The sequence below is a fragment of the Rhizobium sp. BG4 genome (assembly GCF_016864575.1).
Classification (GTDB): Bacteria; Pseudomonadota; Alphaproteobacteria; order Rhizobiales; family Rhizobiaceae; genus Rhizobium.
In genome coordinates, this window is the sequence record NZ_CP044126.1 from 859,152 (window position 1) to 1,320,524 (window position 461,373).

Sequence of the window (461,373 nt, forward strand, 5' to 3'; positions counted from 1 at the left end):
TGACGACGGTGCTGTCGGCTTGCAGACCCGTCTCTGCGAGCCGCCGCCCGGTGGTGATCTCCACCGGCTTGCCGACGAGATTGACCGGAATCCGGTGGCTCGCCGCCAATGCCTGGATGCTGGTAATCCCGGGAATGACCGATACCGAGAACTCGACTTCGCCCCGGATGCGCTCCAGAATCCGCAGCGTGCTATCATAGAGGCTGGGATCGCCCCACACGAGGAACGCCGCCTTTTCATCCGGCTTCAATCCGGCGATCAGCCCGGCATAGGTCGCGGCGATTGCCGCGTGCCACTCGTCGACGCTCCCGGTGTAGCTCCGGCCCTCGATCTCGCGCTGGGGAACGGCGAATTCGATCGTCTTCGTCTTACCAGTGTCGAGGTAGCGCTCGCAGATCTCGCGGCGCACGGTCGCGAGCTCCTCCTTCTTCGCTCCCTTGGTGGGGATGAAGACGCAATCGGCGCCCTTCATGGCGTTGATCGCCTGAATGGTGACGTGATCGGGATTGCCGGTCCCGATGCCGATGACGAAGATCTCTCTCATTGCGGTCTCCCGCCTCAACGGATCAGCAGCGCCGTTCCGTAAAGCCCGAGCGCAAACACCGTATGGGCAATCAGGTTCATGACGCGCACTTTGTTCGGGTTCGCCGTCTTCGACGCCGCCCAGCCGATGCCGAGGCCGGGCTGGAGGAGGAACCAGCCGGCGCCGACAGTGACGATACCGAGAATCCACGCCGGAATGAAGGTCGGCGCCGCCAGCCAGGGCTGCCCCATGACGATTGCCAGCACCAGGCCATAAACGATGCCGGTGACGTAATGGCTGATCCAGCCGAGCGCCAGCTCATGCTCGTAAGGTGCGGCATTGCCGATGCTGTCGTGGAAAACCTTGCCGTTCTTCAGATGATAGAACCAGCGCCCGACCGGCGCCCAGTTGGCCGGCGCCTGCCCGAAGAAGCGATTGAGCACGATCGCCCAGATGTCCATGAGAACAGTCGCGCCGATGCCGATCACGATGCCGCGCCAGAGAATATCGAACATGTGAGAATATCCAGATGTGAAACCCCTCACCGTCTTAATGGCGGCGGGGCTCCTCTGCAACAGAGCGAGACATCATTGCTGCGCCTAAACGATTGTTTGGGTGGGTCGCACCGAGCTCATGCGGTACTGACCAAATTGCCGCAGACGGCGATCGCCGATTGTGCAGCGCGAAAACGAGAATATAGTGATTTCAGAAATTTCTGAAATCACAGACATTACGGAAACAACCGTCATGAACCTTCCGCCGCTTGTCCAATCCTTCGTCCTGCATTTCGGTGAAATGGGCTCCCGCTGGGGCATCAACCGCACCGTAGGCCAGATCTACGCCCTGCTCTACGTCTCGCCGGAGCCGCTCTGCGCCGAGGAGATCGTCGATGCGCTCGGCATCTCACGCTCGAACGTATCGATGAGCCTGCGCGAGTTGCAGGCCTGGAACCTCGTGCTGATGAAACACAAGCCCGATGACCGGCGCGACTTCTTCTCGACGCCCGACGACGTCTGGCTGATCCTGCGCACGCTCGCCGAGGAGCGGAAGAAGCGCGAGGTCGATCCAACCCTTTCGGTGCTACGGGAAATCCTCATGCAGAAGCCTGCAAGCGAGCATGAGCAATATGCACAGCAGCGCATGGGCGAGATGCACGGGCTAATCGAACAGCTGACGCATTGGTATGAAGACGTAAAACAACTTGAAACCGAACGTCTCGCAACATTACTATCTCTGGGGGCAAAAGTTACGAAGCTTCTGGAAGCCAAGGACCGGGTGATTTCGCTCGGCCGCGGCCGCCGTCCTGCGAACAAGAGTTAGCGCTATGGGGAGTGCTTTCTTAGACGCGAATGACGAGCCAGAACCGGGCGCGCAAGGGCGCGGCCGTCGCAGAAGCCGCGTTGCCAAAAACAGGCCGGGATCCAGGGCTGCCGCGCTGCTGCAGACCGCGGGCGCCCTGCTGTTTATTCCGCAGGCCGCCCTCATCGCTCTTTCCGTCGGCCGTATCGCCAATGGCGGCGGGCTCGACGCTGTTCTCTGGCCTGCAATCTTCATCGTCATCCTCGGCATTACCAAGAGCTGTCTCGAGGCGGCAGGCGGCCGCCTGGCGTTCAAGGCGGCCCGCGCCGAACTCAGCAGACGCCGCGCGGCCGCTGTTGCGGCGCTTGCGCGCCGCTCGCCTGTCGATCCCTCGCGGCCCGCATCCGGCGAAGCGGCGAGCGTCATCGGCGAACAGGCCGAACTGATCGTGCCCTATATCGCCCGCTTCCAACCGGCCCGCTTCAAGGCGACGGCTGTGCCGCTGGTGATGCTTGTCTGCATCTTTCCGATTTCCTGGATTGCGGCGCTCATCCTGCTGATCGCCATGCCGCTGATCCCGGTCTTCATGGCCCTGATCGGCTGGCGTGCCCAGGCCGCCAGCGAAAAGCAGCTGGCCGCGACCGGCGGGCTGAACGGCTTCCTGCTCGACCGTTTGCGCGGGTTGACGACGATCCGCGCGCTCGGCGCCGTCGATCAGACGGCGACGCGCCTGCGCGCCGATGCCGACGACTTGAAGACCCGGACGATGGCAGTCCTCAGGATCGCCTTCCTCTCCTCCGCCGTGCTCGAGCTCTTTGCAGCACTCGGCGTGGCCCTGCTCGCAGTCTATGTCGGCTTCAGCCTGCTCGGCGAAATCACTTTCGGCGCCTGGAGCGGCGGCCTTGACCTGACGACCGGCCTCTTCCTGCTTTTGCTTGCTCCGGCCTTTTTCGAGCCGCTGCGGGACCTCTCGTCCGTCTGGCACGACCGCGCCAGCGGCGAAGCGGCGCTCGCTGCACTGGATGGAATTGCAACCGGTGGCCTGGATATCGTCAAGGAAGCAGACGGCCAACAGGCGGCGCGTTTCGATATCGAACTTGACGATGCCGGTTTCCGCTATGCCGCCGACAAGCCGCTGGCGATCGACGCGTTCAGCTGTCGCATCATGCAGGGCGAGCATGTCGCGCTGCTCGGCGCCAGCGGCAGCGGCAAATCGACCGTGCTTGCGCTGATCGCCGGGCTTGCTCCGGTTTCGGAAGGTACTGTCCGCATCGGCGGCCTGCCGCTCGGCGAGGCCGGGGACTGGCGCCGCCATATCGCCTGGATCGGCCAGAAGCCGCATATCTTTGCCGGTTCGCTCGCGGGCAACATCACGCTCGGCCGCGCAGGTACCAAGGCCGATGACGCGCTTCATGCGGCCAGGCTCGAGCAGGTTGCCGCCGCATACGGCAAACGTCCGCTCGGCGAAGGCGGCCTTGGGCTTTCGGGTGGGGAAGCGCTGCGGCTCGCGATCGCCCGCGCGGCCTGCAACCCCGATATCAGCATCATCCTGGCCGATGAGCCGACTGCGCATCTCGATGCCGCCACAGCGGCCGATATCACCGACAGCCTGATCCATCTCGCCAAGGGCAAGACGCTTGTCGTCGCCACCCACGATCCGCGGCTTGCCGCCCGCATGCAGCGGGTGATCGCCATCGGCGCGGAAAACCTTCAGGAGGCTGCGGAATGAGCACGCGTCTCAGCGACCTCAAACCCGTTGTCGCCCTGTTTCTTGCCGAGCGGCGCCGCGGGCTGCTGATCGGCGCGCTGATGTCGGCGCTGACGGTTCTGGCCGGTATCGCGCTTCTCGGCCTCTCCGGCTGGTTCATCACCGCCGCCTCGATTGCCGGTCTCTCTGTCGCCACCGCCGTCACCTTCGACGTTTTCGCACCGTCGGCAGGTATCCGCCTGCTGGCGATCGGGCGCACCTTCTCGCGTTATGGCGAGCGGATGACGACGCATGACGCGACGCTTTCGGTGCTGGCCGCTCTGCGCGAACGCCTGTTTCGCGGTTGGGCGAAGGGCGGCGCGGCGCGCCATCTCGCAGCCCGGCCTTCAAGTCTTCTGTTCCGGCTGACCGCCGACATCGATGCGCTCGACGGGCTCTATCTGCGCGTCCTCGTTCCCGCCGCCGTCGCGATCTGCGCCGCGATCGCGGCAAGCGTCGCGCTCGGCCTGATCCACCCGCTGCTTGGCGCCTCGACAGGGCTGCTCCTGCTGCTCGCCGGTCTTGGCATCCCCTATGCCGCCGGCCGCGCCGCTGCAAAATCCGCACGCCGCCGCACGCATGGCGTCGAGGCAGTCCGCGGCCGCGTCATCGATCTCGTCGCCGGCCAGACGGACTTGCTGATGGCCGGGCGTCTGGACGCGCAATGCGCCGCAGTGGCCACCGCCGACATCTATACATCGGCAGCCGACGATCGTCTGAACCGCATCGAAACTGGCGTCGCACTCGGCTTCGGCCTGACCTCCTCGCTGCTTCTCGGGGGATCGCTGCTCGCGGTCGCCGCGCTGGCGGGCGCAGGCGCCATCGGGGCGCCGGTCGCAGCCCTCGGCATGCTGGTCGCCTTCGCCGCCATAGAACCCTTCGCCGCTCTGCGCCGCGGCGCCATCGAGCTTGGACGGACGCTGATCGCGGCGCGCCGCGTCGGCGGCCGCCTTACGGCTCCGGACCGGGTGAGTGAACACGCCGCACCAGCACCCGGCATCGCCTTTGCGCTGACGGATGTTGCAGCCGCTCACGACGGCGCCGAGAGGCTCGCGATAAGTAAGCTATCGCTTACCCTCAAAGCCAATGAGAAGCTTGCTCTCATCGGCGCCAGCGGGGCCGGAAAGTCATCATTCCTGGCGCTGCTCGCAGGCGAGTTGCGGCCGCAGAGCGGAACTGCCGCGATTACCGATTCGACGCTGCTGACGCAGCGCACCGAACTCTTCGCCGACAGCATCCGCGGCAATCTTCTGATCGCCGACCCATCGGCAAACGAGAGCCAGCTGCGCGACGCACTCGACGCCGCCGGGCTGCTTACGACAATCGACGCCCTGCCGAAGGGGCTCGACACCAAACTCGGAGAAGGCGGGCTTGGCCTGTCTGGCGGCCAATCGCGCCGTCTGGCGCTTGCGCGGCTGTTTCTCCGCAACGCATCCCTCTGGCTGCTCGACGAGCCGACGGAGGGTCTGGATGGCGATACTGCCCGCGACGTCATGGACCGCCTTGCCGAACGGGCAGACGGCCGCGCCGTGGTCATCGCCAGCCACATCCGCCGTGAGGCGGCGATCGCCGATCTGATCGCCGTGATCGAGGATGGACGCATCACAGACATCGCGCGCCGCGGAGAAGCGGCGTTCGAAAGGGCACTCGACCGGCTCCGGCCGGACTGAATTTTAACGACCGCAGACGCCAGCCGGCGCCGGTGGACTTCTTGATATCCCGTGGGACCGTGGGAGAAAGACAATGGAACTCGACATAGTCGCGCTATCGCGCTTTCAATTTGCGCTGACCGCGCTTTATCACTTTCTTTTTGTACCGCTGACGCTTGGTCTTTCCGTGCTGCTCGCCATCATGGAGACGACCTATGTCATGACCGGCCGCCAGATCTGGCGGCAGATGACGAAATTCTGGGGCACGCTGTTCGGCATCAATTTCGTGCTCGGCGTCGCCACCGGCATCGTCATGGAATTCCAGTTCGGCATGAACTGGAGCTACTACAGCTATTATGTCGGCGATATCTTCGGTGCGCCGCTCGCCATCGAGGGCCTGATGGCCTTCTTCCTGGAGGCAACCTTCGTCGGCCTGTTCTTCTTTGGCTGGGACAAGCTCTCCAAGGTCGGGCACCTGGCCGCCACCTGGGCGGTGGCGCTAGGCTCGAATTTTTCGGCACTCTGGATCCTGATCGCCAATGGCTGGATGCAGAATCCGGTCGGCTCGGCGCTCAATCCGCAGACGATGCGCATGGAGATCACCAGCTTCTTCGACGTGGTCTTCAATCCCGTCGCCCAGGCCAAGTTCGTCCACACGGTTTCGGCCGGCTATGTCTGCGCCTCGATCTTCGTGCTTGGCGTCTCGGCCTGGTACCTGCTGAAGGGCCGCCATATCGAGATCGCCAAGCGCTCGATGACGGTCGCCGCTTCGTTCGGTCTGGCTTCGTCGCTCTCGGTCGTCGTCCTCGGTGACGAAAGCGGCTATCTCGCCACTGAAAACCAGAAGATGAAGCTCGCCGCGATCGAAGCAATGTGGAAGACGGAACCGGCGCCCGCGCCGTTCACCGCTTTCGGCTTCCCGGATCAGGCAGCCCGCGAAACGCATTTCGCCGTCCATATCCCCTGGGCGATGGGCCTGATCGGCACGCGCTCGCTGACGACCGAAATCCCCGGCATCGACAAGCTGGAGAAAGAAGCCGAAGTCCGCATCCGCGACGGCATCAAGGCCTATGATGCGCTGACCAAGATCCGGGCTGTCCGCCCGCCGGATCAGGTTCCCGCAGATGTTCAGGCCACGTTCGAGGACCTCGGCCACGATCTCGGCTATGCGCTGCTCTTGAAGCGCTATGTCGACGATCCGCGCCAGGCGACGGACGCGCAGATCGTCCAGGCGGCGCATGACACCATTCCGCATGTGCCGACGCTGTTCTGGTCGTTCCGCATCATGGTCGGCCTCGGCATGTTCTTCATCGTGCTGACGGCAACCTTCTTCTGGCTGTCGGCGCGCCGCCATCTCGACAAGTATCCGCTGCTGCTCAGGGTCGCCGTCTTCGCGATCCCGCTGCCGTGGGTGGCGATCGAGGTTGGCTGGATCGTTGCCGAATTCGGCCGCCAGCCCTGGGTGATCGAAGGCGTGCTGCCGACGGCAGCGGCCGTCTCCAGCCTCGGCGCCAGCACCGTGCTGCTGACGATCATCGGCTTTGCGGCGCTCTACACGACGCTGATCATCATCGAGATGAGCCTGATGATCAAGGCGATCAAGAAAGGCCCCGAGCCCGATGACGAGCCGGAAGCCGAGCTGATCTCCGAAACCCTCGTTCCTGCTGCGGAGTGATTGTCATGATCCTTCACGAACTTCTCGACTACGATACGCTGCGCGTCATCTGGTGGGTGCTGCTCGGCGTCCTGCTGATCGCTTTCGCCACCACCGGCGGCTTCGATCTCGGCGTCGGCACTCTCCTGCCGTTCGTTGCGAAAACCGATACCGAGCGGCGCGTCGCCATCAACAGCGTCGGCGCTACCTGGGAAGGCAACCAGGTCTGGTTGATCCTCGGCGGCGGCGCCATTTTCGCCGCCTGGCCGCCGCTCTACGCGGTCTCGTTCTCGGGCTTCTACCTGGCGATGTTCGCGACGCTGTTCGCGCTCATCCTGCGTCCCGTCGGCTTCAAGTACCGCTCCAAGCGGGAGAGCCCGCGCTGGCGCAATAACTGGGACTGGGCACTGTTCGTCGGCGGCTTCGTTCCCTCGCTGATTTTCGGCGTCGCCGTCGGCAACGTTCTGCAGGGCGTGCCCTTCCGCTTCGCCGACGATATGCGGATCTTCTACGAAGGCACGTTCTTCGGCCTTCTCAACCCCTATGCCCTGCTCTGCGGACTGCTGTCCGTCGCCATGCTGGTCATGCATGGCGCGGCCTGGCTGATCCTGAAGACCGAAGGCCCGGTTGCCGAACGCGCCCGGCACTATGGCAGCCTTGCCGCCTTTGCGGCGATCCTGCTCTTTGCGCTCGGCGGCATCTTCCTCGCCGCCGGCGTCGATGGATACCGCATCACCAGCGAGATCAACACGGTCGGTCCGTCCAATCCGCTGTTCAAGACGGCGGAACATGCCGGCACCTGGTTTGCCAATTACGGCACCTATCCGTGGCTGCTGATCGCACCCGCGCTCGGCTTCATCGGTGCCGCGCTGGCGCTGCTCAGCATGCGGGCGAAGCTTGAGGTGACGACACTGCTGTTCAGCAAGCTGTCGATCTTCGGCATCATCTCGACGGTCGGCGTCTCGATGTTCCCGTTCATCCTGCCGTCCTCCCTCGATCCGCGGGCGAGTCTCACGGTCTGGGATGCCTCGTCGAGCCATATGACGCTGTTCATCATGCTCGTCGTCTCGGCGATCTTCCTGCCGCTGATCTTTCTCTACACCGCCTGGGTCTACAAGGTTCTTTGGGGCAAGGTGGACGAGAAGGCCATCACCGACAAAAGCGGCCACGCCTATTAAAGGAGCAAGACGATGTGGTATTTCGCATGGATCCTCGGCCTGCCGCTCGCAGCCGCCTTCGCCGTCCTCAACGCCATGTGGTACGAGCTGATGGACGACGAAGCCAAGAAGAAGAAATCCTGAGCTTCTGAATGATGAGCTGCCGGGCGGTACCCTGTCCGGCAGCTTCGCCAATCTGGCACAAGCCTTGCTTCATAATATTCAGGCGGAATATGCCCGCCGGTAGAAGAGGGGTAGCATGGTGTCAGTCACGGATATGATCGGTGCAACGTGGCGTCTTGAAGATGCGATCCGGGAAGTGATCGCGGAAAACCTGATTTTCTCCAACAATTCCAATCCGATGAAGAACAAGGCGCGCATGCTGCCGCATCTTCTCGTGCAGAAATATCCGCAGCTCTCGGATATCGAGCATGAGCTGCGTGGCGTCTTCGAGACCTGCCGCATCGCAATTGACCATAAATCCATCAGTCCTGTTGTTGCGAAGGCAGCCATCGCGATCGCCGATGAGTATCGCGAGCTGATCATCAAGCTCAAACATTAGGCGATGGTCTCCCCGCGCGTTTCCGGCGTGGGACTGCCAGGACACACATCCGGGACATTTGCGTGGACCGGGGTGATTGCCGGTTGACGTAACGTTTTCCGGGCTCTAGTCCGGCTTCCGAACATCGGGGGACGTTTCATGGAAATCTTTACTGCCGCGGGGCTGACTGCGCTTTTGCAGGTCATCGCGATCGATCTTGTTCTTGCCGGCGATAATGCCGTCGTCATCGGCCTTGCCGCGGCCGGCCTTCCGGCCGATCAGCGCAAGAAGGCCATTCTGGTCGGTATTCTGGCCGCCACTGTTCTGCGCATCATCTTCGCGTCGATCACCGTCCAGCTGCTCGCCATCGTCGGCCTGCTGCTCGCCGGTGGCCTGCTGCTTCTCTGGGTCTGCTGGAAGATGTGGCGCGAGCTGCGCGCCCAGCATGGTGCGGAAGGCGAGGAAGCGCTCGACGGCGCCGAGGGCAAGCCGAGGAAGACCTTCTGGCAGGCCGCCAGCCAGATCGTCATCGCCGACGTGTCGATGTCGCTCGACAACGTTCTGGCGGTTGCCGGGGCGGCCCGCGAACACCCGACCGTGCTGGTTGCCGGTCTGGCCTTGTCGATCGCCATGATGGGTATCGCCGCAAACTTCATCGCGCGCCTGCTGAACAAGCACCGCTGGATCGCCTATGTCGGTCTGGCGATCATTCTCTACGTCGCGCTCGACATGATGTATCGCGGCACGCTCGAAGTCTGGCCGTATCTGGCTGGCTGATAGGCTTATCAGGCATAAATCAGGGCGGACCGGCGAAGGCTGGGCCGCCCTTTACTTTTCCCAGTAGCTTCCGACCCGCATGCACTGCCGGTCATATTGCAGCTCGTCCTTCAGATATTCGCGGATCGCCACGGCTTCCGCCTTTTCGCAGCCGACCCAGATGAATACAGGCGCAGCGCATTGCGGCGCCAGTTCGCGGATCAGCCGCACCAGCCCACCCGTCGAGCCGGCGGCCGCACCGTTGCGATGCAGCCAGACAGTCTCGACCTCGGCGGCGGACGAAACCGCCTGCTCTTCGGCAGCGCTATCCACCTCGCCGAAGAAACGGATCCTGGCTCCGGCAGGTGCCGCCTCGATGATCCGCAGCATGGCCGGCAGGGCCGTCTCGTCTCCGGCCAGGATGAGATCGGCAGCCTCCGGCATCCAGCCGCCGCCCGGTCCCATGATGCCGATCAGATCGCCCGCTACGGCCGTTGCGCCGAAGATGGCACCCGGCATGGTCTCGCCCTCATGCAGCACGAAATCGATATCGACCTCGCCGCGCGCTGCATCGACCCGGCGGATCGTATAGATGCGCACGGCGGTGATCTTCTCGTCCGGCCACTGGACGCGGCCATCGCCGCCGACAGTCGGCCAGACCGGTGCCCCGCCATTCTGCGGTAGCAGCAAGCGGACATGCAGGCCGCCCTTCTCGAAGTCCTGCACATCGGGGCAGGTGAATGTGACGCGACGCATATGCGGGGTGATGTTTCGAGCGCCGGTGACGGTCGCCAGGCGCATATTGCCGGGCAGCGCCGGCTTCGGCTTTTCCGACCAGGTGAGCTCGAACTTCTCCTCACCAGCGAAATGGAAGAGATGTTCGGCAAGCACCGTGCGGATCATCGTCAGCTCGTCCTCGCTGTTCGAGGCGAGTTCGATGGCGAGCGTCCCGTCTGCGATGCTGATATCGGCGGCGCCGATCTCATGCTCAAGATGCACGGTTTCGCCAACGCGGGTCACCGATGCGTGCTCGGCGAAATGTTCGGCAATCTCTTCCAGCATATGCCTCGCATCCGCCGGAATGGCCGTGCCCGAAAGCCTGAACTGCGCCGTCATGCCGCTTCCTTCCGCGTCAGGAGCCAGATGAGGTAGGGACCGCCGATCAGCGCCGCGAAGAGACCGACCGGCACCTGGTAAGGATAGATCACCACGCGCGACAGCCAGTCAGCCGTGACAAGCACGCCGGCGCCGATCAGGATGCTGGCGGCCAGCTGCTGGCCCGGCCGGTGAAAACCGGTGAGCCTTGCGAGATGCGGGGCGATCAACCCCGTGAGGCTGAGCGGCCCGACCAGAAACGAGGCGACCGCCGTCATCAGCGCTGCGATGGTCGCCAGCGCCAGACGGCTGGCGCCGACCGGCAGGCCGAGGCCGCGCGCCGAGGGGCCGCCAAGCGGCAGGATGGTGAGCCAGCGGCTGAGGAACGGCAGCGGCGCGGCAAGAACGGCAAGCGAGATCACCGCCGTCCAGGCCTCGAAACTGCCCGCCCGGTTGGTGGAGCCGGAGAGCCAGGTGAGCAGCACGTAGCCGCGCATATCGCCCTGCGCCAGCACCATGCTGACGATCGCCATCGAGAAGGCGCCGATGGCGATCCCGGCAAGCAGCAGCCGCTCCGGCGCAAACTGGGCACGGGCGGCGATGGCGATCATGATCAGGAAGGCGACAAGCGCGCCGATCGCCATCGAGGCCAGCATGACGAAGGGCGGCGGATAGCCGAAGATGAAGAGCGCCACCGTCAGCCCCGCGCCGCCGCCGGTGCTGACGCCCAGCACTTCCGGGCTGGCAATCGGATTGCCGGTCACCCGCTGCATGATGAAGCCGGCCGCCGCCAGCATTGCGCCCGCGCCCGCGGCCACGACGGTGCGCGGCAGGCGCAGCGGCAGGAGATCGCTGAACAGCGCGCCGGTCGCAATGTGCCAGCCGTCATCGGCCGGCGCCGCGGTCAGCACGACCGCGACGATGGCGACGAGCGCGGCGGCAAGCAGGCCGAAGGCAAGGCTGGGGCGCTGGAGGCGGCTGACCGCCGCTGCCGATTGCGCCGTCACGGCTGCGAAGGAATGCACCCGCGGCAAAAGGTAGAGCAGGAGGGGGCCGCCGAGCAGCGCGGTTGCGGCGCCCGCCGGCGCAAGGTCGGTAAACCCGGGCCGAGCAGCTGCGTCAGGCAATCGGTGAAGAACAGCAGTGCCGCACCGGTCAGCGGCGCGGCGATGATCAGCTGCCGGGTGGTGCGCGCACCGGCAAAGCGGGCGATCGCCGGTGCCGCAAGGCCGAGGAAGCCGATGATGCCGACCTCCGATGTTACCGACGCCGACAGCCAGACGGCAAGCAGCAGCACGGCAAGCCGGGTGGTGTGCAGCGCCACGCCGAGGCTCCTGGCGCCGGCATCGTCGAGAGACAGGACCTGCAGCGGACGCATCAACAGCGCAGCGGCGGCAAAGCCCGCCAGCAGTCGCGGTGCAAGCGAGAGAACGCCGCTCCAATCCTGCTGGCTGAGCGAACCCGCGCCCCAGATATAGATCGACATCGCATATTCGCCGCGGGCAAGGATGATCGTGACGCTGAGCGCCGAGGCAATCAATGTCACGATCATGCCCGACAGCGCGACCGTCACCGGATCGAGGCTGCGCCGCCAGCTCAATCCCAACACGATCGCCACTGCAACCAGTCCGCCGGCGAAGGCGATGAGTTCACGCGAAAGCCCGAGCAGCAACGGCGAGAAGCTGAGCCCGATGCTCATGGCAAGCTGCGCGCCCGAGGCAATGCCGAGCGTCGAAGCATCGGCGATGGGATTGCGCAGCACGCGCTGCAGAAGGAAACCGGATAGGCCGAGCGCGGCACCGGCGATCAGCGAAAGCGCGGCGCGCGGCATCATGCTCTGCCAGAGGAGAGCCGCGTCGAGCACCGCTTCGCTTGCCGGCAGCCGCGGCCGGAATGCCAGGAGCAGTGCAAAGATCAGCGCGCAGGCCCAGGCCGCGACGGCAATGCTCAGCTGCGGCTTGCCCCAGCGGCTTGACGGTTTGCGGCTAACCATTCCATGCATCGGTCAGCCCTTTCGCAAGCAGATCGGCAAAGCGCGATGCGGCAGGCAAGGCGCCATAGGGATTGATGGAGCCGATGGTTAGCACGCGCTTTTCCCTGACGGCCGGCAGCGCCTGCCAGAACGCGCCGTTCTGCAGCGCGACGAGCGCATCCGGTGGATGCGGCGGAATGAAAACGATCCATGCATCCGGCATCGAAGCCAGCGTTTCGATGCCGATCGGCGCCATGGCCGTGTAGCTGGTCTTGCCTTCCCAGGCATTTTTCAAACCGGTGCGCGCCAGAACCTCGCCAAACATGCTGTCGCTGCCGAAGACGCGGTAGTGACGGGCATCGCCGAGATTGATCGGCAGAATCGTGCGGCCGTCACCCGCCGAAAGAACGGTCCGGTAGCGATCAAGCCGTGCCGAGAGATCGTCCGCATAGCGCTTGCCGCTCGCGAGCCCGAGCTCGTCCGCCATCGCGAGCGTCACGTCCTGGGCGCGCTGGAAGGGGCTGTCGCCCATGCGGTAGATCGACTGGCTCTTGACCGGCGCGATGCGGCTCATCGGGCCGTCGGCCCAGCCGTAAAAATTCGAGTTGAAGATCAGATCAGGTCTGGCGAAGCGCAGCACCTCGAAATTCGGCGTGCCGCGCAGGCCGAGATCGGCGACATCTTCGGGAACCACGGGCTCGACGGCGATCTTGCGGAAGCCGACCAGTTCGGTGCCCGCCACCACATCGGCGCCGAGCACCAGCAACGTTTCGAGCAGCGCCCAATCCAGCGTCGCAACACGCGGTGAAGCGGCAGCCCGCAATACGCTGGGCGCCGCGAGAGCCGCAGCCATGGCGAGGAGGCCGCGGCGCGTGAATGCAGTCACGGGCGTCACAGCAAGTAGCTCACAGGCTCGCCGCGCGCCGGATGCGTGAAGACGCCCATGCCGACGCCGAAGATCGACTGCAGCCGCTCGGCCTGCATGATCTCCTCAGGCGTGCCCTTGGCGCTGATCCGGCCGCGATTGAGCGCAATGATCTCGTCGCAATGGCGGGCAGCGAGATTGATGTCGTGGAGAACGATGACGACAGTCAGTCCGCGCTCGTGGCTGAGCGACTCCACCAGCGACAGCATCGACGCCTGATGGGCGAGATCGAGCGCCGAGGTCGGCTCGTCGAGCAGCAGGCAGCTGGCATTCTGCGCCAGCATCATGGCGATCCAGGCGCGCTGACGCTCACCGCCCGACATGTTGGCGACCGGCCTGTCGGCGAAATCCTCAAGGTCGGTGCGGGCAATGGCATCGTCCACGAGTGCATGGTCTGCCTTGCCGAAACGGCCGAGCGTGCCATGCCAGGGAAAACGCCCGAGCGCCACCAGCTCGCGCACAGTCATGCCGTCGGTCGCGGGCGTGAATTGCGGCATATAGGCGATCTTGCGGGCAAACTCCCGCCCGCCCCAGGCCGCCGCATCCTTGCCTTCGAGCGCCAGCTTCCCACTCGTCGCCGCATGCTGGCGCGCCATGATCTTCATCAGCGTCGACTTGCCCGACCCGTTCGGCCCCACCAGCCCATAGATCCGCCCGCTCTCAAGCGACAGATCAATGCCGGAAAGAATGGTGCGCTCGCCCGCCGCAAAGCGGACATCCGACATCGTCAGGAAGGGGGTGGGCATCAGCGAACTCCGGAAGCTCAAATTGCAAGAGCGGGAAAAATTTCCCGCCCTCGCTTTGCAAAACTAAACTACAATTGTCAACTTACCAGGAGACGCTGACGCGGCCCATCACTGTCCGGCCGTCACCGTAGTAGCAACCGAAGCTGCCGCAGTTGGAGACATATTCCTTGTCGGCAAGGTTCTGGAAGTTCAGCGACGCCTTCAGGTTGTCTTTCTGGTAGTGGATGGAGGCGTCGAAGAGGGTTACGCCGGAAAGGTCGTAGGTATTCGCCAGATCTCCGTATCGCTGGCCGATGTAACGAACGCCACCGCCAACACCGAAGCCCTGCAGAGCCGTATCTTCTTTGAAGGTGTAGTCCAGCCACAGGCTCGCGGTGTGATTCGGAACATTGTCTGGGCGGTTGCCATCGTTGTCGCCACCGACGACCTCGGCATTCATGTAGGTGTATGCCGCACGCAGATCCAAGCCATCCGCGATACTCGCAACACCTTCGAGTTCAACGCCTTGGACGTGAACTTCACCGATCTGCGCACTCACGGTGTATGGAACGGCCGGGGGCAGAGGCGTCACGGTGGTGGTCGTGAGGACATTTTTCTGCCGCAGATCGAAGGCTGCAACACTGAAGAAACCATCGAAGTCTGTCGGCTGATATTTGACGCCGATTTCGTACTGCTCGCCGGTCGTGGGCACGAGCGGATTGCCAGCAGCATCGGAGCCAGATACCGGGTCAAATGACGTCGCGTAGCTCGCATAGGGCGCAATGCCATTGTCAAAGAGATAGCTGAGGCCGGCGCGCCAAGTCAGCTTGTGATCGGTTTGATCAAGCGAGGAGGTCGTGGTGCCGCCGAAAACAGTCTCCTGCTCGCCGTTGGTACCAGCCCAATCCTGACGCAATCCCAATGTTGCGCGCCAGTTTTCGTACTTGATCTCGTCTTGCAGATAGACGCCAGCCTGCCACAGCTCGGAGTTGACGTCCTGACTGTACCAGACGCTCTTGGGTACCGAGACGCCGTGTTGCGGGTTGGCGCTATCGAGCGAAGGAGCGAGGCCGAACTCGGTCAACGCGCTGTTGTTGAAATACCTGAGATCGACGCCCATAACCGCCTTGTGATCGACTTCGCCTGTCGAAAACTCGGCTTGAAGCTGGTTATCAAGATTGTAGGTGTTGAGATTTTCGTCCTGATAGATCGCCCCGCGGTTCAGGGTATGTCCATCGGCATCAAGGCTGGAGAAATACAGCGACTGGTATTTCCAATCGAAGTTCGAATACCGCATGTTCTGACGGAAGGTCCAAACATCGTTGAGGCGGTGTTCGATTTCATAGCCGATATTCGTGAGCGTCCGATTCGACTTGTCGAAGCTGTCGTCGCCAACGGAGAAGCTACGGGACAGCTTGTTGTCACCACCATAAAGCGTCAAGGCAGCGGGCAACCCTGAGGGCGCATCGGGATTGTCATGCTGAACACTGGTCAGCAGCGTGATCTTCGTGTCCTCATCCGGCTGCCAGGTAAAGGCCGGTGCAATGAAGTAGCGATCGTTGTTGAGATCGTCCGTCTGCTCGCCCGCGGTCTTGACCAGACCCGTCAAGCGATAGGCGAAGTCCGAACCGTCCGAAACCGGACCGCCCACATCAAAAAACGCTCCGTAGTAATCGTAGGTGCCGATCTGGAGGCCGATCTCGCGGATGGGCTCGAACTGCGGGCGCTTGCTAACCATGTTGATCAGACCACCGGGATTGCCCTGACCGTACAAAACGGAAGCCGGGCCACGAAGGACTTCGAGCCGCTCAAGGCCGTATATTTCGACCGCCGGAGCACCTGCGGTACGCATCATCTTCAGGCCGTTCAGATACTGGCTTTGGCGACCATCGAAACCGCGAATATTCGGCGAGTCGAAACGTGCGTCCGAACCATAGGGCTCGCCTACAACGCCAGGCGTGTAACCAATCGCCTCGCCCAGCGTATCGGCGCCCTGGGCCCTGATCTCATCGGATGTCACGACCGAAATCGACTGCTGCGTCTCAACGAGCGGCGTGCCCGTCTTCGTGGCCGTGGCGCTGGTCTTTGCCACATAGCCCTTTACCGGCGCGGTCGGGTCCTGTTGCTGCCCGCCATCACCCTGCACCGTGATCGGTTTCAGCTCGGTTGCCTCCTGCGCCAGAACAGGCATGGCGGCCGCGATGCCGATGGCGGCGGCGCCGGTCAGGAGATTGGCCTTGAAGATGAGAGCCTTGGTCCGCTCACGCATTGTCTTACCCCACTCGCGCCGGCTTGAACGATGCCCGGCTAACAGCTTGTCGATAAGCTGAGCGTTTAACTCAAATTTAAGAGTGGGGATTGTCGCAATCCGGGGAATTTGAACGTTCTTGGGCAAATTTCCGCATTCTAAACAAATGCTCGTGAAGCGTGGTTTTCAGGCAACGTTAGCCTTCTTCCAAAATGCCGGCGTCGCGCCAGTCACTTTGCGGAAGACGCGGGTGAAATGCGCCTGGTCGGAAAAGCCGGTCTCGGCGGCGATGACGGGCAGCGTGAATTCGCCCTGCAGAAGCAGATGCTTGGCGCGATCGACGCGGGCGTTCGTCTGCCACTGGTGCGGGGCAATCCCGGTCGAGGCCTTGAAGGCATGACTGAAATGCGATTGCGACAGGCCGGTGAGCGACGCGAGCTCTTCCAGGCGGATATTGCGAAGGCAATTCTGTTCAATGAAGTCCTGGGCGCGGCGCAGTTGCCAGCTCGCCAGCTTGCTGCGCTTGCGCACCGGTGCCCTAGAGAGTTTCAGCACATCGATGATCAGCGCCAGCGCCAGGCCGTCGCCATAGAGATCGTGCAGCGGCTGCGGGTTGACGCATTCGGCAGCGATCAGATTGGCAAGCGCCATCACCCGCTCGTCGTGAAACAGCAGGCGAGCATCGGCAAGCCGCGAGGGATCGATATCCTCCATCAGCCGTCGCCCGACGATCTCGGCATCGAAGTGAATGTCGAGATGGCGCACGAACTGGACATCGACGAGATCGGCCCAGAGCTCCATGCCGGCAGGCACGTAGGAGATCGGCCGGCGCACAGTGTCCTGGACGGCACCGGCGCTTTTCGGCGTCAGCTTGACGCGGCTGTCGCCGGGGCCGCGCATATCGAGCAGGATGAAGAGGCGCGGATCGTTCGCCACGTAATAACCGCCGGCATAGGGCGCGCATTCGACATCCCAGACATCGGCGACGATGCCATTCCAGTTGCGGCGGTTCATGCCACCGACGACGGAAAAGCCTTCGATCCTGTTCTGCATGCGCGGCTGAAAGGTCATGGGGCGCTGAATTAAACCTTCTTTTTATAATCAAGTTTTCTCTAGCGAATATGGGAAGAATTGGCAACCGGCATTCGCTGCAGCGCAAAAAGGTCCGCGTCGAAGGCCTCTTCATTTCTTGGGACGCCTGTTCTAGCATCGCCGCCATGAGCCTCGAATCCGTCCGCGCCTTCTTCAGCGCCCATGCACCCGATATCGAAATCATCGAAACCGAAGCCAGCTCTTCGACCGTGACGCTGGCTGCCGAAGCCCATGGCGTCGAGCCCGCGCAGATCGCCAAGACGATCTGCCTGCGCGTCGGCGACGAGACCATGTTGGTGGTCGCGAGCGGCACGGCGCGGCTGGATAACCGGAAATTCAAGGATACGTTCGGCGGCAAAGGCCGCATGCTAGGGGCTGAGGAAGTTCTGGAAGTGACCAGCCATCCGGTTGGCGGCGTCTGCCCCTTCGGCCTGCCGGCGGCGCTGCCGATCTATTGCGACGCCTCGCTGAAACGCTTCGACGAGGTGCTCCCGGCGGCCGGTTCGCCCAACTCGGCGGTGCGCATCTCGACCGGTCGTCTCGCGGAGATCACCGGTGCCAAATGGGTCGATGTCTGCCAATAGACTTTCGGCTGGCTTCAAATCGCCGCGGCGATCCCTATATTAGGTCCCGACATCGACAATGACCCCGATAGGAGAAGAGATGCCACGTGCCGTTTCGCGTTTTGCCAAGATTGCGGCGATTGCCGTCCTGACAAGCGCCACCGTTTTTGCTGCCTATGGAGACGCCGAAGCCCGCCGGGCCAGTGGCGGTTTCGGCAGCCGCGGAACGCGCACCTTCCAGGCGCCGCCGGTGACCAATACCGCGCCGCAGACCGTCTCTCCGATCGACCGCACGATGGCCCCGCGTCCGCAGACAACGGCGCCGTCGACCGCTCAGCAGCCCTTCAACACCCAGCGCCCCGGCGGCCTGTTCGGCGGCTTCGGCCGCTCGATGGTCGGCGGCCTGATTGCCGGTGGCCTGCTCGGCATGCTGCTCGGCCATGGTTTCGGTGGCGGCTTCGGCTTCCTCGGCATGTTGCTGCAGATCGCCCTGATCTTCGGCGCGATCACGCTCGCCCTGCGCTTCTTCGCCAATCGCCGCCAGCCGTCCTACGGTTCGGCGGGCGGGCCGTCCTACAGCAACATGTCGTCGAACAACAATTCGTCCTTCAGCATCCCGAAGATCGGTTCGGGCGCTGCCGGCTACCAGCAACAGCAGCCGCGCGGCCAGCGCCCGAGCGATGAAATCGGCCTCGCCCAAGCGGATCTCGACCAGTTCGAGGAACTGCTGACCAAGGTGCAGACCGCCTATGGCGCGGAGGATTACGGCACGCTGCGCACGCTGACGACGCCGGAGGCCATGTCCTATCTTGCCGAAGAGCTCGGTGAAAACGCCACCAACGGCGTGCGCAACCGCGTCTCCGACGTCAAGCTGTTGCAGGGCGATATCGCCGAAGCCTGGCGCGAAGACGGCATGGAATATGCAACGCTCGCGATGCGCTATTCGTCAATCGACGCGATGGTCGAGCGTGACAGCGGCAAAGTCGTCTCGGGCGACGACCGCCGCCCGAGCGAAAGCACCGAAGTCTGGACCTTCGTGCGCAAGCACGGTGCCGACTGGAAGCTTGCCGCCATCCAGGGCACCGGCCAGTGGGCCGCCTAAATCTCTAGCGCTTGAAGGTGTAGTCGGCGATCGACTGCGCCTTCATCTCGATCGAGAAGCCCGGCTTCGACGGCGGCATATAGGCGGCGTTGCGGATATCGCAGGGATCGAGGAAGTGTTCGTGCAGGTGGTCGACATACTCGATTACCCGTCCGTCCTTCGTGCCTGACACGGCGATGTAGTCGATCATCGACAGGTGCTGGACATATTCGCAGAGCCCGACGCCGCCGGCATGCGGCCAGACCGGCAAGCCGTATTTGGCAGCGATCAGCAGCACCGACAGCACCTCGTTCAGCCCGCCCATGCGGCAGGAATCGATCTGGACGATATCGATCGCGCCCTCGGCGATGAACTGCTTGAACATGATGCGGTTCTGGCACATCTCCCCGGTCGCGACCTTCACCGGCGCGATCGCCTGGCGGATCTTGCGATGGCCGGCCACGTCATCTGGGCTCGTCGGCTCCTCGATGAAGAACGGCTTGGCGAAGGCGAGCTGCTTCACCCAGTCGATCGCCTGCGGCACTTCCCAGACCTGATTGGCGTCGATCATCAGGTAGCGATCGGGACCCATGACCTCGCGGGCGATCCGCAGGCGGCGGATATCGTCTTCGAGATCGCGGCCGACCTTCATCTTCACATGGTTGAAACCGGCATCGATCGCTTCCTGGCAAAGGCGGCGCAGCTTCTCGTCGTCGTAGCCGAGCCAGCCGGCAGAGGTCGTATAGCAGGCGTAGCCTTCGGCCTTGAGCGTCGCGATCCGGTCCGCCTTGCCGGTTTCCGCCTTCTTCAGGATCGCCACCGCCTCGTCGCGCGTCAGCACGTCGGTCAGATAGCGGTAATCGACGATATCGGCGATTTCCTCTGCCGACAGTTCCGAGACCAGCTGCCAGACCGACTTGCCTTCCTTCTTGGCCAGCAGATCCCAGAAAGCATTGACGACGGCACCGGTCGCGAGATGCATCGCGCCCTTGTCGGGGCCGATCCAGCGCAGCTGGCTGTCGCCGGTCAGATGCCGCCAGAACTTGCCCGGCGCCTTGCGAAAGCTCTCCAGATCCTGGCCGACGACCAGATGATCCATCGCCTTGATCGCCATGCAGCAGATGTCGTTGCCGCGGCCGATCGTGAAGGTCAGGCCGTGGCCTTCGAGCCCGGCCTCATCGGTGTCGAGGATCACATAGGCGGCGGAATAATCCGGGTCCGGGTTCATCGCATCCGAGCCGTCGAGGCTCTGCGAAGTCGGGAAGCGGAGATCGAAAACGCGAAGGCCGGTAATGCGGGTCATTGTCTTTCCTCCCGCGCCTCAGATCGTCCAGCCGCCATCGATGGCGTAGGCCTGGCCGGACGTGTAGGTGGCTCCGGCGAGATAGACGGCGAGCTCGGCGATCTCTTCCGGCGACCCCAGGCGGCCCATCGGCTGGCGGGAGATGAAGGCGGCGCGCGCCGTCTCGTAGTCGCCCTGCGCCTTCATGCGATCCTGCAGCGACGGGCTCTCGACCGTGCCGGGGCAAATGGCGTTGCAGCGGATGCCCTGCGCGACATAGTCGGCCGCAACCGACTTGGTGAGGCCGATGACGGCAGCCTTGGTGACGCCGTAGGCGAAGCGGTTCGGCACGCCCTTGATGCTGGAGGCGACCGAAGCCATGTTGATGATCGAGCCGTCCTTGCGCTCCAGCATGCCGGGCAGCACCGCACGGATGGTGCGGATCATCGCCTTGACGTTGAGGTCGAGGGCGAATTCCAGATCGCTGTCCTTCATTTCGAGAATCGATCCGGCATGGACGAAGCCGGCGCAATTGAAGAGCACGTCGACCCGGCCGATCTCGGAGACCAAGGCATTCACCGCTCCCTCGTCGAGAACGTTGAGCTTGTGGGTCGCAATTCCGGTTTCGGCAGCTAACTGCGCCAGCGTCTCGGTATTGATATCGGTCGCGTGCACCTTGGCGCCGGCCTGATGGAAGGCGATCGCCGAGGCCCGGCCGATCCCCTGCCCTGCAGCGGTAATCAGAACGGTCTTGCCGGAAAGTGAGATGGTCATGCTAGGGCCTCCCTTGATGTCGCGCATGGAACGGAGCGAAGGCGGTCTTCGCCGCCCTTCAATTCGCATTGTCATATTATCGATAAAAAACAGAACAGAAAAATGCAATGCCGAAGTTTGCGATTGCTGGCCTTGACAGGCGCGGCATGCAGGGCAGCCGGCCAAGCGATATTTTCCGGCGGCTATATATTCTATTAATTTAGACGCCCTATGATTGCGGCTACAAATATCCGTAACCCATTATTTAGACATCATTAAAAAACTTTCGCTTTCCTGATGAACGACAAAACGAACGACAAATTGAGCGCCCGATGAGCGAATATCAGAACCGAGCCGTCGAACTCATGCAGACGCTGATCGGCAACCAATCGACGGCAGATATCAACGACCGCCGCAATGCCTTCATCTTCCGGGCCATCGGGCTCTATCAGGCCCTGGGTGGCGACCCGGAATCCGTTCAGGGCGTCGTCGAAAAGGTCTATGCCGTCCGCGCACCGCGCATCGACGCTGCAGTCGGCGATCTGATGTACAATCTGGCAGGCGTCGGCCATGCCTCGGATCTCGACATCATCCAGGCGGCCTATAACAAGCTCGATCAAGCCGTTCCGTCAGCCGTTCCGCTGAAGCGCGCCCGGACCTGATCTAGAGTCAACCAAAGCTCAGGCCTTCCCGTAGCCACCGCCCGTCGGCGTGGTGACGATGAAGGCTTCGCCGGCTTCGAGCTGCGTGTGGGCGCTTCCGATCAGCACATCGAGCGCGCCGGAATTGCGGCGCACGGCGTTGCGGCCGAGTTCGCCGGGTTCCCCGCCTTCCAGCCCGAACGGCGCGACGCGGCGATGGCCGGAGAGGATCGCGAATTCCAGCTTTTCCCGCGCGCGGATCGTCCGCTCGGTACCGTCGCCCGCCGACCACTTGCCGCGGCCGCCCGAGCCCTTGCGGATATGGAAATCCTCCAGCACTACGGGGAAGCGGGTTTCGAGAATTTCGGGATCGGTGAGCCGCGAATTGGTCATGTGGGTATGGACGGCATCGGCGCCGTTGAAGCCGGGACCGGCCGGCGCGCCAGAGCAGATTGTCTCGTAATACTGATAGGCATCGTTGCCGAAGGTCAGGTTGTTCATCGTGCCCTGCGCCGCCGCCATGGCGCCGACGGCGCCGAACAGGCAGTTGGTGACCGCCTGGCTGACCTCGACATTGCCGGCGACGACGGCCGCCGGATATTCCGGCGTCAGCATCGTGCCCTTCGGGATGATGATCCGGATCGGCCGCAGGCAGCCGGCATTCATCGGGATGTCGGCCTCGACGAGAACGCGGAAGACATAGAGAACGGCGGCACGGGTGACCGGCTGCGGCGCGTTGAAATTATCGGCGCGTTGCGCTGACGTGCCGGTGAAATCGACCGTTGCCTCGCGCTTGTCCTTGTCGACCGTCACCTTGACGACGATCCTGCAGCTCTGGTCCATCTCGTAGCTGAACTCGCCGTCCTTGAGACGGTCGAGAACGCGGCGCACGCTTTCGGCGGCATTGTCCTGGACGTGGCCCATATAGGCATCGACGACGTCTTCGCCGAAGAGCGCGATCATCTTGGCAAGCTCAGCGACGCCCTTTTCATTGGCCGCCACCTGCGCCTTCAGGTCATTGACATTCTGTGCCAGCTGGCGGACCGGATAGCGGGCGCCGGTCAAAAGGGATGCGAGCTCTTCCTCGCGGAAGCGGCCGCGATCGAGGAGCTTGAAGTTGTCGATATAGACGCCCTCTTCCTCGATATGGGTTGCGAGCGGCGACATCGAGCCGGGCGCGATGCCGCCGATATCGGCATGGTGGCCCCGGCTTGCCACCCAGAAGCGGATGCGCGTTCCCTCGCCATCGAAGACAGGCGTGCAGACCGTCAGGTCGGGCAGATGCGTGCCGCCATTATAGGGCGCGTTGATCAGGAACACGTCGCCCGGATGGATGACCGGGTTCTCGCGGATGGCGGTCGCGACGGACGCATCCATGGAGCCAAGATGCACGGGCATATGCGGCGCATTGGCGACGAGATTGCCCTCGGCATCGAAGACCGCGCAGGAGAAATCCAAGCGTTCCTTGATATTGACCGAATAGGCGGTGTTCTGCAGCGTCACACCCATCTGCTCGGCAATCGACATGAAGAGATTGTTGAAGATCTCCAGCATGACGGGATCGGCTTTGGTGCCGATCGCGGTTCGTTCCGGCAGCGCCTTGATGCGGGTCAGCACGATATGGTCATGGGTCGTCAGTTTCGCCTGCCAGCCATCCTCGATGACGATGGTCTGGTTCGGCTCGATGACGATGGCCGGGCCGGTGACGGTCTGGCCCGCCTGAAGAGAGGCGCGCAGCACCACGGCTGCGTCATGCACGTCACCCTGCGAATGGAAGCGCGTGCGGCGCGTAGCTTTCGCCTCGCCACCGGCACCTTCTTCGCTTGTGACGTCGACCTGAGCGGCAGCGCCGCCGATCGTCTCCACCTCGATCGCCTCGACCACCAGCGGCTTGCCTTCGGCGATGAAGCCGAAGCGGCGCTTGTGGAGGATCTCGAACTCGGCGCGCAGACGGTCCGCACTGTCCTCGGCCGGGAACCGGGTTTCGACGGCAAGAAGAGTATCGGTCCCGGCGTAGCGGATGTGAGCGCGGGCAACGGTCTGGATTTCTGCTGATGCAACGCCCTGCGCCTCCAGCTCAGGCGTGCATTCGCCCTGAAGCTCGGTGGCAAGAGCTGCGATTGCGGCGGGTGCGGACGCATCCAGCGGCACGCCGAGCGCCTTCTGCCGGGTCGCACGGATATCGGCGAGCCCCATGCCATAGGCAGACAGCAAGCCGGACATCGGATGCAGCAGAATGCTCTTCATCCCCAGCGCATCGGCAACCAGGCAGGCATGCTGGCCACCGGCGCCGCCGAAGCAGTTCAGCGCATAGCGCGTCACATCATAGCCGCGCTGCACGGAAATCTTCTTGATCGCCTCGACCATGTTGGCGACGGCAATGCGGATGAAACCGTCGGCCACTTCTTCCGGGCTTCTGTTATCACCTATCCGCGCCGCAAGTTCGGCGAATTTCGCCCTGACGGTCTCGACGTCGAGCGGCTGGTCCTGGTTCGGGCCGAAAATGGCGGGGAAGAATTCGGGCAGCAGTTTGCCGGTCATGACATTGGCGTCGGTCACCGCCAGCGGCCCGCCATTGCGATAGCAGGCGGGACCGGGATGGGCACCGGCGGAATCCGGGCCGACGCGGAAACGGTTGTCCTCGAAATGCAGGATCGAGCCGCCGCCGGCAGCGACCGTATGGATCAGCATCATCGGTGCACGGACGCGCACGCCGGCCACCTCCGTCTCGAAGGCGCGCTCGTATTCGCCGTCGAAATGCGCAACGTCTGTAGACGTGCCGCCCATGTCGAAGCCGATGACGCGGGAGAAACCTGCCTGCTCTCCGGTCTTGGCGAGACCGACGACGCCGCCCGCCGGTCCTGAGAGGATCGCGTCCTTGCCCTGAAACATATCGGCCGCCGTCAGCCCGCCCGATGACATCATGAACATGACGCGGGCGCCGGTGCGCCCAACGTCGAGCTCACCGGACACCTGCGCCACATAGCGGCCAAGCACCGGCGAGAGATAGGCATCGACGACGGTGGTGTCACCGCGGCCGACGAGCTTGATCAGCGGCGAGACTTCGTGGCTGACGGAGACCTGCTCGAAGCCGAGCTCGCGGGCAATACGCGCAACGGCTGCCTCGTGGGCCGGGAACTTATAGGCGTGCATGAAGACGATGGCGACCGAGCGATAGCCTTCGGCGCGCAGCGATTCGAGCGCGCGGCGGGCCTCGTCTTCATCAAGCGGCAGCTCGACCGTGCCGTCGGCCAGCACGCGCTCGCCGATCTCGGTGACGGTATCGTAGAGCGCATCGGGCTTGATGATCTCGGTCGCGAAGATCTTCTTGCGCTCCTGATAGCCAATGCGCAGCGCATCGCGAAAGCCCTTGGTGGTGACCAGAGCCAGCCGCTCGCCCTTGCGCTCCAGCAGCGCATTGGTCGCGACCGTTGTACCCATCCGCACCTCCCCGATCAGCCCGGCCGGGATTGCCTCGCCTACCGTCAACCCCAGATGCAGCCGAATGCCGTGGACCGCGGCGTCGCGATAGGCGGCCGGATTTTCCGAGAGAACCTTGCGCGCATGCAATTCGCCCTCCGGGTCACGGGCGACGATGTCGGTAAAAGTACCGCCGCGATCGATCCAGAAATCCCAGCGCTTGGCGTCCGTCGCTTGCATTGAACCGTCCTCGAAATGAATTGCGGAATTGCACGTTGATAAAATATCGATAAAATGACGATATATTCTCGTCAAGACAGGAGAGCGATGTGGCGGACAAGAAGAACGAAGGCGAAGATCGCCTTTCCAGCGCGCCGCTCGGCCCGATCGTCTCCTCGGCACATCTCGCAGAAGGCGGTTCACCGGCACTTTCGGAGATCGAATACGGCCTGATCCTCGCCTCGCATGCCTTCGACCGCTGGATCGTCCGCTGCATGGCGGCTGCCGGCTTTCCCGGTCTGTCGCCGATGGAAATCCTCATCCTCCACTCGATCCGCCATCGCGACCGCGAGAAGAAACTCGCCGACATCTGCCTGGTCCTCGATATCGAGGACACCCATGTCGTCACCTACGCGATCCGCAAGCTCGAAGCCGCCAAGCTGCTGACAACAGGCAGGACCGGAAAAGAAAAGACCGTGAAGATCAGCGAACGCGGTCTGGAAGCCTGCAAGACCTATGCAGAGGTGCGCAAACATCTCCTCGTTGATTCCACCGCCAACGCACGCCCGTCGGAGCAGACGCTGTCGGAAACTGCGGCCATCCTGCGCTTCATCTCCGGCGCATTCAATCAGGCCGCACGCGCCGCCGCGACGCTCTGACAGTGGACAGGCGCGATTGAATGGGAAGATTATCCAGCGCCTCGAGCGGCCTGCAGTCTTCCGACAAAGGGATGCAGGGCGGCACTGCTGCCGCTGCGTCTGCAACAGCTTGCCGCTTGAGTGCCTCGACGAGGTCTGGATGAAGTCCATCGCCGCGTTCTGCGGCGATGGTGTGCAATGAAAGGAGCATCGACATATCCGGTTCCTCGATTGTTGAGGGGATATGATCAACCCGCGGCGGTCGGCGATGCCACCCGATTCATGCGGTGGGTTCCATTCACGATACGAACGCCTGCGCGCCGCTAGACCGCGTCGCCTTCACCGTCTTCCGGAATCGTAGAACCTAATTTTACGATCGCTCCGATTATGCCTGCAGAGAGCGGAACGACCCACACGCAAGGCTGCAGCGATAGAATGTGCGAAGCAGCATTGAGGCCAAGACCGATAGCGATTAGCGTGAGGAAGACGATTTTCATGAAGACACCTGGGCAAACTGCTGCTTGAATTCGCCTCCCGCGGCTGCCCTAGAGACGGCCCATTACAGTCATGTGACAGCCGCCATATCGAGATCAAACCAACGCGCATGCATCGCAGCTCTCGGAGCGATTTTAGCTATTGAAAACAATGGCGAAGAAAGCCGGCCGTTTCGCGAGGTTCTTTTGGTCGCAGGCCGGAGAGGTGCCGGAGGTGAAGCAGGAATTCTGCCCGGATGGCGGATAGATTTGCTGGAAGCCATTCAGAAGGGGATAAGGCCTTGACAAGATCGGATGCCCGTATTTTATTCAAGCCTGCGGATTAGGCAGATGAGCCATGCCGCAATCACATGACTTCGATAGTCGCTGGGCAGTTTCGCCCCATGACGCCCCATCCACGATGGGCCCGCGTCGTGGGGCTTTTGGTTTTTTGGGTTCCGCATGACCGACGCGCTGAAAATCGGCATTCTCTACTCGACCACCGGGCCCTACGGCTCCATGGGCCGGGATGCGCGCGACGGCGCGGAATTCGCACTCGCAGAAATCTCCGCCGCCCGGCAGGTGAAGATCGAGCCCGTCTTCTACGATCCGCATGCCGATCTTGCCGCCTATCTGGAAGGCGCCCGCCAGCTGCTGCGCGCCGGCTGCCGCCATATCGTCGGCACCATCACCTCTGCAGCCCGCAAGGAAGTCATCCCGCTGGTCGAAAAGCATGACGGGTTGCTTTGGTACATGTGCCCCTACGAGGGCTTCGAGGCCAACGAGAACGTCATCTATGTCGGCGGCTGCCCGAACCAGCATCTGATCCCGCTCTTCGAACACCTGATCCCGCGCTTCGGCGCCCGCCCCTATCTCGTCGGCGCCAATTATGTCTGGGGCTGGGAGATGAACCGGCTGGCGCGCGAGCTGATCACCAATGCCGGCGGCGAAGTGCTCGGCGAGCGTTATCTGCCGCTGGAGGAAACCGCGGTCGAGCGCATCGTCGCCGATATAGAGCAGCGCCGCCCGAGCTTCATCCTCAACAATCTGATCGGCCCGTCGAGCTACGCTTTCCTGGCCGCTATCGGCAAGCTTGCCGAGCGCGATCCGGCCTTCCGGCCGGAGAACTGCCCCGTCGTCAGCTGCGACCTGATGGAATGCGAACTTGCCGATATCGAGCCCGGCCGGGCGATTGGCCAACTCTGCGCCGCCTCCTATTTCGACAATCTGTCGACCTCCGAAAACCTCTCTTTCAAAATCCGCGTCGCGGCCCGCTATGGCGCCAGCCGCCGCGTTTCCAGCGTCTTCGCCAGCGCCTATACGGCAGTCAAGCTTTGCGCCGATGCGATCCTTGCCGCCGGCAGCGACGAACCGTCGGCGGTGCGCCGCGAACTCTACGAGACGATCCGCCCGAGCCTGTTCGGCGCGATCGCCATCGACCGTGAAACCAACCATGCGCCGCTGCCCTTCCATCTCGGGCAGATCAATGCCGAAAACGGCTTCGACGTCGTCGCCTCGCGGCCGCCGCTCGCGGCCGATCCCTATCTGACCGGCCGCAACAAGACTGCCTCGCCGAAATTACGGGTGGTCTCATGAGGGAAACCCCGAATTTCACCGGCTGGCACGCCGCCATCATCCATCGCGAAGACAGCAATACCGAGAGACTGATCCGTCAGCTCCGGCTTCTCGGCATCCGTACCAGCCTGCAATGGGCGCCGCTTGCGGCGACCGACCTGCCCGATCTCGTCATCGTCGATGCCGACCAGGGCTGGGACGATCTCTTGCCCTGGAAGGATCCGGCAGCGGCCTGCCCCGTCGTCGCCCTTCTCGGCTCCGAAGCACCGGGTCGCATCGCCTGGGCCCTGGAACAGGGCGCCGGCGCCATCATCGCCAAACCGATCGCCACGTCAGCCGTCTATCCGGCGCTGGTCATGGCCGTCTCGATCCATCAGGAACGCAAGAACAATGCCGAACGGCTGCAATATCTCGAAGAGCGCGTGCGCCTTCGCCCCCTCGTCCATGCCGCGGTGGAAAAGCTGATGGCCGCGCACCGTGTCGATGAGGAACGCGCCTACGCGATCCTGCGCGATTGCGCCATGCGCCGCAGGTTACCGATGGAGCAGATCGCCGCCTTCATCATCGGCGGCGCCGAGCCCCTGCCGGAGGCCGGTTGATGCGCGTGTTGAAGGAAATGCTGCGCCAGCCCGCGGCCCTGTTCGGCCTCGTGGTCGTTCTGCTCGTCGTCGTCATGGCGATTGCCGCTCCGTGGATCGCGCCCTTCGATCCTGACAACCAGATGTTCGACGGGCTTTCGCTCGAGGGTGCGCCGCTGCCGCCCGGCGGCCAGTTTCTGCTCGGCACCGATACGCTCGGCCGCGATCTCTTCTCCCGCCTGCTTTACGGCGCCCGTACCTCGCTGGTCATCGGCCTTGTCGCCAACGGCATCGCGGTTGCGATCGGCCTCCTCGTCGGAATCGTCGCCGGTTATGTGAAGGGTCTCGCCAGCAACGTACTGATGCGCTTTACCGACCTGATGATGGCCTTCCCGGCGCTGCTGCTCGCCATCGTTCTTGCCGCCCTGCTGCGCCCGAGCCTCTGGATCGTCGCGATGGTCATCGCGCTGGTCAACTGGGTGCAGGTGGCGCGTATCGTCTATACCGAGACTCGCGGCCTCTCCGAGCGCGATTTCATCATGGCCGAACGCTCGCTCGGCGCCGGGCATCTACGCGTGCTCTTCATGCATATCCTGCCGCACCTGATCCCGACGGCGATCGTCTGGGGCACGCTCGGCATCGCCACCACCGTGCTGCTCGAAGCAACGCTCTCCTTCCTCGGCATCGGCGTGCAGCCGCCGCAGCCTTCCTGGGGCAACATCATCTTCGAGAGCCAGAGCTATTTCCAGGCAGCCCCTTGGCTGGTGTTCTTCCCAGGGATCGTCATCCTGCTGACCGCCCTCTCCTTCAATCTGGTCGGTGACGCGCTGCGCGACATTCTCGATCCGACGCAGCGGGGGAGAAACTGATGTTCCTCGTTCTGCGCCGCCTCGCCCAGGCGTTTCTCATCCTGCTCGGTGTTGCCGCCATCACTTTCGTGCTGCTCTACGCGCTGCCCGCCGATCCGGCGCGCATGATCGCCGGACGCAGCGCCACGGCCCAGACGGTCGCCAATATCCGCCATGAGCTCGGCCTCGATCAGCCGCTGCTGGTGCAGTTCTGGCACTATCTGACCAATCTTCTTTCCGGCAATCTCGGCCGCTCCTATGCCCAGAAGACCGATGTCTGGACGCTGATCGTCGCCCGCCTGCCGGCAACGCTGACGCTGATGCTCGCCGGCATCGCCGTCGAGGTCATCCTCGGCCTGACGCTCGGCACGATCGCTGCGATCCGCCGCGGCGGCTTCGTCGACCGTCTCGTCATGATGGCCTCTTTCGTCGGCGTTTCGGCCCCGCAATTCGTTGTCGCACTCCTGCTTCTCTACGTCTTCGCCGTGACGCTCGGATGGTTTCCGATGAGCGGCTACGGCACGCTTGCCCATGTCGTGCTGCCGGCCACCACCCTTGGCGTCCTTGGCGCCGGCTGGTACGCACGCATGGTGCGCTCGGCGATGATCGACGTGCTCAATCAGGACTATGTGCGCACCGCCCGGGCCAAGGGCCTCTCGTCGCGCCGCATCATCTTCCGCCATGCCCTGCCCAACGCCATCCTGCCGATCATCGCCATGATCGGCATCGATATCGGCCAGTTCATGGGCGGCGTGGTCGTCGTCGAGGCCGTCTATGGCTGGCCGGGTATCGGCCAGCTTGCCTGGCAGGCAATCCAGCAGGTCGACATCCCGATCATCATGGGCGTGACGCTGACATCGGCGCTCGCCATCGTCATCGGCAACCTGCTTGCAGACCTCATCGCGCCGGTCATCGACCCGCGTATCCGTACACGTTGACAGCAACCAAAGAAGGGGAACCAATATGTTCAAAAGCTGGCTTCGAATGACGACCATGGCAACGGTGGTGGCGCTGGCGCCGCTGTCGGTCATGGCACAGGATGCTCCCAAGCAGGGCGGCGACATTATCGTCACCTACAAGGACGATATCGCCACCCTGGACCCGGCAATCGGTTACGACTGGGTCAACTGGTCGATGATCAAGAGTCTCTATTCCCGCCTGATGGACTATGAGCCCGGCACGCCGAAGCTTGTTCCCTCGCTGGCGGAAAGCTTCACCGTTTCGGATGACGGCCTCACCTACACGTTCAAGCTCCGCAAGGGCGTGAAGTTCTCGAACGGCCGCGAAGTCGTCGCTTCCGACGTCAAGTATTCGATCGAACGCGCCGTCAATCCTAAGACGCAGGGTCCGGGCGCCGGCTTCTTCGGCGCCATCAAGGGCTTCGAAGACGTCACCGGCGGCAAGTCCGAGACGCTCGCGGGCATCGAGACGCCTGACGCGGGCACCGTCGTCTTCACGCTGTCGCGTCCGGACGCAACCTTCCTGCACGTGCTCGCCATCAACTTCGCTTCCGTCGTTCCGAAGGAAGCCGTCGAGGCAGCTGGCGGCGATTTCGGCAAGAAGCCAGTCGGTTCCGGCACCTTCATCCTGAAGGACTGGACGATCGGCCAGAAGCTCGTCTTCGAACGCAACAAGGACTACTTCGTCAAGGACGTCCCGCATGTCGACAGCTTCACGGTCGAAGTCGGCCAGGAGCCGCTCGTCGCGCTTCTGCGCCTGCAGAAGGGTGAAGTCGATATCGCCGGCGACGGCATTCCGCCGGCCAAGTTCCTCGAGATCAAGAATTCGGCCGATGGCCCGAAGATGATCGTCGACGGCGAACAGCTGCATACCGGCTACATCACGCTCAACACCAAGGTGAAGCCCTTCGACAATGTCAAGGTTCGCCAGGCCGTCAACATGGCCATCAACAAGGACCGCGTCACCCGCATCCTGAACGGCCGCGCAACGCCTGCCAACCAGCCGCTGCCGCCGCTGATGCCGGGCTATGACAAGTCCTTCACCGGCTATACCTACGACGTCGCCAAGGCCAAGGCGCTGCTTGCCGAAGCCGGCTTCGCGGATGGCTTCGAAACCACGCTCTACTCGACCAACACCGATCCGCAGCCGCGTATCGCCCAGGCGATCCAGCAGGATCTGGCCGCCGTCGGCATCAAGGCTGAAGTCCGCGCGCTCGCACAGGCAAACGTCATCTCTGCCGGTGGCACGGAAGGCGAAGCACCGATGATCTGGTCGGGCGGCATGGCCTGGATCGCCGACTTCCCGGATCCGTCCAACTTCTACGGTCCGATCCTCGGTTGCTCGGGTGCGGTCGCAGGCGGCTGGAACTGGTCGTGGTACTGCAACAAGGATCTCGACGCCCGCGCGGTCGCCGCAGACTCCATGTCCGACCCGGCCAAGGGCGCAGAGCGCACCGCTGCCTGGGGCGAGATCTTCACCGACATCATGGCCGATGCGCCGTGGGTTCCCGTGATCAACGAGCGCCGCGTCGTTGCCAAGTCGCTGCGCATGGGCGGTGCTGACAATGTCTATATCGATCCGACCCGCGTCATCAATTACGACGCCATCTACGTCAATCAATAAGCCCTGACGGGTGAACGCCCTCCCGGTTCTCCGGGAGGGCGGCCATAAGAACGAGGGAGACACACAAGATGTGCATTGCCTGCACCCACACCATTCACCGCGCCCAGCACAATTTCGGCTGGAACAAGGATTTTGCCCCGGCGGTCGTCGCCAAGCCGGGCGAGACGATCCATTTCGAATGCATGGATTCCTCGGGCGGCCAGCTCGGCCGCGATGCGACGCTCGATACGCTGCGCGATCTCGATTTCGGCAAGATCAATCCGGTCTCCGGTCCTGTCTATGTCGAAGGCGCGAAGCCGGGCGATGCACTGAAGGTGACGCTGCGCAAATTCATTCCGTCGGGCATCGGCTGGACGGCCAATATTCCGGGCTTCGGCCTGCTCGCCGACCAGTTCAAGGATCCGGCGCTGCATGTCTGGTCCTATGATGCAAACTCGATGGTTCCGGCACTCTTCGGCCCCGGCGGCCGCGTGCCGTTGAAGCCCTTCGCCGGTACGATCGGCGTTGCTCCGGCAGAACCCGGCACGCACTCCGTCGTCCCGCCGCGCCGCGTCGGCGGCAACATGGACATCCGCGACCTGACGGCCGGTGTGACACTCTATCTGCCCGTCGAGGTCGAAGGCGCGCTGTTCTCGATCGGCGATACGCACGCCGCCCAGGGCGACGGCGAAGTCTGCGGCACGGCGATCGAAAGCCAGATGAATGTCGAAGCGACGATCGAGCTCGTCAAGGACGCGAAACTGCAGACGCCGCGCTTCACGACCACCGAGCCGGTGACCCGCCATCTCGACGGCATGGGCTACGAAGTCACCACCGGCATCGGCCCCGACCTGATGACCGGCGCGCGCGAAAGCGTCATGCGGATGATCGACCTGCTGACCGCCGAACACGGCCTCAACCCGGTCGATGCCTATATGCTCTGCTCCGTCTGCGGCGATCTGCGCATCAGCGAAATCGTCGACATGCCGAACTGGGTCGTTTCCTTCTACTTCCCAAGGATCGTATTTTCGTGACATCGCCTACGAACACCGCGCCGGTCCTTTCCGTCCGCAATCTCAGCGTCGATGCCCGCACGCCCGAGGGCCTGAAGCCGGTCCTGAGGGATGTCGGCTTCAGCCTCGCCAGTGGCGAAACGCTCTGCATCGCGGGCGAATCCGGCTCGGGAAAATCGGTCACCTCGCTCGCCATCATGGGTCTGTTGCCGAAGGCGTCGCTGCGCGTCACCTCGGGCAATATCCTGCTTGGCGAGCGTGACCTGCTGACGCTGTCGAACCGCGCCATGCGCGACGTTCGCGGCGGCGAGGTCGCCATGGTCTTCCAGGAGCCGATGACCTCGCTGAACCCTGTCATGTCGATCGGCGCGCAGCTGACCGAGGCGATCCGCGAACACCAGGGCAGCGAGAATGCCGAGGCGACGGCGCTGCAGATGCTCGACGCCGTGCAGATCACCGATCCGGCCCGCCGTCTCAAGCAATATCCGCATGAGCTCTCCGGCGGCATGCGCCAGCGCGTGATGATCGCCATGGCGCTTTCCTGCCGCCCGAAGGTGCTGATCGCCGACGAGCCGACAACGGCACTCGACGTCACCGTTCAGGCGCAGATCCTCAAGCTGATGCGCGAGCTGAAGACCGAGTTCGGCACCTCGATCATCCTGATTACCCATGACATGGGCGTCGTCGCCGAAATGGCCGATCGCGTGCTGATCATGCAGAATGGCCGCATCGTCGAGCAGGGTCCGTCGCTTGAAATCTTCAACCGGCCGCAGGAAGACTATACCAAGCAGCTGCTCGCCGCTGTGCCGCGTCTCGGCGCGCTGGCCGGCACCGACGGCCCGCCGCGGATCACCCCGCGCAAGATCGAGCCGGAGCGCACGGGTCAGGCCCCGGTGATGAGCGTGCGCGATCTCAACGTCCACTATGGCAGCCCGGCAGGCCGCTTCTTCAAGGGCAAGCCGCAGGTTCAGGCCGTCAGCGGCGTTTTCTTCGATATCCAGCCCGGCCAGACGCTCGGCCTCGTTGGCGAAAGCGGCTCTGGCAAATCGACGACCGGCAAGGCGGCGCTTGGCCTGATCCCGTTCACCGGTGATGTGCTGATCGACGACCGGAACATCGCCGGCCTCAGCCAGCGCGAGATGCGCCCGGTGCGCCGCTCGGCGCAGATGATCTTCCAGGACCCCTATGCCTCGCTCGACAGCCGCATGGCGGTCGGCGCCGCCATCGCCGAACCGATGGTCATCCATGGCATCGGCAACAAGGGCGAGCGGCAGGATCGCGTCGCCGAACTGCTGCGCCGCGTCGGCCTGACGCCGGATGCGGCGACCCGCTATCCGCACGAATTCTCCGGTGGTCAGCGCCAGCGCATCTGCATCGCGCGTGCGCTCGCCGTCGGGCCGAAGCTGATCGTCGCGGACGAGAGCGTTGCGGCACTCGACGTATCGGTGCGCGCCAAGGTGCTCGACCTGATGCTGGAACTGCAGGAGCAGATGGGGCTTGCCTATCTCTTCATCTCACACGACATGGCCGTCATCGAGCGCATGTCGCACCACGTCGCCGTCATGCGCGGCGGCAAGATCGTCGAGCACGGAACGCGCCGCGAAATCTTCGAGAACCCGAAGGACGAGTACACGCGGGCGCTGATCGCCGCCGTGCCGATCCCCGATCCCGAAGTCTATCAGAAGCGGGCACAGGCCCACGCCTGAAAATTCGCCGGGGTCTTTCGACCCCGGCGTTTTTCTTTCCGGTTACTGGCGCGAGGTCAGATCGTCGGGCAGTTCGGCATTGTGGTACTTGCGGTAGATGTCGCGCAGCACCTTGTTGTCGAAATTGGTCTTGACCCATCCGTCGAGCCAGCCCTTAAGAGCGGTCTCACCCTTCGGGATGCCGATGCCGAGATTGGTCTCCTTCTGGGTGAACTTCACCTGCAGCGGATTGGCGGTCATCTTCTTGTTGATGCCGTTGATGACGGCCGACTGGCTGGACAGGATATCGACCTGGCCGGAGACGACAGAGGTGATCAGCGTCGCATCATCCTCGAAGCGGACGATATCAGCACCCTTGGCCTTGGCAGTGATGTCCTGGTCGTTGGTGGTGGCGCGCGTCACGCCGATGCGCTTGCCGTCGAGATCGGCATAGTCCTTGATCGCGGCGTCAGCCGGACCGGCAACGACGAGAGCGAGCGTCGCGTAGGGAACCGAGTAGTCGATCGCCTTCTTGCGCTCTTCGGTGATGCCGAGCGACGAGACCACCATGTCGGCCTTGCCTGTCTGCACCGAGGGAACGCGAGCGGCGTTGGTGATTTCCACCAGCTCCAGCTCGACGCCGAGATCCTTGGCGATCAGCTTGGCGGTTTCGACGTCCGAGCCGGTCGGCTTCAGGTTTTCATCGACGAAGGAATATTCCGGAATGCCCATCGCCACGGCGATGCGGACTTTCCCGGCCTTCTTGATGTTTTCAAGCACGTCGGCATTGGCAACCGATGCAAAGGCCAGAAGGCCTGCTCCGGCGATGAGCGCCAGTTTCGAAATCATTCTCGTCGGCATATGAGTCTCCTCTCTCGTTTACCCGACCCCGCGCTTTCGCGCAGGTACTCCTCCTTTGAGATCACAGCTCTTCGGCCATGAACTCCTTCAATTCCGGCGTCTGCGGATTGGAAAGGATGTCTGCCCCTCCGGTCTCCCAGACCTTGCCGGTATGCATGTAGATGACGCGATTGGCGGCCCGCTTGGCGAAGCCCATCTCATGAGTGACGACGATCATCGTCATGCCGCCGCGGGCGAGATCTTCCATGACGCGCAGCACTTCGCCGGTCAGTTTCGGATCGAGCGCCGAGGTCACTTCGTCGAACAGCATCACCTTCGGCTGCATGGCGAGCGAACGGGCGATCGCCACGCGCTGCTGCTGGCCGCCGGACAGCTGTTCCGGATAGTTGTCGATCTTCTCCGACAGGCCGACCTTGGCGAGGACCTGTTTGGCAATCTCGTGAGCCTGGTCCTTGCGCATGCTTTTGACGCGGCGCAGCGCCAGCATGATGTTTTCGGCGACGGTCATGTGCGGGAAGAGATTGTAGCTCTGAAACACCATGCCGATATCGCGGCGAAGCGCGCGCAGATCGAGCTTCGGATCCTCGACGCGATGGCCGCAGACCTCGATCGTGCCGTCCTGGATCGTCTCCAGCCGGTTGATGCAGCGCAGCGCCGTGCTCTTGCCGGAACCGGATTGGCCGATCAGGGCGACGACCTCGCCGGTATTGATCTCGAAGGACACGCCCTTCAGCACCTCGAGGGCACCGAAACGCTTGACGACATTGGTGAGTTTAACGGCGGCCGGCATTGAGTTTCCTCTCAAGCGAACGGCTCCAGACCGACAGCGGATAGCAGACGCAGAAGTAGAAGAGCGCTGCGACGCCGAAGACCAGGAACGGCTGGAACAGGGAGTTGTTGATGACCTGCGCGGCGCGCGTCAGCTCCAGGAAGCCGACCACGGATGCAAGCGAGGTATTCTTGACGAGCTGGACGAGAAAGCCGACCGTCGGCGGCGTGGCGATCTTCAGCGCCTGTGGCAGGATGACGTCGCGCAATGCCTGCCAGCGGGTGAGGCCCAGGCATTCGGCTGCCTCGAACTGCGTCTTGGCGATCGATTCCACCGCGCCGCGCCAGATCTCGCCGAGATAGGAGCTCGAATAGACCATCATACCGAGACCGGCTGCAACGAGCGGCGGCACCGAGATGCCGAAGACGCCGAGGCCGAAATAGAGCAGGAACATCTGGATCAGCAGCGGCGTGCCCTGGACGATCTGGATATAGACCAGCGCCGTGCGCCGCAGCCAGCGGAAGCGCGAGATGCGCGCCAGCATGACGAAGAAGCCGGCAATGCCGCCGAGAACGAAGGCCAGCGCCGAGAGCACCACGGTCCAGAGCAGGCCGTCCAGCAGGTAGAAGAGATGATTGGTCGAGAATGCGCCGAGCATCATCACCTCACACGCCAAGCCCGAGCCGGCGGCGGCGCGGGAATGCAATGAGGCCGAGCCCGAAGAAGGCGGCGCGCATCAGATAGGTGATCGCGATATAGAGAAGCGCGACGACGAAATAGGTTTCGAGCGAACGGAAGGTGTTCGACTGGATGTTGTTGGCAACCCCCGTCAGCTCTTCGGCCGAAATCTGCGAGCAGATCGACGTCGACAGCATCATCAGAATGAACTGGCTGGAGAGAGACGGATAGACGCGCTCGATCGCCGGCAGCAGGATAATGTCGCGGTAGATCTGGAATTTCGAAAGGCCGAGCGCCTCGGCCGCCTCGATCTGGCTCGGGTGGATCGAATCCATCCCGGCGCGGACGATCTCGGCCGTATAGGCGCCGACATTGATGACCATCGCGAAGACCGATGCCGCGATGATCGGCAGGCGGAAGCCGATCGACGAGAGGCCGAAGAAGATGAAGAAGATCTGCACGATGAACGGCGTGTTGCGCACCGTTTCGATATAGACGCTGACGATGCCGCGCAGGATGGCGGAGTTCGAGCGGCGGGCGATCGCGCAGGCCACGCCGATGCCCATGCCGATGATCACCGAGAAAAGGGTGATCTCGATCGTCGTCAGTGCGCCGGACAGGAAATCCTGCCAGTAGGGCAAGAGCGCCCCGAAATCGAACTGATACTGCATAACTCCTCCGTGCGCGGCGGGTCAGGCCGGCGCCAATGCCTTATCGTGCGAGCCAGCCGCCATCGACGGGGATGACGGTGCCGTGGACGTAGTCGGATGCTGCCGATGCCAGGAATACGGCGGCACCGCCGAGTTCCGATGGCGTGCCCCAGCGTCCGGCCGGAATGCGCGCCAGGATCGCGGCGTTGCGATCCGGGTCCTCACGCAGCGCCGTGGTGTTGTTGGTCGAGAAATAGCCGGGCGCGATCGCGTTGACGTTGACGCCCTTGCCCGCCCATTCGCAGGCGAGCAGCCGGGTGATCCCGGCAAGGCCGCTCTTCGAGGCCGTATAGGACGGAATGCGGATGCCGCCCTGGAAGGATAGCAGCGAGGCAATGTTGACGATCTTGCCGCTGCCCTTTTCCAGCATATGGCGGCCGGCCGCCTGCGACAGGAAGAAGGCCGTCTTCAGATTGGTATCGATGACCGCGTCCCAGTCTTCCTCGGTAAAATCGATCGCATCGGCGCGGCGGATGATGCCGGCATTGTTGACCAGGATATCGAGAGAGCCGAAGACCGAGATGGTCTCCGCAACGATATCCTTGACCGGAGCGATCGTGCCGAGATCGGCCTTGATCGCGTGAAAACGCACACCTGCCTTGGTGACCAGCGCTTCGGTTTCCTCCATCGACGAGCGGCCGACGGCAGCGATCGAGGCGCCTGCCTCGGCGAGCGCGACGGCGATGCCCTGGCCGATGCCGGTATTGGCGCCGGTAACGATGGCGGTGCGGCCCGAGAGATCGAAGGGGTTGGCCATCGTCCTACCTCAGATCCGCGATGGCGATATGGTCCATGTCGGTGAAGCTCTTGTTGTCACCGGCCATCGCCCAGATGAAGCTGTAGTTCTTGGTGCCGGCGCCCGAATGGATCGACCAGGGCGGCGAGATGACCGCTTGTTCACTGGCAACCAGCATGTGGCGGGTCTGCTGCGGCTCGCCCATGAAGTGGAAGACGCGCTGATCGGCCTCCAGATCGAAATAGAGATAGGCTTCCATGCGCCGGTCATGCGTATGGGCCGGCATGGTGTTCCAGACGCTGCCCGCATCGATCATCGTGAAGCCCATGGTCAGCTGGCAGGACTGGCAGACTTCCGGATGGATGAACTGGTAGATCGAGCGCTTGTTGGCGGTCGCCGCTTCGCCGGGCGTCAGGTGGCGCGCCTTGTCGCGCGTCAGAAGCACAGTCGGATGAACCTCATGCGCCGGCGTCGAGACCAGGTAGAACTTGGCGGGCTTGGCAGCGTCAGCGCTTTCGAAGCGGACATCCGCGGCGCCCTTGCCGACATAGAGGCAATCGTATTTCTGGAGCTCATAGCTCTTGCCGTCGACGACGACGCGGCCGGCGCCACCGACATTCAGCGCGCCGAGCTCGCGTTCGGCGAGGAAGGTCTCCTGTCCGATTTCCTTCGGCGCGCCGAGCGAGAGGGCTTCGCCGAGCGGCGCCGCGCCGCCGATGACCATGCGGTCATAATGGGAATAGGTGAGCCGTATTTCGCCGCCTGCAAACACCGTCTCGACCAGGAAATGGCGGCGCAGCGTTTCCGTGTCGTAGCCGCGGACGGCTTCCGGATGGGAAGCGTGACGGACATCGATCTTCATTGATTTTTTCCCTTCTCTTCAATGGATGCCAAGGGAGATTTTGCATCCTCGATGAAATAGTTCGGATCCCAGATCTCGGCCTTCTCGACTTCGCCGAGCAGCTTGCCGAGATGGAAACCCATGGCGGCCGCAGCACCCGCCTTGTCGCCCGCCTTCATGCAGTCGATGACCGCCGAATGCTCCTCGATGACGCGGGCAAGACGCCCTTCCTGCGGCAGGGTTAGCAGGCGGTAGCGATCGGAATGGACCTTCACCTGCTGGATGATCGCCCAGATGCCGGGGAAGCCGGAGATATCGCTGATCAGCTTGTGAAAATCGTTGTCGACCACATGGAAGGCCGCGACATCGTCGTCGCGCACGCAGGCGCTGAGATCGGCCAGATTGCGCTCCAGCGAACGGATGCCTGCCGGCGTGATCTTCTCGACGGCGATCGAGACGGTCGTATCCTCTAGCGCCTTGCGCACCAGGATCGCCTCATAGAGCGCCCGGCGCGGAATGCGGGACACGAAGGTGCCCGACTGCGGAAAGACATCGACGAGGCCATCGTCGGAGAGACGCAGGATCGCCTCGCGGATCGGCGTGCGGCTGACGCCGAACTGCGCCTCCAGTTCCTTCTCGTTGAGAAGATCCATCGGCTTGCGACGCAGTGAAATGATGTCATCGCGCAGCGCGTTGTAGACAAGCGTTGCGGCGCGCGGGGCCGCCGCGCGCTGATGCGAGAGATGAGTGACGCCGGCGAGCGAGCGCTTCTTGCGGGCTTCGCTCATCGCGCCGCGCTCCGCATGCCAACAATCCTATACCCGAGATTTTTCTCCACCCGTCGCCACCTCCCATTGGCTTGGCAAGAAGTAGTATATTAGTATCCAACTTAGCGCAAGCGGGCGAAGGCAAAGACTTTTCCACAACGAAAAAGCCGCGGAGATCGCTCCCCGTGGCTTGGCTTTGCTATTATTTTTCAGGTACTTAAATTTCGGAAAGCCGGAAGCGGGCGATGATGTCGCCCTCGCACCACATCGGGAAATTCGTGCCCCACTTGTTGTTGTGGAGATTGAACCGGATGCCTTCCGCAAAGTCCGGGCGGGTCTTGCAGAAGGTCATGAAATCCCAGCTTGCGGGTGCGGCGAGCGGCGTATCCAGCGGTTCGATCTGCAGCGCACCGGAGCGCGCAGCGCTGACCGCCTGCAGCTGCGCTCCGCCGCTTTCGGCGATCTCATCCGAGCGATGCCAGAGCCCCATCTTGCGGAAGCTCCATTCCGCCTCGCCCGCGGGCGTGACGAAGAAGAAGCTCGCCTCCGGCATGCGGTTGGCGGGCTTGGCATGCAAGGTCAGCTGAATGGAAAGCGCATCGCCCTCATCCGAGAACCGCAGCGAAACATGCCTTGGCGACCCGTATGAAGCCGATGCGCGCTCGGGCAGCGAAAGCAACATCATGTTGCCCGTGGCCGCCTCGAGAATCGGCGAGAAGGATTGCGACAGCGCAGCGCCCGACTGGCCGAGCCCCGGCTTGTCATGATCGAGCACCGCCCATTCCTGCCGGTGCGTCAGATAGGTGTCCATATGCCTGCCGACATCGGCGGCATCGTAGCTTTCATAGCGATAGCCGAGCAGAGCACCGCCGCGGCCCGGCATCGTCTTGCCCGAAGGCGCGCCGATTGAGGTGATATCACCGCTTTCGTCATCGAGACGGATCGTCCAATCGCCGACTTTCAGCTCGGTGTCTTTTCCTGAGATCGCCGGCAATGCAGGCGCAGCAAGTTCGCCGATCGCCTGTGTGGCTGCGGCAGCATCTTCGGGCTCCAGCATCGAGACAGCCTTGCCGAGATAATCGCGCTGCTCCTGCCAGGATTGCTCGGCATAGGCAAAGCGGTAGTCGCTCTTGCGCGCCGCCTCGAAATCCGGTCGCGACCAGGCCTTGTCGTCGCGCAGATAGGATTTGATATCGACGCCGCAGGTGTGTTCGGCGACCATCGCCAGCTCACGGCCGAAGGCGAGCCGGCTTTTGGTCAGGCCTTCAGCGGCGAAGCGGTCGTAAAGCCGCTGCAAGGAAAGGAACCGCACCGTCTTCTGCGGATCGGTGGCGCTGCCGTGGATCCAGCTGTCGCCGAGCTCGATATCGACGATAGGAAAGCGCTCGCGCGCCTCCCAGAGGAGTGCGCCGTAATCTTCGAGCGTTGCCGCGCGGATCACAGCATCCGGCTCGCGATGGCGGATTTCACGCAGCGCCTCAGCCGTCTGCGGCACGCTCTGCGGGCCGATATTGTCGTTGGTATGGGCAAAACTCAGCCCGTCCGCAAAGCCTTCCGGGAAATAGGTCTCGCCATAGGAGCGCTGATACATGACGACGACTTCCTCGCCGCCGGGCGCACGCCAGCGGAAGACGTCAGGCACTTCGGGCGGCGGCGAAGCAGTGTTGACGCCGAGATGCAGGAAACGGATCCCGGCTTCGGCAAGCAGCGGCACCATGCCGAGCGTGTGGCCGGGCACATCGGTCATCTTCGCCGCGATCGTCTTCTTGCCGAAGCGCCGGTCGAGTTCCTGCGAATAGGAGAGCCCGGCACGGAAAAGGTCGGGCGACATCAGCTCGGTATGCGTCGTGAACGGCAGGCCGTGCCAGCGGATCAGGCCGCGCTCGATCGCCTCCTCGAGCTTTGCCACTTCGGCCGGAGAACGCGAATTCAGGTGATCCCAGATCAGCCAGGCGCCCGTCGTCCAGATGAACTTCGGCTCCTCGGGGTTCTCCGCATGGAAATGCGCGCCCGTCTCGATCGCCTGCGGGATGAACCGCTCGTGATACTGGCGGCGAACCTTCTCCGCGTGGTCCGTGAAGCCGATATCCAGGTGGGTCTTGAAGACCAGATGCACGCGCTTTTCTGACATGTCCATTCCGCTCGCTGGCCTCGGCAACCGCACCGGCCGCCTCGACATCTACGAGACAATGTAAACGTGTTCAAGCTGACTTTTGACGCAGGCTGCAATGGCGACCGGTTACGGGACGGCTTCATTCATCGAGGCAAAAGAAATATTATTGAATTACAACGAATATGGCGCTCCAGCGCGCATATATCCGCCTTTCGAAAATCTGTGTAATCGTATGCACAAATCTTCGAGACGCTGTCAGCCGCCGCGGATCGAGCCGCGCCAGACGAGCTCCGCGTGAAGCTTCAGAGTCTGCACTTGCGCCTCCTCGTCGGCCACCCCCGGCGCCGCAAGGAAGGCAACCGCCTCCCGGGCGATGGCTTCGACCGGCTGGGCAAACGTCGTCAGATCGTAGGAGGACCATGAGGCCTGTTCGATGTCGTCGAACCCGGCAACGCAGAGCTGGTCGGGAACCGACATCATGAACTGGTGGCGCGCCGCGTCCATCACGCCGCAGGCGAGGAGGTCGTTGGCGCAGAAGATCGCGTCCGGGCGCTCCTTGCGGGTCAGTAGGCGCTGGGCGACGACCTTGCCCGCCTCGTAAACGGTCGAACCGAAACGCTCGACGGCGACCTCCATGCCGAGTGCCGCCGCAGCCGCGACGAAGCCGTGTTCGCGGGCCATCAGGCTCGGCGTTCCCACTTCCGAATTGGCGAAGGCGAGCCGCCGACAGCCGGCACGGACGAAAGCCGTCAGGATGCGGCCCGCCGCTTCCTGGTCGTCGAGATTGATCCTGAGCGGCCCCGGCTGGTCGTCGTCGCGGTTGATCAGCACCAGCCGCTGGCCGTTCTTCAGGCAGAGCTGGGTGATCGACTTGTCGGGCAGGCCGGAAAGAATGATCGAGGCATCGGCGCGGTAGCGGATCGCCTGCCGCAGCGCCCGGTCAACACTGCCGTCGGAACGGTCGGTATTGATCAGCATGGCGATCTTGCCGGAATTCTGCAGGTGCTGCGTCACGGCGCGGATCAGCGACGAACGGTAGGGCGTGCCCATTTCCGAAACGATGAGGCAGACGATGCCGCTCTCGTTGCGCATCAGCCCGCGGGCGAGATGGTTGACGTGATAGCCGAGCGCCTCCGCCGCCTCCATCACCCGCTTGCGGGTTTCGGGCGCGACGCTTGCTCCCGGCGTAAAGGTACGCGACACCGCCGAGCGGGAAACGCCCGCCTTTTCCGCAACTTCCTGCGCGCTGACAAAGACTTTCGTGACCACCTGAATCTCCCCTTGCACGCGACTGTGCACGATATTGCAATTGCGTGCAATATCCACCTCCGGGACTTTTATGACAGTTTTGTGACAAAAGTGGTTGACAGGGTTTATTAGGTCATGCAGCATTTGCACACGCTTGCAAGGGCGATCGGCGTGGAGGCGCCGCCACATCCAGGAGGAAATAATGCGTTCAGCTAAAATTGCGGCAGCGATGCTCGCCGCGACTGTGTCTTTTGCTGCCTTTTCGGCCCATGCCGCCGGCAATCTCAACGTCATCTGCTCGGCCGACCAGGAGGTCTGTGACCTCATGAAGGGGCTGTTCGAGAAGCAGTCGGACATCAAGGTGAACATGGTGCGCCTGTCCGCCGGCGAGACCTATGCCAAGATCCGCGCCGAGGCCCGCAATCCGAAGACCGACATCTGGTGGGCCGGCACCGGCGACCCGCATCTGCAGGCAGCAGCGGAAAACCTGACGCTGGAATACAAGTCGCCGCTCTTCGATCAGCTGCAGGATTGGGCCAGGAAGCAGGCCGAAAGCGCCAAGTACCGCACCGTCGGCGTTTATGCCGGCGCGCTCGGCTGGGGCTATAATACCGAGATCCTGAAGCAAAAGAACCTCAAGGAGCCGAAGTGCTGGGCCGACCTGCTGGACCCGTCCTACAAGGGTGAAATCCAGATCGCCAACCCGAATTCCTCGGGCACGTCCTACAACACGCTGGCGACGCTGGTGCAGATCATGGGCGAGGACCAGGCATTCGATTACCTGACGAAGCTGAACGCCAACGTCTCGCAATACACCAAGTCCGGCTCGGCGCCGGTGAAAGCGGCTGCCCGCGGCGAATCGACGATCGGCATCGTCTTCATGCATGACGCCGTCGCCCAGACCGTCGAAGGCTTCCCGATCAAGGCGGTCGCGCCCTGCGAAGGCACCGGTTACGAGATCGGCTCGATGTCGATCGTCAAGGGCGCCAAGAACCTCGAGAATGCCAAGAAGTGGTACGACTGGGCGCTCAGCGCCGAGGCGCAGTCGCATATGAAGGACGCCAAGTCCTTCCAGCTGCCGTCCAACAAGTCGGCCGAGGTGCCGAAGGAAGCGCCGAAGTTCGAGGACATCAAGCTGATCGACTACGACTTCGCGAAATACGGCAACCCTGATGTCCGCAAGGCGCTTCTCGCCCGCTGGGACAAGGAAATCGGCGCCAAGGCGAACTGATCTTCCTGAAATCGATGGCCGGGAGCCACGCGCTGCCGGCCGCCATGCCTATACCGTGCTCAAGCGGGAGCGACCCCATGAAGAACCACAATCGCAGACTGGATATCGCTCTCGTCTTCGCCATTGCCGCCCTGATACTGCTCCCGTGGTATCGGATCGAAGGCGGCTTCTTCGGCCTTGGCTGGCTGTCTGATTTCCTGGGCGATCCCTCCACGGCGCCCGGCATCCTGCAGATCACCACCTATGGCCGATGGTGGCTCGCGATCGCCGTCGTCTTCGTTCTGCTTGGCGGCATCGCGCGCTTCCTTCCCGATCCGAAATCCCGCGCCACGCTGCTTGCCTGGGCAGGCGGCCTGGGAGTTCTTTTCCTGACGCTCGAAGGATTGGCGATCAATCTCTCCGGCTGGAGCTGGACATTCGCCGAAGCGCTCTTCGGCGCGCTCCCTGACGGCCAGCCGTCGATGGGTGCGGGCGCCATCATCACCGGCCTCGTCTTCGTGTTCTTCTTCGCCTTCGGCCTTGCCGAACGCGGCGTGATGAAGGGCGACGCCTTCGTGGTCGGCGCCATCGCCATGCTGGTATTCCTCGTCGCCATCTTCGTCTTCTATCCGGTCGGCAGCATGTTCGTCGGCGCGTTTCAGGATTTCGACGGCTCCTTCAATCCCAACGGCTTCCTGACCAATATTCAGGATTCATCGGTCTGGAGCCTCGGCTGCGTTGTCGGCGGCGAACGCTGTGGCGTTGCCTGGCGCACGCTTTGGCTGGCGATCATGACGGCCGCTGGTTCGACGACGCTCGGCCTCTGCTTTGCGCTGGTCGCGACCCGCACCCGTTTTCCGTACAAGAAGGGGCTGCGTCTGCTGACGATCCTGCCGATCATCACGCCGCCCTTCGTCGTCGGCCTAGCGCTCACCCTGCTCTTCGGCCGCTCGGGGGTCGCGACACAGCTCATCTCCTCGCTGCTCGGCATCGAGCCCGGCCGCTGGCTCTATGGCCTCACCGGCATCTGGATTGCCCAGGTTCTCTCCTTCACGCCGATTTCCTTCCTCGTGCTGATCGGCGTCGTCGAAGGCGTCAGCCCGTCGATGGAGGAAGCATCGCAGACGCTGCGCGCCGACCGCTGGCGCACCTTCTGGCGCGTCTCACTGCCGCTGATGAAGCCCGGCCTCGCCAACGCCTTCCTGATCGGCTTCATCGAAAGCATGGCCGATTTCGGCAACCCGATGGTGCTCGGCGGAAGCCATGGCGTGCTGTCGACGGAGATCTTCTTCGCCGTCGTCGGCTCGCAGAATGATCCGGCCCGCGCCGCCGTGCTCGCCATGATCCTGCTGGTCTTCACCATGTCGGCCTTCATCGCCCAGCGCTTCTGGCTGCAGGGCAAGAGCTACGCGACCGTAACCGGCAAGGGCGATTCCGGCCAGCATATCGCGCTGCCGCGCGGCGTCTCGATCGCCGTCCATTCGCTCGTCATCCCCTGGGCGATCTTCACCATCGTCGTCTACGCAATGATCCTGTTCGGCGGCTTCGTGCGCACCTGGGGCCTCGATAACACGCTGACGACAGAACACTACATTCGTGCCTTCTCGATCGGGTTCCGTGATGACGGCGGCCTGGCGTGGACGGGGGTCGCCTGGAATTCGTTCTGGACGACAATGGAGATCGCCCTGATCTCCGCCCCGCTCACGGCCGCTGTCGGCCTGCTGACGGCCTACATCATCGTCCGCCAGAAGTTCGTCGGCCGGAACGTCTTCGAATTCGCGCTGATGCTGAGCTTCGCGATCCCCGGCACCGTCATCGGCATCAGCTACATCATGGCCTTCAACCTGCCGCCGCTCGAAATGACCGGCACGGCGCTGATCCTGGTTGCCTGCTTCGTGTTCCGCAACATGCCGGTCGGCGTGCGCGGCGGCGTGGCGGCGATGAGCCAGCTCGACAGGAGCCTCGACGAGGCATCGCTGACGCTGCGCGCCAACAGCTTCCGGACGATCCGCAAGGTCATCCTGCCGCTGCTGCGCCCGGCGATCACCGCCGCCCTCGTCTATTCCTTCGTGCGCGCCATCACCTCGATCAGCGCCGTCATCTTCCTGGTCAGCGCCGAATACAACATGTCCACGGCCTATATCGTCGGCCTCGTCGAGAACGGCGAATACGGCGTCGCCATCGCCTATTCCTCGGCGCTGATCGTCGTCATGGTCACCGTCATCGCCGGCTTCCAGTTCCTCGTCGGCGAACGCCGCCTGCGCCGCGAAAACCGCGTCGCGCTGGCAGCGCCGGCGGCCACCGCATCCGCACCTCTCGGTCAGGAGAAAACCGCATGAGCAGCAACAAACCCGGTTCCGTCGTCTTCGAGAACGTGCGCAAGACCTTCGGCGCCTTCACTGCCATTTCCAACCTGTCGCTGACGATCGAGCCCGGCACGCTGGTGACCCTGCTCGGTCCCTCTGGCTGCGGCAAGACGACGACGCTGCGCATGCTTGCCGGTCTCGAACACCCCTCGTCCGGCCGCATCCTGATCGGCGGCAAGGATGTGACGATGCTGCCGGCCAACGAGCGCGACGTCTCGATGGTGTTCCAGTCCTATGCGCTCTTCCCGCACATGACCTCGCTCGACAATGTCGCCTACGGCCTGGAATCGTCAGGCATGAAACGCAAGGAGGCGCGCGAGCGCGCCGAGGAGGGCCTGAAGCTCGTCGGCCTCGCCGGCATGGGCCAGCGCCTGCCCGCCGAACTCTCCGGCGGCCAGCAGCAGCGCGTCGCCGTCGCCCGCGCTCTCGTGCTCGAGCCCCAGGTTTTGCTGCTCGACGAGCCGCTGTCGAACCTCGACGCCCGCCTGCGCCGCCGGGTGCGCACCGAGATCCGCGAGCTGCAGCAGCGGCTCGGCTTCACCGCAGTCTATGTCACCCACGACCAGGACGAAGCGCTTGCCGTCTCCGACCAGATCATCGTCATGAAGGACGGCGAGATCGCCCAGAAGGGAGCGCCGCGCGATCTCTATGACCAGCCGGTCTCCGCCTTCATCGCCGACTTCATGGGCGAGGCGAATGTCGTGCCCTGCGATGTCATCGGCATCGATGGCGATCACGCGACGATCAATGTCGAGGGACTGACGCACCGGATTTCCGGCCGCAACATGCGCCCTGGCCCGGCACAGCTGGCGGTACGCCCGAACGCCATCACGCTGGCGCCGAAAAACGGCGGCGCCTACAGCGGCAAGATCACCCACGCCGCCTATCTCGGCGACCACGTAGAATATGAAGTCAAAACCAGTAACGGCACGCTGTTCGTCGTCGACCCCGCAGTGGAAAGGGCCTTTGCGCCTTTGACAGAGGTGGAGATCGGCTTCAAGGATCGCGGCATTGCCATCATCGGCGGCTGAGCCCGCATTTCATCAAGGGAAGATTTTCATGACGTCGCATGTCGTACCCGGGCTTGAAGCGCGCCTCGCGCTGGCCGAAGCCGTGGCCCGTGAAGCGGGAGCCGTCGCGCTCGATTATTTCAAGCGCCGCGAAACGCTGGTCATCGAAACCAAGCGCGATCCGCAGGACGTGGTCTCGATTGCCGACCGCGAAGTGGAAAACCTGATCCGCAAGCGCTTCAACGAGGCCTACCCCGCCGATGGCGTTCTCGGCGAGGAATATGGCCTCGAATCCGGCACATCGGGCTTCACCTGGGTGGTCGATCCGATCGATGGCACCAGCCCCTTCGTCAACGGCATGCCGAACTGGTGCGTGTCGATCGGCCTGCTGCATGACGGCGTGCCCGTCGTTGGCGTCATATCGGCGCCCTGCCACGACGAACTCTATGCGGCAGCACTCGGCATGGGCGCGACGCTGAACGGCAAGACGCTCTCGCTCGATCCGTCCCGCACCATCCGCAACGCCGTGACCGGCATCGGCGCCAACAACCACGTCACGCCCGCCTTCGTCGGCAAGATGGTGGAAAGCCTGCTGGAGGCCGGCGGCAATTTTATCCGCAACGGCTCCGGCGCGCTCATGCTCGCCTATGTCGCGGCCGGCCGTCTCGTCGGCTATTACGAGCCCTACATGCACGCCTGGGACTGCATGGCCGGCTACTGCCTCGTCAAGGAAGCCGGCGGCTGGTACCACCCCTTCCCGACCGAGGGCGAACGGCTGACCAAGGGTGCGCCGGTTCTGGCAACAGCACCCGGCTCAACCGACGATCTGCGCAAAATCGCCGGTATTTAAGCATTTTTGCATCTTTATCTGCCCAATCCGGCGTCATCGGCGCCGGATTTTTTGTGCGTAGCGAAATCCACAGCCTATCTTTTGTGCAATGCAAAAATTGCACAAAAAACCGCTTGACGATGCGAACCAATATGGTTTTGGATTGGACCAATAAGAAATTGGTTCGGACCATTCAACATGGATGAGACCACGGGGAACTCCAATTACGCTCTCGACAAGCTGCGTGCGCTGCTGCGCTCGGACAGCCTCGATGCCGACGGCAAGCTGCCGACCGAACGGGCTCTCTCGGAGAGGCTCGACGTCAGCCGCCGCGCCATCCGCCGCGCATTAGAAGTTCTGGAAGCCGAGGGACTGATCTGGCGCCGCCAGGGATCCGGCACGTTTGCCGGAAGGCGCCCCGACGGCTGGAGGGAGCATGTGGATTCGATCGTCGCCGGCACCGACCTGATGGAAATCATGGAAGTGCGCCTGCGCATCGAGCCGCAGCTCGCTCAGCTTGCCGCCATCCGCGCCAAGAAATCCGACGTCGAGCGCATGTACGAGCTCGTCAAGAAGATCTACGAAAGCACCGATGCCGATGGCCGCGAGCTCTGGGACGGCGCGCTGCACCGCCATATCGCCCAATCGGCCGGCAACCAGTTCTTCCTGACGATCTTCGACGTCATCAACCGCGTGCGCCAGGACGAAGCCTGGCAGACGATCCGCGAGCGGGCACGCGCCGCCAGCAAGACGCGCACGGTGACCTATGGACAGCACACCGCGATCGTCGACGCGATTGCCGCCCGCGACCCCGCGAGAGCCGGCGAAGCCATGCGCCAGCACCTGCTGACGCTGCAGGAGAGCCTGGTCCGCATGACCTCGCTCGACCACCAGATACCGGAGACCAAAGAAGAGCTCACCTGAAGAGCCGCCGGCAATGAAGCAAAAAAGAACCAGAGGAGAGTGAAATGAAGACCGCCAGTTTTGTGACGACCCTTCTAGCCGGGGCGCTCGTTGCCCTCCCATCCTTTGCCGCCGAGCTGAAGATCGGCCTGCAGGACGATGCCGACGTGCTCGATCCCGCGCAGTCGCGCACCTTCGTCGGCCGCATCGTCTATACCGCGATGTGCGACAAGCTTGTCGACGTCACCCCAGACCTGAAGATCGTGCCGCAGCTCGCCACCGAATGGCACTGGTCGGATGACGGCAAGGCGCTGACGATGAAGCTGCGCGAAGGCGTCAAGTTCCACGACGAAACGCCGATGAATGCCGCAGCCGTTGTCGCCACCATCGAGCGCAACATGACGCTGCCGGAATCGCGCCGCAAGAGCGAGCTGACCTCGGTCGAGAAGGTCGAGGCAACAGGCGAATACGAAGTGAAGTTCACGCTGAAAAGCCCGGACGTGACGCTGCTCGCCCAGCTCTCCGACCGCGCCGGCATGATCGTTTCGCCGAAGGCCGCCAAGGAGCTCGGCGCCAATTTCGGCAATCATCCGGTCTGCGCCGGCCCGTTCAAGTTCGTCGAGCGCGTCCAGCAGGATCGCATCGTGCTTGAGAAGTTCCAGGACTACTGGAACAAGGACAACATCTTCATCGACAAGGTCACCTACCTGCCGATCCCGGATACGACCGTGCGCCTCGCCAACCTGCGCTCCGGCGATCTCGACATGATCGAGCGTCTGGCGCCGACCGACGCCGCATCCGTGAAGGAAGATTCGACCCTCACCTATGCCGACGCGATCGGCACCGGCTACATGGCGCTCTACGCCAATATCGGCAACGGCGCGCGCGCCGACAATCCGTTCGGCAAGGACAAGCGCCTGCGCCAGGCATTCTCGCTGGCGATCGACCGCGAAGCGCTGAACCAGATCGTCTACGAAGGCACGTCCGTTCCCGGCAACCAGTCCTTCCCGCCGAACAGCCCGTGGTTCGACAAGGACGTTCCGGTTCCGGCCCGCGATCTCGACAAGGCCAAGGCGCTCGTCAAGGAAGCCGGTTTCGATCGCGTGCCGATCGAACTGCAGGTGCAGAACAACCCCGTCGCTTCGCAGATGATGCAGATCATCCAGTCGATGGTGGCCGAGGCCGGTTTCGACGTGACGATCCGCTCGACGGAATTCGCGACGCTGCTTTCGGAACAGACGGCCGGCAACTACCAGCTCAGCCGTTCCGACTGGTCGGGCCGCATCGATCCCGACGGCAACATCCATCAGTTCATCACCTGCAAGGGCGGCATCAACGACACGAAGTATTGCAATGCTGAGGTCGACAAGCTGCTGAACGAGGCCCGCGCCTCCACCGACGATGCGGTGCGCAAGCAGAAATACGACGCCGCCGCCGTGATCCTCAACGACGACCTGCCGATCATCTATCTCGGCCATAACTCGTGGATCTGGGCGCTGCACAAGAACGTCACCGGCTTCATTGCCTCGCCGGATGGCATGATCCGCCTGACCGGCGTCAAGAAGGAAGGCTGAGCCTAGCAACCGTGGCGGCGGGGCCATCCCGCCGCCTCTCCAGGCCCGTTCAGGATCGCCACCATGTACACCTACATCGCCAAGCGGCTTCTCGTCGCCATTCCGACGCTGCTGATCATATCGGTCTTCGTCTTTTCGCTGCAGAAGCTCCTGCCCGGCGACCCCATCCTCGCCATGGCCGGCGAAGAGCGGGACCCACAGGTCATCGAGTACCTGCGTGAGAAATACCGGCTGAACGATCCGGTGCCCTACCAGTACGTCTCCTGGCTGGGCTCGGTGCTGCAGGGCGATCTCGGCATCTCGCTCAGGACCAATCAGCCGGTTCTTGAACTCGTCGCCGAGAAGCTTCCCGTGACGATCCAGCTTGCCACCATGTCGATGATCTTCGCCTTCGTGATCGGCGTTCCCATGGGCATTCTCGCGGCGGTGAAGAAGAATACGCTCTTCGACTATCTCGCAAACCTGATCGCACTCTCCGGCCTCTCGATCCCGAACTTCTGGCTCGGGATCATGCTGATCCTGCTTGTCTCGGTGAAGCTCGGCTGGCTGCCGGCTTCGGGGTACGAGCCCTTCTTCAACGATCCGCTCCGTTCGATCCAGACGATGCTGATGCCCTCCTTCGTGCTTGGCAACGCGCTGGCGGCGACGCTGATGCGCCACACGCGCTCGGCGATGCTCAGCGTCCTCAGCGCCGACTACATCCGCACCGCCCGCGCCAAGGGGCTTTCGGAGCGCTCCGTCGTTCTCGAACACAGTTTCCGCAATGCCGTGCTGCCGATCGTGACGCTGAGCGCGCTGCTCTTCGGCGAACTTCTCGCGGGCGCCGTCCTGACCGAGCAGATCTTCACCATTCCGGGCTTCGGCAAGCTGATCGTCGATGCCGTCTTCAACCGCGACTACGCCGTCGTCCAGGGCGTCGTGCTCTGCACCGCGATCGGCTTCATCATGATGAACCTCATCGCCGATATCCTCTTCGTCCTTCTCAATCCGCGCATGAGGGCCTCGCTATGACCGCCATCGATCAGGTTGCCGTCGCCACCGAGCAGCGCGTGCCGAGCCGCGCCTGGCGCAAGCTGAAGGCCAACAAGGGCGCGCTCGTCGGCCTCGGCATCATCGCCTTCTTCGCGATCCTGGCTGCCGCCGCGCCAATCCTGCCGATCCCGGATCCCAACGCCACCAGCTGGTCGGCGATCCGCAAGGCGCCATCGGCCGCCCACTGGCTCGGCACCGACGATATCGGCCGCGATATCCTCTCCCGCATGATCTGGGGGGCGCAGGCCTCGCTGATGGCCGGCGTCTTCTCGGTGGCGATCTCCGTTTTCATCGGCGTACCCTTCGGGCTGCTTGCCGGCTATTTCGGCGGCTGGGTCGACCAGATCATCTCGCGCATCACCGAGGCCTTCCTCGCCATGCCGTTCCTGATCACCGCAATCGCGCTCGCCGCCTTCCTGGGGCCGAGCCTGACAAATGCGATGATCGCCATCGGCCTGTCGGCGATGCCGATTTTCATCCGGTTGACACGCGGCCAGGTGCTGGCGGTCAAGACCGAGGATTATGTCGAGGGTGCGCGCTCGATCGGCCTTCGCCATTTCAGCATCATCACCCGCTACATCCTGCCGAACGTCGCGGCACCGATCCTCGTCCAGGCAACGCTGACGGTCGCGACCGCGATCATCGCCGAGGCCAGTCTTTCCTTCCTCGGTCTCGGCCAGCAGCCGCCCGCCGCCAGCTGGGGCTCGATGCTGAACGTTGCCAAGAACTTCCTCTCCCAAGCCCCATGGATGGCGATGTGGCCGGGGGCGGCGATCTTCCTCGTCGTCATCGGCTTCAATCTCCTCGGCGACGGCCTGCGCGATGCGCTCGATCCGCGCGAAGCATGATCTCCTGAAAGGACATATGAAATGACCGCATTCACGACCCGTCCCGAAATCCTCGGCACATTCGGCGTCGTCACCTCGACCCACTGGATCGCCTCCGCCGTCGGCATGAGCATTCTCGAAAAGGGCGGCAATGCCTTCGACGCGGCTGTCGCCACCGGCTTCGTGCTGCAGATCGTCGAGCCGCATCTCTGCGGCCCGGGCGGCGACATGCCGGCGATCCTCTATTCGAAGAAGAAGGACAAGGTCGAGGTCATCTGCGCCCAGGGACCGGCCCCGGCTGGTGCGACGATCGAGCATTACACATCCGAAGGCCTGAAGCTGATCCCCGGCGACGGGTTGCTCGCGACGGTCATTCCCGGCAGCTTCGACGGCTGGATGCTGATGCTGCGCGACTATGGCCGCCTGACCGTCCGCGAAGTTCTCGAACCGGCAATCTATTACGCCGAAAACGGCCATCCGATGCTGCCGCGCGTCTCGGCAACGATTGCCGGTCTCGCCTCCTTCTTCGAGAAGGAATGGCCGACTTCGCACCAGACATGGCTGCCCGGCGGCTCCGTTCCCGAGCCGCTCTCCAATTTCAAGAACCCCGTTCTCGCCGAAACCTGGAAGCGGATCGTCGCCGAGGCGGAAGCCAAGCGCGATCGCGAGGAGCAGATCCAGGCGGCCCGCGACGCCTTCTATCGCGGCTTCGTCGCCGAGGCGATCGAGCGTTACGCCGGTTCGACCGCGGTGATGGATGCCAGCGGCACCAAGCACAAGGGCGTCATCACCGCCGATGACATGGCGAACTGGTCGGCGACAACAGAAGCGCCGCAGACCTACGACTATCACGGCTGGACGGTCGCCAAGATCGGCCCCTGGGGCCAGGGACCAGTCTTCCTGCAGACGCTGGCGCTCTTGAAGGGCATCGATATCGCCTCGATGGATCCGGCCGGTGCCGATTTCGTCCATACGGTCACCGAGGCGATGAAGCTCGCCTTCGCCGATCGCGAGATCTATTACGGCGACCCGAATTTCTCGAAGATCCCGGTCGAGCATCTGCTGTCCGACGCCTATAACGACGAGCGCCGCAAGCTCATCAAGTCAGAGGCATCGCTGGAACTGCAACCCGGCATCGTGCCCGGTTTCGAAGACCAGTATGCACTGACGATGGACATGCTCGGCGTCACCTCGAAGACCGGTGCGGTCTATGAGCCGACCATGGCGCATCTGTCTGAAAAGCGTGGCGATACCGTCCATATCGACGTCATCGACCGCGAGGGCAACATGGTGTCGATCACGCCCTCGGGCGGCTGGCTGCAATCGTCGCCGATCGTGCCCGGCCTCGGCTTCTGCCTGAATTCACGCGCCCAGATGTTCTGGCTGAAGCCCGGCCTGCCGACCTCGCTCGCCCCCGGCAAGCGCCCACGCACGACGCTGACGCCATCGATCGCGCTCTACGAGGGACGCCCGACACTGGCGTTCGGCACGCCAGGCGGCGACCAGCAGGAACAGTGGCAGCTCTCCTTCTTCCTGCGCTATGTCCATCACAAGATGAACCTGCAGGCGGCGATCGATCAGCCGCTGTTCCACACCTCGCATTTCCCCGGTTCCTTCTACCCGCGCACCCGCGAACCGGGCAGCCTGATGGCCGAAGCGAATTTCGGCGAGGACGTGTTGGAGGCGCTGCGCAGGAAGGGCCACAAGCTGACGGTCGCCGATCCCTGGACGGTCGGCCGCCTGACCGCTGCGCGCCGGGATGCCGATGGCCTGTTGCGGGCAGCGGCTACGCCGCGGCTGATGCAGGCCTATGCGGTGGGGAGATAACCGTGACCTATTCGATCGTCGCCCGTGACCCCGATAACGGCCATCTCGGCATCGCCGTCGCCAGCCGCTTCTTCGCCGTCGGCGGCATCGTGCCGCATATCCGCGGCGGCATCGGCGCGGTGGCGACGCAGGCCTTCGTGAATCCGCTGAACGGCGTCGACGGTCTTGCGATGCTCGCCGCCGGTCAGGCGCCGGAAGCGATCGTTGCCGAACTTGCCGCGCGCGACGAAGGCCGCGACCAACGGCAGTTCCACATGATCGACGCGACGGGGCGCAATGCCGCCTTTACCGGCGAGAAATGCATCGACTGGGCCGGGCATCTGGTCGCCGAGAATGTCTCTGTAGCCGGCAACATGCTGGCCGGCCCGCAGGTGATCGCGGCCACGCTCGAGACCTTCCAGAAGACTGCAGGCAAGCCGCTCGCCGAAAGGCTGCTGGCAGCCATGCAGGCTGGCGAGGATGCCGGTGGCGACAAGCGCGGCAAGCAATCCGCCGCACTCGTGGTCTACCGCGACCAGGATTATGCCTGGCTCAACATCCGCGCCGACGACCATGCCGATCCGCTGGATGAGCTGCGGCGGCTCTATGCCGTCGCCGGTGAACGCTATCTGCATGTCGCCGAAACGATGGCGACCCGTGAAAGACCGAGCGGCATGATCGACCGTCGCGAGATCGACGCGAAGATCGCCGCACTCGAAGCAGCCCGCCTCGCCGAGGGACGCCCTTCGGCATCCTTCGCCACACCGCTCAAGAGCTAGACCGAACCATGAAGCAGGAACAGGATATGGGTGAAGCTGCAAAACCGGTGCTTTCGGTCAACAACCTGACCACGTCGTTTCTGGTCGACGGTGCCTGGAGGCCGGTCGTGCGCGACGTCTCCTTCGACGTCATGCCCGGCGAGACCGTGGCGATCGTCGGCGAGAGCGGCTCGGGCAAGAGCGTCACCTCCCTGTCGATCATGCGCTTGCTTGCCAAGAAGCAGAGCCGCATCGAGGGCAGCATCCTGCTGAACGGCAAGGATATCCTGTCGCTGTCCGACCGGGAGATGCGCCGGGTGCGCGGCAACGATGCGGCGATGATCTTCCAGGAGCCGATGACATCACTGAACCCGATCTTCACGATCGGCCGCCAGATCTCGGAAGCGCTGACCTGCCACGGCGAGATGACCAAGAGCGAGGCGCGGGCCGAAACGATCCGCCTGCTCGAAAAGGTCCGCATCCCCAACGCCTCTTCGCGCTTCGACGAATATCCTCACCAGTTTTCCGGTGGCATGCGCCAGCGCGTGATGATCGCCATGGCGCTCGCCTCGCGCCCGAAGCTCCTGATCGCCGACGAGCCGACAACGGCGCTCGACGTGACGATCCAGGGCCAGATCCTCGACCTGATCAAGATGCTGCAGGAAGAGGAAGGCATGTCCGTTCTCTTCATCACCCACGACATGGGCGTCGTCGCCGAGATTTCCGACCGCACCATCGTCATGTATCGCGGCGAGGCCGTCGAAACCGGTGCGACCGACGACATCTTCCATCGCGGCAAGCATCCCTACACCCGTGCGCTGCTCTCGGCGGTGCCGCGGCTGGGCTCGATGACCGGCCAGAAATGGCCGCTGCGTTTCCCCGTTGTCGATACCGCGACGGGCGAGCGCAGCGAACCGGCCGCCGTTGCCGATACCGTCGATCGCGGCAAGACGCCGATCCTTCAGGTCAAGAACCTGACGACGCGCTTTGCCATCCGCGGCGGCATTTTCGGCAGCCGAACAGGCGCTATCCATGCCGTCGAGGACGTGTCCTTCGATCTCTTCCAGGGCGAGACACTGTCGCTGGTCGGCGAATCCGGCTGCGGCAAGTCGACGACGGGGCGCTCGATCACCCGGCTGATCGAGCCGAATGCCGGCAAGGTCAATCTCGACGGCTACGACGTCACCGGCCTCGATTCCTCGAACCTCCGGCGGATGCGCCGCAGCATCCAGATGATCTTTCAGGATCCCTTCGCCAGCCTCAATCCGCGCATGACCGTCGGCGCCACCGTCAGCGAGCCGATCGTGGCGCACGGCCTCGGCACTCGGGCGCAGGCCCGCGAGAAGGCCGCCGACCTGCTCGAACGCGTCGGCCTGAAGCCTGATATGATGGAGCGCTATCCACACGAGTTTTCCGGCGGTCAGCGCCAGCGCATCTGCATCGCAAGGGCGCTTGCGCTCGATCCGAAAGTCATCGTCGCCGACGAGAGCGTTTCGGCACTCGACGTCTCGATCAAGGCACAGGTCTGCAATCTCCTGATGGACCTGCAGCAGAGCCTCAACCTCGCTTTCCTGTTCATCTCGCATGACATGGCCGTCGTCGAGCGCGTCAGCCACCGCGTCGCCGTCATGTATCTCGGCGAGATCGTCGAGATCGGCCCGCGCGAGGCGGTGTTCGGCAACCCACAGCACCCCTACACGAAGAAGCTGATTTCGGCGGTCCCGGTTCCCGATCCGGCGCGCCGCGGCATCAGACGCGGCCTCTCGACGGACGAGCTGAAGAGCCCGATCCGGCCGCTCGGCTATGTGCCGCCGAAGCGGTGCTACAAGAGCGTCAGCGAAGGCCATCTGGTTCAGGTCGAGGCCTGAACCAGCGGGCTCCCGCCCCGCCCGGATTTGTTCCAGCCTCTAAATATTAAATCTCTGTAATGCTTACGGTTTTGCAATGAAACCGTAATGAACATTTAATTTGTAAAGTGACGCTGCGCGGCGCATATCAGTTCTCAAGCGCTAATTCTTCACGAAACCTAGTAAACACCGCCAATACTGGCGATTTTATCTTCGATCGCGAAGAATTCGTGTATTTCGCCCGACGCCCGCGTTCCCGGCATGGAACCAAGACGCCGCTTAGCAACGATTTGCAAGGGACCATTCGCCATGTCCAAGATTCTCCTCAAGCACCGCACAGCAGCGCTTCTGGGTGCAGCCCTGATTGCAGGCACCGCAGCGCTTCCCTTCACCATCAATGCCGCGACCGCTGTCGCAGCCCCGGCCGAAATCGGCGGCACGCTTGCCTCCGGCGGTTCGTTTGCGCCGATCGTCGATGCCGACAAGCCTGCCGTCGTCACCGTCACCACGACCATGAAGGCCACTGATGCCAGCGACCAGCAGTCGCCGATGGACGAGCAGTTCCGCCAGTTCTTCGAGCAGCAGGGCATCCCCTTCCCGCACCAGGCACCGAAGAATGAAGGCGGCCAGCATGCGATGGCTCTCGGCTCCGGCTTCATCATCAGCCCCGACGGCGTGATCGTCACCAACAACCACGTCATCGACAATGCCATGGATATCAAGGTGACGCTGGATGACGGTACCGAACTGCCGGCCAAGCTGGTCGGCACCGATCCGAAGTCCGATATCGCCGTCCTGAAGATCCAGGCGCCGAAGCCGCTCGCCACCGTCGCCTGGGGTGATTCCGACAAGCTGAAGCTCGGCGACCAGATTCTGGCGATCGGCAACCCCTTCGGCATCGGCACGACGGTGACTGCCGGTATCGTTTCGGCCCGTGGCCGCGACCTGCATAGCGGCCCCTATGACGACTTCATCCAGATCGACGCACCGATCAACCACGGCAATTCGGGCGGCCCTCTGGTCGACCGCGACGGCCATGTCGTCGGCATCAACACCGCCATCTACTCGCCGAATGGCGGCAGCGTCGGCGTCGGCTTCGCCATTCCTTCCGATGAAGCCAAGATGATCGTCGCCAAGCTGCAGAAGGATGGCTCGATCGAACACGGCTATCTCGGCGTGCAGATCCAGGCCGTCACCAAGGATGTTGCCGATGCCGTCGGCCTCAGCGACGCCCAGGGCGCTCTGGTCGCCGCCGTCTCCGGTGATACGCCTGCCGCCCGCGCCGGCATCAAGACCGGCGACATCGTGACCGCCGTCGGCGGAGAAGCCGTCAAGACGCCGAAGGACCTGTCGCGCCTCGTTGCCGACATGAGCCCCGGCGCCAAGCAGACGATGACCGTCTGGCGCGATGGCAAGAGCACCGACCTGAACGTGACGATCGGCGGTAACGACGACGGCCAGAAGCAGGCCGCAGCCGACGAAAGCGACGGCAAGACCCAGAGCGGCCCGAGCATCGGCGTCGGTCTTGCCGACCTGACGCCCGATGCCCGCCAGGAACTGAACCTGCCGCGCAGCATCAACGGCGCTGTCGTTGCCAGCGTCAACCCCGACAAGCCGGCCGCCGCTGCCGGCATCCAGACGGGCGACGTGATCGTCTCGGTCAACGACAAACCGGTGCACGACGCCAGCGATGCCAAGGCCGCCGTTGCGAGCGCCGCGAAGTCGGGCCGCAAGTCGGTGCTGCTGCTGATCGAACGCGGTGGCAACAAGACGTTCGTGGCCGTGCCGTTCTCCGCCGCCTGAGAGGCGCCAAGCCGCGACGAGACGCCCCGCACCCTCATGCGGGGCGTCTCACTATTCCACAGCTTCCCCACCTCGGCGCTTGACAGCGCCGTTTTGTGACCGCAATATGAAACCGGTTTCAATCGTGCTTGGGGGAGCGATCGTGCGGTTCGACCTTTCGATCCTTTTGCCGCATCTCGGCTTTCTCGGCAAAGGCGCGCTGCTGACGGCGGAAGCCTGCGCGCTGGCGCTGCTCGGCAGCGTCATCATGGGCGCCTTCGTGGCCATCGCCCGCACCTCGTCGTCGCAGACGCTGCGCCGCGTTGCCTTCGTCTATGTCGACATCTTCCGCAACGTGCCTTTCATCGTGCAGCTGTTCTTCTTCTATTACGGCCTGCCGGAGCTCGGTATCTATATCGATGCCTTTACGACAGGCGTCGTGGCTCTGTCGATCGCCGGCGGCGCCTATGCCTCCGATGTCATCCGCGCCGGCATCCTGGCGATCGATCCCGGCATCATCGAAGCGGCCGAAGTCAGCGGTCTGTCGCGCCGGGTGACCTTCACCAAGATCGTGCTGCCGATCGCGCTCAGGACCTCGATCCGCCCGCTCGGCTCGGTGCTGATCAACCTGATCCTGACCTCCTCGATCCTCTCGACCATCACGCTGAACGAGCTGACCGGCTCGGCGCAGATCGTCGTGTCGCAAACATACCGGCCGTTCGAGGTCTATGTCGTGCTGCTCGTCGCCTATGCGGCGCTCACCTATCTCGTCTCGCTCGGCGTCACGCTGCTTCACCGCCGCCTCAACCGTGACATGATGGAGGCCGTCGGCTGATGCGCTATACGGATTTCACCCCCTTCGATCTCGTGCTTTTGGCCCAGGGCCTCGGCGTCAGCGTCGCGCTTTTCCTCAGCACCTCGCTCATCGGCCTGGTGATCGGCATTCTCTGGGCCGTCGTGCGCTTCTACCGGGTCCCGGTGCTGCTGCAGATCGTCACCTTCCTCTCCGAGCTCCTGAAGAACTCGCCGGTCCTCGTGCAGCTCTTCCTGGTCTTCTTCGGCCTTCCCGCACTCTTCCATATCCGCATCACCCCGGTCACCGCCGCGACGATCACGCTATCGGCCAATACCGCCGCCTTCGTCTATGTCATCGCCGTATCGGCGATCGAATCCATCAGTCGTGACCAGATCGAGGCCGCCCGCGTCTTCGGGCTGACGCGCTGGCAGGTGCTGCGCCATGTCGTGGCACCGCAGGCGATGGCCTTTGCGATCGGCCCGCTGATCGCGCTGCTCGTCAATCAGTTGCAGGTGACATCGCTAATCTCCGTCATCGGCGTCGTCGATCTCACCAAGATCGGCAATATCCTGAACCTGCGCACGCTGAAGCCGTTCGTCGTCTGGACCGCCGTCGGCCTGCTCTATTACGCGACGGCCAAGCTGGTCGCGCTTCTCGGCACCCGTTTCGAAAACCGCCTCAGGGCCCATAGCGCCTGGAGAGGGCTCTGACATGCTCAAAGTAGAAAACGTCAAGAAAGCGTTCGGCTCGACCACCGTCCTCGACGGTGTGGACCTGACGATCAATCCGGGCGAGGTCGTCTCGATCCTGGGATCATCGGGTTCCGGCAAGTCGACGCTGATCCGTTGCATCAACGGACTGGAAAAGCTGAACGCCGGCCGCATCCTCGTCGACGACTTCGATGTCGGCAAGCCGAAGGAACTGACCGAGGCACGCAAGCGCTCGGCCACGGTCTTCCAGCTCTTCAATCTCTATCCGCATATGACCGTGCTCGGAAACGTCACACTGGCGCCGATCGAGGTGCTGAAGAAGCCGCGCGCCGAAGCCGAGGCGACCGCCCGTGCACTCCTGCAATCCGTCGGACTCGGCGAGCGCGCCGATGCCTATCCGGCCCAGCTTTCCGGCGGCCAGCGCCAGCGCGTCGGCATTTGCCGGGCGCTTGCCATGCAGCCGCGTTACCTGCTGCTCGACGAAGTGACGAGCGCGCTCGATCCGGAAATGACGGCAGAAGTTCTGGCGATCCTCGCCAAGCTCGCCGAAGAGGGCACGACGATGCTCTTCGTCACCCACGAGATCGAATTTGCCCGGCAGATTTCCGACCGGATCGTCTTCCTCGACAAGGGCAAGCTGCTTGTCGACCTGCCGACCGAACAGTTTTTCGCCGCCGATGGCGGCATGGCGCAGCCCCGCGTTGCCCAGTTCCTTTCCAAGATGCGTAAAGATTAGAGGTTTTTCATGCTGCTCATCGCCAACAAAGAAGCCTGGCCGGGTTTTGCCCATACGGTCGACATGCTGCGCAGCGGCGCCAACAGCCTCGACGCCATGGTCGCCGGCATCGGCAAGGTCGAGAGCGAAGTGAAGGTTCGCAGCGTCGGCTACGGCGGCTGGCCGAACATGATCGGCGACATGGAACTCGATGCCGCCGTGATGGACGGCACGACGCGCGATGTCGGCTCGGTCGGCGCCGTGCCGAACACGCTACCGGTCGCAAGGCTCGCCCATGAAGTCATGAAGCGCCTGCCGCATGTGATGCTGACCGGCAACGGCGCCCGCCGCTTTGCAAGTGAAATCGGTTTCCCGGAAGACGACGTTCTGTTCGAAGACAGCAAGCGCGTCTGGTGGGAGCGGCTGGAAAAGGAAGTCGCGCCCGAGGACCTCGCGAAATTCCCCAACATTCCCTTGGCGCCGCTCAGCAAGGCGATCACCGATCCCGAGCGCGTCCGCGACACCACCGTCTTCCTCTCCGCCGATGCCGCCCGCGGGATTCACGCGGCAACCTCCACCTCCGGCTGGGCCTGGAAATATCCGGGCCGCCTCGGCGACTCGCCGATCCCCGGCGCCGGCTTCTATGCCGACAGCCGCTACGGCGCGGCCGCCTGTACCCATACCGGCGAGATGACGATGCGCTGCTCGACCTCGCGCACCATCGTTCTCGCCATGAAGCTCGGCTATTCGCTGTCCGACGCGATTAAGCTCGCCGTCGAGGAGCTTAACGAACTGGATACCGGTTTCCTTGCAGGTGTCGTCATTCACGCAGTTGACGCAAAAGGAAATCATGAGGTGGTGAATTTCAGATGCGAGGGCGAAATCAGCTACTGGCTCTGGGAGGATTCAATGTCCGAACCGGAATTGCGGGCAGCGAAACAGGCATAATCAACGAAGAGGGAATGGAACAATGAAACGCTTACTCACCGCGATCGCTGCGATCGCCGTCGTCGCAGGCTCGGCTCTGCCGTCCTTCGCCGGCATGCTCGATGATATCCGTTCGCGCGGCACGATCCGCATCGGCGTCTCGCTCGGCGGCGAACCGATCGGCTTCCGCGACGACCAGAACAATCCCGTCGGCTACGACGTCGATGTCGCCAAGCGCCTGGCCGAGAAGATCGGCGTTCCCGTCGAGTTCACCGACGTTTCCGGCGATGCACGCATCTCGATGCTCGTCTCCGGCCAGATCGACGTCGCGATCGCCAATACCTCGGCAACGCTCGAGCGCGCCAAGGTCGTCAATTTCTCGATCCCCTATAACCGCGCCGGCCTGCGCATCATCGTGCAGAAGGATGCGGGCATCAAGGATCTGAAGGATCTCGCCGGCAAGAAGATCGTTGTCGGCCGTGGCACGACGGGCGAAACCTTCCTGAAGACCGCCGTTCCGGATGCCGAACTGGTCTATGTCGACCAGTTCGCGCCTGACGGCGTGCTGCAGCTGCAGCAGAAGCGCGTCGATGCTGCTATCGAGGACTCCTCGCTGCTCGACTACCTCGCCACCAAGAACCCGGCGCTGGTCACCCTCGCAGGTCTCTACTCGAACGACCCGATCGGCATGGCCGTCGCCAAGGGCGACCCGGAATTCGTCCGCTGGCTCGATATGTTCGTCTCCGATTACATCCAGTCGGGCGCTTACGAAGCAAACTACAAGAAGTGGTGGGGCCCCGAAGCCAACCCGCCGGCTCTGAACCCGCAGTGGTAAAAACAAGAAGGCCGCCCCTCGGGGCGGCCTTTCTCGTTACGACGTCGCCCGCAGCACAAAGCGGGTGGGAACCGAGATCGGCGGCTGGCCGGAGCGGAAGCCTTCGGGGTCGGCGATGAAATCGACGACGTGGCGGACATAGTCGGATTTGTCGTAGCCGATCGACGAGATCGGATAGGCGTCGAAATCCGTCAGCGACAGGTTGTCGAAGCCATATAGGCGGAAGCGTGGCGGCTTGTTGCCCGGAAAATCGGACCGGCAGACATCGAGGATGCCCATCGCCATGGCATCCGAGGTGCAGAAGATCGCGTCCGGACAGTCATTACCCGTCAGAACGGCGGCCGCCGCGTGACCGCTGGCATAGGAATAATCTCCCTGGACGGTGCGCACGAGCTCGATCTTGTGCTGCTCGAAAGCCTTCTGATAGATGCCGATGCGGCTATGCTCGACCGGCGAGGAGGCGCGGCCGGTGACGAGGCCCGCGGTCCTGACCCGCTTGCTGGCGGCATCTGCCACCGCCTGGAATATCCCCGTCGCCTCGTCGGGCATGACGACAGGGGAGAGATGGTCGTGCAGACCGTTCAGCATCACGACGAGATCCGAACGGAACATCTTCCGCACCGTCACTGCATCGGCGAAATCCGAGAAGACCAGCGCGGCATCCACATGATAGGCGACGCCGTTGCGCAGGAACTCCTCGACGCGCGCCACCGAGCCGATGCGGATCAGGATCACCTGTTTGCCGATCGACTGGATCTGGTCGATCAGCCGGTCGAAGAGATCGAGGTCGGAAAGATCGTGGATGTGGTTGACGACGACGGCGACGAGATTGACGGTCTTGGTCGTCAGGCTCTGGGCCAAGAGATTGGGCTTGTAACCGAGGGTGTTCGCCGCCTCGATCACCCGCTCGCGCTTGTCTGCCGAAACCGGCCTTGGCTCGGTCGACAGCGCCCGGCTTGCAACGGCTCGGGAGACCCCCGCCAGCCGCGCCACATCGGCAATCGTCGGAGCAGCGTCACGGCCGGTCGGTGCTTTCATCGTCAATCGCTTCCCCGCATTTTCGTATCGGCGCCACTGAAGATGGCAGCCATTTCCGGCAAACTGCCAGATTGCGCCGTGCTTCGCAATCATGCCCAAATGGGTCAGGCCGGCGGGCTGCAAAAGCCTAGAGCCAGGAGGCTGCCGTTTTCGGCAGACGCCCTTCGGGATCGATGGCGCGAAGCTCGGGCGAACCGGGCGTATTCCAGCGCCAGAGGGCGACGCAGGTTCCGCCCGGCGACATGAAGGAGGGGTAGATGACGCCATCGAAGCCGTCGGCGATCAGCCGTTCGCGCAGGCGGTGCGTCGTGGGAATGCGTCCGGCGTCAAGCTCCTGGCGCCACTCGCAGCGGTGGATATCCGCTGCCTCGCCATAGGATTCGAGAACTGCCGAAGCGGTCGTGTCCGCAAGCCGCGCACCGGCCAATTCCAGTTGGGCGATGATCGCCGGATGCTGGACGAAGCCTTGATTATATTCAGCCCAGGCGGTCGAGAGCTCGCGGGCGGCATAGATCGTCGATGCGCCAACCGGATTCCAGCGCCCGCCGAAGCGCGCCGCTCCCTCGCCGGAGAGCGGCGCGAAAGCCCAGCGCGGGACGAAGGCCCGCCAGAGCTTGAGGATATCGCCGGAATTCCGGTCAGGCATAGACGCCTGATCGAACCGCTTCGAGATAGGCGAGAACCTTGCCGGACTTGCCTTCACCGACAAGATCGAACGCGGTCTTGCCGCCCCAGCCGGGGATCGGCTGATGCTTGAACCAGATCACGGCGCGATTGTCGTCTCCCGCCATCTCGCTGGCCATCGAGAGGATGCGCACGACATTGCTCAGCGCACCGTCGACCTTGCGGGCGCTGGACTTCGCCGTCAGCGTGTTGCGCGCCACCCCGATCAGCTTCGCGAGCTCCGCCAGCGTCACGCCGAGCTGATCGGCAACGCGGCGCGCCGAGAGGAAAGCCGATTGGCCATCGCCGAAGCGGGCCGCAGCAATGTCGAGACCGATAGCTGCCATGGTGATGATCCTAGCATATTTTGACAGTCGCTCGTTCAAAATATGCTCAGATGACGCTTAATTCAAGCGTAAGGCGACGTCACCGCCGCCAGGATGGCGCACGCTTCTCGAAAAAGGCAGTGACGCCTTCCTGGGCTTCCGCAGTCTCCCAGGTATCGGCGAGTTGCTCAATCGCCCGGTCGATGACCTCGTCGGTGATCGGGTTCCCCAGCGATTTCAGAAGCGCCTTGGCGCGGGATGCGGCCTCGGGCGAGGCCTGCAGCAAATGGCCGATCTCCGCATCGACGGCCTCGTCCAGCGCATCGGCCGGGACGGCGCGGTTGACGAGCCCGATTGCCGCTGCCTCCTGGGCATCGATGAGCTTGCCCGACATGAACAACCCGCGGGCCGCCGAGACGCCGATCCGGGCGATGACGAAGGGGCTGATGGTTGCCGGGATGATGCCGAGACGCACCTCCGTCAGCCCGAATTTCGCAGTGTCGGCCGAAATCACCAGGTCGCAGACGCTGAGAAGCCCGACGCCCCCGCCGAAGGCGTTGCCGTTGACCTTGGCAATCACGGGTTTCCGGAGATCGTCCAGCGCCCGGTAGGTCATGGCCAGCCGCCGCGCCTCGGCAATGCGCCCGGCCCGCGTTGCCGTGAACTGATCACGCATCCAGCCAAGGTCGCCGCCCGCGCAGAAGCTCTTGCCTTCTCCCGACAGCACGACGGCGCGCACTGCGGGATCGGCGGACAGTTTTGCGGCGACGGCGATCAGCTCGTCCATCATCAGCGATGACAGCGCATTGTGCTTATCCGGGCGTGCCAGCCTCACATGGGCGACGCCGCCCTCGACCGTGACATGAAGCGTTTCGAAACTCATCCATCACTCCTCAGGCCACGCGCAAAGCGGGCCACATTCTCAAGCGCATCGAGCCGCAAGCCGGTGTCGATCCCTTTTGCCTGCAGATGCCGGGCAACGGCGAGCGTATCGACATTGCCTTTTGCGCCCGGCGCATAGGGGCAGCCGCCGAGGCCGCCGATCGAGGCGTCGAAGACGGCGAGGCCGCGCTCAAGCGAAACGTCAATGTTTTCAAGAGCTCGGCCTGACGTATCGTGGAAATGCCCGGCCAGCATCGACGCCGGGGCTTCCCCGAGCACGCTGTCCAGCATCCGGTCCACCGCCTCCGGCCGCCCGCGGCCGATCGTGTCTCCGAGGCTGATCTCGAAACAGCCGAGGCGGCGGAGTTCCGCCGCAACCCGGGCTGCGGCTTCCGGGGCGACTGCGCCCTCATAAGGGCATTCCACGACGCAGCTGACATAGCCGCGCATCGGAATGCCGGCCTCGCGGCTCGCGTCGGCGACCGGCCTGAAGCGCTCGATACTTTCGGCGATCGAGCAATTGATATTGCGCTGGGAGAAGGTTTCGGAAGCCGACGCGAAGATGGCGATCTCGCCGGCATCGGCGGCGAGCGCTTCCTCGAAGCCCTTCATGTTCGGCGTCAGCACGGCATATCGCGTCCCGGCCCGCCGCTTGATCCCGGCCATGACGGCAGCGGCATCGGCGAGCTGCGGCACCCATTTGGGGCTGACGAAGCTCGTCACTTCGATGCGCTCGAAACCGCAATCGGAGAGCATGTCGACCAGCCTGATCTTGTCGGCGGTCTCGACGAAACGCACCTCGTTCTGCAGGCCGTCGCGCGGCGACATCTCGACGATGGTCACGCGGGACGGGGTCATTCTTCGGCGGCCTTCAGGCTGACGAGCAGCGCGCCTTCCGACACCTGCTGTCCTTCGCTGACGGCGACATTCTCCACCACCCCGTCGCGCGGCGCGGCAAGCGTCAGCTCCATCTTCATCGCCTCCATGACGACGAGCGGATCGCCCTTCGAAACCGTGCCGCCCGCGACCGCCCGGACGATCTTCACGAAACCAGGCATCGGCGCGATCAGCCGGTCGCTGCCTGCCCCTTCGGAAGCAGCGGCCGAAAGCGGATCATCGAGATCGAAGACATGGACCGCGCCATCGAAGCGCAGGCTGAGATGACCGCCATGACGGCTGACCTCGACGAAGACCTGACGGCCATCCGCCTCGACCTGCACACCCCCGCCATCACGCCTGACGATGCGGACAGGGATGACCCGCTGGCCATTGTGGACGGCGAACATGTCGAAGCCGCGCGCCACGACGCGCAGGCTGGAGACATCGCCCGCATAATGCAGCGTCACGATGCGCTGCATCTCGCTCCAGAGCTGCCAATGCCCCAGCGTTTCCCAGGGGTCGCTGCTTGCCTGCCTGGCCTCCAGCGAGAGAACGGCGGCAAGAGCGATTGCCGTTCCACTGGGCTCGGCGGCGGCCGTCAGCATTTCGAGGTTGCGATCGATCAACCCGGTATCGGGATGACCGCCGGCGAAATCGTCCTGACGCGTCAGATTGGCGAGGAAGGCAAGGTTGCTCACCGTTCCCTCGATCCGCGTCGCCTCCAGCGCGTGGCGCAGGGCGGTGAGCGCCGCCTGGCGGTTCGGACCATGGACGATCAGCTTGGCGATCAGCGGATCGTAATGCGTGGAAATACGGTCACCGGCACGAATCCCGGCATCGACGCGGACGCCGGTCTCGGGAAACGCGAGCCGCTCGATCTTGCCCGTCGCCGGCAGGAAGCCTTTCGCGGCATCCTCGGCATAAACGCGCGCCTCGAAGGCCCAGCCATTGATCGCAAGCTCGGCCTGCTTCTTCGGCAGCGGCTCTCCGGCCGCCACCCGCAGCTGCCATTCGACGAGATCGACGCCCGAGATCGCTTCGGTCACGGGATGCTCAACCTGCAGGCGGGTGTTCATCTCCATGAAGAAGAAGCGATCGGGCCAGAGGCCATCCGAAACATCGGCGATGAATTCGACGGTGCCGGCACCGCGATAATCGATCGCCCGGGCAGCGCGCACCGCGGCTTCTCCCATGACCCGGCGCATCTCAGCCGTCATGCCCGGCGCCGGCGCTTCCTCGATCACCTTCTGATGGCGGCGTTGCAGCGAGCAGTCACGTTCGAAGAGGTGGACGGCATTGCCGTGGCGGTCACCGAAGACCTGCACTTCGATATGACGCGGCCGCAGCAGATATTTCTCGATCAGCACCGCATCGTCGCCGAAGGCGGCAAGCGCTTCGCGCCGGGCGGCATCGAGGGAGGCGGCAAAATCCTGCGCATCATCGACGCGGCGCATGCCCTTTCCGCCACCGCCGGCCCGCGCCTTGATGAGAACGGGATAGCCGATCTCTGACGCCCGTGCGGCGAGGAAATCCGGATCCTGATTGTCGCCGTGATAGCCGGGAACAACGGGAACGCCCGACTGCTCCATCAGCGCCTTCGCGGCATCCTTCAAACCCATCGCCCGGATGGCCGAAGGCTGCGGGCCGATGAAAGTCAGGCCGGCCGCTTCGACAGCTTCGGCAAACGCGGCATTTTCAGAAAGGAATCCGTAGCCCGGATGGACAGCCTGGGCGCCGGAGCGCTCGGCAGCGGCGATGATACGCTCGATCGAGAGATAGCTTTCCTGCGCCGGTGCGGCGCCGATGCGATAGGCTTCGTCGGCAAGCTCGACGTGCAGCGCGCCGCTATCGGCATCGGAGTAGACGGCGACCGTCTTTATTCCCATGCGCCGTGCGGTGCGGATGACGCGGCAGGCGATTTCACCCCGGTTTGCGATGAGTATCTTGTCGAACATCGCCGCCTCACATCCTGAACAGGCCAAACCGGGTCTCGCCGATCGGCGCATTCAGCGCCGCCGACAGCGAAAGCCCGAGCACATCGCGGCTCTTCGTGGGATCGACCACTCCATCATCCCAGAGACGCGCCGAGGCATAGAGCGGATGGCTCTGGCTCTCGAAGCGGTCCAGCACCGGCTGCTTGAAGGCCGCCTCCTCTTCCGCCGTCCACGGCTTGCCCGAGCGCGCCAGCGCCTCGCCGCGCACCGTGGCGAGAACACCGGCCGCCTGTTCGCCACCCATCACGGAGATGCGGCTGTTCGGCCAGGTCCAGAGGAAGCGCGGCGAGAAGGCACGGCCAGCCATGCCGTAATTGCCAGCACCGAAGGAGCCGCCGATCAGCATGGTGATCTTCGGCACCTTCGTCGTCGCCACCGCCGTCACCAGCTTGGCGCCGTTCTTGGCGATGCCTTCCGTCTCGTATTTACGGCCAACCATGAAGCCGGTGATATTCTGCAGGAAGACCAGCGGGATCCTGCGCTGCGAGCAGAGCTCGACGAAATGCGCGCCCTTGAGCGCCGATTCCGAGAAAAGCACGCCATTGTTGGCAATGATACCAACAGGCATCCCGTGGATATGGGCAAAGCCGCAAACGAGCGTGGCGCCATAACGCGCCTTGAACTCGTCGAACCGCGAGCCGTCGACGACACGGGCGATGATTTCCCTGACGTCATAGGGCGTGCGCAGATCGGCAGGCACGATCCCGGCAATTTCGGCCGGATCGTAAAGCGGCGGCTCCGGCGCCTGAAGTTCGATATCCGTCCGCTTCGGGCGATTGAGCGCGGCGACACTGCGGCGGGCAAGGGCGAGCGCATGCGCATCGTCGCGCGCCAGATGATCGGCCACGCCCGACAGCCGCGTATGAACGTCGCCGCCGCCGAGATCCTCGGCGCTGACGACCTCCCCCGTCGCCGCCTTCACCAGCGGCGGACCGGCAAGAAAGATCGTGCCCTGCCCCTCGACGATGATCGTCTCGTCGGACATGGCTGGCACATAGGCGCCGCCCGCCGTGCAGGAGCCCATGACGACGGCGATCTGCGGAATGCCGGCAGCCGACATGTTCGCCTGATTGAAGAAAATGCGGCCGAAATGATCGCGGTCCGGGAAGACCTCGTCCTGGTTCGGCAGATTGGCGCCGCCTGAATCGACGAGATAGATACACGGCAGGTTGTTCTCCGCGGCAATCTCCTGCGCCCTGAGATGCTTCTTCACCGTCATCGGATAATAGGTGCCGCCTTTGACCGTCGCGTCGTTGCAGACGATCATGCATTCGTGACCCATAACCCGGCCAATCCCGGTGATCAGCCCCGCCGACGGCGCATCGCCGTCATACATGCCGTGGGCGGCAGTCGCCGCAACCTCGAGAAACGGCGTCGCCGGATCGATCAGCCCCATGACCCGATCGCGCGGCAGCATCTTGCCACGCCCGATATGCCGCTCCCGCGCCGCCTGCCCGCCGCCATTGGCCGCCAGCCGGACAGCGTCGTCGACAAGCTTGCTCGCTTCACCCATCGCCGCACGATTGGCCTTGAAGGCTTCGGAATTGGTGGAGATTTCGGATCTCAGTACGGTCATTGACCGCCCTCCGGTGATACCATATTATGATACCACGCATGCGAAACTTTTGTCGGATCGGGGCTGGGGGACCTGACTTGCACAAGGCCCATCGCAATACGCTCAAGGCGATTTTCTCGGAACCTGTCAGCGGATCGATCAAATGGCGTGACATCGAAGCTCTGCTCGTTGCGCTGGGCGCGGATGTTTCGGAAGGAAGCGGTTCGCGGGTGCGGTTCATGCTCAGCGGTTCGTCGCTGTTGATCCACCGTCCGCATCCTTCGCCGGACACGAAGAAATACGTGGTACGCACGGTCAGGGAGTTCCTGACGAATTCGGGAATAAAGCCATGAAAGCCTACAAGGGATATACCGGGTCGGTCGAATTCGACGAGGACGACATGGTCTTTCACGGGCGCGTCGTCGGCATCAAGGACATCGTCACCTTTGAAGCCGAGACGGCGCAGGACCTCGTCAAGGCCTTTCACGACAGCGTCGAGGACTACCTGGCCTTTTGCGCCGAGACCAAGCAGGAGCCGGAGAAGCCCTTCTCCGGAAACCTGTCGCTTCGCATGTCGCCGAGCCTTCACAAGCAGGTGGTGCGCGCTGCCGGAAACAAGGCTCAATCGGTCAATCAATGGATCACCGACACGCTGAGCGAAGCCGCAACCCGCGACGCCCAATCCGCCTCCAGCACCGTGAGAAGCTGAGCCGCCGTGCCTCATGCCGTCTCCGCAAAGAGTTCGCGCCCGATGAGCATGCGGCGGATTTCCGACGTGCCGGCGCCGATCTCGTAGAGCTTGGCATCGCGCAGCAGCCGTCCTACCGCGTAGTCGTTGGTATAGCCGTTGCCGCCGAGCGCCTGGATCGCTTCGAGCGCCATCGCTGTTGCCTTTTCGGCGGCGTAGAGAATGCAGCCGGCGGCGTCCTTGCGGGTGGTCTCGCCGCGATCGCAAGCGGCGGCGACGGCATAGACATAGGCGCGAGCCGTGTTCATCGTCACATACATGTCGGCGAGCTTGCCCTGCATCAGCTGGAACTCGCCGATCGCCTGGCCGAACTGTTTGCGCTCGTGCAGATAGGGCACGACGATATCCATGCAGGCCGCCATGATGCCGAGCGGACCGGCTGAGAGGACGACGCGCTCGTAATCGAGGCCGGACATCAGCACTTTCACGCCACCGCCGACGGTGCCGAGGACGTTCTCCTCCGGCACTTCGCAATCGGCAAAGATCAGCTCGGACGTATTGGAGCCGCGCATGCCGAGCTTGTCGAGCTTCTGGCCGGTCGAGAAGCCCTTGAAGCCCTTCTCGATCAGGAATGCCGTGATACCGCGAGGACCGGCTTCGGGATCGGTCTTGGCATAGACGACGAGGACGTCGGCATCCGGGCCGTTGGTGATCCACATCTTGTTGCCGTTGAGCACATAGCGATCGCCACGTTTCTCGGCCCTGAGCTTCATCGAGACGACATCGGATCCCGCGCCGGGTTCCGACATGGCAAGCGCGCCGACATGCTCTCCTGAGATCAGCTTCGGCAGATATCGCTGCTTCTGCCCGGCGCTGCCATTGCGATTGATCTGGTTGACGCAAAGGTTGGAATGGGCGCCGTAGCTGAGCGCCACCGAGGCCGACGCGCGGCTGATCTCCTCCATCGCCACGCAATGGGCGAGATAGCCGAGAGCGGCCCCGCCATATTCCTCACCCGCCGTGATGCCGAGCAGGCCCATATCGCCGAGCTCACGCCAGAGCGGCATCGGAAAGGCATTGTTGCGGTCGGTCTCGTCGGCGAGCGGCGCGATGCGTTCGCTCGCAAAGCGCCTCACGGCATCGCGCAACGCTTCGATTTCATCGCCAAGCGCAAAGCTCAGGCCACCTGAATACATCCGGCTCTCTCCCTCAAACCCATTCCGCTGCTCTTCGAACACGGAGCGGGTTTATCTCCCAATTGTCAGACCGTCGCCTATGCGGCGTCCGGCATGCGTGCCGGCTCACCCGATGTTTCGTACGCCTTCAGACGCGTCTCGACCTGATCCATGATCGTCCGGGCGGCCGCCTCCTTGACCGGCCCGTAGCCGCGAATCTCATCGAACAGCGTCAGAATGGCAAGAGCTTCCGCTTCGTTGCCGCCGTCGAGCCTGGCAAGCACGCGGGCCGCCACCTTCTCGTAATCGGAAATCAGCCGGCGCTCGAGCTTGCGCTCATGCAGGTAGCCGAAGGGATCGAGTGCGGTGCCACGCAGGCTCTTGAAGCGAGCAAGACCGCGCAGCAGCGGCAGGATCCAGGCCCCGAACTCCCGCTTCTTCGGGCGCCCGTTCGGATCCTTGCCCGAGAGAACCGGTGGGGCGAGGTTGAAGACAAGGCGGAAATCGCCCTGCATCTCCTCGCGCATCTTCGCCTCGAAGGCCGGGTCGGTCAGCAGCCGGGCCACCTCATACTCGTCCTTGTAGGCAAGCACGCGGGCATAGGTGACGGCAGCGGCGAAGGGGACCTTGTCCGAGAGACCGGCCTTTGCGGCGGCAGCCTTCGCACTCTCAACAAGAGCACCGAAACGCGCGGCAAGCCGGTCATCCTGATAGGCGGTAAGGTGCGCCTTGCGATGGGCGACGACCTCGGTGAAGGACATGTCGGCGAGCGTCCTGCGCTCTTCCTTCTCGCCCATTGCGGCGCGGACGGCTTCCGGATCGTGGGCGAGAAGACGCCCCCAGTTGAACGAGGCGCGGCTTGCCTTGACGGCCACGCCGTTGAGCTCGATCGCCTTTTCTATCGCTTCGAGCGACAGCGGCACCAGGCCCGATTGCCAGGCAAAGCCGGTCAGCAGGATATTGGTATTGATGCCGTCGCCCGTCAGGGCGGTCGCCGCATGACCGAAATCGAGGAAGACCGAGCGGTCGCTGACGGTCTTGGCGATCGTGTGCATGACGGAGCCGGTCTTGAAATCGAAATCGCGATTGCGCACGAAATCGGCAACCGGCATCAGGCCGGTATTGACGATCGCGGTGGTGCGCTCGGTCTTGCAGAGCGTGATCGCATCCTTCGAGGCGCCAACGACGTCGTCAGCGGCCAGCAAGAGATCGGCGCCGCCATTGACGATACGCGGCGAGGTCACGTCCTTCTGCTCGCGGCCGATGCGCAGATAGCTCATCACCGCGCCGCCCTTCTGGGCAAGGCCGGCCATATCGAGGATCATAGGCACCTTGCCGTCGAGATGGGCGGCCATGCCGAGCACAGCGCCGATCGTCAGGATGCCGGTGCCGCCGACGCCGGCGATCGCGATATTCCAGGGCCTGTCGCCGATCTCCGGAATGACGGGCGTCGGAATGTCGGCATCGACGGGCTCGACCGCCTTGCGCTTCTTGCGTTCGCCGCCCTTCACGGTGACGAAGGACGGGCAGAAACCCTTCACGCAGGAGAAGTCCTTGTTGCAGGTCGACTGGTTGATCTGCCGCTTGCGGCCGAATTCGGTTTCCAGCGGTTCCACCGAGATGCAGTTCGACTGCACCGAGCAATCGCCGCAGCCTTCGCAGACGGCTTCATTGATGAAGACGCGCTTGGCCGGATCCTCCATCAGCCCGCGGCTGCGGCGACGGCGCTTCTCGGCGGCGCAGGTCTGCACATAGACGATCGCCGAGCAACCCGGCGTTTCCCGCAGCTTCAGCATGACCGGATCGAGATGATCGCGGTGCAGGACGATGACGCCGGGGGCGAGTTCCGGCGCCACATAGGCATCGGGATTATCCGACAGCAGATAGATCGGCGAGACGCCCTCGTTATGGAGCTGCTTGGTCATCAGCTGCGGCGTCATGTAGCCGTCGATCTGCTGGCCGCCGGTCATGGCGACGGCATCGTTATAGAGCAGCTTGTAGGTGACATTGACCTTGGCGGCGACCGACTGGCGGATCGCCAGGATGCCGGAGTGGAAATAGGTGCCGTCACCGAGATTGACGAACATGTGCTTCTCGTCGGTGAAGCGGGCGATCGCCGTCCAGGGAACCCCTTCGCCGCCCATCTGCGTGAAGGTCTCGGTATTCCGGTCCATCCATGTGACCATGTAGTGGCAGCCGATGCCCGCCGTCGCGCGGCTGCCTTCCGGCACGCGCGTCGAGGTATTGTGCGGACAGCCGGAGCAGAAGAACGGCGTGCGCTGTAGCGGCGGCACATGGCTGCGGCTGATCTGGCCGCGCTCGGAGAGATAAGCGAGCTTGTCGGAAATCCGCCGGTGCAGCGAGGGATCCATATCGAGCTTCAGGATACGCCCGGCGATGGCGCGGGCGACCGCCCCGACCGTCAGCGCGGCGGAAAGGCTGAGATAGGGTTTGTCATGCTCGTCGAACTTGCCGACGATGCGCGGGCGCACATCGGCGCGCCAGTTGAAGAGTTGCTGCTTGATCTGGTTTTCGATGATCTCGCGACGCTCCTCGATGACCAGCACCTCGTCCAGACCTTCCGAGAAGTGGCGCACGGCCTCGGGCTCCAGAGGCCAGGGCATGCGCACCTTCAGGATGCGGATGCCGATCGCCTCCATCTCTTCGCGCCCGAGCTCCAGCTCGCGCAGCGCCTGCAGCACATCCTCGTAGGCCTTGCCCGAGGAGATGATGCCGAAGCGGGCACGGGGTGCGTCATGGGTGATCTCATCGACCCGGTTGGCGCGGGCAAAGGCAATCGCCGCATAGGCCTTGTAGGTCTGCAGACGATCGTCCTGGATCAGCGGCGGATCCGGCCAGCGAATGTTGAGGCCGCCGGGCGGAAGTTCGAAATCGCTGGGTATGATGAACTGGCGCTTCTCGCCGGAGAGATCGACGGCGGCCGTCGTCTCCACCGTATCGGCGATGAACTTCATGCCGACCCAGCAGCCGGAATAGCGCGACATCGCTATGCCGAGCAGGCCGTATTCGATGAATTCGTGGATGGAGGACGGGTAGAGAACCGGAATGACCGCCGACATGAAATCATGGTCGGTCTGGTGCGGCACGGTGGACGACTTGGCCGAGTGGTCGTCACCGGCAAAACAGAGCACGCCGCCATGCTTCGACGTGCCGGCGGCATTGGCATGTTTCAGCACGTCGCCGGAGCGGTCGACGCCCGGACCCTTGCCATACCAGATGCCGAGAACGCCATCCTTGTTGGCGCCCGGCGAAAGCCCAGCCTGCTGGCTGCCCCAGACGGCGGTGGCCGCGAGATCCTCATTGATCCCGGCTGAAAGGTGATCTGGTGCTGATCGAGATACCGCTGGGCCTTCATCAGCTGCTGGTCGTAGCCGCCGAGCGGCGAGCCGCGATAGCCGGAGATGAAGGCAGCCGTATTCAGCCCTGCCGCATGGTCGCGGCGCATCTGAACCATCGGCAGGCGAACCAGCGCCTGCAATCCTGACATGAAGACCCGGCCTTCGTCGGCCGTATATTTATCGTCGAGCGATACACTCGTCGCCAGCATCTGCTCTCCTCCCGAGATCGCAGTGGTGAACCATGACACCTTGGGAGGGCTCCTCTTCCGCTCCCTCGGCATGTAACGCTGATAATATCATTCCAGTTGTGGAATTTCCGGGCCAAGAATGGCGCGGCCGCGCATCTTTCGAAAATTAGAATGTGCCATCACGACATTTTTGCAATGGCTGGCCTTCGGCAATTGACCTTGCGCCTGCCATCTCGCCATATCAATCGAGCCCGATTTGGAGCGGGCTTCGGAGGAAACATGGCCATTACGCTTGCACCCGTCGCCCTGCCCGACTTCGGTCCTCTCGGCGAGCAGCCGCAGATCCCAGCGACCACCTATGCCGCCCGCGCCGATGCGGCGCTGAAAGCGGCAGGCACGGATTGGCTCGTCGTCTATGCCGATCGCGAGCATTTCGGAAACATCATGCACCTCTCTGGCTTCGAGCCGCGCTTCGAAGAAGCGCTGCTGCTGCTCGGCAAGGGCGGCAATCGCGTCATCATCACCGGCAATGAATCCGAGAGCTATACCGTGCTTGCCGGACTGCCCGATACCGAAGTCTTGCGCGCCCAGAGCTTCAGCCTGATGGGCCAGGACCGCTCGCAGAACCCGCGCCTCGCCGACCGGCTGAAGGATGCGGGGATCAAGGCGGGCGACAGCATCGGTCTCGTCGGCTGGAAATATCTATCTGCCGAGGAAGATGACGACTATGCCCATAGCTTCTTCGTCCCCGATTTCATCGTCAAGGTGCTGAGCCGCGTCATCAGCGGCGAAGGCCGGCTCATCGATCGAACCGAAGTGCTCATGCATCCGGAAACCGGCCTGCGCGCCATCGTCGATGTCGACCAGCTCGCGGCCTTCGAATGGGCGGCGGCGCGTTGCTCGACAGCGCTCTGGCGCGTCGTCTCGGGCGTCCGCGAAGGCGATACGGAATTCGAAGCGCTCGGGCGGCTCGGCTATGAAGGCGATCCGCTGAACGTTCACACGATGTTTGCCTCCGTCAGCAAGGGCGAACACATCGTCGGTCTGCGCAGCCCGACCGCACGCCGTCTCAAGCGCGGCGATGGCGTTACCACGGCGCTCGGCTATTGGGGCGCACTCTCATCACGCGCCGGATTGCTTGCCGATCACGATGACGATTTCCTGAAGCCGTCGAAGGCCTATTTCGAGGCGCTGATCACCTGGTACGAGACGGCGGGCATCGGTGTCTCGGGCGGCGAGCTCTTCGAAGCGGTCACCGGCAAACTGAAATCGGCGGGCCTGAACTCGGCGCTCAATCCCGGCCATCTCGGCAGCCACGAGGAATGGCTGCATTCGCCGGTGCGTCCGGGCTCGACGGACCGCCTGCGCTCCGGCATGCCCTTCCAGGTCGATGTCATCCCCGTGCCGATGCCGGCGGGCTGGGCGCTGAACTGCGAAGACGCGATCGCCTTTGCCGACGATGCCCTGCGGGCGGAAATCCAGAAACGCTACCCCGCGATGCATGCCCGCATCGCCGCCCGCCGCGCTTTCATGGCCGACAAGCTGGGCGTGGCGCTGAAGGACGACATCCTGCCGCTCTCTTCGACGCCGCTCTATCTCTCGCCCTTCTGGCTGAAGTCGGGGAACGTGCTGGTACGTAGCTAGGCCGCTAGAAGCTCGCCGAAAGGTTGGCCTGCGCAGCACTTGACTGCAGGCCTTTGCCGAACTCGCCGGAATAGCTGAGCGTCAGGCGGGCCGTCTTCGTGACCTTGGCGGAAACGCCAAGCCTGATGACTGCCGCATCCTCCGGCATCGTGACGCCATCGATGATGAAGGGCGAGCCACCGGCAAAGGCGAAGCTCGAAGACGGCGTGACGTCACCGGCAATATGCCGCCAGCCGAGCATGCCGGTGAAGGAGAGCGGAAGATCGTTTGCCTGCCAGTCCATCGACCAGCGGAGGCCGATCGTCGAAGCGAAGATCGCTTCGCTGTCGCTTGCTCCCGATAGCGCCGCCGCCCCGCCACTTTCCTGGAAGGCGTCTGTATCGAGATTGACATAAGCGAGGTTGGCGAAGGGCTGAAGCTTGATGCCGTCGAGTTCGCCCGTCCAGGAAAGGTCGGCAAAGACCTGCGACGTCGCGCTCGCATAATCGGCGGAGAGCTGGTCGGTGAAGCTTCCGAAGGCGATATCTCGGCGGGCCGATATATCGTTGTGCGAATAGATCGCGCCGCCGACGAGGTTCACAGCGCCGAACTCACCCGATGCATAGAGACCGGCGTGATAGGAATCCGTTTCCGCCTGCTGCGGCGCGCCGTGGCTGTAGCCGAGCATGGCGCCGAGGCGCCATTGATCCGAGATCGGGCCGTCGGCGCCGAACATGACGCCCGCGACATTGCCATCGAAGCCCGCCGCATTGCCATCTCCCGACCAGAGGTTCGATGCGTAGAAGCTGGAGCTCCAGTACCGCACGCCGTCCTTCTGTCTTGCGGGATCGAGGGCGATCTCGTCGAGGACGGCTTCGCGCGCGAAGCGGCTTTCCCAGAGGAGTGCGCTTTCGAGCGAGGCATGGCTCTCGCCGCTCAGCTGTGTAAATGCGTCATTGGCCGTCTGAGCATCGAGCGGCAGGATGGCGGAATAGAGCGCGTCTGCGCCGCCGAGCGCCTCGAGTGCCGCTGCGGTCGCGCGCCCGTTTGCCGTCTCCGCGACATCGGCGAACTGCACAGCATTGCGGTCCAGCGCCAGGTCGATCGTGGTCGTGCCATAGGTCAGCGTCGGCGACAGGAAGACGAAGTTGCTGGTGATGTCGTCGAAGGTGCCGGTGATGCCCGAGCCGCTCAGGATCGTATAGTTGTTGGTCAGCCCGTAGCTGCCGCCGGTGCTGCGGATATCCAGCGTGCCGCCGTCGATGACGACGGCGCCCGAGGCGTTCACCGTATCGGAAAGGCCACCGCCGCTGACATCCACCTGATAGGTCGAACCGGTGCGGAATGTGACACCGCCGTTGACCGTCAGAGCCGCAATGCCCGGACCGGGCGAGAGCACCCCGCCTGTATTGACCGAAAGTGCACCGATCGCGCCGCTGCCGGAGAGAAGCCCGTCGCCATCGACATCGACGGTTCCCGAAATCGTCCCGTCATTGATCAGCGAACCGCCCGCTACCCGTGCCGATCCGGTGATCGTGCCGGTGTTGGAAAAGGTGCCGTCATTGTTGACGAGCTCGGCCACCGTTCCGTCGTTCGATGCCGTACCGGAATTGGTGACCCTGCCGGCGACGGCGCCGCTATTGTTGATGAAACTGCCGGCCGCGCCGATATCGATATCGGCCAGGGTCGCGTTGTTGACCGCGGTACCGCCGGTCACCGTCGTCATGCCGGTGACCGTGCCGCCGGCATTGTTGGTGAATGTGCCGCCCTCATTGCGGAGCGAAGCGATCGTCCCGGCATTCGTGACGGTCCCGGAATTCCTGACATTGCCTGCCGTCGCACCGCTATTGTTGACGAAGGCGGCGACCGCCGCGACATCGGCATCTGTAATGACGAAATTGTTGGTGACCGTGCCGCCGGTGACGACGGTGTTGCCGGTGACCCTTCCACCGGCATTGTTGGTGAAGCTTCCCGCGGTATTGGTGACCGAGGCAACCGTTCCGGCATTCGAGCTCGTTCCGGCGTTGGTAACCGCCCCCGCAGTCGCGCCGCTCGCGTTGCTGAATGTGCCATTGGTGCCGACATCGACGGTATTCAACGTCGCATTGTTGGTAACCGTGCCGCCCGTGACAACAGTGCCGCCGGTGACGACACCGCCGAAATTGTTGGTGAAGGTCCCGCCTTCATTGCGCAGCGAGGCGATAGTCCCGGCATTCGACGTCGTGCCGGCATTCCTGACATTGCCTGCCGTCGCGCCATTATTGTTGACGAAGGCCGCCACGGCCGCGACATCGGCATCGGTGATGACGAAATTGTTCGTTACGGTGCCGCCGGAGACCGTCGTCTTTCCCGTCACCCTGCCGCCGGTATTGTTGGTGAAATTTCCGCCCGTGTTGGTGAGATTGCCGATCGTCCCGGCATTGGATGCCGTGCCTGCATTGGTGACCGACGTAGCGGTGCCGCCCGTGTTGTTGACGAAGGTGCCGCCGGACGAGACATCGACGCCATCGATAACGCCGTTGTTCGACAGCTGGGTACCGGAGCTGACCACGCCGCTGTCGAGCGTGCCGTTGACGGTGACATTGCCGTTGTTCAGCATCAGCCGGCCATTGAGATCGCCATCGACCGACAGGCTGCCGCCATTGAGATCGACATCGGAATTCAGGACGCCACCGGCATTGATGCTGACGCTGCCCGAGCTGATCGTGCTGCCGCCGGTCGCCGTTAATGCGCCGGTATTGGTGATGGTGACGTTGCCGCCATCGACATCGAGCTTGTCGACCGTCACGCCATTGGTGACCTGCGGCGATCCGGTATCAACGGTTGCAGTGTCCGTGGGACCGGGAGCAGACGGGGTCCAGTTTGCCGAGTTGCTGAATTCGTTGTCCGCGTTTCCCGACCATGCCGACTGCGCATAGCCATGGCCAGACACGGCAGCGGAGACCAGTGCCGTGAAGAGGCCGAGACGGCGCGAAAATGCCGGAATCAGAGGTTTCATCTTTGGATCGGCCGGTGCTAGCGCGCACCGCCGTGGAGCGGCGGTACGGTTAACAACTCCTATCCAAGCGTGATTAACGAAGTCTTACGTTTTTCGCCTTCCGGCTGAAATCCAAGCGCAATCTCAAGCCGTCAGGCGGCGTCGCGACATGATCACCAGACGGCGTTCCCACCAGATCAGGATCAGGCTGGAGCCGACGATGAGGACCGCTCCGGCGACGACGTTCAGCGTCGGGATTTCGGCCCAGATCAGGTAGCCGTAGAGGAATGCCCAGATCAGCCCGCTATATTCGATCGGCGCCAACGTCGAGGCCGGTGCATAGCGGAAACCTTCATAGAGGATGTACTGACCGGCGGCGCTGATGCAGCCGAGCCCGATCATCAGCGCCCAGCCGAAGAGGTCAGGCGTCTTCCAGACGAAGGGCAGCGCCGCGCCGCAAACGACGGTGAACAGCACGCCGGTCGCCAGCATCTGGTTGACCGTGCTTTCGGTGCGGCTGACGAGGCGAACGAGGATGGTGCTCCAGGCCCAGCAGAAGCCGGCGAAGAACACCATGCCGGCCGGAATGAGGCTTGGCGCCTCGGCAGGATCGGCCGCCAGAACGACGCCGACGAAACCGCCGATGCAGGCCAGCCAGCGGATCGGCCCGACATTTTCCCTGAGAATGAAGATCGACAGCACGACGGTGATCACGGGCGCGCTGAAATACATCGTGGTGATCTCGGCGAGACCGAGATGACGGGCCGCAGAATAGTAGGAAAGCCAGGCGCCGAGCATCAGCACCGCGCGCAGCAGAACGGAACTTCTGTGCGGGCTTTTGAGGATCGACGGATGCCGGTTCCGATGGATGAAGAAGGCCGAGAAACCGACGATCATCACGCTGCGGATGAACAGGATCTGCGGCACGGCATAATCGGCCACCAGCCATTTGACGACGGCGTCCTGGATGGCGAACAGCGAATAGCCGATGCAGGCAAGGGCTATTCCCACCAGCGGGGATGGCGCCTCATCGGTCGATCTGGAAAACATGGAAGGCCTGCGAAGGGAATGCGTTGGGGTGCCACGGCCTAGCAAGAGCCGTCGGCGTTGACAATGCGAGGAATAGCCCTCCGCGAAGATTTGATCAGTTGATCTTCACGCCCTTCGATCGCATGCGTGAAACCGTTTCCCGTTCGGCCCGCTTGCAGCGCATCGGCGGCAGGCCGCGATCCATCAGGTCCATGTCTTCGAGCACCATGTCGCCCATCTTCGTGAAGGCGCTGTCGAGGGCTCCGGCGCGGTGGGCCGAGCGGATGAAGCCCTTGAGCTTGCGGACGGGATGATCCAGCGGCAGCGGTTCTTCCGGATAGACATCGCTGGCCGCCACGATATGGCCGGAGGCGACGGCTGCCATCAGCGCATCGAAATCGACGACATCGGCGCGGCTGAGAAGGATGAAGGCCGCACCCTTGCGCATGCTGGTAAAAGCCTCAGCACCGAGGAACCCCTTGTTCTCGCTGGTGACGGCGGCGACGACGAAGACGAAATCGCTCTTTGTCAGCACGTCTTCGAGGCTTGCCGCCTCGACATTGTTTTCTTCCAGGATCGATTTCGGCTGCCAGGGATCGAAGACCCGAACCTTGGCGCGGAAGCCCGAGAGTACGCGGCGCAGCGCCTTGCCGAGATCGCCGAAGCCGACGATACCGATCTCCGATCCAGCGATCAGCCGGGCGCTGGCATTGCCTTCGCCGCCCCAGAGCTCGCTGCCCTCACGGAAGGCGACATCGGCATCGACGATGCCGCGTGCCAGCGAGAGCGCGAAACCAAGACCGATCTCGGCCACCGGCTCGGCGAAGACCTGGCCGGTCGTCACCACATGGATGCCGCGCTGGAAGAGGATGTCATAGGGCATGTTGTTGATCAGATTGCTTTCGACATTCAGCACGCAGCGCAGCGAGGTCATCCGCGCCAGCGTTTCCTCCGAGAGCGGCGGCTGACCGATGATGTAGCGGGCTTTGCCGAGCACGCCATCGCCAAGACCGGCGATATTCTCCGGGTCCGCCTCGACGATCTCGTACTTATCATGAAGCACGCGACGCGCCGCGTCGCTGAAGATCAGGTCGAGCGTGCGTGGCTCCGGTGCGCTGATCGCCAGTGGCTTTTCGGTCTTGGTCATTTCATCCTCCTCCCGCAGCCGCTCACGGCTGCACAATCTCAATTCGCGCCTCGCGCTCTCCGGCTACAAGAGACAGGCGCTCGGCCTGCACGATCTGCAGCCAATCCTCCGCATGCGCCAGAACGACCGGACAGCCGATGCCATAGAGCGCCTCGGCGACCATCGCGCCGGTGACGACGATCGCGTCGCGTTTCAACAGGATGATGCCTGAAGGCGCCGTTTTCAGCCGGATCGCTTCGGCGAGCACCGAGCTTCCCGAACTCGATCCCCGTCCGGCTTCCATGACCAGGATAGACCCGCTGATCGACTGGCCGCTCTGCGGATGCCACTGGTCGATGATCCTGCCGGTCGCGGAATCGAAGCCGCCCAGAAGCTCAGGGGCTCAGCCAGCACGAAGGCCAGTGCTTCGGCGCTGCCTTCCATGAGCGTCGTTGCGGAAAAACGCGTCACAGCCGCACCACCTTGCCCGCCCGGGCGGAGGCCATGCATTCGGCCAGCGAGCCGAAGGCGACGTCGACGCCGATATTGCCGGGCGCGTAGTAAGCCCATTTGCCGGAATTGGTCATGACGGCGCCGGACATGTCGCGAATGATCGCCGTGACATAGGTGCAGGTATCGATGACGAGCGTGATGCCCACGGCCTCCAGCCTCGCGCGCCAGCTGCGGTTCTCAAGCTCGGCCAGAACCTCGCGGTTGGTATTGATATAGATGTCGGTCGCCGCCTTCTCGTCCGTCAGCAGCGGCATCAGCCGCTCGAACTCGCCGATCGAGAAATGCGGCGTGCCCATGCTGACCGCGGCAAGCGCGGTCCCCTCCGCCACCGTCGAGAGATTGCGGATCGTCTCGCGGGTATCATCGCGGCTGAGCCGGATGATCTCTTCCGGCTTTTTTCCGCCGCAGGCTGCCTCAAGGGTCGGTGCTTCCGGCGTCAAGCCGACTGCATGGAAAAGTGCCACGGCACCCGCCGAAGCGGCAACGGCGCCCAGCGCCTTCAGATCGTCCTCGGAGCTTTCCTTCGGCAATCCACGGATAACCGGGATCCTGTCGCCGCAGCGGCGGCCGATGGCGTGACCGGCCGCAACGCAGATCGATCCGGCATCGCCGTCAGGGAAAGCTTCGACATCGATCAGCACCGTGGCGTGACGGTTTTCCGTAACATGCAGCCCGTAATAGGGCGCCCGGCCGGTCAGCGCGCAACAGAGATCGATGAAATCGCCATAGCGATTGGTGCGGGCTCCAAGCACGGAATTGGCAAAGACGATCGCGTTCGATTCCGCCCAGGCGATCTGCGCGCCGAAGCGCGGCCGGAAGATCGTCTGGTAGGGGGCGCAGGTGAAGGTCGGCACGCAGCCGAGCTCTTCATGCGCCTTCATCAGCCGCGCGCCATTACGGCCAAGTTCGGCCTCGCCGCGAAACAGTTCGGGATGGATGAGATCGACCGAGCCGACATTCAGCGTCGTCGGCACCCGGACGCGCCCGCCCCATGAGACCATACGCTCGACGAAATCGAGGCTGACCTCGCCGAGATAGAGACAGCCGTCGATATGGGCCGCTTCGATATCCACCAGTTCCTCAGCGCCGACGGCTTCGGCAAAGCGCACCAGAAGCCGCATCGCAAAGGCTGCCGCCTCGCCGTGGCGGCCATCGAGAAGGGCGTGATCATCGGGGGAAAGCTGGAGCGAGGAATGCATGGCGGCGACGCTATCAGGTCGTCCCGCGGGAGAGAAGATGGCTTGCGAATTCGACCAAAGCCACACTCGACAAAACTGTCATAAACACTATGTCACAAAACCTTCACAATTTCATTTGCCAGTTCGTTTCTTTTCGTTTTGTATGCGCAAAGTTTCGCAACGAAACCGGCCGGTGAGATCGAGGAGGATCTGCGCCGGCAAGCCGTGACCGGCTGAAACGGCGCGGCAGGACACATAGGGAGGAACCATGTCCATTCGTTTCATCGCCGCATCGGCGGCAACTGTCACCCTGTCGCTCTCCTTCGCTTCGAGCGCTTTCGCGGTGACCGAACTGCAGTGGTGGCACGCCATGGCGGGCGCCAATAACGAGGTGGTCAACCAGCTCTCCAAGGAATTCAACGACAGCCAGAAGGACTACAAGATCGTTCCGGTCTTCAAGGGCACCTATCCGGAAGCCCTGAATGCCGGCATCGCCGCCTTCCGCGCCAAGCAGGCGCCGGCGATCCTGCAGGTCTTCGACGCCGGCAGCGGCGTGATGATGGGCGCCGAGGGCGCGATCATGCCGGCGGCCCAGGTTCTCGAAAAGGGCGGCTTCAAGTTCGACAAGTCGGAATACCTGCCTGGTATCGCCGCCTATTATTCGAAGCCCGACGGCACGATGCTGTCCTTCCCCTACAACTCGTCCTCGCCGATCCTCTATTACAACAAGGACACCTTCAAGAAGGCCGGTCTCGACCCGGAAAGCCCGCCGAAGACCTGGCCTGAAGTGTTCGAGGCCGCCAAGAAGATCAAGTCGAGCGGCGCCTCCTCCTGCGGCCTGACATCCACCTGGCTGACCTGGATCCAGACCGAGAACCTCGCTGCCTGGAACAACGTCTCCTACGGCTCGAACGAGAACGGCCTTGCCGGTACCGATGTGAAGCTCGCCTTCAACTCGCCGCTCTTCGTCCAGCATTTCCAGTCGATCGCCGATCTCGCCAAGGACGGCACCTTCCGTTATGGCGGCCGGACTTCCGAGGCCAAGCAGCTCTTCACCTCCGGCGAATGCGGCATCATGACGGAATCGTCAGGCGGCCTCGGCGACATCATCAAGACGGGCATGAACTACGGCATCGGCCAGCTGCCCTACTATGAAGGCGAAGGGCGCCCGCAGAACACCATCCCCGGCGGCGCCAGCCTCTGGGTCTTCGCCGGCAAGAGTGACGAGGAATACAAGGGCATCGCCCAGTTCTTCCACTTCCTGTCGCAGACCAAGATCCAGGCGCGCTTGCACCAGGTCTCCGGCTACATGCCGGTCACCATGGCCGCCTATGAGGACACCAAGAAGTCCGGCTTCTACGACAAGAACCCGGGCCGCGAAACGCCGATCCTGCAGATGATGGGCAAGGCGCCGACCGAAAACTCCAAGGGCGTGCGTCTCGTCAACCTGCCGCAGGTCCGCGACATCATGAACGAAGAGTTCGAAGCGATGCTCGCCGGCAAGCAGGATGCCAAGGCTGCCCTCGACAAGGCGGTCGAGCGCGGCAATGCCGCCATCCAGCAGGCGATCGGCCAGTAAGTTACGGCGCAATTCCGCCCGCTGCTTCGGCCGCGGGCGGTCCCTTCATGCCAAGGAGATCGCCGTGCAGCGCGTCGTCTTTCCGAACAAGATCCTTCCCTATTTCCTGGTGGCCCCGCAGATCATCCTCACGGTGGTCTTCTTCTTCTGGCCGGCCAGCCAGGCGCTCTACCAGTCGATGCAGCGCGAAGACCCCTTCGGCCTGAAAAGCGGCTTCGTCGGCTTTGCGAATTTCCGCGATGTGCTGGCCGATCCCAACTATCTGCATTCGCTCTACGTCACCGTCGTCTTCAGCGTTCTGACCGCCCTGCTGTCGATGGTCGTGGCGCTGGCTTTGGCGACGGCCGCCGACAAGGTGGTGCGCGGGCAAACCTTCTATCGCACGCTGCTGATCTGGCCCTATGCCGTGGCGCCCGCCGTCGCCGGCATGCTGTGGCTCTTCATGTTCAATCCGGCCATGGGCACCTTCGCCTATATCCTGCGCCGCAACGGCTTCATGTGGGATCCGCTTCTGAACGGCAACCAGGCGATGACGCTGGTCATCGTCGCGGCCGCCTGGAAGCAGATCAGCTACAATTTCCTGTTCTTCGTCGCCGGCCTGCAGGCGATCCCGAAATCGTTGATCGAAGCGGCCGCGATCGACGGCGCCCGCGGCAGCCGCCGCTTCTGGACGATCGTCTTCCCGCTGCTGGCGCCGACCACCTTCTTCCTGCTCGTCGTCAACACCGTCTACGCCTTCTTCGACACCTTCGGCATCATCCATTCGGTGACCGGCGGCGGCCCGGCAAAGGCGACGGAAACGCTGGTCTACAAGGTCTATAATGACGGCTTCGTGAACCTCAATCTCGGCTCGTCCGCGGCCCAGTCGGTGATCCTGATGATCATCGTCATCGCCCTGACCGCCTTCCAATTCCGCTTCGTCGAGAAGCGCGTGCATTATGCGTGAGGGCCTGAAATGATCGAAAAACGCCCAATCGCCAGCCTCATCGGCCACCTGATGCTGATCATCGGCATCATCATCGTCGCCTTCCCGATCTATTACACCTTCATCGCCTCAACGATGACGTCGGCGGAGATCATCAAGCCTCCGATCTCGTTGCTGCCGGGCAGCCACTTTACCGAGAATTACAGCGAGGCGCTGTTTGGCGGCGTCGAGCGCGCCGTCGGCGTCAATCTGGAACGGCTGCTCTTCAACACCTTCGTGGTGGCGATCCTGATTGCCGTCGGCAAGATCCTGATCTCCTTCCTGTCGGCCTTCGCGGTGGTGTTCTTCCGCTTTCCGCTGCGCATGGTGTTCTTCTGGATGATCTTCGTGACGCTGATGCTGCCGGTCGAGGTGCGCATCCTGCCCACCTACAAGGTGATCGTCGATCTCGGCCTGATCGATACCTATGCAGGACTGACCCTGCCGCTGATGGCCTCGGCGACCGCAACCTTCCTGTTCCGGCAGTTCTTCCTGACGATCCCCGGCGAACTGCTGGAGGCGGCGCGTATCGACAATGCCGGACCGTTCCGCTTCATGCGCGATATCCTGCTGCCGCTGTCGCGCACCAATATCGCCGCGCTCTTCGTTATTCTGTTCATCTATGGCTGGACGCAGTATCTCTGGCCGCTGCTCGTTACCAATGACGCGCAGATGAACACGATCATTATCGGGCTCAGGAAGATGGTGGATTTCACCGACGCGGCGACGCCCTGGAATTTCGTGATGGTGACGGCGATCCTTGCGATCATCCCGCCCATCCTCGTCGTGGTGCTGATGCAGCGCTGGTTCGTAAAAGGTCTTGTGGAGACGGAGAAGTAATGGCCAGAATCACCCTCAAGGATGTCCGCAAGACCTATGGCGGCGGCGTCGAAGTCATCAAGGGCGTTTCGCTTGACATCGCCGACGGCGAGCTCGTCGTTCTCGTCGGCCCCTCCGGCTGCGGCAAGTCCACGCTGCTCAGGATGATCGCCGGTCTGGAAGGGATCACGTCGGGCCAGATCGCCATCGGCGAACGCGTCGTCAACGACCTGGAACCCTCGGAGCGCGATATCGCCATGGTCTTCCAGAACTATGCGCTCTATCCGCATATGACCGTGCGCCAGAACCTCGCCTACGGCCTGAAGAACCGCAACACGCCAAAGGACGAGATCGAGCGGCGGATCGTCAAGGCGGCGAAATCGCTGGAGATCGAGCCCTTCCTGGAGCGCAAGCCGCGCCAGCTCTCCGGCGGCCAGCGCCAGCGCGTCGCCATGGGCCGCGCCATCGTACGCGAGCCCGCGGCCTTCCTGTTCGACGAGCCGCTCTCCAACCTCGATGCCAAGCTGCGCGTGCAGATGCGCGTCGAGATCAAGCGGCTGCAGCGGGCGCTCGCAACGACCAGCGTCTATGTCACCCACGACCAGATGGAAGCCATGACGCTCGCCGACCGGCTTGTCGTCCTGAACGGCGGCCAGATCGAGCAGGTCGGAACACCGATCGAGCTTTACGAAAAGCCGGCAACCACCTTCGTCGCCACCTTCATCGGCTCGCCCTCGATGAACCTCTTGGAGACCAGCGGCAGCGGCTTTGCACTCGGTAACGGCGCCACGCCGCTGCCGTCTGGTACCGCCACCCTCGGCATTCGCCCGGAAGACCTGCACCTTGCCGAACCCGGTAAGCCCGATGCCTTCACCGCCGATGTCCGGGTCGGCGCTGTCGAGTTGGTCGGTGCCGAGAGCTATGTCCACGGCACGCTGCCGAACGCCCAGGACATCGTCTTCCGCGTTCCCGGCCGATCGCAGATCGCCATCGATTCCCGTGTCACCGTCGGCGCCGCCCAATCCAGCCTTCATTTCTTCGACGGCAACGGCAAACGGATCGGCTGACCCCAGCAGTCATCCCCTGATCTTCTGTTCCTGAGCAGCCCGGCAACGGGCTGCTCAGTCGCCGTTCTGCGTCCTGCAATCCCCTCCACTCGCCAAACGACCCGATTGCTGCGGCCTATGCGCTGCGCGACGTCGGGAGGCATTGTATGGACCAGTATTTCAGAAATCCATACAATTAACGGTTTAGAGACGTTCATTCGACGCCACTTTGTCGCAGATTGTCGGCTTTCGTCGCGAGCGTGTTGATTGCGACGGCCTTTCCTGTTAGCGCATGCAACACACAATCAATATTGTATGCGTATAAGGCATATTATGACAGAATTTTGTATGCGCCATGACGCAATGCCTGGCCGACCGAACCGTCGCGGCACGCTCTCCCGCGTTTTCCGTTTCCTCCGCACCGGCGGCGCGATGCTGCTGACGGCAGCCTCGCTCACGGCCTGCGAACATCTCGAGCTGATGAACCCGAAAGGCGATATCGGCGCGCAGGAAAAGACGCTGATCCTCATCGCGCTCGGCCTGATGCTGCTGGTCGTCATCCCCGTCATGGTGCTGACGGTGTTTTTCGCCTGGCGCTACCGCGCCACGAATACCAAGGCGACCTATGCGCCGGACTGGGCGCATTCGACCAAGATCGAAGCGATCGTCTGGACGATCCCCTGCCTGATCGTCGGCATCCTCGCCGTGATGATCTGGGAAACCACCCATTCGCTCGATCCATACAAGCCGCTGGATTCGAAGGTGCCGCCTGTCCGTGTCGAGGTGATGGCGCTGAACTGGAAGTGGCTGTTCATCTATCCGGATTACGGCGTCGCTTCCGTCAATCACCTGGCGATCCCGGCCGGCACGCCGATCAACTTCACGCTGACGGCTGAATCGATGATGAATTCCTTCTTCATCCCGCAGCTCGGCACGCAGATCTACGCCATGGCCGGTATGCGTACCCGGCTGCATCTGATCGCCGACGAGCAGGGCACCTATGACGGCCTGTCCTCGGCCTTCAGCGGCCCCGGCTTCTCCGACATGCATTTCGACGTGGTGGCAACGAGCCCCGCCGACTTCGACAAGTGGGTGGCGCAGGCCAAGAGCTCGCCGCTGACGCTGAATGCGGAGAGCTACCGGTCGCTCGAAGCCCCGAGCATCAAGAACCCCGCCGCAGTCTACGCCAATGTCGATCCGGGCATCTTCGATTCCGTGGTCAACCGCTACATGGCCGACCGCATGCCGCAGACCGCGGATGCCGCCACCTCCGACATCTGCACGGCTGCCACTCCCTATCCGACCGCCTGGAACAACAACTGATGTTTGGTAAGCTCACTCTCGACGCCATCCCCCTCCACGAACCGATCATCATGGGAACAGGCGCGGTCGTCGCCCTGCTCGGCATCGCGCTCTTCGCCTGGGTCACCTATCACGGCTGGTGGAAATACCTCTGGGAAGAATGGATCACCTCGGTCGATCACAAGAAGATCGGCGTGATGTATTTCATCCTCGGCCTCGTCATGCTGCTGCGCGGCTTTGCCGATGCCATCATGATGCGCGTCCAGCAGGCGATCGCCAGTGACGGCGCCGCCGGCTACCTGCCGCCGCACCACTACGACCAGATCTTCACCGCCCACGGCGTGATCATGATCTTCTTCGTCGCCACGCCCTTCATCCTCGGCCTGATGAATGTCGTCGTGCCGCTGCAGCTCGGCGCCCGGGACGTCGCCTATCCGTTCGTCAATTCGCTGGGCTTCTGGCTGTCGGCCGTCGGCGCCGTGCTCGTCATGGTGTCGATGTTCGTCGGCGATTTCGCCGCCACCGGCTGGGTCGCCTATCCGCCGCTTTCCGGGCTCGCCTACAGTCCGACGGTCGGGGTCGATTATTACATCTGGTCGCTGCAGGTCTCCGGTCTCGGCACGACGCTCGCAGGCATCAACTTCGTGGTGACGATCCTACGCATGCGCGCGCCCGGCATGAACCTGATGAAGATGCCGGTCTTCGTCTGGACCTCGCTGATCACCAACATCCTGATCGTCGCGATCTTCCCGGTCCTGACCGCGACGCTCGCGCTGCTCGCCGCCGACCGCTACTTCGACATGCATTTCTTCACCAACGAGCTTGGTGGCAATGCGATGATGTATATCAACCTCATCTGGATCTGGGGTCACCCCGAGGTCTACGTGCTGATCCTGCCGTGCTTCGGCGTCTATTCCGAAGTGATCGCCACCTTCTCGCGCAAGCCGCTGTTCGGCTACAAGTCGATGGTCTACGCCACCTCGTCGATCGGCATCCTGTCCTTCTTCGTCTGGCTGCACCACTTCTTCACCATGGGCTCGGGCGCCAACGTCAATGCCTTCTTCGGCATCATGACGACGATCATCTCGATCCCGACAGGCGTGAAGTTGTTCAACTGGCTGTTCACGATGTATCGCGGCCGGATCCGTTTCCATTCGGCAACGCTGTGGACCATCGGCTTCATGGTCACTTTTGCCGTCGGCGGCATGACTGACGTGCTGCTGGCCGTCCCGGGCGCCGATTTCGTCCTGCATAACAGCCTGTTCCTCGTCGCCCACTTCCACAACGTCATCATCGGCGGCGTCGTCTTCGGCTGCCTCGCCGGCATGAGCTTCTGGTTCCCGAAGGTCTTCGGCTTCACGCTCAACGAGTTCTGGGGCAAGGTTTCCTTCTGGTGCTGGCTGATCGGCTACTGGCTGGCCTTCACGCCGCTCTACATCCTTGGCTTCAAGGGTATGACGCGGCGCATGAACCACTATGAGGTGCCCGGCTGGCACCCCTACCTGGTGGTCGCCCTGATCGGCGCCATCATCATCGGCCTCGGCATCCTGGCGATCCTCGTTCAGCTCTATGTCAGCGTGCGCGACCGCGAGCAGAACCGTGACGTCACCGGCGATCCCTGGGATGCGCGCAGCCTGGAATGGGCAACCGCTTCGCCGGCGCCGTTCTACAACTTCGCCCATGTGCCGGAGATCACCTCGCTCGAGCAGCATTGGGAAGACAAGCAGACCGGCAAGGCGAGTGAGCGCGTCTGGGAATACGAAGACATCCACATGCCGCGCAACACTGCGGCAGGCTTTGTGATCTCGGCCTTCAGCTTCGTGCTCTGCTTCGCGCTCATCTGGCACATGTGGGTCTTCGCGGCCATCGGCCTTGCCGGAATGATCGTAACCTTCCTCGCCCGATCCTACGACCGCGACGTCGATTACTACGTGCCGGCCGCAGAGGTCGCGCGGATCGAAAACGCACGCTTCGCCCTGATGCGCAAAGGAGCCTGACGGATGAACATTCACGTTAAACCAGACCAGCACGGCAGCCACGCCGGAGGCCATCACGGTCACGGCGAGCACGACAGCGGCGGCAACACCGTTCTCGGCTTCTGGATCTACCTGATGAGCGACTGCCTCATCTTCGCGACACTGTTTGCGACCTTCGGCGTGCTGGCGGCCAATACCGCCGGTGCCCCGGGCGGCCGGGAGATCTTCGACCTCCCCTACGTCGCGATCGAAACCGTGATCCTGCTGATCAGCAGCTTCACCTTCGGCATGGCCGGGCTGCATCTGCAGGCGGGCGCGAAGGCCAAGGTCATGCAGTGGCTGGCCATCACCTTCGTGTTCGGCGCCGTGTTCATCGTCATGGAAATCCATGAATTCATGGCGCTGATCGCCGAGGGCGCAGGCCCCAGCCGCAGCGCTTTCCTGTCGGCCTATTTCACGCTGGTCGGCACGCACGGCCTGCATGTGACGGCCGGTCTTCTGTGGCTCGCGACGATGATCCACCAGGTCTGGCGCTTCGGCCTCGACGGCGTCGTGCGCCGCCGCCTCGCCTGCCTCAGCCTGTTCTGGCACTTCCTCGACCTGATCTGGATCTGCGTCTTCACCTTCGTCTATCTCAGGGGCGTTCTCTGATGGCTCACTCTCCTTCCGAAACAGCGGCGCATGCCAGCTTGCGATCCTATGTCTGGGGCTTCATGCTGTCCCTCGGCCTGACCGGTCTTTCGTTCGGCGCCGTCATGAGCGGCGTGCTGCCCTCCGAGGCGATCCTGCCTGTCATCACCGTACTTGCCGTGGTGCAGCTCCTCGTGCAGCTCGTCTTCTTCCTGCATCTCGGCACCGCACCCGACCAGCGCAGCAACACGACGATCTTTCTGCTGACGATCATGCTGATCGCCATCATCGTCTCCGGTTCGCTCTGGGTCATCCACAACGCGAACGTCAACATGATGCCCTCGGGCATGACGATCGAGCGCGCCAAGGCGCTCGATTGATCCCCTTCATCCCATCGACTGAGTCGCCGGTCGTTCCCCCAGCCAGGCGGCGGAAAAGAGCAAGGCAATGGACTATGCTGCTAGATTTGAGACCCTTCTTTCCGAGCTGAAGCTCGACGGCCGGTACCGCACCTTCGCGGAACTCGAACGCATCGCCGGCGAGTTTCCGAGCGCGCTGTGGCACGGGCCGACGGGCGAAACCCGGCATGTGACGGTCTGGTGCAGCAACGACTATCTCGGCATGGGCCAGCACCCCGACGTGCTGGCCGCGATGCACGCGGCGATCGACGATTTCGGCGCCGGCACCGGCGGCACGCGCAACATCTCCGGCACCAACCGCCAGCATGTGGCGCTGGAAACCGAGCTTGCCGATCTGCACGGCAAGGAAGGCGCGCTGATCTTCACATCCGGGTGGATCTCCAATCTCGCGGCGCTCGGCACGCTCGGCAAGGTACTGCCCGATTGCGCCATCTTCTCCGACGCCCTGAACCACAATTCGATGATCGAGGGCATTCGCCGCTCCGGCGCCGAGCGCTTCATCTTCCGCCATAACGACGCTGCCCATCTCGACGAACTGATGAGCAGGATCGATCCCGCAAGGCCGAAGATCGTCGCCTTCGAGAGCGTCTACAGCATGGACGGCGATATCGCGCCGATCGCCGAAATCTGCGACGTCGCCGAGAAACACGGAGCGCTCACCTATCTCGACGAGGTGCACGCCGTCGGCCTCTACGGCGAGCACGGCGGCGGCGTTGCCGAACAGCTCGGCGTCGCCGATCGCGTCACGATCATCGAGGGCACGCTGGCCAAGGCCTTCGGCGTGATGGGCGGCTATATCACCGGCCCGGCCATGCTGATCGACGTCGTGCGCAGCTTCTCCGACAGCTTCATCTTCACGACATCCATGTGTCCGCACCTGGCGGCAGGCGCTCTGGCAGCCGTGCAACACCTGAAGGCCCATCCGCAGGAGCGCAGCGAGCAGCAGGCGAATGTGACGCTGCTGAAGCAGATGATGAAAGCGGCCAACCTGCCGATCCTCGACAGCGCCAGCCACATCATTCCGCTGATGATCCGCGACGCGCATCTCTGCCGCGCCACCAGCGAATTCCTGATGCGCGAGCACAACATCTACGTCCAGCCGATCAACTACCCGACGGTCGCCCGCGGCCAGGAGCGGCTGCGGATCACGCCGACGCCATTCCACACGCAGGCGCATATGCGCGCACTCGTCTCTGCTCTCTGCGAGGCCCGCGAAAAGCTCGGCTGGTTCGGCCACTCGGCCGCCGCCTGACATTGCCCCAGAGGAGACGACCATGCCTGCCCATATGATAACAGCCAACCGGCTGAGCGACGGCGTTGCCGTCTGGTTCGACACACGCGGCCGCTGGACCGAGGACCTCGGCAAGGCAACCATTATCGAAGACGAGCGCCTTGCCGAACTGATAGAAACGGCCCGGCTTTCCGAACGCGGCAACATCGTCGTCGACACCCGCACGATCGAAGCCGAGTGCGTCGAGGGCGAATGGGTGCCGGCAGTACGGCGCGAGCGCCTGCGGGGTACGGGGCCGAGCGTGCGGCGAGACCTCGCGACACCCCGCAAGCCGGCGCAGTGGCCGCAGCCGCCCTTTCCTGAGCTCCCGTCGGCGACCTCGTCGTCGCCCTATGCCGGTATCTACCGCTATGACGAGTATGACCGGCAGTTCCTGCGCGACCGCGCCGAACAATTCCGCCAACAGATCAACCGCCGTCTGGCGGGAGAGCTCAGCGAAGAAGAATTCAAGCCGCTGCGGCTGATGAACGGCCTCTATCTGCAGCTTCACGGCTACATGCTGCGCGTGGCGCTGCCCTACGGCGTCGTCAGCGCCGCACAGATGCGCCAGCTCGCCTATGTCGCCCGCTATTACGACCGCGGCTACGGCCATTTCACGACGCGCCAGAACATCCAGTTCAACTGGCCGCGGCTCGAAGACGCCGCCGATATTCTTGCCGTTCTGGCCGAGGCCGATCTGCACGCGATCCAGACCAGCGGCAATTGCGTTCGCAACGTCACGACCGACCATTTTGCCGGAGCGGCGGCCGAAGAAGTCGTCGACCCCCGCCTCTACGCCGAGATCCTCAGACAGTGGTCGACCGACCATCCCGAGTTCACCTACCTGCCGCGCAAGTTCAAGATCGCCATCACCGGCAGCCCCGAAGACCGTGCCGCCGTGCGCGTCCATGACATCGGCATTCTGGCGAGCCGCAACGAGGCCGGCGAACCGGGCTTCACCATCTATGCCGGGGGCGGCCTCGGCCGCACGCCCGTGGTTGGCACCAAGGTGCGCGACTGGTTGCCGGTGCGCGATCTCCTGCGCTATGTCGAGGCGATCCTGCGCGTCTACAACGCGCTCGGCCGCCGCGACAACATCTACAAGGCTCGCATCAAGATCCTGCTGCGCGAGATGAAGCCGGAAAACTTCATCCGCATGATCGAGGACGAATTCGCCGCCCTGCCGGACGATCACAACGTTCTCCACGAGGAGATCGTCGAAGCCGTCGCCGCCCGCTTCAACCCGCCGCCTTTCGAGGCATTGCCGGAGATACCCGCAGAAAAGGCGAATCGCGGCTTCAGCCTTTGGGCGAAGACCAATACGCATCCGCACAAGCAGCCGGGCTACATCTCCGCCGTCATCTCGCTGAAGCCGGAGGGCGGCATTCCGGGCGATATCAGCGCCGACGAGATGGATGTGGTCGCAGACCTTGCCGACCGCTACTCGCTCGGCGAGATCCGCATATCCCATGAGCAGAACCTGGTCCTGCCGCATGTGCGCCAGGCCGATCTGCAGGCTCTGTGGACCGGGCTGGTGGAGGCCGGGCTTGCAAGCGGCAATATCGGCCTGATCACCGACATGATCGCCTGTCCTGGGATGGATTACTGCAGCCTCGCAACCGCCCGCTCGATCCCCGTCGCGCAGCGCATCGCGGCGCGCTTTGCCGATCCCGACCGGCAGCGGCAGATCGGAGCGCTCGACCTGAACATTTCCGGCTGCATCAATGCCTGCGGCCATCACCACGTCGGCAATATCGGCCTGCTCGGCGTCGATAAGAGCGGCGAGGAGGTCTACCAGATCACCCTCGGTGGCGCCGCCGACGAGAAGGCTTCGATCGGCAGCATCATCGGTCCGTCGGTCGCCTCCGACAAGGTGGTCGATGCCATCGAAGCGATCACCGGCGCCTATCTGGCCGAACGCCGGGACGGCGAGCGGTTCATCGATACCTACCGGCGTCTCGGCCCGGCGCCGTTCAAGGAGGCCGTCTATGGCGCTGATTAATCACCTCGGCGAGGAGCTTCCCGATCGCTGGCTCTATCCGCAGCAACCCGAGACCGATGCGATGCCGGCGCCTTACACCGTTGTGCCGGCCGAAGCCCTGCAAGGGCTGGAGCGCCTGCCGCCGGATGCAAGGCCGGCCGGCGTCCTGCTGCGGCCGGAGCAATCGGCCGATTTGATCGCACTGCTGCTCGATGAGCTCGACGTGGTGGTCGTCCTGTTCGAAAAATTCCGGGACGGCCGCGGCTTCACCATCGCCCATGCGCTGCGCAACAAGCACCGCTTCATGGGCGACGTCCGCGCCATCGGCCATCTGCTGCCGGATCAACTGCCGCTGCTGCGGCAATGCGGATTCACCTCGATCGTCACACCGGCGGAACACCCGCCGGCCCGGTGGAGGAACGGCAATGCCGCCCAGGACCAGAGCGTGCAGGCCAAGCCGCTGCTGCAGCGGCTGATGAACAACCGGTCGTCAGACCACGGCGCGTGACGCCAGCGAAGGCTGTGCGATCAGACCGGAGAGAAGCGTCAACGCATCCTCCAGGGCGCCGCGGTCGGGCGCGACGCCGAGCGAAATGCGGACCGCTTCGGTCGTCGCGCCTGCCGTTGCAAAGGCCGATGCCGGTACGATCGAAACGCCGGCACGATCTGCATGTTCGGCGAAATCCGCCGCCCGCCAATGATCAGGAAGCGTCAGCCACAGATGGTGGCCGTGCGGATCGGCGGCAAAGGGAATGCCGCCGAGAATGGCAGCGGCAAGTTTCTGGCGGACGGCATTCTCGGCGCGAATGGCCGCCGTCAGCTCATTGAGCGTGCCGTCGGTGATCCAGCGGCTGGCAAGCGCCGACATCAGCGGCGGCGCCATCAGGATCGTCGCGCGCAGCACGCCGGCAAGCCGCAGCCCCTGCCCGGCATTGGGCGCCACGACATAGGCAACGCGGAGCGCCGGCGTGGCGCATTTCGACAGCGTCGCGATATGCCAGGTGATATCGGGCGCCATCTCTGCAAACGAGACGATCCGCTCCGGCTGCAACGAGCTGTAGGGATCGTCCTCGATGATCGCCACGCCGTAGTGACGGGCAAGCGAAACAAGCGCTTGGCGCCGCGCCTGCGGCAACGTTGCCGTGCTCGGGTTGTCGATCGACGGAATGACGTAGAGCGCCTTCGGTGGCGCACGGCTGCAAAGCCGCTCGAAGGCGTCGGGGATGATACCCTCGGCATCCATCGCCAGCGGCTCGAGCCGGACACCCTTCTGCATCGCCACCGCCTTGAGGCCGGGATAGGTGACCTCGCCCGCGGCGATGGCATCACCGCCGCGCAGCAACAGATCGCAGACGGCAAACAGCGCGCTCTGCGCCCCGCCGGCAATGACGATTCTCTCAGCGGAAATGCCTGCAATACGCTGGCCGAGCCATGTGGCGGCAGCCTTCCGGTCGATCTCGGCGCCGTTACTCTCCTGATAATGCAAGCTGAGCAGGCCGCGCGATCCAGCCAGAACCTCGGCGATCCCCTGCGGCAGGGCCTTCTTCAGATTGGCCGATTGCGGCTGCGGCGGGATGTTCATGCTGAGATCGATGAGCGGCGCCCGGCGTTCCAGCGGGCCGTTTTCCTCCAGCCGCTCGCTGATGAAACTGCCGCGGCCGGCCTGAGCCTCGACCAGTCCGCGCCGCCGCGCCTCGTTGAAGGCGCGTGTCACGGTGGTCAGATCGACGTTCAGCGCCTCGGCGATCGTGCGCTGCGGCGGCAGCCGTTCACCCGGCGTCACCCGGCCCGCGCGGATATCCGCCTCGAGCGCCTCGACGATGCCGAGATATTTCATGCGGGCGGTTTCATTCAGCCGCGGCTGCCACATAAGATACCCTCCATGTATGCCGCATTGACATACATTTTTATCCCCATGTATGGCAATCCCGATGCGCCGCAAAACGGCTGGTATTGCTAGGGGAAGAGAATGTCTGAACGACGCGGCTTGTGGCCGGACTACGCGCTCGAGATCACCGGCAAGGGTATCGGCGAGATCGAAACCGCCCGGCCGGTAATCGCGCCGGGCACGCCGGTCAATATCGCCTTCCTCGGCAACGAGACGCATGCCCAGCGCATCGAGGCCGCGCGCATCCTGCGCCGCTCCGGGTTCGAGCCGGTGCCGATCATCTCCGCCCGCCGCCTGACATCGGAAGACGACGTGGAGACACTGATCGGTGGGCTGAAAGCCGCCGCTTCTCCGCAGCGCTTCCTCTTCGTCGGCGGCGATCCGGCCACGGCGGCCGGGCCTTATTCCGATGCGATGACACTCCTCGAAAGCGGCGTTCTACAGCGCCACGGCATCGCCCGCGCAGGGATCGTCGGCTATCCCGAGGGACATCCGAAGATCAGCGATGCGGCGCTGTGGCAGGCGCTGCTCGCCAAGCTCGCCTTCCTTCGCGACAGCGGCTGCGAGACCGAGATCACCACGCAATATGGTTTCGATGCGGATGCCATTATCGGCTGGATCGCCAGGCTGCGGAATGCGGGCATCCATGTGCCCGTCCGCATCGGCATTCCCGGCCCGTCGCGGGCGGCAACGCTGATCCGCTTCGCCCGGCAATTCGGCGTCGCGCGCTCTCCTGAGCCGCTCGGCGATCCCGATGCGGTTGTCACGGCCGACCGCTTTGCAGCGCGCCTGCTTGAAGGTCTTGAGAGGCGGGCGCTCGGCAACGTGTTCTTCCATCTGTACCCGTTCGGCGGCATCGCAGCAGCCATCGAGTGGTTGAACCGCGTGGTGACGCCGAACCATTCTGCTATTGACTGACGGCGGTCAGCGGCTACGAAAAGGGAACCAACCCAGAAGAAGCATCGATGACGCCGCCAGACTCTTCCCCGACCAAGGCCAAGGGCCAACGCAACGAAATCCGCCTGATCGCCCGTGCCGCATCGATCCTGCGGGCGCTCGCCGAGGAGCCTTCGGGGCTCAGCCTCGGGCAGATCGCCAAGCAGACCGGGCTTGCCCGGGCAACCGTGCAGCGGCTGGTGGGGGCGATGGAGGTCGAGCGGCTGGTGGCGACCGAGGTGGATAAGGTCGGCGTCAGGATCGGCTCGGAAATCCCGCGGATCGCGACGCTCGCCTACCGCGATATCAGGCAATTCTTCCGCACGGCGATCGAGCAGCTGCATCAGGATGTCGAGGAAAGCGTCGACCTGACCGTGCTGCAGGGCAACGCCGCCGTGGTGATCGACCAGGTCCAGGGCGCCGGGCGGGTGCTGCGCGTCGTCTCGCAGGTCGGCTCGGCCCTTCCTCTCTACTGTACCTCGAACGGCAAGGCGCATCTGTCACAGATGTCCGATGCCGATGTCGCCGAAATCATCGCCGGCGGATTGCCGAAGATCACGCCGCAGACAATCACCGACGGCCCCACGCTGCTCGCCGAAATCGCCAAGATCCGCGCCGGCGGCATTGCGGCCGACGAGGAGGAATATGCGGCGGGCGTCTGTGCGCTATCGCTTCCGGTTCGCGGCGTCGGAAATGCCAGTTACGCGCTTGGCGTCCTGATGCCGCGGCAGCGGTATGACGAGCGCGCCGGACTGGTGCGCGAGGCGCTGGCAAAGTGCCGGGCCTCGATCGAGACCGTAACCGGCCACTGACCGACCGGTCTCCGGGAATCGATAAATCCAAGCGAAATTAGGATGTTAACTCGCGACGCCGCGTGCCCGCAGGGCTACGCGGCGTTTTGCCGTTGACAATTTCCCGCTCGCGTATCTACAATTTCGATACAGCTGTACCGCATATCGATACAGTCTTGGATGCCGCAGCCTTTCTGGAGGAGGAAACCATGCTGCTTGCCGTGAAGATTCTTTTGACCATCGTGACCCTCGGTTACAGCCTCATTCCGGCTCTGGCCGATCTCAACAAGACGCACGCGACCAACCCGCGCTGGACCGGCCATGCGCGCTTCCACTGTGTCTGGCAGGTGGTGAGCTACATCATTCTCGCCATCGCCATGCTCGCCATCATCTGGTTCCCGATCCTGCCGGAACGGCCGCAGCTGATCCTGCCGCTGGTGGCTGCCGTGGCTGTCTATGGCGGCTTCTTCGCCGCCGTGCTCGGCAAGCGGTTCTACGCGGGCGAGAACTACGACGAGAACGGCTACCCGCCGGTCGGCGGGCCGCTCGGCCTCGCGCTCGACGTCAACATCACCATCTTCACCACGATGGTCGCCTTCGTCGCCGTCACCGCATTTCTTGTGTCGCAGCTTATGACCGCCGCCGTCTGAGGCACCCGAGCATGTCAGGAGAGCGGCCGCATCTCGGCCGCTTTCGTCATCCCGTTTCAAGGACATCCGAAATGCCACTGACCGAAGCCCAACTGGACGCCGCAGCCCGCTCGCTTTTCGATGCGGAAATGAGCCGCGCCGTCATTCCGCAGCTCTCGAAGAGCCATCCCGAACTCGTGCTCGCCGAAAGCTATGAGATCCAGCGCCGCTGGGTGAAACACCATCTTGCCGAAGGCCGTCGCATTGTCGGCCACAAGATCGGTCTGACATCGCGCGCCATGCAGATGGCCTCGAAGATGACCGAACCGGACTACGGCGCCCTGCTCGATCACATGATGTTCCGCGACGGCCAGACAATCCCTGCCGGACGCTTCATCAGGCCGCGGCTCGAGGTTGAGCTCGCCTTCGTCCTGAAGGACGATCTGAGCGGACCGGGCTGCAACATCTACGACGTGATGCGCGCCACCGAAGTCGTCGTTCCCGCGCTCGAGATCATCGACTACCGCACGGAAGTGCCGCGCGCGATCACCGATACGATCGCCGATAACGCGGCATCGGGCGGCGTGGTCGTCGGCGGGCGGCCGGTGCGGCCGTTCGATGTCGATATCCGCTGGGTCGCCGCGACATTGTCGAAGAACGGTATCATCGAGGAATCGGGCGTATCGGCCGCCATCATGGGACACCCGGCCGCCGGCGTCGCCTGGCTCGCCAACAAGCTTGCAGACCAGGGCGAGGTCCTGCGCAAGGGCCAGTTCATCCTCGGCGGCTCCTTCACCCGCCCCGTCGATATCGTCTCCGGAGACGTCATCCAGGCCGATTACGGCCCGCTCGGCGCCATCGGCATCTCCTTCGCATAGGTGACGCCATGCCCCGCAATCTGTTCAAACAGGCCCTCTCGGAGGGCCGCCGCCAGCATGGCCTCTGGTGCACCCTGTCCTCTGCCTTCACCACCGAAGTGGTGGCAGGGGCAGGCTACGACTGGCTGCTGCTCGATACCGAACATTCGCCCGGCGATGCGCTGACCGTACTGCCGCAGCTCCAGGTGATCGCCGGCTATCCCGGCGTCTCCGCGATCGTCCGGCCCGCCTCCAACGATGCCGTGCTGATCAAGCGGCTGCTCGATATCGGCGCCCAGACGCTGCTGATCCCCTATGTCCAGAACGCGGCGGAGGCGGAAGCCGCCGTGCGCGCGACCCGCTATCCGCCATGCGGCATACGCGGCGTCTCCGGTCTGACCCGGGCGACCCGTTTCGGCCGCGAGAAGGGCTATTTCGACAAGGCCGCCGAGGATCTCTGCGTCATCGTGCAGATCGAGACGGCGGAAGCGCTCGGCAACCTGAAGGCCATCGCGGCGGTTCCGGGTGTCGATGCGCTCTTCGTCGGTCCCGCCGATCTCGCCGCCAGCATCGGTTTCGGCGCCGATCTTAGCAATCCCGGCCTGCGCAAGACGGTCATCGATGCGATCAGCAAGATCAAGGCGGCGGGCAAGCCAGCCGGGCTTCTGAGCGGCGATCCGGTGCTGATGAAGATGGCGGCGGAAGCCGGCGTCGATTTTCTCGCCGTCGGCGTCGATGCCGGGCTGCTGGCGCGGTCGTCGGAAGCGTTGCTCGCGCAGGCGGCATCGCTCTAGAAGGGCGGCCGATAGCGCCCGGTCTGCGGGCTGAGACATGCTCTGCCGTGGCTTCCTGCCGCGCTGATTTCCTGTTGATTTTCAATAGGAAACGCGCGGCATTGCCGTATCTGCGGCCCGGCAGGAAAACGCCGAAGAATCGTCAATGTCTTATTTTTTTCATATTGACGTAATTATGAAAAATAATAGACTTCGCTGCAGATCAATACCAGACAGTCAGCCCGCCCGTTCAGGCCGCGGAATGTGAGTTCGACGCCCCGCGCATCGCGGCGGCGAAGGGTCTCGCTCGGCCACAAAACGATCGGTCACGCATGCCCAATCGCCCGGAGATGCCCTCCGGGAGACAGGTTCTTTGCTGCCAATAAAGGGGAACGATATGACGGCAAGCCTTATCAGCATGAAGAGAATTCTCGCAGGCGCATTTCTGCTTACCGCTTTGCCCGCCGGGCAGGCGCTGGCGGCGGACTGTAGCATCAGCATCGGCCGCATCGTTCCGATGACCGGCCCGCTCGCCGATGTCGGCAAGGATACGCCGTGGGTCGACGACAACAAGCTGAAGCCGATCAACGACGCCGGTGGACTGAAGGTCGGCAACGATCTCTGCAAGATCAGCTACAAGATCTATGACAGCAAGAGCACCGTCGCCGGTTCGGCCGAAGCCGCCACCCAGGCCATCCTGCAGGACAAGGTGGACTTCCTGATGGCGCAGGGCACGCCCGATACGACCAATGCGCCCTCCGATCTCTGCGAGCGCAACAAGATCCCCTGCATCGTCACCAACACCCCGGTCGAAGCCTGGCTTCTCGGCCCCGACGGCAAGCCGAAGGAATACAAATACGCCTTCGAATTCTTCTTCTCGGTGCCCGATCTGGTGAAGAACCATGTCGGCATGATCAAGGCGCTGCCGGGCGGCTTCAACGGCAAGATCGGCTATCTCTATCCGAACGATGCCGACGGCACCGTCTTTGCCAAGATCTTCGATCCGGTCTTCAAGGGCGAGGGCTGGAAGCCTGTCGATCCCGGCCGTTTCCAGCAGGGGCTGCCCGACTTCTCGTCGCTGATCAACCAGTTCAAGCGCAATCACGTCGAGGTCGTCGCCGGTGTGCTCGCCCCGCCGGATATGCAGAACTATCTGCAGCAGGCCGCCCAGGCAGGTTTCAAGCCGAAAATGTACATCATCGACAAGGGCACCGGCTATCCGGAGCCGATGGCGGCCCTCGGCGAGGTCGGCTACGGGCTGCTCTCGGTGAACTTCTGGTCGCCGGCCTATCCTGGCAGCTCGTCCTTCGGCGGCTATAGCGGCCAGGCGCTGGTCGACAGTTTCGAGAAGGCGACCGGCAAGCAGTATATCCCGCCGCTCGGTTACGACGATGCCTCCTATGACGTGCTGCTGAGCGCCATCCAGCGCGCCGGCACCAAGGACAGGGAAGCGGTCCTCGCCGCGCTGCGGACCACCAAGGTCGATACCGTCGCCGGTCCCGTCGCCTTCAACAAGCAGAACTTCTCGGTCCAGCCGCTCGGCGGTGCGCAATGGCGCTTCGACCAGGCGCAGGGAAAGATCATCAAGGAAAACGTCTTCAACGCCGTCTATCCGTCGGTCCAGAAGACAGCCGAGATGAAGCTCTACGAATAGGGTGCCTTCGATCTGCGACACATCCGGACGGAGACAACCGACATGACCAGGATTCTCGAAGTCACCAATCTCACCAAATCCTTCGGCGCGCTCACCGTGGCGAAGGACGTGAGTTTCCATGTCTCGGAAGGCGAAGTGCTTGGCGTGATCGGCCCGAACGGCGCCGGAAAGACGACGCTGTTCGGCATGCTCTCCGGCCATATCAAGCCTTCGTCCGGCATGGTGCGGTTCTGCGGCAAGGACATCACGACGGCGCCGCCGCATCGCCGTGCCAGGCTCGGCATCGGGCGGACCTATCAGGTGCCGAAGCCTTTCGGGCAAATGACCGTCGAGCAGAACCTGCGCGTGGCGGCAACCTTTGCCGGACAGATGGACCAGCGTTCCGCCGACCATTGGGTCGGCGAGACGCTGGCGCTGACCGGGCTGTCGGCCCATGCCGGCATGCTCGCCGGCAGCCTGCCGCTCCTGGTGCGCAAGCGCCACGAACTTGCCCGGGCGCTCGCCATGCGGCCGCGCCTGCTGCTGATCGACGAGGTGGCGGCGGGGCTGACCGAGGAGGAGGTGAGCGCCTTCATCTCCATGGTGAAAAGCGTGCGCTCCCTCGGCATCGCCGTCGTCTGGATCGAGCATGTGATCCGCACGATGCTGACCGCCACCGATCGCCTGATGGTTCTGGCTGGCGGCGAGATCGTCGCCGACGGCAATCCCGACAAGGTCATGGCCCTTCCCGAAACCCGCCGCATCTATCTCGGAGCCTGACGATGTCCGCGACCGAAACCATTCTCGCACTCGACGAAATCTCCGCCTTCTATGGCGAGCTGCAGGCGCTGTTCGATATCGATCTCGAGCTTCGCCGCGGCGACATCCTGGCGCTGATCGGCGCCAACGGCGCCGGCAAATCGACGCTGCTGCGGACCATCACCGGGCTGACGGCCGTCGGCGGCAAGACGCGGCTGACCGGCCGCATGCGCTTCGAGGGCCAGGCTATCGAACTCCTGCCGCCCGAGCGGATCGTCGAGATGGGCATTGCCCTCGTCCCGGAGGGACGGCGGCTGTTTTCGCGCATGAGCGTGGAGGACAATTTGCTCTGCGGCGCCTACCTGCCGGTCTGGCGGCGTAGTGCGCGGCAGAAACTCGACGAAATCTACGATCTCTTCCCAAAGCTTGCCGAACGGCGCCGCCAGATCGTGACGCAAATGTCCGGCGGCGAGCAGCAGATGGTGGCGATCGGCCGGGCGCTGATGACCTCGCCGCGCCTGCTGCTGCTCGATGAAGTCTCGCTCGGGCTTTCGCCTGCCACCGTCGAGGACCTCTACGGCAATCTGCAGCGGCTGCGCGACCGGTTGAGCATCATCCTCGTGGAACAGGATCTGCAGCGGGCGATGACCTTTGCCGGGCGCGCCGCCGTCATGCTGGAGGGCCGCATCGTCCTGTCCGGCGAGACCGCTGCGCTCACCCGCGAGGCGATCACCGCCGCCTATTTCGGCGGCGGCCGCCATTCCCATCCCTCGATCCGCAAATTTGCCCAGGGAGCCCCGTGATCATGACAATGGAGGATTTCTACTGGGCCTGGATCGACCTCGCCAACGGCCTGATGACGGGAGCGACGCTTGGCGGCTATTACGCGCTGATCAGCGTCGGCCTTGCGCTCAGCTTCGGGGTCATGAAGCTCGTCAACCTGTCGCATGGCGACTGGCTGATCCTGGCGGCCTATCTCGCCGTCGTCATTCTCGGGCTCTATCCGGTCTCGCCTTTCTGGGCGCTGCTGCCGCTGGTGCCGGTGATGTTTCTCATCGGCTATGCCCTGCAGCGCGGACTGCTGAACCGCGTCTCGACATTCGCCGTCGAGCGGCGCGGCCTCTCGCCGATCATGGGCATGATGCTGCCGCTGCTGATCACCTTCGGCATATCGACCGTGCTGTCGCAAGCGATGCAGGTGGTGTTCAGCACCAATGCCCAGACGATCCGCAACAGCTATTCCTTCTCGGCGATCGCGCTCAGCGACGATCTCAGCATCTCGACGCTGCGCTTCGGCTTTCTCGTGCTTGCCGCCCTGCTGATCGGCGCGCTCGCGTTGTTCATCCAGCGCACCCATATCGGCCGGGCGATCCGGGCGACATCTGATGATGCCGAGATTGCCGCGCTGATGGGGATGCGGACGGCCCATGTCTATGGCGTTGCGGCCGGGCTGTCGCTGATGTTTGCCGCCTTCGCGGGGTTCATGATCGGCATGTCGCGCTCCTTCCAGCCGTTCGATGGCCCTCCCTACCTGCTGACCGCCTTCGGCGTCGTCGTCATCGGCGGGCTCGGATCGCTCGGCGGCTGCTTCCTCGGCGGCATCGCGCTTGGCATCACCCAGGTTCTGGCCGGCACCTATTTCGGGCCGGCGGCGCAGCAGCTCGCCGGCTACCTGCTCATTCTTCTCGTACTCGCAGCACGCCCCCAAGGGCTCTTCAAGCGATAGGACCGGCACCCATGGACATCTCCAGTTCCCCCGCCATCGGCTCGCCTCCGGCAACCGCCAGCCTTGCCAGACCGGCGCCGCGGCTGATCGCAGTATTCGCTTTGCTCGCCGCCTTGATGCTCGTTCCCATAGCAACCGGCGCCGACAGCTATGTCGTCCACCTGCTGATGTCGGTCTTCATCTTCGCGACGCTCGGCCACGCCTGGAACCTGATGGCCGGGTTCGGCGGCATGCTCTCCTTCGGCCAGCAGGTATTCATCGGCCTTGCCGGCTTTTCCGAAGCCATCCTGATCTACTACGCTGCCGCGCCCATAGCGGCGGTCTGGATCTTTGCCGGCCTCGTGCCGCTGGCTTTTGCCATGCTGCTCGTCGTGCCGATGGGCTTCAAACGGCCGGTGAGGCGATCCTGGGCGCTCGGCGCCGCCCTCTGTCTTGCCGTTGGATATGAGATCGCCGTAACGCTGCGGCCTGAGCTCGATCTCTTCGGCGACGCCTTCACCCGCCGCGCCTCACTGCTGCTCTTCCTGTTTCTCGGCGCCCTGCCGCTCCTGCGGCTTCGCGGCGCGCATTTCGCCATCGCCACCTGGCTGATCGCCGAATCCGTCGCGACGATCTTCAACGGCTGGCCGCTTGCAGGCGCGGGCGGCGGCATGCAGATCAATGCCGGTGTCGATGTGCTGACGCTCTATTATCTGGCGCTCGGCCTCGCCGCCGCCGTCACGCTCGGCATCTTCCTCTCGATGCGCTCGACCTACGGACTGGCGCTGATGGCGGTGCGCGACGATGAGGAGGCGGCCGAAAGCAGCGGCATCGACGTGATGCGCATCAAGACCGCGATCTTCCTCGTCAGCGCCTTCGTGACCGGGCTCGCGGCCGGGCTCTATTTCATGGACGCGATGATCATCACGCCGGCATCCGGCTTCTCGATCTCCTGGGCGTCCTACGTCGTCTTCGTCGCCGTGGCCGGCGGCATGGGAACCGTCTCCGGCCCGCTGATCGGCGCTGTCCTCTTCGTCATCGTCGATCGCATCCTCGGCCAGATGTCCGGCCAGGGCCAACTGGTGCTCGGGCTGATATCGATCGCCCTGATGCTGTTTCTGCCGCAGGGGCTCGCCGGCCTTCTCGAGCGGCGTGGCGGGCACCGCCCCGCCCTCACCCGATCGCTACAGCAACCATCCACCTCAGGAGAAGCGCAATGACACAGCTGTTTTCAGGCTACGAGACCCAGGCCGCGCTGGATGCGGCCTATGACGTCGAGGCCTCCGTTCCCGACTTCATGATCTATGCTCGCCGCTTCATGGAAGATAGCGCGGCCGCGGAGGCGGCCATCGACGACAAGCAGCTCGGTATCGCCTACGGCCCGACGCTGATGGAGCATCTCGATCTCTACCGTCCCTCGCCTTCTCCGAAGAAGGCGCCGATCTTCGTCTTCGTTCACGGCGGCTACTGGAAATCGCTAACCTCACGGGTATTCTCCATGGTGGCGCCGGGACCGGTCGCGGCGGGTGCCTGTGTCGTCAACGTCACCTACGATCTCTGCCCCACCGTCGAAATCGGCGAGATCGTCCGCCAGGTCAGGGCCGCCGTCGCCTGGACCTACAGGAATGCCGAATCTTTCGGCGGCGATCCCGACAGGATCGTTGTCGGCGGGCATTCCGCCGGCGGCCACCTGACGGCCACCACGCTGCTGACCGACTGGTCGCGCTACGGCCTGCCTGACGACACGGTGAAGGCCGGTTTTGCGATCAGCGGCCTGTTCGACCTGACACCGCTTGCCGGCAGCTTCCTGCAGCCGTCGTTGAGGCTGACGCCGACAACGATCCAGAACGACAGCCCGCTGTTGAATGTCCGCAAGCTCGCCGCACCGCTTGCGCTGACCTGGGGCGATGCGGATCCGGACGCTTTTGCCGGGCAGTCCCGGCGTTTCGAGGAGGCCTGGCAGGCCAGCGGCAATCGCTCCAGCAGCTTCGTCCTGCCGAATGCAAACCACTTCGAAGTGCTGGAAGGTTTCAAGACGCGAGATGGAATAATGACCCGCACCGTCATGGATCTCTTCGACGGAAAGCTACCGCATTGAAAAGGTTGAGGCAGGTGCGGCCGGGCGGCGGATCATCCTGAAACACACCCTGTCAGTATTTACGGGATGTTCACCATGCCAGCCGCATCGGCCTTCGCAGGCCATGATTGCCGGTTAAGTGTCTAGCGAAACTCGATCCCGAGTCGCTTCAGACATAGGAACCTCATGGGCTATCTGACATCCGATGTTCAATCGCTCCTGCACGAGCTCGATCTGTTCGCAGCCGACCTTTCGAATCTGACGAAATCGGTCGAGGTGACGGCGCTCGAGCTTCGCTTTGCCATGCTGCGGGCGATGATCGAGGATAGCCTGGGCATCAACTCGTCGAACGACAATGCGGCGTCGGAAAGCCTGGATGGAGCCGGTCATGCGAGCTGACCGGATGAAAATGCGCGCCTCGCTCGCCCGCATCCACGCCGATGCCCGGCACATGCCGCTGACGCAGCTGTCGCTGGAGACGGCCGCCTTCATCGCCGAGCTGGAGCGTGTCGCCATATCGCTGCCCGGCATGACCGATATCGGCAAACGCGACGAACTGACCAAGGTCTGCGAGGCGGGGTTCGAGCTGTCGGGAAAGCTCGACGACGGGACGCCGGCAGCGAGTGAATTCGAGGATGCCATCACCGGACTGGGCATGATGCAGGCGAGCGAGAGCGAGCTGCTGGAAGCGATCGTCGGCGTCGCGCAATCGGCTCTCGCCCTGCTGACGGCCAGGGATGGCCGTGCGAACGGCGCGCTCTAGTCAGCCCCGCCAAGTCAGGGGCCACCTATTCGATGACCGCAAGACGCGCCCCGAATTTTTCGGCGAGCGCCCGGCATTCGGCGCAATCGAGCATCAGCTCTCCCATCACAACCTTGGCGCCGCGATGCTCGCAGGCGGCCTTCTCCAGGCTGGCTACATGCAGGATCGCGTTGCCGAGCAGCATGTTGCACGGGCTTTCCTCGAGATCGTCGCCATGCACATTGTGAAGATGGACGCCCGAGACCGTCGCCAGCCAGTCGCGCTTCATCAGAACTTCTTCGTCGTCGACCACTGCACTATCCTCCTTGAGCAACCGGACGATCGCAGACGTCAGCCATGGCGCTTGAAATACTGCACCTCGCGCTCATGCTTCTCGGCGGCTTCGCGGGTCTCGAACGTCCCGAGATTGCGCCGCTTGCGGGTCTTCGGATCGACCTTGCGGGAATAAAGCCGGTATTCGCCGGATTTCAGCTTGCGGATCATGGTCATCTCCTCTGCATTCCATAAATTCGCGGAATGGCCTCCCGGTTCCCGACTACGGCATGGACAACCGCTTAGCGCCTCCTTAATCATGCTGCGAATGCGGAGATTTCCGGCTTTGACGCCGTGAAGGTGTACTCTGTATGGTTTTCCCGTCTTGGTTGAGGGCTGGACATGAGTACACGCCGTTGGGAAATGCCGGTTCTGGTCGCCTGCAAGCGAACGGGCGACATGCATATCGTGGCGACGACAGCAGAGGCGCTGGCCATCCTGCTGAACGCATGGCCGGTTTCGAACGGCCGCGCCTTCATGGAAGCTCTGCAGATCTGCTCGGATGTCGAGGCCGGGCTGCGCACGCCGCTGGAAGCAAGGCTGAGCTTCATCTCCGCCGCCTCCGAGGCAGGCGTCCCGATCGAAGCGCCTGCCGTCGTTTAGCGTTTAGTGCCGAACGGACAGCGCGCTTCGGACCACAAGATGCGTCACCTCGTCCTGGTTCTCTGGCACAGCAGGTCTTGATCGCGTTCTCATTTCGAGAATAGAAGAGCCTCGACAGTTGAGATCCCTGGCCGATGCGGCGGTTTATTCCCTATCACCGTTGATCCCCTTAGCAGCACCGAGGACCTGCTCCTTGCCGCACCATCCGCCTCCCCGGCACAGATTTCTCACTGAAGACAGCAATTCATCTGACAGGCCGATCCATGCCCCCTAAAGGACTGCGCGACGCAGCGAGCAAGCGCTCCCTATCATCCAGGCTCTTCCACCCCATGCTGGCGGGCGCGACGCTGCGCGACCGGCTTCTCGCCTGCCTCGGGGCGCTGGTGGCGATCGCGCTCACCGGCCTTATGTGCGGATTGCTGTTTGGCGAAGGATCGCATCTGCCGCTGATCGTTGCGCCGATGGGCGCCTCCGCCGTGCTGCTCTTTGCCGTGCCGGCGAGCCCGCTGGCGCAGCCCTGGTCGATCATCGGCGGCAATACCATCTCGGCGATCATGGGCGTTGCCGCCGCCAGCCTGATCAAGGATCCGATCATAGCCACCGGCGTCGGCGTTTCCCTGGCGATCGCCGCCATGTCCTTCACCCGCTGCCTGCATCCGCCTGGCGGTGCTGCGGCTTTGACGGCCGTTCTCGGCGGGCCTGTCGTCGCGAGCTGGGGAATGCTGTTTCCCTTCGTGCCGGTGGCGCTGAACTCCTGCCTGCTGGTGGCGATCGGCCTGCTGTTCCACAAGCTGTCGCGCCACAACTATCCGCATGTTGCCGCCGCCCCTGTGAACACGCACCTGACGGCCGATCCGCCGGCAGCCGAGCGCACCGGATTTCGCGACGAGGATATCGATGCGGCGCTCGCCGCCTTGAACGAAGCCTTCGACATCGATCGCGCCGATCTCGGCCGCGTGCTGCGCCGCGTCGAATTCGAGGCCGTTGCCCGCTCGAACGCCGAAATCACCTGCGCCGACATCATGTCGCGCGACGTCATCGCCATCGATTTCGACGGAACCGTGGAGCAGGCCCGATGGCTGCTTCTCCACCACAATATCCGCACGCTACCGGTCAGGGACGCCGAGAAGCGGCTGATCGGAACGGTCGGCCTGCGCGAAATCGCGCTCCTGCCAGGCTCACTGGAGGGGCAGATTTCGGATGCGGTCACCGCCCGCGCCGAAGACCGGGCCTTCGATCTCCTGCCGCTTCTGACCGATGGCCGCACCCACGCCGTCATCATCGTCGACGACGCAGATCATATACTCGGGCTGATCTCGCAAACCGATCTGCTGAGCGCCGTCGCCCGGTCGCTTCCGAAGAAAGAGGGACCGCCTATCTCAGCGCAACGTAGCTGAGCAGGCAGGCGACCGACAAAGCGGCCGTCATCCGCGGATTGTCCTGATCGAAGACCAGCGCCACCAGAAGGCCACCGCCGATGGCGACGGCCGCATACCACAGCCCCCGATCGGAAACCGCCAACGCGAGTGCCGCCAGAAACACCGCACTCGCCACCATCGTCACCGGCGAAGACTGCTCGGCAATCTCGCCTTTCGCCAGATATGGCAGGCTGAACCGGCGCAGGCTGAGGCCAAGCGCTGCGGCAAGAAGCAGGCAGGTTATCGCAAGGTTGAACATGGGCACCCGTCGATCTGTCGATATCAGATCGAAGCAAGCGCCGTGCCACCCCGTAATCCCGGTGTTTTCCGCCTATGGCGACCGAAGGCTGACTATTTCGCCAGCAGGGCGCGCCTTTTTTCGGCAGGCGAGCCTCCGCTGCGAGCGTGAGCCTTACCTGTCGTGCAGATGTTTCTTCAGAAATGAGCGGGTTCGATCCTGCGCCGGATTCTGGAAGATCTGCTGCGGCGTCCCTTCCTCGACGACGACACCGCCGTCCATGAAGACGATCCGGTCAGCGACTTCGCCGGCGAAGCGCATTTCATGGGTCACGATCAACATCGTCATGTGCTCGGCAGCGAGCTGTTTCATCACGGCGTTGACCTCATCCACCAGCTCGGGATCCAGCGCCGATGTCGCCTCGTCGAAAAGCATCACCTTCGGCTGCATGGCCAGTGCTCTGGCAATGGCGACGCGTTGCTTCTGGCCACCCGACAGGCGGGACGGATATTCGTCGATCTTGTCCGCAAGGCCGACCTTCGACAGCAGACCGAGCGCGAGCTCCCGGGCCGCCTGCTTCGAAAGGCCTTTGAGCTTGATCGGGCCAAGCGCGATATTCTCGAAAACCGTCAGATGCGGGAACAGATTGAAGTGCTGGAATACCATGCCCATCTGCTGGCGCACGGCATTGATATGCTTCTCGAAGGCTTGCCCCTTAAGCGGCCTGTTCACCTGCTCGCCGTCCAGCCAGATCTCTCCGGCGTTGAGCAATTCGAGCTGATTGATCGATCGCAGAAGCGTGCTTTTTCCTGACCCGCTGGGGCCGATGATCGCGATGATCTGGCCCCGCGACACAGAGAGGTCGATACCCTTGAGGACCTCCAGCGGCCCATATGCCTTCCGGGCACCTTTAACCTCGACCATAAGCTTTGCGGTGCTCACCGTGACATCTCCACCTTGATTTCAAGAAATTGCAGGCCGGCTTCGAGAACAAGATTGGCCGCGTAATAGATGGCGGCGACAGTCAGGTAGAATTCGAACGGGCTGTAGGTCTCGCTGATAGCGAGCTGTGCGCTGTAGACCAGTTCGGCAATGCCGATGATGGAGACCAGCGATGTGTCCTTCAGGAGAACGATCAGGTTGTTTCCGATGGGCGCAATCGTCCGGCGCAGCGCCTGTGGGACGATAACGTAGCGCTGTGCCTGACCGCGGCTAAGCCCGATCGAACGGGCGCCTTCTATTTGCCCTGCGTCGACAGACAATATTCCGGCTCTGAAGACGTCGGCATTATAAACGGCAAAATGCAGGCTGAGGCCAATGATACCCGCGCCGATCGCCGGAATGTCGATGCCGACCTGCACCAGACCGTAATAGATCAGATAGAGCTGCAGAAGCAGCGGCGTTCCCATGAGAAGCCAGGTCAGAAAGCGAAGCGGCAAGGCCCAGAACCACGGGGCGTAAAGCAGCACGAGCGCAAAGCCGATGCCGAAGGTAAGGCTCAGTATACTTGAGCCGACGAACATGACGAGTGTCCACCACAAGCCGGTCGCAAGAAGCCCGGCATAGGGTGTGACGATGGAGAAATCCAGATTCTGCATATCGGCGTCCTCACCTTGCCGCGAAACGCTGATCAAGGCGATCGACGACCAACCGGACCGCATAGACCATGACGATGTAAAGCACCGCGGATACCGAGAAGATCTCGAACGGTTTATAGGTTGAGCTGATGAACCGCTGGGCGGTGTAAGTCAGCTCCACGACGGAGATCGATGACACCAAGGCAGATCCCTTGATCAGCCCCACGGCGTTCACGCCGAGCGGTCTGATCATCAACCGTGCCGCCTGGGGCAGCACCACGAGCCTGAGTGTCGCAGCCCGCCCAAATCCGATCGATCGGGCGGCTTCCGACTGGCCACGATCGACATTCTCGATGGCTCCGCGGATGGATTCGGCCATGTACGCGGCAATGTTCAGGCCGAGGCCGATCACGCCGGCGACGAAAGGGTCAAGCTCCAGGCCCATCTGCGGTCCGCCAAAATAGATGACGAAGAGCTGAACCAGGCAGGGCGTGCCGCGGAAGACACTCACGTAGAGCCTCGAAAGGCACCGGACAGCAAGAAAATCGGAAAGCCGGAGAGCGACCAGCGCGATCGCGACCAGGAATCCGAGCAGAAGTGAAAGACAAGATATCTGCACCGTCACCCACGCAGCCTCCAAAAAGAAGGGGAGGACGCGCTGCATAAGCGCCAAATCCATAGAAACGCTCCGAAAAGTCGAATGGTCAGGGCCGGAATTGATCCGGCCCTTATCGGGATCAGCGGATGTCGCGGCCAATCCACTGCATCGAGATCTTTTCGTAGGCGCCGTCCGCCTGCATGTCCTCAAGGACCTTTTGCATCTTGGCCTTGAGCTCCGGGTTGTTCTTGCGGATCGCAATACCGAGAGCTTCATTGCCACCTTCGATGTTCGGGGTATCGAGGATGCGAACCTTCTGGCCCGTTTCCTTGACAGCGACCATGACGGGGATGCTGTCCATGACGAGCGCATCGATGCGTCCGGCATCAAGGTCGACGAGCATTTCGGGAAGACCCTTGTAGGTGCGCACGGTCAGATTGCCCTGGGCTCGCGCCCACTTGTCGTGGGAATCGCCGAGCGTGACGCCGACGGTCTTGCCGGCGAGCTCTTCAAGCTTCTGGATCGGCGAGTCCGCCTTGACGACGATCGTGCGGCCGGCGTGGTAGTAAGGTCCGACAAAGTCGACTGCTTTTTCGCGCTCGGGAGTGATCGTCATGGACGCGACGATTGCGTCATATTTCTTGGCCAGAAGGCCGGCGATGATGCCGTCGAACGGCGTCGTGACGATCTTCGCCTTGACGCCCATGCGCTCTGCCATGGCCTCGCTGATCGAGGCGTCAAAGCCAACGATCTCGTTCTTGTCGTTCGCGAAGCTGAACGGCGGATACTGGCCGCTCATCGCAACGCGAAGGTCGCCTGAATCCTGAATCGTCTTCAGTTCGTCGGCCGATGCCGGCGACGTTGAAAATGCGGCTGCAACCGCGATAGCGGCGACCGCGATGAAACTTTTAAACCTATGATTGGGCACGTCATATCTCCTCTGGGATTATTTTATTTCGTTCTTGTGGGTCTCACCGGGCAACCGTCACCCGAAGAGTTTTGCATGGCGGTTTTCCATGGGCATCCGGCAAGATGTCAGTCGGGCTGACACATTGCCGGAAACGACCGGCACTTTGCCGGCCGATGCTATGGGCGCGATGCAACGTCCCGGCGCCGGCCAAGCGGTGCAGGGATAGGCTGGATTCTCCGCTCTATTTCAGGGCTGCTTCGAAGCTCGCGCTCAACACGTCGAGCAGGTGGTCGGCATTGGCCTGCGAAAAGACCATCGGCGGCCGCATCTTCAGGACGTTGTCGTGCGGCCCTTCCGTTCCCATCAGGATCCCGCGTTCGCGCGCCCCGTCGTTGATCTTCCTTGCCAGGTCCGTGGCCGGAGCTTTCGTCCTGCGATCAACGACCAGTTCGATACCAAGGAACAGCCCCAGCCCGCGCACGTCGCCGATGATGTCGAAGCGCTGCTGCATTTTACGGAAGCCATCGAGCAGATAGTTGCCGACGCTGAGAGCATTCTCCCGCAGACGGTCGCGCTCGATCGCATTCAGCACGGCGAGCCCGATCGCACACGACACCGGATTTCCGGCGAACGTATTGAAATACTCCATGCCGTTGTTGAAACTGTCCGCCACTTCGCGTGTCGTCACCACGGCCGACATCGGGTGGCCATTGCCGATCGGCTTGCCCATTGAGACGATGTCGGGAACGACATCCTGCGTTTCGAAGGCCCACCAGTGGCTTCCGACCCGGCCAAAGCCCACCTGGACCTCATCGGCCAGGCAAAGGCCGCCTGCGGCCCGGACCATGGCATAGACTTCCTTGAGATAGCCGTCCGGCAAGAAGACCTGACCGGCGACGCTCGGAATGGATTCCGCAATGAAGAAGCCCGGGGAGCGCCCGTCTCTGCGCATCGCTTCGATATGATCCGCAACGCTCTGCGCGAAACGCTTGGCGTGCTCGGCATGGGGCCAGCTTTCGGGCGCGTGGTAGCTGTCTGGAATGACCGCTTCATAGACGTGGTCGGGCCGTCCCTTGCCGCCCTTGCGCTTATACTTGTAGGCACTGAGATCGATCAGTTCCTGCGTCGTGCCGTGATAGGCCCAGTCGAGGACAATAGCTTCGTTGTGGCCCGTATGATTGCGCGCCATGCGCAGCATCAGGCTATTGGCTTCGCTGCCCGAGCAAGCGAAGGAAGCAACAGCGAGGCCCGCGGGCAACGTTGCCGTCAGCCGTTCGGCATATTCAACGATGTTGTCGTGAAGATAGCGCGTATTGGTGTTGAGCACGGCTGCCTGACGTGAGACCGCCTCGACGACATCCGGGTGGCTATGGCCGAGATGGCATACGTTGTTGAAGCAATCGAGATAGGCGCGGCCGAAATTGTCGATCAGCCATGCGCCTTCACCACGCACGAACTTGATCGGCTCGGAATAGGAAATCGACAGGTTGGGAAGCAGAAGTTCCCGGCGCTTGGAAATGATTTCTTCCCTCGTTCGGCCGGTCTGACCGAATGCTTCCGGCGGAATCTTGGCGAGCGCCGCGACATCGGGAAAGAGGTCTTCCCAGACGTCGAGATAGGCAGCCTCGCCGACGCCGATGATCTCGGCCGCGGTCAATTCGGTATCTGATGATACCTGGAAGTGGAGATGGGGCGTCCAGCCGCCATTCTCGCCGATACCACCCATATAGCCGACGAGATCACCGGCCTCCAGCCGATCGCCGGGCTTGAGGCGCTCGAGGGCTTCATGGGCCATATGACCCCAAAGCGTGTTGAAGGGCGGGCATCCTTCCGGCCGGTGCTCAAGCAGGACCAAGCCGCCGTAGCCGAGAGGTTCGCGCTCGACCTCGACGCTCTTCACCGTCGCCGCAAGGGGGGTAAAGAGCGGCGTTTGCGCCGGCATGAACAGATCGACGCCGAGATGGTGAATTCGCCGCTTGCCTTCGATGAAGCGCGATTCAAAGGCCTTGTCTGTGTAGACGGTTCTCGCTTCGCCCCAGGGGCCGATACCGAGCGTGACCTTGTGGCGTGCCGAGAAGTCGTCCCACCATTTTGTCGCCTCTTCGGGACGCTGCTCCGCCGAGGCAACGGTCATCACATGTGCGGGATCGCCATAAGGCACGATTGCCTTGGTCATCTGCGCCGCCGCAGGGCGAACGACATCCGCGAACGACTTGCTATTGTCAGAAATCCAGCGGCGCACCGCGCCGGCACCCTCGATAGCATCGAAGCCGCAGGCTTTCCGGAGGATCGCTGTCGCAAGGCGCGGGTTCATCGCATCCATCTTTTCAAGCAATCGCCAGGCCGGTGCCTCGCTGATTGCCAGATACGGATTGTCGCCGGTCTGCTCGTGACGCGACGCGGAGAAGGTCACACTGGTGACGAGGCGCATTGCGATCAGGTTGAACAGGACGTCGATTTCCTCCGCCTGAAGCGGATAACGCTCATGGAATCCCGCAGCGAGAGCAGCGGCCGCGCCGATCGGGTCTTCCATATCGAGAATGGCGTAGGCACAGGCAATGGCGACTTCGGCGATGAGGACGGTGTGGACGGCATCGCCGAAATCGATGACGCCGGAAATCCGCTGATGGTCATGCTCGTCGACGAGGATGTTCCAATCGTTGGCGTCGTTGTGGATGACCTGTGACCGCAGACGCGAGAGCTTCGGTTCGACCTTGTCTTCGAAGGCCGCAATGAGGCGCTCGAGGATCGCCCGCCGGCGCTCGTCCCTGATAAAGTGGAGACGCTGACGCGCACGCTTGGCATGACGCAGATCCCAATCCAGATCGCGCAGGGCACCCGGATGAATGAAGCCTTGAAGAGCGCGATCCAGCTCGCCCAGCGAGCGGCCAAAACTACGCATGAGCTCGGTCGTCCTGCCGACCTCCGCAAGCGGCTTGCCGGCCAGCCAGCCGACCAGCCGCACGGCATGTGCCTCGCCGTTGGCGGCAACCGTGTTCGCCAGAAAATCGCCCGCGCGGCTCTCCTTGAGGTGCGGCACCATGAGGTCCGGTGCTGCCCGGCCAAGATGATGAAGAAGAGCGGTCTGGAACTCGCTTTCGATCTTTGGTTCGGTCGCGTTGACGATCTTGAGGATCCAGCCGGCGTCCGTCTCCGTCTTGATGCGGTAGTTGCGATCACGCTCGCTATCAAGAGGCGAAGCGGTTCCCTCAACCCCGAATATATCCTTGGCGAGGCGTTCCGCATCATCAGGAGAAAACTGTGGCGCTGGATGGGAAAGATCGGTCATAGTCGTTGTTTTTCCAAGCTATTTCTTATTCGAACAACTTGGCATGCAATGTGTTTTGAGGCATCAAGTAAGCTGTCGGATCAAACCGGCATATTGTCGGGATGGGCCGACATATGTCCGGTCCTGAGGAGGATGGGCATGCGTGAGCTCGACGTCAAAGATCGAGAGATACTCCAGATCCTGTCCAAGGAAGCGCGTATCGCTCTGAAGACTTTGGCCGGAAGAATCGGGCTGTCGCGCAGCGCGACGAGCGAGCGTGTGACGAATCTCGAGCGCAGCGGCATTATCAGGGGCTATCGCGCCGACATTGGCGAGATCGACGCCAATGTCATCCGGGCGATCTTGCTGGTCAGCCTGAAGCGGACGCCCGCCCTCGGTCTGCTCGATCTGCTTGCCCGCAATACGCAGGTTCGCCGCGTTTCCTCGGTCAGCGGTCAACTCGACCTTATAATAGAGTTGGAAGCAGCCTCGATCGACGATCTCAATCGTATCCGCGATATGATCGCCAGCCACGAGACAGTCGATGACATCACTACGGCGGTCGTGCTTCGCCGGGATATCGATCGCGAGACGCGCTAGCCGTTAAACAGCGCTACTCCGCGCGGGACACGCTTGCGGCCACCGGCTCATCCGCGCCCACTTCCGACAAAAGCCAGCTTTGGAACTCCTCCGCCACGGGATGGCTCTGCTTTTCCTCGGGGCGGACGACGTAGTAGGCGTTTTCGGTGCGCATCGTCGTCGGCAGCAGCGGGGTGAGGAGGCCGGAGCGCAGTTCTTCCTCGATCAGGTAGGTCGGCAGCAGGGCGGCGCCGAGGCCGGATATGGCGGCCGAGACCATCATCGAGAACTGGTCGAAGCGCAGGCCGTGATAGGCGTTTTCGATGCCGAGTTCCTGCAGGCGGGAGAAATCGGACCACAGCTTCGGGCGGGTGGTCAGATGCAGAAGCGGCATTTGCGTGAAGTCCGGGCCACCATCGATGCGGTACTGCCTGGCGAGCTCGGCGCTTGCGGCCGGGATCACGGTTTCGTCGCAGAGGAAGACCGGAGTGCCGCCCGCCCAGACCGGCAGGCCGTAATGGATGGCGAGATCGAAGCTGTCTTCCATGAAGCTGAACGGCTTGGAGCGGGATTCGATCGTCAGCGACACATCGGGGCAACGCGCCAGAAAGCGGCCGAGCCGCGGCACGAGCCATTTCGCCCCGAATGTCGGCAGGGTCGCAACCTTCAGCGTGGCGCGCATGCGCCCGGCCGCCGCCGCGTCGATCATCAGCCGCTCTGAACGCGACAGAAGATCCCGGACCTCCGGAAGCAGCCGGCGCCCGGCCTCCGACAGGATGACCCGCTGGCGTATCCGTTCGAACAGCTTCAGCCCCGTCTGCTTTTCGAGATCGGCGATCTGGCGGCTGATGGCGCTCTGCGTCAGGTTCAGCTCTTCGGCGGCGCGCGAAAAATTTCCATGCCGTGCGGCGCATTCGAAAGCCTGCAACGTGACGATATCGGGGACCAGGCTTCTACGCATATCATTCCGTTTCGGCATCAAGTTAGGTGTAGATTTCACAACATGAGACTATATGGACGGAATATAGTGCATTTCGAGCATGAAGTCCTATCGTTTTCGAAGGTTGAGCAAAATGACGAAGCACGTCACGTCGAGCGAAATCCGGTCGTCCTTTTCCGCGGCCATGTCGGCCATGTACCGCACCGAGGTTCCCGCTTACGGAACGCTGATGGACCTGGTCGCCCGCGTCAATGACGAGGCTCTCTCCGCCGAGCCGGAACTCAAGACGCGCCTTCAAGCGACCGACAATCTGGAGCGCATTTCCGAGGAGCGCCACGGCGCGATCCGTCTCGGAACGGCTGAAGAACTGGCGATGATGCGTCGCGTCTTTGCCGTCATGGGCATGTATCCGGTCGGCTATTACGATCTCTCGACTGCAGGCGTTCCGGTTCATTCGACCGCCTTCCGGCCGGTCGGCGACGCCGCGCTGAAGCGCAATCCCTTCCGCGTCTTCACCTCGCTGCTCCGCCTCGATCTCATTGCCGACGCTGAGCTGCGCGAGGAAGCGGCAAAGATCCTGGCGACCCGCCGCATCTTCACCGATGAGGCGATTGAACTGACGAAGAAAGCCGAAGAGAACGGCGGGCTGACCAAGGACGATGCCGATCGTTTCGTGGCTGCCGTGCTCGAAACCTTCCGCTGGCACGACAAGGCGATCGTCGATGTCGCGATGTACCATCGTCTGCATGACGCGCACCGCCTGATTGCCGACGTCGTCTCCTTCAAGGGTCCGCATATCAATCACCTGACGCCGCGCACGCTCGATATCGACAAGGTGCAGAGCCTGATGCCCGACTACGGCATTGCGCCGAAGGCGGTTGTCGAGGGTCCGCCGACCCGGCGCTGCGCCATTCTGCTGCGCCAGACATCGTTCAAGGCGCTCGAAGAAGCGGTCGCCTTTTCGGATGGCAAGGGCGGCTGGCAGACCGGCTCGCATACAGCGCGTTTCGGCGAGATCGAACAGCGCGGCATCGCGCTGACGCCGAAGGGCCGCGGCCTCTACGACCAGCTTCTGGAACAGTCGCGCAAGGTCGTCCGCCCGGCGGCCGACGGTTCGAATGCCGAGGCCTATGAGGCAGCGCTTGCCGCCACCTTCGAGGCCTTCCCCGATGACTGGGCAACAATCCGCGCCGAAGGGCTCGGCTATTTCAGCTATTCGCTGACCGAAAAGGGCATGAAGGCATCGACGGATGCGGCCGACATCGAAACGCTGGTTTCGGACGGTCTCGTCCAGTTCGACCCGATCGTCTACGAAGACTTCCTGCCGGTCAGCGCCGCCGGGATTTTCCAGTCCAATCTCGGCGACGGCGCGCAACAGGAATTCGTCGCCAGCCCCAACCAGCAGCGCTTCGAGACCGATCTCGGCGCCAAGGTTCTCAACGAATTCGATCACTATGCGGGGATCGAGCAAGCATCGATCGACGAATGCCTTTCGAGGCTCTCGCGCCGCCCCGCGGCTCAGTAATCGTCAAAACACGGCAGCAATCCGCACATTGGAGTCCGGCACATGAACATTTCCGTAAAGTCCTCTTCCGTCCTCGACGAAGCACACGCCATTCTCGATCGCCTCGGCGTCGACAAAGCAGCCTATACCGATGGCAGCATGGTTTCCTTCTCCCCCATCACCGGCGAGAAGATCGGCAAGCTGAAGACCGTCGATGCGAAGGGTGCAGCCGCTGCGATCGAAGAGGCGCATGCCGCCTTCCAGACCTGGCGCCTGACGCCCGCCCCGAAGCGCGGCGAACTCGTGCGTCTTCTCGGTGAGGAATTGCGCGCCGCCAAGGCCGATCTCGGCCGCCTCGTCTCGATCGAAGCCGGCAAGATCCCGTCTGAAGGTCTCGGCGAAGTGCAGGAAATGATCGACATCTGCGATTACGCAGTCGGTCTGTCGCGCCAGCTCTACGGCCTGACGATCGCCACCGAACGTCCCGGCCACCGGATGATGGAAACCTGGCATCCGCTCGGCGTCGTCGGCATCATCTCCGCCTTCAATTTCCCGGTTGCCGTCTGGTCCTGGAATGCTGCGCTCGCCCTCGTCTGCGGCAACAGCGTCGTCTGGAAGCCGTCGGAAAAGACGCCCCTGACGGCGCTCGCATCGCAGGCCATTCTGGAGCGCGCCCTGAAGCGCTTCGGCGACGCGCCGGCCGGCCTGTCGCAGGTCATCATCGGCGGCCGCGAGATCGGCGAGGCACTCGTCGACCACAAGAACGTCGCGCTGGTCTCGGCGACGGGCTCCACCCGCATGGGCCGTGAAGTCGGTCCGCGCCTTGCCAAGCGCTTTGCCCGCTCGATCCTGGAACTCGGCGGCAACAACGGCGGCATCGTCTGCCCGTCGGCCGATCTCGACATGGCGCTGCGCGCCATCGCCTTCGGCGCCATGGGCACCGCCGGCCAGCGCTGCACGACGCTTCGCCGCCTCTTCGTCCACGACAGCGTTTATGAAGAGCTCGTTCCGCGCCTCAAGAAGGCCTATGCCAGCGTCTCCGTCGGCAACCCGCTCGACAGCGCAGCTCTCGTCGGCCCGCTCGTCGACAAGGCCGCTTATGACGGTATGCAGAAGGCGCTTGGCGAAGCCCGCGCGCATGGCGGCAACGTCCATGGCGGCGAGCGTGTCGATCTCGGCCATCCCGATGCCTATTACGTCAAGCCGGCGCTTGTCGAAATGCCGAAGCACGAAGGTCCGGTTTTCGAAGAAACCTTCGCGCCGATCCTCTATGTCATGAAATACTCCGATTTCGACGCCGTCATTGCCGATCACAATGCGGTCGGTGCCGGCCTCTCCTCGTCGATCTTCACGCTCGACATGCGTGAAGCAGAGCGCTTCCTTGCCGCCGACGGTTCGGATTGCGGTATCGCCAACGTCAATATCGGCACATCCGGCGCCGAGATCGGCGGGGCGTTCGGCGGCGAGAAGGAAACCGGAGGTGGCCGCGAATCCGGCTCGGACGCCTGGCGCGCCTACATGCGCCGTGCGACCAACACGATCAACTATTCGAAGGCCCTGCCTTTGGCACAGGGCGTATCCTTCGACATCGCATAAGGTGGACCTGTCATGACGGTTTCAGCGAAAATCGAAGAGGCGGGCTTCCGGCCCGCTTCGCGGATCGCCTCGGTCGGCGTTTCGAAGATCCTGCAGATCGGCGCGAAGGCCGCCGCCATGAAGCGTGATGGCCTTCCGGTCATCATTCTCGGCGCCGGCGAGCCCGATTTCGACACGCCCGACAACGTCAAGAATGCCGCCAAGCGGGCGATCGATGCCGGGGAGACGAAATATACCGCTCTCGACGGCACACCGGCCCTGAAGAAGGCGATCGTCGAGAAGTTCCGTCGCGAAAACGGCGTCGACTATACGACCGAGGAAGTGACGGTTGCGACCGGCGCCAAGCAGATCCTGTTCAACGCCTTCATGGCGAGCATCGATCCGGGCGACGAGGTGATCATCCCGACGCCCTACTGGACGTCCTATTCCGATATCGTCGAGATCTGCGGCGGCGTTTCTGTGCTGATCCCTTGCGATGCAGCGGCGGGATTCCGCCTGCAGGCCGAGCAGCTGGAAAAGGCGATCACGCCGAAGACCCGCTGGGTGCTGCTCAACTCGCCGTCCAACCCGTCGGGTGCTGCCTATAGCGCCGAAGACTACCGCCCGCTGCTCGACGTGCTTCTGCGCCATCCGCATGTCTGGCTGATGGTCGACGATATGTATGAGCACATCGTCTATGACGATTTTGCCTTCGTGACGCCGGTTGCGATCGAGCCGCGGCTGAAGGAGCGCACGCTGACCATCAATGGCGTGTCGAAGGCCTATGCGATGACCGGCTGGCGCATCGGCTATGCCGGTGGCCCTAAGGCGCTGATCAAGGCCATGGCGGTCATCCAGAGCCAGGCCACCTCCTGCCCCTCTTCCGTCAGCCAGGCGGCCTCCGTCGAGGCGCTGAACGGGCCGCAGGATTTCCTGAAGGGCCGGCGCGACAGCTTCCGCCAGCGGCGCGATCTCGTCGTCTCCCGGCTGAACGCGATCGACGGCCTGGAATGCCGCACGCCGGAAGGCGCCTTCTACACCTTTTCGGGATGTGCGGGCGTTCTCGGCAAGACGACGCCGAAGGGCAAGAGGCTGGAAGCCGATCAGGATTTCACCGATTATCTGCTCGAAGAGGCGCATGTCGCGGTGGTTCCGGGATCAGCGTTCGGACTTTCGCCCTACTTCCGGATTTCCTACGCGACATCGGAAGCGGAGCTCGTCGAGGCCCTCGACCGCATCGAGCGCGCCTGCGCCGCATTGCGGACCTGATAGGACTCCGGCACCACTCGGCAATGATCCCACGTCTTCGCTCCGATCATGGTCAGCAGCAGTCACATCCCGGCTTCTTCGAACGTCTCGTGGAAGCCGGGTTTGCTGGCGACGTGGAAACGAGCGCTGCCTCGCGCACGGTTTCGGCGACCGACAACTCGATCTACCAGATCGTGCCGTCAGGCATCCTGTTTCCGAAGGATGTCGATGATCTGAAGGTGATCGCCAGCGTCCTCTCGGAACCTCGCTTCCAGAAGATCGCGATCGCACCCCGCGGCGGTGGCACCGGCACCAATGGCCAGTCGCTGACCTCAGGCGTGGTGGTCGACTGTTCCCGGCATATGAACCGCATTCTGGAGATCGATCCCACAAGACGGGTCGCCCGCGTCCAGGCCGGTGTCGTCAAGGACCAGCTGAACCGGGCGCTGAAGCCCTACGGCCTGTTCTTCGCACCTGAGCTCTCGACCTCGAACCGCGCGACGATCGGCGGCATGGTCTCGACGGATGCCTGCGGCCAGGGGTCCTGCCTCTATGGCAAGACCTCCAATCACGTGCTCGGCCTGCATATCGTTCTCACCGACGGTTCGGACTGGTGGTCGCGACCGGTGGATGATGCGGAGCTTGCCGGCATCATGGCGCAGCAGGACCGCATCGGCGACATCCACCGCACGGTGGAGACCATCGCGCGGCAAAAGCGCGAGCGCATCGCCGCGGTGTTTCCGAAGCTCAACCGCTATATGACCGGTTACGACCTCGCCCATATCCGCCGTGAGGACGGCCGTTTTGACCTGAACGCCATCCTTTGCGGTTCGGAAGGCACGCTGGCGATGATTGCCGAGGCGGAGCTGAACCTCCTGCCGATCCCGGCAAAGGCCGCACTCGTCAATATCCGCTATGGCGATTTCAACGCGGCGCTCGAGGATGCCCGCAGCCTGGCGGCCCTGAAGGTCGCCTCGGTCGAGACCGTCGACGAAAAGGTGCTCGGTCTTGCCCGGAAGGACATTGTCTGGACCGGCATCGCCGGCTTCTTTCCCGAGGGTGACGCGGTTCCGGCAAACGGCATCAACATCGTCGAGGTGCTTGCCGATGATGCAGCCGGGCTCGAAGAGAAACTTGCGGCACTGACACAAACGCTCGATCGGGGGCAGGATGCCGGACGGCTCGGCTACACGGTTGCCCGCGATCCCCAGGATATCGAGGCGATCTGGACGATGCGCAAGCGCGCCGTCGGCCTGCTCGGCAATGTCGATGGCCCCATCAGGCCGGTTGCCTTCGTCGAGGACACGGCGGTGCCGCCGGAGAATCTCGCGGCCTATATCCGCGAGTTCCGCGCGCTGCTCGACGATGCCGGCGTCTCCTACGGCATGTTCGGCCATGTCGATGCCGGCGTGCTCCATGTCCGCCCGGCGCTCGATCTCGCCCGTGAGGATCATGTGCCGATGGTGCGCCGGATCAGCGACGCCGTGGTGGCGCTGACGCGCAAGCATGGCGGCGTCTTGTGGGGCGAGCATGGCAAGGGTGTGCGCTCCGAATACGTGCCCGAATTCTTCGGCGATCTCTATCCTGACCTCCAGGACATCAAGCGCGCCTTCGACCCGGAAAACCGGCTCAATCCCGGCAAGATCGCCGCGCCGTCTTCGGCGCCCGCCCCTCTCCTGAAGATCGACGAGGTGCCGCTGCGCGGTGCATCCGACCGGGTGATCGGCAACGAGATCCGCGCCGCTTTCGACAATGCCGCCTATTGCAACGGCAACGGCGCCTGTTTCGATTTCGACGAGACGAGCCCGATGTGCCCCTCCTACAAGGCAACGCGCGACCGGCGGTTCTCGCCGAAGGGCCGCGCCGGGCTGATGCGGGAATGGCTGCGGCTGCTTGCCGACAAGGGTATCGATCCCCGCAAGGAAGCCGGACGTCTGCGGAGCGGCAACTCGTTTGCCCGTCTTCCGGCGCGCCTCTTCAACAGCCTCAATCCCAAAAACCGCGCCGACTTTTCCCATGAGGTGCGCGAGGCGATGGACAGCTGCCTCGCCTGCAAGGCCTGCGCCGGGCAATGTCCCGTGAAGGTGAGCGTTCCCGCCTTCCGCTCCAAGTTCCTGGAGCTCTACTATGGCCGCTACCTGCGGCCGCTGAAGGACCCGCTCGTCTCGGCGATCGAGACCACTCTGCCTTGGATGAGAAAGGTCAGGCCGCTCTACAATCTCGCCGCCGGGACAACTCTCGGCCAGCGCCTGATGCGCGCCGCCGGACTGACATCGCTTCCACTTCTGCCGAAAACGTCGCTGCAGACGGTGGCAAGCCGTCTCGGCATTGCCACTGCGGACCCCGAGGCCCTTGCCAAGCTCTCCGCTGCGGAGCGGCAGGCCATCGTCGTCTTCGTGCCGGATGCCTTCACGGCGTCTTTCGATCCCGACGTGGTGATCGCCGCGATCAAGCTGGCGCAGAAGATGGGGCTTTCGCCGCTGCTTGCCGCATCGCATGTCAACGGCAAGGCGCTGCATGTTCACGGCTATCTCGGCCAGTTCGAGAAGGCTGCCCTCAAGACCGCGAACCATTTGCAGCGGCTCGCGGAGACCGGCGTGACGCTTGTCGGCCTCGATCCCTCCATGACGCTCGCCTTCCGCAGCGAATACAAGGGCACCGCGCTCTCCGCACCGGTGCTGCTGCCGCAGGAATGGCTGGCCGCCAATCTCGAGCGGCTGGCGAAGAACACCACGGCGCCCTTCGGCAAGCGCTTCCAGCTGCTGCCGCATTGCACCGAACGCAGCAATGCTCCGGCCTCGACGGCACAGTGGAAAGCCGTCTTCGACGCCGTCCAAGTCAAGCTTGAGACCATCCAGGCGGGGTGCTGCGGCATGGCCGGAACCTTCGGCCACGAGACCCGCAACCGCACCGTCTCCGAACAGCTCTATGCGATGAGCTGGGCCGGCCCCATCGCCGCCGCTTCGGATGACACCGTCGTCATGGCGACCGGCTATTCCTGCCGCTCACAGGCAAAGGCGATCGACGCCATCCGCCCGCCTCACCCGCTCGAAATTCTCAGCCAGTTGGTCAACTAGGCAATAAAAAACGCCCGATCGCTTCCGCGGCCGGGCGTTCTTCGCTGTTCGGCGCAGGATTACATCGCCTGCTTCAGGCGCATGGCTTCCGGATCATAGACACGGCCGAAGCGGCTGTTCAGGAAGTCGGCCAGTGTGATCTCTTCCTGGCGAACGAAGCCCTTCTGCGGGAGCTTGCCGTCTGCGAGGAGATCGAGAACCGTGGTGATACCGGCAGCCGTGGTGATCTGGATCGCGCTCATCTTCTTGCCGGCAACGACGCCCGCATAGACCTTGTTCGCGTAGGTCTCCTGCATGTAGCGGCCATCCTTCCAGCCGCAGACGGTGACGAAGATCACGACGACGTCCTGCATGGTGGCCGGAAGTGCGTTCTCGAAGAGGTCCTTTAGGACGTCACGGCGGTTCTTCAGGTTGAGGTCGTTCAGCAGCGCCTTGATGATTGCCTGATGGCCGGGATAGCGGATCGTGCGATAGTTCATGGTCCGCACGCGGCCTTCGAGCGACTTCGCCAGCGTGCCGAGGCCGCCGGACGTGTTGAAGGCTTCATAGGTGACGCCATCGAGCGAGAACTCTTCGCGCTCTTCCATCGCCGGAACCGTGACGAGCTTGCCTTCGACGACAGCTTCGCAGGGCTCGATATATTCGTTGATCAGCCCGTCCGTGCTCCAGGTCAGATTATAGTTCAGGGCATTGGACGGATATTGCGGCAGGGCGCCGACGCGCATGCGGACGCTGTCGAGCGTATCGAAGCGGGTGGCGAGCTCATTGGCGACGATCGAAATGAAGCCCGGCGCCAGGCCGCACTGCGGAATGAAGGCGACATCGGCACCGTTCGCAAGCTCTTCGACCTTCTTGGTCGTGGCGACGTCTTCGGTGAGATCGAGATAGTGGACGGAAGCTGCGAGCGCTGCTTCGGCAACCTTGCCGGTCAGGTTGAAGGGGGCGGCCGAGAGAACGGCGAACTTGCCCTTGAGGACGGCGACCAGCGCGGCGCTATCGGTGATGTCGACGGCTGCGGTCGAGATCGCCGGATGGCGGTCGATCTTCGAAAGCTGCTTCTCGTCGCGATCGGTGACCACGACCTTGTAGTCGCCCGTCTCCGCCAGCATCAGCGCAATCGCTCCGCCGATCTTGCCAGCACCGATAACCACTATTTCCTTCATATAAATCCCCTGGGGTTTGGCTATAAGATTTTTATAAGTTTGCCGCCGAGGCAGGACGATTCATAGCGACATTATGAGCAATATGACGTAGATAATTCGGCATAATGCCGGAGATGATCGGCAGATTGTGGGAAACATGGCACTATCTGACAAAGATCGCGAGCTGCTCGCCGTGCTCAGCGAAAATGCCCGGATGCCGGTCGCGACTCTCGCCAAGCGGCTGTCGCTGTCGCGCACCACCGTCCAGGCCCGCCTCGAACGTCTCGAGAGAGACAAGGTTATCGCCGGCTATTCGATCCGGTTGTCGGAAAGCTATGCCTCCAGCCTGGTGCGTGCACATATCCTGATCACCATTGCGCCGAAGGCGCTGTCGCAGGTGACGGCGTCGCTGGAAAAGATGACGGCCGTGACCGAGGTGCATTCCGTTAGCGGCAGCTTCGACCTGATCGCCATCATCGCCGCACCGTCCATCTCCGAGCTCGACCAGATGATCGACGATATCGGCACGATCGAGGGCGTCGAGCGGACGCTCTCGTCGATCATCCTTTCGACGCGGATTTCGCGCTAGTCAGGCAACGCGGAAGGCAACAGCCCCACCGGCCATGCCAGCGCCGGCCGCCGCCAGCAGCAGGCACTCGCCGGAAGCAAAGTGCCGCTCTTTGTTGGCCAGCGAGAGCGACAGCGGGATGGTCGCCGCCGACGAATTGCCGAACTCGCCGATGGTGCGCAGCGCCGCATCCGGCGTAATCGAAAGCTGGTCGCAAACCGCATCGATGATGCGGGAATTGGCCTGATGCGGTGCGAAGCGGCCGATATCCTGCGCGACAAGTCCCGCCTGCTCCATCGCCCGCGCCGCCGATTGCGTCATCATCCGCACAGCGTGCGCGAAGACCGCCTTGCCGTCGCGCATCGTCATGCGCAATTCGCCGATGTCGAAACCGGGCTCGAATGGCCGCGCGCTGCCACCGGCGGGGATCTGGATCAGATCGTAATTCTGCCCCTCTTGGATAAGCTCGACACCGATCACACCGCTATACCGCACGGCCGACGGCATCAGCAGGACCGCGCCCGCGGCATCGGCAAAGACCGCGGCTGTACCCCGCTCCTTCATGTTGATACGCCGGCTCAGGATGTTGGCGGCAATGACGAGCACCGGCTTGCCATGCGCCCTGACGAAACCGTCGGCGAGCACCAGCGCGTAGAGAAAGCCGGAGCAGGCGCCCGCAAGGTCGATCGCGCCCGAGGCGGAGAGGCCAAGGCGGAATGCCAGCAGCGGTGCCGATGGCGGCAAGAGATGATCCGGCGTCGATGTTGCAAGCAGCGTCAGCGCCACGGTCTTCCGATCCACGCCAGCTTCCTGAAGAGCCATCTCACCTGCTTTCGCCGCAATATCCGTGAGCGTTTCTCCCGCTGCCGCCCAGCGCCGCGAGCGGATGCCGGTGCGCCGTTCGATCCAGCCGGGATCGAGGCCCAGCTGCAGCTCAAGCTCCAGATTGTCGACGCGCCGCTCGGGCACGTAATGCCCGAAACCCGCCATTCGGCTGGCAACCGTCATCGCGCCGCGCTCCTGATGAAATCGGCGGCCTCGTCGATGGCGTTGTAGGCCCTGTCGAGATCCGCCTCGGTCACGCAGTAGGGCGGCATCAGATAGATGACATTGCCGAGCGGGCGGATGAGGAGATCGCGCTGGCGGAAGAAGGCTCTGAGGCGCGGCCCGACTTCCGAGAGATAGCCCGTCGTATCGGCCGCGAGATCGAGCGCCGCAATCGTGCCCTGCTGGCGGATATTGACGAAACGCGGATCCGAGCGAAACCGCGCGAGCCTGTCGCGATGCATCGCCGCCACTGCCTCGATGCGCTCTGCGACCGGTTCGGTACGCCAGAGCTGGAGATTGGCGACGGCTGCGGCGCAGGCGATCGGATTGGCCGTATAGGAGCTCGAATGGAAGAAGGTCCGGCGGCGGTCTTCGGAGAGATGCGCGTCGAAAATCTCGGCGGTGCACAGGGTCACCGCCAGCGGCAGGGCGCCGCCGGTGATGCCCTTCGACAGGCAGAGGATATCGGGCGCGAGACCGGTCTCATCGCAGGCGAGCAGCGATCCCGTCCGCCCCCATCCGGTCATCACCTCGTCGGCGATGAGAAGCGTACCGTATCGCTGAATGATGCGCCGGAACTCCGCCAGGAGATGAGCCGGATACATTTTCATGCCGCCTGCGCCGAGGACCAGCGGCTCGATCAAAAGGGCTGCGACATCCCCACCGCGGCAGAACCGCTCGAGGGCATCGAGCGTCTGCTGCTCGCGGCCGGGTTCCGGAAAGGGGATCGTATCGACATTGAAGAGCAGCGGCGCATAGGCGGCGTTGAAGACGCCGCGCTCGCCTGCGGACATCGTGCCGATCGTATCGCCGTGGTAGCCGTGCTCCATGACGACGACGCGCGAGCGCGGCGCACCATTATTGTGGAAGAAGCCGAGCGCCATCTTCAGGGCGACTTCGACCGCTGTCGATCCGCTGTCGGAATAGAAGACATGCGCCATTTCGGGCGGCGCAAGTTCGATCAGTCCCCTCGCCAATTCCTCGGCCGGCTCGTGGGTATATTCGGCAAAGATGATCTGGTCGTAGCGCTCCGCCGCAAGCCGGATCGCCTCCGTGATCACAGGATGGCGATGTCCATGCGTGATCACCCACCAGGAGGAAATCGCATCGAGAACGGAGCGACCGTCTTCGTCGATCAGATAGGCGCCTTCGGTTTTGACGATCTTCTTGAAGGCCGGTTCGAGCTTGTGCTGACTGAAAGGGTGCCAGACCGACGATGTCTTCGCAGTGCCGGTCATGCCGCAACCCCTTCCTGAAGGAGCGAGAGATCGAAATGATCCGTGAACGCCCGGCGCAGGCTCTCCGGCGTCAACACATCGAGCACCGGCAGACGGCCGAGAACCGGCACGCCGCTCATCTCGGCAATGATAGTCTGCGTGTCGGAGCGCTCCTCGCCGATGAAGGCAATCCCCACGATCGGGATGCGCCGCTGGCGCAACGCCTCGACCGAGAGCAGCGTGTGATTGATCGTCCCCAGCCCGGTGCGCGCGCAGAGAATGACCGGCTGGCCCCAGCGGGCGAAGACGTCGATATAGGTGCCTTGCCGGGTCAGCGGGACGAGCAGCCCGCCGGCGCCTTCGACGACAAGGGGACCGTCGGTCTCAGGAAGCCGAAGCGCATCGGGATCAATCGCCACGCCATCGATCTCGGCCGAAAGATGCGGAGAGACCGGCGTCTGCAGGCGCCAGGCTTCCGGGAATATCCGCTCCGCCGACAGACCGGATAGCCGCCTCACGGTCTCGCTATCCGTCTCCTCATCGAGACCCGATTGCACCGGCTTCCAGTAATAGCCATCGAGCGCGCCTGCCAGCGCCGCCGAAAAGACGGTCTTGCCGATGCCGGTATCTGTTCCGGTGACAACGAAGTACCTGCTCATGCTCTTTCCTCTTCCATCGCCTCTGCCAGCCCATCCATCATTCGTGCAATGGCGGGCTTATCGACATTGAGCGTGATCGTGATGCGGAGCCTGGCCGTGCCCACGGGCACGGTCGGCGGGCGGATCGCCCGGATGTCGAAGCCTCTGGCTTGCATCCGCTCCGCGATGCGGACGGTGCGGCTGTTGTCGCCGATGATGACAGGCAGGATCTGCGTGCCGCTTGCTGGCATGCCGAAGCGGCCGGAGAATTCGCCATTGGCATAGTCGATCAGCGCATGCAGCCGGCTGCGCCGCTCCGGCTCACTGGCGAGAATGCCGAGCGCATGGCGCACACTGGCCGCCTGCAGCGGAGACGGCGCCGTCGAATAGATGAAAGGACGCGCCCGATTGACGAGGAAATCGCAGAGCACGCGATTGGCGCCGACAAGCGCGCCAGCCGAACCCAACGCCTTGCCGCAGGTATGGAGAACGATGACGTTGTCGCGGCCTTCGAACCCGGCCGAATAGCCGATCCCACCTCTGCCATGCACGCCCGTTGCATGCGCCTCATCGATGAAGAGAAAGCCATTGTGGCGATCGGCGATAGTGAGAAGCTCGGAGAGCGCGCTGCGGTCACCATCCATCGAATAGAGGCTTTCGACGACGATCCAGGGAAAGCCGGTGCCGCCAGCGGCGCGCCAAGCGCGGATCGCATCCTCGACCGCATCGGGATCATTATGCGGCACTGCGGCCATCTCGGCCTTCCCCGCCTTCATTCCTTCATGGGCGCTGGCGTGGACGAGGCAATCGTAGACGATGAGATCGCCGCGCTGCGGCAAGGTCGAGAGGATCGCCAGATTGGCGGCATAGCCGCTGCCGAAATAGAGCATCCGCTCGCAGCCGAAGAAGGCGGCCGCCTCTTCCTCGAGCGCCTCATGCTCGGCATGATTACCACGCAGTAGGCGCGATCCACCCGCACCCGCGGGAACGCCGCGTTCGATCGCGGCGAACAATGCATCGCGCATCTCCGCCGACGCGGCCAGCCCCAGATAGTCGTTGGAGGTGAAGTCGGCGCCGGTATCGCGCTTCAGCGCGCGCAACCGGCCCTTCTGGCGAAGCTGGCCGAGCGCCGCGCCGTAGCGGGCAAGCCGGTCAGCACTCACCCGGGATCTCCAGGCTGGTAGCGGTCATGCCGAGCCGGGCGAGCAGGTTCGAATCCCGATCATTACCAGGGTTGGCCGCCGTCAGCAGCGTATCGCCGATGAAGATCGAGTTGGCGCCGGCAAAGAAGCACAGCGCCTGCATCTCGTCGCTCATGGCGGTGCGCCCCGCCGTCAGGCGGACGGAGGACGCCGGCATCATCAGCCGTGCCAGCGCGATGATGCGGATGAATTCGATCGGATCGACGGGATCGACATTGGCCATCCTGGTTCCCGGCATCGGGATCAGCAGATTGATCGGCACGCTCTCGGGCGGCTCCGGCAGATTGGCGAGCGTGACGAGCATGTCGATCCGATCGTCAACCGTCTCGCCCATGCCGAGAATGCCGCCGCTGCAGACCTTGATGCCGGCTTCGCGCACATGCGCCAGGGTCTCCAGGCGATCGGAGAAGCTGCGGGTGGTGATGACTTCGGGATAGAAGCGTTCCGAGGTGTCGACGTTGTGATTGTAGTAGTCGAGACCGGCGTCGGCGAAGGTTTCCGCCTGCTCGGGCGAGAGCATCCCGAGGGTCATGCAGGTTTCGAGGCCGAGCGACTTCACGCCCTTGACCATGGCGACGATCGCCGCCTCGTCCCTCGCCTTCGGGCTGCGCCAGGCAGCGCCCATGCAATAGCGGGTGGCGCCGCTCTCCTTGGCCTTTCGGGCCTCCGACATGACGTCGTCGAGCTTCATGAGCTTGGAGGCAGCAAGACCCGGGCATGCGCCGACTGGCTGCAATAGCCGCAATCCTCGGGACAGCCGCCGGTCTTGATGTTGAGCAGCTTGCTGAGCTGAACCTCATTCGGATCGAAGTTGGCGCGATGAACGCCATGCGACCGGTAAAGCAGGTCGTTGAAGGGCAGGTCATAGAGTTCCCGCGCCGAATCCAGCGTCCAACGGCTTTCGGCAGATCCGCGCTCCGCCGCCATCGCCACTTCAGTTTTCAGCATGTCGCCTTCCTCTCTATCGATCTCAAGGCAACGTACAAAAACTCATTGAATTATAGATTATCTATAATTATGTTGCCTATCGAAAAGGCTATCGGCCGATTTTGACTCAATCAATCTATTTTTTAATAGATTATCTATGGAATACTATGGCTGAAACTGTCGCAGAACGCATGGCCCGAGTGATCGGGGAGAGAATTGTTTCCGGAGAACTGGCGGCCGGAACGCCACTTCGGCAGGACCATATCGCCGAGGAATTCGACGCCAGCCATGTGCCCGCCCGCGAGGCCTTGCAGCTGCTTCGCGCCCAGGGGCTTGCCGTCAGCCTGCCGCGCCGTGGCATGCGCGTCGCCCCCTTGGATCAGGCCTCGATTCAGGAAACCGTCGAGATCCGCGCCGCGCTGGAGGCGCTGGCGCTGCGGCATGCGGCGCCGAGGATCAATGCGGCGGCGCTTGAGCGGATCGAGCTGGCGCTGGCGGCCGGCGACAAGGCGGAGACGATCGCCGAATGGGAGAGCGCCAACCGCGTCTTCCACCGCGAACTGGTGAGCGCATGCCGCATGCCGAGACTGCTGGCGATGCTCGACGACTTACAGCTCGCCAACTCTCGCATCATCTTCTCGGCAACCCGCTCGGCCGGCTGGCGGCCGGGGTCCAGCATCGCCCACCGGCAGATCGTCGATGCGCTGAGAAAGCGGGATTATCACGCTGCGGTCTCGCTGCTCGACGCCCATATCCGGGCGCTCGAACGTGCGACCGCGGACGGCAAGCCGTCATCGCGGGAAGCGAGGCCGAAAGGCTAGGATCGATCGACGTTCAGTTCAGGTTGAGCCGAATATATCGGTCCTAATCGCGAACCGGCGGTTCGAACTTGAGAATCAACCGGTCTTCGTCATCCTGCCGCTGGACGAATTCCGTCAGGCGGCTGCGGGCGGGTTCTCCGAGCGTCCTCGCGGTTTCGGATATCAGGAGCTCGGTCAGCGCGAAGGCTGCGGTCATGGAATCGAAGGGTTCCAGGCCCTTGTTGCTGGCGGTCAGCAGCGCCGTTGCCTTGGAGGCAAGCGGTGAGAGATACTGGTCCGTGACCAGAATGATCTTGGCGCCCTTGTTGATCGCCTCGATGCCCCAGTTGATCGTCGTCTGCTGGTAGCGGCGGAAATCGAAGATCACGGCAACGGTCGAGGGACTGATGTCGACGAGGCTATGAATATCAGGCACCGAAAGACGCACTTGCGGGCGCAGGATCGACAGGTAGCGATAAAGCTGCTGGGCCAGAACCTGACTGAAACGGCCGCCGACCACGACGATATCGTGTTCCCGGTCGCAGAGCAGCCGCACAGCATTGGCGATCTCGTCATCGCTGAGCGAGGCGAAGGTGTTGCGGATACTTTCAAGATAGACGAGCTGCGCCTGTCCGGCAGGCGAGGATTCATCCGAGGAGGCGCGATTGTTGGGATAGCTGCCAACCGGCGAAAACAGCCGGTTCTGGGCTTCCTGGCGCAGCGCTTCCTGGAATTCCGGATAGCCTTCGAAACCCATCTTCCGCACGAAGCGGACGACGGTCGGCGGGCTTGTTCCGGCATTGGCGGCAAGCTGGACGATCGGCACGAGGCCGCCCATCGGGTAATTTTCGGAAATCGAATTGGCTACGGCGAGTTCGGCTGGCGGCAAGCGATCGCGAAGCACCCTGATGCGCTGTGAAACAGTCCCATCGGCTCCGTCTTTCTCTGTCATTCCGCCTTTTTTCGCCACCATTGCCGTTTCGGTTGTATTCGACCGCCCGGCCTGCGGCAAGCCCGGCCGGACGAATATCGAGACGAACCGGAAGGCGCTAGGACCGACCGTGATCGGCCCCAGGTGCTAGAGGTCGAGCACCAGCTTGCGCGTTCTCGATCGGCCAACGCAGATCATCATCGTCCGGTTTGCCTGCCGCTCCTCATCGGACAGCACCGTATCACGATGTTCAGGCAGCCCGGCAAGCACGGCCGTCTCGCAGGTGCCGCAATAGCCGTCGGCACAGGAGAAGGACAGGCCCTGCCGGACCGTGCGGGCGCATTCGAGGATCGTCTGGCCCTTGCCGACGGTGACCGTCGCGCCGGTCTTGCGCAGCTCGACCTCGAAGGCGCCGTCGGCATCGCAAGCCTGCTGCGTGGCATCGTCGGCGATCGCCTCGACATCTGCGGCGACAGCGATCTCGGCGCGGCCGAAGCGCTCCATGTGGAGATGGATCGACGGGCGGCGCGCAACCTGCGCCGCCAGCGCATCCATCAGCCCGTTCGGACCGCAGGTGTAGACGGCCGTGCCGTCGGCGAGGCCATCCACTAGCGCTGCAAGATCGATGCTCGTGCCTTCATCATCGATGTGAATACCGGCCTGACCGGGGTTTGAGGGCGAGAGTCCGGCGACCGTCTCCAGATAGGCCATCCGCCCGCGCGAGCGGCCGAGATAGTAGAGCCGCCAGGGTTTGCCCTCTTGTTTCAACCTGTCGATCATCGGCAGGATCGGGGTGATGCCGATCCCTCCGGCGACGAAGACGTGATACCCGGCCGGTTCCAGAGCGAAGGAGTTCTTCGGCTCGGTGGTAAAGACGGTATCGCCCGGCAGCAGCTGTTCGTGAACATATTGCGAGCCGCCGCGGCTCTGCGGTTCGCGCAGAATCGCCAGCTCATAGCTGCGGCCTGGATCGCCAGAGACGATCGAATAGGCGCGCGCCAATCCACCGGGAAGCGCAAGCTCGATATGGGCTCCCGGCTCCCAAGCCGGAAGGTCCGCCCCGGCAAGCCGCAGCCTCACGATGCCATCGGCTGCAGCCTCCTTGCTTTGCACGGTCAGCCGCAGGCGGAACTTCGGCGCGACCGCGGTTTCTGGGGGCATTCTGAAGGCTGCAGCAGAGGCGTTCATCATCTTATCTCACAGCAGGAACGTCATGTTGTGGTGGCTGCGCGGGGCATCGAGCAGGCAGACGACCTTGCGGTCGATCTTGGTGATCCCGTCCTCTTCAACGAAGACGTGCCCCATCCAGCCGCTGAAGGTCTGGATCTCGTGGCCGGCGCGCATCTCCTGGATCAGGAATTGCGAGCGCACCTTCACTTCCGACTTGTTCTCCGACGGCATCCGCACGAAGGCCGTGCTGATATGCGAGGTGTAGGAGGGCGGAAGCTGGGAATAGGCAACCCCGGTGCGCAGCCAGACGATCCGGTCGCCGAGGCGGCGGCGGTCGTCGAAGGCGATCGTCACCTGGCGCTGAGGATCGGCCCTGACAGGATCGGGAAGATCACCGACAGCCGGAACCCAGTAGACGCATTTGCGGCTATAGAGCTGATACCATTTCTCGAAGGCGCGCCGGTCGAGCAGCCAGTTTTCCTCGGTGATCAGCGCCTCGTAGATATGCCGCTCGGCTTCGCTGAGCAGCATGCCCTTGCCGTCCCACTCGACCATGTCATGACGCAGCTTGGCGTAATAGGCATCGTCGATATAGGTCGAATCCAGCGTGTCGCGCAGGATATCTTCGAGCGTGAAGCCGCCCTGCATCGGGTCTGTCTTGATGTTCATTGCGCCACCCATGCGTTGCCGGATTCCATTCGTTTCAGCCATTCCCGCCAGAAGACGCGCAGCGGCAACTCGTCGGAAACCGGGCCGGTCAGCATGCCCTTGGCGCCGATATATTCCTTGCCGGTATCGAGATGGCGGCTGGTCTGCACCCAGGCGACTTCCTCGATTTCGAGACCGGCCTGGCACTCTTCGAAATTGGCGAGATCGTCCGGCTCGCCGAAGGACGGGAAATCCTCCTGCAGGCGCATGCGCAGCGAGTTGACCTCATCCGGCAGATCGTCGGCGACGAGCGCCGTCGCATACCAGTTGATATGGGTCTGGTTGACGCTCTGCGGTTCGAGAACCTGGATCTGGTTGCCGATAATCAGGAGGTTCGGGAAGATGTTGAGGTTCATGCCCGAGCCCATGACGACGTCGAGCGCGTCCTCGCCCTTTTCGCCCAGACGCTCGCGGATGATGCGCGCATAGGCATCCTCGCCCGGCATCGGCGCCGACTGGTCCCAGTAGCGGGTGATCTCGGCGCGCTGGTCGATGAAGGTGCCGCCATTGCCGGTATCGGCCACCGTCTGCAGACCATCGTCGACATTGCCCAGCGTCCACTGCATGTCGACGCCGCCGCCATAGCGATCCTTGCGCATGCGCAGCAGCGAGGCATGCGAGAAACCCGGGTGATAGCCGTCGGCGGCGTTGTCGTAGATGAGCTTCCAGTTGCCGGCGCACATCAGCTTGTGGGCGCCGCGGCGCAGCTGGATTTCCGCGCCCGGCCAGCGGTCGAGCCACTCGTCGAGCAGCTGCACAGAAGGGCCGAGATGGGTCTTCAGGTCGGGCAGGTCATGATTGAACGTGCCGAAGATGAAGCCGCGATAGCTCTCGACGCGTAGCTTGCCGAGGCCGAGCTCGCTCTTGTCGAAGGACGGGCCGTAGCCCTCCTCCATCGGCACGGCGGCAAGCTCGCCCGTGTTGGTGAAGGACCAGTTGTGATAGGGACAGGTGAAGCGGCGCGCATTGCCCTCGTCCTGCCGGCAGATCGTCGCACCGCGATGGGTGCAGCGGTTCAGGAGGCCGTGGAACTTGCCCTCGCGGTCGCGGGTGACGATGACCGGGCGCAGGCCGAGCCGCTTGCGCACGAAATCGTTCGGGTTCGGCAGCTCGCTGGCGTGAGCGAGATACGTCCAGGTGCCGCCGAAGATGCGGCTCATCTCGAGATTGAAGATGCTGGCGTCTGTGTAAAGGGTACGGTGAACCCGCCGGTCTTCGATCAGATGACCGAAGCCCCTTGTTGCAGTGTGAACGTTCACGTCAATTTTCCTTTGTTGCTGCCGTCTCAGTAGCGCGTGAAATACTCACGGTGCTCCCATTGGGTCACGGCATCGGGGTTCTTCTCCCAGTCGGGCTCGGCTGCGAGGAAGCGGTTGATTTCGCTCTTCTTCATGCCGACCAGCCAATCGATGAACTGATCGCCCATCGCCGCCCTGAAGAACTGGCTCTTGTCGAGGGCAGCCGTCGCTTCCATCAGATTGGTCGGCAGCTTGGGCCGGTGTGCCGCCTCGTAGGGGCTGGCCTCGACCGGACCGGGATCGAGCTGCCGCTCCAGGCCGTCGCAGCCGCTGAGGATCTGCGAGGCGATGTAGAGATAGGGGTTCGCACCCGGCTCGCCGATGCGGTTTTCGATATGCGACGAGCGGTGGCCGGGACGGCCCTGGACGCGGACCATGGCGGCGCGGTTGTCATAGCCCCAGGTGGAGCGGTCCGGCGCCAGCGAGTTCGGCTTGCGGCGGCGGTAACCGTTGACCGTCGGCGTGGTGAAGACCGAAGCTTCGACCGCATGTTCCAGGAGACCGGCGACATAGGCCTGACCGGTTGCGGAAAGCAGCTCGTTGGTGCCCGGCGTGGCGACGAAGGCATTGCGATTGCCGGGCGATGACAGGCTCTGGTGCAGGTGCCAGCCGGATGCCACGAAGCTCGGGAAGATCGGCCGGGTCATGAAGGTGGCGTGCAGGCCCATGCGGGCCATGGTCTGCTTCACCATCGAGCGGAACAGCACCATGGAATCGGCAGCCTTCAGCGGATCCTGAACGTCGAAGGTGAATTCCAGCTGCCCCGGCCCCATCTCGTCTTCCATGGTGCGCAGCGGCAGGCCGAGACCGAGACAGTTGTCGGCCAGGGAATCGGTAATCTCGCTGATCCGGTCCTGCTGGTCCTCGGACATATAAGCAAAACCGCGCCAGAGCGCCTCGACCGTCGGCGGCGTCGGCGGCACGCCGAGCCCGCCCATATGCTCTTCGCCGAGATTCTGGTCGAGCACGCGGGTCACGTAGAATTCGACTTCCAGACCGGTGACCAGCTCGAAACCGAGCGTCTTCAACCGGGAGATCGACGACTTCAGCTGGTGGCGCGCATCGAAGGGCACCGGCTTGCCGCTGCGCAGATGAATATCGCAGAGCACCCAACCGACAGTCGGCGCCCAGGGCAGCACGCGGAAGGTCAGCGGATCGGGAACGAGGATCGCGTTCGAGAAGCCATGCATCTCGTCGAGGCCGATGCCGCCGCTCTTGCCGAAGGGATTGTAGGCGACACCTTCGGCGGAATCGAAGCTGAAGAATGCGCTAGTAAACTCGACACCATCGCGCAGCGCCGACTTGAAAGCATCGGGCAGCAGCGTCTTGGACCGCAGCTTGGATTGCGCATCCGGCACCGAGACGCGGAAGGTCTTCAGCTTGCCGCTATCGACCAGCGCCGCAATGTCGCGCGCCGCTTCGCGCTGCTCTTCCGTCCAAAGCCCAAACTCATCGATGAAGCCGGAAAATACCGGTGTCGTGTCCATAGCTGTTCCCTTTTTTTCTGAAGCTATGGTCGTATGTTCATTTTTTTTCATCATGCTGTCAATATGAAAAATTACAAACATCCGGTTTGATGTCTGAAATTTTTCATCCGTATCCCAGCCATGATTTCCGGGCTTCGACGCCGTCGAATTTACCCTGTTTAAGCGACCGGTCACGAACCGCTTGCAAAATGCAATTGGTCGGCGTATCGTAACTTCAATGATGAAAGCTACTAGGTGGCGAGATGCAGAATAAGAGCTTCAAATCCATGCAGTGCCCGGTGGCCCGCAGCCTCGATCGCGTTGGCGAATGGTGGAGCATCCTCATCCTTCGCGACGCCATGCGCGGTGTGACGAGATTTGACGATTTCCAGAAGAGCCTCGGCATCGCCACCGCAACGCTGACCCGCCGCCTTGATGCTCTGGTGAAGGCCGGGCTGTTCGAGCGCCGGCAATATCAGGAGCGGCCGCAGCGTTTCGAATATGTGCTGACGGCCTGCGGCGAAGACTTCCGGCCGGTGATCTGGTCGATGATCGCCTGGAGCAACCGCAACTTTGCGCCGGAAGGACCGAGCCTTGTCATCGTCGACAAGGAGAGCGGCGCCTGGGCCGATCCCGTGCTGGTCGACCGCAATACCGGCAACCCGCTCGCCAAGCCGCAATATGATGTTGCTGCGGGTCCCGCTGCCGGCGAGACGCTGCAGGCCCGCTACCCCTTCCGTTCGGAGGCGCCGGGCACGGCGCTGATCGAGCGTCCGCCCCTTTCCAACCAAGAACAATAAGACTGGAGCATGGCCATGAATAAGGTCGTGACTGAATCCGAACTCTCGCAGGGCGCCGTTGCCCTGAAGCCGAAGAGAAGCCTCAAGCGCCCGCTCGGCATTCTTGCCCTCATCGCCATTGCAGGCGGCGCCGGCTGGTATGGCTATTACTGGTCGCAGACCGGCCGCTATCTGGAAACGACCGACGACGCCTATATCGGCGGTAATACCACGGCGCTTTCGCCGCGCGTTTCCGGCCATATCGAGGCAGTGCTCGTCGGCGACAACCAGCATGTCAGCGCCGGGCAGCTGCTCGTGCGCCTCGACGACCGCACCTTCAAGACGGCACTTGACCGCGCCGAAGCTGCCGTGCGCGAACAGCAGGCCAGCCTCGACAATCTGCACGCCCAGTCGGACATGCAGGCCTCGCTGGTCAAGCAGGCCGAGGCCGATCTCGAAGCCAAGAAGGCGGCCGCCGACTTCACCGAAATCGATGCCGTGCGCTACAAGAACCTTGCGAGCCAGAGCACCGGCACCGAGCAGAACGCCCAGAAGGCGGTGATGGCCGACATGCAGGCCAAAGCCGCCGTCAACGCTTCCGAGGCCGGGCTCACCGCGGCTCGGCAGGAAATCCAGGTGCTGAACACCCAGATCACCCAGGGCCAATCGGCGCTCGAAGGTGCCAAGCTCGATGTCGAGACCGCCCGGCTGAACCTCGGCTATACCGAGATCCGCTCACCAGTTGACGGCTATGTCGGCAACCGCGCCGCCCAGATCGGCGCATTCGTTTCCGATGGCAGCTATCTGCTCAGCGTCATCCCGGACAAGGGCCTGTGGATCGATGCCAACTTCAAGGAAGACCAGCTCGCCGTCATCAAGTCTGGCCAGAAGGTCACCGTCGTCGCCGACATCTATCCCGGCCATGACCTGAACGGCACCGTCACCAGCATCGCGCCGGCGACCGGCGCCACCTTCAGCGTCATCCCGCCGGAAAACGCCACCGGCAACTTCACCAAGATCGTCCAGCGCGTGCCGGTTCGCGTCACGCTCGACGATGCTTCTCTCAAGGATCAGGTGCTGCGCCCCGGCCTGTCGACGACAGTCACGGTCGACACACGCCCCTGACAGGAGTGGACAATGACAGCCCCCGTCACGCCTGCCCAGCAAAGCTGGGTTCGCAGTCTGCTGCCCTTCGTGGTGATGTGCTTCGGCATGTTCATCGCCCTGCTCGACATCCAGATCGTCGCCTCCTCTCTGCAGGATATCGGCGGCGGTCTGTCGGCCTCGCAGGATGAGATCAGCTGGGTACAGACCGCCTATCTGATCGCCGAGATCATCGTCATCCCGCTATCGGGATGGCTGACCCGCGTGTTCTCGACACGCTGGCTGTTTGCTGCCTCGGCTGCCGGTTTCACCATGACCAGCATGCTCTGCGGGCTCGCCTGGAACATCGACAGCATGATCGTCTTCCGCGCCCTGCAGGGTCTGCTCGGCGCCTCGATGATCCCGACCGTCTTCACCTCGTCCTTCCACTATTTCGACGGCCCGCGGCGGGTCTATGCCGCTGCCGTCGTCGGCACCATCGCCTCGGTCGCGCCGACGCTCGGACCGGTCATCGGCGGCTGGATCACCGATACCTGGAACTGGCACTGGCTGTTCTACATCAACGTCGTGCCCGGTGCGCTGATTGCCGTCCTCGTCGCCATCCTCGTGAAGATCGACGAGCCCGACCTGAAGCTCCTCAAGGAAGCCGATTATCCCGGCATCGTCCTGATGGCGATCGCGCTCGGGACGCTGGAATACACGCTGGAAGAAGGTACGCGCGCCAACTGGTTCGACGACCAGACGATCCGCACGACCGCGACGGTCGCCGCCATCTCCAGCCTGCTGTTCTTCATCCGCAGCCTCACCTATTCGAAGCCGGTCGTGGATCTGCGCGCCTTCGGAAACCGCAATTTCGCGATCGGTTGCCTGCTCTCCTTCGTCACCGGCATCGGCATCTTCTCGACCATCTACCTGACACCGCTGTTTCTCGGCTATGTGCGCGGCTTCAATGCCTGGGAAACCGGGCTTGCCGTTTTCTCGACGGGTGCCGCATCGATGATCGGCGTGCCCTTCTACATCATGCTCGCCAAGCGCTACGATATCCGCTGGCTGATGATGTTCGGCCTTGCCTCCTTCGGCATTTCGATGTGGGGCTTCAGCTACATTACCCATGACTGGGGCGGCGACGAGCTGTTCTGGCCGCAGGTCTTCCGCGGCTTCCCGCAGGTCTTCGCGGTGGCGCCGAGCGTGACGCTCGGCCTCGGCAGCCTGCCGCCGGAACGGCTGAAATATGCAAGCGGCCTGTTCAACATGATGCGCAATCTTGGCGGCGCCGTTGGCATCGCCGTCAGTGCGGCGATCATCAACAACCGCACCAACATGCATTTCAACGCCATCGCCTCCAACCTGACGCCCGCAAACGGCGCCATGGAGCGGCTGACGGGCGGCGTTGCACAGCGCTATTCGGAGGTCGCCGGAAGCATCAATGACGGCCACACCGCAGCGCTGAAGCAACTCTTCAAGCTCGCTTATCGCGAAGCCTCGACCATGGCCTACGCCGATGCCTTCCGGGTGATCATGGTTGCCTTCGTCTTCGCCACCGCGCTCGTGCCGCTGTTGCGCAACGTCACCCCGCCGAAGGGCGCGCAGCCAGGCGGCGGCGGTCACTGATCAGGAGCAATGAAATGACAGCTTACAGGGATCACCTCGGCCGCCCGGTTGTCGCCGTCACCGGCATGGGCATCATCACCTCGCTCGGTCAGGGCATGAAGGACAATTGGGATGCCCTGACATCAGGCACCTCAGGTATTCACGAGATCACCCGCTTCCCGACGGAAGGGCTCTCGACCCGGATCGCCGGCACCGTCGATTTCATCGGCACTCCCGCGCCGAACGCCGTCGAGCGCGCCTATGCCTTCGCCCGTGAAACGACGATCGAGGCGTTGGCGCAGGCCGGCCTCTCCGGCGATTTCAACGGCCCGCTTTTTCTGGCGGCTCCGCCGATCGAGCCGGAGTGGAGCGCCCGGTTCGAACTCGCCGACCGCGCGCCGCCATCCGATCATCCGGGCGACGGCTACAAGCGCTTCCTCGCCGCAATGCGGTCGAGAACCGATCCTGATTTCTACGAGGCCGCACTCTTCGGCGCGATCTCCGAGCGGCTGTCGGATCGCTTCGGCACCCGCGGCCTGCCGGTAACGCTGTCGACGGCCTGCGCGTCTGGCGTCACCGCCATCCAGCTCGGCATCGAGGCCATCCGCCAGGGCCGCACCGAGCGGGCGCTGACGGTCGCGACCGATGGCTCGCTCAGCGCCGAAGCGCTGATCCGCTTCTCGCTGCTCTCCGCTCTGTCGACCCAGAACGACCCGCCGAGCAAGGCCTCCAAGCCGTTCAGCAAGGACCGCGATGGTTTCGTCATAGCGGAAGGCGCCGCCACGCTGGTGCTGGAATCGCTGGAAGCCGCCGTTGCCCGCGGTGCAAGGATCCTCGGCATCATGAAGGGCGCAGGCGACAAGGCCGACAGCTTCCATCGCACCCGCTCATCACCCGATGGCGGCCCGGCGATCGCGACGATCCGCGCTGCACTCGCCGATGCCGGTCTCGATGAAAGCGCCATCGGCTATATCAATGCCCACGGAACCTCGACGCCCGAGAACGACAAGATGGAATATGGCGCGATGTCGGCGGTCTTCGGCGATGCGCTCGCAGGCATTCCGCTATCCTCCAACAAGTCGATGATCGGCCATACGCTGACCGCGGCCGGCGCCGTCGAGGCCGTCTTCTCACTGCAGACGATGCTGACCGGCACGCTGCCGCCGACGATCAACTACACCAACCCCGATCCGGCAATCGCGCTCGACGTGGTGCCGAACCGCAAGCGCGACAAGCAGGTCTCCGCCGTCCTCTCGAACTCCTTCGGCTTCGGCGGGCAGAACGCCAGCCTCGTCATGGCGCTGGAACCGGCTTAGCCGCGCCCGGCCCGCGCCGCATTGTCGAGCAGGGTGCCGACGGCCAGCGTGGCAGAGGCAAAGGGATCGGAGTTGCGGCAGACCTGCGCCATCACCAGCGCACCCTGAAACAGGACGGCGATCTGCTTTCCGAGCGCGCTCGGATCAGCGGCGCCGAAGCGGGCGCACATTTCGATGAAGCGCTGCTCGACATAGTAGCCGAGCCGTTCGCCGCGGGCGGCGATGCCCTCATGCTTGCCGGCATATTCCTGCGAGGCGCGCACGCCGAGGCAACCGCGCCGGTCGGCCTCCAGCATTACGCGGCGGCTGTCGAAACAGGCAAGGATCTGGGCGCGCGGATCGCTGTCGGCGGCTAGCGCCGGTGCGAAATAGGCGTCGGCGATGCCCTCGCCGTAATAGTCGAGCACCGCCTCGATCAGATCCTCCTTTGACGGAAAATACTTGTAGAGCGTGCGCTTCGAGATGCCGCTTTCAGCCATGACGCTGTCGATGCCGGTGGCATGGAAGCCGCCGTCATAGAAGCGCTCGAAGGCGAACTTCAGGATTTCAAGCTTCTTCGCCGGCATCGCGGTCGTCGCGGACATCATCACATTCCCTGCGTTTCAGAGACCTATTAGCAAATCACGTTGACAAGGTAAACAGATCTGTTTATCTCACCCCTCATGTAAACAGATCGGTTTACATCTTGCCCCCATTTGCCGAAGCAACGCTCGGGAAGGAATGTCATGTCACTGAAGAATAAGGTCGTCCTCGTCTCTGGCGCCAACCGCGGCATCGGCGCGGCAACCGTGCGCGAACTGCTCGGAGCCGGCGTCAAGAAGATCTACGCCACCGCCCGCAATCTTGCCTCGCTTCCCGATTTCGGCGATCAGCGCGTCGTGCCGCTGCAGCTCGACGTCACCAGCGACGCCTCCGTGGCGCAGGCGCTCGCCGCCGCTCCGGATGTCGATGTGCTGCTCAACAATGCCGGTAGCCTGGCCTTCAACGACTTCATCACCAGCTCGCATGAGGAGCTGAACGGCGACATGGAGACCAATTATTACGGCACGCTCCGCGTCATCCGCGCTTTCGTGCCGGGTTTTGCCGCCCGTGGTTCGGGCACGGTCGTCAATGTCGTCAGCATCGTCGGCCTCGTTTCCGCTCCACCGCTCGGCGGCTACTCTGCCTCGAAGGCGGCGCTCCACTCCCTGACGCAGACGCTGCGCGGCACGCTGAAGCCTTCGGGCATCGATGTCATCGGCATCTATCCGGGCCCGATCGACACCGACCTCGCCAAACATATCCCGCTGCAGAAGGTGACGCCGGAGCATGCTGCCGCCAACATCGTGCGCGGCCTCGAAAACGGCGATGCCTACATCTTCCCGGACCCGACGGCGCAGCAGATCGAGCATCTCTGGGCCAATGACGGCCGCAGCCTCGAGGCGGCCATGGCGGCTGCGGGCTGATATCGCTCCCGATCAATGCGGGGCCGGTCCTGCCGGCCTCGCTTCGAGCCCCTTTGCATAATGCAGGCGGCCCTCACATATAGGATGGGATACCGCCCGTCCCCTGCTCCAAGGCCACCATGCTCCCGATCTCGTTTTTCGCCCGCGTCCTGACGTTCGGCATCCTGCTGCATCTCTATGTCGGCATACGGTTGACCTCCGCCGCCCCGGCCGGCAGCTGGGTCACCTGGTTCGCGGTGATCTTCCTTCTCGTATCGCTCATCCTGATCCCGCTCGGCATGTCGGCCCGGCGCATTGCCCGGCAGCCGCTTTCCGACCGGATCGCCTGGGCGGGCCTCTCGGCGATGGGCTTCTTCTCCTCGCTGCTGGCGCTGACGGTGCTGCGCGACATCGTTCTGATCGCCGCCAATATCGTCGCCTGGGTGACCGGAAACGCGCAGGCGCTCCCGCCGCTGACGGCCTATAGCGCTGTTGCCGTTCCCGTCCTGGCGCTGGCGCTCAGCCTGCTCGGTCTCTACTACGCGCGCCGCCTCGCACCGGTGAAGACGGTCGATGTGCCGATAGCGGGGCTCGATGACGATCTCGATGGTTTTACCATCGTCCAGGTCAGCGACATCCATATCGGCCCGACGATCAAGCGCGGCTATGTCGAGCGCATCGTTGCATCGGTCAATGCGCTGGAGCCGGATCTGATCGCCGTCACCGGCGATCTGGTCGATGGTTCCGTCTCACAGCTGCTGTCGCATACGCAGCCGCTGAGGGCGCTGTCCGCCCGCCACGGCGCCTTCTTCGTCACCGGCAATCACGAATATTATTCCGGCGCCGATCCCTGGATCGCCGAGTTCCGCCGCCTCGGGCTGAACGTGCTGATGAACGAGCATGTGGTGATCGACCACGGTACGGCCCGCGCGGTGGTCGCCGGGGTCACGGATTACGGCGGCGGTCATTTCGACCCGGCGCATGAGAGTGATCCGGCAAAGGCGATCGACGGTGCGCCCGACGTGCCCTTCCGCCTGCTGCTGGCCCACCAGCCGCGCAGCGCCGCGGCGGCCTCGGAGGCCGGCTTTACGCTGCAGCTCTCCGGTCATACGCATGGCGGCCAGTTTCTGCCATGGATGTTCTTCGTGCGGCTGCAGCAGCCCTTCGTTCACGGGCTGGCGAAGCTCGGCGATCTCTGGGTCTATACCAGCCGGGGCACCGGCTATTGGGGACCGCCGCTGAGGCTTGCAGCACCCTCCGAGATCACCCGCTTGAGGCTGGTGCCCGGCCGCTGAGCGAACGGGCACCAGGAGAGTTTGATCTTAGCGGCCGGCCGCTCTCGTATGCATGACGAAGCCGCTTTCGGCGGGTTCGATCAGCACGGTGACCTCGGCAAGGTCGGAGAGATCGGCGACATGGGTTCCGGCGCAATACATCTGCGCATCCTGGCCATCCAGGCTGCACTGCCACAGGCGGCGCGCATCGAGCGTCGAAGGAACCGGGGTCAGCGAGACCGCGCCCGGTGCCGAGAGCCAGCCCTTCAGCGTCTCGTTTGCTGCGGCGATCACGTCAGGCAGATCGGCGATGAAGCGGTCGAGCTCGAAACCCTTTTTGCGCAGCGTCTTGCCCACCCGGTAGGTATCGACGGAGACATTCTCCGACAACGACGCGCTGACGATCGCTTCCTTGTCGAGATCGGGGCTGCCGAGGCTATCGACGGCCGCACCTTCCTTGGTCCAGTAAGCCTTGGAAGCGCGGTTCAGCGCGAAGGCTGAGAGATGCGCGGCGGTATGCGCGACGCTGAGCTTGCGGCGGTAATCGGCATCGACTTCGATCGAGACGGTAGCGCCGATAGACGGCTTCGCGCCGCTGACGACATGCACGACGACGCTCTTCCATTCGTCGCCGGTGCGGCCGAGCGCGCGGGCATCTTCGCCGAGCACGAGCTCGCCGGTCTCGCTATTGGCCATGCCGGTCAGGGCATCGACAACAGGATGGCCGACACCATCGGCGCCGGTCATGGTGCCGCGGTCGGCCGGCTGGTCGGGCCAGCGGAAGCTCACCGGATGAACCGGCGTGCTGTCGCAGACGACGAGCGTGTTGCCGTCTTCTCCGGCGCCGGCAAACAGCACCGTGCCGCTGCCCTTCACCTCGCCGGCGGCGAAGGTGACCAGCGTGCTTTCCCTGACATCAGTTTCAAAACGCATAATGCTTTTTCCTAGAGATTATTTCAGAGCCACTGCTTGAGCAGGGCAAGATCGACATTGCCGCCGGAGACGACGCAGACCACCGGGCCCTTGCCGCGCACGCGGTCGCGATTGGCAAGCAGGCCCGCAAGAGCCGCCGCACCCGCAGGCTCCGGCATCAGCTTGCAGCGCTGCATCAGGAGCTTCATCGCCTCGACGATCTGCTCGTCATTGACGAGCAGCACATCCTCGAAACGCTGGCGCACCAGCTCGAAGCATTTCACACCCGCGCTCGGCGCCGCAAGGCCATCGGCGATGGTCTTGACGACGGGAAGACGAACGGCGCTGCCGGTCTTCAGGCTTTCATACATGGCGGGCGCCCCCTCCGGCTCGATGCCGAAGAGCGCGACGGCGCGGTCCTGCGCGATCGCCGCCTTGGCGAGACCACCGGCCATGCCGCCGCCGCCCATGCCGAGGAAGATCGTACCAACATCCGGCAGATCCTCGAAGATCTCGCAGCCGAGCGAGGCATGACCGGTCATCAGCGCGTCGTCGTCATAGGACGAGATATAGGTGAGGCCGCGCTCCTTAGCCGTATCGAGGCAGAACTGCGCGGCTTCCTGTGGCGTGCCGTGGAGGATCACTTCCGCGCCGTAGTCCTTCGTCGCCTGGACCTTGGTGGGGTTGGCGGTCGCCGCCATGATGACGACCGTCTTCACGCCGAGAACTGCACCGGCATAGGCAAGCCCCTGCGCCGCGTTACCGGCGGAGAAGGTGATCGCACCGGCAGCGCGCTCGGCATCGGAGAGCGACATCAGCGCCCAGATCATGCCGCGCGGCTTGTAGGAACCGGTCTTCTGCAGAAGCTCGGCCTTCAGATAGACCTCCTCGCCGATCATCTTCGACAGGGTGGTGGAGCGCCAGAGCGGCGTGCGGTGGATGTGCGGCTGAACGGCGCTGCGGGCGCGTTCGATATCGGCGAGCAAGCTCATGATGATCCTTCTCCGTCCTGATTATGAAAAAGCGACGCTGGCGCCAAGCCCGCGCTCGGCAGCGGCTGTATAAAGGTAATGCGCGCAGACGAGATCCTCGGCCGGGATGCCGAGCGATTTGTAGATGGTGATCTCATCGTCCGTCCGGCGTCCGGTCTTGCTGCCGGTGAGGATCTCGCCGATCTCGGCAAGAATATGATCGTCGCCGACGCGCCCTTCGCGCTTGGCAGCGAGAAACTCGCCGCCCTGCAGCAGGGTCGAAGGCTTGTAGTCGACGAAGAACCGGGCCTTCTCGACGGCATCGACATCGATCTCGCGGGCTGCGGCAACGCTCGAGCCGACGACGTTGACATGCGCTCCAGGGCTGATCATCCGTCCTGCCAGGATCGGTTCGGCCGCCCCTGTTACCGTGCAGATCAGGCTCGCGCCTGCGACGGCCGCTTCGACGGTCGGGGCAATCTCGATCTCGCAATCGACGGCTTCCCGGCCTTCCCGGGCGAAATGCGCAGCACGCTCGGCCGAGCGGCCCCAGACGCGGACGCGCCGGAGCTTGCGGACGGCGGCCATGGCGCGCAGATGCTGCAGCGCCTGCTCGCCATAGCCGAGGATCGCCAGATCACCGGCATCCGGCCGCGCAAGAAGCCGGGTCGCCAACGCGCTCGCGGCAGCCGTGCGGATCGCCGTCACCTCGCCGCCATGAACGATCGCCACCGGCGCGCCGCCTTCGGCCTCGAAGAGGGCGATGATGCCGCGATGTGACTGCAGGCCCTTGGCACCATTTTCAGGATAGACGGCGGTGAGCTTGGCGCCGAAGCTTGCCGGCGCATTCATGGCGCCGGGCATCAGGCCGAAGCCGCGGCCCTGATCGCCGGGCAGGCCGATGATCCAGCGCGGCGGCTGCAGTGTCTCGCCCTTGGCGGTCGCCTGCATGGCCTGTTCCATGAGGCCGATGCAAACGGGCATGGTCAGCAATTCGCGGACGATGGGCTGGTCGATGATGCGTAATGTCATGCTGGGGTCATTTCGGCATTGGTGTTTCGTCATTGAGGCGGATGCGCTCAGCCACCTCGCGGAAGACTTGGCGCCCGCGGAACCAGATCATTTCGCGCCAGTCGTCGCGGTCGGGGCAGTGGATATCGCGCCAGCGTCGGCGGGCGGCGCGCGCTTCGCCGGACAGGCGATCCGCATCGCGCCAAAGCAGCGCATCATTGCGCTCCAACCGGGCGCGCTGGCCATCGGCCAGCCATTCGCCACCGAATTCCAGGCACATGGCGATCACGTCGGCATGCGGCAGCTGGCTTTCGCAATAGCCGTAGAAATGGCCGTGCTGGATGAATTCCTCATGGGCACGATCGCCGGCAAGCGGCGCCTCGATGGTCGGGCCGAACAGGATGTTCGCCTTGTCGAGCTGCGGCCCGCCCGGCATGTGCCAGAGCGGAATGCCGTAGCCATAGGGGCCGTAGCCAGTGTGGATATCGATGACGGCGATGCGCTTCGCCTTGCCGCAATAGCGGGCGAAGATTTCGTCGATCGTCTTGCGGCTCCAGACCGGCGCAGCACCGCCATAGGAGGGTGCATCCGGGAAGGAATACTGGCCGCCTTGCAGCGTCATGCCGGCGGTCAGGCGGCCATGCTTCTCGCGATAGGCGGCAAGCGCCGCATCGGCGGCACTGCGGCTGATGGCATCGTCTTCGGGGCACATGACGTGCTCGTAGAGTTCCGCATAGTCGGGATTGGCAGGCGGGTTGGCGAAGTCGACATAGTGCCGGTTGAGATCGACATTGTCTTCCTGCTGGCGGCGGTCCCAGGCCATGCCCCAGGGATTGATGGCATGGATATGCAGCATCGCGACATCGTCGGGCAGCGCCATGCCAGCACGAATCCAGCCGATCTGGCAGGCCGATCCGGCCCAGCCCTCGACACCATGCGTGCCGGAGACCGAGACGACGAGATAGGGCGCGTCGGCGCGGCCAAAATAGGCGACGTCAGTGGCGAGCTCCTCGCCATCCGGCCCCTTCCCCGGATGCGGGAAGGCGTCGAGCCTTGCGGCACCGGCGCAGGCCTCGCGGAACTTGTGGCGGGCCGAAGCAAAGTCGGCCGAGAAGTCACCCAGGAAACTGCGGTCGTCCATGGCTGCGCCTCCGCTCGTCATGCCAGCGCCCGCTCTGCCGTTGCCGCCAGAAGGCTTGCGCCGCGCACCAGGATATCGTCGTTGAAGTCGTAACCCGGCTGATGCAGGCCGGCGCCCTCGCCCGTCTCGCCGTTACCGATCCAGATATAGGCACCCGGCAAGTGCTGCAGGAAGACGCCGAAATCGTCGCCCGCCATGGTCGGCGGCAGGCTTTCGAGCTCGCTTTCGCCGAAGAGTTCGGCGGCAACGTCGCGGATCAGCTTGCCTTCCGCCCTTGTATTCACAACCGGCGGGCAAAGCCCGTCGTCGAACCGGATGTTACCCTGCGCACCGGCAATCGCGGCGGCGGAGCCGACGATCTCTTCGAGACGGCGCTGGATCAGCTTGAGCGTATCGAGGCTGAAGGCACGGAACGTGCCGGTCAGCACCGTCTTCGTCGGGATGATGTTCTGTGCGATACCGCCCTGGAATGAACCAATCGTCACGACCGATGCGCTCAGGGGATCGATCGCGCGCGCCGCGATCTGCTGGACACCGGTGACGAAATGGCCACCAGCCAAAATCGGGTCGCCCGTAAGATGCGGCATCGCCGCATGGCCGCCGCGCGCCGTGAAGGTGACCTCGAATTCGCCGGTTCCGGCCATCACAGGTCCATCATGGACGACGACGGCACCAGCCCGCAGGCCCGGCCAGTTGTGAAGGCCGAAGATGCGTTCTGCCGGAAAGCGGGCGAGAAGCCCGTCGTCGATCATCATCTGTGCGCCGCCGTAGCGCTCCTCGGCGGGCTGGAAGAACAGGTAGACAGTGCCGCGGAACTGACGGGTGCGGGCGAGATGCGTCGCAGCGCCGATCAGGATCGCCGTGTGGCCGTCATGGCCGCAGGCATGCATCTTGCCGGTCGTCTTTGAAGCATAGGGCAGACCACTCTGTTCATGGATCGCCAGCGCATCCATATCGGCGCGCAGCGCCACGGACGGGCCGGGTCCTGAACCATGGATGACACCGACGACGCTATGGCCGCCGATGCCGGTATGAACCTCGATGCCGAGCTCGCGAAGGCGATCGGCAACGAAGGCCGCCGTCCATTCTTCCTCCAGCGACAGCTCCGGATGCCTATGCATCTCGTGGCGCATCGCCTTCAGGGCCGGAAAGGCATCTGCAATCAACTCAAGCACGGCACTCACTCCCGAAAACCACCGCCTGCATGCGTGACATCACGCGTCTCCCGCAATCACTGCCGAGGCGATCGCCACGTCCTGCACGGCAAGACCGGTGAGCGAGGCAATCGTCACCTGGTCGGCGCCGGAGCGCGCCTTGGCATCGCCGGCAATGATCTGGCCGAGTTCGCTGACGCGGCCGATATCCACCGTACCGGCATCGAGCGCGCCCTTCAGATCGCCGCGAAGCGATCCCTGGACGCGGCTGTCGACGACGACCATGTCGGCCGCCGAAAACACATCGGCATGCAGCTCGCGCTTTTCCGGCGTATCGGCGCCCATTGCAGTGATATGCGTGCCCTTGCGGATCATCGCGCCGTGCAAATGCGGGACGATGCTCGGTGTCGTCGTGACGATGATCCGGCAGCGCTCGGCTACCTCCTCGACACTTCCGGCAACGGTCACCGAATAGCCGTCCTGCCGCATTTTTTCGGCATAGGCTTCGGCGCCTTCCTTGCGTCGGCCCCAGACGAGCACGTTCTTGCAGGGGCGGACCGTCTGCAGGAATTTCACCTGCAGTTCGGCCTGCATCCCGGTGCCGATGACGCCGATCGTGTCGACCTCAGCGGGCGCCAGATATTTAGCCGCGACCGCACCGGCGGCTGCCGTGCGGATATCCGTCAGGTGACCGCGATCGTCGAGAATGGCGGCAAGCGCCCCGGTCTGGCGCTCGAAGGCGAGCATCAAGCCGTTGCTGCTCGGCAGGCCATGGCGCGGGTTTTCGTAGAAACCCGAGGCGATCTTGACGACATAGAATTCGCCGCCGCCGATATAGCCATACTTGATGTGCACATCGCCGGGCGGATTATCGAAGATCAGCTCGCCCGGAGCCGGAACAATCGCATTGCCTGCCGAGAAGGCGCGGAACGCTTCCTCGACACAGACGACCGGATTGATCGCCGTCAGGCGGCTGCGGATTTCCTCGAGCGAGAAAAGACGGGCGGAGGAGGTCAAATGACGCTCCTCAGGACATCGCGGCTGACATTGGCGCCGCAGATGACGGCGACAGAACGGCCACGGGTCCACTCGGGAGCGACCTTGCAGAGACCGGCCAGCGCCACGCCGCCGGCGCCTTCGAGCAGCATGTGGTGGCCGTCGATGAAGGTGCGCATCGCCTCGGCGATCTCGTCTTCGGAAACGTCGACCCAGTGATCCACCAGATCACGGCAGAAGGGGAAGGTGATCGTATCGGATTCCAGGCCGCCGGCCGTGCCGTCCGAAAGCGTATCCTCAGACGGCAGGTCGAGAACGGAACCGGCCTCGACCGAGCGCGCCATGACGCAGGAATTCGCGGGCGAGCAGCCGATGATGCGGGTCTTCGGCGAGACTGCCTTCATATAGGCGGCAATGCCGCCGATCAGGCCACCGCCGCCGACGGAGACGAAAAGATTGTCGATCGGCTGACCGGCGCTCTGGCGCATCAGCTCGACGCCGATCGTGCCCTGGCCGCGCATGACCTCATAGTCGTTGTACGGCGGAACGTAGAGGCAGCCATGCTCCTTGGCATAGGCGCGGGCATGGATTTCCGTGTCGATACTGTCATCGCCGTAGAAGGCGACTTCGGCGCCGAGCTTGCGGATGTTGGCAACCTTCGACGGCGAGGCGCCCTCGGGAACGAAGACCAGGCCATTGCCGCCGATGACGCGCAGCGCGTAAGCGACGGCCGCACCGTGATTGCCGGAGGAAGCGGTGACCACCTTGGTCTTTGCCGCCTCGTCGCCCATGGCGAGGATTTTGTTCAGCGCGCCGCGCAGCTTGAAGGATCCGGTGTGCTGCAGGTTTTCGAGTTTCAGCAGAACTTCCTGGCCGATCTTGTCCGAGAAAGTCGGCGATGCCTCCAGCAGCGTTTCGCGTGCGTAAGGGCGGATGCGGCGTTCTGCCGCTTCGATGGTCTCAGAAATGCTCACATAAAACTCCATTCTTGAATGCTGACGGGCGATCGTCTCAGCGGGCCGAAGACTAGACAAAAAATCCATGGGGAGACACTGCGTCTGCATCCTCAACCTCTGCTCGAGAAAAGGCGGTTCCGCGACGTCAAATGCTATGAAATCCAGCCTTAAGTAGCGATTTCGCAGCTAACGGCACGCAATCCACTTCCTCCCTGAACACTTCCTATACCCGGACGAGATTTGAGACAATATGTCTTGTTTGACAAAATGTCTTACAGGGCGTAATCGTTAAGCATGAAGGAAGTTCTGAAGCCATACGTTCCCGTTTGCCAGGCGATTGCGACGCTGCTGCAGCCGCATGCCGAAGTCGTGCTGCACGACCTTGCGACCGGCAACATCGCCTTTATCGCCAACGCCTTTTCCAAGCGCCGGCCGGGGGACTCCTCGATGACCGATGTGGAAGTGGCGATCTCGATCGACTCCTCCGTCATCGGCCCCTATCGCAAGACCAATTGGGACCGCCGCCAGCTGCGCTCGGTCACCGCGGTGCTGCGCGACCACGCCAACCGGCCGGTCGGGCTGCTCTGCATCAACCTCGATATTTCGGTGTTCGAGGGCGCGGTCGAGTTCATCCGCAACCTCATCCAGTTCTCGCCGCCTTCCGAACCGCCGGAAGCGCTGTTCAAGAGCGACTGGAAAGAGGTCGTCAGCGCCACGATCGACGCCTATCTGCGCGAGCGGCACCTGACGGAAGCCGGCCTCAGCAAGGACGATCTCAGCGAGCTCGTCTCCATTCTCGACAATCAGGGACTGTTCTCGATCCGCAACGCCACCCCGTACATCGCCGAGGTGCTGAGGATGTCGAGAGCGACGCTCTACAAGCATCTCAAGGATCTGAGAGACAAGAAGAGCGGCAGGAATTCTCCGGGAGCCAAGGCGCTCCAGGAGGAAATTTGAGGCTATCCGGCGCCCCCGCCGGCCGGCCTTTGGCAACCACCTCATAAAGATAAAGGGAACTGAGACATGAATAGAACTATCGCTGCGGCCGCTTTCGCCGCACTCGGCCTGCTCGGCCTTTCGGCATCCTCCGCCTTCGCTCAGGAAAAGCTGACCATCGCCACCGAAGGCGCCTACCCGCCCTTCAACTTCAAGCAGGCCGACGGCACGCTCGCCGGCTTCGACGTCGATATCGCCAAGGCGCTCTGCGACAACATGAAGGTCGAGTGCAAGATCGTCGCCCAGGATTGGGACGGCATCATTCCGGGCCTGCTCGCCCATCACTACGACGCGATCGTCGCTTCGATGTCGATCACCGAAGAGCGCAAGAAGAAGATCGCCTTCACCGACCCCTATTACCACACGGCCGGTGCGCTCGCGGTTCTGAAGTCCGCTCCCCTCGCAGGCAACACGCCTGACGACCTGAAGGGCAAGACGCTCGGCGTCCAGTCCTCCTCGACCTTCTCGACGCTGATCGAAGACAAGTACAAGGATGCCGACGTGCGCCAGTACGGCACCGTCGACGAAGCCCTGCTCGACCTCGTCGCCGGCCGCGTCGATGCCGTCATGGCCGACAAGATCACGCTGACCGAGTGGTTCAAGAAGTCGGGCAACGACTGCTGCCAGCTCGCCGGCAACGACATCAAGGACTCGCACTATCTCGGCGACGGCGTCGGTATCGGCATCCGCCAGGCCGAACCGGACCTGCAGGCCAAGCTGAACAAGGCGCTCGCCAATATCGTTGCCGACGGCACCTACAAGACGATCAACGCGAAGTACTTCCCCTTCTCGATCTACTAAGCCGTCGCGCCCGGAGACGAAGAGGCCATGGAAACCCTTGGATTTGGCGCGAATGGCTGGGGCGGCCAGCTCCTCGCCGGCACATTGCTGACGATCGAGCTGGCACTGACCACCCTGCCGTTCGGCTTTGCCCTCGGGCTTGGCCTTGCCCTGATGAAGAACGCCCGCAGCAAGCTGCTGCGGGCAATCGGCGAAGGCTTCACGACAGCCTTCCGCGGCCTGCCCGAACTGCTGACGCTGCTGCTCATCTATTACGGTTCGTCGATCGCCATCCGCACCATCGGCGAATGGATGGGCTATAGCGTCAATCTCGAACTCAGCCCGTTCATCGCCGGTGTCATCGCGCTCGGCGCGGTCTTTGCCGCCTATTCCAGCGAAGTGCTGCTCGGCGCACTGCGCGGTATCGACCGCGGCCAGATCGAAGCCGGTCTCAGCCTCGGCCTGAAACCTTTTCCGCTGTTTCTCAAGGTGATCTTCCCGCAGCTGCTGCGCCCGGCCCTGCCCGGTCTCGGCAACTGCTGGCTGGCGCTGCTGAAGGAAACGTCGCTGGTCTCGGTGATCGCGCTCGACGACATCCTGCGCCAGGCCTATCTGGCTTCGGGCCAGACCAAGCAGCCCTTTCTGTTCTATGCCGCCGCCTGCACGATCTACCTGCTGCTGACGATGCTCTCGAGCACGGTGCTGATTGCGCTCGAACGCTATGCCAACCGCGGCTGGGGGCATGCGCGATGATCGATCTCGACGTTTTCCAGCAATATGGCGGACGCCTGTTTTCCGGCCTGCTCGTCACCATCGAGCTGACGGTCATTTCCATCACGCTCGGCGCCGTCCTCGCCGCGCTGCTGACCTGGGCCAGGCTGTCCGGCCCGAAGGCGGTGCGGGCTGCGGCCTTCGCCTATTCCTATGCGGTGCGCGGCACGCCGCTGCTCGCCCAGGTCTTCCTGGTCTATTACGGTTCCGGACAATTCCGGCCCGAACTGCAGGCGCTCGGCCTCTGGCAGCTGTTCCGCGAGCCGCAATTCTGCGTGCTCCTGACCTTCAGCCTCAACACCGCCGCCTACCAGTCGGAAATCTTCCGCGGCGCCGTGCTTGCCGTTCCGCGCGGGCAGATGGAAGCCGCGAAAGCGCTGGCGCTGAGGCCGTTCCTGGCGACCTTCCTCGTCGTCGTGCCACAAGCGATCCGCCACGGCCTGCGCGGCTTCGGCAACGAAGTGGTGCTGGTGCTGAAAGGCAGCGCGGTCGCCAGCGTCGTCACCGTCTATGACCTGCTCGGTGCCACGCGCTTTGCCTTCCAGCGCACCTATGATTTCCAGCTCTATATTGCCGCGGCGATCGTCTACATCATCATCGTCGAGCTGCTGCGCCGCGGCTGGAATCACCTGGAAGCCCGCTTCCGGCTGAAGGCTGCCCGCTAGTCCAGCCGGCGCTCTTATCGACCTCGACGCGGGCGGCAAGCAGGCCGCCCGGCGCATGATGCTCCCCGTCCGCTAAGGCTTTGCTGCGGCTATGTTACCGGCCGATGCGCAATCGTGAAGGAACGGGCTTGTCCACAGCTGCGTTTTCCAAACGGTAGAAATCGCGTGCCCGGCATGCGATTGACTGATGCGGAATCGCTGACGAGGACATGATGGCTTTCGATTTCGGCATGCTTCCGATTGCTCTTGCTGCAGCAATCGTCGCACCCGCCGCCGCTCCGCAGGAGACGGCGCCGGCGATGCTGCCATTCGGCATATCGCAGGATATGCGCCCCTCAACGCTCGGCTGCGAGGCAATCGATGGCGGCGGCAGCAGCACCAGCGACGCGACCGGACAATATGTCTGCAAGGGCGCGCCGGAGGCGAGCGACCTCTTCAGCGAATATATCCTCGCCTATGTGAAGGGCACCGGGATCTGCAACATCTCGGCGGTCTCCTCCTATATCGCCGAAGACAGCGACGGAAAGAAAACCCGCGCGCTGTTCGGCAAGGCCTATGCGCTGATGAGCCAGCAGCTCGGCAAACCCGACGAAACGGTCGATCACGCCACCAGCAACGAATTCCGCGACAACCGGCAGTTCGAAGAGGCGATCATCAGCGAAGACCGGCAGATCTTCGACCAGTGGAACGACCTCTCGCTGCGCTTCGGCAACGCCGAGTCCGCCAGCCTTACGATATCGGGCAGCGACGAGCTCGGCCTCGCCGTCTACGGCATCTTCCGCTTTGCCGGCAATGACGACTGCCTGCGCAAGATGGAACTGGCGACCGGCCGCTCCGCCGGCGAATAATCCTTCCTCACTGGTGAACGGCCGCGAGCGCGATGCCGTCGGCAACCTCCTGGCAACGGTCCGTCAGGTTGGCGGTCGCAACGCGCAGGTGGCTGCTCGGCAGGACCGAGAACTTCGCGCCCGGATGAACCGCGATGCCGCGGGCGGCGAGCGTCACCAGAGCAAACGGTTCCGAGGAAACCGGCACCCATGCACATAATCCGCCCCCATGGGCCGCCTCGACCCCGCGCTCGCCAAGCGCATTGATCAGGTCGGCGCGGCGCTTGATGTAGATGTCGCGCGCCCGCTCCAGCGTTTCGCCGGTTGCGGGATCGCGAAGCAGCCAGGCGGCCGCGGATTGCAGGATGCGGCTGGTCCAGCCGGCGCTGAAGGCGCGGTAGGACTGGATCTGCTCGATCATCGCCCGAGAGCCGGAGAGCACCGCGAGCCGGAGATCCGGGCCATGGGTCTTCGAGAAGGACAGGATGTGGATGACGCGATCCGGATAGAGCGAGCCCAGCGAATGGCGCGGCGCCGACGAAATATCGGCAACGCCGTCGTCCTCGACGATCAGCGTATCGCTATCTTTCAGGATCGCCGCCAGTGCCTCCATCCGCTCGGCGCTGACACTCTGGCCTGTGACGGAATGGATGCGAGGCTGGAAGATGAAGGCTGCCGGGCGCAGCCGCATCGCCGCTTCCAGTGACGCCGGAACCGGCCCCTCGCCATCGCATTGGACCGGCAGGATGCGCACGCCGCGGTCTTCCAGGATGTCGAGCAGTCGCATGCCTGTGGGAACCTCGATCGCCACCGAGGCCCCCGGCGTCACCAAGGCATGGATCAGCGTATAGACGGCATTATAGCCGCCATTGGTCGCGAGAAAGGCTTCCGGCTCGTAGGGCCATGAACGCCTGACCGCCTCTTCCAGCTCCGGCAGGATGCGGCTGCGCTCGTAACTGTTCAGGTTCTCGGCCGAGGCGCCATAGGCCATGGCTTCGGCAAGCTTCGGCAGCAAGCGGACATCGGGCACAGCCGCCGTGAGGTCCAGCACGCCCTCACCATAATCGCCGACGCTTGCCAGGCGTTCCGGCTTGGCAATGAAGCGGTCGCCGCTGACCCAGGTGCCGTTGCGGCCGCGGCCGCTGATGATTTTCTGCCGCCGCAGCTCGCTCCAGGCCTCGGAGATCGTTGCGGGGCTGATCCCGAGCGCGAAGGCGAGATCGCGGATCGGCGGCAATTTGGTTCCGACAGGCAGCGCGCCGGCCCGGATCAAGGCACTGGTTTCAATCGCGATTCCGCGAATCGTACGATCGTTCAATTTTTCAGCAAACCAGTTTGCGTCCCGTATTTCGCTCATTTTCGCGCCATTTTTAATGTTCAATAACGTAATAACATTTGATCAATGTATTTTGAACATTTATCGATCATGAACACAAGCTTTTTAAGAGTAGATGCACATGGCCCTGACCTTACGCCTCGCCCTTCGTGACTGGGACTACATGACGCCGCTGGTTCTCGGTGACGTTTCCTCGCCAAAGCTCGACATCAAGGTCGATCGCGTCGGCACGCTGCTTTCGCATGTCGGCAAGAGCGACAGCTATGACGCCGCCGAAATGTCCTTCAGCCGCTACACGCAGCTACGCATCGACGGCGACGAGAGCGTCGTCGGCATTCCGAACTTCATCATGCGCGGCTTCCGCCATCGCTGCATCGTCACGACCAAGGACAGCGAGCTGCGCGAACTCGGCGATCTCGCCGGCAAGCGCATCGGCGTCACCGGCTGGCGCGACTCCGGCAATACCTGGACGCGCGCCGCCGTGCGCCGCGAAGGCGTCGGCGTCGAGGATGCCATGTGGTATGCGGGACGCCTGACCGAGGCGCATCCGATCGTCGACCGCCTCGACGGCTTCGGCCGCGCTGGGCGCATCGAAGCCGCTCCCGGCGAGCGCCCGATGGTCGATCTGCTCAAGGAAGGCGCGCTCGACGCGATCTTCACCCCCTTCATGCCCGACGGCTATTTCGCCAGCGGCTCGCCCTTCCGCCAGCTTCTTTCGGACTTCCGGGGCGCCGAGCGTCGCTATTTCGACGAGGTGGGCTATGTACCCGGTATGCACCTGATCGGCATCAAGTCGGAGATCGCCGCCGAGCATCCCTGGGTGATCGAAGAACTCAGCCGCCTGATCGATGAATCGCAGCGCATGTGGCTCTCCAAGCGGCGCAAATATGCCGAGACGACGCCCTTCATGTTCGACGAGCTTCTGAAATGCGCCGCCGAACTGCCCGAAGGCTGGGATGCAAGCGGCTTTGCGCCCAACCGCAAGATGATCGCCGATTTCGCCGGAGAGCTTCATGCCCAGGGCATCCTGCCGCGGCTGATGACGCCGGAAGAACTCTTTCCACTCGACATTGACGGCAGACCGGTAGCTGCCGCCGCCTGACACCCGAGAATATCAAATCAAAAAGGGGAATGACCATGCAATTGAAGAAAATGACCACTCTTGCGCTCGCCGGCGTCATGCTCTCCGGAGCGGCCCTGGCGCAGGATCTGCCGAAGCTTTCGGTCAACGAGGAGCTGAAGGCGAAGCTGCCAGAGGCGATCCGCACGGCTGGCAAGATGATCTCCGTCAATAACGGCTCCTTCCCTCCCTATGAAATCGTCACCGGCACCGAGATGACCGGCGCCAGCGCCGATCTGACCGACGCGCTCGGCCAGATCCTCGGCGTCACGATCGAGCATGAAACGGTCGGCGGCCTTCCCGCCCTCCTTGCTGGCGTCAATTCTGGCCGCTACCAGTTCGCCTTCGGCCCCGTCGGCGATTTCAAGAGCCGCGAAGAGGCCAACGACTTCGTCGACTGGGTTCAGGAATTCGTCGTCTTCGCCGTTCAGAAGGGCAATCCGAAGGCGATCACCTCGCTCGACAGTGCCTGTGGCAACCGCATTGCTGTCATGGCCGGCGGCTCGGCCGAAAAGGTCATCCAGGTCCAGGCCGAGAAGTGCAAGACCGACGGCAAGGACCCGATCGAAGTGCAGTCCTTCACCGACCAGCCGAGCTCGATCCTGGCGGTCCGCTCCAAGCGTTCGGACGCCTTCTTCTCCTCCCAGGCACCGCTCACCTATTTCGTATCGCAGGCCAATGGCCAGCTGGAACTCACGGGTGTCGGCCAGAAGAACGGCTTCGAAGCGCTCTATCAGGGCGCCGTCGTTCCCAAGGGTTCCCCGCTCGGCCCCGTTCTGCGTGACGCGGTCAAGGTTCTGATCGATAATGGCACCTATGCGGCCATCATGAAGAAGTGGGGCCTCGAGAACAACATGATCAAGGAGCCGGGCATCAACCTCGGCGGGACGTTGCCGAAATGAGCACTGATATCAAGAACACCGCATCGCCACCCGGCGATGCGGCAGCTCGGGATGTGGCGCATGCCCACAAGCCCTTCCCCACCGGCCGCGTGGCGGCCTGGGTCATCGTCCTGGCAATTGCCGCCTACTTTGCCTGGTCGATCGCCGGAAACGAAAATTTCGGCTGGCCCGTCGTCGCCCAGTATTTCTTCGATCCGGTCGTCATCAGCGGTCTCTATGTGTCGCTTGGCCTGACCGTAGTGGCGATGATCATCGGCGTCATCCTCGGCCTGCTGCTTGCCATCGCCCGCCTGTCGAAGGACGGCCTTGCCAACTCTCTCGCATCGCTCTTCATCTGGTTCTTCCGCGGCACGCCGCTTCTGGTGCAGCTGATCTTCTGGTACAACCTCTCGACCCTCTTCCCGACGCTGTCGATCGGCATCCCGTTCTTCGGGCCGACCTTCGTCAGCTGGGACACGAATTCCGTCATCAGTCCGATGACCGCCGCGATCGCCGGTCTCGCCCTCAATGAAGCAGCCTATATGGCCGAGATCATCCGCGGCGGCCTGCTTTCGGTCGACAAGGGCCAGTTCGAGACTGCCGAAGCCTTCGGCATGACCCGGGCAAGGGCGCTGCGCCGCATCATCATTCCGCAGGCGATGCGCTCGATCGTTCCGCCGACCGGCAACCAGCTGATCAGCATGATCAAGGCGACCTCGCTTGTCAGCGTCATCGCCATGGCCGACCTGCTCTATTCGGTCCAGTCGATCTACAACCGCACCTTCGAAGTCATCCCGATGCTGCTCGTCGCCGTCATATGGTACCTGCTCATCACCTCGGTCCTGAATGTCGGCCAGAGCTACATCGAGCGCTACTACAGCCGTGGCGACCGCCGCACCGGCGCCCCCAGGGCCGCGAAGGACGCCGCCGTGCCGGCACCGGCTCTTGCTGCCGCACAGGAGGTGAGCCAATGAACGCGATCGCGACCATCGAGCCGCTCGTGCGCGCCAGAAACGTCCACAAGTCCTTCGATCAGCTCGAAGTGCTGAAGGGTATCGACCTCGACGTCGCCCCCGGCGAAGTCGTCGTCATCCTGGGACCGTCGGGCTCCGGCAAGTCGACCTTCCTGCGCTGTATCAACCGCCTTGAGACCATCAATCAGGGATCGATCGAGGTGGATGGCGAGCAGATCGGCTACAGCTTCCGCAAGGGCAAGCTGGTGCAGCTCTCCAATCATGCCGTCGCGCTCCAGCGCCGGAAGATCGGCATGGTGTTCCAGCAGTTCAACCTCTACCCGCATATGACGGCGCTGCAGAACATCGTCGAGGCACCCGTCGGCATCCACGGCGAAAGCCGCAAGGAAGCGACCGAGAATGCCAAGCGCCTGCTGGAACGCGTCGGCCTCTCGGCCAAGGCGGACAACTATCCGCGCCAGCTCTCCGGCGGCCAGCAACAGCGCGTCGCCATCGCCCGGGCGCTCGCCATCAAGCCGAAGCTGATGCTCTTCGACGAGCCGACCTCGGCGCTCGATCCGGAACTCGTCGGCGAAGTGCTCGCCACCATGCGCGACCTCGCCAATCAGGGCCTGACGATGATCGTCGTCACCCACGAGATCGGCTTTGCCCGCGAAGCGGCCGACCGCGTCGTGTTCATGGATGGCGGCAAGGTCGTCGAACAGGGCAAGCCCGAAGATGTGCTCGGCAATCCGCAGCACCCCCGCACCCGAAGCTTCCTGTCGCGCTTTATCTGAGCGCGGCAATTCTCCTCCCGAAATGATGCGCGCCGCTTGCCGCCCTGGCGGCAGCGGCCGCACTCCCGCAAGACCGGAACGGCCATGACCCTCAAGAACGATTTCGCCAGCCTCTCGGATCTCGAACCGATGAAGGCGGAGCTGACGGCGACCCGCCGCCACCTTCACGCCAATCCCGAACTCTCCTTCGAAGAAGCCGAAACCGCACGCCTTGTCGCCGAAAAGCTCGAGGCCTGGGGCTATGACGTGACGCGCAATGTCGGCGGCCACGGTGTCGTCGCCCGCATGACGGCCGGCAGCGGCAAGAAGAGCATCGCCATCCGCGCCGACATGGACGCGCTGCCGATCGCCGAGCAGACCGGCCTCGATTATGCCAGCAAGGTTTCCGGCAAGATGCATGCCTGCGGCCACGACGGCCATACGACCATTCTTCTCGGCGCCGCCGAATATCTGGCCCGTACCCGCCGCTTCAACGGCACGGTGACGCTGATCTTCCAGCCGGCAGAGGAAGCGGGTGCCGTCAGCGGCGCTCCGGCAATGATCGCCGACGGCCTGTTCGAACGCTTTCCCTTCGACGTCATCTACGGTCTGCATAATCATCCGGGCGCGCCCGAGGGCACGTTCCTGATGCGCGCCGGCCCGCTGATGGCAGCCGCCGATACCGCCGAGATCACCATCACCGGCAAGGGTGGCCATGCCTCACGCCCGCACCTGACGATCGACCCCGTCGTCGTCGCCTGCCACCTCGTCGTCGCGCTGCAGACCATCGTCTCGCGCAGCGTCGACCCGACCCAGACGGCTGTCGTCACCGTCGGCGCGATCCATAGCGGCGAGGTTTCGAACGTCATTCCTGAAAGCGCCAAACTGCTGATCACCGTCCGGTCCTTCGATCCGAAGACCCGCGAACTCTTGGAGGCCCGCGTCCGTAAGCTGACGGAGTCCGTCGTCGACGGCTTCGGCGCCACGGTGGAGATCGACTACGTCCACGGCCACCCTGTCGTCGTCAATTCCGAGGCGGAGACGGAATTTGCCTGGAAGGTCGCCGAAGAGCTCGTCGGCGCCGACAAGGTGACGACCTGCGCCCTGATCCCCGGGAGTGAAGACTTCTCGCACTTCCTCGAACATAAGCCCGGCGCCTTCCTGCGCCTCGGCAACGGCGTCAACTCGGCCATCCTGCACAGCGCCAAATACGACTTCGCAGATGAAAGCCTGGTGGCGGGTGCTGCCCTGTGGGCGCGATTGACCGAGCGCTACCTCGACCAATAGGCTTCAGAGGCCGCCGCCCCGCCCCAAAAGTGGAGCAGCCAACTGGTTCCACGGAACGAAACCAGTTTCATGACGCCAGCGGCAGCCGTTTTCATCGGGTGCCTGCTTTGCTTGCGCGGATATGCCCAAAAACGCGCTTATCCCGTATATTATGAAAATTAATTTCATCAATGCGCTTTCAGGCCCGTTTTCGGTTGACGGCCTCTGATTTTTGTCCCAACTTGAAGAAAATAAATTACGAAATTGGGAACGTCATCGGGATGAAAGTGGGAATCATAGGGCTGGGATTCCGGCTCGGCTACCTCGGCCATGTCTTTACGGCTATCGACAGCAGCTTCGAAATCGTCGGCTATGTCGATCCGGAGCCCGCGGGTCTTCCGGGACTGACGGAAAAGGGCATTTCGGTCGGCAAGGCCTATGGCACGCCGCAGGAACTGCTGGCCTCCGAAAAGCTCGATCTCCTGATGATCGGCTCTCCCAACCACATGCATCTCGACCACATCCGCCTCGGCCTCGAATCCGGCCTGAAGGTTTTCTGCGAAAAGCCGATCGTCACGACGATCGCCGAGAGCATCGAGCTCGCCCACCTGATGGCGAAATTCGGCCATGAGCGGCTGATGGTCGGCCTCGTGCTGCGCTACTCGCCGCTCTACAAGGACCTGCGCGCCATCCAGGCCGAAGGCAAGCTCGGCCAGATCGTCTCGATCGAGGCATCCGAGCATATCGAGCCCTATCACGGCGCCTTCTTCATGCGCGACTGGCGCCGCTACGAGCGCTATTCCGGCAGCTTCATGCTGGAAAAGTGCTGCCATGACCTCGACCTCTACAATGGCGTCGTCGGCGCTCGTCCCGAGCGCGTCGCAAGCTTCGGCGGCCGCAAGAGTTTCATTCCCGCCAACGACCCGGCCCGCGAAGGCATCAACGATCTCGAACTCTTCCATCGCAAGCCGAGCGGCTGGATGGGCTCCGACAAGGTGTTCGACAGCGATGCCGACATCATCGACTACCAGGTGGCAATCGTCGAATATGCCAATGGCGTCGGTATGAATTTCCATACGAACCTGAACGTTCCCGACCAGTTCCGCCGTTTCGCGATCATGGGGTCGCGCGGCATGGCCGAAGGCGACTTCGTCCGTGGCTATCTCGATGTCCACGAGCAGCTGACTGGCAAGAAGGTCGTCGAGACGAAATATGCCGCGACCGAACTCTCCCAGCATTACGGCGCCGACGAGCAGATGGCGGCCGATATCCTGGAGAGCGTGCGCACCGGGTCCGAGCTTCCGGTCTCGACGCTCAATGCTCTGGAGGCCGGCATCCTGGCGCTTGCCATGGATGAGGCCCGCATGAAGAAGGCCGTCATCGACCTTCGTCCCGTCTGGGACAGGTTCGACGAGGCGCTACACGCCAGAGCGGCTTGAGGGAGGCGGCAAGATGAGTGCTCAGAAAAGTGCCGTCATCTTCGCCTGGATCCTTCTCCTTCCGGCAGTCCTTTACGTCCTGGCAATCGTTGCCTATCCGCTGGTCGACACATTCATCCTGTCGTTCACGGACGCATCGCTGCGTAAGGTCACGAACTGGGTCGGCTGGGTCAATTACGAGAAGATCTTCAATTCCACCTTTGCGGAAGTCATTCTGCGCACCTTCATCTGGACGTTCTTTTCGGTCGCCCTGAAGATGATCATCGGCACGTTCGGCGCTGTCATGCTGAATGCCGCCGTGCCCGGCCGCTCGCTGTTCCGGCTGCTGACCATGCCGCCATGGATCGTGCCGATGGCGATCGGCATCTTCATGTGGGGCTGGATGTATAACGGCCAGTTCGGGATGATCTCTGGCCTGCTGCAGCGCTTCGGCCTGGTTGATGGCCCAGTCGCCTTCCTCGCCTATGGCAGCACCGCCTTCTGGGCGACGATCGTGACCGACGTCTGGATCGGCGTGCCGCTGGTGACGATCTACTTCCTCGCCGCCATTCAGTCGATCCCGAAGGATCTCTATGAGGCCGCCTGGACCGACGGCGCCGGCCGCATGTACCGCTTCCGCCGCATCACGCTGCCGCTGATGGTTCCCGCCATCATCACCATGTCGATGCTGTCGCTGATCGCGACCTTCAATTCCTTCGACATCATCTGGATTCTGACGCAGGGCGGTCCGAGCGGTGAAACGACGACGATGATCATCGACACCTATCAGACGGCAATCGGCTCGAAGAAATACGGTGAAGGTGCGGCCCGCGCCGTGCTGATCTGCATCTTCCTGTCGCTCTTCTGCTTCGCCTATTTCCGCGTCACCCGCCGCCTCAACCCGGAGAAGCGCGCATGAGCAGCCGTCCCATGATCGATCGCTACAGCTGGTGGGAAATCATCCTCATCTATTGCGGCATCGCGCTGTTTCTCTTCTTCGTGCTGTCGCCTTTCGTCGAAGGCTTCCTGGTGTCCTTGAAGCCGCTCAGTCAGCTCTTCTCCTCGCCATACCGCTTCTGGCCGGAGAACGGCTCGTTCGAGGCCTACAGGACGATGTGGATCAGCGTGCCGGGCTTCGGGCGCTATATCTTCAACTCCTTCTTCATCTCGATCATCGTGACTGTCATCGTGCTCTGCCTAGTCATCCCGGCATCCTATGCCTTCGCGAAGTTCGAATTCCGCGGCATGGGCATCCTGCTCGGCGCCTTCCTGACGGTGAACATGTTCTCCGGCGCCGTGCTGCTCATTCCGCTTTTCCGCCTGATGCGCACGATGGGCGTGCTCAACACCTATTTCGCCATGATCGTGCCGGGTGTCGCCTTCCTGATCCCGTCGGCGATCTGGCTTCTGCGCACCTACATGATCCGCATTCCCCAGGAACTCAACGAAGCGGCCTATATGGATGGCGCCAGCCATTTCTATACGCTCCGCCGCGTCATTCTGCCCATTGCGATGCCGGGGATTATCGTCGTCGCGATTACCACCTTCATCGGCGCCTATGCCCAGCAGTTCATCTTCGCGCTGACCTTCAACTCGAAGACTGAATACATGCCCCTGCCGGTGGGACTCTTCGCTTACTTCGGAAAGCAGGAGGTCATCTGGAACGAACTGATGGCGGCCTCCTTCGTCGGCATCGCGCCGGCGATGGTCGTCATCTTCTTCCTTCAGCGCTACCTTGTCGGCGGCCTGACCGCCGGTGCGGTGAAACAATAAGACCAAGAAAAGAGTGAACAGCTAACAACGAGAATGGGAGTCACGACGTGAACACTACCATCAAGACAGGCCTAATGGCGCTCGCCTTGCTCGGTTCGACGGCACTGACCGCGGTCACTGCCCAGGCAGCCGACAAGGAAATCAGCTGGATCTATTGCGGCGACACGATCGACCCGATCCACACCAAATACATCAAGGAATGGGAATCCAAGAACGAAGGCTGGAAGGTCGCCCCCGAAGTCGTCGGCTGGGCGCAGTGCCAGGACAAGGCAACGACGCTGGCGGCCGCCGGCACCCCCGTCGCCATGGCCTATGTCGGCTCGCGCACCCTGAAGGAATTCGCGCAGAACGACCTGATCGTTCCGGTTCCGATGAGTGACGACGAGAAGAAGGGTTACTACCCGCACATCGTCGACACCGTCACCTTCGACGGCAACCAGTGGGGCGTTCCGATCGCCTTCTCGACCAAGGCCCTCTATTGGAACAAGGATCTCTTCAAGCAGGCCGGTCTCGACCCCGAGAAGCCGCCGAAGACCTGGGCCGAAGAAATCGAGATGGCAAAGACCATCAAGGAAAAGACCGGCGTTCCGGGCTTCGGTCTCTCGGCCAAGACCTTCGACAACACGATGCACCAGTTCATGCATTGGGTTTATACGAATAACGGCGCCGTCACCGATGCCGAAGGCAAGGTGACCCTCGACAGCCCGCAGATCCTCGCGGCCCTGAAGGCCTACAAGGATATCGCCGCTTATGCCGAAGAAGGCCCGACGGCATACGAACAGAACGAAGTCCGCGCCATCTTCCTCGACGGCAAGGTCGCGATGATCCAGGCCGGCTCCGGCGCTGCCTACCGCCTGAAGGACACCAAGATCAACTGGGGCGTTGCGACGCTGCCGCTTGGTCCGGATGCCAAGGGCGCCGGCACGCTGCTGATCACCGACAGCCTTGCGATCTTCAAGGGCTCGGGCGTCGAAGAAAAGGCGACCGAATTCGCCAAGTACATCACCTCTCCCGATATCCAGGGCGAATACGAACTGCAGGGCGGCGCTGGCCTCACCCCGCTGCGTCCGTCCAAGAAGGTCGACGAGTTCGTTGCCAAGGATCCCTTCTGGAAGCCGTTCATCGAGGGTATCGATTACGGTGGTCCGGAGCCGCTCTTCACCGATTACAAGGGCTTCCAGAACTCGATGATCGAGATGGTCCAGTCCGTCGTCACCGGCAAGGCAGAACCGGAAGCCGCCCTCAAGAAGGCTGCCGGCGAAATCGAAGCCTTCAAGTAAGCCTCGAAACGGGGATCGCGGCCCTCGCGGCCGCGATCCTCACCGACCAACTTCATGCGCGTTCAAGGCCGGGACCGGAGACAGATTTTTGGGACAGCTTCAGCTCAATAAAGTTCAAAAATTCTATGGCGACTACGAAGTTCTGAAAGGCGTCGAGCTCGACGTGAAGAACGGCGAGTTCGTTGTCTTCGTCGGCCCGTCGGGCTGCGGCAAGTCCACGCTGCTGCGGATGATCGCCGGCCTCGATGCGACCACCAAGGGCGACATCGTCATCGACAGCGTGCGCGTCAACGATCTGCCGCCGGTCAAGCGCGGCATCGCCATGGTCTTCCAGTCCTATGCGCTCTATCCGCATATGAGCGTCTTCGAGAACATCGCATTCCCGCTGCGCGTCGAGAAGATGGAGGAGGAGAAGCTCAAGGCCAAGGTGGAGAATGCCGCCCGCATCCTGCATCTCGAAACACGGCTGCAGCAGAAGCCCGGCATGCTCTCGGGCGGCCAGCGCCAGCGTGTCGCGATCGGCCGCGCGATCGTCCGCGAGCCGAAGATCTTCCTGTTCGACGAGCCGCTATCCAACCTCGACGCGGCGCTGCGCGCCGACATGCGCATCGAGCTTGCCAAGCTGCACCGGCAGCTGAAGGCGACGATGATCTACGTGACCCACGACCAGGTGGAAGCCATGACCATGGCCGACCGCATCGTCGTGCTCGACGCCGGCAATATCTCGCAGACGGGCGCGCCGCTGGAGCTCTATCACAAGCCGGCAAACCAGTTCGTCGCCGGCTTCATCGGCAATCCGAAAATGAACTTCCTGCCGGTCACCTGCACGGCGGCCAGCGCCTCCGGCGTCACCGTCGGTTATCGCGGCCAGACGGCAACGCTGCCGGTCACGCCGCGCGACGGCATGGTCGGCAAGACGCTGACGCTCGGCATCCGCCCGGAACATATCCAGCTGACCAATGGGGACATATCGCTCGCCGTCACCCCGAGCGTCATCGAGCGGCTCGGCGCCAACACCGTAGCCTATGCAGCACTCGGCGGCGAAACGGAAAACTTCTGCGCCATGCTCCCAGGCAGCGTCGGCATCCGCGCCGACCAGCCCGTCACCGTCGGCATCAACGCCGCCGACTGCCACCTCTTCGACGAGGAAGGCAAGGCGTTCGAGCGCCGGGTCGAACTCACCGAAATCGACATGAACCTGTTGTCGCCGGCGACGGCGTGAGGGCAAGCGAGCCAACCATATTGGCCGGCAACAACTTTGCGACCACAGCCGTCAGCCCTTGCGGCTCAGCCAGTACGATCCTCGCTGAAGCCAAGCGGAGCGCACCCGGGTTCGACGCCGAACAGCTCATGACGGCGGCAGTACGCAGATTTTGTCGGTGCCCGCTCCTTAGCCGGTCGCCGTGACTACTCAAGGGTGGCCTCAGGCCTGGTTTGCCGATGTGTGACGAACCATTAACCGAAGCTATCAAAACGCTGGCGGCGGTAACTGCCGCTAAGGTTTCGCTCCTGTAGGTTCACCCTGAAGAAACTCAGGGCCGGCATGCGATGAAGCGTTTCACTGGATTGAAGTTGGTAGGACCTGCGCTATTGCTCGCCGCCGTCGTGATCGCCGGGCTTGCAGCAGTTCCCTATTATGGTGTCGCGCGCCTGGATGCGGAGATCCGCGAGCGTCAGGAGACACTCGTCAAACGAAACATTTCGATCTGGATCACCGACGTCGAATTTGCCCTCACTGCTTGGACAATCTGGGACGAGTCGATCGCCAAAATCGATAACGCATTCGATCCCGAATGGACCGACCGCAACATCGGCAACTCGTTGATTGGAACGTCTCGCACCCGGTTCGTCGCCATTTTGGATGCCGAAGGCAAAATGATCTACGACAAGACCGCCGACGAAGTCGCCACGCGACCATTCTTTCATCGTGGCACCGCCGAGATCATTGGGGACGCAAGTGCCCTCGTTGCCCAAGTTCGCGAGCGCGAGCAGGGTGCAAAGGCATCAGGAATTCCCAATCCTGTTTCATTCAGCAAAATCGAGGTTGTCGGAAGTGACGCCGTGCTGCTGACTGCAAGCCTCTTCCAACCGGATTTCAGAACGGCAACACCGCGCGGACCAAGCGCTCCGATCCTCATCTCGGCGATCCCGATTGCCGGCAGCTTACAGGAGTTCCTGGGTAACCGCTTCCTCCTCGATGATGCGACCATAGGCGGCCAGGCCTCCGTTCCGGACAACCGAGCCCGCGTCGAGGTCGCAGTCGGCACCGATGGGCAAAAGGAAGTCCTGTCCTGGAAGCCACCGACGCCCGCCAGGGATTTGCTTTTACAATCTCTTCCCCTTGCAGCCGCAGTCATAGCCGTGCTTGTTTTTGGCGCCGTATTTGTTGCGAGGATTTCGCGGCAGGCAGTAGTGTCGTTGGTCGAAGAGGAGAAGCGCATGCGACATGCAGCGACGCATGACTTCCTCACGGGGCTTTCCAATCGCACGACGATCGAAGCGCAGTTCAGTCGTCTATCCGAAATAGGAAACGTCACCGTCGTCTGCCTGGACCTCGATGGGTTCAAAGCGGTCAACGACCGGCACGGACATGCCGCCGGCGACGAGGTACTCCGGCAGGTCGCCCAACGCCTTCGATCGTCCACGAGGCATGACGACATTGTCTTCCGTCTGGGCGGTGACGAGTTCGCAATTCTGATGCCTTCGACCACACAGGTCGAAGCGGAGCTGAGCTGCCGGCGGCTTTCGTTGCTTCTCGGCCAGCCTTATGACTTCGATCACATCGAAGCGCGAATTGGCGCCTCGTTCGGTATTGATCATGCCGGTTCAGTTTCAGACCGCAGCTGTGACGAAGCCCTCAAGAGAGCCGACGAAGCGCTTTACGCGGCCAAATCGATTGGCCGCGGATCCGTGGTGACTTTTCAGGCGCAGGGCGACGCCATGCTGGCATGCGCTTGAGGCTGAAGAGAGCATCACCGGCTCGTGACCTTCGCATCCCAGGCTCGCATCTTGGTGCAGGTTCATCACACTGAGCGGTTCTCGCGATATAGACTTTTTCGGTCACTGTGAAGCCGAGCGCTTGGGTCGTCGAGTGAACTCCAGAAGGTCGTTAGCCGCGATATCAGCCGCGGTAAATTCGTCGCAGGCAAGGTAAGGTGTTTCTACCAGCAGACGCGTTACCAGCTTCAGCCAGCTTTCGAACATGTCCTGGGCCAGCAACCGCCACTCTTGAAAAATTGCGCCTGCTGCCGCCTTTCCCGTCAGAGACGACCGGCGGGCTGGCAGGTCATTTGCCTCTATATGCCGGCTATCCATCGGGCATAATTGCAATCGGGCCGCGAACGGTATCCGGCGCCGCTGAAAATGCCGGCTGATTCCATAACCATTTGAAATCAAATATACTATTTTTAGCTGTGCCCATTCATTGATCACGAACTCTGCTTGACACTTTTTTAACCCCTGCCTATGGTTTTTACCAAATAGTCAAAAAAGGGGAACGACTATGAAAAATCAGATCATCATGTCTCGCCGTACCGTTCTGGCCTCGGGCATTGCGCTCGGTGTCAGCGCGCTTTCTCCCGCCGCACGCGCCGCCGCACCGCTCAAGGTGGCCGGCATCCACGCCTCGCCGGTCGAAAATGCCTGGAACTCCTGTCTCCATGCAGCCCTTCAAGCCGCGGCGAAGGAAGGCGTCATCGAATATGTCTTCTCCGAGGGCGTCTCGGGCACCGATTACCCGCGCGCCATGCGCGAATATGCCGAACAGGGCAACAAGCTGATCATCGGCGAGGCCTATGCGGTCGAAAAGGAAGCGCGCCAGGTGGCCGCCGAATATCCCGACACCGCTTTTGTTCTCGGCTCCAGCGGCAATGAGGAAGGCGACAATTTCGGCGTCTTCGGCACCTGGAACCATGACGGCGCCTATCTGGCCGGGATGCTCGCCGGCAAGATGACGAAGTCCAACGTCGTGGGTTCCGTCGGTGCGATCCCGATCCCCGAAGTCAACATGCTGATCAATGCCTTCGGCGAAGGCGTCAAGGCCGTGAACCCCGACGCCAAGCACCTCGTTGCCTTCATCGGCACGTTCTTCGACCCGCCTAAGGCGCGTGAAGCCGGCCTTGCCCAGATCGATGCAGGCGCGGACATTCTGTTCGGCGAGCGCATCGGCACGGCGGATGCCGCCAAGGAGCGCGGCATCAAGGCTGTCGGATCGCTGATCGACTACTCGCCGCGTTATCCCGACACGGTATTCGCCAACGCGCTCTGGGGCTTCCGTCCGATCCTCAATGCGGCGATCGCCGACGTTCAGGCCGGCAAGCCTGTTGGCAAGAACTACACGGCCTTCGGCCTGATGAAGGAAGGCGGCAGCGACATCGTCTATGTGAAGGGTGTTGCCCCGGGCGACGCCGAAACGGCAATGGAAGCCAAGCGCGCCGAAATCAAGGCCGGAACCTTCGAAGTTCCGAGAAACATGGACCAGCCGAAGTAATTCTCACCCATGTTTCAGGACGCAACGGCGCTCGCCGGGTCGATCAGGGACGGCCGGACCTCGGCAAGCGAGGCCATGCAGGCCGCTATCGACGCGGCCGCGCGTGAGGAGGCGCTTGGCGCGATCGCCTATCTCGATACCGGGATGGGCATAGAAGCTGCGCGCCGCCTCGACGTCGAGCGGCAAAGCGAGCCCGAGCGTTTCAACGCCCGCGTCTTCGCTGGCGTGCCGACGCTCGCCAAGGATCTCGGCGGGCCGTTTGCGGGCCTGCCCGTTGCGGCCGGTTCGCGGCTCTTCGATCGCCGGAAATCCGGCCTCGATTCCGACCTCGCCGGCCGTTTTCGCGACGCCGGTCTTGTTCCCTTCGGCCTGACCACAAGTCCGGAATTTGGCCTGTCGCTCGCCAGCGAGCCGGCGATCGGCCCGCTCTGCCGCAATCCGCTCGACCGGAACCGGACACCCGGAGGCTCGTCGGGCGGGGCGGCGGCGGCCGTTGCCGCAGGCATCGTTGCAATCGCGCACGCGACCGACGCCGGTGGATCGATCCGTGTGCCGGCAGCGTGCTGCGGCCTCGTCGGCCTGAAGCCCGGCCGCGGCGCAATGCCCGCCGGACCTTTCTTCGGCAACCATCTCGGCGGGATTGCCAGCGAAATGGCGGTCACGCGCTCCGTACGGGACGCCGCCGCCATATTCGAAGCGCTCGAAGGCCCTGCCCGCGGTCCGTTTGCGGACGCACCATCTGCGGCGCCACCGGAGCGGCCGCTGCGGATCGGCGTGCTGACCGATACGGGCGCGGCCTATCCGACCACCGCAGACCGCGTGCAGGCGGTAGAAGACGCCGCGAAGTTCCTGGAAGGCCGCGGTCACGCGATTGTGCCACTCGCCTGGCAGGATTTTGCGCCTCTTGCCGATACAAGCGCGAAAGTCTTCGGCAACATTATCGCCGCCAATCTTGCCGCCTTGATCGATGGCCTTGCTCTCGACGCCGGCAAGACGGAAAAGATGACGCAGGCCTTCATCAACCGTGGACGCACCATGCCGGCAACGGAACTCTGGAAATCACTCGATGCCGGTGTGCGGGTCAGCCATGGTCTCTGGTCCCAGTTCGACAGCGTCGATGCGATTGTCACGCCGATGCTTTCAAGCGCACCGTTGCCGATCGGCTCGTTTCCATCGGATCACGATGACACCGAGCTTCATCTCAACCGCATGACCGCCTTTGCGCCGCTCGCAGCGCTCGCCAATATATCGGGCTTTCCGGCGATCACCTTGCCCTTCGGCAAGGATGCCGACGGCCTGCCGCTGCCGGTCCAGATCATCGCTCCGTTCAGCCAGGAGAAGCTGCTGCTTTCTCTGGCCGCCACGCTGGAAGCCGACGAACGCTGGCAGCACCCCTTCAGCGTTGCAGGACTGAACGCATGAGCGAAAAGGTTCTCGAGCTCCTCGGCATCAGCAAGCGCTTCGGCGATAACCTCGCCAATGACGACATCTCGCTCGCTCTCGACAAGGGCGAGATCGTTGCCCTTCTCGGCGAGAACGGAGCGGGGAAGACGACGCTGATGAGCATCCTGTTCGGCCACTATGTGCCCGACAGCGGATCGATCCGCATTCACGGAAAGGATATCCCGCCCGGGCGGCCGCGTGCCGCGATTGCCGCAGGCGTCGGCATGGTTCACCAGCATTTCGCGCTCGCCCCCAACCTGACCGTGCTCGAAAACGTCATGACGGGGACGGAGACGCTCTGGAATATCCGCTCGCAATCGGCTGCGGCACGCCGGAAACTTGCCGGGATAGCCGACCGCTTCGGCCTCAAGGTCGACCCGGATGCCCGTCTAGGCGATCTCTCTGTCGGCGAGCAGCAGCGCGTCGAGATCCTGAAAGCGCTGTATAACGATGCGCGCATCCTGATCCTCGACGAGCCGACGGCCGTGCTGACCAATATCGAGGCCGAGCGGCTGTTTTCGACATTGAAGGAAATGGCGCGCCAGGGCCTTTCCCTGATCTTCATTTCGCACAAGCTCGACGAGGTCATGGCCGCGGCCGATCGTATCGTCGTCTTGAGAGGCGGCAGGATGGTCGCCGAGCGCCGGGCCGCGGAGACCAGCAAGGCGGAGCTTGCCGAGCTGATGGTCGGGCGGCGCGTCGAGCGGCCGGTGCGCGAACCCTCGACGCCCGGCGCCGTTGCGCTTGAAGCGCGCGGCCTGACGGTCCGCATCGGCGGCGTGGACCGGCTGAAAGAGATCGGCTTCACGCTTTGCGAAGGCGAGGTTCTCGGGATCATCGGGGTCTCCGGAAACGGCCAGGCGCCGCTGGCTCAGCTTCTCTCCGGCACGCTGGCCCGCACAGGAGGCGATCTCCTGCTTTGTGGCGAGCCCGTCGGCAATCTCGGCGTCAATGATGTGATTGCCGCCGGCATCGGCCGCATTCCGGAGGATCGCAACCGCGAAGGCGCGATTGGCGACATGGCCATCTGGGAGAACGCCGTACTCGAAAGGCTGCCGGAATATTCCCGCAATGGCCTGGTCGACCGAAAGGCCGGCATGGCCTTCGCCGCCGAAATCATTCAGGAATTCGACGTGCGCGGTGGAACAGCGGCAAGCCGCACCCGGCTTCTTTCCGGGGCAACATGCAAAAACTGATCCTCGGGCGCAATCTTCAGCGCCGTCCACGCATCCTGATCGCCGCGCAGCCTGCACGCGGTCTCGACGAAGGTGCGGTCGCCGCTGTGCACGCCCGTATCCTCGAAGCGCGCCGCGCCGGTACCGCCGTGCTGCTGATCTCCGAAGACCTGGACGAGGTGATATCGCTCGCTGACCGCATCCAGGCCATTGTCGGCGGGCGTCTGTCGCCTTCTGTCGATGCGGCGGAAGCCAATGCGCGCCACCTCGGATTGATGATGGCGGGCGATTGGAGCCATACCGCGGAGACCCGTCATGCGCCTTGAACGCCGCGAACATCGGCCGCTCTATCTGATGGCCGGGGCGCCGGTCGCCGCAATCATCGTTGCCCTGGCGCTCTCAGGCATTCTGATCGCCATTGCCGGTGCGCCGGTGCTGGAAGCCTACAAGCGTATTCTCATCGGCGCCTTCGGTTCGCGGCTTTCGGCAACGGAAACGCTGACCCGGGCCACGCCGCTGATCCTGACCGGGCTTGCCGCCGCAGTCGCCTTTCGCGCCCGCCTCTGGAACATCGGGGCCGAGGGACAATTCTATTTCGGCGCCATCGCGGTCGCCGCCTTCGGCTCGAAACTGCTTGCCGGTCTGCCCTCCGTCGCGCTCATTCCGCTGCTCCTCGTCATTGGCGCCGTCGCCGGCATGGTGCTGATCCTCGTGCCGCTCTGGCTGCGCCTGCGCTTTTCCGTCGATGAGGTCGTCACCAGCCTGCTCATGAACTTCATCGCCATTCTCTTCGTTTCGATGCTGATCGATGGCGTGCTCAAGGATCCCCTCGCCTTCGGCTGGCCGCAATCGCAGTCGGTCGCCGATCACGCCATGCTGCCGAAGCTGCTTGCCCGCTCTCGCCTCCATATCGGCCTCGCCATCGCCATCGGCCTGGCGATCGCCATCCATTTCATCCAGTCGCGCACCGTCTTCGGCATGCAGTCGCGGGCTGCCGGGCTCAATCCGCAGGGGGCCGTCTTCGCCGGCGTTCCGCTCGCCCGCACGCTGGTCAAGGTTGCCTGCATCTCCGGTGGGCTGGCTGGCCTTGCCGGTGCCATCGAGGTGATGGGCGTCAGGGGCTATGTGACCACCGATCTTTCGCCGGGCTTCGGCTATTCCGGCATCGTCGTTGCGATGCTGGCGAACCTCAATCCGATCGGCGTCATCTTCGCGGCGCTGTTTACGGCCGTGATGTTTGTCGGCGCCGACGGCATGAGCCGCAGCCTCGGCATCCCGACCTATATTGCCGACGTCACGGTCGCGCTCTCGCTTCTGACGATGGTCGTGGCACTGTTCTTCACGCAATACAGGATCCGCCGATGAGCACGCTGATCGACATCCTCGCATCGGCCGGCCTCTGGGCGGCGATCCTGCGCATCGCGACGCCGCTGATCTTCGGCACGCTCGGCGCCCTGCTCTGCGAGCGCGCAGGCGTGCTCAATCTCGGCATCGAGGGATCATGACCTTCGGCGCCATGATCGGCTGGCTTGCCGTCTATCACGGTGCCGATCTCTGGACGGGATTGCTGGTGGCGGCACTCGCCGGCGGCCTGTTCGGATTGCTGCATTCGCTGCTGACGGTAACGCTCGGTCTTTCGCAGCATGTCACGGGCCTCGGCGTGACGCTCTTTGCCTCCAGCTTCAGCTACTATGTGTTCCGGCTGATCGTTCCGGTCGCCGGCACCCCGCCGACGATCGTGCCGTTCCAGCCGATCGACATTCCCGGCCTCTCATCCCTGCCCTTCATCGGCCCGGCGCTCTTCACGCAGACGGCGCCGACCTATCTGGCGATCGCCGTCGCGCTTCTGATGGGATACGTGATCTTTCGAACGCCTGTCGGGCTCGCCATTCGCATGACCGGTGAAAATCCGCATGCGGCAGAAGCGCAGGGACTAAATCCGGTGCGGATCCGCTATGGCGCCATCGTCGCCGGCAGCGCCCTGATGGCCGTCGGCGGTGCCTTCCTGACCCTGTCGGCGTTCAACAGCTTCTTTCCGACGATGGTGCAGGGCCGCGGCTGGATCTGCATCGCGCTCGTTGTCTTCGCATCGTGGCGGCCGGGCCGCGCGCTGTTCGGCGCCCTGCTCTTCGCCTTTTTCGATGCCTTCCAGCTCAGGCTACAGACTGCCGTCAGCGGCGTGCCCTACCAGATCTTCCTGATGACGCCGTATATCCTGTCCATCGTCGCGCTCGCCGTGATGGCGCGGCGCGCCCGCGTGCCGCAGGCGCTGATGCAACCCTACCGCCGCGGCGAACGATAATTTTCCGAAAAGGAGCCAGCCATGTTCGATCTGATCATCCGCGATGCCAACCTGCCTGATGGACGCAAGGGAATGGACATCGCCGTTTCCGGCGGCCTGATCGCGGCCGTCGAGAAAAATATCGAAGCACCGGCCGGCGAGGAGATCATGGCGACCAATCGCCTGGTCTCGCCACCCTTCATCGATCCGCATTTCCACATGGATGCGACACTGTCGCTCGGTCTGCCGCGCATGAATGTCTCGGGTACGTTGCTGGAAGGCATTGCGCTCTGGGGCGAATTGCGGCCGATCGTGACGAAGGAGGAACTGGTCGAGCGCGCACTCAGATATTGCGACCTCGCCGTCAGCCAGGGCCTGCTCTTCATCCGCAGCCATGTCGACACCTCTGATCCGAGACTGGTGACGGCGGAGGCCCTGCTCGAAGTCAAGGAGCGGGTGAAGCCCTATATCGACCTGCAGCTCGTCGCCTTCCCGCAGGATGGGTACTACCGCGCCACCGACGGGGTCGCTTCGCTCAATCGCGCCCTCGACATGGGCGTCGATATCGTCGGCGGCATTCCGCATTTCGAACGCACGATGGATGAAGGGCGCCTATCGGTGGAAGCGCTCTGCCGCATCGCCGCCGACCGCGGCCTGCCGGTCGACATGCATTGCGACGAGACCGACGACCCCCACTCGCGCCATATCGAAACGCTTGCCGCCGAAACAGTCCGTTTCGGCCTGCAGGGCCGGGTGGCCGGCTCGCATCTGACCTCGATGCATTCGATGGACAACTACTATGTCTCGAAGCTCATTCCGCTGATGGCAGAGGCGCGGATCAACGTCATCCCGAACCCTTTGATCAACATCATGCTGCAGGGCCGGCATGACACCTATCCCAAGCGCCGCGGCATGACTCGCGTACGCGAGCTGATGGATGCCGGGCTCAACGTATCCTTCGGGCACGACTGCGTCATGGACCCCTGGTATTCGATGGGTTCCGGCGACATGCTGGAGGTCGGCCACATGGCGATCCATGTGGCGCAGATGGCGGGCGTGGAAGACAAGAAGAAGATTTTCGAGGCCCTGACCGTCAACTCGGCGAAAACGCTTGGGCTCGAAGGCTATGGGCTGGACAAGGGCAGCAAGGCCGACCTCGTCATCCTTCAGGCGGCCGATCCGCTGGAAGCGCTTCGCCTCAAGCCGGTCCGCCTGGCCGTTATCAAGGGCGGAAAGGTGATCGCGCACACCGCGCCTCGGATCACGACCATATCGATCGACGGGCGGCCGCAGGCAATCGATATCGGGCTCGACTACATTCCCAGGGCGTAACTGCGCAGCGGCCCTTCACGCGAGAAGCGTTCAGGATCTCGCGCTTGCCTGCGCGACGGAAGCCTGATGCCCGGTTTGCCTGTCGCCACCGCCGGCCCACAGGGCGAGCATGATCACCGCAGCGATCAGATAGAAGATCTTGTTCGAGAGATTGCGCAGGGATTTGTTGGCGCGCGTGCATTCGAAATGGGGTTGCAAGGGCTTGGTCCGGTGGATCGAAGTCGCGGAACCTAATGTTTTAGTCCCGCCAAATAAATAGCCAATCCCGAAAGCCTTGCATGCGCTGAGTGAATAGCTTTACGTCCAACGACGATAGGAGACCTGTCTATTTTACGATGACATCAATAACCGAGAGAGCCTGGGACGAGCTTGCAAACGCCGCGCGCAGCAGGTCGCCCTTCAACTTCCTCCAGCTCGCGACATCCGGGCTCGACGGCTCACCGCAGCTGCGCACCGTCGTGCTCCGGCGCTGTGATCCGAAGGAGGCAACGATTACGTTCATCACCGACACCAGATCGCCAAAGGCAATCGAGATCGGCCGCGACCCGCGCGTTTCACTCCTCGGCTTCGATCCCGCCCGAATGATCCAGCTACGGCTCTCCGGCAATGCTCAACTCATCACCGACGAGCAAAAGCGGCACGAGATCTGGGCAGCACTGCCGGAGCGAACCACCGCACTTTTCAAAATGCCTCTGGCTCCCGGAACTGCCATTAGCGATGACGGCGATGCATTGCATCGCGCCGCCCTCGACAATCCGGACGTGGCATTCGCGAGACTGGCGGTTATCATCGTTCGTCTCTCTCGCCTCGAATGGCTGGACGTCAGCGGCGAAGATCACCTGCGCTGGGCGAACGAGCTGACGGCCAGTGGCTGGAAAGACGTGAGGCTGTCACCCTGAGAAATGCCCGACTTTCGTCGCGCATCGGCCGTTTTCCAAAGCAATCGACAAGCAAGGCGACAGGGCGTCCCCGCGTATCGCGCCTGGAATTGAAACCGCAAGCAGGCGATTTTCTTTCCCCCACCGCCACGACGGTGAGTAAGCTACCGCTGATCTCCGGTGCGGAAAAGCACCGGACAGTCGCGGCGCTCGGCGGCTTGATCGGCCATCGCCGACCTTCTGCACATAGCTCCTCATTCGCCTGCGTGAACGATGGTGCGTGCCCAACGGTCCTGAACGAAACGCGAAACCGCTTCCTGCAACTCGCGATCCTCCGGCGTCCCGCCCATGAAGCCGCCATGCGGCATGGCTTCGAAGACATGCAACTCTGCTTTGACGCCAGCGGCTATCAAGGCGCGATGCATGCGAACGGTGTTGGACAGAAAGAGATCGCGCGTGCCAGTCTGGAGAAAGGTCGCCGGCAGTCCCTTGAGATCACCGAACAGGGGCGAAACGTAGGGGTGCTTCAGGTCTGCACCATTGGCATAGAGCAGATTGCTGGACATCAGTGAGCCGGGCAGCACGACGTCAACCATCCTGTTGGTTTCAAAGCTGTCGCCGGATTCCGTCAGGTCGGCCTGCGGGGATAGCAATACCAGGCCGGAGGGCATCGGAAGCCCTTCATCGCGCGCTCGCAGCATCAACGCCGCCGCGAGATTACCTCCGGCCGAACGGCCGCCGACAACGATGTCGTCAGGTGCATGCCGCCCAAGAATGTAGCGATAGGCCGCGACGCAGTCGTCGAGTGCGGCGGGATAGGGATGTTCGGGCGGCATCCGGTAGTCGACGCCATAGCAGAGCACTCCATGCTGGTCTGCCTGCATCCGGGAGCCGGCCAGGCAGGCCTCTCCACCGCCGAACACAAGCGCACCGCCATGGAGATCGAGATAGGCGCGAGTGGGATCGAACGTTTTATGCGGGGTCGCGACATGGATCGTTGCCTCGCCCACTTTGATGGTATCCGCACTGGAATGCAGGCTTCCTGCGAACCTTGCCACCGCCGCCGAATATTGCATGTCGACTGCGGCTTTGATCTTCATCCATCCATCCCGGTCATCCGGGCTCGGCATGCTGTGCAAGGCGTTGAGCGGCACGCCATCCTCCCGTACCATCCGCTCAAGCACAGCCAGAGCCTCCTTGCTGATCGAGGTGGGAAACGGCACCTGACGCGCCTGCACTGCTACACCGTGCTTCTGATCGTCCATATTCTCCAGGCCTTCAATATGCATGCATCAGTGCGCCGCCGTCTTCGCGGCTTGCGCACTTCGCCAAGGTTCCACATCGGAAAAGCCCTATATTATCGTCATCACGCTCAGACAATGCCGGGCAGCCCAAAGATGCTGGTCGCTCGGGGCGGACGCCTCGCCCGCCCCGAAGTCGAAATCAGTTCGCCGTGGAGACGGAGCCGGCGAAGGCGGACAGGTCGCGGTTGAAGCGGGCGGCTTCTTCGAGGAACGGTGCGTGACCCGAGTTGGCGTAGATCTCTGTCCGGATTTTCGGATTGAGCTCGCGGGCCCGATCGATGCTGGGCTGGACCTTCACGAGATTGTCCTTGCCCCCATAGAGCAGCAAAACCGGAACCTGCGCCTTGGGAAGGCCTTGCGCGACGGAGACCGTCATCGAGGGTGTCGCCTTCGTCATGACCCATGAGGCCATGGCGGCATTTGACAGCAGGCGCTCGAATGTCGCCCTGTCGGGCTGCGTTTCGAAGCAAAGGCTGAGGAATGTACGTACCGCATCGAGATGTGTTCTGAGGTCGTCAGATGCCATCCCGGCATAGACCTGCGGATGCGATGTGATGAGCTCGGCATTGAGATCGATGACGCCGTCCACATAGACGATGCCGCCTATGCCACCGTCCCCGTAAGCAGCGAGGTAGTTGGAAAGGACGACACCGCCCAGCGACCATCCGACGAGAACGGGTTTTTTCGCACCGCTTGCCTTGAGTACCACCGACAGATCGTCGGCCCAGCGGCGGCCATCGTGGTAGAATTCGACCCCGTCAGGCTTTCCGGACTGACCGTGCCCGCGCATGTCGTAACTGATCAGGCGGAATTGCTGCAGATCGGCGCTGCCCGTCTGCTTGTCCCAGTTGAGATGGCTGCCAAGCAAGCCGTGGATGAAGACGATCGGCCTCCCGGCTGGATTGCCGGTTTCCTGCACGGCGATGTCGACACCGTCGGGTGCCTTGACGGTGTAGTCTTTCTCCGCGGCCATCGCGACAGATGACAGACCGAGCAGGATGACGGATGTCAGCATCCCACGCACGGCTTTTACAATTTTCTCTCTTTTCATGACGCACTTCTTCGTTCGCGGAAGGCGAGGCTTCCGCGTTGGTTGGATCGATTTGATCGGCTCTTGATCTGGCCTGCGGCTCCAGCGCGCCAGAATGGCTTCCGGAACCGCAACCGCTTGTCTTTAGTGACCGCTAAAAACTACAGGCTTGATTTTTGGTGTCAACTTGTTTTTAGTGATCGCTATGGATAAGACGATCAAGCGGCGCCGCGGAGGCCCGCGTACTTTTGACAGAGCACAGGCGGTGGACACCGCAATGCACCTCTTCTGGCGGCATGGATACGAGGGCGTTTCTCTAAACGATCTCACCGAGGCGATTGGCGTCGCTCCCCCAAGCATCTACTCCGCTTTCGGCAGCAAGGCCGGCCTCTACCGGGAGGCGCTCGACCATTACTTCGGCCTTCCGGGTGCCTTGAAGGATCTGGGAGAGAAGGAAACGCTTGCCGAAACCGTCGACACCCTTTTCGTCAGGGCCATCGATGCGGTCGTTGACCCGGCAGGCGAGCGCGGATGCATGATTTCGAGCGGCATGCTGCAAACTGCGGCCGAACATTCCGATCTGGCGAAAGAGCTCGCAGATAGGCGCAACGAGATGCGTCTCGCGATTGCCGGCACACTGCAGCGTTGGCTGCCCGAAGATCGGGCTTCGTCCGTTGCCCGCTACATTCTTGCGGTTCTTCAGGGCTTGTCGGTACAGGCCCGGGACGGCGGCACGCGCGAGGAGCTTGAGGACGTAACGAAGGTGGCAAGCGCCGGAGTTCAAGCTATGATTGGCTAGGCGCCGGCATCCTCGCGATGCCTTTGGTCATCGAGCAGTCCTTGATTTCAGGGTTCGCTTCCTCGGATGAGCTCGATGCCGTTTGCGCTGGCCCATTGGCCGATATCCTGCTTCGTCAGAGCGGTCGCCATCAGATCGGGGAACTGATCCGGCGTGCAGGCAAAGACCGGGCAGTCCATTGCAGCAATCGCACCGGCGTGACGGCTATCGTAGCTTGGCCGGCCGTCGTCGGAGAGCGCCAGGAGCACGATGACGTTGACGCCGGATTGTTTCAGCGCCGCCACTCGTCCCAGCATGGCGTCTGCATCGCCGCCCTCGTAGAGATCGGTGATCAGCACCAGATGCGTCTTGGCCGGCCGGTCGATCTTGGTCTCGCAATAGGCAAGTGCGGCATTAATATCCGTGCCGCCGCCGAGCTGAACGCCGAAGAGCACCTGGACCGGATCGGCAAGATCCTCGGTGAGGTCGACGATCGAGGTGTCGAAGCAGACCAGCTTCGTCGACAGAACCGGCAGCGAAGCCATGACCGCAGCAAAGATCGAGGCATAGACGACCGATGGCGCCATCGAGCCCGACTGGTCGACGCAGAGCAGGACATGGTCGAGATCCGCGCGCGTTCGCGTCTTGCGGGCAAAGCCGACAAGCGTCTCCGGTACGACCGTATTGTAGTCCTTCTGATAGTGGCGGAGATTGGCGCGGATGGTGCGCGGCCAGTCGATATCGGCATGCCGCGGCCGGTGCGTTCGCTTAGAGCGGTTCACCGCGCCGGTCAGCTTCTCCACCGTCTTGGATTGCAGCCGTTTCATCAGGTCCGCGACGACCTTGTCGACAACGGTGCGGGCGGTCTCCATGGTCTTTTCCGGCATGGCGCCACGCAGCGAAATCAGATCGGCGACGAGGTGGACGTCCGGTTCCAGGGTTTCCAGGAACTCCGGCTCCATCATCAGCGCCTTGAGGTTCAGGCGCTCGAAGGCATCCTTCTGGATGACCTGCACAACCGGCGTCGGAAAGAATTCGCGGATATCGCCGAGCCAGCGGGAGACCTTCGGTGAAGAAGCCCCAAGCCCGCCGCGCCCCTTCTTGCCCTCGCCATCATAGAGAGCCGACAGTGCCTGGCTCAGCCGCCGATCGCGTTCGCCAAGCCCTTCCATATCGTCATCGCCGAGAGCAAGCTTCCAGCGGCGGATCTGTTCGGAGGTCATTGGCTCATTCCCAGAATGTGCTTCAGAAGCGGCAAGGCGCGTTCGAAGGCGGAATTGTCCGCGGTTTCGGCTTTGGCAGGCAAGGTTTCTCTTCGTCCGCCGGCGATCCGTTCCATAATCCTTTTCCGGCCGCTCGCATCGAAGCCCGACATGGCGCGGCGCAGAAGCGGCAAGCTTTCGACGAGGACCGCCTCGTCCAGCCCGCAAAGCCACTCGTCGATCAGCAAGAGCAACGTTTGATCCTGGATCAGCACCTCTGCCGAGCCGGCGATAAACGCTTCGATGAAGGGGCCAGCGCGTGCCGGCTCCTCGCCGACGATCTGGCGGGAAAAGGCTGCTGAAACCTGCTGCCTATCCCAGATGCCGAGATCGTGCAGCCGGCGCAGGCTGAAGCCGACGGCTGGCGCCACCGCCTGTTCGTCATCGACCAGCAGCGCAAGCTGGCGGCGCCACTCCGCCAGCAGCGCGGCATCGCTGAAAAGGCCAAGCGCTTCGTCGAAGGCGCGCATCGCGCTCATGCGTTTCGACGTCGCGTCCTCATCCAGCTGGCGTGAACCGATGCGCACGCCGGCATTCACCTCGACGCTGATCGCGGTGACCAGCGCCCGCAGCTCCGGCTCCGGCAGCTTGCGGGCGGTGCCATAGCGCACGATGCGCACAAGTGGCGGCACCGCATTCATGAGATCGGTGATGTCGTTGCTCTGGACGGCTGCAGCCTGCAGAAGACCGATGCAGGCACTTGCCGCATCAGGAAGATCGGCGACAAGGGCGCCCCGCACCAGATCCGAAAGCGGCGCGATACCTTCCGCCTTCTGGCCGCGATCGATCGTTGAGGCCGCGGCAGCCTGTTCGATCGTCAGACCCCAGACAAGCGCTTCGGCCAGTGCCACCGACATATCCGGAGACCAGGTGAGGCGCCAGATTTCGCGATATGTCCCTCTTCCGGCTTCCGCATCGATCAGCCGCCCCCATTGGATGCCGATCAGGTTCAGGCGATGCAGGAAGGTGGATTTCAGCAGGCCCGCCTCGCTGCGCAGGTCGAGCTTTATCTCGCTCACCGCCTCTTCCGGCTTCAGTCGCGTCCTCTTGCACCAGGCCTCGAAGTCCCTGGCGAGCGGCATCTGAGGCACCGCCTCGTCGATTTCGCCGATGCGGTTTCCCATGTAGAGTTTGCGCTCGATCATCGCGAGCTGCAGGCCGTCGCCATGGCAGAGCGACGACAGCGAGGCATCCCGCATTTCGGCCAGGCCTGGCATGCTCAGACCCCGCATGCTGGCGAGCCCAAGTGCAAGCCGCGCCGCCTCGATGGCCGAGGCCGTGGAGGCATCGAAACCTTCCTGCCGCAAAAGGGTTGCGGTCCGTGCCTGCCAGACGGCGGTAAAGGCTTCCGGGCCATCATGCCGATCGCCGGAATAGAGCCCCCAGAGATGCCGGTACCAGCCAGGCGAGACGACGCCCGCGCCATAGCCCGACGCATAGCTGAGACGCCCGTCGCTCCACGGCGCCCAGGTTGCCTCCACCTTGATCTTCGGTAGATCCTTGACGATGGCGCGGTCCTCGGCAGCCGTCGTTTCCTCACGAAGCCCGCCGATATGCCAGGCGCCTACCACGACCGCGACCTCGCCCTCATGGCTCTTCAGCGCATCGCGGATATGCCCGCGCATGAAGGCCTCCCGGCGGCTCTCGCGCAGCCGCTGCTGATCGCTCATGCCTCCGGCATCCGACTGGTATTGACGCGCTTCCGTCATGGCGGTTTCGATGGCGGCAAATATCTCGAGCGGCGACTGGCCGCCGCCATGCTGCTCGATCAGCCCGTTCCAGAAACTCTCGCCGTCGCCATATCCGGCCGCTTCCGCCAGGAGATCGAGCGGATCGAGACGGAGTGCCGAGCCCTCATCCGCTGCGGCATCACTCCCTTCGTCCTGCACCTCGTCGGGTTTCTCGAGGGTAGAGCGGGCCTCCTCCTTGGCTGCCTTGGCAAGCGCGAGGGACACGGAAGCCGGCCAATCGATGAAGCGTACGGCGCGGCCACGGGCGAGCGCCCATTGCATCGCAACCCATTCCGGCGAGAATTCCGCGAAAGGCGCGAATACGGCATTTGCCGGTTCGTCTGCAGCATAGAACAGCATCGCCAGCGGTGGCTTCATGCCGGGCAGCGCCGCATACTGGATGAGTGCATCCCCCTCCGGCGCGCCCTCGATCAAAACGCAGGCGGGATCGAGGGCGTCGAGCGCGCCCTTGAGAAGCGCCGCCGAGCCCGGTCCGTGATGGCGGATGCCGAAGAGATGCGCCTTTCGCTTGGCAGCCATCAGATCACCTCGCGGATGGCCTCGTAGAGATCGCTCCAGCCGTCGCGCGTGCGCACCACGGTTTCCAGATATTCGGACAGCGCCACGCTGTCCTGCACCGGATCCTTGACCACGGCACCGACGATGTTGGTGGCAAGCGCATTGGCATCGATCCGGCCGTTGCCGAAATAGGCCGCCTCCGTCCAGGCCGAGACGCCGACGGAAATGGCTTCCGCCGTCGACAGCGTACCGGTCGAGGTCTTGAGCTTGGTCTTGCCGTTCAGCGTCTTGCCATCGCGAATTTCGCGGAACAAGGTGACGACGCGCGCCAGCTCCTTGTCGGCCGGTTGGATTGGCGGCAGGCTGAGATTGGTGCCGATCTCGCCGACACGCTTCACGACAATCTGCGTTTCCTCATCGAGCGAGCTCGGCGACGGCAGCACGACGACGTTGAAACGCCGCTTCAGCGCCGAGGAGAGATCGTTGACGCCCTTGTCACGATTGTTCGCCGTGGCGATGATATTGAAGCCCCGTTCCGCGCCGATGGCGATATCGAGTTCCGGTACGGGTAACGTCTTTTCGGAAAGCACGGTGATCAGCGTGTCCTGCACATCCGAGCCCATGCGGGTCAGCTCTTCGAGCCGCAAGAGCGTGCCCTCCTCCATCGCCCGCACCAGCGGCGTCTTGACGAGAGCCTCGGGCGAAGGCCCTTTGGCCAGAAGCAGCGCGTAGTTCCAGCCATAGCGGATCTGGTTTTCGTCAGTGCCGGCCGTGCACTGGATGAGACGCTGCGACGAACCGGAGATCGCTGCGGCGAGGTGTTCTGAAACCCACGATTTGGCAGTGCCCGGAAGCCCGAGCAGCAATAGCGCCCGGTCGGTCGCCAGCGTCGCGACAGCGGTTTCGATCAGCCGTCGATTGCCGACATATTTGGCGGTAATCGCGGTTCCATCGGATGCCTTTCCGCCCAGCAGATAGGTCACCACGGCCTGCGGAGACAGTTTCCAGTTGCTCGGCCGCGGGCGATCGTCGCCCTTTGCAAGCGCGGCCAGCTCGCCGGCATAGATTTCTTCCGCAGGGCGGCGAAGGTGGGCTTCAGACATGGTCGGTCTCCAGGCTGTTCATAAGATCGAGGAAAAGAATGGCGTTGCCGGTTTTGGCGGAGTCGAGCGCAGCGAACTCCGTTCGCAAGGCCGGACGCATCGCCGGCGGGCACATGGCGGCCATGTCGTCGATGATATCCGCATCGTAGCCGGCATTTGGCTTGCGAAGGGCAAGCCATGGCTTGGATCTCAGCACATCGGCGAACATCTTCTCGGTTGCTTCTGCGGCCAACAGCATCGCCATACGACGGATCACCCATGGCGTCGTATCGCTTCCCCATCTGTCCGGCCGGAAGACATGGGCAACCCAGGCGCGCCGCATGTCCTGATTGTAGTCGGCCAGCGCTTCATCATCCGTCGCATCAACCAGCGCCCAGGCATCGGGCAGATGGCCGTCGGTGACCATTTCCACGACATCGAGCCGCCCGTCCTGTGTTGCCATAAGAAAGAAGGCCAGCAGCAGATCGGTCTGCTTTTCAGCGGCAGCAATCATGGCCTCCACCGAGAGCGATAGCGCGCCGGCAAGCATCTCAAGGCCGATCGGCCCGAAGGCTTGATTGAGCCAGGCCCTCTTGGTGTGATCCCGCACGGTCGCAGGCAGTTCCAGCGTCAGAACCGTCTTCTTGAATATGAGCCCGGATTTCGAAACCTTGATGCGCTCCAACACCTCGCGCAAGGCAGGATCGCTGCCCTCGAAACCAGGCAGTTTCACGATCAATCTCTGCGACAGCGCGCGAACACGCGGTGCGCGATCCTTTTCGAGGCTCTTCAGGAACGGTGCATCGGCTTCCGAAAGACGCTCACGAAAGGCGCCAAGCAGACGGAAGCGGCTATCGGCATCCTCCGTTTTCCAGACCGCCTCGACCAGCGCCCTCGCCGCGTCCGGATCGATTGCCCGGCGGCCGCTGATATAGCCCGCCTTCACCACCGGCGTTGCAAGCACCCAGTTTTCGTCGCTCAGGCGATCGGGCGCAAAATAATTCTGCTTCTGAGCGACCGGCTTCTCCCGCTCGGAAAAGGCAAGCGCTTCCGCACCGAGATCTTCCGCATGGGCTTTCACGAAGGTTTCCAGCTTCGGCAGATCGAAGGGATGCAGCCGCAGCTTCCGTTCGACAAGCTTTCGCACGATCGCGGCGGACAGCGATGCCTGGCCCTTGCCCGCCATAAGACGGATCAGAAGCTTGCGCGCCGCATCCGGCATGATCGTGGCTCTGTCCGCAATCACATCCTCGACCTGAAACTGCGGCGGCTGCGGCGGACGGTCAAACCGCAGGGCCTGAGCGGCCAATGCGAGCGCCTGCAGGGAATCCGTCGCGCCGATCGCGTCAAGCGGCAGGCCATCGCGGGCGCCGGTAAGAAGCTTCGGCAGAATTGCGGTCTTCAGTCTTCCTCCAATCATGCTGTCCACCGCCCCAGTGCCGTCTCCGACCAGCAAAGCGTCAGCTCACTGCCATCCCAGAGGGCGGCCCCATCGATCGTCTCGAATTGCAGCAGCGGCCAGCTGACAGTCGATTGCGACCTTGCGACAGGCAGGCTGATCTCGCCGTCATGCAGGTAGAAAGCATCGCCCGATCGCCTGAGCCGTGCCCCGCGAAACATCATCGGATATTCCTGGAGCCAGGGCTTTTCGATCAGCGCGTCTTCATACAATCCGTAGGCTGCGGCCAGATTCTGCTCTGGGAGAGCCAAAGGCGCATCGGAAGGCTCCGCGCCGGTCAGTTGATTGGCGATCAATGCACGGAGCGCCACGCTCGCGGGGTAGAAGACCAATTCGGCCTCGAAGGCATCGCCGAGGCTATAACCACTTGAAGACGCTCCGGTCGACACCGGGACATATTCGATGAGGACCGCCTGCCGGTCATCGCCCTGAAGCCAGGTCTCGATCCGCCGCAACTTGTCGGGCTGCACCTCGCTGCGGACCGCCCAGACCCGCCATGTTCCCGAAACGCGCAGTGCCTGCTTGTCTTCCAGCAGCGCCTCGCGCGTGACGTTCCAGCCGACCAGCTGCCGGATATCATGGCGCATGGGTTCGGAGAGATCATTTTGCCGGCGATAGGCCTCAGCAAGCAGGTGCAGCATGCCAAGCTCGCGTATCGCGGCCATCGGACGCTCTGCGTCGGGAAGCGCAAACAGGCGGCTGGGCATTGTATCCACCCGAAGCGCCAGACCGGCTGCCTTTGCATCGAACAGACGCTGAGCCATAACCCGGCAGACGGCAGACGCCTTTGCCGGAAAGGCTGCAAGCCCAGCATCCGTCTGGTCGGCAAGCCAGATATCCAGTTCATCAAGACCGTTTGTGATCGACGTCTCGCGTTCGAGCCGATTCCGCTCGCGGGCAGCCGCCGCCCGGGCTTCCGCCTTGGGATCGGCCTCAGCCTCAATCTCCTCGATGGCCGAGATCGAAGCCTTGGGCTTTTCGGGTGTGGCCGCCGGTGACGCGGCCGATGGACCGCGACGGCGCGCAAGCCAGTCGTTCACCCATTCCGGCACCGGCCGCTCCTGAAACTCCACCTTGCCCTCGACCCGCATCCACATCAGGGCGAGCGAATGCTTGCAGGGAAACTTCCGGCTCGGACAGCTGCACTTATAGCCGGCATCGGCCTCGGTCACCGAGATCCTGTAGGGGGTCGCTCCCGAACCCTGGCACTCCCCCCAGATGAGCCCGGCGCGATCCTCGGCAATCGTCGGCCAGCTCGAAGGCTTCAGAAGCTTCTTCGCCGCTGCCAGTGAGCCTTGATCCGGTGCAAGCTCCTCGATTTTTGCCAGCGTCAGACCCAAACGAAACCTCCGAACCGCCTACTTTCAGCTGCATCTCAAAAGAGGCGTAGCGGGCAGCCACGACGCCAAGTTGACGAGACCCGAACAGACATGGAATCGCTTTACAATCGGTGAAGGGGCGGATGCCATCCGCAAGTTTCGGCTGAGCGTTCGGCGTGCTGTCAGAGCACCGATTGCGCCAGCGTTACCCAGCCAAGTGACTTGTGTCATTTTCACCGCGATCACCGGGCCAACCTGTGAACATTCGAAGTTTCGATTGCCGTTCATCGGCAAAGGAGGCATTAGCCTAGCGCTAGCGATTCTGCAGTCTGACGATTGGAGATGCGGCAGGAAACGGCTGCATCCTGAAGGGGCAATGTTCGAGCCGATGCGCGAATATCTGAAAATACGGAGCCGGGTTGAAGTTGTCCGCGCTCGCGAGATCATTTCGGCATCGGGAGAAAGCTGGGACACTTTGCCGGGTTGGGTTGGCGAATGCTACGAACGTGGCGGGATGGTTATCTCCGCGACGGGGGTGACGATATTCAACGGCCCGGAGGCTCTCAGAGCCCAGCCTGCCGATTTCGTCGTTCGCGATCACAACGGCATTTTTTCAGTCTACGACGAGACGGCTTTCGAGCAGAATTTCGTGCCGGCCCACTCCGCTGAAGTCTTCAAGTTGCACGCCGCGTAAGCTGCGCGCGCCCGGTCCGCCGCGCGGGGCGGCGGACCGAAGCCAATTCTAGTTCAGACCGGACCGGCGCAGGGTCAGCCCCGTGCCGGCGTCGAACAGATGGATGCGCGTCTCATCGAGCGCAAACGAGACGCGATCTCCCGACTTGGGGCAGGATGCGGCCTTGACCAGTGCGCCAACTTCCTTTCCGGCGACCTGGAAGGTGACCAGGGCATCGTTGCCGTGAAACTCGATAAGGTCCGCCAGGCCGGAAAGCGTGTTCGCAGCGCCGGGCGGCGCGGCGGCAAGGTCGGGCGGCCGAATGCCAAGGACCACCTTCTGGCCTTCCGTGAGCGAGAATGCGTCGCCGACGATATGGATGTCCGAGCCTTCAGCGCGAAGGATCCAACCGCCCTCGCCTCTGGCGACCGAAACATCGATCAGGTTCATGTTCGGCGTGCCGATGAAGCCCGCCACGAACAGCGTCCTCGGGCGTTCGTATATCTCGGCCGGCGTTCCAACCTGCTCGATCGCCCCACCCTTCATCAGAACGATGCGGTCGGCAAGCGTCATCGCTTCAAGCTGGTCGTGCGTGACGTAGATCGTCGTGGTCTGCAGCTTCCGGTGAAGCCTTGCGATCTCGACCCGCATGTGATGACGGAGCTTGGCGTCGAGGTTCGAAAGCGGCTCGTCGAACAGGAACACCTTGGGCGTCTTGATCATCGCGCGCGCGATCGCGACACGCTGCTGCTGGCCGCCTGAAAGCTCGGTCGGCTTGCGCGTCAGATACGGCTCGAGGCCAAGTGTGGCGGCGACCGCCTTGATCCGCTGGTCGATCTCGCTCTTGGGAACTTTCATCCGCTTGAGGCCGAAAGCGATATTGTCGTAGATCGTCATGTGCGGATAGAGCGCGTAATTCTGGAAAACCATCGCTACGCCGCGGTCGCGGGGCTCGAGATCGTTGACCTCGGTTCCGCCAATCGAGACCGAGCCGCCGGAAATCTCTTCCAGCCCGGCGATCATTCTGAGGAGCGTGGATTTTCCGCAGCCGGACGGGCCGAGGAAAACGATGAACTCCCGGTCAGCCACATCGAGATTGAAGTCCTTGATGACGTTGATGGAACCGTAGCTCTTGTCTACGTTGGCGCAGGCGATATTGGACATCAGTTTCCTCCCGCTTCCATCAGGATCTGCAGCTTGACATCGGTCGGACGGGCGGAGGCCGCCCGCTCGAACGCCTTCACGCTTTCGCGGAAATCGAAGGTTTCGGTGATCAGCGGCTTGAGATCGACCTTTCCGGAAGCAATGAGCTGAAGCGCCCGATCGAAGATGTTGGCATATCTGAAGACGGTCTCGATGCGCACTTCCTTGGCGATCGCGCCGGAGACGTCGAACTGAACGGGTTCGACCGGCAGGCCGACCATGACCAGCGTTCCGCCGGGGCGGACGAGATCGAAGAGGCCTTGATAGGCCTTGGGGCTGCCGCTCGCCTCGAACACGACGTCGGCGCCCCAGGCCTCGGTCTCGGAGGCGATGACATCCTTGAGCGCCCGCTCGGCGATATTTACGGGGATAATGCCGGGATAGCGTCCGGCGATCTCCAGCTTCTCGGCGCTGAAGTCCGAGATGTAGACCCGGCTGCACCCACCGGCGAGCGCTGCGAGAGCCACCATGATGCCGATCGGGCCGCAGCCGATCACCGCGGCGACGTCGCCCGGCGCGATACGGGCACGGGCTGCCGCCTGCATGCCGATCGCAAACGGCTCGACCATCGCCCCTTCGGCGAACGAAACATTGTCCGGGAGCTTGTAGGTGAAGGCGGCCGGATGCACCGTGTAGGGCGTCAGCACGCCGTGAATGGGTGGCGTCGCCCAGAAGCGGACGCTCGGGTCGACATTGTAGATGCCGAGCTTCGAGGCACGCGACGAGAGGTTCGGAATACCGGGCTCCATGCAGACCCGGTCGCCGACGGCAAGGCTCTTCACGTTCGATCCGACTTCGACGACGGTGCCGGCAGCCTCGTGACCGAGAACCATCGGTTCCCTGAGGACAAACGGGCCGATGGCACCGTGGGTGTAATAGTGCACGTCGCTTCCGCAAACGCCGACGGTGTTGATCTTGATCTTCACGTCGTCAGGTCCGACGGCCAGCGGGAGATCGATATCCCTCAACGCCAGTACGCCCTTTTGCTCCAGAACGAGAGCTTCCATTTTCAAGATTCCTTTTGACTAAGACGACTTGCGCTTGAAGGCGCTGTTCAGCATCCCGCTCAGGACTCCGAGGAAGAGCAGCGGGGGAATGGATAGCAGGACGACCGACGCGTTGAGGATGCCCCAAGGGACGTCCCGGCCGAGCTGGGTGAGTTCAGAGGCCACGATCGGCAGCGTCTTGGCGTCGGAAGTGGTCAGCATCAGCGCGATCAGGAATTCGTTCCAGACAAGAACGAAACTGAAGGCCACCGCTCCGATCAGCGACCGCGCCGCAATCGGCAACGCAATCAGGAAGAAGATCGAAAACAGGCCATATCCATCGACGCGGGCGGCTTCTTCGACTTCCTTGGGAACACGCGCAAAGGCCGGGACGCTGAGCCAGACCACAGTTGCGAGCGTCAGCAGCGTATAGGTCACGATCATCGACAGCCGCGTGTCGTAGAAACCGAAATCCAGCCAGATGACCATCAGCGGGATCGCCACCGCCACCGGGGCAGGAAGCGCAGGGACAGAACGAAGAACTGGATGTCCTTCGACCAGCGGTTCGGATAGCGCGCGATTGCATAGGCTGCCGGCAGACCGAGAACCGCGCCGATCAACACGGCTGTGCCGGAGATGATCAGCGAGTTGACCAATCCTGCGAAGACGCTGTCGCGGCCGAGCACATAGGCGAAATTGTCGAGGGTTGGGGTGAAGAAGAACAACGGCGTCGGCGTAACGATATCAACACGGTTCTTGAAGGCGTTGAGGGTCGTCCAGAATACCGGGAACACTGCCGAAAACGCCGCGAGTGCGAGAATGGCCTGGCCGGCAAGACGGCCGAACTTGAACTTCCTCATACCTTGGCCCTCTTCCAGATAAATGTGAAGGCGACCGAAGTTGCGATCATCATGAGCACCGCCATGCTCGAAGCGTATGAAATCCGGCCTGACTCGATGAAACCTTGCGAGAAGGCATACATATCGAGGGTTTCGGTGGAGATACCCGGCCCGCCACGCGTCATCACGTAGATGAGGTCGAAGGCACGAAGGGACTCGATCATCTTCACGAAAGCCAGCGAGATCAGCGGCGCCTTCAACATCGGCAAAGCGACGTAGGCGTAAACTTCCCAGGTCCGCGCGTGATCGAGCCTGGCTGCTTCGAAGGGCTGCGGAGGCAGCGTCTCGAGCAGCTTGAGCACGATCACCGAGAAGAACAGACCCCATTGCCAGACGTCGACCAGAGCGACGGTGCCAAGCGCGGTCAAGGGGCTAGACAAGAGGTCAAGCGGCTGGCCGGTGATCGCCTTGTAGGGATAGGTGATGATGCCGTAGAGCGGATGGAAGGCGAATTTCCAGACGAAAGCCGCGGAAACCCGTGGCAGGATCACAGGCATCAAAAACAGAAGCGAAAGCACGTTTCGTGCCTTTGGCGAGGCACATTCGAATAGCAATATCCCGAGGCCGACGGCAATCACGAGAGTTGCGGTGACGGTCAGCACTTCCCAGGTGAGCGACACCTGGATCGAGTTGAGGAAACGTCTGTCGGAGAAGAGCGAGATATAGTTCGCGAAACCGATGAAGCGGCCATCGGGACGGCTGAGCTCCCGGTCCTGGAATGAGATGACGATGGCGTAGACAGTCGGCACAAGCGCGAGGATGGCCAGGACGACCATCGCCGGCGTCAGAAAGACTGTTTGAAGGGCAAGCTTGTTTTTCACGGGAAAACCTCCGGCGGCGGCACGCCGATGGAAAGCAAACCCGGCGGGACGCACCCGCCGGGACATGGATCGAATGAGTTGCTGATTACTGGCTGCGCGACGCCAGATCCTTGGCAAAGTCGTTCAGCTCGTCGAGGCCACCCTTGATGTCGGTGCGGCTGCCGGTGATCAGCTCTTCGAGGATGATGCCCCAACGATCGCCGAGATCTGGCCACTGCGGGTTCTGCCAGAAGTTCACGGCCGTGACCTTGCCGGTATCGGCCAGGGCCTGGCCGAGTGCCGGGCCGTACATCTCGGCAAACTTCGGGCTGGTCATCACGCTTGTGCGGTTCAGCTCGCTGAACTGGCCTTCCGCAAGGCGACGCTGCTCATTCTCCTTCGACGTCGCCCAGCCGATGAACAGGCCGGCGCACTGCTTGGCCGCGTCATCCTTGTTCGCCTTGGTGCCGATTGCCAGACCGTGGCCATAGCCACCACCAGTCAGCGGCGTCGGAGGCGGCAGGTAACCGATCTTGTCGGCGACCTGCGACGACTTCTTGTCGAGCGCCATGCCGACGAGCGGCGTGGATTCGATCAGCATCGCCACCTGGCCCGAGGTAAAGGCGCCGACGGCTTCGTCCCAGCCGCCGGTCTGGCTGCCCGGAGCCGAATACTTGAAGAGCTTGAGATAGGTTTCCGTCGCCTTCACTGCCGCATCGCTGTCGAATGCCGGCGTCTTGCCATCGAACCAGTTGCCGCCGAAGCCCTTGAAGAACGGCATCCAACGCCAGACGTTCGCGCCAGAGCCGCGCTGGCCGCGAAGCGCCGTGCCATAGATGCCCTTGTCGGGCTGGTTGAGCTTTTCGACCGCGGCAACATATTCGTCGAGGGTCTTGGGCGGCTGGATTCCGGCCGCTTCAAGCAGGTCCTTGCGATAGACCATCAAGTCGCCGCCGCCGGTCAGCGGCGCGAACCATACCTTGCCGTCGAAAGTCGCGACCTTCTGGCGGCCCGGATCGAAGTCGGCGTAGTCATAGTCCTTGGGGTAATAGTCGAGCAGCGGCGCGACCCAGCCGGACGACGCAAACAGCGCGACGTTGGCTTCGTCAATATAATACACGTTGTACTTCCCGATCGTCGAGGCGTCGGCCTTGGTCTTGGCGCGGCGATCGTTCTCGTTCAGGTAGTCGATCTGGAAGTCAGCGCCTCCGCTGAGCTTCGTGAACTCGTCCTTGTACTTCTCAAGAAGGGTCAGTCCGTCGCGGGGCTGAGCGAGCACGCGGATGGTGCCGGAGCACTCTGCTGCGGCTGCGAAGGATGTTGCAGCGCCAAAAAAAGCGCATGCGATAGCAATGCTCGAAACGAGCGTCTTCATCGGTTTCATGTGTGAATCTCCCAAAACTACCGAGCAGACTATGGATTTCCCGATCCCGTCTGCGCCTCCCAGCGATGTCGATCGCTGTGGTCATAGTACGAAGTCTCTTGCGGCGAACTAGCGCGCACCATGCGACGAATCTATACTTTAATGCGTTATGCGGCCGTTTGGTCTGCGGGTCGCACAGGCCGCCGCTGGGTCGTCAGCCGGCGATATGCCGATGGAGTGACCTTGTGGTGGCGCAGAAACGTCCGATTGAAATTGGAGATGTTCAGATATCCCACCTCAAAACAGATATCGGTGATCGGCATATCCGTATCGGACAACAGCTTGCAGGCCTGCCAGATGCGCAGCTTGTTGACGTGGTCGGTGAAGGTGTTGCCCGTGTTTTTCTTGAAGAAGCGCGAGAAGGCGCTCTCGCTCATGCCGGCAAGCTCGGCGACCTCCGCCATATGGATATCCGTGGCGAGATTCTGAAAGATGTAGATCAGCGACTTCTGAAGCGCGTCCAGTGACTCCGTTTCGAGCTTCGGAGCGAATTCCGGTGACGAGAGGAGCTCGTACTCGCTGGATGAAGCAAGCAGATCAAGGAGCTGGACAAAGAGGGACAATCGCGAAAACCTTGTCAGATCGCCCATCTGCTCGATCATTTCAGCGGCTTTTTCCCTCGTCGCTCCGACATAGACAAGTCCGCGCTCGGACCTGCGGAAGAACTCGTCGAGCTGTCCAAACTCCGGAAAGGCTGCCGAGATGCCTCGCACGCGGTCGGGGTCAAACTGGATGACGACATCCCGCCCCTTTATGATCTCGCCAGGCTCCGTTGCCGTGACCCAGTCGTGCGGCAGGTTCGGGCCAACGACGGTCAGGTAACCGGAATGGAACTCACCGATATGATCGCCCACGAAGGCCATTCCGCTGGAATTTCGCAGAAGATGGATTTCGATCTCGGGGTGATAGTTCCAGACGTTACGCTCCCAGGGGTAGTCGTCCACCCGCCAGAGAAAAGTCTCATTGGCGTTGGTGACGATGTGCTCATAGGTCGGCGGATTGCCGGACAATGACGCGGATTTCGCGCCCAAAGCCCGTTTCGCAGCCGTGGACCTGTGTTTCAGCATCGCCCTTCCTCGCAAACATCACGCGGCACAGAATTAAGCTGTTTTTCTCTGCTGTCGAGATGCATCTCAAGTGAGACGAACCCTAGGCCTAGGCCGCGCATTATTCGCCTTCGGTCAGGCCGTCATAGACTTCCATCAATGCATTGGTGATCGCCTGCCCAAGTGCGGCACCCGCGGCGCGAACATCGTTCTCGTCGCCGTCGCGCGCCGATCTGGCGAGCTCGAAGCCCTGTTCGCTGACGATCAGCTTGGCGACTTCGATCGCCCATTGGCCGAAATCACCGCGATTTCCAATCTGGATCTGTTCTTCCACGCCGCTCTCCTTCGCTCGTTGGCCTCCATCTAGCGAATACAGCCCCGTTCGCAAGCCGCAATTGGCCGATCCGCTACCAGACGAGGCCGCGCGCAGCGACTTCCTCGACGCGGGTGACGACGCCGTTGCGGTGAAAGACCATCGTGTCGAAGAGGTTCGAGACGACGCAGGTGTGGTTGGGGATGATGAAGATCTTCTCGCCGATCTGCGGACGCGGTCCGGTGCAGGCCGAGAGGTCGATCACGCCATGCTCTTCGGAGAGGCTGGCGATCTTCGCCTCGGGATAGCCGACCACAAGGCCGAAATCGCTGAAACCCTGCAGATCCGAGGTCAGCGCCTTCGAACCGGCATCGATGACGGCGCGGTCGCCGTTCGGCCGGGAAACCACCGTCGCGACAATATACATCGCGCAGTCGGCCTCCGTGCAGTGGCCCATGCGGATCATCTGTCGGTCGTTATAGATATAAGTGCCGGCCCGGTGTTCCGTTGCGGATTTGACGAGATGGGCGTCGAAGAGGCTCGGAGTGCCGCCATTGCTGACGATCGGGCAGGCGATGCCTTCGGCTTCAAGCTGCTGCAGCGTCGCCTGGATGAAGGCTTCCACGGCATCGGCCGCCTGTGGCTTGGGATAGGTGAGAATGCCGCCGAAGCTCAGGCCGTCGGCAGCGGCGATGCGCTTGGCGAGTGAGGCCGCCTGCTCCGGTGTCTGGACGCCGCAGCGGGCTCCGCCGGTATCGCACTCGACGAGCACGGTCAGCGGCTTGCGGCCGGAGAAATGCGCCGAGAGGCCATCGACCGTCACCTCGCTGTCGGCCACCACCTTGAGAGCGGAAATGCGGTCGTTCAGGCTGCCGAGCCGGTCTAGCTTCTGCGGGCCGAGAATATTGAAGGTGATCAGGATGTCTTCGAAGCCGGCGGCCGCGAAGACTTCCGCCTCGGTGACTTTCTGGCAATTGATCCCCTTGGCGCCCGCTGCGACTTGGGCAACGGCGAGCGCCGGGATCTTGTGCGTCTTGATATGCGGGCGAAAATTCAGACCGTGCTCGTCCATATAGGACTGAACCCGGTGAATATTGGCAGCCAGCTTGTCTTCGTCGATAACAGGGCGGGGGGTCGAGAGGTCCGCGATCCTGTCACCAGCCTTGGCGACGACGGCAAACTGGTTGTCATGCATCTCAAGCGGCTCCGCGTTCGCTTCCATGAGGATCGGCCACGATCGGCCAGATATTCTTCGGCGCCCGGCGGTAAGGCGTCGTCGCCGGGTTATTGGGATAGGGCGTTCCCGCCGAGCAGTAAAGGATCTCGGCGGCAATCTTCGAGAAGGAGGCGAAGAAGTGGTTGGTCGACTTGATGACCAGTATCTTCTGTTTGGCCGGATCGATGCCCATCACCGAAAACAGGCTCGGATCGAAGCTCTGCGCCCGTGTCGAGTTGAGAATGATGTCGATACCGTCGAGCACGATATGCGCGGCATCGCCGAAAGGCGCCAGGCTCTCGCCGAACTGCATTTCGGCATTCTTCACCAGCTTGACGACCTTCACCATGCCATCGATCGGATTGCCGGTGCCGGGCGCGGATTTGGCGCCGAAGCGGAGCGGGATCTCAGCTCCCTCGCCCGCCGCAAAGCATATCTGAACGGCAATCGGATCCCAGATCGTGCCGATCGCAGCGCTCGTCACACCGCGAGCCAGCAACTCCTCGAGGATGACGGTCGCATCGCCCGCCGTGCCGCCGCCGGGATTGTCCCAGACATCAGCGATGACCACCGGCCAGGCCTTGGCGGCGATCGCCCGCGATACCGCTTCCTTCTCGTCGATCTGCGGCACCATGAACGTGCCACGCTTGGAAAACAGCTCCATGCCGAGTTCGCGCGCCAGCGCCGCACCCTTTTCCGGCTTGTTGTCGGTGACGACCAGCAGCTTGGTGCCCATCTCGGGCACATCGCCAACCATGAAGCCGTGAACGACCGAGATCGACAGGATGTCCGGATCTTCCTTCTCGATGCGCATGATCTTGTCGACGAAAGAGCGCATCGGGTCGCGCGAGGTCGGGAAAACGTCGATCATCCGGCAATCGAACACCGAATTCACAGGCTTTACCCGGCCTTCGAGCGCATCGACTGCGATCCGCCACAAATCTTCGGCGCGATCGACGAAATCGGTATGCGGGAATTCCTTGAAATAGACGGCAAAGTTCAGCGCTTCGATGCGCTTTTCCGTCAGATGGCTGTGCGGATCGAGTTCGGCGCAGATCAGCACGTCGGGTCCGATCATGTCGCGCATGCGGCTCAGGAGATCGCCTTCGGTATCCTCATATCCGGCAGCGACCATGGCGCCGTGCAGGCCCATGACGATGGCATCGACAGGCATTGCCGCCTTCAGCTGGTCGAGGATTTCGTCGCGCAGCTCTTCATAGGTATTGCGGTTAACGAGGCCGGCGGGATCGGCCCAGGTGGCCGTGCCCTCGATCAGCTCCCAGCCCTTTTCGGCAGTAACGCGGCGGCCGACGGTGATCGGCGCGGTGCAGAGCGTCGGCGTTTCGGGATGCTGGCCAGGCGGCGCATAGAGGGATGCCTCGAAGGCGCGGCGATCCACACAGATCGGGGAAAAGGTATTGGTCTCGGTCGCCAGTGCTGCCGTGAAAATGCGCAAGTGTGTTGGCCTTGTTTTGTCGGCCCCGCGTCAACCCATCGGGTTCGGCAGGTAGCCGGTGAATCCGCAGATCTTCCACCGTCCTTCGTGGAGCCTGCAATAATAGAGCGTCTGCCATTGCATGATGTCGCGGCTGCCGTCGCTCTTCGTCAGGCCTCCGTCGAACTTCTTGCGGACAAGCGCCATCTCGCCTTCGATCTCGATATCTTCGAGGGTCGTGGTGGTGAAGATCGCCGTGCGGGTATCCTCGGCAAAGCTCTGCGTCGCGAAGTCCTTGGCCTGCTTCAGCCACTCGTCGCGATAGGCTTTCAGCGTCGGGAAGGCGAGGCGCCATTTGTCGGGGCTGACTTCCTTGCGGCCATCGATGCCCATGAAGCCTTCCTCGACGAAATCATGCTCGACGGCGGACCAGTCGGCGGCCAGAAACGCATCGATATCGCGCGTCACCAGCATCTCCCAAATGGTATGCCTGGCGGCATCGGAAGCGGGGAAAGGATTCTTGAAAGGATCACGCATGTTCGCCCCGATTTAAATAGTTTTCATAAATGGCGTTTTTCGCTGGTCAAATTCCGCTTTCTATGGTCACTTGTCAACTTATCAAGAAAATAATTTGCAGGGATCCGCGTATGTCCATCAAGCGATATGGCACTGTTCAAACCGGCGCCGGCGGCAAGCCGCTGCCTTTCGCACGCGCAGTGGAAGCCGATGGCTGGCTCTATGTTTCCGGCCAGGTCGCCATGGAAAACGGCGAGATCATCGAAGGCAATATCATCCCGCAGACGCACAAGACGATCGCCAATCTGATCGCCATCCTTCATGAGGCCGGTTATGGCGTCGAGGATATCGTGCGCGTCGGCGTCTGGCTCGACGATCCCCGCGACTTCTGGACCTTCAACAAAATCTACCAGGAATATTTCGGCGAGCACCCGCCGGCGCGCGCCTGCGTCCAATCGTCCATGATGGTGGATTGCAAGGTCGAGATCGATTGCGTCGCCTATAAGAAGAAAGACTGACGGCGGCGATTACGGGGGGGACCGGCTTGGATATCTTTTCTACATTGCAGGAAGACAAGAGCCGGCTCTCAGCCTCCGAGAGCCGCATCGCCGAAATCATCGTCAATGATTTCGAATTCGCGGTGAATGCCTCGATCATCGAGCTTGCCGAACGGGCGCAGGTTTCGCCGCCGACGGTGACGCGCTTCTGCCGCCGTCTCGGCTGCGAGAGCTTTTCGGATTTCAAGGTTCAGCTCGCCCGTACCGCCCATATCGGCGTGCGCTATCTGAAGCCGGAATCGAAGAGCGGCGATCCGGCCGATGTCGCCCAGGACATCATCACCAAGGCGCAGAACGCCCTCTTCCTGCTGCACCGCTCGCTGGATCTCGCCGCGATCGAGGCAGCCGTCGGGCTGATCTCCAAGGCCGAGATGATCTACGCCTTCGGCTCCGGCGGCAATTCCTCGATGATCGCCGACGAGCTGCAGAACCGTCTCTTCCGCCTCGGCCTGCGCATCACCGCCAGTTCCGACCACAGCATGCAGCTGATGATGGCGGCGGCCGCAAAATCCGGCGACGTGATCATCGGTTCCTCCTTCTCCGGCCGCAACGCCGAGCTGGTGCGCGCTTTCGCCCTGGCGCGCGAGGCGAAGGTGAAGACGATTGCGCTTACGCAGACCGGCAGTGCGGTCGCCAAGGCGGCCGAGGTCGTCGTGCCGATCGACCTGCCCGAGGGCACCAATATCTACCGCCCGACCTCGACGCGCATCGCCTATATCGCGACCGTCGACATTCTGGCGAGCCTCGTTGCCTACGCCATCCAGCCGAAGGCGACGACGACGCTGAGACGTATCAAGCAGCAGCTGGTCACCCACCGTGACGGCAGCGACGACAAGCAGCTGCTCGGAGACTGATAAACAAGAGGGAAGCGGCAATGACACAATCGGTGGCCATCGTGACGGGAGCAGCAGGCGATATCGGCGCGGCGATCGCCGCCCGGCTTGCCGATGATCATGACGTCATTCTGCTTGCCGATATCGATGCCAAGGCTGCCGCCGCGACCGCCGGAAAGCTCGGCGATGCCGGCCGCTTCATTGCCGTTCAATGCGATGTGACGAGCGAGGCCAGTGTCGCGGCTCTTGCCGAGCGTGCCGCCGGAACCGGCAGCCTGCGCACCCTCGTCAACAATGCGGGTGCGGCGCGCGCCGTCAGCCTACATGACACGACGCCCGAGATCTGGCGCGCCGACAACGCGCTCAATCTCGAAGCCGCATTCCTGACCTTCCGCGCCGTCGAGGACCAGCTGAAGGCCTCGAAAGGCTCGGTCGTCAATATCGCTTCCGTCAACGGCATGAATGTCTTCGGCCATCCGGCCTACAGCGCCGCCAAGGCCGGGCTGCTGCATTTCACACGGCTGGTCGCCGTGGAATACGGCAAGTTCGGCATCCGCTCGAATGCCGTTGCCCCCGGCACTGTGAAGACGCAGGCCTGGGAAGTGCGGGCTGCCGCCAATCCCAATGTCTTCGAGGATGCCCGCCGCTGGTATCCACTGCAGCGCGTCGTCGATCCTAAGGATGTCGCCAATGCCGTGAGCTTCCTGGCCGGGCCGATGGCAGCTGCCATTACCGGCGTCTGCCTGCCGGTCGATTGCGGCCTGACGGCCGGTCAGGCAGAGCTTGCCCGCACCTTCTCCCAGTCTGAGCACTACTGAAAAAATATAAGAGAAAATGAGAGGAACGAGATATGAAACCGGTTTACTACCGCCTTGAGAACAGCTGGAACCCCAACGGGGGACCGAACGGCGAATTCACTTTCACGCTTTTCAACCTGTCGGATGAGACGCTTTCCGGTTTCAAACTCGTCTACACCTCGCTGACCCGCGTCATCGATGCTGCCGCCTGCGGCAATTCCACATTCCTGCGCCGCAATGCCAACTTCCACGAATTCGGCCCGCCGGCCGGCCTGAGCGTCGCGCCCGGCGAGAGCTGGACCTTCACGGTCGCTGGCCTGCATCGCAAGGCGCAGCATTGCACGGATGGCGCCAAGTCCGCTTATCTGACGCTCTCATCCGGCAAGCATGTGCCGGTCGCTGTTTCCGATCTGCTGCTCGAAGGCGCGACCAGCGAACCGCCGCCGGTTCTGCTGCCGGAAGGACGCCTCGACCTGCCTTTCGCGCTGCAGCCCTGGCCGGCCGAGATCGATGCCAAGCCCGGCGATGACTTCCCGGTCGTGCTCTATCCGCAGGGCGCTTCGAGCGAAGAGCTCTCGTCGATTTCGACCGTCATCTCGCTGACGCGCCGCCTTTTCGAAAGCGATCATTCCGTCTTCAATCTTGTGCCCTCGCCGCAGGGCCGGGCGCTCACTTTCAGCAAGGATGCGGCGCTTGATGCCGAAGCCTACAAGCTGACCTTCGCAGCCGATCGCGTGACGCTCACCTATTCCGGCGCGGCCGGGCGCCAATACGGCCTGACGACGCTTGCCCAGCTTCTGAACGGCGCTCGCGTCACCAAGGGCAAATTCCGCTTCCCGATCTCCGGGACGATTTCGGACAAGCCGCGCTATGGCTGGCGCGGCTGCCATCTCGACGTTTCCCGCCAGTTCTATCCGGTGGCCGACGTCAAGCGGCTGATCGATATACTCGCCTGGTTCAAGCTCAACATCTTCCATTGGCACCTGACCGACGACGAGGCCTGGCGCCTGGAGATCAAGGCCTATTCGCAACTGACGACGACTGGCGTCCTGCGCGGTCCCGACGAGCCGCTGCTGCCGCAGCTCGGCAACGGCGCCGAACCCGTCGGCGGCTTCTATTCGCAGGACGATATCCGCGACATCGTCGCCCATGCCGGCGCCCTCAATGTCGAGGTTGTTCCCGAGATCGATATTCCGGGCCACAATGCCGCGACGCTGATCGCCCTGCCCGATCTGACCGATGGCCAGGAGGCGCCTGACAGCTACCACTCGGTCCAGGGCTATCCGAACAACGCGCTGAACCCCGCCGTCGCGCTCACCTACGAATTCCTCGAAAAGGTGTTCGACGAGATGGTCGAGCTCTTCCCCTCCGCCTACATCCATATCGGCGGTGACGAAGTGGCGAATGGTTCCTGGCTCGCCTCGCCGATGGCCAAGAAGCTGATGGAAGAGGAAGGCATCACCAATGGTACCTTCGGGCTGCAGTCCTACTTCCTCAAGAAGGTGAAGGCGATGCTGACGGCGCGCGGCCGCAAGCTCTCCGGCTGGAACGAAGTGTCTCATGGCGGCGGCGTCGCGTCCGAGGACACGCTGCTGATGGCCTGGGAAAATCCGCAGGTCGGCATCGAGCTCGCCAAGGAAGGCTACGACGTCGTGATGACGCCGGGCCAGGCCTATTATCTCGACATGGTGCAGGCGACCGCCTTCCAGGAACCGGGCGCCAGCTGGGCCGGCACCGTGCCTCCGGCTCATACCTATGCCTATGAAGCGGCCGGCGAATTCCCCGAGGAATTGCAGCACAAGCTGAAGGGCGTTCAGGCCTGCATCTGGTCCGAACACTTCCTGTCGCGCGGCTATTTCAACCGGCTCGTCTTCCCGCGCCTGCCGGCGATTGCCGAAGCGGCCTGGACGCCGAAGGCCTTGAAGGATTGGGATCGCTTCGCGGCCATCGTTCCGCTCAGCCCGAAACTCTGAGGAGGAAGCGATGCGGATCGCGATCGGCGGGCTCCATACCGAATGCAGCACCTATTCGCCGGTGCTGATGTCGGTCGACGACTTCAAAGTGCTGCGCGGGGAAGAGATTCTTCGCGCGCCGCAGTTCGACTTTCTCGGCGGCAGTGGGTTCGATCTCTTTCCGTTGCTCCACGCCCGCGCAGTCCCGGGCGGCCCGGTGTCTCGCGTTGCCTATGAGAGTTTCAAGACGGAATTTCTGCAGCGGCTGAAAACCGTGCTGCCGCTCGATGGGCTTTATCTCGCCATGCATGGTGCCGTGAATGTCGAAGGTATGGACGATGCCGAAGGCGACTGGATTTCGGCCGCGCGCGATATCGTCGGCGATGCCTGCCTCGTCGCGGCGAGTTATGACCTGCACGGCAATGTCAGCCAACGGATCATCGACCAGCTCGATATCTTCGCCGCCTACCGCACGGCACCGCATATCGATGTGCGCGAGACGATGGTCCGCGCCTGGTCGATGCTTCTGGAAGCGCTGAGGACCGGGAAGCGGCCGGGCGTCGCCTGGGCGCCGGTGCCGGTTCTCTGGCCGGGCGAGCGGACTTCGACCGAGGACGAACCGGCAAGGAGCCTCTACGCCAAGCTTTCGGATTACGATGCGCAAGACGGCATTCTCGATGCCAATCTGATGATCGGCTATGTCTGGGCCGACGAGCCTCGGGCGACGGCTTGTGCCGTTGCGACCGGCACCGACAAGGACGCGGTGTTGACTGCAGTAAACCGCATTGCCCAATCCTATTGGGACGCGCGGTCCGATTTCCGCTTCGGTCCGGTGACCGGTCCACTGGACGAGATGCTCGATATTGCCGGAAAATCCGTGACAGCGCCCGTCATTCTCGCCGATTCCGCCGATAACCCGACCGGCGGCGGCGTTGGCGATCGCGCCGATGTGCTGAGCGCCGTCCTCGCTCGCGGCTTCGACGATGCCCTCTTTGCCGGCATTACCGATCGCCCGGCTGTCGAGGCCTGCTTTGCGGCGGGCAAGGGCGCGCAAATATCGCTTTCCGTCGGCGGCAATCTCGATCCGTCGAGTGCTCCGGTCCGCTTCGACGCCGAAGTCGTGACGCTCCACGATCCCGGCTCCGCTGCCGAGCGTGAAGCCGTGGTCAGAACCGGTGGTGTAACCGTCGTGCTCGCGGCGCGCCGCCGCCCCTATCACAACATCGCCGATTTCACCCAGCTTGGCCTTGATCCGAAAGCGGTGCGATTGCTCGTCGTCAAATCCGGGTATCTCTCCCCGGAACTGGCGCCGATCGCCAACCCGAACCTGATGGCCCTGACCGAGGGTGTGGTCGGCCAGGACATCGAAAATCTGGTAAGTCTGCGGCGCAGCCGTCCAGCCTTTCCCTTCGACAAGAATTTCAGCTACACGCCGCAGGCGCGCCTTTCCTCCCGCTGGCGCGACTGAAACCGATCTGCCGCGATCCGAGTGCGGATGGGATCTCCCTCCCCGTCCGCCTCGGCGCGCCTCTAGCCTCGAACGACGACAATGAAACGCCTGATCCCCGACGTCTTCCGCAACCCGGCCATCCGAGTGAGCATGATTGCCATCTTCACCTTCGGCTTTGCCGGAGCCACGACCTCGCCCTACCAGTCCGTCGTCGGCATCCGTGAGCTCGGCCTGTCGAACACGCTCTACTCGGCGCTGATCTTTGCCGCAGCCACGGTGAACGTCATCGTCAGCATCCTGCTCGGCAACCTGGCGGACCGGCTCGGCGAATACCGAACGATGATGCTGGTTGCGGCGGTCTTTGGCATTATCGGTTACGGCGCGATCTTCGTCTTTCCGACGCAGGAGATCTTCGTTCTCAGCGCCCTGCTTCTGCTTCCCGTTTATGGCTCTCTGAACTCGCTGCTCTTCGCCAATGTTCGTGCCGCGACGGGAAAGATGGAGCGTAGCGAAGTCGCGACCGTCAATTCCGGTGTCCGCGCGATGATCTCGCTCTCCTGGGTGCTGGTTCCCGGATTGACCGGCATCCTGCTGTCCGGTTCGCCGACCATGCTGCCCGCCTATCTCTTTGCCTGCATTTCCTGCCTGGTCTGTCTCGGGCTGATCGGCCTCTTCCTGCCGCGGCAAAGCGGAACCGATCGCGCTGCCACCCATCACCTCTCCTATCTCGCAGCCCTCGGCCAGGTGATCTCGCCGAAGATCTTTGGACGCGTCGTCGCCATTGCGCTGATCAGCAGCACGCTTCATGTCAACGGCGCCATCCTGCCGCTGGTGATGACCGGGGCCGCGCATGGGACGGTTGCCGATGTCGGTATTCTCGTCGGCATCGTCGCCTTTCTCGAAGTCGTCTTCATCATCGTATGGTCGCGCATGCTGCGGGTCATCAGCCAGCTCAAGGCATTGGCGGCCGGCGCCGTCATCTACGCCGTCTACCTGCTGCTTCTCGCCGTCGCCTACGAACCATGGCATGTCTACGCCCTCACCCTCATCAGCGGCATCGGCGCCGCAGCCCTGATCAGCATTCCGATCACCTATCTCCAGGACCTGATCGCCGAACGCCCCGGCCTCGGCAGCGCACTGATCTCGGTCAACATCTTCCTCAGCGCCGGTTTGAGCGCCCTGCTCTTCGCTGCCGGTACCGCTGTGACCACCTATTCCGGAACCGCACTGGTCGGCGCCTTGTCCGGCCTGATCGGCACCGGCTGGCTGCTCTATCTCGATGGAAGCAGACGTAGCCTCTAGAAGCCTGAATTCATTGGATTTCTTCGGGTTTGAGCACTCCGGTTGCGTTTTCAGCCGAACGAGATGCAATTGTTTCTATTCGATTTTCTTTTCGCAACGGAACTGAAAGGTAGTTTTCTTTCCCTCAGTTCGGCGGAGGTGCATACGGTGGTGTTTGCGCGCCTCTTTCACCGGAAACCGAGTTTCGCCTCAGAGCCGCCAGCATTGGCCACGCGTTGAACCGTCCCTGCTCCGCAAGCCGTGCCAGAGAGCGCAGATATCCGCCCGGAGACGCCACGCTCTCGCCTTTCTGGAGAATGCAAGCGACGACGGCAGCGGCATTTTGCGGTCCCATTGCCGCTGATGCTTGCCGATAGGCGGAGGGTCCGATCTGCAGCATGGTGCTGACGAGCGTGGTGGCCTGAATGAGATCCTGCCAGTTCCGCACTCTCGCATTCGGTCCGTAGAGGGCGATGTCGGGGCAATAATCGATGATGGTACTGAGAGACACAGACCTGGGGATAACATTCTCTGCTGTAACGGAAGCGTCATCTTCGGCATGCATGGTGTCAGCGTGGTTGACGGAGTTTACGGTGGTAAACTCAATCTCTGCGCTTTCCGGCCGCGCTTCAGAATCAAGATAAGATTCGGATTCTGTTATCTGTATGTGCCGCTCATTTTGAGAGTCATTGGCGCTCGAATTTTCCGTTTTAATCTGTGTTTCCAGCCGCTTGAGGATTTCGGTGCGGAGATCTTCGAGTTCTGCCAGAACCGAGGCGATCAGATGTGGCGGAGCGACCCGCGGAAGCTTGTTCAGGATCAGGTGAAAGAGTTCCTGGACTCGCCACCAGTCACCGCCCGCCTCTTCAGCGACCGCAGCAGTAATCAGCTTGGAAATATCCCGGCGGCACAAGGTTAGCCGCTCCTTGATCAGCTGCACATGTAAACGCTCGGCAGCGACCTTTTCCGCCAGACGCTCGATCTCGGCAGCACGCGCAAGCAACGGCGCCAGCGAAAATCCGTAGGCCTCGCTGATATCGCCCTGCCGGGTCTTGCGGGCATAGCGCTTGCCGTTCGGGCTATCCTTGCGGATGACGAGACCGGCGGAAACGAGTGCGGCCATATGACGGCGAACCGTCGGCTCGGCCATGCCATGGCAGCGGATCGACAGCTGCGTATTGGAGGGAAAGACAACGAGATTGCGCTCGCTGGAGAGCTCGTTGTGGGGATAAAAAGATAAAAGCGCATTCAGCACGGCAAGCGCTCTGTCCGAAATATCGAGCAGAGGTTTGGCCTGGCAAAGGGCGCGATAGATTTTCCATTTGTCGACCGAAGGGCTTTCCTCGATCTTTTGTGCCTTGATCTGACTTGCGAGCAAGCCAAGCGTCATCAGCCGCCGCCCGAAAGGCGTCGTCACACGTCCGCTGTCCATTTTTCTTCGCCTTCTTCAAGGCAAAAGATATGGCTTCACCAAAAATAGGTGCCGAAGACTCTTGACTATGGGGAGTGGAAATGTGATTCTCTGGGTGTCTAGATCAGAGAGGGCTTCCACTACGGCAACGTTTTGGGGGCCTTTTCTTTTGCTATTGATCTCCGTTCTTTCCTGACAATTGATCCTTCTCGAACGCCTCGAAGAGACGATCCAGATTGTCTGCGATATAGGCGCCGAAGGCCGATGCCCTGGCTGCCTTCAGCGCGATCGTGAACTGCTTCCCGTCATTCTTGATCTTCGCCTTGACCGAGCCGTCGCGGCGCTGCCACTGCGTTACGGCAGCGGGTTCAGCATGCGTTGCGGCAGTCGAAGACGGCTTGCGGCTGAGGAAGCCGGCAAGCAGATCGAAGCGGATGTCGGGCTCCGCAGCGATGAAATCATCGGTCTCGACAAAGAGCTTGGCGCGTTCCGACGCATTCTCTTCCTCGAACTTGACCGAGAGCTCATGCCAGCGGTCACGGCCAATCGCACGAGCCGCACCGATGGCTGAGAGCACATCGGCGGGAATGCGGCGGGTGACCGACAGCATCTTCGAGATCGTCGTCTTGTCAGCACTGAGCGCCGACATGATGGTCTCGCGGTCGAAACCGAGCTTGTCGAGCTTGTCGGCAAACATCGTGCGTTCGATGAAGGAGAGATCGGCGCGGGCGGAGTTTTCCTGGCCCTGGGCGATGACGTGATCGCGATCGTCGAGCTTCTTGACGACGGCGCGAACCGGGCGGCCTAGCTCTTTCGCAACGCGGGCGCGGCGATGGCCGAAGGCGATCTGATACTTGCCGTCCTTCTGAGGATGCGGACGCACGAGAATAGGGGAGTCCTGCCCGCGCGTACGGATCGCTTCCAGAAGCTCCTGGAACTGCTCGTCGGTCTGCACCAGGCGGTCGGCGACGAAGGAATCCTCGATCAGCGCTGTGTCGAGATCGATTACCGTCTCGCCATGCGCCAGCTTTTCTTCGATATCGCGTGCGGCATCGGCCCGGGCAGCGAGCGCATCGATGCTGCGCGTCACCGCGCCGAGCGCGCCAATACCCTTGAAGGTGATCTGCTTCTCGGCAGCCGATTCAGGTTCGTTGTTTACGGCGGTAAACTTCTTGGAATCGTCCATCAGGCCCGAGAGGATGTTCTTACGTGCCATTTATCTCCCTCCGGCCCATCGATCTGTCTGCTGTGGTCAATTGCGCCCGGGTCATTTGCGACCCCAGGCTTTGTGGATCAGATCGGCAATCTCACCATTGACGGCATCCATGGCCTCCATCGCGCGGTCATAGGTGGCGCGGGTAAAGGCGCTGCGCTCAACTTCGTAAAGCGTCTGGTTGGTCATCGCCGCATCCGAGATTGCCACGCTGCGCAGCATCGGATTGGTGAGCACGTGGTTGCGGAACATCGAGCGCATGAAGGCGACCATCTGTGTCTGCGGTCCGTCCTGCGGATCGTAGCGGGTCACGAGATAGCGCAGCCAGTCGAGGTTCATGTTGCCGCCGGCGCCCTTCAGCGTGTTCAGCACTTCGCCGAGCATCTGCAGGAACTGGCACATCGACATGACGTCGAGCATCTGCGGGTGAACCGTGATCAGAACCGCGGTCGCGCCGCAGATGGCGCTCATCGTCAGGAAGCCGAGCTGCGGCGGGCAGTCGATAACCACGACATCATAGTCATCGGCAACGGAGGACAGCGCCTCGTCGAGACGGGCAAAGAAGATGCGGCCGTAATCGCTGGTCTTGCCCTGCGCCAGAACGCGCGGCGTATCATGCTCGAATTCCATGAGCTCGAGATTGCCGGGCACCAGATCAAGGTTCGGGAAATTGGTCTTGCGGATGATTTCCTTCAGCGGCCGCCGCTCGTCGTCATAGCGGATCGCCGCATAGAGCGTCTCGTTCTCGTTGACGTCGAACTCCGGCTGGAAGCCGTGGATCGCCGAAAGCGACGCCTGCGGGTCGAGATCGACGGCGAGCACGCGGTGGCCGGTGAGCGCCAGATGCTGCGCCAGATGCGCGGCACTGGTGGTCTTGCCGCTGCCGCCCTTGAAGTTGACGACGGCGACGACCTGTAGATGCTCGCTGCCCTTGCGGTGCGGTACATAGCGCGTGCCGCCGCGGGCGTTCTGATCCAGGAACTGGCGCATCTCGTCCATTTGCTCGGCCGTATAGGAACGGCGGCCCGATGACGTGACCTGGGGGAGGGGGCCCTTGCCCTCCAGCGACAGATTTCTCAAATAGCCGCTGGTGACGCCCAGAAAGCGCGCGGCCTCGGCGAGCTGAAACTCGCGCAGATCCTTCATCGCCCGCGGCGGGAACATTTCCAGACGATGCTGCTTCAGCTTGTCTGACAGTTCCTGGGCCTGAGCGATGATCAGCTGATCGACGTCAGAAATTGCCTTATCAATTGTCGTTGCCATATTCATGGAAATCTCGAAAATGCGATTTAAACGCCTTACGGGCCTTGAAAGCGCATTTAGCTCCGATTCTCATTTTCTTGCAAGGCAATTAGGGTTAACAGGGGCTTAACCCGCTTTCTTCGAGGCCTTTTTCACCGTGAAAATCGTCGCCGGCTAAGAATCGGCAGCAATTCAGCGGTGAATCCGGAGGCGGCATGGGCAGCGGAAGAAATGTGGATCTTCATTTCCGTTGGAGAATGAAGATTAACCATATCAGCGCATTAGCATCTGGCCGTTTTGGGTCCCGAAAGCCGCGAATCGAATCACATCCGCCAGCTGATCCCTCATTCTACACCGGATTTGCGCTGTTTGAGCAATGCGAAACACCTGCCAGCCACAGCTTTGCGAGGGGGGGCTCTGTTCGAACACGATCGGTCGCGCGCCGCGCACAGAGCCGTGGTACCGGAATGCATCTCACCGGCCCGGAATCGCAACCTTCGCCTCGATCGCCCGGAAGATGCGGCCGAAGACGGCGCCGATCAGCAGGTAGCAGGTGCCGGCGATCAGGAAGGTTTCGAAGGGGGCGTAGGTCTTGGCGACGAAGACGCGGGCCGCACCGGTCATTTCCATGACGGTGACGGCGCTCGCCAGCGTCGAGCCCTTCATCACGAGGATCAGCTCGTTGCCGAGTGCAGGAAGGATGGCGCGGTAGGCCTGTGGCAGGATCACCTTGATCAGCAGGATCCGGTGGTGAAGGCCGAGCGCCTTGCCCGCTTCCCATTGGCCCGCCGGTAGCTGGCGGATGGCGCCGGCAATCAGCTCGCCGGCATAGGCGGCCGAATTCAGGCCGATCGCCAGGATGGCGCAATAGACGGGATTGCGCAGCAGCGGCCAGAAGATGCTGTGGCGCACGGCATCGATTTGCCCGAGGCCGTAATAAATGATGAAGAGCTGGACGAGCAGCGGGCTGCCGCGCACCAGGAACGTATAGGTCGAGAGCGGCGCGCGGATCGCCTTCCGGTCCGAGGTCAGCGCCAGCGCGATCGGCAGGGCGAGCAGCTGGCCGAGCGCGAAGCTCGCGATGGTGATCAGGATCGTCAGAAGGAAGCCGTTCTTGACGGCCATGAAGGCGGGCAGGAAGAGATCGAAGGACAGCATGGCTTACCTCATATGCGGCGTCAGCCGCGTCTCGTAGGCCTTGAGCAGCAAGGTCGAGATGCCGGTCACGATGACGTAGAAGCCGGCGGCTGCGAGATAGAAGGCGAGCGGCTGGTGGGTCGCTCCTGCTGCCACCACCGATTTGCGCATCAGCTCCTCGAGGCCGATTACCGAAACGAGGGCGCTTTCCCTTGAGGATGACCAGCCACTGGTTGGTGAGCCCGGGCAGCGCCTTCACCATCATCTGCGGCAGGACGACGAGCAGGAAGGCGCGCGGGCGGCGGAGGCCGAGCGAGAGCGCCGCCTCCCACTGTCCCTGCGCGACGCTCAGAAGCGCACCGCGCAGGATCTCGGTGAGATAGGCGGCGGAGACGACCGACAGCGAGGCGATGCCGGCGGTCAGCGCATCGACCTCGACATAGCGGCCGGCAAGCTTGGTCAGCAGCACGGTGCCGCCATAGAAGATCAGGAAGATCACCAGCAGTTCCGGAAGGCCGCGGATCAATCCGACATAGCCCATGATGATCCGCCGGGTCAGGGAATTGCCATAGACGGCAGCGGGCGCCAGCACGGCAGCGATCAGGAAGCCGACGACGAAGCTGCCGAAGGCGACGATCAGCGTCGTCGTCAGCCCCTGCAGCAGTTGTCCCTGATATTGGTAGAGCGCCTCAAACATGCGGTTCTGCCTCCGGCGCCGATCCGAAGCGGCCGGCGAGTGCGGCAAAGAATTCCGCAGAGAAGCCGATCATGTTCTCGAAATGCGAGACGAGGATGTTTTCGTCGGGCGAGTGCAGCATGGCGCCATGATGCGTCAGACCTGCGCCGAAGAGTGTGGCGCCGAATTTGTGGATGAAGGGATGGGCAAGGCCGGATGCCGCCGAACTTGGCTGGATGATCGCCGGGCGGCCGAACCATTTCTCCAGCAGCTCGGCGCCGAGATCGACAGCCGCATGCGACGGATCGCTTCGGACCCCCAGCACTTCGGCATCGAGAACCTTCAGCGCGATATCGTCAAATCCCCGGGCGTCGAGATGGCGGCGCAGCAGCTCGGCGATCTCCACCGGGTTCTGGCCGGGCGCCAGGCGGAAGTCGAGTTTCGCCATGCCGGTGCAGGGCAGTACGGTCTTGGCGCCTTCGCCGTCATAGCCGCCGTGGAAGCCGTTGACGTTGAGGCAGGGCTCGAAATTCAGATGCTCATAGAAGGTCGCGGCATCGACGCCTTCGAGCAGCCGCCGTCCGCCGGTCTCCTCCTGCAGGCTTTCGAGCGGGAAGGGGGCTTTGCGGCAAGCTCGCGGCTGCGCGGATCGGGCGCGATGACGCTGTCGTAGAAGCCGTCGATCAAGATGCGCCCGGAGGCATCGCGCAGCGACGAGATCGCAGTCGCCAGACGCCAGAGCGGGTTATCGAAGATGGCGCCGAGGCTGGAATGAAGATCGGCGCGGGCCGTGCGGCATTCGAGCTCGACGGCGAGGATGCCCTTGAAGCCCATCAGGATGATCGGGCGGCCGGATTTGTCGACCTCGCCATATTCCCACCAGCAGAGATCAGCCTTGGTGTCGGGGAAGCGCTTGTCGAGGAAGCGGTTGAGCGAGGGGCTGCCGATCTCCTCTTCGCCCTCGGCGATCCAGATCAGCTTGAAGGGCAGGGGGCCGGGATAGGTCCTACGGAATTCGCGCCAGCCGGTGAGGCGGCTGACGAACTCGCCCTTGTCGTCGGCCGAACCGCGGCCATAGAGGCGGCCGTCGCGTTCGGAGAGCGTGAAGGGCGGCGCGGTCCAGAGATCGACCGGATCTTCCGGCTGCACGTCGTAGTGATTGTAGATCACCAGCGTGAAGGGGCCGTCGCCGGTTTCGCCAACCACGAAGGGGCCGACATCGCCGGAATGTTGTTCGGTGGCAAAACCCGCCTCGGTCAGCAGCCGTTCGATGCTGTCGGCGCAGGCTTCCATGCCTTCGCCACGGGCGCTGACGGACGGGATCGCGACGAGATCGGACAGGTCTTTGACGGCGGCGGCAAGAATGTCGGCGGGAATGCGCATAGTGTCTCCTGAAAACGGGAGGCGGGATTACCGCCTCCCGCCTGCCATCACTTCTTGGAGATGTCGTAGCCGAACCACTTTTCGGCGATGGTCTTGACCGTGCCGTCCTTCAGCATCGCATCGACAGCGCCATCGACCTTGGTCTTCAGCTCGGTCTTGCCCTTGCCCATGGCAACGCCCTGGCCCTTGCCGAATTCCGGGAAGTCGGCGCTGGTCAGCAGCGGGCCGGCATAGGCGAGCTTGTCGGCGCCGCGGTCCTTGATGAGCGGCTCCCAGGCGGAGCGTTCCATCAGGCCGGCGTCGATGCGGCCGGCAACGAGGTCGTCGGCGATCTGGTCGGGACGGTCGTAGACGCGCACGTCGGCATCCGGGAAATGCGCGCGGATGACCTGCTCGTGGGTCGAGCCGGACTGTACGCCGATGGCAGCCTTGCCGAGCGCCTTGGCGAGATCGGCAGCGGACTTGGCGGAAGCGGCATCGCTGCCCGGAGCGGTGACGATGGCGTTCGGCGCATCGGCATAGGCAACCGAGAAGTCGACCTTCTGTGAGCGCTCGTCATTGATCGAGACGCCGGAGATGACGAGGTCGAACTTGCCGACCTGCAGGCCGGGCAGCAGGCCGTCATAGGCCTGGTTCTGCCAGTTGCAGGTTGCGGCGATGCGCTTGCAGATCTCGTCGCCGACATCCTTGTCGAAGCCGATGATGTTGCCGCCGGCATCGACGGATTCCCACGGCGGGTAGTCGGCGCTGGTGCCGATCCGCAGTTCGTCGGCCGAGGCGGCGCCGGCGAGCATCGAGAGAGCGAGTACGGTCAAAAGTCGTTTCATGAAATTCCCCTTTTGTTTGGAAACGGACTCAATCCGCCGCCCGGGACGGGCGGCAGGAATTCTTGGGATGGGTGGAGATCAGGCGGCCGAAGCGGCGGCTTCCTTCAGGAATTGCGAGATACGCTTCAGGCCTTCCTTCAGCACATCTTCGCCATTGGTGTAGCCGATGCGCAGGTAGCCCTCCATGTCCATGGCGCTGCCCGGCGTCAGCATCACGCCCTTCTGGTCGAGCAGACGCAGGCAGAATTCTTCGGAGGTGATCGGCAGGTCGTATTTCAGAAGCGCGGTCGTGCCGGATTTCGGCTTGATCCAGGAAATCAGCGGTTCGGCATCGATCCAGTCGGAGAGGATCGCCAGCGCCGAGCGGGTGATCTCGTGGCTGCGCTTCAGGATCTTGTCCTTGTTCTCCAGCGCGATCGCCGCGAAATGGTCGTCGAGACGGCCGACGCTGATCGTGTTGTAGTCGCGGTGGACGGAGACCGCGTGGATCAGCTCTTCCGGCGCGACGATCCAGCCGAGGCGCAGCCCCGCCAGCGAATAGGTCTTCGACATGCTGCCGGTGCTGATACCCTTTTCGTAGAGATCGGCGATCGAGGCGGTCATCCCGTCTTCGCCTTGCTGGTCCGTGCCGCGATAGACTTCGTCGCAGAGGATCCAGGCGCCGCATGCGCGGGCGATCTCGACGATCTTTTCGAGATAGGCGCGGTCCATCAGCGAACCGGTCGGATTGTTCGGGTTGTTGATGGCGATCAGCTTGGTGCCCGGCGTTGCCAGCTTTTTCAGCTCTTCGAGATCGGGCAGGAAGCCGGTCTTTTCGGTGAGCTTCAGGATCTGGATATCGGCACCGATGCTTTCGGGGATCGAGTAGTGCTGCTGATAGGTCGGCAGCACGGAGATGACGCGGTCGCCGCGCTCGACGAGCGTCAGGTGAACGAGTGCGTTGGCGCCGATCGCCCCATGGGTGATGACGGTGTTTTCGAGCTTCTGGTTTTCATAGAGACCGGCCACCAGATTGCGCAGGCGAACGCTGCCTTCGATCTCGCCATAGGTCAGCTTGAGCGGCAGCAGTTCGGCGGCGATATCGGTCTTGCCCGCCATGTCGAGCAGTTCGGCGACGGTCAAGGATTCGACGCAGGTCTCGGCCAGATTGAGCTCGCACGTCGTCTCGTACTTGTTCATCCAGATTTCGACGCCGAAATTGCGGATCTTCATGTCATTCTCCTCGGTATTACGATTATTGGCCGCGTGCGGCGGCGAGCAGGGCAACGGCGGCGGCGACATCCTCGAGGCCGAGGCCGATCGAGCGGAAGAAGGCCGGGCGTTCGCGACTCGGGGCCTTTGCCCGTCCGGCGAGTAGTTCCGGCAGGTCGCCGCAAAGCGCATCCGGGCTCCAGGCGCCGGACGCGGCGGCAAGCTTCATTTCACCGGCCGAAGCAGGCGTCGTGGCGCGGTAGTCGCAATACACGTCGAAGCCCGAAAGCGCTGCCGGATCGACTTCATGGGCATTGGCAACATTGGTGCTGATCGAGGTGACGACGGCGGCCTTCGAGAGCGCGGCCGTATCGATGACCGGCTTGCCCGATGAGGTGCAGAGCAGAACGACATCGGCGCCGCGCACTGCCTGGTTGACGTCGGTAAACTTGGTGATGGTGCAGCCAGCAGCGCTCTTCTCGGGAATGCCGGTGTGGCCGGCGATATTCGGCGAGGCGATGCGGATCTCTTTCCACGGCCGGATCGCCTCGGCATAGCGCAGGTGCGCCAGCGCCACCGGGCCGGAGCCGACGATGGTCAGTACCGAGGCACCGGCATCGGCCAAGGCATCGGCGGCGATGACGGAGGTCGCGGCGGTGCGCTCGGTCGTCAGCTTCTTGGAGTCGCAGAGGAGAACCGGCTCGCCGGTTTCCATCGACATCAGCAGCGTCCAAGCTGTGACCAACGCCTTGCCGTCGCCGGGGATGTAGGGAGAGAGCTTGGCGCCGAAGACCTTTTCGCCGGCGAGAACGCCGAGATAGGTGATGAAGTCGCCGGCGTCGCGCGGGAAGAGGCTGAGCGTCTGCGGCGGCTGTACGGCATCGTCGTCGGCCAGCGCCCGGAACATGCGCTCCAGCACCGAGCGGACATCGACTTTCGGAAGAAGCGCCGTGATATCGGCTTCGTGGAGAACGATCGGTTGCGTCATGCTTTCCTCGCCTTTACATGCGGAACAGCCGATGGAACGCAGCTATCCGTTCGCGCGGCCGGATAGGACGCACGGCGAGATCGCGATTGATCTGACTGCCCAATGTGATTAGAGGAAGCCTATGAGCAATATATTGCACAGTCAAGGCGGGGGCGATGTCTTGTCGCATGTTTCTGGGAATCTTCGCAGACTAAGGCAGGCCTCGGGTCTGAGCCAGGTAGCGCTGGCGGAAGCTTCGGGCATCAGTCGGCGGATGATCGTCGCTGTCGAGGCGGGCGATGCCAATATCAGCCTCTCCAGTCTCGACAAGCTGGCGGCGGCCATGGGTGTCGGCTTCGTCGATCTCGTTCGCGATCCGAACCGCACGTCCTCATCCGATATCAACGAAGTGACCTGGCGCGGGCGCGGAGCGGCAAGCTCCGGCGTGCTGCTCGGCACGGCACCCGCCGCGCATGAGACGCAGATGTGGCACTGGTCGCTCGAAGCCGGCGAACGCTACGATGCCGAGCCTGATCCGCAGGGCTGGCACGAAATGATCTTCATCATCGAGGGCGTGCTGACGCTGTCGCTCAGCGGCACCGAGACCGATTATCCGGCCGGAACCTTTGCGATCTACAGCTCGGCGCAGATCTATTCCTATCTCAACAACGGCAGCGAGACCGTTCGCTTCATCAGGAATGTCGTCTCTTAAACGCAGCCGGACCGTCTGCTGTAACGTTTAATCAAATAGAGCAACGAAATCCGAGAGATCGTCTCACTCCGGCTTTCCGGAGTGAGAGAATGTCTCGTTCAGTGGCGTACTGCGAAAGCTGCCTCGATACGCTGACCTTCTTCGGCGATAGCCGGTGCTGCGCTGTTCTGAAGGTCCTGAAGCAGGGAATTGAGCGCCAGGTCGAGGCAATGCGCCGGGAATTCGGCACTCAGCTCCTTGGCATTTTCGCGTGCGAAAGCAATCAGTCTTGCCAGCGACGCCAGCTCCTTCAGCTGCTCTTCGCTCTTCGCATGGGTGACGTCGATGACCGCATCTTCCATTGTCAAACCTCGTCAGATCGCCGCCTTGGGACGTGGCGGCAATGTGACGTTAGGGGAAGTTCTCGCGCGGCGCGCGTGACACAAGCGTGACACACCTGCAGGCATCAGAAAACACTTACAGATTCAACTTCAAATTCCGCAATCGGCGTGACATCGCCGCTACAGAACATGACAAAGGCGCGAACCTTTCGGCCGCGCCTTCGAAACGTTGATACTGACGAATGCTTAGCCGTTCAGCGGCTGGCTGGTTTCCGAAGCGGAAGCGCCGACCGCGGTGTCGCGATGGCCTTCGGCCTGCGCCATGGCCTTGACCAGCGAGACGATCTTTTCGCGGATCTGCGGGTCGTTGATCTTCAGGAAGGCGCGGTTGAGCGCGAGGCCTTCCTTGGAGCGCAGGAATTCGGAGACCGGATCGGCCTTCTGCGGCATTTCGAGGCCTTCGAGCGTCAGCGGCTGAGAGTCTTCCTGCTGGAAAAAATAGCTCGGCGGCGCCGACAGCACCTCGGCGATCTTCTGCAAGCGGCTGGCGCCGATGCGGTTCATGCCCTTCTCATACTTCTGGACCTGCTGGAACGTCACGCCGATCTGATCGGCCAACCTTTCCTGGCTGAGGCCGAGAAGGAGCCGGCGCATTCTTACTCGGGAGCCGACATAGACGTCGATTGCATTCGGGGCCTTGGCGTTCATTTGTTTTTTCCGTTTACCGCGAGGTTCGATGGGCGTCCTTGCGGGAGACCGATCACTTGGGGGGCCGATAGATAGTGTATGAGCTAAGTGAAAAATTCAATCACTACTTCTGGGGATGGACCATTCGCCGCTGCGCGCTTGTGTATATAGTACTTACGGGTGGTTTTGGACATTTTCCGGGCGCTGCGCTTCTGCTTCCAGCCAGGCCCGAAATGCATTTGTTTCCAAGTTCTTCGTTTCCAAGAGGTCGGTCATGACGACGAGCGGGTTTGCAAGGTCAAGGCCGTGTACCCGCCTTCCATGCAGCCAGCTCGCGGCATCGGCCGATATCACGATTGCGAGATTCGCAGGCGCTGCCGCGGGCACAGCGCGCAGATGGGAGAGCAGATCGGCAAATTCGGCGGTCGGGGCGAGCCTGACCTGCAGCTCCGGCACGTCCTGCCGGCGGCCGAGGAAGTAGGTGGCGGCATATCGGCCGGTCACGGCATAGGCGATCCGATGGCTGCGGCAGAAACCGTCGAGCCGCTGCGGAAGTGCCGCCAGATGGTCCGGCGCCAGGGCGAAATGCTGCCAGCGGTTCGGCCGTGACGACGCGGCATGGGGCAGGTTGTCGACGATCGCTTGGGGATGGTCGAGGCGGTAGAGATGAGCGCCGACATCGCGATTCCGGCTGACCCACCCGGCCTGTATTGCCTCAGCGATGGCGGTGCGGGCCGACGTTGCCGAGATGCCGGCGGATCGGCCGAGTTCCGCTCCCGTGAAGGGTCGATGACGAAGATGCCAGAGGGCGCAGAGCAGCGAGAGTTTGGTTTTTGAAGCGGGGATCGGCTTTGCGTCCAGCATGAGCTCGCCGCGCGGGCGGAGATCTACACCGTCACGAAACACACCCCATCCGGCATCACCGAGCGCAATTGCCAGGGAGGAGGCGGGATCGCCGGTCACGAGAACCGGCGTCACGCCGATCTTTCTCAGCGTTTCAGCGGTGCGCCTGGCCCGCGCCTTCAGGGCCGGCCAGTTGGGGATCGGGGATGCAGGTTCGCGAACCAGCAGCAGCCGTGTTCGCTGCCCGAAGAGTTCAAGCTCCGGCAGACCGGCCGCTGCAATGAGATCGGCGCGCCGGGACGACAGAAGTGTCTCGAACTCGCCGATCACCGCCGCTGCCGGCCGCAACTGCATCAGCCACCGGCCGGAAGCGGAGCGGCGGGATCGATCAGCCCCTGCGCCCGCAGATCCGACCAGAGCGCTGCCGGGATCGGCCAATGGAGATAGGAGAGGTTCTGCTCGAGTTCCTCCACCGAGCGGGCGCCGGGAATGACGCTGACAACGAGCTTGTGCGCCAGCGGGAACTGTAGTGCTGCGGCGGCGAGCGGAACATCGTAGCGGTCGCAGACTGCCGCGAGCTTCGCCACCTTGTCGAGTACTTCGGCCGGTGCATTGCGGGTATTGAAAGTCGCGCCGTTGACGGCGCCGGTCGCCAAAATCCCGGAATTATAGGGGCCGCCGATGACCAGCTTGGTGCCCTTGCGCTCGCAGGCGGGGAGAAGGGTCGCAAGCGGCTCCTGTTCGAGCAGCGTGTAGCGTCCGGCGAGCAGGAAATAGTCGAACTGACCGGCCTCGACGAAATCCGACAGCATCTGCCACTGGTTGATGCCGACGCCGATCGCCTTGATGACGCCTTGCGCCCGCAGTTCGTCGAGCGCGGGGTAGGCGCCGTCCATCGCTTCCTTGAAACGGCTGCGGGCATAGGGATCTTCGCCCCTGGCAAAATGGATCGCCTCGTCGGGATCGTGGACTGCCAGCATGTCGATATAATCGGTGCCGAGCCGCTTCAGCGATCCCTCGATCGAGCGCAGCACGGCATCGCGCGAATAGTCGAAATCGGCCCGGAAGGGTGGTGCCTCGTCCCAGAGCACGGGTCTGACCTCGCTCTGGGGGATCGGCACCAGATCGTAGCCGACCTTGGAGGAAATCACGATCTCACTGCGCGGCAGCGTGCGGATCGCCTCCCCGAGCCGCGTTTCGGCAAGGCCGAAGCCATAGACCGGGGCGGTATCGAAATAGCGCAGCCCGTTTTCAAAGGCGGCATGCACGGTCTCGTGCGCCACCTTCGGATCGGTCGCCCGGTACATATTGCCAAGGCCCGTTCCTCCCAAGCCCATGGTGGTGACCGCGAGGCCGCCTTTGGTTACGCTTCTCTTCTCCAGATCGGGCATTTCTCTTCCTTGACCATCCTGTTCATCCGGGCGCCAGCGGAGCGGGCCGCGGTGCCATCACGAATGGCATAGTGGCACAAAATTTGTCGTACAACAATGTAACCGGACGAATAGATTTTTGACGGTAGAGATCGCAGCGCGCGGGCTTGCCTTCGGCCCGGGCGGCATATTTCTTTGCTAAATCGAAATTGCGCTGTCGGATTGTGGCGGCGACGCACGTCCTTGGGATGTCCACGCAATCAAAGGAGGAAACCGAACCATGCCGAGTACCATCCGTCTGCACCGCGTGCTGGCCACCAGCCCTCAGAAGATCTACCGCGCCTTCATCGAGGCCGATGCACTGGCGAAGTGGCTGCCGCCGAACGGCTTTGCCTGCACCGTCCATCACATGGAGCCGAAGGTCGGCGGCACGTTCAAGATGTCGTTCCGCAATTTTACGAACGGCGACAGCCATTCCTTCGGCGGCGAATTCAAGGAGCTGATCCCGGGCGAGCGCGTGCGCTACACCGACAAGTTCGACGATCCGAACCTGCCCGGCGAAATGGAAGTCACGGTGATCCTGAAGAAGGTGTCCGTCGGCACCGAGGTCGACATCACCCAGGCCGGCGTGCCGGATCTCATTCCGCCGGAAGCATGCTATCTCGGCTGGCAGGAATCGCTGCGCAACCTGGCAAAGCTGGTCGAGCCGGAGATCACCAACTGATCTTCCTTCATCGCAAGACGGCGCGCCGAAAGGCGGGCCGTCCTGCCGCGCAGCAAACGCGCAATTGAAAATATCCAAGCTTTAGACATGCTTAATCGCTAATTAACGCTGTCCCCCTACTGTTCACCAAAAGGTCTTTGGCTGCTCTTTGCGTGCGGCGGAGAAGCCTGTGGTCACCGGGGGTTCTTACTGCATGTCTCGCTTTTCCATTCTCGGCCTGGATGCGTCGGCTGTTATCGATGCGCTGAGCCGCTCGCAGGCCATCATCGAGTTCGATCTGAAGGGCAATATCCTGACGGCGAACGAGAATTTCTGCAAAGCGGTCGGCTACCAGCGATCCGAGATCGTCGGCCGCCACCACAGCATGTTCGTGCTGCCCGACGAGGCGAAATCCGAAGAATACCGGGCCTTCTGGGCGAAGCTGGCGCGCGGCGAATACGACCAGTGCCAGTATCGCCGCCGCGCCAAGAGCGGCCAGGAAATCTGGATCGAGGCTTCCTACAATCCGGTCTTCCGCCGCGGCAAACCCTACAAGGTCGTCAAGATCGCCACCGATATCACCGCGATCAAGCGCAAGAGCGCCGAGGATGCCGGCAAGCTCGCCGCGCTGTCGCGCGTTCAGGCTGTCATCGAGTTCGCGCCCGATGGACGCATTCTCGGCGCCAACGAGAATTTCCTTTCGGTACTCGGATATTCGGCCGACGAGATCGTCGGCAAGCACCACTCGATGTTCTGCGAGCCGGGCTATGCCCAGTCTCAGGAATATCGCGACTTCTGGGCCGACCTGCGCACCGGCAAATTCTCGAACGGCCAGTTCATGCGGCTCGGCAAGGATAACAAGCGCATCTTCATCCAGGCCTCCTATAACCCGATCCTCGATCACAATGGCGAAGTCTTCAAGGTCGTGAAATTCGCGATCGACGTGACCGATCGCATGCATGCCGTCGAAGAGCTCGGTTCGGCGCTGGAGCGTCTCTCCCAGTGCAATATCCGCATCACTCTCGACGAGCCCTTCGTCGGCGAATTCGAGCGCCTGCGCCGCGACTTCAACAAGTCGATCGGCGAATTCCAGAAGACACTCGTCAACGTTCTCGGCCAGACCGGCGACCTGAGCAAGAGCAGCCAGGAAGTACGCGAAGCCTCGGAGCACCTAGCCGAGCGCTCCCGCGAACAGGCAGCTGCCCTCGACGAGACGACGGCGGCGCTGGGCGAGATCACCGCGACGGTGCGTTCGTCCACTGAAAATACCAAGGAAACGCGCCAGCTCGTCCAGAGCGCCCGCGTCTCGACCGCCGCTTCGACGGAGGTCGTGCAGCAGACCGTCGATGCCATGCAGCGCATTGAGGCGGCATCGCGCGAAATCAGCCAGATCATCGGCGTCATCGACGAGATCGCCTTCCAGACCAATCTGCTGGCGCTGAACGCCGGCGTCGAGGCCGCGCGTGCCGGTGAAGCCGGCAAGGGCTTTGCGGTCGTGGCGCAGGAAGTGCGCGAGCTCGCCCAGCGCTCGGCCAATGCGGCCAAGGAAATCAAGGTGCTGATCAACAATTCGGGCGCCGAGGTTCTCGAAGGTGTCCGTCTCGTCGGCGAGACCGGCGAGGCGCTGAAGGAAATCGACGTCCTCGTGAAGCGCATCGACGGCAATGTCGACAAGATCGCCAGGGCCGCGGACGAGCAGACCACGGGTCTCGGCGAAATCAGCAAGGCGGTTGGACGTCTCGACCGGATGACGCAGGAAAATGCGGCGATGAGCGCCCGCACCACGGCGATCTCGAGCACGCTGGCGCTCGGTGCCGACGCGCTGTCGCAGCTAGTCAGCCTGTTCAAGCTGAACCGCCGCGCCGTGCAGCGCGACGACGGTTCGTCAATCAAGTCCAACTGGAAGCGCACGGCGGCCTGATGCCGCCGCCCCGCCCGGCGGGCTGACTAGCCCTTGGCGGCCATCTCGGCTTCCATCTCCGCAATATCCTGGAAACGGTCGGCGATGCGGGCATGCGGCCTGCCGCCATCGGCGGCGCCGATCGCCACGACGATTTCGTCCGGGCCGGGTGCATCGGCAATCAGGAAATTGGCGGTCAGGAAATGCGAGCGCTTGCCGCTCTCGCTCTTATGCATCATCGGCAGCGACAGAAGCGCGCCAGCGCCGTTGCGGGTGTTGGCGAATTCCAGGTAGTTGGTGCCGCCGATCGCTTCGCGGAACGGATTGCCGAAGCGCAGCGTGTGGATCATCGCCGACGCATGTTCGATCTCGCCGTTGATGCCGACCGCTGCCGCCTTGCCGCAGGCCTCGATCTTGCCGGCATCCATCTGGCGCAGCAGCCGCGTCGTCATCTCATGGCTGAGGTCGCCGGCGATGCGGATGATCTCCGGCCTCAGGTCCTCGACGAAACCGCGCCCGGCCCAGGGGTTCTGGATAACGGCCGCGACGACGACCGTGGTCACCGGCCGGGCCGCCGCCTTGCCGCCTTCGACATGCGTTTCTTCGAGGAAGGTTGAAATCTTTCTGATGCCGAGTGTCATGCCTTGCGCCGATACGAAATGTTGAAACTCCCAAAAGCCTAGCGGCTAAACAGCGAACGTCTTCCTCCGATCAGCGGAAGGGTGCTGTGTCGGCTTCCATCGAAACGGAGTAGATTTCCGCCGAATGCGCGCGCATGATGCGGGCAGCTGGAGGGAGCGAGGCAGTTTGGATCAGAAGTCTCAGATATTGGCGCTCCGCGACGTCGCAAGCCAGATCAACAGCGGCGGCGATCTGCAGACTGTGCTGCAGCATCTGATCGCGTCGGCCTGCCGCCATGCCCATTGGTCGCTCGGCTCGATCATGGGCATCGATGCGGCGCATGGTTATGCCTGTGTCATCGTCCGCTACGATCCGACGCTGATCGAGCGGCAGTTGCCTGAGAAGTGGGAGCTTGCGACCAGTCCGTCGCTGATTGCCCTGCAGCGCAACGAACCGGTTTACCTCCGCGACGCCCGCGAGTCCGTCGAGTTTCCCGGCTACCGCAAGGAAGCCTTCGAGCGCGATTACCGCACCGTGGTCGTCATGCCGATGAACTGCAAGGACGCCGAGGGCCGGCCGATGGTGCTGAGCGTCATCTCGCGCCAGATCACCGACGTCTCCGAAGACGACCTCGCCTTTCTCGGCGCGATCATCCATATGGGTGCCATCGCCGTCGAGCGCGAACACCGGCTGGAGGCCGAAAAGCGTGCGGCGCAGCGACTCGAGCGGGCGCTGCAGGCGCATACCTCGCTGCTTGAACATGTGCTCAGCGACGGTGCCGTCGCGCCACTCTCGGCCATGGTCGGCATGATGCTGCCAAACCCGACCGTCGTCGTCGATTTCACCGCCAATCAGGTGATCGCGGGACGTCCGCCGAACGCGCTCTACGATGAGGCCTCCTGGCAGGAAGCGGCAGCGACGACGCTCGCCCGTCCCTTGATGAAGGCGGCGCGCGAGGCAATCGATCGAGGCGCCACGGATGCCGCCAGCCTGTTTCTCGACGACGGCGCCCAGCGCTTCAAGGTCTCGGCGCGCATCGAGCCGCTGACGGTCGACAACCAGCTGGTCGGCGCATTGATCATCTTTCCGACCTCGCGCGAATTCAGCGATCTCGATCTCTTAATGCTCGACAGCGCCAAATTCGCGCTCAGCGTCCAGATGATGCGCAGCTTCATTCGCTTCCGCTTCGAAACGAGAACCCAGACCGAACTATTCTTCGAGATCGTCGAGGCCCGCTGGCGCAATGCCGGCGATGTCACCCAGCGCGCTCAGCGGCTGGGGCTGAATTTCTCGGTGCCGCAGCAGATGATCGTCGTCGATTTTCCCGACAAGACGAAAGCCTTCGGCGGCGCCTCAGTCGATGTCGAGCATACGCTGGCCCGCATCATGCAGCAGGCCTCGCTGCAGGCAAACCTGATCGCCATCGATGGCGGCGTCGTCTGCCTCGTGCCTTATGATGCGAGCAAAAGGCAGGAGCGGACGGTAAAGCTGACACGGCGTATCGCCGAGGAGCTTGGCCGCTATTTCGACGAGCCGCCTGTCGTCGTCGCGGGAAATCGCTGCGCGGCGCTGTCCGATTATCCGGCCGCCTGGGAACGCTGCAGCCGGATGATCCGCATCGGCCGGTCCTTTGGGCTCACCGGTGCCGTCTCGGCGCAGGATTTCGGGCCGCTGCCGATGCTGGTGGCGGCATCCGAGGCGGGCGACGTGCGCAGCTTCGTGCAGGAGAGCGTTGGCGCCATCGCCGAGCATGACCGCGAGAACGGCACGCCCTATCTCGAGACGCTCTCTACGTATCTGCAGGAAGGCTGCCGCAGCCAGGCCTGCGCTGATACGATGGGCCTGCATGTCACGACGCTGCGCTACCGGTTGTCGCGCATCCAGGAGCTTTTCGGCGTCGATGTAGAGACGCCGGAAAAGCGCTTCGCCGTCGAGCTGGCGATCCGCCTGCACGGCGTCATCGATAATCGCGTCAGCGCCGAAAAGTAACCCTCTACAGCCGGTATACGCGGTTTTGCAGCGCCTGCTGCTGGCCGTTTTCCCTCTCCTACGGATCACAGCAGAAGTTTTCCGCTCACTCCGTCGAAGCCAAGGAAGAACGGCCGCACCGGCAACGATAGCCTCTCTTCATCAAGCACGAGGAGGCGCTGAGAGATGGTGGAGATAGCGGCAAAGGCGGATGCGCCGATCGACCCGATCGCCCTGCGCCGAGCCTTCGGAACCTTCGTGACGGGCGTCACCGTCATCACCACCCGTGACGAGGACGGAACGCCGCGCGGCATGACGGCGAATTCCTTCACCTCGGTCTCGCTCGATCCGCCGCTGTTGCTGGTCTGCATCGCAAAGTCGGCGTCCAGCTATCAGGCTTTCACCGGCGCCGGCTGCTTCGCGGTCAATATCCTCCATGAAGGACAGGTCGGCGTATCCGCGACCTTTGCCTCCAAGTCGCCGGACAAGTTCCAGTCCGTCACCCACGATCATATCCACACCGGCGCACCTGTCCTGACCGACAGCCTCACCTGGTTCGACTGCACGACCTACAATACCGTCGATGCCGGTGATCATGCGGTTCTGATCGGCGAAGTCCGGGCTTTTGGCACCAGCCCGACGGCGCCGCTCGGCTTCTGCCGCGGCCGCTATGCCAGCGTCAAGGATCCGCTGCCATCGGGATGGCTCGCCTCGCATGGCATGATCATCGGCTATCTGATCGAAGCCGGCGATGGCCTGCTGTTGCGCTCGGATGGCAAGGGTGGCTGGGTGCTTCCCTCGGCGCGCCGCCGCAAGGCCGACAGCCAGCTCGTCGTCGAGGGCGGCGATGCGCTGAGCCTCGTGCCGGAAGAAACCTTCCTCTATTCCGTCTTCGATGTAGCCGACAGCGATCCCGGCTATCTCGTCTATCGTGCCCGGCTGGCGGGCGAGGGGGCGGGCGTCAACCTGCCTGCAGACCTGCGTTTCTTCGCCATCGACGATCTGCCCTACGAAGCGATCGCCACCCACGAACTGCGCTCCATGCTGCGCCGCTACGTCCGCGAGCGGCAGGCCGGCCGGTTCGGCATCTACATGGATTCAGACGACGGCGGCCGCGTCGCGATGATCGACGGCGAAGCCCGTGCCTGGATCCAAGCCTCCCAAGACCAAGGACAGTGACATGAAGACGACGGTAAGCTCCATCGAAGGGTCGCGACAGGGCCTGTTCATCAATGGCGAATTCGTGGCGCCGAAGAACGGCAACTACATCGCCAGCTACGACCCGACCACCGGCGAGCGCTGGTACGATCTGGCCGAAGCCGATGCCGACGACGTGGCAGCCGCCGTCGCGGCCGCGAATGCCGCCTTCCGCAATCCGGTCTGGCGGCGCATGACGCAGACCGACCGCGGTGCGCTGGTGCGCAAACTCGCCGAACTCGTCCGCGCCAATGCCGATACGCTTGCCGAGATCGAGACGCGCGACAACGGCAAGCTGCTGAAGGAAACCCGGGCGCAGATGCGCTCGATGCCTGATAGCTATCACTATTTCGCCGGGATGGCCGACAAGCTGCAGGGTGACACCATCCCGATCAATCGGGCCGATACGCTGAACATCAACCTGCGCGAACCGCTCGGCGTCGTCGGCATGATCACGCCCTGGAATTCGCCGCTGATGCTGCTGACCGGCACGCTGGCGCCATGCCTGGCGATCGGCAACACCGTCGTCATCAAGCCTTCGGAACATGCGACTGCCTCGACGCTGGCGCTGGCCGAACTGATCCATGAAGCCGGCTTCCCGGCCGGTGTCGTCAACGTCGTCACCGGCACCGGCAAGAGCGCTGGCGAGGCGCTGACCCGCCATCCGGGCGTTGCCAAATATGTCTTCACCGGCAGCACCGCGACCGGCCGCCGCATCGCCGGCAATGCCGCGCAGAACCTCGTGCCCTGCTCGATGGAGCTCGGTGGAAAGTCGCCGCATGTGGTCTTCGGCGATGTCGAGATCGAGCATGCCGTCAATGGCGTCGTCTCCGGCGTCTTTGCCGCTGCCGGGCAGACCTGCGTTGCCGGTTCGCGCTGCTTCGTCGAAGCCAGCATCTACGACAAGTTCATCGACGCGCTGATCGCCCGCACCGCCCGCATCCGCGTCGGCCTGCCGACGGTCGACGATACCGATATCGGCCCGCTGGCGCTCGCCGACCAGCTTTCCAAGGTCGAGGGTTACGTTGCCTCGGGCGTCAAGGAAGGCGCCAAGGTTGCGGCGGGTGGCCGCCGTCCGCAGAAGGCAGGTCTCTCGAGCGGAGGCTGGTACTACGAGCCGACCGTCATGGTCGATGCGCAAAACGACATGGGCTTCATGCGTGACGAGATCTTCGGCCCGGTGGTCGGGGTCATGCCGTTCCGCGACGAGGCGGAGATGATCGCGCTTGCCAATGACAGCCACTACGGCCTCGCCTCCGGCATCTGGACCAAGGACATCGATCGGGCCTTGCGCTTCGCCAACCAGATCGAGGCCGGCACCGTCTGGGTCAATACCTATCGCTCGGCCTCCTTCATGTCCGCGAATGGCGGCTTCAAGGAAAGCGGCTACGGACGGCGCGGCGGCTTCGAGGTGATGCATGAATTCTCGCGCCTGAAGAACGTCATCATCGATTATTCCGGCGCCATGCAGGACCCCTTCGTCATCCGTCTGAAGTGACGGCACGCACAAAACTGAACCCGAAAGGGAGGCTAGCAGATGAAATTCGCAGTATCGCTGACCATGGAACGCTTCTCGCCCGACATTCCGATGTCGACGGTCAAGAACAATCTCCTGCAATTGGCACGGATGGCCGATGAGGGCGGTTTCGAGGCGCTCTGGACTGCCGAGCACCACACGATCGAATGCACGATCTCTCCCAATCCGTTCCAGACGCTGGTCTGGCTGGCGCAGCACACTGAGCAGATCCGGCTGGGTACCTCGACGCTCGTTGCGCCCTACTGGACCCCGATCCGTCTCGCCGGCGAATCCGCGCTCTGCGATCATCTGACCAACGGTCGCCTGGAATTCGGCATCGCCCGCGGCTCCTACCAGTATGAGTTCGACCGGATGGCCGGCGGCATGCCGCAGCAGGAAGGCGTCGCCTACATGAAGGAGATCGTCCCGGCCGTGAAGAAGCTCTGGGCCGGCGACTACGCCCATGACGGGCACTACTGGAAATTTCCGACCGCCACGTCGGTGCCGAAGCCGCTGCAGCAGCCCCATCCGCCGATCTGGGTCGCGGCCCGCGATCCCGGCTCCTTCGACTGGGCGATCGCCAATGGCGCCAGCATCCTCTCCACGCCGCTCTCGCAGCCGGCAGCCGAGATCCAGGTTCTGGCCGACAAGTTCAACAAGGCGGTTGCCGATCATCCCGAGGTACCGCGCCCGCGCTTCATGATGCAGCGCCGCACCTGCGTCTACGACAAGGCCGACGGCTGGGAACTGGCGGTCAAGCACAGCATGGATTACGGCCGCGCCTTCGAAAACCTGATGCAGAATATCGGCAATGTCCGCGAAGGCTTCCCGGAAGCGGTGCCCTATGAAGCGGTCAAGGGCAAGGACAACTACAATCCGGACAATATCCGCAAGAACCTGATGTTCGGCACGCCCGACGAAGCGATCGAGAAGCTGCTGGTCTATGAAGAAGCCGGTGTCGATCAGTACTGCCTCGGCCTGACCTTCAACCTGCCCTTCGAGCTGCAGAAGCGGACGATCGAGCTGTTCGTCAAGGAAATCATGCCCTTCTTCGCCGCGCGCGAAAAGGACAAGCAGCGCAAGGCGGCGGCAGGCTGACATGGCAGAGGCACAGCGCCATACCGTCGGAGACGTGACGCTCAACTACCGGATCGACGGTAGCGGCGATCCGCTGGTCTGCATCCACGGCGTCGGCTCCTATCTGGAGGCCTGGTCGGGTGTGGTTGAGCGCCTGAAGGACAGTTTCACGATCCTGACCTTCGACCTGCGCGGCCACGGCCAATCGAGCCGGGTAAAGGGCCGCTACGAGATCGACGATTTCGTCAACGAGGCGCTGGCGCTCGCCGACAAGGCAGGCTTCTCGAGTTTCAATCTCGCCGGCTTCTCGCTCGGCGGGCTGATCGCCCAGCGCCTAGCGCTGACCCATCTCGACCGGCTGCGCAAGCTGGTGCTGCTCTCCACGGTGGCTGGCCGCACGCCGGATGAGCGGACGCGGGTTCTGGAGCGCCTCGCGGCGCTGCGGGCCGGTACGCCGGCCGATCATCACAACGCCTCGCTGTCGCGCTGGCTGACCGAAGAGTTTCAGGCTGCAAACGCCGAGACAATAGCAAGGCTTCGCCAGCGCGATGCCGAGAACGATCCGGAATGCTATGCAGCCGCCTACAGGGTGCTCGCCGAGACCGACTTCGGTGGCTTCCTCGACCAGATCCGCTGCCCGACGCTGATTGCGACGGGCGAGGACGATGCCGGATCCAATCCGCGCATGGCCCGCTACATGCACGAGCGCATCCCGGGCTCGACGCTGTCGATCCTGCCGGGCCTGCGCCATTCCATTCTCATCGAGGCGCCGGAAACGGTGGCGAACCTGATGCGCGGCTTCCTGGCCGCCACGGAGAGGAACCATGGATGAGGCGCTTAGAAAAAGCGGCGAGGCCGTTCGCCGCAAGGTGCTGGGTGACGACTATGTCGACCGCGCCATCAACGGCGCCGACAGCTTCTCGGCACCGTTCCAGGATGTGCTCAACGAATATTGCTGGGGCACGGCCTGGACCGACGAAGGGCTCGACCTAAAGCAGCGCAGCCTCCTCAACCTCGGCATGCTGGCGGCGCTGAACCGCATGCATGAATTCGGCATCCATTTTCGCGGCGCGATCCGCAATGGCCTGACCGATGACGAACTGAGGGCAGCGCTCGTGCAGATCGCGGTTTATTGCGGCATTCCGGCCGGCGTCGAAGCCTTCCGGGTCGCCCGCTCCATTCGCGACGAGATGCGCCAGAAAGGAGAACTCTGACTTCCATCGATTCAAGGAAGCGACCGGCCTGCGGCTGCTTCAAATCGCCGGAAGACGAAAAGGTCTCTTCGACATCAAGATTGCATGACGGTACGGGAATGAGCCCGGGCCAAAAACCAAGAATGACAATAAAGGGAACCATCGCATGAACAGACTGACCAAGATTTCCGCAGCGGCAGCATCGCTTGCCGTGGCTTTCGCCGCCCTCCCGGCCAATGCCGGTGCCGTCCTCGACCGCGTCATGGCGGCCAAGGACCTGAAGGTTGCGACCGACGCCAACTGGGCGCCGCAATCCTTCATGAACGAGAAGAACGAACTCGATGGCTTCGACGTCGATGTCGCCAAGGATATCGGCAAGCGTCTCGGCGTGAAGGTCGAATTCGTCACGCCCGGCTGGGACATCATCACCGCCGGCAACTGGGCGGGCCGCTGGGACATGCATGTCGGCTCGATGACGCCGACCAAGAAGCGCGCCGAGATCTTCGATTTCCCGGCCGTCTACTATTACACCCCGGCAGCCGTTGCCGTTCACAAGGACAGCAAGGCGACGAAGCTTTCCGATCTCGACGGCAAGGTGGTCGGCACCACGGCAACCTCGACCTTTGAAGCCTATGCCAAGGGCGACCTGACGCTCGATGCTGCCGGCGCGCCTCCCTTCAAATACGAGTTCAAGCCGAAGGAAGTGAAGTCCTACGCCAACTCGACCACCGCCTTCGACGACCTGCGTCTCGGTGACGGCACCCGTCTCGATGCCGTCGTCTCCTCGCTGCCGAGCATTCTCGACGCGGTGAAGGCCGGCTACCCGATCAAGCAGATCGGCGACCCGGTCTTCTACGAGCCGCTCGCTGTTGCGATCGAGCATGGCGACAAGGAATTCAACGACAAGATCGCTGAAGCCGTGAAGGGCATGCAGGCCGATGGCACACTGAGCAAGCTCTCCGTGAAGTGGTATGGCGTAGACTATACGGTCGTAAAGTAACCACCGCCAGAAGCGGACGGTCCGGGCAACCGGACCGTCGATTTGCCGCAAGGGACAAGAGATGCTTTATCCCGATACCGTCGAGTCTGAAGTGCTCGTCCATAAGCCGTGGTTCATCGCGACGATGTTTGCGGTCGTGCTGGCTTTCTTCCTGATGTTCAACATGACCGGCACGGCGATGGGCGAATTGATGCGCCCCGTCATCGGCGATCCCTCTGCCAGCGGCCTGTACGGACGTTTCGCGATCGCCTTCGTCATCGCCGTCATGTTCGTGCTCAATGTCGTGCTGATCGGCTTTGCGCCGCTCAGGGTGCAGATCGCCGTCGTCTGGCTGGAACTGCTGCTTCTGTTCCTCGCCTTCTTCGCGACCTTTCATCTGAGCCTGCCGTTCATCGCCGAAAAACTGCCCTTCATGATTACCCAGGGCTTGGTGACGACGATCTATGTCTCGGCAATCTCGATCGTCATCGCCTCGGCGATCGCCATTCTCGGCGCCGTCGCCAAGCTTTCGACCAATGGCTTCGCCTATGCGATCGCCAGTTTCTACACGTCGTTCTTCCGCGGCCTGCCGCTCCTCATGCAGGTCTACCTGATCTATCTCGGCCTGCCGCAGCTCGGCTTCGTCATCGATGCGGTTCCGGCCGGTATTCTCGCCCTGTCGCTCTGCTACGGCGCCTACATGACGGAGATTTTCCGCTCGGGCATCCAGAGCATTGATCGCGGCCAGTGGGAGGCGTCGCGCTCGATCGGCTTCGGCTTCGGCATCACCATGCGCAAGATCATCCTGCCGCAGGCACTGCCGGTCATCATCCCGCCGACCGGCAACCAGTTCATCTCCATGCTGAAGGACAGCTCGCTGGTCTCGGTGATCGGCGTCTGGGAACTGATGTTCCTCGCCCGCACGCTCGAACAGAAGACCTTCCAGCACATGGAAATGCTGATCTCCGCCGCCATGCTCTACTGGATCATGTCGATCTGCCTGGAGCTCATCCAATCCCGCATCGAGCGTCATTACGCCAGGAGCAAAGTCCGATGAACGGCGACAAGATCATCGAAGCGAAGAACGTTTCCAAGTGGTACGGCGCCTTCCAGGTGCTCAAGGATATCAACCTGACGGTCAGCAAGGGCGAGCGCATCGTCGTCTGCGGTCCCTCGGGCTCCGGCAAGTCGACGCTGATCCGCTGCTTCAACCGGCTGGAAGCGCATCAGGAAGGCGAGATTTCCGTCAACGGCATCACGCTGCACAACAAGATGCGCAATGTCGGCGAGGTCCGCAAGAATGTCGGCATGGTGTTCCAGCACTTCAATCTCTTCCCGCATATGACGGTGCTGATGAACTGCATGGTCGGGCCGATGTGGATCAAGGGCGTGCCGGAGGCAGAAGCCAAGAAGACGGCGCTGAAATTCCTGGAGCGCGTGCGCATTCCCGAACAGGCCAACAAATATCCGATCCAGCTTTCCGGCGGTCAGCAGCAGCGCGTCGCCATTGCCCGCTCGCTCTGCATGCAGCCGGCCGTGATGCTCTTCGACGAGCCGACCTCGGCGCTCGACCCGGAAATGGTCTCGGAAGTGCTGGAGACGATGACCGGGCTTGCCAAGGACGGTATGACGATGGTCTGCGTGACCCACGAAATGGGCTTCGCCCGCGCCGTCGCCGACCGGGTGATCTTCATGAATTCAGGCCAGATCGTCGAGGAAGGCAAGCCGAACGACTTCTTCACCAACCCGCAGCACGAGCGGACCAAGCTGTTCCTCAGCCAGATCCTCAAGCACTGAGCGGCTTCCGCCGCTCAGTGCTTGGCGAAACGCAAGCACATCGGCGTGCCGATGCGAATGCTCTTGCCGGTATCAACCAGCGATCCGGCTTCCGCATCGCGGGCAAAGATGCTGACGACGTCGCTGTCCTGATTGGCACAAAGCAGGTGGCCGCCTTGCGGGGCGATCGCGAGATTGCGCGGCGTCCGGCCACCGCAGGAGACCTGACCCATTGTCGAGAGCCTGCCGGTTTCGGCATCGACCGCGAAGACTGCGATGCTGTCATGGCCGCGATTGGCGCCATAGAGAAACCGTCCGTCAGGTGAAATCTGCAGGTCGGAGGCGTGGTTTGCGGCAGCGGCCTGATCGGGAACGGTCGGATAGACGCCGATCTCTTCCAATAACTTGCCGCCTGCGCCGATCCGGTAGCTTGCTACCGTCGAGTCGAGTTCGTTGATGACGAAGACGAAGCGCCCGGACGGATGCAGCGCGACATGGCGCGGTCCAGCACCTGGTCTCGTGGCAGTCTCGCTGATCTTTTCGAATTGCTCGTCTTCAAGGCTGTAAACCGTCAGCCTATCGGTGCCGAGATCGGCGACCAGCAGCAGATTGGGCGCAATCTCGGTGACGCTGTGCGGATGGCTGCGTTCCTGGCGGGCGGCATTGGGGCCGGTGCCGGATTGCGCGGCGCTGATGCGGCCGGGCGCCAGCGAGCCGTCTGCCCGGCGTTCGAAGGCGACCAGTGCCTGATCCGGACCACCCGCACCCATCGCATAATTGACGACGAAGAGATGCCGTCCATCCCGGGAAATCGCATTATGCGCCGTCGTTGCGCCAAGCGAAGGCTGCATGTTGAGGTGGTCGAGGCGTCCAGCCTTGCTGTCGAAGGACAGGGCAGTAACCAGACCCTCATACCAGCCCTCGATCTCGGAATTGGCATAGACGAGGCTGCCGTCCGGAGCCGGCGAGAAAAAGGTCGGATTGACGATCTGCGGCGCGGAAGCCAGCCGCTCGGCCGTCAGGGTCTCGTCATCGAAGAGGTGGACCGAGAGGCCATCGCCATTGGCGCCTTCGAAATAGGAGGTCGGCTGGTTGAGGGTGCCGATGAAGAGCAGATGTTTCATGGCTGGTCGCCTTACAGGATCAGGATGGCTCTGAAATCGTTGACATTTGTCCCGGTCGGGCCTGTTTCGAAGAGGTCGCCGATCGCCTGGAAGCCGCTATAGCTGTCATTGCCGTCGAGCACACGGCGCGGGTCGATACCGGCGGCGCGCAGGCGCTTGACGGTGCCGCCGTCGGCAAAGGCGCCGGCATTGTTCTCCGAGCCGTCGATGCCGTCAGTATCCGCTGCGAGCAGGTGGACATCATGGCCGTCGAGCGCGAGTGCGGCGGCGAGCGCGAATTCGCCGTTGCGGCCACCCTTGCCGCCCTTGGCGCGCAACGTCACTGTTGTCTCGCCGCCGGAGAGGATGACGACCGGCTTCGTGAAGGGGCGATCGCGGCCGCTGACTTCCCTGGCGATCGCCGCATGCACAAGCGCCACGTCGCGGGATTCGCCTTCGATCGCATCGGACAGGATCGCCGCTTCGATGCCGCTTGCGCGGGCAAGCGCTGCGGCCGCTTCCAGCGAGACGCCGGCCGAGGCGATGATGTGATGGCTGTTGCGGGCAAAGGCAGGATCATCGGGCAGGGGAGCATCGGCCCTCTCCGAATTCAGATGGTCGATCGCCGCCTGCGGCAGCTTCAGTCCGTATTGGGCGATGATCTCCAGCGCCTCGTGGCGGGTCGAGCGATCAGGGACGGTCGGTCCCGACGCGACATGCGCCGGGTTGTCGCCCGGAATGTCCGAAACGATGAGGCTGACGACGCGGGCCTTGGTCGCGGCGGCGAGACGGCCGCCCTTGATCGTCGAGAGATGCTTGCGCACGACATTCATCGCCGAGATTGGCGCGCCGGAGGCCAGCAGCATCTCGTTCAGCGCGATCTCGTCGTCGAGCGTCAGTCCCTCCGGCGGCGATGGCAGCAGCGCCGAACCGCCGCCGCAGACCAGCGCGATGACGAGGTCGTCCGCCGTCAAATCCCTGACCGTCTCGAGCAGCCGTTTCGAGGCGGCAAGGCCTGCGGCATCCGGCATCGGATGGGATGCCTCGATGATCTCGACATGTTCGGTCTCGCAGCCGTAGCCGTAGCGGGTGACGACGGCGCCTTCGAGCGGGCCGTCCCAGAGGCTTTCCAGTGCCCGCGCCATCTGCGCCGCGCCCTTGCCGGCGCCGATCACCACCGTTTTGCCCTTCGGCTTTCCCGGCAAATGCGCCCTGATCCCCGTCAGCGGGTCGGCGGCCTTGACGGCGGCGTGGAAAAGCGAAGCGAGGAATTCACGCGGCGAGGACATGGAATGGGTCATGGAATGATCTGCGCTTGATGTCGTTACTATGCGTAATCGTGCTGCGGCTGCCGCTGCAAGACGCCTTTGAGAATATCGGCCGCTTTCTCGGCAATCATGATCGTCGCGGCATTGGTATTCGACGAGATCAGCCGCGGCATGACGGAACTGTCGCAGACCCGGAGCCGATCGATGCCGCGCACCTTGAGATCCGGATCGACGACGGCATCTTCGCCACCGCCCATGCGGCATGTGCCGACGGGGTGATAGGCCGAGCGGCCGTACTGCCGGGCGAACTGCCGGTATTCCTCTTGCGTGCGGATATTGCCGTCAGGCAGATGCAGCCGTCTGACGAAGGGCCGGAAGGCCGGCTGGGAGAGGATTTCCTGGCAGATCTTGATGCCGTCGACGGCGCGTTCCAGATCGTAGGGCTCCGCAAAGGCATTGGGGTCGATTGCCGGGGGAACGGATGGATCCTTCGAGCGCAGAGTTACTGTCCCACGCGAGCGCGGCCGGACGTGATAGGAATTCAGCGTGCAGCCATTGCCGCCGGGCACGCCGCCGATCCCTTCCTCGACACCAGCCCCCGGCAGGAAGTGGAACTGCAGGTCCGGGGTCTTCTCAGCCTTGTCGCCCCACCAGAAACCGCCGCCCTCGACGATGTTCGAGGCCACCGGCCCCTTGCCGAACAGGGCGTATTCGATCCCGGCCGCGACCTGCCAATGGCGCTTCTTGTAGCGGTCGATGCCGTGCGAGCCGCTGAGTTCAGCGAGAACATCGACATCCATGTGATCCTGCAGGTTCTTGCCGACCTGCGGCAGATCTCTGACAACATCAATATCGAGCGCTCGTAGTTCGTCGGCGGGGCCGAGACCCGAGAGCATCAGCATCTTCGGCGAACCGATGGCGCCCGACGTGAGGATGACTTCGCGCTCGGCCCTCAACAGCACCGGCCGGCCGTTCTCGATGATCTCGATGCCGACGGCGCAGCCGTTCTCGATGACGATCCTGTTGACGGCGGTACCGGTGCGCACCGTCAGGTTCTTGCGATGCGCGGCGGGCTTCAGATAGCCGACGGCGGTGCTGCTGCGGCGTCCATTCTTCGTCGTTGTCTGATAGAAACCGGCGCCGGCCTGCGATCCGGCATTGAAATCGGGATTGAAGGGAAGACCGGCCTCCTGCGCGGCACGCACGAAGACGCGCGTCAGCGGATGCGGGTTCTGCGAGCTGACGCCGAGCGGTCCTTCGGTGCCGTGATGAGCGCCGCCGAATGTGTCATTGCCTTCGGACTTGCGGAAATAGGGGCGCACATCCTCGTAGCCCCAGCCAGCGCATCCCTCGAGGTCGCGCCAGCCGTCGTAATCCTCGGGGCAGCCGCGGGTGAAGACCTGGGCGTTGATCGAGCTGCCCCCGCCGAGCACGCGAGCTTGCGGATAGACCATCTTGCGCCCGGCAATCTCGCGCCCGGCCACCGTCTCATAGCCCCAAATCAGCGGGCCGGCCGTCATCTTGAAGAAGCCTACGGGGAGATGGATGTACATATTGCTGTCGCGCGGGCCGGCTTCCAGCAGGGTCACGGAAACATCAGGGTCCTCGCTCAGGCGCGCAGCAAGCACGCATCCCGCCGAGCCGCCCCCGACGATGATGTAATCGGGCATTCTCTCCTCCGTAAAATGCATGTGATGCCGGGCGCTCCTCGTTGCCGCGGCATCAATTCGCGATCACAATCTCAAGTCTCTTGCCCCTCGTCAAGAGAAAGGGTACGGTTATCGTCTTGAAGGGTTGTCGTACAAATGCTATGACGACGTTGCTTCAGATCGCGGTGCCGGGGAAAGAAGGACGGCATCGGGATCTTCGTCATTCAACGGGAGGTTTTCGAATGATCGATAAGATAAATTCGCATTTCGGCAGCATGAACCGCAGATCGTTTCTGGCAACCGTCGCGGCGGGTGCGACGGTCGCCGCCTTGCCACGGCAGCTCTTCGCCGCCGACAAGCCGACGCTTGTCACGTCCATCCGCTCGCTCTCCAACCCGTATCATGCGGTCTGGAAGACCGGTGCCGAGGCCTTCGCCTCCGCCATCGGCCTCGATCACGTAACGCTCGTCTCCGAGGGCAACAGCGAAAAGGGGATTGCCGACATCAAGGCCATGCTCGCCAAGACCGGCGGCAACATGGTGCTGAATTCCGACCCGAATGACACGCCGGATGCGCGCCCGATCGTAGAGGCCTGCGCCAAGGCTGGCGCCTATGTCGTGACCCAGTGGAACAAGCCGGCGGACCTGCATCCGAAGGACTTCAATCCGAACTACGTCTCGCATATCGAATTCGACGGCATCTCGAGCGGCAAGCAGATCGCCGAAATCCTCTTCAAGTCGATCGGCGGCTCCGGCGGCATCATCGCGCTCGGCGGCCAGATTTCCAACACGGCGGCGATCGAACGCAAGAAGGGCCTGGAAGACGCGCTGGCCGCCAACACCAACATCAAGCTCCTGGATTTCCAGGTGGCGAACTGGAAGTCGTCGGAAGCCTATGACCTGACGAGCAACCTGCTGACCCGCTTCGGCGACGACGTGAAGGGCATCTGGGCCGCCAATGACGATATGGGCACCGGCGCGCTCGAGGCGCTGCGCGCCGAAAACCTCGCAGGCAAGGTCCCGGTCGTCGGCGTCGACGGCATCAAGGCTGCGGTCGATGCGGTGCGCAAGGGCGAGTTCGCCTGCACCGTGACGTCCGATCCGTTCTGGCAGGGCGGCATGGGCCTGGCGATCGGTCTCGCCGCGCTCCAGAAGAAGTTCGACCCGGCAAAGGAGCCGGCCGACCATCGCGAATTTTACGGCAAAGCCGTGCTGATCGCGAAGGAGAATGTCGAGGAATATTACAAGACCAACATCGACTCCCATCCGACGCTCGACTGGAACGATCTCTGGGGCCGCGTCACGGGTGCGATCCGCACCTAACCCGAGCTCGTGTCTCCTCCCGCAGCCAGCGGCTCCTCCGCGGCTGCCTCCTCGCTGGCGGGCGCTTTCGGCGCCTGCCAGCAACTCCGGATGACGCAGCGAGGTGCAGTCTGTTGACCATCAATGCCGAAAACATCAAGACTATGACCAAAAGCGAACAGGCAGGTGACATGCCGACTGTTGGAAGCCGCCTGTTCGGCGGGCTCGATCGCAAGCGCTTGCGTGCCTATGCCCCGGCATTGGTGCTGATCGCACTCTGCATTCTGATCACCATCGCCAATCCCAATTTCATCGAACCGCGCAATCTCGTGCGCATCGCCAATTCCGCCGCGGTGCCGTTGACGCTTGCCATGGGCCTCACCTTCATCATCCTGCTTGGCAGCATCGACCTTTCGGTCGAGGGATCGCTGTCAGTGGCCGCGATGGTCACCGTGCTGCTCGCCACGAATGATGCGAATGCCAATGCCTATGGCTGGCTTGCCGTGATCGCCGCCATCGCCGCCAGCACGCTGATGGGCTTCACGACCGGCATCATCCAGACGTTTCTGAGGATCCCCTCCTTCATGGCGACGCTCGGCGTCTGGTTCATCGGGCTCGGGATCTCCGTCTATATGCTCGGCGGTTCGGCTGTGCGCCTGATGGATCCGTCGATCCGCGATCTGGCGCTGGCGCGCTTTCTCGGATTGCCGGTGGCAGTCTGGGTGGCGCTTGCCGCCTTCCTGATCGCCTGCACCGTTCAGTATTATACCCGGCTTGGACGCCACATCATGGCGATCGGCGGCGGTGAGGATGTGGCCGAGCTTTCGGGCATCAATCTGCGCCGCGTCCGCATCATGGCCTTCGGGCTCGCCGGCTTCTTCTTCGGCGTTGCCGGCGTGCTGGCCGCCGCCCAGCTTGGCCGTTCGGATGCGGTCATCGCCGACGGCCGCCTGTTTGCCGCCGTGACCGCCGTCGTCGTTGGCGGAACGGCGCTTACCGGTGGCGAAGGTGGGGTCATCAATACGCTGGTCGGCGTGCTGATCGTCACCGTGCTCAGCAACGGCATGATCCTGCTCGGCGTCTCCCCCTATGTGCAGCAGACCGTCCAGGGCCTGATGATCATTGCCGCCGTCGCGCTGTCGCTCGACCGCCTGCGCCTCCAGATCGTGAAGTGACCGCCATGTTGTCAGCCAACGAAATCAGCAAATCCTTCGCAGGCGTTCACGCATTGAAGAACGTCTCGCTCGAAATCCGCCCGAACGAGGTCGTTGGCCTCATCGGCGAAAATGGTGCCGGCAAATCGACGCTGATGCGGATCCTCGCCGGAACGCACCAGCCCGATGGCGGCACGCTCATGCTCGACGGGCAGCCGTTGAAGCTGCGCAATGCGCGTGATGGCGCGGCCCACGGCATCGGCATGGTGTTTCAGGAACAATCCCTGCTCCTGAACCTCTCGGTCGCCGAAAACATCTATCTCGGCCAGGAAGACCAGTTCGTCCGCTTCGGCATCATGGACTGGAAGGCAATGCGCGCCGCCGCCCGCCGCCAGCTCGAAAAGATCGGCGTCGATATCGATGTCACGGCGCGGACCTCGGAACTGACCTTCGCGGCACGTCAGATGGTCGAGCTCGCCAAGGCGTTGACGCTGGAAGAGACTGTCTCGCGCCCGCTCGTCATCCTGCTCGATGAGCCGACCTCGGTCTTGAGCGGTAGCGATATCGACGTGCTCTTCAAGCGGGTGCGCTCGCTGAAGTCGCGGGCAAGCTTCGTCTTCGTGTCGCACCGGCTCGATGAAGTCCTGCGCATCTCGGACCGCGTCTACACGATGAAGGACGGCCAGGTGGTGGCCGAGCATCGGGCGGCCGATGTTACCGGTCCTGAACTCCACGAGATCATGGTCGGCCGCGGGCTGCAGGCAACCTATTACAAGGAAGACAAGCAGCTGCCGCCGAAAAGCGAGATCGTCGTCGATGCCAGCAGGCTGTCGATCGACGGCGCTTTCCACGATGTCGACCTGCAGATCCGCTCCGGCGAGATCGTCGGCATTGCCGGTGTCGTCGGCTCCGGCCGCGAAGAGGTGACGCGGGCGATTGGCGGCTTCCTGACGCATACGGCCGGTACGCTCAAGATCAATGGCGAGCCGGTGCATTTCCGTTCGCCCGAACAGGCGGTGCGCAAGAGCATCGGCTATATCCCCCGCGAACGGCGCGTCGAGGGGCTGGTGATGTTCCTGTCGATCGCCGAAAATATCAGCCTTGCCGATCTCTCCTCCGTCATGCGCGGCGGCGCAATCGATTACCGGCGTGAACGCAAGCTCGCCGCCGACTGGATCAAGCGCCTTCGTATCAAGGCGCCTGGGCCGGATATCGCCTGCCGTAAACTCTCGGGCGGTAACCAGCAGAAGGTAGTGCTGGCACGCTGGATGACGGCGGGCTCGCGGATCCTGATCCTCGATCATCCGACCCGCGGCCTCGATGTCGGTGCCAAGGAAGAGGTCTACGAGCTCGTCCGGCAGCTCTCCTCGGAAGGCGTCGCGATCCTTTTGATATCGGACACGCTGGAAGAAACGATCGGCCTGTCGCATCGCGTGCTGGTGATGCGCGATGGTGCGGTCACGGCCCATTTCGATGCGGCTCCGGGCGCCAAGCCGGATCAGGTCGATCTCGTTGCGGCAATGGTGTGAGGAGGCAATCATGTTCAAGGACATCAAATCCCTTCTCACTGCAGGCTGGATGCAGGGCGCCATTCCGCCGGCGTTGCTGGTCGTTCTGGTGCTGGTCATCGAGATCGCCGCACCCGGCTTCCTCACCGGCGACACGCTGATCCTGCTCCTGTCGAACACCGCGGTGCTCTTCATCCTTGCGGCCGGCGTCACCTTCGTCATCCTGATCGGCGGTATCGATCTGTCGATCCAGTCCGTGGCATCACTGTCGAGCGTCATCCTGGCTCAACTCTTGCCGCAGATCGGCATGCTGGCCTTTCCCGTCGCGATCTTCTCGGGCCTCATCTTCGGCGTGCTCAGCGGCTACGTCCATGTTCGGCTGAAGGTGCCATCCTTCGTTGCTACCTTGGCGACTGGTGGCGTCGTTGCCGGTATCGCGCTCTGGGCCGCGGCCGGACGGGCGATCACCATCGAAGAGGGTGGCCGTGAAAACACGGCCTGGATCAACGGCAATTTTGCCGGTCTTCCGACCGTCATCTGGATTGCCGCCGTCATTGGCATCCTGGCCTTTGTCGGCCTGCGCTACACCCGCTTCGGCCGCCACAGTCTGGCGATCGGTGCCGGTGAGCCTGCGGCGATTGCGGCGGGCATCAATGTCGAGCGCACCAAGATCGTCGCTTTTGCGATCTCGGGCATGCTGGCGGCGATTGCCGGCTGCATCCTTGCCGCCCGTCTTTCCAGCGGCTCGCCGAATTTGGCCAACCAGCTGCTCCTGCCCGCGATCGCCGCCGTCATCGTTGGCGGTACCGCCATCACCGGCGGTCTCGGCGGTGTGGCGCGAACGGCGGTCGGCGCGCTGATCATCTCGATCGTGCGCATCGGCATGACCTTCATCGGCATCAATATCTTTGCCGAGAACGTCGTCTTCGGTTCGGTGCTGATCCTCGCTGTCGCCATCACCATCGACCGCAGCAAGATTGCGATCATCAAATGAGGATGGCTCCCAACAAAAAAAGCCGCGCCCAGGGGCGCGGCTCTCCGAAAGCGGACCGATCGTTACATCGTGTCGAGGCCGATCAGCTCGATCTTGTAGCCATCCGGATCTTCGATGAAGGCGATATGGGTCGTGCCGTGCATCATCGGGCCCGGCGGGCGCGGGATCTTGGCGCCCTGCTTTTCGAGCGCGGCACAGACGGCGTAGATGTCGTTGACGCCGAGCGCCAGGTGGCCGAAGCCGGTGCCGAGTTCGTAGGGCTCTTCGCGGCCCCAGTTGTAGGTCAGTTCGATGACGGTGTCGGTCTCCTCCGGACCGTAGCCGACAAAGGCGTTGGTGAACTTTCCGCCCGGATAATCATCCTTGCGCAGAAGCGTCATCCCGAGCAGTTCCGTGTAGAACTTGATCGACCTGTCGAGGTCGAACACGCGGATCATGGTGTGCATATTTCGAAATTGGCCGGACGCTGCGGTCATAATACGGATCCTCCTGCAAGTTATCGATTTTACACTGGTTTTTAGCGAATGGCGAGCAGCGGAAAATAACCCTGCACTTGATGTTCGAAACCAGTGTTGTATGATAACCATGTAAGTGACCCAATTGTCCAGATGTTTTCCCGTTTCACCGGAGCAACCGCATGAATGCCTTCCAGCCCCTTCAGGAAAGAGCGCTCGCAGCCCTCTCCGCCGCGATGCCGGCGGACCAGCTCCTGACGGAAGGTGAGGCGCTCGAGCGTTACAGCCGTGACTGGTCCGGCGAGCACTACGGCCGCCCGCTGGCGGTCGCGCGGCCCCGCTCGGCCGAAGAGCTCAGCCAGCTGATGGCCTTCTGTCACCAAGAGAAAATCCACGTTGTTCCCCAAGGCGGATTGACCGGCCTCGTCGGCGCGGCGGTGGCGAGCTATCCGGGCGGTGAAGTGGTCGTCTCGCTGGAGCGGATGAACAAGGTGCGCTCCGTCAATCCGATCGATTATGCCATGGTCGTCGAAGCTGGCTGCATTCTCGAAGATGCCAAGCGCCATGCCGAGGCGAAGGACTGTATCCTGCCGATCACTTTTGGCGCACAGGGGACCTGCCGCATCGGCGGCAATGTCTCGACCAATGCCGGCGGCTTCAATGTGCTGCGTTACGGGATGACGCGCGATCTGGTTCTCGGCCTCGAGGTCGTGCTCGCCGACGGCCGCATCTGGAATGGTCTCAGGACGTTGCGCAAGGACAATCGCGGTTATGATCTGAAGCAGCTCTTCATCGGCAGCGAAGGCACGCTCGGCATTGTCACCGCGGTGGCGCTCAAGGTCTTCCCGAAGCCCGAACAGGTCGAGACCGCGCTGGTCGGCCTCTCCTCGGTCGATGACGCGATGCAGCTCTATGCCCGGGCGCGCCGCCAGTGCAGCGATCTCCTGACGGCGTTCGAACTGATCCTGCGCGGCGGCCTGGAGATCGCCATCAACTCCCGGGACGACCTGCCCGATCCGTTGAGCGAGCCCTATCCTGTCTATGTGCTGATCGAGGCGTCGGCCGCCGGCCGCGTCGATCTCCGGGCGCTGCTCGAAGGTTTCCTCGCCGATGCATCCGATCTCGTGCTCGACGGTGTCATCGCAAGCAGCAAGGCACAAGGCGACCGTCTCTGGCTGCTGCGCGAAATGATGGTGGAGGCGCAAGGGCGCGGCGGACGATATCTCAGGACGGATGTGTCCGTTTCCATTTCGAGCCTCGCGGCCTTCGTGACCGACACGCTGGAAGCGCTTTCTGACAAGTATCCGGAAGCGATCGCCGTGACCTATGGCCATGTCGGCGATGGCAATATTCATCTGAACATCGTGCCGCCCGTCGGCATGCCTGCCGATCAGTACGATGCTCTCTTTCATGCGACGGAAGAGGTGATCTTCGACGTGACGGACAAGCATGGCGGCTCGATCAGCGCCGAGCACGGCATCGGCCGCGTCAAGCAGAGCGCCTTCCTGAAACGCGCCGACCCCTTGACGCTTGAGCTTTCGCGCCGGATCAAGGATGCCTTCGACCCGAAGCATCTGTTGAGCGAGGGGCGTATATTGGCAAGTGCAGCAGGCAGTGCAGAGGGGTAGGGAATGACGTTGAAACTCGACAAGGTCAATCGGGGGCCGCATCTGTCGACTCTGGTCGCGAGTTCGATCTCGCGCGAGATCGCCCAGGGGCGTCTGCGGCCGGGCGATCAGCTTCCGACCGAACAGCAGCTTGCGCAGACATTCGGCGTCAGCCGCAACGTGGTGCGTGAGGCGATTGCGCGCTTGCGCTCCGAGGGGCGCATCTGGTCGCAGCAGGGCCGCGGCGCCTTCGTTGCCGATCAGCCGAACGCCACCGTGCTGACCATCGATTACGAGGCGCTGCAGCAGGCGAACGCCTTCCAGTCGCTCTTCGAGCTTCGCGGCATCCTCGAAGTCGAGGCCGCAGCCCTTGCCGCCAAGCGGCGGACCGCCGACGATCTCAGCGCCATGAAAGAGGCGCTGGTGACGATGCGCGATGCGCCTTATGGCAGCGTCATGTGGCTGAAGACCGATCTCGAATTCCACAAGACCGTCGCTGCGGCGACCGGCAATGTCTACATGGTGCAGTTCCTGATGTTCGTTTCCGAGCGGGTGCGCGAATCCATTCTCGCATCGGGCAACCAGCAGCGCTCGGAAGACCTTGCGGCCGTCACGCTCGGCGAACACCAGCGTATCCTCGATGCGATCGAGGCAGGCGATGGCGACGAAGCCCGCGATGCGATGCGCGACCATCTCCATGGCGCCGCAAGCCGCGTCGGTCTTGCCGGAGAACAATCCGAGTAATCTGTTGAGGATCAGACATGACTGGAAGACTTGAGGGAAAGACGGCCGTCGTCACGGCGGCCGGGCAGGGGATGGGGCGTGCCACGGTGCTGGCCTTCCTGCGGGAGGGCGCCCGCGTCTGGGCGACCGATATCGACGCTGCCAAGCTTGAAACACTGAACAAACATGCCGGCGTGACGACCCGCAAGCTCGATGTGCTGAACCCCGCGGAGATCACCGCCTTTGCCGGCGAGATCGGCGCCCCCGATATCCTCTTCAACTGCGCCGGCTTCGTCCATCACGGCTCGATCCTCGATTGCGACGAGGATGCCTTCGACTTTTCCGTCAATCTGAACCATCCGCGCCAACGCCATCTGCCCGGGCACGGTCGAAAGCCCGTCGCTGCAGGATCGTATGCGCGCGCTTGGCGACTACGATCAGGCGCGGGCTGGCTTCATCGCCCGCCAGCCGATGGGACGGCTTGGCACCGCGGAAGAAGTCGCCGATCTCGTCGTCTATCTCGCCAGCAATGAATCGGCCTTCATGACCGGCAATGCCCTCGTCATCGATGGCGGCTGGGCGAACGCCTGAAGACAAACCCTTGAACGGATAATCGATATGAAGCTTCTGAGATACGGCCAGCGCGGCGCCGAAAAGCCGGGCATTCTCGACAAGAACGGCAAGGTGAGGGACCTGAGCGGTCAGATCGATGACGTCGCCGGCGCCAATCTGACGGCTGCGGGCCTCGCCAAGATCGCCGCAATCGACGTCGAAAGCCTGCCTGTCGTCGCCGAGCCCGGCCGGCTTGGTCCCTGCGTTTCGCGCACCGGCAAATTCATCTGCGTGGGCCTGAACTATGCCGACCACGCTGCCGAAACGGGCGCTGCCATTCCCGCAGAGCCGATCCTGTTCATGAAGGCGACGAGCGCCATCACCGGCCCCAACGACAACGTCATCATTCCCCGCAAGTCGAAGAAGACCGATTGGGAAGTCGAGCTCGGCATCGTCATCGGTGATGAGGCACGCTACGTCTCGGAAGCCGATGCGATGAAGCATGTCGCCGGCTACTGCCTGATCAACGACGTCTCGGAGCGCGAGTTCCAGGCGGAGCGCGGTGGCCAGTGGACGAAGGGAAAGTCGGCCGACAGTTTCGGCCCGATCGGCCCCTGGATTGTGACGCGCGACGAAATCGCCGATCCGCAGGATCTCAAGATGTGGCTCTCCGTCGATGGCGTGATGCGCCAGAACGGCTCGACGAAGACGATGATCTTCGGCGTTTCCTTCCTCGTCCACTACATCTCGCAATTCATGAGCCTGCAGCCGGGCGACATCATCTCGACCGGCACACCCCCGGGCGTCGGCCTCGGCATGAAGCCGCCGGTCTTCCTGACGGCGGGCCAGACGATCAAGCTCGGCATCGAGGGTCTCGGCGAGCAGACGCAGCTGACTGTTGACGCTGCCTGACGATAACGGGGAGCCGCATTTACGGCTCCCCGTTACCGAAGCTGCATGGTGTTGAGCAGCCGAAGGGCGGCGCAGGCCGCGCCATAGCCATTGTCGATATTGGTGACGAGAAGGCCGGGCGCACAGCTGGCGAGCATCGCATTCAGCGCCGTACGGCCGTCTTCGGCGGCACCATAGCCGACAGAGGTCGGGACGCAGATGAGGGCGCCGCCATAGAGGCCGCCAAGGACGCTTGCGAGCGCCGCATCCATTCCAGCAACGGCGATGACGATTGGAAAGCGCCTGATGTCCTCGACCCTGTCCATCAGCCGCCAGAGACCGGCGACCCCGACATCGATGATGAAACTGCACTCGACGCCGGCATGGCGAAGGGTGCGTTCGGCCTCGCGCGCTGCCGGGGCATCCGACGTTCCGGCCGAAACAATTGCGACCTTTCCGGTGAGCGATAGCGGCGGCAACTGTCCGAAATAGGCGGTCTTCGAAATATCGCACCAGTCGGTCTGTGCCTTGAGATGCGCCGGTAGTGCATCGTATTTCGCCACATCGAGACGGGTCAGAAGCAGGCTCGCATCACGCTCCCTTGCGCTTTCGAGAATGCCGGCGATCTGTTGCGGCGATTTCCCGGCGCAGAAGACGGCTTCGCTGAGACCGATGCGCTCGGCCCGGGTGAAATCGAAGACGGTATCGGTGCTGCTCATGGCCGTGCACCGATGAAGGCGCTGCCGTTGCGGTAGGGCTCGAAGGTCAGAGGCTTGCCCTGGTAGGCTTCAGGCAGCATCTCCCTGAGAACGGCGCCCATGTCCCCTGTGCGCTGAAGGCTGCCGGGATCCAGTTCGACGACGACGCCGCTGCGGCGGATGCGGCAGCGGACGGTCTTCGGACTTATCGCTTCTGTGAGAAACGTCTCGATGCGATGCACCGCCGCCAGCGTTGCAGCGTCGATGGCGATCGATGTCTCGATCCGGCTGGAGAGGCAGGGCGAAGCGGGCAGTTCCGACAGGTCTCCGAGACCAGCATCGCGCGCCAGACGCCGCACGTCGGCCTTGCCGATTCCGGCCTCCACGAAGGGATGCCTGACGCCGAAATTGCGGGCCGCATCGAGGCCCGGCCGGTATTCGCCGAGATCGTCCAGATTGGTGCCTGACAGCACCTGCCGCGCGGTCCTGGCAGTGATGGCGCGGTAAAGATTGCCCTTGCAGAAGAAGCAGCGATTGAGGGGGTTGGCGATGTAATCGGGGTCGGAGAATTCGCCGGCATCGATCAGCTGCAGGTCCCAGCCTTCCCTATTCGCGAGCATCCGTACCCGCTCCGTCGCCTCCGGCGGCACGGCAGGCGAAACGGCGTGCATGATGCCGGCACGCCCGGCGCCCAGGCGCTGGACCGCGATCGTCGCCAGTGTCAGCGAGTCGATGCCGCCGCTGACGGCGATCGAGACGTCGCCCAGCGCGTCGAGTACCGTGTCGAGCGCGTCTCTCACAGCAGATCTCCTCTCTTCTGCTTCAGCAATCCTTCCAGCAATCGGCGCAACCCGTTGCGGGCGGCCGCACCCGAGGTCTCGGCCAGCGTATCGGCTTCGAGCTTGGCGCTTCGCCCGGATGGGCGTTCGACAACCTTGAAGGCATAGACCTGACCGCCGTGCTCGACGGTTTCTTTTTCGCGGCGCAGCGTCATACGCGCCGCCGTCGAGAGGCGCAGGCCGATCGTCGTCGTTTCGTCGAGGATGGCATTGGCGACCTCTTCCTTTGCGGCCGGGTCGGCAAGCACGCGCAGATGCGTCATCATCCGGCCCTTCTTGCCGAACACCGGCGCCTGGATGACATCGCGCACGCCGTCCTGGCTGCGCAACCTGTCGATCGCCTGGGCGATATCCTCGCCGGTCTGATCGTCGATCTCGCATTCGAGGACGGCGATTGTCTCCTCGATGATAGCTGCGCTTTCCCGCCGCTCGAAGGCGAGCAGCCGCAGGCAGTTGCTGACACCCGCCAGCCGCTTGCTGCCGAAGCCGTGGCTGGATGCCTTCAAGATCCTCCGCCCGGGAGCCGCCGGTCTCTCGCAGAGATAGGCGAGGATTGCCGCACCGGTCGGCGTCACGCGCTCGCCGGCGATGCCGTCGTCGATGAGATCGAAGCCCTGGAGCAGGTGAACGGTCGCCGGTGCCGGGACAGGGAGGAGCCCATGCGCAGTCCTCACCCGGCCGCTGCCGAGCGGAATGGGACCAACGGTCCAGCCGGTCGCGCCGATCCGGCCGATCAGCCATCCGGCCGCGACGATATCGGCGATCGAATCCCAGGCGCCGACTTCGTGGAACGTCACGTCGTCAGGTGCTTTCCCATGTACCCGCCCCTCGGCCTCGGCGAGCTTGCCGAAAATGCCGGTGGCATGACGGATAGTCTCGGCATCGAGGGACGACTGTGCCAGAGCATCGCGGATCGTCCGCCACGCCACGTGGCCGTGTGTGTGGTGATCCGTGCCGTGATCGTGGGCTTCATGTTCATGGTGATGATGGCCATGATGGTGGTGGTGATGATCCCCGTGGCCGTGATCATGCGCGTGGTCAGGCCCATGATCGCGATGGCGGACGGTGAAGCGGCTGCCGGTGAGGATGCCGTCATTATGGGCAACAAGCGCGCAGTCGACGCGCTCGATCAGCGGGCAAAGCTTTAGTGCCGCCTGCAGGCCTTCCTGCAGGTCTGGCCGGAAATCGAGCAGGGCGGCGACGAACATGTCGCCTGCAATGCCGCCCACTGGATCGAGATGAATTTCGAGCACGTTTCCGTCCCTATTTTCCGGTCCTGTGAGCGGTGAGCGACACGCCGTTGGCCGTCGCGATGACATCAGACAGCGCCGGTACGAAGGATTGGCCCTGGCCGGCGGCGACTGCAGTCGCAAAACTGTTGCGCACGGCCGCTCCGACCGGGTTGACCGCCTGCAGTGCCTGGGCGAGCGAGGCGAGGTAGGACATGTCCTTCAGCGCATTGGCCATTGCGAAACGCTGGGCGTTCTCGTTGCGGTTCAAAACGAATTCGAAGAAGGCCTGGTAGAAGCCGCAATCCATGCGGCTGCCGCGCAGCACGCTGTCGAAAACCTCTGGTGTCAGCCCCGCCTTGGCGGCGATCATCAGCGCTTCTGAATAAATCGCCGAATAGCCCATGGACACGAAGTTGTTCAGAAGCTTCATCGTATGCCCGGTCCCGGCAGGACCGGTCTCGATGATGCGGGCGGCGAAGGCTTCGAGGATCGGCCGGGCGCGGGCAATGCCATCGGCAGAGCCGCCCGCCATCACATCCAGCTTGCCTTCGGCCGCTTCCTTCGGCGTGCGGGCGAGCGGCGCATCGACGAGCGTAATGCCCTGCTCCGAAAGCTCGGCGGCAAGCTTGATCGTCACGGCGGGGTTGGATGTCGAGCAGTCGATCAACAGCATCCGCTTGCCGGAGGCAAGCAGGCCATCCGCACCCGACAGAAGTTGCTGGACCTCCTCCGACCCGGTGACGCAGAGGATCACGACGTCGGATGCCAGCGCCAATTCTTTCGGCGTTGCCGCTTCGCTGGCGCCCTGCGCCTTCAGCGCCTCCACAGCCTCGCGCCTGCGATGCGCCATCACGGTCAGCGGCCAGCCCTTGCTCAGAAGGTTAGCCGCCATGCCGGAGCCCATGGCGCCGAGACCGATGAACCCGATTTTCTCTTTCATGCTTTCCTCCCGGTTGGTTTCGGTATCCCGGTATGCGGGCTTTTGCTTTTTCTAGTGGTATGGTTTAGCAACGGCAGTATTGGCAGCCCGGCGCCGGACGGCGAGATTGGACTTCGGAACGGAATGAAGGACAGGGACAGCGCGGTTTTCAACACCATCCCGCAGACGCCCAATCTGCGCAGCGGACTGGCCGACAGTCTGATCGCGCAGATCGAATCCGGCGATCTGAAGCCCGGCCAGCGCCTGCCGACCGAGCAGGCGATCATGGAAGCCACAGGTGTGAGCCGTACCATCGTGCGCGAGGCGCTGGCGACGCTGAGGGCCAAGGGGCTGATCACCACGCGCCAGGGGCTCGGCGCCTTCGTTTCCAACGATCCGACGCCGCGCTCCTTCTCCATCATCCCGAACGACCTGGAATCGATCGACGAAGTGCTGCGCGTTCTCGAACTGCGCATCGGCATCGAATATGAGGCCGCCGGCCTTGCGGCCCTGCGGCGCACGCCGGAGGATATCGCCCGCATGCAGGCGCGGCTGGATGCGCTCGATCAGGCGATCGAACAGGGCGGCTACGGGGCCGAGGAGGACTTCGCCTTCCATCGCTCGATCCTGGTCGCGACGCAGAATTCCTATTACGGACGGCTGTTCGATACGTTCGGAACGGCCATGGTGCCGCGCCAGTGGGCGCGTCTCGACAACATGACGGCGCTCGAGCGCGAGGGCCATGCAGCCCGCATGCGCAAGGAACATCACGCGATCTTCCAGGCGATCCGCGACGGCAATGAAGCGGCGGCGCGCAAGGCGCTGCGCGCCCACCTGTCGAAGAGCACGGCGCGCTTCGAAGAGCTCCGCGACGCCCGCCTTCATCGATAGCCGGTCAACCCGCATAGCGAGGCACGACATAAGGCCCCTCCGGAATGATCGCGACATCGGGATCGCCGCTTCGTGAAATGCTGCGGGCGATCGCGGCCGTCAGGTCATCGATCACGCCGACGCCGGTCAGCGCACGGTCACTGCCGGAAAGTCCGGTCGTATAGAGTTCGACGCGCCCGAGCCGCATCGGCTTCAGCTGCATCTCCGCCTGCCATTCATCGATCTCGGCAAGGTTCTTGGCTGTCAGCGTCGCCAGGAACCGATCCGGGCCGAGCTCTACGAGGCGTGCCTGCGCCTCGCGGAATTCGGGCGAACCGAAGCCTTCGGAACATTCCGACGCGATGATCAGCGTGCCGCCGGGTTTCAGGATATCGAGCGGCGTCACCATGCCCTTGATCGTCTGGTAGTAGGTCTTGTCGAGCGGGTAGCCGGCCGAGGAGGTGACGACCGTCGAGAATTTCCTGTCCATCGGGATCTGCGTCGCGCCGCTGACGAAATCGACGGCGGCCTGATGGCTGGCGATGATCTCGCCGAAGGTGACGCAGACAAGGTCACGTTCCTCGTCGAGCACGGTGTTCAGCGCATAGACCTCGCCGAGCATGCGGACGATCTCCAGCTGCTCCTCGTGCAGGGGATTGCCGATCAGATTGCACTGGACCGCGAGCGGGTCTTCCATGAAGCGGGCCGAATGAAATGTTCGGATCGTCTCGTGATGCGCGACGCCCGGCGCAATGACCTTGCGACCGCCGGACCATCCGGCCATGAAATGCGGCTCGACAAGCCCGGTCGCGATCTTGAGATCGGCCTCGGCAAACAGCCGGTCGAGCTTGACCGGCGTGTTCCGTGTTTTCGTGAAGCCGAAATCGATATGGGCGTCTTCATCGCGGGCGTAGTGGTTCTCGACCCTGACATTCTCGAGAACCCAGGCATCGCCGACGAGTTCGGCCAGTTCATCTCCGAGATTGGGGCGGTGGAGCCCGGTCGCGATCAGCACCGAGATCTTTTCACGGGCAATGCCGGAGGCGATCATCGTCTCGATCATCGGCCGCAGGAACAGCCGGTTCGGCACCGGCCGGGTGATGTCGCAGATCAGGATGCAGGCGCTGCTGCGTCCCCTTGCGAGTTCGGCAAGCGGCGCCGATGCGATAGGATTGTCGAGAGCGCTACGAATGGCCGCGCTAGCGTCGGCGAGCTTCGGAAGTGCCTGCTTGCGGATCACCGCCGGGCGGGCGCCCGGTGGAAGAGTGATGTCGAGATGGCCGCGGCCATAGGAGAGGGCGATTTCGTTCATATCAGGCCTGCTCCGCCACGCCGCCGAGATAGAGCTCGCGCATCAGCGACATATCCTTGAGTTCGGCAATCGGCCCCGACGTGGCGATCCGGCCGTTCTGCATCAGGTAGCCGCGGCTGGCGACCGAGAGCGCCAGCCCGGCATTCTGCTCGACCAGCAGAACGGAGGCGCCGAAGGTCTTGCCGATATTCAGGATGATCTGCTGGATTTCTTTCACCAGCAGCGGCGAAAGACCGAGCGAGGGCTCGTCGAGCAGGAGCACACGCGGACGCGCCATCAGCCCGCGGGCAATTGCCAGCATCTGCTGCTGGCCGCCGCTCAGCGATCCGCCCTTCTGCTGGCGTTTGGTGGCGAGGATCGGGAAGAAGCGCTCCATCGTCTTGACGTCGGCTTCGACGGCGTCGGTATCGCGCCGCGCATAGGCGCCGAGACGCAGGTTTTCTTCGACGGTCATATCGCCGAAGATCCGCCGTCCCTCAGGCACCAGAACCACGCCGCGCTTGGCCATGATATCGGGTGTCTTGCCGGTCAGGTTCTCACCGGCGAAGGTGACGGTGCCGGCGCGTGGCTTGACCAGGCCGACGATGGTGCGCAGCAACGTCGATTTGCCGGCGCCGTTGGGGCCGAGAATGGTGATCACCTCGTTTTCGCCGAGCGTCACGGAGACATCGCGGTTGACGACCGTTGCGCCATACCCGGTCGTTACATTGGAGACTTCGAGCAGGTTCACAGCGCACCTCCGAGATAGACTTCGAGCACCTTCGGATTGGAAAGAACGTCCTGCGTCGGGCCATCGGCGATCTTCGATCCGAAATCGAGGACGACCAGCCGCTTGCAGAGCATCTGCATCAGCTTCATGTCGTGATCGATGACGCAGACGCTGATGCCGTGGGCCGGAAACTGCTTGACCAGCCCGACCAGCGTTGCCGTTTCCTTGTCGTTGAGACCGGCCGCCGGTTCGTCGAGCAGGATCAGCGAGGGACGGGTTGCGAGCGCCAGCGCGATGCCGAGCAGACGAAGATTGCCGAAGGGCAGGACCCCGGCGCGCTCATTGGCGAGTGCCGTCAGCCCGACGAAGTCGAGCAATGCCGCCGGCGTCGTCCAGGGATAGGGACGGCTGGTCTTGCGGGCGTGTTCGCAGGCGATCTGGACGTTTTCGAGTACGGACAGCCCGGGAAAGGCCATGGCCTGCTGGAACGTGTAGCCGATTCCCGCCCCTGATACCTCATGGGCGGCAAGGCTGGTGATATCGCGGCCGCGCCAGGTGACATGTCCCTCGGTCGGTTTGTAGACGCCGGTGATGACATTGAAGAGCGTCGTCTTGCCGGAGCCGTTCGGCCCGACAATGCCGAGGATTTCGCCCTCTTCGATCGAGAGATTGACGCCGGAGAGCGCCGTGACGCCACCGAACTGCTTCTTCAACCCTGAAATTTCAAGAATGGCGTTCATCGTCCGGCCTCCGAAGCATGTTTGCCTCCGGCGGCAGGCGACGGCGCCTGTTTGCGGCTGGCGCCGAACAGCCGCTGCCATCCATCGGCGAGGCCTGCAATCAGGCCGTTCGGCAGAAGCAGGATGACCGCGATCAGGCAGACGCCGTAGAGAATGCGTGACTGGACCGGGTCGAGGTTCAGAACCTCCGGCAGGAAGGACACGAGAATGCCGCCGGCAATCGGCCCGAGAAGCAACCGCGCGCCGCCGATCATCACCATGAGTGCCAGATAGATGCTCGGGAAGGAGGCGAACTGGCTTGGCGAGATGTGGCGCAGGAAATAGGCGAGCAGTACGCCGGAGACACCGGCAAAGACGCCGCTGACCACGAAGGCGCCGATCTTGTGGCGGCCGACATTGATGCCGAGCGAGGCCGCCAGCTTCTCGTTTTCGCGGATGGCGCGCAGCGTGCGGCCATAGGGCGAATTGATGATCGCCCAGCTGGCGATGGCGCTAAGCGTCACGAAAGCCAGGACGACGAAGTAGTAAGGCACGAGATCGTCGGCACGCATGCCGAAGAAGCCGACCGGCAGCTGCAGGTCGAGCCCTGTCGCCGCCCCGGTGAAGTCACCGCCATTGGTCAGCACGATGGTCAGCAGCTGGCCGAAGGCGAAGGTCATGATGACGAAGTGGTGGCCGCTGACGCGCAGCGACGGCACGCCGATCACCGCCGCAAAGGCCGCCGCCGCGATGCCGCCGATCGGCAGCGCCAGCCAGAAGCCGATGCCGGTATCGCGGGCAAGCAGCGCCGCCGCATAGGCGCCGACACCGACGAGTGCCGCATGTCCCATCGAGAGAATGCCGGTCTGACCGAAAAGTACCGAGAGACCGTAGAGGGCGACGATGTTGATGCCGGCCGAAATGGCGAGCGACAGCATGCGGTTGCTGGCGCCGATTGCCGGAACGAATGCGAGGATCGCCAGTACGACGAGAGCCGGGGCCAGCGAGCGGAGCGACGAAAGAGGGGTGTTCATAGCATGTGCCTTTCGTGCGTCACGCCATCTTCGGGCCGCTGGTGCCGCCGAACAGGCCGTTCGGGCGGAAGAGCAGCACGAGGATCATCAGGGCGAAGGAATAGGCGTCGGTCCAGGCGGAGAAGCCGTAACCGGCGCTGAAACCCTCGACGATGCCGAGGATCAGGCCGGCGACGACGGCGCCCGTCAGGTTTCCGAGGCCGCCGATCAGCGCGACGGCAAATCCCTTCATGACCATCGTGCCGCCGGTAAACGGCGTGATGGGGAAGAGGGCGATCAGCAGCGCGCCGCCGAGACCGGCAAGGGCGCTGCCGAGCACGAAGACGCCGGTGATATAGCGGCGCACCGGAATACCCATCAGGGCCGCGGTATCGCGATCGTCGACGGCGGCGCGGAGCGCGCGGCCATAGCGGCTGCGGGTGACCATGACGAAAGTGAGCGCCACGACGGCGATGGTGACGAGGATGACCATGACGCGAACCGAGGCGATGCGCACACCCGCGACATCCCAGATGCCGGTCAGCGGCCGCGGAATGCTCTTCTGGTTCGGGTCGTAGAAGAAGATGACGATGTGCTGCAGCACGACGATCAGGCCGAGCGAAACGATGAAGCCGTTGGTCGGGCGCGTGAGCGTGAAGCGGAAGAGCCCGCGCTCGAGAACGAACCCCATGACCCCGACGGCAAGAATGGCAAGCACGAGGGCCAGATAGAAGCTCAGGCCTGCCTGCACGGCAAGCCAGGTGACGATGCTGCCGACCATCAGGAACTCGCCATGGGCGAAATTGATGATGCCGGTCAGTCCGAAGATCAAGGTAACCCCGACGGCGATCAGCGTGATGACGCTTGCGATCGACAGACCGTTGAGGATTTGCTGAATGAGAATGTCCACAGCCCTGTTCCGCTGTTGCGCGGACCGCACGGGCGGCCCGTCGGTTTTCTGAATGAAAGTCCCGCCGGCGCAGGGGGCCGGCGGGAGGCGCATCGGCAGTTTATTCCGCGGGGGCTTCGGCGGGTGGCTGCTGCATCGCGCAGGAGATGTCGCCGCCCGGAGCTGCGGCGCAGACCTCGGTCGCGTGCGTCACCTGATGGCTCTTGTTGAAGGAGAGATCGTCGGAGACGACGCCCTTGTGATGGAGCGATTCAAGCGCTGCGACCGTCTTGTCCGGATCGAGCGAGCCGGCCTTGGTCCAGGCTTCAGCGAGCATGTGGACATAATCGTAGTAGAGCAGCGAGACCGAGGAGGTCACGCCCTTCGGGGCGCCGGCGGCGAAGTAGGCCTTGAAATAGGTCTTCGCGTTGGCGTTGGAGGATTCACCCCAGCAGATCGGCACGCAGCTCATGGCGACCGGAACGTCGGCGGAAAGACCGCGCTCCTTCCAGATGCCCGGATCGACGCCGAACAGGAAGTAGCTCGGTGCAACGCCGAGTTCGAGCGCCTGCGGCAGGGCCGTCAGCGTCGAGTCGCCATTGTACCAGAAGTGCACGACGTCAGGATTGAGGCTCTTGGCGCGCGTCAGGAACGGCGAGAAGTCGGTAGTGTCAGGCGGGTAGGAAATGACTTCAGGCACTTCCTGGCCCTCGGCCTTCAGCGCCTTGACGTAATAGGAGGTCAGGAACTGGCCGGTCGCGTCGTTGCCGACGATGACGACTGATTTCTTCAGCGGATGGCCGACCAGAGGCGTCAGCAGGCTGAGAACGCCGCGGGCGGTCGAGCCGGAGCGCTGGAATTCCTGCGGCTCGGACTGGAAGAGGTAGTGATCCTCAGCGCCGGGGCGACGGACTGCGGGTTCAGGATCTTGGCCAGCGTGCTGTTGCCGGCAAACTGGATGACCTTGGCGGGCTGGGTGATTTTGGTCATCGCCAGCGTGAAGTCGTGGGTTTCGGAACCGAAGATCGCCGAGACCTTCTCGTCGCGGACAAGCTCCTGCGTTGCCGCGATTGCGGTGGAGATATCTGTGCGGTCGTCGCGCTTCACCATCTCGACCTTGTAGGTCTTGTCACCAACCTTGACGCCTCCCGCGTCGTTGATTTCCTTGACCGCCAGGCCGACGCCTGCCGGCAGGGTATGGCCGGCCGAGACGAAGGCGCCCGATTCCGCCGCGACGACACCGATCTTGATCGTGTCTTCGGCGGCTGCCATTTGCATAGACGCGCCGAGGCCCAGCGCTAGAGAAATGCCTCCCAAAACAAGTGATCGCACGGTCTCATCCTCCCGATGCAGATTTTGCGTACTTACCGGGTTGTCGTACAACCCTGTTTTCTGATAATTGGGTTGACGGAGAATGTCAAGCAAGTCCAACCAAGCGGCGCCGGTGTGCCGGCCACCGCAAAACGAGGGAGTGAGTTATGCGAACCAAGGAATTCGGCCGCACCGGCCGGAAGGTCAGCGAGATCGGCTTTGGCGCCTGGGCGATCGGCGCAGCATGGGGGGAAGTGAATGACGAGGAGGCGCTTGCCGCCCTTCACGCCGCTCTCGATACCGGCGTCACCTTCATCGATACGGCCGATGTCTATGGCGACGGCCATTCGGAGCGGCTGATTGCCAAGGTGATGAAAGAGCGGGGCGGCGCGCGTCCGTTCATCGCCACCAAGGCCGGGCGTCGCCTGCCGCAACAATCGGTCGAGGGCTACAGCGCAGAAAACCTCGACGGCTGGATCGATCGCAGCCTGAAGAACCTTGAGACGGATTGCCTCGATCTCGTGCAGCTGCATTGCCCGCCGACGGATCTCTACTATCACCCGGAGGTCTTCGGCCGGCTCGACCGCCTTGTCGAACAGGGCAAGATCCGCAACTACGGCGTCAGCGTTGAGCGTGTCGAGGAAGCGCTGAAGGCGATCGAATATCCTGGCGTCGTCAGCGTCCAGATCATCTTCAATGCCTTCCGCCAGCGCCCGATCGAGCATTTCTTCAAGCAGGCTCTGGAAAAGAAGGTGGCGATCATTGCCCGCGTGCCGCTGGCAAGCGGCCTTCTATCCGGCAAGTTCAAGAAGGACACCAAGTTCGAAGCCAACGATCATCGCCTGTTCAACCGCAACGGCGAGGCCTTCGATGTCGGCGAGACTTTCTCCGGCGTGCCCTATGAGGTCGGTCTCGAAGCCGTCGAGAAGGTTCGTCCGCTGGTTTCTGGCGATACGACCATGGCGAAATTCGCGCTGCGCTGGATCCTGATGTTCGACGCCGTGACGGTGGCGATCCCGGGTGCGCGCAATCCGGCGCAGGCGAGTTCGAATGCCGAGGCCGCCGGTCTTCCGGCCATTTCCGACAGCGCGATGCAGCAGATCAAGTCGATCTACGACACCTACATCAAGCAGTATGTGCATCAGCGCTGGTAGGGGATTTCAGCCATGACGAGCCCTATCATCGATTCCCATCATCACTTCTGGGACCCCGCCAGCGGCGGCGACTATGGCTGGCTGAGCGGCCCGTTCGAGCCGATCAACCGCGTCTTCGAGCCTGATGATCTTCGCCCGGCGCTGCAGAAAAACGGCGTCTCCGGCACCGTCCTTGTCCAGACCTGGAACGATCTCGGCGAGACCTGGGATTTCATCCGCACGGCCGAAGCCACGGATTTCGTCGCCGGCGTCGTCGGTTGGGTGGACCTGACCGACCCGAAGCTCGGCCAGACGCTTGCCGAACTCAAGTCTTCGCCCGAAGGCAAATGGCTGGTCGGCGTGCGCCACCTGATCCAGACGGAGAGCGATCCGAACTGGCTGCTGCGCGCCGATGTGAAGGCCGGACTGCTGGCCGTCCAGGCTTCGGGTCTGGTCTACGATCTGGTGCCGAACCTGCCGCAGCTGCCCTCCTGCATCACGACGGCGCAGGCCTTCCCCGAGATGCGCTTCGTGCTCGACCACATTTCGAAGCCCGAAATCCGCAATCGCGGTTTTGACGAATGGGCGGTGCTGATCCGGCAGTTCAGGGGGCAACGCGATCACGTCTGGTGCAAGCTATCGGGCATGGTCACCGAAGCGAACTGGCAGAGCTGGACGCCTGAGGATCTCAAGCCCTATGTCCATGAGGTGCTCGATGTCTTCGGCACGGATCGCTGCATGTTCGGCACCGACTGGCCGGTCTGCCTCGTCGCGGCGAGCTACGACCGCGTTGTCGAGGCGCTGCAGGAATGCCTCAACGATCTTTCCAGCGCTGAGCGGGAGCGGATCTTCGGGCTGAACGCCATCGAGGCCTATCGTCTCCCCGGCTTTCAGGAGCGCAAGGCATGACTGACGCTAAGACCTCGAGCAAGATCGGCTTTGCCTCGCGCCTCGGCTTTGGCGCGAGTGGTATCGGGACGCTCTATCGCGACGTCACCGAGGCGCAGGCGGCCGAAGTGCTGGCTGCGGCCTATGGAGGCGGGATGCGCTATTTCGATACCGCGCCGCTCTATGGCCATGGGCTGAGCGAATTGCGTCTCGGCACCTTCCTGCGGACCATCGATCGCAAGACCGTCACCGTCTCGACCAAGGCCGGCCGCTATATGGCGCCGCCCTATGGCGAGGCGGTCGATTACGGTCTCTGGGCCTCGCCGCTGCGGCTCAAGCCGGTCTTCGACTACAGCTATGCCGGAACGATGCGCTCGCTGGAGCAGTCGGCGAGCCGGCTGGGTATTGCCGATTTCGATCTGGTCTATATCCATGATGTCGACCGCTTCACCCATGGCGATGCCTATGAGCGGCGCTTCAACGAGGCCGTCGAGGGCTGCTATCGGGCGCTCGCCGATCTCCGCAAGGCCGGTCACATCAAGGCGATCGGTGTCGGTGTCAACGAGAGCGACGTCGCGACGCGGTTCATCAAGGCCTGCGCGCTCGATGCGGTGATGATGGCCGGGCGCTACACCCTGCTCGACCGGGCCGCCGAGGCCGACCTTTTGCCGGAAGCACAGCGCCAGGGCGTCGAGATCGTCGTTGCCGGGGTGTTCAATTCGGGCATTCTCGCAACAGGCCCCGCAAGCTCGGGAACGACCTTCGATTATGGCGCGCCGCCCGAGCATGTGGTCGCAAGGGCAAAGCGGATCGAGGAGATCTGCACGCGTCACGGCGTTCCGCTGCAGGCGGCGGCGATCCAGTTCGCCTTCCGCAATCCGCAGGTCTCAGCGGCCGTTCTCGGCATGAGCCGGCCGGAACGGATCGCGCAGAATCTCGACTGGGCGAAACTGCCGATCCCCGAGGCTCTGTGGCAGGAAACCGACGCGCTCTTCGAGCGCGAAGGCTAAGATCAGGCGCCCGCGTGGAGAACGCGCGGGCGTCTTTCAGCGCCTGATACTGCCGACCCGCGAGAGCAGGATGACCGGCAGGAGGCTGACGAGCACGATCGCGAGCGCCGCGATCGAGGCCTCCTCATAGGTGCCTCGAGCCGCCTCGCCGTAGAGATGCGTGGCGAAGGTCTCGACATTCAGCGGGCGCAAAAGCAGCGTCGCTGGCAATTCCTTGACGCAATCGACGAAGACAAGAAGCGCGGCAGCGGCGATCGCCGTCTTCGACAGTGGCAGATGCACGAGGCGGAACGTGCCTGACGGCGTCTGTCCCAGCGTGCGCGATGCGTGGTCGAGCGAGACGGGAATGCGCGCCAATCCGGCGTCGATACCACCCGCCGAAATCGCCAGGAAGCGGACCGTCAGCGCATAGACGAGCGCCGCGCCGGACCCCATGAAGAACAGTCCAGTGGCGATGCCGAACCATTGCGCACCGGCATGAAAGATCAGCCGGTCGGCGCTGCCGAGAACGATCAGAACGCCGATCGCGACGACAGTGCCGGGCGCGGCATAGCCGGTTGCGGCAAGGCGCAGCAGTGACGACGAGCCGGTACCGGGCCGCAGACGGGCGGCATAGGCGAGCATCAGGCCGAGAAGGATGGCGGCGGCTGTGGCGATCGAGGCGAAGAGCACGGTGTTGACCGCTTCGCTGAGGAAATTGGCGGAAACGCCGGCGAAGCGGAAGCGCTTCCAGGCTTCGGAAGCCAGATAGATAGCCGGCGCGCCGAAGCCGAGGATAACCGGCAGGAAGCCGAGAGCCGAGAGCAGCATGCCCTTCGGCCGAGACACTTTTTGCGGCTGCAGGCCGCGGCTGCGGCGGCTGTCGGTGGCATAGCGCTGATTGCGCCTCGCCCAGCGCTCGATGGCGATCAGCGCCACGACGATGAAAAGCAACGCCAGCGCAATCTGAGAGGCGCCGGGCAGGTCGGTGCGGGTGATCCAGGTCGTATAGATCGAGACGGTCAGCGTTCGCACACCAAGGAATTCGGCGGCACCCACATCGTTCAGCGTCTCCATCAGCGCCAGGCTGACGCCGACGGCAACGGCCGGGCGGGCGAGCGGCAGAGCGATGTGCCAGAAGACGCCGCGCCTGGTTATGCCGAGCATCCGCCCGGCCTCGATGAGATTAGCCGACTGCGTCAGGAACATCGCCCTGACGGGGATGTAGACATAGGGATAGAGAACGATGCCGAGCAGCAGGATGCAGCCGGTCATCGAGCGGATATCCGGCAGGCGGAACTGCCGCGGGCTCTCGTAGCCGAGCATCCAGCGGATCGCGCCCTGCACGGCGCCGATCGGGTGCAGGATATCGAGATAGGCATAGGCGATGATGTAGGTCGGCACCGCGAGCGGCAGCAGCAGCGCCCATTCGAGAATGCGGCGGCCGGGAAAATCATAGGCCGTCACCAGCCAGGCCGTCAGCGTGCCGATTGCTGCCGTCATCAGCCCGACGCCGGCAAGCAGGATCACGGTATCGGCAAGCGCGACCGGCAGGATGGTGGAGAACAGATGGCTCCAGAGCGATGGCGAGCCCTTGAAGGCCTCGAAGGCAAGGCCGCCGAAGGGCAGAAGCACGAGAAATGCAACAAGCCCGGCTCCGGAAAGCCAGGCGCTGACGGGCCGCCTCGCCGGGCGGTTTGCCGCTGATATCAGGGACATGCGATCATCCGGGAAGGGAAGGGGCGCCACTTAAGCAGCGCCCCCGATCGCCTTAGTTGTCGAAACCGACCTTGTCGACGAGCGCGCTCGCCTCCTTGCGGTAGCCGACGATCTCGGCAAGCGGCTTGCTGTCGATCTTCAACTCGCCGAAGGAGGCGATGATCGGATCGACCGAGGCGCCAGCCTTGACCGGATATTCGTAGTTGGCTTCAGCATAGATCTTCTGCGCCTCGTCGGAGACGAGATATTCGAGAAGCTTCACGGCTTCGGCCTTGTTCGGCGCGTGCTTTGCAACAGCCGCACCGCTGATGTTGACCTGCGTGCCGCCGTTCTTGAAGGTCGGCAGGACAACCTTGATCGCCTCGCCCCACTTCACCTGATCCTCGCCGCCCTTACCGGAGCGCATGAGGCCGACATAGTAGGAGTTGGCGATTGCGATGTCGCAGACGCCGCCGAGGATGTCCTTCGCGCCGTCGCGGTCACCACCGGCCGCCTTGCGGGCGAGGTTGTCCTTGACGCCGGAAAGCCACTTCTCGGTTTCGGCTTCGCCGTAATGGGCGATGTAGTCGGCAAACAGCGCCGTGTTGTACGGATGCTGGCCGGACCGGATGCAGATCTTGCCCTTCCACTTGGGATCGGCGAGATCTTCATAGTTGAAGGCGGTCAGGTCGACATCCTTGGCCGCGTAGAGCACGCGGGCGCGCATCGACAGGCCGAACCAGTAGCCCTTCGCATCGCGAAGCTGTTCCGGAATGGCGGCGTTGAGCGTTGCGGATTCGATCGGCTGGGTGACGCCCTTTTCGGCGAGATCGACCAGATTGCCGGCGTCGACGGCCATCAGGATATCTGCCGGAGAGGCTTCGCCTTCGCTTGCCACGCGTTCGGCAAGACCATCCTTCAGGAACACGGTGTTGACCTTGGTGCCGGTCTTTGCCGTGTAGGCTTCCAGAAGCGGCGCGATCAGCGCCGGCTCTCTTGTCGTGTAGAGATTGAGCTCGGCGGCCGAAACAGTGACCGGAAGAGCGCATAGAGAAACAGCGGCGAATGCCGCAGACATTTTAACTTGCATCATATCTACCCCCGTAAATGAATGTGCCCCGTAGCTGCAGTTCTTGAGGATGATAGTCAAGTTTTAAGCCGAAGCATCACGAAGACGTGATGTGCGGATGGCTCTCAGATGGAAGCGAAGACGCGGGCGTTTTCGACCGAAATCGTCACCGCACGCGCTGTCTCCGGCAGGCGCCGCATGGTCCGCGCCTTCAGTGGTGCGGCAAGGCCATCGACCGCAAGCGTCAGTTCCTCGACCTCGCCGTGGAAGGCCCGTCCCTCGATCCTGGCGGCGATGGCGCCGTCGCCGAGCGAGACCGCGACGTCCTGAAGCCGGATAAAGACCATGGCCGCGTCCTGCTCTTTGAGATCGAGCTCGTGGGCAAAGCTGCCGATCGCCGTTTCCATCCGCCCGTTCCTGTTGACCCCGGGGATCTTGTTGGAGGGGGAGAAGAAATCGGCGGCATAGGCGCAGTTCGGCCGGTCGTGCAGGTCGTAGCCGGAGCCCTGCTGGACGATCTCACCGGCGCGCATCAGCACGACACGGTCACCGGCCGACAATGCTTCCTGCGGATCGTGGGTGACGATGATCGCGGTGGTGCCGAGCGAGCGGATCAGCGCGATCGTCTCGCCGCGCACCTGGTCGCGAAGACCCTGGTCGAGATTGGAGAAGGGCTCATCCATCAGAAGGATACGCGGCCGCGGGGCAAGCGCCCGGGCCAGCGCCACACGCTGCTGCTCGCCGCCCGAGAGCATATGCGGATAACGATCGGTCAGATGGGCGATCCCGGCAATGCGGACGACCTCGTCGGCCATCGCTGCTGCCTCGGCCTTTGGGCGCTTGCGCAGACCGAAGAGGATATTCTCCATCGCCGTCAGATGCGGAAAGAGCGCGTAGTCCTGAAACACGAAGCCGATATTGCGTGCCTCCGGCTCGACGAAACGCTGCGGCCCGGATACTTCCTCGCCGTCGAGCCGCACGGAGCCGGCATCCGGCCGTTCGATCCCGGCGATGACGCGCAGCAGGGTCGACTTGCCGCAGCCGGAATGGCCGACCAGCGTGACGATCTCCCCGCGATTGACAGTCAGCGACAGTCCGGAAAGGGCAGCTTGAGCGCCGAAGCTGCGGCTGATGGTGCTGACTTCGAGAGCGGGTGAAGACGTCGGTGCCTGCATGCGGTTCCCTGAATTTGCGTTTCGATACCCCTTACTTCAGGAAGGCCGCGACATGCAAACCGCGCGCCGGCGAAACAGCCGAAGCAAAAATGGCGCAGCCGCGCAAAATTTAGGCATCGGCGTACCGCTCCTGCCCAAAGCGGGCTGTGCCGCAAAGAGAAGTTGCGATACATGCTCTGTCAGCGAACGCCATCGAGCCCATCAGCCCCCGATCCCGAACGCTTCCATTTCTTCAGCACATGACCGCAGCACAAATCTTTGCTGCAGGAGGAATACCTATGGCCGTAGTGAGCGAAACCGCGCCGCGTTTCCAGAAGACGACAATGTCGATCCTGATGGCAGTCAGCTTCTGCCACATGCTGAACGACATCATGCAGTCGCTTCTTGCGTCGCTCTATCCGCTCTTCAAGGCCAATTATAACCTCGACTTCGTGCAGATCGGCCTGCTGACGATGACCTTCCAGGTCACGGCGTCGCTGCTGCAGCCCTTCGTCGGCATCTTTACCGATCGCTGGCCGATGCCCTATTCGCTACCGGTCGGCATGGCGAGCACCTTCTGCGGCCTGATCCTGCTCGGCAATGCCGGCAGCTTCGAGCTGCTGCTCGTCGCCGCCAGCCTGATCGGCTTCGGTTCGGCCGTCTTCCATCCGGAATCCTCGCGCGTCGCGCGTCTGGCCTCCGGCGGTCGCCACGGCTTCGCACAGTCCTTCTTCCAAGTCGGCGGCAATGCCGGCCAGGCGATCGGCCCGCTGATTGCCGCCTTCATCGTCTTCCCGCTCGGCCAGCACAGCGTCTCCTGGCTGTCGGGCATCGCGCTCGTCGGCATGATCGTGCTCGGCTGGGTCGGTAACTGGTACATGAGCCACCGCCGCCAGAATGCCGGCAAGCCCGCCGTCAGCCGCACGCTGCCGCTGCCGCAGAACAAGGTCGTCGTCGCCCTGCTCATCCTCGTGCTGCTGACCGCGACCAAGAACGTCTACATGGCAAGCGTCTCCAGCTATTTCACCTTCTATGTGATCGACCGCTTCCAGCTCGGCGTTCAGCAGGCGCAGCTGATGCTCTTCCTGTTCCTCGGTTCCGTTGCCGTCGGCACCTTCCTCGGCGGCCCGATCGGCGACCGTCTCGGCGCCCGCTTCGTCATCTGGTTCTCGATCCTCGGCGTCATTCCCTTCGCGCTGATGCTGCCCTATGCGAACCTGTTCTGGACCGGCGTGCTCAGCGTCGTCATCGGCCTGATCTTCGCCTCCGCCTTCTCGGCAATCGTCGTCTTCGCGCAGGAGCTGGTGCCGGGACGTGTCGGCTTGATCGCCGGCGTGTTCTTCGGCTTCGCCTTTGGAGCCGGCGGTCTCGGTGCGGCCTTCCTCGGCGATTTTGCAGATAGCCACGGCATCGAATTCGTCTATCGCATCTGCTCCTACCTGCCGCTGCTCGGCCTGCTGACGATCTTCCTGCCGAAGATTCCGAAGCACGCTCACGCATGACCGGGCGCGCCCACGCGTGACGTCGAGCCCGGCGTAAATTATCCTAAGGCCCTATCGCGCCGCATGCGTTCCAGGTGATAGCGTGCGGCGCAATGACATGCCGGAGGATGACATGACGAAGAAGACGGTTGGCGATTGGCAGGCTTTGGCCGAGAAGGAACTGAAAGCCTCGCCGGAGACGCTCGTCTGGAAGACGCCTGAGGGCATCGACGTCAAGCCGCTCTATGCCGCAGGCGATCTTGCCTCCGCCGATCATCTGGACAGCATGCCGGGCCTCGCGCCCTTCATCCGCGGACCGCGTGCCACAATGTATGCCGGACGTCCCTGGACAATCCGCCAGTATGCCGGGTTCTCGACCGCCGAAGCCTCCAACGCCTTCTACCGCAAGGCGCTCGCCGCCGGTCAGCAGGGCGTGTCGGTCGCCTTCGATCTCGCCACCCATCGCGGCTATGACAGCGACCATCCGCGGGTCGAGGGCGATGTCGGCAAGGCCGGCGTGGCGATCGACAGCGTCGAGGACATGAAGATCCTGTTCGACGGCATTCCGCTCGAAAAGATCTCGGTGTCGATGACGATGAACGGCGCCGTCATCCCGATCCTCGCCTCCTTCATCGTTGCCGGCGAAGAGCAGGGCGTGTCGCGTTCCGAGCTCTCGGGGACCATCCAGAACGATATCCTCAAGGAGTTCATGGTCCGCAACACCTATATCTATCCGCCCGAACCCTCGATGCGGATCGTGGCGGATATCATCGAGTATACGGCCAGGGAGATGCCGAAGTTCAACTCGATCTCGATCTCCGGCTATCACATGCAGGAAGCCGGCGCGACGCTGGTGCAAGAACTCGCCTTCACGCTGGCCGATGGGCGCGAATATGTCCGCGCCGCGATCGCCAAGGGCCTGAACGTCGACGACTTCGCCGGCCGCCTCTCCTTCTTCTTCGCGATCGGCATGAATTTCTTCATGGAGGCCGCCAAGCTGCGTGCCGCCCGTCTGCTCTGGACGAAGATCATGGAGGAATTCGAGCCGAAGAAGGCGTCGTCGCTGATGCTGCGCACGCACTGCCAGACGTCGGGCGTCTCGCTGCAGGAGCAGGATCCCTACAACAATATCGTCAGAACCGCCTTCGAGGCGATGTCGGCAGTGCTCGGCGGCACGCAGTCGCTGCACACCAATTCCTTCGACGAGGCGATCGCGCTGCCGACGGAATTCTCCGCCCGCATTGCCCGCAACACGCAGCTGATCCTGCAGCACGAGACCGGCGTCACCAAGGTCGTCGACCCCCTCGCAGGCTCCTATTATGTCGAGAGCCTGACCAAGGAACTCGCCGACAAGGCCTGGGCGCTGATCGAGGAGGTCGAGGCGCTCGGCGGCATGACGAAGGCCGTCAACGAGGGCCTGCCGAAGCGGCTGATCGAGGAGGCCGCGACGCGCCGCCAGGCGGCGGTCGACAAGGGCGACGAGGTGATCGTCGGCGTCAATAAATACCGGCTGGAAACTGAGGAAGAGCTGGAAATCCTGGCGATCGACAATGCCGCGGTGCGCGCCGCGCAGGTCAAGCGCATCGAGGACACCCGCCGCCGCCGCGACAGCGGCAAGGTGCGTGAGACGCTGGAAACGCTCTCCGAAGTTGCCCGCAACGAAGAGGGCAACCTGCTTGCCGCTGCCGTCGAGGCGGCGCGGGCACGCGCCACCGTCGGCGAGATATCGGATGCGATGCGACAGATCTTCGGCGACCATGGAGCGGTGCCTGAGGTGATCAAGGATGTCTATGGCGAAGCCTATCGCGACCAGCCGGAACTCGAAACTCTGAAGGCCCGCATGGCGGATATCAGCGTCAGCCTTGGCCGCAAGCCGAAGATCATGGTCGCCAAGCTCGGCCAGGATGGACACGACCGCGGCGCCAAGGTGATCGCCTCGGCCTTCGGCGATGTCGGTTTCGATGTGTTGGCCGGGCCGCTGTTCCAGACGCCGGATGAGGCGGCCGGCATGGCGCTGAGCGAGAAGGTCAATGTCATCGGCGTCTCGTCGCTGGCCGCCGGCCACAAGACGCTGTTGCCGCAGCTGGTCGATGCGCTGAAGGCCAAGGGCGGCGGCGATGTCATCGTCGTCTGCGGCGGCGTCATTCCGCGGCAGGACTATCAGTTCTTGACCGACCACGGCGTCGCCGCGGTCTTCGGCCCCGGCACCAATGTGCTCGACGCCGCAAATTCGGTGCTCGACCTCCTGCAGGGGATCAGGCGCAATACCTGATCCGTCTCAGAAGCTGTCCTCGTCGCGCGACAGGCTCTTCTTGAAATGGGCGATGAAGCTCTTGATGATCGGCGAGGGCTCGACTTTCCGGTAGGCGATCGCCAGGTCCGAGGTGACCGAGCAGCCCTTCAGCCTGGTATAGGCAATTCCCGGCAGCTGCACGCATTGGAACGAGCGTGGCACCAGCGCCACGCCGGTGCCGAGCACGACCATGCTGGCGATGGTGATGAAGTCGCGGCCGGAGCTGTTGATATCCGGCTCGAAACCCGCTTCCCGGCAGGCGGCGATCGTATTGCGGTGAAAGCCGACATCGGGCGGCTGGCGCGGCGTGATGAAGACTTCGCCGGCCAGGGATTTCAGCGCGACGGACGGCGATGCCGCGTGAGCGTGGTTCGCCGGCAGCGCCACGACGAATTCCTCGCGCATGGCGATCTCGGCCGCCAGCCCCGCTGGCAGCGCAATCGGTGGGCGGATGAAGCCGAGATCGAGCGTCTTGTCGGCGATCTTTTCCAGCTGCTGGCGCATTTCGATCTCGATCAGCTGAAACTCGACTCCGGGCCGCGACGCCTTGAACTTCGACAACGCATCGCCGAGCACGCCGGAATAGGCCGCCGAAGCGACATAGCCGACGGCGACGCGCTCGAGATCGCCTTTCGCCGCCCGGTGGACAGCCTCGACGGCGCTTTCCGCAAGTCCGAGAACACGCCGGCCCTGCTCTGCGAGCTCCAGTCCCGGCCGGGTCAGGCGCAGCGAGCGGCGGCTGCGATCCAGAAGCGATACGCCTAACAGCGCCTCGAGCTTGATGATCTGCTGGCTGAGACCCGGCTGCGCAATCCCGAGCCGCGCCGCGGCGCGCTCGAAATTCTGCTCCTCGGCGAGAGCCACGAAATATCTCAGATGCCTGAGCTCGAGAGCTGCACTACTGACCAAATACCACCTCTTTTCATAATCTGCGCTTATGAAAAACGCTGACGACCTTATTGGATCATCGAAATGAATCCGTCTAGTAACGTGACTGAGATTGTCAAGTTTTTAGACGGATCGCCCCCGTCCGGGTCTCCATGAGGTTGCCGTGCGCCTGAAGAATGTTTCGCTCGTCCTGCTGTCCACCGTTTGCGCAGCAGCGCTTCTTCCGGCCGCGGCCTTTGCACAGGAGGCCACCGAGCTTGCGCCGATCACCGTGCAGGGTCAGACCAAAGAAGATCCGAAGGCGCCTGTAAAGGGCTTCGTCGCCAAGGCTAGCTCGACGGCGACGAAGACGGGAACCCCGATCCTTGAAACGCAGCAGTCGATCTCGGTGATCACGGCCGATCAGCTGAAGGCACAGAACGCCCAGACCGTCGGCCAGGCGCTCGACTATACGCCCGGCGTCGTCAGTCAGCCGGGGGGCTCGGATCCGCGCTTCGACGCGCCGCGCATTCGCGGCTTCGATGGCCGCCAGTCGCAATATTTGAATGGTCTGAGACTGATGCGCACGGCCGGCGCGCCGGCGATCGATCCCTACCAGCTGGAGCGCATCGAAGTGCTGCGCGGCCCGGCCTCCGTGATGTTCGGCCAGGGTAATCCGGGCGGCATAATCAACCTGATCAGCAAGCGCCCGACCTTCGACAGCTTCGGCGAGGTCGGCTTGCAGTTCGGCAGCTACGATACCTATGGCACCTATTTCGACGTCGGTGGCCCGGTCACCGACGGCTCGGACTTCGCCTATCGCGTCACGGGTCTGGCCCGCACCGCAAGCGCGCAGGTCGATGAGCTCGACAACGACCGCTATTTCATCGCCCCCGCTTTCACCTGGCAGCCCGACGAAGACACCAAGCTGACGATCCTGACGAGCGTGCAGCACGACAATCCAAGCACGCCGTCCGGCGTCCCGGCGCTCTTCGCCGATACGCTCGGCCGCGACTTCTATGTCGGCGACAAGAGTTTCGATCATTCCAACCGGACGCTGACCAATCTCGGTTATGAATTCGAGCACCGCCTCAACGACACCTGGACCTTCCGCCAGAACCTTCGCTACTCGAATTTCGACTGGAACTATCAGGCGCTGGGGATGTCTTCGATAAATGGAGGCGTCGGCGCGGACGGACATTCCATCCGGCGCAACGCGACATTCCAGGATGAGTTGCTGAACACGTTCAACGTCGACAACAACCTGCTCGGCGAGTTCGAGACGGGCGATGTCGAGCACAAGCTGCTTGTCGGTCTCGACTACCGCTATTTCAGCAACAATGTGCATACCCGGTTCTTCCAGGCAACGCCGCTCGATATCCTAAATCCCGTCTATGGCGGGCCGATCAGCCTGATCTCTCCGACCACCAACACGCTAGTCAACAGCGACCTGTCCCAGATCGGCATCTACATTCAGGACGAACTTGCCTACAACAACTGGCGGGCAACCTTCGGGCTGCGTCAGGATTGGGCGAGCACCGATGGAACGTCCTTCAATGGCCTGCCGGGCGTGGTTCCCACGCCAACATCGCCGAACCCTCGATCGCTTGATCAGGACGATCATAAGCTAACCGGCCGGGTCGGTTTGGGATATGTGTTCGACAACGGCATTGCGCCTTACATCAGCTACAGCACGTCGTTCGAACCGGTCGCGCCGTCCACCAGCTTGGCGAACCCGGTTCCGACTGAAGGCAAGCAGGTGGAGATCGGCGTCAAGTATCAGCCGGAAGGCTGGGACGGCTTCTTCTCTGCGGCAGTCTACGATCTCCGCCAAAAGAACGTCTCGACGACGGTCTTAACGCCGGCGGGAAGCAGGACGCAGCAGATTGGCGAAGTTCATGTCCAGGGTCTCGAACTCGAGGGTGTTGCGAGCTTGATGGACGGGCTGAACCTGCGGGCGGCATATAGTTATACGGACAGCGAAATCGTTGGCGGTTCGACGGCTGGCAACCGTCTTGATAACGTGCCGCTGAACGCTGCGAGCCTGTGGCTGGATTACAGCTTCAAAGAGGGCAGCGCCCTGGAAGGCTTCGGTGTTGGCGGCGGCGTTCGCTATGTCGGTCAGCGCTATGGCGACGCCGCGAACGTCTACAACCTCGACGCCGTCACCCTCTTCGATGCGGCGCTGACCTACAGGAAGGAAGGCGTCACCGCCTCGCTCAATTTCCGCAACCTTGCCGACAAGGACTATATCGCCAGCTGCAGCTCGTTCGGCTGCACCTATGGCGACGGGCGCACGGTGATGGGCAAGCTGACGTTCAATTGGTAACCAGCAGCCGGCTGCGATCTGCAGCCGGCTTAAGCCTCGTCGAGCGCGGCTCAGCGGAAGGCGGCGAGGTTCTCCTTCAGCCATTGCGGCAGGCTCTTCGGCGGCGTGCCGGTCAGCGCCTCGACGGTCGAGGTCGTCTCGCCGAGAACGGATTCGCGGAAGACCTGGTCGAGACCGAGCAGCAGTTCGGCGACGAAGGGCGGCAGACCGCCTGCCAAAAGTGCCGCATGCTGTTCTTCCGGCGAGCGATGTCCGTAAGTGACTGGCCGTCCGAGCTGGGCGGAAAGCTCGGCGGCGACTTCCGCCATCGTCCAGGCGCGCGAACCCGTCAGATGATAGGCGCGCTGCGACCACGGCCATACTTCTTCCAACAGGGCGGCGCGTGCCGCTCTTGCAATGTCGGCGGTGTCGATGAAATTCACCCGGCCGTTTCCGGCCGCGCCCGCCCATTCTCCGGTAGCGATCTCGGCCGCCGACCGTTTCAGGATATCGGGAAAGGCGGATGGCCGCAGCACGGTGGAGGCGACCGGCTGGCGCGCGAGATGCGCCTCGATCTCCATGTGCCAGGCGAAGGGGTTGAGCCGGGTTGCCGGGCCGAGTGCCGAGAGCTTGACGATATGGCGCACCCCGGCGCCAACGGCGGCATCGATCAGTGCGATCTCGTTGGCCACCTGCCGCGGAGAGGTGCCATGCTAGAGAAACAGACGGTCCGCACCCGAAAGCGCTGACGCTAAAGTCTCCGGCCGGTCGAAATCGACGACGGCGATCTCCGCGCCTTCGGCTATGCCGGTGGCGTCGGGCCGGCGGGTTAGCGCCACGGGGGTGATGGGATCAGCGGTCAGAAGCCGGGTAAGTTCGGCGCCGACGCGGCCGGTGGAACCGGCGATTGCGATGCGGCTGGTCAAAGCGGATTGCAAAGATTCGTTTGGCATGGGGGCACAACCTATGTATCTTGGAACGACTGTTCCATTATTGTTGAACCGATCGTTCCAAGATGTCAAGCGAGGATGCATGAGCGGAAAACCGCAATTCGACGAGGCTGCCGTTATCGATGCCGCCCTGATCGTCTTCTGGCGCCAGGGCTATGCGGCGGCCTCGATCAGCGACCTGACGGAGGCGACCGGCCTTTCGCGCTCAAGCATCTATCAACGCTTCGGCGACAAGGGCGGACTGTTTCGCGAGGCGCTGGCGGCCTATACGCGGCGCGTGCTCGCGCGCATGAACAGCGCTGAGGCGCCCTCCGCACGCGGCGCCGTCGAGGCGATCCTGCGCGGCTTCGTGCCGGAACAGCCGATGGGCCGTCCGGCCGGCTGCCTGATTGCCCGAAGCTGCGTGGAAAAGGGTGAGTTGAGCGCAGAAGGGCAGGCGGCGGCCCTGCAGGCGGCAGCCGATCAGCGGCAGATCTTCGCTGCGCTACTGCGCCAGGCAATTGCCGCGGGCGAGCTCAGCCGGGATGCGGATGTGGAGGCGCTCGCCTGGTACTATCTCGGCGTGCTGCAGGCAGTGCTGAATTTCCCGAATGCCGGCGCAGACAGCAGCGCGCTCCATCATATGATCGATGTCGCGATGATGGCCTGGCCGCGCCCGTGAATCTCAAACGCCCGGCTGGGCGCCGAAATAGTTGAAATAGGCCCAGGCGATGGCGAAGAGGACCACGATGGTCAGCACCACGATCAGCTTGCGCAGCGCCGGGTTGATCTGGCGCGGGGGCTTCGGCTTGTTCGGCTTTTTGAATTTGATGACGTTGTCGTTCATGGCACGGTTCTAACCCGATTTTCCGGCGCAGGGCAATCGGCGGTCAGAGGAGACCGCGCTTTGCGAGATTGCCCATCAGCGCCGAGATGCCGAAGGTCCAGGGCGGGCATTCGGTGGAGAGGCGCACGGTATTGGCCAGCGTCCCAAGCCCCGCCGAGGAAATCTCGACGATATCACCGACCTTGTGGGTAAAGCCCTGGTTCTTGGCATCGCGATCCTGCGTTGGCGCAAACAGCGTGCCGAGGAACAGCATGAAGCCGTCAGGATACTGGTGATGGGCGCCGCAGGTCTGCTTGACGAGATCGGCCGGGTCGCGGCTGATCTTCGACATCGAGCTCTTGCCATGCAGCACGAAGCCGTCCTCGCCGGTTACCTTGAGGTCGAGCTCGGCCTTGCGCACGTCATCCAGCGTGAAGCTCTGGTCGAACAGGCGGATGAACGGGCCGATCGAGCAGGAGGCGTTGTTGTCCTTCGCCTTGCCGAGCAGCAGCGCCGAGCGGCCCTCGACATCGCGCAGATTGACGTCGTTGCCGAGCGTCGCGCCCTTGATCTCGCCGCGGCTGTTTACCGCGAGCACGATTTCCGGCTCCGGATTGTTCCAGGTGGAGATCGGGTGCAGGCCGACATCCGCACCCCAGCCGACCGAGGACAGTACCGGCGACTTGGTGAAGACCTCGGCATCCGGGCCGATGCCGACTTCCAGATATTGCGACCACATGCCTTCTTCGATCAGCGCCTGCTTGACCTTGGCGGCTTCCGGCGAGCCGGCCTTGATATTGGCAAGGCTGCCGCCGATCAGCGCGCCGACGCGGTCGCGGATCGAGGCGGCGCGGTCGGGATTGCCGGCCGCCTTTTCCTCGATGACGCGCTCGATCATCGACTGCGCGAAGGTGACGCCGCAGGCTTTGATCGCCTGCAGGTCTGCGGGCGCCAGGAGATAGGGCTTCGATGCATCGGGCTTGCCGCTGCTGTTCTTGGAAACATCTTCGAGCGTGCCGATCGCTTCACCCTTCGCGGCGCGTACGAAGGCGGCCGGATCGTCCCGCTCGAGAAGCGCGCTCAGCGTCGGTGCATCCCTGGAGGTGATGTCGATCAGCTGTCCGTCGCGGATGGTGACGATCGACGGGCCTGAAACCTTGGGGTTCCAGACGCGGCCGACGAAGAGACCGGCCGAGGCGGCGGCGTCGAGAAGCTGAGACATGATGAGCCCTCCAATGCTGATGAGCGATCGCTCATTTTATCATCTGATTGCCGCCCTCCAGCAGCGCCGGAAATCGATCACATTCGCTCCGCGGCGGCAAGGCCGGTTGCCGGAAAAACAGACTGCACGTTTGGTTGAAAGGCTAGATTTCGGACTTGCGGCAGAGCTCTCAGCGGCTAGGGTCGAGACCGGCTTTCAAACATGTACCCGGGGAGAGGAGGCCCCGTTCGCAATGCTGAAATCCTTCGAACATGTCGGCATGACCGTCAGCAATATGGACCAGGCCGTTGCATTTTATTGCGATCTTCTCGGCCTGACGCTGCATCTCAGGAAGAAGACCGATGACGGCTCGGATCTCGCCTTTCTCGATGCCGGCGGCGGCATGCTGGAGATCATCGCGCCGGTGAATGGCGCCAAGCGGGCGGTCGATGTGCCCGACGACACCGCCGGGCTCCGGCATCTGACTTTCCTTTACGCAAGCGTCGATGAAACCTTTGCCAAACTCGAGGCGGCCGGCGTCGATCTCAAGGAGCGGCCGCGTTTCACCTACAATCCCGAAGTGCTGCACAAGGTGGCCTTCGTGCGCGATCCCGACGGCATCATCATCGAGCTTGCCGAGCGTAAAAACTAAGGCCCCGCGACAAACAATTCTTGCTCGGATTTTACATGCGCAAGTAACGACTCCGTAAGTCTGCTCTGGCAGTCTCCTCTGTAGATTAAATTACATATTTCAGTTGGATACCATGAGCCGTAGCAAAGACGATTGGATCAATCAGCGCGCCTATTCCATCTGGGAAGAAGAGGGCCGCCCGCATGATCGCGGCGGCGCTCACTGGCAGCAGGCCGCCGCCGAATACGAGCAGTTGGAAAGAACACGCGCCTCGGCGGATGGGAATGAGCTGATCGAGATGCTGCGCCGTACCGGCCGGCTGATGCGCGCTGCCGAAAACGATGCTCTGCGCGTAGTCCGGCCGGAACAGAAGCCGGCGCGCAAGGCCATCAGGCGCGCATAAAAATTCTCATATTGCGGGAACTTTAATTCCTCCCCCGCGTTTGACCGGATCGGTTTGCGCGGCTGGGAGGGCCTGATCCGCAATGCGAGCCATTCGCGTTCTCTCTACGATCATCACGCTTTTCATCATTCTCGGCCTCGCCTTCTTCTTCCTCGCCTGGAATTCGGAGATCGCGCCGCAGAAAGTCGCCGACCGGCAGCCGTTCGATCCCGCCTTGGTCGCCCACGGCGCCAGCCTCGCGGCGGTGGGAAACTGTATCGCCTGTCATACGGTTCCCGGGAAGGAGGCGTTTTCCGGGGGCCTGAAGCTGCCGACGCCTTTCGGGACGATCTATTCGACGAATATCACCCCGGATGAAGAGACCGGCATCGGTCTCTGGAGCGAGGCGGCCTTCCAGCGCGCCATGCGTCATGGTGTCGACCGGCAGGGGGAACACCTCTATCCGGCTTTCCCCTATGATCATTTCACCCGAGTCACCGACGATGACAACAAGGCGCTCTATGCCTATCTGATGACGCGCACGCCGGTGAAGGCGACGGCGCCGAAGAACGAACTGCCTTTCCCGCTCGATGTCCGCCCGATACTTGCAGGGTGGAAGCTGCTGTTCTTCGATGACGGCGCCTTCACCCCCGATCCGCAACAGAGCGATGAGTGGAACCGCGGCGCCTATCTCGCCGAAGGTCTCGGCCATTGCGGCGCCTGCCACACTCCGCGCAATTCGCTCGGCGCTGAAGACAAGGCGAAGCATTTCGCCGGCGGCGAGGCCGAGGGTTGGCAGGCCTATGCGATCAATGCCGATAGCCGCGCGCCGATCCCCTGGGACAAGGATGCGATCGCCTTCTATCTGCGCCACGGCTATCACGAATTGCACGGCGTTTCGCGCGGCCCGATGGCGGAGGTCACCGGCAATCTCGCAGCGCTTCCGGATGCCGATGTCGAGGCGATCGCCACTTATGTTGCGTCCGGCATGGGCGAGCCGTCCGCCGATCGCGCCGCCAAGGGCGAGGAGCTGAAGAAGCAGTTCGGCTCGGAGGCCGATGGCATCGTCACGGCGGCCGTCGACGCCAAACCATCCGGCGATCTCGCTTCACATCCCGGCGCGCAGATCTACACGGCTGCCTGCGCCAGCTGTCACGAGGCGGGCAAGAAGCCGCCCTTTGGCGGCATGAATTTCCACCTGAGCACAGCGGTCAACGCGCCGAACCCGCAGAACATCATCAACGTCACCCTGTTCGGCCTGCCGCCGGCCGATGGTCAGGCAAGCGCGGTCATGCCCGCCTTCGGCGGCGCATTGAACAACCAGCAGGTTGCCGATCTGCTCGGCTATCTCCGCCAGCGCTTCGCCGATGGCAAACCGGCCTGGGCCGATCTGCCGCAACAGGTGAGCCGTACCCGATCCGGCGATTATTTCGTCGCCGTCCGTCCTTCCGAAGGCATTGAAAGGGCGCCGTCCAATGTCGGCGCAAAGGCAGCGCAATGACGACACTCAATGTGAATGGACAGAGCCATCAGATCGACAGCGAGCCGGATACGCCGCTGCTCTATGTTCTCAGAAACGATCTCGAGCTCAATGCCGCCAAGTTCGGCTGCGGTCTCGGCCAGTGCGGCGCCTGCACCGTCATGGTCGACGGACAGGCGGTGCTTTCCTGCGTCACGCCGTTGATCGCGGTCAAGGGCAAGGAGATCGTCACCGTCGAGGGGCTTGGGACGATCGACAAGCCCGGACCGCTGCAGGCCGCCTTCATCGAAAAGCAGTCGGCGCAATGCGGCTACTGTATCGCCGGGATGATGATGAGCGCTGCGGCACTCCTGAAGCAGAACGCCAAGCCGAGCGACGACGAGATCCGCAACGCGCTGCGCACCAATCTCTGTCGATGCGGCACACATATGCGCATTCTCGCGGCCATAAGGCGTGCGAGCGAGCTCATGGAGGCCGCCGAATTGCCGGCCGCAAACAGGAGTGCCGGCTGATGGACATTCTCACCAGGGACGAAATCACCCGCCGCGGCCTGCTTGCCGGAACCGGCGCCCTCGTCGTCAGCTTCTCCGTTGTCCGGGCCCTTGCGCAGGACGCGCCCGCCGCGGCACCCGACAAGCCGAAGCTGCCGGGCAGCCTTGATGACGACCGTTATCTCGATAGCTGGATCAGGATCGATGCCGATGGCAAGATCACCGTTTTCACCGGCAAGGCCGAGCTCGGACAGGGCATCCGCACGCCGCTGATCCAAGTGGCGGCGGAAGAGCTGGAGGTTGAGCCCGGCGACATCACGCTGGTCACTGCCGATACCGGCCGCACGCCCGATGAAGGCTTCACGGCCGGCAGCCAGTCGATGCAGAACAGCGGCACGGCGATCCGCAATGCGGCGGCGCAGGTGCGCGAGATGTTGATCGCCGAAGCCGCGCGCCGCTTCTCGCTGCCGCCTGAGCAGCTGAAGGCGGAGAAGAAAGCGATCACCGGTCCCGATGGAAAATCGGCGACTTACGGCGAACTCGTCGCCGGGCAGTTTCTGCATGTCGAAGCGCAGCCAAAATCGAAGCTGAAGGCGCCGGATATGCTGCGCGTCATCGGCCGGGATGTGCAGCGCGTCGATATTCCTGGAAAGGTCACCGGCGGCGTTGCCTATGTTCAGGATCTGAAGCTGGAGGGCATGGTGCATGCCCGCGTCATCCGCCCGCCAAGCTATGGCGCGACGCTGAAGGAACTCGACGCCACGCCGATTGAAGCCATGCCCGGTGTCGTCTCGGTGATCCGTGACGGCAATTTCCTGGCCGTCGTTGCCGATCGCGAATGGCATGCCGTCAAGGCGATGCGCGCGCTGGAGAAAGTAGCCCACTGGGATGAACCGGCGACGCTGCCGGATCAGGCCGATCTCTACACCGTTCTTGTCGGCATGGAGAAAGAGGTCGGTACCGTGGCGGAATCGGGGGCACCCGCCTTTCCCAATGGCGCAACCTATGAGGCGACCTTCACGCGGCCCTATCATATGCATGGCTCGATCGGCCCCTCCTGCGGCGTTGCGCATCTGAAGCAGGACGGCACGATCGATGTCTGGTCGCATACGCAGGGTGTCTTTCCGGATCGCACCGCGATCGCTCAGATGATCGGCCTGCCTGAGGACAAGGTGCGGGTCATCCATATGGAGGGCTCCGGCTGCTACGGCCATAATGGCGCCGATGACGCTGCCGCGGATGCGGCGCTGATCGCCATGAAAATCCCCGGCCGTCCGGTCCGCGTCCAGTGGATGCGCGAGCAGGAGCATGGCTGGGAGCCTTATGGGCCGGGTATGGTGACCAAGGTCAGGGCATCGCTCGACGCTTCTGGCAAGATCGACAACTGGACCTACGATCTCTGGAGCAACTCGCATGGCACCCGTCCCGGCGACGCCGGATCGCTGCTTGCCGGGCGCACCAAGGCCGATGCAGTGCCGCTGAAACTGCCGAAGCTTTCGATCAATCCGAACGGCAATGGCGATCGCAATGCCGATCCCCTCTATGCGATCCCGAACCGGAAGATCCTCTGGCATTTTCTGCCGGATATGCCGATCCGCGTCTCGGCGCTCCGGGGGCTCGGGGCCTATGCCAATGTCTTTTCGATCGAGAGCACGATGGATGAACTGGCAATCGCCGCCAAGGCCGATCCGGTCGAGTTCCGCCTGCGCCACCTTCAGGACAGCCGCGCCAGCGATGTCGTGAAAATGGCGGCCGAGAAATTCGGCTGGGGGCAGGGAGAGGTGCCGCAAGGCCATGGCCGCGGCTTCGCCTTTGCGCGCTACAAGAACCACGCCGCCTATCTGGCGCTGGCGCTCGAAGCGCGCATCGAGCCGGAAACCGGCCGCGTTCAAGTGATCCGTGCCGTTGCCGCTATCGACAGCGGCCAGGCGGTCAATCCTGATGGCATCCGCAACCAGACGGAAGGCGGGATCCTGCAGTCGATCAGCTGGACGCTCTATGAGCAGGTCACCTTCGACCGTACGCGGATCACCAGCACAGACTGGTCGAGCTATCCGATCCTGCGCTTTGCGAGCGTCCCTGAAAGTGTCGAGGTGCATGTGATCGATCGGCCCGGCCAGCCCTTCCTCGGCACCGGCGAGGCGGCGCAGGGGCCAACCTCGGCAGCCGTCGCCAACGCCATCCGCAACGCGACGGGCAAGCGTTTGACCGATCTGCCGCTGTCGCGCAGCCGCGTGCGTCAGGCGGCGGGTTTGGGATAAAAGGAGGTCAGCGGCCCGTGCTGCGATAGCGGTCGCGGGCCGAAGGCTTGGCCGTCGGTGATTTCAGGCGAAAGCGAACCAGAACCTCGGCGCCATCGAGCGAGGCGCGGGTGCGCTCCAGTTCGTCGCGTTCGCGGACGGCCTGTATCCAGTGTTCGGCATCATGTCCGCTCAGGTGGCCGGAAAGTTCCCAAAGCGCATAGGCGCGCTTGGCGATCCACTCGTCTCTGGCATCGGCCATCACGTTCTCCAGCAATGATTTAATGAATGGATGTCGCTTCCGAAAATTCGGTCTCGCCGAGCATTTCCAGCAGATGGCAGCGGGCGCGATTGACCCGGCTCTTGATCGTGCCGATTTCACAATTGCAGAGGACCGCCGCCTCTTCATAACTAGCGCCCGAAACGACGAGGAGAAGGGCGACGCGATGCGTGTTGCGCAGTTTGGCGATCGCCGCCTGGACATCGAGCGCCCGCATCGCCCAGTCCTGCGTCGATTTCACCGGCAGCTGGTAATCACTGAGATCGTCGACGGAGCCGACCGGCTCGCGCCGGCGACGCCGGTAGGCGCTGCAATAGGTGTTGCGCATGATGGTGAAAAGCCAGGATTTCAGGCTGGTACCGTCGTGAAACTGGTCCATATGCCCGAGCGCTCGCGACAGCGTCTCCTGCACAAGATCGTCGGCATCGTTCTCTCCGCGCTCGAAGCGCCGGGCGAAGGATTTGAGGGCGGGAAGAAGAGAGACGATTTCGGCCTGGTGGCCGGACAAGGCAACTGCAGTCTGGGTCATGGCGGTTTCCTTCTGGTGGAAGGGTAATGCCGCTTGATGCGCTGCGTTCCGGGGGGTGTGCCGTTGGGTACGAAAGCGTACTGCGATTTATCGGCCGGCGGCTGGAAATGACGGCCGAAGGCCGGAAGACAAGAAAGGCGCAGCTTGTGGCCGCGCCTTTCCGTCGTCCCTAGGGGACGTTCTTATGCTTCGCCGTAGGCGGCGATTGCCGCTGCGACTGCGCCGATCTGCGTGTCATTCATCGCCTGGATCTGGTCCGAGGTGAAGGCCTTCAGCGGATCCTCGTCGAGGCCAGCGATATCTTCGGCAGCGATGCCGGAGATTGCCTTGACGTTGATTGCTGCGATGTCTTCTTCGGAGAACTCCTTGAGGTCTTCAGGCGACATGGCGGCGATCTGCGTGGCGGTCAGCTTTGCAGTCTGGTCGGAGGTCAAGCCGCCGATCTGCTCTGCCGACATCCCGGTGATCTGGGAGGCCTTCAGACCGGTGACGGCCGTTACGCTGAGCTTGCCGATCTGGGCAGCAGAGAGACCAGCGATCTGCTCGTCCGTCAGCGCGCCAACCTGGACTGCCGAGAGGGCACCGAGCTGGGCATCGCTGAACTTGCCGAGCTGGCCAGCCGTAAAGCCGGTGATCTGCTTGGCGGAGACCGCACCGATCTGGTCGACCGACAGCTTGCCGATCTGGTCGTCGCTCAGTGCACCGATGGCGGTGTTGCTCAGACCTGCGACTGCAGCCTTGGTGATCGTAGCCACACCATCCTCGGAGAGGCCGGTGATGTTGTCGGCGGTGAGGCCGGCAGTCTGAACTGCGGTCAAGAGACCAGCCTGGGTCGCCGTCAGGCCACCAACCTGCTCGTCGGTCATCGCAGTGATCTGCGTTGCCTTGAGGCCGGTGGTGCCTGCGTTGCTCAGCTGGCCGATCTGGTCAGCGGAGAAACCAGCGATCTGGTCAGTGGTCAGAGCGCCGACCTGTACTGCAGAGAGGGCACCCATCTGTGCGCTGCTGAACTTGCCGAGCTGGGCAGCCGAGAAGCCAGCCATCTGGGTCGAGAGCAGGCCGGAGATCTGATCCGTGCTCAGCTTGCCGATCTGTTCTTCGGTCAGAACACCGATGGCGTCGTTCTTAAGGCCGTTGATTGCCTTGGCGCCGATGGCGCCAATTTCATCGGCAGAGAACTTCTTGACGTCATCAGCCGACAGGGCGCCGACCTGGGCAGCAGAGAGAGCGCCTGCCTGAGCGACGCTGAGCCCTTCGAGCTGCACGTCGGACATGCCAGAGATCTGGGTTGCCTTCAGTCCGCCGACAGCGGCGTTGCTGAGCTTGCCGATCTGGGCGGCCGAGAAGCCGGCGATCTGCGTATCGCTCAGAGCACCGACCTGGGCGGCCGTCAGGGCACCGATCTGCTCATCGCTGAACTTGCCGAGCTGACCTGCGGTGAAGCCGGCGACCTGCGTGGTCGTGACTGCACCGATCTGTTCGGCAGAGAGAGCGCCAAGCTGGTCATCGCTGAGGACGGCGATTGCCTCGTTCTTCAGGCCAGGGATGGCCTTCGTACCGATCTTGGCAACTGCGTCTTCAGACAGGCCGGTGATGTTGGTAGCGCTGAAGCCGCCAACCTGGGCTGCCGTCAGGAGGGCCGCCTGGGTGTCGGTGATGCCGCCAACCTGTTCGTCGGTCAGGGCAGTGATCTGCGTTGCCTTGAGACCGGAAACAGCCTTGTCGCTCAGCTTGCCGATCTGGTCGTCCGTGAAGCCACCGATCTGCGTGGTCGTCAGAGCGCCAGCCTGAGCCGCCGTCAGGGCGCCGACCTGTTCATCGCTGAACTTGCCGAGCTGACCTGCGGTGAAGGCAGTGACCTGCGTGGTCGTAACCGCGCCGATCTGTGCAGCCGAGAGCTTCGCAACCTGACCGTCGGTCAGAACGGCGATGGCTTCGTTCTTCATGCCGCTGATCGACTTGGTGCTGATCTTCGCAACAGCATCCTCAGACAGCTTGGTGACGTTCGCAGCGGTGAAGCCGCCGACCTGAGCCGCGGTCATGAGACCGGCCTGAGTGTCGGTGATGCCTGCAACCTGGGTATCCGTCATTGCAGCGATCTGCGTTGCCTTCAGACCCGCGACCGCCTTGTCGCTGAGCTTGCCGATCTGAGCGGCAGAGAGACCTGCGATCTGATCGTTGGTCAGCGAGCCGACCTGAGCTGACGTCAGGGCGCCCATCTGTTCATCGCTGAACTTGCCGAGCTGATCAGCCGTGAAGGCGGTGATCTGCTTGGTGCTGAGTACGCCGACCTGTGCAGCGGACAGTGCGCCGAGCTGATCATCGCTGAGAACAGCAATCGCTGCGTTTGCGAGGCTGGTGATCGACTTCGTGCTGAGCTTGGCAACACCGGTCTCGGAGAGGCCGGTGATGTTGTCAGCGGTGAAGCCGGCAACCTGAGCTGCGGACAGCAGGCCAGCCTGGGTGTCGGTGATACCGCCAACCTGTTCGTCGGTCATGGCAGTGATCTGCGTTGCCTTCAGGCCAACGACGGCCTTGTCGCTGAGCTTGCCGATCTGATCTGCCGTCAGGCCACCGATCTGATCGTTGGTCAGCGAGCCGACCTGGACTGCCGTCAGAGCGCCCATCTGTTCATCGCTGAACTTGCCGAGCTGCGCTGCGGAGAAGCCGGTGATCTGCTTGGCAGTCATCGCGCCGATCTGGCCAGCCGAGAGCTTGCCAACCTGTGCTTCGGTCAGGACGCCGATCGCATCGTTGCTCAGGCCGCCGATGGCTTTGGTGCTGATCGCACCGATTTCGTCGGCAGAGAACTTCTTGATGTCGTCAGCCGTGAGAGCACCAACCTGGGCAGCCGACAGAGCGCCGGCCTGAGCAACGCTCAGTCCTTCGAGCTGCACGTCTGTCATAGCGCTGATCTGCGTAGCCTTGAGGCCTGCGACGGCCTTGTCGCTGATCTTGCCGATCTGGGCGGCAGAGAGACCCGTGATCTGGTCGTTGGTCAGCGAGCCGACCTGAGCTGCAGTGAGAGCGCCGATCTGTTCATCGCTGAACTTGCCGAGCTGAGCGGCCGTGAAGCCGGTGATCTGCTTGGTGCTGAGCACGCCGACCTGAGCAGCCGAGAGAGCGCCAACCTGATCGTCGCTGAGGACGCCGATTGCTTCGTTCTTCAGGCTGATGATTGCCTTGGTGCTGAGCTTGGCGACACCGGTTTCGGAGAGGCCGGTGATGTTGGTTGCGCTGAAGCCGCCAACCTGAGCTGCCGTCAGCAGGCCAGCCTGGGTGTCGGTCATGCCGCCAACCTGTTCGTCGGTCATGGCAGCGATCTGCGTAGCCTTCAGGCCAGCGAATGCCTTGTCGCTGAGCTTGCCGATCTGATCAGCCGTCAGGCCGCCGATCTGGTCGTTGGTCAGCGAGCCGACCTGAGCCGCCGTGAGAGCGCCGATCTGTTCGTCGTTGAACTTGCCGAGCTGCGCTGCGGAGAAGCCAGTGATCTGCTTGGTGGTGATCGCGCCGATCTGGCCAGCGGAGAGCTTACCAACCTGTGCTTCAGTCAGAACGCCGATCGCATCGTTGCTCAGGCTGCCGATCGCCTTGGTGCTGATCGCACCGATTTCGTCGGCAGAGAACTTCTTGATGTCGTCAGCCGTGAGAGCGCCGACCTGGGCAGCCGAGAGAGCGCCGGCCTGAGCAACGCTCAGACCTTCGAGCTGCACGTCTGTCATCGCGGAGATCTGCGTAGCCTTGAGGCCTGCGACAGCCTTGTCGCTGATCTTGCCGATCTGGTCGGCAGAGAGACCGGTGATCTGGTCGTTGGTCAGCGAGCCGACCTGAGCTGCCGTCAGGGCACCAATCTGTTCATCGCTGAACTTGCCGAGCTGAGCGGCGGTGAAGCCGGTGATCTGCTTGGCGCTGAGCGCTCCAACCTGGGCAGCGGAGAGAGCGCCGACCTGGTCGTCGCTGAGGACAGCGATTGCTTCATTCTTCAGGCCAGCGATGGCCTTGGTGCTCAGCTTGGCAACACCGGTTTCGGAGAGGCCGGTGATGTTGGTTGCGCTAAAGCCGCCAACCTGGGCTGCCGTCAGCAGGCCAGCCTGGGTGTCGGTCATGCCGCCAACCTGTTCGTCGGTCATGGCAGCGATCTGCGTAGCCTTCAGGCCGACGACAGCCTTGTCGCTCAGCTTGCCGATCTGGTCGGCAGAGAGGCCGCTGATCTGGTCATTGGTCAGCGAGCTGACCTGAACCGCCGTCAGGGCGCCCATCTGCTCATCGCTGAACTTGCCGATCTGCGCCGACGTGAAGCCGGTGATCTGCTTGGCGGTCATCGCGCCGATCTGGCCGGCGGAGAGTGCACCAACCTGGTCTTCGGTGAGGACGGCGATTGCTTCATTCTTCAGGCTGACGATTGCCTTGGTGCCGAGCTTGGCAACAGCATCTTCGGAGAGGCCCGTGATGTTGGTGGCGGTGAAGCCGGCGACCTGCGCAGCACTCAGAACGCCTGCCTGGTCGGCGGTAAAGCCTTCAACCTGAGACGACGTCATGGCGGTGATCTGGGTTGCCTTGAGACCGGCAACAGCCTTGAGGCTGAGCTGGCCGACCTGGTCACCGCTGAAGCCACCAACCTGGGTGGTGCTGAGAGCGCCGACCTGTACGGCCGACAGGGCGCCCATCTGTGCTTCGCTGAACTTGCCGAGCTGGGCCGAGGTCAGCGCAGTCATCTGCTTCGTGGTCAGCGCCGCGATCTGGTCGGTGCTGAGTTTGGCGATCTGGTCGTCGGTCAGGCCGGCGACGGCGTCGTTGCTCAGGCCTGCGATTGCCTTGGCGCTGATGGCGCCAACTTCATCAGCCGAGAACTTGGCGATGTCGTCTGCGCCGAGCGAACCGATCTGCGCGGCGCTCAGGCCCTTGATCTGGTCGGAGGTCAGGTTTTCGACCTGATCGGCGGAAAGCGCGGCCATCTGGGTGGTGCTGAAGGCAGCGACCTGGGCGTTGCTCAGGTCCTTGAACTTGGTGGCATCGATTGCACCGAGCTGGGCGGCGCTGAGGCCGCCGATCGCGGCTGTGGAGATCGCGCCGAGCTGGTCGGAACCGAGAGCGCCCACATCTTCGGCTTCGAAGGCAGCAACCTGCGTCTTGTTGAGAAGCTTCAGCTGGTCGACGGAGAATGCTGCAACGTCGTCCTTGGTAAAGGCTTTGATGGTTGTAGCGGAAAGAGCTTTGATTTGATTTGCAGAGAGAGAAGTAACGATCGAGGTCATGAAAGGTGCCCTTGCACTGGCGTTAGCGGTGACAGTGTCATTCGTCCGCGCGTCGTTCCCAAGAAGTTGGCAGATCCCCAACTGCAGACACGGGGGCTCGTGCCGTGCACAACTGCAAGGCCGATCGGCTTAGACGAAATGTTTCGGAAGACATCGCTCGAGAGAGCAGTCGCTTAGGACAAGCATCATGCGTACGGCGCCTCGCATTTGAGACGCCGGTTCCTAAACCGAAGACGCCCGGCAGGAAGCCGCACATCTCTAGCCTTGGTTTCTGAGACCCCCACGGCCAAAAATAGAAATATGTTGGAAGCCCTAATTATGGGTTAATTTTCGCGTAATGCTGGCACGTGCCGGGGCACCAAAAGTCTAACTTCTTGGATTACCCCAAAAAAGGGCAGTATAAATTCTTGTGTTATTTTTATAACACTGCGAAGGATATGCATATCAATATCTATTGAATTATGAGCTACTGATTCAGCCGCGACAATGCCACTCCGAGCAACCTGCGGTACTCCTCTTCCGCCGCGCCATAGGAGCCGTTCGCCTCTTCCATCAGGCCCCGGCGGCTGAGGATAGTGATCTGGCCGCGATTGGCGCGAACAAGGCCTTTTCCCTCGAGAATATGGAGTGCGACAGTGATGCCGGGGCGGCGGACACCCAGCATGACGGCGAGGAATTCGTGGGTCAGCGAGATGGTATTGCCGTCCATGCGGTCATGGACCATCAACAGCCAGCGCGCGAGTCGCTCTTCGAGTTTCGCATGACCGTTTGCCAGCACGGTCGACGACATTTGCGCCAGAAAGGCCTGAACATAGGCAAGCAGCTTGGCGCGCAGCGTGGCGCTCGTGTCGATCGCCGCTTGCAGCGCCGCAGAAGTGATTCGGTAGCCGGTACCGGAGACCTGCATAAAGGTCATGTTCGGGGATTGCTCGCCGCCGAGGACGATCGCGGCCCCGGTCATTCCCTCGCGTCCGGCAATGCCGACCTCGATGTCCCGCCCGCCCGACAGGCGGGCGACGATCGAGGCGAGACCTGATTCCAGGAAGATGACGAAATCGACGGGCACATGCGCCTTTTCGATCTGGTAGGGGATATCGAGCGTCACGAATTCGAGATGCGGGGAAAGAAGTGCCAGATCGCTGGCATCGAGGCTTTTCAGCAGTTCATTGCGGTAGTGGCGCTCTTCAGTCGGCATTCTCGTCCCCACGGCCGGCGGGGTAAAGCCGACTCGATTGAAAAGGAACCTACCGCCTTGAAATTGCAGTACAACCGACTGTCTCTTACCGTACAAAGATGAGCGATCGCCGGAATGGAACAACATCACCGGTTTTGAAGTTCGGCACCCAAAGAACGGAGTGTCCGGCGTGGCGGCGAGAACGTTCCATCGATATGCGCGATCACAGGATGTGCCCAACACAGCCGTGCGCCTGATCCTGCGGGTCATCGAGGATAGTGTCGTTGCCGATGTCGAATGGCCGGCAAATGCCGAGACGGATGCGGGAAACTATCTCTACCCGACCTATGTGCCGCTGGCGATCGAGCGGGCCGAGGATGTCCGTGTGCACTACGGATTCATCGAGGTCGCCGTCGTGACCGGCAATCCGGATCTCTGGAACGAAGCCTGGGGCAGGCTGGTCTGATCAACGGATCTTCCAGCCGAGCACGCGCTCATATTCCGCTTCCGTACGGCCATAGCTGCCATTGGCCTGCTGCTTCAGGCCTTCGCGGTCGATGATGGTGATCTCGGAGCGGTGCGAGCGGATCAGCCCCTTCCCCTCCAGCATATGCAGCGCGACGGTAACGCCGGGGCGGCGCACGCCGAGCATGATTGACAGGAACTCATGGGTCAGCGCCAGTTTCTGGCCCTCGATGCGATCGTGAACCATCAGCAGCCAGCGGGCCAGCCGGTTTTCCAGCACGGTATGGCCGTTAGTCCAGGCGGTCGAGGCGACCTGCAGGTTCAGCGCCCGGGTGAAGCGGCCGAAATGGCGGCGCATCTGCGGCCGGGCGTCCATCAGTTCCATGAGTTCTCCGGACCGTATGCGATAGGCCTCGCCGGGGATCTGGATATAGGTCTTGAATGGCCCCCGGTCGTCCCAGAGCACCAGTGATGAGCCGACGAAGCCTTCCCAGCCGATGACGCCGACTTCGATATCGCGGCCGCGCGACATCGAGGCGATGGTCGAGGCGAGGCCGCTCTCCATGAAATAGGCAAACTCCAGCGGCTGGTTGGGCTTCTCCACCTCTTCGCCGAGCGGCAGTAAGACGCGCTCCAGCAGCGGCTCCAGCTTGGCGAAATCGGCGGCTGGCAGCGTCGAAATCATGAAATTCCGGAAGATCGCTTGCCGGGTATTCACAGTTCAAAGCTCCAGAAGTGCGTAGGCCTTGCCCGTCGGTTTCTCGATATGGGCAGCAACGTTGAAAACAGGGGCACCGCGCGGTGTGCGGCCCTCATAGGTGCCGCGATGGGCATGGCCGTGGACGACGGCATCGACCTTGAAGCGGTCGATGGTCTCGGCGAGGCGCGAGGAGCCGAGGAACGGATAGATTTCCAGCGGCTCTCCGGCCACGGTCTCGGCGATCGGCGCATAATGCAGGATCACCATGGATTTCTCGGCGCGCACCTGGCGCATGGCGTTTTCCAGCCGCATCGATTCCTCGACGCTTTCGGCCACCATCGCCTTGATGGCGCTCTCGCCGAACGAGCCCAGCATGTGGCGGCCGAAGCCGCCGGCGAAACCCTTGACGCCGACGAAGCCGACGCCCGAAATCTCGGCTGCCTGGCCGTTGAGAAGCTTGACGCCGGCATCCGTCAGGATCTGCGTCACGTCATCGACCGAGCCGCTTTCATGGTCGTGATTGCCAAGCACGGCGACGACGGGAACGGTGCAGCTGCGCAGATCGGCAGCGAGCAGTTCCGCTTCCTTCGGCTTGCCGAGATCGGTCAGGTCACCGGCCATGACGAGCACGTCGGCGACGCTCGATATTTCGCCGAACAGCTCCTTGTAGGATTTGCCGCCGTCTTCCTTCACGTGCAGGTCGGCGACGGCGGCGACGCGGACCTTTCTATTCTTCTCAGCCATCTCGATCTTCCCATTCGCCACGGGGCTGGCCCTCGCCGCCGACATCGGCAAAGCCCCATTCCTTGACGTCTATTTCGAAATCGACGCGCGAATACATGCGGCCGCGGCAGATGCGCATCTGCGGCAGGGGTAGTTCGCGCTGGGCGGCTAGGCGCTCCAGGAGTTCGTCGAGCAGCCATTGCGGAACCTTGTCGCGCTCGGTCGGGTAGATCCAGCGGAAGTTCAAAATGGCGATCAACAGCACTTCCCAGTGCACTTCCATGTATCCGAGCAGCTTTCGCCAATCGATCTTGTCGTGGGCGCGCAGTATGACATGGGCGATGTCGGCGCCGTCATAGCGGTGGCGCAGCTGCACGAAGAATTTCGACCATAGAAGCTCGGTCGGACTGATGATCCAGACCGGAGAACCGCACATTTCCACCTGCCGGGCATCCTGAAACCAGTCGTCGCCGACCGGCATGGTGCCGTTGGTCGAGGCGAAGATCACGTCGAAGAAGTGCTTGCCCTTGAAGACCTTGCCGAGCCAGCGCTCGTCTTCGACCTCGACGACATAGCCCTTCTCCTTGAAATGTCCGAGGATACGGCCGTAGTCGCCTGCCTTGCAGAAGATGTCGAAATCCTTCGTCTGCCGGGTAATGCCGGTATAGGCGCAGACCGCATAGGTGCCGGCGACCAGGAACGGGATCTTGCAATCGACGAGTTCGCGCACGGCATCGGCGACAAAGGGTTCGGCGTCCGGATCGATCAGCTGCGGAACGGCCCGCGCCTTCATCAGCGCCGGGTTCGCCTTGCCTTTCTTTGTCGCTGTCGCCGTGGTGTTCATCACCCGTCCTTTGCGTCACAAACCGGCATGTCCGGCCGAACTGAAGGCCCGTCTCAGAGCAGGACCTGTTCAAGCCGGATCGGAGGACGGCGCTTGGCGGCCATCAGCAGATCGAGTTCGATCGAGGACGGGCCGAAGCGCGAGAAGAGGTCTTCTGCCTGGTCATCTTCCAGGCCATATTTTTCCGCAAATTCGCTCAGACTGTAGGGACGGCCACGCAGGGTGCGGCCGCGGCGTTCGGTTTCACGGATCTGTGTCATGAGATAATTCTCCCCAGGCTCGTTGAGGAGAAGGAACCGGCGAGGCGGACAAAAGTTCCCTGTGGATGACGCGTCGAGTTGTGCCGGGGTGAGGCTGCACGTGCAGGAAGCGTTAACGCGCAGCCCCGATAATCGCGCAGGTTTAGGCGCTTGGAGACAAGACGTGAAGCGCAGTGATATCAGGCAGTTCTACATGCGGCATCGGGTTTCGATACACGATCTTCTCATTCTCATAGCGGCGATGCTCGTCGTCGCCTATATCGCCTTCGAGGTCGATATCTTCGTAACGGAAGGTGCGGTCAGCGCGGCCGAGGAGACGATCGAGCTCGATGAAGCGCTGATGCTGGGCGGGTTGCTCGCCGTCGGCATGCTGGTCTTTGCCGTGCGCCGCTACATCGACCAGAAGCGTGAGACGGCGCGCCGCATCGTCGCCGAGCGCAAGGCACGCGAACTGGCCTTTCAGGATCCGTTGACGGGTCTCGCCAACCGGCGCCAGTTCGACGACGCGCTGCGCGTCGCGGCTTCCTCGCCGCCGGCGGCCGGCCAGCATCACGGCATTTTCCTGCTCGATCTCAATGGTTTCAAGAAGATCAATGACAGCTACGGCCACGGCGCCGGTGACGAGGTGCTGCTGATCGTCGCCCAGCGCCTTCTTTCCGCAGTGCGGCCCGGCGATCTCGTTGCCCGTCTCGGCGGCGATGAATTCGTCATTCTGGCGCCGCATCTCTTGGGCGCCGAAGCCGCGACGACGCTCGCGATGCGCATCGTCCAGGCCTTTGCCGATCCGATCGCCACCGGCATGATCATCCACCAGATCGGCACCGGAATCGGCATCTCGCTCTATCCGCGGGATGGCGAACAGCCGAGCGAACTGGTGCGAAAGGCGGATGTCGCGCTCTACCGCGCCAAGGGCGAGCAGCGCTCGGCGATCCGCTTCTTCGAAGAGGAAATGGATCTGCTCCTGAAGGAGCGGGGCCGCATGGAAGTTGCCATGCGCAAGGCGATGGCGGACGGCGCCATCGAACCGCGCTTCCGGCCCTCCTTCGATCTCAACACCGGGGAAGTGACCGCTTTCGAGGCCGTGCCCTATTGGGAAATGGACGAAACGGAAGTGCCTGTCGAGCGCTTCCTGGCAATCGCCGAAGAGACCGGCATGATCCATGCGCTGTTCGAAAGCGTGCTGAAACGCGCCTGCGCCGGAGCGCGCAACTGGCCGCCCGAAACCAGGCTGTCGATCGATATCTTCCCCGGTCAGCTGCGGGATGCCAATCTCGGCCAGACCATCCTGTCGATCCTGAAGACCTGCAATTTCGATCCGCACCGGCTGGAAGTGGAAATCGCCGAGGCAACGCTGGTGCGAGATTTCGAGACCGCCAAGCAGGCGCTGGCGCCACTGCGCGAAACCGGCGTGACGATGACGCTCGACCATTTCGGCACCGGCTATTCCAATCTCTACCACATCCAGGAATTCAAGCTCGACAAGGTGAAGATCGACCGTCGCTTCACGGAAAATCTGAACGACGACCGCTCGGCGCGGATGATGCGGGCGCTTGCCGGTCTCGGCCATGGATTGGGGCTGACGGTGACCGCCGATGGCATCGAGGGCGATGCCTCGCCGCTCATCTCCTCGGGCATCGAACATGGCCAGGCGGTGACCGCCATGGTGACCGTCGACGAGGCGGCGATGCTCTTCCGCAAGGCCAGCGTGTAGCGTTCGGAGGCGTCCCGGTACACGCCTTCCTCCCGGAAATGTCAGAAGAGAACTGAAAAATATCCGCAATTCCGCGGATCGTTTGCTTTCATTGTCAGCGCTTTGCCCTTATCTTGGGGCCATCCTTGTCGATGTTATAGGCTTCTTTTGTTAGTCGAAATCATTATCGTGGTATTGCTCACCGTTCTGAACGGTGTGCTCGCCATGTCCGAACTTGCTGTCGTTTCTTCCCGTCCCGCCCGTCTTAAAGTTCTCGCCGATCACGGAAGCCGGGGCGCCACTCAAGCCATCAGACTTGCTGAAAATCCCGGACGCTTTCTGTCCACCGTGCAGATCGGCATCACGCTGGTCGGCGTTCTCTCGGGTGCCTTTTCGGGCGCCACCCTCGGCGGCCGCCTGACACAGTGGCTCTCCGAGCAGGGCGTGGGCCCCGCACTCTCCGATGCGCTCGGCGTCGGTACCGTCGTCGTCGCCATCACCTATCTGTCGCTGATCGTCGGCGAACTGGTGCCAAAGCAGATCGCGCTGCGGGAGCCGGAAGCGGTTGCCGCCAAGGTGGCGCCGGCCATGGTCGTGCTGTCGAAATTCGCGCTGCCGCTCGTCTGGCTACTCGATGCATCGGGCAAGCTGGTGCTGAGGCTGCTTGGCCAGTCCGGCAAGGTCAGCGATGGCGTGACCGACGAAGAGATCAAGACCGTTCTTGCCGAGGCGCAGAGCGCGGGCGTTATCGAGAGCGAAGAATCGGCAATGATTTCAGGCGTCATGCGCCTAGCTGACCGCACGGCGCGCGCCCTGATGACGCCGCGCCGCGATGTCGAGGTCGTCGATATCGACGACACTCCGGAAGAAATCCGTAAGCAGCTGCAAGAGACGCGCCGTTCGCGCGTTCCGGTGCGCCGCGGCAGTTCCGACGAAGTCTTCGGCGTGCTCTTCGTCAAGGATTACTATGACGCGATGAACAGCAACGGCCATGCGGATATCCAGGCGCTGGCCCACGAAGTCCCCGTTATCTCGGACCTGTCGACCGCCACCCACGCGATCCAGGCGATCCGCAAGTCGCCGGTGCATATGGTGCTCGTCTATGACGAATACGGCCATTTCGAAGGCATCATTTCGTCCGGCGACATCATGGAAGCGATCATGGGCGCGTTGCTCGAAGGTCCGTCCGAAGAGCAGGCGATCGTTCGCCGCACCGATGGTTCCTACCTCGTTTCCGGCTGGACGCCGATCGACGAATTCGCCGAATTCATGAGCTTCAAGCTCGATGATGACATCGAGTTCCAGACGGTGGCGGGCCTGATCCTCGAGGAACTGAAGCACCTGCCGGAACTCGGCGAGAGCTTCGTCAAGAACGGCTGGCGCTTCGAGGTCATCGATCTCGATGGCCGCCGCGTCGACAAGATTCTCGTCTCGGCAGAGGCCGAGGAAAGCGAAGCGCGGTCGGCCTGACACCGGCCGCCTGTGGAAATCTTACCCGGCTCACCGCGCTGCTTCACGTCCGCCTAAAACGCGGCTAGGTTTCTGCAACCCTGAATGCAGGAACCTCGATGCAAGACTTGCGACGTTTCTTAGCCAAGCCTGCAGCGGTGGCGATCGTGCTCTTTGCGCGCGCCATCACAGCGGTGCGTGCCATCTGGTCGGCGGAGGGGCTGCCGCCCCGCCGCTGCGTCTATTTTGCCAATCATTCCAGCCATGGCGATTTCATCCTCGTCTGGGCGGTGCTGCCGCCCCGGATGCGGCGGCGCGCCCGGCCGGTCGCCGGCGCCGAATACTGGCTGAAGTCATCGCTCAGCACCTTCATTGGCCGCGATGTCTTCAACTCGGTGTTGATCCAGCGTGACAGGGAGCACCGGACCGAGGACCCGATCGAGCAGATGGCGGCGGCGATCGACAGCGGTTCGTCGCTGATCGTCTTCCCCGAAGGCACGAGAAACCAGACCGAGGAGCCGCTCCTGCCCTTCAAGAGCGGCATTTTCCATCTCGCCGAGGCACGGCCGGAACTCGATTTCGTGCCCGTCTGGATCAACAATCTCAACCGCGTCATGCCGAAGGGAGAGATCGTACCGATCCCGCTGATCTGTACCGTCACCTTCGGCAGTCCGATGCGGCTTGAGGCGGGCGAGGCCAAGGAGGCATTTATCGAACGGACGCGCGGGGCATTGCTGGCGCTGTCTCCCAAGCATGCAGGGGCTGCGGAATGAACGAGGCGCAATCCGATCTCATCACCCTGGTTCTCGGCATCTTTGGCATCCTGATCGTCGCTTCGGCCGTCGGCTATGTGCTGCAGAAGAAATTCTCGCCCGACGGCGCAAACAGCGCCATCGAAAACCTGAACGCCCGCATCAAGGCCTGGTGGATCATGGTGATCTTCATCGGCATCGCCTTCCTGGCGGGCCGGGCGGGCGTCATCATCCTCTTCGCCTTCTGCTCCTTCGCCGCGCTGCGCGAATTCATCACGCTGACCAATACCAAGCGGGCCGATCACTGGGCGCTGGCCTCGGCCTTCTTCGTCGTCCTGCCGATCCAGTATTATCTGCTCTGGGCGGAGGAATACGGCATCTATTCCATCTTCGTGCCCGTCTATGCCTTCCTGCTGATGCCGATCGTCTCGGTGCTGCGCGGCGATACCGAGCGCTTCCTGATCCGCATCGCCGAAGTGCAATGGGCGCTGATGATCTGCGTCTTCTGCGCCTCGCACGTGCCGGCACTGCTGACCTTGACCATTCCCGGCTACGAGGGCCGCAACGTCCTCCTCATCGCCTTCCTGGTCATCGTCGTGCAGCTTTCCGACGTGCTGCAATATGTCTGGGGCAAGCTCTTCGGGCGCACCAAGATCGCCCCGAAACTCTCGCCGTCGAAGACGGTCGAAGGCTTCGTCGGCGGCGTGGCGAGCGCCACGCTGATCGGTGCGGCGCTCTGGTGGATAACGCCGTTCACGCCGTTCCAGGCCGGCCTTCTGGCACTGATCATCACGCTGATGGGCTTCTTCGGCGGCCTCGTCATGTCGGCGATCAAGCGTGACCGCGGCGTCAAGGACTGGGGCCATATCATCGAGGGCCATGGCGGGCTGATCGACCGGCTGGATTCGGTGGTCTTCTCGGCACCGATCTTCTTCCACCTCGTCCGCTACTGGTGGTCGCTGACATGAGCGGCCTCGTCGCGCGGCTTGGCCGAAGCAGCGCCGTCCATGTTGCCTTTGCTTTCGTGGCAATGGGGAGCTGGGCGCTGTTTGCCAACCGCGCCTATCCGCTGCCTCGCATGCTCTTGGCAGGCCTGGTGCAGGGCGCCCTGTCGGGCTGCCTGACGCTGTTTCTGAAGCGGGTGGTTGAGAAGCTGTCGGCTATTTTCGCGGGTTCACTCCGCCTCGTCGCGCCGCCGGTGATCGCCTTGTTGGGTTCGGCGACGCTGCTCGTCACCTTCCACATGCTGAGCGGCACGCCTGAAATCCTGAAAACCATTGCCGTTCCGCTTCTCGTTTCGACGAGCTATGCGGCGCTCTATAATTATTCGATATCGAAAGGGAGGAGCTGACGTGACCGAGACCGGAGACCGCCGTCCGCTGACGAGCCGCAACAGCTGGTGGGCGCAGTCGATCGCGCGCTGGCTCGCCGGAAAATCGGTCACGCCGAACCAGATCTCGCAGGCGAGCATCTTTGCTGCGGCGCTCGCCGGTCTGTTCTTCTATTTCGCGGGACAGGAGACGGGCTCCGCCCGCATCGTCTTCCTGCTTTTCGCAGCGCTCTCGTGCCAGCTCCGCCTGCTCTGCAACCTGTTCGACGGCATGGTCGCCGTCGAGGGCGGCAAGGCGGCGGCCGACGGGCCATTCTGGAACGAGTTTCCGGATCGCGCCGCCGATATCCTGATCTTTGCCGGCATCGGTCTCGGCATCGGCTATCCCGGCCTCGGCTGGGCTGCGGCCGCCTTCGCGGTGTTGACCGCCTATGTCCGCGAACTCGGTCGCGCTTCGGGGCAGGGCGCCGATTTCTCCGGCCCGATGGCCAAGCAGCATCGCATGGCAACGGTCACCGCCGCCGCCGTGCTATCGATTGTCGAACCGCTCGCCGGGCTTCACAACGACATCTTGTGGGCAGCGCTCTGGATCGTCTCCATCGGCGCCGCATTCACGGCGCTGAGACGCAGCCGCAATCTGATCCGCTCGATGAAGGGCCGGGTCTGAGGGCCATATCGGCAGCCTCTCCAAAAAAGATTGATCCCGTCGACGCCCGCCCTTACTCGATAGGTCAGAGACAAGGATTCTGCCGATGACCGAAACCGACCCGGCCTCCGTACCCGAGCGCAAACGCGGCTCAGGCGTGAAGATGGTCTATGAAGTGCTGCGCGACGAGATCCTCGATCTTGTGCTGCCGCCGGGTAGCCCGATCGACGAGGTGCAGCTTGCCGAGCGCTTCGGCATGTCGCGCACGCCGATCCGCGAGGCGCTGGTGCGGCTTTCGGGCGAGGGGCTGATCGATACGCTGCCGAACCGCTCGACGATGGTGGCGAATATCGATTTCCTCAACATGCACACTTTCTTCGATGCGCTGGTGCTGATGTACCGGGTGACGACGCGGCTTGCGGCGCAGTATCATCGCCCGGAGGATCTGAGGGCGATCCGGGCCGAGCAGGCGCGTTTCACCGCTGCCGCCGAGGCGCAGGATGCGCTGGCGATGATCGCCACCAACGCTGCGCTGCACGCGGCGATCGCCGAGGCCGGACGCAATCCCTATTACATCAGCCTGTTCAACCGGCTGCTCGACGAGGGGCGCCGCATCCTCAGGCTTTACTATCAGTCTTATGGCGACCGGCTGCCGCAGCAATTCGTCGACGAGCACGAGGACATGATCGCCGCCATCGAGGCCCGGGACATCGATACCGCCGACCGGCTGGCCAAGGCGCATGCCGAGCAGATCGTCGCCCAGATACAGACACTATTCTCGCGAAATCAGCGGCACGATATCGATTTGTGAGACGCCGCCGATTTCTTGTCGACAAATAAAATACAAAGTGCTAGATGATATATCAGAGCTTGAAGCGCAGGTGATTTTGCGCCTTTGTAGCCACGATCATTCGCTATCCGCTGAAGGAGTTTGACATGAAGGCCAAGATCTTTTCCGGCGTCATCCCGGCGCTCATGACCCCCTGCAAGAAGGACCGCACGCCTGATTTCGATCAGCTGGTGCGCAAGGGCAAGCAGCTGATCGCCGACGGTATGTCGGCCGTCGTCTATTGCGGCTCCATGGGCGACTGGCCGCTTCTCAGCGACGAGCAGCGCATGGAAGGCGTCGAGCGCCTGGTCAAGGCCGGCGTCCCGGTCATCGTCGGCACCGGTGCGGTCAACACGGCATCCGCCGTCGCCCATGCCGCGCATGCCCAGAAAGTCGGCGCCCAGGGCCTGATGGTCATCCCGCGTGTCCTGTCCCGCGGCTCGGTCATCGCAGCCCAGAAGGCGCACTTCAAGGCGATCCTCTCGGCAGCTCCGGATCTGCCGGCTGTCATCTACAACAGCCCCTACTATGGCTTTGCCACCCGCGCCGACCTGTTCTTCGCCCTGCGCGCCGAGCATTCCAACCTCGTCGGCTTCAAGGAATTCGGCGGCCCGGCGGATATGCGCTATGCGGCTGAAAACATCACCAGCCGCGACGACGGTGTTTCGCTGATGATCGGCGTCGACACGGCCGTCTTCCACGGCTTCGTCAATTGCGGCGCGACAGGTGCCATCACCGGCATCGGCAACGTCCTGCCGAAGGAGGTCATCACGCTGTGCAACCTTTCCCAGGCTGCCGCCAAGGGTGACGTCGACGCCCGCCAGCGCGCCCAGGAACTGGAACAGGCACTCGCCGTTCTCTCTTCCTTCGACGAAGGCCCGGATCTCGTGCTGTTCTTCAAGCACATGATGGTGCTGAAGGGCGACGAGGAATACACGCTGCACTTCAACGAAAGCGACGTGCTCAGCGACAGCCAGCGCGGCTATGTCGAGAGCCAGTTCAAGCTGTTCAACAGTTGGTACGCTGAGTGGAGCAAGCTTCCGGGTGCGGTGGCGAAGTATAAGGCCTGAGGTTTTTGAGGTCTGAGTTTTGAGGCGGCTGGAGGCAACTCCGGCCGCTTTTGTTTTGAGGGAAACGTGTGCGCTCGTGGCCCCCTCATCCGCCCTTCGGGCACCTTCTCCCCGCTGGGGAGAAGGGACACTGTGGCGACGTCTCGCGCGAACTCCCCCTCTCCCCTCGGGGAGAGGGTAGGGTGAGGGGGCTCCGGGCGCGACGGCCGAGCCCCCCTACTTAACCGACAGAATCCAAACCAAGCGCCAGCTGACGATCAAGCTGCTCGATCTCGGCCTTGGTCAGCACAATCCCCTCGGCAAGCGACTTCACGCGTGCCGTATAGCGCCGCTGTGACGGCAGGCGGGCGCCCTGGCCGGCGATGGCTTCGAAGAGCAGTTCGGCGCGAGCGAAGGGATCGCCCGTGCGGCCGGCGGCGAAGGCCTTCGGTGAGAAGGCGAGGACGAGTTCGCCGTGGCGCGGGGCCAGCGTCGTCGTGCCGAGATAGTCGAGCACTTCGGGGCTGGTCAGATCGCCGATCATGATGCCGGCGAGCAGTTCGACCATGGTGCTGATCGCCGAACCCTTGTGGCCGCCGAAGGGCAGCATGGCCCCGGCAAGGGCGGCTTCCGGCTCGATCGTCGGCTCGCCATTTGCATCGATCGCCCAACCCTCCGGCAGTTTCTTGCCGGCGCGCCGATGAAGCTCGATCTCGCCGCGGGCGGCGACCGAGGTGGCGAAGTCGTAGACGTAAGGCGTCTTGTCCGGACGCGGCCAGCCGAAGGCGAGCGGGTTGGTGCCGAGCAGCGGCTTGTTGCCGCCGGCCGGTGCCACCGTCGCATAGCTCGGGCACATGACGATCGCCGCCAGGCCCTCGGCGGCGACAGCCTCGACCTCAGGCCAGAGTGCGGAGAAATGGGTGCAGTCGTTGATGACGAGGGCTGCGAGGCCGGAGGTCCGGGCGCGTTCGGCAAGCAGCGGCAGGCCGAGTTCGAAAGCCGGATTGGCAAAGCCGCCCCTGGCATTGACCTTGACGATCGCCGACTGCTCCGGCTGCGGCTGGACTTCGGGCACTGCGTCCGGCGTCACTTTGCCCGCCTTGATGGTGCGCAGCACGCCTTCGATACGGTAGATGCCGTGCGATTTGCAGGCATCGCGCTCGCCCGCGGTGATCACCCGGGTGACGGCCGCTGCCTGGATGGCATTCATCCCGGCCTTGCGGAAAATCGCCACGACGCGGGCTTCGAGCTCGGCGAGGGTCAATGTGGAAGTGTCGGTCATCTCTGTGTCCTGTCTCTCGGCCGGCCGGATTATTTCGCTGCGGGCGCCAGCTGCTGCGCGACCAGCGCCAGCCAGTAATTGACGCCGTGAATGATGGCGCCATCGTTGAAATCATAGGCCGGGTTGTGCAGGTCGGCGCTGTCGCCGTTGCCGAGCCAGATGAAGGCGCCCGGACGCTTCTCCAGCATGTACGAGAAGTCTTCCGAACCCATGGTCGGTGGATAGTTGTCGTCGACGCGGCCGTCGCCGGCAACGCGGCGGGCGGCCGATACGGCGACCTTGGTCTTCTCGGCATCGTTGACGGTCACAGGATAGCCCGGGCGCCAATCGATCTCGGCCTCGGCGGCAAAGGCCTTGGCGGTCATGGTGACCACGTCGCGGAAGCGGGCCTCGACGGCCTTGCGGGTCTTCGGCTGCATGGTGCGGATCGTGCCGCCGATCTTGACAGCGGGCGGGATGACGTTCAGCGCCCGGTCGCTGCCGCCGTTGACATAGGTGATCGACACGACAACCGGATCGAAGGGATCGGTGAAGCGCGAGGCGATCGACTGCAGCGCGGAAATCATATGCGCCATGACGACGACGGGGTCGTGGCTGAGATGCGGAGAGGCGGCATGGCCACCCTTGCCGTTGATGGTGATGACGAAGCGGTCGCCGCCGGCCATCAGCGGGCCGCTGCGGATCGCAAAGGAACCGACCGCGAGACCCGGCTCATTATGCATGCCATAGACTTCCTCGATGCCGAAGCGCTCGAGCACGCCTTCCTCGATCATCACCCGGCCGCCGCCGCCACCTTCTTCAGCCGGCTGGAAGATCAGGACGGCCTTGCCGGCGAAGTCGCGATTGGCGGCGAGATGCTTGGCGGTCGCAAGCAGCATGGCCGTGTGCCCGTCATGGCCGCAGGCATGCATCATGTTCTCGACCTTGGAGGCATAGGGAAGGTTCGTCTGCTCCGACATCGGCAGGGCGTCCATATCGCAGCGGAGCGCAATCGTCTTTCCCGCGCCGCGCGAACCGTTGATGACGGCCACGACGCCGGATGTGGCAAGACCGGTGACCACTTCATCGCAGCCGAATTCCCTCAGCTTCTCGGTCACCAGCGCCGATGTCTTCGGCAGATCGAAAAGCAGCTCCGGGTGCTGGTGGATGGTGCGGCGCCATCCCTTGGCTTCTTCAGCAAGGGCGGCGAGGGTGGAATCGGGCGTCATGGGAGCCTCCGGAAACGCATTGGCCTTCAACTGGGTAACGGCATAGCCCGCCGCCCGGCCGTTTTCCACAGTGCAGTCGTTCCAGCCCGGACTTTTTCACCGTTTCACCCAATTGGGGGCGGTAGAATCGCGACGAATATCCGATTATACTGCAATCAGTAGACGGGGAATTTTATGTATCGCGAAGAAACAATTCCTGCACTTGTCATAAAGCTTGTGTCGGTTGCCAATAAAGTCACTGATCTTTCCGATGTCGGGAAGCGAGACCTGGTGCAGGATACGGTCCTCAAGGTCGAGAACATCTGTGAATTGCTTGGCGGCGGCCATGACAATCTCCGCGTGATCGCGGATGAGTTGTGGGATGCCGTCTTCGAACTTGGTGCCGGAAAAAGCACCGATGCACAGCTGAGAGCCGCGCTTCTGGGGCTCGCCGCCGCCGCTGCCGATCTCCACAGCCGCGCCAAACCCGTTCCCGCGACGTCCCTCACTCCGCAGCGAACCATCCACTGATCCATCCCCAAACTCTCTCCGCGCGAATTAGCATCATCGAACGCTTGACATCGCTGCGGTTAAGGACGAAGCCGCATTCGGCGCCGATTGCGCCGGCATAGCGGGGCAATGCAGGAAGAATGAAACCGAGTTCAGCGACGGCGGCAGCCGGAAACGTCATCATGACAGGCATCGTCTTCATGCTGGTCGGCGATATGCTTTTCGCGCTGAACGACGCGATGGGCAAATGGCTGGTGGCGAGCTTCGCGGTCGGTCAGGTGCTTGTCATTCGCTCCGTCGGCGCCTTCATCGTGCTCGGGCCGATGATTGCCCGCCAGGGGCCGGGCGCGCTGTTCCGGGTCGAGCGGAAACCGCTCCATCTGATGCGGGTGCTGATGACCACCTGCGATGTCGGCCTCTTCTATGCGGCGGTCGCCTATCTGCCGCTTGCCGATGTCATGACCTTCTATATGGCCGGGCCGATCTACGTCGCGGCGCTGTCGCATTTCTTCCTGGGTGAAAAGATCGGCTGGCGGCGCTGGCTCGCGGTCTTCGTCGGCTTTGTCGGCGTCATCATTGCGCTGCGTCCCTCCTCGGCGATGCTGTCGCTGCCGTCGCTCTTCGGCCTGGCCGGCAGTCTCTCCTTCGCGCTGACGCTCGTCATGAACCGCTATCTGCGCTCCACCAGCGACACGACGCTGGTGACCTGGCAGACACTTGCGGCGCTGGCGACCGGTATCGCCGTGGTGCTCCTGACCGGCGACTGGCGGCAGGCGAGCATGATCGACTGGGGCGGCATGCTGCTTCTCGGCGTCGTTGCCACCTGCGCGCATCTGCTGATTACCCGGGCGCTGAAACTCGCGCCCGCTTCGCTTCTCGCACCGCTGCAATATACGCTGCTGCTCTGGGCGATCGTGCTTGGCTATGTCTTCTTCAGCGACGTGCCGGATGCGCAGATCATCGTCGGCGCTGTCATCATCGTGTTTGCGGGCCTCTTCATCTTCCACCGCAAGAACCTGAAAGAGACGGTCCCCGAGGAAGCGGTGCCGGTCGACGGCCACTGAGCTTTTAGTGGCCGCCGGGCGCAGCACCATGCTTCAGGTCGATGCGCCGCAGGATGAGCGCCAGCGGCACCATCAGCGCCGAGATCACCATCAGCACATGGAAGACGTCGATATAGGCGAGATAGCTCGCCTGCGTCTGCACCTGCGTGCCGATCCAGCCTGTCGCCTGCGCCTGCGCGTCGAGCAGGCTTGAGCCGCGGTCGGTAAAAAACTGGGTCGCCTGGTTGAAGGCATTGGTATAGCCGGGATCCGACGGGATTACGTGCTCCACGAGCCGGTTCTGATGCCATTGTTCGCGATGCGCCAGCACGTTCGAGGCGATCGACACGCCGATCGAGCCGCCGGTATTGCGGGCCGCATTGATCAGCGCCGAGGCCTGGTCGGTCTGGTCGGGGCGCAGGCCATCATAGGAGGCCGCGGTTATCGGGATGAAGATCAGCGGCAGGCCGAGGCCGAGATAGAGGCGCGACCAGACGAAGAAGCCGAAGTTCAGGTCGGCGTTCAGCCGCGTCATGTCCCACATTGCAAGCGCGATGATGCCCATGCCGATGGCGATCAGATATTTCGGCTGGAACATGCCGGTCAGGCGGCCGGCCGCAAACATCATCGCCATCGTTACCAGCCCGCCGGGCGACAGCGCCAGACCGGCCCAGGTCGCGGTGTAGCCGTAGTTGGTCTGCAGCACCTGCGGCACGAACTGCGTGGTGGCTATCAGGATCGCGCCCGTCGCCAGCATGACGATGACGCAGGCGCCGAACTGGCGGCTTGCCAGCAGACGGACGTCGATCACCGGGTTCGATTTCGTCATCAGCCAGGGAATGGCGAGCAGAAGCGCGAGTGCCGAAATCGCCGATGTGACGATGATGAAATTGGAGCCGAACCAGTCCTCCGTCTGGCCACGGTCGAGAACCAACTCCAGAGCGCCGAGGAAGGTGGCGACGAGCAGGAAGCCGGTGATGTCGAAACGCGTCCCCTTCCTGCGCATCTCGGCGCGTTCCTTCCTCAGCGTCTCAGGCTCCTTCACCAGCATGTAGACGAGGATGAAGGCGAAGACGCCAACCGGCCCGTTGATCAGGAAACACCAGTGCCAGGAGAAATTGTCGGAGAGATAGCCGCCAAGCGTCGGGCCGATGACCGGCGCGACGACGACGGCGACACCGAACATCGCGAAGGCCTGGCCGCGTTTGGCGGGCGGGAAGGAGTCGGCAAGGATCGATTGCGAGATCGGCACCATGCCGCCGCCGGCAAAGCCCTGGATCATCCGGAAGACCAGAAGGGATTGGAGGTTCCAGGCAAGGCCGCAGCAGATCGAGGCGACCGTGAATGTCGCGAGGCAAAGCAGATAGAAGCGCCGCCGGCCGTAGCGCTTGGCGATGAAACTCGAGGCGACCAGAATGATCGCGTTCGAGACGAGATAGGTGGTGACGACCCAGGAGGCCTCGTCGGCGCTGACCGCCAGCCCGCCGGAGATGTAGCGCAGCGCCACATTGGCGATCGTCGTGTCGAGCACTTCCATGAAGGTCGCGAGCGACACGACCATGGCGATCAGCCATGGGTTCGAGGTGCCGGACGCAGCTTTTGGTGCGCCTCCGGCCGTTGTTGCTGCGCCGCTCATCTCAGTTCCTCGGCCGCACCGTCACCGTGGGGATCACCGACATGCCGGGGCCGATGGCGATATCCTTCGGCCAGTTGTCGACCACGATCTTGACCGGCACGCGCTGGGTGACCTTCACATAATTGCCCGTCGCGTTCTCGGCCGGAAGCAGCGAGAAGGCGGTGCCGGAGCCGGGCTGCACGGAATCGATCTTTCCCTTCAGCACGTGATCCGGATAGGCATCGATCGTCAGATCGACCGGCTGTCCCGGACGCATGTCGGTCAGCTGGGTTTCCTTGAAATTGGCGGTCACCCAGATTTCGTCCGGCACGAACATCGATATCGCCTGACCGGCCTGAACATATTGACCGTTGGATCCGCTGAGCTTGACGACGCGGCCCGGCTGGGCGGCGGTGATCGTCGTATAGTCGAGGTTTTGCTGGGCGGCTTCGGCCTGTGCCTCAGCCTGATGCAGGCTGGCGATGGCGCTTGCCTTCTGCGCCTCGGCCGCCGCCTGGTTCTTCACGGCCGAGGTCACGCTTGCCTGCGACTGGGCATAGCTCGCCTGGCCCTGGCGGAGCGTCGATGCGGCCTGCTGTGCCGCCTGTTCGGAGCCCGCGCCGCTCTTCACCAGCTGCTGCTGGCGGTCGTTCTCGTCCTTGGCATATTGGAGGGCGGCGGCCGCCGATGTCTGCTGCGCCTTCGCCTCGTCGATCGCCGCACCCGCAGCCGCAATCTGCGCATCGGCACTCGCGACCGCCGCCTTGGCAACGCCGATCTGACCGTTCGCCTGATCCAGCGCGATCTGATAGTCGCGCGGATCGATCTTGGCGATCACCGCACCAGCATCGACATGCTGGTTATCGGAAACCGGAACATCCGCCACATAGCCGGAAATTTTGGCCGCAACCGAGAAACTGCGCGCGTCGATAAAGGCGTCGTCGGTGCTTTCATAGGGATGGAAATAGATGAGCCAGACGAAATAACCGATCACGGCAACGGCAATGATCGCGACGACGATCAGCAGCGTTGCCAGTGGATGGCGGCGGATGATCGACGGCTTCTTCTCCTCCGTCTCGTCCGGCTGTTCTGCTTCGGGACTTGCCGTCTGCGGGCTCGCGCCCTTCCCCGTCTCCACGCGTTCGTCTTCATCCAGTTGCGGTGTCTTGCGCTTGGTCTGGGTCACGGCGGCTCTCGTTCATGAGGGAGGAACAGCCGGGAAAACGCAAAGAGCGTGGATTCAGTTCCTGCCGGGAAGGAGTGGGAATTTGTCGCATTCGTCCGGCAAACATTGCTTGACACAGAATCGACGCAAGTATCTGAATGGTTACTAGAGGAGATGGATGGTGCTGAGGTGCCGTCCGAGCAGGAGGAAGATACCAAAATGTTGAGATTTGCCGTCGTCGGGATCGACCATGGGCATACGTTCGATCACGTGAAGGGATTGCTTGCGGCGGGTGGGGAGTTTGTCGGCTATTGCCCGAAAACTTCGGTCCCGGCGCTGCTCGATAATTTCAAGAAAACCTATCCGGATACGCCGCAGATCGATCGCGAGGCGCTGTTTGCCGATCCGTCCATCAATGTCATCTGCATCGCCGCGATCCCGCGCGATCGCGCCGGTCTGGCGATCCGCGCCATGAAGGCCGGCAAGGATGTAATGACCGACAAGCCTGGCGTCAGCACTTTCGCGCAGCTGGAAGAGGTGAAGAAGACCGTTGCCGAGACCGGCCGCATCTTCTCGATCTGCTTCTCGGAGCGCCATTGCGTGCGCTCCGCCGTCAAGGCGGGGAAGCTCGTCAAGGAAGGCGCGATCGGAAAGGTCATTCAGACGATCGGGATGGGGCCGCATAAGCTGCAGCTGCCGACCCGGCCGGACTGGTTCTTCGATCCGGAGGCATTCGGTGGCATCATCGTCGATATCGCATCGCATCAGGTCGACCAGTTCCTGTTCTATACCGGCTCGACCACGGGCGAAGTCGTCGCCAGCTCGATCGGCAATTTCGGCATGCCGGAAAAGCCGAAATTCGAGGATTTCGGCGAGGTGTTGCTGCGCTCCGATCGCGGCTCCGGCTATGTCCGCGTTGACTGGTTCACCCCCGAAGGTCTCGGCACTTGGGGTGACGGGCGCCTGACCATTCTCGGCACCGAAGGCTATATCGAGCTGCGCAAGTACATCGATATTTCCGGCCGCCCCGGCAAGGACCACCTGTTCCTGGTCAACGGCACGGAAAACAGGCACATCGATTGCAGCGACGAGAAGCTCGATTACTTCGACGCCTTCACCGCCGACGTTCGCGACCGCAGCGAAACGGCGATGACCCAGGCGCATGTCTATGAGGTCTGCCGCCTTTCGCTGGAAGCGCAGACCAAGGCCGTCCGGCTCGGCGGACGCTAGGAGGAGTATCATGACCAAGAAATTGCGCGTTGGCGTCATCGGCGCCGGTATCGCCGCCCGCCACATGATCGGCTACGACTGGAACAAGGATCTCTTCGAGGCTCCCGTTCTTTGCTCTCTCGATGAAGATCGCGGCCGCGAACTGTGCGCCAAGCACGGCATCCCCGAATATACGCAGAATGCCGACGAGCTCTTCGCCCGCGACGATCTCGACATCATCGACGTCTCGACCCCGCCGGATTCGCATTTCGAGCTCTGCAAGAAGGGTATCGAGTCAGGCAAGCATGTCATCTGCGAGAAGCCGCTTTTCGGCTCGATCGCCGATGTCGACGAGATGAGCCGCATCGTCGCCCGCTCCAATGGCAGGAAGCTGATGCCGATCTTCCAGTATCGTTATGGTTCCGGCCTGCAGAAGCTGAAGCGGCTGATCGAACTTGGCCTGACTGGCCGGCCGTTCATGACGACGATCGAGACCCATTGGTGGCGCGGTCCTGCCTATTATGAGGTTCCGTGGCGTGGCAAGTGGAAGAGCGAACTCGGCGGCGGCCTTCTCGGCCATGCGATCCATGCTCACGACATGCTGAACTACGTGCACGGCGCCTGCGCCGAGGTCTTCGCCTATGGCGCAACGCTGGTGAACAAGATCGAGGTCGAGGACACGATGGCGCTTGCCGTCAAGATGCAGAACGGCTCGCTGGCAACGCTGTCGATGACGCTCGGCTCCCGCAAGGAGATCTCGCGCCTGCGTTTCTGCTTCCACGATCTCGTTGCCGAAAGCATCCTCGAACCCTACACGATGGGTCGCGATCCCTGGACCTTCATCGCCGGGACCGAAGAGCACCAGAAGCGGGTCGATGACGCGCTTGCCGGCTACCAGCCGACGGAAGACGGCTATACCCGCCAGTTCGAGCTGTTCCATCAGGCGATCATGGACGGGAAGGAGCCGCCGGTGACGCTGCAGGATGCGCGCAATTCGCTGGAACTCGTCACCGCTGCCTATTATTCGCAGCGCACCGGCAAGCCGACGCCGATGCCGATCACGGCGGAGCACCCGCTCTACCGCTCGTGGCTGCCGGAAGAAGAGCGCCGCATGGCCGCCAGCGCCTGAGGCTGGCTATCGAAACGGCGCCACCCGGCTTTAGAGGGTGGCGCGCAAGGAGAAGAAAATGGAAGCAGCCGCACAACCGCTGAGGGTCCAGGGGGAACAGCGGCTCTACCAGATCGTCGCGCGGCGGATCGCCCGGATGATCGAGGCGAATGTCAAGAATCCCGACTGGCGCCTGCCTTCCGAGCGCGAGCTTGCGGAAGAGCTCGAGGTCAGCCGCCCCGTCGTGCGCGAGGCGGTGATCGCGCTCGAAATGCGCGGCCTCGTCGAAGTGAAGGGCCGGGCGGGTATCGTCGTGCTGCCGGTCCGCGGCAACCAGGTGAATTTCGACAAGATCAATGCCGATGCCGGGCCGGGACCGTTTGAGTTACTGGAAGCCCGGCTTGCGATCGAATCCAGCGCGGCGGCGATGGCCGCCGAGCGGGCGACGAATTACGATATCGCGGTGCTCGAAGAATGCGTTGCGCAGATGGAACACGAGACCGATGTCACCCTGCTCAACGAAAAGGGCGACCGCGATTTCCACATGACCATCGCCCGGATGACCGGCAACGCGATCATCGTCTCGATCGTCGAGGCGCTCTGGGTGCAGCGCGACGAGTCGCTGATGTGGAAGAAGCTGCATGAGCACATTCACGCACCCAGCGTCCGGCCGCTGTGGATCGGCGATCACCATGCGGTTCTGACGGCGCTCAAACTGCGCAATCCGACGCCGCCTACAAGGCGATGGCCCGCCATATCCGCAATGTCAGCAACGAGCTGATGGAAGCCGACGAACGCGGCCGCTTCGCGCCTGATGTGATGCAGGCCGATGAGGGCAAGACGCGGTAATCAAGCGAAGACGTAAGCCCAATAAAAAAGCTCCCGTGGCGTAAGCCAGGGAGCTTTTTTTCAATTGAGCGATCCGGCTTTAGCCGCCGGCGCGCAGCGGCCCGAGATTGAGCGATGCGCTGTTGTAGGCCGGGCGCGGCGTTGGCAGGACGACGCGGGTGGGCGGGGTCAGCACATCGGCGGCGGGCTGCAGCTGTGGTGCCTGCAGGGTCTGGGGTGCCGGCTGCGCCTGGAATTGCATCTGCATCTGTGAGGCCTGCGGCAGCGAGCCTGTGGAGGCGGGTTGGAGGGCCAGAGCGGGTGCGGCTTCGCCGGGCATCGCAGCCGGGACCGGGCCGGTCTCCGGCAGCAGGATTTCGAACGGCGCCGGGCCATCCGGATCAGCGGCGGCGACCTGCGTATAGGCGACCTGTGTCGAAGGCGGCGGCGGAGCGCCGACGGCAGGCGTTGCCGGGGCCGGCTGCGGGGCGGCGCTATACTGCTCGACGCCTGCGAACTGCACGGCGCCCGACCGCTGGTCGTTGGACACGTAGTTCATCGCCACTTCATAGGAAGGCATCGGCGCCGGCGTCTGCAATTCGCCGTCCTTGCCGCGCTTCTCGTAAAAGACATTGCCGCCGGCGGCGGTGACGTAATGCATGTTGCCATAGGGGAATCTCAGCCCCTCGGTATGGAAGAACATCGCTTCCTTGACGCCTGGATGGCGGGCGCCGCGCAGAATGTCGTCGGCGGCAGCATCGAGCTGCGGCTCGGCGACCGGCTCGACGGTGCGGGTCAGAACGCCAGGCGCAAACTGCTTCTTCTGGCCGACAACGCCGCAGATGGAATCGGAATAGGCCTGCGAGGTCAGGCGGTTCATCACCACGGTACCCACGGCCATATAGCCATCACGATCCGAATGCTCGGATTCGAAATACATCGCGCGCTTCAGGCACTCGCGGTCCTTTGCGGTGTAATTATAGGTGACTTTGCCCGGAGCGGCGGCGACGGTCTTCTTCGCTGCGGGCGTTGCTTTGGCATCGAGTGCGTCTGGCTCGTTGGCCGTGCTGCAACCCGTGACGGCCAGTCCTGCGAACAAAATCGCGGAGATGGTTTTGCCCCTCAACGGCAGTGCCTCCCAAGTTTTATCGGTCCAGCCCCAAATCACTCGGCGAGACGTTGTACCTCACGTTCCCGATTATGCCAAACACATTTCGTGATCGGCTTTTTTAAGGCAGCTTGGCAAACAAGTCGTTAAGCAGCGGCTTTTTTCGCAATCGTGGTCGTGCACCCCGAGGCTTCGAGGGCTGCCGATGCCACCTCGATGAACAGTCTGCGGAACCAGACGGCCCGGCCATCGGCCTGGTCGACGCGGCGATACAGCATGCTTACGGGATCGGCCGGGATGTCGAATGGCAGCCTGGCGATCGCCAATCCGTGCAGCTGTGCCATGCAGCGGGCGATTGCTTCAGGCACCGTCGCGATCGCCGGCATTGCCTTCAGCGCCGTCGGCAGCGCCGAGAAGCGGGGGACGCTGGCGGCAACCGTCCGCTTCAGGCCGATGCGGGCAAGCGCAATGTCGAGCGTCGTCGCCGCCGCATCGCTGTCATAGGCGATGGTGATATGCGGGTTGGCGACGAAGTCTGCGAGCCCGAGCGGTGCCTTGAGACGCAACTGGGTTGGGTCGTAGATCGACATCGAGCACTGCTCGAACAGCGGCTCCCGTACGTGCCATGAGGCCGGTTCGTCATGCACGGCGACACTGAAGTCATAGGCGCCGTCATCGAGAAGCTTTGCCGCCTCTCGCTTTTCCGAGGCGACGCCGATCAGCTTCGCACCGGGCGCCAGCTGCCGCAGGCGCGCCGCCAGCGGGCCGAAGAAGGCAGTCTCGAGATTGTCGCACATGCTGATGCGGAATTCGCCTTCATAGCTCGCGGGATCGAAGGCGGCGGGCGGACGGATGGCTTTCTCGATGCAGGTGAGCGCCTCTTCGATGACCGGGGCGATCGACAGCGCCCGCGGCGTCGGCTGCAGGCCGCGCCCGACGCGCACGAAAAGTTCGTCGTTCAACGCCTCTCGCAATCGCTTCAACGCGGCTGAAAGCCCGGGCTGCCCGAGCAGCAGCCGTTCGGCGGCGCGGCTGACATTGCGCTCCTGCATCAGCACCGAGAAGGCGAGAAGCAGGTTCAGGTCGATCTTTCGGAGGGTCGCATCGTTTATCATTATCAGTAATACCTGCCATGGGTACTATCAATTTGCAATAGGATTAGGAGATGGTCATTTTCTCGTTCCCTGCCGCTTCCTCCCAACCGCGGCAGCCGAAAGGAACGATTTCGATGACACTCTCCCAATCGCCAAGGGGCGCGGGGCTGGCACTGCTGCTGCTCTGCGCCGCCAATTTCCTTGATGCCATGGACGTCTCCACCATCGGCGTGGCGTTGCCCGCCATCCAGGCTGAACTTGGGATGCCCGCTACCTCACTGCAATGGGCCGTCAGTGCCTATGTGCTGGGGTATGGCGGCTTCCTGCTGCTCGGCGGCCGCGTCGCCGATGTCTTCGGCCATCGCCGCGTCTTCCTCTGGTCGCTCGCTGTCTTCGCCGCCGCCAGCATCGCCGGCGGCTTCGTGGACAGCGGTCCGACGCTGATCGCCGCCCGCCTGATCAAGGGCATCGCCGCCGCCTTTACCGCGCCTGCCGCACTCGCCCTGCTTCTCTCCGTCTTTGGCGAAGGCAATGCCCGCGCCAAGGCGCTCGGCGTCTTCGCCTCGACGGGTGCCACCGGCTTCGTGCTCGGCATGGTTCTCGGCGGTGCCGCCACCATCATCAGCTGGCGGGCGACGCTCGTCATGGGCGCCCCGGTGGCGATCCTTGCGCTGTTCGCCGCTCCCTATGTGCTGCCGCGTGACGTTGCGCTCGGCGGCAAGCGCCCGTCCTTCGACTGGGCTGGCGCGCTGACCATCACCCCCGGCCTGCTGCTCTTCGTCTTCGGCATCACCAATGCCGCCGCCGAGGGCTGGAATGCGGTCCCGACCTGGGGCTCGCTCCTCGCCGCCGTGGTGCTGATCGGCCTCTTCCTGGTCGTCGAATCCAAACACAAGGATCCGATGGTGCCGCTCGGCATCTTCCGCAAGGCGAAGCTCAGCCATGCCAACCTGCTGGCAGCGCTGTTCCAGGGCGTCTATGTCGGCTTCCAGTTCATCGCCACGCTCTATTATCAGGATGAACTCGGCTGGTCGGCCTTCGTGACGGGCTTCTGCTTCGCCTTCGGCGGCGTTTGCGTGATGTTCCTCGCACCGCGCTTTGCGACAGTCGCCCAGAACCGCGGCACCACGGGCCTGATGACACTTGGCGTCGCCCTGCAGGCCTCGAGCTATATCTTCTGGGTGCTGGCCGCCGGCCACGTCAATCCGGTGCTGCTCGTCGCGCTGTCGCAGATCCCACTCGGCGTCGGCTATGCGATGACCTATCCGTCGGTGCAGGTTGCGGCACTCTCTGATGTCGAGGAAGACAAGTCGGGCCTCGCCTCCGGTCTGCTCTTCGCCGCCTTCCAGATCGGCGGCGGCATCGTGCTCGCAGCAGCCTCCGCCGTCTTCAGCGCCGCCCCGTCGATGGGCTACGACGCCTATACCGCGGGCGTCAGCTTCGTCGCCATCCTCTCGGTGCTGGTGGTGCTCTTCGCCGCCCTCGGTCCGCGCGGCTCCCGTGCGGCAGTCCCGGCCGCCTATCAGGCCGCCGAATAACAAAACCGGCCCGCGCCATCGGCGCGGGTCTTTACTCCGCGCCGTTCAAATTTGACCGCAGGCCTTCCAGCAGCTTGCGGATCTCCGTCATCTCGTCGAGCGTGCAGCCGATCGCGTCGCCGATCGAGCCCATGATCGTATCGACCTCGCCGCGCATCGCATCGCCCTTCGGCGTCAGCGAGACCAGTACCTGGCGCTCGTCACGGGAATCGCGGGTGCGCTTGATCAGGCCGTTCTGTTCCAGCCGCTTCAGCAGTGGCGAAAGCGTGCCGGAATCGAGGTCGAGCTTTTCGCCGATCGTCTTCACGGGCAATTCCGATTTTTCCCAGAGCACCAGCATGGCCAGATATTGCGGGTAGGTGAGGCCGACCTTGTCGAGGATCGGCTTGTAGGCGCGGGTGAAGGCATGCGCCGTCGAATAGACCGCGAAACAGAGCTGGCGCTCCAGCTTCTTTTCCTCTGCCGGTATTTCCATCGTCCTTGCCGTCTGCGCTTTCATATCCGTGTGTCCTGTCTCTGCAATTGTCGTCTTTTCAGATTCCGAATGCAATTTGCAAAATTCACTTGCGTACAATTTAATTGCGCATTATATAAATCGCAACCCCAACGCAAAGGAGACTGACATGCCTATCCTCTACACCACCCAAGCATCCGCCACCGGTGGCCGCGCAGGCCGCGCCGTAACCGATAACGGCGTTCTCGACGTCACGCTGACGGTTCCGAAGGAACTCGGCGGCGACGGTGCCACCGGCACCAATCCCGAGCAGCTCTTTGCCGCCGGCTACTCCGCATGCTTCCTGGGCGCTCTGAAATTTGTCGCTGGCCAGCAGAAGGTCAAGATTCCGGAAGACGCGACGGTCTCCGCCAAGGTCGGCATCGGCCCGCGCGAAGATGGCGGTGGCTTCGGCATCGAAGTGGCGCTGACGGTCCACATCCCGGGCCTCGATCGCGAAACGGCTGAAAAGCTTGCCGCTGCCGCCCACATCGTCTGCCCGTACAGCCACGCGATGCGCACCTCGACCGAAGTTCCGGTCACCGTTGCCTGATTGAGTTTTCCTTCTACCTGAGGGGAGAAGAGAAGCCTGAGGAACGCCTCCGCGTGTTCCCTCATTCCTGTGCTTGTCACAGGAATCCAGCCGGCCCAAGTCCTTGGGCCGGAAAGACTCTTCCGCACCGCCGACGCGGCGCTGCTGGATCCCTGTGAAAGCACAGGGATGAGGGCGGAGAGTTGTTTTGCCTGCCTGTGCGCAAACCACATCTTTTCTTCTGAAATAAAATCGCTATATTCTTTCCAAGGAAAGGATAGACGCATGCCCGCACCAAGCCCCGAACAAACCCGCGCGATCGCCGAAGCCGCCGTCATCACCAAGGCCGCCGTCAACGCTGCCGATCGGCTTGGCATCAGCGCGCGCACATTGTCAGCCGTGCTCGGCGTTTCCGAAGCTACCGTTTCGCGCATGAAGCGGCAGGATCATCTGCTGGAGCGCAACAGCAAGCCGTTCGAGCTCGCCATCCTGCTGGTGCGGCTGTTCCGCTCGCTGGATGCCATCGTCGGCGGCGACGAGGCGGTGGCGCGGCAGTGGCTGCGCAATGCCAATATGGCGCTCGGCGCCACGCCCCTCGACAAGATCGTCAGCATATCAGGCCTCACCGATGTCCTTGCCTATCTGGACGCCCGCCGCGCTGTCGTCTGAGCTGCGTGCCATCTCCGGCCGCTTCTGGCGGCTGGTGGAGGCGCAGCATCAGATCTCGACGCTGAAGCTCGTCGATACGCTGGAGGAGCAGTCGCTGCTCGAAAACCTGCTGGAAGAGAGCAAGCCGGCATTGCCGCCTGAATGTCAGGGGCTGGATTATCTGCTGGCGACGCCTTTCCGCTACGGCGCCGTCTATCCGCACGGCTCGCGCTTCCGCCGGGCAGGGCGCACGCTCGGGGTCTTCTACGCGTCGGAAAAGGTCGAGACGGCGCTGTCGGAAATGGCCTTCTACCGCCTGCTGTTCTTCGCGGATTCGCCTGATACACCGCTGCCCGCCAATGCCGCCGAATATACCGCCTTTTCGGCACCGGTTTCGACCAGGGCAGCGCTCGATTTGACGGCCCCGCCGCTCGACCGCGACCGCGCCGCATGGACGGACCTGCAGAATTACGAGCCATGCCAGGCGCTGGCCGAAGCCGCCCGCGCTGCTGGTGGCGAAGCGATCCTCTATGAATCCGTGCGCGATCCCCGTCATGGCCGCAATATTGCGCTGCTGACCGCCAGCGTCTTCAGCGCCCGCGAACCCGCCGAGCGGCAGACCTGGCGCATCCGGCTGTCGGCCACGGGCGTTCAGGCGATCTGCGAATTTCCGAAGGTCAGGATCGGTTTCTCGCGCGCCGATTTCGGCGCCGATCCGCGCATCGCGCCCTGATCAGCAGAGCGACAGCAGCATCGCGCGCAACCCGTCGCCATTGGCGCCCGGCAGCTTGTCCTCCAGCATCGCATGCGTGCTCTGCCAGATCGGCACGGCAGCGGCGAGCACCGATTTGCCCTCGGCCGTCAGGCTCAGGAGCCGCGAGCGCTTGTCTTTCGGGCTCGGCGTTACATTTACCCATCCACGGCGCTGCAGCGGCTTCAGGGCGGCGGTCAACGTGGTCTGGTCCATGGCCAGCAGATTGGCGACCGGCCCCATCGGCGGCGGCTCCGGCCGGTTGAGCGACATCATCAGCGAGAATTGCCCGTTGGTGAGGCCGACAGGACGCAGTGCATCGTCGAACAGCCGGGCGAGCGCCCGCGCGGCCCGCTGAACATGCAGGCAGAGGCAGGTGTCGCGCACCAGAAGCGTTGTGGAATAGGGAATCTCGGCCGAATTTGACATGATCTATTTCTATTGATATCAATCTATTTAGTCAAGCGAAGCAGAACGAAATGCCGGTCCTTGCCGGCCACGCCGGAGGAGGGCGTGCGATCATGCAGAATGCTGTCGTTTCCCGCGAAGAATGGCTCGAAGCCCGCCGCGCGCTGTTGCTCAAGGAAAAGGAAGAGACCCGCCAGCGCGACAAGCTGCGCGCCGAGCGTATGGCGCTGCCCTGGGTCAAGGTCGACAAGGACTATCGCTTCGATACGCCGTCGGGCGAGAAGTCGCTCTCCGATCTCTTCGATGGCCGCAGCCAGCTGATGGTCTATCATTTCATGATGGGGCCGGAATGGAAGGAAGGCTGCACCGGCTGCTCGTTCCTGTCCGATCATGTCGACGGCATGCTGCCGCATCTCAACAATCACGATGTCACCTGGGTTGCCGTCGCCCGCGCCCCGGTCGAGCGGATCGAAGCCTACAAGAAGCGCATGGGCTGGAAATTCCCCTGGGTCTCGTCGCTGAACAGCGATTTCAACTTCGACTACCACGTCTCCTTCACGCCCGAGGACCTGGCCAAGGGCAAGGTTTTCTACAATTTCACCGAGATCAAGTCCGAGGATGCGCATGACGAGCTTCCCGGCATGAGCGTCTTCTACAAGAACGACAAGGGCGAGATCTTCCACACCTATTCCAATTATGCGCGCGGCGGCGAGGAAGCGCTCGGCACGCTGATGGTGCTCGACTGCGCGCCGAAGGGACGCAACGAGACCTCGACCATGGATTTCGTCAAGCGCCATGACGAATACGAGAGCGCCAGGAACGGTCCATCCTGCTGCCACTGACAGCTGCCAGCATCGTTCAAGCCAACATCATTCAAGGGAGGATGAAGGATGATGGAACCAGCAAAGGTGCGCGAGGAGCACCGCTTTCTCGAAAAGCTTGTCGGCACCTGGAGCGTTACGTCCAAGGACATGAGCCCAAACGAGCAATGGACGGAAGTCGTCCGCTCGCTTCACGGCATCTGGTTCGTCGCCGAAGGAAACGGCGACGTGCCGGGTTGCGGCGCCGGAACCACGGTGCTGACCCTCGGCTACTCCGCCTCCAGGGGCAAATATATCGGCACCTGGATCGGCTCGATGATGGATCATATGTGGATCTATGAAGGGGAGATGTCGCCCGATGGCAAGGTTCTTACCCTCTATACCCGCGGTCCTGATTTCGAGTTTTCCGGCGCCGAGCAGGATTACCGCGAACAGATCGCCTTCATAGACGACGACAACCGCACCTTCACCTCATCAGCCAAGCAGGCCGACGGCAGCTGGAAGCAATTCATGCAAGCGCGCTACGCACGCAAGCCGTAATCCCCCGGCGCCCCATCAGGGCGCCCGATGGAAATGACATCCGATAGTCTGAAAGGGAAAGATCATGGCATCCGATACGCATGGCAAGTTCATCTGGTGCGAGCTGATGACGCCCGATCCGGCGGCAGCTGCAAAATTCTACGGTTCGGTCGTCGGCTGGGCGACCAAGGAAATGCCGATGGGCGAGATGGGCGTCTATACCATCTTCGAGGCCAATGGCCGCGGCGTCGCCGGCATGATGCAGTTTCCGGCCGAGCTCGAAGGGCAGGGCATCCCGCCCAACTGGACGGGCTATGTCGCGGTCGACGATGTCGATCAGTCGGCCCGGGATTTCGCCGCCAATGGCGGCAGCGTCCGCCGCCCACCCGAGGATATCCCGACCATCGGCCGTTTCGCCGTGGTCGCTGACCCGAGCGATGCCGTTCTCTGCATCATGACGCCGTTCCCGATGGAGAATGACGACGGCTGGCGGCCGGACATGGCGACACCCGGCCATGTCGGCTGGCACGAACTGATGTCCGGCGACTGGCAGCAGGCCTTCGATTTCTATGGGAAGATCTTCGGCTGGACCAAGGATCACGACTTCGACATGGGCGAAATGGGCACTTATCGCATCTTCGCCGAACACGGAAAGCAGACCGGCGGCATGATGACCAAGCCGGCCGACATGCCGGTGACTTACTGGGCCTATTACTTCAACGTGCCCGAAATCGACAGTGCGATCGAGCGCGTTACATCGGGAGGCGGCAAGATCGTCTTTGGTCCGATGGAGGTTCCGGGTGGCAGCTGGGTGATCAACGGCATCGATCCGCAGGGGGCCTATTTCTGCCTCGTGGCACCCAGGCGCTGACCTCGTAACAAGGGGTGCCCGGCGACCTCCTAAAACCCCGAATCGACGCCTCTCAAGGTTAACGGCGGCTCCCGAAAACAGGGGGCGCCGTTAACCGTTTTGGGGTCCAAAACCCCTTGCTACTTCCTTAATTTTATTCAAATTTTAGCGTTCTGACCCCAAAAGGCCTTTCCAAGGTTAACTGTCCCTGAACATTTTTGGGTGGAAGCATAATCGGCTATATCTTGGTGGTTAAGGAAGTATTGCAATTCGACGGCCCGCGTAATTGATTGCACCTCAATTGTTCATTGGGGTACTGTCATGTCTATCGAAGATCTGCGCAATTCGAACGTTGATGGCGATCACGCCTCCCACGAGATGATCTCGGACGTTCACGAAACTGCAGGACGCGAAGATGCCAAGCTTCCTGAGGTCGAGCGCGTCGAGCTCGCCCAGGCGCAGAGCACGCCGCAGGTAACCGATCAGACCCAGGGTGGCGAGCAGTCGCCGAAGACCGACCGCGTCGAAGCCGCCCCGCCGGCTCCGCAGGCCGCCGCCAACCCGAACGAGATTGTTCCGGATCAGAACAACGTGGCGCATCTGGCCGCCAACGTTTCGCTCGACGATATCCGCATTGAGGGTGCCAATCTGGTACTCGTCCAGCCCGACGGCACCGAGATCGTCATCGTCAACGGCGCAGCCCACGTCCCGACCTTCCTGCTCGGCGACGTCGAACTGCCCCGCGACACCGTCATCGCCGCGCTGAACGACAGCCACATCAACGTAGCCGCCGGCCCCGACGGCGGCGACAGCGCATCCGCCGCAGCCCCGAGCTCCGGCGCCGAATTCCAGGACACCACCCCCGGCGGCGACGATGCGCCGACGGAGCTGGCGGCGCTGCTGGCCGATACGCAGCAGCTGGATGGTGGGCCTGGTGGCAATGAAGAGCTTTTCAATGGCAAGCCGTTCATCATCCCGTCGGGTCCGTTCGGTCTTGCTGAAACGACGACCGAAGGTGACGTCTTCAAGGAGCTGGTGCTTGAAGGTACGCTCGGCTTCAACGGCGGCAAGGACGTCGGCACGATCACCTCGATCGCGTTCAAGGGCGCTGTCGATGTTGATGGCCAGGACGATGGTGCTGATGTGCCGACCGGGCTGAAGTCTGGTGGTCACGATGTCACGATCACCGTCAACGGCCTGACGATCACCGGTACGATCCAGGTTACGACGATCGTTGATGGCCAGGAGACGACGAAAACCGAGACTGTTTTCCAGTTGACGGTTACCAATGCAGCCACCGGCGCGTTCACCTACACGCAGTCGCTGCCGCTTGATCATCCGGATCATGGCCAGACTGGCGCCGACGATCGCCTGAGCCTCGACTTCAGCTACACGGTCACCGACAAGGACGGCGATAGCGCGACAGGCAGCGTTTCGGTTGTTGTCGCCGATGATGCTCCGACCGCGCATGATGTCACCGCGGGAATGACCGAAAACCAGGGTGCCGGAAACGACGAAGGCGCTGGTTTCACGGTAAGCCTTTCTGACGGCAAGGATTTCACCTTCGGTGCCGACGGCGGCTCGATCGCCTTTCATGCGCCGACGGTTACCGATGCGCCTGAAGGCGTCAAGCTCGGTCTGCCGGAGATCCAGGTAGGCAAGGACGGTCAGTCCATCACCATCATCCCGGGCACGGCGTTTGATGCTCTGGCCAAGGGCGAGACGGCGCTCCTGCACATTTCCTACACCGTTACGGATGGCGACGGCGACACCGTCACCAAGGAGATCGCAGTTACGGTCACTGGCACAAACGATGACGCTGCCTTCTCGGTCGTTCCCGAAGTGAACACCGATGTCGGTGCAGTCGTCGAAGACGCGACGCAGCCTACGGAAGAATCGGCAGCCGTCGAAAAGACTTCGGGCACGCTTTCCTTTAGCGACGTCGATGTTCATGACACCCACACGGTCACCGTTGCTGCTCCGGAAGGGGCTGTCGGCACGCTGACCGCTGTCGTTACCAACGACACCACCAACGGCGGCGCTGGCAAGGTCACTTGGAGCTACCAGGTCGACGACAGCAAGATTCAATATCTCGGTGCTGGCGAGACCAAGGAAGAAACCTTCACGATCCAGCTCAACGATGGCACCAGCATCGTTGAGAAGACGGTGACCATCACCATCACCGGCACGAACGATGATGCGATCATCTCCGTGACGCCGGACATTGATTCCGTCACAGGCTCCGTTGTTGAAGATGCTACCCAGCCGACTGAAGAATCGGCGGCAGTTGAAAAGACCTCTGGCACGCTCTCCTTCAGCGACGTCGATGTTCATGACACGCATACGGTCACTGTTGCTGCTCCGCAAGGAGCGCTCGGCACTCTGACGGCGAGTGTCGCAACGGATAGCACCAATGGCGGCGCTGGCAAGATCACCTGGAATTATGAAGTCGACGACAGCAAGATCCAGTACCTTGCTCAGGGGCAGACCAAGGTCGAGACCTTCACGGTTCAGCTCTTCGATGGCCACAGCACGGTCACGCAGACGGTCACGATCACCATCACTGGCACCAATGATGCGCCGGTTCTGGTTGCGGATACGAATTCAGTCGAGGCGTGGGGCTACGACCGCGGCAACCATTTCGATCTGGGCGACCCTCTTGCGTCGGGCAATGTCCTGTCGAACGATTCCGACGTGGATCAGGGTGACAAGCTGACGGTAACTGGCGTCTCTGCCGGTACCAACAACGGCGACGTCAGCGGTCATGTGGCCGACATCATCACGGGCAAGTACGGCTTCCTGGTGATGGGGGCGAACGGCAAGTACGTCTACACCTTGAACAACCTCGACGCCGATACCAACGCGCTTGCCAAGGGCGAGCACGACTCCGACGTGTTCACCTACACCGTCACCGACAAGTACGGCGCGTCCACGACGACAACGCTGACCATCGATGTGACCGGTCAGAACAACCGACCGGACGCCAACAATGACGTCAACACCGGCCCCGCCGTCGTCGAGTCTGGCGTCGGCCCGGGCAATACGCCGGTTGACGGCGTATCGTCTGCAAGCGGCAACGTTCTGACGAATGATACTGACGTCGACCACGGCGATACGAAGACCGTTATCGGCGTATCGGCCGGCCCAAGCTGGCTCGGCTCGGACGTTTCGGGCAAGGTTGGAACGGTTGTCACCGGCACCTACGGCACGGTGACTATCAACGCCGACGGCACTTGGACCTACAAGCTCAACAACGCCGATACAGATACCCAGAAGCTGGGGCAGGGCGACCACGGCAAGGACGTGTTCACCTACACGATGCAGGACGCCAACGGCGCGACCTCTACCGCGACGCTGACCATCGACGTCACCGGCACCAATGACCGCCCTGTCGCAGTTGCCGACAGCAACGCTTCGATCATCGAATCCGGTGTGAGCCCGGCCGACGTCGCTTATGCCGGCGTTTCATCGGCGACCGGCAACGTGCTCACCAACGATACCGATATCGACAAGGGTGACACGAAGACTGTGACCGGCGTTGCTGCTGGCGGCAACACTGCGGCAGACGTCCTCGGCCAGGTTGGCTCGGTTGTTGCAGGCAAGTACGGTACGGTGACAATTGGCGCCGATGGCAAGTGGACCTACACGCTCGACAACGCCGACAAGGATACCCAGGCGCTGACGGTTGGCGAAAAGGTCGACGACGTCTTCACCTATACAATGCAGGACAAGTATGGCGCGTCCTCGACGACGACGCTGACCATCACGATCACCGGTACGAATGATGCGCCGGTGGTTGTTGCCGATACGAATTCGGTTGAGGCTGCGGGCGTCAGCCCGGGCAACTGGCCGGATCTCGGCGATGCGTTCGCTGGTGGCAATGTTCTTTCGAATGATTTCGATGTCGACAAGGGCGACAAGCTGACCGTGACCGGTATTTCAGCCGGCAGCAACGGCGGCAACGATGTCAGCGGCCATGTCGCCGACATCATTGCCGGCAAATATGGCTCCCTGGTTATGGGATCGGACGGTAAGTACCTTTATACGTTGAATAATTTCGATGCCGACACGATCGCGCTTGCCAAGGGCGAACACGGCACTGATGTTTTCACCTATACGGTCACCGATAAGTACGGTGCCACCTCGACGACCACGCTGACAATCGATGTTACCGGTGCCAACAACCGGCCCGTCGCCAACGACGATGTCAACACCGGTGCAGCGATCGTCGAATCCGGCGTCGGTCCAGGCAATACGCCGATGGACGGCAACGCCTCGGCGACTGGCAACGTGCTGGCGAACGACACCGATGTCGACCACAATGACACGAAGGTGGTGACCGGTGTTTCGGCCGGCCCAAGCTGGCTCGGCTCGGACGTTTCGGGCAAGGTCGGAACGGTTGTCACCGGCACCTACGGCACGGTGACCATCAACGCCGACGGCACTTGGATCTACAAGCTCAACAACGCCGATACAGATACCCAGAAGCTGGGGCAGGGCGACCACGGCAAGGACGTGTTCACCTACACGATGCAGGACGCCAACGGCGCGACCTCTACCGCGACGCTGACCATCGACGTCACCGGCACCAATGACCGCCCTGTCGCAGTTGCCGACAGCGTTTCGACAATCATCGAGTCGGGCGTCGGCCCGGGCAATAATGCGATTGCGGGCGTCTCCACCGCGAACGGAAACGTTCTGACGAACGATACCGACGTCGATACGGGCGACAAGGCCAATCTCAAGGTTACGGGCGTTGCTGCCGGCAACAACACGGCGTCTGACGTTTCTGGCCATGTGAATGTGCAGGTAGCGGGCACGTACGGCACCGTGACGATCGGCGCCGATGGCAAGTGGACCTATACGCTCGACAACGCTGACAAGGATACGCAGGGTCTCGGCGCTGGCCAGAAGGCTACCGACGTCTTCGTCTACACGATCCAGGACACGAATGGCGCTTCGTCGACGACGACCCTTACCATCAACATCACCGGCACCAACGACAAGCCGGTCATTGCGAATTCCGATGCCACCGGCTCTGTCATCGAAGACGGCTTCAACGCCGCTGGCGCACATGTTGGTCAGAGCACGATCTCCGACACGCTGGTCAAGTCCGATGTCGATGCTGACGACAACACCACCAACGACCACTGGGGTGTTCTGGTCAAGCAGGGCCAGAACACGGTCGAGCTTTCGAACGTCAACGGCAAATACGGCACGTTCTCGGTCGATCAGAACGGCAAGTGGACCTACACGCTCGACGACGATCGCCAGGCGACGCAGGAGCTGAACCTCAACCAGACTGCGACCGAAACCTTCACTGTGCAGGTCACGGACAGCCATGGCGCGACGGCGACCCAGCAGGTTGTTGTCACAATCACAGGCTCCAACGACAAGCCGGTCATTTCGGGTGGCGACACGAGTGGAACCGTCACCGAGGCCGGCGTCGATCGCTTGAACAACTACTATGCCGGCGATGCAAGCGACAGCGGCACGCTGAAGAAGTATGATGTTGACGCCGAAGACGACGACACCAACGACAAGTGGTCGGTTCTCGCCCACGACCAGCAGACGCAGAGCAGCGTCACCTCCGTCTCCGGTACCTATGGTTCACTGACGATCGATCAGAACGGCAAGTGGACCTACAATCTCAACAACAGCCTTGCAGCAACACAGGGGCTGGGCCGTGGAGACACCGAGGTCGAGCGCTTCTACGTCCAGGTGACCGATACCCACGGCGCCACCACGACCGAGGTCGTCAAGATCACTGTCGTCGGCACCAATGACCGCCCGGTCGGAAACGACGACAGCTTCACCGTTACTGAATCGCAAATCGAGGCAGCGTCCACCGGTAACCGGCTTACTGTCGGCAACGTCCTGACCGGCGCAGGCAAGGATACCGACGTCGACGGCGATACGCTGAAGGTGAGCGATGTCTACAACGTCAAGTTCACCATCGGTGGCCAGACCCTTAATGCTTCGGCGGTTCAGGGCCAGAATGATGTCTACAAGATCCACACCGGGAATGGTGATGCCTATCTGACGGTTTCGGAAAACGGCACAGTCAGGGTCTGGTCGGCCTCGAACGAGGATCCGTTCAAAGAACTGGGCGTCAACGACACCGGCAAGATTACCTTCACCTACGAAGTGTCCGACGGCAACGGCGGCAAGGACACCGCGACGGCAACCATCAATGTCACGGGTACCAACGACACCCCGATCGGTAATGCTGACAGTTATAAGGTCGACGAGGACAACACGCTCACCGTCCAGGCAAATGCTGGCGTTCTCGCAAACGACAAGGATCCCGATCACGATGCGCTGACGGCGGTTCTGGTAACCGGCCCGGCCCACGGCACGGTGACCCTCAATGCCGATGGTTCGTTCTCCTACGTGCCCACGACCAACTATAACGGTGAAGACAGCTTCAGCTACAAGCCGAACGACGGCATCACCAATGGTGCCCCCATCGTCGTCAAGATCACCGTCGGTTCGGTCCTTGACCAAGTCTTCACCAACAATGGCGAAACGGTCAATCTGCACAACTTCGCAGCCGACCAGACGATGACCAGCCCGAACAATCCTTACTTCGAGGACGGCAACTATCTCAACGCCAAGGGTGGCGACGACACGGTCTATCTGCCTGACGCAAAAGACGGTCTCGGCAAGACCTACGCCGATCTCTATGCTGCAGGCGGCACCTTCAACGCCGGCGACGGCAACGACAAGATCATCGGTGGCGATCTCAACGATCGCATCGACGGCGGTGCTGGCGATGACGACATTTCGGGCGGTCTCGGAGCGGACAATCTCTCCGGAGGCACCGGCGACGACACCTTCCGCCTCGGCGCCGATCTGGTTGCCTCCGGCACGCGCTACATCGAGCTCGGCGACGGCACGAAGCAGGCGATCGACATCACCGGCTACGCCGGCACCATGGATGTCGTCCAGGGCGGCGACGGCACGGACAAGATCGTGCTCGACAGCGGCGACCTGACGAAGGGCTTCGCCTATGACGCCTATAGCGCACCGAGCTACATCAACAGCGTCGAGGAAATCGACGGCACCGCGAAGGATGACATCATCCTCGTTGGCGCAGACTACCACAGCGGTCTTGAAAACGGCGGCATCACGATCGAAGGCGGCGCCGGCAACGACATCATCGGCGGCGGCGCAGGCGACGATACGCTGCGCGGCGGAACCGGCGACGACCTGATCTCTGGCCTCGGCGGCAATGACACGATCGAAGGTGGCGACGGCAAGGATACGCTTTACGGCGGTGCTGGCGACGACACGATCGACGGCGGCGACGGCGACGACACGATCATCGGTGGAGCCGGAGCCGATCACATCCAGGGCGGTGCGGGCAACGACACCATCATCTACACCATCGGCGACGGCGCCGATGTCATCGATGGCGGCGAGGGCGATGACACGCTGAAGGTCACAACACCTGATGGCGGCCCGACCGTGACCGAGTACATCAAGGCTGTGGACGGAAACCTGCTGATCGCGCCTAGCGACGGTACCGACGCCAGCCTGCCGGAAGAACAGGTGCTGACGGTCAAGAACGTCGAGACCCTGGACATTGATGTGAAGGGTTATAACTGGCTGGTCTTTGGCCAGGGAGGCTCCGATCTCCATTCTGCAGGCATCGAGACGGTCAGGATCACCGGCGATGACAACGGCAATACTGTTTACTTCTCTAATGTCTCCTCGGCGACAGCCCTCGAAGCCAATCTGAACGGTGGCAACGATCTGTTCGTTTCCGGCGGTCAGGCGGCTGCGCAGCACGTCGATGGCGGCGATGGCGTCGACAAGTTCGACTTCACGCAGATCAGCGAGCAACTGAATATCGATCTCCAAAGCGGAGTGGCGATCCGCTCGTCGCTCGACGGCAAGACTGTCATTGCAACGGATTCGATTACGAATTTTGAAGATGTGTCCGGCAGCACCGGCAACGACACGATCCTCGGTACCTCCGGCGCCAACGTCATCGATGGCGGCAACGGCAATGATATCATCGACGGCCGCGGTGGTGCCGACACGCTATCGGGCGGCGAAGGCAACGACCGCATTACAGCCGGCAGCGAACTGATCGCCAACGGCGGCTTCAAGGGCGATGCCGAGGTGATGGTCAGCAATGGTTCCGACGCGATCGATCTCGGCGGCGGCTGGAATGTCACCGACGGCAGCGTCGATCTGCTTTTCGTTCCCGGTGCTCTCAACGCCAAGTTCCCGGCGGGTGTGAACGCCGTCGACATGCAGGGCGTGTCGCAGGGCACGATCGCGCAAACCTTCGCGACGGTTGCGGGTCAGACCTACACCGTCACCTTCCTGCAGGCGACCAATCCGGATGCGCTCACTCATGGCCTGACGTCATCGTCTGTCACCGTGACCGTCGGCAACGTATCGCAAGAGTTTGTCGATCAGGCGGACGCCGGAACGACATGGCAGACGGTCGGCGGCACCTTCATCGAGCGCACTGTTACCTTCACGGCAACGGGCGACTCGACCACGCTGCAATTCGTGGCGGGCGGCAGCTCGGCTTACGGCTCGCTGATCGCCGAAGTCTCGGTCACCAGCGATGCTGCAAGCGCAGGTGCAACGCTCAACGGCGGCGGCGGCAATGACATCATCACCGGCGGCACCGGCAACGACATCATCGATGGCGGCACCGGCGACGACCTGATCCGCGGCGGTGCCGGCAACGACACCATCCACGGCGGCGACGGCGACGACTTCATCTCCGGCGGCAAGGGTAACGACACGATCTTCGGCGATGCCGGCAACGATACCTTCTCCTACAGCACAGGCGACGGCGCCGATAAGATCGACGGTGGCGACGGCAACGACACCCTGCATATTGCAGGCAGCGACACCGGCTCGACCTTCAACATCAACGACGTGTTGATCGACGGCGTGAAAAACCTCGCCGTCAACATCGAAGAAGGCTCCACGGCCAACGCGGCAACGGCCGGCAACTACGAAGTTGCCACGACCAATGTCGAAGAATGGGTCGTCGAGGGCGGCAAGGGCGACGACACCTTCGTCGTCAGCGGCGACCTCTCGGGCACCGGCCTGGCAACCTCGACGATCACCATCAATGGTGGTGCGGGTAGCGACACGCTTGACGTGCGCAACTTTGCGTCCAGCCAGCATATCGTCTTCAATGGCGGCGAAGGCGGCCAGGACACGATCATCTTCAACGCTGACTGGAAGGATGCAACGGTTACGCAGACCGCCACCGGCTTCGAAATCAAGATCGGCGACAACGTCTACGACGTTAACGGCACCGAGCAGTTCAAGTTCAACAACGGTACCGCAACGGTTCAGACCCTCATGGAAGCCGCGCCCACGGGCGTCGAGGGAACGCTGACCGTCGCCGAAAACTCCGTAGCAGGAACGAGCGTCGGAACGCTTGCCGGCACGGATGTCAACGGCGGTCTGGACAAGCTGACCTACGCATTCGTCGATGCCAACGGCCATGCGTCGCAGACCTCGGCCGACGGCAAGTTCGTCATTGATGCAAACACCGGCGCCGTGACGGTCGCCGCCAATACGTCGATCGACTACGAAACGACGCCTTCGCTGACGGAAACCGTGCGCGTCACGGATGTTCATAACAACTTCACCGACAAGTCCGTCTCGATCGCAGTCACGGACGTCAACGAGGCGCCGCGTATCACCGGCGAACTTTCATCGACCGTAGCCGAAGGCGGGCAGCATATGCTCACCTTGGCCGAGCTCGGCGCGAGCGATCCGGATGCTTCGGACACCGGCGCTGCGCTGACCTTTACGGCAAGCTCGATCACCAACGGCACGATCCTGGTCAACAACCAGGCCTCGTCCACCTTCACTGCGGCTGATGTGGCAGGCGGCAAGGTCGTCTTCGTTCACGACGGAAGCGAAACCAGCTCCGCAGGCTTCAACGTTTCGCTGGCCGATGGCGGCGAGAACGGCGTTGGTCCCGATACCGGACATTTCAGCTTCAACGTGACGCCCGTCGATGATGGGAAGGCCACGCTATCGATCACCGACAGCACGCAGCAGTCGGCAGCACCGAAGGTCGGCGACGTCATTCAGGCCGGCATCGCGACGCATGATCCTGACAAGGGAGAAGGCACGGTTACCTACCACTGGCTGCGCGGCACGACCGAAATCAGCGGTGCGACCGGCTCGAGCTATACGCTGACATCGGCAGATGTCGGCTCGAAGATCTCTGTCTATGCGACTTATACGGATGGCCAGGGCTTTGCGACAACGACGGATGCGGTGGGTCTGCCCACGGCGGTTGTATCGCCGAACCACGCGCCGGTCGCAGCCGACGATATCGTCATCACCAATGTATCAAACATCTCCATCCCGGATTGGGCTCTGCTGCTGAACGACAAGGATCAGGACGGCGATAGCCTTCAGATCACCAGCGCAAACGGTTTGTCAGGCGATGCGGCAAGTCACGCTGCTGGAGCAGTATCGTTTAGCGACCAGGTGACCTGGACGTGGCCTTTCCCTGACGGTGGTTCGTTCAACTATACGACCTCCGACGGCGCTTCCCCGACCGCGGGAACGGACGCCGCCAAGGTCAGCGTCGCTTGGCAGTTTAGTGACCTCTCGGGCAGCGATAAATCCGAAATCTTCGTCGGCAGCGACTACGCTGAAACCATCGACGCCAAGGGCGGAGATGACGTCCTCCTCGGAAACGGCGGTGACGATACGCTGAAGGGCGGCGCTGGCGCCGACTGGCTCTACGGCGGATCGGGCAACGATAGCCTTTACGGCGACCAGAGCGATGTCGTTCTGGATGGCGGTACCGGCACCGATACCCTCTATGTCGCAGGCGGCTTCAACAGCACCAGCGATGCGCAGATCGTTGCTGTCGAAAAGGTCGTGATGACCTCGGCAGGCACGCTCGACCTGTCGAAGCAGACCGAAGGCTTCATCATCAGCGGCTCCTCCGGCAATGATACCATCAAGGCTGGTAGCGGCGACGACACGATCAACTACGACATCGGCGACGGCGCCGACAACGTGGATGGTGGCGCCGGTAACGACACTCTCGCAATCCTCGGCGGCAGCGCCAGCGAGACGTTGGGTGTGACCGTTAGCGGCGGCAAGATCACGACGGTGGCAGGCGGTAATATCGCCAATGTCGAGCATATCACGCTGAACATGGACGGCGGTGGCGATGACGTGCTGACCTACGCCGGTACGGTGCAGGATGTCGCCGTAAACCTGTCGAACGGCACCGCAACTGGCTTCGACTCGATCGCTGGGGTGGATGATGTTACCGGCGGCTCTGGCAACGACAGCCTCACCGGCAACAGCAGCGCCAATACCCTGATTGGCGGCGCTGGCGACGATACGCTGACTGGTGGTGGCGGCAACGACACGCTGACAGGCGGCACGGGCAACGACACGTTCAATGTCGATAGCGGCACCGACGCTGTGACGGATCTGTCGGGCGGCGACATCCTGAAGGTTTCGCAGGGCGCCACGGCAAATGTGATCGCCACTGGCGACTGGACGGCGGCAAGCTCGAGCGTCAACAATGGCAGCGCAACGATCGCAGCGAATGGCAACGACATCAACCTCGCAGCTGCTACCGGCAGCAACGGTTGGACGCTGACCAATAGCGGCAGCTCGACGGGTGTCACGTTGACGGGTTCGGCCAAGTCTGACTCGATCACCGGCGGTAGCGGCAATGACATCATCAACTATGTCGTTGGATCTGGCGCCGACACCGTAAATGGTGGCAGCGGTACCGACAAACTCGTCGTTACCGGCACTGCAAACAACGACACGCTTTCGGTCATTGTCTCGAGCGACAAGATCACCCAGCTTGCCGGCGGTTCGATCAGCAGCATCGAGCAGGTCACGGCCGATCTTGGCGGCGGCACGAGCGATACTCTGAGCTATGCCGGAACCAGCCAGGCTGTTACGATCGATCTGTCGGCAGGCACTGCGACCGGCTTCACGTCGATTGCCGGTATCGAGAACTTCGTCGGCGGCAACAGCAGCAACGACGTTCTGAAGGTGGGCGCTGGTTTCACCAGCACCGGCGACGGTCAGCTATCGAGCATCGAAAATGTCGCGCTGACCTCTGCTGGCAAGATCGACCTGTCGAACCAGACGGAAAGCATCAACATCACCGGCACATCCAGCAGTGATACGATTATTGCCAGCACTGGCGGCGGCACCATCAATGCCGGCTTTGGTGGCGACACCGTCGTGATCAATGCGGGAACGCTTTCTGACAAGACCTGGATTGTCAATCTAGGCTCTGGCGACTCGGCCTCGGATACGCTGGTATTCAAGCATGATACAATCGCAAGCGGCCGGGACACTTTTGTCACCGTCAACGATTTTGGAACGAGTACGCCTGACAAGATCGCGCTTGTCGTCGGCGGTACGAGCGTAAGCGGCACGCTTCAAATTATTGATAGCCAAAATGAGGATGTTACATCCAGCAAGGTGCTGGAATTCTACAAGGCGAGCGGAAGCGTCGGGGCCTATATCACCAACAATCTGAATGACGATACCAATAATGGGGACGTCAAGACGATGATCGCCAATGGCATTCGTAGTATAGCCGCTGGTGTTTATGAGGTGGTTATCTATTCGGATGCTGGCAATAAGGCCGACGCTGGTATCTACTTGATGAATGTCACATCTTCGACAGGCGATCTGAGGACCAGCGGATTTACGCTCGATCACGTCATGACTATCGCCAATGTCGGTTATGGCAACCTGAGCGCCGCTAACTTTACGACCGCTCCTTCCGCAATCGACCCCATCATCCTCGACCTCGATCACAACGGCGTCGCACTCACCTCGCTCGATCAGGGCGTGGAGTTCGATATCAATGCCGACGGTCACAAGGATCAGATTGCCTGGACGGCCGGTAGCGATGGCATTCTGGCGCTGGATGTCGATGGCAATGGCAAGATCGACAATGGCAGCGAGATCTTCTCGCCGCACTTTGCCGGCGGCAATTATGCCACGGGCCTCGCGGCTCTGGCAACGCTCGACAGCAACCATGACGGCAAGATCGATGCGGCTGACGAGGCCTTCTCGAAGCTCACCGTCTGGCAGGATCTGAACCATAACGGCGTGACCGATGCCGGCGAGCTTTCGAGCCTTGCCGACCAGCACATCACCAGCATCAGCCTGGACGCTGCGGCATCGAACACCTCGATCAACGGCCAGACGATCCTCTCGGAAGGCAGCTACCAGACGGCTGACGGCGGTCATGGCAGCTTCGTCGAAGTCGCCTTCGATACGACGCTCGGCGGCAGCGAAGACGGCGCCCATGCTTACTCGCTGATCGGCAGCAACGGTGACGACGTGCTCTCTGGCGCCGGCGGCATGTACACCATCACCGGCGGGGCAGGGGCCGATACGTTCGTCCTCGATACCGACGCGCTGAAGGATGTGAAGCTTGCTGACGTGATCACCGACTACAAGGCCAGCGAAGGCGACACGCTCGATGTGTCGAAGCTTCTCGATACCTTGCTCGGTCACCAGGCGACGGAAGCCGAAGCCCTTGCCAGCGTCAAGACGACGGTCAGCGGTTCGGATACCGTGGTCAGCGTCAACGCAAACGGCGGCTGGCACGATGTGGCAGTTCTCCAGAACACCACCGAGGCGGTCAAGATCCTGTTCGACGACAAGCACGACACGACGACCGCGCCGCACGTCGGCTAAGCTGTCCTCATCTCAGACCATTGGAAAAGGCGCGAAAGCGCCTTTTCTGCTTTCAAGCGGCCGGCAACCGCCCGATCGAGATCGGCTCGTCGTCGCCACCCGCATCCATCGCCAGCTCTCCGGCCATCTGCCTAATCCGATTGAACTCCGCAGGGCCGTCGAAGATCGCGCCACCGAGCTTCAGGTCGATGGAGAGCGGGTTCTCGTCGGCGGCGAAGGCGGCGGCGGAGACGCGCTCGCGGATGCGGTTGGCGATGTCGACGGCGCTTTCGGGGGCGGCGCCCGGCAGGAAGATGCCGAGCTCGTTGGTGGCGAGCCGCGCCACGAGATCGCCGCTGCGCACCGAAGACTGAATGATGGCGGCGAGCGACTGCATCACGGTATCGGCCCATTGCGGCCCGTAGCGGCGGCTGATCGCGTCCAGCGGATCGACGACGGCGGCGATCATGATGCCGCCTGAGTCGGTGGCGATCCGCTTGCGCCGGTCGATGTAATGCTCGACGGATGCTGCAAAGGCGGTGCCGTTGAGAGCGCCCGTCGCCGCGTCGTGGCGGGCCGAGTAATTAATCCGTTCGTGTAGCTTCCGGATTTCAGCGTTTTTGCTTCCGATTGCTGCAAGCAGCGGAAATGCAACAAACAGAGAAATTGAGCATGTACTGATTAAACCTACCAAAAATGGTCGGTCCGGCATAAGAAGGTTTAAGATAAGTAAAACCCCAGCGGACCCAACGAGGCATCCTGATGCTCCGAATGCGGCCGTCCGCAGGGCTTTTACTGAGGGCAGGGAGTAATTCTTTCGGAAATTCATGGCGCGCAATATCCGTTTCCAGTACGGATAGAGCTAATCAGCTGCGGGAAAATTGGGGATTAAAAAATCCTGTAAAATTGTTCCTTTAGTGTGTGATCTCTGTGAATTAACTGTCTTCGAAGGAATGTCCCGCTCTACAGTTGGAGTGTGGAAATGTTGGTGATACTTGTTTGCCGAAGAACAGCTTCGGTATATGGGTTTCGCCCGGTGAATCTGAGATGTTGAGGGGCATCAGTCTTGTTTAAAGGCAAAAGAATTTTTGCGGCTCTGTCCGCTACCGTTGCTTTCAGCTTCGCGTTTTCGATTAACGCCGATGCAATGACCTTGCAGCAGGCGATCGAAAAGACGATGAAGACGAACCCGCAGATCTTGCAGGCTGCCAAGGATCGTGAAGCTGTCGAATTTGAACTGCGCCAAGCACGCGGCCTTTACTTGCCGTCCGTGGATCTTGAAGCTGGTGTCGGCCGCCGCAGGCTGTCCAATTCCAGCACAGGTACACTGACGTCGGACCATGATTACCTGAAGCCGGGCGAAGTTGGTCTTACCGTTACGCAGACGTTGTTTGACGGCGGCAGCCGCCGCTCGCAGGTCGAGCAGCAGGCCGCCCGCGTCGATGGCGCCTCGTTCCGCGTTCTCGAACGCTCGGAAGCGCTCGCCCTCGAAGTCACGCAGGATTATCTGGAATACATCCTCCAGAACCAGATCGTGAAGGCGGCGCAGGATAACGTCGGCTTCCACAACCAGATCCTCGGCAATATCGAGCAGAGCATCAAGGGCGGCACGCTCACCGATGCCGACCGTCTGCAGGGCGTCGAGCGCCAGCAGGCTGCTCAGGCCCGCCTCCAGGAAGCCAAGGAAGAGCTGGAAGCGACCCGCATCCGCTTCCTCCAGGCCGTCGGCGAGCCGATCACCAATGCGTCCACCCCGCCTTCGGTCAGCAAGTTCCTGCCGAAGACGCTGAATGACGCGGTCTTCGTCGCTGCTAAGAACAGCCCGCGCATCTACTCGGCCAATGCCGATGTCGATGCCGCCGATGCCGGCGTTCGCGGTTCGCGCGCCAACTACCTGCCGAAGGTCGATCTCGAAGGCACCGCCCGCGTCGGCGATGACATCGATGGCGACGAAGGCAACACCAACGACTACCAGGTTCGTGTCGTTGCCCGCTGGAACCTCTATCGCGGCGGTATCGATACGGCCCGCGAGCAGGAACAGATCCGCCGCGCCGGCGAGCAGCGTTATGCGCTGGCTCAGGTGCAGCGCGAAGTCGAGCAGTCGGTCCGTTCCGCCTGGAACGAGCGCACCAGCCGCGGTACCCTTGCCGGTATCCTCGGTAAGCAGGCGCAGACCAACGCCCAGCTCGTTTCGTCCTACCGTCAGCAGTTCGGTGTCGGCCAGCGTTCGCTGCTCGACGTGCTGGACGCGCAGAACACCAATTTCAACACCAGAGTTCTGGCAGACACGGCGCGCGTTGCCTCGCTGTTTGCCGAATACAAGATCCTGGCTGCCTCCGGTAACCTGCTTCAGACCATGAAGCTGCGTCCGGTCGAGCAGGCCAAGGCTTATGCGCGGGAAGAGTTTGTTGTCCCCGCGGGCGTCGCTGATCCGGGTTATGTCGAGCTGCAGTCCACGCAGAAGGCTGGCATGCCACTGGACCTCCTAGCGCCAATTCGACAGCAGTAGTCGACACGGCCATGGAACAATGCTGAACGTAGCGCTCGAAACTTCCAGCGGCACGCCGCTGCAAACATTCAAAGCCGCTTTCAAGTCTGTGGCTGCGTTCTATGGCCGTCCATCCTCGGACACGGTGCTCTTTTCCGGCCTGCCGGATGAGATCACCGAGTCACTCGAGGTTGACGATGTCGAGCGCATGGCCGAGCGTATCGGTCTGCAGGTCATCAAGCACGAAGAGCGCGATTGCCGCACCGGCAATTTCGACTGTCCGGCGATCGTCGCGTTCGCCGATGGCGGCGTGCTGCCACTGCTCGAGATCGCCGAAGACGGCTCCTACGTTACCGATATCGTCGCGATCCCGGGTGCGCCGATCCGCATCACGCGGCAGGAGCTCGCGGCGCTGAAGCCGCATACGGCTTTCGCCTTCACGCTCTATTATCAGAACGCTTCGGAAGAGGCGCTTGTCGGCAATGCCGTCGAGATCGAGAAGCGTCATTGGCTGGCAACGACGCTGGCGCCCTACTGGCGCACCTATGTCCGCGTCATGGTCGCGGCGCTGTTCATCAACCTCATCGCGCTCGGCTCGCCGCTGTTCACGATGAACGTCTATGACCGCGTGCTGCCGAACAAGGCGATCCCGACGCTCTGGGTTCTCTCGGCCGGTATCTCGCTCGCCTATCTCTTCGATTTCCTGCTGAAGACCGCGCGCTCCTCGCTGATCGACTATGCCGGCCGCAAGGCGGATCTGCGCCTGTCGCAGATGATCTTCGACAAGGTGCTGAACTCGACGCTCGCCTCGCGGCCGATGTCGACGGGCGAATATGCCAACCGCGTCACGCAATATGAGTTCGTCCGCGAATTCTTCACCTCGAACACGATCGGCGTCCTCATCGACAGCCTTTTCGTGTTCATCTTCCTGTTCGTGATCTATCTGATCTCCGGCTGGCTCGTCGTCATTCCTGCCGTCGCTCTGGTCGCCTCCGTCGCCATCGGCCTCTGGGCGCAGGCGGCGATCGGCAAGCGCATGGCAACGGCGGCGAATGAGGCCTCGCGCCGCCAGTCGCTGCTGGTCGAGACGATCTCGACCATCGAAACGCTGAAGAGCCTGCGCGCCGAAGCCACGATGCTGCGCCGCTGGCAGGAACTGACGAAATATTCGAGCCGCACCAGCGAAGACATCAAGCATATCTCCACCAATGCGATCAACACGACGATGCTGATCCAGCAGATGGTCAGCGTCTTCATCGTCATTGCCGGCACTTACGAATTCTCCGAGGGCCGCATCGCCATGGGCGCTATCGTCGCCACCGTGATGCTGGCAAGCCGCGCCGGTGCGCCGCTCGGCCAGATCGCCATGACGCTGGCGCGTTTCCGCCAGGCCACCATGTCGCTGCGCATCCTCGACAAGATCATGGAACAGCCTGATGACCGCCCGTCCACAGTCGGCTTCGTCAACCGCCAGATCGCCCATGGCGGCTTCAGCTTCCAGAACGTGTCGTTCCAGTATCCGGGCTCGGATCACCCTGTCATCAACGGCCTGTCCTTCAATGTCCGCCCCGGCGAAAAGATCGGCATTATCGGCCGCATCGGCTCCGGCAAGACGACACTCGGACGCCTGCTCGATGGCCTCTTTGCGCCGGCTGCCGGCCGCGTGCTGATCGATGGCGTCGATATCCGCCAGTATCATATGGCGGAAGTCCGTTCCGCCGTTGCTGTTGCCGGCCAGTCCTCGGATCTGTTTTCCGGCACCGTCAAGGAAAACCTGCTGATCGGCCGCGCAGATGCCACCGATGAAGAGCTGCTGCAGGTCGCCCGCATCACCGGTGTCGATGAATTCGTCGGCAATCATCCGCGCGGCTTCGACATGCCGGTCGGCGAGCGCGGCACCAATCTGTCGAGCGGCCAGAAGCAGGCGCTGACCATTGCCCGCCTGCTGCTGACCAAGCCAAAGATCGTCTTCCTCGACGAGCCCTCCGGCGCCATGGACCTTGCGACCGAACGCCACCTGATCTCGCGCCTGTCGAATGCCTTCGGCCCCGAGACGACGCTGCTGATCGCCACGCATCGCCACAGCATGCTGGAACTCGTCGACCGCCTGATCGTCATCGACAAGGGCAAGATTATCGCCGATGGCCCGAAGCAGGCCGTCATCCAGGCCATGCAGCAGCCGCGTCCGGCCGCCGCTGCCCCGGCAGCTTCGGCTGCCGCAGGAGTTGCCCGATGAGCCGCGCCCAGATCGACAATCCGCCGCTCTTTGCCCGTGCCATCCTGGCGCTCTGCGCCCTGCTGATCGCGAGCTTCCTTGCTTGGGCAGCTTTCGCCAGCATCGATGAGATCGCCCGCGGCGAGGGGAAGGTCATCCCGGTCTCGAAGACGCAGATCATCCAGTCGTCGGAACCCGGCGTCGTCCAGCAGATCGCCGTCACCCTCGGCCAGGTCGTCCGCAAGGGCCAGTTGCTGGTGCAGCTCGACAATACGACGACCGCCTCGACACTCGGTGAATCCGTTGCCAAGGCCCGCGCGCTCGGCGCCAAGGTTGCCCGCCTGAAGCTCGAGGAAGCCGGTCTCTACGACACGAAATTCGTCTGCCCTGCTGAGATTCTCTCCGTTGCCAAACCGGTCTGTGACAACGAGGAAAATCTCTTTGCCGCCGACCGTGCGAGCTATGAGAACAAGCTCGGCGTTCTCCAGGAGCGCGTCAAGCAGCGCGAGAACGAGCTCAACGAGGCTCATGCCAATATCGCCCGCTTGACCGACAATATCGACGGCGCCAAGCGCCAGTACGACCTGATCAAGCCGCTGAGCGACAAGAAGCTGGTTGCCCAGACCGAAATGCTCAAGGTCGAGCGCGATCTCACCGACCAGCAGGGGCAGCTCAAGGTCTATCAGGAGAGCATCGATCGCCTCGAAGCTGCCGTTCAGGAAGCCAAGCTGCAGGTTGGCGATCTGGCGCTGGAGCTGCGTCAGCAGGCGCTTACCGAAAAGGCCACGACGCTGGCAGAGCTCTCCGTTGTCGACGAGACGATCCGCGGCGCTTCGGACCGCGTCAAGCGCACCGATATCCGCTCGCCGGTCGATGGCATCGTCAACACGCTCGAGGTCAACACGATCGGTGCCTATGTCGATCCCGGCCGCGTCATCGCCGGCATCGTGCCGACCTCCGATACGCTGCTGATCGAGGCGAAGATCTCGCCGCGCGACGTCGCTTTCGTGCGCCGCGGCCAGCCGGCCGTCGTCAAGATCACCGCCTACGACTTCTCGATCTTCGGCGGCCTCGAAGGCGTCGTCGAGAACATCTCGGCGGACAGCCTCGTCGAGAAGGAAAAGGGCGAAACCTATTATCTCGTGCAGGTGAAGACCGAAAAGTCCGAGCTCTCGCGCAACGGCAAGGCCTATCCGATCATCCCAGGCATGGTCGCCTCGGTCGAAATCATGACCGGCAACAAGACCGTTCTGAGCTACCTCCTGAAGCCGATCAACAAGGCGCGCTCCGAAGCGCTGACGGAGCGGTAGATGCTGATCAGCAAGGCCGCCGCAACAGATCTCGCCAATGCCGAGCCCGTCGAGGAGCAGCTGCCGGCGATCGACGCCGAAGAGATCGAGCCGCGTTTCCGCGCCGTTGCCGGCCGCGGCGGGGAGCGCCGTGGCATTCGTCTTGAGCGGATCTATTGGGACGGCCTCGGCCGCATGTCGTCGGCCGGGAAGATGACGACTGCCGATCTCGTGCATCACACCGCGGCACAGATGCCGGAGACGGGCAACCTCGCCTCGCTGCTGCGCGTGCTCAGCTTCAAATGGGCGCTGAAGCGTCTCGATACGGTCGAGGATGTCTCCTCGATGGCCAATCTGAATGCGCTGATCCAGGCCTCGCCGTCACCCACCATCCTGCTGACGCTGGACAAGAAGATCCAGCTCTTCAACGATGCCTTCCTGTCGATGCTGCGCCACCGCCTGCCGATGGGCGATGCGGCGCAGCTGACCAAGAGCCTGCGTTTCTCGATCGATACGCAGATCGAGGATGCGATGGCAACGCTTGCGATGAACAAGGGCAAGACGCTGAACACCGGCTTCAGCATTGCCGCCGGTTCGCAGGCGATGAAGGGCCAGATCAACCTGGCACTGGCGCCGACCCACGAAAAGCCGATGCTGGTCGGCTATATCTCCCGCTACTGATCTAACTATTTGATTTCGGTGTGATCGTCAGATCCGAGCCATGGGCTGCGCGCAGTTCTGTTGCGGCTTCCGGCGTGCGGTCATCGGCCTTGTGCAGCAGCATTGAGCTGTAACCTTCGGCATGCGTGCCCTCGATCAGCGTCACGTCGGCATTGCCAGGGTTGTCGGAGTGTTCGAACCAGTCGATGCCGTGATGCAGGAAGTTCATCTCGAAGGCCCGGTTGGTGACGCCGTGGCCGACGATGATGGCGGTATCGTTGCCGCGGCCGATATCGTGCATGACCGTCAGCAGGAAGAGCCGCACGCGCTGCGCCACATCGGCCCGGCTCTCGCCATCCGGCGGGCGGGCATAGAACTTGCCGCTATTGTTGCGCAGCCGCGCCCATTTCTCGAATTCCTCCGGAAATTTCCGCCGCTGCTCGGCGCGATCGTAGATCTCGGTGAACAGCCCGAAATCCTGTTCGCGCAGCAGGTAGTCCTCAAGCACCGCGCCGACGGCGGCCGCAGGCAGCGCTTCCAGGATCGCATCCTTGGTCTGGCGGGTGCGCAGATAGGGCGAATGCCAGACGGTGGCTTTTGGCGCGGCGTCGGTGAGACCGGCGAGATAGGCCGCGATGCTCTGCCCTGCTGCGAGCGCCTGCCGGTAACCCCACTCCGTCAGCGGGACGTTGTGATCGCCGAACTGGCGATAGGCGCTGTCGCTGAGATTGCCGAGAGATTCGCCGTGTCGAACGAGAAAGATGCGCATGTGATGCCATGGTGTTGCGGATGGCCGCTATCATACGGGGGTAGAAGTGGGGTGCAAGGTTCCTCCACTTCCCTCATTCGTGTTGCAAGCACAGGGATGGGGAGTGACGTTCGGAAACAAAAAGCCGGCCTCAAAGGCCGGCTCCTGCACTCCGCTCGATATCGCCTGAGGCTCAGTAGGGGACACCTTCGCCAGGGGCGACTTTTTCGAGCGGCATGGCGGAAGCCACCTGTTTGTTGCCGGCGCGCAGGCCGTGGAGATAGCCCTTGCCCGATGTGATCGAGTAGAGCGGCTGGTAGTCGGGCAGGCGATTGTCGGTCAGAACCTGGTCGCGCATGTTGTCGAGGATGAAGTAGTTGCCGTTGACGGCGACCGAGAGCACGGCGTGGTAGAAGTGGCGCTTCTGGTCGAAGAGAACCACGATCGACATATCCTTCATGTCGACGCCCTCTGCCTTCAGCGCCGCCATCTTCAGGATCGCGAAATCTTCGCAGTCGCCCTGCTGGCGGGCGAGCGTTTCCGATGGCGTCGCCCAGTAATCGGCAACCTTGTAGGTCTCGATGTCCTTGCGGTAGCGGATCGCGTGGTTGACGGCGGCGTTGACAGTGTTCAGCTTGTCGCGGATCGAGGCCTGCGATGCCTGGCCGAGGGCGGCCTTGATCACCTGCGCGGCATTGGTGCAGCCCTTGGCGTTGCAGTTGATCGCCGCACCACTTTCCATTTCGGCCAGCGACGGCGCAAAGCGCTTCACGGCGGCGAGCCGCTTGAAGGGAATGGTTACCGAACCGAACACCGCATCTTTCGAGGCCGCGGGCTTGGCCGGCATGTCGGGCTTAATCGAGGCGGTCGTCTGCGGCTCGCCCACCTGTTGCGGCCGTGCAATGGCGGCAAGATCAATGCGCTGGAAGCGTGCCGTGATACCGCTGTAAGCGGTCTCTACCATGCCGTAGAGGCCGGATATACTTGCGGCACTTGCAAGTGCAGCCAGCGTATTTTCCGAAGCAACGCTGGCATATGTCGTTGCAGAAATCTGCGGGGAAACCAACAATCCGGCATTCGCAGGCGCCGAACCAAGAAGAGATGCGAAAGATGCAAAAGTAAAAGCTGCAAGTATTTTTGATTTTGTGCTGCGCTTCATCGGATTTCTCTCTCACTGTTTGAGAGTAATGTACCGATGAGCTATAAATATGCGGTGTGGAAGCTTAGGAAATGCAAGTATAAATATTCCGGTCAAAGACGCATAAAAGTTTAGCGTTTGCGTCAACCAAGTTTGGGGGAATGGTTTGATTTTCGCGCCCGCCCGGTGCAGAAATAAGCCCATTCTAAAAAGGCCGCCAAAGGCCGCGACATCGCATCCTCGGGGGAAACAGTGACGCCGCATCTGAATGTGAACACCGGGCGCCCGCATGGTTTACGCCAGGCGGCTCTCAAGACGTCTGGTGCGATGCGCCGCATGGTTCCGGTTCTGGCGCTCTTGGCCGGCGGCTTTCTTGCCGGTTGCCAGGCGGATGGCGATGGTCTCTCCAACACGGTCAAGAACACCGATATCAAGGCGCCGTCCAGCGATGTTGAGGAAAGCTTCGGCGAGACCGGCGCCGAGATCACCCTGCTGATCCCGAAGGGCGCAAGTGGCATCTATGAAGGCGAAGCCCGCGATATCCGCGATGGCGCAGCGCTCGGCACCGGCGAAGTCGGCAACGGCCAGGTCTTCGTCAAGGTGATCGATGTCGGCAGCGGCCCGGCCGCGGTGGCGTCCGCAGTTTCCGCCGCCAAGGCGCGCAATTCGGCGTTGCTCGTCAGCTTTGCGCCGCAGGCGACGGCCGCCGCTGTCGCAGCCATCCCCTCGGCCGAGCGTCCGCCGCTGATCAATCTCGGCGCCCCGGTCCCGACGGCGACGGGCAATGTCTATAATTTCGTCTCCGACGAGACCGACAGCGCCGCCGAAGGCGCGCGCACGGCTGTTGCCAGCGGGCACAAGAAGGTTTTCGTCTTTGCGACGACCGAGTTGACGGGGATGGGTGAGGCGGAGATTTCGAATGCCGTTCGCGCCGGCGGCGGCACCTATCTCGGCTCGGCGCGCTATGCGCTCTCGGATGCCTCGGCCGCCGATGCTGTCGCCAAGAGCAAGGCGCAGATGCAGGGCGCCGATACCGTCGTCGTGCTCGGCAAGTCGGTGATCGTCACCACGGTCGCCGGCGCCATCAAGGCCGCTGGCTTCAACAATATCACGCTGGTCGGCACCAGCGGCTGGCCGCAGCAGTCCTATACCAGCCCGTCGGTGCAGGGCGCGCTGATCGCCATGGTCGATCCCGAGGGCGCCTCGATGATCTCGGAGCGCTACCAGCGCCACTACCGCCGCCCGCTGACGGCCAACGCAGCCTATGGTTACGACGCCGTGGCGATCGCCTCTGGCATCATCCGCACCAAGGATGCCAAGGCGCTGACCGCGGAGAACCTGACGAGCAAGACCGGCTTCCGCGGCATCACCGGCCTCTTCCGCTTGAACGCTTCGGGCGGTGTCGAGCGCAAGCTCAGCCTGTTCACGCTGACGGGCGGCAAGCCCAATCTGTTCGTGGCGGCCCCCAAGGCATTCTGAAGCCATCCGACGGTTTGCCCGGCGGCGGTTTTGGAGCCTGCCCCTGTCTGCAAACCAAGGAGATGGCCATGAAACGCCTGGCATCCTGTTCCTGCGGCAAGCTCTCGGCCACTGCCGAAGGCGATCCGCTGACGATATCCGTTTGTCACTGCACCGCCTGCCGTCAGCGAACCGGCAGCGCCTTCGGCGTCGCCGTCTTCTTCGACAAGGAGATGGTGGAATGCGCGGGTATCTCGCAGACCTACAGCCGCCTCGGCCGGAGCGGCAAATCGATCACTTTCCACCTTTGCCCCTCCTGCGGCTCGACGGTCTATTGGCTGCCCGAATTTCGCGACCAGTTGATCGCCATTGCGCTCGGATGTTTCGAGGAGCCTGAAACGCTGACGCCAAGGCAGAGCGTCTTCAATGAAAACTCCTTGCCCTGGGTCACACTCGATATCCCTGCTTGAGCTCACTGCCCGTGCGGCAGGGGTGCCTCGGGGTTGATGACGCCGGCCTTGCGCAGGTCCCGCCAGAACTCGGCAGGAACCGTCTCGTTCAGCGCCGCGCTGTCTTCGGCGATACGATCCGGCTTGCTGGCGCCCGGGATGACGGCGGCGACGGCCGGATGGGCGAGCGAGAATTGCAGGCCTGCTGCCTTCATGCTGACGCCGTGGCGGTCGGCAATCGCCTTGATGCGCGCCACCTTGTCGAGGATAGCAGGCGTGGCCGGGGCATATTCGAAATTCGGCCCGCCGACCAGCGCGCCGGAGCTGTAGGGACCGCCGGCGACGATGCCGAGCCCGCGTTCGGCAACCAGCGGCATCACCCGCTGCAGCGCGCGGTCATGGTCGAGCAGCGTATAGCGCCCGGCAAGCAGGAAGCCGTCGGGGCGTGGCCCCTGTAAGCCGAGCAGCAGCTCGATCGGCTCGACACGATTCACCCCGAGACCCCAGGCCTTGATCACGCCCTCGTCGCGCAGCCGATCGAGCGCCTTGAAGGCACCCTTGCGGGCAGTCTCGAAGACATCGAGCCATTCGTCGCCGTAGAAATCCTGGGCGACGTCATGCACGAAGGCGATATCGATCCGGTCGGTCTTCAGCCGCTTCAGGCTGTCCTCGATCGAGCGCAGGGTGGCGTCCGCCGAGTAGTCGTTGACGATCTTGTTCGGGCGGCCGTACTTGAAGACCTCGCCCTTCTCGCCAAGATCGCGGGCGCTGACATCCTCGATCTCGTCGAGGATGACGCGGCCGACCTTGGTGCTGATCACGTAGTCGTCGCGCTTCTTGCCGGCCAGCGCGTCGCCCATGCGGATTTCCGCAAGACCGGCGCCATAGAAGGGCGCGTTGTCGAAATAGCGGATGCCGTCGTTCCAGGCGGCATCGACTGTTGCCTGTGCTTCCGCTTCCGGAATGTCGCGGAACATGTTGCCGAGCGGGGCGGCGCCGAAGCCGAGCTTGCTCGGCAGAATATCCTTGAGTGCCATGGGTCTGTCCTCTCCTTGTTGTCAGGGTCAGCCGATATCGGCGGGATCAAGCACGAGCGCGGTGCGTTCGGCGAGATCGTTGATCTTTGCGAGATAGGCCTTGAAATGCGGGGTCTGGCGGTGGGCGGCCACCGCCTCATTATCCTGGTAGAGTTCATCAAGCGCGAAGCGCGTGGCATCGGCCTGATCGCGCCAGATGTCCCAGCGCAGATTGCCCGGCTCCGCCCGGCAGGCGGGTGCCATGCCGGAAAGGAGCGCTTCCAGTTCCTCGGCCTTGCCAGGCCGGGCGGCGAGGATCGCCATGATCTTCACGGGATGCGGCATGGCTGTCTTCCCCCAGTCTCAGGCCGCCGTCGCGCGGTCGAGAGCCTCGACCAGCCTGGCGGCGAGCGGATGGTCGGAACGCGGGTTCTGGCCGGTGATCAGTTCGCGATCGACGATGACGTGCGGTTCGAAATCGACCGCTGTCGTCACCACCTTGCCCCCGGCCGTCTGCAGCGCATCGACCACGTTGAAATAGAGCTTGGCGTGAAGAATGTAGTCCTCGACGATCTTTTCTTCGCTGTTGGAGAAGACGGTCATCCGGTAGCCTTCATATTGCCAGCCCTTGGCCCACTCGGCAGCCTTGGCGGGATCGCCGGCAACCAGTGCAGCGCGGAATTCGCGGGCATGCGGCATGGCCGAGGCAACGGCAATCGGGCCGTGGCAGAGGAGGGCGGTCGGCTTGGCCTTTTCGTGGAAGTGCCGCAGGATTTCGCCGAGATCGGCATCCTGCATCAGGTCGACCACGGGTGCCTGACCACCAGGCACGAAGACACCGGCGTACTCGTCCAGTCCTTCGGCGATAACCGTCGCCAGCGTCTTGAGGTTGTTCATCGACGGGTCCTCGGCATAGAAGGCCTTGGCCTGGCGATAGGCGGCCTCATCACCACCGAAGTGATCGGCCTTGTCGGACGCTTCGTCGATATGCGGCTTGGTACCGTTAGGCGTGGCGAGAACCACCTCATAGCCGGCAGCGATCACCGCCATCGCCGGAACCACGGTTTCGTTCAGATACTGGCCGGTTGCGCCGGTGCGGCCGCCCCTGGTTTCGATGCGCGTTGCATTCGAACCGACTACGAGAACTCTACCCTTGCTCATTGTCATCTCCTTGGCCCTCTGGCCTCGTTTCGATGACTGGATGATGCCGTTTCTCAACGTATTTCGGAAATTTATTTGTTCTATTCCAGATATTCGCATGGCATTATAACTGGATGCGATACGACCTGAACCTGATGCCCGTCTTCCTCGCCCTCATGGAGGAGCGCAACGTCACCCGCGCCGCCGAGCGTCTGGGGATTACCCAGCCGGCGCTGTCGAATGCGCTGAACCGCTTGCGCGACACGCTGCGCGATCCGCTGTTCATCCGCGAGCGCTACGGCATGCGCCCGACGCAGCTCGCCGAAGAGATGGCCCCGGTGATCCGCACGGCGCTGGCGCAGTTCGACGAGCTGATCCTCGGCCAGCAGGAATTCGATCCGGAAAAGGCATCGCGTCTCTTCACAGTCGCGCCGAACAGCTATGTCGAATTCGTGCTGATGCCTGAAGTGGTCGCTCGCCTCCGGGAGCGCGCCGATGGCATCAAGCTCCGCCTCATCCCCTTCGGCAGCGATCTCTCCGAAACCGGTGCCGTCTCGGGCACGACGGAGATGGTGCTCGGCCGCATCACCGATCCGCCGGACAATATGGTCGTGCAGCACCTGATGGATGACGGGCTCGCCTGCGTCGTCCGCGCCGATCATCCCGAGATCGGCGACAGTATCTCGAAGGAAGATTACGAGCGGCTGAAGCATGTCAACGTGCTGCCGCCTGGGCGTCTGCGCGCCGGCCTGTTCCAGGCACTGGAGCAGCGTGGCCTGCGCCGCGAAGTCGCCGTATCCGTCACCCATTTTTTGGCGGTGCCGGAAATGATCGCCGCCACCGACTATTGCACCACGCTGCCGCGCCAGATCTGCCGGCGGCTCGCCCGCGACACCCGCCTGAAGATCCTGCCCGCCCCCGCCGATCTCGGCACCTTCCCCGTCGAGATCGCCTGGCACGTCCGCTACCGTCACGACCCCGCGCACCGCTGGCTGCGCTCGCTGATATCGGAGGTGGCGAAGGAGATTGCCGGGCAGGCTGACGCCTAATCCGACCAGGGATCGTCCTGCAGCTCCATCCCCTCCTGCAAACCATGCAGGATGTCGATCAGCCGTGGCGCCAGGTCGCGGATTTCGGTGAGGTGAATGGCGGTCAGCCGCTTGAGCACGGTTTCGGCCTTGGCAGTCAGCGCCAACGTCTGGCGGCGCTTGTCGTTCGGGTCGGCGGTGCGCGACCTGGCGCCGCTGCTGATCTTCGGCGGCGCGCTCGGCTGGCTGGTCGGCCTGGTGTTGCCCGGCGATCCCGGCTTCTGGGCGCTGCTCGGCATGGCCGCGATGATGGGCGGCACGATGCGCGCGCCGCTGACCGGCACCTTCTTCGCCGTAGAGCTGACCGGCGACGTCTCCGCTCTGCTGCCGCTGCTGGCGGCGACGGTTTCGGCCTATGCCGTCACCGTGCTGCTGCTGCGCCGCTCGATCCTCACCGAAAACATCGCCCGCCGCGGCCAGCACATCACCCGCGAATACGGCATCGATCCCTTCGAATTCTCCCGCGCCCGCGACATCATGATCTCTGACGTCGACAGCTTCCGGGCCGACATGACGGTCGCCGAGGCGATCGGCCATTTCACGACTAAGGAGAAAACGCACCGCGTCTATCCCGTTGTCGACGGGCTCGGCATTCTCAAGGGGCTGGTCTCGCGTGGCGATGTCTTGCGCTGGCAGCAGGAGAGGGCGGAGCTCGATCAGCCGCTCGCCGATCTCGTCTCCGATGCTTCCCTGCCGCTCGCCCATCCCGACGACACGGTCGGCTATGTCGCCGACCTGATGCTGGCGACGGATGCGGGCCGCATTCCGATCGTCGATCCCGAGAGCGGCCAGCTCGCCGGCCTCGTCGCCCGGAAGGATCTGCTGCGGCTTCGCCACTCCCTGCAAGCCAACGAAACGCAACGCCAGCCCTATTTCGGGCGAAGCGCCAAGGCGCTGCCCTGAAGCCATCAGCCAGTCGCGGCCGCTGAGGCCGCGACTGCCCTCTAAGCTTAGTCCGCTCCCGCAGCCGCCGCCGCGGCAAAGAACCCTTCGGGGCTCTCCACCTCCACCAGCCGTTTGCGCTCGATCTGCCAGAAGCGGTTGCCGGTGGCGCGCACGAAGCTGCGGTCGTGGGAGACGAGCAGGCAGCTTGCCTGATGCGCCATCAGCTCGCCCTCCAGCGCTTCCTGTCCGTCGATGTCGAGATGGTTGGTCGGCTCGTCCAGCAGGTAGAAGTTCGGCTCCGTCAGCCGCAGAACCAGCATGCCGAGGCGCGCCTTCTGCCCGCCGGAAAGGCGCTTGAGCGGCTTCGCCTGCATGTCGATCGTCATGCCCGCACCGGCGAGCAAGGCGCGCGCGCGCTGGTCGCCGACATCGAAGCGGCGGATGATCGTCTCCATCGGCGTGTCGGCATCCCTGAGATCGGCCAGCGCCTGATCGGCATAGCCGAGCACCAGCGACGGCGTCGCCTTGATGCCGTCCTGCGCGGCCTCGGGGTTGCCGATCGCCTTCCGCAGCATGGCGATGAAGCGCGACTTGCCGGCTCCGTTCTCCCCAAGCAGCACGATCCGGTCGCCCTGGCAGATGAACTGCTTGCCGGTCTTGAACAGCACGGTTCCATCCGGTGTGCGCACCTCGGCATCCTCGAGAGTAACGAGCACCTTGGCATGCGTGCCGCGATTGCCGAGCTTGATGGCGCCTGCCGAGCGTTCCAGATGCGCCGGTTTTGCCGCGTCCTCCAGCTTCTCCGCCCGCTGCTTCAGCTGCTTGGTCTTGACCACCAGCAGGTCGCTACCGGAATTGACGCCGATATTGTGAAGCTTGGCCGCCTGCCTGCGCAGCTGATCGGCCGCCTTCATGTCGCGCTCGTAGCGCTTGGCATCGGCGGCATCCGTCTCGTCGAGTGCTGCGCGTGCCTGCGAATAGGGCAGCGCAAAGAGCTGCGAATTCTCGGGCCGCAGGAACAGGGTCCGGTTGCTGACGGCATCGAGAAAGGCGCGGTCGTGGCTGGCAATCACCACCGCGGTGTCGCGCGGCAGGGCATTGAGCCAGGTCTCGAGCATGGCGATCTTGCCGAGATCGAGATGGTTGGTCGGCTCGTCCAGCATCAGCACATCGGGCTCGGTCACCGCGACGCGCGCCAGCATCGCCAGCCGCTGCCAGCCGCCGCTCAGCGCCGAAAGCGCGCGAATGCGGAATTCCTCCGGCACCTCCAGCCCTTCAAGCACGACATCGACGCGCCAGCTTTCGCTTTCGGCCTGTTCCGGCGGCAGGGCATCGAGCACCGCCTCGTAGAAGGAGAGGGGAAGGAGCGGGCCGGGCACATTCTGCTCGACATAGCCGATGGTCGCCCCGCGGGCGCGAGTGATCTCGCCCTCGGTTGCCTCCAGCGCGCCGGCCATGCAGCGAAACAGGGTCGATTTCCCCCGCCCGTTGGCGGCCACGAGCCCGATCCGGTCGCCGGCATTTACGGCGAAGTTGAGCCTGGAAAACAGCGGCGACGACAGGGTGATGCCGAGATTGCGGATATTGATGAGGGTCATGTCAGAAACTCTCTGGTCGGTCCGCGCGCCGGATTCATCGAGGGCATCAGGCCATCATCGATGAATGCGTCAGCGGCGGTGGATAGATGATAGCAGCCGCAAACCACACGGGGGTTCAGGCGCTGCATGCCACAAGGGGCAGACCAGGAAGAGGTGTCTCGAGAAACGGTCTCTGGTCAGCCCTGCAAACGCATCTGCAGGGCGTTGACGGGGCCACGCTGCCGGTAATACCGGAAATAGAAATTCTGCACGTGACCCTCCTTTCTCTTTGAGCGCACGCCAATGAAATAGCATCGCGCCGCCCGCTTCGCAACTGTACGCTGCGGGCACACCGGTCTTGCCGCCGCCCTCCCGCTCCTGTAAGCGCCGGTCTCATACTGACATTCATTGCAAGGAGAGCGGCCGATGGCAGCCGGTGACGACGATTACGTTTACGACGAAGCAACAGGCGAATGGCGCCCGGCATCCGAACTGGCAGCCGCCGCCGCTGCCGCCGCAGAAGTCCGCGACGCCTCTGGCAACGTGCTTCAGGACGGCGATTCCGTGACGCTGATCAAGGACCTGAAGGTCAAGGGTGCCGGCCAGACGCTGAAGCAGGGCACGGTGATCCGCTCGATCCGGCTGACGGATAATCCTGAGGAAATCGACTGCCGCCATGATGCGATCAAGGGGCTGGTGCTGCGGACGGAGTTTGTTCGGAAGCGGTGATTAGGGCTTCACTACCCTTTTGCGTCGAGTCTTTCTGATGTGGCCAGCCTCCAATGTAGGTTGGGCTGGTCTCATTTTGCCAAGAGGGGTGTGCCCGCTAGCATTGATGCGCCGAGGACGTCGCATTTCGGTAATCGTAAGAACGGCACTAACTTCCGATGCCCAATCTTTTACGTTCTGCGGATGCATGACTTTCTGCCCCGATTTTTGATCGAAAGATTTTGACGATTGGCTTCTGTCCACCATCATAGCTTGTTACCGTCCAAGTGTCCGCCCCGACAGTAGCAACAATCACACTATATTTCACGACGTCGTCCACGACAGCCTCCTTTGAGCTAATATTGCAGTAGCGAGAGGCGCTATTTCGAGGAGAGCGACCGTCGCTCTACCGAACGGTCGCCTCTAATTTCTACGATGAACGCACGAGCCGGAAATTAGAGGACTAAACCGCCCGAAAATCCTACCGCTTCAAACTCCCCAAAATCCCGCGCACCAGCGCCCGGCCGACCTGCGTCGCCACCGTCCGCGCCACACTCTTCATCGCCGCTTCCACCACCGTCTCGCGCTGGTAGCCCGACGAACGTCCGCGACCCTGACTGCTCTGCTTGTCGTCGTCACCCCCGCCGAAGCCCGGCAGGCTCCAGCCGGAAGTCGTCCCGGCTTCCGTCGGCTGAGCCTCCTGCGCCTGCTTGGCGGCCTCGGAATCGGCCGCTTTCTTGGCGCGGGCCGCGAGGATTTCGAAGGCGGATTCGCGGTCGACGTCTTCGTCATAGACGCCGAGGACAGGGCTGTGGTCCATCACCTGCTGGCGCTCTGCATCGGTGAGCGGGCCGACGCGGCCGGACGGCGGGCGGATCAGCGTGCGCTCGACGATCGACGGCGCGCCCTTGGCCTCCAGCGTCGAGACCAGCGCCTCGCCGGTGCCAAGCGTGGTGATCACGGTGGCGCAATCGAAGGCCGGGTTGGGGCGGAACGTGTCGGCGGCGGTCTTCACCGCCTTCTGCTCGCGCGGCGAATAGGCGCGCAGGGCGTGCTGCACGCGGTTGCCGAGCTGGGCGAGCACCGTCTCCGGCACATCGAGCGGGTTCTGCGTGACGAAATAGACGCCGACGCCCTTCGAGCGGATCAGGCGCACCACCTGCTCGACACGCTCGGTCAGAACCTTCGGCGCGTCGTTGAACAGCAGATGCGCCTCATCGAAAAAGAAGACAAGCTTCGGCTTGTCGGGGTCGCCGACTTCAGGGAGTTCTTCGAAGAGTTCGGAGAGCAGCCACAGCAGGAAGGTGGCGTAAAGCCTGGGGTTCATCATCAGCTTGTCGGCGGCGAGCACCGAAATCTGCCCGTAGCCGCTATTATCGGTGCGCATGATGTCGGAGATCTTCAGCGCCGGTTCGCCGAAGAAATGCTCGGCACCCTGCTGTTCGAGCACCAGCATGGCGCGCTGGATCGAGCCGACCGAGGCCTTGGAGATCAGGCCGAACTGGTTGGAAAGCTCGGTGGCGTTCTCGGCCATGTAGTTCAGCAGCGAGGAGAAATCCTTGAGGTCGAGCAGCGGCAGGCCGGCTTTGTCGGCGATCTTGAAGGCGATGTTGATGACGCCTTCCTGCGGCTCGGAGGCATCCATCAGCCGCGCCAGAAGCAGCGGCCCCATCTCGGCGATGGTGGTGCGGACGCGATGGCCCTTCTCGCCGAAGAGATCCCAAAAGATGACCGGAAACTGGTCGAACTCGTAATCGGTAAAGCCGATCTGTTCGGCGCGCTTGGTCAGGAAATCCTTGGCCTCGCCCTTGGCAGCGATGCCCGAAAGGTCGCCCTTGATGTCGCCGCAGAAGACGGGCACGCCGGCCTTCGAAAAGCCTTCGGCCAGCACCTGCAGCGTTACCGTCTTGCCGGTGCCGGTCGCACCGGTGACGAGGCCGTGCCGATTGCCGAATTTCAGGTCCAGATATTCCGGCTTGTTGATGCTATCATCAGGATTGCGGCTGGCGCCGATGAAAATCTTGCCGTCTTCAAGCATTGCGAAATCTCCCGTGGGCCAAGGCCGCCGCTACAGCTGGAATGCGAAGATCAGCCGCATTCATTTTCCTATCTTGTACCTGTTATAAGCAGGGAGTGTGATGGCAGCAACTGTTTGCATTAAAAGCAATTCTGGACGATACGCGGTCCTGCCGAAGGCCGCTTGAGTTGCGGAACAAGTTCGATTAACGTTGACGTTAACGTCAAATAACAGGAGGCTGACGATGAATGAAGTTGTGACCCAGATTGCCGACCGTGTAGGCATTGCGCCCGACCTCGCCGAAAAGGCGCTCGGCATGATGCTCGGTTTCCTGCAGCGCGAAGCCGATGACGGTCCAGTGGCCAAGATGATCGAAGCGATTCCCGGCGGCGCCGATCTCGTCGCCCAGTTCAACGGCGAGGGCGCCGGTGGTGGCGGCGGCCTGCTCGGCGGCCTGATGAGCGCGCTCGGCGGCGGCGGCGGAATCATGGGCCTCGGACAGCAGCTGATGAGCGAAGGCCTCGGCATGAGCGAGATCACCGCGCTCGCCAAGGAAACCATCGCCGTCGCCAAGCAATATGCCGGCGACGAGATCGTCGACCAGGTGGTGGCCTCGGTGCCGGGTCTCAGCCAGTTCGTCTGAGCTAGATTGCTTTCTTAAGATGAAAGCCTCGCGCATCGCGCGGGGCTTCGGCCCACCGCATCCCCAAGGGAGAAGGTGAAATCAGGCGGGTGCCGCAGCGTCCCTTCTCCCCACGGGGAGAAGGTGCCCGAAGGGCGGATGAGGGGGCTCCGGCCTCAGCGCCCACCGTCCCAAAACCCACCACCACGAACCGCCGCTTAACCCCCCGTTTCCAATCGCCCAAATTTGATCGAACCGGCCTTCCGCCGCCGCGGAACAAAACGCCCATTTCCACTGTTTCCGTCGCGATGATCACACCGGAAGGATAACGATCATGCGTAAGCTCATTTCAGTGACATCCATAGTGCTTCTCATTGCAGCTCCGGCCTTCGCTCAGTCGAGCATGGGCGTCGATACCAACGGCCGTTTCGACGGCAGCCCGCCTCCCGGCACATCGCCGGAATATGACGCCCAGCAGAGCGGTCTTGAAATCCCGCTCGACCCGATCGAAACCGGCACGATCACCATCGTCCGGCCGTCGAGCTGGACGGCGCCGTGCGAGCGCGAGAACACCCGCACCAGCCGCCACGACGGCACCGTCAACGCGGCCTGCCCGGACCGCGCCAACTAGGGCTGGTGGTCAATCTAGAGCCCAAGCGGCCGCCCGCGGTGTTGCGGGCGGGCAGGGGTGATGTATGCTTACCGTTGAGGCCGCTTGAGTTGCTTCAGGCGCACATAGGGGTTCTGGGGATCGTATGATGCGATCGGAACGCCCTTGCCCGCTCTGACCAATCCTGGAGCAAGATGCCCTTCAGGGCCGAACAGATAGTCGGTGCCGGCACAGAGATGCGCGAGTGCTCCGAAATTGAAATACTTGAAGCTGTCGTCGGCCAGAAATGCTGCGTCGTCATAGGCCTTGCCTTTTATTCCGGCATAGCCCGTCGACTTCTTGTAGGCTCGCATCGCTTTGCTGTTGAGCGCGGCGCCGCGGCATTGCGTACCGGCGACATTGGCGAGCTGGACGACGCGCAGCGTCTGCGCATCGCTGCTGCCAAGCGGCTTCATCGACTGGGCAACGAAGTAATTCGTCGCCGGATCGTTGGTCATTGTCTTTTGCCAGTAGGAAGGAAATTTGGCGGCGTCGCAGGTTCCATGGGATAATGCCGTCAAGATGATAGCCAGAATGCCGACTTCGATTTTCATTTCATCCTCTCCCAGGTTGCGACGGTGTCAGGGCTTTATTCCAGCCATCAGCTGCAACTCGCCCCTGGCGCCATCAAACTCCATGTATGTCTTCGGGCACCAGGCCAGCGCCTTGGCAAAATGATCTCTGGCCACGTCGCGCTTGCCGTGAAGGAGATACCACTCGCCCACGTAGAACGTCGCCTCGCATCTTTGGTTGTCGTTTCCGGCTGCTGCGATGGTGGCCTCTTCGCTTGCCTCGCCGAGCAGCAATTTCGAGACCGGCTTCGGCCAGATGTCGGGTGCGGCCGCGAATGCATTTCGCAGATTGCTGCTCGCCTGTGGATCTGCGCCGCGAACCTGAGCGAGGTATCGCCAGAGAAGGTAATAGGGCGCCGGCTCTCCGCCCTTCTCCGATTTCTCCATGAATATCGAGGCCGCCTCCGTGTAGCGGCCGGCAAAGAAATTCAGGAAGGGATCTGCGACAATATCCTGCCTGGCAACGAGAATGGGGAAGAGCGCCAGCAACAGGACCAGACAGTAGGCGCCGCCGAGCAAAGAGGCGACCCGAGGAAACCGCGGGATATTTGCCTCCAGAGGCCAGATCCTGAGCAGGGCAAACATCGCGATTGCGCCGGCAATCGCGCCGCCGGTATGGCTGGCGTAGTCGATCTGGTTTCCGTCTCTGGCCGCATGGATGAGCGGCAGGAGCGAAGGGATGAGAACTCGGGCGGCCGAAATCTGCAATCCGCTTCGCGTCGCGCCTGCGGGAAATCGGAAGCTGGCGACAATCAGGGCGCTGAACAGACCGACAATGCCGCCGGACGCGCCGATTCCGACGAGGTTCGGCGGGTTGAAGAGAATGGAGGCCACGGAGCCGCCCAGCGCGCTGACCAGGAACAGCGCTGTAAACCAGCGGCGCCCGACGAGCGGCTCAAGTCGGCGCCCCGCCAGCCACAGGCCGACCAGATTGAACAGGATGTGGAGAAAGTCGGCATGCAGGAACGGGGCGGTAAACAGGCGCCAATAGTTGTGATCGATGAAGATGCTGTCGTGCATCGTGCCGCCGAAGACGAACAGCGTTCGTATCGATGGCGCCCCGTGGTCTCCCGCATCGACGCCGAACACCACCTCGCAGGTGTAGATGGCGCTCAGCAACACCATCAGAAGGTAGGTGATCAGCGGGCGATCGCGCTCCAGTCTTCCGGACATCGCCTGTTCCGCCGCCGCCTGCGCCTGCTCGACCGGCGACAGTGGACGGGTCACCTGCGCCCTTGCGAGATAGGCATTGGCTTCGCGCACGATGACATCCGGCTCTGCCCGCATATGTGCGATCATGACGGTGGCCTTGTTGCGTGACCTGCCGAGGCACCGCTGCATCAGCCCTTTCAGGCCAGCGAGCCGGAGGGTCTTTGCGACGTCGCGGTCGAGCTCGAAAATGAGATTGTCAGCGTGTCTTGAGCGGTGCCTCACGGCATCACGCACGGCCGTCCAGGGAACCCGGTCTTCAGAAAATTCGGCGAGCCTGAAGCCCTCGGCATCCATCGTCAGAGCAGGTTCACGCTGCAGCAATCGTCTCGTCCAGACCACGACGGCCAGCGCGAAAAACCCGGCGCAGGCATAGGCGAGGTAGGCGAATGCAGCCGCTTCGCTATGGGATCGGAATCCTGCCAGGCCGAGGCCGACGGCGAGGGCAAGGCCAATGAGAAGCGGCTTGGCAACTTTGCCGCGATTATAGAAATAGTGCTGAGGCTCACGCCGTTCATCCGCCAGGGGTGCGTCTGTCAGCCAACCTTCGTTTCCTGGAATCCGGGTCTCTGCGGCCTCGGCCAAGGTCGCCCTATCCGTGCCAAATGCGGTCGCAATCGAGCGCCAGTCACTGTCGGGCCCCGTGCGCACCTTTGTCCCCGGCGTCAGTTGACCGCTTTCGAGCAGGATACGAATTTCGGTTTCTGAGACCGGGCCGACTTCCCCGTTGAGATGCTTGTAGAACCAGGCTGTCAATTCAGTCCCCGTCGTTTGGTCCAACCGTCTCGCGCGATCGATTCGCTGATCGGTTGCCGCGGGCAGCATATGCATGGTTGTTTATACAACGCTAACGGTCATTTTATACTCCTGAAATTTCGGGAGGACCAACCGGTGACCGCGGCGCTCGGTCGCGATTGTGGGCCGATGCCGTTATGCTATTGTCCGGTTGCGGAGGGCGCGAACATGTCTCAGCAGATGGATGCCAGAAATATCGTGCTCTCCGAATTGCAGCCGGGCGAGGTCCTGCGATGGAGCGGCCAGCCGACTGCGTTGGCGATGCTCTTGAGCAATGCCATGAACATCGGTTTCGGCATTGTTTTTGCGATCGTTGGGGGTACCCCGCTAGGCCCGTTCCTGCTGGACGGCAGCCGGCCCGATAGTATTCCTCTGGCCCTTTTCTCCTCTCTTTTCGTTTTCGTCGGGCTTGGAATAGCCAGCAAGGCGATCATGGAAGCCATCGCTGCGCCGTGGACGGGCTATGCCATTACAGATCGGCGCGTTCTCATCGTGTCCAAGCTTTTCCGGAAGCGCGTCCTGACTTTTGGACCAAACGCAATCAACGCCATCGAGTTTCGCGAAAATCTTCTCGGATGGGGCAACGTCGTCTTCCGCCAGGAGTTTCAGGACACATCCGATGGCAAGACCATGCTGAGACTGGCTTTTGTTGGCATTGAAGACACAGTCACTGCGATGCGCGAGCTTCAGAGCCTGAGAGATCGGACAAGCCCGACTGCAAGAGCGTGAGGTGCCCGAACAGCAACGGCACTCGTATCGCCATCGCCGCACGGGTGCCCTAACCATCAAGCCAAGATCGCTCGCGGCTCCAGAAACGCCTCCAGCCCGAAGACCCCGAACTCGCGCCCGATACCCGACTGCTTGAAGCCGCCGAAAGGCGCCAGCGGCTCGTGCGGCGCGCCGTTGATGACGACGCGGCCGGATTCCATCTGTTCGGCGACGCGTTTGGCGCGGGCCGGATCGCTGGAATGGACATAGGCCTGCAGGCCGTAGCTCGTGTCGTTGGCGATCCGGATGGCGTCTTCCTCGTCCCTGTAGGGAATGACCGAGAGAACCGGCCCGAAGATTTCCTCGCGGGCGATCCGCATGCCGTTATGGACATTGGCGAAGATCGTCGGGCGTACGAACCAGCCGCGCTCCAGCCCCTCCGGCCTGCCGGGACCGCCGATCAGCAGTTCGGCGCCTTCCTCCTCGCCGAGGCGGATATAGGATTGCACGCGGTCATATTGCTTCTGGCTCACCATCGGCCCGACCTTGACCTCCGGATCACTGGGATCACCTGTCTTGATCGCTTCGGCCCCGGCCTTCAGTCGCGGCAGGATTTCGGCCATCCGGCTTTCCGGCGCCAGAATGCGCGTGCCGGCGATGCAGGCCTGGCCGCTATTGGCGAGCCCCATCATCAGCACGGTCGGGATCGCACTGTCGAGATCGGCATCGTCGAGAATGATGTTCGGCCCCTTGCCGCCGAGCTCCAGCGTCACCCGCTTCAGCGTCTCGGCGCCGGATCGCAGGATCTGCTTGCCGACCGCGGTGGAGCCAGTGAAGCTCACCTTGGCGATGTCGGGATGCGCGCTGAACTCGGCGCCGACGACATCGCCGCGGCCGTTGACGATGTTGAACACGCCCTTCGGCAGTCCCGCCTCGTGCAGGCATTCGGTGATCAGCTGCGTCTGGATGGCGCTCATCTCGCTCGGCTTGATGACCACGGTGCAGCCGGCGGCGAGTGCCGTGGCGAGCTTGGCGCAGATGAAGCCGTAATTGCTGTTCCACGGGGTGATCGCCGCGACGACGCCGAGCGGCTGCATGGTCACCTCAGCGCGGCCGATCACGCGGGTGAAATCATAGGTTTCCAGCACCTCGGCCATCTTCAGGAAGGCGGAAGCGGCATAGGGAACGGAGAAGCCGGTGAAATATTGCGGCGCTCCATATTCTTCGGCCATCGCCGCCGTCATCTCCCCGGCACGGGCCGAAACGGCTGCCGCCAGCCGCTGCAGCATGTCGATCCGCTCCGCCTTGCTGGTGCGCGAAAAGGCCGGGAAGGCCCGCTTGGCGGCGGCAATCGCCGCTTGCGCGTCTTCGCGGTCGCCAAGCCGGACGGTGCCGATCTTCTCCTCGGTCGAGGGGTTGAAGAGCTCGGCGATCTCCTCGCCATGCGGCGTCACGAAGGCGCCGTCGATATAGATCTCGGTAATGTTGCGCATCGCTTTTCTCCTGTCTGCGATACGCCCTATCTGGCATCGGCCGATTGCTCTGATAAGCTGTCGAATGAAGGACAAGCTGATAAGGAAATCCGGACAATGATGCGCGGCACCCTGGCGGAGCTGGAAGCGGTGGTGACGGTGGCGGCAAAGGGCGGCTTCCGCGCCGCCGCCCGCGAGCTCGGGATATCCTCTTCGGCGCTCAGCCAGCAGATCGCCGCGCTCGAGGCCCGGCTCGGCGTGCGCCTGTTCAATCGCACGACCCGCAGCGTCACGCTCTCATCGGCGGGTGAGCAGTTCGTCGCCGAGATCACCCCGGCGCTGACAGCCATCCGCAATGCCATCGATCTCACCGACGAGCACCGCTCGGAACCCTCGGGCATGCTGCGCATCAACACGTCCGTCGGCGCCGCACGCATGGTGCTGGCGCCGCTGGCGCTGGAATATCTGCGGCGCTATCCCCGCATGCAGCTGGAGATCGTCACCGAGGGCGCGCTGGTCGATATAAACGCCCAGGGCTTCGACGCCGGCATCCGCATTCTCGAAGCCGTACCTCCTGATATGATCTCGGTGCCGATCAACCGCCTGATCCGCCCGGCGATCGTCGGCTCGCCCGCCTATTTCAGCACCCGCCCGCAGCCGAAGACGCCTGCCGACCTCGAAACCCATCGCTGCATCCGCGCCCGCATGGCCAGCGGCACCATCTACCGCTGGGAATTCGAAAGGCGCGGCGACGCCTTCACGATGGATGTGCCCGGCAATCTCATTCTCGACGAAAGCGACCTCATCCTGCGCGCCGCCCGCGAAGGCGCAGGGCTCGCCTATCTCAGCGAATGGCAGCTCGTCGAAGATTTGGCCGCCGGCCGCCTGATCCGCGTGCTCGAGGACTGGACGGCGCCCTATCCCGGCTTGTGCCTCTACTATCCCGGCAGGCGGCATATTCCGGCGAAGCTGAGGGCGTTTGTCGAGGTGGTGAAGGAGATGCGGTGGGATTGAAGGGCAACGGCGGGGCGAGCGCCATGGCCTCACCTAGTCTAGCGCCGCGCCCGGCGGCGATAGCTTGGTGGGCACTCTTACCAGGGCGACCAACTTCGAGATCACAACGGGAAGATATCTCATTGCCAGCTTCTGCGCCTCGCCGATCACGCCACAGCCGATCGCGGTGATCAGCATCACGGGGATGAAAGAGCTGATATTCAGCATACCCAACTTCGCGATGTAATAGGCAACGACGATGATGATCGTCTGGTGGACCACATAATAGGTCATCATCGACCTGTTCAGGAAGGTGATCACCGGGTTGGAGCGGTTGGCGATCCTGGCCGCAAATCCCAGCAGCGCCAGTATGGCGCACCATTGGAAGATCGATCTGACGATCCGCATCGGGATGACGAGGCTATCCGGCCGACAGTCCTGCGGAACAGCGATAACGACCGTGGCGATGATGAGGAACGACAGGATGGCAAGGCCGCCGCTCACCCATCGTTGCCGGTCGACCTCACGCCAGAACGACGGCTCGTTCATTAGCAGCGAGCCCGCCAGAAACATCGAGAAATAGACGATATGCGCGTAGAAGTCGGTGTTGAGGACCAGCGTCTCGCCGAAGATCGGGTAGAGCCAGACCCTGAGGACGGAAAGGAAGATGATCGGGATCAGCAGCAGCTTCCTGCCCCGGAGCAGGTTTGCAAAGGCGGCCGGTAGGTTCGGCAAAAATCGCTGGACGCATGGCCATAGCAGCGACCACAGGAACATGTAGATCCAGAGATAGGCCAGGAACCACAGATGTTCGAACCTCAGCCCGGACACGATGTACGCTTTCCAGAATTCCCAGTAAGACAGGTCGGGAAAGGGATTGTGCTGCGATAAATAGAATTGCGGGGGGACGATCAGCAAGACGCCCAGCACAAACGGCAGTAGCAATTGCCGCGTGCGCGCCGTGCGAACCTCGCTGATCGACCTGTTGCGCAGCAGCGACTGCGTGACGAGGCCCGAGATGAAGAAAAGCAGACTCATCCGCCACGGATGGGAACCCGCCGCAATGAGATCGATGAGGCGGCTACCGTCACTTGCGTTGAGCAGCCATGTTCGCGTGCCGTATGCGAGGCTCGTATGATAGATAATAAGTGTACCGAAGCATAAAACGCGCAACGCATCGAGATCGTGGCGCCGCCCGCTCAATTTGATGTCCGTCATGATGTTTTGCCCCAACCAAGGCAATACAATCATAAGATTATTTAACGGACGTTAATTTTTCTTCTGAGGTTGCATTAGCTGTTCGTGAGCGGCCGTCTTTATTGCCGCCGGAAACCCGCATAGAGCCGGTGTTCAGCCCGGCCCGGACGTCCCATCTCCTCTACCAAGATCGGCAGATGGAGGAGTAGCGATTGCCTTATCCTTGAAATACCGGGAAACGACCGATCGCAGCATTCTGGCATCTTCAGGTGAAATTTCACGCGGCTTGAAGGTGACATCCGTCACCTCACGCTTCGAGAAATAGCCGTAGAACATCAGCGCCGAGAGATAGCTGCCATAGATCGACGGATGGTTGCAGTCGTCATAGAGGGTGAAGGATTGCGGACGGCTCTGCAGGTCTTCCCAGACAAGGCCGACATTGACGAGATCGACCCCGGTCAATGCGGCCAGGCGCGCATGCTGCTCCTGGATGTTGCGGTGCATGTTGGCATAGCCCGAAGGCGATACGCCGGCTGCCGATTTCGGCATGCCTTGATTGTCCTTGCACTGATCGGTGTAGCGCCAGGTGACGAACATCGCGGGCGTGGACCCTTTCGCCTGCGCTTCGCGGATCAGATCGGCGGCGACCTCCCATGTCCGGCCGGCGCGCTCGGCGCTGTACTGGTCGCTGCTCAGGACCTGCAGGACCACATGGTCCCAGCGCTGCGCCAGCAAAGCCTGCGTATTCGGGTCGTCCATATGCGTTTCCAGGCTGACGCCCGGCTCAGCGTCCATGACGACCTGCAGCATGTTGGGATAGCCGGCGGAGTCGGCGATCGAGCGCACCATGCCGGGCATGTTGTGATAGAACGTCCGGCTGTTGCCGATAAACAGCGCGGTCTCGCGCGGCCTCTTGTCGAAGAAGTCCACCGTATCGCGCACATAGCCGTTGAACGGCGGCAAATACAGGAGCGATCCGATCAAAATCGCTGACAGAACACCTGCCCGGGCGAATTTAAACAACTGCGGCCTCACACAATCGTGGCAATCCCGCACGAGGTAACCATCGATATGTAAAGGATAAGTTGAATAAACGAGGCGGTTTTTAGTGCTGGGGGTGATGTTGCGCAATCGTATCGCTGATACCAGAAATCTATCGCCCCGGCCGCTTTCCCGCCAGCCCCGCTATCCCGGCCCCGAGCAAAAGCGTCCCTGCCGCCGCGAAAAACACCAGCATCGGTGGCCCCGCATCAGCCCACAAGCCGCCCAGCGCCATTCCTGCCGCCCCACCAGCCGTCAGCATTGCATTGAGCAGCGCCTGGCCCTCCGATGTCCGTCCGGGCGGCAGTATCTGATCGATCATTTGCTGCATGACGAGCAGGCCAGAGGAGATGAAGAGCCCGGCAAGTGTCAGAATGGGCAGCAACAGAAGCGGCGGGAGTGCCAGCCATAGGCCAAGTCCGGCGGCGGCGAGTCCAAGGCCGAAGCCGCCGAGTGATGCGGCAAGCAGGCGATAGGCGGAAAAGCGCCATTCCCTTGCGCCGAAGAACAGGCCGCCGCCAATGCTGCCGATGGCGACGGCGGCAAACATCAGGCCGAGCATCAGGGCGTGGGTGGAGATCGCCTGCGCCGCGGACGTCAGCGCGACGTCCATCTGGCCGAAGCCGACCGCCATGGTGGCTGCAATGATTGCGACAAGCAGGATGCCCGGCTGCAGAATGATGGCACCGGGAGCGTCGCCCGCCGGCTGGCCGTCCGTCTCGCCGCTGACGCGTCCCGCCGGAGAGGCAGCATAACCCACGCCACCGGCCGCAAGCAGGATGCAGGTGGCGATCACAGGAAGCGTCGGGCCGCCGCCATAGAGGCCGCCGACCACCAGTGGTCCAAGGACGAACAGCGTTTCAACCGCTACCGCGTCGAGTGCATAGGCTGGCGCCAACAGGCCGGAACCGTCAGGGACCAGACGCCGCCAGGCGACGCGCATCGCCGGGGTGACCGGCGGAAAGAACAGGCCGACGCCGAGCGATAGTCCCGCGATGGCGGGCAGGCTCCAGTGCTGCGCGGTGCCGATCAGCGCGAGGGCGAGGAAGGCGGCCGAGGTGAGCGAGGTTCCCGCTATGACGCGCCGGTGGGAGCCTCTATCAAGAGCCCGTCCCCAGAAGGGCACGGACAAGGCGCTGCCGAGCGCAAAGGCGCCAGAGACGAGGCCGCCATGCGCGTAGGAGCCCGTCGCTGCCTCGACGAGGATCAGCAGGCTGAGCGGCACCATGGCGATCGGCAGCCGCGCGACGAAGGCGGCGATATAGGACCAGCGGGCTGCGGGCATGGCGAGAATGGCAAGATAGGCTTTCACGATGCAGGCCGTCCTGTCTGGCCAACGTCACTCGTCATCCCGATCACAAATCCATCCCCGAATCGGCGCGTTGCCGCCTATAGAAGCGGGGCTGGAACGAAATGGCAACATCTGGCCATCAGGCGGGAGGAGCCACCCTTTCAAACAAATGCTCATAAAACACCACCAGCCCCCGCTCATCCACCCTGAGATCCGCCTCGAAGCCAATCGATAACCCGAGATCGACGTAGCGCACGCGCCCCGGCCCCTGCCGGTCGTAGCGCTGTTTCGAGCGGGTGACGGTCATGGCCGGGCCGTCGATGAAGGCGGTGTCGAGGGGGAGGGTGCTGCCTGGTGTTTCCGGCGTGCGGCGGATCGGGAAGGTGTTGCAGAAGGGGGTAACGGAGAGGTCGGGTTCGTCTGCGCCGTCGAGATCGGGGCGGGGCAGGCCGTCGACTTCCCAGCCGCCGGGCACGCGCTCCAGCGTCAGCTTCCTGTGGTCGCGGCCGTTCCAGCGCTCGACGGTGACCGATTGCGCGCTCCAGCCGCCGTCGAGCCGCCAATGGTGGTCGAGGCGGAAACCGCCGTCTTCGAGACAGAGAACGGTCGACGATGCTGTCACGCTCTCGGCGCCGACGCTGAGCGTCAGGCGCTCGAACCCTTCGATATCGGTGCGGCGCCAGAACAGAACTGAAGTCTGCATGCGAATGCCTCCCTTTTTGGCGCGCGTACGCGCATTGCGGAGGCGGGCAAAGGGGGCGTCAGCCGGGCTCCGGGTCTTTTTGGTTTTGGACCGATCGGCATTCAGCCATGCTGGATGACGGTCGACTGGTCCTGAGGGAACCTAGCATTTCTGCCGCGTGGGTTGAACCGTGCGGTTACGTCTTCTTGGCGATCGCGCCGATATCGTGCCAGTGGCGGTTGTCGCGCTCGATGAGCTCGTCGGCGCAGGCCGGGCCCATCGTGCCCGGCGCATAGGCTTCCGGCTCGCCCTCCTTGGCCCAGAGATCGAGGAAGGGCTGGACGGCGGCCCAGCCGGCCTCGATGCCGTCAGCGCGCTGGAACAGCGTCTGGTCGCCAATCATCAGGTCGTAGATCAGCGACTCGTAGCCGGTCATCTTGCCGATATCGAACTTGTCGGCGTAGCGGAAGTCGAGCGACACCGGCACGGTATCGACCGAGAGGCCGGGCGACTTGATGGAGATTTCCATGCTCATACCTTCATCCGGCTGTACCTGGATGATCAGCCGGTTCGGTGGCAGGCGGCGGTTGACCTCGGTCTCGCGGAACTGCGCGAAGGGCACCGGCTGGAAGGTGACGACGATCTCGGTATCGCGCGCCGTCATCGCCTTGCCGGTGCGGAGATAGAAGGGCACGCCCGCCCAGCGCCAGGTATCGGCATAGAGCTTCAGCGCCACGAAGGTCTCGGTCTTGCTGCCGGGCGCTACTTGCGGCGTGTCGTGATAGGCGGTGATATCGGCGCCGTTGAGCTTGCCCGCGGTATAGACGCCGCGCACGCCATGGGTCTTCGCCTCCTCCGGCGTATAGACGCGCAGCGCCTTCAAAACCTTGCTTTTCTCGTTGCGGATCGCCTCGGCGTCAAAGCTGTTCGGCGGCTCCATGGCGATCATCGCCAGGAGCTGGAAGAGGTGGTTCGGCACCATGTCGCGCAGCGCGCCGGTCGCGTCGTAGAAGGCGCCGCGCGAGCCGACATCGACGATCTCGGCGGCGGTGATCTGCACGTTGTCGATATAGCGGTTGTTCCACAGCGCCTCGATCATCATGTTGGCAAAGCGCGCCGTCATCAGGTTCTGCACCGTTTCCTTGCCGAGGAAATGGTCGAGCCGGTAAACTTGGCTTTCCGCAACCTTGGAGAGGATCTGCGCGTTCAGCGCCTTAGCAGAGGCGAGATCGGTGCCGAAAGGCTTTTCGATAGCGATGCGGCGGAAGCAGTTCTCACTCTCGCCGGTCAGCTTGTTGGCCGCCAGACGCTCGACGATCTCGCCGAAGAAGCGCGGCGGCACGGCGAGATAGAAGGCGGCGTTGCCATTCAGCCGCTTGCCGATCTCGCCATAGATTTCGTCCCTGGTGAAATCGCCGGCGAGATAGGAGATGCGCTTGCGCAGCCTCAGCCACGCCTCGTCCTTGGAGAGCGGCTGGTCGCCGCCGAGGCTCGCGAGAAAGTCGTCGAGCTTGCCCCGCAGCATCTCGTCATCGCCCTGGTCGATGCCGATGCCGAGAATGTGCAAGTCGTCGCCGACAAGGCCGCTGCGCGTCAGGTTGATGATCGCCGGAATGAGCAGGCGCCGCGTCAGGTCGCCCGTGGCGCCGAAGATGACAAGCGTTGCGGGCGGGGTGGGCACGGCATCGGTCATGGCGTCTCGCTCCTTGGCTGGTCAGGCGAATATAAGCGGCGGCGCGGCGCGGGCAAGCGGGCGGCGTGACGCAGACGCCGCCACCCGCGGATCGGCTCAGGCCTCCTGCGGTGCTGGCGCCAGAATGCCCTGCTCGACGGCGAGCGCGATCAGCCGGGCGCTGAGATCACCAAGCGTATCGGAGGCCATGCCGATCGGCTGCATGCGGCGCTCGACGCTTTTGGCCGTGATCCCGCCCGCGCTCCAGGTGCCGCCTTCGGTGAAGAAATTGTGCAGCAGCGGCTGCAGCCGGTCCATGGCATTGGCGAAGCGGGATTCGGCCGAAGCCTTCGCCTCGAACTCATCCCAGAGTGACCGGACTTCCTTCGCCTGATCTTCCGGCAGCAGCGCGAAGATCCGCTCGGCGGCCTTCAGTTCGCGTTCAGCCTGGCTGGCGGCAAGCACGGTGTCATAGGCGAAGGTGTCGCCGGCATCGATCTCGACGATGTCGTGGATCAGCAGCATCTTCAGAACGCGGACGAGCTCGACCTTCTCGCGCGAATGCTCCGAAAGCACCATCGCCATCAGCGCCAGCTGCCAGGTGTGCTCGGCATCGTTTTCGACCCGCGAGCGATCGAGAAGCAGCGTTCGGCGCAGCACCGTCTTCAGTTTCTCGACTTCGAGGATGAAGGCAATCTGCTGGCTGAGGCGGCGATTGCCGAGAAAGCTTTCCAGATGATCGGCGGTGGGGCTGGGCATGTCGAACTCCTTGGGATGCAGGCGGGATGCTGCGGGCGGGCGAGGCCACCGGCCTATCACCGAAGCCATGCGAGCGCCATATCGCCATCGCCGCCTGAAGCCGCATCCGGACTGGAGAAATTCGAGGCGGCCCTTATGTCTCCAGGCAATGGCAAGCGAATGGGAGAAAACGCATCATGGCCAAGAACACCGTCTGCCTGTGGTATAACGGAGATGCCGAGGAGGCTGCCGGCTTCTACGCGGCGACCTTTCCCGACAGCGCCGTGACCGCTGTGGTCCGGGCGCCGGGCAATTATCCGGATGGCAAGGAGGGCGATGTCCTGGTCGTCGAGTTCACTGTCGCCGGCATCGACTGTATCGGCCTCAACGGCGGCCCGGCCTTCAAGCACAGCGAGGCCTTCTCCTTCCAGATTGCCACCGAGAACCAGGAAGAAACCGACCGTTACTGGAACGCCATCGTCGGCAATGGCGGCAAGGAAAGCGATTGCGGCTGGTGCAAGGATAAGTGGGGCCTGTCATGGCAGATCACGCCGCGGGCGCTGAGCGAAGCGCTGAAGGCAAACCCCGCGGAAGCCAAGCGCGCCTTCGATGCGATGATGACGATGCAGAAGATCGACATCGCCAAGATCGAGGCGGCACGGCGGGGGTAGGGTGCCTTATTCTTCCACCTCGGGCGGCCACTGCCGGGAGGTGTGGACAAGCGCGAGGATCCAGACGGCGTTCTGCGCGATTTCATAGACGATGCGGTAGCTGCGATGCGGAATAAGCTCCCGCGTACCCTCGATGAGGCCGGGCCTCCCGGAACGTGGGAAGTCCGTCAGGCGCGCAATTGCTTCGGCAAACCGTTCGTCGATCGAGATGGCGGCGTCGATATTTTCGGCGGCCAGGTGCTGGAAGATCGTCAGGCGGTCGAGCTCGGCCTGCGGCGTCCAGAGGATTCTCATCGCGCGGCTTTTTGAATTGCCTTGCGCATGTCGCTGAACAGCGCCTCCACCTCGGAGGATGGCCGGCCCTCGCCGGCGGCTACGGATTTCCGTGCACGATCGACCTTTTTCTGCAGGAAATCTGCATAGCTGGCGGCGTCACCCTGCTGGTCCACGAACTCCTGCACCAACTCGGCGATCAGCTCCTCCGGCTCGCGCTGGGCGGATTTCGCGGCGTTCAGAAATGCGTCGGAGAGGTCAGTATCGAGTTCGAATTGAAATGCGCTGCGCTTTGCCATCGAAGTCTCCTGGCGGCCGGTTTCGAGTATAGCTCACACCAGCCGCCGGGCAAGCGCGCCCTAAGCCTTCACCGCCACCATGAAAATCCGCGGGAAGCGCAGCAGCACGCGGCCATCGGCCATTTTCGGATGGGCCTTTTCGATACGCGCGAGGTAATCGGCGAGGAAGGCCTCGCGATGCTCTTCGCCCGCCTGCGCGAGATAGGGCATCAGGCCGGTTCCTTTCAGCCATTCGACGATCGCAGCCGCATCGGCCATCGGATGATTGTAGATCGTGTGCCAGATATCGACGCGGGCTGCCTTGGTGGAGAGGCGGCTGTAATAGGTCGACGCCGGCGGCAGCGGGGTGCGGCGGACGCTCTTCTTTTCGAAATTGGCCTTCCACGGCCCGGCGTGGGCGGTCTCTTCCATCGCAAGATGCGTCGGCTCGGCGAGATTATCGGGCATCTGAACCGCGAGAACGCCGCCCGGCGCCAGGCCATCCAACAGGCGCTCGAAGATGTCGAGGTGATGGGGCAGCCACTGGAAGACGGCGTTGGCAAACAGCAGGTCGGGCTGGCCGGAGGGCTGCCAGGCCGAGAGATCGGCCTTGTCGAAGCGCGTCTGCGGCAGGCGCTTGCGGGCGGCTTCCAGCATGTTGTCGTCGCTGTCGAGGCCGGAAACATTCTCGACGCCGTAGCGGTCGATGATCAGCTCCGTCGAATTGCCGGGTCCGCAGCCGAGGTCGATGGCGTTCCTGACGGATGCCAGCGGCACCTGCGCCAGAAGATCGCGCGCCGGGCGCGTCCGCTCATCCTCGAATTTGACGTATTGGCTGGCAGACCATGCCATGGGGAACCTCCTGCTTGGCTTTCTCTCTGCGGATCGCCGGCTGGCGCGCCGCGGCTCTTCTCTATCAGCAAATCACCGGGGCTTATATGCGCTGCCTGATGACATCCCAGTGAACTGCAATGAAAAAGGCGCCTGCAATGAGGCGCCTTTTCAAGGGTTTATGCGGCACGGATGGTTGTGCCGTCGCTGTTTGCGGCAGTCCCGATCCGTTGGATCGGGCCGGCAATGCGGGTGTCTCGCCTGCGGTGACCAGAGCCTCGCCGCTGGCGCTGTCGATGGTGGCGGAAAACATCGTCTCGACGCTATCGGGATTGGCATAGCCATAGGCCTGATGCGCGGCGATCGAAACGATATCGCCGGCGAGTGCCGCGATCTCTTCGCGCCGTCCATCGGCCATCCGCCAGATCGACAGGCGTCCCTCGATGATGCGCAGCACCTGCGGGCTGTCGATCACCTCGGGCGTGGCGCTGCCGCCGGCCGGAACGGTGACGTCGACGATGCTCAGCCAGGAGCCCTGCAGCCGGACTTGCCGCTCGATGCGGTCGCCGGCCACGAAATAGACCTTCGCGCCCGTCTGCGCCAAAGTCTTAACACTGGAGTTGGACATTAACGTCCCTTTCATTCTTTTTCTTACGGCACGCCCGTTAGACCTTCGCGGCGCGTTTGGCAACGGCCGAGATGTCGCGTGCTACGGTCGCGAAGCGATCGGCGATCTCGGCGAGCGCCGTTCTTTGGACCGTCTCGGCCGGGATCACGCCGCCCAGCGGGTCCGGCAGGTCGCGTGTCGCGGTGGCCGAGGCGATGACCGTCGATTTGAAGCCGAGATCGAGTGCGGCGCGCGCCGTGGCGCCGACGCACATGTGGGTCATGAAGCCGGTGAGCACAAGTTCGCTCCTGCCGGTTTTCTCGGCGATTCCGCTCAGGACGGCATGGAGGTCCGTTCCGGCAAACGCATTCGGCAGTGTCTTTTCGACCACGCGTTCGTCGTTGACGGGCGCAAGCGCAGCAATGATTTCGGCGCCGTGCGAGCCGGGGTCAAAGAGCCAGCTTCCCGCTCCCGACTTATGGATGACATGAACGACGGGAACGCCGTCTTCGCGCGCCAGATCGAGCAGGTTGCGAATTTCGGCGACGGCCGCTTCAATGCCGGTCAGCGGCAGGCTTCCATCGACATAGTCGTTCTGTGCGTCGATCACGACGATGACGGCTTTCTGCCAGTCGGCGGCTTCGGCGGTGGCGCCGCTGCGCTGAAGAAGGGTGAGGGGAGCCATGGATCTATCTCCTGTTTCGGTTTGCAGCACAGGAGTAGCGGCTTCCATCATGAGCGAATATTCGCTATTTCAGCGCAATGGCTGAGCAGAAACGCACAGATATAGACTGGGAAGACCTGCGCTTCTTTGCGGCGCTCGCCCGCCATGGCAGCCTGTCGGCAGCGGCCCGCGCGCTCAAGGTCAATCACGCCACCGTTGCCCGCCGGATATCGGCGCTGGAAATGACGCTCGGCGTGCAGCTCTTCGAGCGCCGCCCGGATGGATATGTCCTGACCGTGCAGGGGCAGTCGATATCGGCGGAGACGACGTCGATGGCGACCGCGGCCTCCGTCATCCGCGATCGGCTCGTGTTGCCGGAGGGGCCGAGCGGGCGCGTGCGGCTGACGACCATCCGCTCGGTTGCCGATCTGCTTCTGGCGCCGCATCTTGGCAAAATCCTCGATGGGCTTCCAGGCATCGAGCTTGAGATCCTGACCGATGTCCGCGTCCATAGTCTTGCCCATCGCGAGGCCGATATCGCGCTGCGGCTCGGCCGCCCCGGGGATAGCGATCTCACCGGCAAGCGTGTCGCCACGATCACTCACGGTTTCTATGCCAGCGAGGCGGTGGCTGCCCGCTGGAGGAATGGCGAAGCCGTGCCGTTGATCGGATTCGACCTCGACAGCGACCTGCTGATCGCCGAAGCCCGCTGGCTGGAGACCCACCATGCGTGCCATCCCTATTCGGTGCGCTCCGGCAGCGCCATTACGCAGGCCGTCGCTGCCGCGGGCGGCATGGGTGTCGCGATGCTCCAGCGGTTCCAGGCACGGCAATATCCCTCGCTCACCGAGATCGATTTCGGTGCCGTCATGCCTGACCGCGAACTCTGGATGCTCGCGCCACCCGGCCTCAGGGATGTGCCGAGGGTCAGCGCCATCTGGGAGCGTCTCTCGATCCTGTTCGCGGGTATGGAGACCCTCTAGATCTTCTTCTCCGTCTTGATCCGGCCCACCACCGCGTCGAGCACGGCGCCGTTGTCGGCAATGAACCGTTCGGCCACGGTCCTCAACTGCTCGATATTCGTGGCACTGGCATCGTCCAGATCGTCATTGGCGCCCTGCAGCCTCCCGTCGATGCGGAAATAGGCGAGCGTTTCGGGCTTGGCAAAGCTCATATCGGTGGAGCCCTCGGCGTTCAGCTTGGCGCCCTTCGGGTTGAGCAGCTTGTTTGCCTGATAGGCCGCCGTGCTCGCCTGTCCCTGCATCAGCACGGAGATCAGCGGCGTGCCGTTCTGCGGGTTGATCCAGCCAAAGGCGCCCCAATCCTTGGCCTGCTGATAGGGGATCTTGCGGTTCTGCCGCCCGGTGCCGAGTGAGAGCACGACAAAGCTATCGCTCGCCGCCTGCCAGAGCTTGCGGGCCTCGACATAGGCGGCCAGAACCGGATCATTGGCGAAGACGCCGCCGTCGATCAGCGGGATCTTCCGCTGTTCGTCACCGGCGGGCTTTGCCAGGTTCTCGACCAGCGCCGGCTCGAAATAGGTGGGTGCCGCCGAGGAGCCGCGTGCCGCTTCCCAGAAGCGGAACTTGGCATTCTCCATATCGCAATTGGTCATGAACACCGCTTCGCGCTGGTGGATGTCGTAGGCGGTGATCAGCACCTTCGTCAGCCCGTCGGCGATCAGCGTGTTGGCGCCGAGCCGTGCCTGCAGCTTTTCTTCCAGGGTCGCCGCGCTGTAGCGTTCTTCCTGCCAGCCGCCGATATTGATGATCCGCGAGATCAGTTTGGAGTAGAAGATATCCTTGCCTTCGTCGGCATAGAGCTTGACGAGATCGCCGGGCGTGCAGGCGGCGGTCTTCTTGTTCTTCGGGTTCGGGCAGGTGAGCCCTGCCGCGATGATGCCGCCGGTCGAGGTGCCGCCGATCAGGTCGAAAACCTCGTGCATCGCCGGCCCCTTCAGGCGCCTGGCGAGTTCCTCGATGATGATTGCTGGAATGAGGCCGCGAATGCCGCCGCCATCGATCGACAGGATGAATCGAACTGTCATGGTCCCCTCCACGCCGGATTCATTCCGGGCGAGCGGGATTATGCCTCATGTATTATAAATTGCAATTCGACTAAATACACCAATAAATAGTTAACGATTGCGCCTCGACTGTCCCGATCCCGGACATCGAGGCTGAAGATCAGAATTGCGTGATGACGCTGATGCCGAGTCCTTCTGAGCGCTCCATCGCCACCAGCGCCGGTACTCCCTCCTCGAGACTGATGCGCTTGCCGATTAGCTTCTGCGGCGCGATCTTGCCGGCCGAAAGCATGGAGAGCATCGCGTCGTAGCGCCAGGCCTGCATGCCGTGGCTGCCATAGATCTCCAGCTCGTGGCCGATCACCTGCGCCATCGGGATCTGCGGCGTCGAGTGATCGCCGAGCATCAGGCCAATCTGCACATGGCGCCCGCGGCGGCGCAGGTTCTTGATCGAGTTGAAGCAGGTGACGGGATGGCCGAGCGCGTCGATCGAGACATGCGCACCACCGTTGGTGATCTCGCGCACCGCCTCCGGCACGTCGCCGACGGTCGCCGCATTGATCGTCGCCACCGCGCCGCATTCGCGGGCAAAGGCGAGCTTCTCGTCTGAGATGTCGATGGCAACAGGATTGGCGCCGAGTGCCGCGGCGATCATGATCGCCGACAGGCCGACGCCGCCGCAGCCGTGAATGGCGATCCATTCGCCGGGGCCGGTGCGCGCCTGGTCCGCCACGGCGCGGAACGAGGTGGCGAAGCGGCAGCCGAGGCTCGCCGCAGTTGCGTCGTCGATCTCCTCGGGCAGATGCACGAGATTGGTCTCGGCATAATCGATCGCCACATATTCGGCGAACGAACCCCAATGGGTGAAGCCAGGCTGGAACTGGTTGGGGCAGACCTGCTGGTTGCCCGAATGGCACTCGCCGCAATGGCCGCAGCCGGAAACGAAGGGTACGGTGACGCGGTCGCCGACCTTGAAGCGCATCACGCCCTTGCCCGTTGCCACCACCTTGCCGGCAAGCTCGTGGCCCGGCACATGCGGCAGGCGGATGTCAGGGTCGTGACCCATCCAGCCGTGCCAGTCGCTGCGGCAGAGCCCGGTGGCGCCGACGGCGATGACGACGCCGTCTTCCGAAGGCGAGGGATCGGCCACGGTGCGGATCTCCGGTGTCTTGCCGAAGGCGTCGTAATACATGGCTTTCATCGGGCTCTCCTTTGTCTGCGATTCCGCCCGTATCATCGCACGCGGACGCGACAGGATTCCATCATTTTTGCTGATAGACCCATCGCATCCGCGTGAAGCGCGGCGATGGATTGTTGCGGCTTGTGATGCGCCCGCGTCATTTTCTTGCGTCCGGTTTTGGCGCGCCAGTTTCTCCTTGACCCTGCCAACGGGGAAGGATTTTGCTGCTGCAACTTGTTTGAGGAGAAGAAAAATGGCCGTCAACACAGCGCCCCGCTCGACCACATGGACCTATGTCGATGGTGAGTGGCTTTCCGGCAATCCGCCGCTGATCGGCCCGACCTCGCATGCGATGTGGCTCGCCTCCACCGTCTTCGACGGCGCCCGCTGGTTCGATGGCATCGCCCCGGATCTCGACCAGCACTGCCAGCGCATCAACCGCTCGGCGCTCAACATGGGCCTGAAGCCGACCAAGACGCCCGAGGAAATCGAGGCTCTCGCGTGGGAAGGCATCAAGAAGTTCGACGGCAAGACGCCGATCTACATCAAGCCGATGTACTGGGCCGAACACGGCGCCCCCTTCAGCGTCGTCACCGCCGATCCGGAATCGACCCGTTTCGTCCTCTGCCTTTTCGAAGCGCCGATGGGCGGCCACGGCGGCTCGTCGCTGACCGTCTCGCCCTTCCGCCGCCCGACGCCCGAAACGGCGATGACCGACGCAAAGGCCGGCTCGCTCTACCCGAATTCCGGCCGCGCCATCGCCGAGGCCCGCTCGCGCGGCTTCGACAATGCGCTGATGCGCGACACCAACGGCAATGTCGTCGAAACAGCATCCTCGAATGTCTTCATGGTCAAGGACGGCGTGGTCTTCACCCCCGTCGCCAACCGCACCTTCCTCGCCGGCATCACCCGCGCCCGCGTCATGGGCCTGTTGCGCCAGGCCGGTTTCGAGGTGCGCGAGGCAACGCTCTCCGTCGAAGACTTCATGGGTGCCGACGAAATCTTCACCTCCGGCAACTACTCCAAGGTCGTCGGCGTCAACCGCCTGGATGGCCGCGATTTCCAGGAAGGCCCGGTCACCCGCAAGGCGCTCGAGCTTTATATGAACTGGGCTTATGGGCGGACTGCAAGCGGGGAGTGACATCTCTTCTCCCTCATTCCTGTGCTTGTCACAGGAATCCAGCCACCGCGCGTCTACGCGGTGAATGACTCATATGCCTAGTCAGTAAGTCTTCCGCGCCCCAAGACTGGGGCGCACTGGATTCCTGTGACAAGCACAGGAATGAGGGAAGGAGGGGTTGCGCCAAGCTAAACCCGCAACTGCGCCCTCACACCGCCAGCATCCGCGCACGCTCATCCTGCGTGATCCCATAATCCTTGCAGGGCAAGCCATCCGAGACCTCGTCGCTCAGGAACTTCATCCCGAGCTTCTCCGCCACCTTGATCGAAGCATCGTTGCCGGCGAAGATATTCGCGACGATCCGCGGCAGGTTCAGCGTGTCGAAGCCGTGGTCGAGTACCGGGCGGGCGGCCTCCGTTGCATAGCCCTGGCCCCAGGCGTGACGGTTCAGCCGCCAGCCGATTTCGATATCCGGGCCGATCGTGTCGTAGGGGATCAGCATGATCCAGCCGAGAAACTGCTTCGGCGCCGTCTTGGAAAAGATCGACCAGTAGCCGAGGCCTTCGCCGAAATCGCTTTCCATGCGGTTGATGACGAAGCGGCGATGCGCTTCCGGATCGGCCCAGGGGCCGGGGATGTAGCGTGTCACCTCGGGGTCGCGGTCCATCGCCATACAGTCATCGAGATCAGCCAGCGTGCGCGGGCGCAAGATGAGACGATCGGTGACGAATATCTGCTGCAAACTCCGTTTCCCCCGTTGCATGCGGTTTCGTTCTGAAACGCAATCATAGCGGCGGGAGTTGCAAACGATAGTCTCAGTTTTCGTCTTTTGGCTTCACAATCCACGTGAAGACCGCGCCGCCGGCCAGCAGCACGCAGGTTCCAAGGAATACCGAGGACATGCCGATATGGCCGCCGACGAAGCCGCCGAGCACGGGACCGGCGACCTGGCCGACATATTGCGACGAGACCGAGAGACCGAGAATGCTGCCTGCCGCGCTGTCGGGAACGCTATGGCGAATGACGGCGGAAATACACGGAAGCAAGCCGCCGAGCGCGATCCCCATCAGGAAGCGCAGGATGATCAGCTGCCAGGAGCTGGTGACGAACGCCTGCGGGATCAGCAGCACCACGGCGACGGCGAGTGCCCCGGCGATAACCGGCCAGTGGCCGATCCGGTCGGCGAGCTTGCCGAGCCGCGAGGCCGACAGGATGCTGCCGAGCGCCGCCGCCGACATGACGACGCCTGATATCATCGTCACCTGCGACTGGTCCTTGGCGAGCTGCGCCACATAGACGGTGATGATCGGCTCGATCGACATATTGGCGAGCATCAGCAGCATGCCGGTCAACAGCATGGCGATCACCGGCCCCTTGTCGGAGATCGAGCTCCAGCCGCCGCTCGCCTTCGCCGCCTGCTTGCGGGAGGGAGATTTCTCTTCCTTGATCAGGAAGGCTGTCGCCAGGAAGGCGAGGAAGATGATGCCGCCGGCCGCCAGAAACGTGCCGCGAATGCCGATGATGGGTGGAAGCACGCCGCCGATCAGGGGGCCGACGAGATTGCCGGCCATGATGCCCGAGGAGAGCATGCCGAGCGCCCAGGCCGAACGGTCCTTCGGCGTCTGCGTCGCGACCAGCACCATCGAGCCCGAGGAGTAACCACCCGCGAGGCCGACGAAGAGGCGCAGCGCCACCAGCTGCCAGACGTCACCCGCCATGCCCATCAGCGAGATGGCGATGGTCATGCCCAGGCTGGCGCGCACCAGCATCAGCTTGCGGCCGTAGATATCGCCGAGCCTGCCCCAGAGCGGCGCCACGAAGGCGGCGGCAAAGAAGGTCGCCCCATAGGCGATGCCCGACCACTGCACGATAGCGGCGTGATCGCTGACGCCGAGCTCCTCGACATAGAGCGGCAGGAAGGGAAGCAGCAGCGTCATCGCCACGATCGTGGTGAAGGAGCCGATCAGCGAGATCGTCAGGTTGCGCTTCCAGTAGAGGGACCCGGCCGCGGCATTTGCTGCGTCCATCGGGGTGTCGGTCATATCAGGGGCTCGTGCATTGCAATCTTGGGGGAGGGCCAGGTTACGCCGGGCTTGGAGCCCTGCCAAGGACGGTTCGGCCCCGAACCGTCGGCTGGTTTGCCCTAAAGGTCGATTTTTGCTATAAACCAATTGCGAAATGCAATCAGAAAACGGAGGTTGCAATGAGCAGCAACGAGCACGAAGCCATCATCCGTGGCCTGTTCGCCGCCTATGTCCAGGGGCGCAAGGATCTGGTGCGGCCGATGCTGGCAGATGACTTCACCTTTTCGAGCCCGCGTGACGACCATATCGGCCGTGAGGACTATTTCGAGCGCTGCTGGCCCGAGAAGCCGCCGTTCAGCACCATCGAGATCGAGTGTCTCTCGGTCGAAGGCGACGAGGCGGCCGTCCGCTACCGCGCCGTCAAGCACGACGGCACGGCTTTCCGCAACATGGAAAGCTTCCGCTTCAAGGACGGCAAGGTCGCTTCGGTGGACGTCTATTTCGGCCGCGAAGCCTAGCGCTCGATGACGATCTCAGGGGCCGATCGCGTCGCTGGCCCGTGATAGACGGCCTCGATATTGTTGCCATCGGGGTCGAGCAGGAAGGAGGCATAGTAGCCGGCATGATAATGCCGCTCGCCCGGCGCGCCGTGTTCCCGCCCGCCATGCGCCAGTCCCGCCTCGTAGAAGCGCTGGACCGCGTCCTGATCCGCCGCCTGGAAGGCGAGGTGCAGGTGGCTGACATAGTTCTCGGCGGCATCGACATAGAGTTCGTCCGAGGAAAAGAAATTCTCGCCCTCATGCGTGAAGCGCCGTCCGAGCGCGCTGAGGACCGCCTGGTAGAACACCCGGCTCTTTTCCAGATCCCGCACTCTCAGATGCACATGATCGATCAATCGTCCCTGGTGATACTGCATCGTTTTGCCCTCCCTAGAACAAGCGGATCGCCGACGTCGCAATGATGATGATCGAGACGGCGATCATCAAGGGCTTTACCGGCAGCCGCTTGACGAGCAGCGCGCCGAAGGGGGCGGCGATCACGCCGCCGATGATCAGCCCGATCGCCGAATCCAGCTCCGACCAGCCGAGCGTCAGCACGAAAGTCAGCGAGATCACCAGCGTCACGGCAAATTCGGTCAGATTGGTCGAGCCGATCACCTTCTTCGGATCATGGCCGCGCCCGACCAGCGTGCTTGTCACGATCGGCCCCCATCCGCCACCGCCGATCGCATCGAGCACGCCGCCGCAAAGCCCGACCGGCGGCACCGCCCAGTCATGCACATCGCGCGGCCAGCGCGGCCGGAAGGCCTTGTAGAGAATGATGAGGCCGATGGCGATCAGATAGGCGGAGACGAAGGGCTCGATCACCTTGCCGTCGACATTGGCGAGAATATAGGCGCCGACCGCGCCCCCGATCATCCCTGCCGGCGCCAGCCGCACCACGAGCTTCCAGTCGACATTGCGCTGATAGGCATGAGACGCGCCGGAGGCAGCGGTGGTGAACATCTCCGCCACATGCGTCATGGCACTGGCGTTTGCCGCCGGCACGCCCAGCGCCAGAAGGCTCGTCGTCGACAGCACCCCGAAAGCCATGCCGAGCGCCCCATCGACGATCTGCGCACAGAAGCCCACCAGCACGAAAAACAGGAAATCGAGCGTCATGAAATTTCCCCGAAACCGACGTTCGGGAAACAACACGCGGGGGCTGAGAAAAGTTCCGGATGAACCCGGATCGTGCCCCTTCATCCCCGCGCTGTTCCTTAACGGGAAAAACACGTGGGTTTAACCATGTTGCTTAGGCTTTGATTCATCCTCCCGGAGCAGTTTGCGCGCCAGGGTGGCTGGGAACCAACCCCGAAGGATCGAAGCTCATGACCTATGCACTCGTGCTCTTCTCGGCCGTAACGGCAATCGTTGTCTCCATCTCGGCGATGGGCAGCGCACCTGCGCCCAACAGCAACTGGCCGCAAATCCATCCGGAAAAGACCTCCAGGCTGGTGCAGACGCATCAGCAGTGAACTGCCTTATTTCAGATGAACGTCAGGTTCATCACCGGTTCAGCGCGATCGGCAGAAGCTCCATCCTGGCTGGAAATTTTGGAGATTCGCAATGAAGATCATCACGCTGGCAGCAGCGCTCGTTATCGGAGGCCTCTCGGCGATATCCGCTGAAGCGATGCCGGTTGCGCCGCTTACTGCAAACACGACTGTCACGTCCGACGTGACCAAGGTCGACTATGCCTGCGGCCGCGGCTGGCACATGACCCGCTGGGGCGAATGCCGCCGCAACGAGTATCGCCGCTACGCACCGCCGGTCCGCTACTGGCGCCGTCCTCCGCCGCCGCGCTGGGGCTGGGGTGGCGGCTGGGAACGCCCGCGCCCCTATTACCGTGAGCGCGGCTGGGGCGGCTACGATCGCTACTGAGCCGAACGGCTGGAGAAGGAAACCGGGGCATCCGCCCCGGTTTTTGTTTGCGCTCAGGAGAAAGCCGATCCGGCTCACTTCGTCTTCATCGCCGCCGCGGTCACCTTCGCCGGTCCCGTCACCAGCGCGAATTCCTTCATCTCCTCGGGCTTCAGGTAGTAGAGGCGGTCGGGCGGCGTCTCCATCGCGTGGATCCAGAGGCCGGGCTTGATGCCCATCTCGTCAAGATGACGGGTGACGTCGGCGGTGGTGCGCTGCGCATCCGACATGGCGCGTTCCGGCGAGAGCTTCTCCTTCGAGCCGTTGAAGACCTGATGGACGCCGATGACGGCGCCGTCCTCGGCGCTGCGGGTAACACCGCCGGCGAGCACGATCGGGCAGGAGGAGGCGCAGAGCGCGCCCTTGACGACCGTCGTAACGATCTTCTTCTCACGGATCAGCTTCGACATGGCGAGCGCATCGCCAACGGCGCCGCCGGGCGAATCCAGCGATACCGTCTTCACATATTCGCCGCGGGCCTCGATCTCCTTCTGGAAACGGCCGGCTGCGCCATAGTCGATTGCGCCGCGTGCCAGCAGGACGCCGCCGGGCTGGAGCTCGAAGGTGATCGGCTGTTTCAGCAGCTCGACGCTGGTGGTGATCTCGGATGGCGCGTTGTCGGGCTCGCCATCGGTCAGCACGGGCGGCAGCACCGGCATGCTGTCGGGGGCCGCCGGATCGAAGACCGGAAGCTCGGCATTGGCAATCATCAGGTTGCGGAAGTCGATGACGAGGAAGGCGACGGCGGCGGCGATCAGCGCATGCAGCACCAGCCGCGGCAGCGTCGAATCGTCGATCGTAAGCAGCTTGCGTTTCAGCTGGTCTCCCGCCGCCTCGATCTTCATGCCTGCGGTCCCTTGCGCGGCGGCTTGCCCGGCAGGTCGAGGTTGGTGACGTTGGAAGGCTCCGTCTCATGCGCATCGGCGGCATGCGCTTCGGACGCCGCTTCCGCGTGACCCTCCGCCTTCGCTTCTGCCCGGGCAACGACCGCCTCGATATCGATGCCGCGCGCCTGCAATGCACGCTGCACCTCGATGGCCTCAAGAAGTTCGGCGGCGGTTATCCGCTCGGCAAACGGCATCTTCTGCTCCTGCCGCCGCAGCGCCCCATGCGCTACCGACAGCATCAGCACGAGGACGCCCGGCAGAAGGTCGATCGAGATCGCACCCGCCCAGCTGGGGATGAAGTCGGACGCATAGCGCAGCACGGCTTCTGCCGAGGACAGCGGCACGAAGCGCCGCTCGCCCACGGGCTCGCGCGCCAGAATCTGATCAGCCGCCTGCGACAGCACCTTGGATTGTGCGGCGACGGAAGAGCGGATCGTCTCCATCACCTGATCCTGGCGGTTGGCAAGTTCCGCCTCGCGGCCATCGGCAACGGGCGCGATGAAACCGAGCGACAGGTCTTCGGCGGCGCGCTTGACCGAGGGCGCGATTGAAGTCTGCTCCAGCGAGGTGATGACGCCGGTCAGCGTCACGACCTCGGAAGCGAACTGGTCGGCGCGCTGATCGATCGCGCCGGGCGCCGAAACCAGCGTGCGCATCGTTTCCAGATGCTTGCGGCCATCGTCGAAGAGGGTGGTGACCCGTTCGCGAGAGGCATTGATGTTGTTCTGCAGCTCGGTCAGCTGCGAGGCCATCTGCGAGAGAAGCTGCACGACGCTGCCGGCGCCGGTCGTACCGGTCAGCGCTCCGGTTTCGCGTTCCTGATCGGCAAGCCGCTGGAAGCGCTCCTGCGTGCGCTGGATATCCGGCAGCAGGCTCTGCGCCGCCAGCGCATTCTGATGCGCCCGGTCGAGGTCGCCGGTGTAGTCTTCCAGCGTTTCGGCCAAGTGCTGCTCGAGTGCGGCCGAGCCTGCGAGCGCCGCCGCATTCAGCCAGCTCGCCATGGCGATGATCATCGCGCAGCCGAGCGCCATGATGCCGAGCAGGGCGGTGCGCGCCGCCACCGTCGTCACATGCGGATAGAAGCGGGCGAGATAGGTCCAGAAGGCATAGATCGCCACCGAGACGGCGGCCGAATAGATCAACGCTGCGAAGAAGGTGGAGGTCGGCGAGCCGTCGAGCAGACTGCGCACGCCGAGATAGGTATAGACGCCGGAAGCGAGCGCGAGGACCGCGAGCGCAAAGCGCGTCATCGTTTCGACGGCTTCGATGCCGTCGTGCAGGCGGTGAGATGCGCCGAGCGCCATGGTTTTCCTCCGGTCGGTATCCTCTTAAGAAACCCTTAAAATCCCGGCGAAAACAAGGCCTTCAAAATGAGCGTGCCGCTTACTCCGCAGGCGGTACGCGCATCGGCTCGCCGGGCATTTCCCGTTCGCCAGCAAAACCATCGGCAGCGGAGCGCAGCGACTTCTCGGAAATATCGATCAGCGGCGAGTAGGTGGCCGCAGGCATGCGCAGCTCTTCCGCTTCTTCCATGACCGGCGCCGAAGGCCTGTCGCCGCGGGCGACTTCCAGCTGGCCGTTGAGGATGGCGCGTTCGGCGCGCAGCTGGCGGATCTCCGACTTGGCGATCTCCAGACTGGTTCTGAGCTGGCCGATCTCGTGGCGGTCGCTGTCCATGCGGGTGTCGAGGTCGCGCTTCATTGCATCGGCCTCGCGGTCGCGGCGGGTGCGCAGCGTTTCGGCTTCGCGCAGCTTCGCGGTCAGCTCGTTGTTATAGGCGGAGAGTTCGCGACGGGCCGTCTCGTTCTCGGTGCCGGTCACGCGGTGCGGCGCAGCTCGTCCTCGACGCGCTCGGCGCGCGAAATGGTTGCCGCCAGCTCCGATTTCAGCCGCTTCATCTCCCCGCGCGCCGACTGCAGTTCCTCGTCGGTCATCTTGTTGCGGCCGTTGGCGGTGATCAGCAGCTTTTCGACAAGCTCCGCCTTGGAGCCGACAGCGTCGCTCTTCGTCGTCAGATGGGCGATCTCGAGTGCCGAGGAGGTGGTGATCGTGTGCAGCTCGACCTCGGCGCGCTTGTGGCGCTCCTCGACCAGCGATAGTTCCTGCTTCAGCTTGGCGATCGCCGTCTGCAGGTTGGAAACCAGGCCTTCCTGCTCCATCAGGCCGGCCTTCAGGTGGCCGCGCTCTTCCGTCAGCCGGGCGATGTCGCGTGCCTGCGAGGCGCTTTCGCGCCGCGAGGTTTCGGTCAGAAGCTGCAGCGCGGTGGTCTCGCTGTCCAGCTTGTCGCGGGTGGCGGAAAGTTCGCGGCTGCGGCTGTCCAGATCCTGCTGGGCGCGCTTTAGCAGCGTCGTGGCCTCGTCATACTGCATGGCGCGAGCGGCAAGCTCGCGCTCCGCGTCGATCAGCCGGCTTTCGATGATCGAGAATTCCTCGCAGGTCACGCCATGGACGTTCTGCAGCTTGGTCAGCTCGTCGCGCACCGCCTCGATCTCGATGCGGTACTGGCCGTTGGCGGTGCGGATGTCCTTGTTTTCAGAGGCGAGCCGGGCATTGTCCGCATCGGCCTTGCGCCGCGCGCTGCTTTCGTAATCGAGCAGCGAGCTGATACGGGCGCATTCGGCCTGCAGCCTGCCGGTATCGTTGAGGGACTGGTCATGGGCGCCGATCAGCGCCGAGACGCGATCCTGCAAGGCCGAAAGGCCGGCGACGAGTTCCTTGGAATTGCGCTGGTTTTCTTCGAGCACCGAGCCGAAAGCCTGGAAATCATCGATCTCCGGCATCTGGTAGGGTTGCGGGGCTGCCGGCTGCGGCGTCATCGGCTGCTCGGTGATGGAGGCCGGCCGGTAGGCCTGGCCAGTGCTGCGAATATCCGTCTTGCCCGGCTCTTCGCCCCGGCGGAAAAAACTCATGACCATCAAGCGCCCCAGAAAATGAATGTCAAAAAGCAGTCTGAAACTATCAATTCACGCTAATTAAGTTGATCCTATCAAAGGTTGCTCTAACGATCTTTGCCCGGATAACTTGTAGACGCATCTAGGCCGCGAAAACCCGCGCCTGTCAAAGCATCGTTCCATGAAATCAACAGTTTTTTAAGATTCGTTACCGCCGCTGCCAGTCTTCATTCGTCGGGCAGCAGGTCGAGCTCGTCGGTCTTCAGTTCGGTGCCGATCTCGGCCGCCTTCGACTGCTTGTCGTAGACGCAGATATGGGTGACGAAGCCATTGCCGCCCTTCGGCTTGCCCGTTACCAGCGCCAGCCCGTAATGCTCGCTGCCGAAGGGATCGACGACGGCTCTGGCAAATTCGAGCGAGGGTGTCGCCGCCTCCTTGCATTTCGCCGCAACGTCATCGGCAAAATCCTTCCAGGCGTCGTCCGAGGAGGCGGAGACGCTGCCGGCGGCAAAAGTCAGGAGGAGGGCGGGGAGAAAGCGGATTTTATTCCTCTGCATCATGGCCTCGTTCAGTTCGCTGTTGCGGATCCTGCCGGTTTTGCATCGGCATCATCGGTGATTTGGGGCAGAAAGCCAAGCCCGCAATCAAGGCAATTTTTCCTCTGACGCTCCGTTTTTTGATCGTTCCGCCGTTGCCACGCCCTGCTTCGGCTCCTATGTTCCGCCTCACCTGCCGATCACGCAACCCATTGCCAAGAGGAGACTTACAATGGCTTTCGAATTGCCCGCACTCCCGTACGACTACGAAGCGCTTTCGCCCTTCATGTCGAAGGAAACGCTGGAGTTCCATCACGACAAGCACCACAAGGCTTACGTCGACAACGGCAACAAGCTGGCTGCTGAAGCAGGCATGGCCGACCTTTCGCTCGAGGAAGTCGTCAAGAAGTCCTTCGGCACCAATGCCGGCCTCTTCAACAATGCTGCCCAGCACTACAACCATGTCCACTTCTGGAAGTGGATGAAGAAGGGCGGCGGCGGCAACAAGCTGCCGGGCAAGCTGGAAACGGCCTTCAACTCCGACCTCGGCGGCTACGACAAGTTCAAGGCCGATTTCGCCAATGCCGGCGCAACGCAGTTCGGCTCCGGCTGGGCCTGGGTTTCCGTCAAGAACGGCAAGCTCGAAATCTCCAAGACCCCGAACGGCGAAAACCCGCTCGTCCACGGCGCCACCCCGATCCTCGGCGTCGACGTATGGGAACACTCCTATTACATCGACTACCGCAACGCCCGCCCGAAGTACCTCGAAGCCTTCGTCGATAGCCTGATCAACTGGGACTACGTCCTGGAGCGCTACGAAGAAGCCACGAAGTAATCGGTTCGGACAGAACGGATTTGCTGACACCCGGTGCGAGAGCGCCGGGTGTTTTCGTTTGGGCTGGTGCCCTCCGGCACACAGGGAGCTCGGCTTGATCGCAAACCGCGTTTGGTGTATCCAGTAAATGAGGTACGTACATCAGATTTGTTGCCGTGAGGAGGAGAGGTACTATGATGAAGGGGTTTGAACTCGATCCTGCATTTGCAATAGCGGACGAACAGGCCCTGCGCGGTCTGTTCGAAGCAACGCATGCCCTGGCGATCCAGAAGTGCCGCGACACGCTCGGCCCGCACGCGCAGGATTTCATCCGCCGTTCGCCTTTCCTCTGCATCGGCACGCAGAACATGGATGGAAAAGCGGATGTCAGCCCACGCGGCGATCCCGCCGGTTTCGTCCGGATTCTCGATGAGCGGACGCTGGCGATACCCGACCGGCCCGGAAACAACCGTCTCGACACGCTGGTCAACATACTCGCCAATCCCAGCGTCGGCCTGCTCTTCATCATCCCCGGCTTCGACGACACGCTCCGCGTCAACGGCCGCGCGAGACTGACGACGGAGCCCGCGCTTATCGAGAGCATGGCGGTAAACGGCCGCGCGCCGAAGCTCGCCATCGTCATCGAAGTCGACGAGGTCTTCATGCATTGCGCCAAGGCCTTCCGCCGCTCCCATCTCTGGGACCCGGACCACCGGCAGGACCGCAGCGAAATGCCGTCGCTGGTCAAGATCATCCTTGACGAAACAACCGGCGCGCCGAGCGACGAACGCGAGATGCGCGACATCGACGACCAGCTGGAAGCGGACTATAAGCGAACGCTTTATTGAGGCGTCTTAACGGGCGACTTTATGCCGCCGCCAAAATCACATGGGCCTGGATCTTCGCGGCCACCGCGCCGTCGCCGTGCTTCCGGGCGAGCTCCAGCGCTACATAATCCTTGACCGCCTGAAGCTCGCCCGGCTTTCTCGCCTCGATCTCGGTTCGCAGCAGCGTGCCCTGGCAATAGGCGAGCGCGACGATGCGCACCGAGGCGGCGTGGCTTTCCTCGGCTCGCGTCTCGATCGCGATGGAAGAGAAGCCGGCGGCTTCGAGGTCGCGGCGGATCAGCGCCTTGTCGTGATAGCCGTGCGGCGTGCGGGCCAGAAAACGCGGCGGGTCGTCCGGGAAGATATCGGCGAGCTCCTCGGTGACGTCATTGGCGAAGACGTTTTCCTCGATCCGGTCCCAGACGCTGAAGAGGAAGTGGCCGCCGGGCTTCAGCACCCGCCTTGCCTCGCGATAGGTGGCCGGCCGGTCGGGGAAGAACATCGCCCCGAACTGGCAGCAGACGAGATCGAAGCTCGCATCCTCGAAGGGCAGCGCCAGCGCATCCGCCTGGCGCCATTCGACGGCGCTGCCACCGGGCTGCTGCGAAGCGGCATAGTCGAGCATCGACTGGTTCAGATCGCTGGCGACATAGCGCGTCCCGACGGGCAGCTCCGGCGCCAAGGCCCGCGTCACCACCCCGGTCCCCGCTGCCGTCTCCAGCACCGCGTGCGGCGAAAGCGCCACCGCTCGCCGCGCCAGATCCGCCGCGAAGGGCGCGAAGATCAGCGGCACCATATGGCGGTCGTAATTCTCGGGAATCGAGCCCGCGAAGACGTCGTCGCCTTCCCGCATCGCCATGCCCTCCATCGGCTGATGGGCCCAGATTAGCACGGGCAGCGATTTTGCGTCAGGAGAGGGTTCACGCTCTTGCTATTTTCGTCGAATGGGATGCTAGCTAGGCCTTCAACCGGAGGAGACGATCATGGCTAAGGGGCAGGTTCGCAGCAACAAGGAGGCACGCAAGCCGAAGAAGGACAAGGCGGCGCCAAAGGCTGCCCCCACTCTCGGCTCGCAGGTGAAATCGAGCGAAAGCGACACCAGGAAGAAGTAGACTGGCGACAGCCTCGCCATATGCGGCGGGGCGCAGGCTGGATGGAATGAGAGCAAACGGCGCCCCGAGAACCGGCGCCGTTTTTTATTGCCGGGGCGGGGATGATTCGCCGCCGCTCAGCCCATTGAAAAACCTGGCAAGATTGTGCCTTGATGCCATCGGGCCGGACCTTTTTTGGCATTTGGCCAGAGGTTTTGACCTCGGTCCTGTGCCGCTTTGAAACTAATCAAGCTCTTGAGCACGTTCTTGCCGAGGCTGCGGCGGCGCAGGTTGCGGCGAATATTAGCGCAGAAATTGCGCTAATACAGCAACCTTTTGTGTAATTCATACTGAATTGCAACCATGTTGACATGCCCTTTTCGCCTTGCTCGAAAGCAGCCTGGCCGCGCGTTTGTGTGTGGCCGCAAGTTGGGGATGCGTAGTTTATTTCCTTTTTAAGCTATTGAAAAAGCAGGGTGAGCTTTTTGACAATGATGAAGAAAATTAAAGATCGGACGGCCGCCGGATTTGGGCGGCGTCTTCTGGAAACCTCGGCGCTGACGCTGGTTTTCTCGGCGGGATTGCTTGCAGCTGGCATGGGCGTCGCGCGGGCGGGTGAAGCGGGAAATAGTGAGTTGTGGGACCCTATTCCCGGATCTGACGGGATTGCCAGCTCAGGGATCAGTGGCAACGGCAAGGTTATCGTTGGCACCATAGATGAAGAGCGCGCCTTCTACTGGAGCACCGTCGACCGCGAATGGATCGCCCTTCATGCGCTTCCCATCTATTCGTTGATGGCTACGAGCAGCTCCGTGAGCAGCTTGACGGAAGCTTTGGCGGTCAACGAAGATGGTTCGGTTATCGTCGGTACGTCACAAAGCTGGGATGGTATGCATGCCGTGAGCTGGACGAATGGAGACATCAACGACCTCGGCGGGCTGGATGATGCAACCGGATCCTACGCGACTGGCGTCAGCGGAGACGGTTCGGTCGTTGTCGGCTATTCGAACTTCAGCAGCACGGTCAACTCTGCAAGCCGGCAGGCTTTCCGCTGGAAGAATTACCAGATCCAAGGTCTCGACGGGCTGAACGGCGACGGATTCTCGCAGGCATTCGGCGTCAGCGGCGATGGAAAGGTCATCGTCGGCGTCGCGGCCGATGGCGCAAATGCCGGTATAAGCCGTGCAGTCCGCTGGACCAACGACGGTCAGGATATCGAGGATCTCGGCCACCTTGAGGGTGGACAGTGGTCAAGCGCAAAGGCCGCCAGTGAGGACGGCTCCGTCATTATTGGCAACGCTGGCGTTGGCAGTGCCAATCATGCTTTCCGCTGGACGGCCAGTGGGATGAAAGACATCAACGGGTTGGACAGCGATTTCTCTGTCGCCAATGCCGTCAGCGGCGATGGATCGGTCGTGGTCGGTCAAGTGGGTCTTCTCAACGCCTCCCATGCATTCCGCTGGACGGAAGCCTTTGGCATGGAGACCGTCGAGGACTGGCTGAGCCGGCAAGGTGAGGACATCGGCGACGACGTGACGAAGACGGCAACCGGCATCTCCGCCGACGGCACCGTCATAGTCGGTGACTTGGATAATGGAGGCGTCTTTATCGCTCGCGGCGGCTCCGGCATCATCGACGTCGACCAGTACAACACCACCATCGCCGCCAAGCCCTCGGCACAGGTCGGTCTCGGCTACGCCAATACGGTTCTCCAGGGCGCCCATGGCGAGCCTATGCGCGACCTTCTTGGCCTCGGCCAACGCTCTGTCGCCTTCACAGCCGACATCGGCTATGACGACAGCCGTGTTTCCAACGGCGGCGTCGGCATCGGCGACGTGACCTTCGGCTACGGCCTTGCCGAAGGTGTCACTGCCCGCTTTGCCGGCGGTGGTCTCTACACCAAGCAGGACATCGAAACCGGCGGCGACTTCCATCAGGCGGCTTTCTACATGGCGCCTGAAGCCACCATCGCGCTCGGGAGCAGCAACGTCTATGCCACGATCGGCGGCTACTACTCGACCGGCCGGATGAACGTTCACCGCGGCTATATGAACGGCGCCGCCATGGATTATTCGCATGGCGAAACCGACGTCGACACCTATGGCGCCAAGATCCGCTTCGACTGGCTGAATGCTGCGACGATCGCGGGCACCAAGCTGACGCCCTATGCCAGCTTGACCTATGCGCACTCGCATATGGACGGCTACACGGAAGAGGGCGGTTCGTTCCCATCGGCCTTCGATTCCGTCAACGACCACTCGACCGTCGCCCGTATCGGCGTCGACTTCCTCCACGAGCTGACGGACACTGTCCGCCTAACGGCCCGTACCGAAGTCGATTACCGCTTCGAGAAGAACACGGCTGGCATCAGCGGCGAAATCGTCGGCCTCTCGGCCTTCGACTTCGCGGGTGAAGACGTCAAGCAGCTTTGGCTGCGCGGTGCCGTCGGTACCGAGTTCGACGTCGCAGGCGGCACCGCCTCGCTCGGCCTCAATGTTACCACGGAGGGTGATGATCCCAATGTATGGCTGCGCTCCGGCTGGAACGTCAAGTTCTGATTGTCACCAGTCTGGCCAGTATCCAGACTGCAAGATCAAAGGACCCGCCGGTCATGCCGGCGGGTCTTTTTCGTCTGAGCCTTACCCTTCCGCCGCTGCCCGCAGATAGGCTGCAGCCAGCAGTCGCGCCTCGTCGCGCAACCTCTCCAGAACCTCGGGACCCGCCACCAGGCCGGCGAAGCTGCCGCGCGAGAGGCCGGCGAGGGCTGAGAGGAGGGTGAAGGATGCACGGGCGGGGTCGCGGAACGAGGCGTCGGCCGCGTTTGCGAGTGCGCGCGTCACTGCCGCTTCCAGCCTTTTGAAGACGTCGGTCGAGAGGCGGAACTGGTCGATGGCGCCGGCAACGCGGTAGAGCGCGGTCGTTGCTTCAGGGCGGGCGGTTTTCACCGAGACATAGGCGTCGGCGATCGCGTGGGCGATGGCGCTGAGCGGTTGCCGGTCGCAGGTCAGCGGAATGCCTTCCAGCGCTGCGGCGATCTCTTCGAAGTGGCGGCTGAGGATGGCAAACAGCAGCGCCTGCTTGTTGGGGAAATACTGGTAGAGCGTGCCGACCGAGACCCCGGCGCGATCGGCCACCCGGGTCGTCGTGAATTTCGCCAGTCCATCCGCCAGCAAAACCTGAATCGCGGCTTCGTGAACGGCTTCGACGGTCGCGCCCGAGCGCGCCTGGATCGGGCTTTTGCGGGGTTTCAGGCTCTGAGGAACGGGGTCATTCAAATGCGAATACCGAACTGAAGGATTGTTCAGGTATATTTTTGAGCAGCATCCCGGTCAAGCAAGGGGCCGGGCGAGGCATCGATATGAGAGGTGAGACGATGAGCGAGGCAGACAGCATGACAGCAAATACCGGCATGAGCCGCAGGCTCTTTCTCGCTTCCGCCGCCGGAGCCGCCGCCTGCGCGGCGCTGCCGTCGGAGGCGGCCGCGCAGCCGCGCGTCCTCAAGTTCAGCGATCACGAACCGCTCGGCGGCATGCGCACGCGCTTTCTGCGCGATGTCGTGTTTCCGGCGATCGAGCGGGAATCTCATGGACGCCTGAAGATCGAAGCTCACTGGAATGGCGAGATCGCTGCCGCCTATGACGCGCTGGGCGCGGTCAGCGAGTCCGGCGCCGATATGGCGACCGTCGTGCCTGAGTATACCGCCAAGGAATTGCCGTTGCACCAGATTTTCAAGAGCTTTCCCGTGGGTCCGGCCGGTGGCCGGCAGATCGATTTCTTCAGTCGCGTCTATGACGAGGTTCCGGCCTTTGCGGCGGAGCTGGAGCACAACAACATCGTGCCGGTCTTCTTCGGGACCGGCTATCCGGTCGCCTTCTTCAGCACGGCGCCGATGGCCGGTCTTGATGGTCTGAAGGGCGGCAAATGGCGCTCGGCGAGCTTCTGGCATCTCGATTTCCTGCGCAATGCCGGTGCGACGCCCGTGACCATGCATTGGGGGCCGGAGATTTACGAAGCAATGAAGCAGAAGACGCTCGATGGCCTGATGGTCAATGTCGATAGCGGCTTCATGCTTGGGGTTCACGAGGCGGCACCGCATGTTCTGGTGTCCGACGACCTGTGGCTCGGTCACGTCTACCTGCTGGCGATCAACAAGACCGTCTGGGATAGCCTTACGGCGGAGGACCGGGATGCCATCCGCCGAGCGGCTCGCAGCTCCTACCCGACGCTCGGTGCCGTGATGGCGTCAAGCTTGGAGGCGCAACTCGATGATCTCCGCAAGGCAGGTGCGACCGTGCGTATTCTTGAGCCCGGCGAAGTCTCCCGCTGGAGCGACGCTACGCGATATCGGGAAGTCCAGTCCGCCTGGGCCAAGGACCAGATGAGCAAGGGTGTCGCCGGGGCTGGTCCGGCACTGGACGCTGTTACGGCCATCATGACCGACCTGATGGGCTAATGGAAAATGCCCGGGGCGAGCCCGGGCATTCTGCTTTCAGATTGCCTCGAGCGCGGTCAGCGCCTCCGGGGGCAGGGCAATATCCGCCACCGCGAGATTTTCGCGCAGATGCGCCCGCGACGATGTGCCGGGGATCAGCAGGATATTCGGCGCTCTCTGCAACAGCCAGGCGAGCGCCACCTGCAGCGGCGTGGCGCCAAGGCGCGCGGCGACGTCGGAAAGCGTTGTCGACTGCAGCGGCGAAAAGCCGCCGAGCGGGAAGAACGGCACATAGGCGGTGCCGGCCGCCGCCAGCGCATCGACCAGCGCGTCATCGCCGCGATGGGCGAGGTTGTACTGGTTCTGGACGCAGACGATCTCGGTGATCTTGCGCCCATCAGCCACCTGCTTTGCGGTCACGTTGGAGAGGCCGATATGCTTGATCAGCCCCTGGCGCTGAAGATCGGCCAGCACCGTCAGCGGTTCTTCCATCGATCCCTCGGCCGGTCCATGCACATCGAACATGGCGCGCAGGTTGACCACCTCGATCGCATCGAGGCCGAGGTTGCGCAGATTATCATGCACGGCCTGGGTCAGCTCTTCCTTCGAAAAGGCCGGGTTCCACGAGGCATCCGGCCCGCGCCTGGCGCCGATCTTGGTGACGATCACCAGATCGTCTCCGTAAGGATGCAGCGCTTCCTTGATGATCTGATTGGTGACGTGCGGGCCATAGAAATCGCTGGTGTCGATGTGGTTGACGCCGCTTTCGACGGCTTCACGCAGAACGGCGACTGCCTCGGCGCGGTCCTTCGGCGGGCCGAAGACACCCTTGCCTGCGAGCTGCATGGCGCCGTAGCCGAGCCGGTTCACCGTGCGGCTACCGAGCGTAAATGTTCCTGCTTTTGCGAGATTGGACATGGTCTGCCTCCGTTTCAGGATAGACGAGAAATAGGCCGGTTTGGTTCCCGGCATAAGCGGCGACAATCCGCACGGGCTGTACGAAAAACCGGACAATCGCATCGGCCACGGTGCCGAATGGTCTGAAAAGACAATCAAAAGCTGTCTTCAGGTGCGGCTTTCAGGCCATATCGCCCTCTCCGCCGTGTATTTTCTAATTGAGATTGCAGCCGATCGATGCTCCTATGCGCCCCCACGTAACTGAGTTTCTCGTCCTATCTCGATCCCTCACACGAGCGAGCCATGTCGATTTCAGATACGATCTACCGTCCCTTCGAGCGCCTCATAAGGCCGCTCGACATTCCCTACAGGCCGCTGCCCGCCAAGGGGCCGGTGACGGTTCTGCTGCATTTCATCGCAATGTTCCGTGGCGTGCTGTTTTCGCTGGCCGCCGCCTCGATGGCAATGGAGGCGATCAACCTGTCGGTCGTCTGGGGGCTGTCCGTCATCGTCGATGGCGTCACGCAGAAGGGGGCCGTGGCCTTTCTGGAAGACGAGTGGCTGCTCTTGACCTTCCTCGGCCTGCTGATCTTTCCGGCGATGCCGGTCGCCTCGTTCCTGGTCAATACTTTCACGTCGCACACGCTGGGCATCGGTATGCCCGCTGCCATCCAGTGGCAGGGGCACAAGGCCGTGGAGCGGCAGGATCTGGCCTTCTTTCACGATCTCTATGCCGGGCAGGTGGCGTCGCGCCTGTCGCAGGTCGCCTCCGCCGTGCAGCAGCAGATCATCGCCGCCTTCCAGACCGTCCCGCGCTTCCTGCTGCAGCTGGCCGGCTCCGTCATTCTCCTGTTGACGCTCTCCTGGCAGATGGCGCTGCCCGTCGTCATCTGGATCGCGCTCAACGTGCTGCTCGCCATCCGCATGGCGCCGGTCTTTGCCGAGCGCTCGCGCCGCTCAGCCAAACAGCGCAGCATCGTCGCCGGCGCCATCACCGATCTCTACACCAACATGCAGATGATCAAGCAGTTTGCCGCCGAAGACAGCGAGGCCGGCGCCATCCGCCGCATCATCGGCAAGTCGGTGCGCATCCAGCACGAGGAACAGCGGATCTACCGCACCTCGGAGCTGATCGTCGTCGCGCTCAACATGGCGCTCTGGCTGACGGTGCTGGCGATCGGCTTTTCCGGTCTCGTCAGGGGCTTCATCAGCATCGGCCAGTTTGCCGCCGCCGTCTATATTCTGCAGCGGCTCTCCGGCCACACCTACACCTTCCTGCAGATGGGCGAGCAGATCTTCCGGGCGGTCGGCACGATCAAGGATGCCATGCCCGTCATGACGACGCCGCCTGATATCATCGACCGGCCGGATGCCGCGGAGCTGAAGGTCGAGCGCGGCGAAATCCGCATCGAGAATGTCAGCTTCGCCTACAAATCGGGACCTTCCGTGATCGATGGGCTCTCGCTGACGGTTCGGCCCGGGGAGAAGCTTGGTCTCGTCGGTCTGTCGGGTGCCGGCAAGACGACGCTCGCAAACCTGCTGCTGCGCTTCTACGATATTCCCGATGGCCGCATCCTGATCGACGGTCAGGATATCCGCGCGGTGACGCAGATGAGTCTGCGCCGCAATATCGGCGTCATCGCCCAGGATGTCGCGCTGCTGCATCGCTCGGTCGGCGACAATATCCGCTATGGCCGCCCGGAGGCAGAGCAGGCCGAGATCGAGGAAGCGGCGCGTATGGCCAAGGCCGATGCCTTTATCGCCGACCTTGCCGATAGCGACGGCCGCAAGGGCTACGAGGCCTTTGTCGGCGACCGCGGCATCAGGCTGTCCGGGGGACAGCGCCAGCGCGTTGCGATCGCCCGCGTGCTCCTGAAGAATGCGCCGATCCTTGTGCTCGACGAGGCGACCTCGGCACTCGACAGCGAATCCGAGGCGGCGATCCAGGAGCGGCTCAATCTGGTGATGCAGGGCAAGACGGTGATCGCCATTGCCCACCGCCTCTCGACCATTGCCAGCATGGACCGGATCGTGGTGCTCGATCAGGGCCGGATCATCGAGGAGGGCGCGCCCGTTGAACTCGCCGAACGCGACGGTCTCTTCGCCCGTCTCTGGCGCCGCCAGACCGGCGGTTTCATTCCGGAGGACCTGGATTGAGAGGTGCCGCTGGACCATTTTTGGGCAGATGGCGCGAAACCGGCATCGCGATGCGAAACATCCTGATTTCCATTAACTGAGCTGCGCTATGGCTTGTTGCCCCCAACTCCCATAGAGGACACCATACTATGAAATTCTTGCTTGCAGGCGCCGTTATCGCCGCGCTGCTGCCCGGTATCGCTCAGGCCAAGACGCTGCAATTCCCGGGCGACGCGCCGATCGCCGAAATCGCCATTCCCGACAGCTGGAACCCTGAGGAAACCGATACCGGCATCCAGGCGACCTCTGAAGATTCCGCCATCTACCTGTCGATCGATGTTGCCGACGAGAAGACCACCGACAAGGTCATCGACGACGCCATCGCCTTCCTCCAGAAGAACGGCGTGAAGATCGACGGCTCGACGCAGAAGAAATCTGACGAGCAGATCAACGGCATGGACATGACCAATTTCGACTGGACCGGCAAGGACGACGACGGCGACGTCAATGTCGGCCTCTCGCTGCTCTCGCCAAAGGCCGGCAAGCTGCTGGTCATCACCTATTGGGGCTCGCAGGGCACGCAGGAAGCCCACGGCGCCGAGCTGCAGGGCATCATTTCCTCGCTGAAGGCTGCCGAATAAGTGGAACGGGCGGGTGCTTCGGGTATGAGGCATCCGCCCGCTTCGCGGGATTGGCTTAGACCAGCCTGGTGGGCGAACGCTGCGACAAATACAAACTACATTTTGTAGATCGCGAAATCGGCACAGCGGCCCAGAGTATCGCGCATGAAGATCACTGCGTTGTCCACCAGCGGATCGTGGTCGCGAATGATATTTCTCTCCCGCGCCCACCCCCAGATGGAGAGAATTGGCGGGAAAGTCGGCCGGCCAAAATGCACCTTAAGATGATATCTGATCAGGGTGCGTCTCTCCGCCTCAACAAGAAACAGGGCAAATGGACCATCTCTACCCTGCGGCCTTAGGCCAGGCTCGGGCAAGGGTTATCCGGCGAGAGATCTAAAAGGAGATATCGAGCCGGAATTATCCGGCTGCGCTGGAGTTTTTCCGGGTAGGCCTCGACGGGCAGAGCTGTCGTGCTGCAGCTTAGGCTGTAAAAGTCCTGCGCCGCCACGTAATCCGATGTTTTGACCAACATTGTTTCCGGAAGGGCAGGCGGTAGCGCTTGCCTTGCCAGGGCATTGACGTCAGCCTGATAGGCTTTCTCTGCCCTCTCCGTTGCGATGCCCGCTTGATACCAGATAAGGATCGGGATGCCGGCATAGACAGAAAAGAGTAGCGCTAGGGCCATTGGATGCCACGCCCGTACGCAATAAGCTGCTATCGGAGCAAATACGCAGAAGAGCACAGTCGGCAAATAAGCAAAGAATCCGGCGATCAATAGAAATGCGATTACGAAGGCAGAGAAAATCAGTCCGCTCATTGGTTACCCGTACTTATCGTTCGCCACGCTCTTCCGGTTGGAACTGTGCAACGTAAATCGGAATAGAAATCTTTATATCCTGAGTTGCAATTTAGCTAATTTCAACTTCATTGTCGCGACCATTTTCAATAGGTCGATAAGATTAGGTCGTCGGACTTGAGAGAGGCCGCACACTTTACCTTTAGGCAACCGCCTGAAACGGCATCGCCTTGATCTCGGTGACATCCCGCTTCGGCGGCGTGCCGAAAGTGCGGGAATATTCGCGGCTGAACTGCGAGGCGCTTTCATAGCCCACCTGATAGGCGGCGCTTGCGACGCTCGCGCCATCGGCCACCATCAGGCGGCGTGCCTCCAGCAGCCGCAGGTTCTTCTGATATTGCAGCGGCGTCATCGCCGTCATGTCCTTGAAATGCTGGTGGAAGGAGGAGGGGCTCATGCGGGCTGCCGCCGCCAGCCGCTCGATGCGAACAGGTGCGGTGAAATTGTCGCGCAGCAGGTTGATCGCGTCGGTCATCCGCCTCGCATGGCTGCCAGGCAGCGCCAGCTTGCAGACCTCGCGGCCGTTCGGCCCGGTCAAGAGCCAGTAGCAGATCTCGCGCATGATCGCGGGATAGAGAACCGGGATCGCCTTCGGCGTCTCCGTCAGCTTCACCAGCCGCAGCACGCAATCGGCCAGCACCCCGTCGAAATCCTGCACGAAGACGCCGGCCGCCCCTTCGCCTGCCGGGCGCGGCGGCTCTTCCATCGCCTCCATCACCTCGCGCAGGATCGCCACATCGAAATCGATGTTGAGGCCGATATAGGGCGCCTCCCTGCTGGCCTCAGTGATCTGCCCGAGCGCCGGCACCTCGAAGGTAACGACCAGCGACTGCATCTCGCGATAGCCGAACACCCGGTCGCCGACCATGATCTGCTTGGCGCCCTGCACCACGATGCAGATCGTCGGCCGGTAGATCATGTGGCGGGGCATGACCGGCTGGCTGACGCGCGAGACCGACAGCGCCTTCACGGGCGTCTCGAAACGCCCTTCGGCATCGCCGGCGAGCCTGTCGATATAGTCGAGGATGGCGTGTCTCAATGGTGTCAGCATGGCCTGGAACTCCTTGCCCAAGCTATGCGCCGCTGCGCGCCATCCCGCAAGGAGGCTGGAGGAATAGGCAAGAAATTCGAGAGTTCCGGCATCAACAAGAGGCGGCCTCGGGCCTACCGTCTAGGCATCCACTCCAACAAGGGAATGCCAGGATGTCCAGTGAAAACCAAGTGAATTCAAAGCATAAGATCGCGATCGTCACCGGCGGCAGCCGCGGCATCGGCCGCAACACGGTCGAGGCGCTGGCAAGCCGCGGCGTCGACGTGATCTTCACTTACCGCGCAAATCAAGCAGAAGCCGAAGCCGCCGTCGCTGCCATCGAGGAGCATGGCGCAAAGGCCGTCGCCATCCAGCTCGATACCGGTCGTATCGCCGATTTCGACGCCTTCGTCGGCAAGGCGAAAGAGGCGCTGCGGGCGCTTGGCGCCGATCGCTTCGACTACCTCGTCAACAATGCCGGCAACAGCTATCACGCGCCGATATCAGAGACGACGGAAGAGGCTTTCGACGAGCTCGTCAACGTCCACTTCAAGGGCGTTTATTTCCTGACGCAGAAGCTTCTGCCGCTGATCAACGACGGCGGCCGCATCATCAACATCTCCAGCGGTCTTGCCCGCTTCACCGTTCCCGGCATTTCCGCCTATGCTTCGGTGAAGGGCGCGATCGAGGTCTTCACCCGCTATCTCGCCAAGGAGCTCGGCCCGCGCGGCATCACCGCCAACACGGTGGCGCCTGGCGCCGTCCAGACCGATTTCAGCGGCGGCATCGTGCGCGACAACCCCGTCTACAACAAGATGGTCTCCGACCAGACGGCGCTCGGCCGCCCGGGCCTAGCAGAAGACCTTGGCCCGATGATCGCCTCGCTGCTCTCGGCCGAAAACCGCTGGGTCAACGGCCAGCGCATCGAAGTCTCCGGCGGCGCCAATCTCTGAAAACGGAAGGCGCGGCAGCTCAGCCGCGCGCCGCCCACAAGAGGCCGCGGCGCAGGATTTCGCGCATATGCGGATGCTCGTATTCGGCCGCCACATGGCCGAGTGCGGAATAGAACACCCGGCCGCTGCCGAAATGGCGCTTGAAGACGACGGGCATCACGACATTGCGGGCCGCCTCGTCGTATTCGCCGGAAAAGGTCGTCGTCGCCAGCACGTCGACGGTCGGGTCGTAATGCAGGTAATATTGCTCCGAGCGGTAGTCGAAATCCGGAATGCCGGAGACGAGGGGATCGCTCTGTCTGGTGATGTTGACGCGGAAATCGATGATGTTGCCGGGATGCGAAACCCAGGTAACGCCGGAGACATAGCGGAAGGGCGCGCTTTCCTTGAAGGAGGTCGCCAGCGCCCCATGCGGGCCGCCGAGCCCCAGCCCGCCGCGCACCGCCTCGACCAGCGCATCGGCATGCGCCTTTTCCAGCTTCTCGCCGGTGATGATGGGCACCAGCAGGTCGGCTCTGGCGATGTCAGGCGAGCCGAAAATGCCGAGATCGCCGGTCACTTCGGTCGAAAAACCCTCCCGGCGCAGCATGTCGCCGACAATTGCGGCGCATTCCTCCGGCTCGTGACCCTTCCATCCGCCCCAGACGACGATTGCCTTGCGCATTCCTCCACTCCCATGCTGATTCCTCGGGGATAACCGCAACATAGGGCGAAGATTGCCCGATGTCAGGCCGGAGGATTGGCCCAGCCGCTCATCCAGTCGGCGCGCAGCCTGTTGCCATCGCCGCGGAAGAAGGCGTCGCCAGCCTCGCAATGGGCGATGCGGTCGCTGCGGAAATTGCGGATCGCCTGGCGCAGCTCGCACCAGCCGACCAGATTGGCATAATGCGAATAGTAGATCAGCGCGATCGGCCGGATGACGCGCTCGGTGGCGCGGCCGAGTTCGTCGCGATAGTCGAGCACCAGTTTCTGCTCGTCGCGGATCGCCCGGCGCGCCAGGCCGAGGTCGAAGCTTGCGGGCGGCGGCGCCACCGTGCCCCAGGCGTAGAGCGCCTTGTTTTCCATCGTCTGGCGCAGCGGCGCCGGGACCGCGCCCGCGATTTTCTGGTTCACCCGCCGCGCCGCCTGCTTCAGCTCCTCGTCGCCGGTCCGCTCGAGCAGCGCCAGCGACAAGACGATCGCCTCGGTCTCCTCGATCGAGAACATCAGCGGCGGCAGGTCGAAGCCGGGCCGCATGATATAACCGATGCCGCGCCCGCCCTCGATCGGCACGCGCATCGCCTGAAGTGCTGCGATATCGCGGTAGATCGAGCGCACCGTCACTTCCAGACGGTCGGCCATCGCCTGCGCCGTCATCGGCTTCTTCGAAAGCCGCAGAATCTGGATGATCTCGAAAAGCCGCGATGCCTTGCGCATTTTGCCCGCCCGTTGAAACGCTCCTGACAATACACTGTCAGTTGCCCACGCGTATAGCACCTGCCTATCAGATTGAAATCACAGGCGGAGAACAGCAATACGCCGCCTGACATCGAATGGGCAACTGACATGACCTACAGCGAAAACCTCTGGCTCTACTTCACCCTTCTTTTCGGCATCATCATCGTTCCCGGCATGGACATGCTCTTCGTTCTCGCCAATGCGCTGACCGGGGGCAGGGGCCGCGGCATGGCGGCGACGGCGGGCATCATGGCGGGCGGGGCGGTGCATTCGCTCTACGGCGCGATCGGCGTCGGCATTCTCGCCAGCCTGCTGCCGTCGCTCTTCGCGCCGCTGCTCTTCATCGGCGCCGCCTATATGGTCTGGATCGGCTTCACGCTGATCCGCTCTTCGATCCGGGTGGAAACCGTCGGCGACGGCGCCGTGCGCACCGACTGGCGCGCCTTCCGCCAGGGCGCCATCACCTGCCTCATCAATCCCAAGGCCTATCTCTTCATGCTGGCGGTCTATCCGCAATTCCTGAAGCCCGTTTATGGCCCGATCTGGATGCAAGGCGTCATCATGGGGGCCATGACACTCGCCACCCAGTTCGCCATCTACGGCGCCGTCGCCTTCACCGCCGACCGCAGCCGCACGCTGCTGATCGCCAACCCCGCCGCGACGATCCTGATCGGACGTGTCGCCGGTGCGCTGCTGATCTTGGTTGCGGTGCTGACGGCCTGGCATGGATGGCAGACGGAAGTGTCATTCTCGGCGAGCGGCAATTGAGCTATCATCTGATTCTGGCGCCGCCCGTGCCTCCCCCCTCCATTGGGAAAGTATCGATCATGCAGGGCATCTGACCATCGAACCCACTGTTCGGGCATGACGCATAAGGAGGGAATGCAGCATTTGCTCGCATCAGGAGGTTTTGATGAAACTGTCTGCACCTGTCTATCGCCTGAAACGCAAGGCAAGACTGCTTTCCCGCAAAGAGAAGATCCCGCTTCATGAAGCGCTTGACCGGATCGCCGCCGGTGAAGGCTTCGGCGGCTGGAGCCTGCTCTCCGCCAGGATGACCGAAGTCCTGCCCGGCAGCGCGCTTTTCGCGCGTCTTGACCCCGGCGATCTCGTGCTTCTTGGCGCGCGCCCGGGCCACGGCAAGACGCTGATGAGCCTGGAGCTCGCCGTCGAGGCGATGAAATCCGGCAATCGCAGCGCCTTCTTCACGCTCGAATATACCGGCCGGGACGTCCTCGATCGCTTCGCCGCGATCGGCGCGGATTTCGAGCGCTTCCGGGACCTGTTCGAGTTCGACGCGTCCGACGCGATCAGCGCCGATTATATCGCCGCCCGCCTTGCATCCGCGCCGCGCGGCACGCTCGCCGTGATCGATTATCTGCAGATCCTCGACCAGAAGCGCGACAATCCTGATCTGATGACCCAGGTCCGCGCTCTGAAAGCTTTCGCGCGGGAAAGGGGCATCGTCATCGTCTTCATCTCGCAGATCGACCGGTCCTACGATCCGGCGCTGAAGCCTTTCCCGGATATCGGCGACGTCAGGCTGCCGAATCCGTTGGATCTCGGCCTGTTTGACAAGACCTGCTTCGTGAACAACGGGGCGATCGAGTTCCGGGCGGCATAGCGGAACCTTGCGCCTGTGGCCCCTCATCCCGGCGCAACAAGTTGCGCCTGAAACCTTCGGGCCCTTCTCCCCCGGGGAGAAGGTGGCGGCAGCCGGATGAGGGGGCTACGGGCGCGACGGCGCGCAATTTCGCTAGCTCCCTACCAATTTGAAATCCCTGTCATATCACCCACTTGTTACTTCGCGGCCTGCATAAATTTGCCATCATGCGGCCGCGAATAAGAGGCGCCGGGATTCTAAGCCCTCGGTATCCAAGAGGAGTCGACACTATGAAGTTCAAAGCGATAGCGGCAGCTGTCATGGTTGCCGGAATGGCGGCCACGGCGGTCTTCGCGCAGGACGGCACGCATGAAGCGCGTGAAGCCATGATGAAGAAGATCGGCGGTTCGGTCGGAGCCATGACGGCGATCGCCAAGGGCGAGAAGCCCTACGATGCCGAGGCCGTCAAGGCCGCGCTCACCACCATTTCGGAAACCGCCAAGGCCTTCCCGGACCAGTTCAAGCCGGGTACCGAGCAGGGCGACAAGGAAGCCAGCCCGAAGATCTGGGAAAACATGGCGGACTTCAAGGCGCGGGCAGACAAGCTGAGCGCTGACGCAGACACCATCCTTGCCCAGCTTCCGGCAGATCAGGCCGGTGTCGGCGGCGCGCTGAAGACGCTCGGCGCCAATTGCGGCGGCTGTCATCAGGCCTACCGCATCAAGGAATAGCGGTAGGTCTTCCCCATCCTTAAAGCTTTCGGTCCGCCCCTGCCTTGCCGCGGGTGCGGACCGGTTTATGTTCAGCCGGGATATCCGGTAAAAAACATGGGGGTAGCGGCCGATGGTCCGCAGGTTCATCCGCTTCGTGCTCTGTCTGATCGGCGTCGTCATCATCGGCGGCGCGGCCTTCTATTTCATCACCGCGCCCAATCCGCTGCCCGAAAGCCACTGGGCCGATCTCGGCGCGCCCGATGTGAAGAACGGCGAGATGGTGTTCTGGGCGGGCGGCTGTGTCAGCTGTCATGCGGCGCCCGGTTCTGAAGGCGATGCCAAGCTGACGCTCTCCGGCGGTCTGGCGCTGAAGAGCCCCTTCGGCACCTTCCATGTCCCCAACATCTCTCCGGATGAAAAGGCAGGCATCGGCACCTGGACGCTGGCGCAATTCGGCAATGCCATGAAGCGCGGCGTCGGCCCGCAGGGCCAGCATCTCTACCCGTCCTTCCCCTACGGCTCCTATGCGCGCCTCAGCGACAAGGACGTCAACGACCTCTTCGGCTACATCAAGACGCTGCCGAAGAGCACGAATGTCGCCCCGCCGCATGAGCTGCCGTTCCCCTATAATATCCGTCTGGCGCTTGGCGGCTGGAAGTTCCTCTATTTCAACGATCAGCCGCGCGTCGTGCTGGCGAATGCCGACGACAAGCTGAAGCGCGGCCAGTATCTGGTCGAAGGTCCCGGCCATTGCGGCGAATGCCACACGCCGCGCGATGCGCTGGGCGGCTTCAAGCCCGACATGTGGCTGGCAGGCGCGCCGAACCCGGAAGGCGAGGGGCGCATCCCCAACATCACCCCTGGCGGCCAGGATGTCGGCAACTGGAGCGAAGCCGATATCGCCAACTACCTCGAAACCGGCTTCACCCCGGATTTCGACTCGGCCGGCGGCTCGATGACCGAAGTCCAGCAAAACATCGCCCACCTGCCGAAGAGCGATATCGAGGCAATCGCCGCCTATCTGAAGGCGGTGCCGAAGCGGTGATGCTTGCAAAAAATGCTAGCATCGCTTACCTTTATTGCTGATGAACGGGCGGCATCGACGGACATTGCAGGCAGTCTTCCACGATCCGGTCTCCGGCTCGATCGTCTGGGACGATATTGAAAGCCTGCTCGTCGCGGTCGGCTGCACCATTATCGAAGGAAACGGCTCGCACGTGAGGTTCGAGAAGGACGGCAAACTCGCCTTCTTCCATCGCCCGCATCCGGAGAAGGAAGCCAAGCGCTATAAGGTCAAGGATACCCGGCGCTTCCTGCAGTTATTGGGAGTTGAGCCATGAATGTCATGAATTACAACGGATATGCAGCGCGCATTGAGTTCGATGCTGAAGACGAGATCTTCTTCGGCAATATCGCCGCCATTTCCGATGTCATCGGCTTTCATGCGGATACGGTCGAAGGCCTGAAGACGGCCTTCCACGAAGCGGTCGACGATTATGTCGAAACCTGCCGGAAGCTCGGCAAGGAGCCGCAGAAAACCTATTCCGGCAAGATGATGTTCCGTGTCGACCCTGATGTCCACGCCCGCGCGGCACGGGCCGCGGAGCTGGCGGGCAAGAGCCTGAACCAGTGGGCCGAAGAGGTGCTGGCAACGGCCGCGGATAAGTCCGCCGCTTGAGAAGAGTGAGCGCCGCCGCTCGGCCGCTTAAGAAAAAGGCGGCCTCCGGGATGCCGCCTTTTCTGTTTAGGACGGGATCGAACCCAGCGCGTAGAGAATGCCTCTGAGCTCTGCGAGACCGCGCATGCGGCCGATCGCCGGGTAGCCTGGCGTGACGGTCTTGGTGAGGTCGTCGAGCATGCGGTGGCCGTGGTCGGAGCGGAAGACGATCTGGTCGCTGGCGCTGCGCTTGTTGTCTTCGGCGACCAGTTCCTTGAGCACGGCGACCATGTCGACATCGCCCTCGAGATGGGCGCTCTCGTGGAAGGAGCGGCCGTCGCCCTCGCGCTTGGTGGCGCGAAGATGGGCGAAATAGATGCGCGAGGCAAAGCGGCGGGCAATCTCGGGCATGTCGTTTTCGGCGCGCACGCCGAGGCTGCCGGTGCAGTAGCACATGCCGTTGGCCGGCGATGGCACGGCGTCGAAGAGGGCGGCATAATCTTCGGCATTGGAGGCGATGCGCGGCAGGCCGAACAGCGAACGCGGCGGATCATCGGGATGCAGCGTCAGCTTGACGCCGCGGGCTTCGGCGGCCGGCGTGACAGCCTGCAGGAACTCGATAAGGTGCTGGCGCAGCTTCGGGGCATCGATGCCGGCATAGGCAGACAGGACCTCGCGGAAACCGGGGATCGTCAGCGGCTCGGTGGTCGATCCAGGCAAGGCCGAGGTGATGATGCGGGTGATCTCGGCGACCTCCTCTTCGCTCATCTCGTCGAAGACCTCGCGAGCGCGCTTCTGGTCTTCTTCGGAATAATCGTTTCCGGCGCTCTGGCGCTGCAGCACGAAGAGATCGAAGGCGGCGAAACGCTCGTGATCGAAGCGCATGGCGGTCGCGCCTGTCGGCGTGATGTAGTCGAGCTCGGTGCGCGTCCAGTCGACGACGGGCATGAAATTGTAGCAGATGATCGGGATATCGCAGGCTGCGACCGCTTCCATGCTGGCGATCCAGGCTTCGATCTCGGCTTTCGCCTTGCCGCCCTTGCGCTTAACCGCATCGGGGATCGGGATGCTTTCGACAACCGACCAGACGAGCGGCGAGCGCCCTGCAGGCGTCGTCTCGATCATCGATTTGCGCTCGGCGACTTCCTTTTCGGTCCAGGCGCGGCCGATCGGCACCTGATGCAGCGAGGAGACGATGTTCGTCGCGCCGGTCTGGCGCACCTCGTCCAGTGTCACCGGGGCTTCAGGCCCAAACCATCTCCAACCTTGCCGCATCGGTTTCCTCCTCGTCTGTCTTCTGTTTCTTGTTTCGTTGCTTTGCCGGGATCAGCAGAAATAATCGGGATAGCGGGTGCGCAGCTCCGCTACGTCAGGGATGACGGCGCTGAGGTGATGCAGCATCGCCTCGCGGGCGGCCTCCACGTCATGACCGGCGATCGCGTCACGAATGACGATATGCTCGCGCACGACATTGTCCATGCGTCCGAGCGCCGGCAGCGTCAGGCGGCGGGCGCGGTCGATCTGCACCTTTACCGTCTTCAGGATCGTCCAGATGCCGGGGTAGCCGGCAATCCGGGTGATCGCCTCATGGAAGGCCTCGTCTTCCTCGTGGAAACCCGAGGTGTCGCCGAGCGAGGCCAGCGATTTCTGCCGGCTTATGATCATGTCGAGCCGCTGGATATCGGCCGGTGTCGCGCCGCGGGTCGCAGCTTCGACTGTCGTCGTCTCCAGCGCCTTGCGAACGACAACGGCTTCGGGAATGGCGGAAACCGGAACACGGGAAACGACGGTCGCCGATTGCGGATAGATATCGACGAGGCCGCCTTCGGCGAGCCGCAGCAGGGCTTCTCGCACCGGGGTGCGGCTGACGCCGAATTCCTCGGCGATCTTCTTCTCCTGAAGCGACATTCCCGGCGGCATGCGCAGCGAGACGATATCCGCATAGAGCTGGTTGAAAATGGCATCCGCAGTCGTCACGCGGCGCAGCTTCGCCGGTCTTTCCGTCATAGGCGGAAAGTCGATCGCTTCGGAACCGGATGCCTGCCGCATGCTATTTCCTGCACGTTGACTCTGTTGTGCATACTAGTATATCAATCCTCATCCATTGCCAAGGCTTGCCGAAGAGGAGCGGTCGCTTTGCAAGGCTTTCAACCGCTTTTCGGTGGTTGAGCCGGCGCTTTGATCTCGCCTGGCAGATCACGGGAGAGCTGGTTGTCCGGGTTCATTCGCCGACAACAGCACAAGAGGAGGAGAGACCGTCATGAACATCACACGCAGAACATTCGTCAGCACCGCGGCGGGCGTTGCCGTCGCCGGCATGCTGCCGAACCGGCTTTTCGCGCAGGCAAAGAAGCCTGCCAGCCCTGTCACCATCACCATCGCAGACGTCGCGGGCAATCTGGCGCTGACCCAGGGCATGTTCGAAGCCTATGCTGCTGAGAAGGCCGATTGGGTATCGAGCTTTGCCTTCACCAAGGCACCGGCACCGGAACTGCCGGGCAAGATCAAGGCGCAGCAGGCCGCAGGCAAGGTCGATATCGATCTGGTGCTGACCGGCACCGACGCGCTGTCGGCCGGTGTCGACCAGGGCCTCTGGATCGATCTCGGGGCTCACAAGTCCGAACTGCCGAACCTGGAAAGCATCCTGCAGCCGCAGGCCTTCAAGATGCAGGGCCTCGCCAAGGATCAGGGCGTCGTCGTCACCTATTATCCGTCGGGCCCGCTGATCGAATATATGCCCGACAAGGTCGCGACCCCGCCGAAGACGGCACAGGAGCTGCTCGACTGGACCAAGCAGAACAAGAACAAGTTCCTCTATGCCCGTCCGGCCAATTCCGGCCCGGCCGCACGCTGCTCATGGGCCTTCCCTACCTGCTCGGCGACAGCGATCCGCGCGATCCGGCAAAGGGCTGGTCGAAGACCTGGGAATATCTGGCCGCTCTCGGCGAGAACATCGAATATTACCCGACCGGCACCGCCGTCGTCTTCAAGGAGCTCGGCGAAGGCACGCGTGACATCGTCGCGACGACCACCGGCTGGGATATCAACCCGCGTGCGCTCGGCATCGTTCCGGCTGAAGCCAAGGTGCAGAAGCTCGATGGCTTCCACTGGGTCACCGATGCTCACTACGCCGTCATTCCGAAGGGCGTTTCCGACGAGAAGGTCGCGGTGCTGATGGATGTCCTGAACTACATCCTGCAGCCGAAGCAGCAGGCGATCGCTTATGACGCTGGCTATTTCTATCCGGGTCCGGCCGTCAAGGACGTGACGATCGACATGGCGCCGCAGGAAAGCCAGGACGTGATCAAGGAATTCGGCCGTCCTGAATATGCCGACTGGATCGCCAACAACCCGCTGGAAACGCCGCTCGAGCCGAAGCAGCTCGTCGAAGCCTTCCGCATCTGGGACGAAAAGATCGGCGCCAAGAAGGGCTGATTTCAAAAACGGCGCCGGCCGGTTGAGCCGGCGCCCCTCATTGCTTTTGACATATGGAGCTTGGATTGAACGCGCCAGTCCAGAACGCTGCGCCGTCTTCGCGCAACAATGCCCGCCTCGAACTCGACGGCATCCGCCGCTCGTTCGGCGCCTATAACGCGCTCGACGGTATCGATCTCGCCATCGAGCCCGGTGAGTTCATCGCGCTGCTCGGCCCGTCCGGCTGCGGCAAGTCGACGGCGCTGAACTGTATTGCCGGATTGCTCGGCCTTTCCGGCGGCGAAATCCGTCTCGGTGGCAACCGCATCGATCAGCTGGAGCCTGAAAAGCGCGGCTTCGGCATGGTGTTTCAGAGCTACGCCCTCTTCCCGCATATGAGCGTGCGAAAGAATGTCGGCTTCGGCCTTGCCATGCAGGGCATCAAGGGACCGGAGGCGGACAAGCGGATCAATGATGCGCTGGCGCTGGTGCGACTGGAAAGCCAGGCGGAAAAACTGCCCGGTCAGCTCTCCGGTGGCCAGCAGCAGCGCGTGGCGATTGCGCGTGCCGTCGTCATCCGCCCGCCGATTGTCCTCATGGACGAGCCGCTGTCGAACCTCGATGCCAAGCTGCGTCTCGAGATGCGCGCCGAAATCCGCGGCATCCACGACCAGATCGGCTCGACCACGATTTACGTCACCCACGACCAGGACGAGGCGCTGTCGCTTGCCGACCGCATCGTCGTCATGAGCCAGGGCCATATCGAACAGATCGGTACGCCGCAGGATCTCTATCAGCGGCCGGTCAATCTGAATGTCGCAGACTTCATGGGCTTCCGAACCCGCATTCCCGGCAAGGTCGTTTCGGTCTCCGGTGACGAAGCAACCATCGAGGCTGCCGGTGCGCGGTTGACGGGCACGATGCGCACGCCGCTGCAGGCCAGTGACAGCGCAGTCCTCTCCGTTCGCCCGGAAGATTTGGTCGCGACGGGCGCCGCAGATGGCATCCCGGCGACGGTTGCGAGCATGGAATATCGCGGCCGCGCCTTTTTCGGCATGGCCAAGGCCAAGGACGGATCCGACCTCTATTTCCGCGCCGATGACCCGCTGGCGCGCGGCGCCGAGACGCGGCTGCAGCCGGTCGCCGGACGGGCGCTGCTCTTCAAGGGAACTCCCGCATGAGCGGGCCGTCGCTCCGCACCCGGCTTGCCGCCCGCGGCCTCGACGGCACGACCTTGCTGGTCCTGCCGGGCCTGATCTTCATGATCGCGCTGTTCGTCTATCCCTTCCTCTACGGCGTCGTGGATTCGCTGACGCCGAAGGATGGCGGGGCGTGGTATGCGAATTACGTCAAGTTCTTCAGCGATCCGTTCCAGTACAACACCATCGGCGCGACCATGTGGCTGGCGCTGCCTGTCACCATCGTCAACCTGGCGCTCGCCGTGCCGATTGCGTTTCGCGTCCGCCTCATGCGGCGCCAGCGGTTGCTGACAACCATCCTTGTGCTGCCGATCACGCTCGGAACGGTTTTCGTTGCTGATGGTCTCCTGACGTTCCTCGGGCCGCGCGGCTGGTTCAATCACACGTTGCTGGCGCTCGGCATCTTCAGCGATCCGGTCAAGCTCACCAACAATTACTGGGGCGTCTTCGCCTCGCTGCTGATCACCGGCTTTCCCTTCGCCTTCCTGCTGACGCTCTCCTATATCACCGGCATCGATCCGGCGATCGAGCAGGCAGCGGCGACGCTCGGCGCCAGCCCGCGCCAGCGCTTCTTCCGGGTCTTCCTGCCGCTTCTGGTGCCCGGCCTTGCCGTCACCTTCTGCCTCGCCTTCGTGCAGGCCTTCGCGGTCTTTCCATCCGCGGTGCTGCTCGGCGCGCCGGCGGGGCCGACGCGGGTCATCTCGATTGCGGCCTATCAGGCGGCCTTCGAGCAGTATGATCATTCGCTGGGTTCGGCGATCGCGCTCATCATGGGAGCCGTCGAACTCGTCGTCGTGGTGGCGATCCTCGGCTGCCGTTCCTTCTTCTATCGCGGCCCTGCCGGCGGCACGAAAGGCTGAGCCATGATCCGTGATCAGGGACTGACATCGAAAATCTGGCGCTTTGCCGTCTGGGCCATTGCCGCGCTCTTCATCCTCAACCTGCTTGCCGTCATCGCCGTCGTCATCATCAATTCCTTCTCGACGCGCTGGCTCGGTACATGGCTGCCGGCCGGCTGGACCACGCGCTGGTATTTCAGCGCCTGGAAAGAATTCCAGCTGTCGAGCGTCGTGCTCGTCACCTTCCAGATCGTCTTCACCGTCACGCTGATCTCCGGCCTGCTCGGCGTCATGACGGCCTATGCGCTGGCGCGCCGGGATTTTGCCGGCAAGAAGCTGATCGTGCTGCTCTTCCTGCTGCCGCTGCTGATCCCGCCGCTGACCTACGGCATTCCGCTCGCCACCGTGCTCTACCAACTCGGCCTCGGCGGCACCTTCTGGGGCGTGGTGCTGATCAATCTCGTGCCGTCCTTCCCCTTTGTCGTGCTGGTGATGATCCCGTTCATCGAGCAGATCGATCCGCGCATCGAGGCGGCGGCCCGCGTCTTCGGGGCGGGAACGACGAGCCTGTTCATCCGCATCCTGCTGCCGCTGCTTCTGCCCGGCATGCTGGCGGCACTGCTGCTCGTGCTGGTGCGCACCATCGCCATGTTCGAGCTGACCTTCCTGATCGCCGGGCCGACGACGCAGACGCTTGTCGTCTCGCTCTATTACGCGGTCTTCGCTTCAGGCGTGCGCGCCGCGCAATCGATCGACGCCATGGCGGTGATCTACATGATCACGACGCTCTTCTGGCTGATCATCGCGCTGCAGTTCGTCAACCCGACGCAGATCGTTGCCCGCGCCAAGCAGCAATCCTCGCACTAATCACTCTGGTTCGCGCTGCTTCGCATGAAGCCGATCGTCGCGAACCAGAGGACGGCGCCGATGCCGATCAGGATCGCAGCGATGGCATACTGAACGGGGTCGCGCCCGGTCCACGGGCCGACCAGGAACAGGCAGGTGGCCGCGCCGAGGATCGGCACGATGGTCGGCGTGCGGAAATGCGGGTGATCGACCTTGTCCTTCCGCAGCACGAGGACGGCGATGTTGACGACGGCAAAGACACCGAGCAGCAGCAGCGCCGTCGTGCCGCCAAGCGCCGGTACGCCGCCGGCAAAGAGGATGAGCCCGACGGCAAGCAGCGACGTGAAGCCGATCGCGATGTAGGGCGTCTTGCGGCCGGCATGCACCTTGCCGAGCACTTCGGGCAGCACCTGCTCGCGGCTCATGCCGTAGATCAGCCGGCTCGCCATCATCATGTTGATCAGCGCCGAATTGGCGACCGCAAACATGGTGATGATGCCGAAGACGCCGACCGGGAAGTTCGGCGCTCCTGCCTGAACAACCTTCAGAAGCGGCGTCTCGCCTTCGCCGAGTTCAGCGGCCGGCACCAGCGTGATCGCCGAGATGGCGACGAGCACATAGATGACGCCGGTGATGAACAGGCCGCCGAGCAACACCTTCGGGAAGATCCGGCTGGGCTCCTTGCACTCCTCGGCCATGTTGACCGAATCCTCGAAGCCGACCATCGCGAAGAAGGCGAGTGTCGTTGCCGCGATGACGGACCAGAACACGCCGTGCTCGCTGCTCGGCTGGAAGGTCCAGGCGCGCGACACATCGCCTTCGCCGCCGGCAATCGCCCAGAAGCCGATGCCGATGATGATCAGCAGTCCCGTCAGTTCGACGACGGTCAGGAGCACGTTGAGCTTCACGCTCTCGCCGACCCCGCGGAAATTGACGGCGGCGACCAGGGCGATGAAGGCAACGGCGATGAAGGTCACGCCGTAATCGCCGAAATCGAAACCGAAGGCTTCCGAGAAATTGGCGGCGAAAGCGCGCGATGCCGTCGAGGCCGAGGTGATGCCCGAGGACATGACGGCAAAGGCGATCAGGAAAGTCAGGAAGTGGATGCCGAAAGCCTTGTGCGTGTAGAGCGCCGCACCGGCCGCACGCGGATATTTGGTGACCAGTTCTAGATAGCTGAGCGCCGTCAGCAGCGCGACGACGAAGGCGATCAGGAAGGGCAGCCAGACGACGCCGCCGACTTCGGCCGCGACCTGTCCGGTCAGCGCGTAGATGCCGGTGCCGAGGATGTCGCCGACGATGAAGAGGAGCAGCAGTCCCGGCCCCATCACCCGCTTCAGCTCCGGCTGCTCCGGCAAGGTTTCCAGTGGCACACCGCTCATCAACGCCTCCTTGAATGTCAGCCGCTCAGGCTCCTTTTTGGAACTAGAGCGCGAATTCTGGAAGAAAAGCAGAGATTTGCCCGTCAGGCGTGCCGTGTCTCAGATCGAGAAGGCTTCCTTGAGGCCGAAGCCTTTGCGCTCGCGAAGGTCGAGATCGGCCTCGATATGGGAGATGTGATGCACCATCAGATGGCAGGCGCGGTCGAGATCTTTGGTCTCGATCGCGGTGACGATATCGCCATGCTCGGAATGGCCGCAGCTCGAAACGGCGGACTGGCCGTAGAGGGCGATCACCAGCGAGGAGCGGGCGACGAGCTCCTCCATGAAGCGCTGCATGATGGCATTGCCCGAGATCGATGCCAGCGTCAGGTGAAAGTCGCCGGATGCCTTGATCTCGGCGCGCCGGGCCGTCTGGCCGCGCTCGCCGATCAGCCGGCCCTCTTCCTGCAGCAACTGCCGCAGGTGCTGGATCTGCGAGGGCGTGATGCGGGCAGCCGCCTCGCGCAGGATGCCGGGTTCGACGAGCCGCCTCGCGGCAAAGATCTGTCGCGCTTCATCCGGGGAGGGGTAGGCGACAAAGGCGCCGCGGTTCTTCTCGACATTGACCAGCCCTTCATAGGAGAGTGCCTGGAGGGCGGCGCGTGCCAGTGTGCGGCTGACGCTGAAGAGATTGCCGACATCGGCTTCCGAAAGCTTCGTGCCCGGCGCAAGCCGCCGCTCGACGATCGCTTCGCGAATGGCGTCACGAATCTGCTGCGTGCTGCTATCGGCTGAATCGTCCGCCTGCGAAAGCGCGGTGGCTGATGGGGTCATGGAAAAGGCACCTGATTGCAACCGTGATGATAACCAGCTTCGGGTCAAAAGTTAAACGAATTTTGCGCGCAAAATGGCGCTCAAATTGTATACGATCCTTTGCGTAAATTGCAGACGAAAGCCTATTTCCTGTGCAGAATTTGTGTCGCCTCTAAATTGGGCTTTCGCCGGTCTGACGCCGATTTCCATTGAATTCTAGGGCTTTGACGCAGTGCAATAGAAACTGGCACGGCAGATGCATTGTCTTACTCGAACAGGGGAAGACATGATGTCGAAAGCGGCAGAGATCGATATTGCATCCGTTTCCAAAGTCTATGGCTCCACGACAGCGGTGCATGCCATCAGCCTCAAGATTCCGGCAGGGTCATACTGCTGCTTCCTTGGCCCGTCGGGCTGCGGCAAGACCTCGACGCTGCGGATGATCGCAGGTCACGAGACCATTTCATCGGGCGACGTGCGTCTCGGCAACACCGTCGTTACCGACTTTCCGCCGGCCAAGCGCGGCACGGCGATGATGTTCCAGTCCTATGCGCTCTTCCCGCATCTCGACCTCGTCGACAACGTCGCCTTCTCCTTGAAGATGAAGGGCGTCGAGAAGGAAGAGCGCCGCGCCAAGGCGCTCGAGATGCTGAAGCTGATGCAAATGGACGTTTATGCATCCCGCCGTCCGGCGCAGCTTTCCGGCGGTCAGCAGCAGCGCGTGGCGCTGGCGCGCGCGCTGATCACCGACCCCGAAGCGCTGCTGCTCGACGAGCCGTTGTCGGCGCTCGATCCCTTCCTGAAGATCCGCATGCGCGCCGAGCTCAAGAAGCTGCAGAAGTCGCTCGGCATCACTTTCGTGCATGTGACGCACAGCCAGGAAGAGGCGATGGCGCTCGCCGACCTGATCGTCATCATGAACGACGGCAAGATCGAGCAGGCGGCTTCGCCGCGCCAGGTCTTCGAGCAGCCGGCAACTGCCTTCGTCGCCCGCTTCATGGGCGATCACAACGTGCTCTCCGGCCGCGTGACCTCGGTCAAGGACGACATGCTGATCCTGGAAGCGCCCGAGGGGCAGACCTTCTCGGTGCGTGGCAACGGCAAGCTTGCGGGAGAAGCTGTCGATATCGGCGTGCGCACCGATCGCGTTCGCCTCGAAGCGGCCACCGACAAGACGCTCGGCTTCGGTGGCGTCGTCTCCAACATCGAATATCGCGGCGCGACGGTGAAGATCACCGTCATCGGCGCGGGCAGTGACGACTTCACGGTCATCGCGAGCGACGGCGATTATTTCGCCAAACCCGTATCGGTCGGCGATGCGGTGTCTCTTAGTTGGGCTCTGGAGGACGCCGTCCTCCTCGGCCGTGCATGAACCTCACCACCATAAGAAGGGGAACTGACATGACGACTGAAACGAAGACGACAAAGCCGCAGACGGGTATCTCCCGCCGCTCGCTTCTCAAGACCGGCGCTGCCGCAATCGGCGCTGCTGCCGGCTCCGGCCTGATCACTGGCTTCCCGACGATCTGGGCGCAGTCCAACATCACGCTGCGCCAGTTCGGTACCGGCGTTTCGAACATCAATGCGATCGCCGAACAGTGCAAGAAGGATCTCGGCATCACGCTCGAAATGACGGCGACCGATTCCGACGCGGCTGCCCAGCGCGCCGTCACCCAGCCTGACAGCTACGACATCGCCGACATCGAATACTGGATCCTGAAGAAGGTCTATCCGACCGGCGTCATCCAGCCGATGGACGTCAAGAAGCTGAAATATTACGACAAGGTCGTTCCGCTCTTCAAGAACGGCAAGCTGAAGGCCGACAGCGTCATCGCCCAGGGCACCGCGCCGCACACCGTCGGCTATGTCGAGAGCGCCGATGCCAAGACCTTCGCCAAGGGCGAGACCGAACTCTTCACCATGATGCCGACCATCTACAATGCCGATACGCTCGGCATCCGTCCCGATCTCGTCGGCCGCGATATCACCAGCTGGGCCGATATCATGGATCCGAAGTTCAAGGGCAAGACCTCGATCCTCAACATCCCGTCGATCGGCATCATGGATGCCGCGATGATCATGGAATCGCTCGGCAACATTAAATATGCCGACAAGGGCAACATGACCAAGGAAGAGATCGACAAGACGATCGAATTCCTGATCAAGGCCAAGGGCGACGGCCAGTTCCGCGCCTTCTGGAAGAGCTTCGACGAGTCGGTCAACCTGATGGCCTCGGGCGAAGTCATCATCCAGTCCATGTGGTCGCCGGCCGTTGCCGCCGTCCGCTCCAAGGGCATCGCCTGCAAATATCAGCCGCTCAAGGAAGGCTACCGCTCGTGGGGCGGCGGCCTCGGCCTCGCCTCGCACCTCAAGGGCGCAGAGCTCGATGCGGCCTATGAATATATCAACTGGTACACGTCCGGCTGGGTCGGTGGCTATCTCAACCGCCAGGGCTACTACTCGGCCTGCATGGACACCGCCAAGAACTTCATGACGGCCGACGAGTGGGGCTACTGGATCGAAGGCAAGGCGGCGCAGGGCGATATCCTGTCTCCGGAAGGCAAGGTCATGGAAAAGGCCGGCGCAGTCCGCGACGGCGGCTCCTTCGAAGAGCGCATGGGCCATGTCGCCTGCTGGAACTCCGTCATGGACGAGGACCGCTACATGGTCCGCCGCTGGAACGAGTTCATCGCGGCTTGAGGTGATTGCGGCTTTCCCCTCCCTAACCCTCCCCACAAGGGGAGGGAGTTAGCAGAGGCCGCGACAGAACTTCTCCCTCCCCCTTGTGGGGAGGGCTGGGGAGGGGTCTTTGGATCCCTCTCGCTCTCCGTTTCAAAAGTCCGAGAGGATGGCAGATGGCAACGATCGCTTCCGCACAGCCGGCTGAAAAACTCGACCGCGTCCGACGCCGCCGCGCCCGTCTGCCGTCGGTGGCGATTTCCTATCTGCAGGCGCTGCCGCTCTTCGTCATTCTCGGCGCCTTCTTCCTGTTGCCGATCGCAATGATCGCCGTCGTCAGTTTCTGGGACTACGATTTCGCCGGTCTCTATCCGGCCTTCCTGACCATGAACTACACCGATACGCTCGGTTCGTGGGTCACCTGGAAGACCTATCTCAACACGCTGAAATTCACCGTCATCGTCTGGGGGCTGACGCTGGCCATCGGCTTCTGGGTCGCCTATTTCCTGGCCTTCCATATCCGCAAGACCTCGACGCAGATGATCCTGTTCCTCGTCTGCACCGTCCCCTTCATGACCTCGAACATCATCCGCATGATTTCCTGGATCCCGGTGCTCGGCCGCAACGGCCTCATCAATCAGGCGCTGGTCTCCGCAGGCATCGTGCCGCAGCCCATCGAGTGGCTGCTCTATTCCGATTTCGCCGTGGTGCTCGCCATGGTCCATCTCTACACGCTGTTCATGGTGACGCCGATCTTCAACACGCTGATGCGCATCGACCGCTCGCTGTTCGAGGCGGCGCGCGATGCCGGCGCCAGCGGCTGGCAGGTGCTGTGGAATGTCGTGCTGCCGCTCGCAAAGCCCGGCATGGCGATCGGCTCGATCTTCGTCGTCACCCTCGTCATGGCCGACTTTTCCACCGTCCAGGTCATGTCCGGCGGCCAGAGCGCCTCTGTGGCGCTGATGATGAAGAACCAGATGTCGCTGCTGCAGTATCCGGCGGCGGCCGCCAATGCCGTCGTCCTTCTCGCCGTCGTGCTGCTGATGGTCGCCGCCATCCTGCGCGTCGTCGATATCCGCAAGGAGCTCTGAGATGAACCGCGAAACGCGCAGCCTCGAATTCTATGTGCTCGCCCTGTTCTTCATCATCTTCGTGCTGTTTCTCTATGGCCCGCTCTCGGCGATCCTGATCCTGTCCTTCCAGGGGCCGGATGGCGGCCTGACCTTCCCGCTGAATGGCGTCTCGGTACACTGGTTCTTCAATCTCTTCGAGAAGCAGGCGGTCGGCGATTTCGGCGCCTCCTTCACCCGCTCGTTCACGCTCGGCCTGATGGTCATGGTGGTGACGGTCGTGGTCTCGCTGCTCGCCGGTCTCGCCTTCCGTCGGAAGTTCCGGGGATCCACCGCGCTCTTCTATGCAACGGTTGCCAGCCTCGTCGTGCCCTCGATCATCATCTCGCTCGGCATCGGCGTCGTCTTCCAGCAGAGCGGCCTCAAGCCCGCCTGGTATTCGTCGGCCTTCGGCGCCCATCTCACCTGGACGCTGCCCTTCGGCGTGCTGATCATGTTTGCCGTGTTCAACCGCTTTTCGCCGGCTTACGAAGAGGCGGCGCGCGATCTTGGCGCCAGCTCCTGGCAGACGTTCCGCCATGTGGTTCTGCCGATGATCCTGCCCAGCCTGATCGGCGTCGGCCTGTTCGGCTTCACGCTTTCCTACGACGAATTCGCCCGCACGCTGATGACGTCAGGCAGCTACAACACGCTGCCGCTCGAAATCTACGGCATGACGACCAACGTCACGACGCCGGTGCTCTATGCGCTGGGAACGGTCACGACGGTCTTCTCCTTCACCATCATCCTCGGCACGCTCGGCATCATGACAATGCTCGGCCGCCGTCAGGCAAAGATCAAATAAGATGCGCATATTGCTGGTTAATCCGAATACCACGGCCTCAATGACCGAAAAGGCTGCGGTTGCCGCCCGCGTGGTCGCCGCATCCGGAACAGAGATCATCGCCGCCACCTCCCGCATGGGGCCGGTGTCCATCGAAGGGCATTATGACGGCGCCCTGGCGATCCCCGGCCTGCTGGCAGAGTTGAAGGAGCGGCAGACGGACGGCTACGATGCGGCCATCATCGCCTGCTTCGACGATACCGGCCTTGAGGCCGTCCGCAGCTTCTGCGATGTGCCCGTGCTCGGCCTCTGCGAATCCGCCGTGGCGACCGCCGGCTTTCTGGCGCAGCGCTTCACAGTGGTGACGACGCTGGAGCGCTCGCGCGTGCTGATCGACAACCTAGTCAGGCGCTACGGCATGGGCGACCGTGCCAAGGTGCGGGCCTCCGATATTCCGGTGCTTGAACTCGAAAACGAAGCCTCGGGTGCGATCGGCAAGCTGCGCGCCGAAATCGAGCGGGCGCTCGACGAGGACGGCGCCGAGGCGATCGTGCTCGGCTGCGCCGGGATGACCGATCTCGCCCGGGAACTCCAGGCGCATTACGGTGTGCCCGTCGTCGATGGCGTCGCGGCCGCCGTCAAACAGGCGGAAGCGCTGGTTTCGCTCGGTCTTTCCACGAGCAAGCGCGGCTCCTACGCCTCGCCGCTGGCAAAGCCCTTTACCGGCGCGATGAGCCATTTCGCACCGGCCGGATGATGCCGGCCGCGTCACCTTGACGCCCTAGCCGCATCCCCGATCACTCTCTCCTCGACAGCTTCCACGTCAGGTGCTTTCCTGATGCCTCGCGCGCACTATCTTCACTGCGCCGAAGCCCAAGACGGAGGATCAGGTCAGTGTCGCAGCCATCCACCCCTCCGGGCGCGCCGGGCATAGAGCCGCGCTGGACCTCAAGCGACAAGACCGCCGTCGGGCGGGCTGCCGGGGAGGCGGGCAATCTCTGGTTCACCGCCAGCCACGGCATCCTCAACGAGGTCTACGCGCCGCGCCTCGACCAGGCGAGCATCCGCGATTTCGGCTTCGTGGTGACAGCCAAAGACTATTTCTCGGAAGAGAAGCGCGATGCCGATCATCTCGTCGAAACGCTTGAAGACGGCGTTCCCGCCTTTCGCCTGACCAACACATCCAGAGACGGCCGTTACCGGATCACCAAGGTGATCCTCGCCGATCCCGATCGTGAAGTCCTGCTGCAGGACATCCATTTCGAAGCGCTGGTCGGTGATCTCCAGGATTATCAGCTGCACGCGATCGTCTCGCCGCATCTCGTCAATGGCGGCGCCAACAACACAGGCTGGTACGACGATTTCAAGGGGCATCCGATGCTCTTTGCTTACGGTACCGGCCGTTCGCTGGCGGTTGCCTCGTCGGTGCCGTGGATTGCGCGCTCGGTTGGCTTCGTCGGCTTTTCCGATGCCTGGCAGACGTTGTCGCGAGGCCAAGGTCTGCGCGAGGACTATCAGCGCGCCGAGGACGGCAATGTCGCGCTCGGGGGTACGATCGACCTGTCGCAGACGGGTGGGCGTGCCCTGCTTGCGCTCGGCTTCGGAACGCAGCCCGAGGAGGCCGCCTTCCGCGTGCTGCTCAGCCTGCAGCAGGGGACCGAACCGGCGCTGAAAACATTCAAATCGGGCTGGCGGGAATGGCAGGGCAAGCTTCTGCCGCTCGACGAGCCGCATGATTCGCGCGAGCTCAACCGTTACCGTGTTAGCACCAGCGTTCTCGCCACCCATCGCGACGATGCCTCTGGCGCTATCATAGCCAGCCTGTCGATCCCCTGGGGATCGGCGAAGGGTGACGACGATCTGGGCGGCTATCATCTCGTCTGGACACGCGATCTGGTGGAGACCGCAGGCGGGTTGCTGGCGGCCGGTGCCGAGCAGGATGCGCTTGCGGTGCTCGATTACCTCGTGGCGACGCAGGAGGCCGATGGCCACTGGGTCCAGAATTCCTGGCTTGACGGGCGTCCCTACTGGAAGGGCATCCAGATGGACGAGACCGCCTTTCCGATCCTGCTTTACGACATGCTGCTGCGGGCGAAGGTGATCGGCCCGGCCGATGCCCGGCGTTACGCCGGTATGATCAAGGCTGCTGCCCGCTATATCGTCCGGAACGGCCCATGCACGCAACAGGACCGCTGGGAAGAGGATGGCGGCTATTCGCCCTTCACGCTCGCCGTCGAGATCGCCGGGTTGCTGGCTGCCGCGGATGCGATGGAGGTATCAGGCGACGCGGATGTGGGGCGCTATCTGCGCGAGGTTGCCGATAGCTGGAACGAGCAGATCGAAAGCTGGACCTACGCGACCGGCACGGAGCTGTCGAAAAGCCTCGGCATCCACGGCTATTACATGCGGATCGGCAGCTTTACCGGCGAAGGACACAAGCGCTCTCCGGCGTTGGTGCCGATCAAGAACCGCACCAACGCGGAGATGACGCTGGAATCCGGTCTGCTCGTCAGCCCGGATGCACTGGCGCTCGTCCGTTTCGGCCTGCGGGCGGCGGATGATCCACGGATCGTCAATACGGTGAAGGCGATCGACGCGCTGCTGAAGCGCGATCTTCCGGCCGGTCCCTACTGGTATCGCTACAACGAGGATGGCTACGGCGAGAAGGAGGACGGCTCGCCCTTCGATGGCGCGGGTATAGGCCGCCTCTGGCCGCTTCTGACCGGCGAGCGGGCGCATTTCGAGATCGCGGCCGGACGGACCGAAGAGGCCGCCAGGCTGCTGGCGACGCTGGAGGCATCTGCAAGCCCCGGCGGCCTGCTGCCGGAGCAGATCTGGGACGAGGCCGACATCGCCGACAAGGAGCTGTTCCTCGGCCGCCCCTCGGGCAGTGCCATGCCGCTCGTCTGGGCGCATGCCGAGCACATCAAGCTGCTGCGCTCGCTGAAGGACGGCGCCGTCTTCGACATGCCGCCGCAGACATTGGCGCGCTACGTCAAGGGCAAGCCCGCGCCGTCGCCGTGGATCTGGCGCACCAACTCGACCTACGACACCATTTCGGCCGGGCGCCTGCTGCGCTTCGAGCTGTTCGAGCCCGCCTATGTCCACTGGTCGTCGGATGGCTGGAACACGGTGCATGATGTGACGGCGCGGGACACGTCTATGGGCACCTGGATCGCCGACCTCTCGACGGATGGCATCGCCGTCGGATCGGTCATCTCCTTCACGATCTTCTGGACCGGCCGAAACGACTGGGAGGGCAGGGATTTCCAGATCGCTGTCACCACCTAATTCCTCCCTCCCCGGCCTATCAACGCGAAATTTCAAAGCAGGATTTTCCCATGGACGCCCCCGCCGATAGCTCCAACACACAGAAGACGGTCCTCGCCATCGATCTCGGTGGTTCGCATGTGAAAGTGCTCCTCAGCACCGGTGGCGAAAAGCGGGCGATGGTCTCGGGTCCGGACATGTCGCCGGACAAGATGGTCAAGGCCGTCAAGGAAATGGCGAAGGGGCTGGAATTCGACGTCATCGGCATGGGCTATCCCGGCCCGATCGAAAATAACCGGCCGTCGCTCGATCCGCATAACCTGGCGCCCGGCTGGAAGGACTATGATTTCGAAAAGGCCTTCGGCAAGCCGCTGAAGCTCGTCAACGACGCGCTGATGCAGGCGATCGGCAGCTATGAGGGCGGGCGCATGCTGTTTCTCGGTCTCGGCACCGGCCTTGGCGCGGCGATGGTCGTCGACAAGGTCTGCCTGCCGATGGAGCTAGCGCATCTGCCCTACAAGAAGAAGCAGACCTTCGAGGACTATGTCGGCCTGCGCGGGCTGGAGGCGCATGGGAAGACGAAGTGGCGCAAGTCCGTCGCCGATGTCGCCGCGCGGCTGAAGGCGGCGCTGCAGCCCGACTACATCGTCATCGGCGGCGGCAATGTCGACAAGATCAAGGACCTGCCGGAAAACTGCCGCCGCGGCGACAACGAAAACGCCTTCAAGGGCGGCTTCCGCATCTGGCAGGATCCCGAGCTGAAGCTGTGACCCCGCCGGTGCGGCCGGCTATTGGCCGGCCGCTGGCAGCACCTCGAACTTCCAGAATTTCTCCGGCTTGAGATAGTCGTTGGCGAAGGCGCGGACGTCCTTGGCCGTGATCGTGTCGTAGCCGGTAAGATTGGCGCGCACGCGATCGAGACCACGCGGATCTGTCTGCGCGTTCTGCAGATACTCGATCCAGTATTCGTTGCTCTGCTGGCGATGCTTCAGGGTTTCGATGATCGGCGCCCGGGCCCGGGCGAGCTCGTCATCCGAAATGTCCTTTGCCTTCAGGTCGGCCGAGACCTGATCGACGAGCTCGAAGAAGCGGGGCAGCTTCGCCGGCGTGGTATCGACATAGATGTAGGCATAGCCGTAGCCCGGAATGTCCTTGGAGAGGTCGACATCCGCCTGGACGCTGTAGCTCGCGCCCTCGGCGATGCGGAACTGGTCGATCAGCCGGTTCTGGATGACCTGCGAGGTCAGATTGGCGGTGAAGGACCGCGGCAGATCGGAGAGCATGTCGCCGACAGGCGCAGCGACGATCGCCGCGGCATTATCCGGCCGTCCCGTATGTGTGCCGATCGCAGGTGCCGCCTGGGCCGCCGGGAAGCTCGCCGTCTCGTCATGCGGAGCGCTGTCGGCGCGGGCGGGTAGGGCACCGAATGTCCGCGCTGTCAGGGCGATTGCTTCATCGGCCGTGATGTCGCCGACGACGGTCAGGCTGATCGGCCCTGTCGTGACCGCCGGCTTGAAGAGTTTTTCGAATTCGCCCGGCTGCGAGGAGGCCAGCTCGGCTCGTTCCGGGAAGGTCCAGCGTGGATCGCCGCCGTGCACCAATCCGGCAAAGTCGCGGCTGATGACGCCGCCGGGCGTTGCGGCATATTGGTTGAGCCCGTTCAGATAGGCCTGCTTGACGCGGTCGAAGACCTCCGGCCGGTATGCCGGGTCAGACGTATAGGCGGTCATCAGCTGCAACTGGATCGGTAGGTCCCTGGTCCGCGTCTGGCCGTTGAACCGGAACGCACCGTCCTCCACCGAGAAGTCGATGTTGAACATGTTGGCAGCCAGCACCCGCTGAATATCGGGGTAATCCATGGCTTTCACGCCCGATAGAACGACTGCGGGCGACGCCCAGAGCACGGATGCCTGATCCTTCGGCAGGCTGTTGCGGCCATAGCCGATATCCTCGCGCACCAGAACCTCGTCGGCTCTCAGCTTGGTGGGCTTGACGGTCAGGCGCACGCCATTGGCAAAGCGCACCATCGTCAGGCCGAGATCGCTGACCTCACGGCGCTCGGCAACCGTGCCGGGCGTGCCGAAATCGGTATAGGGCCAGACGAGGTTTGCAGCGGTTTCGGGGGCGGCGACCGTCACCGCACGGGAGGCCTCGTAGGCTTTCTTGATCTCATCGGTACCGCCCTTCGGCGGCTCCGCCGTCATCAGCACGACCTGTGGGCCGTTGCCGGAAAAGGTGGTGGGCAGGGCGTCGTTGACTTCCTTGGCGCTGATATCCTTCGTCATCTTTTCGAAGAGCGCGAGATCGTCGGCCGGAGAAGTAAAGACCTGGTCGCTATCGACAGTGTAGGCGAGCGAAGAGGCGAGATCGGTGCTCGTACGCGTCGCCGCACCCGAGGCCGCTGATTGCAGGTAGGCGCGATATTCGGTGACCTCGCGGTCGAGCTCCTGCTGCGATACGCCGAATTGCAGGAGACGGCGCTGCTCCTGTTCGATGCTGCTTAGGGCAACCTGCCACTTTTCCGGATCGCTGTTTGCGGTGATCATCACCGCGTGGGCAGATTCCAGAATGTCCTGCGAGCCGGCATTGGCGCCGGTAAAGGGCGCGTTGGGCTTGCTGGCGATCGTCGAGAAGCGCCGCCGCAGCACCGAAAGACCAAGGTCTTCCACCATCTGCTGGCGCCGTTTGGCATAGGTGTCCGGGGCGGCATCAAAGGGACGCGTCCAGACGATCTGGGCGCTCGTCATGCCGCTCGGGATGGTCAGGAGATCGACGCTTTCCGTCTTCGGCTTCAGGGCGCCGAGATCAAGTGCAGGTGCTGGAGCACCGTGAGCCTGCCAGTCGCCGAAACGCTTGCGGATATCGGCCTCCAGCGCGGCTGGATCGACGTCGCCGACGACCATCAAGGCCGCCCGGTCCGGACGGTAATTGGCGTTGTAGTAGTCGCGGACGCGATCGACCGGTGCCGTCTTGATGATATCGACCTTGCCGATCGGCGAGCGCGAAGCGGCGCGCTGTCCCTCAAGAAGGATGTTGGTGATGCCGATCGCCGCCCGGTATTGCGGGGTGTCGCGCAGCCGTTCTTCCGACAGGATCACCCGCGCTCGCGATCGAAGGCGCCGGCATCGAGCGTCAGTTCGCTGGCGGTTTCCCGCATCAGCATCAGACCGGTCGAGAGAGTGTCGCTGTCGACCTCCGGCAGATCGAGCGAGTAGACCGTTTCGTCATAGGCGGTATTGGCGTTGGTATCGGGGCCGAAGGCCAGTCCCTTGCGCTGCAGGATGCGAATCATCTCGCCTTCGGGAACATGGGCGGAGCCCTTGAAAGCCATATGCTCGAGAAAATGCGCCAGCCCCTGCTGGTCGTCGCTTTCGTCGAGCGAACCCGAACCGATGCGGAAGCGTATAGCCGCCTGCCCGGGCGGCGTGGCGTTGTGCATGATCGCATAGCGCATGCCGTTCGGCAGAACCCCGAAGCGCACATCCGGGTCTGCGGGAATGTCGCTCTGCGTCTGCGGCCACTGGTGGGAGGGCTGTTCCGCAAGAACCGGAGTGCTCGAGACCGCGATGGTGCCGAGGGCGACTGCTGCGATGAGGCGCAAACAGTTGAGGTGACGCATCTGGATCTGGTTCTGCCATTGATGGAACGGTGTCAGGCGGGAAACCTCGCATAGCCCTTGGCGCGCAGCAATATGCGCCATTCGAAATGGATAAAGCTTGGTAACGAAAGTCTCAATTTAAGCGATACCGAAGACGTTGCTTTGCAACCGATTTCGTGCGGCAGTTGACCGGCCGAAATGGAGCCGCAGATCGCTTTAGAACGTAAACTAAAACTGATTTTTTGATATAAAACAAAAAGCTTGATTTAAAAAATCTCCCAGAATAGCGTGGCAAAAAATCAAATTCAATAAACGAGGAACACCAAGCATGCGGGCTAAAGCCATCCTGAACCGGGAATTCACGATTTCGAACGTCGACAAGCGCGTCTATGGCTCATTTCTCGAGCACATGGGCCGTGCCGTCTACACCGGTATTTATGAGCCGGGTCACGAAAAGGCTGATAAGGACGGCTTCCGTACCGATGTTCTTGATATGGTGCGCGACCTCGATATGCCGATCGTGCGTTATCCGGGCGGCAATTTCGTTTCGGCCTATCACTGGGAAGACGGCATCGGCCCGCGCGACCAGCGCCCGACCCGCCTCGATCTGGCCTGGCGCACCCGCGAAACCAACCAGATGGGCGTCAACGAATTCGCCGACTGGTCGAAGCTTGCCAAGACCGAGATGATGCTGGCGATGAACCTCGGCTCGCGCGGCCTGAACGACGCCCGCAATTTCCTCGAATATTGCAATCATCCGGGCGGTACCTACTGGAGCGATCTGCGCGCCAAGCACGGCTACAAGGATCCGCACAATGTCCGCATCTGGTGCCTCGGCAACGAGATCGACGGTCCCTGGCAGGTCGGCCACAAGACGGCGGCCGAATATGGCCATCTCGCCAACGAAGTGTCCAAGGCCTTCAAATATTTCGACAAGACGCTCGAAACCGTGGTCTGCGGCTCGTCCAACGACAAGATGAAGTCCTATCCCGAATGGGAAGCGACCGTTCTCGAGGCGAGCTATGACAGCGTCGACTACATCTCGCTGCACAAATATTTCGGCAACGAGGAAAACGACACGCTGAACTACTACGCCAAGGCGATCGAGCTCGACCGCTACATCGTCACCATCGGCGGCGTCATCGATTACATCAAGGCGAAGAAGCGCTCGAAGCGCGACGTGAAGATCTGCTTCGACGAATGGAACGTCTGGTATCACGACCGCAAGGAAGACGACCAGCGCTACAAGAACTGGGATTGGCCGGAAGCCCCGCCACTGCTCGAAGAGCTCTACAATCTCGAGGACGCGATCTTCGTGGCGTCGCTGATCAATGTCTTCATCCGCCGCTCCGACCGCGTCAAGATCGCCTGCATGGCGCAGCTCGTCAACGTCATCGCGCCGATCCTGACCAAGGCCGGCGGCCCGGCCTGGCGCCAGTCGATCTACTATCCGCTGCAGTTCGCTTCGAAATATGGCCGCGGCACCGCGCTCTCCGTCTCTGCGTCAGGTCCGACTTACGATTGTGAAGTGGCGCAGGACGTTCCCTATCTCGATCTGTCGGCGGTTCTGCAGGAAGACGGCAAGTCGATCGCGGTCTTCGCCATCAACCGCAGCCTCGACGAGGCGATGGATATCGACCTCGATCTCCAGGGCTTCAAGGGCGCGAAGATCCTCCAGCATCACACGATGGTCGGCGATGATCTGAAGGCGCGCAACTCGGTCGAAGACCAGAACCGTATCGTTCCCAAGGTGGGTTCCGGGCTGCAGATCACCGATGAGGGCAAGCTTACCGGCTCGCTGCCGGCGAAGTCCTACCACTTCATCCTGCTCTCTGTCGCTTCGGCGTGAACTGATGGCCACCGGGGCAGCGGAGGAGGCTGCCCCGATGGGAGTTCCAACTGGGAGGACATATGTCTGGGATCAAACTGACCGAGGTCAGCAAGTCGTTCGGAGCCTTCAAGGTCATCCACGGCGTCGATATCGAGATCAAGCAGGGCGAGTTCGCCGTCTTCGTCGGCCCGTCCGGCTGCGGAAAGTCGACGCTGCTGAGGATGATCGCCGGGCTCGAGGAAACGAGCGGCGGCCAGATCAGCATCGAGAACGAGGATGTGACGCATCGCGAGGCGTCGAAGCGCGGTGTGGCGATGGTCTTCCAGTCCTATGCGCTCTACCCGCATCTCTCGGTCTTCGAGAACATGGCCTTCAGCCTGTCGATCGCCAAGCGGCCGAAAGCGGAGATCCAGCAGAAGGTGAAGGCTGCGGCCGATATCCTGCGGTTGACCGACTATCTGCAGCACAAGCCAAGCCAGCTTTCCGGCGGCCAGCGCCAGCGCGTGGCGATCGGTCGGGCGATCGTGCGCGAGCCGCGCGTCTTCCTGTTCGACGAACCGCTCTCCAACCTGGATGCCGAACTGCGCGTGAAAATGCGCATGGAGATTGCCCGCCTGCACCGGCAGATCGGCGCCACCATGGTCTACGTCACCCATGACCAGGTCGAGGCGATGACGCTGGCCGACAAGATCGTCGTGCTGAAAGACGGCGTCGTCCAGCAGGTCGGCGCGCCGCTCGATCTCTACCGCGATCCGCAGAACATGTTCGTGGCCGGCTTCATCGGCTCGCCGGGCATGAATTTCCTGAATGGCAAGGTTGTCGCGGCAGGGCAGGGCTCGGCCCGCATCGAGCTCGACGATGTACCCGGCCAGGCCTTCGACCTGCCGACGCGGGCGCCGGTCGAAGCCGGCGCGCCTGTCCATGTCGGCGTTCGCCCTGAACATATCGGCCTTGGCGCCGGAGAGGGCGGCGTGACGCTGCCGGTGACGGCTGAATTCACGGAAGAACTCGGCGGCACTGGATATCTCCACGTGCTGACGGCAACCGGTGCGGAAATGACGGTCGAGTGCCGCGAGAGTAGGCCTCAGCCGAAGGAGAAGATCAGCCTCTCGCTGAGAGTGCCTGAAATGCTGGCTTTCGATGCCGAAGGCAGAAGGCTCAGCTGACGGATGGCCGCCGAGGGGATCGGCGGCCGGAGCATGAATGCAGAAATGTGATCCGCAAGCCTTGGAGGAGGCGCGCGGAAAGCGCCATCCCGCGACCCGGGTGACCCGTAACCCATGTTTAAGAGGAGGAACAAACGTGAGAAAGCTAGTTAAACTCGCCGTTTCGGCGGCCATTGCATTGCTGCCCTCGGCGGCCGCATTCGCGCAGACAGATGTGACCTGGTGGGACTTCCTGAGCGGCGGCGACGGCGTTCGCATGAAGGCGCTGATCAAGGAATTCAACGACACGCACCCCGATATCAAGATCAACGCCACGACGCTGGAATGGGGCGTGCCTTTCTATACCAAGGTGCAGACGGCGGCCGCCGTCGGCCAGCAGCCCGATATCATGACCTATCACATGTCGCGCTATCCGCTGGCCGTTCCGACCGGCATCCTGCGCCCCTTCAGCGATGAGGAACTGGCATCGGCCGGCATCAAGAAGGAAAACTATGTCGATGCGGCCTGGAAACAGGCGACCTTCGACAACAAGGTCTACGGCATCCCCTTCGACGTCCACTCGATCGTTCTCTACTACAACAAGAACATACTGAAGGAAGCCGGTCTCCTCGGCGACGACGGCCTGCCGAAGGGCCTCGACGGTCTCGACAATTTCAATGCCGCGCTCGAGAAGATCAAGGCAACCGGCAAGGTAGAATATCCGCTGTCGCTGCATACCGATGAAGGCGGCTCGATGTGGCGCGTTTTCTATACGCTGATCGCCCAGCAGGGCGCCAAGTTCATGGACGGCGACCAGATCCTTCCGGGGGATGCCGGCGTAAAGGCGCTGCAGACCATGGCGAACTGGGTTTCCACCGGCTACTCGCCGAAGCTGATTTCCTATGAAGCCTCCATCGCGCTCTTCACCTCCGGCAAGGCTGCGATGCACGTCAACGGCGTCTGGGAAGTGCCGACCATGGCTGACCTCGCCAAGAAGGGCGAACTCGGCTTCGAATGGGGCGCGATCGAAATCCCGAACCTGATGGGCACGCAGGCCACCTGGGCCGACTCCCACTCCTTCGCCGTGCCGAACAGCGAGAGCAAGCCGATCTCGCCCGAGAAGCTGAAGGCCGTGTTGCAGATCATCGCCTGGATGAACGAGCACAGCATCTCCTGGGCCAGCGCCGGTCACATCCCTGCCTACAAACCGGTGACCGACAGCCAGGAGTTCAAGGGCATGCAGCCGAACGCCACCTATGCGAAACTCGCCGATACCGCCGTCTTCGACCCGGTTTCCAAGCTCGCAGGCGTTGCCGGCCCGATCTACGAGGCAACCCAGAACTTCGTGGTTCCCGCCCTCAATGGCCAGCTCGATCCGGCCGACGCGATCGACCAGATGCGCGAAGAGCTGGAAAGCCAGAAGTAACGAGCGGCCGGCCGGGGGCTTCCCCGGCCAGCACTTCCGCCGTGGGAGATGATCTGTGGTCAATACCGAGAAGAGACGCAAGACGCTGACGGCGATCGCCATGATCGCACCGTTCCTGATCGCCTATGCGACCGTCTTTGCCTATCCAGTCTACAAGATGTTTGAGCTGAGCTTCACCGATGCGCCGCTGGTCGGCGAGGGTCAGTGGGTGGGCTTCGACAATTACGTGAAGCTCTTCCACCAGAAGCTCTTCTATACGTCTGCCTGGAATACCGGCTATTTCGTCGTGCTGACTGTCATCCCGAACACGCTTATCGGCCTCGGATTGGCATTGATGGTCGTGCGGCTCAAGGGCTGGGTGCAGAGCCTGGTGCTGGTGCTCTTCTTCATCCCCTATATCCTTCCCGTTTCCGTCGTCACGCAGATCTGGAAGTGGGTTCTCGACCAGCAGTTCGGCGTCGCGCAATTCGTCATCGAGGCAGCGACCGGCAAGCGCGTCAGCGTCTTTCGCGATCCAATCTGGGCCATGCCGATGGTGGCGCTGGTCACCGTCTGGTGGACCAACGGCTTCAACCTGCTGCTTTTCATCGCTGGCCTCCGCAACATTCCGAACGATTACTATGAGGCGGCGATGCTGGATGGCGCGACGCGCTGGCAGTGCTTCAAGCGCATCACCTGGCCGCTGATCTGGCCGGTCACGGCGCTGGTGCTGACGCTGCAGCTGATCCTGCAGCTGAAGATCCTCGACCAGGTCTACCTGCTGACCGAGGGCGGGCCATTCAATTCGACCTATGTGCTCCTGCAGCTCGTCTATCGCGAAGCCTTCCGCTCGAACCATGGCGGCACGGGCTCGGCGGTTGCGGTGATCCTGTTCATGATCATCGTCGTCGTGTCGGTCCTGCAGTACCAGCTGCTGCGTGTAAGGGAGCGCTGAGATGCCCGGCAAGACAATCGGTAATGCGCTGCTTCTCGTCCTGACCCTCCTGATCGCCTGCATGTGGGCCTTCCCGATCTATTGGGCGGTCATTACCTCGATCAAGCCGGAGCAGGAGGTCGTGGCAAAGACGACCTTCATCCCCGACGTCCTGAACTTCTCGGGCTACTATTACGCGCTGTTCGAGACCAAGCTCTCGACCTGGTACCTGAATTCGATTGTGACATCGGTGACGGTGACCATCGTCGTCATCCTGATCAGCGTCATGTGCGCCTATGCGCTGTCGCAGATCGTCTTTCCCGGCCGCAAGCTGCTTTACGGCATCATCCTGGCGAGCTTCATGGTGCCCTCGCAGGCGCTGGTGATTTCGCAGTTCGTGCTGATGCACAAGCTGAACCTGATCAACACCTGGGGCGGCATCATCCTGCCGCAGCTGATCGTCCCCGTCGTCGTCATCGTCTACAAGCAGTTCTTCGATTCCGTGCCGAAAGAGCTGCGCGAAGCCGCCAAGCTCGATGGCTGCGGCGAGTTCCAGATCCTCTTCAAGCTCTATCTGCCCCTGAACTGGGGGATCACGACGGCGCTGGCGATCATTACCTACATCATGGCGTGGAACGCCTTCCTCTGGCCGTTCCTCGTCACCAACTCCGACGACATGATGACGATCACGGTCGGCATCACGCAGACCCGTGATGCCTTCGGCGTCAAATATGCGCGCGACATGGCGGTCGCCATTCTGGCTGCGATGCCGGTGGCGGTTGCCTATCTGCTGTTCCAGAAGCGGGTGACGCAGGCGCTGATGCTGTCGTCCGGTATCAAGGGGTGACGTGCATGAGACTTTGCTTCCGGGCCGAGGTGAGAAGGCCCCTGCCGGTCCGCGAGAGTTCTCCCGAGGCGCGGACCGGCCCCTAGTAAAATTTGAGCAGCGACACAGTGCATGCGCCCGTGATATCAGCTGAAACCAACAAGAAAGACTGGAGAACCAGTATTATAATATGGAGACGAAGCTTCTAACCGTCGATCCGATGAGGGACGCCGATGTCGTCCAGGCACTCGGTTCTCCGACGCGCATCGAAATCCTCAACCTGCTGCGCCAGAAGGGGCCGCTGAATGTCAACGACATCGCGGCACAGATGGGCTTGCCGCAGTCGACGACGGCGACGAATTTGAAGTCGCTCGAGCAGGCGGGTCTCATCCAGACCCAGACGATGAAGGCGACGAAGGGAAACCAGAAGGTCTGCTCCAGCATTTATGACGAGATCCTGATCCGCTTCGACAGCAGTGGCACCAAGGCGAGCGAAGACGTCGTCACCGTCAGCATGCCGATCGGCCTCTTTACCGAGTTCGAGGTGGGCGCGCCCTGCGGCCTCTGTTCCGTCAACAATGTCATCGGTATGCTCGATGTGCAGGAGGTCTTCCTCGACCCGCAGCGCATGCAGGCGGCGCTTCTCTGGTTCACCCGCGGCTATGTGGAATACAAGTTCCCGAACAATGCCAAGGTTTCCGGCAAGAAGATCCGCAAGGTCGAGTTCTCCGCCGAGCTCAGCTCGGAAACGCCCGCGACAAATGCCAACTGGCCATCCGATATTTCGATTTGGATCAACGGCATCAAGGCCGGACACTGGACCTCGCCGGGCGATTTCGGCGACCGCCGCGGCATGTATTCGCCTGCCTGGTGGAAGCTTTCGGGTTCGCAATACGGCAAGCTGAAAACCTGGACGATCGACGAAACCGGCACCTGGATCGACGGCGCCATGGTCTCCACCCAGACCATCGCCTCGCTCGGCATCGCCGACCACCACTCGATCCGCTTCCGCATCGGTATCGACGAGAAGGCCGACAATCCCGGCGGCATGAACATCTTCGGCAAGGGTTTCGGCGATTTCGACCAGGACCTGTTGATGTCGATCTATTTCTGAGCCTGGGCATTCGCACATGCCCGCCGGAAGGCTGCCGCTAGACCCGGCCTGGCGGAGCTATGGCTCTCTCCGCCATCCTCATTCTAGCCTCTCGATTGAAGGAATGCGCGCTGTCGGCTTCGTTCGGCTGACCCGGTGATTTCCGGTTGTCCCGGCGGCCTTGAAAGTTCAACTTACATTCCGACTAGTATGTATTTACATTCCGACTGATATATATTTATATCGCCTCATGACCGATCAGCCCCGCCAAGTCAGACGTACCCAGGCAGACCGCAGCGCAGAGACGCGGGTCCAGCTGATCCGCGCCGCAACGACGCTGCTGCACAAGATCGGCTTCTCGGGATTGACGACCGCCAACGTCGCCAAGGAGGCGGGGCTGACGACCGGTGCGCTGCACCATCATTTCCCGACCAAGTTCGAACTGCTGTTCACCGTTTATGATCACCTCGCCGAACGGGTGCTCGACGACTTTACCAAGCAGAAGAACCTCGCAGCCCACGGGCGGCTGAATGTCGGCAAGCTGGTGCGCTATTTCTGGGGCGTCTACGGCGATCCGGAATATTGGGCGATCTGGGAAATCCTGATCGGCACGCGCGCCGAGGCCGAGGTGCGGCCAAGCACCGTTTCGGACCGCATGGAAGCGATCCGCGAAGTCCGCTACCGCTGGCTCGAAGAGCATGTCGACATGGGCAAGAACAAGAGGGAGATCTTCGAACTCCTGGAGTTCACGCTCATCGCCATCCGCGGCCTCAGCCTGGAGCGGCTGTTCCACAAGGAGGAGGCCTATTTCGAACGCCACCTCCAGACACTGACCTCCGTCATCTCGGCCCGCTACGAGGCCCTGACAAGCGAGGCCGGGATCACCTCGATCAGACCGGCGCCGCGCGAGAGGAACCGGTCGAAGACATGATGGGCTAACACCAGCATCCGGTCGCCCGCTTCGCAGAACAGGTCGGCCGGCAAGTCACGGCAACTGCGGAGTAGTGTTGAGCGATGAGTAAAATCAGCAGTAATTTCGATTCCGGGCGCATCAAGGTCATCGACGAAAGCGATTGGGCGGCGATGCGGCTGGCGATCCTTCCCGACCGCGAAGGATCCGACGAGTTCATGGGCTTCTATTTCGCCGCCACCGGCGCAAAGGGCAGGGACTGTCACTATACGCTGGAGGATGCCGGCAAGAGCCGCTGGTCGCGCGGCTTCAAGGACTACCGGATCGTCGCCTCCTATGACCGAAAGGACTGGTTCCGTATTCCCGCGACATTCGACGGCTCCTCATTGAAATGGAGCCACCGGCCGGAGCAGGACCGCGTCTCCTACGCCTATCATGCGCCCTATACCGAGACGGAACGCTTCTCGTTGATCGAACGCTGCGCGGCGAGCCCGCTGGCAAAGGTCGAAAGCCTCGGCAAGACGCTCGAGGGGCGCAGCATCGATCTCGTCACCGTTGGCAAGCCCGGCCCGGGCAAGAAATCCTGCTGGGTGCTGGCGCGCCAGCATCCCGGCGAGTCGATGACAGAGTTTGCCGCCGAGGCGCTTCTCGACCGGCTGATCGATGCCGCCGACCCCTTGTCGCAGTCGCTGCTTGAGCGCGCCGTCTTCTACGTGGTTCCGAACATGAACCCGGACGGCAGCATCAAAGGCTTCCATCGCTATAATGCCGGCTATGTCGATCTCAATCGTTCCTGGAGCACGACGACGGTCGAGGAAAGCCCGGAGACCTGGTTCGTGCGCGAGCGGATGCGCCAGACCGGCGTGCATTTCTGCTACGACATCCATGGCGACGAGAGCAATCATCATCCCTGGCCGGTACGGCCAGTCGGCGTGCCGTCCTGGTCGAACAAGCAGGCGACCCTCTTGAAGCGTTTCGAGGATGCCTTGCTCGTCGCCTCGCCGAACTACACGCCCGACCTGCCGAAGCCGAACTACGACCATGCGCTCGGCACTGATCCGCTCGCCATGGCGATCTCCTGGACGGCAGAAACCTTCGGCTGCGTCTCCTTCATCATCGAGCTGCCCTTCCTCGACGACATCTTCCATCCCGACGAGCGGAACGGCTGGTCGCCGCGGCGCTCGCGGCTGTTCGGGGCGGCTTCTCTGGAAGCGCTCGCGGCCGTCGTCGACGATCTCTGAGAGACTGCAGGCTCCGGGGCGGAGCCTGTCCGGCAACAAGCATAAAGTGGGAAGCCGGCGTGACCAGGCAAAGCCGGGCCTGGATCATGCCGGAAGCAGGCAGTGGATAACAAAACCCAACTCACTGACGACTGGGAGACTTCGATGTTTCAGAAAATAGCCTTGGCCGCAGCGATTGTGCTCGCGCCGGCTTGGGCCACGAGTGCGAGCGCAAAAACCTTCGTCTACTGTTCGGAGGCCTCGCCCTCCGGCTTCGATCCGGCACTGAGCACCAGCGGCACCACCTATGATGCCGTCGGGCAGACGATCTTTGACAGGCTGGTCGAGTTCAAGAAGGGAACGACCGAGGTCATTCCGGCTCTCGCAGAGAGCTATCAGGTGTCGGATGACGGGCTGCAATATACGTTCAAGCTGCGCCCGAACGTGAAATTCCAGACGACGGACTATTTCACGCCGACACGCGACATGAATGCCGACGACGTGATCTTCTCCTTCGTGCGCCAGTGGAAGGCCGACAATCCCTGGCATCAATACACCGGCGCCGCCACCTGGGAATATTTCGACGCGCTGGGGATGGGCGATCTGATCCAGTCGATCGACAAGGTCGACGACATGACGGTGCGCTTTGTCCTGAAGCGCAAGGAAGCGCCGTTCATCGCCAATATCGCCACGCCTTTCGCCTCGATCCTGTCGAAGGAATATGCCGACAAGCTGCAGGCCGATGGCAAGATGGCGCAGATGAACCAGCTGCCTGTCGGCACCGGTCCCTTCGGCCTCGTCAGCTACCAGCAGGATGCCGTCATCCGCTACAAGGCCAATGCCGGATATTGGGCAGGCAAGCCGAAGATCGACGATCTGGTCTTTGCCATCACGCCCGATGCCACGCAGCGCTACCAGCGGCTGACCGCGGGCGAATGCAATCTGATGTCCTATCCGAACTCGGTCGATGTCGCGGCGATGAAGGCCAATCCCGATCTCAAGGTCTCCGAGCTCGCCGGCTTGAATGTCTCCTTCCTCGCCTATAACACGATGCAGGCGCCGTTCGACAAGCCGGAGGTCCGCCGGGCGCTCAACATGGCGATCAACAAGCAGGCGATCGTCGATGCGGTGTTCCAGGGGGCGGCGACGGTCGCCAAGAACCCGATCCCGCCGGGCATGTGGTCCTATAACAATGCCATCAAGGACGATCCCTATGATCCCAAGGCGGCAAAGGCGGCGCTCGAGGCTGCCGGTGTCAAGGATCTGTCGATGAAGATCTGGGCGATGCCGGTCTCGCGGCCCTACATGCTGAACGCGCGGCGCGCAGCCGAGCTGATGCAGTCGGACCTCGCTGCCATCGGCGTCAAGACGGAGATCGTCACCTACGAATGGGCCGAGTATCTTAAGCGGGTCAAGGCGAAGGATCGCGACGGCGCTGTCATCCTCGGCTGGACCGGCGACAATGGCGACCCGGACAATTTCTTGGGTGCGATGCTGAGTTGCGATGCCGTCGGTGGCAATAACTGGGCGCAGTGGTGCAACAAGGACTTCGATGCGCTGGTGATCAAGGCGAAGGAAACCACCGACACCGCCGCCCGCACCAAGCTCTATGAGGAGGCGCAAGCACTCTTCAAGCGCGAAGCGCCCTGGGACACGCTGGACCATTCGCTCGCGGTCGTGCCGATGCGCAAGAATGTCGTCGGTTTCGTCCAGAGCCCGCTCGGCGCCTTCCAGTTCGATACGGTCGATCTCTCCGATTAAACCCATCGGCCCGGCAACCGGACACCGGGCCGGTCGTCTTCCAGGATGCTTCGCTCCGCCCGGGCATCCTGGAAGACATTTCACGGTGGCTGTTCGGATCAAGGTGGCTGTTCAGCGCGCTGCGAAACATCTATGGGAGGAGAAAAACGGGAGGATGAGATTTGACCGACAAGAGCGCCGAACTCGCCGGCACGCTGGTTGCCGAGCATCGCAGCGGCACGAATTTTCACCGGCTTGAGGGCATCAACGACCTCGCCGACGCCTATAATGTGCAGGAAAAATATATCGCCGCGATCCGCGACGGCGACGAGACCGCCGGCTACAAGATCGGCCTGACCTCGAAGCGCATGCAGGACATGTGCGGTATCGACCAGCCGATCCACGGCACGATCTTCAAGCGCCGCGTCGCCTTCACCGGCGCGCATCTGGCGCATGCCGACTATCACCGTCTCGGCCTCGAATTCGAGATTTGCGTTCGCCTCGGCCAGGACCTCTTGCCATCAGACGTGCCGTTCACGCCGGAAACGGCGGGGGCAGCCGTCGATGCCGTTGCGGCAGCGATCGAGATCGTCGACGACCGGCATGCCGATTACAGCGTTCTCCATTGCGGCACGCTGATCGCCGACAATTCCTGGAATGCCGGCGTCGTGCTCGGCGCCTTCACGCCGCCGCCGGCGAAGATGGAGGAGGCGACGGGCGTTGCCTATCTCGACGGTAGCGAATTTGCCCGCGGGCTGGGCGCCGATGTTCTCGGTCATCCCTACGTGCCGCTTGCCTGGCTTGCGAACCATCTGGCGGCATCCGGGCGGATGCTGCGCAAGGGCGACGTCGTCATGACCGGCAGCATCGTCACCACGCGCTTTCCGACCGGGCCTTTCACCTATCGCTTCGATGTCTCCGGCATCGGCAGCGTGGAGGTCAGCGGTTCCTGATTTTTGAGACGAAGAACGATTTGAAGAAGAGGCTGCCATGGATCTTGGCTTGAACGGTAAAACGGCGCTCGTAATGGGCGCTTCGAAGGGGCTCGGCTTTGCGATCGCAAAGGAGCTTTCGGCGGAAGGCGTCAAGGTCGCGATCTGCGCCCGCGACGAAGAGCGGCTGAAGGATGCCGCCGGGCGGCTCGGAGCGACGCCATTCGTGGCCGACCTGCGCCAGCCCTCGGCCGGACGCGCTGTCGTCGATCAGGCCGTGGCGGCGCTCGGCAAGGTCGATATCCTCGTCGTCAACACCGGCGGTCCGCCGACCATGCCGTTCGAGAATATCGCCAGCGACGACTGGCGCAATGCCTTCGAGGGCCTGTTCGTCAGTGCCACCGACGCGATCGGTGCGGCACTGCCGGGCATGCGCGAGCGCAACTGGGGCCGCGTCCTGCTGGTTACCTCGATCGCCGCCAAGGAGCCGATCAACAATTTCACGATCTCCAACGCCTTGCGCGCCGGGCTTCACGGCCTGACCAAGACGCTAAGCCGCGAATTTGCCGCAAGCGGCATCACCGTCAACGCGCTGATGCCCGGCTACACGATGACCGAGCGGCTGGCGGAAGCCAAGCTCGACCTCGACAAGGTCAGCAAGATGATCCCGATGGGCCGCATCGGCCGCCCGGAGGAATTCGCGGCACTCGCGACTTTCCTCGCCTCCGACAAGGCCGGCTACATCACCGGCCAGGCCGTTGCCTGCGACGGCGGCGCGCTCTGGTCGATCTGATGATCGGGCGAGGGGCGGCCGTGGCCGTCCCGACGCCTACCGGCTGCGGCCGATGCTGGCATACATGCCGGTGGTGCGGAATTCGGTGGGCGTGATGCCGTAGACGCGACGGAAGACCTTGGCGAAGTAGTTGGCGTCTTCGAAGCCGCACATGATCGACACTTCCTTGACCGGCAGGAAATCTGCCTTGGTCAGCAGCTTGGCTGCGCGCTGCAAGCGCTGCTGCAGCACGTATTCGGCGGGCGGCACGCCTTCGCTGTCGGCGAAGCTTCGCGAGAAGTGGGCACGGCTCAGGCCGACGATCGCGGCAAGCTCGCTGACCGGGAGCGGTTTTTCCAGATTGGTATTTATGTGGTCGATGACCGGCTGCATCAGGCTCTGCTCGGCCATGAAGGATGGTGAGCCGAAGACGTCGTCATAAAGCGCCATTGCCGCCTCGTAGGCGATGGCCGAGGCTGAGCCCGGGGTCGTGGCGCCCTTGACCAGACGCAGGCTGCAATCGGCGAGGTGATCGATGGTCGATTGCTGCAGTTTGAGGACCGGGCCGGACAGCGCCATCACCATCTTGTGGATGCGCAGCGTCTCGTCGCCGTTCATCGAGATCCAGAAATACTCCCAGCGCTCGCCCTTTTCGAGCCAGTAGCGGTGATTGTGCGGCACCAACACCATCATCGTGTCGCCGCCCTGGAGCTTGTAATTGCGGTTCTGGTAGCGCAGATGGCCGCTGCCGCTGATCGTGTGCTGCAGCACCGTAAACGGCGTCTGGCCGCGCTTGCGCCCGTCCCAATCGTAGGTCTCGTTCTCGCGCACTTCATAGCCGGCGCTGGTCGGCATGGCGTGCAGGCGTTGGCGTCCGCGGGGCAGCGAAACGGTCCTCATGGCCTGTCCGTTGGCGATCAAATCCTGCAGCACAAAATTACCCTCGAAAGCATAATCCTTCTCTGGCCGCCTCATCGAATATACGCATAATCCCCTCGCATAAGAGGAAGAGATCGCGGCTGGACGAACGGCCGGGAGGAATACAGGTTTCATTTCCAGTGATTTTCGATCGCCTGCGCCAGCAGGCGGCCTGGTACCCTTTTGTCTTCTTTCTACGTAACATTCGATCGGACCGAGGTGAAGGACATGAGTTTCAAAATCGCTATCATCGGGGCAGGCAGCGTCGGCTTCACCAAGAAGCTGTTCACGGACATCCTGTGCGTTCCGGAATTCAAGGACATCGAATTCGCGCTGACCGATCTCAGCGAGCATAACCTGCAGATGATCAAGGCGATCCTCGACAAGATCGTCGAATCCAACAAGCTGCCGACCAAGGTGACGGCGACGACCAACCGCCGTGAGGCGATTTCAGGCGCGCGCTACATCATCAGCTGTGTGCGCGTCGGCGGCCTCGAGGCTTATGCCGACGACATCAGGATCCCGCTGAAATACGGTATCGACCAGTGCGTCGGCGATACGATCTGCGCCGGCGGCATTCTCTACGGCCAGCGCAACATCCCGGTCATTCTCGACTTCTGCAAGGATATCCGCGAACTCGCCGAGCCCGGCGCAAAATTCCTCAATTACGCAAACCCGATGGCGATGAACACCTGGGCGGCGATCGAATACGGCAAGGTCGATACGGTCGGTCTCTGCCACGGCGTCCAGCATGGGGCCGAACAGATTGCCGAAGTGCTCGGCGCCAAGTCGCAGAGCGAGCTCGACTACATCTGCTCGGGCATCAATCACCAGACCTGGTTCGTCGATCTGAAGCTCAACGGCCGCAAGATCGGCAAGGACGAGCTGGTCGCCGCCTTCGAGGCGCATCCTGTCTTCTCGCAGCAGGAGAAGCTGCGCATCGACGTCCTGAAGCGCTTCGGCGTCTATTCGACGGAGAGCAACGGTCACCTCTCGGAATACCTGCCCTGGTATCGCAAGCGTCCTGACGAGATCACCAAGTGGATCGATATGTCGGACTGGATCCACGGCGAGACCGGCGGCTACCTCCGCCACTCCACCGAAACCCGCAACTGGTTCGAAACCGAATTCCCGCAATTCCTCGCATCGGCCGAAAAACCGATCGATCCGGCCAAGCGCTCCAACGAGCATGCGAGCCACATTCTGGAAGCGCTGGAGACCGGCCGGGTCTATCGCGGTCACTTCAACGTCAAGAACAACGGCGTGATCACCAACCTGCCGTCGGACGCGATCATCGAGTCGCCCGGCTTCGTCGATCGCTTCGGCATCAACATGGTCTCCGGCATCACCATTCCGGAAGCTTGTGCCGCAACCTGCATGGCGTCGATCAACGTCCAGCGCATGTCGGTCCACGCGGCAATCTCCGGCGATATCGATCTGCTGAAGCTCGCCGTGCTGCACGACCCGCTGGTCGGTGCGGTCTCGACGCCGGAGGAAGTCTGGCAGATGGTGGATGAAATGGTCGTCGCCCAGGCGCGCTGGTTGCCGCAATATGCCGACGCCGTACCGGCGGCCAAGGAGCGTCTGGCGAATTCCAAGGTCAAGACGAAGGAATGGGCCGGTGCTGCCCGCCGCAACGTCCGCTCGATCGAAGAGCTTCGCGCCGAAAAGGCGGCGCTGAAGCAGGCGGTCTGATTTTCCGGTGAGGCAAGCCGCGGCGGTTCTTCGGGAGGAAGGCCGCCGCGCCAAGGCTTGCTTCATCATTCTTTGAGGAGAAGCGGAGACGCCAAGCAAGCGCTCCGGAACAAGAGGGAGAGACGATGACGAATTTCCGCAAGATCGGCATCCTGGCAGGGCTGGCGCTCGGCGTTTCAGTTGCTGCCTTGAATGCCTACGCTTCCGAGCCGACTACGCCGCCTGCGCCGCCGCAGTTCCCGGCGGAAGGCAAGATCAAGTATGTGTCCCGCGACTCCATTGAGGAGTTCAAGGCGCTTCCTTCGTATAACGAGCCCGATTGGGTGAAGAAGAATTTCGTCGACACCGGCAAGCTGCCGCCGGTCAAGGATCGCCTTCCCAAGGAGCCGCTGGTTTTCAAGACCGGCAACATGCCTGACGGTATCGGCGTCTATGGCGACACGATGCGCCATGTTATCGGCGGCCGTCCGGAAGGCTGGAACTACGGCGCCGGCCAGACGCAGGGCTGGGGCGGCATCGATATCGGCCTCTCCGAATGCCTGACGCGCACCGCGCCGCTCTTCCAGGTCGAAGCCAAGGACACCGAGCCGCTGCCGAACCTCGCCAAGGGCTGGGAATGGTCTGCCGACGGTCACAAGCTGACCATGCATCTGATCGAAGGTGCCAAGTGGTCTGATGGCGCGCCGTTCAACGCCGACGACATCATGTTCTACTGGGAAGACGAGGTCATCGACCCGAACGTTTCGCCGCTTGGCGGCGGCGCATCGCCTGAGGCCTTCGGCGAGGGAACGACGCTCAAGAAGATCGACGACTACACGGTCGAATGGACCTTCAAGGATGCCTTCCCGAAGCAGTATCTCTATACGATGGCCTACCCGAACTTCTGCCCGGGTCCGTCGCATATCCTGAAGCCGCAGCATCCGAAATATTCGAAGAACACCTACGACCAGTTCAAGAACGCCTTCCCGCCGGAATTCATGAACATGCCGGTCATGGGTGCCTGGGTACCGGTCGAATACCGTCCTGACGATATCATCGTCATGCGCCGCAACCCCTACTACTGGAAGGTCGACGAGAAGGGCAACCAGCTGCCTTACCTCAACGAGCTGCACTACAAGCTGTCGACCTGGGCAGACCGCGACGTTCAGGCCGTTGCCGGCTCCGGCGACTTCTCGAATCTCGAGCAGCCGGAAAACTTCGTGGCGTCGCTGAAGCGCGCTGCCGAGAAGACCGCCCCGGCGCGTCTCGCCTTCGGCCCGCGCCTGATCGGCTACAACATGCGCATGAACCTGTCCGCCAACGGTTGGGGTGACCCGGACGAGCGCGGCGAGGCGATCCGCAACCTCAACCGCAACGAGGACTTCCGCAAGGCCGTCACCATGGCGGTTGACCGCAAGGCGATCGGCGACTCTCTCGTCAAGGGTCCGTTCACGGCGATCTATCCGGGTGGCCTGTCTTCGGGCACGAGCTTCTACGATCGCAACTCCACGGTCTACTATCCCTTTGACCTGGCAGGCGCCAAGGCGCTGCTCGCCAAGGTCGGCCTCAAGGATACCGATGGTGATGGCTTCGTGAACTTCCCGGCTGGTACTGCCGGCGGCAAGGACGTCGAGGTCGTGCTGCTCGTCAACAACGGCTATGCCACCGACAAGAGCCTTGCAGAAGGCGTCGTCGGCCAGATGGAAAAGCTCGGCATCAAGGTCATCATCAATGCGCTCGATGGTCCCAAGCGCGATAATGCCCACTATGCCGGCCAGTTCGACTGGCTGATCCAGCGCAACGCGACGGAACTCGCATCCGTGGTGCAGAATACCGAACAGCTCGCAGCCGTCGGTCCGCGCACCAGCTGGCATCACCGCGCCGGCAAGGATGACCAGCTCGATCTGCTGCCCTACGAAAAGGAGCTTGCCGACATCGTCAACAAGTTCCGCACGACGCAGGACAATGACGAGCGGGTCAACCTGATGAAGCAGTATCAGAAGACCGCGACCGAGCATGTCGACACCGTCGGCCTCACGGAATATCCGGGTGCGCTGATCGTCAACAAGCGCTTCTCGAACGTCCCGCAGGGTACGCCGATCTTCATGTTCAACTGGGCTGAAGACTCCGTCATCCGCGAGCGTCTGTGGGTCGCTGCCGACAAGCAGGGCAAGTACGAGCTGTTCCCCGAACAGCTGCCCGGCAAGCCCGGAGACAAGGGTCCGATCAACTAAGAGCTCCCTCCCAACCGAATGAGCTTCCGGCCGCGCGTGCTGCGCGCGGCCGGGCATAATCAACAAGCCGGCCGCGCTAGACGAGCGACTGGCGGCAAGGAGAAGCGAACCGTCCGATGCTACGATTCCTGCTCATGCGCATCGCCTCGGCGATCCCCGTCCTCTTCATTCTGAGCGTGGTGACTTTCGCGATCATCCAGGCGCCGCCCGGCGACTATGCCGATTACATCCGCTCGCAGCTGATCAACCAGAGTGGCGCGTCCTTCGCGCAGGCCGAGGAACAGGCGCAGGCCTACCGCGTCGAGCATGGCCTCGATAAGCCGATGGTCGTCCAGTATTTCAACTGGATGAAGGGCATCATCACCGAAGGCGATTTCGGCTACAGCATGTTCTACAACAAGCCGGTTGCCGATGTCGTCGCCGAGCGCCTGCCGCGCACGCTGGCCCTGGCGCTGGTCTGCCACATCTTTGCATCGATCCTCGGCATAACTTTCGGTATCTGGGCGGCAACGCGCCAGTACACCTGGATCGACAGCCTGCTTTCGGGCATCTCGTTCCTCGGCATGACGGTGCCGCGCTTCCTGATGGCGCTGATCATCGTCTATCTCCTGGTCTTCCAGTTCAATGTCAGCGAAATCGGCAGCTTCTTCTCGCCGCAATATGGCGGAGCGCCGTGGTCCTGGGCGAAATTCGTCGATCTCGTCAGCCATGTCTGGCCGGTGGTCGCGATCGCCACCTTCGGCGGGCTCGCCTACAACATGCGCGTCATGCGCGGCAATCTGCTGGATACGCTGAATGCGCAATATGTCGAGACGGCCCGCGCCAAGGGTCTCTCGGGAAGCGCCGTCGTCATGCGCCATGCGGTTCCCAATGCGCTGCATCCACTCGTCATGTATCAGGGTGTCGTCCTGCCCTACATGCTGACCGGCGAAATCGAGACGGCGATCATCTTCGCCCTGCCGACCGTCGGCCCGGCCATCGTCGGCTCGATGGCGATCGGCGACGTCTATGTGACCGCCACCTTTATGCTGGTGCTCTCGGCCACGCTGATCGTCGGCAACATCATCGCCGACATGCTGCTTGCCATGCTCGACCCGCGCGTCCGCCAATATGGAGGTGCCTGAGATGCTGGCATTCGATTCCTCTCCGCCGCCTCCGCACGAGGAAAACGTCAAGGCGACCGCTCATGGCAACGAGAGTTATCTCGCTCTCGTCTGGCGCCGCCTGCGCCGCTCATGGACCGGCATGATGGGGCTCATCCTCGTCGGGCTGCTGCTGATCATGGCGGTCTTTGCCGATTTCTTCGCGCCGCTCGATCCGAAGGCGACCGATGTCGGCTTTGCGCCGCCGCAGGTCATGAGCATCCATGACAAGGATGGTAATCTCGTCTGGCCGCGGGTCTATGCGCTTGCCGATTCCGAGGAGCTCGACCCCGTTACCTTCCAGCCGATTGTCGGGCCTGATTATGACAATCCGCGGGTGCTCGGCTTCTTCGTCAAGGGTGCGGAATACAGGCTGCTCGGCCTGATCCCCGCCGACCGCCACTTCTTCGGCTCGGTCGATGGCCAGCCGGTGCATTTCCTCGGCACCGACAAGTTCGGCCGTGACGTGCTCTCCCGGGCCATCGTCGGCTCGCGTATCTCGCTGATGATCGCGCTGACCGTCGTCTTCATCGTCACCATCGTCGGCACGACGGTCGGCATGGTATCGGGCTATTTCGGGGGAGCGTTCGACGTCTGGGTGCAGCGCTTCGTCGAATTGGTGCTCGCCTTCCCGCAGCTGCCGCTCTACCTGGCGCTGACTTCGCTCATCCCGATCACCGCGCCGACCAATATCTTCCTCGCCTTCGTGATCTTCGTCATGTCGGCGCTCGGCTGGGCGCAGATGTCACGCGAGGTGCGCGGCAAGACGCTGGCGCTGGCGCGCATCGACTATGTGCGTGCGGCAATGGCAGTCGGAGCGACTGACCGGCGCATCATCTTCCAGCACATCCTGCCGAATGTCATGAGCCATGTGATCGTGGCGGTGACGCTGCATATCCCGAGCGTCGTTCTGCTCGAATCCTTCCTTGGCTTCCTCGGCTTCGCCGTGAAGCCGCCGCTGATTTCCTGGGGGCTGATGCTGCAGGATACGGCGAACTACTCCGTCATCGGGACTTATCCGTGGATTCTCGCCCCTGTCGGCTTCGTGCTCGTCACCGTCTTCGCCTTCAATGCGCTGGGCGACGGTCTGCGCGATGCAGTCGATCCTTATTGAGGTGATGAAGATGGCTCTTGCTCTTGTCAGTTCCTTTGCCCCGCCCGTCCGTCACGATCATGACGGCCGCAAGGAAAGCCCGATCATCGACGCCCGCAATATCGGCGTGAATTTCAAGGTCGAGCACGGTCTTGTCGAAGCGGTGAAGGATATCTCCTTCCAGCTCTATCGCGGCGAGACGATCGCCATCGTCGGCGAATCCGGCTCCGGCAAGTCGGTGACGGCGCGTACCGTCATGGGGCTCCTATCGAAGCGCGCCGTGACCTCGTCGAAATCGACCGTCGAGTATGAAGGCAAGAATATCTTGAAATTCTCCGAGCCGGCGCGCCGCAAGCTGCGCGGCAACCGGATCTCGATGATCTTCCAGGAGCCGATGAGCTCGCTGAACCCGATCTATACGATCGGCAGCCAGATCGTCGAAGCGATCCGTGTCCACAATAAGGTCAGCCGCAAGCAGGCCGAGGCGAGGGCGCTGGAACTCCTGAAGCAGGTGCAGATTCCTGATCCGGAAGCGCGGCTGAAGCAGTATCCGCACCAGCTTTCCGGCGGCCAGCGCCAGCGCGTGATGATCGCCATGGCGCTCTCCAACAATCCCGATGTGCTGATCGCCGACGAGCCGACGACGGCGCTCGACGTCACCGTCCAGGCGCAGATCCTCAACCTCATCCGCAATCTCCAGAAAGAATTGCGGATGGCGGTGATCCTGATCACCCACGACCTGACGGTTGTTCGCCAGTTTTCCGACTACGTCTATGTGATGCAGCACGGCGAAATGCGCGAGCACAATACGACCGAGCAGCTCTTCGCCAATCCGCAGCATCCCTATACCAAGCATCTCTTGGCATCGGAGCCGCGCGGCCAGGCCAATCCGCTGCCCGAGGGGTCGGACATCATTCTCGATGCGCGCGGCGTGCGCGTCTCCTTCATGATGCGCCATGGCGGCTTCTTCAAGCCGGAGCTGAAGGAACTGGTCGCCGTCGACAGTCTCAATCTGACGCTGCGCCGGCACGAGACGCTTGGTCTCGTCGGCGAGTCCGGTTCGGGAAAGACGACCTTCGGCCAGGCGCTGGTGCGCCTCAATGACCCGGATACCGGCGAGATCTATTTCGACCGGCAGCCGATCCACGGCAAATCTCGCGCTGAAATGCGGCCTCTCCGCGCGCGCATGCAGATCGTCTTCCAGGATCCGTTCTCGTCGCTCAACCCGCGCATGACGATTGGCCAGATCATCGAGGAAGGCCTTGTCGTCAACCGGCTCGGCGCCTCCAAGGCGGAGCGTCTCGACCGTGTGCGCGACGCGCTTTCGGCGGCCGGTATGCCGGGCAATATCCTCTCGCGCTTCCCGCACGAGTTCTCGGGCGGCCAGCGACAGCGTATCGCCATTGCCCGCGCCATCGCCCTTGAGCCGGAGTTCATCCTGCTCGACGAGCCGACCTCGGCGCTCGATCTTTCCGTCCAGGCGCAGATCATCGAGCTCCTGCGCAAGCTGCAGGACGAGCGCGGCCTCAGCTACCTGTTCATCTCGCACGACCTGAAAGTCGTGCGCGCCCTCTGCCACCGCGTGATCGTCATGCAGCATGGCAAGATCATGGAAGAGGGTCCAGTCAACGAAGTTCTCACCAATCCCAAGACCGCCTACACCGAACGGCTCGTCAAAGCCGCTTTCGAGGTAGCCTGATTTGCATCTGCCGGAGGTTTACATGGCAAATCCCAGAATTACGTTCATCGGAGCTGGCTCCACCGTTTTCATGAAGAACATCGTCGGCGACATCCTGCAGCGCCCGGCGCTGTCGGGCGCCACGATCGCGCTGATGGACATCAATCCGCAGCGCCTCGAAGAGAGTGCCATCGTCGTCAACAAGCTGATCTCGACGCTGGGTGTTAGCGCCAAGGCAGAGACCTATTCGGATCAGCGCAAGGCGCTGGCCGGCGCCAATTTCGTCGTCGTCGCCTTCCAGATTGGTGGCTATGAGCCCTGCACGGTGACCGATTTCGAAGTGCCGAAGAAATACGGCCTGCGCCAGACGATCGCGGATACGCTCGGCGTCGGCGGCATCATGCGCGGTCTGCGCACCGTGCCGCACCTCTGGAAGATCTGCGAGGACATGCTCGCGGTCTGCCCCGAGGCGATCATGCTGCAGTATGTGAACCCGATGGCGATCAATACCTGGGCGATTTCGGAGAAGTACCCGACGATCAAGCAGGTCGGCCTCTGCCACTCGGTGCAGGGCACGGCGATGGAGCTCGCCCATGACCTCGATATCCCCTACGAGGAAATCCGCTACCGCTCGGCCGGCATCAACCACATGGCCTTCTACCTGAAATTCGAGCATCGCCAGCCCGATGGCTCCTATCGCGACCTCTACCCGGATCTGGTGCGCGGCTACCGCGAGGGCCGGGCGCCGAAGCCCGGCTGGAACCCGCGCTGCCCGAACAAGGTGCGCTACGAGATGCTGACCCGCCTCGGCTATTTCGTCACCGAGAGCTCGGAGCATTTTGCCGAATACACGCCCTATTTCATCAAGGAAGGCCGCGAGGACCTGATCGAGAAGTTCGGCATCCCGCTCGACGAATATCCGAAGCGCTGCATCGAGCAGATCGAACGCTGGAAGGGCCAGGCCGAGACCTACCGCTCAGCCAACACGATCGAGGTCAAGCAGTCGAAGGAATATGCCTCCTCGATCATCAACTCGGTCTGGACCGGCGAGCCCTCGGTCATCTACGGCAATGTCCGCAACAATGGCTGCATCACCTCGCTGCCGGAAAATTGCGCGGCCGAAGTGCCCTGCCTTGTCGATGCGTCCGGTATCCAGCCGACCTATATCGGCGCCCTGCCGCCGCAGCTTACGGCGCTGATGCGCACCAATATCAACGTCCAGGAACTGACGGTTCAGGCGCTGATGACGGAAAATCGCGAGCACATCTACCACGCCGCGATGATGGACCCGCATACGGCGGCCGAGCTTGATCTCGACCAGATCTGGTCGCTGGTCGACGATCTCCTCGTTGCCCATGGCGACTGGCTGCCGGAATGGGCACGCGGCGGCCGCAAGGTCCGCGCCGCCTGATCGAATGACCGGCGCTGGCGGATGTCAGCGCCGGTCCTGCTCTTGACGGGAGGCGACAAAGCATCTCGTATGGCTACATTAGCCATGTGATGGCGGCGCTGCTTGATGGCGCCGGAACCAGATGAAGGCAGTGAGGCAGTCATCACCGCGTTGGTTGGCGCTCTTCGCAGCGGTTCTCGCTGCATGGTCGCCGGCCCCATCGGCTTTCGCGGCGGGCGAGCCGGAAGGACCGGCGCCTGCCGGATGCCTCTATACCCGCTCGGCGTCCGGAACGGGCGAGACGCTCTGTATCCGCAAGGACAGCTTCAACCGCGATCTCTGCAGTGCCATCGAGCGCTCCGCCGCCGATTTCGAGCTGCCGCCGGACTATTTCGCGCGGCTGATCTGGCGCGAGAGCCGGTTTCGCGCCGATGCGCTGAGCTACAAGGGTGCGGAGGGGATCGCCCAGTTCATGCCGGGTACGGCGAAGCTGCGCGGTCTTCAAAACAGCTACGATGTTCTGGAGGCGCTGCAGAAATCAGCGGAATATCTCGACGAGTTGCGTGACCGCTTCGGCAATCTCGGCCTGGCCGCGGCCGCCTATAATGCCGGCGAGAACAGACTTGCGAGCTATCTCGGCGGCGGTGGCCTGCCGTCGGAGACCCGCGCCTATGTCATCGGCATCACCTCGCACAGTGTCGAGGACTGGAAGGGCGAGCCGCCGGAGATCGCGGCCCCCGCGCTCGACAAGACCAAGACCTTCCTCGAAAGCTGCGTTGCCCTTGCCGAAAGCCGGAAGCTGCGCGAACCCGTCTGGCAGAACGAGGGAACCTGGATGCCCTGGGGCGTACAGCTGGCCGCCCATGCCAATCCCGATGCGGCGCGCCGCCTGTTCATGGCAGCCGTCGAACGGCTGCCGGCGCCGCTCAACGCCGAACAGCCGCTGATCATGCGCCAGCGCGACCGCAGTTTCGGCTTCCGCCCGCGCTATGTAACGCGCATCGCCCGCCAGACCCGCGCCGAGGCCGATCAGCTCTGCGCCGAAATCCGCAAGAACAACGGCACCTGCCTCGTCTTTCGCAACTGAGCCCCGCAGATACGTTGTGATACAAAGTTTAGCCTTGGTATGACCTGACAAACTGTGAGGCGGATGCCTATATAGCGCTTAACGATCCGCCACCCTCGTCCAGTCCCGATCCCACGTTTGCGGACGCTGGTGCAGGCGATCGATCGCTAGGAGAAGCAACATGCAGCACTATCAGAAGAGTGCCGACGCCATCGCCAAGCTGACGCCGGAACAGTACCGCGTGACACAGCAGTCCGGCACCGAACGGCCCGGCACCGGCGAATATCTCGATAACAAGGCGCCCGGCATCTACGTCGACATCGTGTCCGGCGAGCCGCTCTTTGCCTCGTCCGACAAGTATGAATCCGGCTGCGGCTGGCCGAGCTTTACCAAGCCGGTCGAGCCCGCCAATGTCGCGGAACTCACCGACGTCTCGCACGGCATGGTTCGCACCGAAGTGCGCTCCAGCCACGGCGACAGCCATCTCGGGCACGTCTTCCCCGATGGCCCGCGCGATCGAGGCGGCCTGCGCTATTGCATCAACTCGGCATCGCTCCGCTTCGTCCATCGCGACAGCATGGAAGCAGAAGGTTATGGTGCCTATCTCGATCAGGTGGAGGAAGTTCAATGACGACGGAACGCGCAGTTCTCGCAGGCGGTTGCTTCTGGGGCATGCAGGACCTCATTCGCCGTTACAACGGCGTTATCTCGACCCGCGTCGGCTATAGCGGCGGCGAGGTGGCGAATGCGACCTATCGCAACCACGGCAACCATGCCGAAGCGATCGAAATCATCTTCGATCCGGCCAAGATCAGCTATCGCGAGCTTTTGGAATTTTTCTTCCAGATCCACGATCCATCGACGAAGGACCGCCAGGGCAACGACCGCGGCCCGAGCTACCGCTCGGCGATCTTCTACACGAGCGACGAGCAGAAGCGCATAGCCGAAGATACGATCGCCGATGTCGATGCCTCCGGTCTGTGGCCGGGCAAGGTGGTGACCGAGGTGACTGCTGTCAGCGACTTCTGGGAAGCCGAGCCGGAGCATCAGGATTATCTGGAGCGGATCCCGAATGGCTATACCTGCCATTTCATCCGCCCGGGCTGGAAGCTGCCGAAGCGCAGCGCCGCCTGATCCGGCAAGAGTTTAAGCATGCAAAGGGCGGCCGGTGGCCGCCCTTTTTGTGTGATCACAAATATTAGCGATCCGGCTTTTTCGTTGGCGCGAATATGCGGTTCGCGGTATTCGGATTCCAAACGGGATTCGACTCATGGCCAACAAAGACCAAGTTCTCGTGACGCTGCGCACCTACATGCAGGTCAAGCGCGCGCATGATCAGAACCAGGCCGAATATCTCGAAACCCTCCAGGAAAAGTCCCGCGAAGAACCGATCGACACTGCGGCGATCGCCGAGCTTACCAATGCCTATCACGAGCTCCAGCGTCCCCTCATCGATGAGATGAGCTATCGCTGGCAGGTACTGGAGGCATGGTTCGACGATATCGAGGTCGATCTCGTCAGCTGGGCGATCCGCAATCCGAAATTTGCAAGTGCTGTGCGCGGCTGACGATCGACCGTCAGTTCGCCATCAGATGCTGGCGCACCAGATCGGCGGCGACGGGACGGCCGAGATGATAGCCCTGGACGAGATCGACACCGAGATCGCCGAGCGTGCGCAACTCCGATGCCGTCTCGACACCCTCACCGACGACAAGGCTGCCGGTATGATGGGCGAAGGTCACCAGCGCATGGGCCAGCGCCCGCTTGACGCTGTCGGTCTCGATATCCTTGGTCAGGCTGATGTCGAACTTGATGATGTCAGGCCGGATGTTCAGGACGTGGCGCATGCTGGCATAGCCCGATCCGGCATCGTCGATGGCGATGCGGACCCCGCGTTCGCGCAGGGGATGGAGGGCGGCGGCGAGTTGCTGGTAATCGTAGATTTTCTCGTGTTCGGTGACTTCGAGAATGACCCGGTCCAGCGGCAGATGGCGCAGCACGATATCGAGCGAACTGTCGACGATGGTCGCCGCCGAGACGTTCAGCGACAGCGAGATCGTGTCATCGCCGATGGTCGTGAACTCGTCGATGGCGTTCTCGATCGCCTGGCGCTCGACGCGCGAGCGCATGCCGACATCGGCCGCTTCCGAGATCCAGATATCCGGCGAGCGTTTCGGTTCGCCGCCGAAGCGCGCCAGCGCCTCGAGCCCGACGATCTGGCGGTCGGCCATGGCGAAGATCGGCTGGAAGACGATCGCCGGCTCGCGCAGCGCCAGCGCCTCGGTGATGCGCAGCAGGCGCTCCGAGAAATCGAGATTGTGGCGGATCTCATCGCTGATCTGGCTGGCGATGAGCTCGGCGAAGGCATTCATGATCTCGAGGTCGCGCTCGTTCAGCGTCGGATCGGCATGTTTCGAAAAGCAGCAGAGCGTTCCGTAGATACGTCCGTCATGAAGCAGCAGCGGCACGCTGACATGGGCGCCGATCGGCATTTGATGCGTCGCTGGGATCTCCATCGCTTCCGGGCAGAGCGACGTATCGGGAATGAGCCGCGGCAGCTGGCCGGTCACCACCTTGTAGCAATAGCCGTCATGGAGCGGCAGAAGGTCGCCCGCCTGAAGCGGCGAAGGATAGGCGGCGCTATCGACGTTCCGGAAGAGACGGTGGTCGGGCATGAAGCGCGAGACGAAGGCGACATCCATCTTCAGGTGCCGGCGCAAGGTTTTCAGCGCCCTGTCGATCGTCGTCAGCGCCGCGCTCTGCTGCGCCAGCTCCACATTTTCGCGTTGTTGCGCTTGAAGCAGCTGTGGTATCGCCATGCCCGGTTCCCGTTTTGGTGGCTCAACCTTCACGCTTATTATTAAATACTCATTTAACGCTCGATCGTTAAGGTCCACATATCGACGTACGATTTAGGACACAGACTTTCGTGCAGGCGAGATTTCGACATGCGGATTAGCACGATCACCAACTGGGCTTACGGCGTGACGGTCGGTCTGACGCTGCTGTCAGGCGGTGCCTTCATCCTGTCGGCGCGCAGCGCCGATCACGAGCGGCAGGCGGTCGTCGAAAGCCAGGCGCTGGACGAGCTTTCCGAGCGGCTGACGATGGCGGCCGAGCAGACCAGCGAGGATGCGCGTCTCTTTGTGATGCGCGGCGAAGACCGCCATCTCCAGGCGTTCCGTGGCGACGAGAATGGCGAGCGCGATCGCGAGCAAGCGCTGAAATCCTTCAAGGCCGCCGCTCTGCTGCAGCAGGAAATGGCCCTGATCCAGGAGATCGAGCAGGATGGCGAAGCGCTCGATGCGATCGAGGAGCGCGCGGTAACCGCCTATACGAATGGCGATCAGGAAGGCGCGCGCCAGACGCTTTTCGGCGCCGAACACGAGCGGGTGCAGAGCGATCTCCTGACCAGCGTTCGCCAGCTGACTGACCTCATCGCCACCCGCACCAATGATGCTCTCACTGACGCCAAGCAATGGAGCGACTTCTGGGGTGCGGTGGCCAAAAGCCTCCTGGGCCTTACGGCGGCGGTTTTCCTCGGCGTGCTCTATTTCGTGCTGCGGCGGCGTGTGGCCATGCCGCTGATGCGCATGACCGGGATCGTCAACCGGCTGGCGCGGCAGGATTACGCCGTCGAGGTCTTGACCGATAACCGGCGCGATGAGATCGGCGAGATGAACGACGCCATCCAGATTTTTCGCGATAATGGGCTGGAGCGCGAGCGGCTGGATGCCGAGCGCCGGGCCGACCAGCGCACCAAGGATCTCATCCTGCAGATGATGCACCGCCTGCAGGCCTGCCAGCGGCAGGAGGAGCTCGCCGAGGTCGTCTCGCTCTTTGCGCCGCAGATTTTCCCCGACTTCGCCGGTCATCTCTATGTCATGAACGACAGCCGCACGGCGCTGAGTTCGATCGGCAGTTGGCGCGAACCGCGCCGTGCTGGTCCAGTCCTGACGTCGGCGGAATGCTGGGCGCTGCGGCGCGGCCGTCCGCATGTCAGCGATGCCGCTGCCGGCGATATTCCTTGCCAGCATTTGGAACATGCAGACGAGATGGGCATTTGCGTCCCGCTCTCGGCGCAGGGCGATACGGTCGGCTTGCTCTATTTCGAAGGCGCTTCGGACAGTCAGGCAATTGCCTCGGCGCGTCTCTATTTCGAGCTGATCGCCGAGAATATCGGCCTCGGCGTGGCCAATCTGCAGCTGCGCGACCGGCTGATGGGTCTCGCGATCCGCGATGGGCTCACAGGCCTTCTGAACCGCCGGTCGCTGGATGACGCGCTGAACCGGATCGCCAGAGACGAACAGGGCGATGTGATCGCCATGATGGTGGATATCGATCACTTCAAGCGCTTCAACGACGAATTCGGCCATGACGCGGGCGACGAGGTGATGCGCCGCGTCTCCGCGATCCTGTCGGAGACGGTGGGCGAGGCGGGCACGGTCTATCGCTTCGGTGGCGAGGAGTTCGCGATCCTGCTTGAAGGTGGTGCCGAAGGCAGCGCGCTCGATCTCGCCGAGAAACTGCGCACGCTGATTGCGGCAACGCCGGTCACCTATCACGGCCGTCTGCTCGGCGCCGTGACGATCTCCCTCGGCGCAGCCTCGACGACGGCCGACATGCCTTCGGCGGATGTGCTCCTGCGCGCCGATGCAGCGCTGCTGAGCGCCAAGGCCAAGGGACGCAACAGGGCGGTGGCCGACTGGGTCGAACGGTCCTCGACCGACCGGCGGCGTGCGTAGGGCTAGTTGGTCAGGCGGCTGACGGATTTGGTCGCCGTTTGGGCAATCGAGGCGAAGGCCGCCACGAGGCCATCCATGGTTTCCGGTTCATAGTAGTTTGCCGTCGTCGAGGCGCAATATTTCAGCAGGCTCTTGCCGTTTTCGGGCGCCATGAAGGCAACGGTGTAGATCACGATCCCATTCGCCTTGGCCGTCGCGCATTCGTTGCGGACGGACTGGTCCAGCGCCTTGTTCGGCAGGTTGGAATTGCCGGTCATGTCACCATCGGTCATCAGGATGATGACCCGGTCGGAATTGGCATTGCCCTTCTTCATCTGCTCGACGCTCTCGGTGTCGGTGCCGTAAGAGTTCTTCTTGATGGCGGTATCGGCCGTGTTGACCGCGGCGGTAGCATCCGTGCCGCCAGTGGGCGACATGGTCATGTTCGTCACGTATTTGCGCGACTCCACCGTTCCCCAGCTGACAGCGGATTGTCCCTTGATGCCGTTGGTGTAGGAGATCACCCCGGTTCTGACGAATTTCGACGCTGAATCGGATTTGTCCAGCGCGTCGAACAGCGCCGCCGCCGCTTGCTTCAGAGCCTCAATCTTGGTGACGTAGATGGTCTCGTAGGCGAGGCAGGTTCCGAGCAGAGACAGGGTGCAGCGGGTCGATTTCACCGTTGTCGTGTTCTGCGCCATCGAGCCGGATTCATCGACGACCACCTCCATCGAAAGGCCGTTCTTCGTGCTGCCGGAGCCGCTGGCGGTGTTGCTGGAGGCGCTGATCGTCTTGGTGTTTCCGGCAAACACGCTCATCAGCGGCGTCAATGTCACCGTCGCCTGTGAGCTGACGGCGACGGTGAAGGACTTGGCGGTTCCATTCGCTGTCGTGGTGATCGTCGTCGTCGTGGCGTTTTTGATGGCGGCCGCAGACGTGGCGTTCACATAGTTCGCCATCTGCCCGCCGACGAAGTCTTTCGCCAACGCCTTCCCCGAGGTCTCGTCCGCCTTGCCGTCGGCAAGCGCCGTGGAAACCGCAAGAGCCGCGGCATCCGTCGCCTCCTGCAGCTGGCGTTGCGAGATGATGATATTGCCGAGATCGATCGCTAGCCCCGCGCCGCCGACGAGCACAGGCAGCACGATCGCGGTCATCATCGCGAAATTCCCGCTACGGCTGTTCTTTAGCCGCCGCATATTGTGCAGAAAGCCAGACATGGCCGCATAACGGCCTACATCGGAAATTGTGCCGAGCGACCTTTTGGGGTGATTAACACAAGGAAAACGTGTGTGGAGTGGCGATCATCTTTGAGACAATCACAATCTTTTCCGGCCGCATTGGCGGATCGGCGCATCGGACTATATCCTCCGGCAGACTCCATAGCCGGTGATTGGATTGCCGATGTTTGAGACGCTCGCGATACTCATGAGTCTTTCAGGAAACGCGCCCATGCTTGCGCAAGCCGGGTCGAACGAGGTCGACGTCAAGCTGGTGCTGGCCGTCGATACGTCCCGCTCGATGGATTTCGAGGAAGTTCGCATTCAGCGCGAAGGCTATGTCGAGGCGCTCAAGCACAAAGAATTCATCGATGCGGTGAAAGGAGGCCTGACCGGCCGGATCGCCATCAGCTATTTCGAATGGGCAGGTTATGTCGTGCCCGGCTCGGTGATCGACTGGCATGTCATCGAGAATGAGGATGATGCCCTTGCCTTTGCCAACAGGCTGGAAGAGCGGCCGCTCAATACCCAGCGCCGCACCTCGATCTCGACAGCGATCACGCAGGGTGCGACGATGATCGTCACCAGTCCTTATTCCGCCATGCGGCAGGTGATCGACGTCTCAGGCGACGGCACCAACAATGCCGGAAGCCCCGTTGCCCCGACGCGCGACAAGGCCGTGGAGGCGGGCTTGATTATCAACGGACTGGCCTTGATGCTGCGGCCCTCGGGCGCTCCCGGCGGTCTCGACAACTATTATGCCGATTGCGTCATCGGCGGTCCCGGCGCCTTCGTGCTGCCGGTCTACAAGATCGAGGATTTCGGCGTTGCCGTGCGCCGCAAGCTGGTCCTCGAAGTCAGCGGGCTGACCCCGCCGCCGGAAATCCAGAAGGCTGCCACGGCGCCGAAGAGCGATTGCATGGCCGGCGAAAAGCAGTGGCAGGAATTTTTCGACCGCTAGTGCAGGCGCCCGCCGTGATCGCTGGCCAGATCAGCGGAGGTGATCCAGACGCGGCCATCGAAGGCCACTTCGCCGCGATCGGTCTTGCCGCTGGCGATTCGTTCGATCAGCCCGAGATGCTGGCGCACCGCATCGACGCGCTGCGGACTGGCCGCCTTAAGCGCATCGTCGAGCACACAGACGGCCTGGCGCGCCGCGCCGTCGCCCATGATGATCAGCGTATGGTTTGCCTTGGCGAGTATCTTTCCGGGAAGAGTGACGAGCCGCATCTTACCACCTCAACTTAGCTTGGAAGCGCGCCTCCTGGGAGGCCTCGATAGCGGCAAGGCTGGTCCAATATAGTTAACGAAGGGTTAACGGCGCGCGGCCCGGAGCGATGGCGGTACGCTCCGGGCCGCGGCTGCCGATACGTTTCGCGGAAGCCAATCACTCCTCGCGAAACGCCCGCATCATCTGATCCGTAAAGGGTTTGGCGAGGTAGGAAAGCGCGCTGCGCTCCTCTGTCTGGACATAGACCTCGACAGGCATGCCGGGCATCAGCTTGCGCGATCCGAGCGCCAGGAGATCGGAGGGCGCGATGGTCGCGAGATAATAGGGGCGCCCGGTCGCGCGGTCGGTGGCGGTTGCCGCGGCGACCACATCGACCGTGCCGTGGAACTCCGGGGTCGTGCGCTGATTGAAGGCGGTGAAGCGCATGCGGGCGGGCTGGCCGGGAGCGATGCGGTCGATATCGGCCGGCGGCACCTGGATCTCGACGCTCATATCCTCGCTATCAGGTACGACGGACATGACGGTCGCACCGGCGCCGACAATGCCGCCGATCGTGTGGATCTGCATGTCGTAGATCAAGCCATCCACCGGCGCACGGACTTCCATGCGGGTCAGGCGGTCCCGGGCGGCGACTTCGCGTTCCCTCAGTTCAGCCACCTTGGCTTCCAGAGCGACGATCTCCGTCTGCGCCTCCTTGCGCTGGTTCTGGTCGAGCGACAGCAGCTTGATGCGGACTTCGCTGATCTCGTTCTCGGTCTCGGCCATCCGCGCCATCAGCTCGCCCTTGGCGCCTTCGTTGCGGGCCTTCTGCCGGGCGAAGTCGCGCTGCTGCGCCACCTGGATCAGCCCCTTGGCAAGAAGGTTGTCGGCCTTCTGCAGTTCCTTGTCGATGATCTCCTGCTCGGCATCGTTCGACTGCGTCTGGGCGCGATAGGCCGCCACCTGCTGTTCCAGCTGAATGATCTGCAGGCGCAGCTGTTCCTTCTGGTTGGTCAGCATGCCGAGATTTTCGCCGAACAGCTTGGTCTCGCTTTCGAGGAGCGTCGCGGGGATGTCGAGCCCGGTGAAGTCGAGCGTTCCGGCGCCGTCGCGCTCGGCTGTCAGACGCGTCATCATCGCCAGCATCTGCTGCAGCTGGCCCTGAACAATCGTCAGCTCGACGCGCGTCTGCGTCTCGTCGAGGCGGAAGAGCACCGAGCCCTTGCGCACCGCATCACCATTGCGAACCAGGATCTCGGAGACGATGCCGCCATCGCGGTGCTGGATCACCTTGACCTGTTGCGAGACGGCGACCTGCCCCTGCGCGATGACGGCACCCGAGAGCTTGGCCTGCGCCGCCCAGCCGCCGATGCCGAAGACCAGCGCGCCTGCCAGGAACGCGGACAGATAGATGCGGCCGGATATGCCGAACTGCTTCTGGGTTTCTTTCTTTGCCGGTTGCATGTGCTTTCCCCTCATTGTCTTTGTTCTTGATCAGCCCTGATGCGGCGTGACGCCGTCCTGGCCGGGCTCGCGTGCTGCGAGAATGAAGTCCTGTTCCGTCAGTTCGTGGCGGCCGTAGAGAAGGATCTCGAAATCCTCGTCCCGGTCGAAATCGATGATCGCCTTGACGATCGTCCGATCGCCGCCCTCGAAATTCTCGTGATAGAGGACGATGCGGTTCGGCGCCGCCTGCGGGCCGCCGCTATCACCGCCGCCGAAGACCAGACCGCCGATGCCGGCGGCGATCTCCGAGAAATCAATCCGGTCGCCGACAGCGAAATCGCGGATTTCGTCGCGGCCATCGCCATCGTTTTCGAGTGCCGCGAGGCTGCGGAACACGAAGACATCGGCGCCATCGCCGCCCGCCAGGAAATTCAATCCGTTGCCGGCGATCAGCATATCGGCGCCGCTGCCGCCGATCGCCGCTTCGAAGCCGTCGAGCGTATCGGCACCGATATCGACACCGGTCGCGGTCCCGCGGTCGAGGTCGATGATGACGGCATGGACGGCGCCTGCGGCGCTATAGGTGTCGAAGCCGTCGCCACCCTTGTAGCTGTCGTCGCCATCGCTGCGACCGTCGCGGTCTTCGTCGGCGGCATGAACGGCGGCCAGCACGATATCGTCGCCGTCGTCGCCGGAAACCATGTCGTTGCCATCGCCACCGGTCAGCACGTCGTCGCCGTCGCGTCCCGAGAGGCGGTCGTTGCCGTCGCCGCCGACGAGGATGTTGTCGGCGGAGTTGCCGGAGAGGCGGTCGTGACCGGCGCCACCGATGACGGCTTCGAAGCCGACGATCGTATCGCGGCCGATCTCCTGGCCCTCGGCAAGTTGCGCTTCCAGATCGGCGATGACTGCCTGCACGAGCGCGGCGAGGTCCAGCGTGTCGAAACCGTCGTCGCCGCAATAGTCGTCGTCGCCATCGTCGTCGTCTTCATCATCAACGCCGGTGCGGCCGCGCACGACGACGACATCGTCGCCCTTGCCGCCGGAAATGCTGTCGTCGCCATCGAGGCCGTAGAGGACGTCGTTGCCCTCGCCGCCCGAGAGTACGTTGGCTTCGTCATTGCCGGTCAGCGTGTCGTTGCCGGAGCCCGCGAGCACGCCTTCGATCTCGGTGAGGCGGTCGCTGCCGATCTCCTCGCCTGTTGCCGTGCCCTGCGACAGATCGGCGGTGATCGCCTTGCGGGCGCTTCTGACATCATAGACGTCATGACCTTCACCGCCGGAATAGGTGTCGTTGCCGTCGCTGGAGGGGGCTGTCGCCGCACGGGTTTCTTCGCCGGCGAGCCCTGCCTTGATGACATCGTCGCCCTTGCCGGCGATCACCACGTCATTGCCGCTGCCGCCGGTCAGCGTGTCCGCGCCGTCGCCGCCGTCGAGATAGTCGTCGCCGGCTTCGCCGAGCAGGTCGTCATTGCCTTCTTCGCCGAACATGCGGTCGGCGCCGGTACCGCCGCCCAGCTGGTCGTCGCCGCGGCCTGCGATCAGGATATCGTTGCCGGCCTCGCCGAACATGCGGTCGTTGCCGTCTTCGCCGAAGAGCACGTCGTTGCCATGGCCGCCGAACAGCGTGTCGTGACCGGCGCCGCCATAGAGCGTGTCGTTGCCGTCGCCGCCGAGGATTAGATCGTTGCCCGCGCCACCATTGATGACGTCGTCGCTCTCGCGGCCGTAGATCGTGTCGTTGCCGCCGAGGCCGGCGATCAGGTCTTCGCCCGGCGTGCCGGTCAGCGTGTCGTCGCCTTCAGTGCCCTGCAATTCATGCGGCGGCGCCTTCTGCAGCCGGAAGATCGCGGCAGTGCGGATCTCGGCTGCGCCATCCGAAACGTCGTAAGTGAAGGTGACGTCGCCGACGAAGCCGCGCTGCGGCGTATAGAGCCAGACATCGGCGCCATAGGAGCGGATCTGGCCGGAGGTGACCCTGATATCGTTGATGCTCAGCGTGTCGCCATCGGGATCGTAGATATGGGCGAGCAGATCGTCGAGCAGCACCAGCGCCGACAGGTTGACGAAGCCGCTCGAGAAGATCGGCCGTCCGAAACTCATCGGCGCCCGGTTGGGATCGTCTTCTGAAGATTGGCCGCCGCCGCCATGCCCGGGAGTGCCGCGGGATGGGCGTGGCTGGAAATCGAGGCTGAGCGGCGAGCGCGGCGAGGGGAACTCGAAACCCTCGCCGGTATCGATGATGCTGCGGCGGTTGTCGTTGGCGGTGATGGTGACGACGCCGCGCTGGACGCGCTCCGGCAGTTCGGAAACGTAGAAGAGCGTGGTGCGGAAGCTCAGGCGCACCGCGGGCTGCTGCTCGGTCTCGACAGGGTATTCCTCGCTGGCGAGCTGCTGCAGGAAGGCCGTGACATCCTCGATGACTTCGTAATCGTCGCGCGCTGCCGGGCCTTCTTCCTTCTCGCGGCTTTCCGTCTGCTGGTTCTTCGCCTCCGGCTCGGCCTTGCCGAACATCATGGCGAGGGCGGAGAAGGCGGTCAGCGGTACGAAGAATTTGCGCGCGCTGCGCTTCTCCTCTTCCTTTTCCCGATACTTGTTGATCGGGGCGATCGCTGCCTGCGCATCCGGCAGGCCAAGGGTGAGCTTCTCCTCCATGATGCCCTCCCTATTCCGCCGCAGTGGTGCGCGCCGGCCGTTCGGCGAACGACTTCTCGACGGCGATCGGCCGGGCCTTCGGCTGCAGCAGCGTTTCCTTCGGACCGAAGGAGACGAGCTTGCCGTTCTGCAGCAGGCCGACCATGTCGACCGCCTGCAGCGCACTCGGGCGGTGGGCGATGATGACGACGATGCCGCCGCGGCGCCGGACCGAGAGAATGGCCGTCGTCAACGCCTCTTCGCCTTCGGCGTCGAGATTGGAATTCGGCTCGTCGAGCACCACCAGGAAGGGCTCGCCGTAGAGCGCGCGGGCAAGCGCCACGCGCTGGCGCTGACCGGCGGAAAGCGCGGTGCCGTTCGGGCCGAGTTCGGTCTGGTAGCCTTCGCGCAGGTGGACGATCATGTCGTGGATGCCGGCCGCCTTGGCTGCCAGGATGATCTTGCGGGGATCCGGCTCTTCGGCAAAACGACAGATGTTGTCGGATACCGTGCCGTCCATCAGCGCCACGTCCTGCGGCAGGTAGCCGACGTGATCGCGGAAGAAATCGGTGTTCCACTGGCCGAGATCGGCGCCGTCGACACGGACCGAGCCGCGCAGCGCCGGCCAGATGCCGAGCAGGCTCTTGACCAGCGTCGTCTTGCCGCCGCCGCTGGGGCCGATAAGGCCGAGCGCCTGGCCGGCCTTCAGCTCGAAGCTGACTTCGCTGAGCAACACGGCGCCGGTGCTCGGAGCAACCGTCGTCAAGCCCTCGATCTTCAGGCTTTCCTTCGGTTCGGGAAGCGGTATGAACTCGTCCTTGCCGTTCAGCACGGCCAACGTTTCCTGGATGCGGTGATAGCTGCGGCGGGCCGAGACGACGCTCTTCCACTGCGCGATTGCCAGATCGACGGGAGCAAGCGCGCGGCTGGTGACGATCGAGGCGGCGACGATGGCGCCGGCCGAGAGTTCGCCGCCGATCGCCAGATAAGCGCCGAGACCGAGGATCGCCGATTGCAGCATCATGCGCAGCACCTTGGAGAGGCCTGACAGTGTGCCGCCGATATCCGAGGTTTTGGTCTGGTGCTCGAGGTGGTAGCGGTTGGCGCGCTCGAAACGGTCGACCGCACGCTGCGTCATGCCCATGGCATGCAGGACTTCGCTGTTGCGGGTATTGGAGTCGAGAACGGCATTGCGGGTGACGGCCGCCTTGATCATCGTCTGTGCATGGCGCCGCGTCAGCACTTCGGCGAGGATCGTCAGGCCGGCGAGAACCGCCGCACCGCCAAGCGTCAGCATGCCGAGTACCGGATGCAGCAGCCAGACGAAGACGAGGTAGATCGGGATCCACGGCAGGTCGAAGAGGGCGATCGGGCCCTGGCCGCCGAGGAAGCTGCGCAGCGTATCGACATCGCGGCCGCGCTCGGCGGCTTCGGCGGTCGAATAGCCGTAGCGCGGCATCTCGACGACGACCTGGTGCGTCAGCGGCGCCAGCGTCGTATCCATCCGGGCGCCGAGGCGCACGAGGATCTGCGAGCGCAGGATGTCGAAGACACCCTGGAAGAGATAGAGGCCGATCGCCAGGACCGAGAGGGCGATCAGGGTGGAGATGCTGCCGCTGGCGAGCGCCCGGTCGTAGATCTGCAGCATGTAGAAGGCGCCTGTCAGCGCCAGGATGTTGATGAGCCCGGACAGGCCGAACAGATAGGTCATGATGCCGCGTGCCTTGTCGATCTTGTACTGCGGCTCTTTCTTCTTCGTTGCCATGATTTTCCCCTCCGGCAATTCATTCGGCATGCCCCATGGCCGTCAGTGGCCATGGGGCAGAGCCATCGATCAGGAGACCCCGTTGAAGTCCGATGCCTTCAGGTTATGGGTGCCCGCGATCATCAGTTCGAAGTCTTCTTCCGGATCGGCGTTGACGTTGCCGCGTAGCACCGTGAAGGCCTCGCCATCGATGGTCTCGTGGCTGACGGCGATCTGGCCTGCGGCGGTGATCGAGCCTGCCTTCAGGGCGAAGCCCTGGACACCGGCAACCGACGTGTTGGCGTCGATGGCCGAGAAGTCGATCTTGTCGCCCGGCTGGAAGCCGTAGATCTTGTCGCCGTTGGCCGCCGCCGCCGAAGTGAAGCGGAAGATGTCGTCGCCGGCCCCGCCATCGATGACATTTGCGGCAAGCGACGCGATGATCGTGTCGTGGCCGGATCCGCCGATGAAGTTCTCGAAGCCGTAGATCGTATCCGTCCCGGTGCTCGATCCCGCGACGCTGCCTCTGCCCATGAAGCCGTTGCCTAGATCGACCGTGAGGTTGGTGGTGGCCGCTGCATAGTCGAGCGTGTCGTTGCCCTCTCCGCCCCAGTAGGTATCGGAGCCGTCGTTGAGCTTGGCGAGGATCAGGTCGTTGCCGGCACCCGCCCATACCTGGTCGTCGCCTGCGCCGCCTTCGATGACGTCGTCGCCATCGTCGCCGTAGAGCCGGTCGGCACCCGCGTCGCCGAAGATATGGTCGGCATCGGCGCCGCCATGGATCTCGTCGTCGCCGTCGCCGCCCGAGGTGACATCGGCACCCGCGCCGCCGGTGATGAGGTCGTTGCCGCCTTCACCGCGAAGGATGTCGCTGCCGGCCTCGCCGACAAGGATGTCGTTGCCGTCGCCGGCAAGGATGATGTCGGCTGCGGCTGCACCCAGCAGGGCTTCGCCGGCACCAGTGCCGATCAGCGTGCGGGGCGTGGCCGGAGCCGTGCCTTCGCCGCCGGACGGCTGCTCACCGTTGTCGTCGTCATCACCGTCATCGCTACCTTCCTGCTCTTCTTCCTCCTCCTCTTCGTGATCGTCGTCACCGGGATCAACCGGCGGTACTGACCCTTCAGGGGCGACGAAGGTGATCGAGCTGCCGTCACGGGTCATGACCGTGCGTCCCTCGTCATCGACAGTCGTTTCGAAGTCTGCGGCGGTGAGACCGTCCGGCAGTTCGATGACATCCTGCGGACGCAGCGTGCCGACGATCGTGTCGTTGCCGCCGTTCGAGCGGAAGACGATACGGTGGGCGGACTGCAGCGCCGAGATATCGATGACGTCGTCGCCATCGGTGCCATCGATGGTGATGGTGTTCAGCGCCAGACTGGTCTGCGAGAAGTCGCCGATGACGGTGATCGTGTCGCCGCCGGTCACACCGCCAGTCGGCGTGCCGTCGTCGAGCGTGATGTTGCCGACGGTGATCTCCTCGATGTTGTCGAGCTCGGCGATGACAGAGGCGTTGTCGGTACCGTTGCGGGTGATGACGATTTCGGTTGTCGCCATCAGCCCGGTGATGCCGGCAAGCTCGGCGGCCTGCCGCGTATAGATGCGGAAGGTCTCGTTGCCGCCCTGGCCGGTGCGGCCGTTGAGGTCGAACGTATCGGTACCGGCGCCGCCATCGACGATGTCGCGGCCGTCTGTTGCGCCGTTGTTATTGGCGTTCCAGACGATGGTGTCGTTGCCGCCACCGGCGAGGATAATGTCGTTGCCGGTGCCGCCGTCGAACGTGTCGCCGGAGTTGTCGCCGATCAGGATATTGTTACCGGTCGTGCCGCTGACATCGTTGGTGTCGCGGGTGACCGATACCGTTGCCGTATCGGTCGCCGCACCGTCGTTCACCGTGTAGGTGAAGTTGCGCTGCTGCGCAGTCGTGTGAGTGACGGTGATGTCGCCTGTCGGACCGACCGCGACGCCGAAGCTCGTCTGGTTCTCGGTAGCGCCTGTGATGTTGAGGACGCTGTCGACATCGGTATCGTTGGCGAGCAGCGCCCATTCCGGAATGACGAATGTCCCGGTTTCAACGTTGGTGATGACGCTGTCGTCACCGGCGACAGGCAGGTCGTTGACTGCCGTTACCGAGATCGTCGCGGTCGATGGACTGCTGTCCATCAGGCCGTCATTGACGGTGACGGTGATTACACGTGGCACGGTTCCCGGCTGGTCGGAACTATTGCCGTAAGAGATCGCCTGGATCGCCGCCTGGTAGGCCGCAAGTGTTGCAGTTCCCGTCAGCGTGATCGCGATCTGGCCGGCGACCGATGTGTCTGTCTGGGCCGTGATGCCAGCCGGAAGCGTGCCTGCGGTCAGCAGGTCGCCATTCTGGGCGTTGGTCAGGACGATCCGTGCGGAGACGATCTGGCCGTCTTCGTCGGTGATCGCCGGACCGGAGGCGATGGCGATCGGGTCGCCATTCTCCACAAAGGTCGCCGCGTAGTTCGTCGAGGGTACGGCTGCCGGGCGAGTGAACTCGATTGCGACATTGTCGATATTGACCATATCGTTATTGCCGAGTGCGGTTGACGTGAAGCGAATGATCGCGCCCGCCGTAAAAGGGCCGGTCAGATCGATGCTCCGCTGGTCACTGTTGGTGGCAGAGTTGATGGTATCGACCTGGATGAAGTTGACGCCATTGGCGGCAAACCAGACCGTGACGCTGTCGTTCGCGTCGAGGCCGCTCTCGTCCACATCGTAGGTGAGGCGGGCCGACGTTGCGCCTGCAAGGTTGGCGACACGCTGGACGGTGGCACCGTTGCCATCCTCATCGAAGCGGAGCTCGCCGCCGGTGACAAAGACATCCCCGCCAGTGGCGCCGCCGGTATCGCTGCTCTCGGTCCACGGTGCGGTCCAAGGCGTAGTGCCATCGGAGCCGGTGTAGCTAGACGGTGCGAAGTCGTCGAGATACTGGCCGCGATCGAGCGTGTAGAGCTGGAGCTGCGGAGGGCTGAGCGAATATTCGCCGTCGGCGAAGCGCAGCTTTTCGATATTGAAGAGGCGGTCTGTGCCGTCCGAAACCGGGTTCGTGGCCGTCTCCTCGTCGGGATCGACTGCAGCGTCATCGAAGCCCGTGTGAGCGACAGTGATGCTGCCATCCGCATTCTGCGTGATCGTGTAGTTGGCGCGGACGTCGGTATAGACAGCCGTGTCGATATCGCCTTCCTCGTTGCCGTCGATGATCTCGCGAACGATCTCCAGCTGGCTCGGGTTCAGCGTGCGGTCGAACATCAGGTCGCTCAGCGACCGTCCGCCGAACAGTGTTGCGCCGTTGGCGGCGTAGACGCCCTTGCTCAGGCCGTCGGACGAGCCGATCTCGTTGCCGTTGAGGTCGTTGATGCGGATGCGGACGTTGAGCCAGCGGTCGCCGTCGATGATGTCGTCGCCGGCAAGGCCGGTGATCACGTCGTTGCCGCCGCCGCCAAGCAGGATGTCGGAGGCATCGGCCGTATCCATCACGATCGTCTCGGTGACGCCGTTGACGGTGACGGTTGTGCGGGCACGGTGGGCGACGAGCGCCGAGAGGCCGTTGATCAAGCTGAGGTTCTTTTCGAGCAGCGCGTTCGAATAGCTTTCGAGCGGGCTGCCGGTGCCGGGGATCGCTGCGGTGTTCTGCAGTTCCGCCCGGGCATTGGTCGGGGCGACGCGGCCGGTGAGCACATCGTCGTGGACCCAGCCCGAGAGACCTTCGACGAGGTCGAAGCGGTCGCGTAGAATGAACGCTTCCTGGGTGGCGAAGAGCGGGATGCCGAGATCGGAATTGGCCGCGGTGTCGTCGCCCTTGTGGATCGCCCAGTCGAAGCCGGCCATGCCGTTATTGCGCTGGATGCCATCGCCCTGGAACATGATGTCGTCGCCGGATTCGGCGTCGTAGTCGGTGTCGCTGCCGTCGCCGTTCAGAACGTCGTGGCCGATGATCGAGGAGTTGAAGAACAGCTCGGAGTTTTCACCGGAGAGCGTGTCGAAACGCCCGCCGCCTTCGATCCAGTCGTTGCCTTCGTTGCCCATCAGGAAGTCGCCGCCGTCACCGCCGCGGATGAAGTCGTCGCCGAGGCCGCCGAGCACGTGCTTGCCGTCTGGGCCGGCAATGATGAAGTCCTTGCC

412 protein-coding genes and 13 pseudogenes (2 of these 425 running past the window's edge) are annotated in these 461,373 nt (G+C 62.8%); 231 read left to right on the top strand and 194 right to left on the bottom strand.

The features are described 5' to 3' along the window. A protein-coding gene (gene cobF, locus F2982_RS24135; RefSeq protein ID WP_203430169.1) for a precorrin-6A synthase (deacetylating) crosses the window boundary here: on the bottom strand, positions 1–544 show its 5' portion. The gene continues 215 nt to the left of window position 1, outside the view; the window shows 544 of its 759 coding nt (coding positions 1–544); its start codon is at positions 542–544; its stop codon lies beyond the left edge, outside the window. A gap of 14 nt (positions 545–558) precedes the next feature. Further along, a complete protein-coding gene (locus tag F2982_RS24140) occupies positions 559–1,038 on the bottom strand; it encodes a DUF2938 domain-containing protein (protein WP_203430170.1) in 480 nt (159 codons plus the stop codon). 232 nt (positions 1,039–1,270) lie between these two features. On the opposite strand from F2982_RS24140, the gene F2982_RS24145 reads away from it, so the two are divergent. The 8 genes from F2982_RS24145 (at position 1,271) to F2982_RS24180 (ending at position 9,347) form a co-directional block, all read left to right on the top strand. Continuing rightward, a complete protein-coding gene (locus F2982_RS24145) occupies positions 1,271–1,843 on the top strand; it encodes a GbsR/MarR family transcriptional regulator (protein ID WP_130280189.1) in 573 nt (190 codons plus the stop codon). Positions 1,844–1,847: 4 nt separating this feature from the next. After that, positions 1,848–3,551: a thiol reductant ABC exporter subunit CydD gene (cydD, locus tag F2982_RS24150; RefSeq protein ID WP_203430171.1), complete on the top strand. Its 1,704-nt coding sequence runs from the start codon at positions 1,848–1,850 to the stop codon at positions 3,549–3,551. Next, positions 3,548–5,239, top strand: a complete 1,692-nt coding sequence (locus F2982_RS24155) for an ATP-binding cassette domain-containing protein (RefSeq protein WP_203430172.1) — start codon at positions 3,548–3,550, stop codon at positions 5,237–5,239. The genes cydD and F2982_RS24155 overlap by 4 nt, the downstream gene beginning before the upstream one ends. Positions 5,240–5,312: 73 nt before the next feature. Next, positions 5,313–6,893 (top strand): cytochrome ubiquinol oxidase subunit I, encoded by a 1,581-nt coding sequence (locus F2982_RS24160; RefSeq protein ID WP_203430173.1) that lies wholly within the window; start codon positions 5,313–5,315, stop codon positions 6,891–6,893. A gap of 5 nt (positions 6,894–6,898) precedes the next feature. After that, entirely contained in the window at positions 6,899–8,050 is a 1,152-nt protein-coding gene (gene cydB, locus F2982_RS24165; RefSeq protein WP_203430174.1) for a cytochrome d ubiquinol oxidase subunit II, read from the top strand. Between the two features lie 12 nt (positions 8,051–8,062). After that, the gene (gene cydX, locus F2982_RS24170; protein ID WP_112388881.1) at positions 8,063–8,173 is read left to right on the top strand and encodes a cytochrome bd-I oxidase subunit CydX; all 111 of its coding nucleotides are present in this window, start codon (positions 8,063–8,065) and stop codon (positions 8,171–8,173) included. A 115-nt stretch (positions 8,174–8,288) separates the two neighbouring features. Next, positions 8,289–8,591 (top strand): hypothetical protein, encoded by a 303-nt coding sequence (locus F2982_RS24175; RefSeq protein WP_130280201.1) that lies wholly within the window; start codon positions 8,289–8,291, stop codon positions 8,589–8,591. Positions 8,592–8,729: 138 nt separating this feature from the next. Next, positions 8,730–9,347 (top strand): TerC family protein, encoded by a 618-nt coding sequence (locus tag F2982_RS24180; RefSeq protein ID WP_112712605.1) that lies wholly within the window; start codon positions 8,730–8,732, stop codon positions 9,345–9,347. 51 nt (positions 9,348–9,398) lie between these two features. Here the strand turns inward: F2982_RS24180 and F2982_RS24185 are convergent, their stop codons facing one another. The 6 genes and pseudogenes from F2982_RS24185 to F2982_RS24210 all read right to left on the bottom strand — a co-directional run bounded on the left by F2982_RS24185 (position 9,399) and on the right by F2982_RS24210 (position 17,362). Then, positions 9,399–10,442, bottom strand: a complete 1,044-nt coding sequence (locus F2982_RS24185) for a siderophore-interacting protein (RefSeq protein WP_203430175.1) — start codon at positions 10,440–10,442, stop codon at positions 9,399–9,401. Further along, positions 10,439–12,414 (bottom strand): annotated as a pseudogene (gene fhuB / locus F2982_RS24190) (Fe(3+)-hydroxamate ABC transporter permease FhuB). The gene F2982_RS24185 and the pseudogene fhuB overlap by 4 nt, the downstream one beginning before the upstream one ends. After that, positions 12,407–13,279 (bottom strand): ABC transporter substrate-binding protein, encoded by an 873-nt coding sequence (locus F2982_RS24195; protein WP_246777578.1) that lies wholly within the window; start codon positions 13,277–13,279, stop codon positions 12,407–12,409. The pseudogene fhuB and the gene F2982_RS24195 overlap by 8 nt, the downstream one beginning before the upstream one ends. A 5-nt stretch (positions 13,280–13,284) precedes the next feature. After that, on the bottom strand, positions 13,285–14,064 hold the full coding sequence (locus F2982_RS24200) for an ATP-binding cassette domain-containing protein (protein ID WP_203430176.1): 780 nt from the start codon (positions 14,062–14,064) through the stop codon (positions 13,285–13,287). An 82-nt stretch (positions 14,065–14,146) separates the two neighbouring features. After that, positions 14,147–16,234, bottom strand: a complete 2,088-nt coding sequence (locus tag F2982_RS24205) for a TonB-dependent siderophore receptor (protein ID WP_246777655.1) — start codon at positions 16,232–16,234, stop codon at positions 14,147–14,149. A gap of 243 nt (positions 16,235–16,477) precedes the next feature. After that, complete coding sequence (locus F2982_RS24210; RefSeq protein WP_203430178.1) at positions 16,478–17,362, bottom strand: AraC family transcriptional regulator; 885 nt, start codon at positions 17,360–17,362, stop codon at positions 16,478–16,480. A 146-nt stretch (positions 17,363–17,508) separates the two neighbouring features. Between F2982_RS24210 and F2982_RS24215 the strand changes: the two genes are divergently transcribed. Continuing rightward, a complete protein-coding gene (locus F2982_RS24215; RefSeq protein ID WP_203430179.1) occupies positions 17,509–17,967 on the top strand; it encodes a YbaK/EbsC family protein in 459 nt (152 codons plus the stop codon). A gap of 79 nt (positions 17,968–18,046) precedes the next feature. Further along, positions 18,047–19,048, top strand: coding sequence for a Tim44 domain-containing protein (locus F2982_RS24220; protein ID WP_203430180.1), 1,002 nt, complete (start codon positions 18,047–18,049; stop codon positions 19,046–19,048). Between the two features lie 4 nt (positions 19,049–19,052). Here the strand turns inward: F2982_RS24220 and F2982_RS24225 are convergent, their stop codons facing one another. Both F2982_RS24225 and F2982_RS24230 read right to left on the bottom strand, forming a co-directional pair. Further along, complete coding sequence (locus F2982_RS24225; protein WP_203430181.1) at positions 19,053–20,330, bottom strand: L-fuconate dehydratase; 1,278 nt, start codon at positions 20,328–20,330, stop codon at positions 19,053–19,055. Positions 20,331–20,348: 18 nt separating this feature from the next. After that, the gene (locus F2982_RS24230; protein ID WP_203430182.1) at positions 20,349–21,083 is read right to left on the bottom strand and encodes an SDR family oxidoreductase; all 735 of its coding nucleotides are present in this window, start codon (positions 21,081–21,083) and stop codon (positions 20,349–20,351) included. 311 nt (positions 21,084–21,394) lie between these two features. Here F2982_RS24230 and F2982_RS24235 point away from each other — a divergent pair, with 311 nt between their 5' ends. Continuing rightward, the gene (locus F2982_RS24235) at positions 21,395–21,724 is read left to right on the top strand and encodes a hypothetical protein (RefSeq protein WP_246777579.1); all 330 of its coding nucleotides are present in this window, start codon (positions 21,395–21,397) and stop codon (positions 21,722–21,724) included. Positions 21,725–21,742: 18 nt separating this feature from the next. Here F2982_RS24235 and F2982_RS24240 read toward each other — a convergent pair whose 3' ends face one another. Next, complete coding sequence (locus F2982_RS24240; protein ID WP_203430183.1) at positions 21,743–25,363, bottom strand: hydantoinase B/oxoprolinase family protein; 3,621 nt, start codon at positions 25,361–25,363, stop codon at positions 21,743–21,745. An 89-nt stretch (positions 25,364–25,452) separates the two neighbouring features. On the opposite strand from F2982_RS24240, the gene F2982_RS24245 reads away from it, so the two are divergent. Next, positions 25,453–26,001 carry a winged helix DNA-binding protein gene (locus F2982_RS24245; protein WP_246777580.1) on the top strand — a complete coding sequence of 183 codons (549 nt, stop codon included), beginning with the start codon at positions 25,453–25,455 and terminating at the stop codon, positions 25,999–26,001. A gap of 302 nt (positions 26,002–26,303) precedes the next feature. Here F2982_RS24245 and F2982_RS24250 read toward each other — a convergent pair whose 3' ends face one another. Further along, on the bottom strand, positions 26,304–26,477 hold the full coding sequence (locus tag F2982_RS24250; protein WP_203430184.1) for a hypothetical protein: 174 nt from the start codon (positions 26,475–26,477) through the stop codon (positions 26,304–26,306). Between the two features lie 438 nt (positions 26,478–26,915). Between F2982_RS24250 and F2982_RS24255 the strand changes: the two genes are divergently transcribed. The 7 genes from F2982_RS24255 (at position 26,916) to F2982_RS24285 (ending at position 34,735) form a co-directional block, all read left to right on the top strand. Continuing rightward, a complete protein-coding gene (locus F2982_RS24255; protein WP_203430185.1) occupies positions 26,916–28,049 on the top strand; it encodes a transporter substrate-binding protein in 1,134 nt (377 codons plus the stop codon). Further along, complete coding sequence (locus tag F2982_RS24260; RefSeq protein WP_203430186.1) at positions 28,046–28,627, top strand: ANTAR domain-containing protein; 582 nt, start codon at positions 28,046–28,048, stop codon at positions 28,625–28,627. The genes F2982_RS24255 and F2982_RS24260 overlap by 4 nt, the downstream gene beginning before the upstream one ends. Continuing rightward, positions 28,627–29,475 carry an ABC transporter permease gene (locus F2982_RS24265; RefSeq protein WP_112714419.1) on the top strand — a complete coding sequence of 283 codons (849 nt, stop codon included), beginning with the start codon at positions 28,627–28,629 and terminating at the stop codon, positions 29,473–29,475. Before F2982_RS24260 ends, F2982_RS24265 begins: the two co-directional genes overlap by 1 nt. After that, entirely contained in the window at positions 29,472–30,392 is a 921-nt protein-coding gene (locus F2982_RS24270) for an ABC transporter permease (protein WP_112714421.1), read from the top strand. Before F2982_RS24265 ends, F2982_RS24270 begins: the two co-directional genes overlap by 4 nt. Positions 30,393–30,417: 25 nt before the next feature. Continuing rightward, positions 30,418–32,037: an ABC transporter substrate-binding protein gene (locus F2982_RS24275; protein WP_203430187.1), complete on the top strand. Its 1,620-nt coding sequence runs from the start codon at positions 30,418–30,420 to the stop codon at positions 32,035–32,037. Between the two features lie 68 nt (positions 32,038–32,105). Then, a complete protein-coding gene (locus F2982_RS24280) occupies positions 32,106–33,050 on the top strand; it encodes an acetamidase/formamidase family protein (protein ID WP_112714425.1) in 945 nt (314 codons plus the stop codon). Beyond that, complete coding sequence (locus F2982_RS24285; RefSeq protein ID WP_203430188.1) at positions 33,047–34,735, top strand: ABC transporter ATP-binding protein; 1,689 nt, start codon at positions 33,047–33,049, stop codon at positions 34,733–34,735. Before F2982_RS24280 ends, F2982_RS24285 begins: the two co-directional genes overlap by 4 nt. A gap of 42 nt (positions 34,736–34,777) precedes the next feature. On the opposite strand, the gene F2982_RS24290 is transcribed toward F2982_RS24285, so the two are convergent. The 9 genes from F2982_RS24290 to F2982_RS24330 form a co-directional block, all read right to left on the bottom strand. Beyond that, the gene (locus tag F2982_RS24290; protein ID WP_203430189.1) at positions 34,778–35,575 is read right to left on the bottom strand and encodes a transporter substrate-binding domain-containing protein; all 798 of its coding nucleotides are present in this window, start codon (positions 35,573–35,575) and stop codon (positions 34,778–34,780) included. Positions 35,576–35,636: 61 nt separating this feature from the next. Further along, the gene (locus F2982_RS24295) at positions 35,637–36,365 is read right to left on the bottom strand and encodes an amino acid ABC transporter ATP-binding protein (protein ID WP_112714431.1); all 729 of its coding nucleotides are present in this window, start codon (positions 36,363–36,365) and stop codon (positions 35,637–35,639) included. Further along, complete coding sequence (locus F2982_RS24300) at positions 36,349–37,002, bottom strand: amino acid ABC transporter permease (RefSeq protein WP_112714433.1); 654 nt, start codon at positions 37,000–37,002, stop codon at positions 36,349–36,351. The genes F2982_RS24295 and F2982_RS24300 overlap by 17 nt, the downstream gene beginning before the upstream one ends. A gap of 7 nt (positions 37,003–37,009) precedes the next feature. Continuing rightward, positions 37,010–37,693, bottom strand: coding sequence for an amino acid ABC transporter permease (locus tag F2982_RS24305; RefSeq protein WP_112714435.1), 684 nt, complete (start codon positions 37,691–37,693; stop codon positions 37,010–37,012). 40 nt (positions 37,694–37,733) lie between these two features. Then, complete coding sequence (gene kduD, locus F2982_RS24310) at positions 37,734–38,489, bottom strand: 2-dehydro-3-deoxy-D-gluconate 5-dehydrogenase KduD (RefSeq protein ID WP_130280235.1); 756 nt, start codon at positions 38,487–38,489, stop codon at positions 37,734–37,736. Between the two features lie 4 nt (positions 38,490–38,493). After that, positions 38,494–39,330: a 5-dehydro-4-deoxy-D-glucuronate isomerase gene (gene kduI / locus F2982_RS24315; RefSeq protein WP_203430190.1), complete on the bottom strand. Its 837-nt coding sequence runs from the start codon at positions 39,328–39,330 to the stop codon at positions 38,494–38,496. Next, entirely contained in the window at positions 39,327–40,097 is a 771-nt protein-coding gene (locus F2982_RS24320; RefSeq protein ID WP_199625548.1) for a GntR family transcriptional regulator, read from the bottom strand. Before F2982_RS24320 ends, kduI begins: the two co-directional genes overlap by 4 nt. Before the next feature lie 196 nt (positions 40,098–40,293). Continuing rightward, positions 40,294–42,207, bottom strand: coding sequence for a DUF5054 domain-containing protein (locus tag F2982_RS24325; RefSeq protein WP_203430191.1), 1,914 nt, complete (start codon positions 42,205–42,207; stop codon positions 40,294–40,296). Between the two features lie 237 nt (positions 42,208–42,444). Continuing rightward, positions 42,445–43,458, bottom strand: coding sequence for a substrate-binding domain-containing protein (locus F2982_RS24330; protein ID WP_203430192.1), 1,014 nt, complete (start codon positions 43,456–43,458; stop codon positions 42,445–42,447). 181 nt (positions 43,459–43,639) lie between these two features. Here F2982_RS24330 and F2982_RS24335 point away from each other — a divergent pair, with 181 nt between their 5' ends. The 11 genes from F2982_RS24335 (at position 43,640) to F2982_RS24385 (ending at position 57,620) form a co-directional block, all read left to right on the top strand. Then, complete coding sequence (locus F2982_RS24335; protein WP_203430193.1) at positions 43,640–44,668, top strand: ABC transporter substrate-binding protein; 1,029 nt, start codon at positions 43,640–43,642, stop codon at positions 44,666–44,668. Between the two features lie 77 nt (positions 44,669–44,745). Continuing rightward, the gene (locus F2982_RS24340; protein ID WP_203430194.1) at positions 44,746–46,986 is read left to right on the top strand and encodes an iron ABC transporter permease; all 2,241 of its coding nucleotides are present in this window, start codon (positions 44,746–44,748) and stop codon (positions 46,984–46,986) included. After that, positions 46,983–48,044, top strand: a complete 1,062-nt coding sequence (locus F2982_RS24345) for an ABC transporter ATP-binding protein (protein WP_203430195.1) — start codon at positions 46,983–46,985, stop codon at positions 48,042–48,044. Before F2982_RS24340 ends, F2982_RS24345 begins: the two co-directional genes overlap by 4 nt. Before the next feature lie 28 nt (positions 48,045–48,072). Next, positions 48,073–48,873 carry an inositol monophosphatase family protein gene (locus F2982_RS24350; RefSeq protein WP_203430196.1) on the top strand — a complete coding sequence of 267 codons (801 nt, stop codon included), beginning with the start codon at positions 48,073–48,075 and terminating at the stop codon, positions 48,871–48,873. A gap of 177 nt (positions 48,874–49,050) precedes the next feature. Beyond that, positions 49,051–49,776: a FadR/GntR family transcriptional regulator gene (locus F2982_RS24355; protein WP_203430197.1), complete on the top strand. Its 726-nt coding sequence runs from the start codon at positions 49,051–49,053 to the stop codon at positions 49,774–49,776. 44 nt (positions 49,777–49,820) lie between these two features. After that, positions 49,821–51,329: an ABC transporter substrate-binding protein gene (locus F2982_RS24360; RefSeq protein ID WP_203430198.1), complete on the top strand. Its 1,509-nt coding sequence runs from the start codon at positions 49,821–49,823 to the stop codon at positions 51,327–51,329. A 63-nt stretch (positions 51,330–51,392) separates the two neighbouring features. Beyond that, positions 51,393–52,340 carry an ABC transporter permease gene (locus F2982_RS24365; protein ID WP_203430199.1) on the top strand — a complete coding sequence of 316 codons (948 nt, stop codon included), beginning with the start codon at positions 51,393–51,395 and terminating at the stop codon, positions 52,338–52,340. Further along, positions 52,337–53,209 carry an ABC transporter permease gene (locus F2982_RS24370; protein ID WP_203430200.1) on the top strand — a complete coding sequence of 291 codons (873 nt, stop codon included), beginning with the start codon at positions 52,337–52,339 and terminating at the stop codon, positions 53,207–53,209. The genes F2982_RS24365 and F2982_RS24370 overlap by 4 nt, the downstream gene beginning before the upstream one ends. Positions 53,210–53,230: 21 nt before the next feature. After that, positions 53,231–55,015 (top strand): gamma-glutamyltransferase family protein, encoded by a 1,785-nt coding sequence (locus tag F2982_RS24375; RefSeq protein WP_203430201.1) that lies wholly within the window; start codon positions 53,231–53,233, stop codon positions 55,013–55,015. A gap of 2 nt (positions 55,016–55,017) precedes the next feature. Then, positions 55,018–55,773, top strand: coding sequence for a DUF1028 domain-containing protein (locus F2982_RS24380; protein ID WP_203430202.1), 756 nt, complete (start codon positions 55,018–55,020; stop codon positions 55,771–55,773). 26 nt (positions 55,774–55,799) lie between these two features. Beyond that, positions 55,800–57,620, top strand: a complete 1,821-nt coding sequence (locus F2982_RS24385; RefSeq protein ID WP_203430203.1) for an ABC transporter ATP-binding protein — start codon at positions 55,800–55,802, stop codon at positions 57,618–57,620. Between the two features lie 158 nt (positions 57,621–57,778). Here F2982_RS24385 and F2982_RS32100 read toward each other — a convergent pair whose 3' ends face one another. Next, positions 57,779–57,910: a hypothetical protein gene (locus F2982_RS32100; protein ID WP_281438214.1), complete on the bottom strand. Its 132-nt coding sequence runs from the start codon at positions 57,908–57,910 to the stop codon at positions 57,779–57,781. Here F2982_RS32100 and F2982_RS24390 point away from each other — a divergent pair. From F2982_RS24390 to F2982_RS24415, 6 genes are all read left to right on the top strand, one after another. Then, the gene (locus F2982_RS24390) at positions 57,909–59,402 is read left to right on the top strand and encodes a DegQ family serine endoprotease (protein WP_199625556.1); all 1,494 of its coding nucleotides are present in this window, start codon (positions 57,909–57,911) and stop codon (positions 59,400–59,402) included. The genes F2982_RS32100 and F2982_RS24390 overlap by 2 nt on opposite strands. 142 nt (positions 59,403–59,544) lie before the next feature. After that, complete coding sequence (locus F2982_RS24395) at positions 59,545–60,216, top strand: amino acid ABC transporter permease (protein WP_130280265.1); 672 nt, start codon at positions 59,545–59,547, stop codon at positions 60,214–60,216. After that, positions 60,216–60,887 carry an amino acid ABC transporter permease gene (locus F2982_RS24400; RefSeq protein WP_203430204.1) on the top strand — a complete coding sequence of 224 codons (672 nt, stop codon included), beginning with the start codon at positions 60,216–60,218 and terminating at the stop codon, positions 60,885–60,887. Before F2982_RS24395 ends, F2982_RS24400 begins: the two co-directional genes overlap by 1 nt. 1 nt (position 60,888) lies before the next feature. Beyond that, entirely contained in the window at positions 60,889–61,623 is a 735-nt protein-coding gene (locus tag F2982_RS24405; RefSeq protein ID WP_199625558.1) for an amino acid ABC transporter ATP-binding protein, read from the top strand. Positions 61,624–61,632: 9 nt separating this feature from the next. Next, complete coding sequence (locus F2982_RS24410; RefSeq protein WP_203430205.1) at positions 61,633–62,550, top strand: N(4)-(beta-N-acetylglucosaminyl)-L-asparaginase; 918 nt, start codon at positions 61,633–61,635, stop codon at positions 62,548–62,550. 22 nt (positions 62,551–62,572) lie between these two features. Then, a complete protein-coding gene (locus F2982_RS24415; protein WP_199625560.1) occupies positions 62,573–63,364 on the top strand; it encodes a transporter substrate-binding domain-containing protein in 792 nt (263 codons plus the stop codon). Positions 63,365–63,400: 36 nt separating this feature from the next. On the opposite strand, the gene F2982_RS24420 is transcribed toward F2982_RS24415, so the two are convergent. The 7 genes from F2982_RS24420 to F2982_RS24450 form a co-directional block, all read right to left on the bottom strand. Further along, entirely contained in the window at positions 63,401–64,402 is a 1,002-nt protein-coding gene (locus F2982_RS24420; protein WP_199625561.1) for a LacI family DNA-binding transcriptional regulator, read from the bottom strand. A gap of 127 nt (positions 64,403–64,529) precedes the next feature. Then, the gene (locus F2982_RS24425) at positions 64,530–65,048 is read right to left on the bottom strand and encodes an RES domain-containing protein (protein ID WP_203430206.1); all 519 of its coding nucleotides are present in this window, start codon (positions 65,046–65,048) and stop codon (positions 64,530–64,532) included. After that, on the bottom strand, positions 65,041–65,412 hold the full coding sequence (locus F2982_RS24430) for an antitoxin Xre/MbcA/ParS toxin-binding domain-containing protein (RefSeq protein WP_130280273.1): 372 nt from the start codon (positions 65,410–65,412) through the stop codon (positions 65,041–65,043). The genes F2982_RS24425 and F2982_RS24430 overlap by 8 nt, the downstream gene beginning before the upstream one ends. Positions 65,413–65,491: 79 nt before the next feature. Continuing rightward, complete coding sequence (locus F2982_RS24435; protein ID WP_203430207.1) at positions 65,492–66,274, bottom strand: crotonase/enoyl-CoA hydratase family protein; 783 nt, start codon at positions 66,272–66,274, stop codon at positions 65,492–65,494. Beyond that, entirely contained in the window at positions 66,271–67,131 is an 861-nt protein-coding gene (locus tag F2982_RS24440) for a hydroxymethylglutaryl-CoA lyase (protein WP_203430208.1), read from the bottom strand. Before F2982_RS24440 ends, F2982_RS24435 begins: the two co-directional genes overlap by 4 nt. Continuing rightward, positions 67,128–69,107, bottom strand: coding sequence for an acetyl/propionyl/methylcrotonyl-CoA carboxylase subunit alpha (locus F2982_RS24445; protein WP_203430209.1), 1,980 nt, complete (start codon positions 69,105–69,107; stop codon positions 67,128–67,130). Before F2982_RS24445 ends, F2982_RS24440 begins: the two co-directional genes overlap by 4 nt. A 7-nt stretch (positions 69,108–69,114) precedes the next feature. Next, positions 69,115–70,722 (bottom strand): carboxyl transferase domain-containing protein, encoded by a 1,608-nt coding sequence (locus F2982_RS24450; protein WP_203430210.1) that lies wholly within the window; start codon positions 70,720–70,722, stop codon positions 69,115–69,117. Positions 70,723–70,799: 77 nt separating this feature from the next. Between F2982_RS24450 and F2982_RS24455 the strand changes: the two genes are divergently transcribed. Continuing rightward, positions 70,800–71,054 (top strand): type II toxin-antitoxin system HicA family toxin, encoded by a 255-nt coding sequence (locus F2982_RS24455; RefSeq protein WP_203430211.1) that lies wholly within the window; start codon positions 70,800–70,802, stop codon positions 71,052–71,054. Next, positions 71,051–71,410, top strand: coding sequence for a type II toxin-antitoxin system HicB family antitoxin (locus F2982_RS24460; RefSeq protein ID WP_112714497.1), 360 nt, complete (start codon positions 71,051–71,053; stop codon positions 71,408–71,410). The genes F2982_RS24455 and F2982_RS24460 overlap by 4 nt, the downstream gene beginning before the upstream one ends. Positions 71,411–71,421: 11 nt before the next feature. Here F2982_RS24460 and F2982_RS24465 read toward each other — a convergent pair whose 3' ends face one another. After that, positions 71,422–72,585, bottom strand: a complete 1,164-nt coding sequence (locus F2982_RS24465; protein WP_203430212.1) for an isovaleryl-CoA dehydrogenase — start codon at positions 72,583–72,585, stop codon at positions 71,422–71,424. 77 nt (positions 72,586–72,662) lie between these two features. Then, a pseudogene (locus F2982_RS24470) lies at positions 72,663–76,132 on the bottom strand (indolepyruvate ferredoxin oxidoreductase family protein). Positions 76,133–76,390: 258 nt separating this feature from the next. Here F2982_RS24470 and F2982_RS24475 point away from each other — a divergent pair. Continuing rightward, positions 76,391–77,755, top strand: a complete 1,365-nt coding sequence (locus tag F2982_RS24475; RefSeq protein ID WP_203430213.1) for a M24 family metallopeptidase — start codon at positions 76,391–76,393, stop codon at positions 77,753–77,755. 4 nt (positions 77,756–77,759) lie between these two features. Here F2982_RS24475 and F2982_RS24480 read toward each other — a convergent pair whose 3' ends face one another. From F2982_RS24480 to F2982_RS24500, 5 genes are all read right to left on the bottom strand, one after another. After that, on the bottom strand, positions 77,760–80,732 hold the full coding sequence (locus F2982_RS24480; RefSeq protein ID WP_203430214.1) for an autotransporter domain-containing protein: 2,973 nt from the start codon (positions 80,730–80,732) through the stop codon (positions 77,760–77,762). A gap of 123 nt (positions 80,733–80,855) precedes the next feature. Next, positions 80,856–81,761, bottom strand: coding sequence for a DMT family transporter (locus F2982_RS24485; protein WP_203430215.1), 906 nt, complete (start codon positions 81,759–81,761; stop codon positions 80,856–80,858). 94 nt (positions 81,762–81,855) lie between these two features. Then, positions 81,856–82,887 carry a hydroxyacid dehydrogenase gene (locus F2982_RS24490; protein WP_203430216.1) on the bottom strand — a complete coding sequence of 344 codons (1,032 nt, stop codon included), beginning with the start codon at positions 82,885–82,887 and terminating at the stop codon, positions 81,856–81,858. A 22-nt stretch (positions 82,888–82,909) separates the two neighbouring features. Continuing rightward, positions 82,910–83,257 carry a DUF126 domain-containing protein gene (locus F2982_RS24495; RefSeq protein ID WP_348652527.1) on the bottom strand — a complete coding sequence of 116 codons (348 nt, stop codon included), beginning with the start codon at positions 83,255–83,257 and terminating at the stop codon, positions 82,910–82,912. A gap of 76 nt (positions 83,258–83,333) precedes the next feature. After that, positions 83,334–84,578, bottom strand: a complete 1,245-nt coding sequence (locus F2982_RS24500; RefSeq protein ID WP_203430217.1) for an aconitase X catalytic domain-containing protein — start codon at positions 84,576–84,578, stop codon at positions 83,334–83,336. A gap of 247 nt (positions 84,579–84,825) precedes the next feature. On the opposite strand from F2982_RS24500, the gene ugpB reads away from it, so the two are divergent. The 11 genes from ugpB to F2982_RS24555 all read left to right on the top strand — a co-directional run bounded on the left by ugpB (position 84,826) and on the right by F2982_RS24555 (position 97,051). Then, positions 84,826–86,136 (top strand): sn-glycerol-3-phosphate ABC transporter substrate-binding protein UgpB, encoded by a 1,311-nt coding sequence (gene ugpB / locus F2982_RS24505; RefSeq protein WP_203430218.1) that lies wholly within the window; start codon positions 84,826–84,828, stop codon positions 86,134–86,136. A 64-nt stretch (positions 86,137–86,200) separates the two neighbouring features. Continuing rightward, entirely contained in the window at positions 86,201–87,082 is an 882-nt protein-coding gene (gene ugpA, locus F2982_RS24510) for a sn-glycerol-3-phosphate ABC transporter permease UgpA (protein ID WP_203430219.1), read from the top strand. Between the two features lie 9 nt (positions 87,083–87,091). Continuing rightward, positions 87,092–87,940: a sn-glycerol-3-phosphate ABC transporter permease UgpE gene (ugpE, locus tag F2982_RS24515; RefSeq protein WP_203430220.1), complete on the top strand. Its 849-nt coding sequence runs from the start codon at positions 87,092–87,094 to the stop codon at positions 87,938–87,940. Continuing rightward, the gene (locus tag F2982_RS24520; RefSeq protein ID WP_199625578.1) at positions 87,940–88,986 is read left to right on the top strand and encodes a sn-glycerol-3-phosphate import ATP-binding protein UgpC; all 1,047 of its coding nucleotides are present in this window, start codon (positions 87,940–87,942) and stop codon (positions 88,984–88,986) included. Before ugpE ends, F2982_RS24520 begins: the two co-directional genes overlap by 1 nt. A gap of 411 nt (positions 88,987–89,397) precedes the next feature. Further along, positions 89,398–90,288, top strand: a complete 891-nt coding sequence (gene cyoA / locus F2982_RS24525; protein WP_246777657.1) for a ubiquinol oxidase subunit II — start codon at positions 89,398–89,400, stop codon at positions 90,286–90,288. Further along, positions 90,288–92,264 carry a cytochrome o ubiquinol oxidase subunit I gene (gene cyoB, locus F2982_RS24530; protein WP_203430222.1) on the top strand — a complete coding sequence of 659 codons (1,977 nt, stop codon included), beginning with the start codon at positions 90,288–90,290 and terminating at the stop codon, positions 92,262–92,264. Before cyoA ends, cyoB begins: the two co-directional genes overlap by 1 nt. 3 nt (positions 92,265–92,267) lie before the next feature. After that, positions 92,268–92,894, top strand: coding sequence for a cytochrome o ubiquinol oxidase subunit III (gene cyoC, locus F2982_RS24535; RefSeq protein ID WP_203430223.1), 627 nt, complete (start codon positions 92,268–92,270; stop codon positions 92,892–92,894). Beyond that, positions 92,894–93,253: a cytochrome o ubiquinol oxidase subunit IV gene (cyoD, locus tag F2982_RS24540; protein ID WP_199625582.1), complete on the top strand. Its 360-nt coding sequence runs from the start codon at positions 92,894–92,896 to the stop codon at positions 93,251–93,253. Before cyoC ends, cyoD begins: the two co-directional genes overlap by 1 nt. 67 nt (positions 93,254–93,320) lie before the next feature. Then, positions 93,321–94,544 (top strand): 5-aminolevulinate synthase, encoded by a 1,224-nt coding sequence (gene hemA, locus F2982_RS24545; protein ID WP_203430224.1) that lies wholly within the window; start codon positions 93,321–93,323, stop codon positions 94,542–94,544. A gap of 22 nt (positions 94,545–94,566) precedes the next feature. Next, positions 94,567–96,564, top strand: coding sequence for a DUF2849 domain-containing protein (locus F2982_RS24550; RefSeq protein WP_203430225.1), 1,998 nt, complete (start codon positions 94,567–94,569; stop codon positions 96,562–96,564). After that, complete coding sequence (locus tag F2982_RS24555) at positions 96,551–97,051, top strand: DUF934 domain-containing protein (protein WP_203430226.1); 501 nt, start codon at positions 96,551–96,553, stop codon at positions 97,049–97,051. The genes F2982_RS24550 and F2982_RS24555 overlap by 14 nt, the downstream gene beginning before the upstream one ends. Here F2982_RS24555 and F2982_RS24560 read toward each other — a convergent pair. Further along, positions 97,034–98,413 carry a PLP-dependent aminotransferase family protein gene (locus F2982_RS24560; protein WP_203430227.1) on the bottom strand — a complete coding sequence of 460 codons (1,380 nt, stop codon included), beginning with the start codon at positions 98,411–98,413 and terminating at the stop codon, positions 97,034–97,036. The genes F2982_RS24555 and F2982_RS24560 overlap by 18 nt on opposite strands. A 99-nt stretch (positions 98,414–98,512) precedes the next feature. Between F2982_RS24560 and F2982_RS24565 the strand changes: the two genes are divergently transcribed. From F2982_RS24565 to F2982_RS24625, 13 genes are all read left to right on the top strand, one after another. Next, complete coding sequence (locus F2982_RS24565) at positions 98,513–99,349, top strand: methylenetetrahydrofolate reductase (protein WP_203430228.1); 837 nt, start codon at positions 98,513–98,515, stop codon at positions 99,347–99,349. A 47-nt stretch (positions 99,350–99,396) separates the two neighbouring features. Next, the gene (locus F2982_RS24570) at positions 99,397–100,179 is read left to right on the top strand and encodes an IclR family transcriptional regulator (RefSeq protein WP_203430229.1); all 783 of its coding nucleotides are present in this window, start codon (positions 99,397–99,399) and stop codon (positions 100,177–100,179) included. A 92-nt stretch (positions 100,180–100,271) separates the two neighbouring features. Continuing rightward, positions 100,272–100,808 (top strand): hypothetical protein, encoded by a 537-nt coding sequence (locus F2982_RS24575; RefSeq protein WP_246777581.1) that lies wholly within the window; start codon positions 100,272–100,274, stop codon positions 100,806–100,808. Positions 100,809–100,879: 71 nt separating this feature from the next. Next, the gene (hpaH, locus tag F2982_RS24580; RefSeq protein ID WP_199625589.1) at positions 100,880–101,665 is read left to right on the top strand and encodes a 2-oxo-hept-4-ene-1,7-dioate hydratase; all 786 of its coding nucleotides are present in this window, start codon (positions 100,880–100,882) and stop codon (positions 101,663–101,665) included. An 8-nt stretch (positions 101,666–101,673) separates the two neighbouring features. Continuing rightward, positions 101,674–102,438: an aldolase/citrate lyase family protein gene (locus F2982_RS24585; RefSeq protein ID WP_203430230.1), complete on the top strand. Its 765-nt coding sequence runs from the start codon at positions 101,674–101,676 to the stop codon at positions 102,436–102,438. A 376-nt stretch (positions 102,439–102,814) separates the two neighbouring features. Further along, positions 102,815–104,071 (top strand): ABC transporter substrate-binding protein, encoded by a 1,257-nt coding sequence (locus tag F2982_RS24590; protein ID WP_130280323.1) that lies wholly within the window; start codon positions 102,815–102,817, stop codon positions 104,069–104,071. A 42-nt stretch (positions 104,072–104,113) separates the two neighbouring features. Next, on the top strand, positions 104,114–104,830 hold the full coding sequence (locus F2982_RS24595) for an ABC transporter ATP-binding protein (protein ID WP_112714547.1): 717 nt from the start codon (positions 104,114–104,116) through the stop codon (positions 104,828–104,830). A gap of 2 nt (positions 104,831–104,832) precedes the next feature. After that, a complete protein-coding gene (locus tag F2982_RS24600; protein WP_203430231.1) occupies positions 104,833–105,612 on the top strand; it encodes an ABC transporter ATP-binding protein in 780 nt (259 codons plus the stop codon). 2 nt (positions 105,613–105,614) lie between these two features. Then, on the top strand, positions 105,615–106,535 hold the full coding sequence (locus F2982_RS24605; protein WP_130280327.1) for a branched-chain amino acid ABC transporter permease: 921 nt from the start codon (positions 105,615–105,617) through the stop codon (positions 106,533–106,535). A gap of 11 nt (positions 106,536–106,546) precedes the next feature. Next, a complete protein-coding gene (locus F2982_RS24610; protein ID WP_203430233.1) occupies positions 106,547–107,734 on the top strand; it encodes a branched-chain amino acid ABC transporter permease in 1,188 nt (395 codons plus the stop codon). Next, positions 107,731–108,612: an alpha/beta hydrolase gene (locus F2982_RS24615; protein ID WP_203430234.1), complete on the top strand. Its 882-nt coding sequence runs from the start codon at positions 107,731–107,733 to the stop codon at positions 108,610–108,612. The genes F2982_RS24610 and F2982_RS24615 overlap by 4 nt, the downstream gene beginning before the upstream one ends. 165 nt (positions 108,613–108,777) lie before the next feature. Next, positions 108,778–108,990 carry a hypothetical protein gene (locus tag F2982_RS24620; RefSeq protein WP_112714557.1) on the top strand — a complete coding sequence of 71 codons (213 nt, stop codon included), beginning with the start codon at positions 108,778–108,780 and terminating at the stop codon, positions 108,988–108,990. Then, entirely contained in the window at positions 108,980–109,354 is a 375-nt protein-coding gene (locus tag F2982_RS24625; RefSeq protein WP_203430235.1) for a hypothetical protein, read from the top strand. The genes F2982_RS24620 and F2982_RS24625 overlap by 11 nt, the downstream gene beginning before the upstream one ends. 25 nt (positions 109,355–109,379) lie before the next feature. Here F2982_RS24625 and F2982_RS24630 read toward each other — a convergent pair whose 3' ends face one another. Both F2982_RS24630 and F2982_RS24635 read right to left on the bottom strand, forming a co-directional pair. Then, positions 109,380–109,646 carry a hypothetical protein gene (locus tag F2982_RS24630; protein WP_246777582.1) on the bottom strand — a complete coding sequence of 89 codons (267 nt, stop codon included), beginning with the start codon at positions 109,644–109,646 and terminating at the stop codon, positions 109,380–109,382. 38 nt (positions 109,647–109,684) lie between these two features. Then, positions 109,685–109,837 carry a hypothetical protein gene (locus F2982_RS24635; protein ID WP_203430236.1) on the bottom strand — a complete coding sequence of 51 codons (153 nt, stop codon included), beginning with the start codon at positions 109,835–109,837 and terminating at the stop codon, positions 109,685–109,687. A gap of 171 nt (positions 109,838–110,008) precedes the next feature. On the opposite strand from F2982_RS24635, the gene F2982_RS24640 reads away from it, so the two are divergent. Further along, positions 110,009–110,269, top strand: coding sequence for a DUF982 domain-containing protein (locus F2982_RS24640; RefSeq protein ID WP_112714563.1), 261 nt, complete (start codon positions 110,009–110,011; stop codon positions 110,267–110,269). Positions 110,270–110,532: 263 nt separating this feature from the next. Continuing rightward, the gene (locus F2982_RS24645) at positions 110,533–111,666 is read left to right on the top strand and encodes an HPP family protein (RefSeq protein WP_203430237.1); all 1,134 of its coding nucleotides are present in this window, start codon (positions 110,533–110,535) and stop codon (positions 111,664–111,666) included. Here the strand turns inward: F2982_RS24645 and F2982_RS24650 are convergent. The 6 genes from F2982_RS24650 to F2982_RS24675 all read right to left on the bottom strand — a co-directional run bounded on the left by F2982_RS24650 (position 111,644) and on the right by F2982_RS24675 (position 118,299). Next, the gene (locus tag F2982_RS24650) at positions 111,644–111,946 is read right to left on the bottom strand and encodes a hypothetical protein (RefSeq protein WP_112714567.1); all 303 of its coding nucleotides are present in this window, start codon (positions 111,944–111,946) and stop codon (positions 111,644–111,646) included. The genes F2982_RS24645 and F2982_RS24650 overlap by 23 nt on opposite strands. Positions 111,947–112,099: 153 nt before the next feature. After that, complete coding sequence (locus F2982_RS24655; protein ID WP_112715094.1) at positions 112,100–112,849, bottom strand: amino acid ABC transporter ATP-binding protein; 750 nt, start codon at positions 112,847–112,849, stop codon at positions 112,100–112,102. 14 nt (positions 112,850–112,863) lie between these two features. After that, positions 112,864–113,523, bottom strand: coding sequence for an amino acid ABC transporter permease (locus F2982_RS24660; protein WP_203430238.1), 660 nt, complete (start codon positions 113,521–113,523; stop codon positions 112,864–112,866). 10 nt (positions 113,524–113,533) lie between these two features. Continuing rightward, complete coding sequence (locus F2982_RS24665; RefSeq protein ID WP_112714571.1) at positions 113,534–114,181, bottom strand: amino acid ABC transporter permease; 648 nt, start codon at positions 114,179–114,181, stop codon at positions 113,534–113,536. A 58-nt stretch (positions 114,182–114,239) separates the two neighbouring features. Further along, positions 114,240–115,028: an ABC transporter substrate-binding protein gene (locus tag F2982_RS24670; RefSeq protein WP_203430239.1), complete on the bottom strand. Its 789-nt coding sequence runs from the start codon at positions 115,026–115,028 to the stop codon at positions 114,240–114,242. Positions 115,029–115,251: 223 nt separating this feature from the next. Continuing rightward, positions 115,252–118,299: an aminotransferase class III-fold pyridoxal phosphate-dependent enzyme gene (locus F2982_RS24675; protein WP_203430240.1), complete on the bottom strand. Its 3,048-nt coding sequence runs from the start codon at positions 118,297–118,299 to the stop codon at positions 115,252–115,254. Positions 118,300–118,437: 138 nt separating this feature from the next. Here F2982_RS24675 and F2982_RS24680 point away from each other — a divergent pair, with 138 nt between their 5' ends. Next, on the top strand, positions 118,438–118,878 hold the full coding sequence (locus tag F2982_RS24680) for an Lrp/AsnC family transcriptional regulator (protein WP_112714577.1): 441 nt from the start codon (positions 118,438–118,440) through the stop codon (positions 118,876–118,878). Positions 118,879–118,891: 13 nt separating this feature from the next. On the opposite strand, the gene F2982_RS24685 is transcribed toward F2982_RS24680, so the two are convergent. Beyond that, positions 118,892–119,818 (bottom strand): LysR family transcriptional regulator, encoded by a 927-nt coding sequence (locus tag F2982_RS24685; RefSeq protein WP_203430241.1) that lies wholly within the window; start codon positions 119,816–119,818, stop codon positions 118,892–118,894. A 112-nt stretch (positions 119,819–119,930) separates the two neighbouring features. Here F2982_RS24685 and F2982_RS24690 point away from each other — a divergent pair, with 112 nt between their 5' ends. From F2982_RS24690 to F2982_RS24705, 4 genes are read left to right on the top strand one after another with little or no spacing between them, the layout of a single operon-like run. Beyond that, the gene (locus F2982_RS24690) at positions 119,931–121,322 is read left to right on the top strand and encodes a VOC family protein (RefSeq protein ID WP_203430242.1); all 1,392 of its coding nucleotides are present in this window, start codon (positions 119,931–119,933) and stop codon (positions 121,320–121,322) included. Positions 121,323–121,364: 42 nt separating this feature from the next. Continuing rightward, positions 121,365–122,897 carry an aldehyde dehydrogenase family protein gene (locus F2982_RS24695; RefSeq protein ID WP_203430243.1) on the top strand — a complete coding sequence of 511 codons (1,533 nt, stop codon included), beginning with the start codon at positions 121,365–121,367 and terminating at the stop codon, positions 122,895–122,897. A gap of 12 nt (positions 122,898–122,909) precedes the next feature. Further along, on the top strand, positions 122,910–124,145 hold the full coding sequence (locus F2982_RS24700; protein ID WP_203430244.1) for a pyridoxal phosphate-dependent aminotransferase: 1,236 nt from the start codon (positions 122,910–122,912) through the stop codon (positions 124,143–124,145). Positions 124,146–124,168: 23 nt separating this feature from the next. Further along, positions 124,169–127,201, top strand: coding sequence for an FAD-binding and (Fe-S)-binding domain-containing protein (locus F2982_RS24705; protein WP_203430245.1), 3,033 nt, complete (start codon positions 124,169–124,171; stop codon positions 127,199–127,201). A 59-nt stretch (positions 127,202–127,260) separates the two neighbouring features. On the opposite strand, the gene F2982_RS24710 is transcribed toward F2982_RS24705, so the two are convergent. Beyond that, a complete protein-coding gene (locus tag F2982_RS24710) occupies positions 127,261–128,364 on the bottom strand; it encodes a saccharopine dehydrogenase family protein (RefSeq protein WP_199625605.1) in 1,104 nt (367 codons plus the stop codon). Positions 128,365–128,500: 136 nt separating this feature from the next. On the opposite strand from F2982_RS24710, the gene F2982_RS24715 reads away from it, so the two are divergent. Beyond that, positions 128,501–128,932, top strand: coding sequence for an Lrp/AsnC family transcriptional regulator (locus F2982_RS24715; RefSeq protein WP_112714591.1), 432 nt, complete (start codon positions 128,501–128,503; stop codon positions 128,930–128,932). Here F2982_RS24715 and F2982_RS24720 read toward each other — a convergent pair whose 3' ends face one another. From F2982_RS24720 to bioB, 5 genes and pseudogenes are all read right to left on the bottom strand, one after another. Then, the gene (locus F2982_RS24720) at positions 128,933–129,919 is read right to left on the bottom strand and encodes a beta-ketoacyl-ACP synthase III (RefSeq protein WP_203430246.1); all 987 of its coding nucleotides are present in this window, start codon (positions 129,917–129,919) and stop codon (positions 128,933–128,935) included. It lies immediately after the preceding gene. Then, a complete protein-coding gene (locus F2982_RS24725) occupies positions 129,916–131,196 on the bottom strand; it encodes an adenosylmethionine--8-amino-7-oxononanoate transaminase (protein WP_203430247.1) in 1,281 nt (426 codons plus the stop codon). Before F2982_RS24725 ends, F2982_RS24720 begins: the two co-directional genes overlap by 4 nt. Then, on the bottom strand, positions 131,193–131,834 hold the full coding sequence (bioD, locus tag F2982_RS24730) for a dethiobiotin synthase (protein WP_203430248.1): 642 nt from the start codon (positions 131,832–131,834) through the stop codon (positions 131,193–131,195). Before bioD ends, F2982_RS24725 begins: the two co-directional genes overlap by 4 nt. Beyond that, on the bottom strand, positions 131,831–132,976 hold the full coding sequence (locus F2982_RS24735) for an 8-amino-7-oxononanoate synthase (protein WP_203430249.1): 1,146 nt from the start codon (positions 132,974–132,976) through the stop codon (positions 131,831–131,833). Before F2982_RS24735 ends, bioD begins: the two co-directional genes overlap by 4 nt. Then, a pseudogene (gene bioB, locus F2982_RS24740) lies at positions 132,966–133,963 on the bottom strand (biotin synthase BioB). Before bioB ends, F2982_RS24735 begins: the two are co-directional and overlap by 11 nt. Before the next feature lie 146 nt (positions 133,964–134,109). On the opposite strand from bioB, the gene F2982_RS24745 reads away from it, so the two are divergent. Next, complete coding sequence (locus F2982_RS24745) at positions 134,110–134,763, top strand: GntR family transcriptional regulator (protein WP_203430250.1); 654 nt, start codon at positions 134,110–134,112, stop codon at positions 134,761–134,763. A gap of 43 nt (positions 134,764–134,806) precedes the next feature. Here the strand turns inward: F2982_RS24745 and F2982_RS24750 are convergent, their stop codons facing one another. The 5 genes from F2982_RS24750 to F2982_RS24770 all read right to left on the bottom strand — a co-directional run bounded on the left by F2982_RS24750 (position 134,807) and on the right by F2982_RS24770 (position 140,336). Then, entirely contained in the window at positions 134,807–135,694 is an 888-nt protein-coding gene (locus tag F2982_RS24750; protein WP_199625612.1) for a MurR/RpiR family transcriptional regulator, read from the bottom strand. Positions 135,695–135,820: 126 nt separating this feature from the next. Further along, positions 135,821–136,834, bottom strand: a complete 1,014-nt coding sequence (locus F2982_RS24755; RefSeq protein WP_203430251.1) for a PDR/VanB family oxidoreductase — start codon at positions 136,832–136,834, stop codon at positions 135,821–135,823. A 36-nt stretch (positions 136,835–136,870) separates the two neighbouring features. Next, on the bottom strand, positions 136,871–137,512 hold the full coding sequence (locus tag F2982_RS24760; protein WP_246777583.1) for an aromatic-ring-hydroxylating dioxygenase subunit beta: 642 nt from the start codon (positions 137,510–137,512) through the stop codon (positions 136,871–136,873). Continuing rightward, complete coding sequence (locus tag F2982_RS24765) at positions 137,509–138,810, bottom strand: aromatic ring-hydroxylating dioxygenase subunit alpha (protein WP_246777584.1); 1,302 nt, start codon at positions 138,808–138,810, stop codon at positions 137,509–137,511. The genes F2982_RS24760 and F2982_RS24765 overlap by 4 nt, the downstream gene beginning before the upstream one ends. A gap of 26 nt (positions 138,811–138,836) precedes the next feature. Continuing rightward, positions 138,837–140,336 (bottom strand): glutamine synthetase family protein, encoded by a 1,500-nt coding sequence (locus tag F2982_RS24770; RefSeq protein WP_130280377.1) that lies wholly within the window; start codon positions 140,334–140,336, stop codon positions 138,837–138,839. A 242-nt stretch (positions 140,337–140,578) separates the two neighbouring features. Between F2982_RS24770 and F2982_RS24775 the strand changes: the two genes are divergently transcribed. The 4 genes from F2982_RS24775 to F2982_RS24790 all read left to right on the top strand — a co-directional run bounded on the left by F2982_RS24775 (position 140,579) and on the right by F2982_RS24790 (position 145,104). Then, entirely contained in the window at positions 140,579–141,115 is a 537-nt protein-coding gene (locus F2982_RS24775) for a helix-turn-helix domain-containing protein (protein ID WP_112714611.1), read from the top strand. A gap of 15 nt (positions 141,116–141,130) precedes the next feature. Continuing rightward, a complete protein-coding gene (locus tag F2982_RS24780) occupies positions 141,131–142,219 on the top strand; it encodes an HlyD family secretion protein (protein WP_203430253.1) in 1,089 nt (362 codons plus the stop codon). A gap of 75 nt (positions 142,220–142,294) precedes the next feature. Next, entirely contained in the window at positions 142,295–143,809 is a 1,515-nt protein-coding gene (locus tag F2982_RS24785; protein WP_246777658.1) for a DHA2 family efflux MFS transporter permease subunit, read from the top strand. Positions 143,810–143,823: 14 nt separating this feature from the next. Next, the gene (locus F2982_RS24790) at positions 143,824–145,104 is read left to right on the top strand and encodes a beta-ketoacyl-ACP synthase (protein WP_203430254.1); all 1,281 of its coding nucleotides are present in this window, start codon (positions 143,824–143,826) and stop codon (positions 145,102–145,104) included. Here F2982_RS24790 and F2982_RS24795 read toward each other — a convergent pair. Next, positions 145,101–145,691: a TetR/AcrR family transcriptional regulator gene (locus F2982_RS24795; RefSeq protein WP_246777585.1), complete on the bottom strand. Its 591-nt coding sequence runs from the start codon at positions 145,689–145,691 to the stop codon at positions 145,101–145,103. The two genes, F2982_RS24790 and F2982_RS24795, sit on opposite strands and share 4 nt — an antisense overlap. Before the next feature lie 138 nt (positions 145,692–145,829). On the opposite strand from F2982_RS24795, the gene F2982_RS24800 reads away from it, so the two are divergent. Both F2982_RS24800 and F2982_RS24805 read left to right on the top strand, forming a co-directional pair. After that, on the top strand, positions 145,830–146,549 hold the full coding sequence (locus F2982_RS24800; protein ID WP_203430255.1) for an SDR family oxidoreductase: 720 nt from the start codon (positions 145,830–145,832) through the stop codon (positions 146,547–146,549). A 119-nt stretch (positions 146,550–146,668) separates the two neighbouring features. Beyond that, the gene (locus F2982_RS24805; RefSeq protein WP_203430256.1) at positions 146,669–147,823 is read left to right on the top strand and encodes a metallophosphoesterase; all 1,155 of its coding nucleotides are present in this window, start codon (positions 146,669–146,671) and stop codon (positions 147,821–147,823) included. A gap of 27 nt (positions 147,824–147,850) precedes the next feature. Here the strand turns inward: F2982_RS24805 and F2982_RS24810 are convergent, their stop codons facing one another. From F2982_RS24810 to F2982_RS24840, 7 genes are read right to left on the bottom strand one after another with little or no spacing between them, the layout of a single operon-like run. Continuing rightward, positions 147,851–148,735: a hypothetical protein gene (locus F2982_RS24810; RefSeq protein ID WP_203430257.1), complete on the bottom strand. Its 885-nt coding sequence runs from the start codon at positions 148,733–148,735 to the stop codon at positions 147,851–147,853. Between the two features lie 23 nt (positions 148,736–148,758). Next, positions 148,759–149,706, bottom strand: a complete 948-nt coding sequence (locus tag F2982_RS24815) for a threonine/serine dehydratase (protein ID WP_203430258.1) — start codon at positions 149,704–149,706, stop codon at positions 148,759–148,761. 21 nt (positions 149,707–149,727) lie between these two features. Beyond that, positions 149,728–150,717, bottom strand: coding sequence for an ornithine cyclodeaminase family protein (locus tag F2982_RS24820; RefSeq protein ID WP_203430259.1), 990 nt, complete (start codon positions 150,715–150,717; stop codon positions 149,728–149,730). A gap of 7 nt (positions 150,718–150,724) precedes the next feature. Next, entirely contained in the window at positions 150,725–151,837 is a 1,113-nt protein-coding gene (locus tag F2982_RS24825) for a DUF2817 domain-containing protein (RefSeq protein ID WP_203430260.1), read from the bottom strand. Positions 151,838–151,854: 17 nt separating this feature from the next. Further along, complete coding sequence (locus F2982_RS24830) at positions 151,855–153,012, bottom strand: amidohydrolase (protein ID WP_246777586.1); 1,158 nt, start codon at positions 153,010–153,012, stop codon at positions 151,855–151,857. Between the two features lie 39 nt (positions 153,013–153,051). Then, positions 153,052–154,008, bottom strand: a complete 957-nt coding sequence (locus tag F2982_RS24835) for an ornithine cyclodeaminase family protein (RefSeq protein WP_203430261.1) — start codon at positions 154,006–154,008, stop codon at positions 153,052–153,054. Further along, on the bottom strand, positions 154,005–154,961 hold the full coding sequence (locus F2982_RS24840; RefSeq protein ID WP_246777587.1) for a threonine/serine dehydratase: 957 nt from the start codon (positions 154,959–154,961) through the stop codon (positions 154,005–154,007). Before F2982_RS24840 ends, F2982_RS24835 begins: the two co-directional genes overlap by 4 nt. 276 nt (positions 154,962–155,237) lie before the next feature. On the opposite strand from F2982_RS24840, the gene F2982_RS24845 reads away from it, so the two are divergent. From F2982_RS24845 to F2982_RS24865, 5 genes are all read left to right on the top strand, one after another. Continuing rightward, positions 155,238–155,900: a PAS domain-containing protein gene (locus F2982_RS24845; protein WP_199625627.1), complete on the top strand. Its 663-nt coding sequence runs from the start codon at positions 155,238–155,240 to the stop codon at positions 155,898–155,900. 66 nt (positions 155,901–155,966) lie between these two features. Beyond that, complete coding sequence (locus F2982_RS24850; RefSeq protein ID WP_112714637.1) at positions 155,967–156,740, top strand: lysine/arginine/ornithine ABC transporter substrate-binding protein; 774 nt, start codon at positions 155,967–155,969, stop codon at positions 156,738–156,740. 27 nt (positions 156,741–156,767) lie between these two features. Then, a complete protein-coding gene (locus F2982_RS24855; protein ID WP_112714639.1) occupies positions 156,768–157,472 on the top strand; it encodes an ABC transporter permease subunit in 705 nt (234 codons plus the stop codon). After that, positions 157,469–158,155 carry an ABC transporter permease subunit gene (locus F2982_RS24860; protein WP_112714641.1) on the top strand — a complete coding sequence of 229 codons (687 nt, stop codon included), beginning with the start codon at positions 157,469–157,471 and terminating at the stop codon, positions 158,153–158,155. Before F2982_RS24855 ends, F2982_RS24860 begins: the two co-directional genes overlap by 4 nt. 209 nt (positions 158,156–158,364) lie before the next feature. Next, positions 158,365–159,003: a hypothetical protein gene (locus F2982_RS24865; protein WP_246777588.1), complete on the top strand. Its 639-nt coding sequence runs from the start codon at positions 158,365–158,367 to the stop codon at positions 159,001–159,003. Positions 159,004–159,010: 7 nt separating this feature from the next. On the opposite strand, the gene F2982_RS24870 is transcribed toward F2982_RS24865, so the two are convergent. Continuing rightward, on the bottom strand, positions 159,011–160,339 hold the full coding sequence (locus F2982_RS24870; RefSeq protein ID WP_203430263.1) for a PLP-dependent aminotransferase family protein: 1,329 nt from the start codon (positions 160,337–160,339) through the stop codon (positions 159,011–159,013). Between the two features lie 100 nt (positions 160,340–160,439). Here F2982_RS24870 and F2982_RS24875 point away from each other — a divergent pair, with 100 nt between their 5' ends. The 11 genes from F2982_RS24875 (at position 160,440) to F2982_RS24925 (ending at position 172,743) form a co-directional block, all read left to right on the top strand. Further along, complete coding sequence (locus F2982_RS24875) at positions 160,440–161,420, top strand: nitrate ABC transporter substrate-binding protein (protein WP_203430264.1); 981 nt, start codon at positions 160,440–160,442, stop codon at positions 161,418–161,420. A gap of 35 nt (positions 161,421–161,455) precedes the next feature. Continuing rightward, positions 161,456–162,340 carry an ABC transporter substrate-binding protein gene (locus tag F2982_RS24880; RefSeq protein WP_203430265.1) on the top strand — a complete coding sequence of 295 codons (885 nt, stop codon included), beginning with the start codon at positions 161,456–161,458 and terminating at the stop codon, positions 162,338–162,340. After that, positions 162,337–163,293, top strand: coding sequence for an amino acid ABC transporter permease (locus tag F2982_RS24885; protein WP_203430266.1), 957 nt, complete (start codon positions 162,337–162,339; stop codon positions 163,291–163,293). Before F2982_RS24880 ends, F2982_RS24885 begins: the two co-directional genes overlap by 4 nt. Continuing rightward, positions 163,290–164,069 carry an amino acid ABC transporter ATP-binding protein gene (locus tag F2982_RS24890; RefSeq protein WP_130280405.1) on the top strand — a complete coding sequence of 260 codons (780 nt, stop codon included), beginning with the start codon at positions 163,290–163,292 and terminating at the stop codon, positions 164,067–164,069. Before F2982_RS24885 ends, F2982_RS24890 begins: the two co-directional genes overlap by 4 nt. Positions 164,070–164,153: 84 nt before the next feature. Next, entirely contained in the window at positions 164,154–165,335 is a 1,182-nt protein-coding gene (locus F2982_RS24895; RefSeq protein ID WP_203430267.1) for a M20 aminoacylase family protein, read from the top strand. A 260-nt stretch (positions 165,336–165,595) separates the two neighbouring features. Then, positions 165,596–166,753 carry a Gfo/Idh/MocA family oxidoreductase gene (locus F2982_RS24900; RefSeq protein WP_112714655.1) on the top strand — a complete coding sequence of 386 codons (1,158 nt, stop codon included), beginning with the start codon at positions 165,596–165,598 and terminating at the stop codon, positions 166,751–166,753. A gap of 13 nt (positions 166,754–166,766) precedes the next feature. After that, positions 166,767–167,651 carry a sugar ABC transporter permease gene (locus F2982_RS24905; protein WP_112714657.1) on the top strand — a complete coding sequence of 295 codons (885 nt, stop codon included), beginning with the start codon at positions 166,767–166,769 and terminating at the stop codon, positions 167,649–167,651. Then, positions 167,648–168,505, top strand: coding sequence for a carbohydrate ABC transporter permease (locus F2982_RS24910; RefSeq protein WP_130280411.1), 858 nt, complete (start codon positions 167,648–167,650; stop codon positions 168,503–168,505). The genes F2982_RS24905 and F2982_RS24910 overlap by 4 nt, the downstream gene beginning before the upstream one ends. A 74-nt stretch (positions 168,506–168,579) precedes the next feature. Further along, positions 168,580–169,785 carry an ABC transporter substrate-binding protein gene (locus tag F2982_RS24915; protein ID WP_112714661.1) on the top strand — a complete coding sequence of 402 codons (1,206 nt, stop codon included), beginning with the start codon at positions 168,580–168,582 and terminating at the stop codon, positions 169,783–169,785. Between the two features lie 88 nt (positions 169,786–169,873). Beyond that, on the top strand, positions 169,874–171,007 hold the full coding sequence (gene ugpC / locus F2982_RS24920; RefSeq protein ID WP_203430268.1) for a sn-glycerol-3-phosphate ABC transporter ATP-binding protein UgpC: 1,134 nt from the start codon (positions 169,874–169,876) through the stop codon (positions 171,005–171,007). A 326-nt stretch (positions 171,008–171,333) separates the two neighbouring features. Then, on the top strand, positions 171,334–172,743 hold the full coding sequence (locus F2982_RS24925) for a diguanylate cyclase (RefSeq protein ID WP_203430269.1): 1,410 nt from the start codon (positions 171,334–171,336) through the stop codon (positions 172,741–172,743). A gap of 102 nt (positions 172,744–172,845) precedes the next feature. On the opposite strand, the gene F2982_RS24930 is transcribed toward F2982_RS24925, so the two are convergent. Further along, positions 172,846–173,217, bottom strand: coding sequence for a hypothetical protein (locus tag F2982_RS24930; protein ID WP_203430270.1), 372 nt, complete (start codon positions 173,215–173,217; stop codon positions 172,846–172,848). Positions 173,218–173,287: 70 nt separating this feature from the next. Here F2982_RS24930 and F2982_RS24935 point away from each other — a divergent pair, with 70 nt between their 5' ends. The 6 genes and pseudogenes from F2982_RS24935 to F2982_RS24960 all read left to right on the top strand — a co-directional run bounded on the left by F2982_RS24935 (position 173,288) and on the right by F2982_RS24960 (position 180,505). Next, positions 173,288–174,274, top strand: a complete 987-nt coding sequence (locus F2982_RS24935; RefSeq protein WP_203430271.1) for a BMP family protein — start codon at positions 173,288–173,290, stop codon at positions 174,272–174,274. A gap of 9 nt (positions 174,275–174,283) precedes the next feature. Continuing rightward, positions 174,284–175,696, top strand: a complete 1,413-nt coding sequence (locus F2982_RS24940) for an amidase (RefSeq protein WP_203430272.1) — start codon at positions 174,284–174,286, stop codon at positions 175,694–175,696. Beyond that, positions 175,693–177,218: pseudogene (locus tag F2982_RS24945) on the top strand (ABC transporter ATP-binding protein). The gene F2982_RS24940 and the pseudogene F2982_RS24945 overlap by 4 nt, the downstream one beginning before the upstream one ends. Continuing rightward, positions 177,208–178,257 carry an ABC transporter permease gene (locus F2982_RS24950; protein ID WP_203430273.1) on the top strand — a complete coding sequence of 350 codons (1,050 nt, stop codon included), beginning with the start codon at positions 177,208–177,210 and terminating at the stop codon, positions 178,255–178,257. The pseudogene F2982_RS24945 and the gene F2982_RS24950 overlap by 11 nt, the downstream one beginning before the upstream one ends. After that, positions 178,254–179,194: pseudogene (locus F2982_RS24955) on the top strand (ABC transporter permease). Before F2982_RS24950 ends, F2982_RS24955 begins: the two are co-directional and overlap by 4 nt. Before the next feature lie 21 nt (positions 179,195–179,215). Next, positions 179,216–180,505: an amidohydrolase family protein gene (locus tag F2982_RS24960; RefSeq protein ID WP_203430274.1), complete on the top strand. Its 1,290-nt coding sequence runs from the start codon at positions 179,216–179,218 to the stop codon at positions 180,503–180,505. A gap of 30 nt (positions 180,506–180,535) precedes the next feature. Here the strand turns inward: F2982_RS24960 and F2982_RS24965 are convergent, their stop codons facing one another. Continuing rightward, positions 180,536–180,703: a hypothetical protein gene (locus F2982_RS24965; protein WP_162708653.1), complete on the bottom strand. Its 168-nt coding sequence runs from the start codon at positions 180,701–180,703 to the stop codon at positions 180,536–180,538. A gap of 89 nt (positions 180,704–180,792) precedes the next feature. Here F2982_RS24965 and F2982_RS24970 point away from each other — a divergent pair, with 89 nt between their 5' ends. After that, entirely contained in the window at positions 180,793–181,404 is a 612-nt protein-coding gene (locus F2982_RS24970; RefSeq protein WP_203430275.1) for a pyridoxamine 5'-phosphate oxidase family protein, read from the top strand. Between the two features lie 233 nt (positions 181,405–181,637). On the opposite strand, the gene F2982_RS24975 is transcribed toward F2982_RS24970, so the two are convergent. Together F2982_RS24975 and F2982_RS24980 are read right to left on the bottom strand one after the other, a co-directional pair. Then, entirely contained in the window at positions 181,638–182,648 is a 1,011-nt protein-coding gene (locus F2982_RS24975) for an alpha/beta hydrolase (RefSeq protein ID WP_203431172.1), read from the bottom strand. A 178-nt stretch (positions 182,649–182,826) separates the two neighbouring features. Then, a complete protein-coding gene (locus F2982_RS24980) occupies positions 182,827–183,738 on the bottom strand; it encodes an alpha/beta hydrolase (protein WP_203430276.1) in 912 nt (303 codons plus the stop codon). A 184-nt stretch (positions 183,739–183,922) separates the two neighbouring features. Here F2982_RS24980 and F2982_RS24985 point away from each other — a divergent pair, with 184 nt between their 5' ends. Further along, the gene (locus tag F2982_RS24985; RefSeq protein ID WP_203430277.1) at positions 183,923–184,516 is read left to right on the top strand and encodes a TetR/AcrR family transcriptional regulator; all 594 of its coding nucleotides are present in this window, start codon (positions 183,923–183,925) and stop codon (positions 184,514–184,516) included. A 47-nt stretch (positions 184,517–184,563) separates the two neighbouring features. On the opposite strand, the gene F2982_RS24990 is transcribed toward F2982_RS24985, so the two are convergent. From F2982_RS24990 to F2982_RS25010, 5 genes are read right to left on the bottom strand one after another with little or no spacing between them, the layout of a single operon-like run. Then, on the bottom strand, positions 184,564–185,718 hold the full coding sequence (locus F2982_RS24990; RefSeq protein WP_203430278.1) for a VWA domain-containing protein: 1,155 nt from the start codon (positions 185,716–185,718) through the stop codon (positions 184,564–184,566). After that, a complete protein-coding gene (locus F2982_RS24995) occupies positions 185,715–188,027 on the bottom strand; it encodes a DUF5682 family protein (protein WP_203430279.1) in 2,313 nt (770 codons plus the stop codon). The genes F2982_RS24990 and F2982_RS24995 overlap by 4 nt, the downstream gene beginning before the upstream one ends. Beyond that, complete coding sequence (locus tag F2982_RS25000; protein ID WP_112714691.1) at positions 188,027–189,109, bottom strand: AAA family ATPase; 1,083 nt, start codon at positions 189,107–189,109, stop codon at positions 188,027–188,029. Before F2982_RS25000 ends, F2982_RS24995 begins: the two co-directional genes overlap by 1 nt. Further along, positions 189,102–190,508: a DUF5691 domain-containing protein gene (locus F2982_RS25005; RefSeq protein ID WP_203430280.1), complete on the bottom strand. Its 1,407-nt coding sequence runs from the start codon at positions 190,506–190,508 to the stop codon at positions 189,102–189,104. Before F2982_RS25005 ends, F2982_RS25000 begins: the two co-directional genes overlap by 8 nt. Beyond that, a complete protein-coding gene (locus F2982_RS25010) occupies positions 190,505–191,887 on the bottom strand; it encodes an SWIM zinc finger family protein (RefSeq protein WP_203430281.1) in 1,383 nt (460 codons plus the stop codon). The genes F2982_RS25005 and F2982_RS25010 overlap by 4 nt, the downstream gene beginning before the upstream one ends. 355 nt (positions 191,888–192,242) lie before the next feature. On the opposite strand from F2982_RS25010, the gene F2982_RS25015 reads away from it, so the two are divergent. After that, on the top strand, positions 192,243–192,560 hold the full coding sequence (locus F2982_RS25015) for a hypothetical protein (RefSeq protein ID WP_203430282.1): 318 nt from the start codon (positions 192,243–192,245) through the stop codon (positions 192,558–192,560). 48 nt (positions 192,561–192,608) lie between these two features. Here the strand turns inward: F2982_RS25015 and ugpC (F2982_RS25020) are convergent, their stop codons facing one another. The 10 genes and pseudogenes from ugpC (F2982_RS25020) to F2982_RS25065 form a co-directional block, all read right to left on the bottom strand. Continuing rightward, positions 192,609–193,703 (bottom strand): sn-glycerol-3-phosphate ABC transporter ATP-binding protein UgpC, encoded by a 1,095-nt coding sequence (gene ugpC / locus F2982_RS25020; RefSeq protein WP_203430283.1) that lies wholly within the window; start codon positions 193,701–193,703, stop codon positions 192,609–192,611. Further along, positions 193,703–194,749 carry an NAD(P)-dependent alcohol dehydrogenase gene (locus F2982_RS25025; RefSeq protein WP_199625658.1) on the bottom strand — a complete coding sequence of 349 codons (1,047 nt, stop codon included), beginning with the start codon at positions 194,747–194,749 and terminating at the stop codon, positions 193,703–193,705. Before F2982_RS25025 ends, ugpC (F2982_RS25020) begins: the two co-directional genes overlap by 1 nt. A gap of 18 nt (positions 194,750–194,767) precedes the next feature. Further along, a pseudogene (locus F2982_RS25030) lies at positions 194,768–195,588 on the bottom strand (carbohydrate ABC transporter permease). Next, on the bottom strand, positions 195,585–196,448 hold the full coding sequence (locus F2982_RS25035) for a sugar ABC transporter permease (protein WP_130280451.1): 864 nt from the start codon (positions 196,446–196,448) through the stop codon (positions 195,585–195,587). Before F2982_RS25035 ends, F2982_RS25030 begins: the two are co-directional and overlap by 4 nt. Before the next feature lie 85 nt (positions 196,449–196,533). Further along, positions 196,534–197,802 (bottom strand): sugar ABC transporter substrate-binding protein, encoded by a 1,269-nt coding sequence (locus F2982_RS25040; protein WP_203431173.1) that lies wholly within the window; start codon positions 197,800–197,802, stop codon positions 196,534–196,536. Between the two features lie 155 nt (positions 197,803–197,957). Then, positions 197,958–198,713: an AraC family transcriptional regulator gene (locus tag F2982_RS25045; protein ID WP_348652522.1), complete on the bottom strand. Its 756-nt coding sequence runs from the start codon at positions 198,711–198,713 to the stop codon at positions 197,958–197,960. A 304-nt stretch (positions 198,714–199,017) separates the two neighbouring features. After that, positions 199,018–199,230 carry a hypothetical protein gene (locus F2982_RS25050; RefSeq protein ID WP_112714709.1) on the bottom strand — a complete coding sequence of 71 codons (213 nt, stop codon included), beginning with the start codon at positions 199,228–199,230 and terminating at the stop codon, positions 199,018–199,020. Between the two features lie 73 nt (positions 199,231–199,303). After that, positions 199,304–200,404, bottom strand: a complete 1,101-nt coding sequence (locus F2982_RS25055; protein WP_203431174.1) for a D-TA family PLP-dependent enzyme — start codon at positions 200,402–200,404, stop codon at positions 199,304–199,306. Position 200,405: 1 nt separating this feature from the next. Then, positions 200,406–201,881 carry a M81 family metallopeptidase gene (locus tag F2982_RS25060; protein WP_203430285.1) on the bottom strand — a complete coding sequence of 492 codons (1,476 nt, stop codon included), beginning with the start codon at positions 201,879–201,881 and terminating at the stop codon, positions 200,406–200,408. Positions 201,882–201,911: 30 nt separating this feature from the next. Continuing rightward, positions 201,912–202,397, bottom strand: a complete 486-nt coding sequence (locus F2982_RS25065; RefSeq protein ID WP_203430286.1) for a hypothetical protein — start codon at positions 202,395–202,397, stop codon at positions 201,912–201,914. A 110-nt stretch (positions 202,398–202,507) separates the two neighbouring features. On the opposite strand from F2982_RS25065, the gene F2982_RS25070 reads away from it, so the two are divergent. From F2982_RS25070 to F2982_RS25095, 6 genes are all read left to right on the top strand, one after another. Then, positions 202,508–202,894 carry a RidA family protein gene (locus tag F2982_RS25070; RefSeq protein WP_130280459.1) on the top strand — a complete coding sequence of 129 codons (387 nt, stop codon included), beginning with the start codon at positions 202,508–202,510 and terminating at the stop codon, positions 202,892–202,894. 26 nt (positions 202,895–202,920) lie between these two features. Further along, positions 202,921–203,787 carry a MurR/RpiR family transcriptional regulator gene (locus F2982_RS25075; RefSeq protein WP_203430287.1) on the top strand — a complete coding sequence of 289 codons (867 nt, stop codon included), beginning with the start codon at positions 202,921–202,923 and terminating at the stop codon, positions 203,785–203,787. Between the two features lie 20 nt (positions 203,788–203,807). Continuing rightward, positions 203,808–204,584: an SDR family oxidoreductase gene (locus F2982_RS25080; RefSeq protein ID WP_203430288.1), complete on the top strand. Its 777-nt coding sequence runs from the start codon at positions 203,808–203,810 to the stop codon at positions 204,582–204,584. A gap of 32 nt (positions 204,585–204,616) precedes the next feature. Further along, the gene (locus F2982_RS25085) at positions 204,617–206,536 is read left to right on the top strand and encodes a beta-N-acetylhexosaminidase (protein ID WP_203430289.1); all 1,920 of its coding nucleotides are present in this window, start codon (positions 204,617–204,619) and stop codon (positions 206,534–206,536) included. Positions 206,537–206,546: 10 nt separating this feature from the next. After that, positions 206,547–207,983 (top strand): M81 family metallopeptidase, encoded by a 1,437-nt coding sequence (locus F2982_RS25090; protein WP_203430290.1) that lies wholly within the window; start codon positions 206,547–206,549, stop codon positions 207,981–207,983. Positions 207,984–208,064: 81 nt separating this feature from the next. Then, entirely contained in the window at positions 208,065–209,267 is a 1,203-nt protein-coding gene (locus tag F2982_RS25095) for an MFS transporter (RefSeq protein ID WP_203430291.1), read from the top strand. Between the two features lie 124 nt (positions 209,268–209,391). Here F2982_RS25095 and repC read toward each other — a convergent pair whose 3' ends face one another. The 11 genes and pseudogenes from repC to F2982_RS25140 form a co-directional block, all read right to left on the bottom strand. Beyond that, entirely contained in the window at positions 209,392–210,678 is a 1,287-nt protein-coding gene (gene repC / locus F2982_RS25100) for a plasmid replication protein RepC (RefSeq protein ID WP_203430292.1), read from the bottom strand. A 151-nt stretch (positions 210,679–210,829) separates the two neighbouring features. Next, positions 210,830–211,873: a plasmid partitioning protein RepB gene (gene repB / locus F2982_RS25105; RefSeq protein WP_203430293.1), complete on the bottom strand. Its 1,044-nt coding sequence runs from the start codon at positions 211,871–211,873 to the stop codon at positions 210,830–210,832. Positions 211,874–211,924: 51 nt separating this feature from the next. Continuing rightward, positions 211,925–213,139, bottom strand: coding sequence for a plasmid partitioning protein RepA (gene repA, locus F2982_RS25110; protein WP_112714731.1), 1,215 nt, complete (start codon positions 213,137–213,139; stop codon positions 211,925–211,927). 447 nt (positions 213,140–213,586) lie between these two features. Continuing rightward, positions 213,587–214,270 (bottom strand): ABC transporter permease subunit, encoded by a 684-nt coding sequence (locus F2982_RS25115; RefSeq protein WP_203430294.1) that lies wholly within the window; start codon positions 214,268–214,270, stop codon positions 213,587–213,589. Positions 214,271–214,273: 3 nt separating this feature from the next. Then, a complete protein-coding gene (locus F2982_RS31660) occupies positions 214,274–214,420 on the bottom strand; it encodes a hypothetical protein (RefSeq protein WP_246777589.1) in 147 nt (48 codons plus the stop codon). 97 nt (positions 214,421–214,517) lie between these two features. Beyond that, positions 214,518–214,946 (bottom strand): annotated as a pseudogene (locus F2982_RS31665) (ABC transporter permease subunit); the annotation flags it as partial. Continuing rightward, positions 214,939–215,526, bottom strand: coding sequence for a peptidase dimerization domain-containing protein (locus tag F2982_RS31670; protein ID WP_348652528.1), 588 nt, complete (start codon positions 215,524–215,526; stop codon positions 214,939–214,941). The pseudogene F2982_RS31665 and the gene F2982_RS31670, both read right to left, overlap by 8 nt. Then, complete coding sequence (locus tag F2982_RS31675; RefSeq protein ID WP_246777590.1) at positions 215,457–216,308, bottom strand: M20/M25/M40 family metallo-hydrolase; 852 nt, start codon at positions 216,306–216,308, stop codon at positions 215,457–215,459. Before F2982_RS31675 ends, F2982_RS31670 begins: the two co-directional genes overlap by 70 nt. Positions 216,309–216,355: 47 nt before the next feature. Continuing rightward, positions 216,356–217,135, bottom strand: a complete 780-nt coding sequence (locus tag F2982_RS25130) for a transporter substrate-binding domain-containing protein (protein WP_112714739.1) — start codon at positions 217,133–217,135, stop codon at positions 216,356–216,358. A gap of 78 nt (positions 217,136–217,213) precedes the next feature. Further along, on the bottom strand, positions 217,214–218,347 hold the full coding sequence (locus F2982_RS25135) for an aminotransferase (RefSeq protein ID WP_203430295.1): 1,134 nt from the start codon (positions 218,345–218,347) through the stop codon (positions 217,214–217,216). A gap of 22 nt (positions 218,348–218,369) precedes the next feature. After that, positions 218,370–219,314 carry an ornithine cyclodeaminase family protein gene (locus F2982_RS25140; RefSeq protein WP_203430296.1) on the bottom strand — a complete coding sequence of 315 codons (945 nt, stop codon included), beginning with the start codon at positions 219,312–219,314 and terminating at the stop codon, positions 218,370–218,372. 121 nt (positions 219,315–219,435) lie between these two features. Here F2982_RS25140 and F2982_RS25145 point away from each other — a divergent pair, with 121 nt between their 5' ends. Next, positions 219,436–220,005 (top strand): XRE family transcriptional regulator, encoded by a 570-nt coding sequence (locus F2982_RS25145; protein ID WP_112714745.1) that lies wholly within the window; start codon positions 219,436–219,438, stop codon positions 220,003–220,005. 98 nt (positions 220,006–220,103) lie between these two features. Here F2982_RS25145 and F2982_RS25150 read toward each other — a convergent pair whose 3' ends face one another. The 4 genes from F2982_RS25150 to F2982_RS25165 all read right to left on the bottom strand — a co-directional run bounded on the left by F2982_RS25150 (position 220,104) and on the right by F2982_RS25165 (position 223,246). After that, positions 220,104–220,346, bottom strand: coding sequence for a hypothetical protein (locus F2982_RS25150; protein WP_112714747.1), 243 nt, complete (start codon positions 220,344–220,346; stop codon positions 220,104–220,106). 225 nt (positions 220,347–220,571) lie between these two features. Beyond that, the gene (locus F2982_RS25155) at positions 220,572–221,033 is read right to left on the bottom strand and encodes a helix-turn-helix transcriptional regulator (protein WP_112714749.1); all 462 of its coding nucleotides are present in this window, start codon (positions 221,031–221,033) and stop codon (positions 220,572–220,574) included. 153 nt (positions 221,034–221,186) lie between these two features. Further along, positions 221,187–222,209, bottom strand: a complete 1,023-nt coding sequence (locus F2982_RS25160) for a hypothetical protein (protein ID WP_203430297.1) — start codon at positions 222,207–222,209, stop codon at positions 221,187–221,189. Continuing rightward, positions 222,209–223,246: an aldo/keto reductase gene (locus F2982_RS25165; RefSeq protein WP_203430298.1), complete on the bottom strand. Its 1,038-nt coding sequence runs from the start codon at positions 223,244–223,246 to the stop codon at positions 222,209–222,211. Before F2982_RS25165 ends, F2982_RS25160 begins: the two co-directional genes overlap by 1 nt. A gap of 259 nt (positions 223,247–223,505) precedes the next feature. On the opposite strand from F2982_RS25165, the gene F2982_RS25170 reads away from it, so the two are divergent. Together F2982_RS25170 and F2982_RS25175 are read left to right on the top strand one after the other, a co-directional pair. After that, entirely contained in the window at positions 223,506–223,949 is a 444-nt protein-coding gene (locus tag F2982_RS25170) for an SRPBCC family protein (RefSeq protein WP_203430299.1), read from the top strand. Positions 223,950–224,142: 193 nt separating this feature from the next. Then, positions 224,143–225,849: a PAS domain-containing methyl-accepting chemotaxis protein gene (locus tag F2982_RS25175; protein WP_203430300.1), complete on the top strand. Its 1,707-nt coding sequence runs from the start codon at positions 224,143–224,145 to the stop codon at positions 225,847–225,849. A 26-nt stretch (positions 225,850–225,875) separates the two neighbouring features. Here the strand turns inward: F2982_RS25175 and F2982_RS25180 are convergent, their stop codons facing one another. Next, a complete protein-coding gene (locus F2982_RS25180) occupies positions 225,876–226,469 on the bottom strand; it encodes an amino acid synthesis family protein (RefSeq protein WP_203430301.1) in 594 nt (197 codons plus the stop codon). 166 nt (positions 226,470–226,635) lie between these two features. Here F2982_RS25180 and F2982_RS25185 point away from each other — a divergent pair, with 166 nt between their 5' ends. From F2982_RS25185 to F2982_RS25225, 9 genes are all read left to right on the top strand, one after another. Continuing rightward, entirely contained in the window at positions 226,636–228,438 is a 1,803-nt protein-coding gene (locus F2982_RS25185) for a helix-turn-helix domain-containing protein (protein WP_203430302.1), read from the top strand. Positions 228,439–228,603: 165 nt separating this feature from the next. Then, a complete protein-coding gene (locus tag F2982_RS25190) occupies positions 228,604–229,596 on the top strand; it encodes a flavin reductase (protein WP_199625682.1) in 993 nt (330 codons plus the stop codon). Between the two features lies 1 nt (position 229,597). After that, on the top strand, positions 229,598–231,112 hold the full coding sequence (locus tag F2982_RS25195; RefSeq protein ID WP_203430303.1) for an aldehyde dehydrogenase: 1,515 nt from the start codon (positions 229,598–229,600) through the stop codon (positions 231,110–231,112). A 39-nt stretch (positions 231,113–231,151) separates the two neighbouring features. Beyond that, positions 231,152–232,228, top strand: a complete 1,077-nt coding sequence (locus F2982_RS25200; protein WP_130280507.1) for an LLM class flavin-dependent oxidoreductase — start codon at positions 231,152–231,154, stop codon at positions 232,226–232,228. Between the two features lies 1 nt (position 232,229). Continuing rightward, complete coding sequence (locus F2982_RS25205) at positions 232,230–233,039, top strand: alpha/beta fold hydrolase (protein WP_203430304.1); 810 nt, start codon at positions 232,230–232,232, stop codon at positions 233,037–233,039. Further along, a complete protein-coding gene (locus F2982_RS25210) occupies positions 233,032–233,421 on the top strand; it encodes a carboxymuconolactone decarboxylase family protein (RefSeq protein WP_112714771.1) in 390 nt (129 codons plus the stop codon). The genes F2982_RS25205 and F2982_RS25210 overlap by 8 nt, the downstream gene beginning before the upstream one ends. A gap of 145 nt (positions 233,422–233,566) precedes the next feature. Further along, positions 233,567–234,400 carry a transporter substrate-binding domain-containing protein gene (locus tag F2982_RS25215; RefSeq protein ID WP_130280511.1) on the top strand — a complete coding sequence of 278 codons (834 nt, stop codon included), beginning with the start codon at positions 233,567–233,569 and terminating at the stop codon, positions 234,398–234,400. Between the two features lie 61 nt (positions 234,401–234,461). Then, positions 234,462–235,436, top strand: coding sequence for an amino acid ABC transporter permease (locus F2982_RS25220; RefSeq protein WP_203430305.1), 975 nt, complete (start codon positions 234,462–234,464; stop codon positions 235,434–235,436). Continuing rightward, the gene (locus tag F2982_RS25225; protein ID WP_281438215.1) at positions 235,433–236,176 is read left to right on the top strand and encodes an amino acid ABC transporter ATP-binding protein; all 744 of its coding nucleotides are present in this window, start codon (positions 235,433–235,435) and stop codon (positions 236,174–236,176) included. Before F2982_RS25220 ends, F2982_RS25225 begins: the two co-directional genes overlap by 4 nt. 14 nt (positions 236,177–236,190) lie before the next feature. On the opposite strand, the gene F2982_RS25230 is transcribed toward F2982_RS25225, so the two are convergent. Genes F2982_RS25230 through F2982_RS25240 form a run of 3 tightly spaced genes read right to left on the bottom strand, consistent with a single transcriptional unit; the run spans position 236,191 to position 240,196 of the window. Beyond that, positions 236,191–237,279 (bottom strand): lactonase family protein, encoded by a 1,089-nt coding sequence (locus F2982_RS25230; RefSeq protein WP_203430306.1) that lies wholly within the window; start codon positions 237,277–237,279, stop codon positions 236,191–236,193. Between the two features lie 11 nt (positions 237,280–237,290). Next, positions 237,291–238,559 (bottom strand): glycerate kinase, encoded by a 1,269-nt coding sequence (locus tag F2982_RS25235; protein WP_203430307.1) that lies wholly within the window; start codon positions 238,557–238,559, stop codon positions 237,291–237,293. Between the two features lie 26 nt (positions 238,560–238,585). Then, positions 238,586–240,196: a GMC family oxidoreductase N-terminal domain-containing protein gene (locus tag F2982_RS25240; protein WP_203430308.1), complete on the bottom strand. Its 1,611-nt coding sequence runs from the start codon at positions 240,194–240,196 to the stop codon at positions 238,586–238,588. 221 nt (positions 240,197–240,417) lie between these two features. Between F2982_RS25240 and F2982_RS25245 the strand changes: the two genes are divergently transcribed. The 4 genes from F2982_RS25245 (at position 240,418) to F2982_RS25260 (ending at position 245,132) form a co-directional block, all read left to right on the top strand. Beyond that, a complete protein-coding gene (locus tag F2982_RS25245) occupies positions 240,418–241,497 on the top strand; it encodes a sugar ABC transporter substrate-binding protein (RefSeq protein WP_203430309.1) in 1,080 nt (359 codons plus the stop codon). A gap of 170 nt (positions 241,498–241,667) precedes the next feature. Continuing rightward, positions 241,668–242,651, top strand: a complete 984-nt coding sequence (locus tag F2982_RS25250) for an ABC transporter permease (protein WP_199625899.1) — start codon at positions 241,668–241,670, stop codon at positions 242,649–242,651. Positions 242,652–242,656: 5 nt separating this feature from the next. Then, complete coding sequence (locus F2982_RS25255; RefSeq protein ID WP_199625691.1) at positions 242,657–244,159, top strand: sugar ABC transporter ATP-binding protein; 1,503 nt, start codon at positions 242,657–242,659, stop codon at positions 244,157–244,159. 10 nt (positions 244,160–244,169) lie between these two features. Next, a complete protein-coding gene (locus tag F2982_RS25260) occupies positions 244,170–245,132 on the top strand; it encodes an ABC transporter permease (RefSeq protein ID WP_203430310.1) in 963 nt (320 codons plus the stop codon). Between the two features lie 62 nt (positions 245,133–245,194). On the opposite strand, the gene gloA is transcribed toward F2982_RS25260, so the two are convergent. Beyond that, positions 245,195–245,608 carry a lactoylglutathione lyase gene (gloA, locus tag F2982_RS25265; protein ID WP_112714791.1) on the bottom strand — a complete coding sequence of 138 codons (414 nt, stop codon included), beginning with the start codon at positions 245,606–245,608 and terminating at the stop codon, positions 245,195–245,197. A 161-nt stretch (positions 245,609–245,769) separates the two neighbouring features. Between gloA and F2982_RS25270 the strand changes: the two genes are divergently transcribed. The 4 genes and pseudogenes from F2982_RS25270 (at position 245,770) to F2982_RS25285 (ending at position 249,381) form a co-directional block, all read left to right on the top strand. Continuing rightward, positions 245,770–247,215, top strand: coding sequence for an FAD-binding oxidoreductase (locus tag F2982_RS25270; protein WP_203430311.1), 1,446 nt, complete (start codon positions 245,770–245,772; stop codon positions 247,213–247,215). Positions 247,216–247,218: 3 nt separating this feature from the next. Then, positions 247,219–247,938 carry a FadR/GntR family transcriptional regulator gene (locus F2982_RS25275; protein ID WP_112714795.1) on the top strand — a complete coding sequence of 240 codons (720 nt, stop codon included), beginning with the start codon at positions 247,219–247,221 and terminating at the stop codon, positions 247,936–247,938. A 17-nt stretch (positions 247,939–247,955) separates the two neighbouring features. Further along, positions 247,956–248,508: pseudogene (locus F2982_RS25280) on the top strand (SDR family oxidoreductase). Positions 248,509–248,535: 27 nt separating this feature from the next. After that, positions 248,536–249,381 carry a fumarylacetoacetate hydrolase family protein gene (locus F2982_RS25285; protein ID WP_203430312.1) on the top strand — a complete coding sequence of 282 codons (846 nt, stop codon included), beginning with the start codon at positions 248,536–248,538 and terminating at the stop codon, positions 249,379–249,381. A 32-nt stretch (positions 249,382–249,413) separates the two neighbouring features. Here the strand turns inward: F2982_RS25285 and larB are convergent, their stop codons facing one another. The 4 genes and pseudogenes from larB to F2982_RS25305 all read right to left on the bottom strand — a co-directional run. Further along, positions 249,414–250,079 (bottom strand): nickel pincer cofactor biosynthesis protein LarB, encoded by a 666-nt coding sequence (gene larB / locus F2982_RS25290; RefSeq protein ID WP_203430313.1) that lies wholly within the window; start codon positions 250,077–250,079, stop codon positions 249,414–249,416. Continuing rightward, positions 250,076–250,858, bottom strand: a complete 783-nt coding sequence (locus F2982_RS25295; protein ID WP_203430314.1) for an adenine nucleotide alpha hydrolase — start codon at positions 250,856–250,858, stop codon at positions 250,076–250,078. Before F2982_RS25295 ends, larB begins: the two co-directional genes overlap by 4 nt. Next, positions 250,855–252,150 (bottom strand): LarC family nickel insertion protein, encoded by a 1,296-nt coding sequence (locus tag F2982_RS25300; RefSeq protein ID WP_203430315.1) that lies wholly within the window; start codon positions 252,148–252,150, stop codon positions 250,855–250,857. The genes F2982_RS25295 and F2982_RS25300 overlap by 4 nt, the downstream gene beginning before the upstream one ends. A gap of 10 nt (positions 252,151–252,160) precedes the next feature. Continuing rightward, positions 252,161–253,084 (bottom strand): annotated as a pseudogene (locus tag F2982_RS25305) (NAD(P)-dependent oxidoreductase); the annotation flags it as partial. Positions 253,085–253,192: 108 nt separating this feature from the next. On the opposite strand from F2982_RS25305, the gene F2982_RS25310 reads away from it, so the two are divergent. Then, on the top strand, positions 253,193–253,939 hold the full coding sequence (locus F2982_RS25310; RefSeq protein ID WP_112714809.1) for a FadR/GntR family transcriptional regulator: 747 nt from the start codon (positions 253,193–253,195) through the stop codon (positions 253,937–253,939). A 4-nt stretch (positions 253,940–253,943) separates the two neighbouring features. Here the strand turns inward: F2982_RS25310 and larA are convergent, their stop codons facing one another. The 7 genes from larA to F2982_RS32110 form a co-directional block, all read right to left on the bottom strand. Then, a complete protein-coding gene (gene larA / locus F2982_RS25315) occupies positions 253,944–255,230 on the bottom strand; it encodes a nickel-dependent lactate racemase (RefSeq protein ID WP_203430317.1) in 1,287 nt (428 codons plus the stop codon). Position 255,231: 1 nt separating this feature from the next. Beyond that, the gene (locus F2982_RS25320) at positions 255,232–255,960 is read right to left on the bottom strand and encodes an ABC transporter ATP-binding protein (RefSeq protein WP_203430318.1); all 729 of its coding nucleotides are present in this window, start codon (positions 255,958–255,960) and stop codon (positions 255,232–255,234) included. After that, a complete protein-coding gene (locus tag F2982_RS25325; RefSeq protein ID WP_203430319.1) occupies positions 255,957–256,679 on the bottom strand; it encodes an ABC transporter ATP-binding protein in 723 nt (240 codons plus the stop codon). The genes F2982_RS25320 and F2982_RS25325 overlap by 4 nt, the downstream gene beginning before the upstream one ends. Then, a complete protein-coding gene (locus F2982_RS25330) occupies positions 256,676–257,692 on the bottom strand; it encodes a branched-chain amino acid ABC transporter permease (RefSeq protein ID WP_203430320.1) in 1,017 nt (338 codons plus the stop codon). The genes F2982_RS25325 and F2982_RS25330 overlap by 4 nt, the downstream gene beginning before the upstream one ends. Before the next feature lie 19 nt (positions 257,693–257,711). Beyond that, complete coding sequence (locus F2982_RS25335; protein ID WP_203430321.1) at positions 257,712–258,581, bottom strand: branched-chain amino acid ABC transporter permease; 870 nt, start codon at positions 258,579–258,581, stop codon at positions 257,712–257,714. Positions 258,582–258,681: 100 nt separating this feature from the next. Beyond that, positions 258,682–259,380, bottom strand: coding sequence for an ABC transporter substrate-binding protein (locus tag F2982_RS32105; protein ID WP_348652529.1), 699 nt, complete (start codon positions 259,378–259,380; stop codon positions 258,682–258,684). Further along, the gene (locus F2982_RS32110; RefSeq protein ID WP_281438216.1) at positions 259,374–259,838 is read right to left on the bottom strand and encodes an ABC transporter substrate-binding protein; all 465 of its coding nucleotides are present in this window, start codon (positions 259,836–259,838) and stop codon (positions 259,374–259,376) included. The genes F2982_RS32105 and F2982_RS32110 overlap by 7 nt, the downstream gene beginning before the upstream one ends. Before the next feature lie 200 nt (positions 259,839–260,038). Between F2982_RS32110 and F2982_RS25345 the strand changes: the two genes are divergently transcribed. From F2982_RS25345 to F2982_RS25355, 3 genes are read left to right on the top strand one after another with little or no spacing between them, the layout of a single operon-like run. Further along, positions 260,039–261,025 carry an aldo/keto reductase gene (locus tag F2982_RS25345; protein ID WP_203430322.1) on the top strand — a complete coding sequence of 329 codons (987 nt, stop codon included), beginning with the start codon at positions 260,039–260,041 and terminating at the stop codon, positions 261,023–261,025. A gap of 12 nt (positions 261,026–261,037) precedes the next feature. Next, positions 261,038–261,913, top strand: a complete 876-nt coding sequence (locus tag F2982_RS25350; RefSeq protein WP_203430323.1) for an amidohydrolase family protein — start codon at positions 261,038–261,040, stop codon at positions 261,911–261,913. After that, on the top strand, positions 261,910–262,902 hold the full coding sequence (locus F2982_RS25355) for an aldo/keto reductase (RefSeq protein WP_203430324.1): 993 nt from the start codon (positions 261,910–261,912) through the stop codon (positions 262,900–262,902). The genes F2982_RS25350 and F2982_RS25355 overlap by 4 nt, the downstream gene beginning before the upstream one ends. Positions 262,903–262,938: 36 nt before the next feature. On the opposite strand, the gene F2982_RS25360 is transcribed toward F2982_RS25355, so the two are convergent. The 3 genes from F2982_RS25360 to F2982_RS25370 form a co-directional block, all read right to left on the bottom strand. Beyond that, entirely contained in the window at positions 262,939–264,600 is a 1,662-nt protein-coding gene (locus tag F2982_RS25360) for an iron ABC transporter permease (protein ID WP_203430325.1), read from the bottom strand. A gap of 52 nt (positions 264,601–264,652) precedes the next feature. Next, a complete protein-coding gene (locus F2982_RS25365) occupies positions 264,653–265,657 on the bottom strand; it encodes an extracellular solute-binding protein (RefSeq protein WP_246777591.1) in 1,005 nt (334 codons plus the stop codon). 116 nt (positions 265,658–265,773) lie between these two features. Further along, complete coding sequence (locus F2982_RS25370; RefSeq protein ID WP_203430326.1) at positions 265,774–266,823, bottom strand: ABC transporter ATP-binding protein; 1,050 nt, start codon at positions 266,821–266,823, stop codon at positions 265,774–265,776. A 278-nt stretch (positions 266,824–267,101) separates the two neighbouring features. On the opposite strand from F2982_RS25370, the gene F2982_RS25375 reads away from it, so the two are divergent. Further along, the gene (locus F2982_RS25375) at positions 267,102–268,304 is read left to right on the top strand and encodes an MFS transporter (protein ID WP_130280563.1); all 1,203 of its coding nucleotides are present in this window, start codon (positions 267,102–267,104) and stop codon (positions 268,302–268,304) included. Positions 268,305–268,416: 112 nt separating this feature from the next. Beyond that, positions 268,417–270,555, top strand: a complete 2,139-nt coding sequence (gene scpA, locus F2982_RS25380) for a methylmalonyl-CoA mutase (RefSeq protein ID WP_203430327.1) — start codon at positions 268,417–268,419, stop codon at positions 270,553–270,555. Positions 270,556–270,561: 6 nt separating this feature from the next. Here scpA and F2982_RS25385 read toward each other — a convergent pair whose 3' ends face one another. Next, on the bottom strand, positions 270,562–271,440 hold the full coding sequence (locus F2982_RS25385; protein WP_246777592.1) for a LysR family transcriptional regulator: 879 nt from the start codon (positions 271,438–271,440) through the stop codon (positions 270,562–270,564). 187 nt (positions 271,441–271,627) lie between these two features. Here F2982_RS25385 and F2982_RS25390 point away from each other — a divergent pair, with 187 nt between their 5' ends. Further along, complete coding sequence (locus F2982_RS25390) at positions 271,628–273,772, top strand: TonB-dependent siderophore receptor (protein WP_203430329.1); 2,145 nt, start codon at positions 271,628–271,630, stop codon at positions 273,770–273,772. Between the two features lie 50 nt (positions 273,773–273,822). Here the strand turns inward: F2982_RS25390 and F2982_RS25395 are convergent. After that, a pseudogene (locus F2982_RS25395) lies at positions 273,823–274,704 on the bottom strand (NmrA family NAD(P)-binding protein). A 79-nt stretch (positions 274,705–274,783) separates the two neighbouring features. Between F2982_RS25395 and F2982_RS25400 the strand changes: the two are divergent. Then, positions 274,784–275,362, top strand: a complete 579-nt coding sequence (locus F2982_RS25400; protein WP_203430330.1) for a TetR/AcrR family transcriptional regulator — start codon at positions 274,784–274,786, stop codon at positions 275,360–275,362. Positions 275,363–275,365: 3 nt separating this feature from the next. Here the strand turns inward: F2982_RS25400 and F2982_RS25405 are convergent, their stop codons facing one another. Then, positions 275,366–275,527, bottom strand: a complete 162-nt coding sequence (locus F2982_RS25405) for a hypothetical protein (RefSeq protein ID WP_165402686.1) — start codon at positions 275,525–275,527, stop codon at positions 275,366–275,368. Between the two features lie 43 nt (positions 275,528–275,570). Further along, positions 275,571–276,728 (bottom strand): fumarylacetoacetate hydrolase family protein, encoded by a 1,158-nt coding sequence (locus F2982_RS25410; RefSeq protein WP_203430331.1) that lies wholly within the window; start codon positions 276,726–276,728, stop codon positions 275,571–275,573. A 232-nt stretch (positions 276,729–276,960) separates the two neighbouring features. Here F2982_RS25410 and F2982_RS25415 point away from each other — a divergent pair, with 232 nt between their 5' ends. The 5 genes from F2982_RS25415 to F2982_RS25435 all read left to right on the top strand — a co-directional run bounded on the left by F2982_RS25415 (position 276,961) and on the right by F2982_RS25435 (position 281,952). After that, positions 276,961–277,359 carry a VOC family protein gene (locus tag F2982_RS25415; protein ID WP_199625718.1) on the top strand — a complete coding sequence of 133 codons (399 nt, stop codon included), beginning with the start codon at positions 276,961–276,963 and terminating at the stop codon, positions 277,357–277,359. Positions 277,360–277,471: 112 nt separating this feature from the next. Continuing rightward, on the top strand, positions 277,472–277,741 hold the full coding sequence (locus tag F2982_RS25420) for a DUF2934 domain-containing protein (RefSeq protein ID WP_130280577.1): 270 nt from the start codon (positions 277,472–277,474) through the stop codon (positions 277,739–277,741). 82 nt (positions 277,742–277,823) lie between these two features. Further along, entirely contained in the window at positions 277,824–279,221 is a 1,398-nt protein-coding gene (locus F2982_RS25425) for a cytochrome c (protein ID WP_203430332.1), read from the top strand. Beyond that, positions 279,218–279,712: a (2Fe-2S)-binding protein gene (locus F2982_RS25430; protein WP_203430333.1), complete on the top strand. Its 495-nt coding sequence runs from the start codon at positions 279,218–279,220 to the stop codon at positions 279,710–279,712. The genes F2982_RS25425 and F2982_RS25430 overlap by 4 nt, the downstream gene beginning before the upstream one ends. Further along, a complete protein-coding gene (locus F2982_RS25435; protein ID WP_203430334.1) occupies positions 279,712–281,952 on the top strand; it encodes a molybdopterin cofactor-binding domain-containing protein in 2,241 nt (746 codons plus the stop codon). Before F2982_RS25430 ends, F2982_RS25435 begins: the two co-directional genes overlap by 1 nt. Before the next feature lie 7 nt (positions 281,953–281,959). Here the strand turns inward: F2982_RS25435 and F2982_RS25440 are convergent, their stop codons facing one another. The 4 genes from F2982_RS25440 to F2982_RS25455 all read right to left on the bottom strand — a co-directional run bounded on the left by F2982_RS25440 (position 281,960) and on the right by F2982_RS25455 (position 289,190). Next, the gene (locus F2982_RS25440; RefSeq protein ID WP_203430335.1) at positions 281,960–282,193 is read right to left on the bottom strand and encodes a DUF2934 domain-containing protein; all 234 of its coding nucleotides are present in this window, start codon (positions 282,191–282,193) and stop codon (positions 281,960–281,962) included. Between the two features lie 19 nt (positions 282,194–282,212). After that, complete coding sequence (locus F2982_RS25445) at positions 282,213–282,740, bottom strand: sigma-70 family RNA polymerase sigma factor (protein ID WP_203430336.1); 528 nt, start codon at positions 282,738–282,740, stop codon at positions 282,213–282,215. Between the two features lie 182 nt (positions 282,741–282,922). Beyond that, on the bottom strand, positions 282,923–287,995 hold the full coding sequence (locus F2982_RS25450; RefSeq protein ID WP_203430337.1) for a hypothetical protein: 5,073 nt from the start codon (positions 287,993–287,995) through the stop codon (positions 282,923–282,925). Between the two features lie 466 nt (positions 287,996–288,461). Further along, the gene (locus tag F2982_RS25455; protein ID WP_199625724.1) at positions 288,462–289,190 is read right to left on the bottom strand and encodes a Crp/Fnr family transcriptional regulator; all 729 of its coding nucleotides are present in this window, start codon (positions 289,188–289,190) and stop codon (positions 288,462–288,464) included. A 211-nt stretch (positions 289,191–289,401) separates the two neighbouring features. On the opposite strand from F2982_RS25455, the gene F2982_RS25460 reads away from it, so the two are divergent. Continuing rightward, positions 289,402–289,635, top strand: a complete 234-nt coding sequence (locus tag F2982_RS25460; RefSeq protein ID WP_130280595.1) for a hypothetical protein — start codon at positions 289,402–289,404, stop codon at positions 289,633–289,635. On the opposite strand, the gene F2982_RS25465 is transcribed toward F2982_RS25460, so the two are convergent. From F2982_RS25465 to F2982_RS25480, 4 genes are all read right to left on the bottom strand, one after another. Beyond that, complete coding sequence (locus F2982_RS25465; RefSeq protein WP_246777593.1) at positions 289,636–290,352, bottom strand: Crp/Fnr family transcriptional regulator; 717 nt, start codon at positions 290,350–290,352, stop codon at positions 289,636–289,638. It lies immediately after the preceding gene. Between the two features lie 3 nt (positions 290,353–290,355). Then, a complete protein-coding gene (locus F2982_RS25470) occupies positions 290,356–291,078 on the bottom strand; it encodes a metallophosphoesterase (protein ID WP_203430338.1) in 723 nt (240 codons plus the stop codon). Further along, entirely contained in the window at positions 291,071–291,850 is a 780-nt protein-coding gene (locus F2982_RS25475) for a nucleotidyltransferase family protein (RefSeq protein WP_130280960.1), read from the bottom strand. Before F2982_RS25475 ends, F2982_RS25470 begins: the two co-directional genes overlap by 8 nt. Positions 291,851–291,954: 104 nt before the next feature. Beyond that, positions 291,955–292,161, bottom strand: coding sequence for a hypothetical protein (locus F2982_RS25480; protein WP_130280599.1), 207 nt, complete (start codon positions 292,159–292,161; stop codon positions 291,955–291,957). A 163-nt stretch (positions 292,162–292,324) separates the two neighbouring features. Here F2982_RS25480 and F2982_RS32115 point away from each other — a divergent pair, with 163 nt between their 5' ends. The 8 genes from F2982_RS32115 to F2982_RS25520 all read left to right on the top strand — a co-directional run bounded on the left by F2982_RS32115 (position 292,325) and on the right by F2982_RS25520 (position 299,927). Further along, on the top strand, positions 292,325–293,872 hold the full coding sequence (locus tag F2982_RS32115; protein ID WP_281438217.1) for an EAL domain-containing protein: 1,548 nt from the start codon (positions 292,325–292,327) through the stop codon (positions 293,870–293,872). A 147-nt stretch (positions 293,873–294,019) separates the two neighbouring features. After that, positions 294,020–295,321: a hemolysin family protein gene (locus F2982_RS25490; RefSeq protein ID WP_130280601.1), complete on the top strand. Its 1,302-nt coding sequence runs from the start codon at positions 294,020–294,022 to the stop codon at positions 295,319–295,321. A gap of 107 nt (positions 295,322–295,428) precedes the next feature. Further along, positions 295,429–296,073 carry a lysophospholipid acyltransferase family protein gene (locus F2982_RS25495; protein WP_199625902.1) on the top strand — a complete coding sequence of 215 codons (645 nt, stop codon included), beginning with the start codon at positions 295,429–295,431 and terminating at the stop codon, positions 296,071–296,073. Further along, positions 296,070–297,020 (top strand): phosphatidate cytidylyltransferase, encoded by a 951-nt coding sequence (locus F2982_RS25500; RefSeq protein ID WP_112714871.1) that lies wholly within the window; start codon positions 296,070–296,072, stop codon positions 297,018–297,020. The genes F2982_RS25495 and F2982_RS25500 overlap by 4 nt, the downstream gene beginning before the upstream one ends. Further along, positions 297,017–297,403, top strand: a complete 387-nt coding sequence (locus F2982_RS25505) for a hypothetical protein (RefSeq protein ID WP_203430339.1) — start codon at positions 297,017–297,019, stop codon at positions 297,401–297,403. The genes F2982_RS25500 and F2982_RS25505 overlap by 4 nt, the downstream gene beginning before the upstream one ends. A gap of 1 nt (position 297,404) precedes the next feature. Next, positions 297,405–298,049, top strand: coding sequence for a CDP-alcohol phosphatidyltransferase family protein (locus F2982_RS25510; RefSeq protein WP_203430340.1), 645 nt, complete (start codon positions 297,405–297,407; stop codon positions 298,047–298,049). Between the two features lie 85 nt (positions 298,050–298,134). Continuing rightward, a complete protein-coding gene (locus F2982_RS25515) occupies positions 298,135–298,839 on the top strand; it encodes a GntR family transcriptional regulator (RefSeq protein WP_203430341.1) in 705 nt (234 codons plus the stop codon). 125 nt (positions 298,840–298,964) lie between these two features. Then, positions 298,965–299,927: a dihydrodipicolinate synthase family protein gene (locus F2982_RS25520; protein WP_112714891.1), complete on the top strand. Its 963-nt coding sequence runs from the start codon at positions 298,965–298,967 to the stop codon at positions 299,925–299,927. 220 nt (positions 299,928–300,147) lie between these two features. Here F2982_RS25520 and F2982_RS25525 read toward each other — a convergent pair whose 3' ends face one another. Both F2982_RS25525 and F2982_RS25530 read right to left on the bottom strand, forming a co-directional pair. Beyond that, entirely contained in the window at positions 300,148–301,188 is a 1,041-nt protein-coding gene (locus F2982_RS25525; protein ID WP_203430342.1) for an Ldh family oxidoreductase, read from the bottom strand. A 29-nt stretch (positions 301,189–301,217) separates the two neighbouring features. Further along, positions 301,218–302,396 carry a M20 aminoacylase family protein gene (locus F2982_RS25530; RefSeq protein WP_203430343.1) on the bottom strand — a complete coding sequence of 393 codons (1,179 nt, stop codon included), beginning with the start codon at positions 302,394–302,396 and terminating at the stop codon, positions 301,218–301,220. A 174-nt stretch (positions 302,397–302,570) separates the two neighbouring features. Between F2982_RS25530 and F2982_RS25535 the strand changes: the two genes are divergently transcribed. Together F2982_RS25535 and F2982_RS25540 are read left to right on the top strand one after the other, a co-directional pair. Beyond that, positions 302,571–302,906 carry a hypothetical protein gene (locus F2982_RS25535; protein ID WP_203430344.1) on the top strand — a complete coding sequence of 112 codons (336 nt, stop codon included), beginning with the start codon at positions 302,571–302,573 and terminating at the stop codon, positions 302,904–302,906. A 119-nt stretch (positions 302,907–303,025) separates the two neighbouring features. Next, positions 303,026–303,949 (top strand): DMT family transporter, encoded by a 924-nt coding sequence (locus F2982_RS25540; protein ID WP_203430345.1) that lies wholly within the window; start codon positions 303,026–303,028, stop codon positions 303,947–303,949. A 4-nt stretch (positions 303,950–303,953) separates the two neighbouring features. On the opposite strand, the gene F2982_RS25545 is transcribed toward F2982_RS25540, so the two are convergent. Next, positions 303,954–305,564, bottom strand: coding sequence for a DHA2 family efflux MFS transporter permease subunit (locus F2982_RS25545; protein WP_203430346.1), 1,611 nt, complete (start codon positions 305,562–305,564; stop codon positions 303,954–303,956). 1 nt (position 305,565) lies between these two features. Further along, on the bottom strand, positions 305,566–306,729 hold the full coding sequence (locus tag F2982_RS25550) for an HlyD family secretion protein (RefSeq protein WP_203430347.1): 1,164 nt from the start codon (positions 306,727–306,729) through the stop codon (positions 305,566–305,568). Between the two features lie 198 nt (positions 306,730–306,927). On the opposite strand from F2982_RS25550, the gene F2982_RS25555 reads away from it, so the two are divergent. Genes F2982_RS25555 through F2982_RS25565 form a run of 3 tightly spaced genes read left to right on the top strand, consistent with a single transcriptional unit; the run spans position 306,928 to position 309,806 of the window. Next, positions 306,928–307,938: a Gfo/Idh/MocA family oxidoreductase gene (locus tag F2982_RS25555; RefSeq protein ID WP_203430348.1), complete on the top strand. Its 1,011-nt coding sequence runs from the start codon at positions 306,928–306,930 to the stop codon at positions 307,936–307,938. 10 nt (positions 307,939–307,948) lie between these two features. Continuing rightward, positions 307,949–309,046: a Gfo/Idh/MocA family oxidoreductase gene (locus F2982_RS25560; RefSeq protein ID WP_203430349.1), complete on the top strand. Its 1,098-nt coding sequence runs from the start codon at positions 307,949–307,951 to the stop codon at positions 309,044–309,046. Positions 309,047–309,104: 58 nt separating this feature from the next. Continuing rightward, on the top strand, positions 309,105–309,806 hold the full coding sequence (locus F2982_RS25565; RefSeq protein ID WP_281438218.1) for an FCD domain-containing protein: 702 nt from the start codon (positions 309,105–309,107) through the stop codon (positions 309,804–309,806). Between the two features lie 147 nt (positions 309,807–309,953). Here the strand turns inward: F2982_RS25565 and F2982_RS25570 are convergent, their stop codons facing one another. Beyond that, a complete protein-coding gene (locus tag F2982_RS25570) occupies positions 309,954–310,979 on the bottom strand; it encodes a cell wall hydrolase (RefSeq protein ID WP_246777594.1) in 1,026 nt (341 codons plus the stop codon). A gap of 128 nt (positions 310,980–311,107) precedes the next feature. Continuing rightward, complete coding sequence (locus F2982_RS25575) at positions 311,108–312,076, bottom strand: LysR substrate-binding domain-containing protein (RefSeq protein ID WP_203430350.1); 969 nt, start codon at positions 312,074–312,076, stop codon at positions 311,108–311,110. Positions 312,077–312,189: 113 nt separating this feature from the next. On the opposite strand from F2982_RS25575, the gene F2982_RS25580 reads away from it, so the two are divergent. Beyond that, positions 312,190–313,593: an MFS transporter gene (locus tag F2982_RS25580; protein ID WP_203430351.1), complete on the top strand. Its 1,404-nt coding sequence runs from the start codon at positions 312,190–312,192 to the stop codon at positions 313,591–313,593. Between the two features lie 31 nt (positions 313,594–313,624). Here F2982_RS25580 and F2982_RS25585 read toward each other — a convergent pair whose 3' ends face one another. Continuing rightward, a complete protein-coding gene (locus F2982_RS25585; RefSeq protein ID WP_203430352.1) occupies positions 313,625–314,092 on the bottom strand; it encodes a MarR family transcriptional regulator in 468 nt (155 codons plus the stop codon). Between the two features lie 124 nt (positions 314,093–314,216). Here F2982_RS25585 and F2982_RS25590 point away from each other — a divergent pair, with 124 nt between their 5' ends. The 3 genes from F2982_RS25590 to F2982_RS25600 all read left to right on the top strand — a co-directional run bounded on the left by F2982_RS25590 (position 314,217) and on the right by F2982_RS25600 (position 315,999). Next, a complete protein-coding gene (locus F2982_RS25590) occupies positions 314,217–314,639 on the top strand; it encodes an organic hydroperoxide resistance protein (RefSeq protein ID WP_130280639.1) in 423 nt (140 codons plus the stop codon). 264 nt (positions 314,640–314,903) lie between these two features. After that, entirely contained in the window at positions 314,904–315,287 is a 384-nt protein-coding gene (locus tag F2982_RS25595; protein WP_203430353.1) for an MbcA/ParS/Xre antitoxin family protein, read from the top strand. Continuing rightward, positions 315,247–315,999: an RES family NAD+ phosphorylase gene (locus F2982_RS25600; RefSeq protein ID WP_203430354.1), complete on the top strand. Its 753-nt coding sequence runs from the start codon at positions 315,247–315,249 to the stop codon at positions 315,997–315,999. Before F2982_RS25595 ends, F2982_RS25600 begins: the two co-directional genes overlap by 41 nt. Here F2982_RS25600 and F2982_RS25605 read toward each other — a convergent pair whose 3' ends face one another. Then, complete coding sequence (locus F2982_RS25605) at positions 316,000–316,446, bottom strand: MarR family winged helix-turn-helix transcriptional regulator (RefSeq protein ID WP_130280645.1); 447 nt, start codon at positions 316,444–316,446, stop codon at positions 316,000–316,002. Between the two features lie 92 nt (positions 316,447–316,538). Here F2982_RS25605 and F2982_RS25610 point away from each other — a divergent pair, with 92 nt between their 5' ends. The 4 genes from F2982_RS25610 to F2982_RS25625 all read left to right on the top strand — a co-directional run bounded on the left by F2982_RS25610 (position 316,539) and on the right by F2982_RS25625 (position 332,322). Beyond that, positions 316,539–317,267 carry a thioredoxin family protein gene (locus F2982_RS25610; protein ID WP_203430355.1) on the top strand — a complete coding sequence of 243 codons (729 nt, stop codon included), beginning with the start codon at positions 316,539–316,541 and terminating at the stop codon, positions 317,265–317,267. Between the two features lie 48 nt (positions 317,268–317,315). Continuing rightward, complete coding sequence (locus tag F2982_RS25615) at positions 317,316–317,786, top strand: DUF1579 domain-containing protein (protein WP_130280649.1); 471 nt, start codon at positions 317,316–317,318, stop codon at positions 317,784–317,786. A gap of 64 nt (positions 317,787–317,850) precedes the next feature. Next, a complete protein-coding gene (locus F2982_RS25620) occupies positions 317,851–318,636 on the top strand; it encodes a VOC family protein (protein ID WP_130280651.1) in 786 nt (261 codons plus the stop codon). Positions 318,637–318,936: 300 nt separating this feature from the next. Continuing rightward, entirely contained in the window at positions 318,937–332,322 is a 13,386-nt protein-coding gene (locus F2982_RS25625) for a VCBS domain-containing protein (protein ID WP_203430356.1), read from the top strand. Between the two features lie 52 nt (positions 332,323–332,374). Here the strand turns inward: F2982_RS25625 and F2982_RS25630 are convergent, their stop codons facing one another. Continuing rightward, positions 332,375–333,130: a GGDEF domain-containing protein gene (locus F2982_RS25630; protein WP_199625905.1), complete on the bottom strand. Its 756-nt coding sequence runs from the start codon at positions 333,128–333,130 to the stop codon at positions 332,375–332,377. Between the two features lie 318 nt (positions 333,131–333,448). Here F2982_RS25630 and F2982_RS25635 point away from each other — a divergent pair, with 318 nt between their 5' ends. Genes F2982_RS25635 through F2982_RS25650 form a run of 4 tightly spaced genes read left to right on the top strand, consistent with a single transcriptional unit; the run spans position 333,449 to position 338,974 of the window. Beyond that, positions 333,449–334,810, top strand: coding sequence for a TolC family outer membrane protein (locus F2982_RS25635; protein WP_130280653.1), 1,362 nt, complete (start codon positions 333,449–333,451; stop codon positions 334,808–334,810). A 19-nt stretch (positions 334,811–334,829) separates the two neighbouring features. After that, complete coding sequence (locus tag F2982_RS25640) at positions 334,830–337,025, top strand: type I secretion system permease/ATPase (RefSeq protein ID WP_203430357.1); 2,196 nt, start codon at positions 334,830–334,832, stop codon at positions 337,023–337,025. Next, positions 337,022–338,314, top strand: a complete 1,293-nt coding sequence (locus tag F2982_RS25645; RefSeq protein ID WP_203430358.1) for an HlyD family type I secretion periplasmic adaptor subunit — start codon at positions 337,022–337,024, stop codon at positions 338,312–338,314. The genes F2982_RS25640 and F2982_RS25645 overlap by 4 nt, the downstream gene beginning before the upstream one ends. Further along, positions 338,315–338,974, top strand: coding sequence for a ribbon-helix-helix domain-containing protein (locus tag F2982_RS25650; protein ID WP_199625759.1), 660 nt, complete (start codon positions 338,315–338,317; stop codon positions 338,972–338,974). A gap of 1 nt (position 338,975) precedes the next feature. Here the strand turns inward: F2982_RS25650 and F2982_RS25655 are convergent, their stop codons facing one another. Together F2982_RS25655 and F2982_RS25660 are read right to left on the bottom strand one after the other, a co-directional pair. After that, positions 338,976–339,722 (bottom strand): phosphoglycerate mutase family protein, encoded by a 747-nt coding sequence (locus F2982_RS25655; RefSeq protein ID WP_203430359.1) that lies wholly within the window; start codon positions 339,720–339,722, stop codon positions 338,976–338,978. 172 nt (positions 339,723–339,894) lie between these two features. Continuing rightward, the gene (locus F2982_RS25660) at positions 339,895–340,770 is read right to left on the bottom strand and encodes a transglutaminase-like cysteine peptidase (RefSeq protein WP_246777595.1); all 876 of its coding nucleotides are present in this window, start codon (positions 340,768–340,770) and stop codon (positions 339,895–339,897) included. A gap of 321 nt (positions 340,771–341,091) precedes the next feature. On the opposite strand from F2982_RS25660, the gene F2982_RS25665 reads away from it, so the two are divergent. Further along, complete coding sequence (locus F2982_RS25665) at positions 341,092–342,318, top strand: hypothetical protein (protein ID WP_246777596.1); 1,227 nt, start codon at positions 341,092–341,094, stop codon at positions 342,316–342,318. Between the two features lie 68 nt (positions 342,319–342,386). Next, positions 342,387–342,767, top strand: a complete 381-nt coding sequence (locus F2982_RS25670) for a GFA family protein (protein ID WP_203430361.1) — start codon at positions 342,387–342,389, stop codon at positions 342,765–342,767. Between the two features lie 2 nt (positions 342,768–342,769). On the opposite strand, the gene F2982_RS25675 is transcribed toward F2982_RS25670, so the two are convergent. Genes F2982_RS25675 through F2982_RS25685 form a run of 3 tightly spaced genes read right to left on the bottom strand, consistent with a single transcriptional unit; the run spans position 342,770 to position 344,923 of the window. After that, the gene (locus tag F2982_RS25675; protein WP_130280667.1) at positions 342,770–343,783 is read right to left on the bottom strand and encodes an aldo/keto reductase; all 1,014 of its coding nucleotides are present in this window, start codon (positions 343,781–343,783) and stop codon (positions 342,770–342,772) included. 27 nt (positions 343,784–343,810) lie between these two features. Continuing rightward, positions 343,811–344,107 (bottom strand): putative quinol monooxygenase, encoded by a 297-nt coding sequence (locus F2982_RS25680; protein WP_203430362.1) that lies wholly within the window; start codon positions 344,105–344,107, stop codon positions 343,811–343,813. An 18-nt stretch (positions 344,108–344,125) separates the two neighbouring features. Continuing rightward, complete coding sequence (locus F2982_RS25685) at positions 344,126–344,923, bottom strand: type 1 glutamine amidotransferase domain-containing protein (RefSeq protein WP_203430363.1); 798 nt, start codon at positions 344,921–344,923, stop codon at positions 344,126–344,128. Between the two features lie 113 nt (positions 344,924–345,036). Here F2982_RS25685 and F2982_RS25690 point away from each other — a divergent pair, with 113 nt between their 5' ends. After that, positions 345,037–345,951 (top strand): LysR substrate-binding domain-containing protein, encoded by a 915-nt coding sequence (locus F2982_RS25690; protein WP_203430364.1) that lies wholly within the window; start codon positions 345,037–345,039, stop codon positions 345,949–345,951. Here F2982_RS25690 and F2982_RS25695 read toward each other — a convergent pair. After that, complete coding sequence (locus F2982_RS25695; protein WP_348652523.1) at positions 345,948–346,097, bottom strand: hypothetical protein; 150 nt, start codon at positions 346,095–346,097, stop codon at positions 345,948–345,950. The two genes, F2982_RS25690 and F2982_RS25695, sit on opposite strands and share 4 nt — an antisense overlap. A gap of 40 nt (positions 346,098–346,137) precedes the next feature. Between F2982_RS25695 and F2982_RS25700 the strand changes: the two are divergent. Next, positions 346,138–346,893 (top strand): annotated as a pseudogene (locus F2982_RS25700) (CBS domain-containing protein); the annotation flags it as partial. Positions 346,894–346,940: 47 nt separating this feature from the next. On the opposite strand, the gene F2982_RS25705 reads toward F2982_RS25700, so the two are convergent. Further along, complete coding sequence (locus tag F2982_RS25705; RefSeq protein WP_203430365.1) at positions 346,941–348,473, bottom strand: ABC-F family ATP-binding cassette domain-containing protein; 1,533 nt, start codon at positions 348,471–348,473, stop codon at positions 346,941–346,943. Between the two features lie 405 nt (positions 348,474–348,878). Here F2982_RS25705 and F2982_RS25710 point away from each other — a divergent pair, with 405 nt between their 5' ends. Further along, positions 348,879–349,181, top strand: coding sequence for an alkylphosphonate utilization protein (locus F2982_RS25710; protein ID WP_112714957.1), 303 nt, complete (start codon positions 348,879–348,881; stop codon positions 349,179–349,181). A 148-nt stretch (positions 349,182–349,329) separates the two neighbouring features. Here F2982_RS25710 and F2982_RS25715 read toward each other — a convergent pair whose 3' ends face one another. Continuing rightward, the gene (locus F2982_RS25715; RefSeq protein WP_203430366.1) at positions 349,330–349,500 is read right to left on the bottom strand and encodes a hypothetical protein; all 171 of its coding nucleotides are present in this window, start codon (positions 349,498–349,500) and stop codon (positions 349,330–349,332) included. Between the two features lie 141 nt (positions 349,501–349,641). Beyond that, entirely contained in the window at positions 349,642–351,198 is a 1,557-nt protein-coding gene (locus tag F2982_RS25720; RefSeq protein ID WP_203430367.1) for a helicase HerA-like C-terminal domain-containing protein, read from the bottom strand. 223 nt (positions 351,199–351,421) lie between these two features. On the opposite strand from F2982_RS25720, the gene F2982_RS25725 reads away from it, so the two are divergent. Both F2982_RS25725 and F2982_RS25730 read left to right on the top strand, forming a co-directional pair. Then, the gene (locus F2982_RS25725; RefSeq protein ID WP_203430368.1) at positions 351,422–351,820 is read left to right on the top strand and encodes a hypothetical protein; all 399 of its coding nucleotides are present in this window, start codon (positions 351,422–351,424) and stop codon (positions 351,818–351,820) included. A gap of 313 nt (positions 351,821–352,133) precedes the next feature. After that, entirely contained in the window at positions 352,134–352,430 is a 297-nt protein-coding gene (locus F2982_RS25730; RefSeq protein ID WP_199625772.1) for a hypothetical protein, read from the top strand. A 68-nt stretch (positions 352,431–352,498) separates the two neighbouring features. Here F2982_RS25730 and F2982_RS25735 read toward each other — a convergent pair whose 3' ends face one another. Continuing rightward, entirely contained in the window at positions 352,499–352,906 is a 408-nt protein-coding gene (locus F2982_RS25735; protein ID WP_246777597.1) for a hypothetical protein, read from the bottom strand. A 123-nt stretch (positions 352,907–353,029) separates the two neighbouring features. Continuing rightward, a complete protein-coding gene (locus tag F2982_RS25740; protein WP_203430370.1) occupies positions 353,030–354,985 on the bottom strand; it encodes a rhomboid family intramembrane serine protease in 1,956 nt (651 codons plus the stop codon). Positions 354,986–355,192: 207 nt separating this feature from the next. Here F2982_RS25740 and F2982_RS25745 point away from each other — a divergent pair, with 207 nt between their 5' ends. After that, positions 355,193–355,753 (top strand): PH domain-containing protein, encoded by a 561-nt coding sequence (locus F2982_RS25745; RefSeq protein ID WP_203430371.1) that lies wholly within the window; start codon positions 355,193–355,195, stop codon positions 355,751–355,753. A 56-nt stretch (positions 355,754–355,809) separates the two neighbouring features. Here F2982_RS25745 and F2982_RS25750 read toward each other — a convergent pair whose 3' ends face one another. Continuing rightward, positions 355,810–357,225 (bottom strand): aldehyde dehydrogenase family protein, encoded by a 1,416-nt coding sequence (locus F2982_RS25750; RefSeq protein WP_203430372.1) that lies wholly within the window; start codon positions 357,223–357,225, stop codon positions 355,810–355,812. Positions 357,226–357,321: 96 nt separating this feature from the next. On the opposite strand from F2982_RS25750, the gene F2982_RS25755 reads away from it, so the two are divergent. Next, a complete protein-coding gene (locus F2982_RS25755) occupies positions 357,322–358,218 on the top strand; it encodes a LysR family transcriptional regulator (protein WP_246777598.1) in 897 nt (298 codons plus the stop codon). A 33-nt stretch (positions 358,219–358,251) separates the two neighbouring features. Here F2982_RS25755 and F2982_RS25760 read toward each other — a convergent pair whose 3' ends face one another. From F2982_RS25760 to F2982_RS25785, 6 genes are all read right to left on the bottom strand, one after another. After that, a complete protein-coding gene (locus tag F2982_RS25760; RefSeq protein WP_203430373.1) occupies positions 358,252–359,415 on the bottom strand; it encodes an acyltransferase family protein in 1,164 nt (387 codons plus the stop codon). 132 nt (positions 359,416–359,547) lie between these two features. Continuing rightward, complete coding sequence (locus tag F2982_RS25765; RefSeq protein WP_203430374.1) at positions 359,548–360,525, bottom strand: DUF4886 domain-containing protein; 978 nt, start codon at positions 360,523–360,525, stop codon at positions 359,548–359,550. A gap of 22 nt (positions 360,526–360,547) precedes the next feature. After that, complete coding sequence (locus F2982_RS25770; RefSeq protein WP_203430375.1) at positions 360,548–361,747, bottom strand: hypothetical protein; 1,200 nt, start codon at positions 361,745–361,747, stop codon at positions 360,548–360,550. Positions 361,748–361,865: 118 nt separating this feature from the next. After that, complete coding sequence (locus F2982_RS25775; RefSeq protein ID WP_199625780.1) at positions 361,866–362,429, bottom strand: putative glycolipid-binding domain-containing protein; 564 nt, start codon at positions 362,427–362,429, stop codon at positions 361,866–361,868. 175 nt (positions 362,430–362,604) lie between these two features. Next, entirely contained in the window at positions 362,605–364,101 is a 1,497-nt protein-coding gene (gene zwf / locus F2982_RS25780) for a glucose-6-phosphate dehydrogenase (RefSeq protein ID WP_203430376.1), read from the bottom strand. Positions 364,102–364,197: 96 nt separating this feature from the next. Next, on the bottom strand, positions 364,198–364,839 hold the full coding sequence (locus F2982_RS25785; protein ID WP_203430377.1) for an HD domain-containing protein: 642 nt from the start codon (positions 364,837–364,839) through the stop codon (positions 364,198–364,200). A gap of 176 nt (positions 364,840–365,015) precedes the next feature. Here F2982_RS25785 and F2982_RS25790 point away from each other — a divergent pair, with 176 nt between their 5' ends. Further along, entirely contained in the window at positions 365,016–365,489 is a 474-nt protein-coding gene (locus tag F2982_RS25790; protein ID WP_203430378.1) for a VOC family protein, read from the top strand. A gap of 6 nt (positions 365,490–365,495) precedes the next feature. On the opposite strand, the gene F2982_RS25795 is transcribed toward F2982_RS25790, so the two are convergent. The 5 genes from F2982_RS25795 to F2982_RS25815 form a co-directional block, all read right to left on the bottom strand. Further along, on the bottom strand, positions 365,496–365,783 hold the full coding sequence (locus F2982_RS25795) for a type II toxin-antitoxin system RelE/ParE family toxin (RefSeq protein WP_203430379.1): 288 nt from the start codon (positions 365,781–365,783) through the stop codon (positions 365,496–365,498). Then, the gene (locus F2982_RS25800; RefSeq protein WP_203430380.1) at positions 365,780–366,061 is read right to left on the bottom strand and encodes a hypothetical protein; all 282 of its coding nucleotides are present in this window, start codon (positions 366,059–366,061) and stop codon (positions 365,780–365,782) included. Before F2982_RS25800 ends, F2982_RS25795 begins: the two co-directional genes overlap by 4 nt. Before the next feature lie 60 nt (positions 366,062–366,121). Then, positions 366,122–366,892, bottom strand: coding sequence for a trans-aconitate 2-methyltransferase (gene tam / locus F2982_RS25805; RefSeq protein ID WP_203430381.1), 771 nt, complete (start codon positions 366,890–366,892; stop codon positions 366,122–366,124). Positions 366,893–366,974: 82 nt separating this feature from the next. After that, positions 366,975–367,499: a cupin domain-containing protein gene (locus tag F2982_RS25810; RefSeq protein WP_246777599.1), complete on the bottom strand. Its 525-nt coding sequence runs from the start codon at positions 367,497–367,499 to the stop codon at positions 366,975–366,977. A 37-nt stretch (positions 367,500–367,536) separates the two neighbouring features. Next, positions 367,537–368,163, bottom strand: a complete 627-nt coding sequence (locus F2982_RS25815; RefSeq protein ID WP_203430382.1) for a cysteine hydrolase family protein — start codon at positions 368,161–368,163, stop codon at positions 367,537–367,539. Positions 368,164–368,240: 77 nt separating this feature from the next. On the opposite strand from F2982_RS25815, the gene F2982_RS25820 reads away from it, so the two are divergent. Then, a complete protein-coding gene (locus F2982_RS25820) occupies positions 368,241–369,125 on the top strand; it encodes a LysR family transcriptional regulator (RefSeq protein WP_203430383.1) in 885 nt (294 codons plus the stop codon). Here the strand turns inward: F2982_RS25820 and F2982_RS25825 are convergent. Then, positions 369,122–370,189: a patatin-like phospholipase family protein gene (locus F2982_RS25825; RefSeq protein ID WP_203430384.1), complete on the bottom strand. Its 1,068-nt coding sequence runs from the start codon at positions 370,187–370,189 to the stop codon at positions 369,122–369,124. The genes F2982_RS25820 and F2982_RS25825 overlap by 4 nt on opposite strands. Before the next feature lie 139 nt (positions 370,190–370,328). Then, entirely contained in the window at positions 370,329–371,369 is a 1,041-nt protein-coding gene (locus F2982_RS25830; RefSeq protein WP_203430385.1) for a zinc-dependent alcohol dehydrogenase family protein, read from the bottom strand. A 232-nt stretch (positions 371,370–371,601) separates the two neighbouring features. On the opposite strand from F2982_RS25830, the gene F2982_RS25835 reads away from it, so the two are divergent. Next, positions 371,602–372,489, top strand: coding sequence for a branched-chain amino acid aminotransferase (locus tag F2982_RS25835; protein WP_130280731.1), 888 nt, complete (start codon positions 371,602–371,604; stop codon positions 372,487–372,489). Between the two features lie 187 nt (positions 372,490–372,676). Here F2982_RS25835 and F2982_RS25840 read toward each other — a convergent pair whose 3' ends face one another. Beyond that, positions 372,677–373,210, bottom strand: a complete 534-nt coding sequence (locus tag F2982_RS25840) for a GNAT family N-acetyltransferase (protein WP_246777600.1) — start codon at positions 373,208–373,210, stop codon at positions 372,677–372,679. A 73-nt stretch (positions 373,211–373,283) separates the two neighbouring features. Then, positions 373,284–374,510 (bottom strand): MFS transporter, encoded by a 1,227-nt coding sequence (locus tag F2982_RS25845; RefSeq protein WP_203430386.1) that lies wholly within the window; start codon positions 374,508–374,510, stop codon positions 373,284–373,286. A gap of 161 nt (positions 374,511–374,671) precedes the next feature. Between F2982_RS25845 and F2982_RS25850 the strand changes: the two genes are divergently transcribed. Beyond that, positions 374,672–375,010 (top strand): nuclear transport factor 2 family protein, encoded by a 339-nt coding sequence (locus F2982_RS25850; protein WP_203430387.1) that lies wholly within the window; start codon positions 374,672–374,674, stop codon positions 375,008–375,010. On the opposite strand, the gene F2982_RS25855 is transcribed toward F2982_RS25850, so the two are convergent. Further along, positions 375,007–375,408, bottom strand: coding sequence for a VOC family protein (locus F2982_RS25855; protein ID WP_203430388.1), 402 nt, complete (start codon positions 375,406–375,408; stop codon positions 375,007–375,009). The genes F2982_RS25850 and F2982_RS25855 overlap by 4 nt on opposite strands. Positions 375,409–375,421: 13 nt before the next feature. Beyond that, positions 375,422–376,153 (bottom strand): sulfite exporter TauE/SafE family protein, encoded by a 732-nt coding sequence (locus tag F2982_RS25860; RefSeq protein WP_203430389.1) that lies wholly within the window; start codon positions 376,151–376,153, stop codon positions 375,422–375,424. Between the two features lie 209 nt (positions 376,154–376,362). On the opposite strand from F2982_RS25860, the gene F2982_RS25865 reads away from it, so the two are divergent. Both F2982_RS25865 and F2982_RS25870 read left to right on the top strand, forming a co-directional pair. Then, complete coding sequence (locus tag F2982_RS25865; protein ID WP_162708655.1) at positions 376,363–376,509, top strand: hypothetical protein; 147 nt, start codon at positions 376,363–376,365, stop codon at positions 376,507–376,509. A gap of 91 nt (positions 376,510–376,600) precedes the next feature. Beyond that, positions 376,601–376,915, top strand: a complete 315-nt coding sequence (locus F2982_RS25870) for a hypothetical protein (RefSeq protein WP_203430390.1) — start codon at positions 376,601–376,603, stop codon at positions 376,913–376,915. Positions 376,916–376,989: 74 nt separating this feature from the next. Here the strand turns inward: F2982_RS25870 and F2982_RS25875 are convergent, their stop codons facing one another. The 5 genes from F2982_RS25875 to F2982_RS25890 all read right to left on the bottom strand — a co-directional run bounded on the left by F2982_RS25875 (position 376,990) and on the right by F2982_RS25890 (position 381,289). Continuing rightward, the gene (locus tag F2982_RS25875) at positions 376,990–377,799 is read right to left on the bottom strand and encodes a hypothetical protein (protein WP_203430391.1); all 810 of its coding nucleotides are present in this window, start codon (positions 377,797–377,799) and stop codon (positions 376,990–376,992) included. Beyond that, entirely contained in the window at positions 377,796–379,145 is a 1,350-nt protein-coding gene (locus F2982_RS25880; RefSeq protein WP_203430392.1) for a hypothetical protein, read from the bottom strand. The genes F2982_RS25875 and F2982_RS25880 overlap by 4 nt, the downstream gene beginning before the upstream one ends. A gap of 79 nt (positions 379,146–379,224) precedes the next feature. Then, entirely contained in the window at positions 379,225–379,662 is a 438-nt protein-coding gene (locus tag F2982_RS31690) for a hypothetical protein (RefSeq protein ID WP_246777601.1), read from the bottom strand. Continuing rightward, entirely contained in the window at positions 379,659–380,756 is a 1,098-nt protein-coding gene (locus tag F2982_RS25885; RefSeq protein ID WP_246777602.1) for a hypothetical protein, read from the bottom strand. The genes F2982_RS31690 and F2982_RS25885 overlap by 4 nt, the downstream gene beginning before the upstream one ends. Before the next feature lie 203 nt (positions 380,757–380,959). Next, positions 380,960–381,289, bottom strand: coding sequence for a hypothetical protein (locus F2982_RS25890; protein ID WP_203431180.1), 330 nt, complete (start codon positions 381,287–381,289; stop codon positions 380,960–380,962). A gap of 211 nt (positions 381,290–381,500) precedes the next feature. Here F2982_RS25890 and F2982_RS25895 point away from each other — a divergent pair, with 211 nt between their 5' ends. Both F2982_RS25895 and F2982_RS25900 read left to right on the top strand, forming a co-directional pair. Continuing rightward, positions 381,501–382,103, top strand: coding sequence for a superoxide dismutase (locus F2982_RS25895; RefSeq protein ID WP_203430393.1), 603 nt, complete (start codon positions 381,501–381,503; stop codon positions 382,101–382,103). A gap of 176 nt (positions 382,104–382,279) precedes the next feature. Then, complete coding sequence (locus F2982_RS25900) at positions 382,280–382,930, top strand: pyridoxamine 5'-phosphate oxidase family protein (protein WP_203431181.1); 651 nt, start codon at positions 382,280–382,282, stop codon at positions 382,928–382,930. Between the two features lie 19 nt (positions 382,931–382,949). On the opposite strand, the gene F2982_RS25905 is transcribed toward F2982_RS25900, so the two are convergent. Continuing rightward, positions 382,950–383,762 carry a methyltransferase domain-containing protein gene (locus F2982_RS25905; RefSeq protein WP_203431182.1) on the bottom strand — a complete coding sequence of 271 codons (813 nt, stop codon included), beginning with the start codon at positions 383,760–383,762 and terminating at the stop codon, positions 382,950–382,952. Between the two features lie 130 nt (positions 383,763–383,892). Between F2982_RS25905 and F2982_RS32120 the strand changes: the two genes are divergently transcribed. Both F2982_RS32120 and F2982_RS25910 read left to right on the top strand, forming a co-directional pair. Further along, positions 383,893–384,021, top strand: coding sequence for a hypothetical protein (locus F2982_RS32120; RefSeq protein ID WP_281438219.1), 129 nt, complete (start codon positions 383,893–383,895; stop codon positions 384,019–384,021). 470 nt (positions 384,022–384,491) lie between these two features. Next, the gene (locus F2982_RS25910; protein ID WP_203430394.1) at positions 384,492–386,558 is read left to right on the top strand and encodes an autotransporter domain-containing protein; all 2,067 of its coding nucleotides are present in this window, start codon (positions 384,492–384,494) and stop codon (positions 386,556–386,558) included. An 81-nt stretch (positions 386,559–386,639) separates the two neighbouring features. Here F2982_RS25910 and F2982_RS25915 read toward each other — a convergent pair whose 3' ends face one another. Continuing rightward, on the bottom strand, positions 386,640–387,275 hold the full coding sequence (locus F2982_RS25915; protein ID WP_203430395.1) for a TetR/AcrR family transcriptional regulator: 636 nt from the start codon (positions 387,273–387,275) through the stop codon (positions 386,640–386,642). 98 nt (positions 387,276–387,373) lie between these two features. Here F2982_RS25915 and dctP point away from each other — a divergent pair, with 98 nt between their 5' ends. Next, entirely contained in the window at positions 387,374–388,453 is a 1,080-nt protein-coding gene (dctP, locus tag F2982_RS25920; RefSeq protein WP_246777603.1) for a TRAP transporter substrate-binding protein DctP, read from the top strand. A 36-nt stretch (positions 388,454–388,489) separates the two neighbouring features. Here the strand turns inward: dctP and F2982_RS25925 are convergent, their stop codons facing one another. Continuing rightward, complete coding sequence (locus F2982_RS25925; protein WP_203430396.1) at positions 388,490–389,350, bottom strand: aldo/keto reductase family oxidoreductase; 861 nt, start codon at positions 389,348–389,350, stop codon at positions 388,490–388,492. Positions 389,351–389,632: 282 nt separating this feature from the next. Between F2982_RS25925 and F2982_RS25930 the strand changes: the two genes are divergently transcribed. Next, positions 389,633–391,486 carry an ABC transporter ATP-binding protein gene (locus F2982_RS25930; RefSeq protein WP_203430397.1) on the top strand — a complete coding sequence of 618 codons (1,854 nt, stop codon included), beginning with the start codon at positions 389,633–389,635 and terminating at the stop codon, positions 391,484–391,486. A 128-nt stretch (positions 391,487–391,614) separates the two neighbouring features. Further along, a complete protein-coding gene (locus F2982_RS25935; RefSeq protein ID WP_112715031.1) occupies positions 391,615–392,106 on the top strand; it encodes a histidine kinase in 492 nt (163 codons plus the stop codon). Positions 392,107–392,443: 337 nt separating this feature from the next. On the opposite strand, the gene F2982_RS25940 is transcribed toward F2982_RS25935, so the two are convergent. Beyond that, positions 392,444–392,905, bottom strand: a complete 462-nt coding sequence (locus tag F2982_RS25940) for a hypothetical protein (RefSeq protein WP_203430398.1) — start codon at positions 392,903–392,905, stop codon at positions 392,444–392,446. A gap of 181 nt (positions 392,906–393,086) precedes the next feature. Next, on the bottom strand, positions 393,087–393,995 hold the full coding sequence (locus F2982_RS25945; RefSeq protein WP_203430399.1) for an AraC family transcriptional regulator: 909 nt from the start codon (positions 393,993–393,995) through the stop codon (positions 393,087–393,089). Positions 393,996–394,147: 152 nt separating this feature from the next. On the opposite strand from F2982_RS25945, the gene F2982_RS25950 reads away from it, so the two are divergent. Beyond that, positions 394,148–394,927 carry an SDR family oxidoreductase gene (locus F2982_RS25950; RefSeq protein ID WP_203430400.1) on the top strand — a complete coding sequence of 260 codons (780 nt, stop codon included), beginning with the start codon at positions 394,148–394,150 and terminating at the stop codon, positions 394,925–394,927. A gap of 19 nt (positions 394,928–394,946) precedes the next feature. Here F2982_RS25950 and F2982_RS25955 read toward each other — a convergent pair whose 3' ends face one another. Together F2982_RS25955 and F2982_RS25960 are read right to left on the bottom strand one after the other, a co-directional pair. Continuing rightward, the gene (locus F2982_RS25955; RefSeq protein WP_203430401.1) at positions 394,947–395,591 is read right to left on the bottom strand and encodes a ThuA domain-containing protein; all 645 of its coding nucleotides are present in this window, start codon (positions 395,589–395,591) and stop codon (positions 394,947–394,949) included. A 62-nt stretch (positions 395,592–395,653) separates the two neighbouring features. After that, the gene (locus tag F2982_RS25960; RefSeq protein ID WP_203430402.1) at positions 395,654–396,343 is read right to left on the bottom strand and encodes a YafY family protein; all 690 of its coding nucleotides are present in this window, start codon (positions 396,341–396,343) and stop codon (positions 395,654–395,656) included. A gap of 129 nt (positions 396,344–396,472) precedes the next feature. Here F2982_RS25960 and F2982_RS25965 point away from each other — a divergent pair, with 129 nt between their 5' ends. The 6 genes from F2982_RS25965 to F2982_RS25990 all read left to right on the top strand — a co-directional run bounded on the left by F2982_RS25965 (position 396,473) and on the right by F2982_RS25990 (position 400,358). Then, complete coding sequence (locus tag F2982_RS25965) at positions 396,473–397,132, top strand: LysE family translocator (protein WP_203430403.1); 660 nt, start codon at positions 396,473–396,475, stop codon at positions 397,130–397,132. A 145-nt stretch (positions 397,133–397,277) separates the two neighbouring features. Further along, complete coding sequence (locus F2982_RS25970) at positions 397,278–397,988, top strand: DNA helicase (RefSeq protein ID WP_203430404.1); 711 nt, start codon at positions 397,278–397,280, stop codon at positions 397,986–397,988. Between the two features lie 269 nt (positions 397,989–398,257). Continuing rightward, positions 398,258–398,698: a cytochrome c gene (locus F2982_RS25975; RefSeq protein WP_112715045.1), complete on the top strand. Its 441-nt coding sequence runs from the start codon at positions 398,258–398,260 to the stop codon at positions 398,696–398,698. Positions 398,699–398,810: 112 nt separating this feature from the next. After that, the gene (locus F2982_RS25980) at positions 398,811–399,725 is read left to right on the top strand and encodes a cytochrome c (protein ID WP_203430405.1); all 915 of its coding nucleotides are present in this window, start codon (positions 398,811–398,813) and stop codon (positions 399,723–399,725) included. 40 nt (positions 399,726–399,765) lie between these two features. Beyond that, entirely contained in the window at positions 399,766–400,020 is a 255-nt protein-coding gene (locus F2982_RS25985; RefSeq protein ID WP_203431184.1) for a type II toxin-antitoxin system HicA family toxin, read from the top strand. Then, complete coding sequence (locus tag F2982_RS25990; protein ID WP_203430406.1) at positions 400,017–400,358, top strand: type II toxin-antitoxin system HicB family antitoxin; 342 nt, start codon at positions 400,017–400,019, stop codon at positions 400,356–400,358. The genes F2982_RS25985 and F2982_RS25990 overlap by 4 nt, the downstream gene beginning before the upstream one ends. A gap of 66 nt (positions 400,359–400,424) precedes the next feature. Here the strand turns inward: F2982_RS25990 and uxuA are convergent, their stop codons facing one another. Together uxuA and F2982_RS26000 are read right to left on the bottom strand one after the other, a co-directional pair. Further along, the gene (gene uxuA, locus F2982_RS25995) at positions 400,425–401,612 is read right to left on the bottom strand and encodes a mannonate dehydratase (RefSeq protein ID WP_203430407.1); all 1,188 of its coding nucleotides are present in this window, start codon (positions 401,610–401,612) and stop codon (positions 400,425–400,427) included. Positions 401,613–401,663: 51 nt separating this feature from the next. Beyond that, the gene (locus F2982_RS26000; protein ID WP_203430408.1) at positions 401,664–402,386 is read right to left on the bottom strand and encodes a GntR family transcriptional regulator; all 723 of its coding nucleotides are present in this window, start codon (positions 402,384–402,386) and stop codon (positions 401,664–401,666) included. 211 nt (positions 402,387–402,597) lie between these two features. Between F2982_RS26000 and F2982_RS26005 the strand changes: the two are divergent. The 4 genes and pseudogenes from F2982_RS26005 to F2982_RS26020 all read left to right on the top strand — a co-directional run bounded on the left by F2982_RS26005 (position 402,598) and on the right by F2982_RS26020 (position 406,656). Next, positions 402,598–403,772 (top strand): annotated as a pseudogene (locus F2982_RS26005) (extracellular solute-binding protein). Positions 403,773–403,825: 53 nt separating this feature from the next. Then, positions 403,826–404,932, top strand: coding sequence for an ABC transporter ATP-binding protein (locus F2982_RS26010; RefSeq protein ID WP_203430409.1), 1,107 nt, complete (start codon positions 403,826–403,828; stop codon positions 404,930–404,932). Next, entirely contained in the window at positions 404,929–405,810 is an 882-nt protein-coding gene (locus F2982_RS26015; RefSeq protein WP_203430410.1) for a sugar ABC transporter permease, read from the top strand. The genes F2982_RS26010 and F2982_RS26015 overlap by 4 nt, the downstream gene beginning before the upstream one ends. Before the next feature lie 3 nt (positions 405,811–405,813). Beyond that, positions 405,814–406,656 carry an ABC transporter permease subunit gene (locus F2982_RS26020; protein WP_203430411.1) on the top strand — a complete coding sequence of 281 codons (843 nt, stop codon included), beginning with the start codon at positions 405,814–405,816 and terminating at the stop codon, positions 406,654–406,656. Here F2982_RS26020 and F2982_RS26025 read toward each other — a convergent pair. Continuing rightward, a complete protein-coding gene (locus F2982_RS26025; RefSeq protein ID WP_203430412.1) occupies positions 406,653–408,017 on the bottom strand; it encodes an APC family permease in 1,365 nt (454 codons plus the stop codon). The two genes, F2982_RS26020 and F2982_RS26025, sit on opposite strands and share 4 nt — an antisense overlap. Positions 408,018–408,116: 99 nt before the next feature. Beyond that, positions 408,117–408,830 carry a GntR family transcriptional regulator gene (locus tag F2982_RS26030; RefSeq protein WP_203430413.1) on the bottom strand — a complete coding sequence of 238 codons (714 nt, stop codon included), beginning with the start codon at positions 408,828–408,830 and terminating at the stop codon, positions 408,117–408,119. 268 nt (positions 408,831–409,098) lie between these two features. Here F2982_RS26030 and F2982_RS26035 point away from each other — a divergent pair, with 268 nt between their 5' ends. The 7 genes from F2982_RS26035 (at position 409,099) to F2982_RS26065 (ending at position 417,421) form a co-directional block, all read left to right on the top strand. Further along, positions 409,099–410,181 (top strand): ABC transporter ATP-binding protein, encoded by a 1,083-nt coding sequence (locus F2982_RS26035; RefSeq protein WP_203431185.1) that lies wholly within the window; start codon positions 409,099–409,101, stop codon positions 410,179–410,181. Between the two features lie 29 nt (positions 410,182–410,210). Further along, positions 410,211–411,509 carry a PotD/PotF family extracellular solute-binding protein gene (locus tag F2982_RS26040; RefSeq protein WP_203430414.1) on the top strand — a complete coding sequence of 433 codons (1,299 nt, stop codon included), beginning with the start codon at positions 410,211–410,213 and terminating at the stop codon, positions 411,507–411,509. A 155-nt stretch (positions 411,510–411,664) separates the two neighbouring features. After that, the gene (locus F2982_RS26045; RefSeq protein WP_203430415.1) at positions 411,665–412,579 is read left to right on the top strand and encodes an ABC transporter permease; all 915 of its coding nucleotides are present in this window, start codon (positions 411,665–411,667) and stop codon (positions 412,577–412,579) included. Position 412,580: 1 nt separating this feature from the next. Next, positions 412,581–413,402, top strand: coding sequence for an ABC transporter permease (locus tag F2982_RS26050; protein WP_203430416.1), 822 nt, complete (start codon positions 412,581–412,583; stop codon positions 413,400–413,402). Position 413,403: 1 nt separating this feature from the next. After that, complete coding sequence (locus F2982_RS26055; RefSeq protein ID WP_203430417.1) at positions 413,404–414,138, top strand: aspartate/glutamate racemase family protein; 735 nt, start codon at positions 413,404–413,406, stop codon at positions 414,136–414,138. A gap of 137 nt (positions 414,139–414,275) precedes the next feature. Then, a complete protein-coding gene (locus tag F2982_RS26060) occupies positions 414,276–416,672 on the top strand; it encodes a glucan 1,4-alpha-glucosidase (RefSeq protein ID WP_203430418.1) in 2,397 nt (798 codons plus the stop codon). 50 nt (positions 416,673–416,722) lie between these two features. Next, positions 416,723–417,421 carry an ROK family protein gene (locus F2982_RS26065; RefSeq protein ID WP_203430419.1) on the top strand — a complete coding sequence of 233 codons (699 nt, stop codon included), beginning with the start codon at positions 416,723–416,725 and terminating at the stop codon, positions 417,419–417,421. Positions 417,422–417,439: 18 nt separating this feature from the next. Here F2982_RS26065 and F2982_RS26070 read toward each other — a convergent pair. After that, positions 417,440–420,270 (bottom strand): annotated as a pseudogene (locus F2982_RS26070) (insulinase family protein). A gap of 307 nt (positions 420,271–420,577) precedes the next feature. On the opposite strand from F2982_RS26070, the gene F2982_RS26075 reads away from it, so the two are divergent. The 11 genes from F2982_RS26075 to F2982_RS26125 all read left to right on the top strand — a co-directional run bounded on the left by F2982_RS26075 (position 420,578) and on the right by F2982_RS26125 (position 433,078). Further along, entirely contained in the window at positions 420,578–422,098 is a 1,521-nt protein-coding gene (locus F2982_RS26075) for an alpha-N-arabinofuranosidase (RefSeq protein WP_203430420.1), read from the top strand. Between the two features lie 62 nt (positions 422,099–422,160). Next, the gene (gene ugpC, locus F2982_RS26080; RefSeq protein ID WP_203430421.1) at positions 422,161–423,246 is read left to right on the top strand and encodes a sn-glycerol-3-phosphate ABC transporter ATP-binding protein UgpC; all 1,086 of its coding nucleotides are present in this window, start codon (positions 422,161–422,163) and stop codon (positions 423,244–423,246) included. Positions 423,247–423,382: 136 nt separating this feature from the next. Next, complete coding sequence (locus tag F2982_RS26085; protein WP_112718632.1) at positions 423,383–424,651, top strand: ABC transporter substrate-binding protein; 1,269 nt, start codon at positions 423,383–423,385, stop codon at positions 424,649–424,651. 100 nt (positions 424,652–424,751) lie between these two features. Then, positions 424,752–425,585: a sugar ABC transporter permease gene (locus tag F2982_RS26090; RefSeq protein ID WP_203431186.1), complete on the top strand. Its 834-nt coding sequence runs from the start codon at positions 424,752–424,754 to the stop codon at positions 425,583–425,585. 1 nt (position 425,586) lies between these two features. Next, on the top strand, positions 425,587–426,411 hold the full coding sequence (locus F2982_RS26095; RefSeq protein WP_112718630.1) for a carbohydrate ABC transporter permease: 825 nt from the start codon (positions 425,587–425,589) through the stop codon (positions 426,409–426,411). Between the two features lie 169 nt (positions 426,412–426,580). Then, positions 426,581–427,504 (top strand): transcriptional regulator, encoded by a 924-nt coding sequence (locus F2982_RS26100; protein WP_130280809.1) that lies wholly within the window; start codon positions 426,581–426,583, stop codon positions 427,502–427,504. Positions 427,505–427,733: 229 nt separating this feature from the next. Next, complete coding sequence (locus F2982_RS26105; protein ID WP_162708730.1) at positions 427,734–428,414, top strand: TetR/AcrR family transcriptional regulator; 681 nt, start codon at positions 427,734–427,736, stop codon at positions 428,412–428,414. A gap of 83 nt (positions 428,415–428,497) precedes the next feature. Beyond that, entirely contained in the window at positions 428,498–429,634 is a 1,137-nt protein-coding gene (locus tag F2982_RS26110; protein ID WP_203430422.1) for a M14-type cytosolic carboxypeptidase, read from the top strand. 144 nt (positions 429,635–429,778) lie between these two features. Next, positions 429,779–431,374: an ABC transporter substrate-binding protein gene (locus F2982_RS26115; protein ID WP_112718622.1), complete on the top strand. Its 1,596-nt coding sequence runs from the start codon at positions 429,779–429,781 to the stop codon at positions 431,372–431,374. A gap of 161 nt (positions 431,375–431,535) precedes the next feature. Next, a complete protein-coding gene (locus F2982_RS26120) occupies positions 431,536–432,306 on the top strand; it encodes a fumarylacetoacetate hydrolase family protein (RefSeq protein WP_130280817.1) in 771 nt (256 codons plus the stop codon). Between the two features lie 37 nt (positions 432,307–432,343). Continuing rightward, positions 432,344–433,078 (top strand): SDR family oxidoreductase, encoded by a 735-nt coding sequence (locus tag F2982_RS26125; RefSeq protein WP_203430423.1) that lies wholly within the window; start codon positions 432,344–432,346, stop codon positions 433,076–433,078. 36 nt (positions 433,079–433,114) lie between these two features. On the opposite strand, the gene F2982_RS26130 is transcribed toward F2982_RS26125, so the two are convergent. Then, complete coding sequence (locus F2982_RS26130) at positions 433,115–433,990, bottom strand: AraC family transcriptional regulator (protein WP_199625827.1); 876 nt, start codon at positions 433,988–433,990, stop codon at positions 433,115–433,117. Between the two features lie 213 nt (positions 433,991–434,203). Between F2982_RS26130 and F2982_RS26135 the strand changes: the two genes are divergently transcribed. From F2982_RS26135 to F2982_RS26180, 10 genes are all read left to right on the top strand, one after another. Continuing rightward, a complete protein-coding gene (locus F2982_RS26135; protein WP_203430424.1) occupies positions 434,204–435,670 on the top strand; it encodes an alpha-glucosidase/alpha-galactosidase in 1,467 nt (488 codons plus the stop codon). A 125-nt stretch (positions 435,671–435,795) separates the two neighbouring features. Next, complete coding sequence (locus tag F2982_RS26140) at positions 435,796–437,883, top strand: ABC transporter substrate-binding protein (protein WP_199625829.1); 2,088 nt, start codon at positions 435,796–435,798, stop codon at positions 437,881–437,883. Positions 437,884–437,999: 116 nt separating this feature from the next. Next, the gene (locus F2982_RS26145; protein ID WP_203430425.1) at positions 438,000–439,007 is read left to right on the top strand and encodes an ABC transporter permease; all 1,008 of its coding nucleotides are present in this window, start codon (positions 438,000–438,002) and stop codon (positions 439,005–439,007) included. A gap of 1 nt (position 439,008) precedes the next feature. Further along, complete coding sequence (locus tag F2982_RS26150; RefSeq protein ID WP_203430426.1) at positions 439,009–440,139, top strand: ABC transporter permease; 1,131 nt, start codon at positions 439,009–439,011, stop codon at positions 440,137–440,139. 10 nt (positions 440,140–440,149) lie between these two features. Beyond that, on the top strand, positions 440,150–441,817 hold the full coding sequence (locus tag F2982_RS26155) for an ABC transporter ATP-binding protein (protein ID WP_203430427.1): 1,668 nt from the start codon (positions 440,150–440,152) through the stop codon (positions 441,815–441,817). 22 nt (positions 441,818–441,839) lie between these two features. After that, a complete protein-coding gene (locus F2982_RS26160) occupies positions 441,840–443,207 on the top strand; it encodes an alpha-glucosidase/alpha-galactosidase (protein ID WP_130280831.1) in 1,368 nt (455 codons plus the stop codon). Between the two features lie 121 nt (positions 443,208–443,328). Continuing rightward, entirely contained in the window at positions 443,329–444,273 is a 945-nt protein-coding gene (locus tag F2982_RS26165) for a lytic transglycosylase domain-containing protein (RefSeq protein ID WP_203430428.1), read from the top strand. 160 nt (positions 444,274–444,433) lie between these two features. After that, positions 444,434–444,883: a peptide-methionine (R)-S-oxide reductase MsrB gene (gene msrB, locus F2982_RS26170; protein WP_203430429.1), complete on the top strand. Its 450-nt coding sequence runs from the start codon at positions 444,434–444,436 to the stop codon at positions 444,881–444,883. Further along, the gene (msrA, locus tag F2982_RS26175; protein ID WP_203430430.1) at positions 444,880–445,386 is read left to right on the top strand and encodes a peptide-methionine (S)-S-oxide reductase MsrA; all 507 of its coding nucleotides are present in this window, start codon (positions 444,880–444,882) and stop codon (positions 445,384–445,386) included. Before msrB ends, msrA begins: the two co-directional genes overlap by 4 nt. Positions 445,387–445,522: 136 nt before the next feature. Further along, a complete protein-coding gene (locus F2982_RS26180) occupies positions 445,523–445,819 on the top strand; it encodes a hypothetical protein (RefSeq protein WP_203430431.1) in 297 nt (98 codons plus the stop codon). A gap of 10 nt (positions 445,820–445,829) precedes the next feature. Here F2982_RS26180 and F2982_RS26185 read toward each other — a convergent pair whose 3' ends face one another. After that, the gene (locus tag F2982_RS26185) at positions 445,830–447,071 is read right to left on the bottom strand and encodes an EAL domain-containing protein (protein ID WP_199625835.1); all 1,242 of its coding nucleotides are present in this window, start codon (positions 447,069–447,071) and stop codon (positions 445,830–445,832) included. 129 nt (positions 447,072–447,200) lie between these two features. Between F2982_RS26185 and F2982_RS26190 the strand changes: the two genes are divergently transcribed. After that, positions 447,201–448,997, top strand: coding sequence for a diguanylate cyclase (locus F2982_RS26190; protein ID WP_203430432.1), 1,797 nt, complete (start codon positions 447,201–447,203; stop codon positions 448,995–448,997). Between the two features lie 2 nt (positions 448,998–448,999). Here F2982_RS26190 and F2982_RS26195 read toward each other — a convergent pair whose 3' ends face one another. Continuing rightward, the gene (locus F2982_RS26195) at positions 449,000–450,133 is read right to left on the bottom strand and encodes a TadE/TadG family type IV pilus assembly protein (RefSeq protein ID WP_246777604.1); all 1,134 of its coding nucleotides are present in this window, start codon (positions 450,131–450,133) and stop codon (positions 449,000–449,002) included. Positions 450,134–450,377: 244 nt separating this feature from the next. On the opposite strand from F2982_RS26195, the gene F2982_RS26200 reads away from it, so the two are divergent. Further along, positions 450,378–451,154, top strand: a complete 777-nt coding sequence (locus tag F2982_RS26200; protein WP_203430434.1) for a DUF1194 domain-containing protein — start codon at positions 450,378–450,380, stop codon at positions 451,152–451,154. On the opposite strand, the gene F2982_RS26205 is transcribed toward F2982_RS26200, so the two are convergent. The 5 genes from F2982_RS26205 to F2982_RS26225 form a co-directional block, all read right to left on the bottom strand. Next, positions 451,151–451,423, bottom strand: a complete 273-nt coding sequence (locus F2982_RS26205; protein WP_203430435.1) for a hypothetical protein — start codon at positions 451,421–451,423, stop codon at positions 451,151–451,153. The genes F2982_RS26200 and F2982_RS26205 overlap by 4 nt on opposite strands. A gap of 157 nt (positions 451,424–451,580) precedes the next feature. Next, a complete protein-coding gene (locus F2982_RS26210) occupies positions 451,581–452,867 on the bottom strand; it encodes an HlyD family type I secretion periplasmic adaptor subunit (RefSeq protein WP_246777605.1) in 1,287 nt (428 codons plus the stop codon). Positions 452,868–452,897: 30 nt separating this feature from the next. Beyond that, positions 452,898–455,504 (bottom strand): cadherin-like domain-containing protein, encoded by a 2,607-nt coding sequence (locus F2982_RS26215; protein ID WP_203430437.1) that lies wholly within the window; start codon positions 455,502–455,504, stop codon positions 452,898–452,900. A 10-nt stretch (positions 455,505–455,514) separates the two neighbouring features. After that, positions 455,515–457,248 (bottom strand): type I secretion system permease/ATPase, encoded by a 1,734-nt coding sequence (locus F2982_RS26220; RefSeq protein ID WP_203430438.1) that lies wholly within the window; start codon positions 457,246–457,248, stop codon positions 455,515–455,517. A gap of 69 nt (positions 457,249–457,317) precedes the next feature. Beyond that, positions 457,318–461,373, bottom strand: the 3' portion of a protein-coding gene (locus tag F2982_RS26225) for a peroxidase family protein (protein WP_203430439.1). It continues 2,988 nt past the right edge of the window; 4,056 of the gene's 7,044 nt are visible here — the last part of the coding sequence; its start codon lies beyond the right edge, outside the window; it ends in the stop codon at positions 457,318–457,320.

Excerpts from the sequence above, each read along its gene's own strand:
- F2982_RS25175 (WP_203430300.1), top strand. The coding sequence starts at position 224,143 with ATGTCTCGCTTTTCCATTCTCGGCCTGGATGCGTCGGCTGTTATCGAT.
- F2982_RS24975 (WP_203431172.1), bottom strand. The coding sequence starts at position 182,648 with ATGGACGATCAGAAGCACGGTGTAGCAGTGCAGGCGCGTCAGGTGCCG.
- bioD (WP_203430248.1), bottom strand. The coding sequence starts at position 131,834 with ATGAGCAGGTACTTCGTTGTCACCGGAACAGATACCGGCATCGGCAAG.
- F2982_RS25415 (WP_199625718.1), top strand. The coding sequence starts at position 276,961 with ATGCTGAAATCCTTCGAACATGTCGGCATGACCGTCAGCAATATGGAC.
- F2982_RS24335 (WP_203430193.1), top strand. The coding sequence starts at position 43,640 with ATGCGTTCAGCTAAAATTGCGGCAGCGATGCTCGCCGCGACTGTGTCT.
- F2982_RS25735 (WP_246777597.1), bottom strand. The coding sequence starts at position 352,906 with ATGACCAACGATCCGGCGACGAATTACTTCGTTGCCCAGTCGATGAAG.
- tam (WP_203430381.1), bottom strand. The coding sequence starts at position 366,892 with ATGGCATGGTCTGCCAGCCAATACGTCAAATTCGAGGATGAGCGGACG.
- F2982_RS24855 (WP_112714639.1), top strand. The coding sequence starts at position 156,768 with ATGGAAACCCTTGGATTTGGCGCGAATGGCTGGGGCGGCCAGCTCCTC.
- F2982_RS24180 (WP_112712605.1), top strand. The coding sequence starts at position 8,730 with ATGGAAATCTTTACTGCCGCGGGGCTGACTGCGCTTTTGCAGGTCATC.
- F2982_RS24980 (WP_203430276.1), bottom strand. The coding sequence starts at position 183,738 with ATGAAAAGAGAGAAAATTGTAAAAGCCGTGCGTGGGATGCTGACATCC.
- F2982_RS24950 (WP_203430273.1), top strand. The coding sequence starts at position 177,208 with ATGCGCCTTGAACGCCGCGAACATCGGCCGCTCTATCTGATGGCCGGG.
- F2982_RS24570 (WP_203430229.1), top strand. The coding sequence starts at position 99,397 with ATGACGCCGCCAGACTCTTCCCCGACCAAGGCCAAGGGCCAACGCAAC.
- F2982_RS26025 (WP_203430412.1), bottom strand. The coding sequence starts at position 408,017 with ATGAGCGGTGTGCCACTGGAAACCTTGCCGGAGCAGCCGGAGCTGAAG.
- F2982_RS26095 (WP_112718630.1), top strand. The coding sequence starts at position 425,587 with ATGCCCGGCAAGACAATCGGTAATGCGCTGCTTCTCGTCCTGACCCTC.
- F2982_RS24875 (WP_203430264.1), top strand. The coding sequence starts at position 160,440 with ATGGCCCTGACCTTACGCCTCGCCCTTCGTGACTGGGACTACATGACG.
- F2982_RS25620 (WP_130280651.1), top strand. The coding sequence starts at position 317,851 with ATGGCATCCGATACGCATGGCAAGTTCATCTGGTGCGAGCTGATGACG.
- F2982_RS25575 (WP_203430350.1), bottom strand. The coding sequence starts at position 312,076 with ATGATAAACGATGCGACCCTCCGAAAGATCGACCTGAACCTGCTTCTC.
- F2982_RS26010 (WP_203430409.1), top strand. The coding sequence starts at position 403,826 with ATGGAGCTTGGATTGAACGCGCCAGTCCAGAACGCTGCGCCGTCTTCG.
- F2982_RS25505 (WP_203430339.1), top strand. The coding sequence starts at position 297,017 with ATGAGCGGCCTCGTCGCGCGGCTTGGCCGAAGCAGCGCCGTCCATGTT.
- F2982_RS24760 (WP_246777583.1), bottom strand. The coding sequence starts at position 137,512 with ATGAACATCAAGACAGACCCGATGCAGGGCGGCTTCACGCTCGAAGAT.
- F2982_RS32100 (WP_281438214.1), bottom strand. The coding sequence starts at position 57,910 with ATGGCGAATGGTCCCTTGCAAATCGTTGCTAAGCGGCGTCTTGGTTCC.
- F2982_RS25605 (WP_130280645.1), bottom strand. The coding sequence starts at position 316,446 with ATGTCAAATTCGGCCGAGATTCCCTATTCCACAACGCTTCTGGTGCGC.
- F2982_RS26145 (WP_203430425.1), top strand. The coding sequence starts at position 438,000 with ATGCTACGATTCCTGCTCATGCGCATCGCCTCGGCGATCCCCGTCCTC.
- F2982_RS25425 (WP_203430332.1), top strand. The coding sequence starts at position 277,824 with ATGCGAGCCATTCGCGTTCTCTCTACGATCATCACGCTTTTCATCATT.
- F2982_RS25875 (WP_203430391.1), bottom strand. The coding sequence starts at position 377,799 with ATGAAGATCGAGGCGGCGGGAGACCAGCTGAAACGCAAGCTGCTTACG.
- F2982_RS24160 (WP_203430173.1), top strand. The coding sequence starts at position 5,313 with ATGGAACTCGACATAGTCGCGCTATCGCGCTTTCAATTTGCGCTGACC.
- F2982_RS25810 (WP_246777599.1), bottom strand. The coding sequence starts at position 367,499 with ATGTCCAACTCCAGTGTTAAGACTTTGGCGCAGACGGGCGCGAAGGTC.
- F2982_RS24490 (WP_203430216.1), bottom strand. The coding sequence starts at position 82,887 with ATGACCAAGACCGAAAAGCCACTGGCGATCAGCGCACCGGAGCCACGC.
- F2982_RS26160 (WP_130280831.1), top strand. The coding sequence starts at position 441,840 with ATGGCAAATCCCAGAATTACGTTCATCGGAGCTGGCTCCACCGTTTTC.
- F2982_RS25445 (WP_203430336.1), bottom strand. The coding sequence starts at position 282,740 with ATGACCCAGACTGCAGTTGCCTTGTCCGGCCACCAGGCCGAAATCGTC.
- F2982_RS24595 (WP_112714547.1), top strand. The coding sequence starts at position 104,114 with ATGACCAGGATTCTCGAAGTCACCAATCTCACCAAATCCTTCGGCGCG.
- F2982_RS32110 (WP_281438216.1), bottom strand. The coding sequence starts at position 259,838 with ATGCAAATGGCAGCCGCCGAAGACACGATCAAGATCGGTGTCGTCGCG.
- F2982_RS24425 (WP_203430206.1), bottom strand. The coding sequence starts at position 65,048 with ATGCCTGACCGGAATTCCGGCGATATCCTCAAGCTCTGGCGGGCCTTC.
- F2982_RS25600 (WP_203430354.1), top strand. The coding sequence starts at position 315,247 with ATGTCCTTGCCTATCTGGACGCCCGCCGCGCTGTCGTCTGAGCTGCGT.
- F2982_RS26135 (WP_203430424.1), top strand. The coding sequence starts at position 434,204 with ATGAGTTTCAAAATCGCTATCATCGGGGCAGGCAGCGTCGGCTTCACC.
- F2982_RS25675 (WP_130280667.1), bottom strand. The coding sequence starts at position 343,783 with ATGGCACTCAAGGATATTCTGCCGAGCAAGCTCGGCTTCGGCGCCGCC.
- F2982_RS25910 (WP_203430394.1), top strand. The coding sequence starts at position 384,492 with ATGATGAAGAAAATTAAAGATCGGACGGCCGCCGGATTTGGGCGGCGT.
- F2982_RS26205 (WP_203430435.1), bottom strand. The coding sequence starts at position 451,423 with ATGCGGCTCGTCACTCTTCCCGGAAAGATACTCGCCAAGGCAAACCAT.
- F2982_RS24625 (WP_203430235.1), top strand. The coding sequence starts at position 108,980 with ATGCGAGCTGACCGGATGAAAATGCGCGCCTCGCTCGCCCGCATCCAC.
- F2982_RS25005 (WP_203430280.1), bottom strand. The coding sequence starts at position 190,508 with ATGATTGGAGGAAGACTGAAGACCGCAATTCTGCCGAAGCTTCTTACC.
- F2982_RS24155 (WP_203430172.1), top strand. The coding sequence starts at position 3,548 with ATGAGCACGCGTCTCAGCGACCTCAAACCCGTTGTCGCCCTGTTTCTT.
- F2982_RS25985 (WP_203431184.1), top strand. The coding sequence starts at position 399,766 with ATGAACGGGCGGCATCGACGGACATTGCAGGCAGTCTTCCACGATCCG.
- F2982_RS25000 (WP_112714691.1), bottom strand. The coding sequence starts at position 189,109 with ATGTCTGAAGCCCACCTTCGCCGCCCTGCGGAAGAAATCTATGCCGGC.
- F2982_RS25850 (WP_203430387.1), top strand. The coding sequence starts at position 374,672 with ATGAGCAGCAACGAGCACGAAGCCATCATCCGTGGCCTGTTCGCCGCC.
- F2982_RS25845 (WP_203430386.1), bottom strand. The coding sequence starts at position 374,510 with ATGACCGACACCCCGATGGACGCAGCAAATGCCGCGGCCGGGTCCCTC.
- F2982_RS26200 (WP_203430434.1), top strand. The coding sequence starts at position 450,378 with ATGTTTGAGACGCTCGCGATACTCATGAGTCTTTCAGGAAACGCGCCC.
- F2982_RS24355 (WP_203430197.1), top strand. The coding sequence starts at position 49,051 with ATGGATGAGACCACGGGGAACTCCAATTACGCTCTCGACAAGCTGCGT.
- F2982_RS24990 (WP_203430278.1), bottom strand. The coding sequence starts at position 185,718 with ATGACCTCCGAACAGATCCGCCGCTGGAAGCTTGCTCTCGGCGATGAC.
- F2982_RS25150 (WP_112714747.1), bottom strand. The coding sequence starts at position 220,346 with ATGGAAGATGCGGTCATCGACGTCACCCATGCGAAGAGCGAAGAGCAG.
- F2982_RS24650 (WP_112714567.1), bottom strand. The coding sequence starts at position 111,946 with ATGTTCAACCTTGCGATAACCTGCCTGCTTCTTGCCGCAGCGCTTGGC.
- F2982_RS24645 (WP_203430237.1), top strand. The coding sequence starts at position 110,533 with ATGCCCCCTAAAGGACTGCGCGACGCAGCGAGCAAGCGCTCCCTATCA.
- F2982_RS24795 (WP_246777585.1), bottom strand. The coding sequence starts at position 145,691 with ATGATGTCCGCGACGACCGCGATGCCGGCGAAGAAGCTTGAAATCCTG.
- F2982_RS24635 (WP_203430236.1), bottom strand. The coding sequence starts at position 109,837 with ATGATCCGCAAGCTGAAATCCGGCGAATACCGGCTTTATTCCCGCAAG.
- F2982_RS25530 (WP_203430343.1), bottom strand. The coding sequence starts at position 302,396 with ATGACGCCCGATTCCACCCTCGCCGCCCTTGCTGAAGAAGCCAAGGGA.
- msrB (WP_203430429.1), top strand. The coding sequence starts at position 444,434 with ATGCAGCACTATCAGAAGAGTGCCGACGCCATCGCCAAGCTGACGCCG.
- F2982_RS26065 (WP_203430419.1), top strand. The coding sequence starts at position 416,723 with ATGGACGCCCCCGCCGATAGCTCCAACACACAGAAGACGGTCCTCGCC.
- hemA (WP_203430224.1), top strand. The coding sequence starts at position 93,321 with ATGGACTATGCTGCTAGATTTGAGACCCTTCTTTCCGAGCTGAAGCTC.
- F2982_RS24680 (WP_112714577.1), top strand. The coding sequence starts at position 118,438 with ATGCGTGAGCTCGACGTCAAAGATCGAGAGATACTCCAGATCCTGTCC.
- F2982_RS25835 (WP_130280731.1), top strand. The coding sequence starts at position 371,602 with ATGGCCGTCAACACAGCGCCCCGCTCGACCACATGGACCTATGTCGAT.
- F2982_RS25480 (WP_130280599.1), bottom strand. The coding sequence starts at position 292,161 with ATGACACAGATCCGTGAAACCGAACGCCGCGGCCGCACCCTGCGTGGC.
- F2982_RS26000 (WP_203430408.1), bottom strand. The coding sequence starts at position 402,386 with ATGCGGCAGGCATCCGGTTCCGAAGCGATCGACTTTCCGCCTATGACG.
- F2982_RS25090 (WP_203430290.1), top strand. The coding sequence starts at position 206,547 with ATGCGGATCGCGATCGGCGGGCTCCATACCGAATGCAGCACCTATTCG.
- F2982_RS25880 (WP_203430392.1), bottom strand. The coding sequence starts at position 379,145 with ATGGCGCTCGGCGCATCTCACCGCCTGCACGACGGCATCGAAGCCGTC.
- cydB (WP_203430174.1), top strand. The coding sequence starts at position 6,899 with ATGATCCTTCACGAACTTCTCGACTACGATACGCTGCGCGTCATCTGG.
- F2982_RS25800 (WP_203430380.1), bottom strand. The coding sequence starts at position 366,061 with ATGGCAAAGCGCAGCGCATTTCAATTCGAACTCGATACTGACCTCTCC.
- F2982_RS26155 (WP_203430427.1), top strand. The coding sequence starts at position 440,150 with ATGGCTCTTGCTCTTGTCAGTTCCTTTGCCCCGCCCGTCCGTCACGAT.
- F2982_RS24305 (WP_112714435.1), bottom strand. The coding sequence starts at position 37,693 with ATGCAGTATCAGTTCGATTTCGGGGCGCTCTTGCCCTACTGGCAGGAT.
- F2982_RS26090 (WP_203431186.1), top strand. The coding sequence starts at position 424,752 with ATGATCGCACCGTTCCTGATCGCCTATGCGACCGTCTTTGCCTATCCA.
- F2982_RS24640 (WP_112714563.1), top strand. The coding sequence starts at position 110,009 with ATGAGTACACGCCGTTGGGAAATGCCGGTTCTGGTCGCCTGCAAGCGA.
- F2982_RS26140 (WP_199625829.1), top strand. The coding sequence starts at position 435,796 with ATGACGAATTTCCGCAAGATCGGCATCCTGGCAGGGCTGGCGCTCGGC.
- F2982_RS25015 (WP_203430282.1), top strand. The coding sequence starts at position 192,243 with ATGTTCGAGCCGATGCGCGAATATCTGAAAATACGGAGCCGGGTTGAA.
- F2982_RS25145 (WP_112714745.1), top strand. The coding sequence starts at position 219,436 with ATGAGCAATATATTGCACAGTCAAGGCGGGGGCGATGTCTTGTCGCAT.
- hpaH (WP_199625589.1), top strand. The coding sequence starts at position 100,880 with ATGCCACTGACCGAAGCCCAACTGGACGCCGCAGCCCGCTCGCTTTTC.
- F2982_RS25615 (WP_130280649.1), top strand. The coding sequence starts at position 317,316 with ATGATGGAACCAGCAAAGGTGCGCGAGGAGCACCGCTTTCTCGAAAAG.
- F2982_RS25685 (WP_203430363.1), bottom strand. The coding sequence starts at position 344,923 with ATGAGCAAGGGTAGAGTTCTCGTAGTCGGTTCGAATGCAACGCGCATC.
- F2982_RS25710 (WP_112714957.1), top strand. The coding sequence starts at position 348,879 with ATGGCAGCCGGTGACGACGATTACGTTTACGACGAAGCAACAGGCGAA.
- F2982_RS25245 (WP_203430309.1), top strand. The coding sequence starts at position 240,418 with ATGATCGATAAGATAAATTCGCATTTCGGCAGCATGAACCGCAGATCG.
- F2982_RS25585 (WP_203430352.1), bottom strand. The coding sequence starts at position 314,092 with ATGAAAGCGCAGACGGCAAGGACGATGGAAATACCGGCAGAGGAAAAG.
- F2982_RS24850 (WP_112714637.1), top strand. The coding sequence starts at position 155,967 with ATGAATAGAACTATCGCTGCGGCCGCTTTCGCCGCACTCGGCCTGCTC.
- F2982_RS24555 (WP_203430226.1), top strand. The coding sequence starts at position 96,551 with ATGGCGCTGATTAATCACCTCGGCGAGGAGCTTCCCGATCGCTGGCTC.
- F2982_RS26030 (WP_203430413.1), bottom strand. The coding sequence starts at position 408,830 with ATGACCCCATCAGCCACCGCGCTTTCGCAGGCGGACGATTCAGCCGAT.
- F2982_RS24290 (WP_203430189.1), bottom strand. The coding sequence starts at position 35,575 with ATGCCGACGAGAATGATTTCGAAACTGGCGCTCATCGCCGGAGCAGGC.
- F2982_RS25450 (WP_203430337.1), bottom strand. The coding sequence starts at position 287,995 with ATGACCTCGATCGTTACTTCTCTCTCTGCAAATCAAATCAAAGCTCTT.
- F2982_RS24845 (WP_199625627.1), top strand. The coding sequence starts at position 155,238 with ATGAAGGAAGTTCTGAAGCCATACGTTCCCGTTTGCCAGGCGATTGCG.
- F2982_RS24445 (WP_203430209.1), bottom strand. The coding sequence starts at position 69,107 with ATGTTCGACAAGATACTCATCGCAAACCGGGGTGAAATCGCCTGCCGC.
- F2982_RS24265 (WP_112714419.1), top strand. The coding sequence starts at position 28,627 with ATGCGCGTGTTGAAGGAAATGCTGCGCCAGCCCGCGGCCCTGTTCGGC.
- F2982_RS25410 (WP_203430331.1), bottom strand. The coding sequence starts at position 276,728 with ATGTCTCAGCTTCTCGACGCCGCCGCCTCGGCCGGTCTCTTCGTCGGC.
- F2982_RS25745 (WP_203430371.1), top strand. The coding sequence starts at position 355,193 with ATGTCTCAGCAGATGGATGCCAGAAATATCGTGCTCTCCGAATTGCAG.
- F2982_RS25115 (WP_203430294.1), bottom strand. The coding sequence starts at position 214,270 with ATGCTGTCCTTCGATCTCTTCCTGCCCGCCTTCATGGCCGTCAAGAAC.
- scpA (WP_203430327.1), top strand. The coding sequence starts at position 268,417 with ATGACGAAGAAGACGGTTGGCGATTGGCAGGCTTTGGCCGAGAAGGAA.
- F2982_RS25750 (WP_203430372.1), bottom strand. The coding sequence starts at position 357,225 with ATGCGCAACATTACCGAGATCTATATCGACGGCGCCTTCGTGACGCCG.
- F2982_RS25970 (WP_203430404.1), top strand. The coding sequence starts at position 397,278 with ATGAAACTGTCTGCACCTGTCTATCGCCTGAAACGCAAGGCAAGACTG.
- F2982_RS25945 (WP_203430399.1), bottom strand. The coding sequence starts at position 393,995 with ATGCTGACACCATTGAGACACGCCATCCTCGACTATATCGACAGGCTC.
- F2982_RS25655 (WP_203430359.1), bottom strand. The coding sequence starts at position 339,722 with ATGCGCATCTTTCTCGTTCGACACGGCGAATCTCTCGGCAATCTCAGC.
- F2982_RS25025 (WP_199625658.1), bottom strand. The coding sequence starts at position 194,749 with ATGGAAGCTCTCGTTCTGGAGCAAAAGGGCGTACTGGCGTTGAGGGAT.
- F2982_RS24210 (WP_203430178.1), bottom strand. The coding sequence starts at position 17,362 with ATGACCTTTCAGCCGCGCATGCAGAACAGGATCGAAGGCTTTTCCGTC.
- F2982_RS24295 (WP_112714431.1), bottom strand. The coding sequence starts at position 36,365 with ATGCCGGCCGCCGTTAAACTCACCAATGTCGTCAAGCGTTTCGGTGCC.
- F2982_RS26220 (WP_203430438.1), bottom strand. The coding sequence starts at position 457,248 with ATGGCAACGAAGAAGAAAGAGCCGCAGTACAAGATCGACAAGGCACGC.
- F2982_RS24860 (WP_112714641.1), top strand. The coding sequence starts at position 157,469 with ATGATCGATCTCGACGTTTTCCAGCAATATGGCGGACGCCTGTTTTCC.
- F2982_RS25430 (WP_203430333.1), top strand. The coding sequence starts at position 279,218 with ATGACGACACTCAATGTGAATGGACAGAGCCATCAGATCGACAGCGAG.
- F2982_RS24705 (WP_203430245.1), top strand. The coding sequence starts at position 124,169 with ATGATCCCACGTCTTCGCTCCGATCATGGTCAGCAGCAGTCACATCCC.
- F2982_RS26020 (WP_203430411.1), top strand. The coding sequence starts at position 405,814 with ATGATCCGTGATCAGGGACTGACATCGAAAATCTGGCGCTTTGCCGTC.
- F2982_RS24565 (WP_203430228.1), top strand. The coding sequence starts at position 98,513 with ATGTCTGAACGACGCGGCTTGTGGCCGGACTACGCGCTCGAGATCACC.
- F2982_RS24200 (WP_203430176.1), bottom strand. The coding sequence starts at position 14,064 with ATGCCCACCCCCTTCCTGACGATGTCGGATGTCCGCTTTGCGGCGGGC.
- F2982_RS24925 (WP_203430269.1), top strand. The coding sequence starts at position 171,334 with ATGAAGCGTTTCACTGGATTGAAGTTGGTAGGACCTGCGCTATTGCTC.
- F2982_RS25095 (WP_203430291.1), top strand. The coding sequence starts at position 208,065 with ATGAAACGCCTGATCCCCGACGTCTTCCGCAACCCGGCCATCCGAGTG.
- kduD (WP_130280235.1), bottom strand. The coding sequence starts at position 38,489 with ATGGCCAACCCCTTCGATCTCTCGGGCCGCACCGCCATCGTTACCGGC.
- F2982_RS25690 (WP_203430364.1), top strand. The coding sequence starts at position 345,037 with ATGCGATACGACCTGAACCTGATGCCCGTCTTCCTCGCCCTCATGGAG.
- F2982_RS25525 (WP_203430342.1), bottom strand. The coding sequence starts at position 301,188 with ATGACCGACACTTCCACATTGACCCTCGCCGAGCTCGAAGCCCGCGTC.
- F2982_RS25625 (WP_203430356.1), top strand. The coding sequence starts at position 318,937 with ATGTCTATCGAAGATCTGCGCAATTCGAACGTTGATGGCGATCACGCC.
- F2982_RS25595 (WP_203430353.1), top strand. The coding sequence starts at position 314,904 with ATGCCCGCACCAAGCCCCGAACAAACCCGCGCGATCGCCGAAGCCGCC.
- F2982_RS25645 (WP_203430358.1), top strand. The coding sequence starts at position 337,022 with ATGAGCCGCGCCCAGATCGACAATCCGCCGCTCTTTGCCCGTGCCATC.
- F2982_RS31675 (WP_246777590.1), bottom strand. The coding sequence starts at position 216,308 with ATGCGCATTCCCGCCGACATTCTTGCCGCCGCCGTCAAAGACCTGTCC.
- F2982_RS24240 (WP_203430183.1), bottom strand. The coding sequence starts at position 25,363 with ATGCAAGCGACGGACGCCAAGCGCTGGGATTTCTGGATCGATCGCGGC.
- F2982_RS25250 (WP_199625899.1), top strand. The coding sequence starts at position 241,668 with ATGCCGACTGTTGGAAGCCGCCTGTTCGGCGGGCTCGATCGCAAGCGC.
- F2982_RS25960 (WP_203430402.1), bottom strand. The coding sequence starts at position 396,343 with ATGCGCAAGGCATCGCGGCTTTTCGAGATCATCCAGATTCTGCGGCTT.
- F2982_RS25350 (WP_203430323.1), top strand. The coding sequence starts at position 261,038 with ATGACGAGCCCTATCATCGATTCCCATCATCACTTCTGGGACCCCGCC.
- F2982_RS25815 (WP_203430382.1), bottom strand. The coding sequence starts at position 368,163 with ATGGCTCCCCTCACCCTTCTTCAGCGCAGCGGCGCCACCGCCGAAGCC.
- F2982_RS25070 (WP_130280459.1), top strand. The coding sequence starts at position 202,508 with ATGTCCATCAAGCGATATGGCACTGTTCAAACCGGCGCCGGCGGCAAG.
- F2982_RS24350 (WP_203430196.1), top strand. The coding sequence starts at position 48,073 with ATGACGTCGCATGTCGTACCCGGGCTTGAAGCGCGCCTCGCGCTGGCC.
- F2982_RS24415 (WP_199625560.1), top strand. The coding sequence starts at position 62,573 with ATGAAACGCTTACTCACCGCGATCGCTGCGATCGCCGTCGTCGCAGGC.
- msrA (WP_203430430.1), top strand. The coding sequence starts at position 444,880 with ATGACGACGGAACGCGCAGTTCTCGCAGGCGGTTGCTTCTGGGGCATG.
- larA (WP_203430317.1), bottom strand. The coding sequence starts at position 255,230 with ATGAACGAAATCGCCCTCTCCTATGGCCGCGGCCATCTCGACATCACT.
- F2982_RS24475 (WP_203430213.1), top strand. The coding sequence starts at position 76,391 with ATGGCCATTACGCTTGCACCCGTCGCCCTGCCCGACTTCGGTCCTCTC.
- F2982_RS24325 (WP_203430191.1), bottom strand. The coding sequence starts at position 42,207 with ATGTCAGAAAAGCGCGTGCATCTGGTCTTCAAGACCCACCTGGATATC.
- F2982_RS25565 (WP_281438218.1), top strand. The coding sequence starts at position 309,105 with ATGGAAGCAGCCGCACAACCGCTGAGGGTCCAGGGGGAACAGCGGCTC.
- F2982_RS25470 (WP_203430338.1), bottom strand. The coding sequence starts at position 291,078 with ATGGCTGAGAAGAATAGAAAGGTCCGCGTCGCCGCCGTCGCCGACCTG.
- F2982_RS24770 (WP_130280377.1), bottom strand. The coding sequence starts at position 140,336 with ATGGACACGACACCGGTATTTTCCGGCTTCATCGATGAGTTTGGGCTT.
- F2982_RS24605 (WP_130280327.1), top strand. The coding sequence starts at position 105,615 with ATGACAATGGAGGATTTCTACTGGGCCTGGATCGACCTCGCCAACGGC.
- F2982_RS24400 (WP_203430204.1), top strand. The coding sequence starts at position 60,216 with ATGCGCTATACGGATTTCACCCCCTTCGATCTCGTGCTTTTGGCCCAG.
- F2982_RS24710 (WP_199625605.1), bottom strand. The coding sequence starts at position 128,364 with ATGAAGGAAATAGTGGTTATCGGTGCTGGCAAGATCGGCGGAGCGATT.
- F2982_RS24405 (WP_199625558.1), top strand. The coding sequence starts at position 60,889 with ATGCTCAAAGTAGAAAACGTCAAGAAAGCGTTCGGCTCGACCACCGTC.
- zwf (WP_203430376.1), bottom strand. The coding sequence starts at position 364,101 with ATGACCGATGCCGTGCCCACCCCGCCCGCAACGCTTGTCATCTTCGGC.
- F2982_RS25190 (WP_199625682.1), top strand. The coding sequence starts at position 228,604 with ATGGTGGAGATAGCGGCAAAGGCGGATGCGCCGATCGACCCGATCGCC.
- F2982_RS26110 (WP_203430422.1), top strand. The coding sequence starts at position 428,498 with ATGAGTAAAATCAGCAGTAATTTCGATTCCGGGCGCATCAAGGTCATC.
- F2982_RS24620 (WP_112714557.1), top strand. The coding sequence starts at position 108,778 with ATGGGCTATCTGACATCCGATGTTCAATCGCTCCTGCACGAGCTCGAT.
- F2982_RS25545 (WP_203430346.1), bottom strand. The coding sequence starts at position 305,564 with ATGAGCGGCGCAGCAACAACGGCCGGAGGCGCACCAAAAGCTGCGTCC.
- F2982_RS24260 (WP_203430186.1), top strand. The coding sequence starts at position 28,046 with ATGAGGGAAACCCCGAATTTCACCGGCTGGCACGCCGCCATCATCCAT.
- F2982_RS25720 (WP_203430367.1), bottom strand. The coding sequence starts at position 351,198 with ATGCTTGAAGACGGCAAGATTTTCATCGGCGCCAGCCGCAATCCTGAT.
- F2982_RS24870 (WP_203430263.1), bottom strand. The coding sequence starts at position 160,339 with ATGAGCGAAATACGGGACGCAAACTGGTTTGCTGAAAAATTGAACGAT.
- F2982_RS24300 (WP_112714433.1), bottom strand. The coding sequence starts at position 37,002 with ATGCTCGGCGCATTCTCGACCAATCATCTCTTCTACCTGCTGGACGGC.
- F2982_RS24250 (WP_203430184.1), bottom strand. The coding sequence starts at position 26,477 with ATGAAAATCGTCTTCCTCACGCTAATCGCTATCGGTCTTGGCCTCAAT.
- F2982_RS25210 (WP_112714771.1), top strand. The coding sequence starts at position 233,032 with ATGGATGAGGCGCTTAGAAAAAGCGGCGAGGCCGTTCGCCGCAAGGTG.
- F2982_RS25475 (WP_130280960.1), bottom strand. The coding sequence starts at position 291,850 with ATGAAGGCGCGGGCCGTTCCGCAGCTGATCGATCCGGACGCCGAACCC.
- F2982_RS25650 (WP_199625759.1), top strand. The coding sequence starts at position 338,315 with ATGCTGATCAGCAAGGCCGCCGCAACAGATCTCGCCAATGCCGAGCCC.
- F2982_RS25220 (WP_203430305.1), top strand. The coding sequence starts at position 234,462 with ATGCTTTATCCCGATACCGTCGAGTCTGAAGTGCTCGTCCATAAGCCG.
- F2982_RS24370 (WP_203430200.1), top strand. The coding sequence starts at position 52,337 with ATGACCGCCATCGATCAGGTTGCCGTCGCCACCGAGCAGCGCGTGCCG.
- F2982_RS26040 (WP_203430414.1), top strand. The coding sequence starts at position 410,211 with ATGACGACTGAAACGAAGACGACAAAGCCGCAGACGGGTATCTCCCGC.
- F2982_RS24175 (WP_130280201.1), top strand. The coding sequence starts at position 8,289 with ATGGTGTCAGTCACGGATATGATCGGTGCAACGTGGCGTCTTGAAGAT.
- F2982_RS25935 (WP_112715031.1), top strand. The coding sequence starts at position 391,615 with ATGAAATTCTTGCTTGCAGGCGCCGTTATCGCCGCGCTGCTGCCCGGT.
- F2982_RS26105 (WP_162708730.1), top strand. The coding sequence starts at position 427,734 with ATGACCGATCAGCCCCGCCAAGTCAGACGTACCCAGGCAGACCGCAGC.
- F2982_RS25255 (WP_199625691.1), top strand. The coding sequence starts at position 242,657 with ATGTTGTCAGCCAACGAAATCAGCAAATCCTTCGCAGGCGTTCACGCA.
- cydD (WP_203430171.1), top strand. The coding sequence starts at position 1,848 with ATGGGGAGTGCTTTCTTAGACGCGAATGACGAGCCAGAACCGGGCGCG.
- F2982_RS24805 (WP_203430256.1), top strand. The coding sequence starts at position 146,669 with ATGCTCCCGATCTCGTTTTTCGCCCGCGTCCTGACGTTCGGCATCCTG.
- F2982_RS25950 (WP_203430400.1), top strand. The coding sequence starts at position 394,148 with ATGTCCAGTGAAAACCAAGTGAATTCAAAGCATAAGATCGCGATCGTC.
- F2982_RS24320 (WP_199625548.1), bottom strand. The coding sequence starts at position 40,097 with ATGAGCGAAGCCCGCAAGAAGCGCTCGCTCGCCGGCGTCACTCATCTC.
- F2982_RS24230 (WP_203430182.1), bottom strand. The coding sequence starts at position 21,083 with ATGACCATCTCACTTTCCGGCAAGACCGTTCTGATTACCGCTGCAGGG.
- F2982_RS24675 (WP_203430240.1), bottom strand. The coding sequence starts at position 118,299 with ATGACCGATCTTTCCCATCCAGCGCCACAGTTTTCTCCTGATGATGCG.
- repA (WP_112714731.1), bottom strand. The coding sequence starts at position 213,139 with ATGAATATGGCAACGACAATTGATAAGGCAATTTCTGACGTCGATCAG.
- F2982_RS25580 (WP_203430351.1), top strand. The coding sequence starts at position 312,190 with ATGACACTCTCCCAATCGCCAAGGGGCGCGGGGCTGGCACTGCTGCTG.
- F2982_RS25055 (WP_203431174.1), bottom strand. The coding sequence starts at position 200,404 with ATGCATGACAACCAGTTTGCCGTCGTCGCCAAGGCTGGTGACAGGATC.
- F2982_RS25160 (WP_203430297.1), bottom strand. The coding sequence starts at position 222,209 with ATGCAGTTGCGGCCGGCAGCGGCGGTGATCGGCGAGTTCGAGACACTT.
- F2982_RS26165 (WP_203430428.1), top strand. The coding sequence starts at position 443,329 with ATGAAGGCAGTGAGGCAGTCATCACCGCGTTGGTTGGCGCTCTTCGCA.
- F2982_RS24235 (WP_246777579.1), top strand. The coding sequence starts at position 21,395 with ATGAGCGAATATCAGAACCGAGCCGTCGAACTCATGCAGACGCTGATC.
- ugpE (WP_203430220.1), top strand. The coding sequence starts at position 87,092 with ATGATCGAAAAACGCCCAATCGCCAGCCTCATCGGCCACCTGATGCTG.
- F2982_RS24815 (WP_203430258.1), bottom strand. The coding sequence starts at position 149,706 with ATGAGCTTGCTCGCCGATATCGAACGCGCCCGCAGCGCCGTTCAGCCG.
- F2982_RS24665 (WP_112714571.1), bottom strand. The coding sequence starts at position 114,181 with ATGGATTTGGCGCTTATGCAGCGCGTCCTCCCCTTCTTTTTGGAGGCT.
- ugpB (WP_203430218.1), top strand. The coding sequence starts at position 84,826 with ATGTCCATTCGTTTCATCGCCGCATCGGCGGCAACTGTCACCCTGTCG.
- F2982_RS25270 (WP_203430311.1), top strand. The coding sequence starts at position 245,770 with ATGAATGCCTTCCAGCCCCTTCAGGAAAGAGCGCTCGCAGCCCTCTCC.
- F2982_RS24905 (WP_112714657.1), top strand. The coding sequence starts at position 166,767 with ATGAGTGCTCAGAAAAGTGCCGTCATCTTCGCCTGGATCCTTCTCCTT.
- F2982_RS24485 (WP_203430215.1), bottom strand. The coding sequence starts at position 81,761 with ATGTTTTCCAGATCGACCGATGAGGCGCCATCCCCGCTGGTGGGAATA.
- F2982_RS24745 (WP_203430250.1), top strand. The coding sequence starts at position 134,110 with ATGGCTGAAACTGTCGCAGAACGCATGGCCCGAGTGATCGGGGAGAGA.
- F2982_RS26210 (WP_246777605.1), bottom strand. The coding sequence starts at position 452,867 with ATGCAACCGGCAAAGAAAGAAACCCAGAAGCAGTTCGGCATATCCGGC.
- F2982_RS25670 (WP_203430361.1), top strand. The coding sequence starts at position 342,387 with ATGAAACGCCTGGCATCCTGTTCCTGCGGCAAGCTCTCGGCCACTGCC.
- F2982_RS25420 (WP_130280577.1), top strand. The coding sequence starts at position 277,472 with ATGAGCCGTAGCAAAGACGATTGGATCAATCAGCGCGCCTATTCCATC.
- F2982_RS24660 (WP_203430238.1), bottom strand. The coding sequence starts at position 113,523 with ATGCAGAATCTGGATTTCTCCATCGTCACACCCTATGCCGGGCTTCTT.
- F2982_RS25635 (WP_130280653.1), top strand. The coding sequence starts at position 333,449 with ATGACCTTGCAGCAGGCGATCGAAAAGACGATGAAGACGAACCCGCAG.
- F2982_RS25180 (WP_203430301.1), bottom strand. The coding sequence starts at position 226,469 with ATGACACTCGGCATCAGAAAGATTTCAACCTTCCTCGAAGAAACGCAT.
- F2982_RS25555 (WP_203430348.1), top strand. The coding sequence starts at position 306,928 with ATGTTGAGATTTGCCGTCGTCGGGATCGACCATGGGCATACGTTCGAT.
- F2982_RS25165 (WP_203430298.1), bottom strand. The coding sequence starts at position 223,246 with ATGCCCGATCTGGAGAAGAGAAGCGTAACCAAAGGCGGCCTCGCGGTC.
- F2982_RS25885 (WP_246777602.1), bottom strand. The coding sequence starts at position 380,756 with ATGGTCATGAGTTTTTTCCGCCGGGGCGAAGAGCCGGGCAAGACGGAT.
- F2982_RS26115 (WP_112718622.1), top strand. The coding sequence starts at position 429,779 with ATGTTTCAGAAAATAGCCTTGGCCGCAGCGATTGTGCTCGCGCCGGCT.
- F2982_RS25455 (WP_199625724.1), bottom strand. The coding sequence starts at position 289,190 with ATGCCGACTGAAGAGCGCCACTACCGCAATGAACTGCTGAAAAGCCTC.
- F2982_RS25730 (WP_199625772.1), top strand. The coding sequence starts at position 352,134 with ATGCGTAAGCTCATTTCAGTGACATCCATAGTGCTTCTCATTGCAGCT.
- F2982_RS24345 (WP_203430195.1), top strand. The coding sequence starts at position 46,983 with ATGAGCAGCAACAAACCCGGTTCCGTCGTCTTCGAGAACGTGCGCAAG.
- ugpC (WP_203430283.1), bottom strand. The coding sequence starts at position 193,703 with ATGTCCAATATCGCCTGCGCCAACGTAGACAAGAGCTACGGTTCCATC.
- F2982_RS25610 (WP_203430355.1), top strand. The coding sequence starts at position 316,539 with ATGCAGAATGCTGTCGTTTCCCGCGAAGAATGGCTCGAAGCCCGCCGC.
- F2982_RS24825 (WP_203430260.1), bottom strand. The coding sequence starts at position 151,837 with ATGGACGACCGCAGTTTCCTGGGTGACTTCTCGGCCGACTTTGCTTCG.
- F2982_RS24890 (WP_130280405.1), top strand. The coding sequence starts at position 163,290 with ATGAACGCGATCGCGACCATCGAGCCGCTCGTGCGCGCCAGAAACGTC.
- F2982_RS24720 (WP_203430246.1), bottom strand. The coding sequence starts at position 129,919 with ATGACGGTTGCCAGCCGAATGGCGGGTTTCGGGCATTACGTGCCCGAG.
- F2982_RS25365 (WP_246777591.1), bottom strand. The coding sequence starts at position 265,657 with ATGTCTGCGGCATTCGCCGCTGTTTCTCTATGCGCTCTTCCGGTCACT.
- F2982_RS25370 (WP_203430326.1), bottom strand. The coding sequence starts at position 266,823 with ATGCAGGCACCGACGTCTTCACCCGCTCTCGAAGTCAGCACCATCAGC.
- F2982_RS24610 (WP_203430233.1), top strand. The coding sequence starts at position 106,547 with ATGGACATCTCCAGTTCCCCCGCCATCGGCTCGCCTCCGGCAACCGCC.
- F2982_RS24785 (WP_246777658.1), top strand. The coding sequence starts at position 142,295 with ATGTGCTTCGGCATGTTCATCGCCCTGCTCGACATCCAGATCGTCGCC.
- F2982_RS25360 (WP_203430325.1), bottom strand. The coding sequence starts at position 264,600 with ATGTCCCTGATATCAGCGGCAAACCGCCCGGCGAGGCGGCCCGTCAGC.
- F2982_RS25435 (WP_203430334.1), top strand. The coding sequence starts at position 279,712 with ATGGACATTCTCACCAGGGACGAAATCACCCGCCGCGGCCTGCTTGCC.
- F2982_RS25155 (WP_112714749.1), bottom strand. The coding sequence starts at position 221,033 with ATGAACGCCAAGGCCCCGAATGCAATCGACGTCTATGTCGGCTCCCGA.
- F2982_RS25540 (WP_203430345.1), top strand. The coding sequence starts at position 303,026 with ATGAAACCGAGTTCAGCGACGGCGGCAGCCGGAAACGTCATCATGACA.
- F2982_RS24390 (WP_199625556.1), top strand. The coding sequence starts at position 57,909 with ATGTCCAAGATTCTCCTCAAGCACCGCACAGCAGCGCTTCTGGGTGCA.
- F2982_RS25040 (WP_203431173.1), bottom strand. The coding sequence starts at position 197,802 with ATGAAGACGCTCGTTTCGAGCATTGCTATCGCATGCGCTTTTTTTGGC.
- F2982_RS25520 (WP_112714891.1), top strand. The coding sequence starts at position 298,965 with ATGAAGGCCAAGATCTTTTCCGGCGTCATCCCGGCGCTCATGACCCCC.
- F2982_RS25865 (WP_162708655.1), top strand. The coding sequence starts at position 376,363 with ATGACCTATGCACTCGTGCTCTTCTCGGCCGTAACGGCAATCGTTGTC.
- F2982_RS26215 (WP_203430437.1), bottom strand. The coding sequence starts at position 455,504 with ATGGAGGAGAAGCTCACCCTTGGCCTGCCGGATGCGCAGGCAGCGATC.
- F2982_RS25195 (WP_203430303.1), top strand. The coding sequence starts at position 229,598 with ATGAAGACGACGGTAAGCTCCATCGAAGGGTCGCGACAGGGCCTGTTC.
- F2982_RS24225 (WP_203430181.1), bottom strand. The coding sequence starts at position 20,330 with ATGACCCGCATTACCGGCCTTCGCGTTTTCGATCTCCGCTTCCCGACT.
- F2982_RS25515 (WP_203430341.1), top strand. The coding sequence starts at position 298,135 with ATGACCGAAACCGACCCGGCCTCCGTACCCGAGCGCAAACGCGGCTCA.
- F2982_RS24995 (WP_203430279.1), bottom strand. The coding sequence starts at position 188,027 with ATGGCTGCCAAGCGAAAGGCGCATCTCTTCGGCATCCGCCATCACGGA.
- F2982_RS24915 (WP_112714661.1), top strand. The coding sequence starts at position 168,580 with ATGGCGCTCGCCTTGCTCGGTTCGACGGCACTGACCGCGGTCACTGCC.
- F2982_RS26015 (WP_203430410.1), top strand. The coding sequence starts at position 404,929 with ATGAGCGGGCCGTCGCTCCGCACCCGGCTTGCCGCCCGCGGCCTCGAC.
- F2982_RS24550 (WP_203430225.1), top strand. The coding sequence starts at position 94,567 with ATGCCTGCCCATATGATAACAGCCAACCGGCTGAGCGACGGCGTTGCC.
- F2982_RS25825 (WP_203430384.1), bottom strand. The coding sequence starts at position 370,189 with ATGACAGTTCGATTCATCCTGTCGATCGATGGCGGCGGCATTCGCGGC.
- F2982_RS25325 (WP_203430319.1), bottom strand. The coding sequence starts at position 256,679 with ATGAACGCCATTCTTGAAATTTCAGGGTTGAAGAAGCAGTTCGGTGGC.
- F2982_RS25775 (WP_199625780.1), bottom strand. The coding sequence starts at position 362,429 with ATGCAGACTTCAGTTCTGTTCTGGCGCCGCACCGATATCGAAGGGTTC.
- F2982_RS24220 (WP_203430180.1), top strand. The coding sequence starts at position 18,047 with ATGCCACGTGCCGTTTCGCGTTTTGCCAAGATTGCGGCGATTGCCGTC.
- F2982_RS24140 (WP_203430170.1), bottom strand. The coding sequence starts at position 1,038 with ATGTTCGATATTCTCTGGCGCGGCATCGTGATCGGCATCGGCGCGACT.
- F2982_RS24750 (WP_199625612.1), bottom strand. The coding sequence starts at position 135,694 with ATGACAGAGAAAGACGGAGCCGATGGGACTGTTTCACAGCGCATCAGG.
- F2982_RS25890 (WP_203431180.1), bottom strand. The coding sequence starts at position 381,289 with ATGCAGAGGAATAAAATCCGCTTTCTCCCCGCCCTCCTCCTGACTTTT.
- F2982_RS24340 (WP_203430194.1), top strand. The coding sequence starts at position 44,746 with ATGAAGAACCACAATCGCAGACTGGATATCGCTCTCGTCTTCGCCATT.
- F2982_RS25285 (WP_203430312.1), top strand. The coding sequence starts at position 248,536 with ATGAAGCTTCTGAGATACGGCCAGCGCGGCGCCGAAAAGCCGGGCATT.
- F2982_RS24255 (WP_203430185.1), top strand. The coding sequence starts at position 26,916 with ATGACCGACGCGCTGAAAATCGGCATTCTCTACTCGACCACCGGGCCC.
- F2982_RS25440 (WP_203430335.1), bottom strand. The coding sequence starts at position 282,193 with ATGGCCGATGCCAGAGACGAGTGGATCGCCAAGCGCGCCTATGCGCTT.
- F2982_RS24940 (WP_203430272.1), top strand. The coding sequence starts at position 174,284 with ATGTTTCAGGACGCAACGGCGCTCGCCGGGTCGATCAGGGACGGCCGG.
- F2982_RS25230 (WP_203430306.1), bottom strand. The coding sequence starts at position 237,279 with ATGAAACATCTGCTCTTCATCGGCACCCTCAACCAGCCGACCTCCTAT.
- cyoA (WP_246777657.1), top strand. The coding sequence starts at position 89,398 with ATGCTGCTGACGGCAGCCTCGCTCACGGCCTGCGAACATCTCGAGCTG.
- F2982_RS26185 (WP_199625835.1), bottom strand. The coding sequence starts at position 447,071 with ATGGCGATACCACAGCTGCTTCAAGCGCAACAACGCGAAAATGTGGAG.
- F2982_RS24590 (WP_130280323.1), top strand. The coding sequence starts at position 102,815 with ATGACGGCAAGCCTTATCAGCATGAAGAGAATTCTCGCAGGCGCATTT.
- F2982_RS24655 (WP_112715094.1), bottom strand. The coding sequence starts at position 112,849 with ATGGTCGAGGTTAAAGGTGCCCGGAAGGCATATGGGCCGCTGGAGGTC.
- F2982_RS24365 (WP_203430199.1), top strand. The coding sequence starts at position 51,393 with ATGTACACCTACATCGCCAAGCGGCTTCTCGTCGCCATTCCGACGCTG.
- F2982_RS25990 (WP_203430406.1), top strand. The coding sequence starts at position 400,017 with ATGAATGTCATGAATTACAACGGATATGCAGCGCGCATTGAGTTCGAT.
- F2982_RS24880 (WP_203430265.1), top strand. The coding sequence starts at position 161,456 with ATGCAATTGAAGAAAATGACCACTCTTGCGCTCGCCGGCGTCATGCTC.
- F2982_RS24700 (WP_203430244.1), top strand. The coding sequence starts at position 122,910 with ATGACGGTTTCAGCGAAAATCGAAGAGGCGGGCTTCCGGCCCGCTTCG.
- F2982_RS25235 (WP_203430307.1), bottom strand. The coding sequence starts at position 238,559 with ATGACCCATTCCATGTCCTCGCCGCGTGAATTCCTCGCTTCGCTTTTC.
- F2982_RS25965 (WP_203430403.1), top strand. The coding sequence starts at position 396,473 with ATGACCTACAGCGAAAACCTCTGGCTCTACTTCACCCTTCTTTTCGGC.
- F2982_RS24430 (WP_130280273.1), bottom strand. The coding sequence starts at position 65,412 with ATGGCAGCTATCGGTCTCGACATTGCTGCGGCCCGCTTCGGCGATGGC.
- F2982_RS25790 (WP_203430378.1), top strand. The coding sequence starts at position 365,016 with ATGGCCAAGAACACCGTCTGCCTGTGGTATAACGGAGATGCCGAGGAG.
- F2982_RS24215 (WP_203430179.1), top strand. The coding sequence starts at position 17,509 with ATGAGCCTCGAATCCGTCCGCGCCTTCTTCAGCGCCCATGCACCCGAT.
- F2982_RS24725 (WP_203430247.1), bottom strand. The coding sequence starts at position 131,196 with ATGACCGGCACTGCGAAGACATCGTCGGTCTGGCACCCTTTCAGTCAG.
- F2982_RS26190 (WP_203430432.1), top strand. The coding sequence starts at position 447,201 with ATGCGGATTAGCACGATCACCAACTGGGCTTACGGCGTGACGGTCGGT.
- F2982_RS25170 (WP_203430299.1), top strand. The coding sequence starts at position 223,506 with ATGCCGAGTACCATCCGTCTGCACCGCGTGCTGGCCACCAGCCCTCAG.
- F2982_RS24360 (WP_203430198.1), top strand. The coding sequence starts at position 49,821 with ATGAAGACCGCCAGTTTTGTGACGACCCTTCTAGCCGGGGCGCTCGTT.
- F2982_RS25225 (WP_281438215.1), top strand. The coding sequence starts at position 235,433 with ATGAACGGCGACAAGATCATCGAAGCGAAGAACGTTTCCAAGTGGTAC.
- F2982_RS26195 (WP_246777604.1), bottom strand. The coding sequence starts at position 450,133 with ATGATGACCGCGATCGTGCTGCCTGTGCTCGTCGGCGGCGCGGGGCTA.
- F2982_RS25680 (WP_203430362.1), bottom strand. The coding sequence starts at position 344,107 with ATGCCGCATCCCGTGAAGATCATGGCGATCCTCGCCGCCCGGCCTGGC.
- F2982_RS24985 (WP_203430277.1), top strand. The coding sequence starts at position 183,923 with ATGGATAAGACGATCAAGCGGCGCCGCGGAGGCCCGCGTACTTTTGAC.
- F2982_RS25900 (WP_203431181.1), top strand. The coding sequence starts at position 382,280 with ATGAAGGGGTTTGAACTCGATCCTGCATTTGCAATAGCGGACGAACAG.
- F2982_RS25135 (WP_203430295.1), bottom strand. The coding sequence starts at position 218,347 with ATGAAGATCCGCAATTTCGGCGTCGAAATCTGGATGAACAAGTACGAG.
- F2982_RS25760 (WP_203430373.1), bottom strand. The coding sequence starts at position 359,415 with ATGACGGACATCAAATTGAGCGGGCGGCGCCACGATCTCGATGCGTTG.
- F2982_RS32120 (WP_281438219.1), top strand. The coding sequence starts at position 383,893 with ATGGCTAAGGGGCAGGTTCGCAGCAACAAGGAGGCACGCAAGCCGAAG.
- F2982_RS25045 (WP_348652522.1), bottom strand. The coding sequence starts at position 198,713 with ATGGCCTTCGTGGGCGATCATATCGGTGAGTTCCATTCCGGTTACCTG.
- F2982_RS25345 (WP_203430322.1), top strand. The coding sequence starts at position 260,039 with ATGCGAACCAAGGAATTCGGCCGCACCGGCCGGAAGGTCAGCGAGATC.
- F2982_RS25065 (WP_203430286.1), bottom strand. The coding sequence starts at position 202,397 with ATGCGTGATCCTTTCAAGAATCCTTTCCCCGCTTCCGATGCCGCCAGG.
- F2982_RS24800 (WP_203430255.1), top strand. The coding sequence starts at position 145,830 with ATGTCACTGAAGAATAAGGTCGTCCTCGTCTCTGGCGCCAACCGCGGC.
- F2982_RS24690 (WP_203430242.1), top strand. The coding sequence starts at position 119,931 with ATGACGAAGCACGTCACGTCGAGCGAAATCCGGTCGTCCTTTTCCGCG.
- F2982_RS25590 (WP_130280639.1), top strand. The coding sequence starts at position 314,217 with ATGCCTATCCTCTACACCACCCAAGCATCCGCCACCGGTGGCCGCGCA.
- F2982_RS25640 (WP_203430357.1), top strand. The coding sequence starts at position 334,830 with ATGCTGAACGTAGCGCTCGAAACTTCCAGCGGCACGCCGCTGCAAACA.
- F2982_RS25975 (WP_112715045.1), top strand. The coding sequence starts at position 398,258 with ATGAAGTTCAAAGCGATAGCGGCAGCTGTCATGGTTGCCGGAATGGCG.
- F2982_RS24790 (WP_203430254.1), top strand. The coding sequence starts at position 143,824 with ATGACAGCTTACAGGGATCACCTCGGCCGCCCGGTTGTCGCCGTCACC.
- ugpC (WP_203430421.1), top strand. The coding sequence starts at position 422,161 with ATGTCTGGGATCAAACTGACCGAGGTCAGCAAGTCGTTCGGAGCCTTC.
- F2982_RS24900 (WP_112714655.1), top strand. The coding sequence starts at position 165,596 with ATGAAAGTGGGAATCATAGGGCTGGGATTCCGGCTCGGCTACCTCGGC.
- F2982_RS24560 (WP_203430227.1), bottom strand. The coding sequence starts at position 98,413 with ATGTGGCAGCCGCGGCTGAATGAAACCGCCCGCATGAAATATCTCGGC.
- F2982_RS24820 (WP_203430259.1), bottom strand. The coding sequence starts at position 150,717 with ATGACATTACGCATCATCGACCAGCCCATCGTCCGCGAATTGCTGACC.
- F2982_RS24465 (WP_203430212.1), bottom strand. The coding sequence starts at position 72,585 with ATGTATTCAGGTGGCCTGAGCTTTGCGCTTGGCGATGAAATCGAAGCG.
- F2982_RS25925 (WP_203430396.1), bottom strand. The coding sequence starts at position 389,350 with ATGTCCAATCTCGCAAAAGCAGGAACATTTACGCTCGGTAGCCGCACG.
- F2982_RS25870 (WP_203430390.1), top strand. The coding sequence starts at position 376,601 with ATGAAGATCATCACGCTGGCAGCAGCGCTCGTTATCGGAGGCCTCTCG.
- F2982_RS25260 (WP_203430310.1), top strand. The coding sequence starts at position 244,170 with ATGTTCAAGGACATCAAATCCCTTCTCACTGCAGGCTGGATGCAGGGC.
- F2982_RS25200 (WP_130280507.1), top strand. The coding sequence starts at position 231,152 with ATGAAATTCGCAGTATCGCTGACCATGGAACGCTTCTCGCCCGACATT.
- F2982_RS25860 (WP_203430389.1), bottom strand. The coding sequence starts at position 376,153 with ATGACGCTCGATTTCCTGTTTTTCGTGCTGGTGGGCTTCTGTGCGCAG.
- repC (WP_203430292.1), bottom strand. The coding sequence starts at position 210,678 with ATGGACAGCGGACGTGTGACGACGCCTTTCGGGCGGCGGCTGATGACG.
- F2982_RS26035 (WP_203431185.1), top strand. The coding sequence starts at position 409,099 with ATGTCGAAAGCGGCAGAGATCGATATTGCATCCGTTTCCAAAGTCTAT.
- F2982_RS24375 (WP_203430201.1), top strand. The coding sequence starts at position 53,231 with ATGACCGCATTCACGACCCGTCCCGAAATCCTCGGCACATTCGGCGTC.
- F2982_RS24935 (WP_203430271.1), top strand. The coding sequence starts at position 173,288 with ATGAAAAATCAGATCATCATGTCTCGCCGTACCGTTCTGGCCTCGGGC.
- F2982_RS25500 (WP_112714871.1), top strand. The coding sequence starts at position 296,070 with ATGAACGAGGCGCAATCCGATCTCATCACCCTGGTTCTCGGCATCTTT.
- F2982_RS24715 (WP_112714591.1), top strand. The coding sequence starts at position 128,501 with ATGGCACTATCTGACAAAGATCGCGAGCTGCTCGCCGTGCTCAGCGAA.
- F2982_RS25855 (WP_203430388.1), bottom strand. The coding sequence starts at position 375,408 with ATGCAGTATCACCAGGGACGATTGATCGATCATGTGCATCTGAGAGTG.
- dctP (WP_246777603.1), top strand. The coding sequence starts at position 387,374 with ATGAGCGAGGCAGACAGCATGACAGCAAATACCGGCATGAGCCGCAGG.
- F2982_RS24185 (WP_203430175.1), bottom strand. The coding sequence starts at position 10,442 with ATGACGGCGCAGTTCAGGCTTTCGGGCACGGCCATTCCGGCGGATGCG.
- F2982_RS25955 (WP_203430401.1), bottom strand. The coding sequence starts at position 395,591 with ATGCGCAAGGCAATCGTCGTCTGGGGCGGATGGAAGGGTCACGAGCCG.
- F2982_RS25705 (WP_203430365.1), bottom strand. The coding sequence starts at position 348,473 with ATGACCCTCATCAATATCCGCAATCTCGGCATCACCCTGTCGTCGCCG.
- F2982_RS25560 (WP_203430349.1), top strand. The coding sequence starts at position 307,949 with ATGACCAAGAAATTGCGCGTTGGCGTCATCGGCGCCGGTATCGCCGCC.
- cydX (WP_112388881.1), top strand. The coding sequence starts at position 8,063 with ATGTGGTATTTCGCATGGATCCTCGGCCTGCCGCTCGCAGCCGCCTTC.
- F2982_RS24685 (WP_203430241.1), bottom strand. The coding sequence starts at position 119,818 with ATGCGTAGAAGCCTGGTCCCCGATATCGTCACGTTGCAGGCTTTCGAA.
- uxuA (WP_203430407.1), bottom strand. The coding sequence starts at position 401,612 with ATGCGGCAAGGTTGGAGATGGTTTGGGCCTGAAGCCCCGGTGACACTG.
- F2982_RS24435 (WP_203430207.1), bottom strand. The coding sequence starts at position 66,274 with ATGAGTTTCGAAACGCTTCATGTCACGGTCGAGGGCGGCGTCGCCCAT.
- F2982_RS25375 (WP_130280563.1), top strand. The coding sequence starts at position 267,102 with ATGGCCGTAGTGAGCGAAACCGCGCCGCGTTTCCAGAAGACGACAATG.
- F2982_RS24440 (WP_203430208.1), bottom strand. The coding sequence starts at position 67,131 with ATGACCCCGTCCCGCGTGACCATCGTCGAGATGTCGCCGCGCGACGGC.
- F2982_RS24895 (WP_203430267.1), top strand. The coding sequence starts at position 164,154 with ATGACCCTCAAGAACGATTTCGCCAGCCTCTCGGATCTCGAACCGATG.
- F2982_RS24780 (WP_203430253.1), top strand. The coding sequence starts at position 141,131 with ATGAATAAGGTCGTGACTGAATCCGAACTCTCGCAGGGCGCCGTTGCC.
- F2982_RS24810 (WP_203430257.1), bottom strand. The coding sequence starts at position 148,735 with ATGCGTTTTGAAACTGATGTCAGGGAAAGCACGCTGGTCACCTTCGCC.
- F2982_RS24885 (WP_203430266.1), top strand. The coding sequence starts at position 162,337 with ATGAGCACTGATATCAAGAACACCGCATCGCCACCCGGCGATGCGGCA.
- F2982_RS25755 (WP_246777598.1), top strand. The coding sequence starts at position 357,322 with ATGATGCGCGGCACCCTGGCGGAGCTGGAAGCGGTGGTGACGGTGGCG.
- cyoB (WP_203430222.1), top strand. The coding sequence starts at position 90,288 with ATGTTTGGTAAGCTCACTCTCGACGCCATCCCCCTCCACGAACCGATC.
- F2982_RS25330 (WP_203430320.1), bottom strand. The coding sequence starts at position 257,692 with ATGAACACCCCTCTTTCGTCGCTCCGCTCGCTGGCCCCGGCTCTCGTC.
- F2982_RS25905 (WP_203431182.1), bottom strand. The coding sequence starts at position 383,762 with ATGCGGGAAGGCGACGACGTCTTCGCGGGCTCGATTCCCGAGAATTAC.
- F2982_RS26125 (WP_203430423.1), top strand. The coding sequence starts at position 432,344 with ATGGATCTTGGCTTGAACGGTAAAACGGCGCTCGTAATGGGCGCTTCG.
- F2982_RS25940 (WP_203430398.1), bottom strand. The coding sequence starts at position 392,905 with ATGAGCGGACTGATTTTCTCTGCCTTCGTAATCGCATTTCTATTGATC.
- F2982_RS24865 (WP_246777588.1), top strand. The coding sequence starts at position 158,365 with ATGATGGCTTTCGATTTCGGCATGCTTCCGATTGCTCTTGCTGCAGCA.
- F2982_RS24205 (WP_246777655.1), bottom strand. The coding sequence starts at position 16,234 with ATGCCTGTTCTGGCGCAGGAGGCAACCGAGCTGAAACCGATCACGGTG.
- F2982_RS26180 (WP_203430431.1), top strand. The coding sequence starts at position 445,523 with ATGGCCAACAAAGACCAAGTTCTCGTGACGCTGCGCACCTACATGCAG.
- F2982_RS24695 (WP_203430243.1), top strand. The coding sequence starts at position 121,365 with ATGAACATTTCCGTAAAGTCCTCTTCCGTCCTCGACGAAGCACACGCC.
- F2982_RS25355 (WP_203430324.1), top strand. The coding sequence starts at position 261,910 with ATGACTGACGCTAAGACCTCGAGCAAGATCGGCTTTGCCTCGCGCCTC.
- F2982_RS24420 (WP_199625561.1), bottom strand. The coding sequence starts at position 64,402 with ATGAAAGCACCGACCGGCCGTGACGCTGCTCCGACGATTGCCGATGTG.
- F2982_RS24755 (WP_203430251.1), bottom strand. The coding sequence starts at position 136,834 with ATGCCCCCAGAAACCGCGGTCGCGCCGAAGTTCCGCCTGCGGCTGACC.
- F2982_RS25085 (WP_203430289.1), top strand. The coding sequence starts at position 204,617 with ATGAAACCGGTTTACTACCGCCTTGAGAACAGCTGGAACCCCAACGGG.
- F2982_RS25980 (WP_203430405.1), top strand. The coding sequence starts at position 398,811 with ATGGTCCGCAGGTTCATCCGCTTCGTGCTCTGTCTGATCGGCGTCGTC.
- F2982_RS31660 (WP_246777589.1), bottom strand. The coding sequence starts at position 214,420 with ATGCGCAAATCGGTGGTGGCAGCAGGAGCGACCCACCAGCCGCTCGCC.
- F2982_RS24450 (WP_203430210.1), bottom strand. The coding sequence starts at position 70,722 with ATGACCGTACTGAGATCCGAAATCTCCACCAATTCCGAAGCCTTCAAG.
- F2982_RS24280 (WP_112714425.1), top strand. The coding sequence starts at position 32,106 with ATGTGCATTGCCTGCACCCACACCATTCACCGCGCCCAGCACAATTTC.
- F2982_RS25535 (WP_203430344.1), top strand. The coding sequence starts at position 302,571 with ATGTATCGCGAAGAAACAATTCCTGCACTTGTCATAAAGCTTGTGTCG.
- F2982_RS25205 (WP_203430304.1), top strand. The coding sequence starts at position 232,230 with ATGGCAGAGGCACAGCGCCATACCGTCGGAGACGTGACGCTCAACTAC.
- F2982_RS25820 (WP_203430383.1), top strand. The coding sequence starts at position 368,241 with ATGGCTGAGCAGAAACGCACAGATATAGACTGGGAAGACCTGCGCTTC.
- F2982_RS24145 (WP_130280189.1), top strand. The coding sequence starts at position 1,271 with ATGAACCTTCCGCCGCTTGTCCAATCCTTCGTCCTGCATTTCGGTGAA.
- F2982_RS25140 (WP_203430296.1), bottom strand. The coding sequence starts at position 219,314 with ATGACGCAACCGATCGTTCTCCACGAAGCCGATATCACGGCGCTTCTT.
- kduI (WP_203430190.1), bottom strand. The coding sequence starts at position 39,330 with ATGAAGATCGATGTCCGTCACGCTTCCCATCCGGAAGCCGTCCGCGGC.
- cyoC (WP_203430223.1), top strand. The coding sequence starts at position 92,268 with ATGAACATTCACGTTAAACCAGACCAGCACGGCAGCCACGCCGGAGGC.
- repB (WP_203430293.1), bottom strand. The coding sequence starts at position 211,873 with ATGGCACGTAAGAACATCCTCTCGGGCCTGATGGACGATTCCAAGAAG.
- F2982_RS24410 (WP_203430205.1), top strand. The coding sequence starts at position 61,633 with ATGCTGCTCATCGCCAACAAAGAAGCCTGGCCGGGTTTTGCCCATACG.
- F2982_RS24775 (WP_112714611.1), top strand. The coding sequence starts at position 140,579 with ATGCAGAATAAGAGCTTCAAATCCATGCAGTGCCCGGTGGCCCGCAGC.
- F2982_RS24385 (WP_203430203.1), top strand. The coding sequence starts at position 55,800 with ATGGGTGAAGCTGCAAAACCGGTGCTTTCGGTCAACAACCTGACCACG.
- F2982_RS25795 (WP_203430379.1), bottom strand. The coding sequence starts at position 365,783 with ATGAGAATCCTCTGGACGCCGCAGGCCGAGCTCGACCGCCTGACGATC.
- F2982_RS24480 (WP_203430214.1), bottom strand. The coding sequence starts at position 80,732 with ATGAAACCTCTGATTCCGGCATTTTCGCGCCGTCTCGGCCTCTTCACG.
- F2982_RS24520 (WP_199625578.1), top strand. The coding sequence starts at position 87,940 with ATGGCCAGAATCACCCTCAAGGATGTCCGCAAGACCTATGGCGGCGGC.
- F2982_RS25895 (WP_203430393.1), top strand. The coding sequence starts at position 381,501 with ATGGCTTTCGAATTGCCCGCACTCCCGTACGACTACGAAGCGCTTTCG.
- cyoD (WP_199625582.1), top strand. The coding sequence starts at position 92,894 with ATGGCTCACTCTCCTTCCGAAACAGCGGCGCATGCCAGCTTGCGATCC.
- gloA (WP_112714791.1), bottom strand. The coding sequence starts at position 245,608 with ATGACCGCAGCGTCCGGCCAATTTCGAAATATGCACACCATGATCCGC.
- F2982_RS25930 (WP_203430397.1), top strand. The coding sequence starts at position 389,633 with ATGTCGATTTCAGATACGATCTACCGTCCCTTCGAGCGCCTCATAAGG.
- F2982_RS26050 (WP_203430416.1), top strand. The coding sequence starts at position 412,581 with ATGAACCGCGAAACGCGCAGCCTCGAATTCTATGTGCTCGCCCTGTTC.
- F2982_RS25405 (WP_165402686.1), bottom strand. The coding sequence starts at position 275,527 with ATGAACGACAACGTCATCAAATTCAAAAAGCCGAACAAGCCGAAGCCC.
- F2982_RS25240 (WP_203430308.1), bottom strand. The coding sequence starts at position 240,196 with ATGCCCGATTACATCATCGTCGGGGGCGGCTCGGCGGGATGCGTGCTT.
- F2982_RS24615 (WP_203430234.1), top strand. The coding sequence starts at position 107,731 with ATGACACAGCTGTTTTCAGGCTACGAGACCCAGGCCGCGCTGGATGCG.
- F2982_RS25275 (WP_112714795.1), top strand. The coding sequence starts at position 247,219 with ATGACGTTGAAACTCGACAAGGTCAATCGGGGGCCGCATCTGTCGACT.
- F2982_RS24600 (WP_203430231.1), top strand. The coding sequence starts at position 104,833 with ATGTCCGCGACCGAAACCATTCTCGCACTCGACGAAATCTCCGCCTTC.
- F2982_RS26055 (WP_203430417.1), top strand. The coding sequence starts at position 413,404 with ATGCGCATATTGCTGGTTAATCCGAATACCACGGCCTCAATGACCGAA.
- F2982_RS25785 (WP_203430377.1), bottom strand. The coding sequence starts at position 364,839 with ATGCCCAGCCCCACCGCCGATCATCTGGAAAGCTTTCTCGGCAATCGC.
- F2982_RS24910 (WP_130280411.1), top strand. The coding sequence starts at position 167,648 with ATGAGCAGCCGTCCCATGATCGATCGCTACAGCTGGTGGGAAATCATC.
- F2982_RS26045 (WP_203430415.1), top strand. The coding sequence starts at position 411,665 with ATGGCAACGATCGCTTCCGCACAGCCGGCTGAAAAACTCGACCGCGTC.
- F2982_RS24275 (WP_203430187.1), top strand. The coding sequence starts at position 30,418 with ATGTTCAAAAGCTGGCTTCGAATGACGACCATGGCAACGGTGGTGGCG.
- F2982_RS25630 (WP_199625905.1), bottom strand. The coding sequence starts at position 333,130 with ATGAATTTCCGAAAGAATTACTCCCTGCCCTCAGTAAAAGCCCTGCGG.
- F2982_RS25310 (WP_112714809.1), top strand. The coding sequence starts at position 253,193 with ATGAAGGACAGGGACAGCGCGGTTTTCAACACCATCCCGCAGACGCCC.
- F2982_RS25830 (WP_203430385.1), bottom strand. The coding sequence starts at position 371,369 with ATGAAAGCCATGTATTACGACGCCTTCGGCAAGACACCGGAGATCCGC.
- F2982_RS26075 (WP_203430420.1), top strand. The coding sequence starts at position 420,578 with ATGCGGGCTAAAGCCATCCTGAACCGGGAATTCACGATTTCGAACGTC.
- F2982_RS24500 (WP_203430217.1), bottom strand. The coding sequence starts at position 84,578 with ATGCATTCCTCGCTCCAGCTTTCCCCCGATGATCACGCCCTTCTCGAT.
- F2982_RS24585 (WP_203430230.1), top strand. The coding sequence starts at position 101,674 with ATGCCCCGCAATCTGTTCAAACAGGCCCTCTCGGAGGGCCGCCGCCAG.
- F2982_RS25080 (WP_203430288.1), top strand. The coding sequence starts at position 203,808 with ATGACACAATCGGTGGCCATCGTGACGGGAGCAGCAGGCGATATCGGC.
- F2982_RS25400 (WP_203430330.1), top strand. The coding sequence starts at position 274,784 with ATGAGCGGAAAACCGCAATTCGACGAGGCTGCCGTTATCGATGCCGCC.
- F2982_RS24960 (WP_203430274.1), top strand. The coding sequence starts at position 179,216 with ATGTTCGATCTGATCATCCGCGATGCCAACCTGCCTGATGGACGCAAG.
- F2982_RS25130 (WP_112714739.1), bottom strand. The coding sequence starts at position 217,135 with ATGAAACGACTTTTGACCGTACTCGCTCTCTCGATGCTCGCCGGCGCC.
- larB (WP_203430313.1), bottom strand. The coding sequence starts at position 250,079 with ATGAGCAGCACCGATACCGTCTTCGATTTCACCCGGGCCGAGCGCATC.
- F2982_RS25215 (WP_130280511.1), top strand. The coding sequence starts at position 233,567 with ATGAACAGACTGACCAAGATTTCCGCAGCGGCAGCATCGCTTGCCGTG.
- F2982_RS26150 (WP_203430426.1), top strand. The coding sequence starts at position 439,009 with ATGCTGGCATTCGATTCCTCTCCGCCGCCTCCGCACGAGGAAAACGTC.
- F2982_RS24460 (WP_112714497.1), top strand. The coding sequence starts at position 71,051 with ATGAAAGCCTACAAGGGATATACCGGGTCGGTCGAATTCGACGAGGAC.
- F2982_RS25725 (WP_203430368.1), top strand. The coding sequence starts at position 351,422 with ATGAATGAAGTTGTGACCCAGATTGCCGACCGTGTAGGCATTGCGCCC.
- F2982_RS26100 (WP_130280809.1), top strand. The coding sequence starts at position 426,581 with ATGGAGACGAAGCTTCTAACCGTCGATCCGATGAGGGACGCCGATGTC.